We start from the raw sequence: 422831 nt of genomic DNA, 5'->3' as shown, positions 1-422831 counted from the left end.
GCAGCGATCTGGACGGTGGCCTCGTAGCGAAGGGCGAGCTTGTCATAGCGCGTGGCCACCGCCCGGTTGCGTTTGAGCCGGTTGATCCCGCACTCCACCGCGTGCCGGGCCCGATAATCGGCCTTGTCCAAGCCCGGCGGGCGCCCCCCGCGCCGCCCCTTGCGTTTGCGGTTGCGCACCCGGTCCCGAGGCTCGGGAATCGTCGCTTTGATCTTGCGTCTGCGCAGGTAGGAACGGATCCCCTTCGAGCTGTAGGCCTTATCGGCGCGCACCCGCACCGGGCGGGTGCGCGCCGGCCCCGACCGGCCCCGCCCCGCGACGCGGACGCGGTCCATGACCGGTTCGAACTGCGGGGCGTCCCCCCGCTGCCCGGCGGTGATCACTACTGCCAGGGGCTTTTGACCCTGCTCGCAGGCCAGGTGGATCTTGGTGGTCCACCCACCGCGTGAGCGCCCCAGGGCGTGGTCGGCGGGCTCGTCCGTTTCGTGATCTTGCCCTTCCCCTTTTTCAGGGCCCCGGCGGCGTGCTGGTGGGCGCGCACGATGGTGGAGTCGACGTTGACCTGCCAGGGGATCAGGCCCGCCGCGTCGGCGATCGACTGCAAAGAGGCCAGGATCTGCGCCCAGGTGCCGTCCAGGCTCCAGCGGCGGAACAGGGCGTAGACCGTCTGCCAGGGGCCGTAGCGTTCGGGCAGGTCGCGCCAGGGAGCGCCGGCCCGCACCCGCCAGCGGATGCCGTTGACCAGAGTGCGTTTGCAGCGCAGGGGCGGGCGCCCTCTCGCCGGGGCCGGCAGCAACGGTTGGAGCAGGGCCCACTGGGCGTCGGTGAGGTCACCGCGCCCGGAGCCGGGTAGGGTCGGCACGAAGCCTCCGGCGGACTTGTCTTCTTGGTCGTTGACCCGTCTACCGGAGGCTTCGCTCATGTGCTGGGCGACATGCCCGCTGTTACTGCTTTGGTGCTTTCATCCGCTTACACGAAGATTCCCAAACAGGCCCTAGTAGTCCACCGCGTACGCCCCCAGCAGGCTCTTCATCTCGCCGTTGAACTCCGGGGAGATCCGCACCGAGTAGCGGTCCACCGCGAAGACCTTGGAGCGGACCGGGTTGTCCACCCGGATGCGCACCGGAGTGTCTCCCTTGTGGGAGCTCAGCACCTGGCGCAGCTCCTCGACCAGCTCACGGGTGAGCCGCTGCTCGTCGACGGTGAGCAGGACCGGCGGTTCGCCCTCGGTGATGTGGGAGATGTCCAGAATCGACATGTCCGAGGCGAACATCGACCAGGTGCCGTCCCGGTCGTTGAGGCGGCCCTTGACCGTGACCGCGGTGTCCTCGATGAGGGCGTCCACGTACAGCGGGAACGTCTTGGGGAAGAACAGCACCTCCATGGAGGCGTCCAGGTCCTCCACGGTGGCGATCGCCCACTGGTTTCCCGCCTTGTTCACCCGCTTCTCCACTTTGGAGATCAGTCCCGCGATGCGCAGCTCGTTGCGCTCGCGGCCCATCTCGCCGGCCACGATCTGGGCGATGGAGGTGTCCCGGGAGCGGGCCAGAACCCGCTCGGCCCCGGCGAGCGGGTGGCTGGACACGTAGAGGCCCAGCATCTCGCGCTCGAAGGCCAGCTTGGTCTTGCGGTCCCACTCCTCGTCGCCCCAGTTGATGTTGAGGCCGATGGGGGTGGAGTCGCCCCCCTCGTCCGCCCCGCCGAACAGGTCGAACTGGCCGTGCGCCTCCTGCTTCTTGGAGCTGATCATGCCGTCGACGGCGATCTCGTGGTGACGGTACAGCTCGCGACGGGGCTGGCCCAGCGAGTCGAAGGCACCCGACTTGACCAGGGACTCGATGACCCGCTTGTTACAGGCGGCCAGTTCGATTTTGGACAAGAAGTCCGTGAAGGAGGTGTAGTTTCCCTTCTCGGTACGGCTCTTGATGATCGAATTGACGACGTTGGCACCGACGTTGCGGACCGCGCCCATGCCGAAGCGGATGTCCTTGCCGACGGGGGTGAAGCGCAGACCGGACTCGTTGACGTCGGGCGGCAGGACCTTGATGCCCTGGGAGCGGCACTCGGCCAGGTAGACCGCCATCTTGTCCTTGTCATCACTGACCGAGGTCAGCAGCGCGGCCATGTACGCGGCGGGGTGGTTGGCCTTGAGGTAGGCGGTCCAGTAGGAGACCAGCGCGTACCCGGCGGCGTGCGACTTGTTGAACGCGTAGCCGGAGAACGGGAGCATGACGTCCCACAGCGTCCGGATGGCCTCCTCCGAGAAGCCGCGCTCCATCGCACCGGGGAAGAACTTGGCCTCCTCCGCCTCCAGGGCCTCCTTCTTCTTCTTGCCCATCGCGCGGCGCATCAGGTCCGCGCCGCCCAGGGTGTACCCGGCGAGCTGCTGGGCGATCGCCATGATCTGCTCCTGGTACACGATCAGGTGGAAGGTCTCCCCCAGGATCGGGTCCAGAGCGTCCTTGAGCTCCGGGTGGATAGCGGTGATGTCCTGGCGCCCGTTCGACCGGTCGGCGTAGTCGTTGTGCGCGTTGGCGGCCATGGGGCCGGGGCGGTACAGGGCGTTGACCGCTGCGATGTCGCCGAACTTCTTCGGCTGCATCCGCTTGAGGAGGTTGCGCATGGCACCGCCGTCCAGCTGGAACACGCCCAGGGTGTCGCCGCGCTGGAGCAGTTGGTACGTCTTCTTGTCGTCGAGGGGGAGCTTGGAGAGGTCGATGTCGATCCCCTCCGCCTCCTTGATGGACTTGACCGCGTCGTCCATGATCGTGAGGTTGCGCAGGCCGAGGAAGTCCATCTTGAGCAGCCCCATCTCCTCGCACTGAGGGTAGGGGAAGCCGGTGATGATGGCCCCGTCGGCGTCGCGCATGTGCAGCGGAATGACGTCGAGCAGGGGTTCCTTGGACAGGATGACGCCGGCGGCGTGCACACCGGTACCTCGGGTCAGACCCTCGATACCGCGAGCGGTCTCCATGACTTTGGCGACCTGGGGATCGTTGTCGACCAGGTTGCGCAGCTCGGTGGTCTCGGCGTAGCGCTCGTGCTCGGTGTTGAACACGGCGTCCAGCGGGATCTCCTTGCCGCCGACTGCGGCCGGGAACGCCTTGGTGATCTGGTCGCCCACCGAGTAGGGCATGCCCAGGATGCGGGTGGAGTCCTTCACCGCGGCCTTGGCCTTGATGGTGCCGAAGGTGAGGATCTGGGCGACACGCTCGGATCCGTACAGTCGGGTGACGTACTCGATCATCTCACCGCGGCGGCGCTCGTCGAAGTCGAGGTCGACATCGGGCATGGACACGCGCTCGGGGTTGAGGAATCGCTCGAAGAGCAGTCCGTGCTCCAGGGGGTCGAGGTCGGTGATTCCCAGGACGTAGGCGATCATCGACCCCGCGGCGGAACCGCGCCCCGGGCCCAGGGCGATTCCGGTCTTGCGCGCGTACTGGCAGATGTCGGCGACCACGAGGAAGTAGGCGGGGAAGCCCATCGTGTTGATGATGCCGAGCTCGAACTCGACTCGCTCCCGGACGTCGGCGCCGGCGCCGTTCGGGTAGCGGGTGGGGAGCAGCCGCTCGACCTCCTTGGCGAGCCAGGAGGACTGGGTCTCCCCTTCCGGGACCGGGAAGACCGGCATGAGGTCGCGGTGGGCGAAGACCTCGTCGTAAGCACCGGGCTCGACCCGCTCGGCGATCAGGAGGGTGTTCTTGCAGCCCTCCTCCCACTGGTCGAAGGTGAGCAGTCCGCGCATCTCGTCGGCGGTCTTGAGGTAGTAACCGGAGCCGTTGAACCTGAAGCGGGTGGGGTCGTCCAGGTTCTTGCCCACACCGACGGCGAGGAGGGCGTCGTGGGCGTCGGCCTGGGACTCGTACACGTAGTGGGAGTCGTTGGTGACCAGCGGCGGGATCTTGAGTTCCCGGCCGACCTTGAGCAGGCCGTCCCGGACCTCCTTCTCGATGGGCACGCCGTGGTCCATCAGCTCCAGGAAGACGTTCTCCTTGCCGAAGATGTCCTGGAGCCCGGCGGCGTACTCGATCGCCTCCTTCTCCTGGCCTAGGCGCAGGCGGGTCTGCACACCGCCGGAGGGGCAGCCGGTGGAGACGATGATGCCCTCGCTGTTCTCGGACATCAGGTCCAGGTCCATGCGGGGCTTCATGTAGTAGCCCTCGACGGAGGCCAGCGAGGACATCTTGAAGAGGTTGCGCAAACCGGTGGCGTTGCGCGCCAGCATGGTCATGTGCAGGTAGCGGCCGCCACCGGAGATGTCCTTGCCACCCTCGGCGGAGGCGTCGTCGGATCCGCTGGCCCGCCCCCAGAACACCCGCTTCTTGTGGAAGCGCGACTCTGGCGCGACGTAGGCCTCGATGCCGATGATCGGCGTGACGCCCGACCCCTTGGACTGCTGATAGAACTCGTACGCCCCGAACATGTTGCCGTGGTCGGTCATGGCGACCGCAGGCATGCCCAGTCTCCCCGCTTCTTTGAAGAGGGGCTTGAGCTTGGCCGCACCGTCGAGCATCGAGTACTCGGTGTGGACATGCAGGTGGACGAAGGAGTCGGCCATGACGCAGGTGCCCCCAGGCGGGTAGGCGGACGGGTGGTGACTCCTGAGCCTACGCTTTTCCCACGACGATCGGGGCCCGCACGGTCGTGCTGTGGACGGGCCGCCGCGGCCGGGAACGGGATCAGGAGAAGGCGTCCTCGGAGCGCTCGGGTGCGGCGGGCGGGACCGGTTCCGGGCCGCGCGTGTTCCGGTGCGCGGGTGAGGTGCGCCCGGCCCAGTACCTGTGCCGGTCGCGTGCCAGCGCCCTGCGGTGCTTGAGCCGGTTGTGCATGGAGCAGAGCGGTTGCAGGTTGTCCGCACGGGTGGGTCCGCCCTGGAAGAACTCCACGATGTGGTCGGCCTGGCATGAGCGCAGGGGTCGGTCGCAACCCCCTTTCCAGGCGCATCCGCTGTGGCCCTTGAACGCTGCCGCGCGCAGCGCGGAGGAGGCCAGGCGGCGGCGCTCTCCGACGTGCGCGACGACACCGTCCTCGTTGACGAAGAGGGGGCGGATCGCGGACCGGGTGAGCCATTCGCGCAGGACGGAGACGGGAAGTACGCGGCCGGTATCGGTGACGGCGGCCCCGGCGGTGGTGTTCCCGGCGAGGACGGTGTCGGGGACCAGGACGTCCAGGTGCACGACAGGGGTATCGATTCCGGCACAGGTGTGGTGGGAGTGGGCGACGCCCATCGCGGTGGCGAACGCCTCATAGGTGCGCTCGGCCTTGGTGTCGCCGGGAACCGCGGCGTCAGCGGACGGGGGCGGCGTGTAGGAGTCCAGGCAGGCGAGGAGCCGGGAGGCGTCGGCGACGGGCCCCCAGGCTTCGAAATGGAAGGTGCCGGCGTCACGGGTGGTGAGGCGTGCACCGCGGCCGGCCTGCGCCCACGCGTGGTCGTTCTCGAGGTGGTCGGGGGTGAGGGAGGCGAGGATCCGGCCGCCGAGCCGGTGGATGCGGGCCACGGAGATGACCCCGCTGTCGGCCTTGGCTCGGAGGATGGCGGCCTCCACAGTCGCGCATATGTCGTTTCGGGTGGTCGTGTCGTCGTCACCGGCATCGTGGCGGGGGTGTTCCGCGTGGGTGGCCGCGGCCTTGTCGGCCTGCTTGGCGATGGCGATGGCCTCGCCCAGGGAGAGTTCTCCGTCGGTCAGGGACCGTGCGGTCTGCGGTAGCCGCCGATGGTGGAGTTGTTCGGCGAGGAGTTCCATGTCCTTGGCACGGCGGGCGGGGATGCCGTAGGCGTGGGTCATCCAGGCGGCCATGGTGCGCTGGCCGCCGATGTCCAGGAGGTTGCCGTTGGCGTGCACCCTCGCCAGGGCGGTGAGCGCCCGGTGCTGGAGGGCGTCCACATGCCGGTGGACGAGGGTGAGGGCGTCCAGGACCGCGGCGTCGTCCCCGGGGCGTCGCAGGGCGTGTTCGACGGCGTCGACGGCGTCGCGCAGTGCGGTGCCGAGCGGGGTTCGCCCGTCCGGCGGGAGGGTCTTCTCCTCGTGATCCGTCATGTTTTCACGGTAGTTTTCCCGGCCCTGCTTTTTCGGTTTTCCACAGCCCCTGTTTTCCGTGGGCTCGGGTCGGCTGCTCGGGGTGCGTCCCCCTGTGTTCCGCCGGACGGGGTCAGGGGCGGATGTCGTGGGCGAGGGTGCGCAGCCAGGGGTCGCGGAAGGCGGGTTCGGCGGTGAGGGCCGTGTGGAAGGCGGCGCGGACGCGGGGGGTGCGGCCCTGTTCGTAGAGGGCCCGTGCCAGGGAGAGGGCGGCACGGGTGCGGTCGTCGCGGCGGGGGCGGGTCACCTCGGGGTCGGCCCAGCGGTCGCGGCGAAACGACGGCTCCGTCTTGGGCTGGTGGTCGCCCAGCAGGCTCCACAGCCATCCGGGTACCGACACGTTGCGCACCGCGCGCGGCGACAGGTCCCCGACCCAGGGGGCGTGCTGCTGCCAGCGCCAGGTGTTGGGGCTGGTCTTGCCGCGCGCGACGATCCCCAGGTAGCGGAGCCGTGCGCGGACGCGGTTCCAGTCGGTGCGGTCGTCCGCGCTCCAGGCGCGGAGTTCGCGGTGCAGGTTCTCGAAGGTGGAGCCCGCGGCGACGAGGTCGCAGAAGACGGCGGCCCGGCCGCCGCCGGCGATCCGGGCGGGGGTGATGCCCTGGGCGGTGAGGTTGGCGCGCAACTGGGCGCGTTCGGCGGCGGTGAGGGCGTCGCCGTCCCTGCCGAACAGGGACAGCGGGAGCCGGTGGAGGCGGTCGCGGTGCGGGGTGTCGGCCAGGATGCCGCGGAGCAGGTCGTGCACGCTGTCGGGGGACCTGCCGACGAAGTAGAGGTCGCGGTCGCCGCCGCGGGCCAGGACCTTGGCGGCGCATGCGGTGAGGTCGTCCACGTGGGACCGGTCCGGGTCCGCGTGTTCTGTGAGGGTGCCGAGGCGGTCGTTCTCGACGTCCCAGCGGAAGGGCAGGTTGGGTTCGGGCATGCCTTTCAGGAAAGCGAAGGCGGGTACCCGCCGCAAGGGTTTTACCGGCGGGCGCGATCATGGGCCGGTGACCTCACCGCTTCCGGCCTCGACGGCCACCCTGGTCCTGGCCGCCGAGGACGCGCGGGCGGTGCCGCCCGCCGTGGCGGTGTCGCCGTCCGTGCCGCCGCCGGTCCCGGAAGGCTCGGTGCGGTTCGCGACCTTCAACACGGCCCTGTCGCGGCGGCGGCCGGGGGCGATGCTGTCGGCGCTGGCGTCCGGGGGGTGGGATAAGGCGCGCGCGGTGGCGGAGACGGTGCAGCGGGTGCGGCCGGACGTGCTGCTGGTGAACGAGTTCGACCACGACCCGTCGGGCCGCGCGGCGGAGCTGTTCGCCCGCGGGTACCTGGGGCGCGGGTGGAACGGGGCGCGGGGGCTGGAGTTCCCGTACGTGTTCTCGGCGCCGGTGAACACGGGTGTGGCGTCGGGGGAGGACCTGAACGGCGACGGCCGGGTGGTGTCCGAGCCGGGGAGCGACGCCTACGCGGGGGACGCGTTCGGGTTCGGGCAGTTCCCCGGCCAGTACGGGATGGCGGTGTTCTCCCGGTACCCGCTGGACGCGGTACGGGCGCGCACGTTCCGGCTGCTGCGGCGGTCGGCGATGCCGGGTGCGCTGGAGCCCGTGGACCCGGGGAGCGGGGAGCCGTTCCTGTCGCCGCGGGCGCGGGCGGCGGCGCGGCTGTCGTCCAAGAGCCACTGGGACGTGCCGGTGGACACGGGGTGGGGGCGGCCGGTGCACCTGCTGGCGTCGCATCCGACACCGCCGGCGTTCGACGGCCCCGAGGGCCGCAACGTGCTGCGCAACCATGACGAGATCCGGTTCTGGGCGGACTACCTGACGCCGGGTGCGGACGGCTACATCCGGGACGACGCCGGGGTGGCGGGCGGGCTGGCGGAGGGGGTGCCGTTCGTGGTGGCCGGAGACCTCAACGCGGACCGGCGGCGGGGGGCGTCGCTGCCGGGCGCGGTGGAGCGCCTGCTGGACCACCCGCGGGTGGTGGACCCGCTCCCCCACTCCCAGGGCGGGCGGGGCCGTGCCGGGAGCGCGGTGGGCGCCCCCGGGCACGGGGAGGGGTTCGTGGAGGACACCCCGCCGGGGCACCTGCGGGTGGACTACGTGCTGCCGTCGCGGGACCTGGCGGTGGGCGGGCGGGGGGTGTTCTGGCCCGCTCCGGACGATCCGCTGGTGCGGCTCACCGGCGGGGGCCGTCCGTTCCCCGCGTCCGACCACCGCCTGGTGTGGGTGGACGTGTCCTCCTGACGGGGGTCACCGGCCGCGGTCGGCCTCCTCCCGGGCGGCGGACAGGCCCGCGGTGATGACGCGGTCCATGATGGCGGCGAGCCGGTCGGCGCCCAGGCGGGGCGCGTGTTCGGCCATGCGCCGGACGAGGCCGTGTTCGCGGTCGGCGTCGCGTCCGGCGAAGTAGCCGACGGGCTTGAGGCGCTGGACGCGGGCGGCGAGCAGGGCGCGCTGTTCGAGGAGTTCGGCCAGGCGGGTGTCGACGGCGTCGATGCGTTCGCGCAGGCGGGCGATCTCGGCGGTGGTGGTCGGGTCGTGCACGGTGGCCTCCGGTCGCGGTGGGTGCGGCCGTACGGGTCCCGTGCGGGGGCGTCGGCCGCCTGGAAAGCGAAAGAGCACCGGGGCCGCGAGGCCCGAGTGCTCTGTTGCCGACGTTCCCGTTCTCCGCCTACGCGTGGGCGGCCGACGGGGGCGTCGGCTCGCTGAACGCGTGATGGCGGTGGGTCATGCGCCCGATCGTAGCGCGTGCGGCGGGGCGCACGCGCCGCCCCCTACTCGGGGAAGGGGACGCGCACCATGAGGGCGCGGGCCTGGGCGGTGATCTCGCCGTTGACCCGGATGCGGCCGTTGACGTAGACCTTGCGGCGCTCGGTGCGCTCGACCTCGGCGGTGATCTCCAGCGGGTTGAAGAGCGGCGTGGGGCTGCGGTAGTCGATTTCGAGCCTGGCGGTGAGGCCGGGCGAGGTGGCCAGGGAGGAGGCGGTGCCGACGGCCTGGTCGAGGAGGGCGGCGATCCAGCCGCCGTGGACCAGTCCGGGCGGGCCCTGGTAGACGGTGTCGAGGGTGACCTCGCCGCGCACGCCCTCGGCGGTGGGGACCAGGGACAGGGGCGGGGCGGCGGGGTTGGTGTCCCCGGCGACGATGTTGCTGATGGTGCCGAATTCGCTGGCGCCGCCGGGGAGATCGCGGCGGACCATGGTGCCGATCTGGCGGCGGGGGGCGCGGCCCAGGCGTTCGGTGACCCCTTCGACGGCCGCGGCGGCCTCGGCGAGGGTGCGGGGGTCGGTCTCGGTGGTGTTGGCGACGGCGCCGATGAGGTCGTGGACGCGGCCGACGAGGGCGCGCAGTTCGGCGGGGATGTCGTCCTGTTCGACCACGGGGAGCCCGAAGGCCCGGGGGTCGGGGCGTTCGGTGGCCGGCTGCGTGTTGACCGTCATGTGTTCCTCGTCGGATCGGTGTGTGCGCTGGTGGTGGGGCGTCAACCGAAACCGAATCCTACTCGGTGGTGTTCCGGAGGCCGGGCGGCCGGGCGTGCGCTCCCCGTCACACCGAAGGGAGACGGGGAGCACCCGCGGGGGTGTCAGCGCAGGTCGCGGACCATGTGCCGGTGCGGGATGCCGGCGTCGAGGAACTCCTCCCCGTGCGCGGTGTAGCCGAGCCGCTCGTAGAAGCCCAGGGCGTGGGTCTGGGCGTGCAGTTCCATCGAGGTGAGGCCGCGCTCGCGCGCGAGGCCCTCGGCGGCCCGCACCAGGGCGGCGCCCAGGCCGGTGCCGCGGCGCTCGGGCAGCACGGCCATGCGGCCGAGCAGCCCCGAGCCCCCGTCCTGCTCGACCACGCGGACGGTGCCCGCGGGGACGTCGTCGACGAGGGCGATGAGCTGGAGGGCGTCGGGGTCGCGCCCGTCCCACTCCTCGTCGACGGGCACCTTCTGCTCGGCGACGAAGACGGCGCCGCGGATGACGAACACTGCGGCGCGGTCCTGGTCGCCGCGCGCCTGCCTGATCTCGGTCGTGGTCATGCCCGCAGGGTATTACCGAACGGGCGTGCGGGTGGAACCGACGTTAACCTGGGCGTATGGGCATGCCCGCCGCGGTCCACCCCGCCGTCGACGACCCGCGCACCGAACGTGCGCGCTACTGGCGTTTCTCCGGGCTGCCGGACACCGAGATGCTCACCGCGCGGTTCGTCACCACGCACTTCACCCGGCACACGCATCCCACGTACACGTTCGGGATCATCACGGGCGGGGTCGAGGAGTACGCGCATCCGGGCGGCACCTCCCGGGTGGGTCCGGGCGGGTTGGCGGTGGTCGGCCCGGACGAGGTGCACACCGGGCACGCGGGGGTCCCCGAGGGCTGGACGTACCGGGTGTTCTACCCGGAGCCGGAGCGGGTGGCCGGGATCGCCCGGGAGCTGGGGCTGCGGGGTACCCCGGCGTTCACGGAGTCGGGCATCCACGCCCCCGAGGCGTCCCGGCTGCTGCACGCGGCGCACGTGGCGGCCGAGCGGGGCGACCCGCTGGGGTCGTCGTCGCTGGTGCGGCGGGGCATCGCGGCGCTGCTGCGCACGCACGGCCGGGAGCGCCCGCCGCAGGCGCGCGCGGCGGCGGCGCGCCCGCAGGCGGCCCTGGCCCGGGAGGTGCTGGCGTCCCGGCTGGCCGGACCTCCGACGCTGGAGGAGCTGGCGGAGGCGGTGGGACTGGGGCCCTTCGCGCTGTCGCGGGCGTTCTCGGCGGCCTACGGGTTGCCGCCGCACGCGTACCTCAACCAGTTGCGGGTGGACCGCGCCCGGGGGCTGCTGGCGGCCGGGCGGGCGCCCGCGGAGGTGGCCGCGGAGGTGGGGTTCACCGACCAGGCGCACCTGAGCCGGCACTTCCGCCGCCACCTGGGGGTGCCGCCGGGGGCCTACCGCAGGGCGCTGGCCGGGGGCTGAGGCGGGCGCAAGAACGTACAAGACGGGTGGCGGCCGGGGCTCCTAGCGTGGGTGGACGTGAAAGCCATATCCCTTCTCCGTTCTTCCGCGGTGCGTGACAGCCTCGGGATCGGCGTCGCCGTGGGCGCCGCCGGCCTGGCGTTCGGCACCGCCGCCGTGGCCGCCGGCCTGTCGCCGGCCCAGGCCGTGTTCACCAGCGCGTTCATGTTCACCGGCGCGTCCCAGTTCGCGCTGATCGGCGTGGTCGCCGGCGGCGGCAGCCTCGTCGCGGGGGCGCTGGGGGCGCTGCTGCTGGGAGCCCGCAACACCTTGTACGGCCTGCGGCTCGCCGACGTGCTGGGCTGGCGGGGCGGGCTCCGGCGGGCCGTGGCCGCGCACGGGGTCATCGACGAGACGACGGCGGTGGCGCTGGCCCAGCCGGACCGCCCGTCGGCCCGGCTGGCGTTCACGACGACCTACGCGGTGCTGGGGTCGTCGTGGGTGCTGACGACGCTGGTGGGGGCGCTGGCCACCGAGCGGGTGAGCGACATCGGGGCGCTGGGGCTGGACTCGGTGGGCCCGGCGATCTTCCTGGCGCTGCTGTGGCCGCGGCTGCGCGAGGGCGGTGCCCGCACCTGGCTGATCGCGGGGCTGGGGGCGGGGCTGGCACTGGCGGCCACGCCGCTGCTGCCGCCGGGCGTCCCGGTGCTGCTGGCGGCCTCGGCGGCGCTGATCGCCCTGGTGGGGCCGGAGATGCCGGTGCGGGGTCCGGCGCGGGACGCCTCCGGGGACGGCGCGTCCGCCGAGGCGGACGGCGAGGGGGTGCGCTCGTGACGCTGTGGATCGTGCTGGTCGCCACGGCGGCCGGGTGCTACCTGCTCAAGTTCGCCGGGCTGGCGGCGCCGCGGCGCCTGCTGGACAACGTGTGGCTGCGGCGGTTCGCGACGGCGGTGCCGCTGGCGCTGCTGGCGGCGCTGATCGCGGTGGAGGCGCTGCGGGGCGAGGGCCAGGCGCTGGCCTGGGACACCGCGCGGATGGGCGGGGTGGCCGCGGCGGTGGCGGCGCTGGTGCTGCGCGCCCCGTTCCTGGTCGTGGTGGTCGCCGCGGCGGCGGTGACCGCGGGGCTGCGGGCGCTGGGGCTGTGAGCGCGGTGCGGGGGCGGCCTCGGGGCCGCCCCCGCGCCGGTGTCACCCCCCGGTGACGACGCCGTAGAGCTCGTAGCCGCACAGCACCAGGAACAGGCCGCCGGCGATGGCCAGGCCGGTGTTGGAGATCCACCCGTTGCGCCACTCGGCCGGGGTGCGGGAGGAGTTGAGCAGCCACATCAGGGTGAAGGCGAGGAACGGCATGAAGAAGGAGCCGAGGACGCCGTAGGCGATGATGAGCTGCACGGGGCGGCCCAGCAGCAGGAGCAGCATGGGCGGGAAGGTGAGCCACAGCATGTACGCCCGGAAGGGCAGGCTCTTCTCGGTGGCCGCGGGGTCCGTGCCGGTCCGGCCGCGCACGTGGTCGACGAAGTCGGCGAAGAGCAGGCTGACGCCGTGCCAGACGCCGATGATCGAGGAGTAGGCGGCGCAGAAGAACCCGACGAGGAAGAGCGTGGCGACGAAGCCGCCGAAGCGCTCGCGCAGGACGTCGCCGAGGTCGAGCAGCCCCTGGTCTCCGGAGGACAGCGCGATGCCGGAGTTGTAGAGGAGTTCGGCGCCGACGATGAGCATGGCGATGACGAAGATGCCGGTGGTGATGTACGCGACGCGGTTGTCGACGCGCATCATGCGCATCCAGCCGGAGTCGCGCCAGCCCTTGGCGTTGACCCAGTACCCGTAGGCGGCCATGGTGATGGTGCCGCCGACGCCGCCGATGAGGCCCAGCGTGTAGAAGAGGGAGCCGGCGGGCAGCAGCGGCACCAGGCCGGCGAGGGCCTCGCCGATGTTGGGTGCGACGTAGACGGCCAGGCCCACGACGATGACGAACATGACGCCGATGAAGACCATCATGATCTTCTCGAAGACGGCGTACCGGTTGAACCAGACGATGGCCAGGCCGGAGAGGCCCGCGAGGATCGCCCAGGCGTTGAAGGGGACCTGCGGGAAGAGGGCGGCCAGGGGCAGGGCGGAGGCGGACATGGCGCTGGCGCCGTAGACGAAGCCCCAGATGACGACGTAGATGCCGAAGTACGCCCAGGTCCAGCGGCCCAGGCTGGTCCAGCCGTCGAAGATGGTGCGGCCGGTGGCCAGGTGCCAGCGGCCGGTGGCCTCGGCCAGGGAGATCTTGACGATGCAGCCCACGATGGTGGCCCACAGCAGGGTGTAGCCGAAGAGGTTGCCCGCGATCAGGGTGGCCACCAGGTCTCCGGCGCCGACGCCGGTGGCCGCGACGACGATGCCGGGCCCGATCTGCTTCCATGTCGCCTTGCGTTGTTCGGTGGCGGCCACCTGGGTCCCTTCCGATGGAGTCGGTGAATCCGCCGAACTCTAGAACCGGACAGACCGTCCGTGAAGACGACAATGCCTTCTGTGATCGTTCCGTAGCGCAATCTCTATGACCCGGATCACAGGGGCGGTTCGGGGCCGGTTGTCCACAGGCGCGCGGGGTGCTCCTTGACCCGGCTTCGCGGGTCCTGGAAAGGTCGGTGGAGGGTGCCCGGCCGATCCCGGGCGCACCGCGTGGACCTTGCGACGATGGAAGGGACCCCACCCCCATGGCCACAGCCGACCAGCGCACCGCTCCCCCCGACCGCACCGCCGCCCGGGCGGTGGTCGACGTCCTGGCCGCCGCGGGCGTCCGCCGCTGCTACACCGTGCCCGGGGAGAGCTTCCTGGAGCTCGCCGACGAGATCGACCGCCATCCGGCGCTGCGCCTGGTCTCCACCCGGCACGAGGGCGGGGCGGGGTTCATGGCCGAGGCCGACGCCAAGCTCACCGGCGTCCCGGCGGTGGCGGCGGCCACCCGCGGCCCGGGCGCGGCCAACCTGGCGGTGGCGGTGCACACCGCGCACCAGGACTCCACCCCGATGGTCGTGTTCCTGGGCCAGGCCGAGACCGAGCGGATGGGCCGGGAGGCGTTCCAGGAGGTCGACCTCACGGCGTTCTACGCGCCCATCACCAAGTGGTCCACCACCGTGCACCGGGCCGACCGGCTGGCCGAGGTGACCGCGGAGGCGCTGCGGGTGGCCTGTTCGGGGCGCCCGGGCCCGGTGTCCGTCGCGGTGCCGGGCGACCTCTTCGGGGAGCCGGTGGGGCTCTCGGGGACCCCGCGGGTCGCGGCGCCGCCGCGTCCGCCGCTGGGCGGGGCCGAGCGGGACCGGCTGGCGGCATGGCTGACCCGGGCGGTGCGCCCGGTGGTCATCGCGGGCGGGGGCGCCCGGGGGGCGCGTGAGGACCTGGTGCGGGTGGCCGAGCGGTTCGGCGCCGGGGTGTACGCCTCCTGGCGTCGGCAGGACGTGTTCCCCAACGACCACCCGTTGTACCTGGGCCACCTGGGGCTGGGGGCGCCGCCCTCGACCCTGGCGGCGCTGGCGGAGGCGGACGCGGTGCTGGTGGTGGGGTGCCGGCTGAGCGAGACCACCACGCAGGGGTACCGGCTGCCGGACACGGAGCGGGCCAGGGTGGCGCGGATCGACATCGACCCGGGGAGGCCGGGGTCGCACCTGGACCTGTGGGCGTCGGTGGTGGCGGACGCCGGCGAGGCGCTGCGCGAGCTGGCCGGGGCGCCGTTCCAGGCTCCCTACCGGGACTGGAGCGCGGCCCGTCGGGCGTGGGTGGAGTCGGCGACGGTGCCGCTGGAGTCGCAGGGGCACGTGGGGCCGGGGATGCACCCGTGGCAGGTGGTGGCGGGGATGCGGGAGGCGCTGCCCGAGGACGCGGTGGTCACCAACGACGCGGGGAACTTCGCCTCGTTCCTGCACCGGGGGTGGTGGTTCCGCCATCCGCGCACCCAGCTGGCGCCGACCAGCGGGGCGATGGGGTACGCGGTCCCGGCGGCGGTGGGCGCCAAACTGGCCGACCCCGGGCGCACGGTGGTGGCGGTGGCGGGCGACGGCGGCGCGCTCATGACGGGGCAGGAGCTGGAGACGGCGGTGCGCGAGGACGCGCCGGTGACGGTGGTGGTGTTCCAGAACGGGCTGTACGGCACGATCGCCATGCACCAGGCCCGCGAGCTGGGGCGGCTGGCGGGGACCCGGATCGGCGGCCCGCTGGACCTTGCGGGGTACGCCCGCTCGCTGGGGGCGCGCGGGGCGACCGTGCACACCCGGGAGGAGCTGGTCAAGGCATTGGGCGAGGCGGTGGCGGCGGACCTGCCGACGCTGGTGGACGTGCGCACGGACCCGGAGGTGATCAGTCCGGCCGCGACGCTGTCGGAGCTGCTGGGGGCGCCGCGCTGAGCCGGGCGGTCCCGCCGCCCGGCGCCCGGGGCGTCGGGGCGGGGGCGCCGGTCGGCGGGCCCGGGCACCGGGGGCGGGAGGGGGAACACCGGGCGGGAGGGGCGCCGGGCCGGGCCGCTCAGGCGGGGACCGGCCGGGTGTCGTAGGCGGACGCGGCCTCGCGCAGGGCGCGGACGCTGGCCCGGATGGCGGGGCGGCGCGAGGCGTCGGTGTGCCAGAACGCGTACACCTGGCGGACCAGGGCGGGCTGCACCGGCACCACCCGCACCCCGTCGGGGAGGGGGCCGCGGCCCAGCCGGGGCATCACGGCGGCGCCGATCCCGGCGGCGATGAGCGCCAGCTTGGTCTGGTGCTCCTCGACGTTGTGGACGACGTTGGGCTCTCCGCCGCGGGAGCGGATCATGTCGTACAGCCAGTCGTTGCAGATGGACCCGCGCGACCAGCTGATCCAGGGCAGTTCGAGGATCTCGTCGATGGCGAGGATCTCGCGGTGGGCGAGCGGATGGTCGGCGGGCAGGGCGATGTCGCCGATGTCCTCCATGAGCGGGGCGCGGCTCATGCCCTCGGGCAGGGTGAGCGGGGAGCCCATCCAGTCGATGACCATGCACAGGTCCACCTCGCCGCGGGCCATGGACTGCAGGCTCTCGTGGGGCTCCTCCTCGAAGAGTTCGACCCGCAGCCGGGGGTGGGCCTCGCGCAGGGAGTTGAGCGCCTGGGGCAGGATGCCGCGCACGGCGGTGGGGGTGGCGGACAGGCGCAGGTGCCCGGTGACGTGGTCGCGGTGGGCCTCCAGGTCGGCTTCGGCGCGCCGGACCAGGGAGAGGATGCGGGCGGCGTGCTCGACGAGGAGCTCGGCGGCGTCGGTGAGGCGGACTCCGCGCCCGTTGCGCTCCACGAGGGTCTGGCCGACCTCGCGTTCGAGTTTGGCGAGCTGCTGGGAGACGGCGGAGTTGGTGACGTGGAGGGCCTCGGCTGCCGCGCTGAGGGAGCCGTGTGCCGCGATGGCGTGGAGGACGCGGAGGCGGTCGACGCTGAGCATGTAAGGAACACTAACCCACGCGTTTAGAAATACGAAGTAGACCTAACACGTCGGTGCGCGGTACAAACGTCCCATGTCCGTGCTCTCCCCGTCTCCGGCGGCGTCCGCCGGTGTCCGCCGCGCGTCCTGCGACTGGCGGCTCAAGTTCGCACTCCTGGCCCTGATCTGGGGCATGAGCTTCGTGTTCATCAAGGTCGCCGCCCAGTCCCTGGAGCCGATGCAGCTCTCCCTGGGCCGGATCGCCGCCGGGGCGCTGCCGCTGCTGGCGGTGGTGCTGCTGCGCGGCGGCCGACTGCCGGCCTCGCCGCGGCTGCTGGCCCACATGTTCGTGGCGGCGCTGCTGCTCAACACGGTCCCGTTCACCCTGTTCGGGTACGCGGCCCAGCTCATCCCCTCTGCGGTGATGGGCATCGTCAACGCCGCGACGCCGCTGTTCGGGGTGGTGTTCTCGATGATGCTGCTGGCCGACGAGCGCCGTCCCGACCGCGACCGGGTGCTCGGGCTGGCCGTGGGCTTCGTGGGGGTTCTCGTGGTGTTCGGCGTGTGGAACTCCCTGGGCGAGGTGAGCGTGAGCGACCGGGACGCCATGGTCGGCATGGGGTTCGTGGTGGCGGCGACCGCCTGCTACGGGATCGGCACCCCGTACCTGCGCCGGTTCGTGGCGGGCAGCTCCCACGGGGCGCTGGAGCTGTCGGCGCTGCAGCTGCTGCTGGCCGCGGTGCCCCTGGTGGTGCTGGTGCCGGTGGCCACCGACGCGCCCACCGGGGTGACGTGGCAGGTGGTGGCCTCGGTCCTGGTGCTGGGGGTGCTGGGCACGGGCGTGGCCTACGTGCTCCAGTACGCGGTGCTGCGGGAGGCGGGGGCGACCGTGGCCACCACGGTCACCTATGTGGCACCGGTGGTGTCGATCGCGGCGGGGATCGTCCTCATGGGTGAGACCCTGGTGTGGAACCAGCCGCTGGGGGCGCTGGTGATCATCGTCGGCGCGGCCCTGTGCCAGGGGCTACTGCGCACCCGGCCCGTGGCCCCGCCCTCCCGGGGCTGAGCCCGCCCGAACGCGGAAGGGGCCGCCGGACGCGTGTCCGGCGGCCCCTTCCGCTGTCGCGGGGTGTGCGCGGGGCCGGTCCCCTAGTCCTCGCGCAGGACCTCCATGGCCTGTTCCAGGTCCTGGGGGTAGGGGCTGGAGAACTCCACCGGCCGGTGCTCGGCGGGGTGGTCGAACCCGAGCCGGACGGCGTGCAGCCACTGGCGGCGCACGCCCAGGCGCTCGGCGAGCGTGGGGTCGGCGCCGTAGAGGACGTCGCCCACGCAGGGGTGGCGCAGTGCCGCCATGTGCACCCGGATCTGGTGGGTGCGCCCGGTCTCCAGCTTGATCTCCAGCAGGCTGGCGGCCCGGAACGCCTCCTGGGTGTCGTAGTGGGTGACCGAGGGGCGCCCGCCCGCGACCACGGCCCAGCGGCCGTCTCCGGCCGGGTGGCGGTCGATGGGCGCGTCGACGGTGCCGCGCAGCGGGTCGGGGTGGCCCTGGACGAGGGTGTGGTACCGCTTGTCCACCGTGCGCTCCTTGAAGGCGCGCTTGAGGACGCTGTAGGCGGTCTCGCTCTTGGCGACCACCATGAGCCCGGTGGTGTTGGCGTCGAGGCGGTGCACGATGCCCTGGCGCTCGGCGGCGCCGCTGGTGGCCACCTGCACCCCGGCGGCCAGCAGGCCCTCCAGGACGCTGGGGCCGGTCCAGCCGACGGTGGGGTGGGCGACGACGCCGACGGGCTTGTCGACCACGATGATGTCGGCGTCCTCGTGCACGATCCGCATGCCCGGGACGGGCTCGGGCCGGGGCACGGGGGCGGTGGGGGGCGGCGGGAGGGTGATCTCCAGCCAGGCTCCGGCGCGGACGCGGTCGGACTTGCCCGCCTCGGCGCCGTCGACCAGGACGCTGCCGTCGACGATGAGTTCGGCCGCGCGGGTGCGGGACAGCCCGAAGAGGCGGGCGATCGCCGCGTCGAGCCGGTCGCCCTCCAGGCCGTCGGGCACGGGCAGGCTGCGGGTGTCGCTCACTGGCCCTTCCCTTCGGTGGTGGTGTCGTCGGGGCCGGTGTCGTCCCCGGGCCGGTCGGCGGTGGCGGGGCCGGTGTCCGCGGCGGTGGCGCCCCCGGGTGCGACGGCGTCCGGCTCGGCACCGGCCTGCGGGCCGGTGCCGGGCTCGGCGGCGTCCGCCGTGTCGGCGCCGCCCTTGCCGTCGGCGGCCTCGGAGACGAGGCTGCCGTCCAGTTCCAGGCCCTTGAAGGTGAGGGCGACGACCAGGCAGGCGCCGACCACCACGCAGGAGTCGGCGATGTTGAACACCGGGAAGTCCATCACCTTGATGAAGTCGACGACGGCGCCGTGGAAGGGCTCGGGCTCGCGGAAGATGCGGTCCACGAGGTTTCCGGCGGCGCCGCCCATCATGAGTCCCAGGGTGACCGCCCACCAGGCGCTGCGCACGCGCAGGCCGATGTAGGCGATGACGCACACGACGATGGTGGCGATGGTGGAGAAGACCCAGGTGTAGTCGGTGCCCATGGAGAACGCGGCGCCGGTGTTGAAGACCAGGGTGAACTGGACGATCTCGCCGATGACGTCGAGCCGCTCGCCCTCGCGGAAGGTCGCCAGGACCCATTCCTTGGTGAGCAGGTCCAGGCCGACGGCGGTGAGCGCGACGAGCACCAGCAGCAGGTAGCGCTGCCGGCGGGGCCCCGGTGTGCGGGCGGTGGTCATGTTGCTGTCCCCGGAGGGCTCTACCTCAGTCAGCGACGCTCCTCGCGCTGTTTGCAGGTGACGCACAGGGTGGCCCGCGGGAACGCCTCCAGGCGCGCCTTCGCGATGGGCCGGCCGCACGCGTCGCAGACCCCGAAGGTCCCCGCGTCCATCCGTTCGATCGCCCGCTCGCTCGCGGCGAGCAGGTCACGAGTATTGTAGGCCAACGCCAGCTCCTGTTCGCGTTCGAAGGCCTTGGCCCCGGAGTCGGCCGTATCGTCCCCCGCCCCCTCGACCGGGTCCTCCAGCCGTTCGGCGGCGTGTTCCCGGACCTGGCGTATCTCCGCGCGCGCGGCGGCGGCGTCGTCCCGCAGCCGCGCGCGGACCCGGGCGAGCTCCCGCTCGGTCCACGGCTCCTCGCCGGGCGGCACCGGCGGACCCGCGGCGTCGGTGTCGGTGGCCTTCATCGCGGTCTCCTCCCGACCGTGCGGCCCGCCCGTACCCCGCCGAGCTGCGGAATCTCCCCGTGGAACGGAGCCGCGAGTGGTGCCGGGAAGCCTAGGCGAGCCCCCGCCCCCTGGGCAACGGCCCGGCGCCGCCCGCTCCCGCCGGGGCCGCCCGCCGCGGGCGGGCTACTCGGCGGCGGCGAAGCCGTCGTAGTCCTGGGCCAGCGCCGCCAGGTGGGGCTCGTCGAACACCGCGGGCCCGCCGTGGGGCCCGGTGCGCACCTCGATCACCCAGTCGGCGTCCTCGGCGTCGTCCTCCCCCGCCAGCATGACCCGGTGCACCAGGCACGGTTCGTAGCCCTGCTCCAGGAGCTGTTCGGCCAGCTCCTGCGCGTCCTCCCGGTCCGCGAGCGTCACCAGGACACCGCCCCGCACGTTCTCCGCCACCCGCGTCCGCGCTCCTCCGTGGAAAAAGCGCGGGGACCCGCCCCGCGCTGCGTTATCCTGTGCCCAGGTGTGGATGGGGACGAGTAGTGCCGGCCCCGACCGGACGGACCCAGTTTAGAAGCGGTCGACGCGTCCGAGCGACCCGGGGGCGGTGGGAGCCCGGGGGCACGACCGGCACGAAGATCACCCCGGAGCCGCCGGAGGAACAGGGCCGCGCGCCCCCAGTAGAGCCGGCAGACGTGAACGAAGTGGGAGCCGTCCCGGCCGCCGTCGCGCGGTCCGGCACTGGTGTCCAAGGAGGGTGGTACCGCGGGGCCCCGTGCCTCGTCCCTCCGTCAGGAACGACCCTGATGGAAAGGTACGACGGTGGCCAACGAGTCCCGGCCGAGCGCGTCCCGCGCACTCCCCCAGCTGCCCGCGCAGATCGACCTGCCCGCGATGGAGCGCGAGATCCTCGACCGCTGGTCGAAGGAGAACGTCTTCCAGCGCTCCCTCGACCAGACCCGCGGCGGCCCGAACTGGGTGTTCTACGAGGGCCCCCCGACCGCCAACGGCCAGCCCGGCGTGCACCACGTTGAGGCCCGGGCGTTCAAGGACGTCTTCCCGCGCTTTCGCACCATGCGCGGCTTCCACGTGGACCGCAAGGCCGGGTGGGACTGCCACGGGCTGCCGGTCGAGGTGGCGGTGGAGAAGGAGCTGGGCCTGTCGGGGAAGAAGGACATCGAGTCCTTCGGTATCGCCGAGTTCAACGCCCGCTGCCGCGAGTCGGTGCTGCGCAACGTCGACGCGTTCACCGCGATGACCGAGCGCATGGGCTACTGGGTGAACATGGACGACGCCTACCGCACCATGGACCCCCGGTACGTGGAGTCGGTGTGGTGGGCGCTCAAGCAGATCTGGGAGAAGGACCTGCTGGTCCGCGACTTCCGGATCAGCCCCTACTGCCCGCGCTGCGGCACCACCCTGTCCGACCACGAGCTGGCCCAGGGGTACGAGACGGTCACCGACCCGTCGGTGTACGTCCGCTTCCCGGTGACGTCGGGGCCGCTGGCCTCGCCCGAGCACCCCACGTCCCTGTTGGTGTGGACGACCACGCCGTGGACCCTGGTGTCCAACACGGCGATCGCGGTCAACCCCGACGTGGAGTACGTGGTGGCCACGGACGGCGACGAGCGCCTGGTGGTGGCGCGACCGCTGTTCGACAAGGTCCTGGGCGAGGGCTGGGAGCTGACGGGTGAGTCCTTCGAGGGCGACGAGATGGAGCGCTGGACCTACCAGCGGCCCTTCGACCTGGTGGCGTTCGACGAGCCCGCCCACTACGTGGTGCTCGCCGACTACGTGACCGTCGAGGACGGTACCGGCCTGGTGCACCAGTCGCCCGCGTTCGGCGCCGACGACATGGCGGTGTGCCGCGCCTACGGGCTGCCGCTGGTCAACCCGGTGCGCCCCGACGGCACCTTCGAGGCCGACCTGGACCTGGTCGGCGGGGTGTTCTTCAAGGACGCCGACAAGATCCTGGTGCGGGACCTCAAGGACCGGGGCCTGATGTTCCGGCACGTGGCCTACGAGCACTCCTACCCGCACTGCTGGCGCTGCCACACGGCGCTGCTGTACTACGCGGTGCCGTCCTGGTACATCCGCACCACCGCGGTCAAGGACGAGCTGCTGGCGCAGAACCGGCAGACCAACTGGGTGCCGGAGAACGTCAAGGAGGGCCGCTTCGGCGAGTGGCTGCGCAACAACGTCGACTGGGCTCTGTCGCGCAACCGCTACTGGGGCACCCCGCTGCCGATCTGGGAGTTCCCCGACGGGCGGCGGATCTGCGTGGGCTCCCTGGAGGAGCTGGGCCGCCTCAGCGGGCAGGACCTGTCGAACCTGGACCCGCACCGGCCCTACGTCGACGACATCGTCATCCCCGACCCGGACGCGGACCCGTCGCTGCCCGAGGAGGAGCGGGTGGCGCGGCGCGTACCCGAGGTGATCGACGCCTGGTTCGACTCGGGGTCGATGCCGTTCGCCCAGTGGGGCGCGCCGCACGTGGACGAGGAGGTGTTCCGGGCGAACTTCCCCGCGCAGTACATCTCCGAGGCGATCGACCAGACCCGCGGCTGGTTCTACTCGCTGCTGGCGGTCAACACGCTGGTGCACGGGCGCAACTCGTTCGAGAACGTGGTCGTGCTCGGCCACATCCTCGCCGAGGACGGCCGCAAGATGAGCAAGCACCTGGGCAACGTCATGGAGCCGATCCCGGTGATGGACCGGCACGGCGCCGACGCGCTGCGGTGGTTCATGCTGGCGAGCGGTTCGCCGTGGACGGCCCGCCGGGTGGGGCACGCGGCGCTGGAGGAGATCGTCCGCAAGGTGCTGCTGACCTACCACAGCACCGTGTCGTTCTTCACCCTGTACGCCAACGCGGGGTCGGGCTGGGACCACTCCCGGCTGGCCGACGCGCCGGCGCCGCAGGACCGGCCGCTGCTGGACCGGTGGCTGCTGTCGGAGCTGAACGAGGTGGTGCGCGACGTCACCGCGGCCCTGGACGCGTTCGACACGACCGCGGCGGGCCGCCGGCTGACGGCGTTCGTCGACGACGTCTCGAACTGGTACGTGCGCCGGTCGCGCCGCCGGTTCTGGGGCGGTGCCGACACCCCCGAGGGGGCGGCGGCGTTCGCGACGCTGTTCGAGGCGCTGGAGACGGTGACGCTGCTGATGGCGCCGATCGTGCCGTTCCTGACCGACCACGTGTGGTCGGCGCTGCGGCGGCCGGACGCCCCGGAGTCGGTGCACCTGGCCTCGTGGCCGCTGGTGCGCGAGGACCTGGTCGACACGGAGCTGTCGGCGCATATGGCGCTGACCCGCCGCCTGGTGGAGCTGGGCCGGTCGGCGCGGGTGGACTCGGCGGTGCGCACCCGCCAGCCGCTGGCGCGGGCACTGGTGGGCGCGTCCGGGTTCGCCGACCTGCCCGAGCAGCTGCGGGCCCAGGTCGCCGACGAGCTGAACGTGGCGTCGCTGGAGTCGCTGTCGACGGTGGGCGGCGACCTGGTGGACTACCTGGTCAAGCCGAACTTCCGGGCGCTGGGCAAGCGGTTCGCCAAGCGGACCCCGCTGGTGGCCAGGGCCATCGAGGCGGCGGACCCGGCGGAGCTGGTGGGCCGGGTGCGGGAGACCGGGTGGGCGCAGGTCCGGGTCGAGGACGAGCCGGTGGAGGTCAGCGCCGACGAGGTGCTGGTCACCGAGCAGCCGCGCGAGGGCTGGGCGGTGGCCTCGGAGTCGGGCGAGACCGTGGCGCTGGACCTGGAGCTGACGCCGGAGCTGCGCCGGGCGGGCCTGGCCCGGGAGATGGTGCGGATGCTCCAGGAGGCCCGCAAGCAGAGCGGCCTGGACGTGTCGGACCGCATCCGCGTGTGGTGGGCGGCGACCGACGAGGCGTCCGCGCGGGCGCTGGACGAGCACGGCGCGGCCATCGCCGGCGAGGTGCTGGCCGATGCCTTCGCCGCGGGCGAGGTCGACGCGCAGGGCCTGCACCGCGCGGAGTCGGAGGAGTTCGGGGTCGTGTTCGGCTTCCGCCGGGCCTGACCGGGAACACGACGGGCGCCGCCCCCTCGGGGGCGGCGCCCGTCGCCGTCGCGGCGCCCTTGGCGGGCGGGGGGGTCAGCCGCGGCTGAACACGGCGGTGGAGTCCGGGTCCTCGTCGTCCCCGGGCTCGCGGTAGGAGAACGCGGCCGTGCCGTCGGTGTCCTCCTTGCGCCGGGGGATGCTGTAGGAGAAGGCGGTCCGGTCCCCGTCGGCGTCCCGCGGGGCGGCGTCCGGTTCCGGTGCGGCGGGGCTGTCCCCGTCCGCGCCGAGGTCCGCGTCCGCGGCGCCGTCCCCGGGGGTGTCCGCGCCGTCGGGCGCGCCGTCGTCCCGCGGCCGTGCGGCGAGGGCGGTCCGGTCGGCGCCGTCCGGCTGCGCGCGGTCGTCCGCGCCCTCCCCCGCGTCCCCGGCGTTCTCTGTGTCCTCGGTGTCCTCTGCGTTCTCTGTGTTCTCGGTGTCGACCGCCGTGTCCGGCTCGGCGGTGTCGGCGGTGTCGCGACCGGAGAACCAGGTGGACCAGGAGGCGTCGCCGTCCGGGTGGCCCCGCACCTCGTCCCCGGTGCCGGCGTCGTCCTCGCGGGGACCGGTGTCTCCGGACCGGGCTTCGTCGGTCCCCTCGCCGGGTGCGCCGTCCTCTGGCACGGCGGCGGTGTCCGTGTCCCGGCGGGTGTCCTCGGGCGGCTCCGGCGCGGTGTCCGCCTCGCCGTCCCCGTCTCCGTCCGGGTCCCGGAAGGCGGCGTCGGCACCGCCGTCGTGGTCGTCGGCCGCGGTTCCGGGGACGTCGGCCTGGGGGGCGTCCCGCACGGTGCCGTCGGGGTCCCCGTCCCGGTCGGCCCGGGTCCGCTCGCCGGACTCAGCGCCGTCGTCGGCCTCGTCGGCATCGGCCAAGGACGGTGAATCCTCGTCCCCGTGCACGTCCGCGGCCGGAAGGTCGTCCTCGGGGCGGTCGGAGCGGGAGGGCCCGTCGTCGTCGCCGGTGGCGGCGGCCCGGTCCCCCGCGTCGTCGTCCGCGGCGTCCTCGGCAGCGGCGGTGTCGGCCCGGTCGGCCTCCGTCGCGCCGGTGCCGTGCTCCGTCTCCGTCTCCCCGGCGTCGTCGGTGCCGGTCCCCTCGGTGCGCGCGAACCACGAGAGCGCGGAGTCCTCGTGGGGCCGGTCGTCGGCCGTCTCGGTGCGCGCGAACCAGGAGAGCGCCGCGTCGTCGTCGGCGGGGGCCCCGGCGGGCTCGTCGGCGCGGGAGTCCTGTCCGGTGTGCGTCGCGGGGGCGGGGTCCGCGGTGTCGGTGTCCGGTGCCGGCCCGGCCGGCTCGCGGATCTCCGGGGCGGGGGCGGGCAGGGGTGCCTCATCATCGCGGGAGCCGGGCTCGACCGCGGGCGAGGGCGGGGCGGGGTCAGGCGCCACCGTGTCCGCTTCCGGCCACTCTCGGGCCGTGGGTGTCTGCCAGCGGGGCATGTCGTACTCCGGTTCCCCCGTGCCGGAGTCCTCGTTCCAGGCGCGGGGTTCCCGCACCGGCTCGTGAGCCGGTGCGGGTACGCGCCCGGAGTGCTCCGGCGCCGTGTAGGCGGCCGCGGGAACGGACGACTTCCCCAAACCGTCCGTTCGGTCCGCTCCGGTCCTCCCCTGGACGAGCGCTCCCACCAGGAGCAGGACACTCGCGCCGGCCAGTCCCAAGGCGATGAACACCAGGGTGGTCTCGGCGAGAACCAGGGCTGCCACGATGACGGCGATGGCCGCCAGCACCGCGACGGTTGCGAGGACGCTGAGGATCACGGGTCGACCAGGACCTTTACACGTTGCCGGAGTCTTCAGTTGTGGAGCCTACCGCCGACCGGGGTCAGCGGCGCTCGTGCGGGGCGTCGCCCGGGTGGAAGCCGCCGTGCTGGACGGGCTCGGGCTGGCCGAACGGGTTGCCGCCGCCGGGTCCGTGCTGCAGCGCCGGGGCCGGACCGGTCGGCGGGGCCATCGTCTGGAAGCCGCCCGTGGTGTTGGGGTTGGGCTGCTCGATGCCGGCGCCCTCCTCCAGCTCGCGCAGCTGGCGCTCGAAGTAGTCCTTCAGGCGGCTGCGGTACTCGCGCTCGAAGTCCTTGAGCACGTTGACCTTGTGCTCCAGCTCCTCGCGCTGCTGGACGAGGCTGCCCATGACCTGGCGGTGGCGCTCCTGGGCGTCGCGGTCCAGGTTCTCCGAGCGGACGCGGGCCTCGCCGATGATCTGCTCCGCCTGGCGGCGGGCCTTGCCGAGGATGTCCTCGGACTCGTGGCGGGCGCGGCCCAGGGTCTCGTCGGCCTCACGGCGGGCGTCGGAGATGGCCTGGTCGGCGGTCTGCTGGGCGAGGGCCAGGACGCGGGCGGCCGTGTCCATGTTCTCCTCGCCGCCCATGCCCATGTGCATGGGGGCGGGCGCCTGGGGCTGGGGCTGGGGCTCGACGACGGCCTGAGGCGGCTGGACGGGCTCGGGGCGGGGCGGCTCGGGCTGCTCCTGGGGCTGCTGGAAGTCCTGCATCCCGGCGTTGGGCACCTTGCCGCGCAGGCACTCGGCGAGCTTGCCGCGCAGTTCCTCGTTCTCCTGGATCAGTCGGTCGAGCTCGGACTCGACCTCGTCGAGAAAGGCATCGACCTCTTCTTCGTCGTACCCCGGCCGGAGCCGGGTCGTACTGAACTGCTTGTTCCGCACATCAGCGGGTGTCAGCGGCATGTTCGTCTCCTTGGCGCGCTTGGAGTCCATCCGTAGGGACGCTACCTGATCGTGACCTTACGGCAATCCGGATCATGACCAAGACCACATAACGGAATCGGGGGCGATTTTTTTCGCCCCGATCCCGTGGCTATGCGACCGAGAACGCCAGGCCCCGCAGGAGGCTCGAAGCGACCGACAGGCCCAGGAACAGCACCAGGACGCTCAGGTCGAGCGCGATGCTGCCGAGCCGGACGGGCTTGATGAACCTCCGCAGGAACCGCAGCGGCGGGTCGGTGAGCGTGTACACGATCTCGGCGATCACGAGAAGGAACCCCGAGGGGCGCCAGTCCCTGGAGAAGGACTGCACCATCTCCAGCACGACACGTACCAGCAGCACGATCACGTACAGCTGGAGTACGAGTGCCAGCAGGGACAGGACGGTACTCACGGTCTAATCGACCCAATCTCTGGACAAATGTGATGGTCTAGCTCTGATTGAAGAACCCTCGCTCAGCGATCCGCGCCTTGTCTTCCGCGGTCACCTCGACGTTGGCCGGGGACAGTAGGAACACCTTGTTGGTCACGCGTTCGATACTGCCATGCAGACCGAAGATCAGACCAGCCGCGAAGTCGACGAGACGCTTGGCGTCGCTGTCGACCATCTCGGTCAGGTTCATGATCACCGGTGTGCCCTCCCGGAAGTGTTCTCCGATCGTACGCGCCTCGTTGTAGGTGCGCGGATGGAGCGTGGTGATCCTGGCGAGGTCGGCGGTGGAAGCGGATGTCGTGGTCGTGCCACCGCGTCGCTCACCCGTACCCGAGTGGTCGCCGGTGTCGTTCACGTCCTCGCTCCGTGTTCCCTCGCCGCGCGGGGAGTCCGCACCGCGTTCGCGGTGCTCCTCCACGCCCTCGTCGAAATCGTCGAACTCATCATATTCGTCCGCATAGCGGTGATCGTAACGGTCGTCCTCCACGAGGCCGAGGTAGACCGCCATCTTGCGCATCGCGCCGGCCATCTCATGTCCTCCGTCGTCCCCGCGGCCTTCACCGCAGCCGACTCCTCCGTACGTCCCCGTCTTCCCTAGTACGACGGGGTGTGGCGCCCTTTCGGGCGAACTCCACAGACGGGTTCCAAGGTCTATGTGGGGACATTACCCCACGATCGGTCCGCGATCGCCGAGCAACGCCGCACCGAGCCGAAGGTGTGTCGCGCCACGTTCGATCGCGGCTTCCAGGTCTGAGCTCATACCCGCGGAGATCGCCGTCGCCCGGGGATGGCGGTCACGGATGAGACACGACACCTCATAGAGACGTCCGAAAGCGGGATAAGGGTCTCCCTCACGGGGCGCCACCGCCATCACACCGCCGAGTTCGAGCGCCTCGTGCTCCGCGATCCGGTCGGCCAGTTCCGGGGCGTCGGCCGGGTCGACCCCGCCGCGGGGGCCCAGCACGCCGGCCCGCGAGTCGCCGTCGAGGTTCACCTGCACCAGGCAGGTGAGGCGGCGCCCGGCGGCCTCGGCCCGGTCGCCGAGCGCGCGGGCGAGTCTGGCCCGGTCCACCGAGTGGACGACGTCGGCGTAGGAGGCCACCGACCTCGCCTTGTTGGTCTGCAGCTGGCCGATGAAGTGCCAGGTGAGGTCGAGGTCCGCGGTCGCGGCGGCCTTGGGGGCGGCCTCCTGGTCGCGGTTCTCCCCGACGTCGGTGAGGCCGAGGGAGGCGAGGATGCGCACGTCCTCGGCGGGACGGGTCTTGGTGACCGCGATCAGGGACACCCCGGCGGGGTCCCGGTCGGCCTTGGCGCAGGCCGCGTCGATGCGCGCGCGGGCCTGCGCGAGGTTCTCCTTGATCCGCTCGACGCGGGCCGGGTCGTGTGGCACGTGGTCCTCATCTTCCGAGTCTTGCGGGTGTCGGCCGGTGTCGGTGCGGGTCCGCGGCGCCGTCGGCCGGCGTCCGCGGTCCGTACCGGTTCACTCCCGTGCGCGCCAGACGAACGACGCGAACCTGCCGGTGGGGGCGCCGCCCCGGTGGGAGAAGAGCTCGGGGCTCTCCAGGGTGCAGCGGCCGTCGGCGCGGATGTCGGTGACCCCGGCGCGGCGGAGCTGGGCGGTGACGGCGGCGACCATGTCGACCCCGGGGGTGCCCCGCCGGGTGGTGCAGGCCGCCTCGGGGGTGTCGCGGGCGGTCTCGGCCTGGAGCGCGGGCGGCACTTCGTAGCACTTGCCGCAGATGGCGGGGCCCAGCAGGACGGTGGTGCTCCCGGGGCGGGCGCCGCGCTCGGCCATGGACGCGATGAGCCGGGCGGCCACCCCGTGGGCGGTGCCCAGGCGGCCGGAGTGGGCCGCGCCCAGGACCCCGCGCGCACCGTCGGCGGCCAGGACGGGGAGGCAGTCGGCGGCCAGCGAGGCCAGGACCAGGTCGGGGCGGGTGGTGACGACGCCGTCGCAGGTGCCGACGCCGCCGGGGGCGTCGGCGGCCAGGACGTCGGCGCTGTGCACCTGGTTCATCCAGACGACGCGGTCGGCGTCGAACCCGAGGTTCTCCGCGGCGGTGCGCCGGTTGGCCAGGACCGTGTCGCGGTCGTCCCCGGTCCCCAGGCCCATGTTGAGGGAGTCGTAGGGCGGGGCGCTGACCCCGCCGCGGCGTTCGGTGACGGCGGCACGGACCCCGTGCCCGAGGTCGACGATGTTCCCCATCCCTGTGCCCGCTGTCCTTCCTTCGGCCGGGGCGGGCGGCGCGGTGGGCGCCGGGTCCCCGGAGCGGCGACGGCCCCGCCCGCTCGGGTCGGGGCCGCTGACACGTCGATGGTATCGGGGTGTTGGTCCGCGCTACTTCAGGAAGTCGGGGATGTCCAGGTCGTCGGGCTCTTCGAAAACGACCCTGCGCCGGGGCGTGGGGACGTCGGCGCGCCGCTCGGCGGCCGGCTCGGAGAGGACGTGGACGGGCCGGGGCTCCTCGGCCTCGGGCTCCTCGTGGACCGGGGCCGGCTCCGGCTCGGCCGGGGCCGCCTCGGCGTACTCCTCGTAGGCCGGGGCCTCGGGCTCGGCCTCCGCGACGGGCTCGGGCTCCTCGTGCACCGGGGCCGGCTCCCGGTGGGCGGGCGGCTGGGCGAGCGGCGGGGTCTGCTGCGTACGGGCCGGTTCGGCGGTGTGGCGGCCGCCGAGCCACGGCAGTTTCTCGGCCGACGCCCCGTCCGCGGCGGCGGCGGGGGTCGTGGACGCCCCCCGTCCGCCGGGCGCGGAGCCCGCCGTGGGGGCGACGGCCTTAGGAGGGTCCGCCGGCTCGCGCCGGTGCAGCGTGGGCCCGGTGACCTCCGGCTCGTCGAAGCCCGCGGCGATGACGGTCACGCGGACCTCGTCGCCCAGGGCGTCGTCGATGACGGCGCCGAAGATGATGTTGGCCTCGGGGGCCGCCGAGTTGGAGACGAGCTGTGCCGCCTCGTTGATCTCGAACAGTCCCAGGTCGGACCCGCCCTGGATGGACAGCAGGACGCCGTGGGCGCCGTCGATGCTGGCTTCCAGCAGGGGGGACGATATCGCCATCTCGGCGGCCGCGACCGCCCGGTCGTCCCCGCGTGCGGAGCCGATGCCCATGAGCGCGGACCCGGCCCCGGACATGACCGACTTGACGTCGGCGAAGTCCAGGTTGATGAGGCCGGGGGTGGTGATCAGGTCCGTGATGCCCTGGACACCGGAGAGGAGGACCTGGTCGGCCGCCTTGAAGGCGTCCAGGACGCTGACCTGCCGGTCCGAGATGGACAGCAGCCGGTCGTTGGGGATCACGATGAGCGTATCGACCTCCTCGCGGAGCATCGCGATCCCGGACTCGGCCTGGGTGGCGCGCCGCTTGCCCTCGAATCCGAAGGGGCGGGTGACGACGCCGATGGTGAGCGCGCCCAGGGACCGGGCGATGTTGGCGACGACGGGGGCGCCGCCGGTGCCGGTGCCGCCGCCCTCCCCGGCGGTGACGAAGACCATGTCGGCCCCCTTGAGGACCTCCTCGATCTCCTCCCGGTGGTCTTCGGCGGCCTTGCGGCCGACGTCGGGGTTGGCTCCGGCTCCGAGGCCGCGCGTGAGTTCACGGCCGACGTCCAGTTTGACGTCGGCGTCACTCATCAGCAGCGCCTGGGCGTCGGTATTGATCGCGATGAACTCGACGCCCTTGAGCCCCTCTTCGATCATTCGGTTGACGGCGTTGACACCGCCGCCGCCGATACCGACGACTTTGATGACCGCGAGGTAGTTCTGCGGTGCTGCCACGACGAGGGGCCTTTCCGCTCGCATGCGCCGTCCCCGTCCGTCCGGCGGCGGTCGCCGCCGGGCCGGTGGGGCCGGCATCCGGTTCTACAAGTGTGCGTTTCGGGTTCTCCGACGAGGCGCTCTGTGACGCCGTGGCGGGGACCCGGGGCCGGGTGAGCCGTGGAGTGCCGGTCCGGGGAGGACCGACGCCTCCCTGTGGTTCGGCGGGAGAAATACGGTTCCCACGTACCCCGAAAAGCGTGTTCTGTACTTTGTTGACGGTGTTCGTGACTCTCGACAGTAAGCCGACAGTCCACCACCGGCAACCGATGACGGCTTCAGCCTAACGTCGTATAACACGAGGAAGCGATGTGCTGACTCGGCGCGTCGCGCCTGGAATGTCCCCGCACCGTGCCCGCGACCCCCCTTCCGGGGCCCGCGGAGGGCCTGGGGGAGGGTGCGGGTCCGGCTTCGTCCGCCTTTGCCTCCCTTTCCGACAACCTGACCGGCCGTTCACCGGACGATGGCCAGGTCGGGGGTGGAGAGGTCGTAGACGGCCCCGTCCGCGGGCGGGTGCTCGCGCAGGAGGACGCGGAGGATGTCGCTCTTGTCACCGGTGGCCTCGGCGGTCCCCCACTCGATGACGGCCCCCTCGGTGATCTCGATCCGGATGGCGTCGGTGTCGGTGGCGTCGATGAGGCCGATGCGGGCGAGCAGGGAATCGGGGGCGGACTCCACGATCTCCGCTGCGGCGCGGACCGCGTCGTTGCCCTCGACCTCGCCGGTGACCCGGACCAGCGGGTGGGTGCCGGGCCGGGTCGCGGAGTCCTCGATGCGCACGCCGTCGCGGTCGACCAGCCGGTACTCCTCCCCCACCCGGACCGCGAGCAGGGGGCGGCGTTCGACCACCTCCACCCGCAGGGTGGCGGGCCAGCCGCGGCTGACCGTGGCGGACTCGACCAGGGAGAGGCCGCCGACGCGGTCGGCGCCCGCCTCCAGGTCCACGCGGATGAGCGGGGTGCCGGTGGGGACGTCGACGGCGTTCACGACCTCCTGGCGGCCGACCCGGTCCAGGCCGGTGACGGCGACGTCGCGCACGACGAGCAGGCGCGAGCCCAGGAGGATCCAGGTGACGACGCAGACGAGGGCGACCACCAGCAGGGCCACGAAGGCCACCTTCCAGGGGTCGGAGCGCTCACGCGCGGCGGCGGGGCGCTCCCCGGCCCCGGCCCCCTCCTCGGTCCCGGCGTCGCGGTCCGCTCCGTCGTGGTCTGCCCTCACCCGTGTCCTCCGGCGTCAGTCGTGGTCCCGCCCGCCGCCGCGGCCCAGCGTGCGGGCCACCTCCTCCACCTCGGCGGCCTCGGCGAGCCGGTCCACGATGAGCGGGCCCAGCTCGGTGACGTCGCCGGCGCCCATCGTCAGGACGATGTCGCCCGGGCGCGCCAGCTCGGCGGCCAGGCGGACGGCGTCGCCGCGGTCGGGCACGTGGTGCACCCGGTCGTGGCCCACCTCGGAGGTGATCAGTTCGGCGGTGACCCCGGGTTCGGGGTCCTCCCGGGCTGCGTAGATCTCCAGCACCACGACCTCGTCGGCCAGGGTGAGGGCGGCCCCGAACTCCCGGGCGAAGATGCGGGTGCGGCTGAACAGGTGGGGCTGGAAGACGGCGATGACGCGGCCGGGCGCCTGCTCCCGACCGGCCTCGCGCGCCTGCTCGGCGAACGACTCCAGGGCGCCGCGGGTGGCGCGCAGGTCGGCTTCGAGCTCGGTGGGGTGGTGGGCGTAGCTGTCGTAGACGCCCACTCCCCCGGCGGCGCCCTTGGGCTCGAACCGGCGGGCGGCGCCGCCGAAGTCGGCGATGCCCTCGACGGCGACCTCCAGGTCGTGGCCGAGCTCGTCGGCGACGGCGACCGCGGCGGCGGCGTTGAGCACGTTGTGGCGTCCGGGGACGGCGACGGTGCCCTCGATCTCGCCGGCGGCGGTGGCGAGGGTGAACTCGGTGGTGAACCCGCGGGGGCGGATGCGGGTGATCCGGTAGTCGGCCCCGGGAGCCTCGCCGTAGGTGAGGACCTTCTTGCCGCGGGCGCGCGCGGTCTCGGCGACGCGCCGGGCGCCCTCGTCGTCGACGCCGATGATGAGGGTGCGCTCGACGCGGTCGACGAACGCGTCGAAGTTGGCGTGGATCTCCTCGATACCGCTGTAGTTGTCGAGGTGGTCGGCCTCGACGTTGGTGACGACGGCGATCTTCGGGGAGAGCATGAGGAAGGAGCCGTCGCTCTCGTCGGCCTCGACGGCGATGGGGCCGCCGATGCCGGCGTCGGCGCCCAGGCCGGTGGTGACGAGCTTGCCGCCGATGACGTAGCCGGGGTCGGTGCCCAGGTGCTGGAGCACGACGGTGACCATGGAGGTCGTGGTGGTCTTGCCGTGGGTCCCGGCGATGGCGACGCCCTCGCGGCCCAGCAGCAGGGCGCCCAGGGCGGCGGCCCGCGGCAGGATGCGCAGGCCGCGGCGGCGGGCCTCGGCGAGTTCGGGGTTGCTCTCGCGGACGGCGGAGGAGACGACCACCGTCTCGGCGTCGCCGAGGTGGCCGGCGGCGTGGCCGACGTGGACGCGGGCGCCCATCTCCTCCAGCTCGCGCAGGGTGTCGCTGTCGCGGGCGTCGCTGCCGGAGACCTCGACGCCCGACTGCAGCAGCACGCGGGCGATGCCGGACATGCCGGAGCCGCCCAGTCCGATGAAGTGGGTGCGCCCCAGTTTGTCGACGGGGACCGGGTCGGTCGGTCGCACCAGGCTCATCGGGCGTCCTTCCCGTCGTCGTAGTAGGCCTCGTCGGCGTCGTCGTCGGAGACGGGCAGCTCCGGGGTGGCCCGGTCGCCGCGGGCGATGGCCATGACCTCGCGGGCGAGTTCCATGTCGGCGTCGCGGCGGCCCATGCGGGCGGCGGCCTCGGACATGCCGACGACGCGGTCGGTGTCGGTGAGCAGGGGGATGAGGGTGCGGGTGATCCACTCGACGGAGATGTCGCCGTTGCCCACCATGAGGCCGCCGCCCGCCTGGACGATGGGCTCGGCGTTGAGGGCCTGCTCGCCGTTGCCGATGGCCAGGGGCACGAACGCGCCGGGCAGGCCGACGGCCGTGAGCTCGGCGCAGGTCATCGCGCCGGAGCGGCACATGGCGACGTCGGCGGCGGCGTAGGCCATGTCCATGCGGTCGACGTAGGGGACGGCGACGTAGGGGATGCCGTCCCGGGTGAGGTCCTGGGGCTCCTCGGCGTTCTTGGGGCCGACGACGTGCAGCACCTGGACGCCGTGGTCGCGGAAGGCGTCGCGGGAGGCGAAGGCGGTCTCGTTGATGCGCTGGGCGCCCTGGGAGCCGCCGAAGATGAGCAGGGTGGGCAGGTCGGGGCGCAGGCCGAAGTAGGTGCGCGCCTTGTCGCCCATGGCCAGCCGGTCCAGGGTGGTGATCTGCTGGCGCAGGGGGATGCCGACGAACCGGCCGTTGCGGATCTGGGTGTGCGGGTGCCCGGTGAAGACGTGGGGGGTCATCCGGGCGCCCAGGCGGTTGGCCAGTCCGGGCAGGGGGTTGGCCTCGTGGACGACGATGGGGACGCGCCGGCGGCGGGCCGCGAGGTAGCCGGGGGTGGCGACGTAGCCGCCGAACCCGACGATGACGTCGGCCTGGAGCCGGTCCAGGTGGTCGCCCGCGGCGCTGAGGGCCCCGGCGAGCTTGCCGGGGACGCTGAGCAGCTGCGGGGTGAGCCTGCGGGGCAGGGGCACCGCCGGGATCAGGCCCAGCTCGTATCCGCGCATGGGCACGAGGCGGGTCTCCAGTCCCCGCTCGGTGCCCAGGCAGAGGATCTCCGTGCTGGGGTCGATGCGCCGGAGCGCGTCCGCAAGGGAGAGCGCGGGCTCGATGTGCCCGGCCGTGCCGCCTCCGGCGAGGGCTACCCTCATCGTCGCCGATTCCTCCTCGACCGGTCCCCGGCGGGGATCGGTCCGCTGTCGTAGGTGGCCTTGGTCCTGCCGCGCCTGCGGCCCGCGGTGCGCGGTGCCCGCGGGGTCGCGGCGCGCCCGGTGGACGGGGTGCCGCCGCGGCCGGTGGCCGGGGCGGTGCCGTTCTCCAGGCCCAGCCAGCTTAGAGCCCTTTGCACCCGTCCGGGACCCCGGGCCGCCAGGGTCCGCTGCGCCTGGGGCTCGGTCTTGGCCAGGGACAGCAGGACTCCCAGGGCCACCATGGTGGTGATCAGGGACGAACCCCCGTACGAGACCAGCGGCAGCGGGACGCCGGTGACGGGGAGCAGTCCGATCACGGCGCCGATGTTGATCATGGTCTGGCCCATGATCCAGGTCACGATGGCGAAGGCGGCCAGCCGGGGGAAGGGCTCCTTCACCCGCGAGGCCACGCGCAGGCCGGCGTAGCCCAGGACGCCGAAGAGGGCGAGGACCAGGACGGTGCCGATCAGGCCGAACTCCTCGCCGATGATGGCGAACACGAAGTCGGACTCGGCGAAGGGCAGGAAGCCCCACTTCTCCCGGCTGGCGCCGATGCCGACGCCGAGGATGCCGCCGGTGCCCAGGGCGTAGAGGCCGTGCAGCGACTGCATGTTGTCGCCGAGCGGGTCGGCGGTGGGGTCGAACAGGGCGGTGACGCGGGCCATGCGGTAGGGCTCGATGGCGATGGCGATGACCGCCAGGCCCAGGACGAGGCCGAACATGGCGACGAAGAGCTTGCCGGGTGCGCCGATCACCCACAGCAGCCCGAGGAAGGTGACGAGGAACACCAGGGCGGTGGACAGGTTGGAGCCCAGCAGCACGAGCAGCACGAGCAGGCCGCAGCCGGGGAGCAGCGGGAAGAGCAGGTGGCGCCACTCGGTGAGCTCTTTGAGCTCGTCCTTGCGGGCCAGGATGTGGGCGCCCCACAGGACGAAGGCGAGCTTGGCGGGCTCGGAGGGCTGCACGACGAGGCCGCCGATGTCGAGCCAGCGGGTGGCGCCGTTGACCTCCACGCCCTGGAAGACGGTGAGGAGCAGCAGCGCCGCCGACACGATCATGGCCGGGTAGCCGATGAGCCGGAACACCTGCTGGGGCATGTGCGAGGCGAGGATCATCAGCGGCAGGCCGACCGCGGCCGACACCAGCTGCTTCTGGAAGAGGGAGAAGGAGGAGCCGGTCTCGTTGATGGACTTGACCATGGTGGAGGAGAGCACCATGACCAGGCCCAGGGCGATGAGCAGCACCGCCGTGCCCAGGATCAGGTAGTAGGAGGTGAGGGGCCGGTCCAGGGCCCCCACCCATTCCCTCCACAGGGCGCGCTCACGCCCCGTGCCCACCGTCGTCCCCCGTGTCCGGGCCACTCCGGGGATCGTCGTCGTCGCCATCCGCACCACCCTCCGCACCTGCGCGCCTCAATAGTGGCGAAAGGCGGGGCGGGAACCGTGGACATTTCCCGCGTGTTGGCCATCTTCGACGTGGAAAGGAGTGTCGCGGCGCACAACGATCACCGCCCGTGCGCACGTGATCACGCAGGGCGGCGACCGGGGTGGTTCAGTCCAGCCGGTGGACCGCTTCGGCGAAGAGGCGTCCCCGCTCGGGGTAGTTGGCGAACATGTCCATCGACGCCGCGGCCGGGGCCAGCAGGACGGTGTCGCCCTCCCGGGCCAGGTCCGCGGCGGCGGCGACCACGGCGTCCATGACGGTGTGGCCCTCGGGCGCGCCGGCGGCGGGTCCCTCGACCTCCACGACCGGCACGCCGGGGGCGTGCTCGGCCAGGGCGTCGCGCAGGCGGGCGCGGTCGGCGCCGATGAGCACCGCGCCGCGCAGCCGGGCGGCGGCCGAGGCGACGAGGCCGTCGACGTCGGCGCCCTTGAGCAGGCCGCCGGCGATCCACACCACCGGCTCGTAGGCGCCCAGGGACGCCGCGGCGGCGTGCGGGTTGGTGGCTTTGGAGTCGTCGACGTAGTCGACGCCCGCCACCGAGGCCACGTACGCGATGCGGTGCGGTTCGGGGGCGAACGCCGCCAGCCCCGCCCTGACCGAGGCCGGGGCGACCCCGATGGAGCGGGCCAGCGCGGCGGCGGCCAGGGCGTTGGCGACGTTGTGCGGCGCGGGGGGCCGCACGTCGGCCAGGGTGGCGAGCTCCTCGGCTCCGGAGGCGGGGTCCTCGGTGAACGCCCGGTCCACCAGCAGGTCCTCGACCACGCCGAGCTCCCCCGGGCGGGGGGTCCGCAGGCCGAAGCCGACCAGCGGGGTGTGCGGGTCGCCGTCCTCCTCCGCCAGGCGTACCGACCAGGGGTCGGCGAGGTTGACGATCCGGACGGTGCCGGGGGCGAACACCGTGCCCTTGGCGCGGGCGTAGGGCTCCAGGCCGCCGTGCCAGTCCAGGTGGTCGGGCGCGATGTTGAGGACGGCGGCGGCGTGCGGGCGCAGGCTGGAGGACCAGTGCAGCTGGAAGCTGGACAGCTCCACGGCCAGCACCCGGGGGTGGCGGCCGTCCGCGTCGGGGCGGACGGCGTCGATCACGGGGGTGCCGACGTTGCCGACGGCGAGCGCGTCGCGCCCGTCGGCGCGCAGCATCGCCTCCAGCATGCGCACGGTGGTGGTCTTGCCGTTGGTGCCGGTGACCGCCAGCCACAGCTGGTCGGCGGGTTTGACCCGCCAGGCGAGTTCGACGTCGCCGATGACCTCGGTGCCCGCCTCGGCGGCGGCGACGAGCAGCGGAGAGTCGGGGCGCCAGCCGGGCGAGGTGACGACGAGGTCGCACGCGTCGGGCAGCGGGGTGGCGCCCAGGACGACCTCGGCCCCGGCCGCGGCGAGTTCCGCGGCGACCGGCCGGACGGTGTCGTCGTCGCGCCCGTCGACCACGGTGACGCGGGCCCCGTGCTCCAGCAGGAGCCGGACCACGGGGGGGCCGGAGACGCCGAGACCGGCGACGCAGACCCGCAGGCCTGTGAAGGGGGTGGAGGTGGTGGAGTGGTGCGGCATCGGGGTTACCTCGGCATCCATTCGAGGTAGAACAGGCCGATGGCGACCGCCACGAACAGTCCCTGGATGATCCAGAAGCGGATGACGATGGTGGGTTCGGCCCAGCCCTTGAGCTCGAAGTGGTGCTGGAGCGGGGCCATGCGGAACACGCGTTTGCCGGTCAGGCGGAACGACGTGATCTGGATCATCACGGACATGGTGATGATGACGAACAGGCCGCCGATGAGGAGCAGCAGGAGCTGGGTGCGGGTGGTGATGGCCAGGCCCACGATGAGGCCGCCCAGCGCCAGGGAGCCGGTGTCGCCCATGAAGACCTTGGCGGGCGGGGCGTTGAACCACAGGAAGGCGATGCAGGAGCCGAGGACGGCGGAGGCGACGACGGCCAGGTCCAGGGGGTCGCGGACCGTGTAGCAGTTGGTCGACAGGTAGGACACGCAGGACTGGCGCAGCTGCCAGTTGCCGATGATCACGTAGGCGACCAGCGACAGGATGGTGGCTCCGGTGGCGAGGCCGTCGAGGCCGTCGGTGAGGTTGACGGCGTTGGAGAACCCGACGATGAGGAACAGCGCCCAGATGATGAACACGACGAGCATCAGCGGGGGGCCGAAGTCCCGGAGGAAGGACAGGCTGGGCGCGGCGGGGGTGTAGCCGTACCCGTTGGGGAACATGGTGACGCCGTAGGCGAACCCGACGCCGACCACGGCCTGGCCGACCATCTTGGCGCCGCTGCGCAGGCCCAGGCTGCGGCGCTTGTAGATCTTGATGAAGTCGTCCAGGAAGCCGACGCAGCCCATGCCCACGAACAGGAACATGACCAGCAGGCCGGAGGCGGTGGGCCCGGTGGCGGAGGGCTGGACCAGGGCCAGCACCAGGTGGGAGCCGAAGTAGCCGATCACCGCGCCGAGGATGATGACGATGCCGCCCATGGTGGGCGTGCCCTGCTTGGTCTTGTGGCCCTCGGGGCCGTCGTCGCGGACCTCCTGGCCGAACTTGAACCGGTACAGCAGGTTGATCAGCGGCGGCATCAGCGCCATGGAGACGATCAGCGACAGCGCCGCCGCGATGGAGATGCCGATCACCGGACATCACCTTCGGCGATGAGGTCGATAACCCGTTCGAGTGCTGCCACCCGTGATCCCTTCACAATGACGACGTCTCCCGCGCGCATCCGTGCGCGCAGGGCCGCGGCGGCCGCCGCGGCGTCCGCGACCCGGACGGTCTCACCCGACCAGTGGCCTTCGCGGCCGGTGCGCTCGGCTCCGGCGGCGATGCCCTCGGCCTGGTCTCCGACCACGATCAGGTGGGCTGCTCCGGTGCGGGCGGCGAGTTCGCCGATCTTCTCGTGTTCGATGCGCTCCTGCGCGCCCAGTTCGGCCATGTGGCCCAGGACGGCGATGGGGCGGCGGCCCCGGGCGAGTGCGCCCAGGGTGGTCAGTGCGGCCCGCATGGACTCGGGGTTGGCGTTGTAGGCGTCGTTGACGAGGGTGGCACCGTCGTGCTCGGTGACCTCCATCCGCCAGCGGCTGACCGGGGTGGCCGCGCCCAGGGCGGCGGCGGTCCCGGCGGCGTCCATGCCGAGTTCGCGGGCGACGGCGGCGGCGGCGAGCGCGTTGTGGACCTGGTGGGCGCCGACGAGGGCGAGTTCCACCGGGGCCGTGCCGCCGTCCAGGTGCAGGGTGAAGGCGGCGGTGCCGTCCTCGCGCAGGACGACGCCGGTGGCGCGCACGTCGGCGTCCTCGCCGGTCCCGTAGAACACGGTGCGCGCGTCGGTGCGGTCGGCCATGGCCCTGACGGCGGGGTCGTCGGCGTTGAGGACGGCGACGCCGCCGCGGCCGGGGGCGTCCGCGCCCGGGGGCAGGGACTCGACGAGTTCGCCCTTGGCCTTGGCGATGGCGTCGCGGTCGCCGAACTCGCCCATGTGGGCGCTGCCGACGTTGAGGACCACGCCGATGCGGGGCGGGGCGACGCGGCACAGGTGGGCGATGTGGCCGATGCCGCGGGCGGCGACCTCCAGCACCAGGTGGCGGGTGCCGGTGTCGGCGCGCAGGACGGTGAGGGGGTGGCCGATCTCGTTGTTGAACGAGCCCGCCGGGGCGACGGTGGCGCCGCGGCCGGCGATGACCTGGGCGATGAGGTCCTTGGTGGTGGTCTTGCCGGAGGAGCCGGTGACCCCGATGATCTCGGCGGCGTCGGCGCCGCGGGCGGGGTCGGCGAGGGTGTCGGCGGTGTACCGGGCGAGTCGGGCCAGGGCCTCGACGACGCCGTCGTCACCGCCCCGGGCCAGCAGGTGGGGGGCGTCGACGGGGCGGGAGGCCAGGACGGCGACCGCCCCCGCCTCGACCGCGGCACGCGCGTAGTCGTGGCCGTCGACCCGCTCGCCGCCCAGGGCGGCGAACAGGGAGCCTGGCCCCACCAGACGCGAGTCGACGACGACGGGGCCGCCGACCGGGGCGTCGGGGCGCGCGGATCCGCCGAGGGCGGTTCCGGTGATCTCGGCGATCCGATCGAGCGTGAGCGCGATCAAATCCACTCCTCAGGTCAGGCCCGACCCGCGGCGACCACGGGATGACGGGAGGCCACCCGGTCAAAGGACTCGGGTCGGGGGATGGCGCCGCGGGCGGGCGCGCACAAGGTGCCGCGCCGTGTTCCACCGCGGTGGTGACGGGGGCGGCCACATCCAGGGCGCCACCGGTGGGCGGCGGGTTCTCGGGCTGCGATTGCCGCACCCACCTTAGAACATGTTGGGGCGTCCGGGGTCCCGGCAGGGCCCGGGGGCGGCAATATCCGCCACTTCGTGACCGTCGGCCGCGCCCCGTGCGCGGAACGCACGGGGCGGGCGGTTCGGGGCGGTGGGCGACGGGTGTGCCGCCGGTGCCCGATCAGCCTCCGGCGGGCCGGTGGACGTCCAGCAGGGCCACGCCCAGGCGTTCGCGGACGTCCGCGGACAGGTGCTCCTCGATGGCGGTGCGCAGCACCTCGCGGTCGTCGAAGGGCAGGACCTCTCCCTTGACGTACTGGCCGGTCTCGTGGCCCTTGCCCGCGACGACGATCACGTCGCCGGCCCGGGCGCGGGCGACGGCCAGGCGGATGGCGTCGGCCCGGTCGAGTTCGACGGTGACCCGGGCGCGCGCGTTCTCGGGGACGCGGGTGACGCCCTCCAGCATCGCGGCGGCGATGGCGACGGGGTCCTCCGAGCGCGGGTTGTCGTTGGTGATGACGACCTGGTCGGCGAGTCGGGCGGCGGCTTCCCCCATGAGGGGGCGCTTGGCGCGGTCGCGGTCGCCGCCGCAGCCCAGGACGACGGTGACGCCGCCCTCGGCGATGGAGCGCACCGAGGACAGGACGGCCTCGACGGCGCCGGGTTTGTGGGAGTAGTCGACCAGGGCGGTGAAGTCCTGGGCGGGTGCGGAGCTGGTGAGGACCTTCTCCATGCGCCCGGGGACGCCGGGCGCGTCGGCGACGCCCTCGATCGCGGTCTCCAGGGGCAGCCCGGCCTCGACGAGGCCGATGATGGCGGCCATGGCGTTGGACACGTTGAAGGGTCCGGGCAGGCCCACGGAGGCCCGGGCCTCCATCCCGCCGGGGCCGACGATGCGGAAGGTACTGCCCGCGGCGCCCAGGCGCACGTCGACGGCGCTCCAGTCGGGGACCAGAGCGGTCTCGGGGTCGGCGTCGGAGAAGCCCTGCACGCCGAAGGTGGTGACGGGCACCTTGCCCAGCGCCTGGACCATGTCGACCAGGGCGCGGCCGAACCGGTCGTCGGCGTTGACGACGGCGATGTCGCAGTACTCCGGGGTGAACAGGCGCGCCTTGGTCTCGAAGTAGTCGCGCAGGTCGCTGTGGAAGTCCAGGTGGTCCTGGGACAGGTTGGTGAAGACCGCGACGTCGTAGCGGGTGCCGCCGACCCGGCCCAGGGCCAGGGCGTGGCTGGAGACTTCCATGGCGGCGGCGGTGACGCCGCGCTCGCGCATGAGGGCGAACAGGCCGTGCAGGTCGGTGGCCTCGGGCGTGGTGAGGGAGGAGGAGACGCGCTCGTCGCCCACCCGCATCTCGACGGTGCCGATGAGGCCGGTGCCCATCCCGGCGCGGCGCAGCCCGGCCTCCACGAGGTAGGAGACGGTGGTCTTGCCGCTGGTCCCGGTGGTGCCGATGAGCAGCAGGTCGCCGGAGGGGTCCTTGAAGACCCACGAGGCGACGGTGCCCAGGACGGCGCGCACGTCGGGGACGACGAGGGTGGGCAGGCCAGTGGCCGCCGCGCGGTCGGCGCCCTCGGGGTCGGTGAGGACCGCGGCGGCGCCGGCGAGGGCGACCTGCTCGGCGAACTCGGCGCCGTGGACGCGGGTCCCGGGCAGGGCCGCGTACAGGTCTCCCGGGCCCGCCTTGCGGGAGTCGTGGGTGATGCCGCGCACCTGGACCTCGCGGGCCGGGACCGGGTGGTCCGGGGCCAGGTCCGGGCGCAGCAGTCGGGCGTCCGGGCCGAGCAGCGGCACGAGGTCGGACAGGGGACGCAGGGGCGTGTGTTCAGGTCGCATTACCGGTGGCACGTGTGGAGGGTAACCGTTGGAGTCGACCGGCCGGTAATTTCCACGCTGGTGGGAGGCAGATCCGGGACGGGATCACCGGCGCCCGAATACCGTGGTGGGCGGGGGTGGTGCCGGTGGACCGGGTGGCGGAGGCGGTGTCCGGGGGGCGGCCGGTGGTGCTGGACGGCGGGCTGGCGACCCGGTTGGAGGCGTACGGCCACGACCTGTCGGGCGGGCTGTGGTCGGCGCGGCTGCTGGACCGGGACCCGGACGCGATCCGCCGGGTGCACCGCGACTACCTCGAGGCGGGCGCGGAGGTGGTGACGGCCGCGGGCTACCAGGCGGGGGTGGCGGCGCTGGTGGCGCGGGGGTGGTCGCGGCCGGAGGCGCTGGGGCTGGTGCGCCGGTCGGTGGAGCTGGCCCGGGCGGAGCGGGACGCGTTCGGCGCGGGGCTGGTCGCGGCCGGGGTGGGTCCCTACGGCGCGGTGCTGGCGGACGGGTCGGAGTACACGGGCGCCTACGACCTGGACGAGGACGGGCTGTACGCCTGGCACCGGGAGCGGTGGCTGGTGCTGGCCGGCGCCGGGGCGGACCTGGTGGCCTGCGAGACGGTGCCGTCGGCGGCGGAGGCGCGGGCGCTGGCGCGGCTGGTCGCCGGGACCCCGGGGGTGCGGGCGTGGCTGAGCCTGTCGTGCCGGGACGGGGAGCGGCTGGGCGACGGCACCCCGCTGCGGGAGGTGGTCGCGGAGCTGGCGGCGTCGGAGGCGGCGGGGTCGCTGGTGGCGGTGGGGGTGAACTGCACGGCGCCGCGGTTCGTCCCGGAGCTGGTGCGGACGGTGGCGGCCGCCGGGTTCCCCGCGGTGGCCTACCCGAACTCGGGCGAGGTGTGGGACGCCCGGGCACGGCACTGGACGGGGGTGCCGGATCCGGAGGGGTTCGGTGCGGCGGCGGTGGCCTGGCACCGGGCGGGGGCGGTGCTGGTGGGCGGGTGCTGCCGTACCGGGCCGGAGCACGTCCGGTCGGTGCGCCGGCACCTGCACGGCGACGCGCCCCCGTGACCCCCGCTCCGCTGCGGCCCGCGGGAGGCCGCAAGGGAGGGTCCCCTCCGGGCCCCGGGGAGCGTCAGCCGCCGTCCTCCTCCTCGAAGAGGCGGATGGCGGGCGGGTCGGTGTCGGTCGGCGGGACCTTGAGGGTCTTGAGCGCGAACGACATGATGTCGTTGAAGGCCGGGCCGGCGGCCTCGCCGCCGTAGTAGGTGCCCTGCGGGTTGTGCAGGACGACCTGGACGACGACCTCGGGCGCGTCGGCGGGGGCGAACCCGGCGAAGGTCGAGGTGTAGCCGCCGCCGTCGTAGGAGCCCGTCTCGGGGTTGACCCGGTTGGCGGTGCCGGTCTTGCCCGCCACCCGGTAGCCGTCGATGCGGGCCTGGGGCGCGGTGCCCTCGTCGCTGGTGACGGCCTCCAGCATGAGCGCGAGGCTGGCCGCGGTCTCCTCGCTGACCACCCGGGTGCGCGGGGCGTCCTCGGCGGGGCTGAACTCGCCCTCGGTGTCGACGGTGCCGGCGACGACGCGCGGCTCCACCCGGACGCCGCCGTTGGCGACGGTGGCGTAGACCGACGCCATCTGGGCGGCGTTGACGGTGACGCTGTGGCCGATGGACACCGACGGCAGCTGGGTGCCCCACCAGTCCTCGGGGTCGCTGAGGACGCCGGTCTCCTCGCCGGGTAGGGCCAGGCCGGTGGGCTGGCCGAGCCCGAACTCGGTCATGTACCGGTGCAGGACCCCGGCGCCGACCTGGTCGGCGACCTTGATGGTGCCGACGTTGCTGGACTGGGCCATGATGCCGTTGACGGTGAGCCGTTGGGTGCCGGTGTTGCTGGAGTTGCGGAAGGTCTGGTCGTAGTAGTCCAGGGCGTAGGGGACGGTGTAGACGGTCTCGGGGGTGGTGAGCCCCTCTTCCAGGGCGGCGCCGACGGTGATGACCTTGTTGGTGCTGCCGGGTTCGAAGGTCTCGGCGACCGCGCCGTTGGACCACTGCTCGGGCCCGCTGGAGGAGATGTCGGAGGGCGAGTAGGTGGGGTAGTCGGCCATGGCGATGATCTCGCCGGTGTCGGGGACCATGACGATGGCGCTGCCGCCGTCGGCCTCCAGTTCCTCCACGCGGGAGGCGAGGGTCTGGGCGACGTACCACTGCACGTCCCGGTCCAGGGTCAGGCGCACGTCCTGCCCGGGGACGGGGTCCTTGACCAGGCCGCCCGCCATGGGGATCTGGGTGCCGTCGACGCCGACCTCGACCTGGCGCTTGCCGGCCTCGCCGGCCAGCGTGGTGTTCATGTAGGCCTCCAGCCCCTCCAGGCCGTGTCCCTCGTTGCCGACGAAGCCGACCAGGTCGGCTGCGCCGGTCTCCTCGGGGTAGACGCGCTCGTAGCCGACGTCGGCGCCCACGCCGCGCAGTTCCAGGTCGCGCAGCTCCTGCCAGTCGCCGGGCGCCACCCCGCGGGCGACGACCTGGTAGCGGCTGGGGCGGGCGTCGACCTGGGCGGCGACCTCCTCCTCGTCGAGGTCGAAGCGGGTGACGAGTTCGTCGACGAGTTCGTCGCGCTGGTCCTCGCGCACCTCCTCGGGGTCGACGAAGACCGTGCGCACCTCCATGGACAGCGCGAAGGGGTCGCCGTCGGAGTCGGTGATGGCGCCGCGCAGGGTGGGGATGTCGATGGTCTGCAGGCGCAGCTCGGAGGCGGCCTCGGCGTACTGTTCGGCCTCCACGCCCTGGATCTGGACCAGGCGGCCGGCGAACAGGACGAGGACGGCCAGGATGAGCGCGCCGCCGAACCGGATGCGCTTGCCCGGGGCGCCGCGCTGGAAGGTGCGGCGCAGCAGGGGCGGTGGCGGCGGGGGCGGCGCGGGGGCGCGGCGCCTGCGCTCGGTGGGCGCGGTGCGGGCCTCGCGCGGCGAGCGGCGCTCACCGCCGGAGCGGGCGCCGCCGCGCGGGGCGGCGCCCTGGGCCGGGGTGCGGGCGGGACGGGAGCCGGACTTGCCGGTGCCGCCGGGTCTGCGGGGGTCGCGGGGGCGTCGGGGCGTGCTCAATCCTCGCTCCCGCCGTCCGCGGCGTCCTGGGCCCCTCCGGTGACCCGGCCGCTGCCGGGGTCGATGAACAGGGGCGCGTCGCCCTGTTCCATGCCCAGCGCCTCGGCCTCGTCGGAGATGCGCCCGGAGGTCTCCAGGTGGGCGACCGAGCCGCGCAGGCGCTGCTCGTCGTAGGAGAGCTCACGGTTCTCGGTCTGGAGGTTGGAGATGGCGAACGCCTCCTGGGCGATGACGCCGCGCAGGACGAGGAGGCCGACCAGGGCGCCGCCGAGCAGGCACAGGACGAGCAGCACGAAGGGGATCCGGGGCGCGCGCGAGCGTGCCGCGGCGGCCGCCCGGCTCCGCGCGGACGCGCGTGCGGGGCCGGTGGGCGGGCGCGCGGCGGTGCGCCGGGGCGAGGCCGCCTTGCGCTTGTCGGCGCGGCGGGTGTCCGTCCTGGTCGTGCTCATGTGTTCTCCCTACTGCCGCGCGGGCCGCACCCGCTCGGCCGCGCGCAGGCGGGCCGACTGGGCGCGGGGGTTGCGTTCGTTCTCTTCGTCCGTGGGGAGTTCGGCCCCCCGGGTGAGGAGCCGGAGTTCGGGCTGCCGGTCCGGGAGGGGCACGGGCAGGTCCGGTGGCGTGGTGTCGGTGGCCAGGGCGGCGAACGCCTTCTTGGTGAGGCGGTCCTCCAGGGAGTGGTAGGACAGCACGGCGATGCGCCCTCCGACGGCCAGGCGGGAGAGGGCGGCGGGCAGGGCGCGTTCGAGGATGGAGAGTTCGGCGTTGACCTCGATGCGCAGTCCCTGGAAGGTGCGCTTGGCGGGGTGCCCTCCGGTGCGGCGGGTGGCCGCGGGGATGGCGTCGCGGACGAGTTCGGCGAGTTCGCGGGTGGAGTCCAGGGGGCCCTGGGCGCGGCGGCGCTCGATGGCGCGGGCGACGCGGGAGGCGAACCGCTCCTCGCCGTAGGTGCGCAGGACGCGGGTGAGTTCGGACACCGGGTAGGTGTTGACGATCTCGGCGGCGGTGAGCGCCTGGGTGCGGTCCATGCGCATGTCGAGCGGGGCGTCGTGGGCGTAGGCGAAGCCGCGGTCGGTCTCGTCGAGCTGGGGGGAGGACACGCCGAGGTCGAGCAGGACGGCGTCGGCGCGGTCGGCCCCGGCCTCGTCGAGGGCGCGGGGGATCTCGGAGTAGAGCGCGTGGACGAGGTGGACGCGGTCGGCGTGGGGGGCCAGGCGGGCGGCGCTGCGCTCCAGGGCGGTGGTGTCGCGGTCAACGCCGACCAGGCGTGCCCGAGGGCGGGCGCGCAGGAGGGCCTCGGAGTGGCCGCCCAGGCCCAGGGTGCCGTCGACGACGACGGCGCCGGGCCTGTCCAGGGCCGGCGCGAGTACTTCCACGATGCGGTCGAGCATGACCGGGACGTGCAGGGGGTCGGCCCCCGTGCGGGCGGCCGCGACGCGGCCGTCGGCGGTGCCCTCGTTCCCGTCCCCCCGGGTGTCACCCATGCGGTGCCGTTCCTCCACGCTGTCGCGCTCCCCCTCGTCTGGCCGCGGTCGCGCCCGTCCCTGCGGTGCGCTCCGCGGTGCGGCGTGGCCTCACCGGGTTCCGGCGGGCCTCCGGACACGGCCGCTATTGTCCACCTTTCAGCGGACCCGCGTTGACGGTCTGGCACCGGGGAAGTCGCGCCAGCTCGTGCTCGCCGCGCCCGGAGGCCGTCGCCGGCCCCCGGCTTCGAGGGTGTGGACTCGCTGGTGCCGCGGGTACCGGAGGGTGTCCGGACTCACAGCACTCCGGGCAGCACCTCCTCGGACAGGTCCGCGAACTCGCGTTCGCGTTCCGCCTCGTACTCGGACCAGGCGCGGGCCTCCCAGATCTCCAGCCGGGTGTTGGCCCCGATGACGGCGCAGTCGCGGGTGAGCCCGGCGTAGGCGCGCAGCGGGGCCGGGACGGTGACCCGCCCCTGGGCGTCGCAGTTCTGGTCGGAGGCGCCGGCGAAGAGGATGCGGCCGTAGTCGCGGACCGCGCGGTCGGTGACCGGGGCACGGGCCAGGGAGTCGGTGAGGCGCACGAACTCCTTGACCGGGAAGACGTAGAGACAGCGTTCCTGGCCCTTCGTGATCACCACACCCCCCGACAGCTCGTCGCGGTACTTCGCGGGAAGGAACAGCCGCCCCTTCTGGTCCAGACGGGGCGTGTGAGTGCCGAGGAACACACTCCCGACCTCCTCCCCCGAAGTGGAGAATTCGCTCTCTCCACGCTGCTCCACCTTACTCCACTCTTCCCCACCGTCAACAGCTCCGATGCGGCCACAACGGCGGATTGTGCGATGAATTCCCAGGTCAACACGGTGGTGTGCGGGTGGGGGGCGTGACGGCCCCCCGGGCGTGCCGCGGGACCGGGCCCGCACCAGGGGACCGGGGGTCCGGGCGGGAAAGCCGCGCCGGGCGCTTTGCACCTCTTATTCACAACCGCCCCGTTCGTCTTCCCCGGCGTTCCACGAATGATCAGATGTTGAATTCCCACCCATTAGCGCACTTCCGCCGCGCGGACGCGCATTCGACGACCGATTCCGGCACTTTGGTTTGCAATCGCTCTGATTGGGCCTAGCCTCGGTTCCGAACACCGACACACGGAGCGGGAGGGGTCTCGTGTCACTCGGCACACACCACGGCGGCCGCGGGGGCGGCGTCCAGGCGGACGTGGGAGAGGTCGTCGCCGTGGCCGACCGCATCCGCGGAGCCATAGAGACGGTCATCGAGGGCAAGCCGGAGGTGCTGCGCGTCGCGCTGACCGTCCTGCTGTCGGAGGGCCACCTGCTCATCGAGGACGTCCCCGGCGTCGGCAAGACCATGCTGGCCAAGGCGCTGGGGCGGGCGGTGGACTGCTCCGTGCGGCGCGTCCAGTTCACCCCGGACCTGCTGCCCGGCGACATCACCGGGGTCAGCGTCTACCACCAGGAGCGGCGCGAGTTCGAGTTCGACCCGGGGCCGATCTTCGCCAACATCGTCCTGGGCGACGAGATCAACCGCGCCTCGCCCAAGACCCAGGCCGCCCTGCTGGAGTGCATGGAGGAGCGGCAGGTCAGCGTGGACGGCCGCACCCGCCCCCTGGAGCGGCCCTTCATGGTCGTGGCCACCCAGAACCCGGCGGACATGGAGGGCACCTACGCCCTGCCCGAGGCCCAGCGCGACCGGTTCATGGCGCGCGTCTCCGTCGGCTACCCCTCACCCCAGGCCGAGCTGGACATGATCGACTCCCACGGCTCCCACTCCCCCCTGGAGGGGCTGGCACCCGTCACCGACGCGGGAACGGTGCGCCACCTGGCCGACCTGGTCCGCGGGGTGCACGTGGCACCCGGCATGCGCCGCTACATCGTCGACCTGGTCAACTCCACCCGGACCAGCCCCGAACTGGACCTGGGCGCCTCGCCGCGGGCCACCCTGCACCTGGTGCGGGCCTCCCGCGCGCACGCCGCCCTGGAGGGCCGCCACTACGTCGTCCCCGACGACGTCCAGAACCTGGCCGTGCCCGTCCTGGCCCACCGCCTGCTGCCCGGCCCCCAGGCGCAGATGGAGCGCATGACCGCCGAGCAGATCGTCGCCAAGCTGGTCGCCCGGTTGCCCGTTCCCGCCCCCCGTTGAACCCCCGCCACGAGAGAGGGCCCATGCGCCCGCGACGAACCCTCACCGCACGAGGCGTGTGCATGCTGATCCTGGGCGCGGCCGCACTCGTGGCCGGGTTCGTCGTCGGCCAGCGCGAACTGGTGGTCCTGGGCGTGCTCGCCACGGCGCTGCCGCCGCTGGCGGCGCTGAGCCTGCTGGGCGCCGCCGGACGGGTGGTGCACAGCCGCGGCGTCACCCCCTCCCGGGTGCGGGCCGGGCACGACGCCCGCATCATGGTCAGGATCGGCAACTCCTCGCACACCTGGCCGGTGACGGCGGTGTCCGTCAGCGACACCCTGCCCACCCCGCTGGGCCACGAGCCCCGCTACTCCATCGGCTTCCTGGGCCCCCGGGCCGTCCGCGACCTCGCGTACCTGGTCCGCCCCGCCGTGCGCGGCGACTACCCGCTGGGGCCGCTGTGGGTCGCGGTCACCGACCCGCTGGGGCTGGTGCGGGTCGAGCAGCGGCCCGGCTCCCCCGAGCACCTGCTCGTCACCCCCGCCACGGTGCCCCTGGACGCGGTCGGCACCTCCGACGGCTCCCAGGGCGACGACTCCCCGCGCCGGTCCCTGAGCGGGGCAGGCGAGCAGGACCCGGTCCCCCGCGAGTACCGGCACGGCGACGAGCTGCGCCGGGTCCACTGGCGGTCCACCGCCAGGCGCGGCGAGCTGATGGTGCGCCGCGACGAGCAGCACCGGCGCGAGTACGGCACCGTCCTGCTCGACGCGCGCCGGGCCGCGCACGCCGGGGACGGCCCCGGCGACTCCCTGGAGACGGCGGTGGGCGCGGCGGCCTCCGTCGCCCTGCACCTGCTCGACCGCGGGCACGAGGTGCGCCTGCACACCGACCGGGGCCGGATGCCCGCGCCGGCGCCCGCCGCCGTGCTGGACGGGCTGGCCGTCCTGGAGGCCTCCGGCTCCACCGCCCCGCCCGCCGTCTCCGCCGCCGGGTCGTCCCTGACCGTGGCGGTGCTGGGAGCGCTCACCGCCGAGGAGGCGGCGGCCCTGGCCGCGAGCGGCGGCGGGCACCGGGTCGCCGTGCTGTGCGCGCGGGCCGCCTGGCCCTCCGAGCGGGCGCGCACCGGGGCGGGCGAGATGCTGGCCTCCGCCGGGTGGCGGGTCGTGCACCTGTCCACCCTCTCCGAACTGCCCCCGCTGTGGCGCGACGCCGCACCCCTCGGGAAGGTCCCGCGTTGAAAGCCCTGATGCCCCTGGCCACGCTGGTCTGCCTGCTGTGCGCCCTCCCCCTCCTGTCCCCCCTGGTCCGCGGCGAGGACTGGTGGCTGCCCGCGGTCCTGATGATGGGGGCGGCCACCGCGGTGTCCGTCCTGTACCGGACCCTGGCCGGCTGGGCCGGCCCGGTCGTGCCCGTGCTCCAGCTGGCCGTGGTCGCGCTGCTCGTGGTGCCGCTGTTCGCGGGGCACCTGGCGCCCCTGGGCGTGGTGCCCACCGGGGCGGCCGTGGAGCAGGTCGCCACGGTGTTCTCCCAGGGGCTGGGGACCATCGACACCAACACGCCGCCGGTGACGGCGACCGCCGGGGTGATGCTGATCATCGCCGTGGCGTTCGCGGTGTTCCTCGTCGCCGCCGACTTCCTGGCGGTCACCGCCCGCTGCCCGGGCATGGTCGGCGGGCTGCTGCTGGCCCTGGCCGTGGTGCCGCTGGTGGTCGAGGAGTCCGGGATCGGCGCCGGGGCGCTCGTCGCGTGCGTGTTCGGGTTCCTCCAGCTGCTGGCCGTGGACATGTGGGTGCGCGGGCGCGAGTGGGGGGTGGCGGTGCCCACCCCGCCGCTGGGCGCCCTCCAGCACGGGTTCACCGCGGCCCTGGCCGCCGCCGCGGCCGTCGCGCTGGCGCTGGCCCTGCCCGCGGCGGTGCCGGGCCTGCGCACCGACGCCTTCCACGCCCTGGCGGAGGGCACCTACGTGGGCCGCGGGAACGACATCATCACCACCACGCACCCGCTGGTGTCGATGCGCCGCGACCTGCTGTCGGACTCCGACCGCACGGTGCTGACCTACCGCACCGACGCCGAGGAGCCCGGGTACCTGCGCCGGTACGTGCTCGACGAGTTCGACGGCGTCAACTGGACGATGAGCCCGGTGGACGCCTCCGGCGACACCCGGATCCAGAGCGAGCTGCCGCTGCCCACCGGGTGGCCCTCCACGGCGCCGCCGCAGGACACCGTGACGACCCGGGTGTCCCTGGACTCCGACGTCGCGGGCATGGACTTCCTTCCGCTGCCGTACTGGGCGCGGTCGGTCGACGTCTCCGGCGACTGGTACGTGCACCCGGACAGCCTCATGGTGTTCACGACCGAGGGCCCGCCCACGGGGCTGAGCTTCACCGTGGAGACCGCCGAGCGGGAGGTGACCGCGCGGGAGCTGGCCGCCGCGCCCCGGGCCCCGCGGTCGCTGCCGGGCGACTTCCGCACCGTGCCCGCGGAGCTGGGCGGCGAGGTCCGGGAGCTGACCGAGGAGCTGACCGGCCACATCGACGCGCCCTACCTGAGGGCGGTGGCGCTCCAGGAGTTCTTCACCTCGGGGGACTTCTCCTACAGCCTGCGCCCGCCGGAGGTGCCCGCCGGAGCCGATCCGCTGGTGCACTTCCTGACCGTGGACCGGACCGGCTACTGCCAGCAGTTCGCCGGGGCGATGGCCGTGATGGCCCGCCAGGCCGGCATCCCCGCCCGTGTCGCGGTCGGCTACACCGCGGGCGAGCGGGTGGGGGACGGCCGCTGGTCGGTGGGCACCGGCGACGCGCACGCCTGGCCGGAGCTGTACTTCGAGGGCGCGGGGTGGGTGCGGTTCGAGCCGACGCCCTCGGGTGCGGGCGGCCAGGGCTCGGCGACCGAGCCCGAGTACACCTCGGGGGCCACCGCCCCCGAACCGGCCGGCCCCGAGCCCTCGCCCGAGGACCCGGACGAGGAGCCGTCCGCGTCGCCCGAACCCGAGGAGTCGCCCTCCCCGTCCGCGCCGCCCGCCGAGGAGGAGTCCCCGGAGGAGGTCGGGGCCGCCCCGGCGGGCGGCGGGCGGGCCCCGGACCTGTCGTGGCTGCCCGCGGCGGCGGCCGTGGCCGGCGCCCTGCTGGTGCCGTTCCTGCCGGCCGGGCTGCGCCTGGCCGTGCGGCACTCCCGGCTGGGGCGCCCGGGTGCGGCCTGGCGGGAGCTGCGCGACACCTGTGTGGACCTGGGCCTGGGGTGGGACCTGGCGGAGAGCCCCCGCGGGACGGCGGCACGGCTGGCCGCCCTGCGGGACGCGCAGCGGGTGCCGCTGCCCGAGCAGGTGCGCGCGGCCCTGCACCGCCTGGCCCTGGCCGAGGAGCGCGACCGGTACGCCCCGGCGGCCTCCTGGGGCGAGGAGGCGGGCGCGGACCTGCGCACCATCGTGGGGGGCCTGCCGGCGGTCCGGCCGCGGGGGGTGCGCCTGCGCGCGGTGCTGCTCCCCCGCTCGCTGTGGGACCGCCCGCGCCGCCCCGTCGCGGACCCCACCCCGCAGAGCGCCTGAGCGGGGCCCGTCCCGGGTTGCCGGGCGGGCCCTCTCCACGGCCTCCGGCGGGCGACGCCACCCGGCGCACCGGTCCGAAACCCCGCGGCCCCGGGCCCGGCCGGGGCGGCCGACGGCAGCGGCCCCGGGCCGGGACGCGACGAGGGCCCCGCACCGGTGTGCGGGGCCCTCGGTCGTGGTCAGGCCGGTCGGGAGCGCGGGGTCACTCGTCGCCCTGCTGGCGGCGGCGCCAGCGCTCCTCGAAGCGGTTCATCATGCCCGGGCGGTCGCCCTTGCGGCGCTTGGGCTCGTCCGGAACGGCCTCGGTGCCGCCGATCCCGGCCCGGCGCCAGGCGTTGAGCCCCCACAGCAGGCAGGTCAGCATCACGAGGAAGCCGCCCACGCTGACGGTGACGCCCACGGCCATGTTGGTGCTGCTGCCGAGCAGCAGACCCGTCAGCATCAGCACGAGGCCGAGGACGAACCCCAGCCCGGCTTTGATGATCCGGCGCTTGTGATGGACCACGGGGTTCGTCTGCCGAACGGTGTTGGCGAACTTCGGGTCCTCGGCATACAGCGCCTGCTCGATCTGGTCGAGCATGCGCTGCTCGTGTTCAGAGAGCGGCACGGCGCCTCCCTACAACAGTCCCCGGGTGGGGTGACGGGTACTGATCAATGGTCTCTTGGTCAGTGGTATGCCCAGAATACGGTGCGCTAGCGCACCGTGGAAGGAAAAGCTGCGTGCGGACCTGACCGACCAAGGCCACGATACCCCCGCGCTGTATCGGAAACACCGGCTTCCATGCCTCTCTGTCTACCCTGACTCCGGGCCTACCCCGTACAACGCGGGGAGGGGCCCGGAAGTTGCGGCATCATACGTCGTTTTCGTCACGCTTGGCCAATACCGCCGACTGTATCGCGCCTGGACCGAATCGTTCCGCCACCCGGTCCATGACGCGTTCGACGTCGCGCCACCCCGTGTCCTGCTCGTCCAGGGCCAGCTGCCGGTGAACCCCCGCGGCGGGAACGATCCCTTCCATACGAACGCCGACCAGGCGCAGCGGGGTTCCCGCCAGACCGGATTCGGCGTAAAGGTCCCGGGCGACGGCGTTGATCTCCCGGCCGACGTCGGTGGCGTCGGGCAGGGTGCGGGCCCGGGTGATGGTCGAGAAATCGCCCCGGCGGAGCTTGACGCTCACCGTGCGCCCCATCCGCCCCGAGGCGCGCAGGCGCCTCGCCACCTTCTCGGACAGCCGCAGCAGCTCCCGCCGCACCGTCGCGGGCTCGGCCACGTCGACGTCGAAGGTCTCCTCGGCGCCGATGCTCTTGTCCTCGCTCTCGGACTCCACGGGGCTGTCGTCGATGCCGTGGGCGAGGTCGGCCAGCCGGGTGCCGTGCTTGTCGCCCAGCTCCATGCGCAGCAGGTCGCGGTCGTACCGGGCCAGGGCCCCCACGGTGCGCACCCCCATCCGGGCCAGCGCCTGCTCGGTCCGGTCCCCCACGCCGGGCAGGGCCCCCACGGGGAGCGGGTCCAGGAAGGCGCGGACCCCGGCGGTGGGCACCAGGAGCAGGCCGTCGGGTTTGCAGTGGGTGGAGCCGAGCTTGGCCGTGAACCGGGTGGCGGCCACCCCCACCGAGCAGGTCAGCCCCTGCTCGCGGCGGACCCGGTCGCGGATCATCGCGGCGATCCGCACCGGCCCGCCCAGGCGGCGGCGCGCCCCGGACACGTCCAGGAACGCCTCGTCCAGGGACAGGGGCTGCACCAGCGGGGTGACCGACCGCAGGATCTCCATGACCGCCCGGGAGACCTCGCGGTAGGCGCCGCCCCGGGGAGAGCGCACGGCGGCGTCGGGGCACAGCCGCAGGGCGCGTGCCATGGGCATCGCGGAGTGGACGCCGCGGGCGCGGGCCAGGTAGTCGGCCGAGGAGACGACGCCGCGCGGACCGGTGCCGCCGACGATGACGGGGGTGTCCGCCAGGCCGGGGTCGCGCAGCCGCTCCACGCTGGCGAAGAACGCGTCCATGTCCAGGTGGAGGATGGAGCAGTCGGAGTCGGGTCCCGACCCGTCCGGCGGGAAGTCCGCGCCCAGCGGGACGATGCCCCGCGGGGAGACCATGCCGCGCAGGGCGGTCCCGCGCTCCAGTTGACGTCGGCTCATACGGCCAGGCTACGCGCCGCGGGGGACCGTCTCAGGGCCGGTGGGCGGTGACGTGCAGCTGGGTGGCGATGCCCAGCAGCTCGGGGTGTTCGGCGGCGGCCTTCTCCAGCTCCACCAGGTGGCGCCCGGCGTGGGCGTCGCCCTCCCAGGCGTGGCCGGGGACCAGGTCCGCGAAGACGCGGACGCCGCGGACCCGCTCGCCGGTGAGGCCGGCGGCGCCGATCAGCTCCAGGACGCCGGGGCGGGTGAACCGCCGGGGCACGGGGTCGCCGGGGCCCCAGCGGCCGCGGTCGTCCTCCAGGAGGGTGCGCGCCTCGGTGAGGTGGCCGGCCAGGGCGCGGTGCAGGGTCCCGGCGACGGCGTTGGTGACCAGGAGGCTGACCGCGCCGCCGGGCCGGGTGATGCCGGCGACCTCGCGCAGGGCGGCGAGGGGGTCCTCGACGTACTCCAGGACGTTGTGGACCAGGACCAGGTCGGTGCCGCCCTCGGGGAAGAGCGAGGTCAGGTCGCCGGCCTCGCCCTGCACGCCGCGCACCCGGACTCCGCGCTCGGCGGCGCGGCGCTCCAGGGCGGCCAGCGAGTCGGGGCTGGGCTCGACGACGGTGACGCGGTGGCCGAGCTCGGCGAGCGGGACGGCGGCCCCGCCGGTGCCGCCCCCCGCGTCGACGATGTCCAGGGGCGCGCCGCCGCCGAGGCGGTCCAGCAGCCCGGCCAGGGCCTCCCACACGACCGCGGTCCGCGCGGCGTTGGCCGCCCGGCCCGGGCCGGTGGCCCCGCCCTCTCCCGATCCGCCCGCGGCCGCGCCGGTCGTCCTGTCACCCACCTGGTCCCCCACAGTGTCCGTCCCCACCCGGTGCCGGTCCCGGCGGCCGTCGCCGTTCCGGTCGCGGCACCCGTCGCAACCCGGGCCCGCCTACAGGGCGAGCTTCGCCTTGTTCTCCATGAGCCTGGACAGCAGTCCGTTGACGAAGTTGGGAGACTCGTCGGTGGACAGCTCCTTGGCCACCCCCACGGCCTCGGCGATCGCCACCGCGTCGGGGATGTCCTCGGCCCACAGCAGCTCGTAGGCGCCCATCCGCAGGATGTTGCGGTCCACGACCGGCATCCGCTCCAGGGTCCAGCCGATGGCGTAGGTGTCGAGGAGGTCGTCGATGCGGCGGCGGTGCTCGTCGATGGAGCGGGCCAGCTGCTCGGTGAACTCGTTGATCGGCGGTTCGGGCTGGGCCCGGCGGCGCCCGATGACCTCTTCCACCGAGATGTTGCGCACCTCGGCCTCGTAGAGGACCTCGACCGCGCGCCGCCGGGCCTTGCGCCGTGCTCCGCTCATCAGTTGACTCGCCCGAGGTAGTCGCCCGTGCGGGTGTCGACCTTGACGCGCTCTCCCTGGGAGATGAACAGGGGCACCTGGATGGTGGCGCCGGTCTGGACGGTGGCGGGCTTGGTGCCGCCGGTGGAGCGGTCGCCCTGGACGCCGGGGTCGGTCTGGGTGATCTCCAGCTCGACGGCGGCGGGCAGCTCGATGTAGAGCGGGTTGCCCTCGTTGGTGGCGACCGTGACCTTGGTGTTCTCCAGCAGGAAGTTGCTGTCGTCGCCGACGACGGCCTCGGGGACCTGGATCTGGTCGTAGGTCTGGGAGTCCATGAAGACGTAGCCGTCGCCGTCGTGGTACAGGTACTCCATGTCGCGGCGGTCGACGTTGGCGAACTCGACCTTGGCGCCGGCGTTGAAGGTCCGGTCCACGATCTTGCCGGTGAGGACGTTCTTCAGCTTGGTACGGACGAACGCGCCGCCCTTGCCCGGCTTGACGTGCTGGAATTCGAGGACGTTCCACAGGACGCCGTCGATCCGCAGGGTCGTGCCGTTCTTGATGTCGTTCGTCGTCGCCACTTCGGTCGTCTCTCCCAGGGGTCTGGCACGTCGGGGACCGGGCCCGCGGCCCGGTCGGATGCTTCGGTGGGGCCGGCCGCGGGCGCCCCGGGAGCCGTCCCGGGCGCGCCGATGCCGCAGGCCGCCTGGCTGCCAGTCTAGTGGCTTCCCGGAACCGGGGCGTCGCCGGCGACCGCGGCGTAGGCGGCGTCCAGGAGCCCGGGGGCGGGTCCGGCCAGGATGGACGGCTCGGCGAGGCCGTCCAGGACCACGAACCTCAGCGTGGACCCGCGGGCCTTCTTGTCCACGCTCATGGCCTCGCGCAGCTGCGGCCAGGCCGCGGCCCCGTAGGCGACGGGCAGTCCGACGGAGGTGAGCAGGGAGCGGTGGCGGGCGACCAGGCCGGCGTCGATGCGGCCGTCGAGGCGGGCGAGCTCGGCGGCGAAGACCATGCCGATGGAGACGGCGTACCCGTGCCGGAACGTGTAGTTCTCGGCGCGTTCGACGGCGTGTCCCAGGGTGTGGCCGTAGTTGAGGATCTCGCGGCGGCCGCTCTCCCGCAGGTCGCCCGAGACGACGTCGGCCTTGACCCGGATGGCGCGCTCGATGAGCTCGCGGGTGTGGCGGCCCTCGGGCAGGGCGGCCCCCTCGGGGTCGTCCTCGACGAGGTCGCAGATGGCGGGGTCGGCGATGAGCCCGGCCTTGATGATCTCGGCGAGCCCGCCGATGTAGTCGGCCCGGGGCAGGGTGGGCAGGGTGGCCAGGTCGCACAGGACCCCGGCCGGGGGGTGGAAGGCGCCGACGAGGTTCTTGCCCTCGGGGGTGTTGATGCCGGTCTTGCCGCCGACGGCGGCGTCCACCATGCCGAGCAGGGTGGTGGGGACCAGGACGGCGCGCACGCCGCGCAGCCAGGTGGCGGCGACGAACCCGGCCAGGTCGGTGGCGGCGCCGCCGCCCACGCCCACGACGGTGTCGCTGCGGGTGAACCCGTGTGCGCCCAGCCGGGACCAGAGGTCGACGGCGACGGCGGAGTTCTTGGCGGCCTCGCCGTCGGGGACGGCCATGGGGTGGACGGTGTAGCCGGCGGACTCCAGGGCGCGGGCGACCGGGCGGGCGACGGCGTCCAGGCCCCGGGGGTGGATGACGGCGACGCGGGAGGCGTCCCCGACCAGGGAGGGGAGTTCGGCGAGCACGCCGCTGCCGACGACGACGTCGTAGCGCCCGGCGGCGTCGCCGACGCGGATGCGGGTGGCGCTCACGTGGCGGTCCTCCCGGCGTCCAGGGAGGGCAGGACGGCGTCGACGATCTCCTCGGGGTGGTACCCGGTGGTGGGGACCGTCACCGTGGCCAGGGACTCGTAGACGGGCAGCCGCTCGTCCAGGAGTCTGCGCAGGCGGGAGCGGGGGTTGCCGGCCAGCAGGGGGCGGGCGGCGTCCATGCCCACGCGCTTGGCGGCCTCGGCGAACTCCACCTGGAGGTAGACCACGTGGTGGTCGGCGAGGTCGCGGCGGGTGTCCTCGTCCAGGACGGCGCCGCCGCCGACGGCGATCACGCCCTCCCAGGTGCGCAGCGCCTCGGCGACGATCTCGCGCTCCAGGGCGCGGAAGTGCTCCTCGCCGTCCTCCAGGAAGATGTCGCCGACGGGTTTGCCGGCCCGCTTCTCGATCTCGGTGTCGGTGCACAGCAGGTCGGCGCCCAGGCGCCGGGCCAGGGCCTCGCCGACCGTGGACTTGCCCGACCCGGGCGACCCGATCAGGACCGCGATCGCTCGTGCCACGTTCTTCCCACCTTCGTCTCGGTCCCGCCGGACCGCCCCCGGTCGGGGCGGGCCGGACGGGTCAGCGGATCTCCAGGGAGTCCAGGTAGCCCCGGAGGTTGCGGGCGGTCTCCCCGACGGAGTCGCCGCCGAACTTCTCGACGGCGGCCTCGGCGATGACGAGGGCGACCATCGCCTCGGCGACGACCCCGGCGGCCGGGACCGCGGTGACGTCGCTGCGCTGGTGGTGGGCCTGCGCGGGCTCGCCGGTGCCGGTGTCGATGGTGTCCAGGGCCCGCGGCACGGTGGCGATGGGCTTCATGGCGGCGCGAACCCGCAGCGGGCCGCCGGTGCTCATGCCGCCCTCGACCCCCCCGGCGCGGTTGGTGCGGCGGCGCACCCCGTCGGGTCCGGGCTCGATCTCGTCGTGGGCCAGGGAGCCGCGGCGGGCCGCGGTGCGGAACCCGTCGCCGACCTCGACGCCCTTGATGGCCTGGATGCCCATGAGGGCGGCGGCCAGGCGGGCGTCCAGGCGCCGGTCCCAGTGGACGTGGGTGCCCAGGCCCGGGGGCAGCCCGTAGGCGAGCACCTCGACGACGCCGCCGAGGGTGTCCCCGGACTTCTTGGTGTCGTCGACCTCGGCGACCATGCGGGCGCTGGTCTGCGGGTCGAAGCAGCGCAGCGGGTCGGCGTCGATCGCGGCGAGGTCCCGCGGCAGCGGTTCGGGCGCGTCGTCGGGGACGGCGACCGGGCCCATGGAGACGACGTGGCTGAAGACCTCCACGCCCAGGGCCTGGCGGCAGAACGCCCTGGCGACCTCGCCGATGGCGACGCGGGCCGCGGTCTCCCGGGCGCTGGCGCGCTCCAGGACGGGCCGGGCCTCGGTGTGGCCGTACTTCTGCATGCCGACGAGGTCGGCGTGGCCGGGCCGGGGCCGGGTGAGCGGCGCGTTGCGGGCGATGCCGTCCAGGACCTCGGCGGGCACCGGGTCGGGGGACATCACCTGCTCCCATTTGGGCCACTCGGTGTTCCCGACCTCGATCGCGACCGGCCCCCCGAGGGTGCGGCCGTGCCGGATGCCTCCGATGACGGAGACCTGGTCCTGTTCGAACTTCATCCGGGCACCACGGCCGTACCCGGCGCGGCGGCGGAGCAGCGCGGCGGCGATGTCGTCAGAGGTGACGGACACGCCGGCCGGGAGGCCCTCCAGAATCGCGACGAGTGCAGGCCCGTGGGATTCCCCAGCGGTCAGCCAACGCAACATGGGAGCGATCTTTTCACGGATCGGTCCGAGGGGTGGCATCCGGTCTCAGAGTTCGGGCAGCAGGGGCCGTGCGGCCAGGACGGTGGCCAGGGTCCCGGCGAGCATGAACGGTCCCAGGGGGAAGGCGGAGCCGGGGGTGGCGCGGCGCAGCGCCATGAGGGCCAGGCCCACCGCGGAGAAGGCCGCGAACGCCCAGAACACGGCGGTCAGGGCGCCCAGCGGCCCGGCCGCCCATCCGGCGTACAGGCCGGTCAGGCCGGACAGGCGCACGTCGCCCAGGCCCATGCCGCGGGGGTGGACGCGCCACAGCACCCAGTACAGGACCGTGACGAGGACCATGCCCAGGACGGCGTCCAGGAGGCGTCCGGGGGCCGGGCCGCCGGGCGGGGTCAGGGCGGCGAGGGCGATGAGGGCCGCGGCCACGGGGTAGGCGGGCCGGACCAGGGCGTCGGGCAGGCGCTGCACGCGCAGGTCGATGACGGACAGGGGGGCGCCCACGGCCACCAGCCACAGGACGGCGGGCAGCCACAGGGGCGTCCAGTCCGGGTGCAGGACGGCGGCGGCGCCGGCCAGGGCGGCGGCCGGCGCGGCCAGCAGGAGGGCCCCCGGGTGGGGGCGCACGACCTGTTCGCAGTGCGGGCAGCTGCCGCGCCCGCGGAAGGCGCGGTCGGACACCAGGGGGAACCAGCGCCAGAAGCGGAGCTCGGCCCGGCAGTGCGGGCAGCGCGGGGGCGGCGGCCCCTCCTCGCCGGGGGCGGTGTCGGGCTGCGGCGCGCCTGCGGTCCCGGTGCCGCCGGGCGTGGCATCGTCCCTGGCGGCGGCCGCGTCGACGGGGGCCGGGGTGCGGGGGCGCGCCGGGCCGAACAGGGGTACCAGGCGGCCGCCGAGGTGTCCGGCGAGCAGTCCGGCCAGGGCCGTGGCCGCGATGACGGCGACCGCCCAGGGGTCGGCGAGCGGCGCGAGTGCCGAGGGGGTGGGCATGATGCGAAGCTACCCGGCCGCGGGCCGCGCCGACAGGGCCGGGCCGCGCCTGGGGAAAAGTCCGGGGGTGTGGGGGCCGGCGGCGGTGCCGGGGGCGCGCGGCGCGGGCGCCGGGGGCTCAGTCACGGTCGCGGCGGGCGCGCACCACCGCGCTGAGCTCGATCCCGCCGGGCAGGACGTGGCGCAGCTCCGCGGTCAGGCGCTCGGCGACGCGGCGCAGGGACTCGTCGTCGCGCTCCTCCATCTCCAGGCGGATGCCGAGGTCGGCGCGCTGGGAGGGGTGGATGCGCACGCGCTCGATGCCGAACTCGGTGTGGGTGACCCGGTAGACCAGGGCGAGCACCTGGGGGTCGTCCTTGGGCTCGGGGACGGCGCCGCGTTCGGCGAGCATGGTGAGGAAGCGGCCCTGGACGGTGTAGGGCACGGGTCCGGACACGTCCACGACCAGGGCGTCGGCGCCCTCCTCCACGGCGGCCTGGCAGGCGTCGCGGGTGGAGAAGGGGACGGGGCGGGCGTCGGAGCGCCAGCGGCGGACGGCGTCGACCGAGGTGAAGGCGAGCACGCCCCGGCGGCCGTCCTTGCCGGTCATGACGGGGACGGCGACCTCGCTGTTCTTGTCCTTGGTGAGCCCGCCGGCGCCCTGTTCGGTCTCGGTGGCCACGGCCACGACGGGGATGAGGACGCGGGAGGCGCTCAGGGCCGCCAGCACCTGCCGGTCGCCGGTCTCGCCCGCGGCGTGGGCGCGCAGGCGGGACTCGACCTCGGGGTCGGGGCTCCCGTCGTCGTCACGGAAGTCCTGGGCGCCGATGATCGTTGGTCTGCTCACGACCCTCGACTCTACCCGGGGAGGGGTCCGCGCGGGTCCGGGCCGTGCTCAGTCGGCGTCGGCCGCCGCGCGTTCGCCACCGGCCGGTCGCCCGCCGGCCGCCGGGGCGTCGCCGTCCGCCTCCAGGGCGGTGAGGACGTCCTCCAGGGCGGCGGTGCGCCGGGGCCCCAGGCGGTCGAAGAGGAGGGCGCGGACGCGGGCGGCGTGGCCGGGGGCGACCCGGTCGAGCAGGAGGGAGCCCTCGTCGGTGAGGACGGCCCACAGTCCGCGCCGGTCGTCGGTGCACTCCTCCTTGCGGACGAGTCCGCCGCGTTCCAGGCGGGCGATCTGGTGGGAGAGGCGGCTCTTGGAGACGATGACGCTGTCGGCGAGGGCGCGCATGCGCATGCGCCGGCCGGGCGCCTCGGACAGGTGCACGAGGATGCCGTACTCGATGAGGCCGAGGCCGCCGCGTTCGCGCAGGTCGTGTTCGAGCTCGTCGTAGATCCAGGCGTTGACGCGCAGGAAGCCCCGCCAGACCCGCTGTTCGTCGGCGCCGAGCCATGCCGGGTTCTCCATGGGGTCGATCCTAGGCGGCGGCGGTTGCGGACGGGGCGGCGAACATCTAAGCTTCTTCCAAGGAAGATATTTCTAAGGTACTTTGTTCCTTGGCAAATAGATGGGCCCGAGTCCCCGGGTCCCCGACCCGCAACAGGGAGATGTAGGCAGATGGCAGCGCAGGAACTCAAGGCCGGCACCTGGAAGATCGACGCGTCCCACAGCACCGTCGGGTTCTCCGTCCGCCACATGATGGTGAGCAAGGTCCGCGGCCGGTTCGACAAGTTCGACGCCACCCTGACCGTGCCCGAGGACGCCACGCAGTCCTCCGTCGAGGCCACGATCGACGCCTCCTCGATCAACACCGACAACGCCGACCGCGACAACCACATCCGCTCGGCCGACTTCTTCCACGTGGAGAACAACCCCGAGTTCTCCTTCCGCTCGACCGGCCTGGCCGCCGACGGCGAGGACTTCGTCCTCAAGGGCGACCTGACCATCAAGGGCAACACCCACCCCGTCGACCTGAAGCTGGAGTTCAACGGCTCCACCGTCGACCCCTACGGCCTGGACCGCTCCGGGTTCTCCGCCACCACCACGATCAGCCGCAAGGAGTTCGGCGTCGACATCGAGATGCCGATGGACGGCGGCGGCGTGGTCGTCGGCGACAAGATCAGCATCACCATCGACGCCGAGTTCACCCGCCAGGCCTGACCGGCACGGCGCGCCCCCGGCCGCGGGGGCCGGCGCCCCTCCCGACGGGCCCGCCGGCCGGCCGGGAGGGGCGCCGCGTCCGCTCCCCCCGCCCCCCGGGGGCGGGGCGGGAGGGGCGGACCGGCAGGGCGCCCGCGGGACGCATCGCGTTCCGCGGGCGCCCTTTTTGACGACACCCCGTCATCACCCGCGGGCGGGCTCGGCTATCGTCGGCGGGGGCGGGGCACCGGCCCCGCCGCGCGCACCCGCACCCTTCTGGAGGACCCCTTGGCCGGCCCCTTCTCCCCCGAGGTCGTCACCGCCGTCACCGCCCACATGAACGGCGACCACCCCGAGGACACCCTGGTCATCTGCCGCGGGCTGGGCGGCGTCCCCGACGCCACCGGCGCCCGCATGACCGGCCTGGACGGCGAGGCCGGGGAGTACGCCGTCACCGTCGGCGGCACCGAGCGCTCCGTGCGCATCCCCTGGTCGGAGCCGCTCACCGAGCGCGCCCAGATCCGCAGGGAGGTCGTGCGCCTGTACCGGGAGTCCTGCACCGCCCTGGGCCTCACCCCGCGCGGCCACTGACCCCCCGCACCCGTCCCGCGGGAACCCGGAGCCCGCGACCGGAGTCCTACAGGGTGTAAGGACGGGGAGAGGCGCCGCATCCGTCGACGGGGGTCGACCGGGCGCACGGTCCACACCGGCCGCCGCGGGGAGTCTAGTCTGGAAGCGGTCCGCCGATCCCACGGACGTCACGACACCCACGAGACCGAAGGACGGCACCGACCTCCATGGTCACGCCCCACACCGGTGACGACAACGCGCCGACGCAACGGATCGAACCCACCGCTCCCACCGCGCAGGAGGGTCCCGCCCGGGGGTCCACCCGGTGGGTCACCCGTGTCCTGCGGCCGGGCTCCGGCCGCGACGCGGCCCCGCCCACCCGGGTCCGGGGCCCCGCGGCGGCCGCCCCGCCCACGCGGGTCGACCGGCCCGCCGCGACGGCGGCCCCGGCCGCCCCCGGCGGCGACGGGCGCACCGCCTGGTGGCGCACCCTGCTGGGCCCCCTCCTGGACTGGCTGGCCCGCCTCACCTCCCGGGTCGTCGTCGGCCCGGCCAGCGACCTGGACTACGCCGTCCCCGCCGAGCTGCGCCGCCGCTACCAGGTGCTGGACCGGATCGGGGCGGGCGGCGAGGCCGTCGTCTACCTCGTCGAGCCCGCCGACTCCCCCGGCCGCCGCCTGGCCCTGAAGGTGTACCGGCCCGGCCACGACATCAACCGCGAGCTCCTGGACCGGCTGCGCGCCCGCGGCACCGCCTCCCCGCACACCCCGGCCGTCCAGGGCTACGGCCACGCCACCAGTGCTTGGGAGGAGGACCTCGCCTGGGAGGCCCAGGAGTACTTCGAGCACGGCTCCCTGCGCGCCGTCATCGACAAGGCGCCCCTGGACGACGCCCGCGCCCGCGCCGTCGTCTCCGCCGTCGCCGAGTGCCTGCGCCACTGGCAGGACGACCTCCAGCACAACCACACCGACGTCAAGCCCGAGAACCTGCTGGTCCGCTCCCTGGACCCGCCGGTCCTGGCGCTCACCGACTTCGGCGGCGCCGTCCGCGCCACCATGAGCCGCGTCTACGGCGGCCTGGCCATCACCGAGGACTACGCGGCCCCCGAGGTCGTCGAGGGCCGCCGCGAGGCCCCGGCCGCCTGGTGGTCCCTGGGCGTGATGGCGCACGAGCTGGTCGCCGGCCGCCGGCCCGACCGCGGCGGCAACTGGCTCACCGCCCGCAACACCGAGGTGGACATCTCCGCCGTCACCGACGAGCACTGGCGGCTCCTGGTGCGCGGCCTGCTCGCCCCCTCCCCCGGCGCCCGCTGGGGGTACGACGAGGTCGCCCAGTGGCTCGCCGGGGAGCGGCCCGCCTTGCGCACCGCCCGGCGGCTGCGCCCCCTGGTGTTCGCCGGGGCCTCCCACGAGGACCCGCCCAGCCTGGCCTTCGACCTGCTGGACCGCTCCGAGACCGGCGCCCTGTGGCTGCGCACCCACTGGTCGGAGCTGCGCACCTGGCTGGACCGCGAGGTCAAGGACCACACCTTCGACCGCGCCTACCTCACCGGCCTGGAGGGCCACCCCGAGCGCGCCCACATCGCCATCAGCGCCCTGGCCGCCCGCTACGTGCCGGGCATGCCGCCGCGCTACCGCGGCCACGAGATCAGCGCCGACGGGCTGCTGGAGCTGGCCACCGGCGAGGCCAGCAGGCACGCCGTGGTCCGCGAGGCCCTGGAGTCCGGGGCGGTGGGCCTGGCCGCACAGCACTGGTGCCCCCACCCGGGCTGCCGCAGCGACGGCTCGGGCCGCTGCGTCCTGCTCGAACGCGTCCAGCACGAGGTGCCCCTGATCATGGGCCGGGTCGCCGAGACCCTGGACCGCGTCACCGGCCCCGGGCAGGACCGGCCCGACCGGCCCGCGGCGCACGAGACGGACACCACCTGGGCGCGCGCCGTCGAACTGGTCCTGGTGCCCGAGGCCGCCTCACGGCACCGGGCCCTGCTGCGCCGCCAGTCCTGGCACCCGGCCCAGCGCAGCCCTGCCCCGCACGCGCCCTGGTGGACCGAGCAGCGCCGCGTCGGCCTGCGCGACGGCGGCGGCGACCCGCTCGCCCCGCGCGCCGCCCTGCTCGCCGCCGTGCTCCTGCTCCCGGAGGCGGTCCGCGTCGGCGGGTCCATCGCCGCCCGCGAGCGCGCCGACGGCCGGGTCCGCCGCCAGGACCGGTGGGCCGCGCTGACCGGGTCGGCCCGGGCCCGCTGGGACGAGACCCGCACCCGGGTCGCCGACGCCCGCCGCCGCCGCGGCGAGGCCGCCACCGGCGACACCCCGGCGGCCGGCGGCACCGCGCCGCAGGACCCCGCCCGCCCCCGCTGGGACCGGTGGGGCGGCGCGCAGCGGACCCCCGAGCAGGACCCGCAGGCCACTCGCAAGCAGCAGGAGCGCGCCTCCCGGCGCGTCCAGCGGACCATGAACCAGATCCAGAAGGCGATGACCGCGGGCAGGTGCCGCCGCTTCGCCTACCCCGCCGCGCTGCTGGGCCTGGTCGACGGCCTGGGCCGGGCCCTGCGCCCGCAGGACGGCTTCTACCCCGAGAGCGCGTTCGTGGCCGACTCCTACAGCGGCCTGCTGGAGGCCTCCCGGGGACCGCTGCTGGGGTCGCTGGCCGACGTCACCGGCGCCCTCACCGGGCTGCTGCCCGGGGACATCGGCGCCTCCTGGTGGCTGCCGGTGCTGCTGTCGGTCGCGCTCATCGCGATGGGGCGCACCGCCGCGAGCAAGAAGGACTCCTCCCGGGCCCGCCGCCGCCTGGCCGCGTTCCGCATGGCCGCGGTCGGCTCGGTGCTCATGGTGGCGGTGCTGCTGTCCACCGGCCTGCTCGCCCTGGGCTCGGGGGTGCTCATCCCGCTGGACGGCCTGCTGGGCTGAGCCCGCCGCGGCGCCGCGGCCCCGTCCGCCCTGCGCGGGGCGGGGCCGGTCGGCTAGGATCTCCCGGTTCGGCAAGCGGCCGGACCGTGGCGGGAGACCGGGCACGAGGGAAGGGCGGCACGTGGGAGAGACCATCGAACTGCGCTCGGGCGACTTCGGGGCGCGCGTGGCTACCGAGGGGGCGGCGCTCCAGGCGCTCACCTGGCGGGGCGCCGACCTGGTGTGGCCCTACACCGGTGCGCCCACCGCGTTCCAGGGGCAGGTGCTGGCCCCCTGGCCCAACCGGATCGGCGACGGCCGCTACCGGTTCGCGGGGCGGGAGTACCGGGTCGGCGTCAACGACCCCGTCACCCGGTCGGCCATCCACGGCCTGGTCCACGACCGGCACTGGACGCCGGTGCGGGTCGGCGCGGACGAGGCGGCGCTGCACCTGGACCTGCCCGCCGGGGCGGGCTACCCCTTCCCCCTGGCGCTGGACCTGTCCTACCGGCTCGACGGGGACGGCCTCACCGTCACCACCGCCGTCCGCTCCACCGGCGGGGAGCCGGCACCGTTCGGCCTGGGCTTCCACCCCTACCTGGACCTGGGCGAGCCGGTGCGGGACCTGGCCGCGCGGGGGGCGCTGACGGTGAGCGCGCCGGTGGCGCGGCGCCTGCCCGTCGACGAGCGGCTGCTGCCGGTGGGCGGCACCGTCCCCGTGGAGGGCACCGACCTGGACCTGCGCCCGCCGGGCCGCGCGCTCGGCGACACCGTCCTGGACACCGCCTTCACCATCGGCCCGCGCGACGCGCGGGGCCGGGCCTGGACCCACGTGGACGGGCCCCGCCACCGGGTGTCGGTGTGGTGCGACGAGAGCTTCCCCTACCTCCAGGTGTTCAGCTCCGACACCCTCACCGGCGACGACCACCGCGCCTACCTGGCCGTGGAGCCGATGACCTGCCCGGCCGACGCGTTCAACAACGGCGAGGGCCTCATCGTGCTGGAGCCCGGCGCGACCACCCGGCACGTCTTCGGCATCACCGCCGCCCCCGCCCCCGCCTGACCCGCGGGGTGCCCCGCGCCGTCCCGTGCGGCGGCGCCGGGGCGGCCCTCAGCCGCCGATGAGGCCGCTCAGGCGCAGCAGGTCCTCCTCGGTGTCGATGTCCTCGGGGCTGGCGACACCGTCGCAGGCCACCGGGGTGACCACGTGGGAGTAGGCGCGCAGGAACGGGCGCGCCCCCACGTCGTCCACCGCCATGGCGTGCACCGTCGACCAGTGCTCGCGGCCGATGAGCACGGGGTTGCGCTGGTTGCCGCGGTAGGTGGCCACCGCCGCGCGGGCGCCCTCGGCGTGCGCGGCCACCAGGCGCGCCACCGCCTCGGGGGTGACCAGCGGCTGGTCGGCCAGGGAGATCAGCACCGCGTCGACGCCGTCGGGCAGGGCGTCGATCCCGGCCCGCACCGAGGAGCCCATCCCCGAGGCCCAGTCCGGGTTGAGCACGGTCCAGGCGTCGGGCACCGCCGTGTCCGCGGCGCCCAGCACCACGACGACGGGGGCGCAGCCCCCGGCGCGCAGGGTGCGCACCCCGCGGTCGACCAGGCGTTCGCCGCCGATCTCGACCAGGGCCTTGGGCCGTCCCAGCCTGCTCCCCGACCCGGCCGCGAGCAGCATGCCCGCCACCCGGCCGCGTTCCCCGTCACGGCTTCCCATGGGCCGATGATGCCACGCGCGCGGTCCGCGCACCGGGCGGCCGCGGAACCCCGTCCCGGAAGTTTTCCGGACGGTACCCGGTGCCCCGACCCGACCTGCGGTTTCCCTCGCACCCGGGTTTCGGTTCACCTGTCGGCGTGACCGAATCCGGCCGGAACAAAGGGTTCCACGGGAGCGTCCCGGTGGATCCGCCCGGTGGTCTCGCTCAGCGCCCGGCCGCTGCCGCCCCACCGGTCGCGCACCAGCTCCGCGGCGATCGAGACCGCCGTCTCCTCCGGGGTCCGCGCCCCCAGGTCCAGGCCGATCGGCGAGTGCAGCCGCGCCAGGTCCTCCTCGGACACACCCGCCTCGCGCAGCCGGGCCATCCGGTCGTCGTGGGTGCGCCGCGACCCCATCGCCCCGATGTACCCGGCCCGGGTGCGCAGCGCCGCCGCCAGCACCGGGACGTCGAACTTGGGGTCGTGGGTGAGCACGCAGACCGCCGTGCGCTCGTCGATGAGGTCGGCCACCTCGTCCAGGTACACGTGCGGCCACTTGACCACCACCTCCTCGGCGGCGGGGAACCGCTTGGCGGTGGCGAACACCGGGCGGGCGTCGCACACCGTCACCCGGTAGCCCAGGAACGCGCCCGTCCGGGCGACGGCCGCCGCGAAGTCGATCGCGCCGAACACCAGCATCCGCGGCGGCGGCGCGAACGCCTGCACGAACACCTCCAGCTCGTCGCCGCGGCGCTGCCCGTCGGCGCCGTAGCGCAGCAGGCCCGTGCTGCCCTGCGCCAGCATGCCGCGCACGTCGTCGTCCAGGGCGTCGGTGAGCCGGTCGCCCCCCACGTCGCCCTCGGCGTGCCCGGGCCACACGGTCCGGCGCATCCCGGTCCGGCCCCCGCCGCGGGGGTCCGACACCACCGTGGCCACCGCCACCGGCCGGTGCTCCTCGATCGCGCCCAGCACCGGGCCCAGCGACGGGTACCGGTCGCGGTCCACCGGCTCCACGAACACGTGCAGGGTCCCCCCGCACGTCAGGCCCACGCTGAAGGCGTCCTCATCGGCCACCCCGTAGGTCCGGCGCACCGGCACGCCGGTGCGGATCGCCTCCAGCGCCTCCTCGTAGACCGCGCCCTCGACGCAGCCGCCCGACAGGCTCCCGAAGACCTCGCCCGAGGCGCTCACCGCCATCGCCGCCCCCGCGGGGCGCGGAGCGCTCTTGAAGGTGTCGATCACCGTCGCGACGGCGAACCTCTCCCCCGAGGCGTACAGCCCCGCAACGGCTTCTCGGATATCGCGCACGCGGCACCCCGTTCCCGGTCGGCTCCCACACCCTGTGGCCCACACCACCAAACTATGCGCTCCGCCGGGCACGGCGGGAGCCTCCGTTCCCTCAAGAAACGGAGGCTCCCGTTAGACGTTCGCACAAGGCCCGCGCGGGGTCCGGGGCCCGCGGGGTCAGCCCCGGTCCGGCTCCGGCGCCTCGCCGTGGCGGCGCACCAGCTCGCGGAACTCCTCCAGCGCGGCCCGAGCCCGGTCGCCGTCGGCGCTCTGGATGCCCATCACGGCCAGGGTCGTCCCGTCGGACAGGTCCACCGACGGCCACGGCTCGCCCTCGGGCATCCGCACGTCCACGATCTCCGCCCACGACAGCACGTGGGTGCGGATGCCGTTGACCACCGTCACGCCATCCGGCCCCGCCACCAGCCGGGGCCGGGCCAGCAGGTGCAGGACCGCGGCGATCGCCGCGCCCAGGCCCACCAGCAGGACCCGGTCCATGAACCGCCAGTCGCCCGGCAGCAGCGCCGCCAGGACCACCATCGTGGCCACGATCAGCAGCCCCAGCCCGTACGCGACCATCCGCACCGCCCGCGGTCGCCAGACCCGCGGTGCCTCCGGCCGCCGCGACGCCTCGTCCACGGCCCGTTCCCTCGCCTGCACCCGTACTCCCACTCCCCCGGCGGCCGACCCGCGGCCCCGGTCAGCTCCGCAGTCCCCGCAGGACCGCGGCCGCCTCCAGCGCGGCCAGGGCCGCCTCGGCGCCCTTGTCCTCCACGCTGCCGGGCAGCCCGGCGCGGTCCCGCGCCTGTTCCAGGGTGTCACAGGTCAGCACGCCGTTGCCCACGGGGGTGGACTGGCGCAGCGCCACGTCGGTGAGCCCCTGGGTCACCGACTGGCACACGTACTCGAAGTGCGGGGTGCCGCCCCGGATGACCGCGCCCAGCGCGATCACCGCGTCGTGGCGGCGGGCCAGCTCCTGGGCCACCACGGGGATCTCCACCGCCCCGGCCACCCGGACCACCACCGGCTCGGCGGCGCCCGACTCCTCGACCACGGCCAGCGCGTTGGCCAGCATCGGCTCGACGACCTCCGCGTTCCACCGGGTCACCACGATGCCCACCGACATCCCCGAGGCGTCGACCGCCCCGCTGCGCGGGCGTCCTTCTCCACTCATCGCTCTTGTTCCTCCCCGTCGTCTCGTGGTCGTGGATCAGCCGGTGACGCCGGACAGGTCGTGGCCCATCCGGTCGCGCTTGGTCCGCAGGTAGTCGGCGTTGTCGTCGGTGAGGAACGCGGGCGTGGGCACCCGCTCCAGGACCCGGACGCCGTGGTGCTCCAGGCCCAGGGCCTTGTCCGGGTTGTTGGACAGCAGCCGCACCGAGGAGACACCCAGGTCCGTGAGGATCTGCGCCCCGGCGCCGAACTCGCGGGCGTCCGCGGGCAGCCCCAGCCGCAGGTTGGCCTCGACGGTGTCCGCGCCCTCGTCCTGGAGCGCGTAGGCGCGCAGCTTGTGCAGCAGCCCGATGCCGCGGCCCTCGTGGCCGCCCAGGTAGACCAGGACGCCGCGGCCCTCGCGGGCGATGTCGGCCATGGCCGCGTCCAGCTGCGGGCCGCAGTCGCAGCGGTGCGAGCCGAACGCGTCTCCGGTCAGGCACTCCGAGTGCAGCCGGACCAGCACGTCCGCGCCCTCGCCCAGGTCGCCCATGACCAGGGCGACGTGCTCGGCCCCGTCGGCGGTGCCCTTGAAGCCCACGGCGCGCCACTGCCCGTACCGGTTGGGCATGCGCGTCTCGACCGTGCGGGTGACCAGCGGCGGGTGGGCGTCCTCCTCGGCGAGGGTCTCGCCGCGCGCCAGCCGGTAGGCGGCCAGCTGCTCCACCGACACCAGCGTGAGGCCGTGCTCGTCGGCGAACTCGCGCAGCCGCGGCAGCCGGGCCATGGCGCCGTCGTCCTGGACCACCTCGGCCAGCACCCCGGCGGGGCGCAGACCGGCGAGCCGGGCGAAGTCCACCGACGCCTCGGTGTGGCCGCGCCGGGCCAGCACGCCGCCCGGGCGGGCCCGCAGCGGCAGCACGTGCCCGGGGCGCACGAAGTCGGCGGGGCGGCTCGCGCCGGAGGCCAGCAGGCGGATGGTGCGGGCCCGGTCGGCGGCGGAGATGCCCGTGCTGACGCCCTCGCGGGCGTCCACCGTGACGGTGTAGGCGGTGCGCAGGCTCTCCTCGTTGCGGGCGGTCATCAGCGGCAGGTCGAGCCGGTCCAGGTCCGGCCCCTCCATGGGCACGCAGACCACGCCGGAGGTGTGGCGGATCATGAAGGCCAGCAGCTCGGGGGTGGCGAGTTCGGCCGCGAAGATGATGTCGCCCTCGTTCTCGCGGTCCTCGTCGTCCACCACCACGATGGCGCGTCCGGCGGCGAAATCGGCGATGGCGTCCTCGATGGGGTCCAGGACCGCGGGCGGCTCGGCGGCGGCCGGGGCCGGGGTGGTGTCGGTGACGGTCATTCCCGCTCCAGGTGTCGGTGGGTGAGGTGGACCGGCGGCGGCCCGCGGGGGTCCGCTCCGGGAAGGTCGCGTGCGGGCTCAGCCCCGGGCGGCGGCCACGGCGGTGATGCGCTCGACGTACTTGGCGACCACGTCGACCTCCAGGTTGACGGCGGCGCCCGCGGCCAGGGCGCCCAGGGTGGTGGCGCGCAGGGTCTCGGGGATGAGGCTCACCTCGAAGAACTCCTCGGCGGCCCCCGGGTCGCTGACCGCCGACACGGTCAGGCTGGTGCCGTCGACGGTGATCGACCCCTTCTCGACCACGTACCGGGACAGCGCGCCGGGCAGCTCGAACCGTAGAACGTCCCAGTTGTCGCCCGGATTCCGGGAGAGGAGGCGGGCGGTGCCGTCCACGTGGCCCTGCACGATGTGCCCGCCCAGGCGGGAGTCGACGCGGGCGGCGCGTTCGAGGTTGACCGGGGAGCCGGGGACCAGGGAGCCGAGGGAGGAGCGGTCCAGGGACTCCTTCATGACGTCGGCGGTGAAGGCGCCCTCGCCGCGGTCGACGACGGTCAGGCACACGCCGTTGACGGAGATGGAGTCGCCGTGGCCGGCGTCGGAGGAGACCAGGGGGCCGCGCACGGTGAGCAGTACGGCCTCGCCGGAGGACCCCGCGGGGGTGAGGGAAACGACCTCGCCGAGCTCTTCCACGATTCCTGTGAACACGCCCTTGCCTTCCTTCGCCTGATGGGGCTCCGGGGCGTGTGCGGAACGTGCGTCCGCGGCGGGTCGGCGAAGGGCCGCGTGCACGGGGGCACCACGGCGCGCAGACCGTCCCGACGCGTGCTGCCTCCCATCCGGACTTTCACCGTCGGTACCGGAATTCCACCGGTTCAACCGGCCGATGGACTCGGCCGGGTCGCGGACTGTCACCGCCGGTTCGGACTTTCACCGACCCCGGAGCACGCATTCTCAACTGATGTCTGAGACGCCACCGATCTTAACTCCGCGGTAGCCGGGACGCATAGTCCGTGTGAGCGGGATCATGGACCGGACGCGCCGCCGGGCCGCCCGGGCGCGTGTTCCCCCTGGTCCGCACCGGTCCGGGCCCGCTCGGCCAGCCCGGTCCGCAGGAAGAGCTCGGGTGCGCCGAAGGTGATCCAGAACAGGACCGCGCCGGAGGCGGCGAAGGAGGCGACGGCGTCGGCCGCCCCGGTCAGCGGGCCGGACAGCAGCCGGAAGGGCACCTCGATGCACAGGACCACGGCCAGTCCCAGGACGAACCGTGCGACGCGCGCGCCGGCCCGGCCCCGGGCCGAGTACCAGCCGCGGCGGTCCAGCAGCGTGAGCCCGACGAGGACGGCGAGCAGCGCGCCCGACGTGGAGTAGACCCCGGAGAAGGTGTGGCCGGCCGGGTCGGGCGGGACGGCGCCGATCCACGCGGCGGGGACGGTCCAGTCGCCCCGGACCGGGTAGCGCCACAGGGCGGCCAGGGCGCAGGGCACCAGCGCCGCGGCGACCGCGTAGGAGGCCCAGCGCGCCGTCGGCAGGCCGCGCCACCAGGCCAGGACCCGGTCCTCCCAGCGCAGGAACGCCCACAGGACCAGGGCGCCCAGCGCGATGCCGGCCACGACGTCGCTGATGAAGTGCGCCCCCAGGTAGACGCGGGAGAAACAGATGAGGGCGGCCAGGGCGAGCGCGGCCCACAGCGCGCCGCGGCGGCCGGACCGGATGCCCGCGTAGCCCAGGACCACGGTGGCGCCCTGGGCGTGTCCCGAGGGCATGCCGAAGCTCGACTCGTTCGCGTGCTGGGCGATCTGCGCGCTGTACCAGGAGGGGCGCGCCCCGTGGACGAGGAGCTTGAGCAGGTGGTTGAGGACCGACGAGGAGACGGCCAGGACCAGCAGCCGCCCGCCCAGCCCGGGGCTGACGCACCAGAAGACCAGCGCCAGCAGGGGGACGACGACCGCCTGGGAGCCGAGCCCGCTCACGGCGGCCAGGGGCGCGACGGGCCAGTCCGCCAGTCCCTGGAGGCCTCGGATGGGCGCGGTCTCCGCGTCCCACAGCACGTCCATGATCACAGCGCGCACCCCACGTGTCCGCGCTCGGCCGCGTGCCCGTGCCGCGCCGCCCGCCGGTCCGCGCCGGCGCGGGGGGAGGGCGGAGCCGCGGCCGAGCTGGTTCGACGACTCCGGGGCGCCAGCCTAGGGGGCGGGGCGGCGGGTCGCCACCGGGGCCGCGCGGTGCGCCGGCCCCTCAGCCGAGCCCGGCGGCCGCGGCGGCCCGGGCCCGCAGGGAGTCGACGGCCTTGGAGGGGTCCTGGGCGCCGTAGACGGCGGACCCCGCGACGAAGACGTCGGCGCCGGCCTCGGCGGCGCGCTCGATCGTGTCGTCGCCGACGCCGCCGTCGACCTGGAGCCACACGGAGGCCTCGCGGCCGTCGAGGATCTCGCGGGCGCGGCGGATCTTGGGCAGGACCAGGTCGAGGAACCTCTGGCCGCCGAAGCCGGGCTCGACGGTCATGAGCAGGAGCATGTCCATCTCGCCGACGAGGTCGGCGTAGGGCTCGACGGGCTCGGCGGGGTTGAGGGCGAGCCCGGCGCGGGCGCCCAGCCGGCGGATCTCGCGCAGGGTGCGCACGGGGGCGCGCGCGGCCTTGGCGTGGACGGTGACGCTGCCCGCCCCGGCCTCGGCGTAGGCGGGGGCCCACCGGTCGGGGTCCTCGATCATGAGGTGGCAGTCCAGGGGCGTGTCGGTCGCCCTGGCCAGGGACTCCACGACGGGCAGGCCGAGCGTGAGGTTGGGGACGAAGTGCCCGTCCATCACGTCGACGTGCAGCCAGTCGGCGTTGGGGACGGCGGCGGCCTCGTCGGCCAGGCGCGCGAAGTCGGCGCTGAGGATGCTGGGTGAGATCTGGATTGCCACGCCTGGCAGTGTAGCCAGCGGGGCCGCGGGCCGGGGCGCGCGGTCGCCCCGGCGGGCGGTCCGGTCGGGCGTTCCGCTGGAAAGCTCCAACTTGACGATGTAGATCACATTATGTCCGCTTTAGCCGGATCCGCCCGCGCCGCCGGGACGCCGCGGGCGGCCGGTCCGCTCAGCCGCGGCGCAGCAGGGCGAGGAACATGGCGTCGGTCCCGTGCCGGTGCGGCCAGAACTGGACGTAGCGGCCCTCCTCGCCCGCGGCCAGGCCGGGCACCTCGTCCAGCAGGTCCGCGGCGCGCAGCAGGGTGAGGTCCCCGCGGTCGGCCAGCACCCCCCGCACGACGGCGTCGGTCTCGTCCAGGTGGGGCGAGCACGTCACGTACGCGACCACGCCGCCCGGGCGCACCGACTCCACGGCGTTGCGCAGCAGGTCGCGCTGGAGCGGGGCGAGTTCGGCGGCGGAGCCCTCGGTGCGCCGCCAGCGGGCCTCGGGGCGGCGGCGCAGCGCGCCCAGGCCGGTGCAGGGCACGTCCACCAGGACGCGGTCGAAGGTCCCGGGGCGCCAGGCCGGCCGGGTGCCGTCGGCGGCGACCGCCCGGCCCGCGTCGCGCGGGGCGCGGCGCACCGCGCCGGCGACCAGGCCCGCGCGGGCGGGCTGGACCTCCGACGCGACCAGGCGCGCGTCGCCCCGGCCGGCCAGCGAGGCGAGCAGCCCCGCCTTGCCGCCGGGGCCCGCGCACATGTCCAGCCACAGCCCGTCGCCGCCCGGGACCTCGACCCGGGTCAGGGCGAGCGCCACGAGCTGGCTGGCCTCGTCCTGGACCGCGGCGCGGCCCTGGCGGACCTCGCGGATCGCCGCCGGGTCCCCCTCGGGCAGCCGCGCGCCGAAGGGCGAGTACGGGGTGGGCTCGGCCCCGGCGGCCACCAGGTCCTCGACGGTGGCGCGGCCCGGCTTGGCCACCAGGGTCACCTTGGGGCGCTCGTTGTGGGCGGCGAGCAGCCGCTCGGTCTCGACCAGGCCGGTTCTGGACCGCTCGCCCAGGGCGCGGGCCAGCTCCTTGACGATCCAGCGGGGGTGGCTGTGCACCACCGACAGGTACCCGCTGGGGTCGACGGCGCGGTCCGGGGCGACGACCCCGATCCAGGCGTCCAGGTCGCGGGCGGACACCTTGCGCAGGATCGCGTTGGCGAACCGGGCCCGGTGCTGGCCCACCACCCGGCGGGCCAGGTCGACCGTGGCGCTGACGGCGGCGTGCGGCGGGATCTTGGTGGACAGCAGCTGGTGGGCGCCCAGGCGCAGCAGCGGCAGCACCTCGGCGTCCACGGAGGCCAGCGTGCGGTCCACGCAGGTCTCCATGACGGCGTCGTAGGTGCCCTGGAGGCGCAGCGTGCCGTAGGTGAGCTCGGTGGCCAGGGCCGCGTCGCGGCCGGAGATGCCGCGCTCGTTGAGCAGGGAGGGCAGCAGCAGGTTGGCGTAGGCGTCCCGCTGGTCGACCGCGCGCAGGACGTCGTAGGCGACCCGGCGGGCCGGGTCGCGGGGCGCTCCGCGCTCGGCGGCGGCGCCCGCGCCGCCCCCGCCGCCCCGGGCGGGGCCGGGCCCCCGGCGCTGACGGCGGTACGGGGATCGGGACTGCTCGCTCAACGTGGACTGCTCCTGGGACCGGAAGGACGTGACCTGGGTGGGGCCGGGCCCCACCCGGTCGAGCCTACGGCAGCTCAGTCACCCAGCCGGTCGTCTCCGGTGGGGCGGACGCCGCGGGCCCAGTCGACGGCGTCCATGGCGCGCTTGCCCTGGGGCTGCACCTCGCCCAGCTCCACCGGGTGGGTGGCGGTGCCCACGAGGACCCGCTTCTTGTCGGCGTGCACGCGGCCCGGGTCCAGGGCCGGGGTGTCGGCGCCGGTGACGGGGGCGACCGGGCCCAGCTTGAGCCGGGCGCCGCGGAAGGTCGTCCAGGCTCCGGGGGCGGGCGTGCAGGCGCGCACCAGCCGGTCCACGCGCCGGGCCGGGGCGGTGAAGTCGACCTCGGCGTCGGCCGGCTCCAGCTTGGAGGCGTAGGAGACGTCGGCGTCGGGCTGGGGGACGGGGGACAGCTCGCCCGAGGCGATGCCGTCGACCGTGCGGACCAGCAGCCCCGCGCCCGAGACGGCCAGGCGGTCCAGGAGCGCACCGCTGGTGTCGTCGGGCCGAACGGTCTCGGCCAGGGTGCCGAAGACGGGTCCGGCGTCCAGTTCCTTGACGATCCGGAAGGTGGAGGCCCCGGTGACGTCGTCGCCGTGCAGGACGGCGTGCTGGACGGGGGCCGCGCCGCGCCAGGCGGGCAGCAGGGAGAAGTGCAGGTTGACCCAGCCGTGGCGGGGGATGTCCAGCGCGGACTGGGGCAACAGGGCGCCGTAGGCGACCACCGGGCAGCAGTCGGGGGCGATCTCGGCCAGGCGGGCCAGGAAGTCGGGGTCGCCGGCCCTGGCGGGCTTGAGGACCTCGATGCCCCGCTGCTCCGCGAGTTCGGCGACCGGGCTCGCCGCCACCTTGCGCCCGCGTCCGGAGCGGGCGTCGGGTCGGGTGACGACCGCGGCGACCTCGTGTCCGGAGTCGATCAGCGCCTGGAGGGAGGGAACCGCCACCTGCGGTGTTCCGGCGAAGACGAGTTTCATGCGGGCCCCCTGGCTGTGCGTCCGCGGCCCACCGCCGCGGTTTCCCAGTTCTACCAGCAGCCGCGGGCGCCCCCGGGGCGCTGTCGCCGGATTCTGGTACACCAGTGGTGATGACATCCCAGTCCAGCGGCCCCGACGGGGTCCTCTTCGAGCTCCCGGCCGCGCCCGCGGCCGGGGGGAAGCCGGAGAAGAAGAAGCGCTCCGCCCGCCCGGCCCCCCGCGCGCCCGCCGAGCGGCTCCCGGTCGCGCGCGTGGTGGTGGACACCCCGCTGCCGCACCTGGACCGGTACTTCGACTACCGCGTGCCCGCCGACATGGACGAGGCCGCGGTGCCCGGGTGCCGGGTGCGGGTGCGGTTCAACAACCGCAGGCTCGCCGGGTTCCTGGCCGAGCGGGTGGAGGAGTCGGAGTTCGCCGGGCGGCTGGCCTACCTCGACTCGGTGGTCTCCCCCGAGCCGGTGCTCACCCCCGAGGTCCTGGGGCTGTCCCGGGCGGTCGCCGACCGGTACGCGGGCACCCTGAGCGACGTGTTGCGCCTGGCCGTGCCGCCCCGGCACGCCCGCGCCGAGAAGGAGGAGCCGGCCGGGGGCGCCGGGGGGGAGTTCGCGGCGCCCGGGCCGGGCCCGTGGGCCGACTACCCCGACGGCCCGGCGTTCCTGGAGGAGCTGGCCGCGGGGCGGGCCCCCCGCGCGGTGTGGAGCGCGCTGCCGGGGCCTGACTGGCCCGAGGCGATCGCCGTGGCGGCGGCCACCGCGCTGGCCGCCGGGCGGGGCACCGTGGTCGTGGTGCCCGACGGGCGCGACGTGGAGCGGGTGGACGCGGCGCTGGCCTCGGTGCTGGGCCCGGACCGGCACGTGGCGCTGACCGCCGGGCTGGGGCCGGCGGAGCGGTACCGGCGGTGGCTGGCGGTGCTGCGCGACCGGGTGCGGGTGGTGGTCGGCACGCGGGCGGCGGCGTTCGCCCCGGTGCGGGACACGGGTCTGGTGGTGCTGTGGGACGACGGCGACGACGTGCACGCCGACCCGCACGCCCCCTACCCGCACGCGCGCACGGTGCTGTCCATGCGCGCCCACCGGGCGGGCGCCGGGGCGCTGATCGGCGGGCACACCCGGACCACCGACGCCCAGATGCTGGTGGAGTCGGGCTGGGCGGGGCGGCTGGCCGCCGACCGGGCGACGCTGCGGCGGCGCGCGCCGGTGGTGCGGGCCGCGGGGGACGACCGCGAGCTGGAGCGGGACGGGGCGGCGCGCTCGGCGCGGCTGCCCGGGCTGGCGCTGCGGGTGGCGCGGGAGGCGTCCCGGGAGGGGGCGGTGCTGTTCCAGGTCCCCCGGCGCGGCTACCTGGCGACGCTGGCCTGCGCGGGCTGTCGCGAGCCGGCCCGCTGCGACGCCTGCCGCGGTCCGCTGGCGGTGCGCGGTTCGCACGCGATGCCCTCCTGCGGCTGGTGCGGCCGGGTGGCGGGCGCGTGGTCGTGCCCCGAGTGCGGGGTGAACCGGATGCGGGCGGTGGTGGTGGGCGACCGGCGCACGGCCGAGGAGCTGGGCCGGGCGTTCCCGTCGGTGGCGGTGCGCACCTCCGGCCGGGACGAGGTGCTGTCCCGGGTGCCGGGGTCGCCGTCGCTGGTGGTGGCCACCCCGGGGGCCGAGCCGGCGGCCGAGGGCGGGTACGCGGCGGCGGTGCTGCTGGACGGGTGGGCGCTGCTCAACCGCTTGGACCTGCGGGCGACCGAGGAGACGCTGCGGCGCTGGCTGAGCGCCGCGGCGCTGGTGCGCCCGGGCGGCACGGTGGTGGTGTGCGCCGAGGCGTCGTCGCCGGTGGTGCAGTCGCTGGTGCGCTGGGACCCGGAGGGGTTCGCCGAGCGCGAGCTGGCCGACCGCCGTGAGCTGGGGTTCCCCCCGGCGGTGTCGATGGCGTCGGTGACCGGCGGGCCCGAGCACGTGCGGGAGCTGCTGGACCGGGTGGAGCTGCCCGAGGGGGTGGAGCTGCTGGGTCCGGTGCCGGTGGGACCGGAGCGGGCGGAGGGCCCGTCCGGGCCGGGCGGGACGAACACCGCCGAGCGGGCGCTGCTGCGGGTTCCGCGGGCGGGGGTGGGCGATCTGGCCCGCGCGCTGAAGGCGGCGGCCGCGGCGCGCAGCGCCCGCCGCGAGGAGCACCAGGCGCAGATCCGGGTGGACCCCCTCCAGGTGGTCTAGGCGCACCGGCCGCAGGGGCGGGCGGCACCCGTCCCTCCCGGGTACGTGCGCGGGGCCCGGCGTCGCGGCCGGGTGTTCGCGGAGCGGGGACCGGCGCTCACGTCCGCGGCGCGTCCGGGGGGCGGGGGGAGGCGGCGCGGGCGAGTTCGGGGGCCAGGCGGCGGGCGAGCGCGGGGTCCACGGCGGCGATCTCGGCGCGGAGCAGGTCGGTCAGCGCGGCCAGGGACCGCACCAGGGCCTGCCGGGAGGTGTCGGCGGGCAGGGTCGCGGCCAGCGCGTCGAGCGTCGGCGGCGGCAGCAGGTGGGCGCCCCGGGCGTGGGAGGAGGGCAGCCCCCGGGCGGCGCAGGCCAGGGTGAGGACGCGGGCGCGGAGTTCGCCGATCCAGTGCACGGCCTGCCAGGTGCGGCCGCGCTCGACACAGGTGCGGGCGTGCAGGGCGTGGTGCCAGGACAGGCCGATGAGGGTGTCGGGGTCGGGGTCGGGGTCGGGGAACGGCGGCAGGGTCCGCCCCTCGCCGAAGAGCGTCCGCCACTGCGGCCCCAGGGCCCCGAACCCCTCCTCGGGGACGACGGTGAGGTCGACCTCGGGCCCGCCCGGGAGCAGGAACACCCGGACCGTGCCGGGCCGGGCGACCGGCAGGTCCCAGTGGTGGACCGCGGCGTGCCGCCCGGTGAGCAGCTCCGTCAGGTCCGCCAGGACCGCCTCGTGCGGCCCGGCGGCGCCCACGACGAGGTCGATGTCCGACCAGGGGTCGGCGCCGCCGTCGGCCAGAGACCCGGTCAGCGCGGCGCCGGTGACGGCGGGGTCGGCGCGGGCGTGCTCCAGCAGGTCGGCGAGGACCCGGTCGCGGCGCTCGGCGGGGCTCACTCCGGCCGGGCGCGGTAGAGGTCGCGCAGCAGGGAGACCTCGGCGCTATGGTGGATGACCTCGCGCTGGACGTGCAGGACCAGGGCGACCATGGGGAAGTCCGCCCACTCGGGCGCCTCGGTGCCGCCGACCGGGGCGGCCAGGCCCTCCTCGTCCAGCGAGCGGACGTGGTCGGACCAGGAGAGGTAGGCCAGGCGCAGCCGTTCGCGGGCGGTGTCGGCGGTGCCGGGCCAGGCGACGCCGTGCAGGGCGCCGTGGCCGAAGTGGCGGTCGTCGCGCAGTTCCAGCACCTCGACGACGATGTGGCCGAGCCGCCAGGCGATGGTGGTGACCGGCGGCGGGTCGGGCTCGGGGGCGGCGCGGTCCGGGCGGGGACGGCCGTCGGGCCCCGGGTGCACGCCCCAGGCGCCGGGGACGGGCTCCCAGTGGAACTCGGCGTCGGTGAGCCCCTCCAGCCGGGGCCACAGCGAGTAGTCCCAGTAGAACTGGAGTTGGGCCAGGATCTCCCCGGTCCAGTTCAGCGTCGCCATCTGCGCCCTCCCCCCTGCTGTGCGGGCGCGCGGCCGAGCGCGCCCAGTACACCGGTGCCGCGGGCCGCCACGTCCTCGTCGGGGTAGGGCCACCAGGCGAGGTCGGCGGCCCCGGGCTCGACGGGGTGGAAGGGGGCCAGGGCGCGGAGCAGGACGGGGCGGGGGGCCGCGGACGCCAGGGCGAGGTAGCCGCCCCCGCGCAGCAGGCCGTGCAGCGCGGCGATGCCCCCGGGCGGGGCGTCGGCGGTGAAGGAGCGGGTCATGAGAACGGCGACGGGCTCGTCGAGGTCGACGAGCCCGGAGGTGGCGAGGCGGTGCAGGACGGCGGAGGGTCCTCCGTCCCCGGAGACGGCGGCGCCGTCGGAGGCGGTCAGGGTCCCCGCGACGCCGGGCGGGGAGACGTGGACGAGGCGGGCGCCGGGGCGGTGGGCGCGGACGATGCCGTCGATGCCGGGCACCGGGCAGCCCCAGTCGACGAACTGGCCGATCCGGGCGTCGGCGCACAGGTAGGCGGTGACGCGTTCCAGGAAGGCGGCGTGGCGGCGGACGGCCTCGTCGGGTTCCGGCGCGGGGCGCGGGGCCCTGCCGGCCAGGTCGACGACGCGGGAGCGGCGTCCGCTCCGGCGCACCGTGTCCCGGTGGGCGCCCGTGAGCGGTCCCGCCTCGTTGCCTCGGACGTCCGTCACGATCACGCTCCCCCAGCCGGTCCGCTCGTGGGAGGCAGGGCGCGCCGCCGTCAGGACCGGTCGGGTCCGCGGCACCGCGCCATGCCATCAGGGCCTGATGCTACCCCTTGGAAAAGTGATTCCCGGCACACATCAGTGTGTTATGCGCCCTATGTCGTCTTTTGTCGTGTCTTGTGTACCCAAGGTTTCCCGGGCGTACGTCCCGAAACGCACATCGGGGGCACCGCTCCGCGAGCGGTGCCCCCGTGGGGCCTCCCGCCGCAGGGGCCCGGCGGGGTGACGGTCAGCGGGGGTCGGGCACCGGGACCAGGCGGCCGTCGGCCTCGGCGTACTCCCAGCGCGGGCCGCGCGCGACCAGGTCGGCGACCGCGCCGACGAGGCGGTCCACGTGCTCCTGCGTGGTACCGATGCCCAGGCTGGCCCGGACCGCCTGGCCGTGCCCCCGCGGCAGCAGGTGGCGGGTGAGCGGGTGGGCGCAGAACAGGCCGTCCCTGACCCCGATCCCGTACTCGGCCGACAGCGCCGCCGCCAGCAGGTCGGCGGGCAGCCCGTCCACGACGAACGACAGGATCCCCACCCGCGGGTGGTCCTCGTCCCACAGGGACAGCTCGTGCACGCCCTCCACGGCGGCCAGTCCGGCGCGCAGCCGCTCCACCAGGGCCGACTCACGGATGTGCAGCAGTTCCTGCACCCGCGGGGTCAGCGTGTCGCAGGCCGCGGCCAGGGCGACCGCGCCCAGCACGTTGGGGCTGCCCGCCTCGTGCCGGGCCGGCAGGTCGTTCCACACCACGTCGTGCTCGGTGACCAGGCGGGTGGCGCCGCCGCCGGACAGGTAGGGCGCGGCCTCGCGCAGCCAGTCGGCGCGCCCGGCCAGCACGCCCGAGCCGAACGGGGCGTACAGCTTGTGGGCGGACAGGGCGACGTAGTCGGCGCCGGTGGCGGACAGGCTGAACGGCAGGTGCGGGGCGTACTGGGCGGCGTCCACCACCACCCGGGCGCCCTCGGCGTGGGCGGCGGCCACCAGCTCCTCCACCGGCCAGATCTCGCCGGTGACGTTGGAGGCCGCGGTGACGCAGAGCAGCCGCGGCCCCTCGGGAGCGGCGGCCAGTGCCGCGCGGGCGGCCCCGACCGCCGCCGCCGGGGACTCCGGCAGCGGCAGGCGCACGACCGACCCGGCGCGGGAGTCCGGGTGCTCCCAGGGCAGCAGGCTCGCGTGGTGCTCGGACTCGAACACCACCACCGAGCACCCCGCCGGGACCGCGCGGGCCAGCAGGTTGAGGGCGTCGGTGGTGCCGCGCACGAACACCACGGCGTCGGCGGGCTCGGCGCGCACGCCCAGGAAGCGGGCCACCGAGCGGCGGGCGCGCTCGTAGGCGTCGGTGCTGACCTGGGAGTGGTGCCCGGCGCCGCGGTGCACGCTGGCGTAGTAGGGCAGGGCCGCCGCCAGGGCGTCGGCGACCGGGGTCAGACAGGGGGCGCTGGCCGCGTAGTCCAGGTTGGCGTACTCGACGCTCCCGCCGGTGACCAGGGGGACGCCCTCCGCCGCGGTGACGACGGTGCACCGGTCCGTGTCGGGCTGGGCGGAGCGGGCGGAGCCGATGGGAGTGACGACGGTCATGGCACACCTGTTCTGTGGGTCGTGGGACCCACGGGTGCCGTCAGGGGCAGCGCCAAGGGTCCGCGCTTGTCCGACACGGTCGTGTCGGGACCTGGTCCTCACCCGGGGCACCCCACCGCGGAAGGAGGGTTGCCGACCAGCGAGCCGGGGCTTCGCGCTGGTACTCGTGACCTGCGACGCAGATTAACACAGTGCTCCCGGGGCGCGACAGGCCGACCCGGGTGTGGTGCGGGACACGCTTCGCGCCGCCCGCGCTCGACAGCCGGGGAGCGGGGACGCCATACTTGTCCCGCCTGCCCTCACGTCGCGGGTGTCCGGTTCCCCCCGGCCGCCCACCAGGCGCGAGACTCCAGAGCGTTGGAGTTTCCGCATGCCCGCGATCGAAGAGGTGACGCACGTGCACGACCGCATGCAGCAGGTCTTCCGCAACCCCCGGGTGGTCCTGATCTCCGGCTACGCCCGGCTGCCCGACTCCGTGGCGAGCCACTCCCAGTACCAGCGCCTGGGCGTCGTCCTGGCGGTGGACCGCGCCGACGGCCGGATCGTGGCCGCCGACACCACCCTCCTCACCGACCTGGCCCGGGACTTCTTCCGCGCCCTGGTCGAGGGGTCCTCGGTCACCGCGGACCCGGCCGAGCTGGTGGGCAGGGTGCAGACCCGCTACGCGGGGCAGTCGGGCGCCGCCCTCACCACCGCGCTGCGCCGCTGCCTGGAGAGCTACCACCAGCTCGGGGACGACCACCGGCCGCCGAACGGCGAGGAGTGAGACCGTGTCCGAACCCCTGCCCCTGACCGGGGTCCGCGTCGCCGACCTGTCCCGGGTCCTGGCCGGGCCCTACGCCACCATGCTCCTGGCCGACCTGGGCGCGGAGGTGATCAAGGTGGAGGAGCCCTCCCGCGGCGACGACACCCGCTCCTGGGGCCCGCCCTGGGCGGGCGGGGAGGCCGCCTACTTCCTGTCGGTGAACCGCAACAAGCGCAGCCTGGCCGTGGACCTGAAGGACCCCGACGGGCTGGAGGCCGTCCGGGAGCTGTGCGCGGGCGCAGACGTGGTGGTGCAGAACTTCCGGCCCGGGGTGATCGACCGGCTCGGCCTGGGGTACGCCGCCGTCAGCGCCCGCAACCCGGCGGTCGTGTACTGCTCGGTGAGCGGTTTCGGCCCCGGGCACGAGCCCGCGGGGCGCCCGGGCTTCGACATCGTGGTGCAGGCCGAGAGCGGCCTGATGGGCGCCACCGGGCCCGTCGGGGGCCCGGCCAGCAAGGTCGGGGTGGCCCTGACCGACGTGCTCACCGGGCTCAACGCGGCCGTGGGGGTCCTGGGCGCGCTGATGCGGGCCCGCGCCACCGGCCGCGGCGAGGAGGTGGCCGTGTCCCTGGTCAACTCGGCCCTGTCCGGCCTGGTCAACCTCACCCAGCAGGCGCTGGTCACCGGCGCCGAGCCCGCCCGGGCGGGCAACGCCCACACCACGATCGTGCCCTACCAGGCGTTCCCCACCGCCGACGCCGACCTGGTGATCGCGGCCGGGAACGACTCCCTCTACCGGCGGATGTGCGCGGCGCTGGACCGCCCCGACCTGGCGGCGGACCCGCGCTACGCCACCAACCCGGACCGGGTGGCGCACCGGGAGGAGCTGGTCGGGGAGATCACCGCCACCCTCGCGGCCCGGCCCGCCGACCACTGGGCCGAGCGCCTCCTGGAGGCCGGCGTGCCGGTGGGCCGGGTGCGGGGTGTGCTGGACGCGCTGCGCACCGCCGACGCCCGCGGCGACGACGTCCTGCGCACCGTCGACCACCCCACGGCCGGCCTCCTGGAGCAGGTCCGCGCCGGGTTCCGGCTGGAGAACACCCCTCCCCCGCTGGCCCCGCCTCCCCTGCTGGGCCAGCACTCCCGGGAGATCCTCACCGAACTGGGCCTGGCCGCCGACCGGATCGACGCGATGGTCGACCGCGGCGCCGTCCGACAGCACCCGAAAGGAAACCGATGAGCGAGCACAGGGCACCCGCACCGGACCCCCGCGACTTCCTGTCCGTGGACGCCGACCTGGACGAGACCGAGCGCGACGTGCGCGACGCGGTCCGGGCGTTCGCCGCCCGCGAGCTGGCGCCGCACGTGGCGGACTGGTTCGAGGCGGGGACCCTGCCCGACCCGCGCGGGCTGGCCGAGGCGTTCGGCGCGCTGGGCGTGCTGGGCATGCACCTGGAGGGGTACGGCTGCGGGGGCTCCAACGCCGTCGCCTACGGCGTGGCCTGCCGTGAGCTGGAGGCGGTGGACTCGGGGCTGCGCAGCTTCGTCTCCGTGCAGGGCTCGCTGGCGATGGCCGCGATCCACAAGTACGGCTCCGAGGAGCAGAAGCAGGAGTGGCTGCCGCCGATGGCCGCGGGCCGGGCCATCGGCTGCTTCGGCCTCACCGAGCCCGACTCCGGCTCCGACCCGGGCTCGATGCGCAGCCGCGCCCGCCGGGACGGCTCCGACTGGGTGCTGGACGGCACCAAGATGTGGATCACCAACGGGTCCGTCGCCGACGTCGCGGTGGTGTGGGCCGCCACCGACGAGGGCATCCGGGGTTTCGCGGTGCCCGCGGACACCCCCGGGTTCACCGCCAACGTCGTCCACCGCAAGCTGTCGCTGCGCGCGTCCATCACCTCCGAGCTGGTGCTGGAGGGGGTCCGGCTGCCCGCCGACGCGGTCCTGCCGGGCTCGCGCGGCCTGGGGTCGCCGCTGTCGTGCCTGAACGAGGCACGCTACGGGATCGTGTGGGGCGCGGCCGGGGCGGCCCGCGCCTGCTACGAGGCGGCGCTGGAGTACGCGGGCACCCGCGAGCAGTTCGGGCGGCCCCTGGCCGGGTTCCAGCTGACCCAGCGGAAACTGGCCGACATGGTCGTGGACGTCAACCACGCCGGGCTGACCGCGCTGCGGATCGGACGGCTCAAGGACCGGGGGCTGGCGCACCACAACCACGTCAGCTTCGGCAAGTTCGCCAACGTCGCCGCCGCCCAGCGGGTGGCCGCCGCCTCCCGGTCGGTGCACGGGGCCAACGGCATCACACTGGAGTACCCGGTGATGCGGCACATGGTGAACCTGGAGACGGTGGCCACCTACGAGGGGACCGAGGAGATCCACGCGCTGAGCATCGGACAGGCGGTGACCGGCGTCTCCGCGTTCCGGTGACCTCCGGCCTGACGTCCCCCCGCGGCAACCACCACAATGGGGGGCAAGCGATCGAGGGAGTTGTCAGATGGTGGACGAACCGGCGAAGCGGTTCGAGATGACGCGGGCCCGACGGGTGCTCAATGCGACGCTCGGCGGCTTCGTCAAGTACGGGCTGTGCCCGCCCGACACGTACCTGCTCACGACGCGGGGGCGCAAGACGGGCTTCCTGCGCACCGTCCCGGTCAACCTCGTGGACAACGACGAGGGCCGGTTCCTGGTCGCCCCGTACGGGGAGGTGGGCTGGGTCCGCAACCTCCGTGCGGACGGGTTCGCGACGCTGCGCAGGGGCGGCTGGATCGAGCTGGTGAGCGTGCGCGAGCTGGACGCCGCCGAGGCGGCGCCGGTGCTGCGCGAGTACGTGGACCACCCGCGCTCGGTGGTGGTGGCGCCGTACTTCGACGCCCCGCCGGACGCCCCGGCCGAGGCCTTCGAGGCCGAGGCGCACCGGCACCCGGTGTTCGTGATCGTGCGGACCACGACGATCCGCATCTGAGCGCGCGGCCCCGGTCCCGGCCGGACCGGGGCCGCCGCCCTGCGCCGGCGGGTTGACAGGAAGCCGCATTGAGTGTGTACTCACTTACATGAGCACCACCGAAGCAGGCCGCTCCACGGCCGAGGCCCGCAAGGCGGCGATCCTGGGCAAGGCGGTCCCCGTCTTCGCCCTGAAGGGCTACCACGCCACTCCGGTGACCGAGATCGCCGACGCCGCCGGGATCTCCCAGGCCTACGTCTTCCGGCTGTTCGGCAGCAAGCTGGGCCTGTTCACGGCCACCCTGGAACGCTGCTTCGGGCTCATCGAGCAGGCGCTGCGCGAGGGCGCAGAGAAGGCCCCCGGCGCCCCCTCGGCGCAGGTCCTGGCGGCGATGGGCGACGCCTACGCCGCGCTGGTGGCCGACCGCGACCTGCTCATGCTCCAGGTGCACGCCCAGAGCGCGACCGACGTCCCCGAGATCAGGGACTGCATGCGGCGCGGCTACGCCGCGTCCGTGACCCTGGTGCACGAACTCTCCGGGGGCACCCGGGACCAGGTCCAGTACTTCATGGCCATGGGCCTGATGTGCCACCTGATCACCGCCCTGGAGCTGGACGGGGTCGACGACCCCTGGGCGCTGACGCTGGTCAACGGCATGACCGTCCACGGACGGCGCGCCGAGTAGCGGCCGGGGACCCGCCCGCCGGAAGGCGGGCGTTTTTTCGGCCCCGATAAGTGAGTGACTGATCAATAACAACCCCCCGACACCGGAAGGCCCGACCATGACCGAGATCCGCGACACCCCCGCCGCGACCGACCGGCCACGGCCGCCCGCCGCGGCCCGGACCGCGGCCGCGGCGGCCCTGGCCGCCGCCGTCCTGCTCTCCACCCTCGTGACGGGCGGCGCCCCGGACCCCGCCACGGCGTCGGTCGCGCTGCTGCCGCTGATCGCCGCCGCCGGGTACCTGCGCTCCGCCCGCTGGGCCGCGGTCCCCGCCGTCCTGGGCGTCCTCACCCTGCTCTCCCTGCGCGCGACCGACCTGTCCCACGACCTGGTCCGGCCGGGCGAGCCCCTGCCGTTCCTGGTCGCCGCGGCCGCCGTCCTGGCCTCGGGCGTCCTCCTGGCCGGGGCCCTGCCCGGCACGGCCGCCCGCGGCCGGGCCGCGCTCGTCGGACTCCCGCTGGGCGCGGTGCTCGGCCTGGTCCTGGTGCTCGCCCTGCCGCAGGCCGACGACACCGGGGGCCTGAGCGGCGAGCAGGTCGCCGCCCTGCCCACCGTCTCCATGGTGGACTTCGCGTTCGAGCCCGGACAGCTCACCGTCGCCGAGGGACAGCCCGTGGCGTTCCGCTTCTCCAACGACGGCGAGGGCGCGCACAGCTTCGCCGTCGAGTCCCTGGGCATCGACGTCACCGTCCCCGCCGGGCGGACCCGCACGGTCGTCGTGGACCTGGAACCCGGCACCTACCCCTTCGTCTGCTCCGTGGGCGACCACGAGGAGAAGGGCATGGCGGGGCGCCTGACCGTGCTGGGCGAAGGCGGCGGGGACGGGCACGCCGCCGGGACCGGAGCCGGGGCCGACGCCGGGACCGGGGGCGCCGTCCATGACCACTGAGGCCCCGCACCGGTCGCCGCTGAAGCGGCGCGCCTTCCTGGCCGCGGCCGGCGCCGCACTCGCCGCCGCGGCGGCCGTCCCCGCCGTCCGCGCCCTCACCGCGCCGGACCTGCCCACGGGCCGGCCCCGCCTGCCCGAACTCCCGGAACTGGCGACCACCGACGCCGGCGGCGTGCGGGTCGCCGCGCTGACCGCCGCCGCCTCGGGACCCGGGCTGGCCTACAACGGCACGAGTCCCGGTCCGCTGCTGCGCCTGCGCGAGGGCGACCGGGTGCGGGTCGACTTCACCAACGCGACCGGCGCCCCCAGCAGCCTGCACCTGCACGGGCTGCCGCTGACCCCCGACGTCGACCGGCCGCTGGAGCACGTGATGCCGGGCGGGTCGTCCTCGCAGGAGTTCACGGTGACCCCGGGCTGCGCGGGCACCTACTGGTACCACCCGCACGCGCACGGCGACGTGGAGCGCCAACTCCTGGCCGGGCTGGCCGGGCCGATCGTCGTGGCGGGCCCGGCCGACGAGGAGCCGGGCCTGCGCGAGGCCGACGACCGGCTGCTGATGTTCACCCGCCCGGGCCGGGACCTGCTGGTCAACGGGGTGTCGCGGCCCGGGGCGACCGTCCGGGGCGGACTCGTCCGGCTGCGGCTGCTCAACGCCACCGCGGGTGACCACCTGCTGCTGGGGTGCGTGCGCCGGGACCGGAGCCGGCCGCCGCTGCACCTGGTGGCCACCGACGCCGGACCGGTCGGGCGCCCCCGCGAGATCCCGGAGGTCCTGCTCGCCCCGGGCGAGCGCGCCGAGGTCCTGGTGGAAACGACGGCGGCCGGGCCGCTGGGCCTGGTCCGGCTCCCCTACTCGGTCCACGGCCCGGACGGCGAGGCCGGTGCCGAGGAGACCGTGCTCGTCCTGGACGTCCCCGAGGACTTCGCGGCGGTGCCCCTGCCCGCGGGGGCGGGTCCGGTCGAGGAGCCGGACCCCGCCGACGCGGTCCGCACCCGGCGCGTGGTGTTCGGCGCCGCCGACGGCGCCTTCACGATCGACGGCCGGGTGTTCGACATGGACCGGGTGGACGCCCGCGCCGACCTGGACACGCTGGAGATCTGGGAGATCGCCAACGACCACGCGGCCGACCACCCGTTCCACCTGCACAGCTATCCGGTCCAGGTGCTCGACCGCGACGGGGTCCCCGAGCCCTTCCGGGCCTGGCGCGACACCGTCAACGTGCCCGCCGGGTCGACGGTGCGCCTGCTGGTGCCCTTCCGCCACGGCGGCGGCCGGACGGTGTACCACTGCCACATCCTGAACCACGAGGACCTGGGCATGATGGGCGTCCTGGAGGTGGCGGAGTGAGCGCCGCGCGCGGGACGGGGCGCGGCCCGCCCGCGCACGCGGCGCGGGAGCGCCGGCGGACCGGCGCCGCGGGCGCCGTATCAGGGCCGGTGGCGGCCCCGGCCGGCCGGTCCGGTCAGTTGCGGACCCGGTACACGTCGTACACGCCGTCCACGCCGCGCACCGCCCGCAGCACGCTGCCCAGGTGGGCCGGGTCGGCCATCTCGAACGTGAACCGGCTCTGGGCCACCCGGTCCCGGCTGGTCTGCACCGTCGCCGACAGGATGTTGACGTGCTGGTCCGACAGCACCCGGGTGATGTCCGACAGCAGCCGGGAGCGGTCCAGCGCCTCCACCTGGAGCGCCACGAGGAACAGCGAGTCCTCCGTCGGCGACCACTCCACCCGCACCTTGCGCTCGGGGTCGAGGGTGGCGGCGTTCACGCAGTCGGCGCGGTGCACCGACACCCCGTTGCCGCGGGTCACGAAGCCCACGATGTCGTCCCCGGGCACCGGCGTACAGCACTTGGACAGGCGCGCCCACACGTCGGCGTCGCCCTCCACGACCACGCCCGGGTTCCCGGGCTGGCGCTGGCGGGGCGCCGCGGCCGGCAGCGCCGTCTCGGCGATGTCCTCGGTGTGGTCGTCGGTGCCGCCCATGGAATCGACCAGTTTGGAGACCACGTTCTGGGCGCTGACCTGCCGCTCCCCCACCGCCGCGTACAGGGCGTCCACGTCGGGGTAGCGCAGCTCGTCGGCCAGGGCGACGATGGCCTCCCCGCTGAACAGGCGCTTGACCGGGAGCTCCTGCTTGCGCATGACCTTCGCGATCTCCTCCTTGCCCTGCTCGATCGCGGCCTCGCGGCGCTCCTTGGTGAACCAGTGCCGGATCTTGTTGCGGGCGCGGGCGCTCTTGACGAACTCCAGCCAGTCCCGGTTGGGCCCGGCCTCGGGGTCCTTGGAGGTGATGATCTCGACGGTCTCGCCGTTGTGCAGCTCGGTCTCCAGCGACACCAGGCGGCCGTTGACCCGGGCGCCCACCGTGCGGTGGCCGACCTCGGTGTGCACGGCGTAGGCGAAGTCGACGGCGGTGGCGCCCTGCGGCAGCGAGATGACGTCGCCCTGCGGGGTGAAGACGAACACCTCCTGGACCGACAGGTCGAAGCGCAGGGACTCCAGGAACTCGCCCGGGTCCTTGGTCTCCTGCTGCCAGTCGATGAGCTGGCGCAGCCACGCCATGTCGGAGCCGCCCTTGGGCTCGGCGGGGGCGCCGCCGCTGTTGCGGTCCTCCTTGTACTTCCAGTGGGCGGCGATGCCGTACTCGGCGCGCCGGTGCATGGCGCGGGTGCGGATCTGGAGCTCGACCGGGTTGCCCGAGGGCCCGATGACCGTCGTGTGCAGCGACTGGTACATGTTGAACTTGGGCATGGCGATGTAGTCCTTGAACCGCCCGGGCACGGGGTTCCACCTGGCGTGGATGGTCCCCAGTGCCGCGTAGCAGTCGCGGACGCTGTCCACCAGGACCCGCACGGCGATGAGGTCGTAGATCTCGTCGAAGCCGACGTTGCGGGCGATCATCTTCTGGTAGATCGAGTAGTAGTGCTTGGGGCGGCCCTTGACGGTGGCCTTGATCTTGGCCTCGCGCAGGTCGCCGGAGACCGCCTCGATGACCTCCTGGAGGTACACGTCGCGGCGGGGGGCGCGCTCGGACACCAGGCGGGCGATCTCGTCGAACCGCTTGGGGTAGAGGGTGGCGAAGGCCAGGTCCTCCAGCTCCCACTTGATGGTGTTCATGCCCAGGCGGTGGGCGAGCGGCGCGAAGATCTCCAGGGTCTCGCGGGCCTTCTTCTCCCGCTTGGCGACCGAGGGCAGGTAGCGCAGGGTGCGCATGTTGTGCAGCCGGTCGCAGAGCTTGATGACCAGGACGCGGATGTCGCGGGCCATGGCCACGACCATCTTGCGCACGGTCTCGGCCTGGGTGGCCTCGCCGTACTTGACCTTGTCGAGCTTGGTGACGCCGTCGACCAGCTCGGCGATCTCGTCGCCGAAGTCGGACCGGAGCTCGCCGAGCGTGTACTCGGTGTCCTCGACGGTGTCGTGCAGCAGGGCGGCGGCCAGGGTGGCCTCCTGCATGCCGAGCTCGGCGAGGATGGTGGCGACGGCGAGCGGGTGGGTGATGTAGGGGTCGCCGCTCTTGCGCTTCTGGTCCCGGTGGTGGTGGGCGGCCACTTCGTAGGCGCGCTCGATGAGCCGCACGTCCACCTTGGGGTGGGTGGCGCGCACGGTCTTGACGAGTGGTTCCAGGACCGGGTTCATCGTCACTCCCCGCTGGGCCCCGAGCCGGGCGAGCCTTCGGCGGACTCGCACGGTGGAGGGTGCGGATGCGGAGGAGGGCGCCGCCGCGGCGGCGCCCTCCGGGCGGTCGTCGTCGGTGGGGCGGTCGCGGCCCGCGGGGGCGCTCCCGGCCGCCCCGGGGCGGTCGGCGTCCTCGGGGGTCCCGTGCCCGGACACGGGCCCGGTCGAGACCACTTCGCCTGGCATGCCTACCTCCCGCGGTTCCGCCCGGATCGTACGGGCGGTCAGCGTCGCCCGACTCCACCGGTGCACGTGCGTGTCTTGTGGGCCGATCGCGGCCGCGGTGCCGTGCCCGCGGTCAGTCTAGTGGCCCCCGTCCGCGTCCCACCGGCGCTGACGCGCCCTCGCGCGGCGCCGGCCGCCCCCGGTGCTCCGGTACCGCGTCAACGGCGCCGGCCCCCGGGGGATTCCCGGTACGCGGAGCGCCGGGACGGCGGGGTGCGCGGGATGCGGGAGGGTCTCTCAGACCGCGAGGAGGGCGTGCGGCTCCACGTCGGACAGCTTCTCGCGCCCGGGGAGAGCCGTGAGCTCCATCAGGACGGAGAATCCCACGACCGTACCACCCGCCTTGCGGACCAGGTCCACCGCGGCCCGCCCGGTGCCCCCGGTGGCCAGCACGTCGTCGACGATGAGCACCCGCGAGCCCGGGGAGACCGCGTCGGCGTGGATCTCCACGGTCGCGGTCCCGTACTCCAGATCATAGGGCTGCCCGATCACGGACGCGGGCAGTTTCCCGGCTTTGCGCGCGGGGACGAACCCGGCCCCGAGCTCCAGCGCCACGGGGGCGCCGAAGATGAAGCCGCGCGCCTCCAGCCCCACCACGTGGTCCACCCCGGCACCCCGGAAGGGGGCGGCCAGCCCGGCGACGGCCGCGGCCAGCGCCGCGGGGTCGTTGAGCAGCGGGGTGATGTCCTTGAACAGGACGCCGGGCCGGGGGAAGTCGGGGATGTCGCGGATGCGGCCCAGGAGGAGGTCCGGGGCGGCGGCGGTGTCCGCGGGTGCGTTGTCGTGGGCCATGGTGCGGTGGGGACCTTACTGGTGTTGCGGGGCGACTGTTCCGGCCGGGCGGCGGGGCGCCCGACGCGGCGGTACCGGCCCCGAGGGGGCCGGTACCGGCGGATCCGTGCGTCGGCGCGCGTGACCGCCCGCCCCGGGGCGGTGTTCACCACGGGGTGCGGGCGGCGGCGACCGTCAGTTGTTGGGCTTGGGGTCGTCGTCGCCGAAGTCGGGGCGGTCCTCGACCGGGGTGTCGTCGGTCTGCGGCGTGATGATCTCGCCGATGCCCGGCTTGAGCATGCGGATGCGGGTGCCGGGCGAGATCTCGAGGATCACGTCGTTGTCCTGGACCTCCACGACGGTGCCGTAGATACCCGCCTTGGTCATGACCTCGACCCCCGGGACGAGGGCGGTCTGCATCTGCATCTCCTGCTGGCGCCGCTTCTGGTTGGGCCGCCAGATCAGCAGCCAGAACACCAGGAGGATGAGGGCGATCATGGGGAGCGAGGAGAGGAGTCCTCCGCCTGCGGGGGCTGCTCCGTCGGCGAGTTGGTAAAGGCCCTGCACGGGGCGTCCTTCCTGAAGTCTTCGTCTGTGGCCGACGGGTCGGTCGACGACCACCTTGCCGGTGCCGTCCGGACCGGTCGGTCCGCTCGGCACCCGGTCACTACAACGTTCCGGGCGGCCGAGGCGTTCCTTCGGTGTCGAACGACACTCCCGGCGGGGCTGTCCCCCCGCTCTCGGTCGGTTCGCACCAGCTTACGTGGCGGCGGTCACCGTTCTTCAACCGGTGAAGATCGGAGTGTTAACGGTCGCGGCGGCCCGGGTCGGCAACGGGGCGCTCAGGGGGTCGCGGGGGCGCCGCCGGACGTGCCGTTGCCGGGGGTCCCGCTCTGGGCGGCCGCGGCCGCGGCTCCGAAGGCGGCGTCGGGCGGGGGCGCGATCCCCAGGTGCGACCAGGCGAGCGGGGTGGCGACCCGGCCGCGGGGGGTGCGGGCCAGGAACCCGGAGCGGACCAGGAACGGCTCGGCGACCACCTCGACGGTCTCGGCCTCCTCCCCCACCGAGACGGCGAGGGTGGACAGGCCCACCGGGCCGCCGCGGAAGCGCTTGAGCAGCACGTCGAGGATGGCGCGGTCGAGGCGGTCCAAGCCCAGGGCGTCCACCTCGTACAGCTCCAGGGTGGCGCGGGCGGTCTCCAGGGACATGACGCCGTCGCCGCGCACCTCGGCGTAGTCGCGGACCCGGCGCAGCAGCCGGTTGGCGATGCGGGGCGTGCCGCGCGAGCGCCCGGCGATCTCGCGGGCGGCGTCCTCGGCCAGCGGGACGCCGAGCAGTCCGGCGGAGCGGTGCAGGATGCGCTCCAGCTCCTGGGCCGTGTAGAAGTCCATGTGGGCGGTGAACCCGAACCGGTCGCGCAGCGGGGCGGGCAGCATCCCCGCCCGGGTGGTGGCGCCGACCAGGGTGAACGGGGCGATCTCCAGGGGGATGGCGGTGGCGCCGGGGCCCTTGCCCACGACCACGTCGACCCGGAAGTCCTCCATGGCGACGTAGAGCATCTCCTCGGCGGGGCGGGCCATGCGGTGGATCTCGTCCAGGAACAGCACCTCGCCCTCCTGGAGTGTGGACAGCACGGCCGCCAGGTCCCCGGAGCGCTCGATGGCGGGGCCGGAGGTGATGCGCAGGGGCGCGCCCAGTTCGGCGGCGATGATCATGGCCAGGGTGGTCTTGCCCAGGCCGGGGCCGCCGGACATGAGGACGTGGTCGGGGGCGCGGTTGCGCTTGCGGGCGCTGTCCAGGACCAGGGAGAGCTGGTCGCGCACCCGCTCCTGGCCGACGAAGTCGTCGAGGGAGCGGGGGCGCAGCGCGCCCTCCAGCTGGTGCTCGTCGGCTCCGGCCTCGGGTGAGACCGCCTCGCGGGTGTAGGGGTCGACGGGTCCCGTCGGCCGGTCGTCGTGGTCGTGCACGGTGGGCCCTCCCAGGATGTGTCCGGTGGATGCTTTCGTGTGGTTCGGCGCTTGCGCCGAAGCGCGGCCCGGAATGATCCGCCGAACAGGCCCTAGGCGCGGCTGAGGGTGCGCAGGGCGCTGCGCAGCAGGACGGCGACGTCGGCGGTCTCCTCGGCCTCGGACGCCACGGCGGCGGCCGCGGCCTCGGCGTCCTTGGCGGACCAGCCGAGGTTGACCAGGCCGGAGACGACCTGGGTGCGCCAGGCGCCGTGGGCCCCGGTCCCGGCCGCGGCCGGGACGGGCGCCAGGGTGCCGTCGGTGAAGACGGGCGGGTCGATCTTGCCGCGCAGCTCCAGGACGATGCGCTGGGCGCCCTTCTTGCCGATGCCGGGGACCCGGGTGAGGGCGGCGGTGTCCTCGGCGGCGACGGCCTGGCGCAGGGCGTCGGGGCTGTGCACCGACAGCATGGCCAGGGCCAGCCGGGGTCCGACCCCGGACGCGGTCTGCACCTGCTCGAACAGGTGCTTCTCGTCGTCGTCGGCGAACCCGAAGAGGGTCAGGGACTCCTCGCGCACGACGAGGCTGGTGGCGACGGTGCCGGTCTCGCCGACGTGCAGGCGGGACAGGGCGCTGGGCGTGCACTGCACGGACATGCCGACCCCGCCGACGTCGATGACGGCGCTGCCCGCGCCGCGTGCGGCCACCCGGCCGGTGAGGAACGCGATCATGTCATGGGGGGCACCGGGTGCCCTTCTCCTTCCCTAGGGGCGGGCGCCGCGGGCGCGGCGGGCCAGTTCGACCTTGCGGGCGAAGTCCTGCTGGGCCTGGGCCACGCGGGCCTGGGCGCCGCCGCGCCAGATGTGGCAGATGGCCAGGGCGACGGCGTCGGCCGCGTCCGCGGGGCGGGGCGGGCCGTCGAGTCCGAGGATACGCGCGACCATGGTGCCGACCTGCGCCTTGTCGGCGCGGCCGTTGCCGGTGATGGCGGCCTTGGCCTCGCTGGGGGTGTGCAGGGCGACGGGCAGTCCGCGGCGGGCGGCGCAGACCAGGGCGATGCCGCTGGCCTGGGCGGTGCCCATGACGGTGCTGAGGTTGTGCTGGGCGAAGACCCGCTCGACGGCGACGGCGTCGGGGCGGATCTCGTCGAGCCAGCGCTCGATGCCGCGCTCGACGCCCAGCAGCCGCTGGGGCAGGTCCTCGTCGGGGCTGGTGCGGATCGCGTCGGCGCCGACCAGGCTCAGCGGGCGGCCGATGGCGCCCTCGACGGCGCCGACGCCGCACCGGGTGAGCCCCGGGTCGATCCCCAACACGCGCACGCGCCCCCGCCTTCCTCGAACGTCCGTTCGCACCATGCTAGTGCCGCGGGACGACACGCGTCCCGTGCGCGGCCCGGCGTGTCGCCGGGGCGTGCCGGTCGAGCGTACCGGTGCGCGGGGCCGGGGCGCGTTCAGGCGCCCGCGGGGCCCCACAGGTCGGCCAGGGCGGCGCGGCGCTCGGCGCGGGACAGGCCGCGCAGGTCGGCGGCGCCGCGCTCGGTGACCACGACCTCCACGTCCTGGGAGGGGGTGGTCACCGGCCGGGAGAGGCGTTCGACCAGGGTGGGCCGGCCGCGGTGGCGGGTGGGGACGGCGATGACGCTGAGGCCGCCGACGGAGCGGGTGGCCGCCGCCGCGTAGTCGGCGTGCCCGCCGATGCCGCCGAGCACGCCCCGGGCGGTGCCCTCGACGTTGACCTGGCCGTCGCGGTCGATCTCCACGGCGGTGTTGACGGCGACGAAGGGGCCGGCGGACAGGCGGCCGGGGTCCAGGACGTGCTCGACGGGGTGGAGCAGGGGGCGGCCGTCGGCCCAGGCGTGCAGGCGGGGGCCGCCGACGAGGTACATGCCGACGGGGTCGCCGAGCAGCAGTCCGCGCTCGTCGAGGTCGACGACGGCCTCGGGCAGGGGGCCGGAGTCGATGCGCACGGGGACGCGGAGCTCGGCGGCCAGGGCGGAGGGCACGGGGCCGAAGCCGAGCTGGAGCCGGGCGCCCTCGGGGACCAGGGGCGCCAGGTGGCGGGCGATGGCGGCCTGGTCCGGGCCGCTGAGCGAGGGGCGCAGGGTCCCGGCGGGGCGGTCGCTCCCGCCGACGATGACGACCCGGTCGGCGGGCAGCGGGGGGCCGGCGTCGGCGCGGGGCAGCTTCGGGGAGACCACTCCGGCGACGAGGGCGCCGGCGTCGACGGCGGTGCGCATCCAGCCGACCTCGCTGCCGAAGGCGTACCCGCCGGGGACGGGGACCAGCGAGGCGACGAGCAGGTCGGGGCGCCAGGGCCCGTGCAGCAGGGCGGGGACGGCGGACATGCGCACCGGCGGGTGGGCGATGAGGCCGCGGTCGACGTGGTCGCGCAGGCCCCAGCCGGGCATGACGGTGCGGGCGTCCGCGAAGGCGGCGGGGTCCAGGCCGGGGTCGGCCTCGGGGACCCACCCCAGGACGAGGCGCACCCCGCCGGCCCGCGCGGCGGCCGCGCACAGGTCGGCGGTGAGGCCGCGCGGTGCGCCGAAGCCGTCGCCCAGGGCGACGGTCGCGCCGGGTCCCACCAGGTCCGTCAGGCTCTGCACGCCGTGTCCCCTCTCGCCGGACCGACCGTACCGGAGGCGGGGGGTGGACTCCGGGGCGGGCCCGTGCTAAGTTCTCCTCAGATCGAGAAAAACTCACTCTGAGAAGAACTGGACGGGCCATGGTGGACGACGGAACGCGGGGCGAGGCGGACGAGCGGGAGTTCCTCGCCGCCTACGACCCGCACGCCTACGCCCCCGCGGCGGTCACCGTCGACGTCGTGGCGATGACGATCCGCGCCGGGGAGCCCCTGGTGCTGATGGTCCGCCGCGGCGCCAGCCCGCAGCGGGGCCGGTGGGCGCTGCCCGGCGGCTTCGTCCGGGCCCAGGACGGGCCCGGCGGGCCGGCCGACCCCGACCTGCCCGACGCGGCGCTGCGCGTCCTGGCCGAGAAGACCGCGCTGCCCGCGACCCTGCACCTGGAGCAGCTGGGCACCTACGGCGCCCGCGACCGCGACCCCCGCATGCGGGTGTTCTCCGTGGCGTACATGCTCCTGGCCCCCGACCTGCCCGACCCCGGGCCGGGGCGCGACACCGCGGAGGTCGCCTGGGTCCCCTGGCGCGACCTGGGCCACGGCGGCACCGCGCGGCACGAGCCCGCCTTCGACCACGCGGGCATCGTCGCCGACGCCGTCGAGCGGGCCCGCGCCAAGCTGGAGTACACCTCCCTGGCCACCGCGTTCCTGCCGCCCGTCTTCACCATCACCGACCTGCGCGCGGTCTACGAGGCGGTGTGGGACCGGCCCCTGCACGCCGCCAACTTCCACCGCAAGATCCTGGCCGCCCCCGGGTTCGTCGAGGACACCGGCGGGCTCGCCGACCGCGGCGGCTCCGGCGGCGGCCGCCGCCCGCGCCTGTACCGGGCGGGCGGCAGCGCCGCCCTGCACCCGCCGCTGCTGAGGAGCGCCCAGTGAACCCCGTCAAGGTCCCGGTGACCGCCGAGGAGGCGGCCCGCGCCGTCCTGACCGCCCGCGACCCCTCCGACCTGTTCGGCCCGCTCCCCGCCGACGGCACCGCCGTCCCGGCGGCGGCCACCGCGGCCCACCGCGGGCTCGCCCGGCTGCTGCACCCCGACACACCCGCCGGCGACGCCGGCCTGTTCACCCGGCTCACCGGGATGTGGACGCGGTACCGGGAGGCCGTCCAGGGCCGGATCGGGTTCGACGACCACGTGGTGGTCACGTCCTCCCGGAGCTACCACGTGGGGCCCTCGCCCCTGGCCTCGGGCAACGTCGCCGACCTGTACCCCGTCCGCTACCGGGACGGCGACTGGCGCGACGCCGTGCTCAAGGTGCCCCGGGCCCCGCGCGACAACGACCTCATGCAGGCCGAGGCCACCGCCCTGGGGCGGATCCGCGAGAAGGGGCCGCGCGAGGCGCGGGCGTTCTTCCCCCGGCTGCTGGAGTCGATCCGCCACCGCGACGCCGCGACCGGGGTCGAGCGCCGGGCCAACGCCCTGGACCGGCTGGAGGGCTTCCACAGCCTGGCCGACGTGCGCCGCGCCTACCCGGACGGCATCGACCCGCGCGACGCCGCGTGGATGTGGCGCCGCCTGCTGGTCGCGCTCGACGCGGCCTCCCGGGCCGGGGTGGTGCACGGGGCGGTGGTGCCCGAACACGTGCTGATCCACCCCGGGGAGCACGGCCTGGTCCTGGTCGACTGGTGCTACTCGGTCACGGCGCACGCCGCGCGCACCGCACCGCACATCCCCGCGATGGTCCCCCACCGCAAGGACTTCTACCCGCCCGAGGTGGCCGAGCGCCGCCCGGCCTCCGTGCGGACCGACATCTACATGGCGACCCGGTGCGTCGAGTACGTCACCGCCGGGCGCCTGCCCCGGGAACTGCGCTCGTTCGCCCGCGGCTGCACCCTGCCCGCGGCCAACCAGCGCCCCTCCGACGGGTTCACCCTGCTGATCGAACTCGACGAGGCCCTGGAGCGGCTCTACGGGCCGCGCCGGTTCCGCCCCTTCACCATGCCGGCCTGACACCCCGCCGGGACCCGGCCCCCGCGAAACCCCGACCCCCGCGAAACCGAGGAGAGAAGACAATGGGAAGCAGCCACTGGTCCACCGACGCCTACCACGCGCGCAAGGCCTACAACGCGTCCGCCGGCCGCAGCGACTTCGGCTACACCGACGACGTGCTCTCGTCCGTCCCCCGCTCCCAGTGGAAGGTCCACGAGAAGCTCGACCCCAAGGGCGTCGCCGCCCGCGAGAGCCGCGACTCCGACGAGCACCCCGAGTCCCTGGCGATCTCGGTGCTGTTCGACGTCACCGGCTCGATGGGCCGCGTCCCCCGCGTCCTGCAGACCAAGCTGCCCTCGCTGTTCGGCCTGCTGCTGCGCAAGGGCTACGTCGAGCACCCGCAGATCCTGTTCGGCGGCATCGGCGACGCCACCTGCGACCGGGCCCCGCTCCAGGTCGGCCAGTTCGAGTCCGGCAACGAGCTGGAGGAGGACCTCGACAAGATCCTGCTGGAGGGCGGGGGCGGCGGCCAGGTCACCGAGTCCTACGAGCTGGCCATGTACTTCATGGCCCGGCACACCGCCATGGACTGCCTGGACAAGCGGGGCCGCAAGGGCTACCTGTTCCTCATCGGCGACGAGCGGGCCTACGGCAAGGTCAAGGCCCGCGAGGTGCGCGAGGTGATCGGCGACGACCTCACGGAGGACATCCCCTTCCCGCAGATCCTCGCCGAGCTGCGGAGCAGGTTCGAGGTGTACTTCATCATGCCGAGCGGCAGCAGCCACTTCACCAACGACACCGTGCGGTCCTTCTGGGACGGCCACATGGGCCAGAACGTCATCTACCTGGACGACCTGGCCGCGGTGTCGGAGACCATCGCGGTGACCGTCGGCCTGGCCGAGGAGGCGGTCGGCCTGGAGGAGGGGCTCTCCGACCTCGCCGAGGCCGGGTCCGACGCGGCCGACGTGGTCGGCAGGGCGCTCGCCCCGCTGGCCGGGCCGCGCGGCTCGGTCGTGCGCTCGGGCGGGCTGCCCGGCGCCGACGCCGCCGCCCCGGGGACGGACCGGCTGTGAGCGGCCTCCCCTGGGCCGACACCTCCGCCGTCGTCGTCGACCTCGGGTTCGGCGACGCCGGCAAGGGGGTCACGGTCGACCTGCTGTGCGCACGCCGGCGCTACGGCGCCGTCGTGCGCGCCAACGGGGGCGCCCAGGCCGCCCACAACGTGGTGGCGCCGGACGGGCGCCACCACACGTTCTCCCAGTTCGGCGCGGGGACGCTGGCCCCGGGCGGCCCGGTGCCCACGCACCTGTCCCGGCTGATGGTGGTGGACCCCTTCGCCCTGGCCGCCGAGGGCGCCCACCTGGAGTCCCTCGGGGTGGCGGACCCGTTCGCCCTGGTCACCGCGGACGCGCGGGCGCTCATCGCCACCCCCTGGCACCAGGAGGCCAACCGCGTCCGCGAGACGGCCCGGGGCCGCGACCGCCACGGGTCGTGCGGGATGGGCGTGGGCGAGGCGACGGCCTACGCCCTGGCCCGCCCCGGTGACGCGCCGACGGTCGGCGACTGCCTGCGGCCGGCGGTGCTGCGCCGCAAGCTGCACCGGCTGGCCGACCACCTGGAGGCCCTGTGCCGGGAGCTGGGCGCGGACGCCGGCGGCGGACCGGACGTGGAGGAGTGCGCGGCGGCCTACGGTGCGTTCGCCCGGCGCATCGGCATCGTGGACGAGGCGTACCTGCCCGGCCTGCTGTCCCGCTCCCCCGTCGTGTTCGAGGGCGCCCAGGGGGTGCTGCTGGACGAGTGGCACGGCTTCCACCCGCACACCACCTGGTCCACCACGACCACCGCGAACCCGCTGGCGCTGCTGGCCGAGGCGGGTGCCGGCGCCCGCCGGATCGGGGTGGTGCGCACCTACACCACCCGGCACGGGGCGGGGCCCCTGCCCACCGAGGACCCGGGGCTGGCGGCCGTGCTGCCCGAGCGGCACAACGGGACCCACCCCTGGCAGGGGGCGTTCCGCACCGGCCACCTGGACCTGGCCGCCCACCGGTACGCGCTGGCCGCCACCGGCGGGGTGGACTCCCTGGTGGTGACCCACGCCGACACCGCCGCCGCGGCGGGCGGGCGGCTGCGCCGGTGCACGGGGTACACCGACCCCGCGGGGCGCCCGCTGGAGATCGCCCCGGGCGACGCCCCCGCGCCGAGCCACCCGCTCCACCCCTCGCCCGCCCCGCTCGACGCGCGGGCCCAGGCCCACCTGCGCCGCCAGGCCGCGCTGGCGGACGCCCTGGCGACCGCCCGGCCCGTCCTCGCCGACGGCCCCACCCCGCCCGAGGCGATCGCCGAGGCCCTGGGAACCCCGCTGGAGGCGGTGTTCTCCGGCCCCACCCGGGCCGACGCGCGGATCACCGCCCCGGCCTGATTGTCCGGAGCGGACAGAACGGCCACCATGGATTGGCGGGTACGGACAAGGCCTCCGGTCCGGACAGGGGCCATGGTGGGGGCCGACGACGGTCGGGAAGGGGTCGGGGGCAGATGGCGGACACGGGGCGCGCGGTCGAGCACGTGCTGGTGGTGGGGGCCGGGGTGGTGGGGCTCTCCACCGCCTGGTTCCTCCAGGAGCGCGGCGTGCGGGTCACGGTCGTGGACCGGGAGGGGCCCGGCGCCGGCGCCTCGTGGGGCAACGCCGGATGGGTCTCCCCCGGCCTGGCGATCCCGCTGAACGAACCCGGCGTGCTGCTCCAGGGACCGCGCTCCCTGGTGGACCCGGACGCCCCGCTGTCGATCCCCCCGTCGGCCTCCCCCGCCCTGTGGGCGTTCCTGGCCCGGTTCGCGGCGCACTGCCGGTGGCCCTCCTGGGAGCGGGCCGTCGGCGCGAACCTGCCGCTGAACACCGCGTGCCTGGAGGCGTTCGACGAGCTGGAGCGGGCCGGCGTGGCCACGACGGCCGCCGCCGCACCGGTCACGGCCCTGTTCCGCTCCCCGCGGGCGGCCGTCGCCCTGCTGGGCGAACTCGACCGGATCGGGCGCCTGGGCCTGGAGGTGGAGCACACCGCGCTGTCCGGGGAGGACGCGCGCGCCCTCGTGCCGCAGGCGGCCGGGACGATCCGCGCCGCGGTGCGGATGGCCGGGCAGCGCCACGTCGACCCCGGCGCCCTGGTCGCGGGGCTGGCCGCGTCGGTGCGCGAGCGCGGGGGCGCGGTCCGCGGCGGCTTCGAGGCCGCCTCCGTGCACCGCTCCGGCTCCACGGTCACGGTGGTCTCCACCGACGACGAGCCCATGCGCGCGGACGCCGCCGTGGTGTGCGCCGGCGCCTGGTCCGACCGGCTGCTGCGGCCCCTTGGCGTGCGGGTCCCGGTGCGGGCGGGCCGCGGGTACTCCTTCACCGTGCCCGTCGACGCGCCGGTGGCCGGGCCGGTCTACCTGCCCGAGGCCCGGGTGGCGTGCACGCCCTACCGGGGCGCGCTGCGGGTGGCCGGGACCATGGAGTTCCGGGAGCCCGACGACGCGCCGCGGCCCCGGCGGATCGAGGCGATCGTGCGCTCGGCCCGCCCGTACCTGAGCGGGGTGCGCTGGTCGGAGCGGACCGGGGCGTGGGTGGGGCCGCGCCCGGTCAGCCCGGACGGGATGCCGCTGGTGGGGGCCACCCGCCTGCCGGGCGTGTACGCCGCCGGGGGCCACGGCATGTGGGGGCTGACCCACGGCCCCGTCACCGGCCGCCTGCTGGCCGAGCGGATCGTCACGGGGAGGACCCCGGCCGCGCTGGCGGCCCTCGACCCGCTGCGCTGAGAAGACCCTGGTCCGGGGCCGGGACGCCGTTGGTCGGCGTCCCGGTCCCGTCCGTATGCGCGGGGCCGCGCCACGCGCCCCGCACGAGTCCGAGGAATCCGAGGGAAAGTCATGAGTGCGCTGTCGGCGCCGCCGGTGCTCCCGGCCAGGCCGGTCCACCGTTCGGCGGCCGGGGAGATCGCCGTGCGCGCGTGGTGCGCGGCCGCCCTGGAACGGGAGCCCCTGCTCCGCTCGTCCCGGGTGTCGGCCGCGGGCCGGGCCACCGGGGTCCACGTGCTGCCGGGCGGTCCGGGGACGCCGGTCCTGCTGCTGTCCGGGGAGCTGCTGGGGACCGCCAACCTGGTCGCCGCGGCGCGCGTGCTGGGCGGGGACCGGCGGGTGCTCTCGGCCGACCTGCCGGGGCTGCCGGGCACCAGTGACGCGGCGCGCGTCCCGCGCCCGGGCGCCCTGGGCGCCTGGCTGGACGACCTGTTACCCCGGGTGAGCGATACCCCGGTGATCGTGCTGGGCCACGGGACGGGCGCGCTCGCCGCGCTGACGGCGGCGCCCTCCCCGCTGGTGGCCGCCCTGGTCCTGGTCGGGCCGGCGGGCCTGGCCGCCCCCGTGCCCGACCTCGGGCGGACCCGCGCCTCCTGGGCCTGGCGGCTGTCCCCCGGCGCTCGGAACGCCGCCCGCCTGCTGGACTCCCTGGGCGTGCCGCCGGAGCGGGCCGGGCACCACCCGCTGGCGGTGTGGACGGCCCTGGTCGGACGGCACTGCCGCGCCGAGCCCGTGTCCGGGCTGCTGCGCGGCGAGGAGTTCCGGGACTGGTCGGGGACCCCGGTGGCCGTGGCGGCCGGGGAGCACGACCGGGTGTTCACCCCGGCGCTGCTGAGCGGCCCGGCGCGCCGCCTGCTGGGGACCGGGGTGCGCGTCCTGCCGGGCGCCGGGCACCTCGCGCTCCACGACGCCCCCGGGGCGGTCCGCGACCTGCTGCGGGAGGTCGACCCGCGCCGTTGACGGGCGGGAGCGGGTCCGGAGTCTAGGGTGGCGTCGTGACGACTTCACTCACCGATCCCCGCGTCCGCGACTTCCTGGGCACCGGCACCCGCACCGGCAAGCTGGCCTACACCGCCTCCGACGGCAGGCCGCTGGTGGTGCCGGTGTGGTTCATCGTCGAGGAGGGGGAGATCGTGTTCAACACCGGCGCCTCCACGGCCAAGGGCCGCGCGCTGGACCGCGACCCCCGGGTGTCGCTCTGCGTGGACCTGGAGGAGCCCCCGTACGGGTTCGTGCAGGTCCAGGGCGAGGCCGTGGTCTCGCAGGACCCCGGCGAGCTGCTGCGCACCGCGACCGCGATCGCCGCCCGCTACGTGGGCCCGGACCGGGCACAGGAGTACGGCCGCCGCAACGGCGTGCCCGGGGAGCTGGTGGTGCGCGTCCGCCCGACCAGGGTCATCGCCGGGTTCGACATGACCGGCTGACCGGCCCCGGGCCGCCGCGCGGGTCAGACTCCCCGGGCGCGGCGCAGGGCGGACAGGTCGTCGCCGATGCGGAACACCACGATGAGGAGTTCCAGCACTACCCGGGTGACCAGCACCGCGGCGGCGCCGCCGACGAGGGTCCCGAAGAGGCCCAGCACGCCGGCGAGGGCGCTGTGGGTCATGGTGCTGAACGCGCCGATGATCCCGGTCAGCGTCGAGATGCCGATGAACACCAGCCACAGGATGTAGAGGACCTTGACCATCCGGGAGGTGAGGAACTCCCGGAAGGTGAAGTCGAAGAGGATCCCGAAGAACCCGGGGGCGGCCGGGGCCGCGGGTGGCGGCGCCTGGTACCCGGGCGGGACCTGGCCCCCGGTCGGGTACTGCTGCTGGGCGTAGGGCTGCTGGGCCTGCTGCTGCCCGTACTGGGAGGGGTCCGCCCCGTACTGCTGGGACGGGTCCCCGTACTGCGAGGCCTCGCCGCCGTACTGCTGGGACGGATCGCCGTACTGCGGGGCCTCGCCGCCGTACGGGCGGGAGGGGTCGCCGCCGTACTGCGACGGGTCGTAGGGCTGCTCCGGAGGAGTGGTCATCAGGGGTCCTCACTAGGGGGTGGCGGATCGGCCCGGCGCGCTCGGCGGCGCGGCGGGCACTGCGTACTGTACCGAGCGCGGCCCCCGCGCCGGGGGTGCGCCGGGACACGTCCCCGTGAACGCCGGTGGCCGCACTCCCGGGCGGGGGTGCGGCCACCGGCGTTGCGACGGTCCGTCTCAGCCGAGGTCGGCCATGACCTCGTCGGGGATGTCGGCGTTGGTGAACACGTTCTGCACGTCGTCGGAGTCCTCCAGGACGTCCACCACGCGCAGGACCTTCTTGGCGGTCTCGGCGTCCACCGGGACCTCCATGGTCGGCAGGAAGCTGGACTCGGCCGACTCGTAGTCGATGCCCGCCTCCTGGAGCGCGGTGCGCACCGGGACGAGGTCGGTGGCCTCACAGACGATCTCGAAGGCCTCCCCGAGGTCCTCGACCTCCTCGGCCCCGGCGTCCAGGACCGCGAGGGTGACGTCGTCCTCGGTGGTGCCGTCCTTGGGCACGATCACGACGCCCTTGCGGTTGAACAGGTACGACACCGATCCGGCGTCGGCCATGTTGCCGCCGTTGCGGGTGACCGCCACGCGCACCTCGGAGGCGGCGCGGTTGCGGTTGTCGGTGAGGCACTCCACGAGCAGGGCGACACCGCCGGGGGCGTAGCCCTCGTACATGATGGTCTGCCACTCGGCGCCGCCGGCCTCCTCGCCGGAGCCGCGCTTGCGGGCGCGCTCGATGTTGTCGAGCGGGACCGAGTTCTTGCGGGCCTTCTGGATGGCGTCGTAGAGCGTGGGGTTCCCGTCGGGGTCACCGCCACCGGTCCGCGCGGCCACCTCGATGTTCTTGATCAGCTTGGCGAAGAGCTTGCCGCGCTTGGCATCGATGACGGCTTTCTTGTGCTTGGTCGTGGCCCACTTGGAGTGGCCGCTCATGCGTGTCCTTTCACGATGTCGACGAAGAGGCGGTGGACGCGCACGTCGCCGGTGAGTTCTGGGTGGAAGGACGTGGCCATCAGGACGCCCTGTCGTACGGCGACGATCCTACCGGCCTCACCGGGGCGGGAGACGGTACCGAGGACCGTGACGCCGGGTCCGACGTCCTCCACCCACGGCGCCCGGATGAACACGGCGTCGAAGGGCCTGCCGTCCAGGCCGTCGAGGCGCACGTCCGCCTCGAACGACTCCGTCTGGCGGCCGAAGGCGTTGCGGCGCACCGTCATGTCGATCCCGCCGATCGTCTCCTGGTCGGCGGTGCCCCCCAGGATACGGTCGGCCAGCATGATCATCCCCGCGCACGTGCCGTAGGCGGGCATCCCCGCGCGGACGCGCTTGCGCAGCGGTTCCAGCAGCCCGTACCGGGCGGCCAGCTTGGACATGGTGGTGGACTCGCCGCCGGGGACCACCAGGGCGTCGACGGTGTCGAGCCGGTCGGGCGAGAGGACCTCGACGGTGCGGACGCCGAGGGCGTCGAGGACGCGCCGGTGCTCGGCGACGTCCCCCTGCAGGGCCAGGACGCCGATGGCGGGGCTTGGGGTCACGTGCGGCCTCACTCTGTGCTTGCGGTCTTGTCCCCGACGTGGTGCGACTTCGCCCGACCCTGGTCCTCACAGGGGCGGCGACCCGCTGATCAGCGGGTTCCCCCCGTTCGAACGATCCGGCGCTTTCACACCACTCGGCGGGACACCCCCGTGCTCGCCGGCGGCCCGGGGCGTCGGTGCCGTCCGGGCCGGGGCGGGGCGGACCCGGGCGGCCGCGCCGTCCGGGTCCGGGTCCGCCCGGGTGCGGGGCGGCTACCAGCCGCGCCCGGCGTAGCGCTGGGAGTCGGAGAGGTCCTCCAGGTTGATGCCGACCATGGCCTCGCCCAGGCCCCGCGAGACGCGGGCGATGACGGCCGGGTCCTCGTAGTGGAGGGTGGCCTGCACGATGGCGTCGGCGCGCTTGGCCGGGTCCCCGGACTTGAAGATGCCCGAGCCGACGAACACGCTCTCCGCGCCGAGCTGGCGCATGAGCGCGGCGTCGGCGGGGGTGGCCACGCCGCCCGCGGAGAACAGCGGGACGGGCAGCCTGCCCAGGCCGGCGACCTCCTTGACGACGTCGTAGGGGGCGCGCAGCTCCTTGGCGGCACCGAACAGCTCGGCCTCGTCCAGGGTGCCCAGGCGCTTGATCGCCGAGCGGATGGAGCGCATGTGGCGGGTGGCCTCGACGACGTTCCCGGTCCCGGCCTCGCCCTTGGAGCGGATCATGGCCGCGCCCTCGGCGATGCGGCGCAGGGCCTCGCCGAGCTCGGTGGCGCCGCAGACGAACGGCACCGTGAAGGCCCACTTGTCGATGTGGTGGGCCTCGTCGGCGGGGGTGAGGACCTCGGACTCGTCGATGAAGTCGACGCCCAGGCTCTGGAGGACCTGCGCCTCGACGAAGTGCCCGATCCGGACCTTGGCCATGACCGGGATCGAGACGGCCCCGATGATCCCGTCGATCATGTCGGGGTCGGACATGCGGGCCACCCCGCCGTCCCTGCGGATGTCGGCGGGGACGCGCTCCAGCGCCATGACCGCGACGGCGCCGGCGTCCTCGGCGATCTTGGCCTGCTCGGGCGTGACGACGTCCATGATGACGCCGTTCTTGAGCTGCTCGGCCATGCCGCGCTTGACGCGCTGGGTACCGACCGCGTTGTCGGGGGTGGATGCGTTGTCAGCCACGGTGGTGGACTCCCGTCCCATCAGGTGTTTCCAGGGGATTGGTCGGGCCCGGTACGGCGGCCGGCGCTCGCGCGCGGGGGCGCTGACGCCTCGGCGCCGCGCACCCCGGGTCTCCCGGGCCACCATGGTAGTTCCTCCCCCTCCGGGGGGCTTTGGCCAGATAGGCGTTATCCGGGGCCGGTGTCTTACATGGTGTCGGGTGCGGGCACCGGGGCCGGCCGTTCCGGGGGGAGGTCGTCGATCTCGAAGAACTCGGGCAGCGGCGCCCCGCCGGACAGGCGGAACAGCCGGACGACCCGGGAGCGGCGGGCCCGGCGGGTGTCGGAGACGGCGTCGTTGTAGAACACGCGGGCGAGGTGGACGCCCCGGGCGGCGGAGGCCGCGGCGGGCAGCAGCCCGGCGGCGCCGGCCGCGCGCAGCGCGGCGGGGTCGGCCAGGGCCCGGCGCAGGGCGCGGGACAGGGCGCTCTCCGCCGTCTCGCCCCCGAGTCCGTCGGGTCCGGCGGGCCCGGCCGCCGCGGCGGCCGCGGCCAGCGCCCGGCCGTGCCCGCCCCCCAGGGCGCGGGACAGGCGGACAGCGGTCTCCCGGCGCCGGTCCAGGGCGGTGCGCAGCCCGGCCCGGGACCGGTCCACCCGCTGGTGGAGCCGGTGCAGCCGGGAGGCGCGCCAGGAGAGGTACAGGCCGCAGGCGAGCGCGGCGGCGAGCGCCCCGACCACCACGAGAACCGCCAGGACCTGCTCGTTCACCGTCCGCACCCCCCGGTCACCAGGCTACGGACCGCACGCGTTTCAGCGGGTGCGGACACGCGTCCCGGCCCCGTGGAGGACCGTCTCGTAGACGTGCACGATGTCGGCGGCCACGGTGTCCCAGTCGTAGGCGAGCACGGCCCGGCGGGCGGCCCGGGACAGGGCGGCCCGGCGGGCGGGGTCGTCGAGCAGCGCGGCGGCGCGGCGGGCCAGGTCGGCGGCGTCCCCGGTGGTGAACAGCTCCCCCGCGGCGCCGCCGCCCAGGACGGCGGAGAACGCGGGGATGTCGCTGGCCAGGATCGCGGCGCCGGCCGCCATGGCCTCGGTCAGGACGATGCCGAAGCTCTCCCCTCCCAGGTTGGGGGCGCAGAAGAGGTCGGCGGAGTGGTAGGCGCGGACCTTGTCGGCGTCGTCGAGGCGGCCGGTGAGGACGACGCGCCCGCGCAGGCCGGCGGGGAGCGCGGCCAGGGCGGGGCCGGGGTCGCCGGGCCCGGCGACCAGCAGGCGCAGTCCGGGCCGGTGCGGGGCGAGCAGGGCGAACGCCTCCAGCAGCACGGCCAGCCCCTTGCGGGGTTCGTCCAGGCGCCCGAGGAACCCGAGGGACCCGCCCCCGCCGGGGAACCCGGGCAGCGGCGGCGCCGCGGCGAACCGGCGGACGGCGACCCCGTTGGGGATGAGCACGGCGTCGCCGCCGACGTGCTCGACCAGGGTGCGGCGGGCCGCCTCGGAGACGGCGATGCGGGCGTGGACCTTCTCCAGGGCCGAGCGCAGCGCGTGCGATCCGGCGGCCATCGCCCGCGAGCGCGGGTTGGCGGTGTGGAAGGTCCCCACCAGCGGCCCCTCCGCGGCCCAGCAGGCGAGCAGGGAGACGCTGGGGGCGGCGGGCTCGTGGATGTGCAGGACGTCGAAGTCGCCGCGGGCGATCCACCGGCGCACCCGGGCGGCCGTGCGCGGCCCGAAGCTGAGGCGTGCCACGGACCCGTTGTAGGGCACGGGCACGGGGCGCCCGGCGGGGACCAGGTGGTCGGGCAGGTCGGCGGTCCCGTCCCCGACCGGGGCGAGGACGGAGACCTCGTGGCCGCGCGCGATGAGGGCGTCGGCGAGGTCGCCGACGTGCTGCTGCACCCCGCCGGGGACGTCCCAGGAGTAGGGGCAGACCAGGCCGATCCGCATACCCATGTCCTACCCGGCCCGCACGCCGGCGCGGTCCGCGGTGCCGAGGGCCTCCAGGGCGGCGGCGGTCTCGCGCCGGGCGCGGCGGGCGCGGTCCTCCTCGAAGTCGCGCTCGAAGAACGGCTGGAGCATGTGCCAGTCCTCGGGGTGCTCGGCGATGGCGCCCTCGAAGACCCGGACCAGGTCCTGGGTGGTGCGCCGGATCCGCTCGGAGCGCCGGGCGCCGTCGGCGACGGGGACCTCGTCGTGGATGCGGATGTTCCAGCGGGGGCCGTCGTACCAGAGGGAGACGGGCAGCAGGGCGGCGCCGGTGTTCATCGCCAGGGCGGCCGGCCCGGTGGGGACGCGGGCGGTCTCCCCGAACAGCTCGACCTCCACCCCGGTGCCGTTGATGTCGCGGTCGGCGAGCAGGCACACCAGCCCTCCGCCGCGCAGGCGGCGGGCCAGGGCGGCGACGGTGTTGGCCGACCCCCCGGTCAGCGGCAGCACCTCCATGCCCAGGGACTCGCGGTGGGCGGTGAAGCGCCGGTACAGGCTCTCCGGGCGCACCCGCTGGGCGACGGTGGTGAGGGGGATGCCGCGCAGGGTGATCCACGCCCCGGCGTGGTCCCAGTTGCCCATGTGGGGCAGGGCCACGACGGCCCCGCGCCCGTCGGCGATGGCCTTCTCCAGGGTCTCGGTGCCGCTCGCGCGGGTGTCGCCCAGGATGCGCTCGGGCGGCATGGCCGACAGCCGGAACATCTCGTAGAAGTAGCGCATGTAGGAGCGCATCCCGGCGCGGGACAAAGCGCGCAGCTGGGCGTCGGTGGCCTGCGGGCCGACCAGGCGCCGCAGGTTGCGCTCCAGGCCGCGGGTGCCCTCGTCGCGGGTCCGCCAGGAGCGGTCGGCGAGCCGGCGGAAGACCGCCCGCCCCGCGCCCTCGGGGGCGCGGCCCACGGCCGCCCATGCCGCCGCGTAGGCCGCCGCGGCCACCCGTTCGTCCACGTCGTGCCCTCTTCTTCCGGATGTCTAGCGCTGGTTGCCGGGGGCGGGTTCGGCGCTGCCGCCGGGGTCGTCGGAGTACCCCTGTCCGGGGTCCCCGTCCCCGGCCGGCTCCCGGCCCTGCTCCCGCTTCTGAGCGTAGTCGGCCTCGTTGAGCCGGGCACGGGTCTCCAGCAGGCGTTGGAGGATGGTGATCAGGCTCATCCCCGCCAGCACCCACAGGCCGCCGGCCAGGACGTAGGGGACGCCGAACTCGCCGAGGGCCACCGACACCAGGATGACGATGAGGCGTTCGGTGCGCTCGGCCACGCCGACGTCGCAGTTGACCCCGAGCCCCTCGGCGCGGGCCTTGATGTAGGACACCATGAACCCGCTGATGAGGCAGAACAGGGTGAGCCCGGCGAGCAGCGGGTCGTCGCCGCCGTCGATGAACCACCACAGCAGGCCCGCCAGGATGGCCGCGTCCGCGATGCGGTCGAGGGTGGAGTCGAGGAAGGCCCCGAAGGCGGTCTCGGCTCCCTGGGCCCGGGCGACGGCGCCGTCGAGCATGTCGAAGAGCACGAAGACCGTGATGACGACGGAGCCCGCGTACAGCTCGCCGCGCGGATAGAAGTAGAGGGCACCGGCCACGACGCCGACGGCGCCGATGAGGGTGACGATGTTGGGTGTCAGGCCGATCCGGGCCAGGCTGCGGCCGAGCGGAGCGGTGATCCTGGAGACCAAGGGGCGAAGGATTCTCAGCATGTCGTCTAGTGCACCTCCCCCGGCGGACGCCGCGGGATTTCCTGGCGCACGCGACCGCCCCGCCGGCCGACGGGCCCGCGGTCCGTGCGCGATCGGCGCCAGCCGGGTCGGCACCGGCCCGGATGTCTGGGGTTCTGGGAGGTACCGCGCGTGCGCGCACGGGGCGCGCCACGGCCTTGATCCTAACAGTCGGGTGCGGCGATCCGCCGCCGTCCGCGCGGTGCCGCAAGGGTCGAACGCTCGGGGGCCGGCCGGGGTTCCCGCCCGGGGCCGGACCCGCCCGGCGGGCCGCCGGTCAGTCGGCGGGCCAGTGCCGGGCGAGCGCGTCCCGGGTCTGCTCCAGCATCTCGGGGAGCACCTTCGTGTGCCCGATGACCGGCATGAAGTTGGTGTCGCCGCCCCAGCGGGGGACGATGTGCTGGTGCAGGTGGGCGGCGATGCCCGCCCCGGCGGCGGCGCCCAGGTTCATGCCCACGTTGAACGCCTGGGGGCGGGAGGCGGCGGTGAGCGCCCGGATGCCCGCCTGGGTGAGGGCGGCGACCTCCGCGGTCTCGCGCAGGTTGAGGGCGGTGTACTCCGACACGTGGCGGTAGGGGCACACCAGCAGGTGCCCGGAGTTGTAGGGGTACAGGTTGAGGACCGCGTAGGCGGTCTCGCCGCGGTGCACGACCAGGCCTTGCGCGTCGTCCAGGCCGGGGGCGCGGCAGAAGGGGCAGCCGTCCTCGGGGCGCGAGCCGGTGGGCTTGTTCTCGCCCTGGATGTAGGCCATCCGGTGCGGGGTCCACAGCCTGTCCCAGCCGTCGGGCTCCCCGGTGCCCGCACCGGGGGCGCCGCCCCGCTCCTCGTCTCCGCCGGCCTGCGTCATCGCCGCCCTCTCCGCTCCGTCGTGCCCTGTCGCGGCTCCAGCATAGGAGCGCCGGGCGGCCCCGCCGCCCAGGTCCGCCCCCGGGGCGCGGCGGGCCGCGGGCGGGAGCGGCCCTTCAGAGGCCGAGCAGGGTGCGCAGGTGGCGGGGCGGCGGGGAGCCGTGCGCCAGCATCGCGTCGTGGCGCTCGCGCTCGGACAGGCCCGGGCGGGCGGCGGCCAGGTCGCGGGCGATGTCGGAGACCTCGGCGCTCCCCACGTAGTAGGTGGACAGCTGGGCGCTGGTGAGCAGGGCCCGGCGCCACTTCCCGGCGGCCTCGCCCTCCTCCTGGTGACCGCGCCCGACGAGCAGCGCCATCGCCTCGGCCTCGGTGAGGTCGCCGGTGTGCAGGCGCACGTCCAGGATGGCGTTGAGGATCATCCGCAGCCGCATCTTGAGCCGCACCAGCCGCAGCACCGCGTTGTCGCCGGGGTCCTCGGACCAGCCGCGGCGGGCCAGCAGCTCCTCGGCGTAGACCGCCCAGCCCTCGACGAAGGGGCCGCTCCACAGCACCCGGCCCACCCGGGTGCCGCCCCGGTGGCGGGCGGCGTGGGCGAGCTGGAGGGCGTGGCCGGGCACGGCCTCGTGGACCATGAGGTCGCGCAGCATCCCGGCGTTGTACTCGCGGAAGAACGACCGCCTGCGCTCCGCGGGCCACTGCTCCGGCGGCGGGGACACCGCGACGAGGGTGGGGCCGTGCTCCGCTCGGGGGTCGAGCGGGCCGGGCGGCTCGCAGTAGGCGACGGCGATCCCGCGCCGCGACTCCGGCATGGGGATGACCCGGACCGGGTCGTCGTACACGGTGACCAGGTCGAGTTCGCGGACCCGGCGGTCCAGGTGCGCCAGCGCCTCCTCGCACAGGGGCCGCACGGTGTCGGGGCCGGTGGCGTTCTCCTCGGCCACGCGCGCCAGCGCCTGGGCGGCGAGTCCGGGGGCCGCCGGGCGGCCGAGGTAGGCGGCGGACTCCTCGGCCAGGGCCTCCTCGGTGGCGATGAGGTCGCTCTCGGCGCGCACCAGCAGCGCCTCGGGGGACAGCTCGGAGTCGAGGGTGTACCACAGGCGCGCGGCGAAGACCCGCTCGCCCAGGCGCGGGTCGGCGGTGGCGCCCTCCAGCCGGCCGCCGAGCCACTCCCCGTACTCCTCCACGGCCGACAGGGCGGCCTCCAGGGCGTTCTCCAGGTCGGCCGGGGCCGCCTCGGGGTCCCGGGCGGCCAGGGCGGGCACGTCGTCGGAGAGCAGGGTGCGGGCGCCCTCCAGCCGGGCCAGGGCGGTCTCCACGTGCACCCGGGACATGCCGGGGCCCGACCCGAGCCGCTCGCGGGCCACCGCCAGGTACCCGGGCAGGGCGGAGCAGCGGGCGGCCAGCGCGGCCAGCCGGTCGGGGACGGGGAGCAGGTCGTGCTCCACCAGCGGGTACACGGCGTCGCCCGGGGAGTACTCCAGGGGGTCGTGGGAGAGGGGGCGCAGCTCGGCGGTGTGCCACAGCTCGGAGCCGACCCGGGCGCGCAGGACCTCCAGGTCCACCCGGTCGCCCGGGGGCAGCAGTTCGTCGTCGATGTCGTCGAGCGAGCCCAGGGCGTCGGTGAGCAGGCGGGCGCGGCGCGCGTCGGCCTCCTCCGAGCGGTCGGTGAGGCGGTCCGCTCCGCGCGGATCGCCCAGGTCCAGGGCCCACTCCGGGTCCTCGTCGAGGAGGGCGTCGAGCACGCGCTCGGCGACCCCGCGGAAACGGCCGGTCATCTCGTTCGGCTCGGGGTGGGAGGAAGAACTCATCCGGCCATGATGCCAGGCAGCACGGAAGCCCGGTTCCCGTATGACGGGAACCGGGCCGTGCACTGTGCGGGACCCCGGCCCGAGTCGGCCTCCGCTAGCGCCAGGAGTTCTGGCCGCCGGTGGAGGTGGGCTGTCCTGCGGCGCCCTCGGGGTCCCCCACCGTGATGGCGTGCTCGACGAGGGTGATGAGCGTCGACTTGGTGGAGGCCCTGTCGCGGGCGTCCACCTGGACGATCGGGATCTCCGGGCTGAGCGTGAGCGCGTCCCGGACCTCGTCCGCGGCGTGGGGGTAGTACCCGTCGAACCCGTTGATCGCCACGATGAAGGGCAGTCGCGCCTCTTCGAAGTAGTCGATCGCGGGGAAGCAGTCCGCGAGGCGGCGGGTGTCCACCAGGACCACGGCGCCGATGGCGCCCTTGACCAGGTCGTCCCACATGAACCAGAACCGGTGCTGTCCGGGCGTGCCGAACAGGTACAGGATCAGGTCCGAGTCGAGCGAGACACGGCCGAAGTCCATGGCGACGGTCGTGGTCTGCTTGTCCGGCGTCTTTGCGAGGTCGTCGACCCCGACGCTGGCGCTGGTCATGACCGCTTCGGTGGTCAGCGGCACGATTTCGGAGACGGAGCCCACGAATGTCGTCTTCCCGACACCGAAGCCCCCGGCGACGACGATCTTGACCGACGTCATCGCGTTCCCCCCAGCACCGCCTTCCTCGGCCGGGCTAGAGCTTGCGAAGTCCACTGAGCACCCTTTCAAGCAGGTTGGTGTTCGGGCGGGCGTCGTTGTTGAGCGAAGACCTGATCTGGACCAGTCCCTGCTCGGACATGTCCGCCACAAGCACCCGCGCCACTCCGAGGGGCATCCGTAGAAGCGCGGAGATCTCCGCCACGGAACGCCACTCCCGGCACAGGTCGCTGATCGCCTGCCATTCGGGCGTCAGCGTGCCTGACTCGTTGCGGGCCGTCGTCGTCGTCGAGATCAGAGCTTCGAGGGGAAGCTGCGACTTCGGCTTGGTACGGCCCTTGGTCACCGCGTAGGGGCGGACCAGAGAACTGGGCGCGCTTCCCGCGGCGGATCGTTGATCGTACGGTTGTTGGATAGGTCGGGGAACATCTCCGCCGCCCGGAACGGCCGGGATCCCCCCTGTGGGGGGACCGCCCGGCTGTTGTCCGAACCACGAGGCGCTCCCGGCATCTCTACTGTGAGGTGCCACCACTTCCTCCTGTCGGTGGTGGATCAGTGGATTCCCGAGGTGCGCGCCGCTGGTGTCAGCGCCCGCCCCGCCCGCTCGACGAGCAGGGTCATCTCGTACGCGACCAGACCGAGGTCGCTCTCCGCGGAGGCCAGGACCGCGAGGCAGGAGCCGTCGCTGATGGCCATGATGAGCATCAGCCCCCGCTCCATCTCCACGACGGTCTGGGCGACCGCTCCACCCTCGAACACCCGGGCCGCGCCCTGGGTCAGGCTGGACAGGCCGGAGGCGATCGCCGCCAGCTGGTCGGCCCGGTCGGCCGGGAAACCCGCGGACGACGCCAGCGGCAGACCGTCGGACGAGACGACGATCGCGTGGGCGACATCGGGTACCCGGTCGGCAAAGTCAGTGATCAACCAGTTGAGTTCATTCACCTGTCGACTCATCTGATCTCCTGTCCAATTTCGCCGGCTGGTCTCTTCGGCACTGCTACCGCCGGCGCGGCATGTGACAGCACTGCCTCTGCAACTGCCCGGACCCTCCCGTGGGGGTGGTCGGGAGCCTGGTGTTCGATTCTCTGAGAGCGACGGGTGCGCGTCCGAGAAGCTCGGTAGATGTTATTGCATTCGGCTTCCCCGAATAAGGGGGACCCCGTCCCGCCGTCGTCCACTCCGGTCACCCCTCCGACTGCCCGTCGCCCAGGCGGTTGCGGCCGTCGCGGACGCCCTTCTGGAACCCCGAGAACCGGTTACGGACGCGATCCGCGCTGCGGGTCGGCATCTGCTTGAAGTTCTCCGGCTTGGGTGCCGTCCCAGGGACAAGGTTTGCCTTGGGAACCCGTTTTGGCAACCCCGAGGTGGTCAGCCCTCCCGCGATCGGCTCGGCGGCCGACCGCGCGGCCTTCCAGCCGCGGTCCGCGGCGGAGTTCCACTCCTGCTCGGAGCGGGTCTCCGGCTCGGGCTCGCGCGCGGGCCGGCGCTCCGGGGCCGCGGGGGCGGCCGGCGCGGCCGGGGCCGCGGGAGCCGCCTGGGCCGCCGGGGCGGCGGGCGCCTCCGGGACCTGGCGCATGGGGCCGGTCTCGGTGGTGTCGACCGTGGGCCCGCCGGAGCGGCGGCGGAACCAGTTGGACTCGATGGCGTCGAAGATCGGCAGCGAGTCGTTCTCCTCGCCGCCCGGGGACGGCGGGACGACCGTGTTCCCGGCCGGGCCCTGGGCCGCGCCGTAGCGGCGGGACAGGTAGGCCGTGGAGCCGTAGCCCTCCCGGCCCTCCCCGGCGCCGTTGCCCGCGCGCCAGGAGCCGGTGTCGTTGGCCGCCGGGGGCCGCTGGCCGCCGCTCCAGTCCGCGGAGGACGGGGACGCGGGGGCCGCCGGGGCGGCCGACGAGGCGGAGACCGCCGGGAACGTCTCGGTGTCGGGCTCCTCGCGGCGGACGTCGCGGCGGTCGCCGGCCTCGCCCCGGGAGCCGGTGAACGCGTCGGACGCGGGGCGCTCGGAGCGCCCGCCGCCGAAGGCGTCGTAGCTCTCGGGCTCGGGGCGCCGGAACGCGCCGGTGTCGGACGGGCGGCGGAACGCGCCGGTGTCCGCGGGCCGGTCGAACAGGCTGCCCTCGGAGGGCCGGTCGAACGACCCGGTCTCCACCGGGCGGTCGAAGGCGCCGCCGTCCACGGGCCGGCTGAAGGAGCCGGTGTCCGTGGCGCGGTCCACGGGGCGCTCGAAGAGCGATCCGCCGCTCTCCTCGCGCGGGGCCGGGTCGAAGAGGCTGTGGCCGGTGCTCTCGGGCGCCGGGGCGGCCTCCTCCCGGGACTCGTACGGGTCCACGACCCGGCGGTGGGAGCCGGTCTCGCCGGGCAGCGCGCCGGAGCCGGAGGCGGTGCCCCACACGGAGTCGGACTCGGCGGGGTCGGCGTTGCCGCCGCTGTTCCACAGGTCCTGGCCGCTGGGCGGGTGCTCGTCGGGGCGCGAGGAGGAGATCCCGGGCTGGCGCTTGGGCAGGCCGGCGCCGAGGTCGGCCGGGCCGTCCTGGCCCTGCCAGGCGTCGGTCGGCTCGGGCGCGGCCGGGCCGGAGGCGAAGGCCGCCTCGGCGTCGGCGTAGGTGTTCGGCGTGCCGGAGGAGAGCTCCAGGCGGCTGTCGGCGCCGCCCAGGGCGTGCTGGCCCTCGACCGGGGTGATGAGCAGGTCCGGCGGGAGGACGACGACCGCGGTGGTGCCGCCGCCGTGCGCCTCCTTGAGGTTCATGCGGATGCCGTGGCGGTGGGCCAGGCGCGAGACCACGAACAGGCCCATGCGGCGCGAGACCGCGACGTCGATGACCGGCGGGGAGGCCAGGCGGGCGTTGATCGCCGCCAGGTCCTCGGCCGCCATGCCGATGCCGCTGTCGGTGACGTCGACCTGCACGGCGCCGCTGTCGAGGTTCTTGGCGCTGACCAGGACCTCGGTGTCGTGCGGGGAGAACGAGGTGGCGTTCTCCACCAGCTCGGCGACGAGGTGGATGACGTCGTTGACCGGGCGGCCCAGCACCGAGATGTGGGAGGGGGCCCGGACGTTGACGCGCTCGTACTGCTCGACCTCGGAGACCGCGCCGCGCAGCACGTCGACCAGCGGGACCGGCTGGGCCCACTTGCGGGTGTTGTCCTGCCCGGAGAGGACCAGGAGGTTCTCGTTGTTGCGGCGCATGCGCGTCGCGAGGTGGTCGAGCTGGAAGAGGTCGGACAGGCGGTCGGAGTCCTGCTCCGACTGCTCCAGGCCGTCGATGAGGCGCAGCTGCCGTTCCACCAGGGTCTGGCTGCGGCGGGAGAGGTTGACGAACATCGCGTTGACGTTGCTGCGCAGGGCGGCCTCGTCGGAGGCCAGTGTCAGGGCCACGCGGTGGACGTCGTCGAAGGCGCGGGCCACCTCGCCGATCTCGTCGTGGGTGTCGACCTCGATCTGGGTGACCTTGACGTTCTCGGGGACCGCCCCGGCCTCCTGCATCCGGTTGATCGCGTCCGGCAGGTCGCGCTCGGCGACCCGGCGGGCGCCGTCCTCCAGGGTGCGCAGCGGGCGCACCAGGGAGCGGACCACCAGGGAGGTGAGGATGAAGACGGCCAGGAGCACGCCGGCGACGACCACGAGGTCGATGAGGGCGCGGGTGAGCGCCTCGCCGCGCAGCTCGGCGGCGTCGTTCTGGATGCCCCGGGCGACCTCGTCCTCGACGTCCTGGAGCTTGCTCAGCGCGACCCCGGCGATCTCGATGTAGTCGGCGGGGCCGTCGTTGGAGGTGACGCCGCTCAGGGCCGCGTCGCGCTCGGCGCGGTACATGACGCGCATGCGCATCGTCGAGACCTGGCTGACCTGGAGGCCGGTGAAGTTCTCGTCGAAGACGTCGCGCTGGGAGGGCGAGGCCGCCTGGATGAAGTTGGAGATCTCGTTGTCGTAGCGCGCGCGGCTGGAGTCGATCGCCTCGGCGATGCCGCCGGTCATCGAGTTGCGGAAGAGCGAGTGGCTCATCAGCGCGGTCTCGTAGGACAGCTGGTCGCGGGCGTTGGACAGGGCCGTCAGCGTGCGCACGCTCTCACGCAGGTCGGTGTCGCCGGTCTCGTCCGCGATCGTCTGGTTGAACTCGGTGAGGGACCGGGTGATGGTGCGGTACTTGGTGACGACGGGGAGCACCGTGATGCGGGTGTCGTCGACCTCGTCGCGCAGCGAGTCCAGCGTGGTGAGCTGGGTCCGCATGTTGTTGAGGCGGTTGTTGGCGAGGCTGCCGTCGACCTCGCCGATGTCCTCCAGCCGCACCGTGAGGCTCTGCTGGAGGTCGCGGGTGGCCGCGCGCTCCTCCTCCAGGTCCTGCCGCTTCTCGTCGGACCGCCGCGCGGGGTCGGGGTCGTCCGAGATGTAGACCGCGCTGGCGCTGCGCTCGCGGCCCAGCTGGTTGGCCAGCTCCACGATCAGGACGCCGACCTCGGCGCGGTCCTCGATGTGGGCGTGGGTGACCGTTGAGACCGCGGCCTCATAGACCCGCAGACCACCGAGGGCGAGAGCCACGGCGGTGGGGATGACGATGAGGGCCACCAGGCGGGAACGCACCCGCCAGTTACGTGGCCTCCACCAATCGGGTCTGCGCTGGGGCGCGGCATCGGCTCGTTCGGCCTGCGCTGCCTCGCTTTGCGCGCTGGCCCCGTTTTTCGTCGCTCGTGTCGACACGGACCCTCGCAACCTTTCGTGTCACCGCCGTGAACGGCTGTCGGTACCCAGGGCCGACCGCTCCGGCCCGAAGATGACTCGGGCACATCGGCATGGACCACGGGTGGCCACCGAACCGGTAAGCGGTGGGGAATGTGGGGAGATGTGAAGACTGTCCGCCGGACTCGCCTGGGAGGAGAGGAGCCGCCCACCCGACCAAAGAGTTCCAGTGGGTGCGCGTGCGGTGGATAGCGTATCAATGGGGGCGAAGGGATCGCTGCGGTCGTTCACGCCCTACAGGGCAAGATCATCCGCGCCCACCAGACCCCATAATGCCGTCATTGTCGGCATTATTACCAATCTGCCTGGTCAGCACCAGGGACCGAAACCCGACCAAGTGGTCGGGTAACTTTTTGGACACACCATCAGCTTCCCCTCCAAGGCCACCTCGACATGACATCGTGACAATACGTACACGCAGGTCCGGGGGAGGAAGCGGGCATGTGCGCCGTATTGCGCCCGCCGTTGAACACGGTGAGTAATGACCGAAAAGCGGAACGTTCGAGCAGCGCAGCAAGGGCGGGTGACTTCGGTCGCCTATTTTCGGTCAGGTCCGCACTTCCGTGGGGTCTCGCCGTGCTGATGGCGTTCTCCTGTCCCTCCCCCGCCGCCGCGCAACCGGGCGACCCCCGGGTCGAGCTGGCCGCGCTGCGCGCGGAGCTGGAGGTGCTGCGCGCCGACGCCGGGGAGCGGATCGAGGAGTACCTCGCCGAGCGCGCGCTCCTGGAGGAGCTGGCCGGGGAGCGCAGGGCCGCCGAGGGCCTGGCCGAGGAGGCCCGGGGGCGCGGGGAGGCCTCCCGGCTGGCCGTGGCCCGCCAGGCCGCCGCCGTCTACAAGGGCGCCGACCTGTCCCCCGTGCGCACCCTGCTCGGCTCCGGGGGGCCGGCGGGGATGCTGGACCTGGCCGCCGACCTGGACCTGCTGGGCGACCACCGCTCCGCGGAGCTGGGCCGGGCCCGGGCCGCCGGGGTGGCCGCCGACACCCTCTCGGAGTCGGCGCGCGGGGCCGAGCGGGAGCAGCGCGCGGCCACCGAGCGGGCCGGGGAGGCCCGGGAGGAGGCCGAGGAGGCGATCCTGGTCCAGGAGGAGGCCCTGACCGGCCTGATCGCCGAGCAGACCCGGCTGGAGGCCCTCCAGGAGGGGCCGGGGGGCGCCGGCGGGGGCGGCACGCCCCGCGAGGCCCGCGGCGCGGCGGGCGGGGACTCCCCGGACGCCGGGCGGGGCGGGGCGGGCGGGGGAGCCTGCACCGGGGACGGCGCGGCCCCGCACCCCAACGGACGCATCCCCGAGTCCGGGCTGTGCCCCCTCCCCCAGCCCGGGGAGCGGCTGCGCGCGGACGCCGCGGCGGCGTTCGTCGAGCTGGACGCCGCCTACCGGGAGGAGTTCGGCCGCGCGATGTGCGTGACCGACTCCTACCGCCCGTACCACGAGCAGGTGGCGCTGTTCGAGCAGATGCTGCCGGGCATGGCGGCCCGGCCCGGGACCAGCACGCACGGGAGGGGGCTCGCCGTCGACCTGTGCGGGGGCGTGAACGTCCTGGACAGCGCGGAGCACGCGTGGATGCTCTCCCACGCCCCCGCGTTCGGCTGGGACAACCCGTCCTGGGCGCGCGGCGGCTTCGAGCCGTGGCACTGGGAGTACGCGCCCTGACCCCGGGGCGCGGCCGGGCCGGTCAGACCCGGGAGCCGACCCGGACCTCGTAGGAGCCCAGCTCGCCCAGGTCCACGAACACCTCGTCGCCCTCGGCCAGCGGACCGGAGTCCACCGGCAGCAGGGCGTTGATCCGCCCCGCGGCACGGGACAGCCGGGGGTCGTCCGGGTCCAGCGCGGCGCGCCCGCGCTCGGTACCGTCGACCTCCACCGCCGCCTCCCAGGAGGAGATCGGCTCGTCGGAGGTGACCAGGACCGGGCCCAGGCCGAACAGGACGGGCTCCCCCGCGGCGTCCAGCCACAGGCAGGCGGGTGTGCGGGCGTCCACCCGCCCCGGTGCGCCGGCGACCGCCGCCAGCCCCACACGGGCGCTGTGGGCGGTCGCGGGGACGGGGTCGTCGACCGCGCCGACCAGGTGCGGGGGGACCTCCCAGACGTCGGTGCCCGAGCCGACCGCCACCGGCGCGGCCGGGGAGAGCGGGGCGCACATGCGCGCCTCCCACTCGACGATGATCTCGATCGGTGCCCGGCGGGCGCTCTCCAGCACCCCTGCCAGGGCCGGCACGCCGTCGGCCAGCAGCTCGTCGAGGCCGCGCGGGTCGGGAACGCCGAGCACGTCGCCGTCGTCCAGCGCGCCCACGCGCTCGCCACCGCCGCTCGGCGACAGGTAGGTCACCCAGCGCACAGCATCCTCCTCAGGTTCCCCCGCACCGTCCGCACCGCGGCGGCGGGACCCTCAGATCGCCACGGTCGGGCTGTGCTCCTTGCCGGTGCCCGCGCATCCGCGGCACGGCTCGTCGACCCGGAGCCAGACGATGATCCCACTCGCGTCCCGGTGCGGCCTCTCGGGCCGCCACCAGCCGGTGCCCGAGCAGAACCTGCAGTCCAGGCCGTCCCGGTCGCACCATCCGCACGAAGAGATCGCACACCGGGTGTGCGTCGGTTCCCGCATCGGGTTCATGCGCCCCCACCGTCTCGCGCGAAGTCGCGACCAGCCTTGCACATGCATCTGCACACGTCCACCCGTAGGGGCGGTCCGGCGGCCCTCCGGCGGGGTCCCCCGGAGCGGTGTCCTGGCCGGTCAGGCCGACTCCCGGACCACCAGGCGGGTGTCGAGCATGACGGTCTCGGACTCGGCTGCACGCGGAATCGCGACGTCCACGAGCAGGCGCGCCATCTCCTGGCCCATCTGGACGGAGGGCTGGTGGACGGTGGTGAGCGCGGGGTCGCTGTAGTGGGCCATGAGGGTGTCGTCGTGGCCGACCACCGCGATGTCGTCGGGCACCCGCAGCCCGCGGGCGCGCAGGACCCGCAGCCCGCCGATGGCCATCATGTCCGAGGCGATGAAGACCGCCTCGGGCGCGGGTCCGCCGTCGAGCAGCCGCTCCATGGCCTCGGCCCCGCCCTCGACGCTGAAGTCGCCCTGGACGACGAACCCGTCCTCGATCGCGATGCCCGCCTCGGCCATGACCCGCTGGTACCCGCGCAGGCGCTCCACGCCCGCGTACATGTCCAGGGGCCCGGTCACGGTGGCGACCCGGCGGTAGCCCTTCTCCACGAGGTAGCGGACCGCCTTCTCGGCGCTGCCGACGTTGTCGATGTCGACCCAGAAGGGGGAGGGGACCTCGGCGAGCGGCCGGCCGCCGTGCACGACCGGCACACCGGCCGCGGCCAGGCGCCGGGGCAGGGGGTCGTCGCGGTGCAGGGACACCAGCAGCGCCCCGTCCACGTGGAAGCCGCTGAGGTAGTCGCCGACCCGCTTGTGCTCGGCCTCGCTGCGGGCGGTGGTGAGCATCAGCTGGAGGTCGCGCTCGTGCAGGACCGAGCTGACGCCGCGGACGATGTCGGCGAAGAAGGGGTCGGAGAAGAGCCGGTCGCGGAGTTCGGAGACGACCAGGGCGATCGTGTCCGTGCGCCGGGTGACCAGGGTGCGCGCGGCCTGGTTGGGGCTGTAGCCGAGCTCGGCGATCGCGTTGTGGACCGCCTCCCGGGTACGCGGGCTCACCTGCGCCGACCCGTTGATCACCCGGGAGACGGTCCCGCGGCCCACGCCGGCCCGCTCCGCCACCATCTCCAGGGTCGGACGCCGCCGCCCGCCACCGTCAACGCTCTTGGCCACTTCGCGTGCTCCCTCTGGGAAAATCGTGCGCCGCCGCGGCCGGTGGTACCGGCCGCGGCGGCCTCGGATGTCCGCCCCGTCCCGGGGCGGCCTGCCTTTTCTAGCGCTCCGGGAACCGTCCCGTGGCCGCCAGGCGGGAGTACCACTCGCCGCTGTCCTTGACCGTGCGCACCTGCGTGTCGTAGTCGACGTGCACGATCCCGAAACGGCGGGAGTATCCCCACGCCCACTCGAAATTATCCAGAAGCGACCAGGCGAAGTAGCCGCGCAGGGGCACCCCGGCGTGGATCGCCTCCTTGGCGGCCCGGAGGTGGCCCTCGTAGTAGGCGAGCCGGTCGGTGTCGTGGACCGCGCCGTCCTCGGTGACGGTGTCCTCGAAGGCGCAGCCGTTCTCGGTGACGTAGAGGTCGATGCCGCCGGCCTCACCGCCCAGGCGGAGCAGCACGTCGTACAGCCCGGTGGGGTCGATCTCCCAGCCCATGTGGGTGACGGGCAGCCCCTGGGAGACGTGCACCTCCTCGGGCTCGGCGCCGAGCCAGGCCCCGCCCTCGCCGCTGACCAGCGCCGGGTCCAGGCCCTTGGCGGAGGCGGCGACGAACTCGGGCGAGTAGTAGTTGATCCCGAGGAAGTCCAGCGGCGCCGAGGTGATCTCCAGGTCGCCGTCGGCGATGAAGGAGAAGTCGCTGACGGAGGCGAGGTCCTCCAGCACGTCGGCGGGGTAGCTGCCCTTGAGCAGGGGGTCGGTGAAGATGCGGTTGCGCACGCCGTCGGCCCGGCGGGCGGAGCGGGCGTCGGCCGCGCTGGGGCCGTGGGGCCGGATGACCGCCTGGTTGTGGGCCAGGCCCACCCGGGAGGGGTGGCCGGTGGAGCGGATGGCCTCGGCGGCCAGCCCGTGCCCGAGCAGCAGGTGGTGCGAGGCGGCCAGGGCGGCGGCGGGGTCGCGGTGGCCGGGCGCGTGGTGGCCGTTCTCGTAGCCGAGGAAGGCCGAGCACCAGGGCTCGTTGATCGTCATCCAGTTGGTGACGCGGTCGCCGAGCGAGTCCGCCACGACCTGCGCGTAGTCGCGGAACCGGTACGCGGTCTCGCGCGCGGGCCAGCCGCCGGCGTCCTCCAGGGTCTGGGGCAGGTCCCAGTGGTAGAGGGTGGCCCAGGGCTGGATCCCGGCCTCCAGCAGGGTGTCGACCAGGCGGTTGTAGAAGTCGAGGCCGGCCTGGTTGACCTCGCCGCTCCCCTGGGGGAGGATGCGCGGCCAGGCGATGGAGAACCGGTAGGCGCCCAGGTTGAGCCGGCTCATGAGCGCGACGTCCTCGGCGTAGCGGTGGTAGTGGTCGTCGGCGGGGTCGCCGGTGTCGCCGCCCAGGACCTTGCCGGGGGTCTCGGCGAAGGTGTCCCAGATGCTGCGGCCGCGGCCGTCGGCGGTGGTGGCGCCTTCGATCTGGAACGAGGCGGTGGCCGCCCCCCAGAGGAAGCCCTCAGGGAAATCGCTGTGATTGCTCACTTGTCAGGTACGCACCTTCCATGACGAGGGGACATCGCGTATGGGAGCGCTCCCACAAAACAAGCAGACCGGACACCTTGTGTCAATCGACGAAAGTCACCCCGAAACAGAACCGTTACGCGGGCGGGGACGCAGGTGGCGCCCGCCTCCCCGCCCGCCGCGGCGGCCTAGTCGGACGGACCGGAGGCCGGCGGCGAGGCCTCCCCGCCGACCGGGATGACGATGCCCTGCCAGCGCTCCTCCATGAAGTCGCGGACCCGCGGGCTGTGCAGCAGCTCGTCCAGCCGCACGATGTCCTCGGCGCCGGCGTCCTCGGAGCGCACCACCAGCCCGTTGGCGTACGGGTTGTTCTCGGTGCCCTCCCAGGCCAGCGCGTTGGCCGTCTCCGGCAGGTCCGCCTCCAGGGCGTAGTTGCCGTTGACCACGGCCGCGTCCAGGTCCTGGAGCGAGCGCGGCAGCTGCGCCGCCTCCACCGGGGTGATCTCGACGCCGAGCGGGCCGTCCTCCACGTCGTCCAGCGCGGGCGAGCCCCCGGCGCCCTCGGCGCCCTCGGCCAGGGAGATGACGCCGGAGTCGGCCAGCAGGCGCAGCGCTCGTCCCAGGTTCGAGGTGTCGTTGGGCACCCCGATCTCGGCGCCCCGGGGCAGGTCCTCCAGGTCGGCGGCGTCCTCGGAGTAGACCCCGAACGCCTCCAGGTGCACGTCGGAGACGTAGGAGAGGTCGGCGTCGGTGTTGCCCGCCAGGTACTCCTCCAGGAAGGGCACCGTCTGGTAGTAGTTGGCGTCCAGCTCGCCCTCGGCGAGGGCGGCGTTGGGCTGGTTGTAGTCGGTGTACTCGACGATCTCCAGGCGCAGACCCGCGTCCGCGGCCAGGTTCTCCTCGACGAACCGCAGGATCTCGGCGTGCGGGGTGGGGGTGGCGCCCACGCGCAGGGCGGTGAGCCCCTCGTCGTCGGTCCCCTCCCCCGCGCGCTCGCTCGGACTGCCGCAGGCCGCCAGCACGGCCGCGGCGAGCGCCGCCGCCCCTGCCCCGCGCAGCGCGCGCCCCCACGGCGCCCCTGCCCTGTCTCCGGTCATCGCTTCTCCACTCCAGACGGGTCGGACAACTTCCGGGGGGCGGGGGCCGGGGGGCGCCGGGTCAGCGGCGGGTGAGCCTGCGCACCAGCAGGTCGCCCAGGCTCTGGGCGGCCTGCACGATGACGATGAGCAGGATGACGGTGGCCCACAGGTAGTGGTCGTTGAAGCGCTGGTAGCCCTCGCGGATGGCCAGGTCGCCCAGGCCGCCGCCGCCGATCGCCCCGGCCATCGCCGAGTACGAGATGAGGGCGACCACGGTCATCACCAGGCCCGCGATGAGGCCGGGCAGCGCCTCGGGGAGCATCACCTTGCCGACGATCGTGATCCTGCGGGTGCCCATGGCGTGCGCGGCCTCGACGACCCCCCGGTCCACCTCGCGCAGGGAGGTCTCCACCAGCCGGGCGAAGAAGGGGATCGCGCCGATGCTCAGGGGGACGATCGCCGCCGTCGGGCCCAGGGTGGTCCCGACCAGGAAGCGGGTGAGGGAGAGCACCGCCACCATCAGGACGATGAACGGCAGCGAGCGGCCGATGTTGACGACGGCGCTGAGGACGGCGCGCACCGCGGGCGCGGGCGTGAGGCCGCCCCGGTCGGTGGTGATGAGCAGCACGCCCAGGGGCAGGCCGACCAGCACGCTGAAGACCGTCGCCCACAGCACCATGTAGACGGTGTCCTGGGTGGCCAGCCACAGGCTGGGCCACATGTTCGGCCAGTCCCGGACGAAGGCGGCCACGGCCTCCCAGGGCCCGGCGGCCTCGGCGCTCGCGGCCAGGAGCAGGACGTCGGCGGGGTTGGCGATCACTTTCCGGCCTCCTCGACCAGCAGGCCGTGCTCGGACAGGTACGTCAGGGCCTCGGCCCGGCGGGCGCCGCGGACGTCCACGCCCAGGCGCCCCACGGACTGGCCCGCGACCCGCTCCACGCCGCCGCCGAGGATGTTGACGTCCACGTCGAAGCGGCGGGTGAGCTCGGACATCAGGGGCTCGTCGAACGAGCGGGGGTAGGTCACGACGACCGTGTCGGGGCCCGCCAGGTCGGGCAGCGGGAAGAGGGAGCGGGCCAGCAGCGACCCGGGCGTGCCGATGAGGTCGAGCACCCGGCCCGCCTCGCGGAACTCCCCGTCCTCCATGATCGCGGCGGAGTCGCAGATCTTCTTGATCACGTCCATCTCGTGGGTGATCAGCAGGATGGTCAGCCCCAGCTCGTCGCGCAGGCTGCGCAGCAGCCCGAGGATCGACTCGGTGGTGGCCGGGTCCAGGGCGGAGGTGGCCTCGTCGCTCAGCAGCACCCGGGGGCGCGAGGCCAGCGCGCGGGCGATGCCCACGCGCTGCTTCTGCCCGCCGGAGAGCTGGGAGGGGTAGGCGCGGGCCTTGTCGCCCAGGCCGACCAGTTCGAGGAGTTCGCCCACGCGGGTGCGGCGCTCGGCGCGGCCGACCCCGGCGACCTCCAGGGGGAAGCCGACGTTGCCCGCGACGGTGCGCGAGGAGAGCAGGGCGAAGTGCTGGTGGACCATGCCGATGCCGCGGCGGGCGGTGCGCAGCCGCGCCCCGCTCAGGGAGGTGAGCTCCTCCCCGCCGACCGTGACGGTCCCGGCGTCGGGCCGCTCCAGGAGGTTGACGGAGCGGAGCAGGGTGCTCTTGCCCGCGCCGCTCTGCCCCACGACACCGAAGATCTCGCCGGACTCCACGTGCAGGTCGACGCCGTTCAAGGCGGTCACCCGGTGTTTCTTCAACCTGTAGACCTTGTGCAGGCCCACTGCGTCAATCACGGTCTTCCCATCGACGTTGGCCAGGGCGCCCGGTGCCGGCGGACGGGCGCGGAGAGTCTCGACGTGGGATCGACGCCCACGTCAGAGCGTACGGAGCGGTCCCGGACCGGGTGGGGGCGACGCGCCGGAGCGGTGCGTGCGGCGGTCGGGGCACGGAAATCCTCGCAAATTACCGGGCGGCCGGTACCGGTCGCCCGCGCAGGTGGAGGAGGCGGGGTCAGGCGGACGTGCGACAACAGCACCCGCGGCACCGCTTCCGGGTGTCATCGCAGGTGGCGGGGGGTTTCGCCGGGGTACGTCCAGGAGCCTTCACATTCCCTACTCAACCACGGGGGAACGGGTCTGTTCACCGAAATCACACCCCGGAACCGGGTTATCTGTGCCACATCACCCCCGTTTGTCGCATACGAAATCATCCGATCACTCCCGTACGGCTTCGGGAGTGCCTACACTCATGACCGTCCCGTTACCATCGCCCAGCGCCGAGAACCGCGCGCGGTGGACCGGGCCTCCCGGTCCCCGGCGACACTCCGTCGTCCCCCTCTTCCCCGCACGCGGGGGGCGGGCCCGTCCGGGAAATCGACGAGAAGCAGTGCCCGCCCCACCCCGTGTCCGGGTGCGCGCGGGCCCGAGGAGCGACCACACCGTGCACCCCGATCACCCGAGCCGAGTGGACGAGTTCGCCGACTTCTGGGCTCCCGACCCCGCTGCCGCGACCTGGCGCGAGGCGCTGTCCGACCTGGTGTCCGCACTCCCCCGGCGCCGCGGCGCCGGCCGGACGCGCGCCGCCGCCCTCGCCGTCGCCCTGGGGGCGTCGCTCGTCGCGCTCCCCCAGGCCCCGGCCCTGGCACTGCCGCGGGAGCCGGAGGACATGCAGACGCTGCGCGACCGCGCCGAGGAGCTCGGCGAGGAGTACAACGGCGAGCTGCGCGACATGGAGGGCGTCATCCAGGAGGCCGAGCGCGCGACGAACCGGGCCGAGGACACCGCCGAGGAGGCCCAGGCCTCCAAGGAGCAGGTCCGCGCCCTGGCGTACGCCTCCTACACCGGCAACGGCATCGACCCGGCCATGTCGCTGTTCGTCGACGCCGACCCCGACCAGATCATCGACCGCGCCGTCGCGATCGACTACCTGGCCACGAGCAACCAGGACAAGATCGCCGAGCTGGAGCAGGCCCTGGAGCGCGACGAGAAGGCCCAGGAGGCGGCGCAGACGACCCTGGCCGAGGCCGAGGCCGACCTGGAGTCGCTGGAGGAGCGCCGGGGGGAGGTCCAGGAGATGATCGCGGACCACCCCAACCAGCCCATGGGCGGCCAATACAACATCACACCGCGCACCGAGCAGATGCGCGAGCTGGTCATCGAGGAGTTCGGCGAGGGCCGCGACGTCGGCGGCGTCGGCTGCTACCGGGCGGTCGGCGGCTGGGTCGTGGGCGAGCACCCCAAGGGCCGCGCCTGCGACTTCATGGTGGACGGCAACGGGCAGATGCCTGGTCAGGAGCAGATCGACCGCGGCTGGGCGATCGCCGAGTGGGGCCGCGAGAACGCCGACCGCCTCGGGATCATGTACATCATCTACCGCCAGCAGATCTGGGACGTCCGGCGCGGCGACACCGGCTGGCGCGCGATGGCCGACCGCGGCAGCATCACCGAGAACCACTTCGACCACGTGCACATCTCCATGTTCTGAGCCGGGCCCGCGCCCGCCCCGGGGGGGGGACGTTCCGAGGGCGGGGGCCCGGGGGCGAACAGTGCACGCGACCGACACGAAACAGTGACGATTCACGCACGGACCCCCACCCCGACCTGCCGCTCCGCCGGGTGCGCGGATTAGGATGCTCACGTCCCGGCCTGCGGAAGACCCGCCGGCCGCCCCCGGCCCGAGGGCCCGGGGCCACCCGGAGACACCAGGGTCCGCCCCGCCCCCGCTTCCCCCGTTCTCGCCCGCGGTCAGGTGGCCACGGGGGGTGCGCCCTGCCCGTGTGAACGCTCCCGGCGTCCCTGACGACCCGACTTCGGAAAGTCACACGAACCCACCGGCGCCGACACGCGTCCCAGACAACACGTCAACACATCATCCGGGCGAGGGGAGCCATGAGCGAAAACGGACCTTACAACCAGCCACCGCAGAATCCGTACGGCGGTGACGGCACGGGGGGCCAGCCTCCCTACGGCCCGCCGCCGGGCGGCCCCTACGGCGACCCCCACACCGGCGGCCAGCCGGGGTACGCCCAGCAGGGCGCGTACACGGGCGGACAGCCCGCCTACGGTCCCCCCGGCGGCTACCCGCCGCCGCAGCAGCCCAAGAGCGGCGGCAAGGCCGCGCTGTGGGTGGTCATCGGCGGCGGTGCGGTCATCGCCGTCCTGGTGGTCGCGCTGATCGTCATGCTCGCCACCAACGGCCGGGACCCGGGCGGCACCGTCGCCGCGCCGGAGCCCACCACGGAGGTCTCCGAGCCGGCGGAGGAGCCTGCGGAAGAGCCCGCCGAGGAGCCCGCGGGCGGCGGCGGTCCGGCGGGCGAGCCCCCGTACGCCCTGCCCATCGAGCCCTGCGAGGCGCTGACCGACCGGGTGGCCGAGGGCCTGCTCCTGGGCCAGGACGGCTCCAAGAGCAACAGCGACAACCGGTCCTCCTGCTCCGACATCAGCGGTTCCGCGCCGGAGGGCAACCCGAGCACCATGTTCGGCACCTACGACGTGCTGTACCAGACCCCCTACGCGGGCTCGGACTCCATCGAGGGCGCCAAGTCCGAGTACCAGGACGCGGTGGCCAACTTCCGCGGCGAGGGCTCGTACTCCCTGTACGACTCCGAGCACCTGGACCAGGACACGGAGGTCGCGCTGGGCGACGAGGCCGTCTTCATCACCACGAAGTACGACTTCCTCGGCCAGATCGTCCCCAAGGCCGCCGTGCTGATCCGTTCGGGCAACGTCAACATCGAGGTCACGTACACGATGAGCCCGTCGTTCGACGCCTCGGACTCCGACGTCGAGAAGTTCACGCTCCCCGACGACATCGAGGAGACGATGACCATGGCGGGCGAGGACGCGCTGGCGCTGCTCGGCGCCGCCTGACCCGGTCCCCTCGGGCACCCCGGGCACCACGGGGGGCCGCGGCCGTCGCGCCGCGGCCCCCCGTTCCCGTACTCCGGCCCCGCGGCCGGACCCCGGCCCCTACAGGTCGGCGCGGACCCTGCGGGCGGCCTCGACCATGTTGCGCAGGGCCTGCTCGGCCTCCTCGTAGCCGCGGGTCTTCAGGCCGCAGTCGGGGTTGACCCACAGCCCCCCGGCGTCGATGTGCGACACCGCCAGGCGCAGGGACGCCTCGACCTCCTCCACCGAGGGCACCCGCGGGGAGTGGATGTCGTACACGCCGGGGCCGATGCCCCGCCGGTAGCCGCGGCGGCCCAGGTCCTCCACCAGCTCCATGCGCGAGCGGGCCGCCTCGACGCTGGTCACGTCGGCGTCCAGCGCCTCGATGCCGTCGACGATCAGGCCGAACTCGGAGTAGCACATGTGGGTGTGCACGGTCGTGGTCGGCGAGACGCCCGAGGTGGCCAGGCGGAAGGAGCCCACGGCCCAGTCCAGGTACTCCGCGCGCTTCTCCTCGCGCAGCGGCAGCAGCTCGCGCAGCGCCGCCTCGTCCACCTGGATGTGCCGGATCCCGGCCCGCTCCAGGTCGGCGACCTCGTCGCGCAGGGCCAGGGCCACCTGGCGGGCGGTCTCCCCCAGCGGCTGGTCGGTGCGCACGAACGACCAGGCGAGCATGGTGACCGGACCGGTCAGCATGCCCTTGACCGGCTTCTGCGTGCGCGACTGGGCGTAGGTGATCCACTCCACCGTCATCGGCTCGGGACGCGAGACGTCCCCGAAGAGGATCGGCGGGCGCACGCAGCGGGAGCCGTAGGACTGCACCCAGCCGTTCTCCGTGGTGGCGTACCCCCGGAGCAACTCGGCGAAGTACTGGACCATGTCGTTGCGCTCGGGCTCGCCGTGGACGAGCACGTCCAGGCCGATGTCCTCCTGGAGGGCGATGACCCGGTCGATCTCGGCGCGCAGCACCTCCTTGTACTCCTGCTCCCCCAGCTCGCCGCGGCGGTGCGCGGCGCGGGCCCGGCGCAGCTCCGCGGTCTGCGGGAACGACCCGATCGTGGTCGTGGTCAGCGCCAGGCCGCTGGGGGCGCCGCGCTCCTGCGGGCGCTCGTAGGCGTCCGGGCCCAGCGCCTCCAGGCGGGCGCGCACGCGGGAGTCCACGAACGCCGCCCCGGCGGGGGCCGGCCCGGTGTCGCGGCCGTCGGCGGTGCCCGCGGACAGCACCCGGCCCAGCAGGGCGACCTCGCGGGTCTTCTGCTCGGCGAAGGCCAGCGCGGCGCGCAGCTCGGGGGCCAGGGACGTCTCGGCGTCCAGGTCGATGGGCACGTGCAGCAGCGAGCAGGAGGTGCTCACGGCGATCTCGTCGGCCAGGCCCAGCAGGGTGCCCAGGGTGGCCACGGCCGCCGGGACGTCCGTGCGCCAGACGTTGCGGCCCTCGACCACGCCCGCGACCAGCCGGGTGGAGCCCAGCCCGGACACGGCGGTCAGGTCGGCGACGCCCTCGTCGTCGGTGACCAGGTCCAGGCCCACCGCCTCGACCGGGGACTCCTTGAGGACGCGCAGGGCGTCCGCGCCGATGGAGCCGAAGTAGGTGGAGACCAGGAGCCGCGGCCGGTCGGCCAGCCCGCCCAGCACGGTGTAGGAGCGCTCCAGGTGCGCGAGCGCGGCCCGGCCCTCGTCGGTAGCCAGCACCGGCTCGTCCAGCTGGACCTCCTCGGCCCCGGCGGCCCGCAGGTCGGCCAGCACGGAGGCGTAGGCGTCCAGGAGGTCGTCGAGCAGGGCGAGGGGCGACCAGCCGCGCGGCGCGTCGTCGGCGGCCTTGGACAGCAGCAGGAAGGTGAGCGGGCCGACCAGCACCGGGCGGGTGCGGTACCCGGCCTCCAATGCCTCGCGGAACTCGGCGACGGGCTTGTCGCCGGCGGCGCGCGGCCGCACGTCCGGGGAGAGCTCGGGGACCAGGTAGTGGTAGTTGGTGTCGAACCACTTGGTCATCTCCAGGGGCGGGGCGCCCTGGACGCCGCGGGCCAGCGCGAAGTAGCGGCCCAGCCGGCCGTCGGCGCCGGAGGCCGCGGTCGGGTCCTCGAACCGGGCCGGGACGAGGCCGAACAGGACGGCGGTGTCCAGCACCTGGTCGTAGTAGGAGAACGTGTTGGAGGGGATGTCGTCGATCCCGGCGGCGCGCAGCCGGGCGTAGGTGTCCAGTCGCAGGTCCGCGGCGACCCGCTCCAGCTCGGCCGCGGTGGTGGCGCCCCTCCAGTAGGACTCCTCGGCGCGCTTGAGCTCGCGGTCGGGTCCGATGCGCGGGTAGCCGTGCACCGTGGAGCGCACGGTGGGCGCGGGGGTGGTGTTCATGACAGCTTCTCTCCCTCGTCGAAGGCCCGGTACCGGCCGCGGGGTCGACGAGGGGCACACCGGAGGGACGCCGTGTGAAGGGCGCGCCGGGTACCGACCTCGGCCCTCCCTCGGGGCGCGGGACCACCGGCGGCACGGGTGCGCCGCCGGGTGGAGGCAGGTATTCGGACTCACGGGCGCGACCGGTCGTGACACCGGTCTCCTAGTGTCCGCCGCTTCCCGGCGCCCGGATCTTGCGATCGGGCCACCAGTGCTTCATGGCGGGGGTCGTTCCCGTACACCGCTGCGGGGCAGTCCCGGACTCGCACCGGGTTCCCTCTTGCGACGCGCGCCGCCGCTCCGGGGGCTCCCCGGCGCGGGAATGGCGCGCGTACCTTCCACGGCTGCAAGTATAGGGAGATCCCCCTTCGCCCCTGACCCCCGGCATACCCCCCTTGTGCCCCTCGCCGCCCCGGAGTACGAACCCTCCGCCCGTGGGCGGCGTCACACCCGATGAAGACGTCGCGCGGTGGCGTCCCCGCCCGGCCCCGCGCACGTTCGTCTGCGAGATGGACGCGGAGAACCCCTGGTGAACAAGCTGTCCCGAACCACCATGACACCCGATCACCCCGTGATCACCGTGGGAGTCTCCCTGGTCGTGCTGGCGGGCATGGTGCTGTTGTCGGTGCGACCACCGGAGTCATTGGGGGCGGGCCCGGCCGGCGGCGTCGCGCACGGGATCGCCGACGCCGTGGAGCAGCGGCTCCCGGCCTCGGGCGAGCCCGACGCGCTGACCGTGGTCGACCCCGCCGCCCTGACCGGGCTGGAGGAGGAGGCCCTGGAGTACGACGGGGTCCCCGCCGAGGTGTCCTTCCCGGTCCTGCCCAACGCCGAGCCGCTCACCGCGTTCCTGCGCGAGCGGCTGGCCGCCGAGGTGCGGGCGTTCGACACCGCCAGCCCGGGGGCCGAGTCCTACCGGGCGGGGTGGAGCGTCACCGCCGCCTCCGACGGCCTCATCGGCGTGCGCATGGCCAACGCGGAGACCGACTCCGAGGGCGAGAAGGAGACCCGCGCCACCTACTGGTACGACACCGGCGACGGAACCACCCGCGGGTCGCAGTCGCTGCTGGACGGACAGAGCGGGCTGGCCGCCCTCAACGCGCTGGTGCGCGACCGGCTCGGCGACTCCGCCGACGCGGGCGCGGTGCTGCCGGTGGCCTCGCTGTACGACTCGGTCGGGTTCAACCCGGACGGCGACCTGGTGGTGGAGTTCGACGCGGGCCAGGTCGCCGCGCCCGGTGCCGGACCGCTGACGGCGGTCGTGGAGCGGGCCGAGGCCGAGCCGCTGCTGTCGGGCTTCGGACGGCGGGCGCAGCGCGCGGCCACCACCGGGGTCGAGGAGTTCTCCGTCTCCGCGGCGCCGCAGGGGGACGGCGGGCCCGCCGACGAGCCGGTCCCGGGCGTCCTGCCCCCGGTCGACGACGCGGTGGACTGCGCCGACCCCGAGGTGAAGTGCGTGGCCCTGACCTACGACGACGGCCCCGGCGGGGGCACCCCCGAACTGCTGGACCTGCTCGCCGAGTACGACGCCCGGGCGTCCTTCTTCGTCACCGGGCTGCCGGTGATGGAGCACCCGCGCACGGTGCGGCGCGCCTACGCCGAGGGGCACGAGATCGCCAACCACACCCTGAACCACCCCGACCTGGCCGGGATGGGGGCCGACGGGGTGCACGCCGACCTGGACACGGTGCAGGCCCTGGTGTACCGGGAGACCGGCTACACCATGGACCTCATGCGCCCCCCGTACGGGTCGACGAACGACAACGTCGGCTCGGTGACCCGGGACATGGGCCTGGCCCAGGTCCTGTGGAGCATCGACACCAACGACTGGAAGGACCGCGACCCCTCGGTGGTCGCGGACCGCGCGATCGACGGGGCCTCGGACGGCGCGATCATCCTCATGCACGACATCCACCCCAGCACCATCGCCGCCTCCCACAAGATCGTGCGGGAGCTGGACGCGCAGGGCTACCGGATGGTGACCGTGTCGCAGCTGCTGGGGGACACCGAGCCCGGCGAGCGGTACGTGGACGGCGTGCCCGACGAGCCGCCCGCGGACGCGCCCTCCGACGGCGCCCAGGAGCGGTCGCACCGGCCCGGGGACTAGGGGCGGGATCGACGGCACCGGAGCCGCTGACCACATGTGGTCAGCGTCACGGCGAGGCCGCCGGGTTCCCCTATGTTGCACCCATCAGCCCCGGTGCACACGTTCTGGATGAGGGAGTCCGGTGTTCTCGTCGACCCGCACGCGTCCGAAGCAGGCCCTCCCCCGCGGGGGGAGGCACGCGCGCCTGCTGCCGTGGGCGGCGGGGGCCGCCGTCGCGGTGGCGCTGCCGCTGGCGGGCTGCGAGAACCAGCCCGCGGCGGCCCCCGCCGACGCCGACCCGGAGGCCGTGACCGTGCTCGTCGACGGGCCCGGGGACCCGGTGACCGAGTGGAACGGCGGCGGTGACGACTTCCCCGGCCACCCCTACGTCCCCGAGGACGTGGAGGTCTCCGTCGCCCACCCGGAGTTCCCGGGCGCGGAGGCGTTCTCCGAGGCGCTGCGCGAGCGGATCGACCGGGAGGTCATGGACTTCCGCGGCGCCAGCCGGGACCCGGTGTCCCTGGACATCGCCTGGCAGGTCGTCGCCGCCGGGGAGGGCGTCCTGGGCGTGCGGCTGGTGAACACCGAGGAGGACCTGCACGGCATCCGCCGGGCGTACGCGACGCACTGGTACGACGTGGCCACCGGACACACCGGGTACGCCACGGAGCTGCTGGCCGACGACGCGGCCCTGGCCGAGCTGAACGGCCTGGTCGGCGCGGCCCTGGAGGACCACCCCGACGTGGACCGCCGGGGACTGCTGCCGGTCATGCGCACCTACGACTCGATGGGCTTCAACGCCGACGGCGACCTGGTGGTGGAGTTCGACGACGGCCACCTGTCGCCCGTCGTGGAGGGCCACCCTCCCGACGCCTCCCCGGGCCGGATCGCGACCGTCGTCGCCGCCGAACGGGCCGAGCCGCTGCTGTCGGACCTGGGCGCGCGCGCCCGGCGGGCCTCGCTCACCGCGGAGCCGGTGCTGTCGGTGCCGGACCCCGGCACCGGGCCGGAGACCGCCCCGGTGCCCCCGGGGGTGGTCACCGGGCGCGGACCGGACGTGGACTGCGCGGACGCGGGGGTCAAGTGCGTGGCCCTGACCTTCGACGACGGCCCCGTCGACCCGACCGCGCACGTGCTGGACATCCTCGCCGAGGAGGAGGTGACGGCATCGTTCTTCCTCAACGGCGACCCCCTGCTGACCCGGCCCTGGCTGGCCCGGCGGATCTACGCGGAGGGACACGAGCCGGCCAACCACGGCGACCTGCACGAGAGCCTCACCGAGCACTTCGAGCCGGAGGAGCTGCCCGCCCAGGTGGCGATGGTGAGCGCGGCGGTGCGCCGCCAGACCGGGTACACCGTGGAGCTGTTCCGCCCGCCGTTCGGGGCGACCGACGACGCGGTCAAGGCCGAGGTGGCCCGGCAGGGCATGGCCGAGGTGATGTGGACGCTCGACAGCGAGGACTGGACCGGGTCCGACCGCGACGCGATCGCCGACCGCGTGGTGGGGCAGGTGGAGCCGGGCTCGGTGGTCCTGCTGCACGACCCCCAGCCCCCGACGGTGGCGGCGCTGCCGGAGATCATCGAGCGGCTGCGCGCGGACGGCTACACGTTCGTGACCGCGACACAGGCGTTCGACCCCGAGCCGGGCGGGACCTATCCGCCCGACTGGGACGGCAGCTGGTAACACGCACGACGGCCCGGTACGGGGGCGTGTCCCCCGCGCCGGGCCGTCGGCGGTGCGGTCAGGCGGTGGCGGCCTCGGGGGCGCCGGCGGCCGGGGCCGCGTCCGGGGCGTCGGCGCCGACGGCCTCGGCGACCGAGGCGTACCCGGCGGCGCGGACCAGGCGGGCCAGGCCGCGGTTGATGCGGCGGGGCCACAGCGGGCCGCCGTAGATGAGGCCGGTGTAGCCCTGGACGAGGGTGGCCCCCGCGCGGATGCGGGCCCAGGCGTCCTCGGGGGTGTCGATGCCGCCCACCGCGACCAGCGTGACCCGGTCGCCCACCCGGGCGCGCAGGCGGCGCAGCACCGCCAGGGAGCGGTCCTTGAGGGGCGCGCCGGACAGGCCGCCGCCCCCGGCCGCCTCGACCTCCTCGGCGGTGGCGGCGAGCCCCTCGCGGGAGATGGTGGTGTTGGTGGCGATCACGCCGTCCAGGCCCAGCTCCAAGGCCAGGTCGGCGACCGCGTCGACGTCCTCGTCGGCCAGGTCCGGGGCGATCTTGACCAGCAGCGGCAGCTCCGGGCGCCCGGCCTCGGCCAGCGCCGCGCGCACGGCGGACAGGATCGGCCGCAGCCGCTCCACGCTCTGGAGGCTGCGCAGGCCCGGGGTGTTGGGCGAGCTGACGTTGACGACCATGTAGTCGGCGTAGGGGGCCAGGCGCCGGGCGCTGACGGCGTAGTCGCCCTCGGCCTCGTCCTCCGGCGTGACCTTGGTCTTGCCGATGTTGATCCCCAGGACCGGGCCGGGCTCGCCCCGCCGGTGGTGCAGGCGCTCGGCGACCAGCGCCGACCCCTCGTTGTTGAAGCCCATCCGGTTGACGATGGCCCGGTCCGCCACCAGGCGGGCCAGGCGCGGACGGGGGTTGCCCGGCTGCGGCTGGGCGGTGACCGTGCCGATCTCGACGAACCCGAAGCCGAGGGCGCCCAGGGCCCGGGGGCCCTCGGCGTTCTTGTCGAACCCGGCCGCCAGCCCCAGCGGGCCGGGGAACTCGCGGCCGAACGCGTGCACGGTCAGCTCGGGCTCGCGCGGGCCCAGGACCCGTTCGGCGGCGGCAACCGCGCCGGGCACCGCGGCGGCGCAGCGCAGGGCGCCGAAGCTCACCCGGTGGATCGTCTCGGCGTCCAGGTGGCGCAGCACCGAGCTGAAGAGGATCTGGTAGAACACGTGTTTATTTAACCGTTTCCATCGCTCTCGCGCTCGGCGAGAAAGCGTTCGAGTTCCGCGCCGAGCTCGTCGGCGGTGGGCAGGGCGGTCTCGTCGTCGGCCAGCGGGAGCACCTGGCGGTCCTCCGGGTCGGTCCGCGCGGACATGATGTCGTCGTACTGGCGCTCCAGGTTGACGACGATGCGCTGGACCTCCTCCGAGGCGCTCACCTGCTCGGCGATCTCCACGTCCGTGGCCTGGGCGACCTCCTCCAGGGCCGCGGCGGGCAGGGACAGCCCGGTGGCGTCGGCGACGTAGCGCAGGGCGGCCAGCGCCGCACGGGGGTAGGTGGACTGGGCCAGGTAGCTGGGCACGTGGACGGCGTAGCCGAGGAAGTCGTGCCCGGCCTCGCCGAGCCGGAACTCCAGCAGCGACACCGCGCTGCCGGGCACCTCCACCTGTCCGATCCAGGGGGTGTGCCCCTCGACGAGTTCGGCGCGGGTGGCGTGCGGGGTCACCGTGACCGGCCGGGTGTGCGGCACCGCCATGGGGATGCCGTGCACGCTCAGGGACAGCGACACCGAGAAGCGCTCCACCAGGCCGACGACGGCGGCGGCGAAGGCCTCCCACGCGCGGTCCGGCTCCGGGCCGTGCAGGACCAGGAACGGGTTGCCCTCGGCGTCGTGCATGCGGTACAGGGCGAGCTTGGGCGCGCGGTAGTCCGTCCAGGTGTTCTCGACGAACGTCATGGGCGGGCGGCGGGCCCGGTAGTCGACGAGGTCGTCGGCGTCGAAGACGGCGATCTCCTCGGCCTCGTAGCGCTCGAACAGCTCCTCGACCGCCTGCTTTCCCGTGTTGCCCGCGTCGACGAAGCCGTCCAGGCAGACCAGCATCGCCAGGCCGGCGACGTCGTCGAAGCCGGGTCGGAGTTCGTACAGATCTGCTGGATTGCGCACCGGGTTCTCGTTTCCAGGTAGCTCGGGGTTTCAGGGGCCGCGTGGCAGTCCAACACCGACCGGGGCCGCCGTGTTCCCGGTCGCCCCGGCGGACCGTTCGCCCTGCTATCCCACAATACCGACCCGTTTTCACCGTCGATGTTCGAGGACCCGCAGGGAGCGCAGCCGGTTGAGGACCGCGGCGACCTCCTGCCGGCGGGGCAGGACGTAGTCCCCGCCGAAGTCGCCGCCCAGCCGGGTGACCCCGTGCTCGGCCAGTTCGGCGTCCAGGGCGTCCAGCGCCTCGGCGAGCGTGCGGCCGCGCAGGGCCAGAGCGCGCAGGGCCAGCCCGGCGCCGGTGATCTGGCCGGGGTCCACGAACTGCTCGACCGAGCGCACGTCGACGTCGTCGTCGCCGAACACCAGGACGTCCATGTCGCGGCGCTTGATCCGGGACCGGCCGCGCGCGTCGGAGGGGTCGACCGACCGCGGGTCGACCAGGCGGTGGCGCGGGGCGGCGAAGACCGCGTCGGTCCGCTCCCGGGCCAGCCCCCGGGCGCGCTCGGAGACGTCGTGGGGGTGGTAGGCGTCCATCATGACCACGGGGTCGGCGACGTCGAAGTAGTCGCCGCTGCCGCCCATGACCAGGACGGTGGAGACCCCGTGGTCGCGGTGGAGCGGGCGGACCAGGTCGACGAACGGGACGAGGGGCTCGCGGTCGCCGTGCACCAGGGCCTGCATGCGCTCGTCGCGGATCATCAGGTTGGTGGCGGTGGAGTCCTCGTCCACCAGCAGGGTGCGCGACCCGGCCTCCAGGGCCTCGCAGATGTTGGCGGCCTGGGAGGTGGAGCCCGAGGCGTTGTCGGTGGAGAAGTCCGCGGTGTCCGCGCCGGTGGGCAGGTTGCGCACGAAGGAGCCCACGTCGACCCGCTCCACCCGGCGGCCCTCCTCGGCGCGGATCTTGACCGCGTCGGCGCGGGTGACCACGAGTTCGCGGCCATCGCCCGGGACGTGGTCGTAGACGCCGCGCTCCAGGGCGTGCAGGAGGGTGGACTTGCCGTGGAAGCCGCCGCCCACGATGAGGACGACGCCCTCGGGGACGCCCATGCCGGCGACGGTGCCGCGGTGCGGCAGGTCCACCGTCACGCGCAGGGTCTCCGGGGAGGAGAACGGCACCGCGCCCTCGGTGAGGGGTTCGTCGCTGACGCCGCTGCGGCGCGGCAGGACCGCGCCGTCGGCGACGAAGGCGACCAGGCCCAGGCCGTCCAGCCGGGAGCGCAGGGCGACGGTGTCGGCCACGCTGTCGGCGAACGCGCGCGCGGCGTCCCGGTCGACGGCCTCCCAGTAGAGGTCGTCGACCACGCCGGGCAGGGTGTCGCAGAACTCGCGCTCGGCGGCCCGGCCGTCGATGCGCCGGCCGCGGCCGGGCAGGTCGATGCCGATGCGCAGCTCCAGGCCGCCGCCGGCGGTGACCCGGCAGGAGGAGCGCTCGATGACCTCCTGGCCGCCGGTGTCGATGCGCAGCAGCGACCTGCGCAGCAGCCGTCCGGCGCGTCGGCCCAGGAAGTCGGCGGTGGCCCGGCGGCGCACCGGGTCCAGGCGGGCCTCCTCGGGGATGCCCGCGTCGGGCAGCGCGACCAGGATCCGCGAGGGCGGGGCGAAGGGGTCGGCCTGCACCCGCTGCACGGTCAGGGTGAAGTCGCCGAAGTCCCAGTCGCCCTTGAGGGACTTGTACCGCCCGTAGGAGTCGCCGTCCATCCGGAGCAGCTCCTTGGAAAGCCGCTCGTCGTCGCGCACCCCGGTGAGGGGCTCCGGCTCGGGCCTCCCGGCCCCGCCGCCGCGCCCGCCGCCCCCGTGGCCGCCGCGCCCCCCGTGGCCGCCCCTGCCGCCGTGGCCTCCCCCGTACCGCCCCGCCATCGTTCGTTCCCCCCGTGCTCGCCGGTCCTGTGTCCCCGCCAGGGTAGAGCTTTGCGCCCGCCCCCGCCCCGGCCCTGTGGACGACCCCGGGGGGTGTCGTGCGGCGCGGCCCCCGCGGTACCCGGGAGCGGTTCACGTGAAAGGGCCGGGTCCGGTGCGACTGCCGGACCCGGCCCTTCGTGGGACACGGCGCCCGGCGCCAAGGGGGTGCACCGGGACCGTACGGACACCTCCCCGGGAGGGGTGGGGAGGTGCCACAGCTTCTGTTTTACCGGAACTCGATCTCCCGCGCGGGGGAAATCCCGATTCCCGCGGCCTCCAGCCCCCGCTCGACGTCCGCCGCCCGCTCCGCCGCGGTGGCGCCGCCCTCCGGGTAGGTGCCGTGCGCCCCCCGGGCCAGGACCACGTCGTAGCCCTCGCCGAGGGCTCGGCGGGCCGTCGCCGAAATGCAGAACTCGCTCTGGAAGCCCGCCAGGACCAGCCCGCGGGCGCCGGTGAGGGCCAGCGCCCCGGCCAGGCCCGGGGAGGTGAAGGCGTCCGGCTCGGTCTTGCGGAACACCGGCTCCTCCTCCCGCGCCGGGAAGACCGGCTGCCATCCCGGGGTGAACGGCTCGTCGGGCTCCCCCGTGCCGCCGTCGTTGAGGACGTGCACGACCGGGGTGCCCGTCGCCCTCGCCCGGTCCAGCAGGGCCGCCAGCTCGCCGCGCAGGGGCGCGGCGTCCGGGACCGCCCCGCTCCCGTCGAGGAAGTTCTCCTGCACGTCTACGAACACCAGTACGAATGACATGCCCCCATGGTGGCACAGCCCACCCGCGCCCGCCCCCTCCCGCGCCGCCCGGCGGGAGGCGCGGTCGCGGTCGTCCACCGGCGGCCGGGTCGCGCACGAACACCGCGACCAGGCGGTCCGCCTCGCGCAGCCCGTCCAGCAGGTCGCGCCGGGCGAACAGGTCGGGGTGGTCGAACACGGTGCACGCCCGCGCCGGGGCGAGCGCCCGCTCGGCCGCGCGCGGCGCCCCGGGCGCGAGGTCGTACACGGCGGTGCCGCGGGCCCGCCCCAGGACCACCGCGGGCGGCCCGTGCATCGCCCCGGGCACGTTGACCACGGGGAACCACAGCCCCCGTCGCGCTCGCGGCCCACGCCGAAGGCGGCCGGCCGCTCCCAGCCCGGATGGCCCTCCTCCAGCCGGGCCCGCGCGGCGCGGACGTCCTCTTCGGTGACCCACTGCTCCACGGGTGCTCCCCGTGTCGGGGGGAGCGGGGGTACGAGAGCGGGAGGGGTACGCGCCCACCGCACACCCCTCCCGCACCGTCCACGTTAGAGGTTCAGCTCCCCCCGGGCCACCGACACCGCGTGACCCCCGATGAGCACCCGGTCGCCCCGGTACTCCAGCAGCAGGTCACCGCCGCGGGCGGAGGCCTGGTGCGCGGACAATTCGTCGCGGCCCAGCCGCCGCGCCCAGTACGGGGCGAGCACGGTGTGGGCGCGTCCGGTGACCGGGTCCTCGGGGACGCCCACCCGCGGGGCGAACACGCGGGACACGAAGTCGGCCTCCCCGTCCGCCCGGGCGGTGGGGATCACCAGGTGGTAGGGCAGCCGGGCGATCGCCGCGGTGTCGGGGGCCAGCCCGCGCACGGCCGCCTCGTCCGCGACCTCGACCAGCAGGTCGTCGGCACCGCCCACGCCGACCCACAGCGGTTCCGCGCCCAGCGCATCCGCCAGCCCCTCGGGGGCCGCCACGGCCACAGGGGGCTTGGCGGGGAAGTCCATCCACAGGCGCCCCTCGCGCTCGGCGACCGTGAGCACCCCGCTGCGGGTGGAGAACCGGTACGGCCCCGGGACGCCGAGTTCGACCAGGGCGTGGGCGGTGGCCAGGGTGGCGTGCCCGCAGAGGTCGATCTCGACGGTGGGGGTGAACCAGCGCAGCTCGTAGTCGGTGCCGGGGCCTTCGCCCGCCCCGCCGACGGGGCGGGCGAAGGCCGTCTCCGAGAGGTTGAACTCGGCGGCGACCCCCTGCGCCCAGGCGTCGTCGTAGGCGTCCTCCAGGATGAGGACGGCGGCGGGGTTCCCGGCCAGCGGCCGGTCGGTGAAGGCGTCGATCACGCGGTAGTCGGGCATGGGCCCATCCTGCGCGGGCGGCCTCCCGGGGGAAAGGGCCACTCGCGGGGGCAATGGCCCCTCACAGGGGCGGCTCGTCCAGGATGAACATGGTCTGGGTGCTCTTGACCTCGGGGATGCGCTGGAGCCGCTCCAGGACGAAGGTGCGCAGGGCCGCGGCGTCGGCCACCCGCACCAGGAGCAGCAGGTCGACGTCGCCGGAGACGAGGGCGGCGTGGTCGACCTCGGGGATGTCGCGCAGGTACTCGCGGAACCTCTCCCAGGAGTGCTGCTCGATGCGCACCGACACGTACGCCGACAGGCCGATGCCGTACTTCTCCGGGTCGATGACGGCGGTGAACCCGCGGATGACCCCCTCGGTGCGCAGGCGCTCCAGGCGGGAGTAGGCGTTGGCCCGGGAGATGTGGGCCTGCTCGGCCACGGCCCGGATGGACATGCGCCCGTCCTCGCGGAGCAGGGCGATGATGCGGCGGTCGGTGTCGTCCAGCGGCACGGCCATGTGTCTTACCTCATACCGCTCAGGTCGCGGACCCGGGGGATCTCGGGGGCCACTCGACGGCACTACTGAGCAGTTCGTCCAGTATCGGCGTGGGGGCATCGACAATATGGGGTGATTCGCTTCATATTCAAGACACGGAGTACACCGATCCGAGAACGTCTCCGGAGACCGCCGACGGCGATGGCGCCGCCGGGACACACGGTCCCGGGCGCGGGCGGGCCGGTGGGCGCCCGGTCGACGGCGACCGGCGCGCCCCGGACACACCGAAGGGCCGTGGTCTCGAAGACCACGGCCCTTCGCGGACCCGGCGGGTCGCCTGCCCCGGGGAGTCCCTGTCCGTGGGACACCTGGCTTCTCGGGCTCCCCGTGATCACGGGGACCCTGCCGGGCCCGGGACGGGAGCCTAGTCCCGTCGGCCGCGCAGGCGGTCGATCAGGGAGCCCAGGCTGTGGCTGCCGCCGCTGCGGGCGGTCAGGCCGCGGCCCTCGCCCTCGGCGCCGGCGTGGGCGCCCGCGGGGCGGCGGGTCCAGGCGAAGAACAGGGCGATGAGGACGGCCGGCACGATGGCCAGGGCCAGCAGGCCGGTCCCGCCCAGGACGCCGTCGCCGGCACCGGTGAGCTGGACGCCGGAGAGGTCGTTGGCGGCCGTCTCGGCGGTCACCCCGGAGTCGTCGGAGCCGTCGGAGTCGTCAGCGGCGGCGGCCTGCTCCTCGGCCTCCTTCTTCTCCGCCTCCTCCTTCTTCTGCTCCTCGGCCTTCTGGTCGGCCTTCTCCTGCTCCTTCTTCTCCTCTTCCTTCTTCTTCTCCTCGTCGTCCTTCTTCTGGGAGACCTCCTCGGGGACCGGCTCGACAGCGCCCTCGCACTTGTTGTCCGGCTGCTGGAAGGGGTGCGGGGCACCCTCGGTGCCGTTGCCGTCGCCCCACTCGGTGATGAAGTACTCGACGTCGTAGAGGTGGCCGTTGCCGCCGCTCACGGTGAGGCTGGAGTCGTTCCAGGACTCGCCGGTCAGTTCGGCGAAGGTCTGGCCGTCCATGTCCAGCAGGACGTCGCAGTCGTTGGAGGGAACGCCGGGGCCTCGGTCGCCGATGAAGAATTCGGCCTTCTTGCCCTCGTAAACGACGTAGCCCTCGGTACCCAGCGGCCAGCTCGGGCTGGAGAAAAGGCCCTTCTGCATGGGCTCGCCGCTTGCGGGCGCACCCGTGTCACCGTTGATGCCGGAACCATCGTCCCAGAAGTAAGTCGCGGTGACCTTGCCGTACTGGATGGGAGTGTCGTTGCTCATGAAGTATCTGCCAGGTAGACAACGGGGGCCGAGAAGACCTCGGGCACGTCGCAGCAGCTCACAGGGTGTGCTCGGGCACACCCCGAAAGGGCGTTGTGTCAGGGTTCTCCCGCCGTGGAAATCAGCGGGCGGGAATCGGAAAGCGCCGATGGACTTCGGCGGTCCTCGGGGCCGGCTCATGGATGCGGGCGGCCCGGATTCCCGGAAAGGGTCTCGATTCCCCTGCGGCTCACAGGCCGGTCAAGGGCTCGGCATCACTTCGCAGAAGACTCATAACGAAGCGATCACGAGGACACTAACCCACGTTTAAGCAAAGTGCGCAAGGAAGTCGGGTAAAATGACGTTGCGTGTTCGGGCAAGCACGATATGGGGCGGCGTTCGAATACCCGCCGCACGCCCGCGACCCCTGTCACACCAGGGGTTGCGGCCCTGCCCGGGGCCCGCTGGCCGGCCCTCGCGGTGGCCCGCGTCACGGATTCGCCCGGCGGCCCGCGCAGGCGGGCGGACCCCCGGTGGGAACGGGTGTGCGCACCCGCGGGCCACGGCCCGCGGAGCCCCCGCGGCCCGGCCCGGCGCACCGGCCCGTGTGGTCAAGGCCGCACCATCGCCCCCCTCCGGCACGGTCACCGCGGCGGCACCCTCCCCCCGGGAAACGCAAAGGTCCCCGGGGGGCCGCGCCCCCGGGGACCGCCTCCGGCCTCAGGTCACCTGGTCCCGGCGGGCAAAGCGCTCGTCACGCCACTCCCCCGTGCGCACCACCTCGTGCAGGGCCTCGGTCGCGTCCCACACGTCCGTGTGGCGCAGGTACAGCGGGGTGAACCCGAACCGCATCACGTCGGGGGCGCGGAAGTCGCCGATCACCCCGCGCGCGATGAGCGCCCGGACGATCGCGTACCCGGCGCCCTCCTCCGGCTCGATCAGGGCGACCTGGCTGCCGCGGCGGGCGTGCTCGGCCGGGGTCACCGAGGTGATCCCCACCTCGGCCGCGCGGGCCAGGAACAGGTCCGTCATGGCCAGGCTCTTGGCCCGCACCAGCGCCAGGTCGGCCTTGGCCCACACGTCCAGGCTCGCCTCCAGCGCGGCGTCGGCGACCAGGGGCTGGGAGCCGCTGAGGAAGCGCGAGATCCCGGGTGCGGGCTCGTACTCACCGGTGAAGTCGAAGGGGCGGGCGTGCCCGTGCCAGCCGCTGAGGGGCTGGGAGGCGGAGGCGTGGTGGCGGCGGGCCGCGTACAGGAACGCGGGGGCGCCCGGACCGGCGTTGAGGTACTTGTAGGTGCAGCCGACCGCGAAGTCGGCCCCGGAGGCGGACAGCTCCACCGGCACCGCTCCGACGCTGTGGCACAGGTCCCAGACCACCAGGGTCCCGTGCTCGTGGGCCAGCCGGGTGATGCCGGGCATGTCCCGCAGGGTGCCGGTGCGGTAGTCCACGTGGCTGAGCAGCAGCACCGCCGCGTCGCCCGCGGCCAGCTCGCGCTCCAGCCCCGGGCCGTCGGGGTCCACCCGGCGCTGGACGGCCCCCGCCAGGGAGGCCGCGCCCTCGGCGACGTAGAGGTCGGTGGGGAAGTTGCCCGCCTCGCCCAGGACGACCGAGCGGTCCGACAGGCCCAGCGCGGCGACGATGCACTTGAACAGGTTGGCGGAGGTGCCGTCCCCGACCACCACCTCGTCGGGACCGGCGCCCACCAGCGGGGCGACCTTGGCGCCCAGGGTGCGGGGCTTGTCCCACCACCCGGCGTCGTTCCAGCTGCGGATGAGGTCCTGGCCCCACTCCCGCTCGATCATGTCGGCGACCCGGCCCGGGGTGCTGCGGGGCAGCGCGCCCAGGGAGTTGCCGTCCAGGTAGACCACCCCCGCGGGGAGCACGAACTCGTCGCGCAGCGGGGCCAGGGGGTCGGCCGCGTCGAGCGCGGCGCACTCCTGCCGGGTGGTGGGCGTCATCGGTGTCCTGCTTCCTGGGGTCCGGCCCGCGGCGGGCCGGGGCGGCGGGTGCGGTCGGTTCGGGTCAGAGGGCGCTGCGCAGCGACCACAGCTCGGGGAAGACGTCCTTCTCGACGTTGCGGGCGAGCCAGGTGAGGCCGTTGGAGCCGCCGCTGCCGGGCTTGCCGCCCATGGCGCGCTTGACCGCCATGAGGTGCAGGTGGCGCCAGCGCGTCACCCGCTCGGCGACGTCCATCAGGGCCTCGGCGAGCAGGTACAGGTCGTTGCCGGGGCGGTCGTCGGCGTAGACCAGGCCCCAGGCCGCCTCGACGCCCGGGTCGGGCGTGTACTCCAGGGTCCAGTCGCGGTCCACGGCCGCGCCGGGCAGCGGCAGGCCGCGCCGGTGCAGCAGGCGCAGCGCGGCGTCGTACAGGCTCGGCCGCTCCAGGAGCGCGCGCAGGTCGTCGGCGACCCCGGCCATGCCCTTGTGCGGGCGGATCATGGGGGCGGACTTGTTCCCGAGCACGAATTCGAGTTTGCGGTAGCCGAAGGACTGGAAGCCCGACGCCTCGCCGAAGGAGTCGCGGAAGCGGTTGAACTCGGTGGGGCCCATGTCCCCGAGGAGCTTCCAGGAGTCGTTGAGGACGTCCTGGGCGGCGGCGGCGCGGCGCAGCCAGGCCAGGGCTCCGGGGACGTCGTCGTCCTCCAGGGCGTCGCGGGCGATCTCCCAGCGCTCCTGGATGAGGACGAACAGCAGCTCCATGACCTGGGTGCCGATGATGAACGCCGTCTCGGCGGGCTCCCCGGTGCGCGGGTTCTGCAGGCGCAGCAGCGTGTCGATCCCGGCGTAGTCGACGTAGGGGGTGTTGCGGTCGAAGGCCAGGGTGGGCTGTCCCGCGTTGTCCCGGGCCCGCCGGGCCCGGTCCCGCTCGTCGGTGGCCCCGACGTCGGCGGGGGTGTACGGGCACTGCTGTGCGGACGTCGTGGTGAGCATCGGGACAACCCCTCGTGTACTGCGCGGAACGAGCCGGCGGCGTGTGTGCGGTGCCGTCGGCGAAGCCCCCGTCACGGCACCGTGTACGTCAGCACACATGATCGAGCAGATCACGGGGAAAAGGAATGGACGGTGCATCCCCAAGTAAGACATCGACCTGGTATCCATAACATGTCAGGCAAATCTACTTTGGGATTGCAAAGTATGACTTCACAAGCGGCGACCGCGCTGGACGGCGTCGACCAGCGGATACTCTCCGAGCTCCAGCGGGACGGACGGCTGTCCTTCAACGAGCTGTCCCGGCGGGTCAACCTGTCGGCGCCCGCGGTGGCCGAACGGGTGCGGCGGCTCACCGACCGCGGGGTGATCACGGGCTACCATGCGCACGTGGACCCGGCCGCGGCCGGCCTGCCGGTGACCGCCCTGGTGCGCATGCAGTGCTTCGGGGCGCACTGCCTGCTGCGCGAGCCCGGCTCGCTGGAGCTCCCCGAGATCCTCCAGGCGCACCGGGTCACCGGCGACGACTGCTGCGTCCTGCTCATCGCGGTCCGCTCCATGGAGCACTTCGAGGAGGTCATCGACAGCCTCGCCGCGCACGGCCGCCCCTCCAGCACGATGATCCTGTCCAGCCCGGTGCCCTGGCGCCCGGTCACCTCCCCGAGGACCCCATGAGCGTGCTCATCGACACCCCCGTCTGGCCCGGCCCCCGCGGATGGCTGTTCGCGCACCTGGTCAGCGACAGCTCCTACGCGGAGCTGCACGACTTCGCCCGGGAGCTGGGCGTGCCCGGCCGCGCCTTCGACCGCGACCACTACGACATCCCCGAGCACCTGCACGCGCGGGCCCTGGCGCTGGGCGCCGAGCACGTGAGCGGCCGGGAGCTGGTGACCCGGCTGCGGGCCTCCGGCCTGCGCCGTCCCAAGTTCGGCCCCGCCGCCCCGGCCCCGTCCGGGGAGGGCTCCGCCGTGCCGTAGGGACCGGCGGCGAGGAGGGGCCGCCGCCCCCGCGCGCCCGGTCACCGCGCACCGGGACACCGTCCGCCCGGGAGCCGGGACGGGCCGTCGAGCGGTCGGGGCGTCGGGCGGGCGGTCGGGCGGCGCACCGGAGCACGTCGGGACGGTATGCCTAGGGGAGGTCGGCCGGGGCGCCGGCGGCCAGCCGGTCCAGCTCGGCGAGCATGTTGGACCGGGCCCGGGGCTCCCAGTGGACGCGGCCGAACTCGGTGCGGAACAGGCCCGGGGCGCGCAGCAGGGCGTTCAGCACCCGGGAGCGGCCCGCCCGGAAGTCCGCGTCGGACACCCGGCGGTACTCGGCGCGCACCGCCGCCGTGTAGGCCAGGTACTCGTCCGGGGAACCCGCCAGGACGGACAGGTCGGCGTCGGAGAGCACCTGCCCGTCGGGGTCGTCCGGACCGGGGGCGTGCTCCTTGGTCACCAGGACCAGGCGGGCCACCTCCTCGGTCCGCTCCGGGGCCATGCCCGTCATGGGGAGGAGCTCGCGGGCCAGCACGGCGCTGCGGTCCTCGTCGAGCCCGGGCTCGGTCTCGTACACGGCGTCGTGGAACCAGACCGCGTAGCGGACCAGGTCGGGCGAGGCCGCCTCGTGGGCCAGCACGTCCACCGCCCGCAGCGTCGCCCACAGGTGGGTGAGGGTGTGGTACCGCCGGTGGGGCTCGCTCCAGCGCAGGAGCAGCTCGCGCCCCACGGCCCGCGCCTCGGGGGAGTCCCCGGCCAGCCGCCGCCACGAGGCGTCGAGCAGGACGCCTTCCTCCTCTTCGAGCATCCCGTGCCCTCCCCGCCGTCCGCCGGCGCGCCCCGCGGGCGCCCGCTCCCGTTCCCCTACCCGCGCGCCGGGGATTCGAGTCCCCCGGCCCCGCCCGCTCAGCCGTCCGAGGCCAGGCCCGCCTCGTAGGCGAGGATGGCCGCCTGCACCCGGTTGCGCAGGCCCAGGCGGTTGAGGATGGTGCTGACGTAGCTCTTGACGGTGCCCTCCACCAGGAACAGGCGGTCGGCGATGTCGGCGTTGGACAGGCCCGTGCCGACCAGCGCCAGCACCTCCCGCTCCCGCTGGGTCAGCTGCTCGACCCGGGTCCTGGCCGCGGCCTCGCGGGCCGGGCGCCCGCCCCCGAAGCGGTCGATCACCCGCCGGGCCACCTGCGGGGACAGGTACGCCCCGCCCTCGGCGACCGCGTGCACGCCGGTGATCAGCTCGCGCGGGTCGCCCGCCTTGAGCAGGAACCCCGCGGCCCCCTCTCCCAGGGCCCGGGAGATGTAGGCGTCCTCGCCGAAGGTGGTGAGGACGACCACCGCCGTGGCCGGGACCAGCCGCCGCATCTCCGCGGCGGCGGCGAGGCCGTCCATGCGGGGCATGCGGATGTCGACCAGGGCGACGTCGGGCCGGTGGGAGAGCGCCAGGTCCACCGCCTCCCGGCCGTCGGCGGCCTCGGCCACCACCTCGATGCCCGGGTCGCTCTGCACGATGGCCCGTACCCCGGCGCGGATCATCGCCTCGTCGTCGGCGATCAGCACCCTGATCACGTGCGTGGTCTCCTCGTGGTTCGTCGTGGGACGCGGGGGCGCGCTCACCGTATCGGTGCCTCGCCCTTGCCGGAGAGCCGGCCGTCGGAGAAGCAGAGCTGGTAGAACGTCGCCTCCGCGTCGAACAGGTCGGCGCTGCTCCGGTAGTAGCTGCACACCGCCCCCTCGGGGACCGCGCCCTCGGCCAGCTCCCTGGCGTCGAACGGCACCGAGAGCGGCGGGAGGACCTCCTCGACCTCGCTCTGGGGTGTGCCCGGCCGCAGCCGCTCGAACTCCTCCGGTTCCAGGGTGGTGCTGCGTATGCCGGTGGAGGCCGCCAGGAGCAGCAGGGCGGCCAGCCCCGCCAGCGCCGCCACCGGGACCGCGACCAGGGCCACCGACCAGCCCCGGATCCTGCGCCGGGCGGCCCGCTGGAGCCGGTCGATGGCGGTGTCCTCGTCCTCGTCGGCGGCCTCGCCCGGCGGGGCGGACCCGCCCGCCAGCGGCAGGACGGCGCACACCTCCCAGGCCCCGTCCCCGGTGGGGCCCGCCGCGAACGCCCCGCCCGCCAGGCGGACCCGCTCGCGCAGGCCGATGAGGCCGCGCCCGCCGCCGACGCCGTGCGGCACGCCCTCGGCGCCCTCCGGGACGGGGTTGACCGCGCGCACCTCCAGGCGCTCCCCGTCGCCGGCGATCGAGACCGCGACCTCGGTGCCCGGGGCGTAGCGGGTGGCGTTGGTCAGCGACTCCTGGACGACCCGGTGCACCGCCCGGCCGACCATGGGCGGCAGGGCCGCGGTGTCGACGTCGTGGACCAGCGCGATCCGCATGCCGGAGTCGCGGGCGCGCTCGACGAGGTCGGCCACGCCCTCCCCCGCGGGGGTGACGGGGTCGGGCCCGGCGTCGGTGCGCAGCACCCCGATGACCTCGCGCAGGTGCTCGGTCGCGGTGACCGCGGTGGCGCGCAGGTCGGCGGCGGCCTCGCGGTGCGGGCCGCCCAGGCCGGGGTCGACCTCCAGGGCGCCGGCGCGCAGCGCGATGAGGCTGAGTTCGTGGCCCAGGGAGTCGTGCATGTCCTGGGCGATCCGCGAGCGCTCCCGGCTGCGGGCGTGCTCGGCCACCAGGCGGTGCTCGCGGCGCAGCTGGCGGGCGTGCTCCCAGCCCGCCGCGGTCAGCGCGGCGTGCTGGCGGCGGTAGGCGCCCACGAGCCAGGCCGGGCCGGCGTTGAGCAGCAGGGTGAGGGCCGCCATGGCCGACTCGGCCGGCGGGGCCGGGCCCGCGAGCAGCGACACCGTCCCGAACAGCAGGACCACGGCGGCCAGGACCAGGACGGGGCGGGCGTCGGGCGAGCGGCGGCCGGCGAGGTAGGCGACGCACAGCAGGAGCAGCCCGCCGGGGAGGAACCAGAGCGAGGCCAGCGACGCCACGACCACGGCCGCCGGGGGGTGGCGGCGGGCGAGCACGGCCGCCGCGGCGGCCAGCGCCACCCCGAGCCCGCCGCGCAGGAGGGCCTGCCCGGCGTCGTACTGCCCGGTCAGGGCGGAGTACAGCGGTGCCGAGAGCAGCAGCAGCGCCCCGAACACGCCCAGGGCCGTGTCCGCGAGCACGGCCGCCCGGGTGGGCGGTCCGGGCAGCGGCCGCAGCGCGCGCACCAGGGCGCGGCGGGCGCGGGTTCCCCGGGCGACGACGGGTTCTTCCATGCGGCCGACGCTACCGACCGGGGCGCGGGGGCCGGTACCCACGAAAGTCAGAGCACCGGCGCCGAGGCCGCCTATCATGGGATGAATTGCGGTCCCCTTCCGTGGTCTCCCCTCGTCGCGTCGTGCCGGAACCCGGAAAGCGCCCAGGACGAGCGCGCGGGACGGGAACCACGAAAGGGGCGGACGCATGTCGCCGCTGGAGACGCTGCGCCGAATGCACGACCTGGCCGGATGGCCGCTGCTCGCGGCGACCTTCATGGCCCGCCTGCCGGTCTCGATGTCCCTCATCGGCCTGCTCACCCTGGTCACCGGGACGACCGGCAGCGTGGCCGCGGCCGGGGCGGTGAGCGGCGCCTTCGCCCTGGGGGAGGCCGTCGGCGGGCCCGTCATCGCCCGCTACGCCGACCGCCACGGCCAGCGCCTGCCGGTGCTGGTGATGTCGCTGGTCGACGGCGTCCTGATCGCCCTGCTCGTGGCGGCCGTCCTGGCCGGGTACGACCTGCCCGTCCTGGCCGGGCTGGCCGCGCTGGCGGGCCTGTGCCTGCCCCAGATCGCGCCCATGGCGCGCACCCGCTGGGTGGTGCTCATCCGGGCCCGAGGAGACCGGGGTGCCGAGCGGGAGCGCTCGCTGGCCGCGGCCATGTCGGTGGAGGGGGTGCTCGACGAGGCCGCCTTCGTGCTGGGTCCGGCCCTGGTGGGCGTCCTCACGGTGCTGGTCTCCCCCACCGCCAGCGTGCTGGGCGCCGCCGTGCTGGTGTGCGTGTTCGGGACGGTGTTCGCGCTGCACCCCACGGCCCCGTCCGGGTCCGCGCCGGTACCCGGCCGCGGCGGCCGGATCGCCGTGCCCGCCCTGCTGGTGTTGACGGTGCCCATGTTCTGCCAGGGCCTGTTCTTCGGCGGGATGTCCACCGGGGTCACCGCGTTCGCCGCCGGGTCGGGGTACGGCGACCTGTCGGGGCTGATGTACGCGGTGATGGGGGCCAGCAGCGCCGTCGCCGGGCTGCTGATGGCCTCCCTGCCGGCCGGGTTCGCGCTCACCGCCCGGGCCCGGGCCGCCGCCGCGGGGCTGTTCCTGCTCTCCCTGCCGCTGTACCTGCCGCACGGCGCCCTCACCCTGGCCCTGGCGGTGTTCGCGCTGGGCGCGGCCATCGGGCCGCACCTGGTCACCCTGTTCGCACTGGTGGAGCGGGCCGCGCCGGCCAGCCGCCTGTCGCAGTCGATGGCGGTCGTGCTGAGCAGCCTCATCCTGGGCCAGGCGCTGGGGTCGGCGGCGGCCGGCTCCCTGGCCGACGCCCACGGCCACCAGGGGGCGTTCGCCCTGGCCACGCTGGGCGGGCTGGTGTCCCTGGCGGTGACGGTGCTGGCCATGCGGACCCGCTGGTACGACCGCGCCCCCGGTGCCGGGGAGGACTCCCCCGGGGGTCCCGCCGGGGACGGCCCGGTGCCCGGAGGTGATGCCGGGAACATCCGGCGCTAAACACGCGTTAAAACCCGGTCCGCGGAAGTCTCCCACCCTTAGGCTCGTACACCGTGCTCGGACTCATGACCATCCTCGACACCCGCCGTTCGAAAGAGGGCGACGTGCCCCAGCTCACCGGCCTGGCCCGCATCACCCTCTCGGTGCGCGACCGCGACGAGAGCGTGGACTTCTACCGCGACGTGCTCGGATTCAAGGTCCGCCGCCGCCGCGACCACGAAGGAACGCTGCGGACCGAGTGCCTGCACCCCGCCTCGGGCCTGCTGCTGGCGCTGATCCAGCACCGGGACAACTTCAAGAACCGCTTCGACCGCAGGCACTGCGGCCTGGACCGGCTCACCCTCGGCGTCGCCAACCTCGGCGAGCTGGAGGCGTGGGAGGAGCGGTTCGCCGACCGGGACGTGGACCACCTGCCGATCGTGCACGGCGAGGACGGCTCCACCCTGCTCTTCTACGACCCCGACGGCACCGAGCTGGCGCTGTTCACCCCGGCCGACCCGGAGGAGGACGAGGGCTGACCGGCGCGGGCCGGGGTCAGCGCTCGCACTCCACCAGCTTCAGGCGCAGGTCGCGCTCGGCCAGCTCGTCCACCGCCGAGCGCGGCAGCCGGTCGTCGGTGATGATGAGGTCGAACTCCTCCAGGCTCGCCACCCGGAAGGTGCCGAACTTCCCGTACTTGGTGCTGTCCACCGTGAGCACGCTCTTGGAGGCGATGCGCAGCAGCTGCTGCTTGGCGATCACCTTGGCCTCCGACGGGGTCGTCGAGCCGCGCTCGGCGTCCCAGGAGCTGCTGGCGATGAACGCCAGGTCCACGTTGACCTGCTTGAGGAACTCGGCGGTGAACCGGCCCACCGAGGAGTGGTCGGAGTGCGACACCACGCCGCCGGTGTGGATGAGTTCGATGCCCGGGTACTCCATCAGGTGCCCGACGACGTTGAAGTCGCTGGTGATGACGGTGAGCCCGACCTTGTCGGTGAGCATCGGGACCATCTGGAGCGTGGTCGTGCCCGCGTCGAGGTAGATGGTGAAGTTCTCGCGCACCAGGTCGGCCGCGGCCCGCGCGATGGACCGCTTGGCGGGCACCTCCAGCTGGGCCTTGGCCAGGTAGGACGGCTCGCTCTTGAGCCGCGCCGCGAGGCGCACCCCTCCGGTGACCGACAGGACCTTGCCGTCGTTCTCCAGTGCCTGGATGTCGCGGCGCACGGTCATGTGGGACACGGACAGCATCGACGTGAGCTCGTTGATACTCAGCACGTGGCGCTCCTGGAGGAGCTTGAGGATGTGCTCTCGCCGCTGGTCCGGAATCATCGTTCGCCTCACAGTAGGGGGCCTGGCCGCTGCGCCGTGCGGTCACGACGCCGTGTAACAAAGTTTCCCAGTTCGCGGCACCCGGGACGGTTATCCCACGACGTGAGTCCGCTCGCAATCACGTGGGAACACCCCGGATACGCCGCCGTTCGCGCCGCGGTACCGCGCCCGCCGGGGCCGGTTCCGGCGTTTTTCCTGTTTGCCCCACGTGCGCCGGTGGTCTTTGCCACCCTTGACGGCATGACGTTGTCCATCGCACTACGCGGAGACACCGCACGTTTCCCCGGGAACACGCTCCCGGCCCTGCGCTCAGCCTGGCGCGCCGGGGCCGACCTGGTCAAGATCGACGTCCACCTGACCTCGGACGGGTACCCCGTCCTGGTCGACGAACGCACCGTGGCGACCCCGGGGTCCCCACCGCGGCCGGTGGCCGACCTGACCCTCGCCGAACTCGCCGGAGCCCGCGACGACGTGGAGCGGCGCATCCCGACCCTGATGGAGGTCGTCGCGGAGTTCCGCGACGAGGAGGGCCCGCCCCTGCTGGTCGACTCCGCCTCCCCGGAGGCCGCGCTGGCCGCCGACGCCCTGCTGCGCGACCGGCCCTGCGCCCGCGTCCTGCACACCGGATCCACCGAGACCCTGGCCGCCCTGCGCGCCCAGAGCCCCGAGGCCCGCCTCATGATCGCCTGGGACCAGCCGACCCCGCCCGCGGAGTCGGCCCTGCGCGGCCTGCGGCCGGCGTTCCTGGGAACGCACCACACGCTGATCACGCGGGATTCGATCGGAGAAATGCACCGTTTCGGATATTCGATCGCCGCGTGGACCGTCAACGATTTCACGGAGATGGCGCGTCTGATCGGAATGGGCGTCGACGCCATCGCCACCGAGCGGGTGGACGACCTCGTCCCCCTCACCACCGGCCGCGCCCAGGGGGGAGTGCAGGCGACGGGGCAGGTCTGAGCCGCCGCCGCGGCCACGTGCGCACCGTGGCGCCCCTGGGGAGGAGGCGCCACGGACGGCATTTCACACGACATCGTGCGCACAGTGCGCAGGTGTCCCGAAAACCCGCCATCAGCCGCCGAGTTCCGCGGTTCCACCCGTTTCTCCGCGTGATCGCGGATATCCTCGAAAACGATTCACGCAAGGAACCCTCACGCGCTCCGCCGCCCTCCCGACGGTGCGCCCCCGAGCGATGAGACACCGAGACATGACGGCCGACCTCTCCCCGCACGCGCTCCGCGCCACGGCCCCCGTGCTGGACTGTGCCGCCCGGCTGTTCGCCGAGCACGGCTCCCGCGCCCTGCCCGTGTCCGACCTCACCCGCCGCATCGCGGCGCAGACCGGAACCGACGCCGCCTCCCTGCGGCGCGCCTTCCCCACCCGCTTCGACCTGGTCTACGCGGTCGTGCTGCGCTCGACCCGGGAGCGGGTGGAGCGCCAGCTGGCCGCCGACGACCCGGGCGCGTGCCCCGTCGACCGGATGTCCGGCCTGGTCGTGCGACACGTGGAGACGGGGTGGCGGCACCGGGAGGCCGCCGCGCTGGCGCACGAGATCCTGCCGGAGCTGCGCGCCGTCCACCCGCTCCGGCACCGGGAGATCGGCGCGCTGGCCCGCACCTACCGCGAGCACATCCGCGGGATCATCGTCGACGGCGTGCTGGCGGACGCCTTCCACGTCGAAGAGCCCGGCAGGGCCGCGGACGAGGTGCTGGACACCCTCGACTCCCTGCTGCACTGGTACCGGCCCGAGGGCGGGCTGAGCCTGGACGACCTGGGGTCCGTCTACGTGGACCTGGTCATCCACCACCACCTGGGGTGTCCCCGCTGACACCGCCCTCGGCGGCGCCGCCGGCGCGGGGGCGCCCCATCAGGGCGTCCAGGTCCACCGACTCCGCCAGCGCGCGCAGGCCCGCGTCGCCCGGGTGGATGTGGTCGCCGGAGTCGTAGGCCGGCAGCAGCCGGGCCGGGTGCTGCGGGTCGCGCAGCACCGCGTCGAAGTCCCACACGGCGTCGAACGGGGAGGAGGGATCCCCGGCCCGCGAGCGCAGGTGGGCGTTGACCGTCTGGCGGGCGGCCTCCACCTCCGCGGTGCAGCGCACCTCGCCCGCGCACGGGCCCAGGGTGGCGGCGAACACCCGCATCCCCCGCTCCCCCGCCTGCTCGGCCAGGTCCTCCAGGCCCGCGACCACCTGCTCGGGCGGGGTGCCCCAGCGCAGGTCGTTGATCCCGGCGAACAGGACGAGGGCGCTCGCCCCGTGCTGGCCGAACACGTCGCGGGGCGCGCGGTGGAGCAGGGAGACCCCGGAGGCGTTCACCGACACCCCCTCCCCCGGGTAGGCGTCGCTGACCACGTGGTTGCCCGCGACGCCGAGGTTGAGGACGCCCGGGTGCGGGAGGTCGGCGCGGGCGTGCAGGCGGGCGCTGAGCACGTCGGGCCAGCGCGCGTGCCCGTCCCGGGTGGAGCGGGCGCCGTCGGTGATGGAGTCGCCGAACGCCACGATGGCGCCGGGCGCGTCCATGACCTCCACCCCGGTGAGGAACGGCCACTGGTAGAGGCGGCCGGTGAACGGCGCCCCGGTGGTGTCCAGGGTCAGGTCCCCGCCGCCGGGTTCCCCGAGGAAGCCGGTGTCCCCGGCCGCGTAGTGCAGCGGCGCCGCGTACACCGGGTCCGGCAGGTACAGGCTGACCAGGGCGTCGGTCTGCGGCGGCAGCAGCAGGTCGACGGGGTCGCTGTACACCTGGCCGCCGGCGGGGATGGAGACGTCGGACCGGCCGCCGAAGGTGAGCGGGACGGCCGAGCCGCGGGTGGCGGCGCCCGTCCCGCGCAGGGCCACGGAGGCGGCGCCGACGGTGACGGGCCCGGCCGCGAAGGTGTTGTCCAGGCGGATGCGCACCCGGTGGCCGCCCGCGGTGGAGCGCACCGGCAGGCGCAGCGTCTGGTCCTGCCAGGGGCCGACCTCCATGTAGGCGGACGTGGCGCGGGCCCAGGTCCCGGTCCACCCGTGGTCGGCCGGGCGGGTCCCCAGGGAGAAGAGGTGCAGGCTCCCCGCGCCGGCGTCGGGGAGCACGACGTGCGAGACCTCCCGGCCGGGGTCGGCGGGCACCGAGCGCGCGTACAGGCGCACCGACCCCGTGGCGCTGCCGGGCCCCCTGCGGTCGGCGGTGTTGGCGTAGGGCAGGACCAGGGCGGCGTCGCCCGCCGGGCCGCCGGCCCAGTCCGGGACGGTGAGGGTGAAGGGCTGCGTGCCGCCGTCGGTGTAGACGATCCGGCCGGTGCCCGCGACCGGCGCACCGGCCGCGCCGGTGGCCGTGACCAGGAACGTCAGCGACTCGTGGCGGCCGTGCAGGCGCACCTCCTGGCCGTCGGCGACGAGGTGGTCGGGGCGCCCGGGGGCGTAGTCGGGCACCTCCAGGGCGGTGCCCAGCAGGGTGACCTCGCGTCCCGGCGTCCAGCCGGCGGCGGCCAGCGCCTGGGCGGAGAGGCTGTTGCCCGCGCCGTCCAGGTCGACCTCGGCCGTCGAGGTGTCCCGGGAGATGCCGGTGCCGTCGAGGAGGCTGTCGAAGGGGCGCCCGGGGGGCGCGGCGGGCTCCTGGGGCACCGGCTCGGTGGGGCGTGCGTCCACGTCGCGGGAGGTGGTGGCGTGCAGGACGGTCACGAGGGCGACCCCCACCAGGACCGCGGAGACGGCACGCGCCCACCACCGCCCCCGGGGGTCGGGGTCGCGCCGCCGGGTCCCCGGGCGCGCCCTGCGCCGCCCCCGCCTCTCCTCCACCACACGCCTCTCCCGGTACGTCGGACACACACGTACTTACGATCCGTCCGACGGCGCCGGGTTCATGGTGGTTGTGAGACGTGGGACACCGAGGGGGGATGACCGGGGTCGGCTCCGGACCGGAGGCCGAGTCTAGACGAGGCCGGGCCTGCGGCAGGGCCGATCCCGGCCGGTCGCCGCCCGGGTCCGCGGGCCCGGGGAACTTCACCGTGTATTCAACGTGGCCACCCGGACCGGGCCGTAGGGGTCCGTGGTCGACCGTGGAGACAGCGAAAGCGCCTCCTGCCTGTTGGCCCAGGTGGGAGGCGCTTCTTGTGTTCTCAGGGAGGGTAGGCCGGGCAGGACTCGAACCCGCGACCCAGGGATTATGAGTCCCCTGCTCTAACCAGCTGAGCTACCGGCCCGCCGTCGTCGACGCACGTCATCCTAACAGGGTGAGTCCGGCGTTTCCGAGTCGTGGATGCGCTGCCGCGCAAGGGATGCCGGGGCCGCCGCGGCGGCGGCCCCGGGTGTTGGGCGCACCTGGGTCACGGGCGGCGACGGGGGGCGCACTAGTGTGTTGTGGTGCGGCGCGCGCCCGGACGACCCCGGAGCCAGGCACCGGCGCCGCCACTTACCCGTTGGTAACATCGCGGGGCGCACATCGTCGTCAGGAGAGTTCACGCCATGTCCAAAGCACCCGTCAACGTCACCGTCACCGGCGCCGCCGGCCAGATCGGCTACGCGCTGCTGTTCCGGATCGCCTCCGGCCAGCTGCTCGGCGCCGACACCCCGGTGAAGCTGCGCCTGCTGGAGATCCCCCAGGCCGTCAAGGCGGCCGAGGGCACCGCGATGGAGCTGGACGACTGCGCCTTCCCGCTGCTCCAGGGCATCGACATCTTCGACGACGCGGGCCAGGCCTTCGCGGGCGCCAACGTCGCCCTGCTCGTGGGCGCGCGCCCCCGCGGCCCGGGCATGGAGCGCGGCGACCTCCTGGAGGCCAACGGCGGGATCTTCAAGCCGCAGGGCGAGGCCATCAACGCCGGCGCCGCCGACGACATCCGCGTCCTGGTGGTGGGCAACCCCGCCAACACCAACGCCCTCATCGCCCAGAGCCACGCCCCGGACGTCCCGGCCGAGCGCTTCACCGCGATGACCCGCCTGGACCACAACCGCGCGCTCACCCAGCTCGCCAAGAAGCTCGGCGTGTCGATCAACGACATCAAGAAGCTCACGATCTGGGGCAACCACTCCGCGACCCAGTACCCGGACCTGTTCCGCGCCGAGGTGAACGGGGCCAACGCCGCCGCGGCCGTCGACGACCAGAAGTGGCTGGAGGACACCTTCATCCCGACCGTCGCCAAGCGCGGCGCCGCGATCATCGACGCCCGGGGCGCCTCCTCGGCGGCCTCCGCCGCCAACGCCGCCGTCGACCACGTCCACGACTGGGTCAACGGCACCCCCGAGGGCGACTGGACCTCCGCCGCCATCCCCTCCGACGGCTCCTACGGCGTGCCCGAGGGCCTCATCTCCTCCTTCCCCGTGGTGTCCCGCGGCGGCCGGTGGGAGATCGTGCAGGGCCTGGAGATCGACGAGTTCTCCCGCGGCCGCATCGACGCCTCCGTACAGGAGCTCGTCGAGGAGCGCGACACCGTGCGCAAGCTCGGCCTGGTCTGACACCGCTTCCGACCCCGCGACGGCGGGCGCGCCCGGCGGGCGCGCCCGCCGTCGCCGTGTCCTGCGGCGTCGTCCGGGAGCGGGCAGTGGACGGGACCGGGCAGTATAGAGACCGTGAGTCTCATTGATGCGCTTCCGGCCGAACCCGAACCCGATGCCCTCTACGAGGCGTTCGCCGCCTGGACCCAGGAGCGGGGCCTCACCCTCTACCCGCACCAGGAGGAGGCGCTCATCGAGGTCGTCTCCGGCTCGAACGTCATCCTCAACACCCCGACCGGCTCCGGCAAGAGCCTGGTCGCCACCGGCGCGCTCTTCGCCGCGCTGGCCCGGGACGAGTGCGCGTTCTACACCGCGCCCATCAAGGCCCTGGTGTCGGAGAAGTTCTTCGACCTGTGCAAGGTCTTCGGCACCGAGAACGTCGGCATGATGACCGGCGACGCCAGTGTCAACGCCGACGCCCCCATCGTGTGCTGCACCGCCGAGGTGCTCGCCCAGATCGCCCTGGCCGAGGGGGCCCGGGCCGACATCAACACGGTCGTCATGGACGAGTTCCACTTCTACGCCGAGCCCGACCGCGGCTGGGCCTGGCAGGTGCCGCTGCTGGAGATGCCGCAGGCGCAGTTCCTGCTCATGTCGGCGACCCTGGGCGACGTCAGCCGCTTCGAGGAGGACCTGGAGAAGCGCACCGGGCGCTCCACCGCCGTGGTCGCGTCCGCGGAGCGCCCCGTCCCCCTCTACTACGACTACCGGGTCACCCCGCTGCACGAGACCCTGGAGGAGCTGCTCCAGGGCGGCGACGCGCCCGTCTACATCGTCCACTTCACGCAGGCGCAGGCGATCGAGCGGGCCCAGTCGCTCACCAGCATCAACATGTGCACCAAGCAGGAGAAGGCGGCGATCGCGGACGAGATCGGCGACTTCCGCTTCACCACCCGGTTCGGCCGCAACCTGTCCCGGTACGTGCGCCACGGCATCGGCGTGCACCACGCCGGGATGCTGCCCAAGTACCGCCGGCTGGTCGAGCGGCTGGCCCAGCGCGGGCTGCTCAAGGTCATCTGCGGCACCGACACCCTGGGCGTGGGCGTCAACGTGCCCATCCGCACCGTGATGTTCACGGCGCTGAGCAAGTACGACGGCGTGCGGGTGCGCCGGCTGCGCGCCCGGGAGTTCCACCAGATCGCCGGGCGCGCGGGCCGGGCCGGGTTCGACACCGTCGGCAACGTGGTGGCGCTGGCCCCCGAGCACGTCATCGAGAACGAGAAGGCGCTGGCCAAGGTCGGCGAGGACCCCAAGAAGCGGCGCAAGGTGGTGCGCAAGAAGGCTCCCGAGGGCTTCGTGTCGTGGGACAAGGCCACGTTCGAGAAGCTCATCGACGCCGAGCCCGAGCCGCTGACCTCGCGGTTCCGGGTGAGCAACGCGATGCTGCTGAGCGTCATCGCCCGCCCCGGCAACTGCTTCGCCGCGATGAAGCACCTGCTCACGGAGAACCACGACGACCGCAGGACCCAGCGCAGGCACATCCGCGAGGCGATCGCCATCTACCGGTCGCTGCTGGACGGCGGCATCGTGGAGACGCTGCCCGAGCCGGACGAGCAGGGCCGCACCGCCCGGCTCACCGTGGACCTGCAGGCCGACTTCGCGCTCAACCAGCCGCTCTCCACGTTCGCGCTGGCGGCGCTGGACCTGCTGGACCGCGAGTCGCCGTCCTACGCCCTGGACGTGCTGAGCGTGGTGGAGTCCACCCTGGACGACCCCCGGCAGATCCTGGGCGCCCAGCTCAACAAGGCGCGCGGCGAGGCCGTGCAGCGGATGAAGGAGGACGGCGTCGAGTACGAGGAGCGCATGGAGCTCCTGGAGGACGTCGACCACCCCAAGCCGCTGGAGGACCTGCTCTCCCACGCCTACGACGCCTACCGGCGCGGGCACCCGTGGGTGGGAGACCACCCGCTGCGGCCCAAGAGCGTGGCCCGCGACATGTACGAGCGGGCGATGACCTTCGTGGAGTACGTGGGGCACTACGAGCTGGCGCGCTCGGAGGGCCTGGTGCTGCGGTACCTGGCGGGCGCCTACAAGGCGCTGGACCAGACGGTCCCCGACGACGCCAAGACCGAGGAGCTGCACGACATCATCGCGTGGATGGGGGAGCTGGTCCGGCAGGTGGACTCCAGCCTCCTGGACGAGTGGGAGCAGCTGACCAACCCGCGGGAGGACGGGCCGCAGGAGCAGGCGCCCGAGGAGCGGGTCCGCCCGGTCACCGCCAACCCGCGCGCCTTCCGGGTCCTGGTCCGCAACGAGCTGTTCCGCCGGGTGGAGCTGGCCGCCCGCCACCGCTACCGGGACCTGGGCGCCCTGGAGGACGCGGGCGAGTGGGACGCCGAGGCCTGGGAGGAGGCGCTGGAGGAGTACGGCGCCGACCACGACTCCATCGGCACCGGCCCGGACGCGCGCGGCCCCAAGATGCTCCTCATCGAGGAGGAGGACGGCCTGTGGCGGGTGCGGCAGATCCTCGCCGACCCGGCCGGGGACCACGACTGGGGCATCTCCGCCGAGGTGGACCTGGCGGCCTCGGACGCCGAGGGGCGCGCCGTCGTCCGCGTGGTGGACGTGAACCGGTTCTGACGCCGCGGCCGGGCCCGCCCGCGCGGGCCCGGCGGGGTTCAGCCGAGCAGGTGCGCGTTGACCTCCCGGACCCCGGCGGCGAGGTCGGGGCGCTCCACCACCGCGCGCCCGGCGGCGCGCAGCCGCTCGGCGCCCACGCAGTCCACGAATACCGAGGGCTCGCGCCAGGCGAACACCACCCGCGGCACCGGGGTGGCCAGGATCAGCGACGAGCAGGGCAGCGGGCGCGAGGAGCGGGAGCTGCACGGCTCCAGCGACGAGTACAGGGTGGCCCCGGCCAGCCGGGGGTCCCCGGGGTCGACCCCGCGCAGGGCGGCCTCCTCGGCGTGGTCGCGGGGGTCGTCGCGGCGCGAGTGGCCCTCGGCGAGCACCGTGCCGTCCGCGGCCACCACCGCGCAGCCGACGGAGAACGCGGTGTCGGAGGGCGGGCACAGCCGGGACAGCTCGACGGTGCGGCGCAGCCAGTGGGCGTCGGCCGCGCCCTCGGCGGGGGCGGGTCCGGCGCTCACGCGGGACCGTCCGCGTCCAGGCGGTAGCGCAGGACCGCCATGTCGCCGATCGCGCGGGTCTCCACCAGGCGCATCGGCGCGTCCGGGCCGGCCGGGAAGTCCCCGGGGTGGACGAACCGGGGCGCGTCGGCCCGGCCCACGAAGAACGGGGCGACCGCCAGGCGCAGCTCGTCCACGAGTCCGGCGGTGAGGAACAGGGTGTGGACGTGTCCGCCGCCCTCCACCAGGAGCCGGCGCACGCCGCGGGCCGCCAGGTCGGCCTGGACCGCCCGGACCGCGGGCGGGTCGCCGGCGTCCACGACGTCGACCGGGGGCCCGGCGGCCGGGGCGTCCGCGAACCTCGCGCGGGCCCGGGCCGTGCCCTCCCCGCCGGTGTAGACGACCGCCCCGGCGTCCCCCGTGGTGAAGAAGCGGGCCCCGGGGTCGAGGTCGCCGGTGCGGGTGAGGACGGCCTTGAGCAGGTTCTCGGTCCGGCCCTCCTCCCGGCGGCGGGCGCGCAGCCGCTCGGAGCGGACCAGCAGCCGGGGGTCGTCGCCGCGCAGGGTGCCCGCGCCGACGAGGATGGCGTCGCACCGGGCGCGCAGCTCGTCGACCTCGGCGAAGTCGGCCTCGTTGGACAGGCGCAGCCGGTCGGGACCGGTGTCGTCGATGCGCCCGTCGACCGACACGGCGCAGCTGAGGATGGTGTAGGGGCGGTCCATGACCCCAGGCTAGCGGCGCGGGGGCGGGGTTCCGCGCGGGCGGCGCGGGGCATTTCCCGGTGCCCGGGCCTTTGTGCCATTTCCGCGACGGCGGCCGATTGTCGCAGGCAGCGGCGGCGCACTCGCATTTCTCTCCGTGCCGCCGGGGATATGGGGCACGGTCCTATTTCCGTGTTCGCCCGGCGGCCGGGATCCGGGGGGAAGCCGTCGCGGGGCGGTTCCCCCAGGGGTCACTCCGGTACCACGCGGCGGGTCCGGCGCTGGAAGACGCTTCCTGGTAAGGCTTCCCGTTCGCCGACCCGAGAGGCCGATTCCTCTCATAATTGGACATCTGGCATATAAGTACTACCAACCCCAGAGCGGACCCAACCCACCCCTGTGACCACGACAAGGACGCGATCTCCGATGTTTTTCACGACCGGTCTCCCCGACTCGGTTAACAACCCCGCCAATGATGAATAGAATCCTTCTGTCGGCCACACTTCCCCACCTCAGACAAGAGGACGGCGATGTCGCGATTCACCTCCCCCGATTTCCTGAGGCAGGCGGGGACCCGGCAGGAGCACTTCAACCCCCCGCCCGCCGTCGACCTGACCCGACCGAGCCTGGCCCGACTGCACTCCTTCCACCTCAAGGGCAAGGACCACTTCGAGGTGGACCGCGACCTCGCCGTGGCCGCCGAACAGGTCGCCCCCGGCTTCCAGGACCTGGTCCTGGGAGAGCGGGCGTTCCTCCAGCGCGCGGTGCGCCACCTGTACGAGGAGGAGGGCGTCGACCAGTTCGTGCAGCTCGGAGCCGGGCTGCCCGCCCCCGGCGACCCGCACGAGATCGCCCCGCGCGCCCGGGTCGCCTACGTCACCGACGACCTCATGGTGCTGGCCCACCACCGGGCCCTGGTCAGCGAGCACCGCACCACCGCCGTGCAGGGGCGCCTGACCCGCCCCGCCGACCTCTTCGCCTCCCCCGCCCTGCGCGCGCTCATCGACCTCGACCGGCCGGTGGGGCTGCTGCTGCCCGGGACCCTCTCGCACGTCGCCGACATCGACACCCCGGCCGCGCACATGGCGGCCCTGCGCACCCTGCTGCCCGCCGGCAGCCACCTGGTGATGAGCCACCACCACAGGCCCGACCCCGCGGTCTTCCCCAAGGACGCCCACCGGGCCGAACAGCTCCAGAACGTCTTCCGCCGCCACCTCAACTCCGGTTACTGGCGCACGCGCGAGGAGATCCAATCCCTGCTCGAAGGCTGGAACGTCCTCAGCCCGGGGCTGATGGAGGTCCAGCGCTGGCGGACCCTGCCGGTGGCCCCGCCCGTGCCGGGCAGCTACCAGATGCCCCAGCGCAACCGCCGCCTCCTCCTGGGCGCCACCGCCCGCACCTGAGCCGCCGCCGGCTGCGCGCGCCCGCGCGCGGTCGGCGCGCCCCCGTCGCGGCACCTCCGCGGCGCAGCGCCGTGTCCCCGCCGCGCCGTCCGGACCCGGCCGGGTCCGCGGAAGGCGTGCGCCCCGCGGCCCGCGGCGCCCTGAACGGGACGCGCCCCGGCCGTGCGCCGCGCCCCGGAAACACACCGTGCCCCGGACAACACGAAAGGCCCCGCTCCGTGAGGAGAAGGGCCCTGGTCGGTGGGCTCCCGCGATTGGACTCGAACCAATAACCTGCCGGTTAACAGCCGGCTGCTCTGCCAATTGAGCTACGCGGGATCGCGTGTCGGGAACAGCGTAGCGCCCCCGCCGTGCGGTGCGCGAACGTTTTCCCCTGCTCCCGCGATTGGACTCGAACCAATAACCTGCCGGTTAACAGCCGGCTGCTCTGCCAATTGAGCTACGCGGGACCGCGTCCGCCGACGGCCCCGCGGGCCGTGGCGACACCAATAGACTAGCGCTCTTCCGGAGCACTCGTGACCGGTGTCGGCCCGTGTGGCCGCCACCACGACAAGGTAACGTGCGAGACACGGAACACCACGACCGACTCCGAGGCATGAAGAGGGTACCCATGCGCTACCGGATCACTTTCGCCGCCGGATTGGCAATCGGCTACGTCCTGGGCACCAAGGCGGGCCGCACCCGCTACGAGCAGATCGTCCGCGGTGCCCGCAAGGTGGCGGACAGCCCCGTCGTCCAGGAGGTGGCCGGCCTGGTCGGCGCCCAGGTGAGCAGCGCGGGCCGCACCGTGTACGACAAGACCGTGTCCAAGATGCCGATCACGTCGGTGCGCGACTTCCTCGCCCGGCCCACCGACGAGGAGATCGAGCTCATCGAGTGGGAGACCGTCAACGGCGACACCCCCCGGCGCAACGGCGCCGGCGGGCGCACCGGCCCCGCGGAGGACTAGGTGGGCCTGCTCGGCCGGGGCGTCCCGGCCTCCGTGCGCTCCCGGCTGGAGCGGGGCGAGCGCGTCCTCGCGCACGCGCCCGCCGCCGGGGGCGGGGCGGTCCTGGCCGCCACCACCCGCGCCCTGCACCTGCCGGACGGGCGCACCGTGCCGTGGGAGGACATCGACCGGGCCCGCTGGTCCCGCGAGGAACTGGCCTTCATCGAGGAGGGCAGCGGAGAGCACGCGGTCCCCCTGCGCGAGGGGGTCGACTACCGCTCCGTCGCCGAGGCGGTCGCCGAGCGGGTCACCTCCACCATCCTGGTGAACCGGTTCGTCCCCTTCCCCCGCCCCGACTCCTCCACCGGCTTCCGCCTGGTGGCCCGCCGCAGCCCCGGCGGCACCGAGGCCTCCTGGCGCATCCACCTCGGCGAGGGCCTCGACGAGAAGGACCCCCGCCTGCCGGACGCGGTCTCCCGAGCCCTGGACCTGCTCCACGACCAGATGGGCGTCTAGGTGTGCTGACCGTGGAGGTGGGTCGCACCCGCCCCGCCTGACACACGCGAAGAGGGCCTCCGGCAGCGGTGCGGACCACGGCATCCGCCACCGGACCGGAAGGCCCTCGAAGCCCCGCCCCGCCCCCGCCTCACACCCGCGGGCCGCCAGGGCCCACGTCAGTGCTCCCGGCGGCCGTCCGCGTCCAGCCCCCGGGCGAGCAGCTCGGCCAGGTGCAGCGGGCGGCGGCCCGCGCCCTGGAGGATCTGGGTGCGGCAGCTGTACCCGTCGGCGAGGACGAGGGTGTCGGCGTCCGCCGCGCGCACCCGCGGCAGCAGCTCGCGCTCGCCGATCGCGGCCGAGACCTCGTAGTGGCCCTCCGTGAATCCGAAGTCCCCCGCCAGCCCGCAGCACCCCGCGTCCAGCACCTCCCCCGCCACGCCCGCCCGGGCGATCAGCTCCCGGTCGGCGTCGAAGCCCAGCACCGCGTGCTGGTGGCAGTGCACCTGAGCCAGGGCGTCGGCGGGGATCCGCGGCGGGCTCCAGTGCGGGGCGTGCTCGGCCAGGAACCCGGCCAGGGTGTGCACCGCCGCGGCGACCCGCTCGCTCCGCGCACCGGGCAGCAGCTCCACCAGGTCGTGGCGGAGCGCCGCGGTGCAGCTGGGCTCCAGCCCGACCACCGGCAGCCCCTCCTCCACCAGCGGCTCCAGGGCGCGCAGGGCGCGGCGCATCACGGCGCGGGCCGTCCCGAGCTGGCCGGTGGACACCCAGGTCAGCCCGCAGCACACCGGCCCCCGGGGCAGGACCACGGTGAACCCGGCGTCCTCCAGCACCCGGACCGCCGCCGCCGGGATGTGCGGGTCCATGTGCTCGCCGAAGGTGTCGGGCCACAGCACCACGCGCGGCCCGCCGGTGCGCGCCCGCCCGCGGGCGGCGCGCCGCCGGAACGCCCGGGTGAAGGTGGTGCGCGCGAACCCCGGCAGGTCGCGTTCGGCGGCCACCCCCGCCAGCCGCTTGGCCAGCCGGGAGACGCCCGGCAGACGCAGCGTCCGGTCCACCTCGGCCGGGGCCAGCCGCGCCAGCCGCGCCCAGACGGGCAGCCAGCCCATCGAGTAGTGGGCCGCCGGGCGCACCCGCCCCCGGTAGTGGCGGTCCAGGAACTCCGCCTTGTAGGAGGCCATGTCCACGTTGACCGGGCAGTCGCTCAGGCAGCCCTTGCACGACAGGCACAGGTCCAGGCTCTCGCGCACCTCCTCCGAGTCCCAGCCGTCGGTGACGACCTCCCCCGCGGCCATCTCGAACAGCAGGTGGGCCCGTCCCCGGGTGGAGTGCCGCTCCTCGCCGGTGACCTGGTAGCTGGGGCACATCACCCCCGGGCCGTCGTGCCGGCGGCACTTGCCCACCCCCGAGCAGCGGCGCAGCGCCCGCGCGGGGTCGCCCCGGTCGTCGCGGTAGGCCAGGACCGCGTCGTCGAGCAGGGGCAGGTGGCGCACGGCCAGGCGGACGTCGGCGTCCACCGGGGCCGGGTCGACGATGACGCCGGGGTTCATGATCCCGTCGGGGTCGAAGAGCCGCTTGAAGTCGGCGAAGGCCCGCAGCAGCCCCGGCGGGTACATCCGGGAGAGCAGCCCCGAGCGGGCCCGGCCGTCCCCGTGCTCCCCCGACAGCGAGCCGCCGTGCTCCACGACCAGGTCGGCGGCCTCCTCCAGGAAGGCCCGGTAGGACGCGCGCCCCCGCTCGGTGGTCAGCTCGAAGTCGATGCGCACGTGCAGGCAGCCGTCGCCGAAGTGCCCGTAGACCACGCCGAACCGGCCGTGCCGCTCCATGAGGGCGTCGAACCCGCGCAGGTAGGCGCCCAGGTTCTCCGGGGGCACGGCCGCGTCCTCCCACCCCGACCAGGCGTCCTCGCCCTCGGGCGTGCGCTGGACGAGCCCGGCGCCCTCCTCCCGGATCCGCCACAGCGCCCGGCGGTGGGCCGGGTCGGACACCACGGCGGAGTCGGACGGCCGGGACGCGGCGGGCAGCGCGTCGACCATGGCGCGGGCCGCCCGCTCGGCGCCGGCGGGGTCCTCCCCGGCGATCTCCACCAGCAGCCAGGCCCCGCCCCCGGGCAGCGCGACCCGCGTGGTGCCGGGCCGCCCGTCCAGGGCCGCGACCATGCGGTCGTTGACGCCCTCGACGGTGAGCGGAGCGTGCCCCAGCAGGTCGGGAACGGCGTCGGCGGCGGCCGGGGCGTCCGGGTAGCCCAGGACGGCCAGCGCCCGGGCCCGGGGCGTCTCGACCAGGCGGACGGTGGCACGCAGCACGAACACGCAGGTGCCCTCGGTGCCGACCAGCGCGGCGGCGACGTTGCGCCCCTTCTCGGGCAGCAGCCGGTCCAGGGAGTAGCCCGAGACCCGGCGGCGGAACTCCGGCATGGCGGTGCGCAGCTCGCCGCGGTGCTCGCCGACGAGCAGGTCCAGCCCGCGGTACACCGCGCCCTCCCGTCCGGGCAGGCGGGTCAGCGCCTCGAACTCCTCGGCGGTGTGGTGCGAGCCGACGGTCATCCGGGTGCCGTCGGGGAGCAGCACCTCCAGGGAGACGACGTTGTCGGCGGTGGTGCCCCAGGCCACCGAGTGGGAGCCGCAGGCGTTGTTGCCGACCATGCCGCCGACGGTGCAGCGGCTGTGGGTGGAGGGGTCGGGGGCGAAGGTCAGCCCGTGCACGGCGGTGGCCGCCCGGAGCGCGTCCAGCACCACGCCGGGCTGGACGGTGGCGGTGCGGGCGACCGGGTCGATGTCCTCGATGGCGGTGAGGTGGCGGGAGGTGTCGATCACCACGCCCGGCCCGATGGCGTTGCCCGCGATGGAGGTGCCGCCCCCGCGCGGTGTGGCGGAAACGCCGTGGGCGGCGCAGACCCGCAGGGCGGACACGCAGTCCTCGACCGTGGCGGGCAGGACCACCCCCAGGGGGACCACCCGGTAGTTGGAGGCGTCGGAGGTGTACAGGGCGCGGGTGCCGGGGTCGAAGGCGACCGTGCCCCCGACGGCGTCCTCCAGGTCACGGCGCAGGGCCTCGGTGTCGGCGGGCGGTGCGGGGCGCGGGGTGCGCTGCGGGTCGGCCATGGCGCCCAGAGTGGACCCGGCACCGGCGGGGGCGCAACCGCGCCGCGCGGGCGGTCAGCCCAGCGACTCGTCCATGGCGCGCACGAGGTCGCCGGTGGGGTCCATGTCAAGGTTCCACACCATGAGGCCGCCCAGCCCCCGTCCCAGCACGTAGTCGCCCTTGATCGCGATGACGCCGGGATCGTCGTAGGTCCACCACTGGTCGCCGACGCGCACGGAGAACGCGCCCGCCTCCTCGTCCAGGTAGCGCTCCCCGTCCATCTCCTCCAGGTCGGAGAACGCCATGGTCGGCCCGTCGTAGGCGTCGTCGGCGGGCACGGCCGGGCGGCCCAGGCCGTGGTCGGCGCCGTCCACGCCCTGCCAGCCGCGGCCGAAGGCGGGGATGCCCAGCACCAGCTTCTCCGGCGGCGCCCCGCGGTCGACGAACCGGGTCACCGCCGCGTCGGCGCTGTTGGCGCCGGGGGCCGAGGCGGGCGGGTAGAGGTTGGAGTGGTAGGCGGTGGCCTCGCTCCAGGGACCGGAGAAGTCGTAGCCCTGCACCGTGGCGAAGTCCAGGTGGTCGAAGATCTCCGGGTCGTAGGCGTCGGCCTGGCCGGGCGCGCCCGACAGCGACGCCGACAGGGTGTAGTCCCGGCCGGTCTCCCGCGCCAGGGCGTCGAGCTGGCGGCGGAACTCGGCGACCAGCAGGGTGAAGTTGGCCGCGTCCGCGGGGTCCTCGACGTTGTGGGGGTTGCCGGAGCCGCCCGGCCACTCCCAGTCCAGGTCGATGCCGTCGAAGATCCCGGCCGCCGCGCCCTCCCCGCCCTGGGGCTCGCCCTCGCGCACCGGCAGGTCCCCGCGCAGCCACAGGTCCACGCAGGAGGCGACGAACGCCCGGCGGGACTCCTCGGTGCGCACCGCGGTGGAGAAGTACCGCGACCAGTTCCAGCCGCCCAGGGAGAGGCTGGCCCGCAGGTCGGGGTACTCGGCCTGGAGCAGGCGGAGCTGGTAGAGGCTGCCGGCCAGCTCCTGCTCGTACTCGTCGGCCTCGCCGTCCACGCTCTCGTCGGCGGAGTAGCGGCGCTGGTAGAGCTCCCAGGACTGGTCGTGCCCGCCGGGGACGTGGCACAGGCCGTCCTCGGAGACGTCGCCGAACGCCCACATGAGGCGGTCCAGGCGGGCGGGGGCCCCGCTGTGGGCGAGGTCGGCGACGGTGAAGTCGCGGTTGGCCACGTTCCAGTCCGCGAAGTAGCCGATGCGCTGGGGCCTGCTGTCGCCGGCGATGACGAAGACCCCCGTGATCAGGAGCGCGGCGGCGGCCGCCGCGCCCAGGGCGAGCAGGTGCCGCCGCCGCGGGCGCGCGGCGCGGTGGCTCCGTGGCGGTGTGGCGTTCACCCTTCCGACCGTAGGGGCAGCGGGTCACGAATCCCGCCCGTTCCGCCGCCATCGGCCACATCAGGCCGTCCGGGCGCCCGCGGGAACCCCGAGGGCATCCCGCCCGTTGTAGGCGAGGGCGTCGGAGGGGCCCGCCGCCCCGGCTAGAGGAAGTCGCGCAGGGTGCCCGCCCGGGAGGGGTGGCGGAGCTTGGCCAGGGTCTTGGCCTCGATCTGCCGGATGCGCTCGCGGGTCACCCCGAACTCGCGGCCCACCTCCTCCAGCGTGCGGGGGTGGCCGTCGGCCATGCCGAACCGCAGGCGCAGGATGCGCTGCTCGCGGTCGGAGAGCCCGCCCAGGATCTCGGTCAGGTGCTGCTGGAGCAGGGTGAACGCCGCGGCCTCGACCGGGACGACGGCGTCGGAGTCCTCGATGAAGTCGCCGAAGTCGGACTCCTCCTCGCCGATGGGCGCCTGGAGCGAGACCGGCTCGCGGGCGATCCGCTGGATCTCCATGACCCGCGCCCCGCCGAATCCGGCGGCATGGGAGATCTCCTCGACGTTGGGCTCCCGGCCCAGTTGCTGGTGCAGTTGGTGCTGCACCCGGACGAGTTTGTTGATGGTCTCGACCATGTGCACCGGAATACGGATCGTGCGGGCCTGGTCGGCGATCGCCCGGGTGATGGCCTGGCGAATCCACCAGGTCGCGTAGGTGGAGAATTTGAAGCCTTTGGTGTAATCGAACTTCTCCACGGCGCGAATGAGCCCGAGGTTGCCCTCCTGGATGAGGTCGAGGAAAAGCAGGCCCCGTCCCATATAGCGTTTGGCGATCGACACGACCAGTCGGAGATTTGCCTCTATGAGTGCCCGCTTGGCCTTTTTGCCCTCTTCTATGAGCGCTTCGAGCTCCCCGTCCGAGCACCCGGCACTGCCCGCCCCGCGCCACTGGGCGCACAGGCCCGCCTCGATCGCCTTGGCCAGGTCCACCTCCTCCTCCGCGGTGAGCAGCGGCACGCGGCCGATCTCGCGGAGGTACAGGCGGACCAGGTCCGATCCGGAACGCCGCCCCGGGTCGGGGACGAAGGGCGCCTCCTCGGGGTCGGCCACCTCCACGCCGATCCGGGCGAGCAGGGCCACCGCCTCGTCCAGGGAGTCGGGGGGCGCGTCCAGGCGTTCCAGGGCCGACGCGACCTCGCCGCGGCTGACCGTTCCCCGACCGGCATCGGGGAGCAGCCGCACCACCTGACGAATGGGCGGAATTTCATTGGTCACAACCGTGGGAGCCACCACACCATTGTGCACGCCCGCCCGCCGCCGACGGGAGGATCATTATTGTCACCTTTGTGCTACATACCCCCGGCGAGCTCCTCCTGAAGGGCACGTTTCTGCTGCTGGAGAGCCATGAGCTCGGTCAGCAGGCGCTGCTGTTCCTCGACTCCCCCGCCACCGCCCAGGCGCGACAACTCCGACTTCAGGTTTGACTCGCGGCGGTTGATGGAATGAGTTCTTACTGTGCCCAGGATTTGCCGGGCGGAATGCTCTTCGAGTTCTCCGTACAACTCCAGTTGTTCCACCGCCAAACGCGTGAGGAAATCGCGCTGGGCCTCGGTGGGCGCGGACTCGCGCAGGCGGGCCGCCCAGGACGCGGGGTCCCCGGCGGCGGCCACCCCGCCCAGCTTCGCGATGAGCCCCTGGATCGCCCGGTGCTGGGAGACGGTGAAGTCGTCCTCCGTGAACGCGTCGAACCCGCTCCCGGCGGCCAGGCCGGGGAACTGCACCGCGATCTTGAGCGCCTGGCGCTCCCGCTGCAGGGACGGGTCTCCGAGGTCGTAGGGCGCCTCCCGGGCGTCCGGGGTGGGCGCCGGGGGCGGCTCGGCGCGGCCGCCCCGGGCGGTGGCCCGGCGGATGTGCTGGTTGACCCGGTTGAGCACGAACGACTCGTCCAGGGTGCCCAGCCAGCGGTCCAGGTTCTTGCCGTAGAACCGGCGCACCCCGTGGTCGCGGATGCTCGCCACCACGGGGGCGGCGGCGTCCAGGGCGGCGATGCGCCCCTCGGGGTTGGAGAGGTCGTAGTCCTCGATGACCTTGCGGACCATGAACTCGTACAGCGGGAGCGGGTGGTCGACCAGGTCGGCCACGGCCTGGTCTCCGTGGCGCAGGCGCAGGTCGCAGGGGTCCAGGCCGTCGGGCTGGACCGCCACGAAGGTCTCGGAGGCGAACCCGTGCTCCTCGGCGAAGGCGCGCACGGCGGCCTTCTGCCCGGCGGCGTCGCCGTCGAAGGTGAACACGACCCGGCCGCCCTGGTTGGTGCGGCCCAGCAGCATCCGGCGCAGGATCTTGAGGTGGTCCTCGCCGAACGAGGTGCCGCAGGTGGCCACGGCGGTGGTCACACCGGCCAGGTGGCAGGCCATGACGTCGGTGTAGCCCTCGACGATGACCGCCTGGCCGCGCGAGGAGATGTCCCGCTTGGCCAGGTCCAGGCCGTACAGCAGCCGGCTCTTGTGGAAGACCGGGCTCTCGGGCGAGTTGAGGTACTTGGGGCCGTCCTCGGCGGGGTCCAGCTTGCGGGCGCCGAACCCGACGACCTCGCCGGTCACCTCCCGCACCGGCCACAGGAGCCGGTTGCGGAACCGGTCGTAGGCGCCGCGCCGGCCCTGGGCGGCCAGCCCCCCGGAGATCAGCTCGGCGTCGGTGAACCCCTGGGAGCGCAGGTGGGAGGTGAGGTTCTCCCACCCGGCGGGGGCGTAGCCCAGCCCGAAGTGCTCGGCGTGCGCCCGGTTGAACCCGCGCTCGCTCAGGAAGCGCCGCGCCTCCACCGCGCCGGGCGACATCAGGTTCTCGGCGTAGAACACGGCGGCGGCCCGGTGCGCGTCCAGGAGGCGCTGCCTCTTGCCCTCGTCGCGCCGGGTCGAGCGGCCGCCGCTCTCCTCGTAGCGCAGCGTCACGCCGATCTGCCGGGCCAGCGACTCGACCGCCTCCGCGAACGCCAGGCCCTCGATCTTCTGCACGAACGAGATGGCGTCCCCGCCCTCCCCGCAGCCAAAACAGTAGAAAAGGTTTTTCGAGGGGGTGACGTTGAAAGACGGGGACTTCTCGTCGTGGAAGGGGCACAGGCCCTTCAGCGAGCCGCCGCCCGCGTTGCGGAGCTGAAGGTACTCGCCGATCACGTCGGCGATGGGGGTGCGCTCGCGCACCAGGGCGATGTCTTCGTCTTTGATCCGGCCTGCCACGCCTCTCAGCGTAGTTCGCCCCGCGGACGGTCCGGTCGGCGGCCGACGGGGCCGGGCTTCGCGCGCGGGCCACCGGGCGTCCACCGGGCGGTCGGGCGGGGGACGCCCGCGGGGGGCACAGTGAAGGACCCCATCTTTCTCCGCACACCAGGAGGAACCCCCGGTGAGCCCTCTCCACCTCCCGCCCGGCTGGCGCGCACGGGCGCTGCTCGGGGCGGCCGCCGCGGTCGTGGTGGCGCTGGTCGTCGCCATCGGGGCGGTGCTCGCCGACCGCTGGTCGGGCGGGACCACCGTGGTCGAGGGCGTCGTCGGGTCCGAGAAGGTCGACTTCTTCCGGGACGAGCGGGTCGTGGCCCGGCTGGCGGAACTGGGCTACGAGGTGCGGGTGCGCCCCCGGGGCTCGCGGCTGATGGCCCGGGACGCCGACGGCGCGGACTTCGTCTCCCCCGGTTCGGACACCGCCGCCGACCACATCCGGCGGGACAACGGGGCCTCCACCGAGTACCGGCTGTTCAGCACCCCGATGGTGGTCCTCTCCTACGAGCCGCTCGCGGAGTCGCTGCGCGAGGCCGGGGTGGCCCGCCGTGCGGAGGAGGACGGCACCTGGTCCTTCGACGTGGCGGCCTACCTGGAGCTGACCGCCGAGCGGACCCGCTGGCGGGACCTGCCCGGGGACTCGGTGGGCTCGGACAACCGCAACGAGGTGCTGGTGCGCACCACCGACCCGCGCACCTCGAACTCGGCCGGCATGTACGCCGCGGTGCTCTCCTACCTGCTCAACGACGAGGAGGTCGTGCCGCCCGGCGGTCCGGACCCGGAGATCACCGACCGCCTCTCCGGGCTGTTCCTGGCCCAGGGCCAGCCGCCGGAGTCCTCCCAGCAGCCGTTCGAGCAGTTCCGGGACCTGGGCCCGGGGCACACCCCGCTGCTGTGGGCCTATGAGGCGCAGTACGTGCACGCCATGGTGAACGGCCCCGCGCTGCCCCAGGACGCGGTGCTGATGTACCCGGAGCCCACCGTGTACTCGGTGCACACCCTGGTCCCGCTGACCGAGGCGGGCGACCGGGTGGGCGCGCTGCTGGCCGACGACCCCGAACTGCGGGCGCTGGCGACCCGGCACGGGTTCCGCGCGGAGGGCGGCGACGCCTTCGCGGACCTGGTCGCCGAGCACGGCCTGCCGGTGCGCACCCGGGTCGACGACGTGGTCAACACCCCCACCTACGAGGCCTTGGAGGCTCTGCTGAGCGGGATCGAGGACGCCTACGACGACAGCGGGATGAGCCCGCCCGCCCCCGAGGAGCGGCGCCCGGCCGGCGGCCGGGACCGGGGTGAGGGCGCATGAGGCGCGCGGCGTGCGCCGCGGCGCTGGCGGTGGCGGTGGCGGCGTCGGGCTGTGCCGCCGGCGGGCCCGGGGGCTTCGCGGGTCCCGCGGGCGGGGCGACCACCCTGCGCGTCCTGGCCGGCAGCGAGCTGGCCGACATGGAGCCGCTGCTGGAGGAGGCCGCGGAGCGGACCGGGGTGACGGTGGAGCTGGAGTACACCGGGACCCTGGAGGGGCTGGCCCGGGTGGCGGCGGGGGACGCGCAGGACTACGACGCGGTGTGGTTCGCCTCCAACCGGTACCTGCACCTGTACGAGGGCGGCCGCGACCGGGTGCGCGAGGAGACGCCGGTCATGCTCTCCCCGGTGGTGCTGGGCGTGCGCGAGTCCCGCGCCGACGACCTGGGGTGGACCGAGGGGGCCGAGGTGACCTGGTCCGACGTCAGCGACGCGGTGCGCGACGCGGAGTTCACGTACGGGATGACCAACCCGGGTGCCTCCAACTCGGGCTTCTCGGCGCTGATCGGGGTGGCGTCGGCGCTGGCCGACAGCGGGAGCGCGCTGACCGCGCAGGACGTGGAGCGGGTCGCCCCCGAGCTGGCGGCGTTCTTCAAGGGCCAGGAGCTGACCGCGGGCTCCTCGGGGTGGCTGGCGCAGGCGTTCACCGAGCGGGCCGGCAACGGGGTCCCGGTGGACGCGCTCATCAACTACGAGTCGGTGCTGCTCTCGCTCGACCGCGACGGCGCCGGGCTGCGGCCGGTGTACCCCTCGGACGGGGTGATCACCGCCGACTACCCGCTGACGCTGCTGGCCGGCCCCGGCGAGGAGGCCGAGCGCGGGTACGGCCTCCTGGTGGAGGACCTGCTGTCGCGGGACGTGCAGGCCGACATCGCGGAGCGGACGCTGCGCCGCCCGGTGGCCGGCGGGGCGTCCGGGCCGGACTTCCCGCCGCTGGTGGAACTGCCGTTCCCCGCCCACCGCGAGGTGGTGGACGGGCTGGTCGCGGACTACTTCAGCGACCTGCGCCGCCCGGCGCGCACGGTGTACGTGCTGGACGTCTCCGGGTCGATGAAGGGCGGGCGGCTGACGGAGCTGCAGGAGTCCCTGGGCGCGCTGACCGGGGTGGCCGGGGAGTCGCTGGAGCAGCGGGTGCAGGCGTTCCAGGAGCGCGAGGAGATCACGCTGCTGCCGTTCTCCACCGAGCCGCACGAGCCGCGGACGTTCGTGGTGGAGCCCGGCGGGTCCGAGGCCTCCCTGGACGAGGTGTCGGAGGCCATCGGGGCCCTGGAGGCCCAGGGGGACACCGCGACCTACGACGCGGTCCGGGAGGCCTACGCGCTGGTCGAGGACGCTCCGGAGGACGACCACCTGACGTCGATCGTGCTGATGACCGACGGAGAGGTGAACTGGGGGACGGGGCCGGCGCCGTTCGAGCGGGAGCTGCGGGGGCTGTCGCCGCGGGCCGCGCGGGTGCCGGTGTTCACCGTGCTGTTCGGCGACGCGGGCGAGGACGAGATGGCCGACCTGGCGGAGATGACCGGGGGCCGGGTGTTCGACGCGCGCGAGCAGAGCCTGGAGGAGGTGTTCCGGGAGATCCGCGGCTACCAGTGACCGGTGCTGGCGCGCGGGCGCAGGGCCGCGGCGGGAACGTCCCCGGGGGCGCCGTCGCGGCCCTCGACCCGTTCCAGCAGGATCCGGACGGCGCGTTCCCCGGCCGCGCGGGGCGCGGTGTCGGCGGTGGTGAGCGCGGGGACGAGGTGGGCGGCCTCGGGGCGGTCGCCGATCCCGGCGACGTGGACGCGGCCGGGGACGGGCAGCCCGGCGTCGGCGCAGGCCCGCAGCAGGCCCAGGGCGAGGGTGTCGTCGGCGGCCAGCACGGCGGTGACGTCCTCCCCCGCGGTCCTGCGGGCGGCGAGGAGGCGTCCGGCGGCGCGGCCCGCGGCGGGCCCGGTGCCGCCGGGGACGGGGACGGGTGCGGCGGCGCCCGCCTCGGCCAGGGCGGCGCGCCAGCCCGCCTCCCGTTCCGCGGCGCCGTGGGTGCCGGGGATCCCGGCGACGTGGTGCACGGTGCGGTGGCCCAGGCCGAGCAGGTGGCGGGTGAGGGCGCGGGCGGCGCCGCGGTGGTCGGGGCCCACCGCGGGCCCCAGCGGGGTGGCGGGGCCGTCGACGACGACGGTGGGCGGCGGGTCGGCGAGCGCGCCCAGGGCCGCGAGCAGGGCGGGTCCGGGGGCGACCGCGAGGTGGCCGTCGGCGCCCCGGTCGAGGAGGCGGTCCGCGGCCCGGGGGTCGCCGGGGGCCGCGGTGGCGACCAGGAGGGTGCGGTCGGCGGCGCGCACGGCGGCCTCGATGCCGGCGACCAGGAGGTCGGTGTCGGGCCCGGGGACAACGAGGGCGCCGATGAGCCCGCTGCGCCGGGTGACCAGGGCGCGGGCGGTGGCGTTGGGCCGGTAGCCGAGGCTGGCGATGGCGGCGCGGACGCGTTCGGCGGTCTCGGGGCGCACGCCGGGGTGCCCGTTGACCACGCGTGAGACGGTCTGGTGGGAGACGCCGGCCAGGCGCGCGACGTCGACCATGCCGGGGATGCCGCTCCGTACGGGCAAGGGGGTGCGCCCTCTCCGGTCGGGGCCGCGTCGGGGCGTGCCGGGAGGGCGCCGGCGGCCTGTCGTGCAGAGCAGTGTGCGCGGGGCGCGGCGTCCGCGTCAAGGGGGGTCCGGGCCGCCGTCCGGGGGGCGCGGGTCCGCTCAGGAGGCCAGTCGGGCGTGCAGGGCGATGGCGGAGGTGTCGGTGAGGGAGGCCACCTGGTCGATGACGGCGCGCAGGGCCGCGGACTCGTCGGGGGCGGCGTTGAAGGCGGCGCGGAACTGCGGGTCCAGGGCCTGGGGCGCGTTCTTCCACAGGGCGTCGACGAGTTCGGTGATGAGCAGGCGCTCGCGGGCCTGGTAGGCGAGGGCCTCCTCGCGGGCCATGACGAAGTGGGCGGCGACGGCCTTGAGGAGCGCGCATTCGAGGAGGGCCCGGCGGGGCACGATGAGGGTGGCGCCGTAGCGGGTGAGGCGGCCGGGGCCGTGGGCCCGGCGGGTGGCCTGTTCTGCGGCCCGGCAGAACCGGCCGATGAGCTCGCTGGTGAGGTTCTTGAGCCCGGCCAGGGAGACGAGGTCGCCGGTGAACTCGGCGGGCCACACGGGGGCGGCGAGGAGGCCGGTGAGGACCTCGTCGAGTTCGGCCGGGTCCGCGGGGTCGGCGGGGTCGCAGTAGCGGTCGGCGGCGATGCGCACGACCTCGGCGCGCTCGGCGGGGCTGTGCAGGGCGGCCATGGAGACCAGTCCGGCGTGCAGGGCGTCCTCGACGTCGTGGACGGAGTAGGCGACGTCGTCGGCCCAGTCCATCACCTGCGCCTCGAAGCAGGTGCGCCCGTCGGGGGCGCCCTCGCGCAGCCAGGAGAAGACCGCGGTGTCGTCGGGGTAGCAGTTGAACTTGTGGGTGTCGCCGCCCCCGCCGCGGTGCCAGGGGTACTTGACGGTGGCGTCGAGGGTGGCGCGGGTGAGGTTGAGCCCGGCGCTCTCGCCCGCGGGGTCGATGACCTTGCCCTCCAGGCGCACCAGCAGGCGCAGGCTCTGGGCGTTGCCCTCGAACCCGCCGCAGTCGGCGGCGGCCTCGTCCAGGGCGCGCTCGCCGTTGTGGCCGAAGGGCGGGTGGCCCAGGTCGTGGGAGAGGCAGGCGGCCTCGACGAGGTCGGGGTCGCAGCCCAGGGAGTTGCCGAGTTCGCGGCCGATCTGGGCGCACTCCAGGGAGTGGGTGAGGCGGGTGCGCGGGAAGTCGCTCACGCCGGGGCGCACCACCTGGGTCTTGGCGGCCAGGCGGCGCAGCGCGGAGCTGTGCAGGACCCGGGCCCGGTCGCGCTCGAAGGGGCCGCGGGCGCGGTTCTTGCGTTGTTCACGGGTCCGGCGCTCGGTGTCGGACCCGGTGTAGCCGGTGACGGCGCCCTCGGCGCCCGCGGTGGTGTGCATAGGTCTGCGAGCCTACTTCCCGACAGGGACGAAACGCGGCATCGACCCTGTTCAGGCCGCGTTGACGCGGATGTCGCTGCTGTCGTTGAAGATCCAGTAGTACCAGAGTGAGGCGGTCTCCCTGGTGATGTACCAGAGCTGGGTGCGCCGCTCGATGACGGCCGGCCCCGAACGCGAGGGCGAGGTGCCCGAGTCGATGCCGTGGTCGGAGGCCATGACCTTGGAGCGCAGGCTGTGCCAGGGGTCGGAGACGAGGGTGGCCTCGTCCCAGGCGTTGTCGGCGAAGACGGTGGAGACGGCCCGGACGCTCTGGAGGGTGTCGCTGCCCTCCTCCACCGCGATGATCCGGTCGGAGGGGATGCCGACCTCGATGAGCCAGTTGCGGCCCGCCGCCGCCTCGGTGAAGTTGTCGCCGGGCTGCTTGCCGCCGACGGTGACGATGACGGGCGCCACGCCGTCGAGGTAGAGGACCTGGGCGTGGCGCAGGCGGGCCTCGAAGACGGGCGAGGGGACGCCGTTGTACTGGCTGGCGCCCAGGACGACGATGGCGTCGGTGGCGGCGCGGTCGTCCTGGCGCGCGGTGTACCAGACCCAGCCCCAGGTGGCGGGGGGCAGGGCCAGTGCGGTGAGCAGGAGCGCGGTGACGATCCAGCGCAGTCGCAGGCGGCGCCCGCGCGGTCGCGGGGCGGGCCGGGTGCGGCGCCGGCGCGGGGGGTCCTGCGGCGGCGGGGCGGAGCGGCTGCGCGGCGGGGTGTCCGGGCGGGCGGTGTCGGCGCCGGCGGTGTCCGGGCCGCGGCCCCCGGGCCGCTCGCGGACGAAGCGGCGGGTGAAGGCGGCCTCCCTGGCGCCCTCCGGGGCGGGGGCCGCCCCGCCGCGGGCGAAAGCGCGGGTGGCGGAGGCCTCGTCCTCCCCGTCGGCGGTGAGGGGGGTGGTGCGCGGTGCGCTGTCGGGCCCCTGCGCGGCGAAGGGGGCGGTGAGGGCGTCGCGGGAGAACACCGCGGTCTCGTCGGCGCCGCCCGTCGCGCCGGCGGGATCGGCCGTGCCTCCCGCGGGGCCGGCGTGCTCGGCGGGGAAGGCGGGCAGGTCGCTCCGGGAGATGACCCGGGTCGCATCGTCATCGGGCGCCGTGGAGGACGCGGGGGCGGGGTCCTCCCACGTCTCGTCACCACGTCCGTCGTTCGCCGTTCGCACCGGCGTACCTCCGCACTCGCTCTTCGGGCCGGGGTCGATCACCCCTCTTGGGACGGCGCCGGGGCACCGCCGGTTCTCGGCGGGGGTTCCCGGGCCGTCGTGAAGGGGTGAAGGAGGGGTGAGGGGATCATCACCGGCGATCAAGAATCTATCACGAAACGGTCACGGAAGTTTCTCGTGACGGTCTCCGTCCCAGGGCAAGAGTGTAAGAGGCGCGCGGGGGTGCCGCCGCCCGTTCCCGAGGACGGCGGCACGGCCGGTTCAGCCGGCCCTGTTCGCGGCGGCGCGCCCGGCCTCCAGGCGCGCGACCGGGACGCGGAACGGCGAGCAGGACACGTAGTCCAGGCCGGCGGCGTGGAAGAAGTGCACCGACGCCGGGTCGCCGCCGTGTTCGCCGCACACGCCCAGCTTGATGCCGGGCCGGGCGGCCCGGCCCTCCTGCGCGGCGATCCGGATGAGGCGGCCCACGCCGTCCACGTCCAGGGACTCGAAGGGCGAGACCCCGAACACGCCCTTCTCCAGGTAGGCGGAGAAGAAGGAGGCCTCCACGTCGTCGCGCGAGAAACCCCACACCGTCTGGGTGAGGTCGTTGGTGCCGAAGGAGAAGAACGCGGCGTGCTCGGCGATCCGGCCGGCGGTCAGCGCGGCGCGCGGCAGCTCGATCATGGTGCCGACCGGGAAGTCCAGCTCCACGCCGTTCTCCTCGCCGACCTCGCGCAGCACCCGCAGCGCGTCGTCGCGGATGATCTCCAGCTCCTGGACGGTGCCCACCAGCGGGATCATGATCTCCGGGCGGGGGCGCCCGCCCGCGCGGGCCCGGTCGACGGCGGCCTGGGCGATGGCCCGCACCTGCATGGTGAACAGGCCGGGGACGACCAGGCCCAGGCGCACGCCGCGCAGGCCCAGCATGGGGTTCTGCTCGTGCAGCCGGTGCACGGCCTGGAGGACGCGCAGGTCGTTCTCGTGGCTCTCCCCGCGCGCCTCGGCCACCGCCACGCGCACCGACAGCTCGGTGATGTCGGGGAGGAACTCGTGCAGCGGCGGGTCGAGCAGGCGCACGGTGACGGGCAGGCCGTCCATGGCCTCCAGGATGCCGTTGAAGTCGGCGCGCTGGAGCGGCAGCAGGGCGCGCAGGGCCTCGGCCTGCTCGTCCTCGGTGTCGGCCAGGATGAGGCGCTCGACCAGCTGGCGGCGGTCGCCCAGGAACATGTGCTCGGTGCGGCACAGGCCGATGCCCTGGGCGCCCATGCGGCGGGCGCGGGCGGCGTCCTCGGCGGTGTCGGCGTTGGCGCGCACCCGCATGCGGCGGGCGGCGTCCACGTAGTGCATGAGCCGGTCCACGGCCCGGACCAGGTCGTCGGCCTGGTCGGAGGCGGGGTCGACCTCGCCCTCGAAGTAGCGGACCACCGGGGAGTCCACGACGGGCACCTCGCCGAGGAACACCTCGCCGCTGGTGCCGTCGATGGAGATGACGTCCCCCTCCTCGACCACCTCGCCCCCGGGGGCGGTCAGCCGCCGGTTCTTGGTGTCGACGTCGAGGTCCTCGGCACCGCAGACGCAGGTCTTGCCCATGCCGCGGGCGACCACGGCGGCGTGCGAGGTCTTGCCGCCGCGGCTGGTGAGGATGCCCTCGGCGGCGATCATGCCCTCCAGGTCGTCGGGGTTGGTCTCGCGGCGGCACAGGATGACCCGCTCGCCGCTGCGCGACCACTTGACGGCGGTGTAGGAGTCGAAGACGGCCTTGCCGACGGCCGCGCCCGGGGAGGCGTTCATGCCGCGGCCGAGCCGGTGGGCGCCGCCGGAGGCGACGGCGGCCTCGTCGAAGCGGGGGAACATCAGCTGGGCGAGCTGGTCGCCGGTGACCCGCTGGGCGGCCTCCTCCAGGGTGATCACGCCCTGGTCGACGAGCTGGTCGGCGATGCGGAACGCGGCGGCCGCGGTGCGCTTGCCCACCCGGGTCTGGAGCATCCACAGCCTGCCGCGCTCGATCGTGAACTCGATGTCGCACAGGTCGCGGTAGTGGTTCTCCAGGGTCTCCATGACCCCCATCAGCTCCGCGTGGCTGCGGGGGTCGATGGCCTCCAGGTCGGCGAGGGGGACGGTGTTGCGGATGCCGGCGACGACGTCCTCGCCCTGGGCGTTCTGGAGGTAGTCGCCGTAGACGCCCTGTCGGCCGGAGGCGGGGTCGCGGGTGAAGGCGACCCCGGTGCCGGAGTCCATGCCGAGGTTGCCGAAGACCATGGAGCAGACGTTGACGGCGGTGCCCAGGTCGGCGGGGATGCGCTCCTGGCGGCGGTAGAGGACGGCGCGGGGGGCGTTCCAGGAGTCGAAGACCGCACGGACGGCGAGGATCATCTGCTCGCGGGGGTCGGCGGGGAAGGGCGCGCCGGTGCTCTCCAGGACGACGGCCTTGAAGCGGTCCACCAGCGCGCGGAGGTCGTCGGCGTCCAGGTGGAGGTCGTCGGCGGTGCCCTTGGCGGCCTTGGCCGCGTCGATGGCGTCCTCGAACAGCTCGCCGCCGATGCCCAGGACCGTCCTGCCGAACATCTGGACGAGGCGCCGGTAGGAGTCCCAGGCGAAGCGCTCGTCCCCGCCCCGGCGGGCCAGGCCGAGGACGGACTCGTCGTTGAGCCCGACGTTGAGGACGGTCTCCATCATGCCGGGCATGGAGAACCTGGCGCCCGAGCGGACGCTGACCAGGAGGGGGTCGTCGGGCTGGCCGAGGCGGCGGCCCATGGCCTTCTCCAGGTGCTCCAGGTTCTCCTCGATCTCGGCCTCCAGGCCGGCGGGGAGGTCTCCGCCGCCGAGGTAGTGGCGGCAGGCCTCGGTGGAGACGGTGAAGCCCGGGGGGACGGGGAGGCCGAGGTTGGTCATCTCGGCGAGGTTGGCGCCCTTACCGCCGAGGAGGTCCTTGAGGTCCTTGTTTCCCTCGGTGAACTTGTAGACGTACTTGGCCACGGGGGTTCTCCCTCGTTCGCTCGGCGACACCCCTGCGGGGTCGACGCTGGTGCCCGATGGGCGCGACTCTATCCACTGCCCGCCGACCAACCCCTTCATGAACCACCTTTTTGCGACATCTTCGCAGCTCATAGCGCCTCAAAAGGCCTAGACCAATGGTCCAAAGGAGACGGATGCCCCCTACGGCCACACGCGACGCACGGGCGAACAGAAGCGGGGGAAGCCGCTGGTCAAGGCACCCTTCCGAGCGGTCCGCGCGTTCCGGCCGACCGGCACGCGGGCGCTCCCCCGGAGTCGACCACTCGCGCGGGCGGACCCGCCGCCCGGGGCGCACTGTGCCGCTCGACACACCACTACCTTCAAGTAACCTACGGTCCCGTAAGTTAGGCTTCGAACGTAGGCGATCAGGACCGCGCCGAAGGCACCGTTCAGGGTGGTGGAGGGCGGCGGTCGTGAGAGAGCCGCGCCGAAGGCGCCCTTTGAGGGTGGTGGAGGGCGACGGTTGGAAGAGAACTGCGCCGAAGGCGCCCTTTGAGGGTGGTGGAGGGCGACGGTTGGAAGAGAACTGCGCCGAAGGCGCCCTTTGAGGGTGGTGGAGGGCGACGGTTGGAAGAGAACTGCGCCGAAGGCGCCCTTTGAGGGTGGTGGAGGGCGACGGGCGGGCGAGGAGTGGAACGTGTCCAGGGACAAGGCGCGGGGAACCGGATTCGCGCAGCCGCAGGAGGGGAGCCTCCCCGAGCGGGCCGTCGCCGCGGCCGAAGGCCTGGTGGAGGCGGTCAAACCGCGTCTGCGCGGCTGGCTGCACCTGGGTACCGCCCCCCTCGCGCTGGCGGCGGGGATCGTCCTGGTGGTCCTCTCCCCCACCGCGCCCGCCATGGCGGCCAGCGCCGTGTACGCGCTCAGCTCGGTCCTGCTCTTCAGCACCTCGGCGATCTACCACGTGGGGCGCTGGTCGCCCCGGGCGCAGAAGGTACTGCGCCGCATGGACCACTCCAACATCTACCTCATCATCGCGGGCACCTACACGCCGTTCATCATGCTGGTGCTGGAGGGGACCCTGCGCACGGCGATGCTCTCCCTGGTCTGGGGCGGGGCGATCGCGGGGGTGGGGTTCAAGCTGCTGTGGCTGAACTCCCCGCGCTGGCTCTCCACGGCCCTGTACCTGGCCATCGGCTGGGTGGCCGTGCTGTTCATCCCCGAACTGGTCCAGGGCACCCACCCCGCGACGTGGATCCTCATCCTGGTCGGCGGGCTGCTCTACAGCGTCGGCGCGGTGGTCTACGGCCTCAAGCGGCCGGACCCGGCGCCCCGGTGGTTCGGGTTCCACGAGATCTTCCACTCGCTGACCATCGCCGCGTTCGTCTGCCACTACATCGCGGTCTCGTTCGTGGTCTACACCGCGGCCTGAGCGGCCGGGCCCGGACCGGGCCCGGCCACTGCCGTCAGGCGAAGCCGAACACCGGCGGGAAGACCAGCACGACCACCGCGGCCCACAGCGCGTAGACCGGCAGGTACGCCGTCTGCCACCGCTCGACCGCCGCGAACGGGCGCCCGCCCCGCACGAAGCCGGCGAGCAGCCGCGCGGACCACGCCAGGTGCACCAGCAGGACGAGGTTGAGCCCCAGGGCCGCGGTCTTGTTGGCGGTGAACCCGAACTCGGCGATGCGGCCCAGCATCGCCGTCAGGGCCACGGTGTCGACCGCGAGCGCCGCCCCCACCAGGGCGAGCTGGATCCGGTCGAAGACCCCCGGCGGGGCCAGCGGGTCGCGCGCGGAGACCGAGTACAGCAGCAGGAACAGCACCAGTACCAGCACGGCGTCCATGAGGATGAGCAGGTCGCGGTCGACCGCGGTGAGCGGTCCGTTGACCAGGAGCACCACCAGGTCGGCGACCAGCATCACGAGCGCCAGCGGGGTGAAGACGCGGGTCAGGACCGGTGCGATGTTCTCCACCACGCTCTTCTTGGCCTCCACCAGCCACGCGGCCACCAGCAGGGCGCCGGGCAGGCCGAACGGCAGCAGCCAGTCCTCCAGGACCGGTTCGAGGTCGACGCCGACCAGGGAGAGCACCCCGGCGGTCAGGCCGAGCAGGACCAGGGCCCCCAGCTGGAGGAGCACCAGGTACATCGCCAGCTCGCCCGTGAACCGCACGAAGTCCATGCGCCGGTCGTGGGACCGCCAGTGCCCGCCGGTGTGCAGGACCCCCGCGAGCAGCCAGAGCAGGACCGGGGCGTGGGTGAACGCGAGCACGGCGGTCATCCCGGGGGACGGGAACGGTCCGGGCGCCTCCTGGAAGGGGTACAGGTTGACGGCCAGGAACGGCACCGCGGCCAGGGCCGCCGCGGCGGCGCACACGCCCCAGGGGGTGCGGCGCTTCCAGGCGAACCAGCCCGCGAGGAACGGCAGGACCACGAAGGGCAGGTTGCGGATCTGCTCGAACTCCCCGTCGACCGCCGCGAAGAGGAGCTTGACCGCCACGCCCGCGCCGAGCGCGAACGCGAGCAGGACGCCCGGCTCGCGCCAGCGCCCCGGGCCCGCGGCGTCGGCCTCCGGGACCAGGACGAGCTGCTTCCAGAGCCGGTCGGAGTGCTCGCGCGCGAACTCGCGGGAGACCTCGTCCAGGTTCCCCATGCGCCTGACCGCGACGAGGAAGGCCTCCTCGCCGTCGAGGCCGCCCGCCTCCAGGTCGGCGATCTGCTCGCGCAGGTGGTCCTCCATCTCCTCGACGTCCGCCCCGGAGATGGCGCCGCGGCGGCGCACGAAGCCGCGCCACTGGTCGATCTGGTCCTCCACGCCGCCCATCAGGCGATCCCCCCGGCGGGTGCGGGGCCCGGGAACGGGGGGTGCGCGGCGGTCTCCCACACCTGCCGGAGCGCGTCGGCGACGACGCTCCACTGCGCGCGCCGGTCGGCCAGGGCCTGGAGCCCCGACTCCGTGATGGCGTAGTGCTTGCGGCGGCGGCCCGCCTCGGAGGTGCCCCAGGAGGCCCGGACGTGGCCGTTGCGCTCCAGGCGGTGCAGCAGGGGGTAGAGCATCCCGTCCGTCCACTGCATGCGCCCGCCGGACAGCTCGTTGACGCGTTTGACGATGGCGTAGCCGTAGGACTCGCCCTCGGCCAGGATTCCCAGGACCAGCGGCGTGGCCGAGGCCGCGACGAGGTCCTTGTCGATGTGCATGCGCGTTTCCCCTACCTAGATCCGCCAGGGGCACTTACCCTAGCAGTCCTAGGCATAGCGGTTCTAGGCATAGCGGCTCCAGGGGCCCATCGTCGTCACGATTCGCTTACGTGGTAGGGCAAACCCGACAAAAAACCGCTTACCCCCGCACACGACCGCTAGGTTGAGCACAGGTTCCGCCGGTCGTGTGCGATCGGGGGGACCCATGAGGCGGCCGGAGACCAATCCCCCCGGGTCCGGCCGTCTCGCCGTGCACGGCGATGCCGCCCGCGCCCCGGTGGGGCTCGGGCGGCATCGTGCTCTCCCCGCGGGGCGTGCTCCGCCGAGCGGGCCCGCCGGGAAAGGCCGTCGCCCGCCACCACCCCGGGGGCGGTGGCGGGCGACGGGCGGCGGCGGAACGGCCGGCGCGGGTCCCCGCGGGGGACGGGTCAGCAGCCGGGCAGGCGCTCGAACAGGTAGGTCTCCACCCGGTCCAGGGACACCCGCTCCTGGGACATGGTGTCGCGCTCGCGCACGGTCACCGCGTCGTCCTCCAGGGTGTCGAAGTCGACCGTGACGCAGAACGGGGTACCGATCTCGTCCTGGCGGCGGTAGCGGCGGCCGATCGCGCCGGCGTCGTCGAACTCCACGTTCCACCGGCGGCGCAGGCGCGCGGCCAGGTCCCGGGCCTTGGGCGACAGGTCGGTGTTGCGCGACAGCGGCAGCACCGCGGCCTTGACCGGGGCCAGGCGCGGGTCCAGGCGCATGACGGCGCGCTTCTCCAGCTTGCCCTTGGCGTTGGGGGCCTCGTCGACGTTGTAGGCGTCGAGCATGAACGTCAGCACCGCCCGGTCGACACCGGCCGCGGGCTCGATGACGAACGGGGTGTAGCGCTCGTTGTTCTCCTGGTCGAAGTACGACAGGTCGACGCCGGAGGCCTCGGAGTGCGTCTTGAGGTCGTAGTCGGTGCGGTTGGCCACGCCCTCCAGCTCGCCCCACTCGCCGCCGGTGAAGTTGAACCGGTACTCGATGTCCACGGTCCGCTTGGAGTAGTGGGACAGCTTGTCCTGCGGGTGCTCGTACAGGCGCAGGTTGTCCTTGGCGATGCCCAGGTCGACGTACCACTGCAGGCGGGTGTCGATCCAGTACTGGTGCCACTCCTCGTCCGAGCCCGGCTTGCAGAAGAACTCCATCTCCATCTGCTCGAACTCGCGGGTCCGGAAGATGAAGTTGCCGGGGGTGATCTCGTTGCGGAACGACTTGCCGATCTGGCCGATGCCGAAGGGGACCTTGCGGCGGGCGCTCTGCTCGACGTTCTTGTAGTTGATGAAGATGCCCTGGGCGGTCTCCGGGCGGAGGTAGGCCAGGCCCTTCTCGTCCTGGACCGGGCCCAGGTAGGTGCGGAGCAGGCCGTTGAACATCCGCGGCTCGGTGAAGGAGTTCTTGGCGCCGCAGTTGGGGCAGGCGATCGCGGCCAGGCCGTCCTCGGGCGCGTGGCCGTGCTTCTCCTCGTAGGCCTCGATGAGGTGGTCGGCGCGGAACCGCTTGTGGCAGGACTGGCACTCGGTGAGCGGGTCGACGAACTCGCGCACGTGGCCGGAGGCCTCCCAGACCTCGCGGGCGAGGATGACGCTGGAGTCCAGGCCGACGATGTCGTCGCGCTCCTGGACCATCGTCCGCCACCACTGGCGCTTGACGTTGTTCTTGAGCTCCACGCCCAGGGGCCCGTAGTCCCAGGCGGCGCGCAGGCCACCGTAGATCTCGCTGGAGGGGTACACCAGACCCCGTCGCTTGGCGAGGTTGACCAGTGCGTCCATTGCCTCTGACTTTGCGGCCATGGGGTGACTCTCCATCCGGCTGGCGGTCGGTGGATCGCAGTGCGCGATACATCGGTGCTGTCGTGGGAAAAGGGTCGCCCACCGGGACCGGGAGTGGCCACGGTGCGTGCCCGTCCACCCAGGCTAGAGCACCCGTGGTGCCCGCGCGCACGGAATAAAAGGTCAGGAAACCGGGGAATCCGGGCCCTGCGCGTCCATGATCTCGAACGCCGTCGGCTCGTCCAGAGCCCGGGAGAGCAGGGGGACGGCGTTGACCTTGACGTCGAAGTCCGAGAGCGCCCGGCGGTAGAAGCCGGCGCCGTCCCACTCGGTGACCACCGTCCACAGCGTGGGGTCGTCGGCGGCGCGCCCCAGGCGGTGGCCCCGGTAGCCGGGGCGGCGGGAGAGCACCTCGACCGCCGCGGCGGCGTCGGTTCGGAAGGCCTCGACATCGGCCTCGGACACGGAGTAGCGGGTGATGACGATCACGGACCCATTCTGGCGCACATCCGGCGGTGCGCCGCCGTCCACAGGGGCGGCCGGGGGCTTTCGCCCGCGGGGGCGGGCGCGGGATCCTGAGAAAGGGGGGCCGCGCTCCCCTTCCCCTCGCCGTGCCCGCGTCCCGCCGGGGGCCCGCACAGGCGCCCCCTGAGCACCTCTGGCACCACGGGCGCCACAGGCGGTGGGCGGACGGCGCGCGGACACCACGGGTACCGCGCGGGCACCGCGCACGGCTCGGAGCCCCGGGCACCGCGGGGGCGGCGGGTGTGCGCCCGCCGCCCCCGGCCGGCCCGCCCGGCCGGCCGGTCTTCGGTCAGCCGGTCTGCCGGGCGGCCCCCCGGTCAGTCGGTGCCGAAGACCCGGTCGACGACCCGGCGGGCGGCGCCGCCGTCGTCCAGCGGGCAGAACTGCTCCACGAACGCCCGGTAGGCGGCCCCGCTGTCGCGGGCCACGTCGTCGATCCCGCGCAGGGCCTCGACGACCTGGTCGGACTCGCTCAGCAGCGGCCCCGGCGCGGTCGACTCGAAGTCGAAGTAGAACCCGCGCAGGTTGTCCCGGTACCCCTCCAGGTCGTACGTGAAGAAGAGCATCGGGCGCCCGGTGTTGGCGAAGTCGAACATCATCGACGAGTAGTCGGTGATGAGGACGTCGGTGACCAGGAACAGCTCCATGATCTCCGGGTACAGCGACACGTCGTACACGAAGTCGCGGCCCACGACGGGCACGCTGTCCACCACCCGCGGGTGGCGGCGCACCAGGAGCACGTGGTCCTTGCCCAGCTCGTCGTACATGCGCTGGAGGTCCAGGTGCAGGTCCAGCTTGTGCTTGCCGCGCGTGTAGTACTTGTCGTCGCGCCAGGTGGGCGCGTACAGCACCACCTTCTTGTCCTCGGGCAGGCCGAGGCGGGCGCGGGTGCGCGCGGCGATCCGCTCCCGGTCGGGCGAGAAGAACACGTCGTTGCGCGGGTACCCGGTCTCCAGGATCTCGCCCTCGAACCGGAAGGCGCTGCGCAGGATGGGCGTCGCCCACGGGCTCGGGGACACCAGGTAGTCCCACTGCCGCGTCTCCCACGCCAGCTTGTCGAAGTAGTCCCGGGACTTGCCGCGGATGTTCTCCACGTCGAAGCCGATGCGCTTGAGCATCGACCCGTGCCAGGTCTGGACGACGGTCTGGTCGGGGTGGCGGTGGAACCACGCCGGCTGGCGGGAGTTGGTGACCAGGTACCGGGTGCGGGCCAGGCCCTCGTAGTACTCCCGGCCCCGGTGGCGCACGCCGGTGAGGTCCTCGGGCAGGCTCACCTGCCCGTCCGCGACCAGCCACGACATGGGGCGGTCGGCCCAGCTCCCGCGGCGGCGCAGCTCCGCGTAGACGCTCTGCGGGCTGTCGGAGTACTGGCGGCCGGTGTAGGTGTCGAAGAGGACGCCGTCGACCACCGGCTCCAGGCGCTGTGCCGGGTAGAAGGTCTCACGCAGCTCGCGCTGGGCGAAGGTGCCCTGCTCGGCGGGGCGCAGGTCGCTGCCGACCTGGAGGACGGGGATGCCGCGCCCCTGGTAGGAGAGGGTGTAGCCGCGTTCGGCGGTCTGCATCTCCAGCGGCAGGGACGCGAGCAGGTCATCGGCGAACTCCACGCCGACGTCGGCGCCGTGCTCCCCGGGGGCGTCCTCGGCGCCGCCGACCCGGCCCCGGAGCTGGTAGCCGCCGGCGGGCAGGGACAGGGTGCCGGAGAGGGTGGGGACGTCCGCCGGGGAGAACCGGGCGGTGAACCTGTCCCCGGAGCGCTCCACCTCCAGCGCGTGCTCCTCGTCGCGCCCCTGCGCCCTGGCCACCAGGCCCAGGGCGGCGGCGGCACGGAAGGCGCCGGACAGCACCAGGGTGCGGCCCTCCCAGCGGGCCTCCTCCACCGAGGGCCGGGCGTGGCCCGCGCGCAGGCGCAGGTGGCCGGTGGCCGAGCGCAGCACGGACAGCTCCCGGCGGCCGTCGCCGTCGGCGTAGGCGGCGGGGGCGACCTCGTCGGGCAGCACCAGGTGGACGGCGCGCCGGTCGGCGGTGACCAGGTGGGCGTCCCAGTCCTCCTGGCGGATGACTCCGCCGCACTCGTCGACCGTGCGGTCGAACAGGTCGCGGGCCCGGACGCGGGCCTCGAAGCGCCCGCCCTCGAACGCCACCGGCACGGTGACCGTCGCCGTGCCCGGGCGCCGGGTCAGGCGCAGCTCCACGGCCTCGGCGGCGGGGGTGGCGACCGGCTCGCCGCGCAGCTCCAGCACTCCGGCGGACGCGTCGTAGAGGTGCCCGGTGACACGGGCGAGGCAGGGCTCGACGCTGACGACGAGCTGCTGCTCGCGGTTCCAGTGCGGGCGGACCCACACCTCCTCGTCGACCTTGCGGTAGCCGGGGCGCTTGGCGGGGCCGGGGACCGGGTTGGTGAGGGTCCGGCGGCGGGTGATGCCCCGGTTGAGGACGACCAGCTCGATCTTCCAGTCGGAGGCCTCCCAGCGGCCGGAGCCGCGCAGCCGGCGGGGGTCGACGACCACGGTGAACCCGCCGAAGTCGTGGCGGGCGGCGTCGAGCACGTCGGGCAGCCGGTACTCGGCGGCGCGGCGGACGCGCACGGGGAGGCGGACCCGGCGGCTGTCGTCGGAGCGCACCGCGTAGGCGGTGACGTGCTGCTGCCAGCGCCGGTGCGCGCGCAGGTTGCGGATGCCCAGGCGGCCGCGGATGTGCAGCCGCCCGTCCTCCCAGGAGATCTCCTCGGTCTTCTGGCGGACCTTGATGTCCCCGTCGATCCGGTAGACCTCGCGGGGCACGGCCCTGGCGGGGTCCCCGGCCTCGAAGAAGGGGTAGCGGATGTAGTAGCCGAACCCGCGCCGGACCAGCCCGGCCTTCTTGATCTCGACGCTCTTGGCGAAGGTGGCCACCTCCAGCACGTCCTCCACGCGGTGTTTGCGCACCAGGTGGTAGAGCAGGCGGTCCAGGACTCCGAGCCCGTCGAGCAGCGGGGCGGGCACGTGGTCGAGGTAGGCGTTGACCAGGGCGACGGCGATCCCGCGGGCCTCCTCGTCGGCGTCGTCGAGCCGCATGAGGAGGCGGTGGAGCTCGCCCTGGAGGAGGATGCGGTCCCACAGGTCCCGGTCGTGGGTGGCCAGGTCCGCGGCGAGCCGGGTCATGGCCCCCAGCCTGCGGGTGAGGGTCTCCTCGTCCAGGGGGAGCACCTCGCGGTCGCGGCGGCGTCTGAGCAGCGCGGGACCGGGCAGGACGTCCACGGTGCGGGCCGCCAGGACCGCGCGGCGCAGGCCCAGGTCGGCGTCCTCGGGGTGCAGGCCGTGGTCGGTGAGGGAGTTCCAGAACCCGGCCCGCCAGAGCTTGTTGCCGGTGTCCCCGTCGGCGGCCAGGCCGGGGATGTTCCGGGGGTCCTCGGCCAGGCGCGCGCGGTTGCAGTGGCGGCGGTGGCGCTTGGAGGGGGCGGCGCCGAGCTCGTCGAAGGTGTGGACGTTGGCGACGACCAGGTCGGAGCGGGTGTCCAGGGCGGTGCCCAGCATGTAGGAGAGCGCGTAGCCGGTGAGGGCGTCGGAGCCCTCCAGGAACAGCAGGTGTCCGCCGCGGGCCGCGGCGGCGCCGCGGGCACGGGCGGCGGGCAGGTGGGGCGCGGGGTCGTCGGCCAGGAGCACGGCGGTGACCCCGGCGGGGGGCTCCGCGGCGAACGCGGCGGCGACGGCCAGCGCGTCCTGGGCCTGGTCGACGGCCTCGTCCCCCTGTTCGCTCTCCTCGCCGGGGGCGGCGGGGCCGTCCTGCTCGCCCTCGCCGTCGCCGTCGCCCTCCTCCTCCAGGGAGGCGTCGGGCTCCGGGACGGTGCCGGGCTGGGCGGTCGGACCGCCGCGGGGGGCGGTCTCGGGGCGGACGGGGACGAGGACGACCTCGATCCCCTCGTCCGCGGCGGACGCGGGGTCCCCCGCTCCCGGGGGGCCGCTCTGGCGGGCCAGGGAGTCGAGGCAGTACTGGAGATGGGGCTCGGTGACGTCGAACGTCACGATGACAGTCGGTTCGGGCACGGAAGTTGACACCCTCCGGAGGGTTCGCTGCCGCGGGCAGCGTGCGGGACCCGGCAGATGCGGCTCGCGCGTGGACGGGAACGGCCTTGAGCGCTTTTCGTGGTTCTCATTTCACCCTGAGTGAGACGCCCCCCGGCGAAGGCGCCCTCGCCGAGGGGTGGGGGAGGCGGTGCGGGGCCGGTCGGGGATCGACGCAGGCGGCGCACCGAGGCACTGCACTAGGGTTTCGGTACAAGTATCACAGGAGTGGGAATCGGTCGCTCCGCACGGGTATCGGTCCTGTGACGATGGCGGGCGGGACGCCCGCGTTCCGGTCCGCGGCCGGGGCGGCGGTCCCGGGCCGATGCGACCCCCAGACCGGACAGGACGCCCATGACCCCTCCCGAGCACGGTGACGAGAAGCAGGCGCGCGACGGCGGGCGCCCCCTCCCCCGGGGGGAGTCCCTGTACACCCCGGACGCGGGTCCGGTGCGGCGGGCGGTGGAGCGGCGCAGCGCGGTGCCGCTGGTGTGGCTGCACCGGTCGCCGCGGTGGCTCTCCCCGGTGCTGCTGGGGGTGCTGTTCGTGGCGGGGCTGCTGGCCCCGGGGCCGGTCGGCGGGCTGTGCCTGCTGGCGGTGGCGCTGTTCCTGGGCTGGCTGGCGTATCTGACCTGGCCCTCGCTGGACCCGCGCCAGCGGTCGCCGCGGGTGCTGGTCGTGGGGGTGATCGGCGTGCTGGCCGTGGCGAGGTTCCTGGGCTTTTGAACCGTTATCACCCTGATCCCGGGTGTTTTGACAATCATTTTCGTTTTCGTGATAATGGGTCGGTGTCAGCCCAGATCAGGGACGCATCCGTCCCACCCGCCTTCGAGGCCCTCGACGCCCGTGTCGCCTACGACGGGGTCCCCGTCCTGGACGGGGTGAACGTCGCGATACCCGCGGGCGGGACGGTGGCCGTGCTGGGCCCCAACGGGTCGGGCAAGTCCACCCTCATGCGCGCGATGCTCGGCATCGTGCCCCTCACCTCCGGCGGCATCCGCGTGCACGGCGCGCCGCTGCCCCGGTTCCGGGACTGGCGCCGGATCGGGTACGTGCCCCAGCGCCTCACCGCGGGCGGCGCCGTGCCCGCCACGGTGCGCGAGATCGTCGCCTCCGGGCAGGTCGCGGCGCGCCGGCGGCTCTCCCTGCCCACCCGCGCCGACCGGGCCGCGGTGGACGAGGCCCTGGACGCGGTCGGCCTGACCGGCCTGGCCCGCGCCTCCGTGCGCGAGCTCTCCGGGGGCCAGCAGCAGCGCGTGCTCATCGCGCGCGCCCTGGCCGGGCGCCCCGACACCTTCGTCATGGACGAGCCGATGGCCGGGGTGGACGCCGAGAACCAGCGGGCGCTCGCCCGCACCATCGCGCGGCTGCGCGAGGGGGGAGCCACCGTGGTCCTGGTCCTGCACGAGCTGGGACCGCTGGAGGACGTCATCGAGCGCGCCGTGGTGCTGGACTCGGGCCGGATCGTGCACGACGGCGCCCCGCCCGCGCCGACCGGCGAGTGCGCCCGCCCCGGCCACGAGCACCAGCACCCCCACCCCGACCCCAACGACCCCGACCCGCGGGCGGCCGAGCCGGCCTCCCCCGCGGACCTGATGCGACTAGAGGTGCCCGGCCGTGATTGACCTCCTCCAGTACGAGTTCATGCGGCGCGCGCTCATCGCCGCGGTGCTGGTCGGCCTGATCACCCCGGTCATCGGCACCTACCTGGTCCAGCGGCGGCTGGCGCTGCTGGGCGACGGGATCGGGCACGTGGCCCTGACCGGGGTCGCCCTGGGCCTGCTCACCGGCACCTCGCCCGTGCTCACCGCCGCCCTCGTGTCGATGGTCGGCGCGGTCCTCATCGAGGTGGTGCGGGTGCGCACCCGCACCAGCGGCGACGTGGCGCTGGCCCTGCTGTTCTACGGGGGCATCGCGGGCGGCGTGCTCCTCATCGGCCTGACCCCGGGGGCGGGCAACGCCACCCTGACGGGGTTCCTGTTCGGCTCGGTGAGCACCGTGAGCGAGGAGGACCTGTGGGTCGTCGCGGTGCTCGCGCTGGGCGTGGCCGCCGTGGTGGCGGTGTTCGGCCGCGAGCTGTTCGTGCTGTGCCAGGACGAGGAGGTGGCGCGGGCGCACGGGCTCCCCGTGCGCTTCCTGAGCGTGCTGCTGGCGGTCACCGCCGCGCTGACCGTGGTGATCGCGATGCGGGTGGTGGGCCTGCTCATGGTGAGCGCCCTGATGATCGTGCCGGTGGTCGCCGCCCAGCAGCTCACCCGGAGCTTCCGGGTGACGATGTCCCTGGCGGTGGTGATCGGCCTGCTGTCCTCGCTCGGCGGGCTGGGCACCGCGTTCTACGCCGACCTGGCCCCGGGCGCCACGATCGTGCTGCTGGCACTGGGCGTGTTCGTGGTGGCCGTGGTCGTGGGCGGGGTGCTGCGCAGGGCCTCCGGGCGGCGCGGCGCCGTCGCCCGGACGCCGGTGGTCGCCGCGGCGGCCGGTACGATGCCCGAGAGCGATCCGGGGAGGGTGAACCGTTGAGTACGACGACACGACGCGAGGCGGTCCGACAGGCGCTGGACGCGTCCGCCGGTTTCCGCAGCGCGCAGGACCTGTACGCGGCCCTGCGCGCCGAGGGCTCCAAGATCGGCCTGACCACGGTCTACCGGGCGCTCCAGGCGCTGAGCGACTCCGGTGAGATCGACGTGCTGCGCACCGACGACGGCGAGGCCGTCTACCGGGCCTGCGGCAGCGAGAGCCACCACCACCACCTGGTGTGCCGGGTGTGCTCCACCGCGGTCGAGGTGGAGGGGCCCGCCGTGGAGCGCTGGGCCGCCGAGATGGGCGAGGCGCACGGGTTCACCGGCGTCACGCACAGCGTGGAGATCTTCGGGACCTGCGGGCCCTGCTCGCGCCGGGCCTGAGGCGGCCCCCCGCGGTCCGCCGCGGGGGCGCCTCCGTCCGAGAGACGGGTCCATGGACGACCACCCGCTGCTGGGGCCCGTGATCGACGTCCGCTCCCGGTTCACCGCCGAGCGGGCCGCTCTGCTGTCCCTGCTGCACTCCCTGGAGCCCGGGGACTGGGAGGCCCCCGCCGTTCCCGGCTGGAGCGTGCGGGACCTGGCCGCCCATTTGCTGGGCGACGACTACGGCAGGCTGGCCGGGCGCCGCGACGGCCACCGTCCCGGGCCGGGACCGGAGCCGGGCGCGACGGTCGCGCAGACCGTGCACCGGGAGAACGCCCGCTGGGTGGACGGGACGCGCAGGATCAGCCCCGCCGCCCTCACCGGCACCCTGGAGCTGACCGGCCGGTGGGTCGCGGACCTGTGGCGCGACACGGACTTGCACGCCCCCTCGCTCGGGGTGCCCTGGGCCGGGGTGGACCCGGCGCCGGCCTGGTTCGACTGTGCCCGCGAGCTCACCGAGTACTGGACCCACCGCCAGCAGATCCGCCTGGCCGCGGGGCTGCCCGCCGACCTGTCGCCGGAGGCGGCGGGGCCGGTGCTGGACACCTTCCTGCGCGCCCTGCCGTACACTCTGCGGGATACCGCGGCCGTGCCCGGGACCCGGGCGCGCGTGGTCGTGGACGGCCCCGCGGGCGGGGTGTGGACGGTGGTGCGCGCCGGCGGGGGCTGGGCGCACGACCGGGCCGCGGCGGCGGAGGCGGCCGCGACGGTGCGCATGGACGCCGAAACCGCGTGGCTGCTGTGCACCCGGGGGATCGGTCCCGGTGAGGCCGCCGGGCGGAGCGTCCTCACCGGTGACCGGGCGCTGGCGGCCGCCTGCCGCCGGATCGTGTCGATCCTGCGCTGAGGGGCGGCGCAGCGGGTCAGCGCTCCCGGCGCAGCGGCTCCAGGCCCGGGCGCTTGGCGGTGACGTCGTCGCCGGAGGAGCGCCCGGTCAGCCGCCGGTGGATCCACGGCACCAGGAACTCGCGGGCCCAGTGCAGGTCCTCCTGGCGGGCGGCCCGCCAGTCGCGGGGCTCGGCGGGCGGCCACGGCTCGTTCCAGTCGCCGTCGGCGGGGACGCCCAGGACCTCGCACACGCGCAGTGCGAGGCGGCGGTGGCCCTCCGGGGACAGGTGGAGGCGGTCCCAGTTCCAGGCCCGCGCGTCGTCGAGGGCCCGCATGCTCCACACGTCCACCACGTCGCAGCCGTAGCGGTCGGCGATGGCGCGCAGGTGCATGTTGTAGGTGGCGATCCTGCCGCGCATGTGGCGCATGACCGGCTGCCAGTTGGTGTCGAAGCCGGTGAAGACCACGATGCGCGCCCCGGTGCGGGACAGCTCGGCCACGGCCTCGGCGAACACGGCCGCGACGGCGTCGGGGTCCGCGCCGGGGCGGATGATGTCGTTGCCGCCGGCGCAGAGGGTGATGAGGTCGGGGGAGAGTTCGACCGCGCGGGGCAGCTGCTCGTCGACGATCTGGCGGATCAGCCTGCCGCGCACCGCGAGGTTGGCGTAGCGGACCTCGCCGACGGCGTCGGCGAGGTGCTCGGCCACCCGGTCCGCCCAGCCGCGGTAGCGGCCGTTGGGCACGCTGTCGCTGTCCGGGTAGGGGTCGCTCATGCCCTCGGTGAAGCTGTCACCGAGGGCGACGTAGGACAGGATGTCCTTGCTGGTGAGGTCGTTCGTCCCAAAGCCGCTCATAGTAAGCGATGATGCAGCTCCGCACCATGGTTACGCGACAGTAGGTTCTGGGATTCCCGGGTTTTGAGCGTGACGTCACACCGTTCCGGGCCTCCCGGGGCGCAGCGCGGCGGTGCGCCCCGGGGCGGGGTCAGCGGTCCTTGGTGAGGCGCGTCAGCTCCGGGCGCTTGGCGGTCACGGTGTCGCCGGAGGAGCGCCCGGTCAGGCGGCGGCCGATCCAGGGGCCCAGGGAGTCCCTGACCCAGGTGAGGTCCTCCCGGAGCGCCTCGGCGCGGCCCACCCGCCCCGCCTCGGGCCAGGGCTCGTCCCAGTGCCCGGTGACCGGGACGCCCAGCACCTCCGCCACCCGCAGCGCGAGGCGGCGGTGGCCCTCCGGGGACATGTGCAGCCGGTCGGCGTCCCAGGCGCGGGGGTCGGTCAGCACCTGCATCGACCACTGGTCGACCAGCAGGCAGTCGTGGCGGTCGGCGATGGCGCGGACGTTCATGTAGTAGCGGGCGAACAGGCCGATGGTGCCGCGCATGTACCCGGAGGCGATGTTGACGCCGGTGAACAGGACGACCCGGGACCCGTTGGCGCGCAGCCGGGACACCGTGTTCTCCAGGACGCGGGCCATCCGCTCCGGGTCTCCGGCCGGGCGCAGCAGGTCGTTGCCGCCCGCGCAGAGGGTGACCAGGTCGGGGGCCATCTCCAGGACCGGGGGCAGCTGGTCGGTGACGATCTGGCGCATCAGCTTGCCGCGCACGGCGAGGTTGGCGTACCGGATCTCCCCCAGGTGGTCGGCGAGGTGCTCGGCCGTGCGGTCGGCCCAGCCGCGAAAGCCCGAGCCGTCCGGGTAGGGGTCGCCCACGCCCTCGGTGAAGCTGTCCCCGATCGAGACCAGGGACAGGCCGGGGCGCAGCGGTGTGTCGTCGGCCGTCACTTCTCCTCCTTCTGTGCGGCGCCGGCCACCGGGTTGGGCTCGGCTCCGCCGTAGCGGCGGTCACGGCTGGCGTAGATCTCGCAGGCCCGCCACAGGTCGCGGCGGTCGAAGTCGGGCCAGAGCGTGTCCAGGAAGACGAACTCGGCGTAGGCGGACTGCCACAGGAGGAAGTTGGACAGCCGCTGCTCCCCCGAGGAGCGCAGGAACAGGTCGACCGGGGGGACCTCGGGCGAGTACAGGTGCCGGGAGAGGGTGTCCTCGGTGATCTTGTCCGGGGAGATCTCCCCGGCCGCGGCCCTGCGGGCCAGGGTGCGCACGGCGTCGACGATCTCGGCCTGGCCGCCGTAGTTGACGCAGAACTGGAGGGTGAGCGCGGTGTTGTCGCGGGTCATCTCCTCGGCGTCGCGCAGCTCCTTGATGACGCTCTTCCAGAGCATGCCGGAGCGGCCCGCCCAGGTGACGCGCACCCCGCGGGCGTGCAGCTCGTCGCGGCGGCGGCGGATGACGTCGCGGTTGAAGCCCATGAGGAAGCGGACCTCCTCCGGGGAGCGCTTCCAGTTCTCCGTGGAGAAGGCGTACGCCGAGAGGTTGGGCACGCCCAGCTCCAGGGCGCCCTCGATGACGTCGAAGAGGGACGACTCACCGGCCTTGTGCCCCTCGGTGCGCGGCAGGCCGCGCTGCTTGGCCCAGCGGCCGTTGCCGTCCATGACCACGGCGACGTGCCGGGGCACCAGGTCGGCGGGGAGCTCGGGTGGGCGCGCCCCGCTCTCGTGCGGGACGGGCACGGTGTACTCCCGCCGGTTACCGGTGTCGAAGCTGAACAGACTCAAGAACGCTCCACATGGCGCAGTGATCGGATTCCGTTTTCCAGATGCCACTGTAGGTACGCCGCGACCAGGCCGCTGCACTCGGAGCGGTGCCGGGGGTCGCTGGCGTCCGCCGCCGCCCAGTCGCCCCCGAGCAGGGAGGACATGAGGCGGACGGTGTCGGGCGAGGGGTGGACGCTGCCGTGCGGGCGGCACACCGTGCACACCGTGCCCCCCGCGTGGATCGCGAAGGAGCGGTGCTCCCCGCGGTCGCCGCAGCGGGCGCACTCGGACAGGGCCGGGGCGTACCCGGCCACGGCCAGGGAGCGCAGCAGGTAGGCGTCCAGGACCAGCCGGGCCTCGTGCACGCCCTCTCCCAGGGTGCGCAGCGCGCCGAGGAGCAGGAGGAACTGGCGCAGGGCCGGGTCCTTCTCGACGGCGACGACCTTCTCCGCGGTCTCCAGCATCGCCGTGGCGGCGGTGTAGCGGGAGTAGTCGTTGACCACCGCCTCGCCGTAGGAGCGGACCGTCTCGGCCTGGGTGACGACGTCCAGGGTCCTGCCGGTGTGCAGCTGGAGGTCGACGTGGGTGCAGGGCTCCAGCCGGGCGCCGAACCGCGACCGGGTGCGCCGCACCCCCTTGCCCACCGCCCGGACCAGTCCGTGGCGCCGGGTCAGCAGGGTGATGATGCGGTCGGCCTCGCCCAGCTTCTGGTTGCGCAGGACGACACCCTCGTCACGGTAGAGGCTCACTCCCCCATTGTCGCGGATACCGGTGACCGTCCTTGCGCCGGGATGGATCACATATGCCGGACGCACACCGTCTTGACCAGGTTGATCACGTTTTGGATTCCCTTTTCAAGATATTTGGTCTACTCTCACGCGCTAGATGTCACTCGTCGGGCCCGCCGCCCTTCCCCCGCGGCCTCCCCGGCGCCGCCGCGCGCAGGCGCGGCACGTCTGACACCGGGTCACGCAGAACGCACGTGGCCATGGGCGAACAGAGAGTCACCCGAGGGTACAAAACCCCCTTCAGGCAGCTGGACCGCCTGAATCCCGCACATACCGGAGGAGAGCGAACATGGCGCGTGGTCGTCGAGGAAAACGACGGGCCAGCCCCCGGCGCTCCCAGCGCAGGAGACCGGTCCCCCTGTTCGTCGCCCTGGCGGCGGTGCCCGTGGGGCTGACCCTGGCCGGAGCGCTGCTGGTCACGGGGGCCGGTGACGAACTGAACCCGTTCCGGACCACGGCCGACGGGTCGGCGCTGCCCGACGGCTCCGCCTCGTCCGTCAGCACCGCGCCGCCGCAGGTGCCGGACGCCTCCGAGGACCCGGACTTCTTCGTGTCCCCGGACGCGCCGGCGTCGGAGCGCACCCCGGCCGGCGACAGCGAGCCGCAGAGCGCCGACGTCACCGCCTCGTCCTCTCCGGAGGACTCCGAGAGCGAGGACGACGACGGGGACCGCGGCCAGGGCGCGGGCGGGTCCAACGGTGGCGGTGGCTCGGGCGGCTCCAACGGCGGCGGTGGCGGCGGTGGCGGTGGTGGCGGTGGCGGCACGGGGTCCTCCTCGGCCGTCACCGATGAGGTCGTGCGCCTGGTCAACGCCGAGCGCGCCGGCGCCGGCTGCGACGCGCTCCGCGTGGACTCGCGGCTCACCGCCGCGGCACAGGAGCACAGCGAGGATATGGACCGGCGCGACTACATGAGCCACGAGAACCCCGAGGGCGAGGGTCCCGGAGAGCGGGCCAGCCGCCACGGGTACAACGCCTGGGGCGCCGAGAACGTCGCCAAGGGGCAGACCAGCGCGGCCCAGGTGATGGACGCCTGGATGAACAGCGACGGCCACCGCAGGAACATCCTGAACTGCGGGCTGGAGGCGATCGGCGTCGGCGAGTCCGGCAACGCCTGGACGCAGAAGTTCGGCTGGGAATAGGCGCCGGCGAAGCCACGGGGCGGCCCGCGCGGGAATCCGCGCGGGCCGCCCCGTCCCCGTGAGGGGCCCCGGAGGGTGCGGCTGCTGAGTCCGAGAATGAGAAGGAAGCCCGCCCGTCGCCCTCCACCACCCTCAAAGGACGCCTTCGGCGACAGACCACTACCGCGGTGCCGGGAAGCCTGGAACGCGGTGCCGGGTGAGGAGGGTGGGAGGGCTGGACCATTAGCAGTGGAGCCCTCCGGAGAGGGTTGAGACGGATGCCCGCCCGTCGCCCTCCACCACCCTCAAAGGACGCCTTCGGCGACAGACCCATACAAGCCCGTCGCCCTCCACCACCCTCAAAGGACGCCTTCGGCGACGGACTTCTCCCGGTGCCTCGGGCACCGCGCCGGTGAGGTGGGAGGACCTGCTGGGCGTTCCCCTCGCGGGGTAACGAGAAGGAAGCGGGACCGGTGCCTCACCGCCGGGCCCGTGGGCCCGGAGTACGGGGCGGAGAGTGGTCCGGCTGCGTTTCTAAAGAGGAAATGAGGAGAAGGAAGCCGGTCCGGTGCCGCCCCGCCCGCAACGTTAGCGGGCGGGGCGTTCGCGTGCCACCGGGTTTCCACCGCGGCCCTCAGCCGACCGGCCCCGGCTCGGGACCGGTGTCGGGGAGCAGCGAGGCCAGCGTCGGCAGGGTGATCGACTCCACCCCCTCCGGCAGCCCCTCCGGGCGTTCGGTGCCCAGGTGGCCGACCCGCAGCTCCCCCCTCTCCAGCCCCTCGGCCTCCTCCTCCGTGAGCGGTCCCGCCTCGCGCACCCGCGTCCCGCGTTCGACCATCATGCCGACGAGGTCGCCGACGGTCAGGTACCGGCGCGTCAGCACCCCGCGGGCCAGCAGGGCGCCCGGGACCCCGGTGTCCTCGACCCGGTTGAACTGTTCGTCCGCCGCCAGGAACAGGTGCAGCCAGCGTGCCGACCAGGTACCGTCCGCGCCCCTGGCGAAGGCCAGCGGTACCAGCACCCGGGACTCGCCCTCCAGGTCGGAGCGGACCCGGACGGCGCGCGGCTCGAACGGCATCCCCCGCTGCGCGGCGTCCAGCGCCATGTAGCCGAAGAACGCCTCGGGCAGGTAGGTGAACCGGTCGCCGCTGTACACCAGCACCTGGGGCACCACGTACCGCACCTGCGGCCCCAGGGCGCCCAGTTCGATGTCGATCATCTCGGTGGCCCCGCCGGGAGCCGGGGCCTCCACCAGGTCTCCGGAGTGCACGACCCCGTCGGCCTTGAGGTTGGTCCAGGAGACCTGCCCCACGGGGGAGAAGTCCTCGCCGAGCATCATCACCGACAGGTCCAGGTCGGTGGTGGTGCCCTGGCCCTCGACCCAGTGCACGAAGAAGCGCAGGCGCTCCCCCTCCACCGCCGTGACGCTGCCGCGCGGCAGCACGCCCAGGCCCCCGGAGGTGCCGCGGCCCGAGCGCGGGACGGCCACGTCGCGCACGGCCGGGTCGACCAGCAGCAGGTCGAAACCGGGCAGCCGGCGGGCGATCAGGGCGTCCAGCGCGGCCGTCACGGCGGCCGTGCCGGCCTCGGGCAGCGGCGTCCGGGTGTCCCGGGCCGTCCAGCCCCGGGCGCTCTCGTTGGCGAACAGCCGCACCGAACCGGGCAGGCTCCGGTTGGCGAGCTGCTCGCGGGCCGAGGCCAGCACGCGGCCCGACACCCGGTGGCCGACCGCCTCCAGCCGCTCCACCAGCAGGCCGGTGGCGGCGGGGCCGCCCGCGACCATGATCCGGTCCAGGGACCGCACCAGGGTCCCGGGCGCGGCGGACAGCAGGTCGACGGCGGCGGGCACGTCCCCGGCCCGGAACGCGGTCTCCACCCGGGCCGCCAGGGTGCGCACGCGCTTGTCGCCCCGGGCCACCGCGAACACGTCGCGGGCGTGGGCCAGCGCGGGGTACTCGTGCGGGTGCAGTCCCTCCCCCAGCCGCTTCCAGCCCTGGACGCGGCGGCCGACGTCGGCGAGCCGGCCCGGGTCGGCGGCGACGATCCCGTCCAGGGCGGTGAGCAGCAGGCGGCGCTCACGGCGGGTGAAGGAGCGCAGGCGCGCGGGCCGCACCAGGGTGGGGTCGCCGTCGGACAGTGCCTGGGCCAGGCGCAGCACGTCGGTGACGGTGTCGAGGAGGGGCGGGTGCCCGGCGCGCACGCGGGCGGCGTTGACCACGGCCCGGTTCTCCCGGACCGGGACGGCGGGCGGCTCGTGGTCGGGGCAGGCGGCGGCCAGGCGGCCCAGCAGGTCGCGGTCGGCTCCGGAGAGCGGCACCGTCGACCCGGCCAGGTCCGTGTAGTGCAGGCGCGCCTCCTCCTCGGGGGTTCCGCCGGGGTGCAGCAGGGTCCAGCGGTCCTTGCTCCCGGCGACGAAGGCGTCGCGGACGGCCGCCAGTTCGGCGTAGGTGTGCCGGTGGCGGCCGTAGGCGGGCAGGGAGAGCAGGTCGAGCCCGCCGGGCCCCAGGTCCACCCGGTCCCGGTGCGCCGGGTCGGTGAGCGCGCCGACCAGGCACTCCAGCCAGAAATCCACGGTGTCGGGGACGTTCTCGGGGAAGTCCGCGAAGTACACGTTGTGCTCGGCGCCGGCGCCGGCGAGCTCGCGGACGGCGGCGAGCAGGGGCAGGGCGGTGCGCAGCACGGCGTCGGGCGCCAGGGCCTCCAGGCGGGCCCGCAGGCCCCCGGTGAGGGCGAACCCGAGGGGCAGCAGCGCGGCGTCGAGCCGCCGCACCGCGGCGGCGCCGTCGCCGCTCCCGGACGCGGGCAGGGGGACCCGCAGGGTCCGCTGGATGATCTCGCTGTGCACCATGCCCGGAATGCTCCCACCGCCCGAACCCCCGCCGCCAGGGGTTTTCGGCCTGCCGAGCGGGGTGTCACGGGGCGGTACTAGGGTGATCGGCACCGGAGTGAGAGGCGTTCGCCGCGGGCGGGAGGGAACGAGTGCGCGAGCTCAGTGAGCTGATCGAGGTGGACCGGCCCGGGTGGCCGGAGGTACGGGGGCACCTGGAGCGGTCCCGGGTCCCGGTGCGGGCGCTGCCCGGGGACCCGGCCCAGGGGCGCACCTGCCTGCACCGGCTCCAGGTGACCGCCCGGTCGTTCCTGGGCGCGCTGGCGCTGGAGAGCGGCGGCCTGCTCGTGGACGACGGGTGGCTGCGGGTGCACGGGGGCGGCGGTGCCGGGCTGGCGGGGCTGGGCGAGGTCAACGACCTCAGCGCCGCCGTGGTGCACGGCCCCCCGGTGCGGCTGGTGGTGGGGCACGACGTGCTGGGCGGGGTGTTCGCGCTCAACGGCCCGGCCTGCGAGGACGACCGGTATCCGGGGCGCCCCGGCGAGATGGTCTACTTCGCCCCCGACTCCCTGAGGTGGGAGCCGCTGGAGGCCACCTACGCCTCCTGGCTGCTGTGGATGCTCCAGGAGCAGAACCTGGAGAACTTCTACGCCGACCTGCGCTGGCCGGGGTGGCGCGGGGAGGTCGGCGGGCTGGCGCCGGACCGGGGCCTGGCCGCGACGCCGTTCCTGTGGACGCGGGAGGCGGCGCGGGATCCGGCCGCGGTGCGGCGGGCCCCGGTGCCCGTGGCCGAGCTGGTGGGGATGAACCGGGAGTTCGCGGAACTGGCGGGCGGCCCGGACCCGGGGCCGTTCGGCACGCTCTGACGCTCCGGCCCCGGAACGGGCGAGGGGCCCGCGGTACCGCTCGGGTCCGAGCGGTACCGCGGGCCCCCGCCCGCGTGCTCGCGGTCAGGCGCGGCCGATGGCGCTGCACAGGGCGCGCAGCGACGCGGTGGTGATGCTGCTGTGGATGCCCACGCCCCACACCACGCGGCCCTCGATCTCGGCCTCGACGTAGGCGGCGGCGCGGGCGTCGCCGTCACCGCCCATGGAGTGCTCCACGTAGTCCATGACCCGCACCTTGACGTCGACGCCGGTCAGGGCGTCGCAGAACGCGGAGATGGGGCCGTTGCCGGTGCCGGACAGCTCGCGGATCTCGCCGCTGACGCGGGCGTCGGCCTCGATCCGGTAGATGCCGTCGGCGTCGGTGGTGGAGCGGTGCGCCAGGACGGCGACCGGGCCGTCCTCGCGCAGGTAGGTGTCGGAGAAGATCTCCCAGATGCGCCCGCCGGAGAACTCGCCGCCCTCGGTGTCGGTGAACTTCTGGATGACCTGGGAGAACTCGATCTGCAGGCGGCGCGGCAGGTCCAGCGAGTGGTCGCGCTGCATGATGTAGGAGACGCCGCCCTTGCCGGACTGGCTGTTGACCCGGATGACGGCCTCGTAGTTGCGGCCGACGTCCTTGGGGTCGATGGGCAGGTAGGGGACGTCCCAGCCGTACTCCTCCACGGGGACGCCGGCGGCCTCGGCGTCGGCCCGCAGCGCGGTGAAGCCCTTCTTGATGGCGTCCTGGTGGGAGCCGGAGAAGGCGGTGTACACCAGGTCGCCGCCGTAGGGGTGGCGCGGGGCGACGGGCAGCTGGGTGCAGTGCTCGACGGTGCGGCGGATCTCGTCGATGTCGGAGAAGTCGATCTTCGGGTCGACGCCCTGGCTGAACAGGTTCAGGCCCAGGGTGACCAGGCAGACGTTGCCGGTGCGCTCGCCGTGGCCGAACAGGCAGCCCTCGACGCGGTCGGCGCCGGCCATGACGGCCAGTTCGGCGGAGGCCACCCCGGTGCCGCGGTCGTTGTGGGGGTGCACGGACACGACCACGTGCTCGCGCCGCGACAGGTTGCGGCTCATCCACTCGATCTGGTCGGCGTAGACGTTGGGGGTGGAGCGCTCGACGGTGGCGGGCAGGTTCAGGATGATCTCGCGGCCGGGGCCCGGGCGCCAGACGTCCATGACGGCCTCGCAGACCTCCAGGGCGAAGTCGATCTCGGTGTCGATGAAGATCTCGGGCGAGTACTCGTAGCCGAAGTACTCGGTCTCGCCCAGGTACTGCTCCGCGAAGCGGATGACGTGCCGGGTGCCCTCGACGGCGATGGCCTTGCAGGCCTCGCGGTCCACCTTGAAGACGACGCGGCGGAAGGTAGGCGCGGTGGCGTTGTACAGGTGCACGGTGGCGCGCCGGGCGCCGACCAGGCTCTGCACCGTGCGCTCGATCAGGTCCTCGCGGGCCTGGGTCAGGACCGAGATCTGGACGTCGTCGGGGATCCGGTCGCCCTCGATCAGGGAGCGCACGAAGTCGAAGTCGGTCTGGCTCGCCGCGGGGAAGCCGACCTCGATCTCCTTGTAGCCCATCTTGACCAGCAGGTCGAACATCTCGCGCTTGCGGTCGGGGTCCATGGGCTCGATCAGGGCCTGGTTGCCGTCGCGCAGGTCGGTGGACAGCCAGCGGGGGGCCTCGGTGATGGTCTTCGCGGGCCAGGTGCGGTCCGGCAGGTCCACCGGAGCGAAGGGCTCGTAACGGTGGAACGGCATGGGACTGGTCTTCTGCTGCGGCACCATGACGGTGACTCCTCGGGAAAGTGTGGCGCGTGATGTCGTGGTCGACACGGCAAGCCGAAGTCCCGCGGCGAGGGGGTCGACCTTTTAACGATCCCCGCCGCGGCCACTAAGAAGGAGGAGCTCGCGCAGCATAACGATCTTCACGCTAGCAGACCGGCGACGGAATCCGGTACCCGTCGTCCACATGGTGGGACGACCCCTCGCTGATCTGGGATGATTCGTACGGTTCCCGCAGGCTTTGGATGATCGCTCAAAACAGGTACCTCGACTTCAAGATACAGCCGCGCGCGGGTTACCCTGGGGGAGAACCCTTCAGTGCTAGGGGGGTCATGCGGATTCCGTCGGCGGGACCCAGGGTGCGGCCAACACCCGGGGCCCGGGGGGACAGGTGAGCCCTGTCGCCGCCGGGCCGGTACCGCCGGCGGACATCCCCGCGGCGACGGCGTCACCGGGAGGGCGGGTCGAGGTCGAACTCGGCCCACACGAGGTACGTCCACTCCTCCTCCCTGGCCCCGATCCGCCGGCTCCCCCAGCGGTCGGCGAAGTGCGAGATGAGGGTCAGCCCCGCCCCCTCGGTCTGCTCCACGCCGTCCCGGACCGGCGGGACCGGCAGCGCCTCCGCGGACTCCCGCTCGCCCACGGACAGGCGTAAGACGCGCTGGGACAGCCCTCTTCGGCGCAGGGACAGGCTCCGGAACACGATGATCCCGCGGCCGGCCCAGGAGGCGCGGGCCAGGGCGCCGGTGAACATCTCGCTGAGGCACAGGGTGAGGGAGTCCTCGATGTCCTCGCCCACGCCGGGGAGGAAGGAGAGGTCCTGCCGCAGGTCGCCGCGGGCGGCGGAGATGCGGCCGGGGTCGCCCGGATACCAGCGGGACTTCCAGCGGCGCTCGGTGCAGGCGCCGTTCAGGTGGACGCGGGTTCGGCTCATGGCTCTACTCCTCGGGGTGGTGGGGAAACGTGAAGCACCGTCGACTCGTCGTCGAGCCAGGCGGTCTGCCGGTCGGCCGTCACCGTGAGGCCGAACCGGTCGGGGGCCGGGCGGCCGGCCTCCCGCCAGAGCCCGTGGGCCCGTTCGAGTTCGTCGGCCAGGTACCGGGGGCCCTTCTGGCGCACCTCGGACCCCTCGCCCCCGGGCTCGACCGGCGCGCGCACGAGCGCCCAGGAGCCCGTGTCCGCGTCCACGAGGCACAGGTACAGGACGGGGCCGGACCCGTGGCGCACCGCTCGGCCCACCCCGGGCAGGAGGAGCCCCGCGGCGAACGCCGCGGAGGCGTCGAGCAGCTCGGCGCGGCCCAGCTCCGATCCGCGGACGGGCAGGTCGGCCTCGGGGCGCAGGCTCCGTGAGAGCCGGCGCCAGTGCCCCGCCCCGTCGTGGCGGCCGCCGTTCCCCCGCAGCCGCGAGAACCGGCCCCGCGCCGTACCGTCCGCGCCCACGCCCAGGTCGGCCAGGGCGTACTGGCCGGAGACGTCCCCCCAGGGCACCAGGATCCGGCCGCCGGGCTGGCACCGGCGTATCCAGGCGCAGGGGATCCGGTCGACGGGGGCGAAGCTCAGCACGCGGTCGCGGGGTGCCTGCTCCGACCACCCCGGTCCCGTGACCACCCGCGGCTCCAGCCCGGTGGAGGCCAGGCGCACCCGTACGCGCTCGGACTGTGCGGCGCCGCGTTCCACGACCGTGACGGCGTCCTCGCCGAGCCTCCTCGCGAGCAGTCCCGCGCAGTAGCCGCTTCCGGAGCCGACCTCCAGGACCTGCATGCCCTGTGTGGCACGGGCGGCGGTCAGGAGCTCGGCCGCCAGCGACGGGGAGCACAGCCAGGAGCGGGGCCCGCCGGCGTCCTCCTCCCCCGGCCCCGGCGGTTCGAGGACCGGGGAGTCGGCGTAGGCCGCGCGGAGCCACCCGTCCTCGTCCCCGTCCCTGTCCTGGAGCGCTCCCCCGCCCCCCTCGAACCGGTCGGGGACGAAGAGGTGGCGCGGCACGGACTCGAAGGCGGGCCGCCACTGCGCCGGCAGCAGGCCCCGGGCCAGGAGCCCCCCGACGAGGTCGTCGCTGAGGGAGGTCACCGGGACCACCGGTCCGCCGGGTGGAGTTCTGTTCCTCGTGCGGGGCCGTTCCGCCGCTGCGCTCCGCACCGTGTCGGGAATTTCAAGGTGCACGGACTCCGTCCGCCGCGGTCCGGACCCGATCAGGGTCTTGAGTCCATTACACGGCCGTTCGTTCTGGGTAAGGATGAACAGGGACATGGGAACCCGCTCACCCTTCCTCTAGGAATCCCGCACGGATATACAACGGTGGTATGAATGCCAAAACACCTGGCCCACGCGTCGCTGAGACCACCGCTGCCTTTCTGGAACCGCCGGGACGTCCGCCGGTCCCTCACCGAGCGGGACGCGGGGACCCTCTTCGGCCTTCTCCGGCAGCACACCGGTGCGAGTCAGCAGGTCATCGGATCCGCGGTGGACATGGCCCAGCCCCACGTGAGCGCGATCATGTCCGGGCGCAGGTCCGTGACCGCGCTCGACACATGGATGCGTGTCGCGGACGGCCTGGAGATGCCCACCCAGGCCCGGCGCGCCCTCGGCCTCGCCGATGGTCCGGAAAAGCATGATCCTGTGGATTTTTGGACAGAACCGTCTCTACAGCACGGCGAATTGTCTCCCTCCACCACAACGGCGGGTGAGATCGCCGAGATCACGTTGAGGGACCTGATGAAACGCAGAGACGCTTTCGCGGTCGGCGGCGGTTTGATCGCCGGTGCCGCCCTGACGGAGCTGGTCGAACACTGGTTGGCACCGAGGCCCACAAGACCGGTCAACGGCAGGAATTCGATCGGGGAACTGGAACTCGAGAGAATTGAGGCCGCCACGGTCTGCCTGCGCCACTGGAGCGAGCGGTGGCGAATGGGGACGCGGAGGAAGGCGGTGATCGGCCAGCTCTCCGAGGTCTCCGAACTCGTGGAGTACCCGCAGGGGGCGCAGGTCCAGTCGCGGCTCTTCGCCGTGATGGCGGAGCTCGCCAAGATCGTGGCGTCGATGTCCTTCGACTCCGGGGACCACGCCACCGCGCAGCGCTACTACGGGATCTCCCTCAGGGCTCTGCAGCAGGCCGGGCCCGAGCACCGTGCCTACGGCGTCGGCGTCCTGGCCGACATGGCGCGCCAGATGCTCGACCTGCACCACCCCGAGGACGCCCTCGACATCACCCGGCTGGCCCTGGACAAGGCCGACTCCCTGGGCCTGCCGCCGGTCGCCCGGTCCCTGCTGCGCACACGGGAGGCGTGGTCGTACGCGCACATGGGCCGGGCCGAGGCCTTCCGCCGCTCCGTCCGCCAGGCCGAGGACCTGTTCGACCGGGGAGGGGAGCAGCCGCCCCTGTGGGCGAGGAGCTTCGACCGCGCGGAGCTGTCGGGGGTGATCGGCGCCCGCTACCGGGACCTGGGGCGCAGCCAGAGCGAGCCCGGGGAGAGGCGGCGGTACGCGGAGCGGTCGGCGGAGTACATCCTGCGGGCGCTGGAGTCGCGGGGCGACCACCAGGAGAAGGGGCGCGCGTTCGACCGGATCGGGCTGGGCCGGACCTACCTGGTCCTGGGCGAGCCCGGCGCCTCCGCGGCCTCCGTGCGCGGCGTGTCGGCCTCCCGCTCCGCCCTGGGCTCGGGCCGGGTGCGCAGACGGTTGGAGGACTGGCACACCGAGGCCGCAAGCGCGCACAGACACCCGGACGTGGCGGAGTTGCGCGAAGAGCTCTCCCTTACCCTTCTTCCACTCCCCCGTACATGAAAGGGATGCTGTGACACGGATAGGTATCACCGGACATTCGAACCTGACCGGAGAGAACGCCCAGGTCGTCAGAGGCGCACTCGCCGAAGCCCTCGCGCCCTACCGGGACGGCGACCTGGTGGGCATCTCGTGCCTGGCACGCGGCGCGGACCAGCTCTTCGCCTCGGCCGTCCTGGAGGCGGGCGGCCGTGTCGAGGTCGTCCTGCCGTCGGCCGACTACCGTGAGAACAAGGTCAAACCGCACGAGCGGGACTCCTTCGACGACCTGCTCATCCGCGCGGCCTCGGTCCGCTACATGCCGCACCGCCGTGCGGGCCGGGAGGCCTACGAGGAGGCGAACCAGACGCTCCTCTCCCGGGCGGAGCGGCTCTTCGCCGTCTGGGACGGCCAGCCGGCCGACGGCCGCGGCGGGACCGGGGACGCCGTGGAGACCGCCCGTCAGCAGGGGCTGCCGGTCGAGGTGATCTGGCCGGACGGGGTGAGCCGCGGCTGAGGACCGCGAGGGCCTCCCCCACCTGATCACCGCGGACCGGTCGTTGCACGGTCCGTGCCGCGCGTGCGGAGGGAACGGGGCCGAGCCCTGCGGACCGGTCGGCGGACGCGGTGGCCGCGGCGCGGGGGTCCCCCGACCGTGTTCCCACTCTAGTCCCCGGCCACCGCCCGTGTCCGGGTTTTCCCGTGATCGCCCGGGGTCGTCGGCGCCTGTGCGCGGACGGCCCCGCGGGCCCGTCCGCGTGCGCGTGCGCCCGGGCGCACGGCCCCGGGGCCTCAGCCCCGGTAGACCTCACGCCGGTGCTTCACGTGCAGCACCAGAACGACGACCACGTCGTCCCGGACATCGGCGATGATGCGGTAATCCCCTACGCGGTAGCGCCACAGGTCGCCGAGTCGGTTGCCCTTCAGCGCCTCACCGAGTTCGCGCGGGTCCGAGGACCCCTCGATCCGCTCACCGAGGAACCGAAGGATGCGCCGTACAGCCTGGGGATCGAGTTTGCGCAGCTCGCGTTGAGCGTCATCGTGGAGTTCAACCCTCCAGGTCATGCTCCGCCATCACTTCCGAGAGGGGAACGGAGCCGCTGCGGCCCGCCCGGAGGTCTTCCAGACGGCGCTCCGCCAGGTAGACCTCTTCGAGTTCGTCCAGATGAGCGACGATCGCCTCGCGGGCGTAGAAGCTCTTGGACCGACCGGTCTCCTTGGCCAGCGCTTCGAGTCTTTCCTCGATCTCCGCCGGAAGCCTGAGTGCCAGCATGCGCCACCTCCCTGGTTGCTATACAAGTATAGCATTCTGCTTCCGGTGCTCTCGGAGACGCGTGCGCCCGGGCGCACGGCTCCGGGGCACCCGGCCCGGGGCCGGGCGGCCGGGCGCCGGGGACGCGGCGGCCCCTCCCCCGTGGCCGGGGGAAGGGGCCGCCGCCGCGCGGGCGGGCCGGGTCAGGCGCCGGGGACCGGCTCGAACTCCTTGACCGCGTCGATCGCCGGGCCGTGCGGGGTGTTGGCCTCGCGCTCGATCATGATCTCCACGAGCACCGGCCGGGAGGTCGACCTGGCCTCCTTGCGGGCCCACTCCAGGGCGTCGCGGACCTCGCCCGGCTCCAGGACCCGGCGGCCCGAGCAGCCGTACGCCTCCATGATCTTGACGTTGTCCGTGCCGTACTCGTCGTAGTGGATGTCCACCTGGTAGTTCATGTCGAAGGGGATGGACGCCTGGCGGATCAGGCCCAGGTACTCGTTGTTGAGCATGATGATCACGTACGGGACGTTGTACTGGGCGGCGACGGCCAGCTCCTCGACCATGTACTGGAACCCGTAGTCGCCGACGATCCCGACGACCTCGGCGTCCGGCTCGGTCGCCTTCAGCGCCTTCTTGACGCCGATGGCCGCGGGGATCTCCCAGCCCAGCGGGCCCGCCTGGCCGCAGATCTGGTAGCGGCGCGGCTTGTACGCCTTCTGGTGCTGGCCGCCCCAGATCTGGTAGAGGCCGATGGCGGTGACGAAGTAGGTGTCCTCGTCGAAGACCTCGTTGATCTCCTTGTAGACGCGCGGCGCCTTGACCGGGACGCTGTCGAAGTCCTCGCGCCGGGTCAGGGTGGCCTTGAGCTCGCCGACCCGGTCCACCCAGGCCTGGACGGCGGCCCGGGCGCCGCGCCTCTTCGCCGCGGCCAGCAGTTCGCGCAGGAAGAGGCGGGCGTCGGAGACCACGCCCAGGTCGGGCTCGAAGACCCGGCCGATCTGGGTGGCCTCGATGTCGACGTGGATGAACGTGCGCTCGCCCCGGTAGACGTCGATCCGGCCGGTGTGCCGGTCGGCGAAGCGGGCGCCCACCGCCAGGACCAGGTCGGACTCCAGGAACGAGGCGTTGCCGTAGCGCTGGGAGGTCTGCACGCCGGTCATGCCCGCGTACAGCGGGGAGTCCTCGTCGAAGGAGCCCTTGCCCATGAGGGTGACCTGGACCGGGACGCGCAGGTACTCGGCGAGTGCGCGCAGGTCGTCGGAGGCCTCGGCGAGGATGACGCCGCCGCCGGCCAGCAGCAGGGGGCGCTCGGCGGCCAGCAGCAGGTCCAGGGCCCGCTCGACCCGGGGCATGTGGGGCTCGACGGTGTTCACCTTGAGCGGGGCGTCCAGGGCCGGGTCGTACTCGATGACCTGCTGGGCGATGTCCACGGGGATGTCGATGAGGACCGGACCGGGCCGCCCCTCGCGGGCGATCCGGAACGCCTCGCGGAAGATCCACGGGGCGGTCGCCGCCTCCTTGACCTGCACCGCCCACTTGGTGACGGGCTTGGCGATCTCGACGATGTCGACGGCCTGGAAGCCCTCCTTGTCCAGCAGGTCGGTGCGCTGCTGGCCGGTGATGCAGACGATGGGGATGGAGTCGGCGATCGCGGTGTACAGGCCGGTGATCATGTTGGTCCCGGCGGGGCCGGAGGTGCCGATCGCGACGCCGACCCGGCCGGTGGTGCGCGACCAGCCGTCGGCCATGTGGGTGGCGCCCTCCTCGTGGCGGACGACGAGGTGCTCGATCCCGCCGACGTCCTCCAGCGCCTTGTAGAGGGGCAGGATGGCGGCGCCGGGGCAGCCGAAGGCGGTGTCGACGCCCTCGTCCTTCAAGACCTCGACGACCGCGTTCATCACGGGCATCTGTGCCATGGCTGTTCCTTCAGTGCTAGGGGTGGGTACCGGGGGCCGTCCCCGGCGGGTCACGCGGTGCGGCCACACGCGCGGACACCGGGGCGACCCGGATGTCGGGGACCGGCTACCGGCCGGAGAGCTGCTCGACGATCTTGAGCAGGGCGGAGTGGTCGAGCCCGTCGTGGCCCTGCCGCTTGAGGGCGGCGACGTACTGGGCGACCTGGGCGCCCAGCGGGATGGCGACCCCGGCGGCGTGCGCGGAGTCGGTGACGATGCGCATGTCCTTGTCGTGCAGGGCGATCCGGAAGCCGGGGGTGAAGTCGCGCTCGCGCATGGCGCGGCCCTTGCGCTGGAGCACGGTGCTGCCGGCGAGCCCGCCGCCCAGGACCTCCAGCCCGGCCTCGGTGTCCACGCCGTGGGCCTCCAGGAAGACCAGGGCCTCGGCCAGGAGCTGGATGTTGCCGGCCACGATGAGCTGGTTGGCGGCCTTGACGGTCTGCCCGGCTCCGCTGGGGCCGACCAGGACCGGGGTGGTGCCCAGGACGTCGAAGAGCGGGCGGGCCGCGTCGAAGTCCTCGCGGGCGCCGCCGACCATGATGGACAGCTTCGCCTCGACGGCCCCGGCCTCGCCGCCGCTGACCGGCGCGTCCAGGACCCGGAAGCCGCGCTCGGCCCCGGCGGCGGCCACGGCGCGGGAGGTGTCGGGGCGGATGGTGCTCATGTCGATGACGAGGGTCCCGGGCTTGGCGTGCTCGAACACGCCGTCCCCGCCGAGCAGGAGCGCCTCGACGTCCGGGGAGTCGGGGACCATCGTGATGACGGCGTCGGCGTCGGCGACCGCCCCGGCGACCCCGCCGCCGCGCAGCCCGCCCTCGGAGACGAGGGCGTCGACGCGGTCGGGGGTCAGGTTGTGGCCGGTGACGGTGTACCCGGCGCGGACGAGGTTGACGGCCATGGGCAGGCCCATGATGCCGAGTCCGATGAAGGCGACCTTGCGGATGGACACGGGGTGCCCCTTCCTGTTCGTGGCTGTGGCCGGGGGTTCAGCGCAGGCGGCCGAAGCTCTGCGCGGTGGGGACGGTGGGCTTGTACTCCAGGCCCACCAGCCCCTGGTATCCGCCCTTCTGCGCGGCGGTGAGGAGGTCGTCGAGGGGGAGTTCCCCGGTGCCCGGCTCGCCGCGGCCGGGGGCGTCGGCGATCTGGACGTGGCCGAACTCCGCGGCGTGGTCGCGGACGACGGCGGCGACGTCGTCGCCGTTGACGGCCAGGTGGTACAGGTCGGCGAGCAGGGCGACGTTGGCCGCGCCCGCCTCCCGGGCCCGCGCCACGAAGTCGAGTCCCTGGCGGGCGGTCTTGAGCGGGTAGTCCGCGGCGCCGCTGATCGGCTCGACGAGGACGGTGCCGCCGACCCGGGCGACCGCCGCCGCGGCGGCGACGGTGTTCTCCAGGGCCACACGGTCCTGCTCGGCGGGGTCCGTCCCGGCCTGGCGCAGGCCGTAGAGGGCGTTGAACCCGGTGGTGCCGGTGCGCTCGGCGATCGCGGTGACGACGTCGAGGTTGGCGCGGAACTCGGCGGCCCGGGCGGGCTGGGACAGCACGCCCCGGTCGGGCCCGGGCAGCGCACCGGCGAAGAAGTTGAGGCCGGTCAGGCGTACGCCCGCGGCGGCGACGGCGTCGACGAAGGCGTCGACCTGCGCGGGGGGCGGGGTGGCGCCCTCGAACGGCCACCAGAACTCGACGGCGTCGAACCCGGCGTCGCGGGCGGCCCGGGGCCGCTCGGTGAGGGGCAGCTCGGTGAAGAGCATGGAGCAGTTCACCGTGTACCCGAGGGTGTGGCTCATGCACTGCCTCCGGCTTGATTTCCGCTATGCGGAATTAGCTTTTCACTTTGAGGAATGATCCGAGTGTGAGCCCGGCCGCCCGGGTTGTCAACACCCCCTTTTCCGCACGCCCCGATACCGCGGCCCCGCGCCGCGGCGGCGCGACCCCGTCCGCCCCGGCGGCCACCCGGGTCCCGCACTTCACGGCACGCCCGGGGTTTTCCGTGGGTACGTGAGAGAGAGGCACGTTTTCCACCGAAAGGTCCGCGCGAGTGTTGACAAGGTCACACCGGGATCAACTAGAGTCCGTCCAATCCGTAATACGGAATCGCATGTCTGCACTACGAAAGCCCGGCCCCGGCCGGGTCACGGGAGACCCCATGCCCGAGAGCACCTCGGCGGAGCCGGACACCCGGCCCGACCAGGGCCTGGAACGGCTCAACGCCCTGTCGGAGGAAGAACTGCGCACCGAGCTGGCGCAGTGCCTGGACATCGAACGCTGGGTGCGGGCCGTCGCGGCCGCCGCCCCCTACGCCGACCGCTCCGCGCTCCTGGACACGGCCGACGCCCACGCCCGCCTCATCACCGCCGACGAGACCGCCTCCGCGCTGGCCCGGCACCCGCGCATCGGGGAGAAGGCGGCGGGGGCCGACACCGAGGCGGCCTGGTCGCGCGGCGAGCAGTCCGCCTTCGCCTCCGGGACCGACGACGCCGCGGTCCGCGTCCAGCGGATCTTCCGGTACGCCCAGCGGGAGTACGAGGAGCGGTTCGGCCAGATCTACCTGGTCTGCGCCAGCGGCCGCGGCCCCGCCGACCTGCTGGCCGACCTCGTCGGACGGCTCGCCAACGACCGCGGCGCCGAACTGGCCGCCGTCGGCCGGGAACTGCGCGGGATCGCCGCCCTGCGCCTGGTCAAACTCCTGGAGGCCACCGCATGAGCCACGTCACCACGCACGTCCTGGACGCCGCGCTCGGCCGCCCCGCCGCCGGGGTGCCCGTCCGGCTGGAGGCCGCGGCGGACGCCGGCCGCACCGCCTGGCGGACCGTGGCCGAGGGCACGACCGACGGCGACGGCCGGATCGGCGACCTGGGGCCCGAGCGGCTCGCCGCCGGACACCACCGGATCACCTTCGACACCGCCTCCTACTTCGGTTCCACCGGCCAGCGGGGCTTCTACCCCGAGGTGTCCATCGTGTTCGACCTCGCCGAGGAGGACGCGCACTACCACGTGCCGCTCCTGCTCAGCCCGTTCGCCTACTCGACCTACCGGGGCTCCTAGCCGGGCTCGCCGGGCACGCCCCCGGCGACCGGTACCGGAGCGCAACAGAAAGGACATGCCCCAGGAGACGGCACCACGCAGGATCTCGGATTCAGGGTGCGTGATAGGTCCTTCCGCATGACCACAGCGGTCCTCCCTCGTACGCACGGCGTTCACACGCGACGAAGACTTATCCACACGGATGGAGTTCACCCTGATGGGCATCAGACTCGGAGACAACCAGTACGGCAAGGCGGAGGTCCGCCTCGTCCACATCGACCGCCGGACCGACGTCCACCGCATCAAGGACGTCAACGTCACCTCCCAGCTGCGCGGCGACCTGGAAGAGGTCCACACCGTCGGCGACAACGGCACCTGCCTGCCGACCGACACCCAGAAGAACACGGTCTACGCCAAGGCCCGCGAGTGGGGCGGCGTCGGCGCCGTCGAGGACTTCGCGCTGCGCCTGGCCCGCCACTTCGTGGACGAGCACGACTACGTGAGCGGTGCCCGCCAGGAGATCGAGGAGTACTCCTGGGACCGCATCGCCACCTCCGAGGGCCCCCACGACCACTCCTTCGTGCGCAGCGGCGCCGAGACCCGCACCACCGTCGTCACCAAGGAGGGCGGGCGCGAGTGGGTCGTGTCCGGCTTCACCGGCCTGACCGTCCTGAAGTCCACCGGCTCGGAGTTCCACGGGTACCCCAAGACCCGCTACACCACGCTCCAGGAGACCACGGACCGCATCCTGGCCACCGACGTCACCGCGCGCTGGCGCTACGCCGGCACCTCCCACGACTTCGACAAGGCCTACGCGTCCATCCGCGCGCTGTGCCTGGAGGCCTTCGCGAACACGCACAGCCTCGCCCTCCAGCAGACCCTCTTCCAGATGGGCACCGCCGTCCTGGAGGCGCACCCCGAGGTCGCCGAGATCCGCTTCTCGATGCCCAACAAGCACCACTTCCTCGTGGACCTGTCGCCCTTCGGGCTGGACAACCCCAACGAGGTGTTCTTCGCCGCCGACCGCCCCTACGGCAGGATCGAGGCGGTCGTCGAACGCGACGACGCCCCCGAGCCGGGCGACGCGTGGAAGTCCGTCCCCGCCTTCCTCTGAGGCCCTCCTCCCCGACCCCGGGGCCCGACGTGCGGCCGGGCCCCGGCCCCCTCCCCCGGTCCGAGGTGTCCCCTCGCCTGCCCGCCGCGACGCGGGCCGCCCGCCTCCGCCGTGCCCGCGAACGGGCCGCGGACGGCGCGATCCGCCGGGCGCACGCGCCCGGGAGACCGACCACCCCCCGTGTGGTCACCTGAACGAAGGCTGGAAACTGGCCATGTCGAACAGTCCGTCCGCGAAGGACTCGGCCACAACGAACGCCGCCCCCCGCCCCCGTCCCGAGGACGAGAGGCTGCCGCTGCGGCTGCTCCTCGTCTACGGCATGCAGCACATCCTCACGATGTACGCCGGCGCGGTCGCGCCGGCCCTCGTCATCGGCGCCGCCGCCGGACTCGCGAACGACCCCGCCTCCATGGGGATACTCGTCAGCGGCGCGCTGCTGGTGGCGGGGATCGCCACCCTCCTGCAGACCGTCGGCCACCGCAGGATCGGCGCCCAGATGCCGATCGTGGTCGCCGCCTCCTTCGTCCCCGTCAGCGCCGTGACCGCCCTGGCCGCGGGCCAGAACGGCGAGAACCTGCCCGTGGCCTTCGGCGCCTCCCTGGCGGCCGGGGTGTTCGCCCTGTGCCTGACCCCGTTCTTCGGACAGCTCATCCGCTTCTTCCCGCCGATCGTCACCGGCACGATCATCACCGTCATCGGGATCAGCCTCATGCCGGTGGCCGCCCGGTGGATCATGGACGGTGCCGTCCACACCGGCGTGGACGGCACCGCCGTCCCCGCCGCCCCCGTGGCCAACCTGGCCCTGGCGGGGGTCACGCTCGCCGTCATCCTCCTGGGGTCCCGGGTGCTGCCCGGCATCTGGGGCCGGCTGTCCATCCTGCTCGGGATGGTGGTGGGCACCCTGGTGGCGCTGCCGCTGGGCATGGCCGACTTCAGCCGGATCGGCGAGGTCGACATCGTGTTCGACCCGACCTCGCTGTTCTACTTCGGGCCCCCGCGCTTCGAGCCCGCGGCGATCATCACCATGTGCGTGATCATGCTGGTGGTGCTCACCGAGGGCGCCTCGCACATCATCGCCGTCGGTGAGATCACCGGGTCGAAGGTGGACGCCCGGCGCATCTCGGCGGGCCTGCGGGCCGACGTCAGCGGGTCGATCATCGGCCCGATCCTCAACTCCACCCCCACCAGCTCCTTCGCCCAGAACATCGGCCTGCTGGCGCTGACCGGCATCCGCAGCCGCTACGTGGTGGCGGTGGGCGCGGGCATCCTCATCCTGCTGGGCCTGTTCCCGGTCCTGGGCGGGGTGATGGCCGCCCTGCCCACGCCGGTGCTGGGCGGGGCCGGGCTGGTGCTGTTCGGCAGCGTGGCCGCCAGCGGCGTCAAGACGCTGGCCAAGGTGGACTTCACCCGCAACCTCGACCTGGTGCTGGTGGCCGCCGCCTTCGGGGTGGCGGTCATCCCGCTGGCCTACCCGACGTTCTACTCGTTCCTGCCCGAGTCCGTGGAGATGATCGCCCACTCCGGCATCATCGGCGCCGCGGTGACGGCGATCCTGCTGAACATCTGCTTCAACGTCGTGGGCGGCGGGGGCCGCCGCGCCCCGGCGGAGAGCAGCGCCCGGGAGCCCGGTCCGACCGGGCCCGCCGACCCGGAGGGGGCCGCCCACCGCGAGGGGGACCCCGGCCGGCCCTGACCCGCTCGCCCGCAGGGGCGGGTGCGCCGTCTCGGGCGCACCCGTCCCTCACTTCTGTTCACCGGATCCGAATGGTATGTCTGGGACCATGACCGACTGGGACCTGCGCAAACTGCGCGTTCTGCGCACCCTCGACCGGGTCGGGACGGTGCGCGCCACCGCCGAGGCCCTGTGCACGACCCCCTCCGCCGTCTCCCAGCAGCTGTCCGCCCTGTCCCGCCAGGTGGGGGTGGAGCTGCTGGAGCCGCACGGGCGCCGGGTGCGGCTGACCGACGCCGCCCGGGTGCTGCTGCGCCACACCGACATCGTGCTGGCCCAGCTGGAGAGGGCCGAGGCGGAGCTGGACGGGTTCGCCCGGGGCGGCGCCGGGACGGTGCGGGTGGGCGCCTTCGCCACGGCCGTCCCGGGCCTGGTGGTGCCCGCGCTGAGCGCGGTGCGCGAGGCCCATCCGGGGCTGAACGTGCGGGTGCACCAGGCCGAGGCGGCGGAGGTGTACGAGCTGCTGGCCGCCGGGGAGATCGACGTCGGCCTGTCCCTGGCCGCCCAGGCCCCCACCGGCCGGGACGACCGCTTCGAGCGCGCCGGGCTCCTCACCGACCCCATGGACGCGGCCCTGCCCGCCCGCCACCGGCTGGCCGGGGCGCCGGCGCTGCGCCTGCGCGACCTGGCCGGGGAGCCGTGGATCTACGGCGCGGACGGCCCCTGGCGGGACATCACCGTGGCGGCCTGCGCCCAGGCGGGATTCGCGCCCGAGCAGGCGCACGTGGCCTCGGACTGGCGGGCCATCCTCGACATGGTCGCCGCCGGCCTGGGGGTGGCGCTGGTGCCCCGGCTGGCGGCCGCCGGCGACGCGCCCGGGGTGGCGCTGCGGGTGCTGCACGAGGACCGTCCCCGCCGCCACGTGGTGTGGGCGGTGCGCGCCGGGTCGCGGGAGCGGCCGCAGATCGCGGTGGCGCTGCGCGCCCTGGTGGACCGGGCTGCCGCCCTGGCCACCGCGAACGTTCAGTTCGACTGAACATGATGATCTAAAAGTTTCGCTGGATATGACCGTTTCCTGCTGCCAGTCTGAAGGTGTCCGCATCACCCCCGCACGGCAGGAGGACCATGAGCACCACCCCCGGCTTCGATCCGCGCGCCTACAACGCCCGCCCCTACTCCGGCGGCGACCCCTACGCCGACTACCGGCCCGCCGACCTCGACCTCGACGGCCTGGTGGACCTCGCGGACCGCAGGCTCGGGGGCGCCGTGGTCGCCGCCAACGACGAGTTCTTCGCCCACCGCGAGAACATGCTGCTGCCCGGCCCGGCCGTGTTCGACCCGCACGCCTTCGGGCACAAGGGCAAGGTCATGGACGGCTGGGAGACCCGGCGCCGGCGCGGCCCGTCCGCCCTGGACCCCCACCCGGCGGCCGACGACCACGACTGGGCCCTGGTCCGGCTCGCCCTGCCCGGCACGGTCCGCGCCCTGGTCGTGGACACCGCGCACTTCCGCGGCAACCACCCCACCGAGGTGGCCGTGGAGGGCACCCACCTGGAGGGCTCCCCCGCCACCGGGGAGCTGCTCGCCGCCGAGTGGACCCCGCTCGTGGCGCGCACCCCCGTGTACGGGCACGCCGCCAACGGGTTCGAGGTCGCCGACGGCCGCCGCTGGACCCACCTGCGCGTGCGGCAGTTCCCCGACGGCGGCATCGCCCGCCTGCGCGTGTACGGCGAGCCCGTCGCCGACCCGGCGTGGCTGGCCGCCCTGGGCTCCTTCGACCTGGCCGCGCTGCTCAACGGCGGCGCGGTCGAGGACGCCTCGGACCGCTTCTACTCCCCGCCCGGCAACATCATCGCCCCGGGCCGCTCCCAGAAGATGGACGACGGCTGGGAGAACCGGCGCCGCCGCGACACCGGGCACGACTGGGTGCGCTTCCGGCTGGCCGCCCAGGGCGAGGTGCGCGCCCTGGTGCTGGACACCTCCTACCTCAAGGGCAACTCCGCCGGCTGGGTGAGGGTGCTGGTCCGCGACGCGCAGGGGCCCGACCCCGAGGCGTGGTCGGAGATCCTGGGCCGCACCCGGCTGGAGCCGGACGGCATCCACCGGTTCGTGCTCCCGGCACCGGTCACCGCCACGCACGTGCGCACCGACGTCTACCCCGACGGCGGCCTCGCCCGCCTGCACGTGTACGGGTCGCTGACCGCGGCCGGGACCGCCACGCTGGAGCAGCGGTGGTCGCGGGCCCGCGGCTGACCCGGGGCCGGGGGCTCCCGCCCGGCGCCGCGGAGCGGCGGGCGGGGGCGGCCCCCACCGGGGACGGGGGGCGGGGCACGGGCGCCCCGCCCCCCGCCGGCGCCTCAGCGGCGCTCGACCATCCGGCCCGCCGCGGAGCCCTCCACGACCTCAGCCCCGCGCAGCAGGGTGCGCCGGACCCTCCCGGTGAGCACCGCCCCGTCGTAGGCGCTGACCGGGTTGCGGTGGGCCAGCTCCCGCGCGTCCACGCGCACCTCCTCGTCCGGGGCGAACAGCACCAGGTCGGCGTCGGCCCCGACCGCGACGGCGCCCTTGCCCGACACCCCGGCCACCCGGGCGGGGGCGGCCGACATCCACTCCACGACCTCGGCCAGCGGGACCCCGCGCCGCCGCGCCTCGGTCCACACCGCAGCCAGCCCCACCTGGAGCCCGGAGATCCCGCCCCACGCGGTGCCGAAGTCGCCGGTGTCCAGGTCCTTGAGGTCGGGGGTGCTCGGCGAGTGGTCGCTGACGACGCAGTCGACCAGGCCCTCGCGCAGCGCCCGCCACAGCAGGTCGCGGTTGCCCTCCCCGCGGATCGGCGGGCAGCACTTGTAGCCGGTGGCACCGGCCGGGACGGCCTCGGCGGCCAGGGTGAGGTAGTGCGGACAGGTCTCCACCGTCAGGCGCACCCCCTCCTCCCGCGCCCGCGCGATGAGCGGCAGCGCGGCGGCGCTGGACAGGTGCAGGACGTGCGCCCGCACCCCGGTGCGCCGCGCGGCCGCGATCACCCGGGCGATCGCCCGGGTCTCGGCGTCGTCGGGCCGCGAGGCCAGGAACGACGCGTAGTCGCGCCCGGCGGCGGCCGGTGCCGCCGCCAGCACGTCGGGGTCCTCGGCGTGCACGATGAGCAGCCCGTCGAACGCGGCGATCGCCTCGGCCGCGGTCTCCAGCTCCGCGGCGGACAGGTGCCCGAACTCCTCGACCCCCGAGGGCGACAGGAACGCCTTGAACCCGAACACCCCGCGCTCCCACAGCCGCGCCAGCGCGCCGGTGGCGCCGGGGCCGCTGTTCTCGGGTACCGCGCCGCCCCAGAAGCCCACGTCGACGGCGAGCACCCCCTCGGCCGCCGCCCGCTTGGCGTCGAGCCCGGCGACGGTGGTCGTGGGCGGCACGCTGTTGAGGGGCATGTCGACCAGCGTGGTCACCCCGCCCAGGGCCGCGGCCCGGGTGGCGGAGGCGAAGCCCTCCCACTCGGTGCGGCCGGGCTCGTTGACGTGCACGTGGCTGTCCACCAGTCCGGGCAGCAGCACCTCGTCGGCGGCGGCGCGCAGCTCGCGCTCCCCCGCCAGGGGCGCGTCCGCGCCGTCCAGGACCTCGACCACCGCGCCCTCGCGCACGCCGACGGTCACCGGCCGCTCCCCCTCGGGGGTGAGCGCGCGCTCGGCGCGCACGACCAGGTCGAGACGGTCCATCTCCTGCCTTCCTCTCACGGGGGCACCCCCCTCCACGGCGGCGCCCGGACCCCGGACGGGGACCGGGCGCCGCACCGTCGACCGCGGGCGGGCGCCCGCGGTCCGCACCGGTCACCCCACCCGACGTGCGGCCAGGGCCAGGAGGGCGTCGGCCCCGGTGCCGGCCGCACCGGCGACCTCCTCCTCGTCCAGGGCGCCGCAGCGCAGCCCCTGGGCCAGGACCGCGGCGAGCGCCTGGGCGGTGGCCGGCTCGTCCGCGACACCGCCGCCCTCCACCGACCCCAGGTAGGCGCGCAGCCGCGCCGCGGCCGGCGCGAACGCCTCACGGTAGAACACGAATCCGGCCAGGTGGCGCATCGGCAGCTGGAGGGGGTGCAGGTCCCAGCCCTGGTAGAAGCCGCGCTCCAGCGAGCGCCGGACCAGCCCGGCGTGCAGCCGCCAGGCGGCGCGGACCTCGTCGGCGGAGCCCACCGGCAGGATGTTGCTGCCGCCGTCGGAGAGCCACACCCCGGTCCCGGCCGCGGCCACCTGCATGACGGACTTGGCGTGGTCGGCCGCAGGGTGGGCCAGGGTCTGGTGGGCGGCGGTGATCCCGCAGGCGGCGCTGTAGTCGTAGGTGCCGTAGTGCAGGGCGGTGACCCGCCCCTGCCCCGCGGCGATCATCCGGGGGATCGCGACGGTGCCGTCTGCGAGCACGACCGACTGCGGCGTCTCGATCTGGAGCTCGAAGCGCAGCCGCCCCTCCTCCAGGCCGTACCGCCCCTCCAGCCTCCCGGCCAGCCAGGCCATCGCCTCCACCTGCTCCACGGAGGTGATCTTGGGCAGGGTGAGCACGAGCCCTGCGGGCAGGGACCCGTGGGCCTCCAGGAGGGTGCGCAGGAAGAGGTCGAGGGTGCGCACGCCGCGGTGGCGCCCGGCGGCCTCCATCCCCTTCATCCGGATGCCGAAGTACGGGGTGGCCGTCCCCGCGGCCAGGTCGGCGGCGAACGCCCCGGCGACGGCGCGGGCGTGGGCGTCCTCGGCCTCGTCCCCGGGGGTCCCGTAGCCGTCCTCGAAGTCGGCGCGCAGGTCCTCGACCGGCTCGGCGGCGAGTTTGGCGCGCACCCGGGGCAGGGCGTCGGCGACGGCCGCCCCGTCCAGGCCGGTGACGCGGGCCAGGTCGGCGGGGTCGGGGGCGTACTCGTCGAGGGCGGCCAGCGCCCGCGCCCCCCAGTCGGCGGCCAGGCCGGGGCCGACCCGGTCGGCGGGCACGTACACGCTGTGCACCGGCTGGCGCTCCCCGCGCGCGCCGGGGTACTCCCGGCCCAGGCGGGCGTCGGCGTCGGCGAGCCGGTCGTCGAGTCCGGTGACCAGGTCCGCAAGATCCCGGGGGCTGTCGTGGGCCACGTCCGATGTCCTCCTCCGTGGTCGTCCGTGCAACACACACGAATTCCTTTATGCGGATACTAACTTCTGCTATCCGGAAGAACAAGGGCCCCACGTGACCCGGAACACCGGCCCCGGGAGTTCTCCCGGAAAGCAAGAGCGAAAAACCTCTTTCGTATTGCAAAATAAGGAGGGTGACCGCAGCGGCCCACGACAGGGGAGCACGATCCTTGGCAGCCTCACAGACACCCGGCGCGGACCTGGCCCGCCCCGACGACACGGTCCGGCGCACCGGGGGCGTGCAGTCGCTCGACCGCGCGTTCGCGCTGCTGGAGATCATGGCCGACGCCGGAGGGGAGGCCTCCCTCAGCCAGCTCGCCGACGCCTCCGGGCTGCCCCTGCCCACCATCCACCGCATCATCCGCACCCTCGTCGGCAACGGATACGTACGCCAGCTCCCCTCCCGCCGCTACGCCCTGGGCCCCCGCCTCATCGGCCTGGGGGACAAGGCCGCCAGGATGCTCGGCACCTGGGCCCGCCCCCACCTGGCCCAGCTCGTGGAGGAGCTCGGCGAGACCGCCAACCTCGCCATGCTCGACGGCGACAAGGCCATCTACGTCGCCCAGGTGCCCTCTCCGCACGCCATGCGCATGTTCACCGAGGTCGGCCGCCGCGTCCTGCCCCACTCCTCCGGCGTCGGCAAGGCCCTGCTCTCCCAGCTCGGCGACGACGAGGCCCTGGCCACCGTCCGCCGCACCGGAATGCCCGCCGCCACCAACCGCACCATCACCGACACGGAGCGGTTCCTCGCCGAACTGCACACCATCCGCCACAACGGCTACGCCATCGACGACGGCGAACAGGAGATCGGCGTGCGCTGCGTCGCCGTCCCCGTCACCGGCGCCCCCTCCGGCATGGCCGTGTCGATCTCCGGCCCCGAGGCCCGCGTGAGCTGGGACTTCGTCAACCGCGCCGCTCCCATCGTCCAGCGGTGCGCGGCCACCCTCGCCGGCGACCTCAACAACCAGAACCAGCGCGACTGAACCCGCGCACCGCCCCCGCACGCACGAGGGCCCCGGAGCATCCGCTCCGGGGCCCCGCACACCCTCCGCTACGTCTGCTGGTCGAAGCCCAGCTTGCGCAGCTGCTTGGGATCGCGCTGCCAGTCCTTGGCCACCCGCACCCGCAGGTCCAGGAACACCCGCTGCCCCAGCAGCCCCTCGATCTGCTTGCGGGCCCGCGACCCCACGTCGCGCAGGCGCGCGCCCTTGGTGCCGATCACGATCGCCTTCTGGCTGGGCCGCTCCACGTACAGCGAGGCGTAGATGTCCACCAGCTCCTTGCCGGGCCTGGTGTTCTCCCGCTCCCCCATCTCGTCGACGACCACCGCGATCGAGTGCGGCAGCTCGTCGCGCACCCCCTCCAGTGACGCCTCCCGGATCAGCTCCGCCACCAGCATCTCGTCCGGCTCGTCCGTGAGGTCGCCGTCCGGGTACAGCGGCGGCCCCTTCGGCAGGTGCGAGCACAGCACGTCGGTGACGGTGTCCAGCTGGTAGGAGGCCTGCGCCGACACCGGGACGATGTCCGCCCAGTCCCCCAGCGCGTTCACCGCCATCAGCTGCTCGCCCACCTGCCCCTTGTCGGCCAGGTCCGTCTTGGTCACCAGCGCGACCACCGGGGTGTTCGTCTGCTCCGCCAGCTCCTTGGCGATGTAGGTGTCACCGCGCCCGATCGGCTCGTTCGCGGGCAGGCAGAACGCGATGACGTCCACCTCGACCAGCGTGGACCGCACCAGCGAGTCCAACCGCTCCCCCAGCAGGGTGCGCGGCTTGTGCAGTCCGGGCGTGTCCACGATGATCAACTGCGCGTCGGGCCGGTGCACGATCCCGCGCACCGTGCGCCGCGTCGTCTGCGGCCGGTTGCTGGTGATCGCCACCTTCTGGCCGACCAGGGCGTTCATCAGCGTGGACTTGCCCACGTTCGGGCGGCCGACGAAGCACGCGAACCCGCTGCGGAAACCCTCCGGGTGGGAGGGCATCGGCAGCGGAACCCGCAGCTTCTCCAGGTCGAGGTCGTTCATATGTCCTTCTTCAGCGGCGGACGATGCTCGCCGGCACCCCGTCGGGGGCGGCGATCACCACCGTCGCGGTCTTGAGGTCGTCCAGCACGGCGCGATCGGTCCCGTCGAGCTCGGGCGCCGCGGTGACCACCACCGCGGCCTCCAGCGCGGTCGCCTCACCGGAGACCGCGGCGGCCACGGCCGCCTGGAGTGCGCTGAGCTTCAGCGAGGGCAGGGACACCGTCGTGGCCACATAGGTGCGGCCGGTCTCGTCGCGCACCGCGGCGCCCTCGGCCGCGGAGTTGCGGGCCCGCGAGGCGCGCGCGAGAGTGACGAGCTTGGTGTCCTCGGCGCCCAGGGTCGTGTCGCTCACTGTTCCGTGCTCCTTGTGTTCTCGTTCCCGTCCACGTCGCCCCCGTCCCGCTCCGCGGGAAGGCGTTCCACGAGAACGGTCGTCATGCGGTTGCGGCGGCTGCTCTTCCCCTCCAGGGTGAGCCGCAGCCCAGCGTATTGCGCCTGGGCCCCGCCCGCGGGGACCCGGCCCAGAACGAACGCGACGAGCCCGCCCACCGTCTCGACGTCGTCGACGTCCAGGTCCTCGTCGGGGAACAGCTCGGCCAGCTCGCCCAGCGGCAGCCGCGCCGTCACCCGGACCCGGTCCTCGTCCAGCCACTGCACCGGGGGGATCTCGTGGTCGTACTCGTCGGTGATCTCACCGACGATCTCCTCCACGATGTCCTCCAGGGTCACCAGGCCGGCGGTGCCGCCGTACTCGTCGATGGCCACCGCGACGTGGTTGCGCTGCTTCTGCATCTCGCGGAGCAGCTCGTCGATGGGCTTGGTGTCGGGCACGTAGGTCGCCGGGCGCATGACGTCGCCCGCCGTCAGCGGGACCTCGCCGTCAGGGTTGCCCGCGGCGGCGGCCCAGCGGTCGCGCAGCCGGTCCACCAGGTCCTTGAGGTAGACGATGCCGACCACGTCGTCCTCGTCCTCCCCGGTGACGGGGATGCGCGAGTACCCGCTGGCCAGGGCCAGGGTCAGCACCGCGTCGGCGTCGGCCTCCCGGCCGGTGAACACGATGTCGGGGCGGGGCACCATGACCTCGCGCACCGACGTGTCGTCGAGCTTGAAGACCGAGTGGATCATCTGGCGCTCCTCGGGGTCGATGACCTCCCCCTGCTCGGCCAGGTCCACCAGCTGGCGGAACTCCACCTCGGTGCTGAAGGGGCCCTCCCGGTCGCCCTTGGCCCGCGGGGTGAGCGCCCGCCCGGCGCCGACCAGCAGCTGCGCCAGCGGGCCCACCACGACCTGGACCGGGTGGACGACCGCCGCGGAGGCGCGGGCCAGCCGGCCGGAGAACTGGCGGCCCAGGATGCGCGGGGTGACGGAGATGAGCACCGACTCGACCACGACCATCGCCACGGCCGTCAGGACCAGGGCGGGCCAGCCCAGGCCCAGCAGGAACACCATGCCGACGGCGGCGGCGATGACCGCGCACACCTCGCACACCACGCGCAGGAACAGCAGCACGTTCAGGTGGCGGGTGGGGTCGGCGCTCACCCGCGCCCAGCCGCGGCCCCGGCCCTCGGCCTCGCCGGACAGGCCCACCGACACCACGCGGGTGACGGCGACCTCGGCGGCCACCAGGAAGCCGGCCGCCGCGGTCAGGACCAGGGCGACGGCGAAGGAGGTGATCCACTCGACCGGGTCGCCGGTGGTCAGGGCGGCGACATCGGGCCACACCGACGGTCTCATCAGGCGGTCTCGTTCCCCTCGGCGGCCCGGGCCGACTCACCCTCGCGCCAGGCGGCGAGGATCTCGCCCTGGAGGCCGAACATCTCCTTGTGCTCGTCCGGCTCGGCGTGGTCGTAGCCGAGCAGGTGCAGGATGCCGTGGGTGCACAGCAGGTCGATCTCGGCCTCGGTGGGGTGCCCGGCCTTCTCCGCCTGGCGCTCGGCCACCTGCGGGCAGATGATCACGTCGCCGAGGACGCCGGGCTCGCTCGTGCGCCCGGGGCCGCCGGGACGCAGCTCGTCCATGGGGAACGAGAGCACGTCCGTGGGACCGGGCTCGTCCATCCAGCGGACGTGCAGGTCGGCCATGGGGCCCTCGTCGACCAGGACCACGGACAGCTCGGCCAGGGGGTGGACCCGCATGGCGTCCAGGACGAACCGGGCCAGCCGGGAGAGCCGCTCCTCGTCCACGGTGCTGACGCCGGACTCGTTGGCGACGTCGATACTCATCTGATGCGCATGCCTCACTCGGTCGTTGCGGTCGGGCGCCGCAGGACCGGCACCCCTCGGACAGCGGAAGCGGCGGGCCCGCGCACACCGCGCACCCACCGGCTCCGTCGCCGTACCCGCCCTAGTCTGCCCGCTGTCGCGGGTGGGCGCTGCCGCTCCCGGCGCCGTCCGGGGTGTCGGCGGCCTCGCGCCGGGGCGACAGGCCCCGGCCACGGCCGCCGCGGCGGTCCTCGCGCCCCTCCCCGGAGCGGTCCTGGCGGGCGGCGTCGTAGCGACCGTAGGCGTCGACGATCCTCCCCACCAGCTTGTGCCGGACCACGTCCTCGCTGCTCAGCCGACAGAAGGCGATGTCGTCGATATCACGCAGGATCGACTCGATGGTGCGCAGCCCGCTCGCCTGCCCGGAGGGCAGGTCCACCTGGGTGACGTCGCCGGTGACCACGATCTTGGACCCGAACCCCAGCCGTGTCAGGAACATCTTCATCTGCTCCGGCGAGGTGTTCTGCGCCTCGTCCAGGATGATGAAGGAGTCGTTAAGAGTCCTACCCCTCATGTACGCCAGGGGGGCGACCTCGATGGTCCCGGCGGCCATCAGCTTGGGGATGGACTCCGGGTCCAGCATGTCGTGCAGCGCGTCGTACAGCGGCCGCAGGTAGGGGTCGATCTTGTCGTAGAGGGTTCCGGGCAGGAAGCCCAGCCGCTCCCCCGCCTCGACCGCGGGCCGGGTGAGGATGATGCGGTTGACCTCTTTGTCCTGGAGCGCCTTGACCGCCTTGGCCATGGCCAGGTACGTCTTGCCGGTACCGGCCGGACCGATCCCGAAGACGACCGTGTGCCGGTCGATGGTGTCGACGTAGCGCTTCTGGTTGACCGTCTTGGGCCGGATGGTCTTGCCGCGGTTGGACAGGATGTTGGTGGTGAGGACGTCCGCCGGGCGCTCGGCCCCCGGGGAGCGCAGCATGTGCACCATGCGGTCGATGGTGTCGGGGGTGACGTGGGTGCCGCTCTTGGCCAGCTCGATGAGCTCTTCGACCAGGCGGACCACGACGGTGGTCTCCTCCGGGGAGCCGCTGATGGTGAACTCGTTGCCGCGGACGTGGATGTCGCTGTCGAACGCCCGCTCCAGGGCCCTGAGGAGCTCGTCCCCCGAGCCGAGCAGGCTGATCATCGTGTGCTCGTCGGGCACCACGACCTTGACCTGGGCGTCCCGTCGCGGATGCGTGTGCGTTGTCTCGGCCATGGTGTGGCCTTGCGGCCGCTGTCCCTGCCCTTCGGGTCGGGCGCCCGTCGGCGGGCGGTGCGCCTCAGTGTGACGTTCCGGACCGCCTGTGCCGCGGCGCCGGCCAGGGCCCCGGCGGGGGGTCCGCACGACCCCTCCGGCCTCTTCCGGCCCACGTTCTGGAGTCTACCAAGGCGCCCCGCACCCGCTCGATCGGTTATTTCCGGGTCATCCGGGCGGCCATTCGAGGCCGCGGCCGCCCAGGAGGTGGGCGTGGAGGTGGAACACGGTCTGCCCCGCGCCGCTGCCGGTGTTGAACACCAGCCGGTAGCCGGTCCCGGCGATGCCCTCGGCCTCGGCGACCGCGCGGGCGTCGCGGACCAGGGCGTCCAGCAGACCCGTGTCGGCCTCGGCCGCGGCCCCGGCGTCCGGGTGGTGCTCGCGGGGGATGACCAGGACGTGGGTGGGCGCCTGCGGGTTGATGTCGCGGAACGCGACGGTCCGCTCCCCCTGGCGGACGATGTCGGCGGGCACCTCCCCCCGCACGATCTTGCAGAACAGGCAGTCGGCATGGGTCGGCATCGGCGGCCTCCGTCTCGTCGGGTCGCCACCATGATGCCGCAGGCGGGGCCCCGGCCCGCCCCGTCCCTTGCGCCCGGAAAGCAACGGTTCACCGTCGTGCCCCGCCGGAAGCGCGATACGCTGTGCCCCCGTGCGCGTCGGCGGATCGAGTACCTCCACTCTCGGCCGCGTCCGGGCGTGTTCGGGCCGAATCGCGCTCCTACCTGGAAAAGATGAGGTATGCCCTTTCGTAAACCCCGCGAGAAGGGTGTGCGTCGAACGGATGTGACGACAGAAACCATGGTGGCCGGAGCCACCACGGCGCCCCTCGCCGTGGAGTGGGATGCAGACCATGCGGTGACGGAGCTCTACCGGGAGCACTACCGTCCGCTCGTCCGCCTCGCCTCCCTGCTGGTACGCGACCACGCCACCGCCGAAGAGGTCGTTCAGGACTCGTTCGTGGCCATGCACGGCGCCTGGCGGCGGCTGCGGGACCCCAACAAGGCCCTGTCCTACCTCCGCCAGGCGGTGGTGAACAAGGCCCGGTCCGTGCTGCGTCACCGGGCCGTCGTGGAGAAGCACGCCCCCAAGGCGCTGCCCGACGCACCCAGCGCCGAACACGGCGCACTGAACCTGTTGGAACGCGAGGCCGTGATCCGCGCCCTGCGCAAGCTACCCACCCGTCAGCGAGAGGCCATCGTGCTCCGGTACTACGGCGACCTGTCCGAGGCGCAGATCGCGGACGCCATGGGGATCAGCCGGGGTGCGGTCAAGAGCCACACCTCCCGTGGCATCTCCGCTCTCCGCTCTGTCCTGGAGCAGACGACATGACGAGCCCCACAGATCCCGAGAACGACGACTTCGAGGCACGGCTGCGGCAGGTGCTGCGGGCCGAGGCCGACACCGTCGCGCCCTCACCCGAGGCGCTCGACCTCATCCGGGGCCGGACCGCCGGCCGCGGTGTGGGCGCCTGGTTCGGGCTCCCGTGGCTGCGCCCGGTGCTGGCCGTGGCCGGTGCCGTGCTCATCGCGGCGTCCGTGGTCATGTCCACGCCCCAGGTCCGCGAGCAGGTGCTGGAGATGGTGCCCGCCGGCGCCGACCGGCAGAGCACCCCGCCGGGGCAGGACGGCGGCGACGTGGCCGCGCCCTCCCTGGAGGACGAGGCCCCCGAGCACCCGCCCCGGATACCCGAGCCGCGGCCCTCGCCGGAGCCCTCCGACGACCCGAGCGAGCCCGTCGAGGACGAGGAGGAGGGCGGCGCGGGCGGCCCCGCGGTGACCGCCGAGTGCCCGACGCCCTCGCCGTCCGCGGGCGTCGCGTCCAAGGACGACAAGGACGACGGCGAACCGGACGAGGAGTGCGAGCCGTCCGAGGAGCCCTCGCCGGGCGGCGGCACCGACCCCGGCACCGAACCGGGTGGCGGCGGCGGAACCGACCCCGGCACCGGGGGCGGCGGCGACACCGGCAACGGCGGCGGCTCCACCGGCGGGACCGAGGGCGGCACCGATCAGCAGTCCTCGACCGCCGACTAGGGCCGGTCCGGGAATCCAGCGCGGCCGCGCGCCGTGCGGGCGTGGAGCACGACGGAGGGGCCGTCCCCGCGGGGACGGCCCCTCCGTCGTGTCCGGTGTCCTTCTCTTCTCCTCCTGCGCCGGGCGGGCGCTACCAGCGCCCGGTGCGCGCTTGGAGGACGGCCAGCGCCGCCACCCCGGCGGTGGAGGTGCGCAGCACGCTGTCCCCCAGCAGGGCGCGGACGGCGCCCGCGGCGTCGAAGGCGTCGAGTTCGGCGTCGGAGAACCCGCCCTCGGGGCCCACGACCAGGACCACGCCCGCCCCGTCGGCGCCGGCGGGCACCTCGGTCTCGGAGAGGCGCAGGGCGGCGTCCTCGTGCAGGACGACGCCGAGGTCGGCGGCGGCCAGCAGGGCCGCGACGGCCTCCCGGTCGGCGGGTTCGGCGATCTCGGGCAGCCGGGCCCGGCGCGCCTGTTTGGCGGCCTCGCGGGCGGTGGCCCGCCACTTGGCCAGGGACTTGGCCGCCCGGTCGCCCTTCCAGCGGGTGATGCTGCGCTCGGCCGTCCAGGGGACGACGGCGTCGACCCCCGCCTCGGTCATCATCTCCACGGCGGCCTCCCCGCGGTCGCCCTTGGCCAGGGCCTGGACCACGGTCAGCCGGGGGCGCGGGGCGGGTTCCTCGATCCGCTCCAGGACCCGGCAGACGATGTGGTCGGCTCCGGCGGCGACGACCGAGCAGCGCAGGCGCAGCCCGCGGCCGTCGGAGAGGTCGACGGCCTCGCCGGGCCGGATGCGGCGCACCGCCGCGGCGTGGCGCCCCTCCGGTCCGGCGAGGGTGACGGTGTCGGCCGCCAGGTCGGCCGTGTCGGCCAGGAAGACCGGCGGTGTCACTTGCCCGCGCCGAAGGCGTCGCGGAGCTTGGAGAACAGCCCGCCGTGGCCGGGGCTGAACCGGCCGGGGGCGCGGTCCTCCCCGCGCAGCTCGGCGAGCTTGCGCAGCAGCGCCTCCTGCTCCTCGTCGAGCTTGCTCGGGGTCTCCACGTCGACGCGGATGCGCAGGTCGCCCCGGCCGCCGCCGTCGAGGTGGGTGACGCCCTTGCCGGGCAGGGTGATGACGTGGCCGGAGTTGGTGCCCGGGCGCAGGTCGATGTTCTCGGTGCCGTCGAGGGTCTCGAAGGCGAAGGAGGCACCCAGCGCGGCGGCCGTCATGGGGACGGTGACCGTGCAGTGCAGGTCGTCGCCGCGCCGTTCGAAGGTGGGGTGCGCGCGCTGGACGATCTCCAGGATGATGTCGCCGCGCGGGCCGCCGTTGGGGCCGACCTCGCCCTCGCCCGCGAGCTGGATGCGGGTGCCGTCGTCGACGCCCGCGGGGATCTTGACGCTGCGGGTGACCTTCTCGCGTACCCGTCCCTCGCCCGCGCAGTCGGGGCAGGGGTCGGGGATGACCGAGCCCTGGCCGCCGCACTGGGGGCAGGGGCGGGAGGTCATGACCTGCCCGAGGAAGGAGCGGGTGACCTGGGAGACCTCGCCCTGCCCGTGGCACATCTCACAGGTGGTGCGGTGGGTGCCGGCGGCCGTCCCCTCGCCCTGGCAGGTGGCGCACAGGATCGCGGTGGGGAAGGTGATCTCCTTGGTCACGCCGAACGCGGTCTCGGCGAGGTCCAGCTCGACGCGGATCTTGATGCTGCGCCCGCGCCGGACCCGCTCGCGCGGCCCGCGACCGCCCGCCTGGGCGCCGCCGAAGAAGGCGTTCATGATGTCGTCGAACGGGAATCCGGCCGCGCCGCCGAAGCCGCCCGCGCCACCACCGCCGCCGCCCGGGGCGAAGGGGTCCTGGCCCATGTCGAACATCCGGCGCTTGTTCTCGTCGGAGAGGACCTCGTAGGCCTGGGTCACCTCCTTGAAGCGGTCCTGGGTGGCGGGGTCCGGATTGATGTCCGGGTGCAGCTCGCGCGCGAGCCTGCGGTACGCCTTCTTGATCTCGTCCTTGGAAGCGTCACGACGCACACCGAGGACCTGGTAATAGTCTCTGGCCACTGGGTTACTGTCCTGCCAAAATCTGTCCGACATACCGAGCCACGGCGCGTACCGCCCCCATCGTCCCTGGGTAGTCCATCCGGGTGGGGCCCACGACACCGATCTTGGCGAGCGACTGGTTTCCCACACCGTAGTCGGCCGACACGATCGAGGTGGACCGCAGTCCCTCGTGGAAGTTCTCCGCGCCGATGCGCACCGTGAGCATCGACGGGTCCTTCGCCTCACCCAGCAAACGGATGAGGACCATGTTCTCTTCCAGCGCCTCCAGCACGTCCCTCAGGCTGGCGGCGAAGTCGACGGCCGCGAGGTTGGCCGTGCCGGCGAGGACGATCTTCTCCTCGTGGCGCTCCACGAGGCTCTCCAGCAGGACGGAGAGGACCGAGATCGCCATGGCGCGGTTCTCCGGCGGGATCTGCTGGGGCAGGTCCTCGACCGCGTCGGGCACCGCGCCCAGGTGCAGGCCGGCGGTGGCGCGGTTGAGCATGGCGCGCAGGTCGGCCACCGCGTCGGCGTCGATCGCGCCCAGGCCGTCGATGACGCGCTGCTCGACCCGGCCGGTGTCGGTGATGACCACCAGCATGAGCCGCTGGCCCGCCAGCGGCACCAGCTCGACGTGCTGGACCGAGGAGCGTGTCAGCGACGGGTACTGGACGATGGCCACCTGCCGGGTGAGCTGCGAGAGCAGCCGTACGGTGCGGGCGACGATCTCGTCGAGGTCCACGGCGCCGCTGAGGAACGACTCGATGGCGCGGCGCTCGGCCGCCGAGAGCGGCTTGACCGAGGACAGCCGGTCGACGAAGAGCCGGTACCCCTTGTCGGTGGGCACGCGGCCGGCGCTGGTGTGGGGCTGGGCTATGTAGCCGTCCTCCTCCAGCGCGACCATGTCGTTGCGGATGGTGGCCGGGGAGACGCCGAGGCGGTGGCGGTCGGCCAGGGCCTTGGACCCCACGGGCTCGTTGGTGTTGACGAAGTCCTCGACCACGGCACGCAGGACCGCGAGCTTGCGCTCATCCAGCAACTCGCCACCTCCTGGCACTCCACGGTCGTCAGTGCCAATTCTATGCCCGTGCGCAAACCGCGCCCGTTCCCCCGGCCGGGCGGATGTCGCGCGGGTCCTCGCCCTCCCCGGCGCACGGGGCTCCGTCTGTAGACTGCACCACCGTGGCTACCAAGGGAACCGGCCGGTACGGCCGCGATGTGCTGGCCCAGGCGCGCAACCGCCCCGAGCGGAGGATCCGGGAGGTCCCGCTCGACCGCGACCTCGTGGTGGAGGACGCCGGCGAGGCCTTCTGCGGCGCGGTGGTCGGCTGGGACAAGGCGACGGTGACCCTGGAGGACCGGCACGGGCGCCGCCGGGTGTTCGCGCTGGAACCGGGGGCCTTCCTGGTGGACGGCGAGCCGGTGACCCTGGTGCGGCCGTCCGCCGCTCCCCGGGGCCCGCTGCGCAGCGCCTCCGGCTCGGTCGCGGTGCGGGGCCTGAAGGCGCGCACCGCCCGGGAGGGGCGGATCTACGTCGAGGGCGCCCACGACGCGGAGCTGGTGGAGAAGGTGTGGGGGCACGACCTGCGCGTGGAGGGGGTGGCCGTCGAGTTCCTGGAGGGGGTCGACGACCTGCCCGCGATCGTGGCGGAGTTCGCCCCCGGCCCGGGCCGCCGGCTGGGGGTCCTGGTGGACCACCTGGTCCCGGGGTCGAAGGAGTCGCGGATCGCGGAGCGGGTACGGGGCGGCGACGTCCTGGTGGCGGGGCACCCGTACGTGGACGTGTGGCAGGCGGTGCGCCCGTCGGCCGTGGGGATCCGCGCCTGGCCGGAGGTCCCCCGGGGCGTCCCCTGGAAGGAGGGCGTGCTGGAGGCGCTGGACTGGCGGATGGACACGGGCGAGGCGTGGCGCCGGATCCTCGGGTCGGTGCGTACCTATGCTGACCTGGAACCGGCCCTGTCGGGCCGGGTGGAGGAACTGATCGACTTCGTCACCGGCCCGCACGGTCCCTGACCCGCTGCGCCTAGGATTTGAACCGGACACGAGGCCCGGTTTCTGCCTCCGGTCGTCGGTACGGCCCGGTGGACACGAGATAGCGCCCCTCATCAGCGGAGCCGAGGAAGAGCATGAGCGAGACCCCGACGAACCCCCCGTCCCCGGAAGACCCGGACCAGGGATACCGGTCCGGCGAGCAGCAGGGCCACGAACAGGCACGGTACGGGGAGCAGCAGCAGCCGCAGGCCCCGTCCCCCTACTCCCCGGAGTACGGGCAGGCGCAGCCGCCCTCCGGCGCACAACAGGCCTACGCACAGCAGCAGTACGGCGAACAGCCGGGCCACGAGCAGGCCTACGCACAGCCGTCCGGCGCCCAGCCGGGCTACGAGCAGCAGGCCCACGGACAGGCGCAGCCGCCCTCCGGCGGCCAGCAGGCCTACGGACAGCCCGCCTACGGACAGGCGCAGCCGCCCTCCGGCGCACAGCCCGCCCACGGACAGCAGCAGTACGGCGAACAGCCGGGCCACGAGCAGGCGCAGCCGCCGTCGGGCGGGCAGCCGGGCTACGAGCAGCAGGCCTACGGACAGGCGCAGCCGCCCTCCGGCGCCCAGCCGTCCTACGGGCAACCCGCCTACGGACAGGCGCAACCGCCCTCCGGAGCACACCAGGCCTACGGACAGCAGCAGTACGGCGCCCCGCAGGGGCAGCCGCAGTACGGACAGCCCCAGCAGCCCCAGTACGGCGAGCAGCCCCCCGTGCAGCCGCAGCAGCCCCAGTACGGCCAGGGCCAGCCCGGCTTCGCGCCGGCGCCCGGAGCCCCGCCCTACGGCCAGCAGGCGCAGCAGGCGCCGTACGGCGTCCAGCCGCAGGGCCAGCAGCCCCCGCAGGGGCAGCCGCAGTACGGACAGCCCCAGCAGCCCCAGTACGGCGTCCCACAGGGTCCGCCGCAGGCGCAGCAGCAGTACGCGCAGCCCGGCGCGCCGGTTGGGAACGGCGACAACGACGTCCTGGTGGCGATGCTCGCCCACCTGTCCGGCTTCATCGTCGCCTGCCTGGGCTGGATCCCCCCGCTGGCGATCTACTTCGCCAAGCGGAACACCTCGCCGTACGTGCGCCACCACGCCTCGGAGGCGGCGAACTTCCAGATCACCCTGCTGATCCCGTACATCTTCGCCGGGGTGGTCTTCATCGGGCTGGGTATCTTCTTCCCGAGCCTGTCGTGGATCGGTTCCCTCCTGATCGCCCTGATCTGGATCGTTTCGATCGTGTTCGGCGTCCTAGGAGCGAACGGAGCCAACAAGGGGGCGTGGTTCCGCTACCCGGTCAGCATCCGTCTGCTCAAGTGAACCACCGCACGTACGAACGCACCCTTCCCTAAGGAACCCGACATGTCCTATCCCAATACTCCACCGGACGATCCGTACGGCCAGAACCCGCAGCAGGGCGGCCAGGGCCAGTCGGGCGGCCACCCCGCTCCCGGGCAGCACGACCCGTACGGCGGATACCCGGCCCCCGGCCAGCAGGGGCACTCCGGCGGGTACCCGGCCCCCGGGCACCAGGACCCCTCGGGGGGCTACCCCCCGCCCGGGTACCAGGACCAGTCCGGCGGATACCCGGCCCCCGGCCGGCAGAACCCCTCCGGCGGCTACCCGCCGCCCGGGTACCAGGACCCCTCGGGGGGCTACCCGCCGCCCGGCGCCCCCGGCGGCTACCCGCCCCCGGGCGGCTACCAGGACCAGACCGGCGGCTACCAGGCGGCCGGGTACCAGCAGGGCGGCTATGGCCCGCAGCCGGGCGGCTACGGTCCGCAGCCGGGCTCGGCGACGGGGGCGCCGCCCTCGGGGGACGAGCGGCAGATGGCGCTCTTCGCCCACCTGGGCGGCGGCATCCTGGGCTTCCTCGTTCCGCTGATCATCTACCTGATCAAGCGCGACGAGTCGCCCTTCATCCGCGACCAGTCCGCCCAGGCGCTCAACTTCCAGCTGCTGATCCTCATCGGCTACGTGGTGTCGAGCATCCTCAGCATCATCGTCATCGGCGGGATCCTCGGGTTCGTGTGCTGGGTCGCCTCGGTCGTCTTCGGCATCCTGGGCGGCGTGGCCGCCAACAAGGGCGAGTGGTACCGCTACCCGTTCAACGTCTCCTGGGTCAAGTAGCACCCGGCCCGCGGACGCCGCGAGGGGCCCGGTCCCGCGGACCGGGCCCCTCGCCGTGCGCGGGGGCGCGCGCGGTCAGGTGAGGTCGCGGACCACGGCGTCGGCGAGCAGCCGCCCCCGGCGGGTGAGCACGGCACGGCCCGCGCGGTGGGCGTCCGCGTCCAGCAGGCCGTCGGCGACGGCGCGGGCGGCGGCCTCCCGGCCAGCGGGTTCGAGCAGGTCCAGGGGACAGCCCTGTTCGACCCGCAGCTCCAGCAGCACCCGCTCGAAGCGGCGCTCCCCGTCGGTGAGCACCTCGCGGGCCTGCGCGGGGCTGGAGTCCTCGGCCAGGCGGGAGGCGTAGGCGGCCGGGTGCTTGACGTTCCACCAGCGGGTGCCGCCGACGTGGCCGTGCGCGCCGGGCCCGACGCCCCACCAGTGGGCACCGGTCCAGTAGAGCATGTTGTGCCTGCTGCGCCCCTGGGGCGTGCGCGCCCAGTTGGACACCTCGTACGGCGTGAACCCGGCCGCGCCGAGCACCGTGTCGGCCGTCAGGTAGCGGTCGGCCATGGTGTCGTCGTCGGGCTCGGCCAGCTCGCCGCGGCGCACCCGGGCGGCCAGGCGGGTGCCCTCCTCCACGATGAGGGAGTAGGCGGAGACGTGGTCGGGGCCGGCGGCCACGGCGGCGTCCAGCGAGGCCCTCCAGTCATCGTCCCCCTCCCCCGGCGTGCCGTAGATGAGGTCGAGGTTGACGTGCTCGAACCCGGCCTCCCGGGCCCAGGCGACGCACTGCTCGGGGCGGCCGGGGGTGTGGCCGCGCTCCAGGACGCGCAGGACGTGGGCGCGGGCGCTCTGCATGCCGAAGGACACCCGGGTGAACCCGGCCTCGCGCAGGCGCGCGAGGTAGGCGGGGGTGACGGTCTCGGGGTTGGCCTCGGTGGTGACCTCCGCGCCGGGTTCGAGGCCGAACCGGTCGGCGATGGCGGCGAGGATGCGGCCCAGGTCCTCGGCGGGCAGCAGGGTGGGCGTGCCGCCGCCGACGAACACGGTGCTCACCGGCGGGCGCCCGCCCCGCAGGACCCGGTCGGCGAGGGCGATCTCGGCGATGGCCTGGTCGGCGTAGGTGTCACGGGAGGCGACGGCCGTTCCGTCGCGGGAGACGAGCTCCTGCGCGGTGTAGGTGTTGAAGTCGCAGTAGCCGCAGCGGGTGACGCAGAAGGGCACGTGGACGTAGAACCCGAGCGGCCGGTCGCCGAGTTCGGCGAGGGAGGCCTCCGGCAGGTCGCCGGTGCGCGGTACGGGTTCGCCGTCGAGGGCAACGGAAGGCATGTACCCAGTGTCACCGACACGCCGGTGTGCCCGGTCCGCGCCGTCCGGGGCGGGAGATCCCGCTCACGCGGGGCGCGGCCGGGACCGCCGCCCGGGGCCGGGGCCCGGGGGCCGGCCGAAGGTCCCGGGCCGCGGGGGGGCGGACGGCCGCGGGCACGGTACGGGGGACCCTCGGCACGGCCGGGCGCAGGGGGTTGTCTGGGTGGTGCAGAGGCAACGAAGACCCGAGCACGACCGGCCCCCGGTGAAAGGACACACGATGTCCGACGCAACCCTGTCCCGTACCGCATCCGAGAACGACACGTCCCCCATCGGCTCCCCCGCGGCCCGGTACGTGTTCGCGCTGGCCCGGCTGGCGATCGGCTGGACCTTTCTGTGGGCCTTCGTCGACAAGCTCCTCGGCCTGGGGTTCTCGACCCCCGCGGAGGGCGCATGGATCGCCGGGGGCAGCCCCACGGCGGGCTTCCTGGGCAACGCCGTCAGCGGCCCGCTCTCCGGGGTGTTCGCCTCCATGGCGGGCGCGGTGTGGGCCGACGTCCTGTTCATGGCGGGCCTGGGCGCGATCGGCGCGGCGCTGCTGCTGGGCGTGGGCGAGCGGGTGGCCGCGGCCTGCGGCGCGCTGCTGCTGGTGCTGATGTGGGCGGCGGTGCTGCCGCCGGCCAACAACCCGTTCATGGACGACCACATCGTGCTGGCCCTGGTCCTGGTCGGGCTGGCGCTGGTCCGGTCGGCGGACACGCTGGGGCTGGGCCGGTGGTGGGGCGCCACCGCGCTGGTCCGGCGGTTCCCCGTGCTGCGCTGACCGCGGCCCGCCCGGGCCGCCCCGAACGGGCCCCTCCCCACCGCCCGGGGAGGGGTCTTTCCCGTGCGGGCACCGCGGGGCGCGGGGCCGGGTGTCAGAGCGCGGAGCCCTGGACGGCGGCGCCGTCGGGGGTCCGGGCCGCGCCGGCGCCGAGTCCGGGGGCGATCCCGGTGGAGCCGCGCACGACCAGCTCGGGGCCGAACACGAACTCGGTGTGCGAGACGGGGTGTCCGGCGATCTCGTCGCACAGGGCGCGGGCGGCGGCCAGCGCCATGGCGTGCACCGGCTGGCGCACGGTGGTCAGGGGCGGGTCGGTGAAGGCGATGAGCTGGGAGTCGTCGTAGCCCACCACGGAGAAGTCGCCGGGGACGCGCAGGCCGCGCTGGCGGGCCGCCCGGATGGCGCCCAGGGCCATCATGTCGGAGCCGCAGACCATGGCGGTGACGCCGCGGTCGATGAGCCGGTTGGCGGCGGCGTGGCCGCCCTCGACGCCGAACAGCGACAGCTCGACCAGGTCGTCGCCGTCGAGGCCGTGGTCGCGCAGGGCCGCGTGGTAGCCCTCCAGCTTGCGGCGGACGGGGACGTAGCGCTCGGGCCCGCTGGTGAAGCCGATGCGGGTGTGGCCCAGGGCGACCAGGTGGTCGACGGCCAGGCGCCCGGCCTCGCGGTCGTCGCAGGAGATGAACGCCGCCGGGATCTCCGGGGCGAACCCGTTGACCAGGACGATGGGCAGCCGCCGGGAGACGAGGGAGCGGTAGCGCTCGTGGGAGGCGGTGGTGTCGGCGTGCTTGCCCGAGACGAAGAGGATGCCCGAGACGTTGCGCTCCAGGAGCAGCTCGACGTACTCGTCCTCCGTTATCCCGCCGGGGGTCTGCGTGCACAGGACGGGTGTGTAGCCGCGCTGGGCGAGCGCCCCCTCCGCCGCCTGGGCGAACATCGGGAAGACGGGGTTGTCCAGCTCCGGGATGACCATGCCCACGAGGCCGGCGGAGCGCTGGCGCAGCCGGGCGGGGCGTTCGTAGCCGAGGACGTCCAGCGCGGTCAGGACGGCCTTACGGGTTTCGCTGCCAACGCCGGGCTTGTCGTTGAGCACCCGCGAGACCGTCGCCTCGCTGACACCTGCGTGCCGCGCGATGTCGGCAAGTCGTGGACCCATGGCGCAACTCTAGTCGAGATGGCCGTCACATGGTTGAAAGTTGGCGGTAACCTTGCGCAAGAACTTGCAGCCACCGACCGGGAAGGACCCCCACGATGACCCTTGAGTCGCACTGGTGGCGCGACGCGGCCATCTACCAGATCTACGTGCGCAGCTTCGCCGACTCCAACGGGGACGGCGAGGGCGACCTCGCCGGCATCCGCGAGCGCCTGCCGCACCTGTCCGAGCTGGGCGTGGACGCGATCTGGCTGACCCCCTTCTACGTGTCCCCGCTGGCCGACGGGGGCTACGACGTGGCGGACTACCGCGACGTCGACCCGCGCTTCGGCACCCTGGCCGACTTCGACGCCCTGCTGGAGGCCGCCCACGGACTGGGAATCCGTGTGATCATCGACGTGGTCCCCAACCACACGTCCTCCGCGCACCGCTGGTTCCGGGAGGCCGTGGCCGCCGGCCCCGGCGACCCCGCGCGCTCGCGGTACATCTTCCGGGACGGCAGGGGCCCCGACGGGGAGCAGCCGCCCAACAACTGGAAGTCGATCTTCGGCGGGGCGGCCTGGACCCGGCTCAAGCGCCCGGACGGCACCCCCGAGCAGTGGTACCTGCACCTGTTCGACCCCGAGCAGCCCGACCTGGACTGGACGGACCAGGAGGTGCACGACGAGTTCGACGACGTGCTGCGCTTCTGGCTGGACCGGGGCGTGGACGGGTTCCGCATCGACGTCGCGCACGGCATGGTCAAGGACCCGGCGCTGCCCGACATCGCCGAGGGCGCCAAGGCGGACCTGCTCGACGGCAGTACGTCGCTGCCGTACTTCGACCAGGACGGCGTGCACGACATCTACCGGCGCTGGTCGGCGATCGCCGCGTCCTACCCGGGCGAGCGCACGATGGTCGCCGAGGCGTGGGTGGAGGACGCCGACCGGATCGCGCGGTACCTGCGCCCCGACGAGCTGCACCAGGCGTTCAACTTCGAGTACCTGACCGCCCCCTGGGACGCGGCGCGGCTGCGCGAGGTGATCGACGGCTCGCTGGCGGCCAACGGGGCGGTGGGGGCGACCACCACGTGGGTGCTGTCCAACCACGACGTGACCCGCCACGTCACCCGGTTCGGCGGCGGTGAGCAGGGGCTGCGCCGGGCGCGGGCGGCCACGCTGCTGATGCTGGCGCTGCCCGGGTCGGTGTACCTGTACCAGGGCGAGGAACTGGGCCTGCCGGAGGTCACCGACCTGCCGGAGGACGCGCTCCAGGACCCGACCTGGGAGCGGTCGGGCCGCACCGAGCGGGGCCGCGACGGCTGCCGGGTGCCGCTGCCGTGGGAGGCGGGCGAGGCGCCGTTCGGGTTCGGACCCGCGGGTTCGGAGCCGTGGCTGCCGGTGCCGCAGGGCTGGGGCGCGCTGGCGCGCGACGCCCAGCGCGGGGTGGAGGGCTCCACCCTGGAGCTGTACACCCGGGCGCTGGGGCTGCGCCGCGGGCTGGACGCGCTCGGCGACGGGGCGATGTCCTGGCTGGACGCCCCCGGGGACGTGCTGTTCTTCGAGCGCGAGCCGGGTGTGCGGGTGGCCGTCAACCTCGGCGCGGAGCCGGCGGAGGTCGCCACGGGCGGAGAGGTGCTGCTGTCCAGCGGCCCGGTGGCGGCACCGGAGCAGGGCGTGCTGTCCCTGCCCGGCGAGACGGCGGTGTGGCTGCGCGTGTGAGCGGGGCGGGGCGGTGCCGGCGGTGCGCCGGCGCCGCCCCGGCGACGGCCGGGTGTCCTGGGCGCCCGGCCGTCGCCGTGTCCGGGGGCGTTTCGGGTCCCTCCGGGCGGTTGCGGCAAGGGGGGCCGGGGTTGCGCGGGGTTCTTGCGACCGGGCCGGCAATGGTGTGACCAAATGGTGGACGGTCACAGATATCATCACCCGGGAGTGACGCCGTGGCGACGCACGGGATCGGGTCACACCTCCGTTTCCATGGTGTTTCCACATCTTTATCCCGAGCGCCTGCAAAGTCTTTCAAAGCCTGCAAGTTATTGCTAACGTCACATCACCATGCAGGGCGGCGGCAGGCTCCGGGACCCCCGGCGGACCGCACGCACGACCTCCTCAGTCCGTCCTCCCGGAAGGAAGACACCATGAGATTGCGCAGCGCACCGGCTGTCGCGGCCCTCGCCGCGACCGCCCTGATGGCGACCGCCTGCGGAGGCGGCGGCGAGGACGCCCAGGAGTCCGCCGACACCACCCTCGTCATCTGGTCCGACCCCGAGCGGGCCGCGGCCATCGAGGCCGCCGCGCAGAACTTCGCCGACACCAACGGCGTCAAGGTCGACGTGCAGCAGCTCGCCTTCGGCGACATCCAGGGCGACCTGCTCAACGCCCACCAGGCCGGGAACGCCCCCGACGTCTTCATCGGCGCCCACGACTGGACCGGCAACCTGGTCCGCAACGGCGCCGTGCAGCCCGTCGAGCTCCCCGAGAACCGCGCCGAGACGCTCGACGAGACCTCGGTGCAGGCGCTCACCTACGACGGTCAGCTCTTCGGCGTGCCGTACTCGCAGGAGAACATCTTCCTCATGCGCAACACCGCGCTGGCTCCGGAGGCCCCGGAGACCTTCGAGGACCTCGTCGAGACGGGCACCGCCCTGAAGGACGACGGCGAGACCAGCGAGGTGCTGTCCATGGCCGTGGGCCAGGAGGGCGACCCCTACCGGATGAACGCCCTGTTCACCTCCGCCGGCGGCTACCTCTTCGGCCAGGACGACGAGGGCAACTGGGACCCGGCCGACCTGGGCCTGGACAGCGACGCGTCCATCGCCGCCATGGAGCGGATCGCCGAGTACGGCGAGTCCGGCCAGGGCGTGCTGCGCCGCTCCATCGACACCCAGAACGACGCCGCCCTGTTCTTCGACGGCGAGGCCCCGTTCTTCATCGCCGGCCCGTGGAACATCGGCGACGCCGACGCCGCCGACCTGGAGTACGCCATCAGCCCGATCCCGGGCTTCGAGGGCGAGGGCCCGGCCCGCCCCTACATCGGCTACCAGGCCTTCTTCGTCACCGAGGGCAGCGCCAACAGCGCCCTGGCCCAGGAGTTCCTGGCCAACCACGTGACCGACCCCGAGTTCATCCTCGGCCTCTACGGGTCCGACCCGCGCACCCCGGTCCAGCTGGAGGCCCTGGAGCAGGTCTCCGCCGACGACCCCAACATCGCCGCCGTCGCCGAGGCCGGCGCCGAGGGCATGCCCATGCCGTCCATCCCCGAGATGGGCGAGACCTGGGAGCCGCTCGGCAAGGCCGAGGCGGCGATCATCGGTGGGGCCGACGTGCGCGAGACCATGGAGAGCACCCACGAAACGATCGCCGAGAAGATCGGCGGATAGGGGTGCCCTCCAGCAGCAGCGCGGGCGCCCCCTCCCCGGGGGCGCCCGCCCGCACGCCACTGCCCGGCGGGCGCTTCGCCGGCTCCGGCTCCCTCTGGGGCCAGGTCGCCAAGATCGCCCTCCTGGGCCTGTTCACCGCCCTGGGCGTGTGGGCGGCCCTGCCGCTCTACGTCGGCGCCAACTGGTGGGGCATCGCGGTCGTCGCCGCGGTGCTCGCCCTCGTGTACTGGGTGTACCTGTCCAAGCGGACGGTCCCGCTCAAGTACCTGCTGCCCGGTGTGCTGTTCCTGGCCGCGTTCCAGATCCTGCCGGTGCTCTACACCATGAGCACCTCGGTCACGAACTTCAGCGACGGGCACCGCGGCGACAAGGACCAGGCGATCGCCGCCATCGAGGCGTACTCGGTGACCCGCGCGGAGCAGGGCCGCGAGTTCGGCCTGACCGTCGCGACCACGGGCGACCCCGAGAGCGGTGAGCTGGCCTTCCTCCTCACCGACCCCGGGGGCGCGCCCTACGTCGGCGACGCCGGGGGGCTGCGCCCCCTGGACGACGCCACCGTCGACCCCGCCTCCGGCCGGATCACCGCGGCCTTCGGCTACACCGTCCTGACCCCCGCGCAGGTCAACGCGCGCAGCAAGGAGCTGGAGGAGTTCGCGGTCCCCGTCGGCGACGGCACCGGCATCCGCTCCAACAGCCTCTCCACCGCCTACGAGGGCCGGGCCACCCGGGTCTACGACGCCGGGTGCGACTGCGTGACCGACACCGAGACCGGCGTCGTCTACACCGCGGACGACGAGCGCGGAGCCTTCGTCTCCGAGGACGGGCAGCGCCTCCCCCAGGGCTGGCAGGTCGACGTCGGCCTCGACAACTTCTCCCGGTTCCTGTTCAACCCGACCTTCGCCTCCTCGTTCTTCTCCATCCTGGTGTGGAACCTCGTCTTCGCCGTCGCCGTCACCTCGCTGGTGTTCGTCGTGGGCCTGGCCGTCGCGCTCACCCTGCACGTGCCCCGGCTGCGGGGGAAGAAGGCGTACCGGATCCTGGTCGTCCTGCCGTACGCGATGAGCTCGCTGGCCATGTACCTGCTGTGGCGGGACATGTTCAACACCGACTTCGGCCTGTTCAACCAGCTGCTGGGGACGGACATCGACTGGCTGGGCGACGCCTGGACCGCCCGGATCGCGGTGATCATCGCCAACGTGTGGCTCGGCTACCCGTACATGTTCCTGGTCGCCACCGGCGCCCTCCAGGCCATTCCGCGGGAGCTGACCCAGGCGGCGCGGATCGACGGCGCCGGGGCCTGGCAGGCCTTCCGGCACGTGACGCTGCCGATGCTCATGGTCGCGATGACACCGATCCTGATCTCGACGTTCGCGTTCAACTTCAACAACTTCAACGCGGTGTGGCTGATCACCAAGGGCGGGCCCTTCCCGCCGGACGACCCGTCCGCCGGCGCCACCGACCTGCTCATCACGTACACGTACCGGATGGCGTTCAGCCAGGCCACCGCGGAGTACGGGTACGCGGCGGCGCTGTCCGTGATGATCTTCGTGATCGTCTCGGTGATGTCGGTGATCAGCCTCAGCCGCAGCAAGGCCCTGCAGGAGGTGGACCGATGACCGCGACGACCGGGGGCTACCGGCGCAGCACCGGCGCGTCCGTCGCGCTGTGGGCGGCGCGGTTCGGCTGGCGGCACCTCGTGATGGCCGTGGTCGCGGCGTTCGCCCTGTTCCCGGTGCTGTTCGTGGTGTCGGCGGCGGTCAACCCCGTCGGCACGCTCAGCAGCGCCCGGCTGTGGCCGACCGGGGCCGGGTTCGACAACGCCGTGGACCTGTTCCGGAACACGCCGTTCACCACCTGGTACGCCAACTCGCTGTTCTTCGCGGTCACCAACGCCGCGGTGACGGTGCTGCTGTCGGCGCTGGCCGCGTACGCGTTCAGCCGCATGCGGTTCCGGGGGCGCCGGGTGGGGATGATCGGCCTGCTGATCATCCAGATGTTCCCGCAGTTCCTGGCGATCGTCGCCATCTACCTGATGTTCAGCACCGTCGGCGAGTACCGTCCCGAGGTAGGGTTCGACACCCGGTGGGGGCTGCTGCTGGTGTACCTGGGCGGGGCGCTGAGCATCAACACGTGGCTGATGAAGGGCTTCTTCGACACGGTGCCCCGGGAGCTGGACGAGTCCGCCCAGATGGACGGGGCCACGCACGCGCAGGTGTTCTTCCGGATCATGCTGCCGCTGGTGACGCCGGTGCTGGCGATCGTGGGGCTGCTGGTGTTCATCTCCACCATCAACGAGTTCCTGATGGCGAGCGTGTTCCTGCGCGACACCGACGCCAAGACGCTGGGGCTGGGTCTCTACCAGCTGGTGGAGTCGCAGCGCAACGCCAACTTCGGGATGTTCTCGGTGGGGGCGATCCTGCTGTCCCTGCCGACCCTGGCCGTGTTCTGGTTCCTCCAGAAGTACATCACCGAGGGCCTGACCTCGGGGGCGGTCAAGGGCTGACCGGCCGCGGCCCGCACGCGCGAGGGGCGCCTCCCCGGCGGGGGCGCCCCTTCGGCGTACCGGGCCGGGGAGACGCGTCGGGGGTGCCCGCGGGCACCCCCTGTCCGCTCCCGGCCCGGGAGGACTACTTCTTCTTCTTGTCCTCGCCGCCGCCGTCCGTGGACAGCGCGGAGATGAAGGCCTCCTGGGGCACCTCGACCCGGCCCACCATCTTCATGCGCTTCTTGCCCTCCTTCTGCTTCTCCAGCAGCTTGCGCTTGCGGCTGATGTCGCCGCCGTAGCACTTGGCGAGCACGTCCTTGCGGATGGCGCGGATGTTCTCACGGGCGATCACCCGGGCGCCGACGGCGGCCTGGATGGGCACCTCGAACTGCTGGCGCGGGATGAGCTCGCGCAGCTTCTTGGTCATCTCCACGCCGTAGGTGTAGGCCTTGTCCTTGTGGACGATCGCCGAGAAGGCGTCCACGGCCTCGCCCTGGAGCAGGATGTCGACCTTGACGAGGTCGGCCTGCTGCTCGCCGGTGGGCTCGTAGTCCAGGGAGGCATAGCCCTTGGTGCGGGACTTGAGGTGGTCGAAGAAGTCGAACACGATCTCCGCCATCGGCAGGATGTAGCGCATCTCGACGCGGTCCTCGGACAGGTAGTCCATGCCCTGCAGGTCGCCGCGCCGCTCCTGGCACAGCTCCATGATCTGGCCGATGTAGTCCGAGGGGCTGAGCACCGTGGCCTTGACCATCGGCTCGTAGATCGCGGCGATCTTGCCCGCCGGGAACTCGCTCGGGTTGGTCACCACGTGCTCGGTGGCGTCCTCCATCTCCACCCGGTAGACCACGTTGGGCGCGGTGGAGATGAGGTCGAGGTTGAACTCGCGCTCCAGCCGGGCGCGGGTGATCTCCAGGTGCAGCAGGCCCAGGAAGCCGCAGCGGAAGCCGAAGCCCAGCGCGGCCGAGGTCTCCGGCTCGAACACCAGGGCGGCGTCGTTGAGCTGGAGCTTCTCCAGGGCGTCGCGCAGCACCGGGTAGTCGGTGCCCTCGATCGGGTACAGGCCCGAGAACACCATGGGCTTGGGCTCCTGGTAGCCCGAGAGCATGCCGGTGGCGGGCCGGTTGAGGGAGGTGATGGTGTCACCGACCTTGGACTGGCGCACGTCCTTCACACCGGTGATGATGTAGCCGACCTCGCCCACCCCCAGACCGTCGCACTTGGTGGGCTCGGGCGAGCTGACGCCGATCTCCAGGATCTCGTGGGAGGCCCGTGTGGACATCATCTGGATGCGCTCGCGGGGGCTGAGGCGGCCGTCCACCACACGGACGTAGGTGACGACGCCGCGGTAGGTGTCGTAGACCGAGTCGAAGATCATCGCGCGGGCGGGGGCCTCCGCCTCGCCGACCGGCTGCGGGATCTGCCGGACGATCTCGTTGAGGAGCTCCTCGACGCCCTCGCCGGTCTTGGCGCTGACCCTGAGCACGTCGGAGGGCTCGCAGCCGATGATCCCGGCCAGCTCCTCGGCGTACTTCTCCGGCTGGGCGGCCGGGAGGTCGATCTTGTTGAGCACCGGGATGATCGTCAGATCGTTCTCCAGCGCCATGTACAGGTTGGCCAGGGTCTGGGCCTCGATGCCCTGGGCCGCGTCCACCAGCAGGACCGCGCCCTCGCAGGCGGCCAGCGAGCGGGACACCTCGTAGGTGAAGTCGACGTGCCCGGGGGTGTCGATGAGGTCCAGGGTGTACGTGTTGTCGTCCAGCGCCGTGAAGGGGATGCGCACGGCCTGCGACTTGATGGTGATGCCGCGCTCGCGCTCGATGTCCATGCGGTCCAGGTACTGGGCCCGCATCTGACGGTCCTCGACGACGCCGGTGATCTGGAGCATCCGGTCGGCCAGCGTCGACTTGCCATGGTCGATGTGCGCGATGATGCAGAAGTTGCGGATCAGCGCGGGATCGGTCCAGTTCGGCTGTGCCACCGTGCTCCGTTCGACAAGGGTTCGGGGTGTGCGGCCCGCGGGGCCGTCGTCCATCATCCCACGGCGGGGTCGCGCCCTCCCCTTGGGCGGGCGCCGGACGGTGCGACAGTATGGTCGCGCACGCGGGTACGTCCGGTGTCCAGATTATGCGACCTCCGAGCCGCTCGGGGCGCACGAACGGTGGGGGTGGCGCCGGTGAGGTGGTTTCTGACACGGCTGCTGGCGGGTGTGGCGGCGATCGCGGTCGTCCTGGCCGGGGTGGGCGTGCTGCTGGCCGCGCAGTACTCGGGCACCCCGGCCGCGTGGGCGGTCTCCCAGGGGAACGACGCCGTGTGGGTGGACTCCGCCGAGGACGCGGGCGACCTGCGCGCGCTGCTGGACACGGGCTCGGTGGACACCGTGTACCTGCTGGCCGGGCGGATCGGCGAGGACGGGGGCGTCACCGCCGCCGAGGACCTGCGCCCCCTCCTGGAGGGGTATCCGGACGTGCGGGCGCTGGCCTGGCTGCGGCACGCCGCCGAGGGGTCGTCCCTGCTGAACGACCGGTTCGACCGGCGGGCGCGGGAGGCGCTGGCCCCGGCCGCGGCGGAGGCCGCGCGGGGGTACGCGGGGGTGCACCTGGAGGTCCGGCCGGTGACCGTGAACGACCCGTCGCTGCCGACGCTGGTGGAGATGGTGCGCGGGGAGCTGGAGGAGGACGCGGTGCTGTCGGTGCAGGCGCACCACGTGGAGCTGGCCCCCGGCGGCCGGATCCCGTCGTTCGTCGTCAACGGCGAGGAGAAGTACTGGTCCAAGGGGTACCTGGCGCGGGTGGCCGAGCACGCCGACGAGGTGGTGCTGCCGGGGACCGACCCGGGGATGCCCGCGGCGGCGCTCCAGGGCGGGTTCACGGTGCGCCAGGTGGCGGAGTCGGTCGCGGCGCTGCGCACCCGCGACGAGGCGGTCATCCGCTTCGGGGTGCCCGCCGGGGAGCAGGCGGAAACGGCGCTGGCGGCCGTGCGCATCGGGGTGACCGACGCGCGGGCGCCCGAGCACGTCCGCCTGGGGGTGAGCCTCTCCGACCCGGCGGACCTGCGGGCCTACACCGAGGGGTGGCTGGGCTGAGCACTGGGCGCGGTACGGCATACTGGAAGTCCGTGTCTCGGACTTCCACGTTCTTTCGAGCCCTGTGGAACACACACCCGGCGTCGGCGCCCGTGCCGGCCGCTCACGGAACGGCTGCCCGTGAGCAGAGCCCGCGGACCGAACGACGCACAAGCACAGATCAACTGGAGCACGTTTTCGCATGGCGAACATCAAGTCGCAGAAGAAGCGCATTCGGCAGAACGAGAAGGCCCGCGTCCGCAACCAGGCGGTGCGCTCTTCGCTGAAGACCGCCGTCCGCAAGTTCCGTGAGGCCGCCGAGACCGGGAACGTCGAGCAGGCCACCGTGGCGCAGCGCTCCGCCGCCCGCGCCCTGGACAAGGCCGTGACCAAGGGCGTCATCCACAAGAACCAGGCCGCGAACCGCAAGAGCGCGATCGCCAAGCGCCTGCACGAGGTGCAGGGCGCCTAGAGCCTCTCCTCGAAGGCCCGGTCCCCCGCGGGGGACCGGGCCTTCGAGTTATCCACAGGCCGTGCACCGCCCCTGGCGCTCCGTGACCGGTCTTCCTACCTTGGGTGCATGACCCCTCGACACGACCAGCAGGAACGCCTGCGCGCCCTGGGCCTGGACGCGTCGCCGGCGGCCCGCCGGCTGCGCGCCCGCATCCCCCGGCCCGTCCCCGAGCCCGCGGAGGGCATCCCGAGCGCCCCGTACTCGGTGGACGACTGGCCCGAGCGCGACCCGTACGACCGCGCCCCGACGCCCCCGGAGCCGGACTCCACCCGCACGGTGCGCACCCCGCCCCCGCGCGACCCGCCCCCGTGGTCCGGCGCCCGCGTCCCCCCTCCCCCGCCGTACGCGCCGCCGCGGCCCGCCCCGGCGGAGCAGGCGCCGGCGAGCAGCGACGGCACCACCGAACGCCTCCGCCCGCGGGGTGGCCGGCGGGCCGGCACCGGCGGACCGCCCGGCCGCAACCCCGCAGCGGTCGCGGACCCCGCGTCCCGGCGCCGGGACGCGGGGTCCGGCCCGGCGGACGGCGGCGGATGGAAGGGCGGGCGCTCCCCCGCCGAGACGGGCGGATCCGCCGCCCGGGGCACGGCCGACACCACCGAGAACACCGAACGTCGCTCCCTCCCGGACGGCGGCGGATGGAACGGCGGGCGCTCCTTCATCGACACGGGCGGATCCGCCGTTCCCCCTGTCGGCCGCCCCTCCGGATCGCCCCGCGCCCACGGTGCGGGAGGGGCCGCTCCGGACGGGGACGGGTGGAACGACGGCCACTCCCCCACGGACACGGGCGATCCCACCGGCCGGGAAGCGGCGGACGCCGCGGGAGCGGGGCGGGATCGGCGGGCACGCGCGGCAGGGCGGCCAGTGCGGGGGGCCGGAGGCGAAGTGGCGGGGACGTCGCCGGCGTGGGAAGGACGCGGGCACGGGTCGTCCGGGCGCGGGCGCTCCCGCGGACCGGAGCCGGACGGGGACCCCGCCGACGGCGCGCCGCCTTTCGCGGGGGCGGAGCGGGGCGGGCGGGCGCGTGCGGAGGGACACCGGGGGCGTCCCGGGCAGGGGCCGGACGGCGCGGACCTGGACGGCGGGGCGGGGGTGCCCCGGGTGCCGAGCGGCTACACCGAGTTCCTCCCGCGGCGGGACGGGGGCCTCCTGGAGCGGCTGGCGCGGCGGTGGCCGCCGGAGGCGACCATGTCCCGGCGGGCCGTGGCCGCCCTGCTCGTCGTGGCGCTGCTGGCGGTCGCCGCCGTGCTGTTCCTGCGCGAGCGGCCCGAGGCCGTGGCGCCCGAGACCGTCGCCCACACCATCCCCGCCGAGGAGGCGGTGCCCAGTGCCGCCGGCGCCGACCCCGAGGCCGACCTCGTGGTGCACGTGGGCGGAGAGGTCGAGGACCCCGGGCTGTACACGCTGCCACCCGGCTCCCGGGTGGCGGACGCGGTGGAGTCGGCCGGGGGACCGCTGCCCGACGCCGACCTGGACCTGCTCAACCTGGCCCGCTCGCTGGTGGACGGCGAGCAGATCCTCGTGGGCCTGCCACAGCCGGGGGCGGCGGCACCCGTGCCGGGCACCGCCCAGGGCCCGCTCGTCGACATCAACCGGGCCGACGAGGCGGAGCTGGAGGCGCTGCCCCGGGTGGGCGAGGTCACCGCGCGCAACATCGTCTCCTACCGCGAGGCCAACGGACCGTTCACCAGCGTGGACGACCTCATCAACGTCGACCGCATCGGCGCCCGGACCCTGGAGGAGATCCGCCCGCATGCGACCGTCGGCTGAGCCCGTCCCGGGCAGCCGCGTGGACGTCCCCGGCCCTCGTCGACGGCGCCGGAGCCGCCTCCGGCGGCGGGCACGGGCACCGGCGGGAGAGGAGGCGGGCGCACGGGCGGGAGGAGGGGACGGGCCCCTACGCGGTGGGAGGTCGGGAGGCGCGCGCACGGGTGGGAGAGGACTCGGGCACGGGCGGGGACCCGGGCGGAGGCGGGGCGGGGAGACGGGTCCGGGCACGGGCGGAGAGAGGAGGCGGTGCCCGTGGTGACGTGGCTGGGATCGGACGGGTACGGGGTGGGCCGGCCGGTGGACCTGCGGTCGGTGGCGCCCGCCGGCGCCGCGTGGGCCGCCGCGCTGGCCGCGCCGCTGCTGCCGCCGTGGGCGGCCTGGTCGCTCGGCGCGCTCGCCGGTTCGGCCGCGGTGCTGGTGTTCCTGCTGGCGCGGGCGCCGACCGAGGCGTTGGCGCTGACCGCCGCCGCGGCGCTGGCCTGCGCGGGCACCGTCGCGGTGGTCGCCGGGGTCCAGGTGCACCGGGTGGCGGACGGAGCAGCGAGGGCCGCCGTGGAGGCGGGCGAGGTGGAGTTCACCGCCGTGGTCTCCGGCGACCCGCGGGCCCGCGCCGGGGTACCGCGCCCGGGCCGGGCGGAGTGGGTGATCCGGGCGCGCGCCACCCGGGTGGACGGGCGCGCCGCGGCGGACCCCGTGGTGCTGCTCGCCTCCGGCGACGACTGGGCCGGGCTGCTTCCCGGCCAGTCCCTGACCGCCCGCGGCGGGTTCACGGCAGCCGAGGACGACCCCTTCCTCGGCGCCCTGGTCCTGGTGCGCGGTCCGCCCCGGGAGGTGGCGCCGCCCGACCGGTGGCAGGGGTTCGCGGGCGGCGTACGGGCCGGGCTGCGCGAGGCCGCCGCCGGGCTGACCGAACCCGAGCGCGGCCTGCTGCCCGCCCTCATCGTCGGCGACACCTCCGGGGTGGACGCGCGGGTGGCCGAGGACTTCCGGGCCACGGGCATGACGCACCTGTTGACGGTCTCCGGCGCCAACCTCGCCATCCTGACCGGGGTGGTGGTCGCGCTGGGCCGCCTGGTCCGCGCGCCGCCGTGGTGGACGGTGGCGGGCGGGGCGGTCATGATCTGGCTGTTCGTCCTGGTGTGCCGCCCCGAGCCGAGTGTGGTGCGGGCCGCGTTCATGGGCTCCCTCGCCCTGCTGGCGCTGGCCACGGGCCGCGCCCACATGGCGCTGGGGGCGCTGGGCGTGACCGTGGTCGGGGTGCTGTTCGCCGCCCCCGCCCTGGCGTCCTCCTACGGTTTCGCGCTGTCGGTGCTGGCCACCGCGGGCATCGTGCTGCTGGTACCGCGCTGGACCCGGGAGTGGTCGGCGTCGCTTCCCGCGGTGGTCGCCGAGGCCCTGGCCGTTGCGGTGGCCGCGCACCTGGCCGTCTCGCCGGTGGTGGTGACCCTGTCGGGCGAGGTGTCGTGGGTGGCGGTCCCCGCCAACGTGCTGGCCGCCCCGGTGGTGGCGGCGGTGACGGTGCTGGGCTCGGCGGTCACCGCCCTGGCCGCGGTGGCGCCCGGGGCGGCGGCCGTGCTGGCGGTGGTGCCCGGCTGGGGCGTGGCGTGGATCGCCGCGGTCGCCGGGGCGGGGGCCCGCGTCCCGTACGGGGCGCTGCCGTGGCGGCCGGACCTGGCGGGCGCGCTGTTGCTGGCCGCCCTGGCGGTGGCGCTGGTGGTGTCCCGGGGCCGGGCCAGGCGGCTGCTCGCCGCGGGGGCGGTGGCGGTGCTGGTGCTGGCCGCCGCGGCGCGCTGCCTGCCCGGCGGGTGGCCGCCGCGGGACTGGGCGGTGGCGGCCTGCGACGTGGGCCAGGGCAGCGCCTTCGTGCTGTCGGTGGCCCCGGGGTCGGCGGTGGTCGCCGACGCGGGGCAGCACCCGGAGGCGGTCGACGCCTGCCTGGAGCGCCTGGGGGTGCGGGAGGTCCCGCTGCTGGTGCTGAGCCACGACCACGCCGACCACGTGGACGGCGTGCCGGGGGTGCTGCGGCACCGGCGGGTGGACCGGGCGCTGGTCCCGCCGGGGTTCGACGCCGCCCCGGTCGGCGGGCTGCTCGCCGGGGCGGGCGTGGAGCGGCTGGGCGCCGAACGCGGCGCGGCGCTGCGGGTGGGCCCCTGGACTCTGCGCGTGCTGTGGCCGCCGCCCGGGTACCGGGGCTCGGTCAACGACGGCTCGGTGGTGGTGCGCGCCGACTCCCCGCACCTGTCCGTGCTGCTGCCGGGCGACGTCGAGGAGGAGGCCCAGCGCGGGATGCTGGCGCTGGGGGAACCGCTGGCGGCGGCGGTGCTGGCGGTGCCCCACCACGGCTCCGCGGCACAGGTACCGGAGTTCCTGGAGGCGACGGGGGCGCGGATCGCCCTGACCTCGGTGGGCGCCGACAACCCCTACGGGCACCCCGCGCCGTTCACGCAGAGCGTGCTGCGCCGCATGGGCGCCCTGGACCTGCGCACCGATCTGGCGGGGGACATCGCCGTAGTGGGCTCCGGGGAGGGCCCGACGGCGCTGGTGCGGGGGCCGGACCGCGCCGGGGCGCGCCGGAGGTCGGTGGGGCGTGGCATGCTCGTGGTATGCCTGCACCCGCCCCGATCACGATCATCGTCGGCGACGAGGAGCTCCTCGTCGACCGGGCCGTCGCCTCCATCGTGGCGGCCGTCCGCGCCGAGGACCCGGAGGTGGACGTGCACGACCTCGTCCCCGCCCAGGTGGGTCCGCACACCCTGGTGGAGGTCACCTCCCCGTCGCTGTTCGGCGACCGCCGGGTGGTCGTGCTGCGCTCCTCCCAGGACCTGGTCAAGGACCTGGCCGAGACGGTGACGGCCTACCTCAAGGACCCGGCCGACGACGTCACCCTGGTGCTGGCGCACGCGGGCGGCAACAAGGGCAAGGCCCTGCTCCAGGCCGCGGTCAAGGCGGGGGCCGCCCGCGTGGACTGCAAGGGCCCGACCAAGGGGCCCGAGCGGGTGGCGTTCGTCAAGGCCGAGTTCGCGGCGGCGGGGCGGCAGATCGCCCCGGACGCCGCCCAGGCACTGCTGGACGCGGTCGGCAGCGAGCTGCGCGAGATCGCGGCGGCCTGCACCCAGCTGATCGCCGACACCGAGGGCCGGGTGGACGCCGCCGCCGTGGCCCGGTACCACTCGGGCCGGGCGGAGGCGTCGGGGTTCACCGTCGCCGACCGCGCGGTCGAGGGCCGCCTGCCCGAGGCCCTGGAGCAGCTGCGCTGGTCGCTGGCGGTGGGCACCGCGCCGGTGCTCATCAACAGCGCGCTGGCGGGCGCGGTGCGCGGCATCGCGGTGGTGGCGGGGCCCTCGCGGGGCGGCTCGGACGCCGACCTGGCCAAGAGCGCCAAGGTGCCGCCGTGGAAGCTGCGGACGCTGCGCCAGCAGGCGCGCGGCTGGTCGCCGGCGGGGATCGGCCGGGCGATGTCGGTGGTCGCCGAGACGGACGCGCTGATCAAGGGCGCGGGCCGCGACCCGGAGTACGCGCTGGAGCGCGCCGTCATCGAGATCGCCCGTGCCCGGGGCCGCCGCTAGGGCCCGTTCGCCGGATCGTCGCGGGTCACGGGGACCGGACCCGCCTCCCGCCGCGCGGCACGCGCGGTACGGGGCCGGACGGAGCCGGCGGTCAGTGGATGGTGCGGCCGCCCTGCCAGACGTGGAGGGCCTTGAGGCCCATCGACCAGGCGAACGCGCCCTCGTGGTCGGCGTCCCACTGGACCAGGTCGGCGAGGTTGCCGGGGGTGAGCATGCCGCGGTCGGCGAGGCCGAGCGCGCGGGCGCCGCCGACGGTGGCGGCGTGCAGCGCCTCCTGGACCGTCATCTGGAACATGGCGACCGCCAGGGAGATGATGAGCGGCATCGACGTGGCCCCGCTCTGCCCGGGGTTGTGGTCGGTGCCCAGCCCGACGGGGACGCCGTGGTCGAGCAGGGACCGCACCGGCGGGTGGCGGCGCTCGTGCATCGACGTGGTGGGGCAGGCGACCACGGGGGTGCGGGTGGCGGCCAGCGCCAGGATGTCATCGTCGTCGGTCTCGTGCAGCAGGTCCACGGAGGTGCAACCCAGCTCGGCGGCCATGCGCACGGCGCCGTGGCGGGGGCGCGAGCAGGCGTGCAGGGTGGTGCGCAGCCCCACGGACTGGCCCACGGACAGGAGCATCCGCGCGTCGTCGGTGGTGAACTGCCGGTTGTCGCAGTAGACGTCCACCCCGTCGGCGCCCACCTGCGCGGCGTCGGCGAGCCAGGAGGCGGCGGTGGCGACGTACTCGGCGGGGCGGCCGAAGAACTCGGGCGGCACCCCGTGTGCGGGGAAGAACGTGATGTGCAGGCGCGGCATCCCCGGCTCCTCCTCCAGGGAGCGCAGCAGGCGCACGTCGGCCAGCTCGCCGTCGCGGGTGAGGTGGTACCCGGTCTTGGCCTCGACGGTGGTGGTGCCGGTGATGACCCAGTGCCGCAGCCGCTCCCGCACCGCGTTGCACAGGGTCCAGGGGTCGGTCCCGCGCGTGATGGTGACGGTGGTGGACACGCCGCCGCCCGCCGCGAAGATGTCCCCCTGGGAGGCGCCCTTGGCCCACATGCTGACCTCGGCGTAGCGGTCGCCCGCGTAGACGGGGTGGCAGTGGGCGTCGACGAGTCCGGGCGTGATGAGCCCGCCGCCGATGTTGATGATGTCGTCGACGTCGGTGAGGTCCTCGTAGACCCCGGGCAGCCGCTGCGGGAGCTCGGCGGCGGGGCCGACCCAGGCCACCCGCTCGTCGTCGATCAGGAGCGCCGCCTTGGTCAGCATCTCGTTGCCGGTCCACAGCCGACCGATGTTGCTGAGGAGTACGACAGCCATGGTCGGCCGCCGGTCAGTTCCGCCGTGTGGAATGGAGGGAGGGGTCGTGCAGGGAACGGGCGGACATGGCGACCTCGTATCTGGAACGATCCGACAGGGCCGGTGGGAGCGGCCGGGGGCACCGCCGCGCGGGTCGGGGGCTCAGGCGCGCCGGGCGCGCCGAGTCCGCCGGTCGATGGGGCTGCGGCCGGTGCTCCAAAACCGTAGTCCATTCCCGGACTCCGTGTACACCTCTCCACAGGGACGAATGCGAGTGTTCCGGCCCAGAATTCGCGAGAGCGCGACGTGACGTACCCCATGCGCGGTTCCGGGGCCGGTGGAACGCCGGGTCCCGGCGCCCGCACCGGCCGCCGGGACGCCGACGGGCCCGGCCGCGTCGGCGGCCGGGCCCGTGCGGGACCGGTGTCAGGCGGTGCTGAGGGCGAAGCCCTCCAGCTTGCCCGACAGGGCCTGCGAGACGAAGGCGTGCAGCTCGGTGCCCTCCGCGGTGTGCTCCTCGGACAGGACGCGCCCCTCCTCGTGCACCTTGGCGACCAGGTCGCCGCGCGAGTAGGGCACCCGGACCCGCACCTCGTACGCGAGCTCGGGCAGGGCCCCGGCCAGCGCGGTGACCAGGGCGGGCACTCCGGCCCCGGTCCGGGCGGAGACCTCGACCATGTCGGGGTAGCGGGTGCGCAGCGCCTTGAGCACGTCCGGGTCGGCCGCGTCGACCTTGTTGACCACGATCAGCTCGGGCACCTCGGTGGCGTCGATGTCGGCGAACACCTCGCGGACCGCGGCGATCTGGCTCTCCGGGTCGGGGTGCGACCCGTCGACCACGTGCAGGACGAGGTCGGAGTCGGCGACCTCCTCCAGGGTGGACCGGAACGCCTCGACCAGCTGGTGCGGCAGGTGCCGGACGAACCCGACGGTGTCGCTGAGCGTGAACGCCCGGCCGTCGGGCGTGCGCGCCTGGCGGACCGTGGGGTCCAGGGTGGCGAACAGGGCGTTCTCCACCAGGACCCCGGCGCCGGTCAGCCGGTTGAGCAGGCTGGACTTGCCGGCGTTGGTGTAGCCGGCGATGGCCACCGAGGGCACGTGCCGGGTGCGGCGGACGTCGCGCTTGACGTCGCGGGCGATGCGCATGTGGGCGAGCTGCCTGCGCAGCTTGGCCATCTTGTCGTTGATGCGCCGCCGGTCGGTCTCGATCTTGGTCTCACCGGGTCCGCGCAGGCCCACGCCGCCTCCGGCGCCGCCGCCGGAGCCGCCCGCCTGCCGGGACAGGCTGTCGCCCCAGCCGCGCAGGCGCGGGAGCAGGTAGCTGAGCTGGGCCAGTTCGACCTGGGCCTTGCCCTCGCTGCTGCGCGCGTGCTGGGCGAAGATGTCCAGGATGAGCGCGGTGCGGTCGACGACCTTGACCTTGACCACGTCCTCCAGCTGGCGCAGCTGGCCGGGGGTGAGCTCGCCGTCGCAGATGACGGTGTCGGCCCCGGTGGACTCGACGATGTCGCGGAGCTCGGCGGCCTTGCCCTTGCCGACGTAGGTGGCGGGGTCGGGCTTGGACCGGCGCTGGGTGAGGCCCTCCAGGACCATGGCACCGGCGGTCTCGGACAGGGCGGCCAGCTCGGTGAGCGAGTTGTCCGCGTCGGCCTGGGTGCCGCTGGTCCACACGCCGATCAGGACGACGCGCTCCAGCCGCAGCGACCGGTACTCGACCTCGGTGACGTCGGTGAGTTCGGTGGACAGCCCCTGGACGCGGCGCAGTGCGTGCCGGTCCGCGAGTTCCATCTCGCCCTGGTCGGGGGTGTCACCGTACACGTGGCGGTCGCCGCCGTTGTCGCGGCGGGACCCCTCACCGGTGTCGGTCCCGTCCTGGGCGGCGAACGTGTCGTGGAGCCTCTCCTCGTCGGCGGCCTCGAAGGCCTCGCGGGCGCTTCCACGGGTTTCAGCAGTATTCATATCCCTCCAGGTGGGTCAACGCGGTCACCGGGGTGATTCTTCCCGGCCCGCGCCGTGCGGGCCGCCCCGTCGATGGTGACACGCGCTTCCCGCCGGGGCACCTGAATTATCGCAGGCCACGTGGCGGAAGACACGCCGCCACCGACGCGTCCGCAAATCCCCTGGCCAGAGCCCGATGACAAGAACCGCGGAAGTTGACGGAGAATTTTCGGCAAGCTTGACCCCGTGCGAAAATCCGTTGTCATGCACGGCGGGGCCGCCGTTGACCCCGCCTCACCAGCACCGGTAGCGTTTTCCACATCCCAGAAGCGTTTTTCGTATTGCGGAAGGTTTGCCATGGGCGCCACCAACGGGGTCGAGATCACCGGCCCCCTCCACGACCGGTTCGACGAGATCCTCACCGACGGGGCGCTGTCCCTCGTCGCCGAACTGCACCGCGCCTTCGACGGGCGGCGCCGCGAACTCCTGGCCGCGCGCAAGGTCCGCGAGGAACAGGTCGCCTCCGGCGTCGACCTCGACTTCCTGCCCGAGACCGAGCACATCCGCAAGGACGACTCCTGGCGGGTCGCCCCGCCCGCGCCCGGCATCACCGACCGCCGCGTCGAGATCACCGGGCCGACCGACCGCAAGATGACCGTCAACGCGCTCAACTCCGGCGCCAAGGTGTGGCTGGCCGACTTCGAGGACGCCAACACCCCGCTGTGGGAGAACATGGTCCAGGGGCAGCTCAACCTGCGCGACGCCCTGGACCGCACCATCGACTTCACCTCCCCCCAGGGCAAGTCCTACGCCCTGCGGGACGACGCGGAGCTGGCGACCGTCGTGGTCCGCCCCCGCGGGTGGCACCTGGACGAGAAGCACATCCTGGTCGACGGCGCCCGCGTCAGCGGCGGCATCGTCGACTTCGCCCTCTACTTCTTCCACTGCGCGCAGCGCCAGCTGGACAAGGGCAGGGGGCCGTACTTCTACCTGCCGAAGATGCAGGGCCACCTGGAGGCCCGCCTCTGGAACGACGTCTTCGTCCTAGCCCAGGAGCGCCTGGGCATCCCCCGCGGGACCGTCCGCGCCACCTGCCTCATCGAGACCATCCCGGCCGCGTTCGAGATGGAGGAGATCCTCTACGAGCTGCGCGAGCACTCCGCGGGCCTGAACGCGGGCCGCTGGGACTACCTGTTCAGCATCATCAAGACCCACCGCACCCGCGGCCGCGACTTCGTGCTGCCCGAGCGCAACGCCGTCACCATGACCGCCCCGATGATGCGCGCCTACACCGAGCTGCTGGTCAAGACCTGCCACAAGCGCGGCGCCCACGCCATCGGCGGCATGGCCGCGTTCATCCCGTCCCGCCGGGACGAGGAGGTCAACAGGACCGCCTTCGCCAAGGTCCGGGACGACAAGTCCCGCGAGTCCGGCGACGGCTTCGACGGCTCCTGGGTCGCCCACCCCGACCTGGTGCCGATCGCCATGGAGGTCTTCGACGGCGTCCTGGGCGAGCGGCCCCACCAGATCGACAGGCAGCGCCCCGAGGTCGAGGTCTCCGCGGCCGACCTGCTGGCCGTCGACCGCACCCCGGGCGGGGTCACCCTGGCGGGCCTGCGCGGCAACGTCAACGTCGCCCTCCAGTACCTGGCGGCCTGGATGGGCGGCAACGGCGCGGTGGCGATCCACAACCTGATGGAGGACGCCGCCACCGCCGAGATCTCGCGCTCCCAGATCTGGCAGTGGCTGCACAACGGCATCACCCTCGACGACGGCCCCGAGGTCACCGCCGAGCTGGTCTCCGGGATCATCGACGAGGAGCTGGAGGCGATCCGCCGGGCCCAGGGGGAGGCCTTCGACGAGGGCCTCTACACGCAGGCCAAGGAGCTCTTCTCCGAGGTCGCGCTGGCCGACGAGTACGTCGACTTCCTGACCCTGCCCGCCTACGAGCGGATGCCGTAGCGGGCGGCGGGCCCCGGCGCGGGGGGCGGCGGTCCGGCTGGACCGCCGCCCCCCGCGTCCGTCGGGGCGGGCGGGGGAGGAACTCCCGCAGGTCCCCTTGTGCCCTGACCCGCACGGCCGTACCTTTCCAGTGCAGGGACGTCCACATAGAGGTCTGACCACACCCGCGACGACGGCCGGGAGGCGCCGTGCCCGAGACCGCCCACCCGATCCCGGCCGCCGTGGCCGCGCTGGTCCCCCGCCTGCGCGAGATCTGCGGCGGGGACGGGGTGCTGACCGACGCCTCCCGCCGCCGCGTCTACGACACCGACGGCATCACCCACCACCGCGAGGTCCCCGGCGTGGTGGTGCTGCCCACCACCGCCGCGCAGGTCGCCGCCGTGGTGGGGCTGTGCGCCGGGAGCGGGGTGCCCTTCGTCCCCCGCGGCGCGGGCACCGGCCTGTCCGGCGGCGCCCTGCCCCACCCCGAGGGCGTGCTGCTGGCCACCTCGCGCATGCGCCGGATCGTCGAGGTCGACCCGGACAACGAGTGCGCCGTGGTCGAGCCCGGGGTCACCAACCTCGACGTCAGCCGGGCCGCGGCGCCGTACGGCTACTACTACGCGCCCGACCCCTCCAGCCAGCAGGTGTGCTCGGTGGGCGGCAACGTCGCCGAGAACTCGGGCGGAGCCCACTGCCTCAAGTACGGGTTCACCGTCAACCACGTGCGCGGGCTCGACGTGGTCACCCCCGACGGCGTCCTGACGCGGCTGGGCGGCAAGGCCCCCGATTCCCCCGGCCACGACCTCATCGGCGCGTTCATCGGCTCCGAGGGGACCCTCGGCATCGCCACCCGGGTCACCGTGGGCCTGACCCGGCTGCCGGAGCGGACCGTCACCCTGCTGTCGGCGTTCACGTCCATGGACGCCGGCGGGCGCGCGGTGAGCGACGTCATCGCCGCCGGGGTGCTGCCCTCGGCGATCGAGATGATGGACGCCCTGGCGATCGAGGCCGCCGAGGCGGCGGTGGCCTGCGACTACCCGGCGGGCGCCGCCGCGGTGCTCATCGTGGAGCTGGACGGGCCGGCCGCCGAGGTGCGGTCCCAGGTCGCGGAGGTCACCCGGCTGTGCGCCGCCGCCGGGGCGTTCGAGACCCGCACCGCCGCGGACGCCGACGAGCGGTCCCGGATCTGGAAGGGCCGCAAGTCGGCGTTCGCCGCCGTGGGCCGGATCAGCCCCTCCTACATCGTCCAGGACGGGGTGGTGCCGCGCACCGCCCTGCCCGAGGTGCTGCGCCGCATCGACGAGCTGTCGCGGGAGAGCGGCATCCGGGTCGCCAACGTGTTCCACGCCGGGGACGGCAACCTCCACCCGCTGGTGCTGTTCGACGACGGCGAGCCCGGCGCGGGCGAGCGGGCGGAGGCGGTGTCGGGGGCGATCCTCGACCTGTGCGTGGAGCACGGCGGGTCCCTCACCGGCGAGCACGGGGTGGGCGTGGACAAGGCGTGCAAGATGCCGCGCATGTACTCCCCCGACGACCTGGCGACCTTCGACCTCTTCCGGGGCGCCCTGGACCCGCGGGGGATCGCCAACCCGTACAAGCTGCTGCCCACCCCGCGCCTGTGCGGGGAGGTGCCGGGGGTGCGCACGGGCGTGCACCCGCTGGTGGAGTCGGGCGAGGCGGAACAGTTCTGAGCGAGGGGGCCGGTGTGGGACGGCAGGGGACCGAGGGGGTCCGCGCGGGCGGGCCGCGGGACGCCGTGTGCGGTGTCGTCCCGGCGCGGACGGCGCGCCCGCGGGACACGGAGGAGCTGGCGGGCCTGCTCGCGGAGGCGGACCGCCGCGGGTGGTCGGTGGCCGCCCGGGGCGGCGGCACCGGCCTGGACTGGGGCGGGCGCCCGCCCGCGGTGGACCTGCTGGTGGACACCCGCGGGCTGGTCCGGATCGACCACGACGCGGGCGACCTGGTGGCGGAGGTCGGCGCGGGGACCCCGGTGTCCGAGCTGACCGCCGTGCTCGCCGCCGCCGGCCAGCGCCTGTCCGCGGACCCGGTCCGGGCCGGGGGGACCGTGGGCGGCATGCTCGCCACCGGACTCTCGGGGCCGCGGCGGCTGCTCACCGGTGCGCTGCGCGACCTGGTCATCGGCATGACGGTGGTGCGCCCGGACGGGGTGGCGGCGCGCAGCGGCGGCCGGGTGGTCAAGAACGTCGCCGGGTACGACCTGGCCAAACTGCACGTCGGCGGCTACGGCGCCCTGGGCGTCATCGCCTCCGCCGCCTTCCGCCTGCACCCCCTGCCCCCGGCCCTGCGGCTGGTGGAGCTGCCGCTGCCCTCCCTCGCCCACGCCGAGCGGCGGCTCGCGCTGCTGCGGGCGGGCGGCGCCGTGCCCGCCGCGGTGGACCTGGACTGGCCGGCGCGGGGGCGGTCGCGCCTGCGCGTGGTGCTGGAGGGCACGCCCGCGGGGGTCGACGCCCGCGCCGCCGAGGTGGTCGCCTCCCTGGGCGGCGGCCTGCCCGCCGAAGAGGTGCGGGTGTCCGGGGAACTGCCCCCGGACTGGGGTCTGCTCCCCGCCGGGGGGACCCTGGTCCGGCTGTCCGTGCCCCCGGCGGACGCGCCCGCGGCGGCCGCCCTGGCCGCCGAGCTGGGCGGGGCCGCGGGCACCGGTGCCCGCACCACGGGTTCCGCCCGGGCGGGCGCCCTGGTCACCGCGTTCCCGCCGGGGGCCGACGCCGGCGCCGTGTCCGCCGTCCTGGAGGGGCTGCGCTCGCGCCCGGGGTGGTCGGCGACGGTGCTGCGCGCGGAGCCGCACCTGCACGACGCCGGGATCGACCTGTGGGGCGAGGTGCCCGGCCTGGAGATGATGCGCGCGGTCAAGCGCGCCATGGACCCCGGCCACCGCATGGCGCCCGGGCGCTTCGTGACCGACACCCCGCACACCCGCCGGGAGGAACGACCGTGACCGACCTGCCCGACCCCGCGGCCGAGCGCTCCTTCGGGGACCTGCTGGGCGACTGCGTGCACTGCGGCTTCTGCCTGCCCACCTGCCCCACCCACGTGCTGTGGGGGCAGGAGGCGGACTCCCCGCGCGGGCGCATCCACCTGATGGCGCAGGCCCACGAGGACGTGCTGACCGAGGCCGCCGTCGGCCACTTCGACAACTGCCTGGGCTGTCTGGCCTGCGTGACGTCCTGCCCGTCGGGGGTGGCCTACGACGCCCTCATCGAGCGCACCCGGGTGCGGGTGGAGGAGGAGCACCGGCGGCCGGCGCCCGAGCGGGCGCTGCGCGGCGCGGTGTTCGCGCTCTTCCCGCACCGGCGGCGGCTGCGCCTGCTGCGCGGACCGCTGCGGGCCTACCGGGCGTCGGGGGCGTCCTCGCTGGTGCGCCGTTCCGGGCTGCTGGACCGGCTCTCGCCGGCGCTGGCCGCGATGGAGCGCATCGCGCCGCCGGCGGCGGCCCGCCCCGCCGAGGTCCCCGGGCTCGTCCCGGCGGCGGGCCGCAGGCGGGCCCGGGTGGGGATGCTGCTGGGGTGCGTGCAGGACGCGTTCTTCCCGGACGTGAACACCGCGACGGCGCGGGTGCTGGCGCTGGAGGGCTGCGAGGTCGTGGTCCCCCGGGACCAGGGCTGCTGCGGCGCGCTCTCGGGGCACGCCGGCCGGGGCGCCGAGGCGGCGGGGTTCCTGGAGGACCTGATCGGCGTCTTCGAGCGCGCCGGCGTCGACCGGATCGTGGTGAACTCGGCGGGCTGCGGCTCGGGGATGCGCCACGCCGGACGGGTGCTGGCCGGGGCCGGGGCCGACGAGGCGCTGGTGCGGCGGGGCCGGGCGTTCGCCGCCAAGGTCGTGGACCTCACCGAGTTCCTGGTGGACCTGGGACCGGTGGCCGAACGCCACCCGCTGCCGCTGCACGCCGTCTACCAGGACGCCTGCCACCTGTCCCACGGCCAGGGGGTGACCCGCCAGCCGCGCGCCCTGCTGGCGGGCATCCCGGAGCTGACCGTGTCGGAGCTGCCGGACAGGGAGGTCTGCTGCGGCTCGGCGGGCGTCTACAACCTGTTCAACCCCGTCCCCGCCCGGGAGCTGGGCGACCGCAAGGCCGCCGGCGCCGCCTCGACCGGGGCCCGGCTGCTGGTGTCGGGCAACCCGGGCTGCTCGCTCCAGATCGCCTCGGCGCTGGAGCGGGCGGGCACGCCGATGGCGGTGGCGCACACCGCCCGGGTCCTGGACGCCTCCCTGCGCGGGCTGCCGGCGGAGAGCCTGCTGAACGGCTGAGGCGTGCCGGGTCGGCCGGACGGGTCAGACGAGGGAGGTCTCGCCCTCGGCGACGATGGCGGCGGGCCCGCGCAGGCGGGCGCCGTCGGCGTCGAGGAACACGGTGCACTCGCCGCCCGGGACCCGCACCCGCCAGGTGGCGCCCTCGCCGGGCGGGGTCGCCGCCGCGGCGGCGGCGACGATCCCGGTGCCGCAGGAGCGGGTCTCCCCCGCGCCGCGCTCGTACACGCGCATCTCCAGGACCCCCGGGCCGACCTCGTTGTACACCTCGACGTTGGCCCCCGCGGGGAACGCCTCGGGGTCCAGCACCGGCAGGGTGCGCAGGTCCACCCCGGCGACCGGCACGGAGATCTCGCAGGCCAGGTGGGGGTTGCCCACGGAGATGCGGACGCCGTCCACCGTGCGGTCGGCCAGCTTCGCGGAGGAGGAGCCCAGCCGCTCCACCCGGCCCATGTCCACCGTGATGTCGCCGTCGGCCTCGACGGTGACCTCCTTGGCCCCATCGCGGGTGCCGACCTCGAACCGGTCGGCTCCGACCAGCCCGGCGTGCAGCAGGTAGCGGGCGAACACCCGCACCCCGTTGCCGCACATCTCGGCGACGCCGCCGTCGGCGTTGCGGTAGTCCATGAACCACTCGGTGCGCTCGGCGGTCCGGGCGGAGGGGGCGAGCGCCTCGCCCAGGGCCCGGGTGCGCACCACGCGCAGGATGCCGTCGCCGCCGATCCCGGCCCGCCGGTCGCAGAGCAGGCGGACATCGGCCTCCGTGAGGCCGAGCCCCCCGTCCGGGTCGGGGAGGATCACGAAGTCGTTCTCGGTGCCGTGGCCCTTGGCGAATCGCATGCGCCAAGAATAGTGACCCCGCAGGTCTGCTCGGGCCCGCGGAGGAGGCCCCGGGGGTCCGCTCTGGCCCCGGGAGGGTGTGCGGGGAACAGGCCCTAGGCTGGAGGAATGATCAAGGTGATCGCGGTCGTGGGTCCGACCGCCGTGGGCAAGTCCGATCTGGCCGTGGAGATGGCGCTGCGCCTCGAAGAGCGCACCGGCCGCCGCGGCGAGGTGATCAACGCCGACTCCATGCAGCTGTACCGCGGCATGGACATCGGCACCGCCAAGCTCCCGTTCGGGGAGCGGCGCGGTGTGCCCCACCACCTGCTGGACATCTGGGACGTCACCGAGCCCGCGGACGCCGCCAGCTACCAGGCGCTGGCGCGCGAGCGCGTGGAGGACTGCGCCGACCGGGACGTCCTGCCCATCCTGGTGGGCGGCTCCGGGCTGTACGTGCGGTCGGTCCTGGACCACCTGGAGTTCCCGGGGACCGACCCGCAGGTGCGCGCCCGGCTGGAGGCGGAGCTGGCCGAGGTGGGCCCGGGGGTGCTGCACGCACGGCTGGCCGAGGCGGACCCGGCGGCGGCGCGGGCGATCCTGACGGGCAACGGGCGCCGGATCGTGCGGGCGCTGGAGGTCATCGAGCTGACCGGCCGGCCCTTCACGGCGACCCTGCCCGACCACACGTCGTTCTACCCGTGCACGCAGATCGGGCTGACCGCCCCGCGCGAGGAGCTGGACGCGCGCATCGACCTGCGGGTGGACCGCATGTGGGAGCAGGGCCTGGTCGAGGAGGTGCGCGGGCTGGACGGCCGCGGGCTGCGGGAGGGGCGCACGGCGTCCAGGGCGCTGGGGTACGCCCAGGCGCTGTCGCAGCTGGACGGGGAGCTGTCGCCGGAGGAGGCCCGGGCGGCGACCGCCCAGGCCACCCGCCGGTTCGCCCGCCGCCAGGAGTCGTGGTTCCGCCGCGACCCGCGGGTGCGCTGGCTGCCCTACGACTCCCCGGACCTGGTGGAGCGGGCGCTGCACCAGGTGGACACGGCGCTGTCGGTCTCCCGCGACGAGCCCGGCGAGGCGCTGGTGGACATCGCGACGATGGTGCCGCACAACATGTGAGCGCGAACGGAGAGGGGGCGTGCCCGCGGGCACGCCCCCTCTTCTCTTTCCCTCTTCCTCCTCGTCTTTCCCTTGGGCCCCCTGGGCCCCTGCCGCCCCACCGGGGGCTTGTCAGGGGCAGGGCAACGGCCTATTTTTGACCACGTGACCGGTTTTGAAATCTGGTCACACAGTCACGGATCGGGGTGGGGGAACATGAGGGCACGGGCCGACCGGCCTCCCCGGAACCCTCGATCCACAGGAGCGACAGTGGCGAAGACCGCAGATTCCCCCCGCGACACCGAACGCGCCCGCCGGGCGGTGCGCATCCTGGACGCCGCGGCGGAACTCCTCGTCTCGCTGGGCTACGGCAAGGTCACCATCGAGGACGTCGCCCGCCGGGCGGGCGTCGGCAAGGGCACCGTCTACCTGCACTTCCCCACCAAGGAAGTGCTGTTCGGACTGGTCGTGGTCCGGGTCCAGATGGAGGTCGGCACGGCCCTCATCGCACGCATGAAGGCCGACCCGGCCGTGATCCTGCCGGGCGAGACCGCCCGGTGGCTCTACCTCACGCAGTACGAGAAGCCCCTGGTCAACGCCCTCCTGGCCCGCAGCACCGAGACCCTGGGCGGCATCGTCGAGACGGTCGGCGCCACCCAGAGCGGACTGACCGGCCTGCGGGCCCGCGTGATGCAGGACTACTTCACGGTCCTGGGCGGGCACGGGCTGCTGGGCTCGGACCGGCCGGTGGAGGAGCAGAACTACCTGTTCGTCTCGGCCGTCATGGGGGCCCTGGTCTCACCGCCGCTCCTGGCCAGGCAGTCCTACCCGGTCCCCGAACCGCACGTGCGCGCCGAGATCCTCGGCGAGTCCGTGCGCCGGAGCCTGGAGGAGACCGCCGATCCCGAGGCGCTGCTCGCCGCCCGCCCCGAGGTACTCGCGCTGTTCGAGGGGCTCATGGGGTGGGCGCGCAGAGCGCTGGAGGAGTACCTCCCATCCACCGAGTGAACGCCCGGGAGGGCACATGAGCACTCAGACCCTGTTCGAACTGACCGCACCGCCGCCCGACCTGGACCACGTCGCCCTGCTGGAGCGCATCCGCGCGGCCGGGGCGGCGGCCCGCGCCACCGTCGGCGGCATGGAGGTGCGCCTGGTCGTGGACGACGCCGACGCCCGCACGGTCCTGAGCGACCGCCGGTTCGTCGTGGACTCCGCGAACCTGCCCGGGGAGCGGACCGCGCCGACCCGCGCCGAACTGCTGGCGGGCATGGGCATGCGGCCCGAGCTGATCGCCCACGTCACCGAGGGCCTGCTGGACAAGGACGGGATCGACCACCTCCGCCTGCGCAAGCTGGTCACGCGCACCTTCACCGTGCGCCGGGTCCAAGCGCTGCGCCCGCGGATCCGGGCCATCGCCGAGGGGCTGCTCGCCGACCTGCCCGGGCACGCGCGGGAGGGGTCGGTGGACCTGATCGACCACTTCACCTACCCCCTGCCGATCGCGGTCATCTGCGAGCTCCTCGGGGTGCCCGAGGAGGACCGCGCCCCCTGGCGGGAGTGGGGCCACCGCATCACCACGTTCGACCTCACCCGGATCGACGAGGTGAACGGGATCATCGGGGAGATCGTGCAGGGCTGCCGGGACGTCATCGCCCTGCACCGCGCGCAGGAGCACGACGACCTGCTCGGCGACCTGGTCCGGGCCCGCGACGAGGACGGCGACCGGCTCTCGGAGGAGGAACTGGTCACCATGATCATCACCCTGGTGATCGCCGGCCACGAGACCACCGCCAACCTCATCGCCAACGGCACGCACGCCCTGCTCACCCACCCGGAGCAGCTGGCGATGCTGCGGCGGGACCCGGAGCTGATGCAGCCGGCGGTGCACGAGATGCTGCGCTGGTGCGGCCCGGTGTTCCAGACCCGGCCGCGGTTCGCCCTGGAGGACGTGGAGCTGAACACCACGACGATCCCGGCGGGCACCCCCGTGATCGCCATGGCCGCGGGGGCCAACCGGGACCCGGCGGCGCACCCCGACCCGGAGCGGTTCGACATCACCCGGCACCGGGGGCGGCCGGGCGAGGCGCACCTGGCGTTCGGGCACGGCCTGCACTACTGCCTGGGCGCGGCCCTGGCCCGGGCCGAGGGGCACGAGGCGTTCACCGCGCTGCTGGCCGCCTTCCCCGGCCTGGCCCTGGACCCGGAGCACCCGGCGGTGCGCCAGCCCAACCTGGCGTTCGTCCGCTTCGAACAGCTGCGCGTGCGCCTGTAGGGCGCCCGGTCCGGGGCGGCGCCACGCCCCGGACCACGGCGACGGCCCCGGCGCTCGCGCACCGGGGCCGTTCACGGCGGGTCAGAGGTCGCAGCCCCCGACGGGGGCGGGCTGCTCCGCGGGCCTGCCCACGCCCGGCATGCCCAGCAGGACCCCGGGGCCCTTCTCCGGGACGGGGGCGCCGTTGCGGGCGGCCCAGGCGTCCCCGGCCCGGGTGCGGCGCAGGTCCCGCACCCCGGAGTCGGCCACCAGGTGGTGCGGGGCCGCGTAGGTGATCCCGACGGTCACCACGTCGCCGGGACGGGGCTCCTCGGCGTCGCCGACGGCGAAGTGCACCAGGCGGTTGTCGCGGGCGCGGCCGGAGAGGCGGCGGTGCTCGCCGTCCTTGCGGCCCTCGCCGTCGGCGACCAGCAGCTCCACCTCGGTGCCGACCAGCTTCTTGTTCTCCTCCCAGGAGATCCGCTCCTGGAGGTCGACCAGGCGCTGGTAGCGCTCCTTGACGACCTCCGGCGGCACCTGGTCGTCCATGGTGGCGGCGGGGGTTCCGGGGCGCTTGGAGTACTGGAACGTGAACGCGGCGGAGAACCTGGCCTCGCGGACCACGTGCAGCGTCTCCTCGAAGTCCTCCTCGGTCTCGCCGGGGAAGCCCACGATGATGTCGGTGGTGATGGCGGCGTGCGGCATGGCCTCGCGCACCTTCTCCACGATGCCCAGGAAGCGCTCCTGCCGGTAGGACCGGCGCATCGCCTTGAGGACGCGGCTGGAGCCGGACTGCAGGGGCATGTGCAGCTGCGGCATCACGTTGGGCGTCCGGGCCATGGCCTCGATGACGTCGTCGGTGAAGTCGCGCGGGTGCGGTGAGGTGAAGCGGACCCGCTCCAGGCCCTCGACCTCGCCGCAGGCGCGCAGCAGCTTGGAGAACGCCTGCCGGTCGCCGAAGCCGCTGCCGTAGGCGTTGACGTTCTGGCCCAGCAGCGTGATCTCGCTGACGCCCTCCGCGACCAGGGCCCGCACCTCGGCCAGGATGTCGCCGGGGCGGCGGTCCTGCTCCTTGCCGCGCAGGGCGGGGACGATGCAGAAGGTGCAGGTGTTGTTGCACCCGACCGAGATCGACACCCACGCGGCGTACGCCGACTCGCGGCGGCTGGGGAGCGTGGAGGGGAAGTGCTCCAGCGACTCGGCGATCTCTACCTGTGCCTCGCGCTGGACGCGGGAGCGCTCCAGCAGGGCCGGCAGGGAGCCGATGTTGTGGGTGCCGAACACGACGTCGACCCAGGGGGCGCGCCGCACGATCTCACCCCGGTCCTTCTGCGCCAGGCAGCCGCCCACGGCGATCTGCATGCCGGGGTTGGCGTCCTTGACCGGGCGCAGGTGCCCGAGGTTGCCGTACAGGCGGTTGTCCGCGTTCTCCCGGACGGCACAGGTGTTGAAGACGACGATGTCCGCGGTGGTGTCCTCGGCCGCCCGCGCGTACCCAGCGTCCTCCAGCAGACCGGAGAGCCGCTCGGAGTCGTGGACGTTCATCTGGCAGCCGTAGGTCCGCACTTCATAGGTACGACTCTGGCTCACCACCCCAGGCTATCCGGTGCCGCGGACCGCGGAACGCCGCGCAGGGGGAGGGGGTCACTCTCCGCTCCCCGCGGGCGGGGCCGGTTTAGTGACGCCCGGCCTGATATCGGACAGGTGAACTGGGGGAAAGTGACGGTCTTCTGGTGATGGGGCAGCGTGTGCCCCGAAACCGCTGGAAACGATTCCAGTACACTGGGTGACGAAACGGGTACCAATGCTCTGTTCGCATAACGGTTTCATCGATCACGCAGTAACAAGTCAGCCACTCCGCTTGCGGCCGTCGTTTTTAGTGATGACAGCGCAACATCGACCCACTAGGTTCCGACCATGACTTCAACTCCTCTCGTCGTGCTGGAGAACGTCAACAAGCACTTCGGCGACCTGCACGTGCTCCGCGACATCAACCTGACGGTCAACTCCGGCGAGGTGGTAGTCGTCATCGGGCCGTCCGGGTCCGGCAAATCGACGCTGTGCCGCACGATCAACCGCCTGGAGACGATCGACTCCGGCGAGATCAGGCTCGACGACCAGCCGCTCCCGGCCGAGGGGCGCGCGCTCGCCCGCCTGCGCAGCGATGTGGGCATGGTCTTCCAGTCGTTCAACCTGTTCGCGCACAAGACCGTGTTGCAGAACGTGACGCTGGGGCCCATGAAGGTCCTGCGCAAGCCCCGCGGCGAGGCCGAGGCCCACGCCATGGAACTGCTGGACCGGGTCCGTATCGGCAACCAGGCCCAGAAGTACCCGGCCCAGCTCTCCGGCGGCCAGCAGCAGCGCGTGGCCATCGCCCGCGCCCTGGCGATGAGCCCCAAGGTCATCCTCTTCGACGAGCCGACCTCGGCCCTGGACCCCGAGATGGTCCAGGAGGTGCTCGACGTCATGACCGACCTCGCCAAGGACGGTATGACCATGGTCGTGGTCACCCACGAGATGGGGTTCGCCCGTCGCGCCGCCAACCGCGTCGTGTTCATGGCCGACGGAGAGATCGTCGAGGAGAACACCCCGGACGAGTTCTTCACCAACCCCCGGTCGGAGCGGGCCCAGGACTTCCTCTCCAAGATCCTGACCCACTAACCGGTTCCCCACGGCCCCACAAGGGCCGAGTGAGCTTCGCACGAACCCTAAGGAAGAGGTAACCCCAATGCGAGTCCGTCGCATCAGCACCGCCCTGGGCAGCGCCGCGGCCCTGGCCCTCGCCCTGTCCGCCTGTGGCACCGCCGAGGTCGGCGGAGACGGCGGCGAGGGTGGCGGCGAGGGCAACGGCGGTGGCGACACCATCACCATCGGCGTCAAGTACGACCAGCCGGGCCTGGGCCTGGACGAGGGCGGCACCCCCGTCGGCTTCGACGTGGACGTCGCCACCTACATCGCGGGCGAGCTCGGCTACACCCCCGAGCAGATCGAGTGGACCGAGGCCGCCTCCGCCAACCGCGAGTCGTTCCTCCAGCAGGGCACCGTCGACATGATCGTGGCGACCTACTCGATCACCGACGAGCGCCGCCAGGTCGTGGACTTCGCCGGCCCGTACTACGTCGCCCAGCAGGACATCCTGACCCAGGCCGACGACTCCGAGATCAACGGCCCCGAGGACCTCGCCGGCAAGACCCTGTGCTCGGCCTCCGGCTCCCGCTCCGCGAACAACATCGTGGACTCCGAGGAGGACGGCGGCCTGGGCGTCGACGCGCAGCTGCGCGAGGCCGGCAACTACTCCGAGTGCCTGGAGCTGCTCGGCAACGGCACCGTGGACGCGGTGACCACCGACAACACCATCCTCGCGGGCTTCGCCGCGCAGAACCCGGGCCAGTACCGGGTCGTCAACAACCCGTTCGGCGAGGAGAAGTACGGCGTGGGCCTGCCCGCCGGCTCCACCGAGCGCTGCGAGGAGATCAACGCGGCCATCACCAAGATGTGGGACGAGGGCCAGGCCGCCGAGTACCTGGAGGCCGCCTTCGGCGAGACCGACTTCGCCTACGAGGAGTCCGTCCCCGAGCTCGACGCCTGCGCCTGATAACCGCCAACCAACCCCGTCCGGGAGGTGGGGCCGGGCCCGGCCCGGCCCCACCTCCCGGCCCTTGACCGGCTGGGACCCATGGAAGCCTTTCTCAGCAATATCGACAGGGTTGTCGACGGTTTCTCATGGACCGTCCGGCTCACCCTCCTCAGTGCACTGTTCTCCTTCATCCTGGGCATCCTGCTCACCGCCATGCGGGTCTCCCCCGTCCCGCTGCTACGCGGTCTGTCCACCGCCTACGTCGAAGGCATCCGGAACACGCCGCTGACCCTGGTGCTGCTGTTCTGCGGGCTGGGCCTCAACAGCGCCCTGGGCCTGAGCTTCGCCGACACCGTCGCCACGGACGTCTTCTGGTGGGCGGTCATCGGACTGTCGGCCTACACGTCCTGCTTCGTCTCCGAGTCGCTGCGGTCGGGCATCAACACGATCCCGCTCGGACAGGTCGAGGCGGCCCGCTCCCTGGGGCTGACCTTCACCCAGAACCTGCGCATGATCGTCATCCCCCAGGCGCTGCGCACCGTCGTGGGCCCGCTGGGCAGTGTGCTCATCGCGCTCACCAAGAACACCACCGTCGCCTCCGTCGCGGGGCTGGGCGTCCAGGAGGCGTCCCGCCAGATGAAGCTCATGTTCGACCAGGGCATCGCACCGGTCCTGCCGACCTTCGTCGGATTCGCGATCGGCTTCCTGATCCTGACCCTGCCGATGGGTTACTTCTTCGGCTGGCTGTCCAAGCGCGTGGCGGTGGTCCGATGAGCGCCCAGAACTCGGTCCTCTTCGACGCACCGGGCCCCCGCGCCCGGCAGCGCAACATCGTCTACACCGTCTTCACCGTGCTCCTGGCGGTGGTCGGCCTCGCCGTCCTGTACCTGGGGTTCAACCGGACCCTGGCCGACCGCGAGGGGCCGCTGTTCTCGGCGGCCACGTGGGCGGTCAACCCGGACGGCCAGTGGGCGGCCGAGAAGTGGGAGCCGTTCCTGCGGCCGGACACGTGGACCGGGTACGTCATCCCCGGTCTGCAGAACACGCTGACGGCGGCGCTGACCGCCTCGGTGCTGGCCGTGCTGTTCGGTCTCGTCTTCGGCATCGGCCGGATGTCCGAGCGCTGGTGGATCCGCGTCCCGGCGGGGGCCGTGGTGGAGTTCTTCCGCGGCATCCCGCTGCTGATGCTCATCTTCTTCACCATGGCGCTGCCGATCGTCGCCTGGCAGGCGTTCGACATCCCGACCGGCACCTTCCAGGTGACCGCGCTGGCCGCGGTCGTCACCGGCCTGACCCTGTACAACGGGTCGGTGCTGGCGGAGGTGTTCCGCGCGGGCATCCTGGCGGTGCCCAAGGGCCAGGCCGAGGCCGCCCAGGCCGTCGGCATGACCCGGACGCAGACGATGTGGCAGATCCTGATCCCGCAGGCGATCACGGCGATGATGCCCGCGATCGTCGCCCAGCTGGTGGTCCTGCTCAAGGACTCCGCGCTCGGCTACATCGTGGCCTTCCCGGAGCTGCTGCGCAGCTTCACGCTGCTGGCGACCCGCGAGAGCAACGTGATCCCGGCGGCGATCATCTGCGCGGTCATCTACATCGTCATCAACCTCGCCCTGAGCCGGGTGGCGATCTGGCTGGAGCGGCGCAACGCCCGGCGCGGCCGCTCCTCGGCCAGGCCGACCGCCGTCGGCGGCGCCCCGGTCGGGGTCGACGCGACCGGCACGGCCGACGGGGCCGCCGCCGCGGAGGCACCCCCCGAGGAGCCCGACGGGGGCGGGGGGCGCAAGCAGCCCTGATCCGCGACCGCGCGGAGCGGGCCGCACCCCCGGTGCCCGACCGAAGGCCCCGTCCGCGGACGGGGCCTTCGGCGTTCCCGCACGCCGGCGGCCGGAGGCCCCGCACCCGGCGGATCGGGGGCCGCATGGGACTGCACACGCGGGCCCGCGAGGACTAAGGTCGACATGTCATCCGATCCACCCCACGACCCATCCTGAGCGGGACATGTCTGAACTGTCGAGCCACGGCTCCTGGCCATCGCCCATCAGCGCCGACGACGTCGCCCGGGGGGTGCGCGCCCTCGCCTTCCCCTCCGTGGTGGGGGACGAGGTCTGGTGGGAGGAGAGCCGACCGGAGGAAGGCCGCCGGACCATCATGCGGCGCGGCGCCGACGGCACCGCCGTCGAACTGCTCGCCGCCCCGTGGAGCGTGGGCAGCCGCGTGCACGAGTACGGGGGCCGGTCCTACCGCCCCGTGCCCCGCCGCGACGACAAGGCCCTGGTCCGCATGGGCGTCGTCTTCGCCAACCACCCCGACCAGCGCCTCTACCTGCTGGAGCAGGGCGCGGCGGAGCCGGTCCCGCTCACCCCCGAACCGGACGCGCCCGCGGCGCTGCGCTACGCCGACCCGGTCCCCGGGCCCGACGGCCGCAGCGTCCTGTGCGTGCGCGAGCAGCACGCCGGGGGCACGGTGCGCCGGTCGATCGTGTCGGTGCCGCTGTCGGGCCGGGGGGCACAGGACCCGTCGGCGGTGCGCGAGATCGTGTCGGGCGCCGACTTCTACGCCTCCCCCGCCCCCTCCCCCGACGGCACCCGGCTGGCGTACGTGCGGTGGAACCACCCCAAGATGCCCTGGGACGGCACCGAGCTGCGGATGGGCCTGTTCGACGGGAACGGGCTGACCGGCGAGTACACCATCAAGGGCTCCTCGGAGGAGTCGGTGGTCTCCCCGGTCTGGATCGACGACTCCTCCCTGTACGCGGCCTCCGACTGGCCCGGGTTCTGGAACCTCTACCAGGTGGGGCTCACCGGCCCGGCGATCGCGCTGTACCCGGCCGAGGAGGAGTTCCACACCCCGCCCGGACGGCTGGGCGACCGGTCGTTCTGCGTCCTGGACTCGGGCCGGGTGGTGGCGCTGCACGGCGACGCCGACATGGCGCCGGGCGTGTACGACCCCGACACCCTGGACCTGGCACCGGTGGACACGGACCTCACGTCGTGGGCGATGCTCGACACCGACGGGCGCACCGTGGTGGGTGTGGCGGCCTCCCCGACCGTCCCCTGGTCGCTGGTCCGACTGGACCCGGAGAGCGGCGGGGTGGAGGTGCTGCGCCGGTCGATGGAGTCGGTCCCCGACCCGGCCTACCTGCCGGTCCCCCGCAAGGCCACCTTCCCGGGCCGCTACGGCGCCCCGGTGCACGCCCACGTCTACCCGCCGACCCACCCGGAGCACTCCGGGACGGGCCCCGCCCCGTACGCGGTGTGGGTGCACGGCGGGCCGGTGTCGCACGCCACGACCGCGTTCGACCCGATCAGGGCGTACTTCACCAGCCGGGGCATCGGCGTGGTGGACGTCAACTACGGCGGGTCCACCGGCTACGGGCGCTCCTACCGCAAGCGCCTGCACAAGGAGTGGGGCGTGGTGGACGTCGAGGACATCACGGCGGTGGCCCGCGCCCTGGTCGAGCGGGGCGAGGCCGACCCGGCGCGCCTGGCGGTGCGCGGCCCGAGCGCCGGCGGGTACACGGCGCTGGCCGCGGTCACGGGGGACGTGTTCGCCTGCGGGGTGTCCTACTTCGGGGTGGCCGACCTGCTGGGGCTGGTGCGGACCACGCACGACTTCGAGTCGCGGTTCCTGGACACGCTGGTGGGCCTGCTGCCCGGGTTCGTGGAACGGTACCGGGAGCGGTCGCCGATCAACCGGACGGCGGAGATCGACGTGCCGGTGCTGCTGCTCCAGGGCCTGGAGGACCCGGTGGTGACGCCGGACCAGGCGTTCACCATGGCGACGGCGCTGGGCGGGCGCGGGGTGCCGTACGCGCTGGTGGAGTTCGAGGGCGAGGCGCACGGGTTCACCGGGGAGAAGGCGCGCCGGGAGTCGCTGGAGGCCGAGCTGGGGCTGTACGCCCGGGTGTTCGGGTTCGAGGCGGACGTGCCGCCGCTGGAGCTGGCCACCGAGCCGCCCGCACCGCGGGCCGAGCCCGAGGCCGCGGACGGGGCGGAGCCGCTGGAGACGCCGCCGGGCGGCGTGTCGGCGGCCTCGGCCGCGGAGGGTTCCGAGGCGGAGCCGGGGCCCTTCGGCGCGGGGTCCGGCGGTGCCGTACCGGTCGCCGGGCGGCCCGGTCCGGTGACCGGGGGCTGAGCGGTCAGGGATCGGGGGTCGGGGGTGGGCCGACCGGCTCCCCGACCCGGATCCGGTTGCCGTCGGGGTCGCGCAGCGCCAGCTCCCGGCCCCACGGCTCCTCCCCCACGGGGACGCCGAACTCCGCGGCGACGGCGTCGATGCCGTTCAGCCGCAGGTAGAGGAGGGTGTCGGGGCGGGCGTCGCCGGCGTGCTCGGACAGGAACAGCCGCACCCGCCCGCGGTGCACCTCGACGAAGGCCGGCAGCCCCGGCTCGAACCGGTGCTCCCATGCCACGGCGAACCCGAGCCGGGCGTACCAGCGCGCCGACGCCGCCGCGTCCGCCACCCGCAGAATCGGAACGGCCTCCTCGGTCGTGCCGTCCCCTCGCGTCACGGTGTGCTCCCGTCCCGGCCCCGCCCCGCGGCGGTGCCCGTCCCGTTCCCGGTCGTGGTCGCGTGCGCCCCGTGCGCCGGGGCGGGACTCACTCCGGTGGCTCCGGGGCGATGTCGGCGCCCTCGGACTCCAGCTCCTCCCGGACGATCCGGTAGGACACACCCCCGCCGTAGCCCTTGCGGGCCAGCACGCCCAGAGCCCGGCGCATGCGGGTGTCGCGTTCCCGGCCGCGGCTGGCGGAGAGGCTGCGCCGGGCCAGGGCGCGGGCTGCGGCCGCCTCGTCCTCGTCGCCGAGTTCGGCGACCGCGTCGCGCACGGTCTCCTCGTCCACGCCGCGGGTGCGCAGCTCACGGGTGAGCGCGGCGCGGGACAGCCCCCGGCCGTGGTGGCGCGAGCTCACCCAGGCGCGGGAGAAGACGGCGTCGTCCACCAGCCCGGCCTGCGTGCACTCGTCCAGCACCGCGGCCACGACCTCCTCCTCGTGGCCGCGCCGGAGCAGCCCCGCCTCCAGTTGCGCGGCGGTGCGCGGCTTGTGCCCGAGCATCCGCAGGGCCAGCCCGCGGGCCCGGTTCAGTGCCTTCTCCCCGCCGGATGCGGGCGCGGCACCGGTGCCGTCGCCGTCCGGCGGGGTGTCCGGCTCACACATCCGTCGTGGGCGCCTTGACGGTGGTCTTGGCCGGGGCCTTCTTGACCGGGGCCTTGGCCTCGGCGGCCACCGGGGCCTTGTCGGCGGCCTTGTCCGGGGCCGGCGCTGCCGGGGCCTGCGGGCCGGTGGCGCTGTCGTCGCCGGTGGAGACGCCCAGCTTCTCCTTGATCTTCTTCTCGACCTCGTTGGCGAGGTCGGAGTTCTCGCGCAGGAAGTTGCGCGCGTTCTCCTTGCCCTGGCCGAGCTGGGTGCCGTCGTAGGTGTACCAGGCGCCCGACTTGCGGACGATGCCGTTCTCCACGCCCAGGTCGATGAGGCTGCCCTCACGGGAGACGCCCACCCCGTAGAGGATGTCGAACTCGGCCTGCTTGAAGGGCGGCGCCACCTTGTTCTTGACGACCTTGACGCGGGTGCGGTTGCCGACCGCGTCGGTGCCGTCCTTGAGGGTCTCGATGCGGCGCACGTCCAGGCGCACCGACGAGTAGAACTTCAGCGCCCGGCCACCGCTGGTGGTCTCCGGGGAGCCGAACATCACGCCGACCTTCTCGCGGAGCTGGTTGATGAAGATCGCGGTGGTGCCGGTCTGGTTGAGCGCGCCGGCGATCTTGCGCAGCGCCTGCGACATGAGCCGGGCCTGGAGGCCGACGTGGCTGTCGCCCATCTCGCCCTCGATCTCGGCGCGGGGCACCAGGGCCGCCACGGAGTCGATGACGATGATGGAGACGGCGCCGGAGCGGATCAGCATGTCGACGATCTCCAGCGCCTGCTCGCCGGTGTCCGGCTGGGACAGCAGCAGGTTGTCGGTGTCGACGCCGATCTTCTTGGCGTACTCGGGGTCGAGCGCGTGCTCGGCGTCGACGAACGCGGCGATGCCGCCGAGCCGCTGGGCATTGGCCACCGCGTGCAGCGCGACGGTCGTCTTACCGCTGGACTCCGGCCCGTAGACCTCGACGATCCGGCCGCGCGGAATGCCGCCGATGCCCAGGGCCACGTCGAGGGCGATCGCCCCGGTGGGGATGGCCTCGATGGGCGGGCGGTCGTCGTCGCCCAGGCGCATGACGGAGCCCTTGCCGAACTGCCGCTCGATCTGCGCGAGGGCGGTTTCGAGAGCCTTCTCTCGATCTCCAGATGCCACGGGATACCCCTGTTGGGTCGATGCCTTCTTCTTCATGATGCGCACGACGCTACGCGGTCGGTCGGACAATCGCGATGTTCCGGCGTCGGCCTGTGGACAACCCCAGCCTACCCGAACCCCTGTTCGATTTCCGGTCGAACACGAAAAGCGCCGCCCCCCTTTCTCTACGGGCCGGCCACGCCCCCGCGGGTCAGCGCGCCGCCGCCGGGAGGTCGAACGCGTCGCAGACGGCGCGCCAGACCTCCTTGGCGGAGGCGCCGTCGGCGAGCGCGCCCTCGACGGTGCGCGACCCCAGCCCCTCGATCACGTAGTCCTTGGCCAGGCTCTGCGCGTACGCCTCGCCGAACTGCTCGTACATCCTCTGCCAAAACACGGTGAGTCTCATCGGCCCCAGTATCGTCGATCCCCGCGACCCGCGTCGGCCGTCCTCCACAGCCCCGGCTACCGGGATTCGTCACCCCCGCGGGGCAGACTGGGCGGATGACACCGTCCTCCTTCGGGCCCGCCACCCGGGCCTGGTTCGAACACGCCTTCCCCGACGGCCCGACCCCGGCGCAGGAGGGGGCGTGGGCATCGGTCGCCGGCGGCCGCGACACCCTGGTCGTGGCCCCGACCGGGTCGGGAAAGACACTGGCGGCGTTCCTGTGGTCCCTGGACCGGCTGCTCTCCTCCCCGGCGCCGCAGGACCCGGCGCGGCGCTGCCGGGTCCTGTACGTCTCGCCCCTCAAGGCGCTGGCCGCGGACGTGGAGCGCAACCTGCGCGCCCCGCTGGCGGGGATCACGGCGGCCGCGCGGGAGCTGGGCGCGCCGGTCTCCCCAGTGACGGTGGGCGTGCGCACCGGCGACACCCCGGCGGACGAGCGGCGGCGGATGGCGACCCGGCCGCCGGACATCCTCATCACCACCCCCGAGTCCCTGTTCCTGGTCCTCACCTCGCGGGCCCGCGAGGGGCTGGCCGGGGTGGAGACGGTGATCGTGGACGAGGTGCACGCCCTGGCGGGCACCAAGCGCGGCTCCCACCTGGCCCTGAGCCTGGAGAGGCTGGAGGAGCTGGTGGAGCGGCGCACCCGGCGGATCGGCCTGTCGGCGACGGTGCGCCCGGCGGAGGCGGTCGCGGAGTTCCTGGGCGGCGCCGACATCGTGGCCCCGCCGGACACCCCGCACCTGGACCTGGGCGTGGCGGTGCCGGTGTTCGACATGGAGGAGCCCGACCTGCCCGCCCCGCCGCCCCTCCCGGGCCCCGAGGACGCGCAGGAGACGGGCGCGCGGGTGGCGGCCCCCGACTCCCCGCGGCCCCCGGCCCGCCCGTCCGCGGGAGCGCCGGCCGGCCCGCCGACGGGGGGCGGCTCGCTGTGGCCGCACCTGGAGCGGCGGGTGCTGGACCTGGTGGAGGAGCACCGGTCCACCATCGTGTTCACCAACGGCAGGCGCACCGCCGAGCGGCTGTGCGCCCGCGTCAACGACCTGTACGCGGAGCGGCACGGCGCGGACCCGCCGCCCGAGGAGGTCCCGGCGCTCGTCATCGCGCAGTCCGGGAGCAGCCGGGGGGCCGCGCCGGTGATCGCCCGCGCCCACCACGGGTCCATGTCCAAGGCCGAGCGCGCGGTGGTCGAGGAGGACCTCAAGGCGGGGCGGCTGCGGTGCGTGGTGGCCACCTCCAGCCTGGAGCTGGGCGTGGACATGGGCGCGGTGGACCTGGTGGTGCAGGTGGCGGCGCCCCCGTCGGTGGCCTCCGGCCTCCAGCGGGTGGGCCGGGCCGGGCACCGGGTGGGCGGCACCTCGCGGGGGGTGTTCCTCCCGGCCTTCCGGGGCGACCTGCTCACCACTGCGGTGGTGGTGGAGCGGATGCGCGCGGGCGAGATCGAGCCGCTGCGCGTCCCCCGGTCGCCGCTGGACGTGCTGGCCCAGCAGATCGTCGCGATGGTCGCGATGGACGAGTGGCCGGTGGCCGAGCTGGCCGCGGTGGTGCGGCGGGCGGCGCCGTTCTCCGGCCTGGGGGACGCGGTGCTGGAGTCGGTGCTGGACATGCTGTCCGGCCGCTACCCCTCCGACGAGTTCGCCGAGCTGCGGCCCCGCCTGGTGTGGGACCGCCGGGCCGGGGTGCTGCGGGCCCGGCCGGACTCCCAGCGGCTGGCGGTGGTCGCCGGGGGCACCATCCCCGACCGGGGCATGTACACCGTGCACCTGGCCGGCGCGGCGGAGGACGCCGCCGGAGGGGCCGCGCCGGAGGCGTCCGCCGAGGGCGGCGGCGGGCGACGGAGGGCCCCGACCCGGGTCGGGGAGCTGGACGAGGAGATGGTGTACGAGTCCAGGGTGGGCGACGTGTTCGTCCTGGGCTCCAGCTCGTGGCGGATCGACGCCATCACCGCCGACCGGGTGCTGGTGACCCCGGCCCCGGGCCGGCCGGGGCGGATGCCGTTCTGGAAGGCCGACGCCCAGGGCCGCCCGGTGGAGCTGGGCCGGGCCGTGGGCGCGGCGATCCGGCGGCTGGGCGAGGCCCCGGAGGAGGCCGCGGCGGGGTTCGCGGGGCTGGACCCGTGGGCGGCCCGCAACCTGGCGGCCTACGTCGCCGAGCAGCGGGAGGCCGTCGGACAGGTGCCCGACGACCGCACGGTCGTGGTCGAGCGGTTCCGCGACCAGGTGGGCGAGCGCCGGGTGGTGGTCCACTCGCCGCTGGGCGACCGGGTGCACGCGCCGTGGGCGCTGGCCCTGGCCGCGCGGATCCGGGAGCGGTTCGGGGTGGAGAGCCGGGTCCTGCACGGGGACGACGGGATCGTGCTGAACCTGCCCGAGACCGCGGGGGCGCTGGACGAGCCCGGCGTGCTGGCCGGGCTGGTGGCGGTGGACCCCGAGACGGTGGAGGCGGTCGTCACCGACGAGCTGACCGGCACGGCGCTGTTCGCGTCGCGGTTCCGCGAGTGCGCGGCCCGCGCCCTGCTGCTGCCCCGCCAGCGCCCGGACCGCCGGATGCCGCTGTGGCAGCAGCGGCTGCGGGCCTCGCACCTGCTGTCCGTGGCGGGCCGCTACGGGTCGTTCCCGATCGTGCTGGAGGCCGCGCGCGAGTGCCTCCAGGACCTGTTCGACGTGCCCGCGCTGGTGGAGGTGCTGCGCGGGGTGCGCTCGCGCGAGGTGCGGGTGGTGGAGGTGGAGACCGACCGCGCCTCGCCCTTCGCCCGGTCGCTGCTGATGGAGTACACGGCGGCGTTCCTGTACGAGGGCGACGTCCCGGCGGCGGAGGCGCGCGCCGGGGCGCTGTCCATGGACCCGTCGCTGCTGTCGGACCTGCTCGGGCGCACCGATCTGCGGGACCTGCTGGACCCGGGGGTGGTCGGGGAGGTCGACGCCCTGCTCCAGCGCACCGCGGCGCCGGTGCGCGACGAGGAGGGCGCGGCCGACCTGCTGCGCGAGGTGGGCCCGCTGACCGGGTGGGAGGCGGCTGCCCGGGGCGTGCGCCCGGAGTGGCTGCACGCCCTGGAGGAGGCGGGCCGCGCCGTGCGGATGGCCCTGCCCGGAACCGTGGAGCCGCCCGGCGACGGGTCGCCGGCGCCCGGGGCCGCCGCCGGCCCGGTGGAGCGGTGGTGCGCGGTGGAGGACGTCGCCCGGCTGCGGGACGCGCTGGGCGCGCGACCGCCCTCCGGCGTCCCGGAGGTACTCCTGGAGCCGGTCGGCGACCCGCTGCGCGACCTGGTCTCCCGGTACGCGCGCACGCACGGGCCGTTCACCGCGGCCGGGGCCGCCGCCCGGCTGGGCCTGGGCGAGGACGCCGTCACCGGGGTACTGCGGGCGCTGGCCCGGGAGGGCCGGGTCTCGCGGGGCGGGTTCCGCCCCGGGGGCTCGGGGACGGAGTGGTGCGACGCCGAGGTGCTGCGCCGCCTGCGGCGGGGCTCGATCGCCCGGCTGCGGGCGGAGGTGGAGCCGGTCGAGCCGGTGGCGCTGGCCCGGTTCTCCCCGCTGTGGCAGCGCGCGGTGCCCGGCGAGCGGCGGCGGGGGCCGGACGCGGTGTTCGAGGCGGTGGAGTCGCTGCGCGGCGCCCCCGTCCCGGCGTCGGCGCTGGAGTCGCTGGTGCTGCCCGCCCGGGTGGAGGGCTACGAACCGCGGATGCTGGACGAGCTCACCCAGGCGGGCGAGGTGGTGTGGGCGGGCGCCGGACCACTGCCCGGCGGGGACGGCAGGGTCGTCCTGCTCCCCGCGGACGAGGCGCGGGAGCTGGCCCCGGACCCGGTACCGCCCGCGCCGGGAACGGTGGAGCACGCGGTGCTGGAGGCGCTGCGCGGGGGCGGTGCGCTGTTCTTCCGCGACATCGCCGACCGGGTGACCCGCGACGGCGGTGCGGGGGCTCCCGCCGACGCCGACCTGGTGGCGGCGCTGTGGGCCCTGGTCTGGGACGGCGTGGTCGCCAACGACACGCTGGCGCCGGTGCGGGCCCTGCTGGGGACGGGCGGCGCGGCGCGCCCCCGCCCGCCGCGCCCCGGCCGGGCCCGGCGGGCGGTGCTGCCCACCCGGTCGGGGCCGCCGACGGCGGCGGGCCGGTGGTGGGTGCTCCCCGAGCGCGAGCCCGACCCCACCCGCCGGGTGCTGGCGTCGGTGCAGGCCCGGCTGGAGCGGCAGGGGGTGCTGGTCAAGGGCTGGCAGGGCGGCGGCATCTCCCCCGAGGAGTACCGGGTGCTGCGGTCGATGGAGGAGGCCGGGAGGGTGCGCCGCGGGTACTTCGTGGCGGGGCTGGGCGGCGCCCAGTTCGCCCTGCCCGGGGCGGTGGACCGGCTGCGGTCCCTGGCCGGGGGGAGCCGGGACGGGGCGGTGGCGCCCGTCGTGCTGGCCGCCGACGACCCCGCCAACCCGTTCGGCCGGGACCTGCCCTGGCCGGAGGGGGAGGCGGGCGGCCGGCCGGCCCGGGCGGCGGGCGCCGTGGTCGTGGTCGACGACGGGCGGCCCACCCTGTACGCGGGCCGGGGCGGGCGCTCGGCCCTCACCCTGGGCGCCTCCCCGCACGAGCTGTCCCGGGCGGCCGCGGCCCTGGCCGGGGCGGTGCGCGCCGGGGCGCTGGACGCGGTGACGGTGGAGCGGGCCGACGGGGCCGAGGTGTTCGGGACCCCCCTGGACGCGGCCCTGGTCTCGGCCGGTTTCCACGTGACCCCGCGGGGGCTGCGGCTGCGCCCGTGAAAACCCGTGGTGGCGCGGGTCCGCGCCGGGCAGGATGGCGGGTGTTGCGAGAGGGGACCGCGATGGAGATCAGGCCGATGGAGCCCGGGGACGAGGCGGGCGCGGTGGCGGCGTCGCTGTCCGCGGACACGCTGTTCGCCCGGGCGGGGGTGGTGCTGCCGCCGGACGACCCGCGCGAGCTGTTCGACCACGCCGCGGTGCTGGTGGCGGTGGAGGACGGCGCGGTGCGGGGGCTGGCGGCCACCGTGGCGCTGGACGGGGGCGTGCACCTGGAGCAGCTGGCGGTGCACGCCGACCACGGGCGGCGCGGGATCGGCTCGGCCCTGACGGAGGCGGTGTGCGCCGGGGCGTGGGCCGCCGGACGGCCGCGCGTGACGCTGACGACCTTCCGCGACCTGCCCTGGAACGGCCCCTGGTACGCGGCCCGCGGGTTCGCGGAGCTGCCGCGGGCGGAGTGGGGCGCGGGGCTGCGGGAGCTGTGGGAGCGGGAGGAGCCGATCCGGGTGCGGCCGCGGACGGCCATGGTCCGCCTGCCGGGCGCCCCGGTCTGAGGCGCCGGCCACCGGGCTCCGTGCGCGCGGCCGGGGCGGGCCCCTCCCCCGCGGGCGCGGGGGAGGGCGCGGCCGGCCGCTCAGACGGTGGAGGAGAACACCTCGTCGCGGGCGTGCTCCAGCGCGTGCAGCAGGGCGCCGCGCACGACGGGGCCGCCCTCGACGGAGCCCAGCGCGATCTCGGTGGCGTTGGGGGCGATCCTGGCGGTCGCCTGCTGCACCCGCTCCACGAGCTTGGCGCCGCCCGCCCGGGCGACGTCGCCGCCCAGGACGACCAGGCCGGGGTCGAGGATGACGCTGACCGCGGCCACGCCGCGGGCGAGCCGCTCGGCGAAGGCGTCCAGGAAGGCGTCGGCCTCGGGGGTGTCCGAGGCCGCGGCGCTGCGCACGACCTCGACGACGTCCCCGCCCTCCACTCCGTGCTCGGCTGCCAGGCCGACGACCCGGCCCGACTTGACCAGGGCCTGGAAGCCGTGCGGCAGGTCCTGGTCCACCCCGCCGCGCAGGGACTCGTAGTCGCCGGACAGGCCCAGGTCGCCGGGCATGGGGGCGCCGGGGACGGGCAGGTAGCCGATCTCCCCCGCGCCGCCGGAGCGGCCCCGGTGGATGCGGCCGCCGATCATGGTGGACATGCCGACGCCGCCCGCGGCGCTGAGCCAGATGAGCACGAACTCCGGCACCCCGGCGGCGGCGCCCTCGGCGTGCTCGGCCAGGGCGGCCAGGTTCACGTCGTTCTCGATCATCACCGACCGCTTCAGGTCGGTGCGCAGCGCTTCGAGGATGCCCTCGTGCCACGAGATGAGGTCGAAGGAGAACCGGATGTCACCGGTCCGCGGGTCGACCACGCCGGGGGTGCCGATGACGCAGGCCCGGAGCCTGTCCAGCGGCACCTCCGCCGTTTCGACCAGGCGCATCACGGCCGTGTGGACCAGGGCGACGGGGTCGTCGGAGGAGCTGGGGTCGACGGAGACGTCGCCGACGATCCGGCCGGTGATGTCGGCGATCGTGGCGGTCACGCAGCGGGCGCTGACGTCCAGGGCCGCGACGTAGGCGCTCTCCGGGACCACCGCGTACAGGGCCGCGTTGGGGCCCCGCCCGCCGGCCTGGCTGCCCACGACGCGTACCAGGTCGCGCTCCTCCAACCGGGCGAGGAGCTGCGACGCGGTTACCTTGGAAAGACCGGTCCTCGTACCCAGCTGCGTCCTCGTCAACGGGCCCGCGGACAGCAGAAGTTCCAGCGCCGCACGGTCGTTGAGCTGGCGTAGCAGCCGGGGAGTCCCCGGACGTTGAGACATAACCGTGACACCTCACCCTGTTTTTATTAGGAAAGTTTCCTGTTAATTTAGCTCACAACCTCACAGGAGGTCACGTCCTGGCAGGTCCGAGTTCATCTCGGATCCTCCGGTACCCGCGCCGGCGGGACGGCAACGTGCTATCCCAGCACCCCCCACAGAGACGTCGAACCGGGGGATGACGTTCCATCATCCCAGCCCGGTTCGAGCACAGGCGCCGGTCACCGGCGCGTCGTGCGAAGGGAGATAGGTTGATCATGAGGTTCCCCAAGATCGCCGCGGCCGCGTCCGTGGTCCTGCTCGCCGCAGCCTGCGGCGGCGGTGCCGATTCCGATGGCGGCGGTGACGCCGACAGCCTGACCGTGTGGGTCATGGGCACCTCGCAGCCGCCCCTCGTCGAGTACTTCGAGGGCGCCGAGGCCCGGTTCCAGGAGAACAACCCGGACGTCGACGTCAACGTCGAGTTCATCCCCTGGCCGGACGCCCAGGAGTCGATCACCAACGCCCTCGCGGGCGGCGACGCCCCCGACGTCATCGAGATCGGCAACGACCAGGTGGCCGGCTGGGCCTCCCAGGGCGCCCTGCTCGACATCACCGAGCAGGTCGGCGGCTGGGACGCGTCCGGCGACATCGACCCGAACGCCCTGGAGTACGGCACCTACGACGGCGTGCAGTACGGCGTCCCGTGGTTCTCCGGCGTGCGCACCCTGTACTACCGCGCCGACTGGCTCCAGGAGCTCGGCCACGAGCCCCCCGCCACCTGGGACGACCTGCTGACCGTCGCCGAGGACATCCGGGAGGAGTACGACGTCCCCGGCTTCGCCGCGCCGACCGACTTCACCAACGGCATCGCCTCCTTCATCTGGAGCAACGGCGGCGAGATCGCCACCCAGAACGCCGAGGGCGAGTGGGAGGGCAACCTCACCGACCCCGCCACCGTCGAGGCCGTCGAGTTCTACGCGGACCTGACCAACGACGGTGTCTCCCCGCAGGGCTACGTCGGCGAGAACGAGCTGGTGCCCCTCGCCGACATGGCCAACGGCCAGGTCGGCATGTACATCGACGGCGGCTGGGCGCTGACCGCCATGGAGGAGCAGGCCGAGGACCCGGCCGTCCTGGAGGAGATCGTCGCCGCCCCGATCCCGGGTGCCGACGGCATCGCGCCGGCCTTCGCCGGCGGCTCCGCCCTCTCCGTGTTCTCCACCACCCAGCAGCCCGAGCTCGCGTTCGAGCTGCTGACCGTCCTGGGCGACCAGGAGGGCGGCAAGGGCTACGCGGACGCCGCGGGCTTCTTCCCGGCGTACCCGGACCTGCTGGCCGACGACGAGTACCAGAAGGACCCGGCCCGCGTCGCCGCCGCCACCCAGATGCAGAACACCGCGTTCTTCCCGAGCACCCCGCGCTGGACCGCCGCCGACCAGGACAGCAAGATCCTGCCGGGCGCCGTTCTGGAGATCGTCAACGGCGGTGACCCCGAGGAGGTCCTCGCCGCCGCCAACGAGCAGCTGACCACCATCCTCAACGAGCCGGTCGAGTAGCCAGCTCCTCTTCCACAGCGCAGAGCCGCGTGCGGGCGGGGTCCCACGGACCCCGCCCGCCCCCGGCAGGACCCCGCCTCGATTGAGAAGACCATGGCACACACCGTCGAACGAGCGGCCGACCGGGAGACAGAGGGCACCGACCGGGTGACCGCAGCCTCCGCGCCCAAGCGCCGCCGCAAGATTCCCACCCCGTACCTGCTCATCACCCCGGCACTGATCCTGCTCGCGGTCGTGCTGCTCTGGCCGATCGTGCAGATGGTGTGGTACTCGCTCACCAGCTTCACCACGCGCAACCTCCTGCCCAACCAGCCCGGGCCGGAGTGGAACGACTTCGCGCACTACCGGCGCCTGCTGACCGACCCCGAGTTCTGGACGATCCTGCGCAACACCGTGGTCGTCTGCGTGCTGATGGTCGGCATCACGATGGTGCTGGGCACCCTGGTCGGCCTCCTGCTGCACAGGCTGCCCAAGTGGTTCGCCGGATTCGTCTCCATCGGCATGATGCTCGCCTGGGCCACCCCGGCGCTGAGCGCCTCCCTGGTCTTCCGCTGGCTGTTCCTGCCCGAGCGGGGACTGGTCAACGTCGCCCTGGACCGGCTGCCCGACTGGCTCGTCGGCAGCGGGTGGCTGGAGTACAACTGGTTCCTCCAGCCGGGGTCGCTGTTCACGATCCTCGTCACCGTCATCGTCTGGCAGTCGTTCCCGTTCGTGGCCGTCTCGGTCCTCGCCGGCCTCAAGAGCATCCCGAGCGAGCTGTACGAGGCCGCCAAGATGGACGGCGCCTCCGGGTGGAAGTCCTTCTGGAACGTCACGTTCCCGATGCTGCGGCCGCTGTTCGCCCTGCTGCTGGTCCTGCAGATCATCTGGGACCTGCGGGTGTTCACACAGCTGTACATCCTGGCGAACAGCTTCCAGAACAAGGACGTCTACCTGCTCTCGTACTACATCTACCAGCAGGGCTTCAGCGCGAGCCCGGCCAACTACGGCATGGGCTCGGCGATCGCGGTCGTGATGACCGTGATGATCCTCGCCGTCACCGCGTACTACCTGCGCATCATGATCCGCCAGGGGGAGACCCGATGAGCGCGCCCAGCACCACCGCCCCGCCCCGCGGGGGCTACCGCCGCAGCCCCCTGCGCCGGCTGCGCTCCCTGCCCCTGTACCTCGCGGGCCTCGCGGTGTTCGTGTTCTCCGTCTTCCCCGTCTACTGGATGGTCGCCACGGCGTTCAAGCCGGTGGGCGAGATCTTCACCCGGGACCAGACGTTCTTCCCGCAGGCCCCGACCCTGGCGCACTTCGACCGGGTCCTCAACGGGCAGCTCATCCCGGGCGTCGACTTCTGGCAGTTCCTGGGCAACAGCCTCATCGTCACCCTCGGGGCCGTCGGGATGGGCGCGTTCCTGTCCCTGCTGGCCGCGATGGCGGTGGCCCGGTTCCGCTTCAAGCTGCGGACGGCGTTCATCATCCTGCTGATCGTCATCCAGATGGTGCCGATGGAAGCGATGATCATCTCGATCTTCATCAACTTCCGCCAGCTGTCCGACGCCGCCGGCACCCAGCTGCTCGGCAACCTGTCCGGCCTGCTCATCGTGTACACGGCGGTGTCCCTGCCGATCACGATCCTCATGCTGCGCGGCTTCGTCGCCGCCGTGCCCAAGGAGCTGGAGGAGGCCGCGGCCATCGACGGCGCGAGCGGCTGGACGATCTTCTGGCGCATCCTCATGCCGCTGGTGGCGCCCGGCCTGGTCGCGGCGAGCATCTTCGCCTTCATCACCGCCTGGAACGAGTTCATCGTCGCACTCACGTTCCTGGGCCGCAGCACGGACAGCTACACGCTCCCGCTGACCCTGTCCTACTACTTCGGCCGCTTCGGCACCGAGTGGGGCCCCATCATGGCGGCCTCCACCCTGCTGACCATCCCGGTGATGATCTTCTTCCTGTTCGTCCAGCGGCGGATGGTCTCCGGCCTGACCATGGGCGCCGTCAAGGGCTGACCGCCCGGCTCGCGAGGCGGGTCCACGAGGGCGCCGTGGACCCGCCTCCGGTGTGCCCGCGCCCCACCACCCCTGCACGCCCTTCGTCTGCCCTCACCCTGGGCACCCGTGTTCACCGAACGGAGTCCGTCATGTCGCTCGACCCGACCCTGGCGCGCCTGGCCAACGCCACTCTGCTGGTGCCCTTCGAGTCCCACCACGCCCCGCGCTGGATTCTGGAGGGCCTGGCGGACGGCATCTCCGGCGTCTGCCTCTTCCACAACAACCTCGACACGCCCGAACAGATCACGGCGCTGAACGCGGAGCTGGCGCGGGCCGCGGACACCCCGCTGATCTCCCTCGACGAGGAGGGCGGCGACGTCACCCGCATCGGGCAGGAGCACGGCAGCGACTACCCCGGCAACGCCGCCCTGGGCGCCGTGGACGACCCGGAGCTGACCCGGGCCACCCTGCGCTCGCTCGGCGGCAGGCTCGCCCAGCTGGGCTTCAACATGGACCTGGCCCCGTCGGTGGACGTCAACGTCGCCGACGACAACCCGGTGATCGGCACCCGCTCCTTCGGCTCTGACGCGGCCCTGGTGGCCCGGCACGGCGCCGCCGCCGTGGCGGGGCTCCAGGAGGCCGGGATCGTCGCCTGCGCCAAGCACTTCCCCGGGCACGGCGCCACCTCGCAGGACTCCCACCACACGCTCCCCCGGGTGGAGGCGGACGCGGAGGTGCTGCACCGGCGCGAGCTGGCCCCCTTCCGGGCCGCGATCGACGCCGGGGCGCTGTCCGTCCTGACCGCGCACATCGAGATGTCCGGCCTCGGCATGACGGGCCCGGCCACGCTGGCCCCCAAGGTCCTCAACGACCTGCTCCGCGGGGAGCTGGGCTTCGAGGGGGTCATCGTCAGCGACGCCATGGACATGCACGGCGTCAGCGGACGGATCGGCGTCCCCGAGGCCAGCGTGCTCGCGGTGGCCGCCGGGTGCGACCTGCTGTGCCTGGGCCGGTTCGTCTACGCCGACCAGGTGGCGGCGATCCGCGCCGCGCTGGTGGAGGCGGTGCGCGACGGGCGGCTGCCGGGCGAGCGGCTGGAGGAGGCCGCCGACCGCAACCTGCGCCTGCGCTCCTGGATCCGCGACGCCGCGCCGCGGCGCACCGCGGCCGCCGAGTCCGCCGGTGTGGGCCTGTCCGGGGCCCGCCGGGCGCTGCGGGTGGCGGGCGAGCTGCCCGCGCTGGAGTCCCCGTACGTGGTCGAGGTCGACGCGCCCTCGGGCATGGCCGTCGGCGACGTGCACTGGGGCCTGTCCTCGTGGTTCCCCGACACCGTGCGGGTCGCCCCCGACGCCGCCCTCGCCGAGCGGATCATCGCCGCCGCGCAGGGCCGCGACCTGGTCGTGGTGGTCCGCGACGCGCACCGCTACCCCGAGGCCCGCGCGCTCGTCGAACGCCTCCTGGGCGCCTTCCCGGACGCGGTGGTGGTCGAGATGGGGCTGCCCATCTGGCGGCCCTCCTGCGGCGCCCACGTGAGCACCTACGGCGCCGCGCACGTCAACGGCCTCAGTGCCGCGGAGCTGCTGGGCGGCGCCGCCGCCCCCGCCGCCCACCCCGCCTGACCGCCACGCCCCCGCGCGGCGCGGCGCCCGAAGGGGCCCGACGAGGCACGATGACCCGGACCGGCGCCGCCGGCCCGGGTCGCGGCCGTTGACGGGAGCCCCCGCAGGGGGCACCCTGAGATACGCCCACCGGGCGGATCGTCACCGATGTCCCCGAAACCCGGTAGGAGAAGTACTCTTGATCACGCAGCACCCCGGAACGTCGGCACACCCGCGGACGGCCGGTGCCCCATTCGCCCTTCTAACCACGGCATAATCACAGCATGCGCCTTTCAGCCCGGGTCGATTACGCGCTGCGCGCCGCAGCGGAACTCGCTGTCGCCAGCGAAGGGCCGGTGACGGCCGAACAGCTCGCGCGAGCGCAGGCCATCCCCGGAAAATTCCTCGAGAACATCCTCACCCAGCTACGCAGGGCCGGACTGGTGCGCAGCCAACGCGGCCCGGTGGGCGGTTACTGGCTGGCCCGCCCGGCCGCGGAGATCTCGCTCGCCGACATCATCCGCGCGGTCGACGGACCGCTGGCCAACGTGCGCGGGGAACGCCCCGAGCACGTCGACTACGACGGTGCGGCCCGCAGCCTCCAGCAGGTGTGGATCGCCCTGCGCGCCAGCGAGCGCGCCATCCTGGAGGGGGTCAACCTCCAGCACCTCGCCACCAACGAGCTGCCGGAACAGGTGCGCACCCTGGCGGAGGACCCGGAGTCCTGGGTCAACCACACCCACCGGTAGCCGCCGCGCCGCCGCCCCGGGTGAGGGCCGTACAGACGGAGAGAGGAGCCGACCGCCGGTCGGCTCCTCTTGTGAATCCGGTGTCCCCCGTGGAGGGGACGGTGCGGTTGTCCGTGGACCGGGCGTCGGGTGCGGGCCGTCAGACCCCCACCATGTCGGGAACCTGGGGAACGCGATCCGGAACCGGTCCGATGCCGAGGTCCTGTGCCGGGACGGGGTCGGTCGTGACCGCGTCCTCCAGCAGCGCCGCTTCTTGCAGCTCGACCAGCGCGAGCTGGTCGGAGACCTCTCTCAGTACCTGCGAGAGCGGGACCCCCAGGGCCCCGCAGATCGACGAGAGCAGCTCGGAAGAGGCTTCCTTCTGCCCGCGCTCGACCTCCGACAGGTAGCCGAGGGAGACGCGTGCATCGGCCGACACCTCGCGGAGGGTGCGGCCCTGGCGCTGTCGCAGCCGCCTGAGCACGTCACCAAGTAGGTGACGAAGCAGGACCATCATTCGCGCTCCCTCCCACCGGTAGCGACCTTCATATACAACACCGTACCTGCCCCACGCCCGATTCGGGCACCTCTTGTCGGCCTGTTCGCTGGAGGGGGAAACGCCTCTTGACAGGGTTTCGTTCCCCCGCACGAGGAGAAGGAACCGGCCGGAGGGGTCAGAGCCGGGTGTTCCCCGCCACGCCCTCGCGAACAGCGGAGTCCAGGAGCTCCAGTGCGCCTTCGACCGTGCGGTATCGGATACCCGAACGGTCACCCGTGAAACGGAAAAGCAGGGCCCGCGCATTCCCGCCCGGTCCGGCCAGGCCCGCGTACACGGTGCCGGCGGGCTTTCCGTCCTGCGGTCCGGGCCCGGCGACGCCGGTCACCGCCAGCCCGAAGTCGGCGGCCAGCAGGCGCCGCACGCCCGCGGCCATGGCCTCGGCCACGCCGGGGTGGACCGGCCCCTCGGCGGCCAGCAGGTCCTCGGGCACGCCCAGCAGGGACGCCTTGGTGTCGGTGGCGTACGTCACCACCCCGCCCCGGTAGGTGGCCGAGACCCCGGGGACCGAGGTCAGGTGGGCGCCGATGAGGCCGCCGGTCAGCGACTCGGCGGTGGCACAGGTCATCCCGCGCTCCAGCAGGGCGCGGTGGACCCGGGCGGCCAGCGCCGCCGCCGCGGGCTCGGCGGGGTTCACCCCGCGTTCTCCCGGCGCCCGGCGCGCACCGCCCGGACGGCGTCCACGACGTAGGTGGCACCGGTCCACAGCGTGACCGCCAGGGCGGCGGCCATCACCACGTGCGCGGTCCAGGTGAACACGAAGCTGAAGGGCAGGACGGCCAGCGGGAACAGGTAGATGCTGATGGCGACGATCTGCAGGACCGTCTTGAGCTTGCCGCCCTTGCTCGCGGGCATGACGACGTAGCGCAGCACCGCGAAGCGGAGCAGGGTGATGCCCCACTCGCGGGCCAGGATGGCGATGGTCACCCACCACCACAGGTCGCCCTGGATCGACAGCACCACCAGGGCGGCGCCGGTGAGGGCCTTGTCCGCGATGGGGTCGACGATCTTGCCGAAGTCGGTGACCAGGCCGCGGCGGCGGGCCAGCTCGCCGTCGATGCGGTCGGTGACCGCGGCGATCACGAAGACGGCGAAGGCGGCCAGGCGCCACCAGGTGCCGTCCAGGAACATGAACCACACGAAGACCGGGACCATGACCAGCCGGCTCATGGTGAGGATGTTCGCGATGTTCCACAGCGGAACGTGGGGGGCGGGCGTCGCCGCGTCGTGGGTGCTCATCTGTCTCCGGCTTCCCCGGGCTCCTCGTCGTGCTCCGCGACCAGGTCGGCGCCGACGGCCTGGACCACGGTGGCGCGGACGAGGTCGCCCACGGCCAGGTCCTCACCGTAGAGGATGGTGCTGCCGTCGACCTCGGGGGCCTGGTGCTCGGAGCGGCCCTCGTAGGCGCCGTCTTCGAGCACCGTCTCCACCAGGACGGTGACCTCCTCGCCCAGGCGCTCCTCGGCGCGCTGGGCCATGAGCTCCTCGGAGAGGCGGTTGAGGCGGTCCACGCGCTCGGCGACGACCTCCTCGGGCACCTTGTCCCCGTGGTCCCTGGCCTCGGTGCCTTCCTCGTCGGAGTAGCCGAAGACGCCGATGGCGTCCAGGCGGGCCGCCTCCAGGAAGGCCACCAGGTCCTCGAACTCGGCTTCGGTCTCCCCGGGGAACCCGGCGATGAAGTTGGAGCGGGCGCCCGCCTCGGGGACCCGGGACCGCACGGTGTCCAGCAGCTCCAGGAAGCGCTCGCGGTCGCCGAAGCGGCGCATGCGGCGCAGCAGGGTGCCGCTGGCGTGCTGGAACGACAGGTCGAAGTAGGGCACCACGCCGGGGGTCCCGGTGAGCACGTCCACCAGCCCGGGGCGGACCTCGGCGGGCTGGAGGTAGCTGACGCGGACCCGGTCCAGGCCCTCGACGGCGGCCAGGCGCGGCAGCAGCTTCTCCAGGGCGCGCACGTCCCCCAGGTCCTTGCCGTAGGAGGTGGAGTTCTCGCTGACCAGGAAGACCTCGCGCACGCCCTCGGAGGCCAGCCACTCGGCCTCGCGCACGATCTCGTCCGGGCGGCGGGAGATGTAGGCGCCGCGGAAGGTGGGGATGGCGCAGAAGGTGCAGCGGCGGTCGCAGCCGGAGGCGATCTTGAGGTTGGCCACCGGGCCGCCGGTGAGGCGGCGGCGCGGGATCGCGGCGCGGTAGGGCAGCGCGGTGCCGTCGGCGCCCGCGGACTCGGCGAACGCCCCGTGGCCGGGGACGTGCACCTGGGACGCGTCGCGCTCGGCCGGGCTGATCGGCAGCAGGGTGCGCCGGTCGCGGGGGCTGTGCGGGGCCAGCGGGCGCCCCTGGAGGACGTCGTCGAGGCGGTCGGTGATGGCCGCGTAGTCGTCGAATCCGATGACCTGGGCCTCGGGGAGCGCGTCGGCGAGTTCGGAGCCGTAGCGCTCGGCCATGCACCCGGCGGCGACGACGCGGCCGCCGTTCTCGGAGGCCTCCAGCAGGGTCTCGATGGAGTCCTGCTTGGCGGCGTCGATGAACCCGCAGGTGTTGACGAGGGTGACGTCGGCCTTGGCGTCGCCGTCGACGAGTTCCCAGCCGCCCGCGGACAGGCGCCCGGCCAGCTCTTCGGAGTCGACCTCGTTACGCGCACACCCCAGGGTGACCAGTGAGACAGTACGGCGCGGTGACATGGCTTCCAAGCGTGTGGGAGAGCGTTTCGAGTGGTGGCGGTGGCCGTCCGGTGGTCCCGGACCCCCGCCGCGCGGTCCGGCGAACGCCGCCCGCGGCACTCCACATTACCCGTACCGGCCCACCCGCCCGTACCCCGGCCGGGGTCTCCCCCGGCCGGGGCGGTGCGGTGGTCAGTCGTCGAAGCCGTCGGCCCCGACGACCACCTCCCTGACCTCTCCGCTGCGCCCGGCGGAGCCGATGTCCTCGCCGTCGACGGAGACGTCGACCCCTCCGGCGTTGCCCAGCCACAGGGTGAGGGTGTCCTCGGTCACGTATTCCTGCGACTCGCCCTCGGCGAGGACCCCGGTGAACAGGTCCTCGCCCCGGGCGCCGGTGACCTTGACCCAGGTGCGCGCCGAGGCGGTGAGCCCGACGCTGACCTCCTCGGGGCCGGGCTGCTTCTCGCCGCGGGCGGCCTCGTCCACGGCCTTCGCCCCGGCCGGCCCGTCCGCCTCCTCCGGCGTTCCGGGCAGGACCGCCGAGTCGACGGTCTCCGTCCCGGTCCCGTCGAAGGCCGTGCGCAGCGGGTTGTCGCCGTTCCAGTCCTGCCAGGTCCGCACGCCCACGACGATGCTCAGGACGACCAGGAGGGCGACCAGCGCCCAGGGCCAGTGCCTGCGCACCGCCTCGGCCCGCCGGCTGCGGGTGCGGGTGACGGCCGCGCGCGGTGCGCGGCGGGCCTGCGGCTCCGGCCTGTTGAGGCTCTCCGGCGGCCCGGCCCCCCCGTGCCGGGGCGCGGGCACCGCACCCTTGGCGGAGGCCGCGCGCCTGCGCGGGGGCCTGCCGCCGCGCACCCTGCGGGGCAGCCGGTCGTCCCGCTCGAAGTGGCCCCAGCGCTCGGTTCCGGCACCGGGCTCGGTGTCCTCCCCGATGACGCGCGGACCGGCGGTCGGCGCCTCTCCGGCCCCGTCCTCCCCCCGCTCCCCCGGCCCCGCCGCGTCCTCGGCACGCGCCGCGGCCGCGGCGCGTGCCGCGACCGGCACGGCGGCCGGGTGGCGGGGCGGGGGGACGAACACCGATCCGCGGCGTCCGGCGTGTTCGCTCTCGAACTCCTCCAGGAGCGGCGCCGGATCCAGGCGCAGCGCCCGGCACAGGCCCCTGATGTGCCCGCGCGCGTAGAAGTCCCCGCCGCACGGGACGAAGTCCTCCTCCTCGATCGCCCGGAGCACCGGTTCCCGGATGCGTGTACGGGCGCTGAGGTCGGCGACCGTGAATCCCGCCGCGACGCGGGCGGCGGACAGGGTGTGTCCTATCGTCGCCATGCGCACTCCCCTCGCGACTGTATGTACATGACGAGGTCCACTCTGCCCCCATAGGAGGGACACGCGCAGGTCACCACACCCCATGAAGGCCTCAAGATCCCGCCAAAGAGGGCGGGGCCACGGCCGGATTCTTCGACCGGATACGGTCAGCCCCTTGTTTCGGGGCCCGTGTCTGCGATGATCTTGGACCGCCACCGCCCCCTTCCTCCCCCCGAAGCAGACGATGCCCCAGCACTTCTCCGACCCGGGCCCCGACGGCGACGCACCGGTCGCCGCGGCCCGCGAAGCCCTCGACGCCTTCCGCTCCTGGAGCGGCTCCCACGCCGACGACATCGCCGCACACGTGTACCGGTGGTCCTCCCACCTGCCCGAGGTCCTCGAACGGCGCCCCCTGGCGAACCTGCTCCGCCTGGGGCCGGCGGCCGAGGCCGCGCGGACCGCCGGGCGGGCGGAGCTGCGGCGGCGCGCCCTGCGCCGCCACGCCCTCTCCCTGGGAGAGGTCCCCTCCCCCGGCGTCCTGGACCTGCTGACCGCGGACCCGCGCCGCCTGCCCCGGCCCGCCGTCCCCGCGCCCGCCGACGGCGTCGGCCTCGCGCTGGACCGGATCCGGTACAGCGCCTCCCTCCAGCGCGTCCCCGGCCTGGGGACCCTGCGCGAGCGGATGGCCCGGCTGTACGCCGCGCTGCCCGCGCAGGCCGTCGCCGCCGGGGCCATGGACCGGGCGGCCCGGACCATCGGCGGGGTGCTGGCCGTCGCCTCCCACGACACCGTCGGCGAGGACGCCGAGACGACCGCCGCGCACCTGCGCCGCGTCGTCCCCGGCGCGTACGCCCTGGCCGTGGCCCAGGCCGTGGTCGACCTGCCCGCGCACTCCCGGCACCACGCCCACCACCGGCTGCTGCCGCACCTGCTCACCGAGTCGGAGCCCGCCGCGGGCGTGCCCGACGACCCGCTCTCCGAGGAGCTGCACACCGCGCACGTCCTGCTGCTGGAGGGCTTCCCCTTCGCCGGGCACCGGGCCCTGTACCGGGCCACCGAGACCATGTACCGGGCCCGTGCCCGGGCGGAGCGGCGCACCCGCGAGGACGCGGTGCGCGACGGCGGGGACGCGCTGCTCGCCGACGCGGTGCTGGAGACCGCGGCGGGCGCGGTGGCCGCCACCCTGCTGGGCCGCCGCGAACCCCCGGCCGACCCGCTCCGCACGCACCTGGCCGCGGCGCTGGCCACCCGGTTCCGGCACGACCTGCTGGACCGGGCACGGGACGCGGTGAACGGCCGCCTCACCCCGTTCACCCTGGCCCCGCGGGACCTGGACGGGGATCCGCTGCACGACCTCTTCGCCGCCGAGGCCCACCTGGTCGCGACGGTGTTCGGCGGGGACCCGGCGGTGGCCGACGCCCTGGCCCGGCACGGCGCCGCCCGGCTGGCCGGCCACCTGGCCCGGCAGGACGACCGGGTGGAGCGGCTGCTGGAGGCGCACCGGGTGACGCCGGAGATCGAGGCCCTGCTGCGCGCCGCGGCCCGGCCTCCCCGCTGGGGCGTGCCGCCCCCCGCGGCCCCGGCGGGGAGCGCGGGGCCCCGGCCGCCCGCGGCCACCGACCCGCGCACCTTCGCCGCCGACAGGTCCGCGTTCGTCGACGCCGCCCTGGCCCCGCACACCGTGCGCGGGGTACCGCCCCGCTCCCCCGGCGGCCCGCAGGGGCCGCTGCGCCCGGCGCTGGCCCTGATGCTGGCCGAGGGCGCCGCCCTGGACCCCGAGCCGCTGGGACCGCTGGTGGCCGCGGTGGAGCTGTTCCACACCGGCAGCCTGGCCTTCGACGAGCGCGCCTCGCACCTGGCCGGGATCGCGCTGGTCTCGGGCGGGTACGCGCTGATGGCGCGGCTGGCCTCGACGCACCCGCCGGAGCGGGTGGTGCGGGCCGTGGCCCGGATGAGCGCCCTGCTGGGCCCGGAGCGCCTGTCCCGGGGCCGCTACCTGGACCGGCTGCTGGACCGGGGCGAGGCGCCCGCCGACGCGGCCGGGTTCCTGGAGGTGTACGCGCTGACCGCCGCGACGGAGATCGAGGCGGCCCTGGTCCCCGCCGCGATCCTGCTCGGCCTGCCGGAGCACGAGCTGGACCTGCTGACCGCCTACTCCCACCACGCCGGCATCGTGCTGCGGGTCCGCGCGGACCTGGTGGCCGGCCCCGGGTCGGAGCGGCCCACGCTCGCGGGCGCGCACGGACGGGCCGCGGCCGCGCGCCTGCTCGCCGGGCACCGCGACCGGGCCGAGGCCGCCCTGGACGGGCTGGCCCTGGACACCGACCTGCTGCGCGCCGTCCTGGACCACTTCGCCACCCGCGGCGGGTAGGCGGGCGCGGTCCCCGCGGGGGCCTCAGCCCCCGCGGATGTCGGTGAGGACCGCGGGCAGGTCCTCGGGGGTGACGAGCACGTCGCGGGCCTTGGACCCCTCGCTGGGGCCGACGACGTCGCGGCTCTCCATGAGGTCCATCAGGCGGCCCGCCTTGGCGAAGCCCACCCGCAGCTTGCGCTGGAGCATCGAGGTCGACCCGAACTGGGTGGTGACCACCAGCTCGACGGCCTGGAGCAGCAGGTCCAGGTCGTCGCCGATCTCCTCGTCGATCTCCTTCTTCCTGGTGTCGGCGACCGCCACGTCCTCGCGGTAGCTCGGCTCGGCCTGCTTCTTGCAGTGGTCGACGATCGCCCGGATCTCCTTCTCGGAGACCCAGGCGTTCTGGAGCCGGATGGGCTTGCCCGCGCCCATCGGCAGGAACAGCGCGTCGCCCTTGCCCACCAGCTTCTCCGCGCCGGGCTGGTCCAGGATCACGCGGCTGTCGGCGAGGCTGGAGGTCGCGAACGCCAGCCGGGAGGGCACGTTCGCCTTGATCAGGCCGGTGACCACGTCGACGCTGGGCCGCTGGGTCGCCAGCACCAGGTGGATGCCCGCCGCCCGGGCCAGCTGGGTGATGCGCACGACCGAGTCCTCCACGTCGCGCGGGGCGACCATCATGAGGTCGGCCAGCTCGTCCACGATCACCAGCAGGTAGGGGTAGGGCTCGTACACCCGCTCGCTGCCCGGGGGCGTGGTGAGCTCGCCGGTGCGCACGGCGGCGTTGAAGTCGTCGATGTGCCGGTAGCCGGAGGCGGCCAGGTCGTCGTAGCGGCGGTCCATCTCCCCCACCACCCACTGGAGGGCCTCGGCGGCCCGCTTGGGGTTGGTGATGATGGGCGTGATCAGGTGCGGGATGCCCTCGTACATGGTCAGCTCGACCCGTTTGGGGTCGACCAGGATCATCCGCACCTCGTCGGGGGCGGCCCGCATCATCAGCGAGGTGATGAGCCCGTTGATGCAGGTGGACTTGCCCGCGCCGGTGGCGCCGGCGACCAGGATGTGCGGCATCTTCGCCAGGTTGGCGACGACGTTGGTGCCCTCCACGTCCTTGCCCAGGCCCACCAGCATGGGGTGGTCGTCGGAGGTGGCCACCGTGGATCCGAGCACGTCGCCCAGGCTGACGATGTCCTTGTCGGTGTTGGGGATCTCCACGCCGATCGCGGACTTGCCGGGGATCGGCGACTGGATGCGCACGTCGGCGCTCTTGACGGCCAGGGAGATGTTCTTGGTGAGGGCGGTGACCTTCTCGACCTTGACGGCCGGGCCCAGCTCGATCTCGTAGCGGGTGACCGTGGGCCCCCGGGTGAAACCGGTGACCTCGGCGTCGATGCCGAACTGGGTCAGCACCCCGGTGAGCGCCTCCACCACGTCGTCGTTGGCCTTGGTGCGCGGCTTCACCGGGCTGCCGGGCTTGAGCAGGGCGGGGACGGGCAGCTCGTAGTCGCCCTCCACCACGCGGGAGGGGATGGACAGCTGCTCGGCGACGGCGGGGGGCGGGGTGGGGTCGGGGACGGTGAGCTTCTTGCGCCCCTTCTTCCCGTCCTCGGCCGCGCCGGCCCGCGCCTGCGCCTCCTCCTCGTCGGTGAGGGCCGGGACGAGGGATTCCTCCGGCAGCACCGGGCTGTCGTAGGGGCGCTCGCGGTCGCCCGCGACGGTCTCGGCGGAGGCCGCCTCCGCCGCCGCCTTCTTCGGGGCGCGGCGCCTGCGGGCGGGCTTCTTCTCGGGTTCGGCGCCCAGGATGCCGATGCCCGAGTCGGGGCCGGCGTCGCGTTCCATGAGCGCACCGAAGAGCGTGTGCAGCCGCTCGGGGATGCGCCGGATGGGGGTGGAGGTGACCACGAGGATGCCGAACACCAGCACCAGGGCCAGCAGCACCCCGGTGAGCCAGGGGGTGATGACCGCGCTGAGCGGCCCGGAGGCGACGAACCCGATGAGGCCGCCCGCCCGCTGGAGCGCCTCCAGCCCTTCGGAGGGCTGAGGGATGCCGTTGGCGATGTGGATGAGGCCGAGCAGGCCCAGCAGGATGGCGCTGGTCCCGATGAACAGGCGTCCGGCGTCGCCCTCCCTGGACGCCCCGGGGGTGCGCATCAGGCGGATGGCCAGCGGCAGGAACAGCAGCGGCAGGATCGGCGAGAACGTCCCGAACCCGCCCACCACGACCAGGCGGGTGTACTCCGGCAGCGGCCCGTCGCTCTCCCACCACACGGCCGCGGCGACCAGGACGCCGGTCGCCAGCAGCAGCAGGCCCGCGCCGTCGCGGCGCAGGTCGGGGTCCAGGTCGCGGGCGCTGCGGCCCACCGCGCGGGCGGCCCCTCCGACGGTGTGCGCGACGAGCTTCCACAGCACCAGCAGGAACTGGCCGAACATGGTGACCGCGAACGCGATGGGCCCGTCGGGCATCCTCTTGGCCGCGGGTCTGCGGGCGGCGGGCTTCTTTCGTGCGGATCCGCCTGAGGAGGCGCGCGGGGACATCGGGGTCACCTCCGTACGGGGGGAGCGGTCACGTCCGGCGGGCGCGGGTCCCGCCACGGCGGGCAGCCTATCGAGTCGTCCACCCCGGAACCCGTCTCACGCGCGGCGTGTCGCGTGAAGCGCGGAACGGCCCGGGTCGATCCGCTGGATCTCCCCGGGCCGTTCCGCGCCGGTCCCCGGTCCGGTCAGACCTCGACCAGCACCGGGATGATCATCGGGCGGCGGCGGTAGGTGTCGTTGACCCACCGGCCGGTGCTGCGCCGGATGAGCTGGCGCAGCTGGTGGGGGTCGTTGACCCCGTCCCGGGCCGCCTTGTCCAGGGCGTCCTGGATCTTGTCGATGACGTCGTCGTAGGCGTCGGCGCCGATGCCCGCGCCCCGGGTGTGGATCTCGGGGTCGCCCAGGATCTTGCCGCTGCCGGAGTCCACGGCCACGACGACGGAGATGAAGCCCTCCTCGCCCAGGATGCGGCGGTCCTTGAGCGCGGCGTCGGTGACGTCGCCGACGGAGGAGCCGTCCACGTACACGTACCCGGCCTGCACCGCGCCGACGATCTTGGCCCGGTTCTTGTACAGGTCGACGACCACGCCGTCCTCGGCGATGACGATCCGGTCGGAGGGGACGCCCGTCAGCTTGGCCAGGTCGGCGTGGGCGCGCATGTGCCGCCACTCGCCGTGCACCGGCATGAAGTTGCGCGGGCGCACCATGTTGAGCACGTACAGCAGCTCGCCGGCGGGCGCGTGCCCGGACACGTGCACCAGGGCGTTGCCCTTGTGCACGACCTTGGCGCCCCAGCGGGTCAGGCCGTTGATGACCCGGTTGACCGAGTTCTCGTTGCCGGGGATGAGCGAGGAGGCCAGGAGGACGGTGTCGCCCTCCTCGATGCGGATCTGGTGGTCCCGGTTGGCCATCCGGCTCAGCGCCGACATCGGCTCGCCCTGGGACCCGGTGCAGATCAGCACGGCCTTGTCCGGCGACAGGTCGTCGAGCTGGCGCACGTCGATGATGGTGTCGCCGGGGATGCTCAGGTAGCCCAGGTCGCGGGCGATGTTCATGTTGCGGACCATCGACCGGCCCACGAACGCGACCTTGCGGCCGTGCTTGGTCGCGGAGTCGATGACCTGCTGCACCCGGTGGACGTGCGACGCGAAGCAGGCCACCACGATGCGCTTGTCGGCCTGGCGGAACACCTTGTCGATGGCCTCGGTCAGGTTGCGCTCGTTGATGATGAAGCCGGGCTGCTCGGCGTTGGTGGAGTCCGACAGCAGCAGGTCCACGCCCTCGTCGCCGAACCGGGCGAACCCGGCCAGGTCGGTGAGGCGGCCGTCCAGCGGCAGCTGGTCCATCTTGAAGTCGCCGGTGTGCAGCACCGACCCGCCGGGGGTGCGGATGCCGACGGCCAGCGCGTCGGGGATGGAGTGGTTGACCGCGAAGAACTCCAGGTCGAAGGGGCCGAAGTCGTGGCGCTCGCCCTCCTCCACCTGGACCGTGACGGGCTTGATGCGGTGCTCGCCGAGCTTGGCGGAGATGAGCGCCAGGGTGAGCCGGGAGCCGACGATCGGGATGTCGGGGCGCTCGCGCAGCAGGAACGGGACGCCGCCGATGTGGTCCTCGTGGCCGTGCGTGAGGACGACCGCCTCGATGTCGTCCAGGCGGTCCCGGATGTAGTCGAAGTCGGGCAGGATCAGGTCGACGCCGGGCTGCTCCTCCTCGGGGAACAGCACGCCGCAGTCGACGATGAGGATCCGGCCGCCGAACTCGAAGACCGTCATGTTGCGGCCGATCTCGCCCAGGCCGCCCAGCGGGACGACGCGCAGGACGCCGTCGCCCTGGGGCGGGGGGGAGGACAGCTCGGGGTGCGGGTGGCTCATACGGACCCCTCCGTGAGGCGCTCGACGGGGATGGCACTGGCCGGGACGGCCTGGTGCGGGGCGAGGCCGATGGGCCCCTTGACGCCCGCGGCGGCGAGGTCCTCGCGCAGCAGGGTCTGCAGCTCCACCGACGCGTCGGTGAGCGGTGCCCGGACCGGTCCGGCGGGCAGGCCGAACAGGTTGAGGATCGCCTTGGTGGTGATGACGCCCTGGGTGCGGAACATGCCGGTGTAGACGGGGGTCAGGCGGCGGTGGATGGCCAGCGCCTGGGTGACCTCGCCCGCCTCGTAGGCGTCGATCAGGTCGTGCAGGTCGGCGCCGACGATGTGGCCGACGACGCTGACGAAGCCGGAGGCGCCCACGGACAGCAGCGGCAGGTTGAGCATGTCGCTGCCGCAGTAGTAGGCCAGGTCCGTGCGCTCCATGACCCAGGAGCTCGCGCCGAGGTCGTCCTTGGCGTCCTTGTTGGCGACGATGCGCGGGTGCTCGGCCAGCCGGACCAGGGTCTCGGAGGCGATGGGCACGCCGGTGCGGCCGGGGATGTCGTAGAGCATGACCGGCAGGCCGGTGGCGTCGGCGATCGCCGTGAAGTGCCGGATCAGGCCCTCCTGCGGCGGCTTGTTGTAGTACGGGGTGACCGTGAGCAGGCCGTGCGCCCCGGCGCTCTCGGCCGCCTTGGCCAGCTCGATGCTGTGGCCGGTGTCGTTGGTGCCCACGCCCGCGACCACGCGGGCGCGGTCGCCGACGGCCTCCACGATCGTGCGGAGCAGGCGGTCCTTCTCCGCGTCGCTGGTGGTGGGCGACTCGCCGGTGGTGCCGCTGACGATCAGGCCGTCGTTGCGCTGCTCGTCGACCAGGTACGTCGCCAGCCGGGCGGCGCCCTCGTAGTCGATGTCCCCGTTTTCCAGCATGGGTGTGACCATTGCGGTCAACATCGCGCCGAAGGGGCGGTTCTTCGTGTCCATCATCGTGTGCGAAAGGCATGCGGACCGCCGCCGTGGGGCGGTGGGGTCCATGGTTGCCCCTCCTCCTCTCGGTGTGTGCGGCGCCGCCGCGCGGGGCGGCACCGTTGCTGTGGCGTACGGATGGAAAGGTGCGGAGCCGTTGTCCGCGTCCGTGACCGGGGCCGGGTCGGACCGTTGCGGGGTCCGACGGGGGCGGTCGCGGAGAAGCCTGTGCCGGTCGTGTCCGGACCGCGTCCGCCCGGACGCCGGTGCCGGGACCGGGATCGGCCCCGTCCTCGTGGGTCGAGGGAGGGGCTCGCATGTGAACCTACCCGCACCGTGTCCCGGCCGTCGGGCCGGGACACGGACGGGAACCCGCGGATTCGGGGCGGGAGGGTCGGTTCGGGAGGCCGCAGCCGGTCAGTCGTCCTTGCCGTCCGGCAGGAACAGGCTGACCAGCCAGCTGGCGATCGCGACGATGATCGCGCCCCAGAAGGCGGACCAGAAGCCGTCGATCTGGAAGGGCAGGCCGAAGAGCCCGGCGATCCACTCGGTGAGCAGGAACAGCAGCGCGTTCACGACGAGGCCGATGAGCCCGAGCGTCAACGCGTAGAAGAGGCAGCCGACGGTCTTGACGATCGGTTTGATGATCGCGTTGACCACACCGAAGATCAGGCCCAGCCCCAGGAAGACGAGGATGGTCTCCGTCGTGTCCGAGGTGGTCACCTCGATGCCGCTGACCAGGTAGGCCGCCAGCCACAGGGCGAGCGCGTTCACGATGACTCTGATAATGAAGCTCACAACGTAGATGTTCCCACGCCGTGGCAAGGTCCGGAAACTCCGGCGTGGGCCCACTCGTGTCGATGACTCCCCCAGGAGGCCTGATCGTGTCCGGTGCCCAGTTCGTCCGTCCCGCCCGCCCCGCCGACGTCGACGTCGTCGTGGACGTCCAGGTGGCCTCCTGGAAGGAGGTGTACGGGGCCCTGCTGCCCGAGGAGGTGGTCGCCGAGATCGGCGGCGGGGAGGCCCGCAAGGGCTTCCACGCCCAGTGGTCGGCCGCCCTGGAGTCGCCGCCCACCTCCCGGCACCGCCTGGTGGTCGCCACCGACGAGAACGACGGGGTGCGCACGGTGGTGGGTTTCGCCGCGTTCGGCCCGGCGGGCGACCCCGACCTGTGGCCCGCCACCGACGCCGAGGTGTTCGCCCTGCACGTGGACCCGTCCCTGGCCCGGCGCGGCCACGGCGGGCGCCTGCTCAACGCGACCGTGGACCACCTGGTGGAGGACGGGTTCACCACCGTGCACGTGTGGGTGCCCGAGGCCGGCAACGCCCTGCGGTCGTTCTACGAGTCCTCCGGGTGGGCCCCCGACGGCGCCCGGCGGGAGATCGACCTGGGGTCGGCGCTGCCGATGGTGCGCCTGCACGCCGGCATCGGCTAGGGGCGCGGGCCCGGGCCCGGGGAGCAGGCACTACCGTGGGGAGGTCGTAGCGGCGCGGTGCGCGCCGGCCGTCGAGCGGTGGAGGGACCCGGCAGTGGCCACGGTCAGCGAATGGATCTCGGGGATGCGTCCCCGGACGCTTCCGAACTCGATCGTCCCGGTGGCGGTCGGCACCGCGCTGGCCTTCGCCCTGGACGGCTTCGTGTGGTGGAAGGCGCTGCTGGCGCTCGTGGTGTCCATGGCGCTCCAGGTCGGGGTGAACTTCGCCAACGACTACAGCGACGGCGTCAAGGGCACCGACACGGCGGAGCGGACCGGGCCGACCCGGCTGACCGCGACCGGGCTGGCCGCGCCGGGGCGGGTGCTGGCCGCCGCGCTGGGGAGCTTCGCGTTCGCCGGGCTGGTGGGCCTGGTGCTGGTCGCCACGACGTCGTGGTGGCTGCTCCTGGTGGGCGCGGTGGCGATCGCCGCCGCCTGGTACTACACCGGCGGACGCACGCCCTACGGGTACCGGGGGCTGGGCGAGGTGTCCGTGTTCGTGTTCTTCGGCGTGGTGGCCGTGGTGGGCACCGTGTTCGTGCAGCTGGAGGCGGCGCCCTGGCAGGCGTGGACGGCGTCGGTCCCGGTGGGCCTGCTGTCCTGCGCGGTGCTGGTGATCAACAACCTGCGGGACATCCCCACCGACCGGGAGACCGGCAAGATCACCCTGGCGGTGCGGCTGGGCGAGGCCGGGACGCGGCGGCTGTACGCGGCGATGCTCGTGGCGGCGTTCGCCGTCGCCCTGGCGCTGGTCGCGGTGTCCTGGTGGGTGCCGCTGGTGCTGCTCGCCGCCCCGCTGGCGGTGCCTCCGCTGCGGCGGGTCCTGGGCGGGCAGACCGGCCGCGACCTCGTGCTGGGGCTGGGCGAGACCGGGCGCCTGCAGATGGCGTTCGGCGCGCTGTTCTCGCTGGGCCTGCTCCTGGGCTGACCCGGTGGCCGGGCACGGCCGCGGGTGGCCCGCAGGCGGGGCGCGACCGGGCGGAGACCGCCCCCGCCCCGGACACCGGGTCCCGGGCGCGCCGCCGCCCCGGCCGCGCGTCGCGGACCGGGGCGGCGGGACACGGGTCAGCGCAGGTCGAGCAGGGGCTCCAGGCCCACCGTCAGCGGGTCGGGCAGGTCCGCGACCCGGCGCACGCCCAGCAGCACGCCGGGCATGAACGAGGCCCGGTTCATGGAGTCGTGGCGGATCGTCAGGGTCTCCCCGTCGGTGCCGAACACGACCTCCTGGTGCGCGATCAGGCCCTGGATGCGCAGCGCGTGCACCCGCACCCCGTCCACGTTCGCGCCGCGGGCACCGGGGATCTCGGCGGTGGTGGCGTCGGGCATCGGCGCGGCCCCGGCCGCGCGGCGGGCCCGGGCGACCAGCTCGGCGGTGTGGTGGGCGGTGCCGCTGGGGGCGTCCGCCTTGTTGGGGTGGTGCAGCTCGATGATCTCGGTCGACTCGAAGTACGGGGCGGCCTTGGCCGCGAAGTGCATCATCAGCACGGCGGCGACGCCGAAGTTGGGCGCGACGAGCACGCGGGAACCGGGGCGGTCGGCCAGCAGCCCGCGCACCCGGTCCAGCTTCTCCTCGTCGAAGCCGCTGGTACCGACGACGGCGTGGACGCCGTGGCCGATCAGCCACTCCAGGTTGTCCATGACGACGTCGGGATGGGTGAAGTCGACGACGCAGTCGGCCCCCAGCACCCGTTCCCGGTCGTCGGCGGCGTCGGCGCCCCCGACGAACTCCATGTCGTCGGCCCCCCGGACCGCGTTGACGACCTCTGACCCCATGCGCCCATCGGCGCCGAAAACTCCTACCTTGAACACGGCACGAGCGTAGCGGATCGCCGCGGTCCGGCGCGGTGCCGCCGGGGCCGGGACCGGCGGCCCGCGGCGGACGGACACGGACGCCGTCCGGGGCCGCCGGGCGTGCGCGCCCCGCGGCCCCGGGCGGGGCGGCCCCGTCAGGACGCGCGGGCCGTGGACAGGCTCAGGGAGAAGTCCCCGTCCGGGTCGGTCCACCAGTGCGCCGGGTCGAACCCGGCGGCGGCCAGCTCCCGCTCCAGGCCCTCGCGGCGGAACTTGGCGGAGATCTCGGTGCGCATCTCCTCGCCCGCGGCGAAGCCGACCTCCAGGTCCAGGGCGTCCACGCGCACGCGCTGGTCCACCCGCGAGCGCAGCCGCATCTCGACCCACTCCTCCTTCTCGTTCCAGCGGGCCACGTGCTCGAACTCCGCGGTGTCGAAGTCGGCCCCCAGCTCGCGGTTGATGACGTTGAGGACGTTGCGGTCGAACTCCGCGGTCACCCCCCGCTCGTCGTCGTAGGCGGCGACCAGCCGGTCGGGGTCCTTGACCAGGTCGGCGCCGAGCAGGAAGGTGTCGCCCGGGCGCAGCACCGACCGGATGTCGCCCAGGAAGGCCGCCCGGGGCCCGGGCTCCTGGTTGCCGATGGTCGAGCCCAGCACGGCGAGGGTCCGGGGCCCGGCGTCCTCGCGCACCGGCAGCAGGCCCAGGTGGTGCTCGAAGTCGCCGACGACGGCGTGCACGTCCAGCCCGGGGTAGTCGTCGGCGACCTTGCGGGCGGAGGCGGCCAGGAAGTCGCCGCTGACGTCGACGGGGACGAACCGGGCCAGGGTGCCGTGGCGGCGCATGGCGTCCAGCAGCAGCCGGGTCTTGACGCCCGATCCCGAGCCCAGCTCGATGAGGGCCCCGGTGCCGGCGGCCCGGGCGATCTCGTCGGAGCGCTCCTCCAGGATCGCCCGCTCGGCGCGGGTGGGGTAGTACTCGGGGAGTCCGGTGATGTCCTCGAACAGGGCGCTGCCGCGCTCGTCGTAGAACCACTTGGGCGGCAGCCGCTTGGGCGCGGCCGTGAGGCCTTCGGCGACGTCCCGGCGCAGGGCCTTGTCGAGGTCGTCGGCGGTGAGGTTGCGGTCGATGCGGAACACTGCGGCTCCTCCGTCAGACGATGGGGTGGATCTCGGTGCGCTCCGCCGACGCCACGGCCACGGAGCCCTCGGGCACCTCCCGCCAGCCGGGCGAGTCGTCGTGGGGCTCGGAGGCCATCAGGACCCCTCCCCCGGGCTCCCTGAGGGTGAACAGCGTGTCCCCGGCGGCGGTGCCCACGAGGGTCTCGCCGTCGGTCGCCAGCAGGTTGTAGCGCCCCTCGGAGTGCTCGCGGGCGTGGCGGACCACCGAGGCCAGGGCGCCGGGCAGGTCCCCGGAGGCCCGCCACAGGCGGACCGCGTGCCCGAACAGGGGCGCGGAGTCCACCGGGGCGCGGGCGTCGAGCACCCCCGGCGGCGGCGGGAGCGCCGCCACCAGCGCGTCGTCGTCCTTGACCGCGCCGTTGTGGCTGAACAGCAGCCGCCCCGCACGGAAGGGCTGGGCGCTCGCCTCGTCGGTGCCGAACCCGAGGGTGGCGTCGCGCACCGCCGCCAGCACGCACCCCGAAACCAGGCCCCGGGCGGCCTCGGCGAAGGAGGCGTCGCCCCACATGGGCAGGGCGCGCCGGTAGCGCAGGGGCTCGGGGGTGTCGTCGGGGTACCAGCCCACCCCGAACCCGTCGGCGTTCACGGTGCCGTGCCTCTGCATCCGCGGTGCCCAGGACTGGACGTGGAGCGCGTGGGGCGCCGCGTACAGCAGGTCGTACACCGTACGCGGCGGCCCCAGGTAGGCGGTGTGGCGGCACATCAGGCGGGCTCCGCGTCGCGGGCGCAGCGGAACCCGCTGAAGATCTGCCGCCGGACGGGCAGGTCCCAGTTGCGGAACGTGGACCGCACGGCCGTGGGGTGGGTGGCCCACGACCCGCCGCGCAGCACCTTGTACCCCGCGTCGAAGAACACCTCCGAGTACTCGCGGTACGGGAAGGGGCGAAAGCCCGGGTAGCCGTGGAAGGTGGTGGAGGTCCACTCCCACACGTCGCCGACGAGCTGGTGCACGCCCAGCGGGGAGGCCCCGTCGGGGTGGCGGCCCACCGCGGCCGGGCCGAGCCTGCGCTGGCCCAGGTTGGCGTGGCGGGCGGCGGGCTCGGCGTCCCCCCAGGGGTGGCGCCGGGAGCGGCCGTCGGCCGGGTCGTAGCGCGCCGCCTTCTCCCACTCGGCCTCGGTGGGCAGGCGCCTGCCCGCCCACGAGGCGTAGGCCTGCGCCTCGTGGAAGCAGACGTGCTGCACGGGCTCGGCGGGCGGCACCAGCTCCCTGCGGCCGAAGCGGCGGCGGGACCAGCCCTCGCCCTCGCGCTCCCAGAACGCGGGGGACCGCGCCCCGCGCTTCTCCTTCCACTCCCAGCCGTCCCTGCTCCACCACCGGCGGGTCTGGTAGCCGCCGTCGTCCATGAACTCCTGGTACGCGGCGTTGGTGACGGGCGCGGTGTCGATGAAGTAGGCCGGCAGGTCGACGGTGAAGGCGGGCTTCTCGTTGTCGTAGGCCCAGGGGTCGTCGTCGGTGCCCATGGTGAAGGGCCCGGCGGGGACCAGGGCCTCGGCACGCGCCGGCGGGCGCAGGGGGGAGACGGCGGGCGTCTCCTCCAGCAGCACGGGGACGCCGCGGCGCAGCTGGTGGGTGGCGAGCATGGTCTCGTCGTGCTGGTGCTCGTGCTGGATGACCATGTGGTAGACGAACCCGGCGTCCAGCAGGCCGGGCGGGTCGTCGGGGCCGCGCGGGGCCGGGACGGAGAGGTCGACGCCGTCCAGGGCGTCCAGGACCTCCCGGCGGACCCGCTCGTTGTACTCGCGCGCCTCGCCCGGCCGCAGCAGCGGCAGGCTGGTGCGCTCGGCCCGGGGGTTCTCGAAGGCGTCGTAGAGGTGGTCGATGTCGGGGCGCAGGGCCTCGCGGCCGGCGGCGGCCCGCAGCAGCCACTGCTCCTCGTAGTTGCCGATGTGCGCCAGGTCCCAGACCAGCGGCGACATCAGCGGGGAGTGCTGGGCGAGGAGCCCGTCCTCGTCGAGCGCGTCCAGCGTCAGGCCGATGCTGCGCCGCCGGCTCCGGTCGAGCTCCGCGGCGATGCGCTCCTTGGAGATGTCGTGTCCGTTGTTCACCGAACTCCTCCACCGTTCCTGGAGTGGTGGTCCGCCGCGCCCGCGTGGGCGGGACGCGGCTCCGGCACGCTCGGCCGCGCGTCGGCGGGGCTGAGCCCGCGCCGGGTGTGGCGGTCGGCGTAGTCGTCGACGAGGCGGGCCAGGGGCGCCGCCCCCATGCGCGGCAGCGCCTCGACGGCGGCGTCGAGGCACCGGAGCGCGCAGGCGGCGATCGCGGGGTCCGCCGTGCCGTCGCGGGCCGCGCGCAGCCACAGCCCCCGCCCGGGCGCGGCGCCGCCGCAGAGCCGCTCCGTGGCCTCCTCGGCCGCGGCGCGGGCCCGGGGGTCGTCGAAGAGCGCGGCGGCGACCGCGACGGGGACCGGCCACCAGCGCAGGGGGAGGGTGTCGATCATGCGCAGCTCCCACCAGCCGCGGGGGCGCACGGGCGGGAAGAGGGTGCTCAGGTGCAGTTCGAGGTCGGCGGGGGTGGCGGGGCGCGGCCCGTGCCCGTCGATCCACTCCGCGAAGGTGATGCCGGGGTCGGGCAGCCAGGCACCGCCGCCCCCGGGGATCTCGGAGACCGCCATGACGGAGGCGCCGAGGGCGTACGCGGCCCAGGCCAGGGCCGGGTCGCCGGGGCCCCCGGGCTCCAGGACGGGCGCGGTGCGGTCGGCGTCCATGCCGGCCCAGATGGCCCAGCGGGTGGACTTCCAGCCGGTGGGACGGCCGCGCCACAGCGGCGAGTTGGCGAACGCGGCGACCAGGACGGGGCCGAGCCGGTGCGCCAGCTCCCAGCGGGCGCGCAGGTCGGCTGCGTCGGCGCCGGCGTCCAGGCACACCTGGAGCGAGGCGGTCGAGCACATCATGGTGTGCCCGCCGCGGGTGCGGCGCCCGGTGAAGAACCGCTCCATGGCGTTGTACCGGGGCAGCCGGAGCTGGCGCACGGGCTCCCGTACGGGGTCCAGCGCGGACTCGACCAGGGACAGGCCGTCCTGGGCGAGGGTCTTGCCGAGGTGCTCCAGGTCCGCGGCGAGCGCTTCGTGCGCGCGGGCCGGGCCGGGCAGGGCGGGCGAGCTGAGCTCGATCTGTCCGCCGGGTTCGAAGGTGACGCGGCTTCCCGCGGGCGGGGGGCCGGAGCCCTCCAGCAGCGCCGCGAGGCGGTCGATGGTGACGGTGGATTCGGGTGCGGCGGTGTCGGCGACCAGCCACTCGGTCTCGGCCCCGACCTTTCCGGGGGGCCCGGTCTTGAAGCAGACGCCGTTGATGTACTCGTGGGCGTCGTCCGTGGTCATGTGCGCCATGGGGTGCTCTCCCTCAGGACGTCGCCGCCCCCGCTCGGGGCGGCGCCTCCCCAGTCCTCCCCCGGTCTTCGTCACGACGAACGTGCCTAATGGTCGGAAACATGAGCGGATACTTACATGAGTCGCATTGAAGACTTACCGTCGCATCACGACATCCCCGATGACTTCGCCCTTCCCGGCGGGCGGGGGCACCCCCGCCCGCCGGGAAAGTGACCCAGATCACATATTGAGGAATGCGGACACCCTGCGCACCACGATCTCCTGTTCCCGTGCGTCCAGACCGATGCCGAAGACCCCGTCCAGCACCCCCGGCACCTCCTCCGCCGCCAGCTCGCGCCGCTCCGCGGTCCCGTCCGTCCGGTCGGTGACCAGCGTGGCGTCCGCCAGCCGGTGCCGCACCCCCGGGCCGATGCGCTGCGCGGTCAGCCGCCCCCGGAACGGCGAGCGCGGGTGCGAGGCCAGGTAGTGGCTGAAGATCGCGTAGTCCGCCCGGGCCTGGCCCGCCGTCGTGAAGGCGTACTGCGGCTCCCACTCCCCGTCCGTGAAGGAGCGCAGCAGCCACTCCGGGCCGCCCAGCCCCGGCGCCCGGTCCAGCCGCACGCCCCAGCCGCCCTGGACCTCCTGGCGCCCGTCCTCGAACGGGATCGGCTCCAGGAGCCCGCCACCGCCGAAGCCCACGTCGGCGAGGTGGGGGCCCTGCTCGGTCTCCACCCGCAGCAGGGCGTGCGTCGCGGGTCTGAGGTGGCCCTGCGCGCCCACCAGCACGCGCGCGGCGAGCCCGGTCACGGAGAAGCCCAGCCGGGACAGGACCGCGGCCAGCAGCAGGTTCTGCTCGTAGCAGTAGCCGCCGCGGCGACGGCGGACCATCTTGTCCACCAGCGCGGGCACGTCCAGGGGCAGGGGCCGCTCCAGGACGAGTTCGACGTTCTCGAAGGGGATGGCGGCCAGGTGCGCGCGCTGGACGGCGCGCAGCGTCGGCGCGGTGGGCGGCAGGTCCCCGGCCAGGCCGGTGCGGGCCAGGTAGGCGTCCAGGTCCAGCTCCGCCGCCGACCAGGGGTCGGCCTCGGTGAACAGGGGGCCCGGTGCCGCGGCGGCGGGGAGGGCGTGCGTCTCGAAGGTCATGTACCCGACAACGGCCGCGGTCCCCGCCCTGTTTCGCCCGGGGCCGTCCGCTTCTGGACGGCCCCGGGCGTTTCCTCAGGCCGTCCCGGGAGACGTCCCCTCCCGGGCGCGCGCCCAGTGGCAGGCGGTGGTGTGCGCTCCCGCGCCGCCGGGCAGGACCCCCGGGTCCTCGGTGCGGCAGCGGTCGGCCACGCCCGCCCGCCCGGCCTCCCCCGAGGCCAGGACCGGGCAGCGCGGATGGAACCGGCAGCCCCCCGGCACCTTCTTGGGGTCGGGCGGCTCCCCCGCCAGGACCACCGGGTCGCCCCCGGCCTCGGGCAGCACCGACAGCAGCGCCCGGGTGTACGGGTGCCGGGGCTCCGACAGGACCTCCTCCACCGTCCCCAGCTCCACCACCCGGCCCAGGTACATCACGGCGACCCGGTCGGCGATGTTCCACGCCAGCCCCAGGTCGTGGGTGGCGATGAGGGCCGACAGCCCCAGCTCGTCGCGCAGCTCCAGCAGCAGGCGCAGGATCTCGCCGCGCACCGAGGCGTCCAGGGACGCCACCGGCTCGTCGGCCACCAGCACCTCCGGCTCCAGCACCAGCGCCCCGGCGATCACCACGCGCTGGCGCTGGCCGCCCGAGAGCTCGTACGGGTACCGGGACAGGAACCGCTCCGGCGGCCGCAGGCCGGCCCGGGACAGCGCCCGGGTCACCCGCTCGGCCTCGTCGGCGGTGGTCCCCCCGTGGATGCGCAGCCCTTCGGCGACCGACTCGTAGACGGTGCGCCGGGGGTTGAGCGAGCCCGTCGGGTCCTGCTGGACCAGCTGCACACGGCGCCGGTAGGCGCGCAGGTCGCGGGAGGAGTACCCCAGCGGGTCCCCCTCGAACTCCACCGTCCCGGAGGTCGGGCGCTCCAGCCCCAGCAGCACCCGGCCCAGGGTCGTCTTGCCGCAGCCGGACTCCCCCACCAGGGCGACGATCTCCCCCGGGGCCACGTCCAGGTCCACGCCGTCCACGGCGCGCGCGGCGGCCCTGCCGCCGCCGAACCCGGAGGTGAACACGACCCGCACGCCCCGGGCGCGCAGGACCGGGGTGCCGTCGCCGCCCCCGGGCGCGGGCGCCTCGGCGCCGGTCTCCACGGTGCTCATCGGACCCCCTCCCCGACCGGCCCCACGTGGACGCAGGCGGCGCGCCGCGGGGACCGCCCGCCGGCGTCCGGCGCGACCGGCCACAGCGGCGGGTCGACCGTCGCGCACACCTCCTCGGCCACCGGGCAGCGCGGCCGGAACACGCAGCCCGGGGGCGGGTCGGCGGGATCGGGGGGGTCTCCGGGCAGGCCGCGCGGGGCCCGCCGGGACGCCGGGTCCCCGATCCTGGGGAACGCCGCGCCCAGCGCCGCCGCGTAGGGGTGCGCGGGCGCGCCCATCACCTCGCGGGCCGGGCCCTCCTCCACGACCCGTCCCGCGTACATCACCGCGACCCGGTCGCAGGTGTCGGCGAGCACGGACAGGTCGTGGCTGATCATCAGCATGCCGATGCCGTGCTCGGCGACCAGGCGCTTGAGCAGGGCGAGGATCTGCGCCTGGATCATCACGTCCAGGGCGGTCGTCGCCTCGTCGGCCACGATGAGCCGCGGCTCGCAGGCCAGGGCCATCGCGATCATGACCCGCTGGCGCTGCCCGCCGGACAGCTGGTGGGGGTGGTCCGCGGCCCGGGAGGCGGGCAGGCCCACCTGTTCCAGGAGTTCGGCGACGCGGTCGCCGACCCGCTCCCGCGGGACCGTCCGGTGGATCAGCAGCGGCTCGGCGATCTGCTCGCCGACCCGGCGCACCGGGTTCAGCGAGTGCATGGCGCCCTGGAACACGATGGCCGCCTCCGACCACCGGACCGCGCGCAGCCGCCCCCACCGCATGGTGAGGACGTCCTCGCCGGCCAGCTCCACGGCCCCGGTGACCCGGGCCGTCTCGGGCAGCAGCCGCAGCAGCGCCAGGGCCACCGTGGACTTGCCGCTGCCGGACTCGCCGGCCAGGCCGAGCGTCCCGCCCGGGTCCAGGGACAGGTCCACACCGCGTACGGCGGGGACTTCGCCGCCGCCGGACCGGTACGTCACGTGCAGGTCGCGCACGTCGAGAAGGGAGGTCAACGCTGCTCCCTCAGTCGGGGGTCGATGACGGCCTCCAGGGCTCGGCCGCACAGGGTGAACGCGAGGGCGACCAGGGCGATCGCCAGTCCGGGCGGGATCATGTACCACCAGATCCCGGAGCTGATCGCGCCCGCGTTGCGGGCGCTCTCCAGGATCCCGCCCCAGGAGATGGTGGTGGGGTCGCCCACGCCCAGGAAGGCCAGGGTGGACTCGGCGATGATGGAGGTCGCCACCAGCAGGGTGGTCTGGGCCAGCACGACCGGGAGCACGTTGGGCAGCACGTGCCAGGCCATGACGTGCAGGTGGCCGCCGCCCAGGGCGCGGGCCCGCTCCACGTAGGGCCGGGCCTCCACCGCCAGGGTCTGCGCGCGCACCAGGCGCGCGGTGGCGGGCCACACCGTCAGGCCGATGGCCAGGATGATCGTGCCCGTGCCGCGCGGCAGCACCGCGGCCAGGGCCACGGCCAGGACCAGCGTGGGCAGCACCAGGAACCAGTCGGTGAGCCGCATCAGGACCGACGACAGCAGGCGCCCGGCGGCGCCCCCGCCCGCCCCGAAGTGGCCCGCGGTGATCCCGACCAGGGTCCCCAGCGACACCGAGACCACGGTGGCCAGGAAACCCACGGCCAGCGAGACCCGGGACCCCCAGATGATGAGGTCGAGGATGGACCGGCCGTAGTCGTCGGTGCCCAGCGGGAACCGGGCGCTGGGCGGCTCGAACGCGGCACCGGGCGCCCGGGTGACGGTGAGGTCGCCCGGGTCCACCAGCAGCGGGGCCGCCAGGGCGAGCACGACCAGGGCGAGCAGGCCGGCCAGGCCGACCATGCCGGCGCGGCGGCGCGCGTACTCGCGGGCGAACGAGCGCAGGGCCTCGCGGCGCCTGCGGCGGGCAAGGGCCCGCGGGGAGGGCGGCGGGGCCGCGGCGGTGTTCATGGGCGCACCCTGGGGTCGAGCAGCGGGTAGACCAGGTCGGCGACGAGGTTCATGACGATCACCGAGGCCGCGAAGACCACGAACAGGCCCTGGACCAGGCCCAGGTCGGGCACGCTCAGGCCGGAGTAGAACAGGCGCCCCAGCCCGGGCCACGAGAAGACGGTCTCGACGAGGATGACGCCGGAGACCACCTGCCCCAGGTTGAGGAAAATCAGGGTGACGGTGGGCAGCAGGGCGTTGGGCACGGCGTGCCTGCGGCGCACCAGGGTGTCGCGCAGGCCCTTGGCCCGCGCCGTGGTCAGGTAGTCGGCGCCCTTCTCGTCCATGAGGGAGGAGCGCATGATCATCAGGTACTGCGCGTAGATGACCGCGACCATGGTGGTGACCGGCAGGACCATGTGCCAGGCGGTGTCGAGGGCCACGTCCCAGGCCCCGGTGACGCCGGGGGTGGTCATACCGCCGGTCGGGAACAGCCCGGGCAGCGGGTCGCGGCCGGAGGCGAACAGCACGATGAGGAGCAGGCCCAGCCAGAACGTCGGCACCGACCAGAAGAACAGGGCGACGGTCGTGTTCACCCGGTCGGCCGCTCCCCCGGGCCGCCACCCCGAGCGCACGCCCAGGAGCAGGCCGAGCAGGGCGGCGATGACGGTGCCGGTCCCGGCGAGCAGGACCGTGGGGCCCAGCGCGTCCAGGATCAGCTCGGCCACCGGCCTGCGGTACTGGAACGAGGTGCCCAGGTCCATCCGGAACAGGCCCAGGGCGTAGTCGAGGAACTGCTGCCACAGCGGCTGGTCCAGCCCGAACTGGCGGCGCAGCTCCTCGCGCTGCTCCGCGGTGACCTCGCGGCCCTCGGTCATGGCGCGGACGGGGTCGCCGGGCAGGATGCGGAACAGGAAGAACCCCGCGACGACCACCCCGGCCAGGGAGAGCGCCGCGGTGAGCAGCCGGCCGCCGATGTAGCGGAGCACGCGGCCCGCGCGGCCTCGGGCGGCGGCCGCCGCCGGGGCGGAGGAGGGGTTCTCCTGCGCCCCGGGCGGGGCCGCGACGGGGGAGCCGGTCACTCGCGGTCCTCCGCTGTGGCCCGGCGGCGGAAGACGAGGAACGCGCCCCCGGCCACGAGCACCAGGGCGGCCGCGCCGATGCCGATCCAGACACCGGTGGACGGGCCGCCCCCGCCCGGGCCGGACCCGGCCTCGGCGGGCTGCGCCGCCCAGAACGCCCAGTACCCGTCCTGGCCCCAGATGTTGCCGCCCTCGGCGGGCTGGGTGAGGAGGGTGCCCTCCTCGATGTGGTCGGTCCGGTAGGCCTCCCGGATGTCCGGGTAGGTCAGGACGTTGACGACGGCCTCCTCGTAGAGGATGCGCTGGAGGTCGTGGATGACCTCCGCGCGCGCGGCCCGGTCGTACTCCCGCAGCTGGTCCGCGTAGAGCCCGTCGTACTCCTCGTTGCAGAAGTAGGCGTCGCCCTGCATGGTGCCGGGCTCGGTGGGCAGCGCGTCGCAGGTGTGGATGCCGAACACGTAGTCGGGGTCGGGGTTGACCGTCCACCCGGTGAAGATCAGGTCGTACTCGGCGGCGTAGAGGGCGTCGCTGAGCACGCCGGGGTCGACGGTGAGGTTCTCAACCTCGACGCCGATGTCGGCCAGGCGCTCCACGATGACCTTGCCGGCGCTGACGTTGTCGGGCCGGTCCTGGTGGACGTGCATGCGCAGTTCGAGGCGGTCGCCGTCGGGCGAAACGCGCACGCCGTCGTCGCCGGTCTCGTAGCCCGCCTCGTCGAGCATGGCGTTGGCGGCGTCGGGGTCGAAGCCGAGGACGGCCTCATCCCCCTCCGGCGACCAGTGGAAGTCGGTGTAGCGGGAGGGGATGTAGCCGCCGGCCGCGGTGGCGCGTCCGCCGTGGGCCTTGTCCACGATCTCCTGGTTGTCGATCGCCATCACGATGGCCTGGCGCAGCGTGCGGTCCCGGAGGGCGGGGTGCCCGTCGCCGAACTCGTCGCCGTCCTGGGTGCGGGCGCCCGGGTTGACGGTGAACGCCTGGAACCGCTTGCCGTCGGCGAAGTTGACCGCGATGTCGGATGCCTCGGACAGGGCGTCGGCCTGGGCGGCGGTCAGCTCGTAGACGAAGGAGACCTCGCCGCTGCGCAGGGCCTCGACTGCGGCGTCCTTCTCCGCGTAGTAGCGGAAGACGAGGTTGTCGAACCCGGGGGCGCCGTTCCAGTGGTCGGGGGCGGCCTCCAGGGTGATGCTCTGGCCGCGGTCGTGCGCGGTGAGGACGAACGGCCCGCTGCCGACGCTGGGCAGGTCCTCGCCCGTGTACTCGGCGAAGGCGTCGCCCTCGGCCTCGACGATCGGCTCCCACACGTGCCGGGGCACGATGGGGATCGTCAGCGACTCCATGGTGGCCTGCGGCTCGGAGAGCTCGACGACGACGGTGTGGTCGTCGGGCGCGGTGACCTCCTCGAACGCGGTGACGTAGCTGCCGTTGGCGATGGCGGCCGCCTCGTTCTCCATGATCGTGGTGAACGTCCAGGCCACGTCGTCGGAGGTGAGCGGCTCGCCGTCGGAGAAGGCGACGTCGTCGCGCAGGTGGAAGGTCCAGGTCAGACCGTCGTCACTGGTGTCCCAGCTCTCCGCCAGGGCCGGGGCGGGGTTGCTCGTCTCCTGGTCGTTGGAGACCAGCGGGTCGTACACGTGGGACAGGATGTTGGTCGTGACGGCGAGCTGCGCGGTGAACGGGTTGAAGGAGTCCACCTGCTGGGCGACCGCCACGGTCAGGGTGCTCCCCGCGGGGGAGGCCGCGTCGGCCGCCGCCGGGGCGGCGGCGGTGCCGACGACCAGCAGCGGCACGGTCGCCGCGGTCGCCGCCCTGCGGAGCGCGGACACGGTCGGAGGATGGTGAGAGTGCATCTCGGCCCCTGTCAGGATCGTGGGGTGGTGGCCTGGGCCACCCGGGGGTTGTTGGTTGTCTACCAACGGACCGAGACGAGCGTCAATGATCTCCAAGGTGCGCCGTGACATCGCAATACATTCGCGGCCGAGCGACGACACAGCGGGGTTTCCCGGGTGTTAAGTGGCAAATGAGGCGACCGTAATGGCTCCGCCTTGGCACTGTTCGGCATACTCCGCTACGGTTCCCGCCATGATGGGGCACTCTCACGCACTGAGCGGCGTGGTCGGCTGGATGGCGGTCGTTCCGCTCGTCCAGGGGACGCAATTCCTGGGCCTGGACTTCAACCTCGGCCCGAGCGAGATCATCGCGGGCTCTCTGGTGTGCGCGGGGGCGGCCCTGCTCCCCGACGTGGACCACAAGAGCGCGACGGTCACCAAGACCTACGGCAAGGTCACCGAGATGCTGAGCGACATGCTGTCGTTCCTCTTCGGCGGCCACCGGATGGGCACCCACTCCTTCTTCTTCGCCGTCCTCATGGGCGTGCTCGTGCAACTGCTGGCCCTGTGGTCGGAGCTGGCGGTGCAGATCTTCGTGTTCCTGCTGATCGGCATCGCGCTCCAGGGCCTGGGTTTCGGGCTGGACAAGAACCGGACCGCGTCGGGGATCATCAACGCGCTGGCCACCGCGGCCATCACCCTGGCCCTGTACTCGGCGGGGACCAACTACACGTGGCTGGGCCTGGCGGTCGCCTTCGGCGTGGTCCTGCACTTCTTCGGCGACATGGTCACCAAGATGGGCGTCCCGATCTTCTGGCCCTTCTGGAAGAAGCGCATCGGCCAGAACAAGGGCTTCAAGACCGACGGCCCGGTCGAGCAGAAGGTGGTCACCCCCCTGCTCACCGTCGGCATCATCGTCGGCTCCATCTACCTCTTCGACTGGCCGGCCCTGCTCCCCGACGGGCGCTGACCTCCCCTCCCCCACCCCGCCCGCCCCGTCCGACCCCCGTCGGCGGGGCCCTTTCCTTTCCTCCCCCTCACCTCTCCGTTCCGCCTCCGCGGCACTCCCGCGGCGGCTAAGGTCGTGCCCGACGGGCGAACACACTCCGTGTTCGCGCTTTCACGCACAATACGGAACAAGGTGGCCCCTCCATGCCCTCGATCGACCGCCTGCTCGACGAAGCCGCCGCGGGCGCCCCGAACGCGGCCCCGGTCGCCGCCGACCCCCGGTTCGACCCGGCCCTGGCGACCGCCGTGGTGACCTGTATGGACGCCCGGATCGACGTCTTCGCACTGCTGGGCCTGCGGATCGGGGACGCGCACGTCCTGCGCAACGCCGGCGGCGTCATCACCCAGGACACGCTGCGCGGACTGGTGATCAGCCAGCGCCTCATGGGCACCCGCACCATCGTGGTCGTCCACCACACCGGCTGCGGGATGACCAACCGGACCGAGGACGTGTTCCGCGAGGAGGTACGGCGGGACACCGGCATGCGGCCGCAGTGGGCCGGGGAGTTCATGGCCCGGGACCGGGAGGTGGAGGAACTGCGCCAGTGCTTCCGCCGCCTGCGGGCGGAGCCGCTGCTGCCCCACGGGGACGACGTGCGCGGCTACCTCTACGACATGGAGGCCTGCGAGCTCGTCCGCGTCCGCCCCGAGTGACACGGTGCCCCGCGGCCTCCCGGACCGGGGACCGCGGGGCTAGGGTGGGCGCCGTGACACGAACCACAGAGAGCCTCACGCCGGAACTGTACGAATACCTCGTCGCGCAGGGCGCCCCGCTCGACGACGTGCTGGCCGACCTGGTCGAGGAGACCGCGCGCCTGTTCCCCGCGAGCAAGGGGATGCAGATCGGCCCGGAGCAGGGCACGTTCACCACCCTGCTCACCCGGATCTCCGGCGCCCGCAGCGCCGTGGAGATCGGCACCTTCACCGGCTACTCGTCGATCTGCCTGGCCCGCGGCCTGCCCGAGGACGGCACCCTGTTGGCCCTGGACGTCAGCGACGAGTGGACGTCGGTCGCCCGCAGGTACTGGGAGCGGGCGGGGGTCTCCGACAAGGTGGAGCTCCGGCTGGGCCCGGCGCTGGAGTCCCTGCGCGCCCTGCCCGCGGAGCCCCGGTTCGACCTGGCCTTCATCGACGCCGACAAGGAGGGCTACATCGGCTACTGGGAGGAGCTCGTCCCGCGCATGCGCCCCGGGGGGATCCTGCTGGCCGACAACACGCTCTCGCACGGCCGGGTGGTCGACGCGTCGGAGACGTCGGACCACGTCCAGGGCATCCGCGACTTCAACGCGCACCTGGTGGCCGACGACCGGGTCACCCAGGTCCTGCTGCCCATCGGCGACGGCCTGACCCTGGCCCGCAAGAAGTAGCGGCCCGCGCGGGCCGGCCGGGGCACCCCGCGCCCGGCCGCGGGTCCGCGGGCGCGGACCCGGGGCGGGGCCGCCCCGCACCGCGGCCGGTGCACGGAACCGGCCGGCGGCACCCGCGCCGCGCGGTGCGGCATTGTCCACAGGGCGGCGGATTCCCACCCGGAACCCCCGCCCCTTCGATAGTGTCCGGTTCCATGCGGTTGCTGCACACCTCCGACTGGCACCTGGGCCGCTCCTTCCACCGGGAGAACCTCCTCGACGCCCAGGCCTCCTTCCTCGACCACCTCGTCGACACCGTCCGCGAACGGGAGGTCGACGTCGTGCTCGTGGCGGGCGACCTGTACGACCGCGCCCTGCCCCCGGTGGACGCCGTGCGCCTGTTCGACCGGGCGCTGGGGCGCATCCGGGACACCGGGGCGCGGGCCGTGCTCATCGCGGGCAACCACGACTCCATGGCCCGCCTCTCGTTCGCCTCCGACCTCATCGACGCCGCCGGCGTCCACCTGCGCAGTGCCCTGGACGGCATCGGGGAGCCGGTGCTCATCGACGACGACCACGGCCCCGTCGCGTTCTACGGCATCCCCTACCTGGAGCCGGAGATCGCCCGCCACCACTGGGGCCTGGCCGAGCGCGGCCACCCCGCGGCCCTGGCGCACGCCATGGACCTGGTCCGCGCGGACCTGGCCCGGCGGCCCGGCACCCGCTCGGTGGTGCTCTCCCACGCCTTCGTCGCGGGCGGCGAGCCCTCCGACAGCGAACGCGACATCTCCGTGGGCGGCGCCTCGCACGTGCCCGCGTCCGTCTACGCCGGGGTCGACTACACCGCCCTGGGCCACCTGCACGGGCGCCAGACCCTCACCCCCGCGGTCCGCTACTCGGGCACCCCGCTGGCCTACTCCTTCTCCGAGGAGCACCACCGCAAGGGGTGCTGGCTGGTGGAGCTGGACGCCCGCGGGCTGGGCGGGGCCGAGTTCGTCGACGCCCCCGTGCCCCGCCCGCTGGCGCGGATCCGCGGACGCCTGGACGACCTGCTCGGCGACGCCCGGTGGGAGCGGTACACCGGCCATTGGCTCCAGGTCACGCTCACCGACGCACGCCGCCCGGCCCAGCCCATGGACCGGCTGCGCGAGCGCTTCCCGCACACGCTGGTGCTGGAGTTCGCCCCCGAGGGCGGCACCCCCGCCACCCGGCCGGTGGCCGCGCCGGTGGCAGGCCGGGCCGAGCGCGCCGTGGTCGGCGACTTCGTGGAGTGGGCGCGCGGCGTCCCCGCCACCGCCGAGGAGAGGGCCCTGGTCGAGGCCGCCGTCGAAGAGGTCCGTCTCCGGGAAGGACTGCGCTGATGCGCCTGCACACCCTGACCGTCCGGGCCTTCGGCCCGTTCGCCGGTACCGAGACCGTCGACTTCGACCGGCTCGGCTCGGGCGGGCTGTTCCTGATCCACGGGCCCACCGGGGCGGGCAAGACCTCGGTGCTGGACGCCGTCTGCTTCGCCCTGTACGGGTCCCTGCCCGGGGCCCGGGGCAAGGACGACTCCTACAAGAGCCACCACGCGCCGCTGGACCGCCGCCCCGAGGTGCACCTGGAGTGCACCGTGCGGGGACGGCGCATCCGCGTCGAGCGCCGCCCCCGCTGGGAGCGGCCCAAGAAGCGGGGCTCGGGCACCCTGGTCGAGAACCAGAAGGTCACCGTCCAGGAGCTCTCCGGCGACCGCTGGGAGGGGGTCACCACCCGCCCGGACGAGGCCGGGCAGTTCATCGGCGACCTGGTGGGGCTCACCCTGGACCAGTTCTGCCAGATCGTACTGCTCCCCCAGGGCGAGTTCTCCCGCTTCCTGCGCGCCTCCGCCAAGGACCGGCGCGCCTCGCTGGAGCGGATCTTCAACACGGGCGTGTTCCGGGAGCTGGAGGACTGGTTCGCCGAGCACGCCGGCGGGCTGCGCCGCGAGGTGGAGTCGGCCGACCGGCGGATCCGGGAGACGGCGGGGCGGATCGCCGAGACCGGGCGGTCCGCCGCGCCGGAGGACACCGACGAGCTGTGGGCCTGGGCGAGCGAGCTGACCGCGATGACCGCGGCGGTGGCCGGCGAGGTCGCGCCGGTGGTCGACTCCGTGGTGGCCGACCGCGAGGCCGCCGCCCTGGCGCTGTCCGAGGCGCAGGCCCTGGACCGCAGGCGCACCCGGCTGGCCCGGGCGCGGGCCCGGCACGGGGAGCTGATGGAGCAGTCGGAGTGGCGGGCCAGGGTCGACTCCGGTCTGGCCGCCGCCGAGCGGGCGGCCTCGGTGCTCCCGGTGCTCGCCGAGCGCGACGCCCGCCGCACCGCCCTGGCCAAGGCCGTGCTGGAGCGGGACCAGGCGCTCGCCCTGCTGCCCGCCGCGTTCGCCCCCGACGCGACGGCGGAGCGGCTCCGCGCCGCCGAGCGGGAGCGGCTGGACGAGCTGGCCCGGGCCGAGCGCCTGCGCGACGACGCGCGGCGGCTGGCCGGCAGACGCGAGGCGATCACCCGCTTCGACCGGCACCTCGCCAGGATCGACGACACCCTGGAACGGGTGCGCGGGCACCTCGCCGACCTGCCCGTGCGCATCGGTGACCTGCGCGGACGCCTGGGCGCGGCACAGGAGAGGGCCGGTCGGGCCGAGGCGGTCGAGGCCGCCCTGGCGGCCGCCGTCCAGCGCCGCGACGCCGTCGCCGAGCACGGGCGCCTGGCCGGCGAGCTGGAACGGGCCGAGGCGGCGCACCGCGACGCGGTGGACGCCGCCCAGAGCGCCCGGGAGGACATGCTGGCGCTGCGGGAGCGGCGCATCACCCACATGGCCGCCGAGCTGGCCCTGGGGCTGGCGGAGGGCGAGCCGTGCGCCGTGTGCGGCTCCCCGGAGCACCCGTCCCCGGCGCGGGAGGCGACCGAGGGCCTGGTCACCGCGGAGGCCGAGCGCGCGGCCCAGACCGCGGCCGACGTGGCCGCGCAGCGGCGGTCCTCGGCTCAGGAGCGGGTGGCCGCGCTGCGCGAGCGGGCGGCCGGCGCGCTGGAACGGGCCGAGGGGCGCGACTCCGCCGCGGCCGACGAGGAGGTCGCCGAGCTGACCCGGAGCCGCGACGGCGCCCGCACCGCCGTCGAGGAGGCGCACCGCCTGGAAGCGGAGCTGGAGGGCCTCGCCGACCGCCTGGAGCGGACCCGGGCCCACGAGGCGGACCAGGTCCGGCAGCGGTCGGAGACCGCCGCCCACCGCGCCGGCGCGGCCGAGGAGCGCGACCGGCTGGCCGCCTCCCTGGAGGGGGCCTCCGGCGGAGAGGCCGACCTCGACGCCCGGGTGCGGAGCCTGCGCACCGACGCCGGGCTGCTGGCTGCGGCCGCGGAGGCCGTGGAGGAGCACGGACGGGCCGAGCGGGAGCGGGACGCCGCGGCGGCCTCCCTCGCCGAGGCCCTGGCCGCGGCCGGGTTCACCGACGGGGCGCAGGCGCGGGCGGCCTCCCTGGACGAACGCGGGCGCCGCGAGCTGAAGGCCCAGGCGCGGGTCCACGACGACGCGCTGGCGGCCGTGCGGGCGGCCCTGGAGGACCCCGAGCTGGTCGCCGCCGCCGACCTGGCGCCCCCGGACCTGTCCGCGCTCAAGTCCGCCGCCGACGAGGCCTCCCTGGCGGCCGAGCGGGCGGTGGCCCTGCGCGGGCTGTGGCGGGAGCGGGCGGGCCGGCTCGCCGCGCTGCGGGGGGAGCTGCGCGAGCGGACCGACGCCTGCGGCCCGGTGCTGCGCCGGTACCGGATCGCCGAGGGCATGCGGGCGCTGACCGCGGGGACGGCCAAGGACAACACCGACGGCGTGCGGCTGTCGGCGTACGTGCTGGCGGCCCGCCTGGAGCAGGTGGTGGCGGCGGCCAACGACCGGCTGTTCACCATGTCCGACGGGCGCTACGAGCTGCGCTACACCGTGGACAAGACGGTGAGCGACGGCCGGGCCCAGAAGGCGGGCGGCCTGGGCATCCGGGTGGTGGACGCCTGGACCGGCGCCGAGCGCGACCCGGCGACGCTGTCGGGCGGCGAGACGTTCTTCAGCTCCCTGGCGCTGGCCCTGGGGCTGGGCGACGTGGCGGGCGCGGAGGCGGGCGGCGCCGACATCGACACCCTGTTCGTCGACGAGGGGTTCGGCACCCTGGACGAGGACACCCTGGAGGAGGTGCTGGACGTGCTGGACCGGCTGCGCGACGGCGGCCGGGCGGTGGGCGTGGTCAGCCACGTCGCCGACCTGCGCCACCGCATCACCGGGCAGCTGAAGGTGGTCAAGACCGCGGCCGGATCGCACATCCGCCACATCGGCTGACCCGGGAGCGGGGGCCGGCGGACCGGTGGGACAATGACCGGGTGAATTCGCTGGTGGACATCGCTGTGTTCGGAATCGTGGGCGCCATCATGATGGCGGCCCTGGTCGGTCTGCTCCTGGTGGCCTCGGGCCGCGCGGGCGGGATCTCGCCCGGGGTCCAGAGGGTCTTCGCGGCCGCCGCCCTGGCGCTGCTGGTGGCGGTGCCGACGCTGGCCGCGATCAACGTGCTCTCGTCCGGGGCGGGCTTCTGGACGGGGTTCGCGGTGGCCTCCTGTGTGGCCGCGGTCGCCGCCGCCGTCAACGTCGGCCTGTCCCCGCTGGTGGCCGGGCGGCGGGGCGGCAACGCGACGGTGCTGCGGCCCTCGCTGCCGGTGTTCGCGGTGGGCCTGGTGCTGTGCCTGGCCCTGGGCCTGCTGACGGCCGGCCTGGCCGCCCTGTTCGTCTGACGCCGGAGACCACGGGGGCCCGCGGACCGGTGGTCCGCGGGCCCCCTCCGTCTTCCCGGCTCAGTCGTCGCCGGCCTTCTCCCCGGCGGCCTTCTCCTGTGCCGTCTTCTCCTCGGCGGCCGGCGCCTCCGCGCCCGAGATCGCCTTGTTGCGGCGGTCGAGTTCGGCCAGGTAGGCGTTGTAGGCGTCCAGGTCGGCGTCGTCGGAGCCGTCGCGGCGGGCGTGCCGCTCCCGGCGGCGCTCCTGCTTCTCGTCGTCGCGGGACCACTGCACCACCAGGGCCAGCATGACCAGCAGCGTCGGGATCTCGCCCAGCGCCCAGGCGACGCCGCCGCCCGCGTACTGGTCCTCGGCCAGGCCGTCGAGCCAGGGGACGTCGAACTGGCCGTAGTAGTCCATGGCGATGGGCGCCGACTGCATCATGATCGAGATGCCGAAGAACGCGTGGAAGCCCATGGCCAGCAGCAGGAGCAGGATGCGCAGCAGGTAGGGCATCTTGCGGGGCGCCGGGTCGATCCCGACGATCACCCAGTAGAAGAGGAACCCGGTGACCAGGAAGTGCACGCCCATGAACAGGTGGCCGAGGTGGTCGTTCATGAGCGTCGGGAACAGCGGGGTGAAGTACAGGGCGTAGGGGCTGAGGATGAACAGCGGCGTCGCCACCGCCGGGTGCGTCACCAGCTTGGAGTACCGGCTGTTCAGGAACAGGTTGAGCCACTCGCGCGGCCCGCGGTCGCCGCGCCGCTTCACCGGGTGCAGCGCCCGCAGCGCCAGGGTGACGGGCGCGCCCAGCACCAGCAGGATCGGGGTGAGCATCGACAGCACCATGTGCTGGATCATGTGGGTCGAGAACAGCACCATGGCGTAGGTGGCGAACCCGCTGAGCTGCACGGCCACGATGGTGAGCAGGCCCGCCGTGAAGGCGACCGCGCGCCCGGCCGGCCAGGAGTCGCCGCGGCGCACCAGGCGGACGACCCCGGCGGCGTACAGGCCCCCGGCGACGACCACGAGCATGATGAAGAACAGGTCGGGCCGCCACAGCGTGAGCAGGTTGGCCGCGTCCATGGGGGGCGGGACGGGGAAGCCGAGGATGAGCGCGGCCGGGTCCACCCGGCTGTCCAGCGGCGGGGGCGGCGCGGTGCGGCCCAGGCCCACGGAGACGCCGATGACGAGGGCCATGACGAGCACCTCGACGGCGGCGATGCGCAGGAAGAGCAGGCGGCGCCGGGCGGGCCATCCGGGTGCCTTGGCCGCGCCGTCCAGCCCCTTGAGGGCGAACTCGCGGTGCAGGTACCCGAAGGCGCCCAGGACGGCGAACAGCACGACCTTGACGAGGATGATCAGCCCGTACTCGGTGCGCAGCAGGGCGTCGAGCGACTCGATCCGGGCGAGGGCGCTGGCCAGGCCGCTGATCGCGACGCCGACGTAGGCCCACAGGGCGAGGCGGCTGAACCGGGCGGCGGCGGTCTCCACGGCGTCGCCCCTCGCGCGCATCGCGTGGAAGGTGAGCAGGGCCAGGCCACCGGTCCAGACACTGATGGTGATGACGTGCAGGGCCAGGCCGGTGACCGCCAGCTCGTGGGCGCCGGCGGAGGCGGAGTGGCCGGTGAGCGCGGGCGGGGTGGTGGCGGCCAAGGCCAGGACGAGCAGCCACAGGGCGCCGGTCGCACCGGTGACGGTGCGGCCGAACAGCAGGATGCCGGTGGTGAGCAGGATGACGAACATCAGCGCGATGCCGCCGGAGACCGATCCGGCGTAGGCGGTGACCTCGTCGACGCTGACCCGGCCCAGCGGCCGGGCGAGGAACTCCGACGCCTGGAAGTAGAGGGTGCCCACGGCGCCCGCCGCCCAGGCGAGCGCGCTCCAGGTGGCGGCGTGGACGTAGCCGACGGCCTGGCGGGACAGGCGGCCCTTGTCGGAGGGCAGCAGAACGACGGCGAGCAGCAGCGCGCCGATGGTGAGCACGCCCGCGGTCTCCATGACCGCCTTGGACAGGGGCAGCCCCCAGCGGACGGCGTCGCCCGCGTCGGGCAGGCCGGGGATGACCTCGGGGAAGGCGGCGCCGCCCAGGACCAGGGTGAGGCCCAGTCCGGCCAGGCACAGGACGGCGGCGACCGCCGCCAGGACCGGCGCGGCGGACGCGCGGGGCGCCCCGGCGCGGTCCGGGGTCGGGGTGATCTTTGCGGGAGGAGCCACGTGCCACTTCCGTCGTCGAGGTCGTTCAAGGCGGGGGATGCCGTCAAGGGGCGGCTCGGCGCACTCCAGCGTAAACCGTCCGTTACACGCCGCCGGTCGGGGGTGGTATGAGAACGCCGGCGGCGCGGGGGCCGCGGCGGGAAGTGGCGTTCGCCCCTCCCTTGCGTGTTCTTCGCGATACTCTCGGTGCTCTCAGCCGGGGTCCCCGCCCCGCGCCTCCCCCGCCGCCCCCCGTGCGGGCCCCTCGCCATGCTCCTCTCCATGGCCTTCCGCTGTACGCCCGACCGCCGCAGTCGCCCGAACGCGCACACACCCGAAGGGGAAGAGGAGATGACCGATTTCGACACGGTGATCCGGTCCGGGAGGACGGTCACCCCGGACGGGGTGGTCCCGGCCGCCGTCGGCATCCGGGACGGCCGGATCGAGGCGGTGGCCGGCCCGGGGGTCCGCTGGTCGGCCCGCGAGGAGGTCGACCTGGGCGGTACCGCCCTGCTGCCGGGGGCCGTGGACCTGGGCACCGGTGTGCACGACCCGGACGCCGGGCTCGGGGACTCCTACCGGGCGGCGGGCGCCGCGGCGCTGCGCGGCGGGGTCACGACGCTGGTCGTCTCCCCCGCACCCGCGCGGCCCGTGGTGGTCCGCGCCGACGACCTCCAGGCGCACCGCCGGGCGGCGGCCGGGGCGCGGGTGTCGCTGTACTTCCTGGGCGGGGTCGCACCGGGCAGCGGCCCGCTGGACCTGGCGGACCTGCGGGCGGCGGGAGCGGTGGCGTTCCAGTGCTCGCTGTCGGACGGGGGCGCCCCGGACATGGCGGCGCTGGACGACTCCCGACTGCGCAAGGCCATGGCGGAGCTGGCGGCACTGGACGCGGTCCTGCTGGTGCACGCGGAGGACGCCCGGGAGCTGGGCGCGCCCGCGGTGTCGGCGGAGCAGCGGCCGCCGCGGGCCGAGCGGCGGGGGCTGGAGCGGGTGATCTCCGCGGCGAGGTCGGTGGGCACGCGCACGCACGTGGCGCCGTTCACCGCGGCCGAGTGCGCGGCGCTGCTGTCGGCGGCCGGGTCGATCGGGGTGGGGCTGAGCGCGCAGACCTGTCCGCACTACCTGTGCCTGCCCGCGGAGCTGCTGGACCCGCGCTCGCCCGCGCACGCCTGCCGCCCGCCGGTGCGCACCGACGCCAACCGCAAGGCGCTGTGGAGCGCCCTGCTGGAACCGGGCTCGGCCATCACCTCCGTGTCCTCGGGGCACCTGCCCGCGCACGGGCTGCACACCCTGGAGTGGAGCCTGCCCGCGCTGTGGACGGCGGCCCGGCGCCGCGGGGCGGACCTGGACCTGCTGTCGCGGTGGACGGCCCGGGCCCCCGCCGAGCTGCTGGGGCTGGCGGGCAAGGGGCGCATCGCGCCGGGGTGCGACGCCGACCTGGTGGCCTTCTCCCCGGAGCGGCCGGTACCGGTCCCGCGCGTGGATCCCAGCCCCTACGCGGGTAGGGCTCTGGTCGGAGAGGTCGGCACGGTCTGGGTCTCCGGGATGCCCGCGTCGTCGGGCGTACGTGTCCCGCCCCACGGCCGGGCCTGACACCCTGTCAACAAGATCGCCGACACGCTGCCAGGTTGGCGATGGTGTCGCTGTGCCTTCACCGGTGACAGTGGGGGTATCAACGGAGATATCCAGGAGGAAACGTGCACGTCGCCGTGCCCCGTGAGATCAAGAACCACGAGTACCGTGTGGCCGTCACCCCGGCCGGAGTCCACGAGCTGACCCGCCGCGGACACGAGGTGTCCGTCGAACGGGACGCGGGCCTGGGCTCCTCCATCACGAACGAGGAGTACGAGGCGGCGGGCGCCCGCATCCTCGACACGGCGGACGAGGTGTGGGCCGCGGGCGAGCTGGTCCTGAAGGTGAAGGAACCCGTCGAGGCCGAGTACCACCGGATGCGCAAGGGCCAGACCCTCTTCACCTACCTGCACCTGGCGGCCTCGCGCCCCTGCACCGACGCCCTGCTGGACCGCGGCGTCACCGGCATCGCCTACGAGACCGTGCAGCTGCCGGACGGCTCCCTGCCGCTGCTGGCCCCCATGTCGGAGGTCGCGGGCCGACTGGCCCCGCAGGTCGGCTCGGTCACCCTCCAGCGGCCCAACGGCGGCCGGGGCGTGCTCATGGGCGGGGTGCCGGGCGTGCGCCCGGCCCGGGTCACGGTGATCGGCGCGGGCGTGTCCGGCCTCAACGCCGTCCAGATCGCGGCGGGCATGGGGGCCGACGTCACGGTGCTGGACCTCAACGTCGACAAGCTGCGCCACGTGGACGCGCTGTACCGCGGCCGGGTCAGGACGGTGGCGTCCAACTCCTTCGAGCTGGAGCTGTCGGTGCTGGAGTCGGACCTGGTCATCGGCGCGGTGCTGGTGCCGGGCGCCAGGGCCCCCAAGCTGGTCTCCAACGAGCTGGTGTCGCGCATGCGCCCCGGCTCGGTGCTGGTGGACATCGCCGTCGACCAGGGCGGCTGCTTCGAGGACTCGCGCCCCACCACCCACGACGACCCCACCTTCCGGGTGCACGACACGGTCTTCTACTGCGTGGCGAACATGCCGGGCGCGGTGCCCAACACCTCGACGCACGCTCTGACCAAGGACACGCTCCGGTACGTGACGGCCCTGGCCGACAAGGGCTGGCGCCGGGCCCTGGCCGAGGACGCGGCGCTGGCCGGCGGGCTCAACACGCACGCGGGCTCGGTCGTCTCCGCGCCGGTCGCCCAGGCCCACGGCCTCGATCACCTCCCGCTGGCGGAGGCCCTGGCCTAGCGTCCCGCCGGGCGCGCGCTCCAGGGCGGCGGGGCTCCCGGAGGTCCCCGCTGCCCGGGACGTTCGGGCAGGTCCGCGCGGCTCGGGGTGGTCGGCGGGGGCGGGCACGGGTACCGTCGTGGAGGAACGGAGCCCGTGTCCGGCCGCGGGCCGGAGGACCGAGACGGGCCCACGAGGACCGAGGTGGGACAGCGTGGGACACACCGGCTCGACGACCGCGACCCGGATCGTCGAACTCGAACTGATCCGGTTGCGGCCTCCGGGCCGGGCGCGCCGCGGGGCCGGGGAGGGCCCCGTCCTGGTGAGGATCGGCGACGGCGAGGGCGTCAGCGGCTGGGGCGAGGTGCCCTGGGCGACCCCGGGGCAGTGGGCGGAGCTGCGTTCGGCGTACGCCCCGGCCCTGCTGGACCACGCGTGGGCGCGTCCCACGGAGGCGGGTGCGGCCTGGGCCGCCCTGCCCTGGGACCCGGCGCTGGCCGCCGCGCTGGACACGGCCTGCTGGGACCTGTGGAGCCGCCAGCGCGGCACCCCGCTGGCGCACGCCCTGGGCGGGGAGCGCACGGCGCTGACGGCGGGGGTGACGGTGCCCCGGACGGTGAGCGTCGAGACGCTGATCATCGAGGTCAACCGGCAGGTGGGGGCGGGTTTCCGGCGCGTCCGGCTGGAGATCGCGCCGGGCTGGGACACCGAGGTGGTGCACGCGGTGCGGTCCCGGTTCCCGTTCCTCGTGCTCCAGGCCGACGCGGGCGGGCGCTACCTGGAGTCGCAGGAGCGGCACCTGGAGGCGCTGGTGGCGCTGGACGGGCTGGGCCTGCTCGCGGTGGAGGACCCCTTCGCCCCCGGCGACCTGGGGGCGTACGCGCGGCTGGCGGCCGAGCTGCGCACGCCGGTGGCGGTGGGCCGACCGCTGAACTCCCTGGAGGACCTGGGGCGGGCGGTGGAGGCCGAGGCGGGGAGCGCGGTGAACGTGGACGTGTCGCGGCTGGGCGGGCTCACCCCGGCCCGGCGGGCGGTGGACCTGGCGGTGGACGCCGGGTGGAAGGTGTGGTGCGGCTCGTCGGCCGCGACCGGGGTGGGGCGGGCCGCGACGGTGGCGCTGGCCGCGCTGTCGGGGGCGTCGCTGCCGGTGGAGATGCCCGGTGCCGGCAACCGGGGGCGCGACGGGCTGGTGGCGCCGCCGGTGCGCGCGCACGAGGGCGTGGTGCCGATCCCGCTCGCGGAGAGCGGCCTGGGGCACGGGGTGGACCGGGCGGCCGTGGCGGAGCGGACCGAGGAGGCCCTGCTGGTGGACTCCTCCGGGACCCGGGAGGCGGCCCGGGACCGTTGACCCCTCCCCTAACCGAACACCGTTAGGTAGAGTTGCCGCACCATTCGACCGACCCAGGACCGTGGAGGCGTGGTGCGCGTTTTCGCCGATATCGACGAGGTGGTCGCCGCCCAGGGCGAGCACCTGGGCTACACCGACTGGATCACCGTCGACCAGGAGCGGATCACCGGGTTCGCCGACGCGACCGAGGACCACCAGTGGATCCACGTGGACGGGGAGCGGGCCGCGGCCGGGCCCTTCGGCCGCACGATCGCGCACGGCTTCCTCAGCCTGTCCCTGCTCGCCCACTTCTCCCAGGCGATCATCCGCGTCGAGAGGAAGCCGTCGATGTCCATCAACTACGGCCTCGACAAGGTGCGCTTCCTCCAGCCCGTGACCGTCGGCTCGCGGCTGCGCGACGGGGTGGAGCTCACCTCGGTGCGCAAGGGGCCCAAGGGGTACCTGGTGTCCACCCGGCACACGGTGGAGATCGAGGGGCAGGAGCGGCCGGCCCTGGTGGCCGAGTCCCTGGGCCTCTGGGTGCCCTGACCCCGGGCCGCCCCGGCGCGACGGCGCGGGGGCGCCGGGAGATCCCCCGGCGCCCCCGCGTCCCCGCCGGCCTCAGCGCGCGATGCGGCGCAGCAGGCGGCGGCCCAGCCCCGGCGTGAACCAGCGCAGCTTGCGCTCGGTGCGCTCCGCCCGGCGGCGCAGCCGGTCGATCTCCCGCCGGGCCCTGCGCAGTTCCGCGCGCAGCTCCACCGGCGTCTGCTCGTGGACGTCCTCCGCCGCCGGCTCCCGCCGCTCCGTGCCCCAGGTGCCCCCGGCCCCCTCGGGGACCTCCGTGAACCGGTTCGCGGTCGTCCAGTGCAGGCCGCCCGTCTCCTCCACCACCCGGTCCAGGTCAGCACCCCGGGCCTTCGGGGACAGGTGCCGGGCGCGGGCGAACGCGGCGGCGCGCTCCAGGCGCAGCACCCCGTCCCCGGCCCGCAGCGCCCCGGGGACCGGAGCGCACACCAGCCCGGCGGACTTGCGGTCGGCCAGCCGCACCAGGTCGGCGACCGCGCCCGGCAGCGGGCGCACCCCGACCGGCAGGTGGAGCCGGAAGGGCACCCGGCCGTCGGGCTCGGGCACCTCCTCCACGCACCGCACCCGCAGGTCCCCCCGGTAGGTCTCGCGGACCAGCCGCAGGTCCAGCAGCTCCTCGGCCAGCGGTGAACGGCGCCCCTCGGACAGCTCCTCCCACGGGCCCGCCAGCCACACGCGCACGTCGGGTGCGGTCCCGGACAGCAGCGGGGCGACCGTGGCGTCGACCTCCTCCAGGGTGCGGCCGGACACGTCCAGCACCACCTCCGCCCGGGGCACCTCCCAGACCCGGGCGGGACCCTTGGACCGCAGGTGGAAGTCGGGCACCCGGTTGGCCACGTAGGGCGCCCGGAAGCGCATGCCCGCGCTGCGGCTGTCCTGCATCTGGGACCGGCCCAGGTGCCAGGAGTCGGACGCGCGGTCGGGGACGAAGAGCGCCCCCCGCTCGGCCAGCCGGTGGCCGAACTCGCTGTCGCCGCCCAGCACCAGGTCGGGGTCCATGCCCCCGGCCTCCTCGAACAGGCCGCGGGACAGCGATCCGGTGGCGCCGACGTACACCTTGAAGGCCCCGAACCCGGCGGTGCGCAGACCCTCGGTGCGGTCGACGACCTCCTCGATCCAGTGGGGGTCCGCGCCCTCCCGGTCGAACAGGCCCCCGGCCCGGCCGGCGGCCACCTCCTCCGCGACCCGCTCCGGGGCGAGGCCCGCGCCGAGCGCGGAGGGGTCGAAGTCCACGAACAGCTTGTGGCCCAGGACCACGGCGTAGTCGACCAGGTGGTGCCAGCGCATCTGCGCCTCGACGTGCTCGCGGTACACCAGCATGTCGGCGTCCAGGCGCAGCACCACCTGCCCGGAGGAGGCCGCCACACCGGTGTTGACGGCGTGGCCGGACCCCCACGCCCCGGCGGCCGCGGTGATCAGCCGGGTGTTCTCCGGCCGCACCGGGCCCAGCGCGAGCGGCTCGGGGGAGCCGTCGTCCACCACGACCACCTCCATGAGGTGGGCGGGGTAGCTCTGCCCGGCCAGCGACGCCAGCACCAGGGCCAGCTTCTCCGGCTGCCCGTGCGCGGGCACCACCACCGACACCGACAGGCTCGGCTCCCACTCCCCCGGGGCGGGCGGGTCGAGGAGCCCGTACTCGTTGCGGCGCACCCGCGGCTGGTCCGCGAAGTCCACCACCGGCCGCGGTCCGGGCCGGCGCGGGATGCTCTCAGAAGTGCTCAACGTGTCCCCCCGTGTGCTGCTCGGTGTGGCGGTCGTCGCCGAACGGGGCGGGCGCCCCCTCCAGCAGGGCGCTGGGGCGCCAGCCGATCCACTGTTCGGTGTGGTTGCGCAGGAAGTAGCCCAGGTCGACGTTCCAGGTGTGGCCGCCGCCCGCCCGGCGCAGCAGGTAGCCGAACCCGTGGGTGCGGTAGACCCGGCACCCGGCGCGGTTCACGGCGAGCAGGAACTGGCTGTCGATGGCGCGGGGCCGGGGGCGGAACCCGCCGACGTCCTCCAGGACGACCCGGTCGGCGAGGATGGTGCTGCCGACGATCGCGGGGCTGGGCACCTCGGACCGGTACCCGCGCCACACGGTGAGGTCCAGCTCCTCCAGGTAGGTGAAGTTCTGGCTGATGCCGACCACGTCCGCGCCCGAGTAGGAGCGGGCCAGCATGAGGTCCGCCAGGTGCTCGGGGCCGTACCAGTCGTCGTCGTCCCACTTGGCGATGACGGTCCCCGAGGCGCGGTCGACGGCCTCGTTCATGACGGCGCCGAACACCAGGTCCCGGTCCGCCTCGTGGACGACCAGCGGGATCCCGCAGGCCCGGAACCGGGCGATCTCGGCGGTCACCAGGGAGGCGGGGAAGCCGTGCAGGGCCAGCACCGCCTCGAAGCGGACGTGGCGCTGGCGGGCGATCTGGGCCAGGGCGAACCCCACGAGTTCGGGGCGGCGGGTGCACAGCACCACCGACACCCGGGTCTCCGGCGGGAGGGGCAGCCCGGCCTCGGCCGCCAGGGACCGCCACCGGGTGCGCACGCCGTGGGTGCGCAGGGCGGCGCGGCGCAGCCGGATGCTGTGCTCCTCGCGGCGCATCGCGTCGGTGAGGACCTCCTCCCCGACGGAGGGGATGAGGTCGATCAGGTCGGCACCGAGCCCGGCCGCCCAGGCGGGGGCGGGGCCGCCGACGAGCGGGACCCCTCCGGCCGCCAGCGAGGCGAGGGCGCGCACCGCGGAGGCGTCGCCGCGGTCGGGCCACTCCACCCGGACGCCGCGCAGGTGGCGCAGGCGTTCGAGGTCGTTCTCGGTGACGGTGCCGTCCAGGGCCGGGCGCACCAGGACGCCCGTGTCGTCGTGCACCCCCAGGCGGCCGTCGGCCTCGGCGAACCTGCCCAGCGGGCCCTTGGTCTTCTTGGTGAACCCGCTCGGGTTGACGAACCGGTCGTCGACGGGCGCGACGCGGGCGACCGGGTCGCCCGCGTACACGCGGGCCCCGGGAACGGCGGCCACGGGGGCGGGGCGGTCCACGACGGGGACCTCCACGTCCTCCCAGAACGGCAGGCCCTCCCCGTCGTCCAGGCGCAGGACCACGTCGGAGACGGGGGTGACCCGGTCGATCGCCACCGGCCCCGAGGCGCCCACGCCCCGGGCCGCCACGTCGCCGGGGCGCCACAGGGCGGCGTCGGTGCCGTGCAGCCCGCCCAGGATCCCGATGCCGGGACCGCGCCTGCGGCCGCGCGAGCCGTGGACGACGGCGGACAGCGCCTCGGCGACGGAGACCCCGCCGGGGAAGCACAGCTCGCAGGCCCAGCCGCGGTTCTCGAAGCGGCGGACCCGCATCTCGTGCAGGTCGTTCCACTCGTCGATGGTGGGCGGCGCGGGCACCAGCGGCCCCAGGTGGGCCGGGACGTGCCGGACCACGACGAGCAGGTGGGCGGTGGGCGGCAGCTGGGTGGAGACGGTGACGGCCCGGCGCAGGTCGGTGAGCCCGCCCGCCACGACGACGGTGAGCCCGGTCGCGGCGGGTTCGTCCTCCCCGCCCACGCCCGGGACCTCGACGGGGCGGCCCATCCCGTGCGCGTCGAGGTCGATCCGCAGATCGGCGGCGCGCAGGCGCAGGGCGGCGAGTTCGGCCCGGTCGGGGCCCAGGTCCCCGGTGAGGCAGAGTACGGCCGGCTCCTCGCCTCGGGTGCGCAGAGCCTGGCGGACGGCGGAGGTGATCATCGGGCGACCTCGATCGTCTCGGCGACACGGGTGGGCGCTTACCGACCACGAGGCCCCATGATAGACACGATCATCACTTTTAGTGCTTTACCGTGCGCGTGTTGTCATATCCACTGCTCAGGGCTTACCCGAAACGCCGAAAAGGACCGCCCGGAAAGGCGTCTCCGGGGGTACGGCCCACCCCGGCCGCAGACGCGCACCCGCACCGCGCATCCGGCGCAAGCCCCGGCGGCACGGCGCGGAGGCCGGCCCGGGTCGACCGAAGGGACCGTTCCGAAAGACCGGCCCGGGGTACGGCGCGTCCGTCAGGGAGGGCCGCCCCGAAGGCCGCCCTCCCGGTACCGCCTACGGCTCAGCGCACGATCTTGCGCAGGACCCGGCGGCCCACCCCCGGCGTGAACCAGCGCAGCTTGCGCTCGGCGCGGCGCGCCCGGGCCCGCTGCTTCTCCACCTCGGCGAGCGCCTGGTCCAGCTTGCGGCGCAGCGACTCCGAGCTCTCGTTCCTGCGCACCGGGGCACCCTCCTCGGGCTCGGGGACCGTGAAAACCTCCCCCGTCACCCAGTGCGCCCCGTACAGCTCCTCCACCGCGCGGTCCGCCTCGGCACCCGCCGCCCCCGGCGACAGGCGGCCGACCCGGGCGAACGCCGCACGGCGCTCCAGGCGCAGCACGCCGTCCGCGGCACGCGAGGCACCCGGCGGCGGAGCGCACAGCAGGCCCGCCCGCTCCTTGTTCGCCGCCTCCGCCATGTCCGCCACCGCCGTCGGCGTCAGCTTCGTCCCCGCCGGGGCGTGGAGCACGAAGGTCACCCGCGGGTCCGGCTCGGGGGGCGCCTCGACCAGGCGCACCCGCGGGTCGCCGCGGAAGGACTCCCCGATCAGCCGCAGGTCCAGCAGCTCCTCGTCGAGCGGCGACCGGCGCCCCCCGGACAGCTCGCCCCACGGGCCCACCAGCCACAGGCGCAGGTCGGGCGTGCTGCCCTGGAGCAGGGCGGAGGCGGTGACCTCGACCTCCTCCAGGGTGCGCCCGGCGGCGTCGATCACGGCGTCGACGTAGGGGACCTCCCACGAGCGGTCCGGGCTCTTGCGGCGCAGCCGGAAGTCGGGGACCCGGTTGGACACGTACGGGGTGCGGTAGCGCATGCCCGCGTCGCGGCGCGTCTGCATCTGGGAGCGGCCCAGGTGCCAGCTGCTGGTCTCCAGGTCGGGGATGAACACGGCGCCCTGCTGCGACACCCGGTAGGCGAACTCGGTGTCGCCGCCCAGCACCATGGCGGCGTCCATGCCGCCCGCCGCCTCGTACAGGCCCCGGTGCAGCGAGCCGGTCGCCCCGGTGAACACCCGGTACGCCTGGTGGGCGGCGGTGCGCAGCCCGGTGCTGCCGTCGATGATCTTCTCGACCCAGTGCTTGTCCGCGCCCGCGCGGTCGAACAGCAGCTCCGCCCGGCCGGCCGCGACCTCGTCGCGGACGTGCCCGGGGGTCATGGCGTCGGGGTCGAAGTCCACGAACAGCTTGTGCCCCAGGGCCACCCCGTAGTCCACGAGGTGGTGCCAGCGCATCTGGGACTCGACGTGCTCGCGGTAGACGAGCATGTCGGCGTCCAGGCGCAGCACGACCTGCCCGGAGGAGGCCGCCACACCGGTGTGGAAGGCGTGGGCCGACCCCCAGCCGCCGGGGGCGGAGGGGATCAGCCGGGTGTTCTCCGGCCGCACCGGGCCCAGCGCGAGCGGCTCCGGAGAGCCGTCGTCCACCACGACCACCTCCATGAGGTGCGCCGGGTAGCTCTGGCCCGCCAGGGCGGCCAGCACGAACGCCAGCTTCTCGGGGTGGCCGTGCGAGGGGATGACGACGCTGACCGACAGGGTCGGCTCCCACGCGCCCAGGGGCGCCGGGGTGAGCGGCGCGAAGTCGTTGCGCACCAGGCGCGGCTGGCCGGAGAAGTCCGCCTCCCCCCGCGGCAGGGTTGCCGGAACAGGTTCGGCGACCGGCTCCCGGCCGGTTTCCAGAGTGGTCAACGGAGTTCCCCCGTGTACTCGGTGACGGGCCGGCCGAAGGGCGCGGGCTCTCCCTCCAGGAGGGCGCTCGGACGCCAGCCGAACCACTGTTGGATGCGATTGCGCAGGAAGAAGGCCATGTCCTCGGACCAGGTGTGGCCGCCGCCGGTGCGGCGCAGCACATAGCCCAGTCCGTGGCCCCGGTAGATGCGGCCGCCGCCGCGCATGACGGCGATGAGGAGCTGGGTGTCGATGGAGCGGGGCACCGGCCGGAAGCCGCCGGTCTCCTCCAGCACCGCCCGGTCGGTGAGGATGGTGCCCCCGGCGATGAACCGGCTGGAGGACTCGGACCTGCCCTCCCGCCAGAGGGTCAGGTCGACCTCCTGGAGGTAGACGAAGTCCTGGCCGACGCCGAGCAGCTCCGCACCGGAGTAGGTGCGGGCCTGGACGAGGTCGGCGAGGTGGTCGGGGCCGTACCAGTCGTCGTCGTCCCACTTGGAGACGAGGTCCCCGGACGTGCTGGCGACGGCGTCGTTGAGCACCGAGCCGAAGATGCGGTCGGCGGGCGCCTCGCGCAGGACCAGCGGCCGCCCGGTCGCCCGGTACTCGGCGATGGCCGCGTCCACCTCCGGCAGCGAGGCGGGGAAGCCGTGCAGGGTGAGGACGAGTTCCACGTCGACCCCGCGCTGGCGGGCGATCTGGGCGAGCGCGAAGCCGACCATGTCGGGGCGGCGGGTGCACAGGATGACCGACACCGTGGGGGCGGGGGGCACCGGCACCCCGGCCAGGGCGCCCAGCTCGCGCCAGCGCGAGCGCGAGCCGTGCAGGCGCAGGGCGGTGCGGCGCAGGCGGACGCTGTACTCCTCGCGCCGCAGCGGGTCGGCCAGCCCTTCCGCGTCGGCGGCGGTGATGAGGTCGGCCAGCGGCGCGCCGAGCCCGGTCGCCCAGGCGGGGAGCGGGCCGCCGACCAGGGGGACCCCTCCGGCCGCCAGCGAGGCGACCGCGCGGACGGCCGCGGTGGGGCCGGTGTGCCCGGACCAGTCCACGCGGACGCAGCGCAGGTGGCGCATCCGGGACAGGTCCACGTCGGTGACCGAGCCGTCCGGGGCGATCACGGCCAGGTCCTTCTTCCCCTGGCGCACGACGGCGCGGTCGCCGTGGACGGTGAGGTCGCCCATGGGGCCGCTCGCGTCCTTGGAGAACCCGACGGGGTTGACGGTCAGCTCGTCGACGGGCGCGATGTCCGACGGGCCGGCGTTCTCCCGCACCTCCGCGCCGCCGGGGGCGGCGATCCGCTCCCAGGCGTCGACGCCGGTGGTGCGCCGGTCCAGCGCCGGGACCGCCTCGTCGGTCCACTCCGGCGGGGTGCCCTCCCCCACCCGCAGCGCCATGTCCCCCACCGGGGTGACCCGGCGCAGCGGCACGGGCCCGGCCGCCCCGATCCCGCGGGCGCCGGTGTCGCCGGGACGCCACAGCGCGGCCTCGGGCCCCGAGAGCGCGGCCAGGGGCGCCAGCGCGGGCCCCCGCCGCCGTCCGCGGGTCCCGAACCACACCGCGTCCAGGACCTGCGGGGTCTCGACGCCGTTGGGGAAGAACAGCTCGCAGAGCCAGCCGCCGCGGCCCGCCCGGCGCACCCGCATCTCCTGGAGTTCGCGCCACTGGCCCATGGCGGGGGCCGAGGGCAGCGGCGGCTCCTGGTGGCCGGGGGTGTCCACGACCGCCACCACCACCTGGACGGCGCGCGGCAGGTCCGCCGCGGCGGCCAGGCAGCGGTGCAGGTCGGCGGGGGTGGCGGCGACGACCGCCACCAGACCCGCCTCCGGCCCGCTGTCGCGCTCCCACAGGTCGCGCAGCTCCAGGGGCTCGCCCAGGACGCGGGCGTCCAGGTCCACCACCGCGTCCGACGGGGCGAGCGGGAGTCCGTCCAGGTGGGCGCGGGCCCCGGCGCCCGTGTGGCACAGCAGGGCGGTCTCGGTGCCGCGGGCGCGCAGGGCGTCCCGCAGGGCGGTGGTGATCATCCAGACCTCGTGGGTGTGTCGGTGCGGTGGTGCGAGCGGTGCGGGGAGGGTCAGATCCCCTTGCGGCCGAACACGTGCGCCCCCTTCTCCGCCTGCTCCTCGGTGCGGTGGAACTCCGGGTGGGCGGCCAGCCAGCGGTCGCCGACGGCGCGCTCCTCCGGGCGGTCGGCGTCGTCCAGGACGAACACGGCGTCCTCGGTGCAGTGCGGCAGCAGCAGCGGCAGCGCCGGGTGGCGGACCTGGAGCCCGGTGGCCTGCGGCGGGCCGTCGACGAACACCAGGCCCACCCCGGCCAGGCCGGCCAGGGCGGCGCGGTCGTACCAGCGGTCGGCGGTGGTGCGCTCCTCGCCGTCGACGGAGACGGTGTCCGTCCCGATCGGGGTGAAGGGGGCGTGGCGGACCTCGACGATGTCGTCGAGCCCGTGCGAGGCGACCAGGGCGCGGCTCAGCTCGGCGTAGCGGGCGTCGTGCTCCAGGGCCACGAGACGGCCGCGGCCGGCCCGGCGCAGCGCGTAGCCCAGCCAGACGCTGGAGGCCCCGCTCCCGCACTCCACGACGGTCTCCGGACGCAGCCGCTCGATGTGGCGGACCAGGACGCGCAGCACGTCGGGCGAGGCGGCCCAGCCGCGCAGCGGCGGCATGAACGCGGCGGTGTCGAGGTGGTCGCGCAGCTCGGCCCACGCGACCTGCTGCTCGTAGTCGGCGCGGCCCTGGACCTCGACGGCGCGCCGCAGCTCGCGGGAGGCCTTGGGCAGCGCCTGGTCGGAGATGCGCGAGACGCGCTCGCGCAGGTCCTTGAGGGAGCGGCGCGTCTCCAGCCGGTCCTCCCCCAGGGCCTGGGAGACGGTGCGGGCGTGCTCGCGCACCGACTCCTCCAGGGCGCGCACGGAGCGGCGCACCAGGACCAGGCCCAGGCCGAGTCCGCAGGCCAGTGCGGCGAGCAGGGCCAGGGCGACCAGGGTGCCCGCCTCCACCCAGGTGACCAGGCCCAGGCCCGCCGCGACGGCGAGTGCGACGGAGGCGAGGACCCCGGCCACGAGGGCGGCGGCCAGGAGGGGGCGCAGCAGGCGGCGCAGCGAACGCATGGCGGGCATCTCCAGGGGGGATGGTGGGCTGGCGAGGGACGAAGGGTGGAATCCCCGGGCGCGCCCGACCGGACGGAAGGGGTGGGGCGTCGGCGACGCGAACGCCCCTCGCGACCAAGAGACCACCTCGCGCGGATCGTCGAAACCCGCGTGCAGAGCAATTCTCCCGTTGTTCACCGGAAGATCACCGCCGACGGGCCGTGTCGCCCTCAAGAGTTCTCTGTCGCGGTGCCCCTGCCGGTGGCCTCCAGCAGGGCCTCCTCCACCGCCGGGACGAGCGTCAGGGCGTAGGTGGCGGTCATGTGGGAGTGGTCCCAGTACACGAGCACGTTGCCGATGACCGCGTCGCACCTGTCACCGGGGCACACGTGCCCGGTCAGGTCCACCGTGGACACGTTGGCGGGCAGTCGTCCGTCCCCGGCGAGCGCGGCGGCGGGATCGCGCTCGGCGAGGGAGTAGCCGATCGGGTCGGTGCAGTCCCCGGCCCGCCCGGCCGCCACGCACTCGGCACCGGCGTAGGAGTGCCGGGGCAGGTCGCGCATCCCGATGACGTCGATGCCCAGGGCGTCCAGCTCCCGCCAGCGCTCCACGAACCCCGGCGGGACGGCCTCCCCCTCGGCGCTGGCGCGGGTGGAGGAGGTGAACACGGCGTCGGGGCGCAGCCGCTCCAGCTCCTCCATGGCCCGGGCGTCCCACTCCTGGCACTCGGTGAAGACCCGGCCCTGTGTGTAGGGGACCTCCGCGCTGAACTGGCACCCGCTCTTGGTGAACGACACCAGGCGCCACCCGTGCCGCAGGGCGACCTGTTCCAGAGCCGGGTACCAGTGGGCGGTGCGCGAGGCCCCGACCATGGCGACGGTGTACCCGGCGTCCTCGGGACCGGTCCGGCACAGGACGGGCTCGGTCGCGGACAGGGGGACGTGGCAGCCCCGGAGGTGGTGCCCGGACAGGTCGTCGCGGGCGTCGAGGGGGTCGGGGACGACCGGCAGGTCGGGCAGGACCGCGGCCAGCTCGGGGCGGGCCACCAGGGCGGCCCCCGGGTAGTCGACGGGCTCGACGACGCGCTCGGCCCGCTCCCGCTGCTCCCGGACCAGCCGGTCCGACCACTGGGAGCCGATCACCAGGGCGGGGGCCAGCAGCAGGACCGCGGTCGCCGCCGACCAGGCCGGCAGCCAGGGGCGGGGCACCCGCCGGCCCAGGCGCTCGGCACCGCCCTCGACGACCCGGGCGGTGGTCCAGGCCAGCCCCAGGGAGAGGGCCAGCACGGCCGCGCCGCCCAGCGGAGAGGCCAGGGTCCGCCCGGTGAGCTCCAGGTACACCACCAGGACGGGCCAGTGCCAGAGGTAGAGCGTGTAGGACAGGCCGCCCAGCGCCATGAGCGGGCGCAGGGTGAGCACCCGGTGGACGCCGAACCGGCCTCCCCCGCCGCCGGCCACGACGACGGCGGCCGCGGCGAGGGTGGGCCACAGGGCCGCGTAGCCGGGGAACAGCGTCGACACCGGGAACAGCACCCCGCACAGGACCAGGGCGGCCAGGCCGCCCCAGCCCAGGAGGAACCGCGCCGCCGTGGGCGGGCTGAGCCGGTGGACGACCAGGGCCAGCACCCCGCCCAGGGCGAGCTCCCACAGGCGGGCGCCGGTGTCGAAGTAGGCCCAGGGCTGGTCGGCGGCGGTGATCCACACCGAGTACGCCAGGGACAGGGCCAGCACCGCGCCGACCGCGGCCAGCGAGGCCCGCCGCATCCGCTCCCGTCCCGCGACCAGCAGCACCGCGCCCAGCAGCAGGGGCCACAGCAGGTAGAACTGGCCCTGGATGGACAGGGACCAGAAGTGCTGCACCGGGCTGGGCGCCTCCTCGCGGGCGAGGTAGTCGACGGCCGCCGCCGCCAGCGCCCAGTTCTCGTAGTACAGCGCGGACGCGTACACCTCGGCGATGACTCCGGGCCAGCGCGACGGCGGCAGCCACAGGTACGCCATGGCCGGCACCGCCGCCAGGACGACGCCGGCGGCCGGGGTCAGCCGCCGCAGCAGCCGGCCCCAGAACGCGAACGGGGCGAGTCGGCCCTCGCGCTCGGCCGAGCGCACCAGGGATCCGGTGATGAGGAACCCGGTGAGGAAGAGGAAGACGTCCACTCCGCCGGAGACCCGGCCGAACCAGATGTGGTAGACGGCGACCAGGAGCACCGCGACCGCGCGCAGCCCCTCGATCTCCGGGCGGAAACCTCCGCGCGGGGCGGACCCGCGCTCGGTGGCGTGGCGTTCGGAAGCGGACATGGACGTGCCTCGGGAGTCGTGCGGGAGGAAGGGGTGGCGTCGGATCCTCGCCCATGCCGGGGAACGAGCGGTGAACCGGCCGCCAACCCGCGGCGACCTGCGCCCGGCGACATCGGCCGAATCTCCGAAACGGCGCGGGTTCTCCCCTTCGGGCACGTTCCCACCGTACGAACACGGTTCCCCACGGAAAGTACGCGGTCACGGAGGGTCGCCGCCGGTTTATTCCCCGCCCCGGGTGTCGCCGGTCCGACACCGGGGGCGTCGCCGAACGGCTGATAGCTTGCTGCTTAGCGATCCCATCGCTGGTAAGTGACGACGAACCGCCTCATCGGAAAGGTGCGTCAGAGATGTCTGCGCCATACACGCTCCCCGAGCTGCCCTACGACTACGCGGCCCTGGAGCCGTGGATCTCCGGTCAGATCATGGAGCTGCACCACGACAAGCACCACGCCGCCTACGTCGCCGGTGCCAACTCCGCGCTGGAGCAGCTGGCCGAGGCCCGCGACAAGGGCGACTTCGGCTCCGTGACCATGCTGGAGAAGAACCTCGCGTTCCACCTCGGCGGCCACGTCAACCACAGCGTCTTCTGGAAGAACCTGTCCGCCGAGGGCGGCGACAAGCCCGAGGGCGAGCTCGGTGCCGCCATCGACGACCAGTTCGGGTCCTTCGACGCCTTCCGCGCCCACTTCAACGCGGCCGCGGCGAGCCTCCAGGGCTCCGGGTGGGCGTTCCTGGCCTGGGACGCCCTGGGCCAGCGCCTGATCATCGAGCAGCTCTACGACCAGCAGGGCAACGCCGCGCTCAGCTCGGTCCCGCTGCTCATGCTGGACATGTGGGAGCACGCGTTCTACCTCCAGTACAAGAACGTGAAGGCCGACTACATCAAGGCGTTCTGGAACGTGGTCAACTGGGCCGACGTCCAGGAGCGCTTCGAGTCCGCGCGCACGGTGCGGATCGGCTAGCCGACCGCCCGGGAACACCGCGGGGGCGGTGCCGTCGCCAGGACGGCACCGCCCCCGCGCGTCGCGGGTCAGACCACCAGCGGGACCGGCGCGTCGACCGGGCCGTGGCGGTCCAGCTCGCGCCAGGCGCGCGAGAGCCGCCAGACGACCTCCTCGCGGCCGGCGGCGTCGGCGGGGACGGGCAGCCGGAAGTAGCGGTCGTGCGCGTCGGTGGGGGACGCCGACATCAGCGTCCCGGGCACCAGTTCGAGGCCGTGGCAGAGCGCCACCTGGGCGTAGGCGCGCGAACCCGCCCCGGGCAGCTCGATCCACAGGGCCGCACCGCCGTCGGGGCGCCGCCACCGCCAGTCGGGCAGGTCCCGGCGCAGCAGCTCCTCCAGGTGGTCCAGGGCGGCCTCCAGGTGGTCCGACCGCTGCCGGGCGAGCCGGTCGTAGTCGGCCAGCAGGCGCACGGCGACGACCTGGTCCAGCAGGGGCCCCGCCAGGTCGGCCAGGACCTTGCGGCGGCTGAGCCGCACCGCCATCTCCACCGGGGCGCGCAGCCATCCGACGCGCAGCCCCGCCCAGGCCACCTTGGACAGCGAGTCCACGCTGATGACCTCCGCTCCCCGGGGCGCGTACGCCGCCAGCGGCGGCGGCTCCTGCGGGTGGCGGACACCGGTGTAGGCGGCGTCCTCCAGGATCGGCACGCCCGTGCGGGCCGCCAGCTCCCCCAGCTCGCGGCGGCGCGCGACGGACATCATCGTGCCGGTCGGGTTGTGGTACGAGGGCATGACGTAGAGCAGGTGCGGCGCGTGCTCCTGGACGGCCCGGCGCACCCCGTTGATGTCGATGCCCTGGTCGTCGAGCGGCACCGGCACGAATCTCGCCCCGCGGTCGCTCATGAGGTCGAGGCATCCGGCGAAGCCGGGGTCCTCCACCACCACGGGCGACCCCTTGCGCAGGTAGAGCTGGGACACCAGGGAGATCGCCTGGTGGGCGCCGGTGGTGACGACGATCTGGTCGGCGGTGGTGGGCAGGCCCCGGTCGGTGTGGAAGCCGGCGATGGCCTCGCGCAGCGCCGGGAGCCCGCGCGGGTGGTAGGTGCCCTCGGCCAGCAGCGGGCCCAGGTCGTCCAGGCTCCGCCGGATGACCTCCTCGACCCCGGGCAGGGCCGGGGTGCTCATGCAGGACAGGGAGACGAGGTCGGCGTCCTGCTGGATGAGGTTGCGGTACATGTACTGGCCGGCGCCGTTGGGCGCCCAGCCGTCGGCGCGGACCGGCGCCACCGTGCTGCTGACCCGGGTGCCGCTGCCCTGGCGGCTGTCGAAGACCCCCTCGGAGCGCAGGAGGTCGTAGGCGGAGACGACCGTGGTCCGGCTGACCCGCAGCGCGGTCGCCAGGACGCGCTCGGAGGGCAGGCGCGCGCCGGGGGCGAGGCTGCCCTCGTCGATGAGGGCGTGCAGGGAGTCGGCGAGCCTGCGGTAGAGCGCGCCGTCCCCGGAGGACCAGGCCCCGAGGAGTCCGACGAGTTCGTCCACCGTCCGAGAAGAGTCCATTCTCGCCTCCATTGGCCCTGTGCTCCGCTTCTCTTCGTGTCCATACTGACAGAAATGGACCCCTAAAAGGAGTCATTATGGCAGACCAATCCTTGTTCCTGGCCGAATCCCGGGTCATCCGCGGCGACCGGCTGGAGCCGCTGGTAGCGGCGGTACGCGCACGGGCCCGGTCCACCGGGGGCCACATCGGCGAAGTGGACTTCTCCAGGACCGGGGACGGGGTCCGCATCGTCTCCCTGTGGCGGGATCCCGCGGCGCTGCGGTCCTTCGTGGAGCGCACGCACGCGCTCCTGGTGGCGCACCGCGACCGCACCGGCGCGTTCCCCCGGGTGGAGCGCACCCTGTGGTGGTCCGCGCGCGGGCCCGGGGCGGAGGAGGTCCGCGGGCGCGAGGAGCACCTGCGCACCCGCGGCCCGGGGCCCGCGGCGTTCACCCTCGCGTCCCCGGTGCCGGCCGCGGCGTCCGCGCGCCGGGCCGCCCCGGCGCCGTCCCCGCGGCCGGAGCGCCGCCCGGCCCCGGCGGGCCGCCGGGGCCGTACCCCGGCCGCGGGCCGGGCGCGGCCCGCGGCGGCCCGCTGACCGCCCCGGTCGGAGCCGGTGTCCGGCGGTCGGCCGGGGTCGGCGGCACCGGCCGCCCCGGGTAGTCTTCGAGGTCGAGACAGACCGTCGGCGACAGGGGAGGCGGTGGCGGCGGTGCCCAGCGGTGACGAGGTGTCCGGACCCCCCGAGGAGACCCCGGACCCGGCCCCCGGGCGGGAGCCCGGGACACAGGACGCCGCCGGGACCGCGCGGGACGCCGCCGGGGAACCGGAGGACGGCACCGGCGAGCCGGGCGGCGACGGCGCGTCGGCGGACACCCCGGCCCCCCGCTCCCGGCTGCGCACCCGGATCGCCGTCGGCGTCTCCCTCCTGCTGATCCTCTCGCTCGTCGTCACGCTCACCGTCCCCGCCGGGCGCGACTCGCTGCGCTCCCTGTGGTGCGGGCTCACCGGCGGCGTGTGCCCGGCCGAGGACCTGCCCCCGATCACCGAGGACGAGGAGACCGACTGGCGGACCCGGATGGGACCGGAGGAGGCGGCCCTGTGGGGCAACTACGTCGCCCTGGGCGACTCCTACTCCTCCGGGGACGGCGCGGGCGACTACGCGCCCGAGACCGCGGCGGCCGGGGGCTGCTGGCGGTCGGCCAACGCCTACGCCCACCTCATCGACGACGAGTTCGACTTCGCCGGGTCCCTCGCCTTCTACGCGTGCAGCAGCCACCGGGGCAAGGAGATGGTCGACGAGCTGGGCACCCCCGACTCCCAGATCGAGCGGGTCACCGAGCACACCTCCCTGGTGACCCTGGGGATCGGCGGCAACGACCTGGGGTTCATCCCGGTCCTGCGCACCTGCATCGTGCGGATGCCCCTGCTGGAGAGCAGCGTCTGCACCGAGCAGGAGGAGGACGTCGACAAGCGGATGAGGCACTTCGAGGAGACCCTGGCGACCGTCATCGCGGAGATCCGCGACCGCGCCCCCGACGCGCGCGTCCTGGTGCTGGGCTACCCGCGGCTGTTCCCGGAGGAGCCGCCGGGGATGTACTACACGCTGACCACCAAGAACCAGCTGTGGCTCAACGGCGTCGCCGAGCGGTTCAACGAGCGCATCCGGGACGTGGCCTACCGGGCCGACGGCGACGTCTACGGCTCCCGGCAGACGGGCAGCGTGGAGTACGTCAACACCTTCTCGGCGCTCACCGGCCACGAGGTCAGCGCCGAGGACGCCTGGCTGAACGGGATCGTGCTGGGCCGGTTCGGCGAGGGCCTGAAGGTGGACCGGGCGACCTTCCACCCCACCGCCCAGGGGCAGATGTCGATCGCCGAGCGGGTGCGGCTCCAGATCCTCGAAGGCCCCGAGAGGGTGCTGTACGTGTCCCGGGAGACCCTGGAGCGGGTGGACGAGTCGCTGCTGCACACCGAGCTGGGCGGACCGCTGGACCCGGCGCACCCGCCCTCGGACGCGCCGTCGGAGTCCCCGCGGGAGGAGGACCCCGTCAACGAGGCGGACGGCTGACCCGTCCCCGCCGCCCCGTGCCGTACGCGCGGCCGGGCCCGCCCCGTCGGCCGGCACCCGCGACGGGTCGTCCTCGAAGGGACGCGCAGGACTGTTCGGAGAAACCACCGCACGCGACCGGACGGGCGACCGTGCCCCCACGGGAGCATCCCTTCCCGTGCCGTGCGCGCGGCCGGGCCCGCCCCCGGAGCGGGGGCGGGCCCGGCGCGTTCACGGGGCGGTCAGCGCCCGGCCCGCAGGTCCTCCAGCACCTCGGCGAACCGGTCCAGACCCCAGTTGAGGTCCTCCTCGCCGATCACCAGCGGCGGGGACATGCGCACCGTCGAGCCGTGGGTGTCCTTGACCAGGACGCCGTTCTCGGCGAGCCGCCGGCACATCTCCTTGCCCGAGGCCAGCTCCGGGTCCACGTCCACACCGGCCCAGAGGCCGATGCTGCGCACGGAGACCACCCCCCGGCCCACGAACTCCTCCAGGCGGCGTCCGAAGAGGTCGCCCAGCTTGCGGGCGTTCTCCAGGTAGGGGCCCTCCGTCAGCATCCGGACGACCGTGGACCCCACCGCCCCGGCGAGGGGGTTGCCGCCGAAGGTGCTGCCGTGCTGGCCCGGCTGGATGACGCCGAGCACGTCCTCGTTCGCGACCATCGCCGACACCGGCAGGATGCCGCCGCCCAGCGCCTTGCCGAACAGGTAGGCGTCGGGGACGACGCCGGTGTGCTCGCAGGCGCGGATCGTGCCGGTGCGCCCCAGGCCCGACTGGACCTCGTCGGCGATGAACAGCACCCGGTTGGCGTCGCAGACCTCCCGCACCCGCGGCAGGTAGTCCGGCGGCGGGACGATGACGCCCGCCTCGCCCTGGACCGGCTCGATGAGGACGGCGACGGTGGTGTCGTCGATGGCCGCCTCGATGGCGGCGGCGTCGCCGTAGGGCACCGAGCGGAAGCCCGGCGTGTACGGGCCGAAGCCGGTGCGGGCCTCGGGGTCGGAGGAGAACGAGATGATCGTGGTGGTGCGCCCGTGGAAGTTGGCCCCGGCCACGACGATGGTGGCCTGGTTCTCGGGCACGCCCTTGACCTCGTAGCCCCACTTGCGGGCGACCTTGATGCCGGTCTCCACCGCCTCCGCGCCGGTGTTCATCGGCAGGACCTTCTCCTTGCCGACCATCCGGGCCAGGGAGTCCACCCAGGGCCCGAAGCGGTCGTTGTAGAAGGCGCGGCTGGTGAGTGTCACCCGGTCGAGCTGGCGGTGGGCCGCGTCCAGCAGGTCGGGGTTGTGGTGTCCGAAGTTCATGGCCGAGTACCCGGCCAGGCAGTCGAGGTAGCGCTTGCCCTCCACGTCGGTCACCCAGGCCCCGCGGCCCTCGGCGATGACGACGGGCAGGGGTGCGTAGTTGTGCGCGGAGTGCTCTTGCGCGAGGGCGATGTGGTCCGCGCTGGAGAGCGCGGGTGCGTCCTGTTCCGGAAGTGTCGCGCCGAGGTCTCCGGCGCCGTCCTGCTGCCCCAGGTTCTGGGTGTTGCTCATCCAACCGCTCCGATCACCATTGACCGATGTCAGACAGTAGATACCCACCGGGGCGCCCGGTAGAGCCCCCGGCGGCGGGTCTCCACGAGTTGAGCAGATGATCCGGTGAGCCCACAAGGGGTGAGGTCGGTCACAAGTGGACGGCCGGGCCCGAAACCCGGGCTCCGCGCACACCCCGGAACACCCCCGGAACAGGGCCGTCCGAACGCTGTGACCGGGCCCGTGAGGTGGGGTGATGCGGTCCACACCCCCGGTGGCGGTGGGCCGGGCCCCCGCCGGGTACGGTCGGCACACAAGCCACCGACACGTCGACCGTTTCCGGTCGGCGCCGGTGTTCCGCCGCGAGCCAGGGGCCGTGGACGGGGCACCGCATCCGCCGCAGAGGGAGGCCGCCCGTGCGCCCATCGACCAGGGGCCCCGCCGCGCCGCAGAGCGCGCAGGCCCCCGCAGCGGCCGACCCCGAGGCGGAGTTCTCGCTGACCCGGCTGTTCGACGCCGTCGCCGACGCGGTGCCCGGGCGGACCGCCCTGGTCGCCGGGGGCCGCGTGGTCTCCTACGCCGGGCTGCGCGCCCGCTCGGACCGGCTGGCCCGGCACCTGGCCGCGTCGGGCGTGCGCCGCGGCGAGCACGTGGCGATCCTGTCCTTCAACCGGGCCGAGTGGGTGGAGTCCTTCCTGGGCGTGCTGCGCGCGGGCGCGGTCCCGGTGAACGTCAACTACCGGTACGTGGCGGGCGAGCTGCGCCACGTCCTGGCCGACTCCCACGCGGTCGCGCTGATCGCCGAGGAGTCCCTGGCCGCGACCGTGGCCCGCGTCCGCCCCGACCTGCCCCGGCTGCGCCACGCGGTGCTGCTGGAGGACGGCGCGGACCCGGGGGCGCGCGAGGCCGTGCGCGCCGCCTTCCCCGGGGCCGCGGCCTACGAGGACGCCCTGGCCGGCGCCCCGGAGGGCGAGCCGCTGCCGGCCACCTCGGGCGCGGACCACTACCTGCTCTACACCGGCGGCACCACCGGCTACCCCAAGGGCGTGCTGTGGCGCCAGGCCGACATCTTCCGGGCGGCGGTCGAGCGCCGCTCCCCCGGCACCCCGCGCGCCCGCTCCCCCCGCGACGTGGCGGAGCGCGCCCTGGCCTGCTTCCCCCAGCGCATGCTGGTCCTGGGGCCGCTGATGCACGCCGCGGGGCAGTGGAACGCGCTGAGCATGCTGCTGTGCGGCAAGCGGGTGGTCCTGTCCACCGACCGGAGCCTTCGCGCGGAGCGGGTGATCGCGCTGGCCCACCGGGAGGGCGTGCACACGATCCAGGTGGTGGGCGACGCGATGGCCCGCCCGCTGGCCCGGCACCTGCTCACCGAGCCCGGCCTGTGCCCGGAGCTGTCGGCGGTGCGCTCGGGCGGTACGCCGCTGACCCCGCCGGTGCGCGGGCTGTGGCGGGCCTGGCGCGAGGACATCACCCTGGCCGACGCCTACGGGGGCTCGGAGACGGGCGTGTGCGGCTCGGCGACCGGCGGGGACGCCGGGGGCGAGCCGGAGCCGCTGACCGGCTCCCCGGACGGGCGCAGCTTCACCGTGGGCGGCAGCATCTCCGTCCTGGACGACCGGCTGGCCCCGCTGCCGCCGGGGTCCCCGGTGATCGGCCGGATCGCGCGGACCGGGCGCATCCCGCTGGGCTACTACAACGACCCGATCGCCACGGCGCGCACCTTCCCCACGGACCCGCGGGGGCGGCGCTGGGCGCTGTCGGGCGACTTCGGCACCCGCGCCTCGGACGGCGCGGTCGTACTGCTGGGGCGCGGCAGCGTGGTGATCAACACGGCGGGCGAGAAGGTGTACCCCGAGGAGGTCGAGGCGGCCCTGAAGGCGCACCCCTCCGTGGAGGACGCCATCGTGGTGCCCGCCCCCGACGAGCGGCTGGGCCAGCGGGTCACCGCGCTGGTCTCCCTGGCCCCGGGGCAGGCACCGGACGAGCCCGGCCTGCTGGCGTTCTGCCGGGTGCGGCTGGCCGGGTTCAAGGTGCCCCGGACCGTGCACTTCGTGGACCGGGTGCGGCGCACCGCGGTCGGCAAGCAGGACTACCGGTGGGCGTCCTCGGTGGTCCGCAGCGGCGCCTGAGGCGGCCGGAGGCGGCCCTGTGGAGTCCCGCGGTGCGTCACTGCGGGACTCCTCCTTTTTCGGTTCCTGTACGGGCGGGATCTCTGCGCAACCGAAAAAAGGAACATTGACGTATAAAACGCCTGTTCATCTCACCCTTTCCCTCCCCCCGCACCCCCCGTGGCACGGGGTGGGGTGATCCGCACCCCTCCCCCGCCGCCGCGCACGGCGACCGTTTCCGCTTGTACCTTAGAAGAAGCCCGGTCGAGGACCTCCCCCGGTGCGGGGAGACCCGTCCCACCGCGGCCGTACGAGCAGTCGAAGGACCCCGCGACGGACCGGGCGCCTCCGGGCCGCGCGACGAGCGGTCCGCGCCCCTCCCCCGAACCGGCGGCGTCCCTTTCCCCGGACACGCCCGCAGAGAATGAAGAGGAACCCGGATGCCAGCGAATCTCTGGACGATGGCCCTGGCCATGGACACAGCGGTCGAGGAGGAGATCGTCCACGAGTACGAGGGGTTCATCGGGTGGGTCCTGAACCTCATGGTGACGCTGGGCGAGCCCGGCGTGGGCGTCGCCCTGTTCATCGAGACCTTCTTCCCCCCGATGCCCAGTGAGGCCGTCCTGCCCGGTGCGGGCTTCCTCGCCTACGACGGCCAGATGAACGTCTGGCTCGCCATCATGTGGGCCACCATCGGCTGCCTCGTCGGCGCCTGGGGCTTCTACGCGATCGGCGCCCTGCTCGGCCGCGAGCGCACCATGTGGCTGGTCGAGAAGACCCCGCTGCTGGAGATCAACGACTTCTACAAGGCCGAGCGCTTCTTCGAGCGCTTCGGCGGCATGGCCGTCCTCCTGGGCCGGTGCGTGCCCCTGGTCCGCAGCTTCATCTCCGTGCCCGCGGGCATCGAGCGCATGCCGCTGCTGAAGTTCTCCGTCTACACCGTCATCGGCTCGGCCGTGTGGAACACCATCTGGATCGGCCTGGGCTTCGTCTTCGGCCCGGCCATCAAGCCGATCCTGGTCCAGTGGAGCGGCCTGATCAGCAACATCGTGCTGGTGGTCATCGCCCTGCTGTTCCTGTGGTTCGTGGTGGTCCGGGTGCGCAAGATCCTCAAGGCGCGCGCCGAGAGCACCCCCTCCGCCTGACCGCCGGGACCGCGGTCCCGGACCGACCGAAGGGCCCCTCGCGGGGTCCGCACGGCGCGGGGTGCCGGGGCGCGACCGACCGGTCGCGCCCCGGCTGAGAGCACACCCGTCGAACCTGCCCTAGTTAGCACTAGCGAAGGAACGCCATGAGCGCGTACAACATCGTGTCCATCGCCGGCAGCGACCCCAGCGGGGGCGCCGGCATCCAGGCCGACCTCAAGGCCTTCTCCGCCCACCGGACGTTCGGGATGAGCGTGGTCACCGCCCTGACCGCCCAGTCCACCCGCGGCGTCACCGGCGTCCACACCGTGCCCGCCGACTTCGTCGTCCACCAGATGGACACCCTCTTCTCCGACGCGACCGTGCACGCCGTCAAGATCGGCATGCTCGGCACCGCCGAGGTCACCGCGGCCGTCGCCGACGCGATCGGGCGGCACGGGCTGCGCGGCGTGGTCGTGGACCCGGTGATGGTGGCCAAGAGCGGGGACCGGCTGCTGGAGGCCTCCGCCGTCAAGGCGCTGCGCACCGAGCTGCTGCCCCGGGCGGACCTGCTCACCCCCAACCTGCCCGAGGCCGCCGACCTGCTGGACGAGGCCGAGGCGACGGACCTGGAGGGGATGCGCGCCCAGGCGCACCGCCTGCTGGAGCTGGGCCCGCGCCGGGTGCTCCTCAAGGGCGGACACCTGGAGGGCGGGGAGAGCGTGGACGTCCTGGTGTCCCGGGAGGGACCCGACCGCGAGTTCTCCGCCCCGCGGGTGCCCACCCGCAACACCCACGGCACCGGCTGCACCCTGTCCTCGTCCATCGCGGCGCTGCTGCCGCAGCGGCCGGACACGGCCGCCGCCGTGGCCGACGCCAAGGCCTACCTGACCGAGGCCCTGCGCCGCGCCGGCGAGATCGACGCGGGCGGCGGCCAGGGCCCCGTGCACCACTTCCACGCCTGGTGGTGAGGGGCCCGGACACGGGAGGGGGGACCGGCCCGGGCCGGTCCCCCCTCGTGCGCTCGGCTCGCGGAACCGCCCGCGCGCCCTACTTCCTCTCCACGCCGTCCACTCCGTCGACGCCGGGCCCCCTGTCGAGGTCGTCCATGACGACGTCGGGGTCGCGCCAGTCGGGGTGGGCGAAGAACCTGCGCGTCTCGGCGACGACGACCGGCGACAGCAGCAGCAGGCCGATGAGGTTGGGCAGCGCCATCAGCCCGTTGGCGATGTCGCTGAACAGCCACACGGCGTCCAGGCTGGCGGTGGCGCCCACGAACACCACCAGGACGAACACGACGCGGTACGGCAGCACCAGCTTGCGCCCGGCCAGGTAGACCACGCAGCGTTCGCCGTAGTAGGACCAGCCCAGGATGGTGGTGTAGGCGAAGACCGCCACCGCGATCGCGACGAAGACCGGCGCGAACGCGCCCAGCAGCGGGCTGATGCTCCCCAGACCGGTCTCCATGGCGCCGGTGGTGAGCAGGACGCCCTTGGCGCTGCCCTCCGCGCCCGCGGCCTCGTCGGAGTACCAGACGCCCGTGGTGATGATCATCATCGCGGTCAGCGTCAGCATGATGATCGTGTCGATGAACGTCTGGGTCATCGACACCAGCGCCTGGCGGACCGGCTGGTTGGTCTTGGCGGCGGCGGCCGCGATGGCACCGGTGCCCAGGCCGGACTCGTTGGAGAAGATGCCGCGCGAGACGCCCTGGCGGATCATGAACATCAGGCCGGCGCCGGCGAAGCCGCCGATCGCGGAGGTGCCGGTGAAGGCGCTCTGGAAGACCAGGCCGAAGGACGGCAGGATCCGGTCGTGGTTGGCGGCCAGCACGAGCAGGTTCATGATGATGAACCCGAGGATCATGACCGGGACGACGGCGGCGGCGACCCGGCCGATGCCCTTGATGCCGCCGATGAGCACGACCGCCGTGAGCACCATCAGGACGGCGCCGATGATCCACTGGTCGATGCCGGTGACGTTGTTGATGGAGTCGGCGACGGCGTTGGCCTGCGTGCCGTTGCCGATACCGAAGGCCGCGATGGCGCCGAAGACCGCGAAGGCGCCGCCGAGGAACATCCCCAGGCGGCCGGGCAGGCCGCGGCGCAGGTAGAACATCGGGCCGCCGGCCTGCTCGCCCTTCTCGTCCCTGGTCCGGTACTTCACGCCGAGCAGGGCCTCGCTGTACTTGGTGGCCATGCCGAAGACGCCGGTGACCCACATCCAGAACAGCGCGCCGGGGCCGCCGACGCCGATCGCCAGGCCGACGCCGGCGATGTTGCCGACGCCGATCGTGGCCGCCAGCGCGGTGCTGAGCGCCTGGTAGTGCGAGATGTCGCCCTCGGAGCCCTCGGCCGTCTCCTTGCGGCGGACGAACGCGAGCCACAGGGCGTGGCCGAGCTTGGTGAACTGCAGGAGCTGCAACCGGACCGTCAGGTAGACGCCGGTGATCAGGAGCAGGGGGATGAGTACGAACGGGCCCCAGACGACGCCGTTCAGTACCCCTGCCATTTCCAGGAGCTGGTCCACGGGGCATCTCTCTATCGGTGGGTGGGTGGGGGCGCGGAGGCGGCCGGCGCCGCCGCGGGGTCTGCGGTGTCCGCGCGCTCGCACCGGCGCCGACGGGCGCTCCGCGGTATCGGCAAAGAATTACAGCGGCGCGTCACGAAACCGTCACGCCTTTTCGACATATCTCCTGCGCGTTCGCCTCGTGCGCGGCGGCCCGCGCCGCGGGGGATGCGCCCCGTCGCGGCGCCCGCGGGCCGGCCGCCGGGGGTCAGGCGGGGTCCCCGTCACCGCCCGTGGCCCGGCTGCGGGCGAGTTCGGCGAGCATCCGCGCCGTCTCCTCGGGGTCCGCGCCGCGCCCCACCGCGATGCCGAGCAGGTAGGCGGTGAGCGGCGCCGCGGGGCGGGCGACGGAGTGCGCGGCGTCCTTGGCGAGGTCGAGGATCAGGTCGACGTCCTTCCGGTCCAGGGCCTCGGTGTCGGGCAGCCCCAGCGCCTCGCGGACCTCCTCGGCCCATTCCACGAGAGTCATCGTTCCACTCCTCAGAGCCATCGTTCGATCACGTGATGCGATCTTAGCCACCGCCGCGCCACCTGCGGGACACCCCGGAACGGGGGCGGCGTCCGCGGCCCGTCACCGTGCGCTCGGTGAGCCCACGCCCGCGCGACGCGTCCGGTTCCCTCCGCGCCCCATCCGGGTTCACCGGGCGCGCCTAGCGTCGGAGGCACGTCCCCCCGGCGTTGGGAGCCGCACGCATGTCCCCCCTCGATACCCTCCGCGACCCGATCCCCGCCCGCGACGACGGGCAGCGCCCGCTGCGCGTCGCGATCGTGACCGAGTCCTTCCTGCCCCAGGTGAACGGGGTGACCAACTCCGTGTGCCGGGTCGCCGACCTGCTGGCCTCCCGGGGCCACCAGGCGCTGATCCTGGCCCCCGGGCACCGGGGCCCCACCCGCCACGCGGGCTTCCCGGTGGTGCGCACGCCCTCGGTCCCGCTGCCCGTGTACCGCGACTTCTCGCTGGGCCTGCCCGCCCGGCGCACCCTGACCACGGCCATCCGGTCGTTCTCCCCGGACCTGGTCCACCTGGCCTCGCCCGCGCTGATGGGCCTGGCCACCGTGGAGGCGGCCCGCCGCTGGGCGCTGCCGACGGTGGCGGTGTTCCAGACCGACCTGCCGGGTTTCGCCCGCCGCTACGGACTGCCGGGGCACGAGCACCTGTGGTCGGTGCTGCGCCGCGTCCACGCGGCCGCGGACCGCACCCTGGTGCCGTCCTCCGCGACGATGGAGGCCCTGTCCTCGCGCGGCTTCCCGCGCATGGCGCTGTGGCGGCGCGGGGTGGACGTGCGGCGCTTCCACCCGGGCCACCGCGACGAGGAGCTGCGCCGCGCCCTGGCCCCGAACGGCGAGACGATCATCGGCTACGTCGGGCGGCTGGCCAAGGACAAGCGGGTCGACCTGCTGGAGCACGTGCTGAAGCTGCGCGGGGTCAGGGTGGTCGTGGTCGGGGACGGCCCGGAGCTGCCCCGGCTGCGGCGGCGGCTGCGCGGCGCGGTCTTCACCGGCCAGCGCACCAGCGGCGAGCTGTCCCGGCTGTACGCCTCCCTGGACCTGTTCGTGCACACCGGGGCCGACGAGACCTTCTGCCAGACGGTCCAGGAGGCGCTGGCCTCGGGGGTGCCGGTGGCGGCCCCGGCCGCCGGCGGTCCGCTGGACCTGGTGGAGGACGGTGTCAACGGACTGCTGTACGCGCCGGACTCGGTGCGCGAGCTGCGGGTGGCCGTGGGCCGCCTGGCCCACAACCGGACGCTGCGCGCGGAGCTGGCGGGGCGGGCCCGGTCCTCCGTGGAGCACCGCACCTGGGACGCGGTGGGCGACGAGCTGCTGGCGCACTACCGGTCGGTGCTGGCCTCCAGCCGCGAGCTCGCGGCCGGGGGGCGGCCGGTCCTGCCGTCCCGCTGAGCCCCCCACCGACGAGGGGCCCCGCCCGGGCGCGTACCCGGGCGGGGCCCCGTCCCCCGATGCCCGCGCGGGCCCGGCCGGCCGGGCCCGCCGCGCGGACCTGGCCCGCAGGGCTAGTGCACGGGCTCGGCCACCGTCCTCGGGGCGGGCGGCTCGACCCCGGCCGCCGGAGCGGTCAGCAGCAGGTCCAGCACCTCCGACAGCCGGTCCACGTGGGCGCGGATCCACGGCAGCGCCAGCGGGTCGGTGGCGGCCAGCGCGGCGTAGCGGCGCTCCTCGGTGTCGCCGTACAGCAGGCTGGTGGCGACCCGCATGCGCAGGGCGCCGGGCCCCTCGCCGAACTCGACGGCGGGCAGCACGCCCGTGCCGAACCGCTCCAGCAGCAGGCCGGTGAGCGCGGGCCCGGTGGTGACGCCGTGCAGCCCGGCCAGCCGCTCGCGCAGCGGCTCGAAGTCCGGGTAGAGGTAGAACGCGGCGCGCGGCGGGGCGACGGTCGCCCCCGCCCCCGTGAACACGTCGGCGACGGCGCGGGCGACGATGCCGTGCAGGCGGCGGCTGCGGTCGATGTGGTCCGCCAGTTCGGCGGGCTCGGTGAAGGCGTGCGCGGCGGCCTGCTGGACGGGGGCCGCCGGGCTGGACCAGATCTCGCTGGCCACGCCGAGGAGCCCGCCGCGCAGCCGGCGCCCGATCTCGGAGTCGGGCAGGCGCAGGACGCCGATCCGCCAGCCGCCCAGGGCGAGGTTCTTGCTGAGGCCGGTGGAGATGACGGTGCGCTCGGGCGCGAACTCGGCGGGGCTGTGCACCCGGGCGGGCTGTCCGTCCGGACCGGCCGGGTGGACGAGGTCGCGGTAGATCTCGTCGGAGATGATCACCAGGTCCAGCTCGCGGGCGACCTCGGCCAGGCGGCGCACGGTGTCGCGGCTCGCCACCGTGCCGGTGGGGTTGTCGGGCAGGGTCGCGATGACCGCGTTGACGGTGCGCCCCTCCTCGCGGGCGGCGGTGACGGCCGCGTGCAGGAGGTCGGGCTGGGGGACTCCGCCCTCGCCGCCGCCCGCGGTGGGGACCAGCAGCGGGCACGCGCCCACCAGGCGGCTCTGCGCGGCGTAGCTGACCCAGCTGGGCGCCGCGATGGCGGTGTCGCCGCCCAGTTCCAGCAGGAGGCCGTAGAGCAGCGGCTTGCTGCCCGGACCGGCGATGACCAGGTCCGGGTCGGTGGGCAGTCCGCGGCGCCCCCAGTAGCCAGCGGCGGCCTCGCGCAGGGCGGCGACGCCGGCGACGGGGCCGTAGGCGTTGGCGCCGTTGCCCGCGGTGAGGCGGTCGCGCATGACCGGGTGGACCGGCAGGCCCGCCTCGCCGAACCCCAGTGGAAGTACGCGCACCCCCTGGCGGCGCTTCTCGGCGAGGGCTTCGTTGACGGCGAGGGTCGCGGAAACAGTGACGGCCATGTGATGACTCATCTCCGGCTCAAGGTCGGTCGTGCGGCCGCCCGGTGGCCGGGCGGCCTCTCACCCTCACCCTGCCCACCTGGGCACTTCAGTACAAGCGACTCTTTTCGATGGTGAGCATAAGCTGTCCTTATGCTCGACCTCCGACGCCTCCAGATCCTGCGCGAGTTCTCCGTCCGCGGCACCATCGCGGCCACCGCGACGGCCCTGGGGTACACGCCCTCCGCCATCTCCCAGCAGCTGTCCGCCCTGGAGCGGGAGACGGGGGTGGCCCTGCTGGACCGCACCCCGCGCGGCGCGGAGCTGACCGACGCCGGCCGACTGCTGGTGGTCCAGGCCGAGGACATCCTGGCCCTGGTGGAGGCCACGGAGTCGATCCTGGCCGAACAGGCCGACGTCGCCCTCGGCGTGGTGACGGTGACGGCGTTCCCCACCGCGGCCGTGGCGTTCGCGCCGCTGCTGGCGCCGCCGCTGCGGCGGCACGAGGGGATGCAGCTGGTGCTGCGCCAGACGCTGCTGTCGACGGGGACGGAGAAGGTGCGCTCGCGCGAGGTCGACATCGCCCTGGTCGACGACTGGAGCGGCCAGCACCCGGGGCGGGGCGCGGACAGCGGGCTGCGCCACGTCCACCTGCTGCGCGACCCGATGGTGCTGGCCGTCCCACAGGGGCACCGGCTGGCCGACCCGCGCCGGCCGGTGGTGCTGGAGCGGCTGCTGGGCGAGTCGTGGATCGTGGCTCCCGAGGGCGAGCGCTCGCGCCACGGGACGGACGCGCTGCTGGCGGGGGTGGGCGGACTGCCGTCGGCGGCCTGGGAGTTCGAGGGGCTGGGGACGGTGTTGAGCCTGGTCTCGCGCGGGATCGGGATCGCGGCCGTGCCGTCGCTGGCGATGGTGGGCGCCCCGGCGGGGCTGGTCCACCGCACCCTGCCCGGCCGGGTCCCGGCCCGGCACGTGTACGCGGTGGTGCGCCCGGCGTCGCTGCGCCGCCCCGCAGTCCAGGTCACCCTCCAGGCGCTGCGGACGGCGGCCCGGACGGTGGACGAGGAGCTGGCGGAGCTGACCGACCGGCCCCTCTGACCGGCCGCGGCGGCCCGTCCGCCGCCCGCGCCGCCGGGCGGACGGCCCCGGACACGACGGTGGCCCGGCCTCCGGCCGGGCCACCGCGGCACATCGCCGCGCCGGTGTCCTTCATCCCTCTTCTTCGCCGCCCCTGCGCCGCGCCCGGTCGACGCGGCGGCGGAGCTTGCGGCAGACGTGGAGGGCGCGGTCCCGGTCGTCCCGGGCGTTCCACCACCGGGCGTAGGCCTCCAGCCTCCGTTGTCGCAGTGCCTCCAGTTCGGCCTCCATACGGTTCACCCGGTGTTCCAGGTCGATGCGCTCGCGTTCGAACGCGGACATGTCGCGTTCGTGGAATCCCGCGTCGCGCTCGGCGTTGAACAGCCGGTCGTCGATGGCCTCGTTCCCGTCACCGCCGCGGGTGATCCTGCCGAGGCCGCTGCCGCGTCCACTGATGCCTTCGAACCACACACCCCAATGTGTTTCCCGAGCCGGGGGGATATCACCGTCAGCCACGCAAAGAATGCGGAAAGTGGCAAAAAGCCAATTCCTCACAATCCAGACAAAGCAGACAAAATACCCTGCGAGTCCCTGGGGGACCCTTGACCGCCCTCAGGCGGCCAGCCGCTCCAGGCGGGCGGGCCGCGGCGCGGCCGGCAGCAACCGCCGGTAAACCTCCTCGAACCGGTCCAGGGAGCGGTGGTGGTCGTGCCGGGCCGCCAGCTCCCGGCTGGCCTCCCCCATCGCCCCGCGGGCCCTCCCCGAGCCCAGCACCGCGAGCAGCCGGTCGGCCAGCGCCGCCGCGTCGCCGGGCGGGAACAGGAACCCGTTGCGCCCCTCCTCCACCAGGTGGGGCAGGGCCATCGCGTCGGCGACCACCACCGGCAGCCCCGTGGACATCGCCTCCAGCGTGGCGATGCTCTGCAGCTCCGCCACGCCCGCGATGGCGAACACGTCGGCCGCCGCGTACACCAGGGGCAGCCGCGCGTCCGGCACGAAGCCCAGGAGGAACACCCGGTCGGCGACGCCCAGTTCGGCCGCCAGCGCCCGCAGGCCGGCCTCGCAGCCGCCCTGGCCCGCCACCGCCAGCTGGACGTCCCTCTCCCGGGAGACCCGGGCCAGCGCCCGGACCGTGTCGGCGATCCGCTTCTCCTCGTCCAGCCGCCCCACGAACACGACGGTCTCCCGGTCCGGGAGGCCGAATTCCTCCCGCAGCGCCGACCGCTCCGCCGGGCGCGGGTGGAAGCGGCCCAGGTCGATGCCGCACGAGATCGGCTCGACCTCACCGCCGAACCCCTTCTCCCGCAGCAGTTCGGCGGCCCGCGGGGTCGGCGTCGTCACGTGGTCGGCGGCTCCCGCCACCCGCACCATGTCCCGCCACGCCAACCCGCCCGCCGCGGCTCGCAGCGCCGCGGGGATCCGCGCGTGGGCGTACAGGTTGTCCGGCATGAAGTGGTTGGTCAGCACCACGGGGATGCCCGCCGCGCGACCCCGGCGCATCGCCGCCCGGCTGAGCGGGAAGTGGCTCTGCGCGTGGACGACGTCGGGGTCCAGGCGCTGCACCAGGCGGGCGATGTGGCCGCCCATGCCCAGCGGCACGGCGGCGCGCATGTCGGTCTTCTGCACGGGGATCGTCGCCGACCTGAGCCGGTGCTCCATCACGAGCCCCCTGCGGCGCACGTAGGGTTCGCCCTCCTCGGAGGGGCAGACCACGTGCACCCGGTGCCCGCGGTCCGCGAGGCCCTCGGCCAGCCGTCGGGTGAAGTACCCGGCGCCGTTGACGTCGGGCGGGTAGGTGTCGGAGGCGATGAGGACGCGCAGCGCTCTGGGCCGGGCCATGGGTGGGACTCCTTCGTTCAGCGGTCGCGGGTACGGGTCGTGCTCGTGTGCGCGGCTGCCCCCTTCGCCTCGGGGTTGCGGTGGCGGGTGCGGGCCAGCGCGATGGTCCCCGCCATCGCCAGGGCGGCGAAGGCGAACGCGCCCACCTGGTCCGCGGGCGTCTCCGGGGCCCCCTCCCCCAGCAGGATCGCGCCGATCCCCACACTGACCACGGGGTCGGTGATGAGGAGGGTCGCATAGGCCGCCGCGAAGTGGCCGGTGCGGTAGGCGTTCTGCATGAGCAGGCCGCCGAAGGCCGCCAGCACGACGGCGAGCAGGGTGAGCCAGCCCACGACCGTGGTCCAGTCGGCGACGGCGTTGGCGGTGATCACCCGGGCCAGGCCCGAGGTGGCGCCCATCGCGGTGCCGCCCGCCAGCGCGAGCGCGATCGCGCGGGCGCCGCTGGGCATCCAGTGCGCCGTGAGGTAGACGGCCAGGCCCGCGGAGAGGGTGGCCCCGGTCAGGACCAGGGCGACCCCGGTGGGCATGACGGGCAGCTCCGAGCCGTGCGGGAACGTGAGCAGCACGCCGATGAGGCCCGCCATGACGGCGACCCCCGCGATGATCTGCGAGGGCCGTACGCGCTGGTGGTTGAACAGCGCCGACAGGACGATGGCGAACAGCAGGCCCGTGACGCCGATCGGCTGGATGACGGTGAGCGGCGCACCGCTCAGGGCCAGCAGGTGCAGGCAGACGCCCGCCCCGGCGGCGAGGGTGCCCAGCAGCCAGCGCGGCTGGCGCAGCAGGTGCAGCAGGAACCCGGCGCGGGCCACCTGGCCGCCGGGGGCGCGCACGGCGTCGCGCTCCTGCAGGGCCGAGCCGAGGGCGAGCGCGAAGGCGCCCGCGACGGCGAGGAGGACGGACCAGACCACCGTCACCACCGCCGGGGTACGGACCGCTCCGGTCCCATCGTCGTCGCCTCCACCACTCTCGTCGTCTCCTCCCGCTACCCGCACGGGCGCGGGTGCACACGGCAACGCTACGGGCGGGGTCCGTGACGGGGCGAGGACGCCAGCGCCCCTCCCGGGGGTGGTCCTCACCCCACCCCCGCCCGGGGGTCCTCCCCCAGCATCCACCGGAGCGGGCCGCCGCACGCCTTCCAGCGGCTCGGACACGCCGGACCGATGTCGGGATGCCCGCCGCGGAAGGGGCGGTGCCGGGGCCGGGGGCGGCCGGACGCGCGAGCCGGTTCCGGCCATCGGCAGGGCGCTGCTGCGCCGGAGGGGGTCGCCATGGCACCATGTCCCCTATTGGTCTAGACCGGATAGGAGCGCCCTCCGTGCCTGATATCTCCCCCTCACTCCTCGCCTCCCGCCCCGTGGTCCCGCGGCCCGCCCAGGTGGTCCCCGGCGAGGAGGGCGGACTCACGCTGACCGCCGCGACCAGGGTCTCCGCCGACCCCGAAGCCCGGGGCACCCTCGTGTGGCTCCAGCGTGAACTCGGCGCGGCGACCGGGTTGCCGCTGGCCACGGGCGCGGAGGACAGCGAGATCCGCCTCAGTGTGGACCCCGGCGCCGGGCTCGGCCGCGAGGGCTACCGGCTGATCGTCGACGACGAGGGCGCCATCATCATCGGCAACGACCCGGCCGGGGTCTTCTACGGGGCCCAGACCCTGCGCCAGCTGCTGCCCGCCGCGGCGCACCGGGACGCCCCGCTGGGCGACACCGCCTGGACGCTGCCGGCGGTGCGGGTCACCGACGCCCCCCGGTTCGCCTGGCGCGGCCTGATGCTGGACACCGCCCGGCACTTCATCCCCAAGCGGGAGGTGCTGCGCTACATCGACCTGCTCGCCCTGCACAAGATGAACGTCCTGCACCTGCACCTGAGCGACGACCAGGGCTGGCGGGTCGAGATCCGGCGCTATCCGGAGCTCACCCGGAAGGGGTCCTGGCGCACCCGCAGCCAGGTGGGCGTCCCGCGACCGGGCGAGGAGCCGGAGTTCGAGGAGCGCCCGCACGGGGGCTTCTACACCCAGGACGACATCCGCGAGATCGTCGCGTACGCCAGCGCCCGGCACATCGGCGTCGTCCCGGAGATCGACGTCCCCGGCCACTCGCAGGCGGCCATCCACGCCTACCCCGAGCTGGGCGAGGCCGGAGAGATCCCCGTGGGGCAGCGCTGGGGCATCTTCGAGGAGGTGCTGGCGGTCACCGACGGGGTCGTCGAGTTCTACAAGAACGTCATCGACGAGCTGCTGGAGCTGTTCCCCGGCACGTACTTCCACGTGGGCGGCGACGAGTGCCCCAAGACCCAGTGGAAGGGCAGCGAGACCGCCCGCGAGCGCATCCGCGCCGAGGGGCTGGCCGACGAGGACGAGCTGCAGAGCTGGTTCATCCGGCAGCTGGACGACCACCTCACCGCACGCGGGCGCCGCCTGGTGGGCTGGGACGAGATCCTGGAGGGCGGGCTGGCTCCCGGCGCCACGGTGGTGTCCTGGCGCGGCGAGGAGGGCGGCATCGCGGCCGCGCGGGCCGGCCACGACGTGGTCATGTCCCCCACCGCCACCTCGTACCTGGACTACAAGCAGTCGGAGTCCGAGGACGAGCCGGTCAGGGTCGGCACGCTGCTGCGGACGGAGGACGTCTACCTGGCCGAGCCCGTCCCGGCGGAGCTGACCGCGGAGGAGGCCCGGCACGTCCTGGGCGCCCAGGTCAACGTGTGGACCGAGCACATCGACACGCCGCGGCGGCTGGACTACATGGTGTTCCCGCGGCTCTCGGCGTTCGCCGAGAAGGTGTGGTCCGCCCACGAGCGCGACTACGCCGAGTTCGAGCCGCGCCTGCTGCACCACCTGACGCGCCTGGACGCGGCGGGCGTGGAGTACCGCCCGGTGGACGGGCCGCGGCCCTGGCACACCCGCCCCGGCGTGCACGGCTGGGGCTGACCCGCACCGCCGGGGGCCGCGCCGCGCGGTGCGGCCCCCGGCGGCGTGTCAGAAGTACGTGGCGACGACGTCGACGACCGTGTCGGCGTCGTCGACCACGGGGATGCTGCGCCACTTGTCGAACGTGGTGCAGGGGTGCGAGACCCCGAACGACATCAGGTCGCCCGGGCGCACGCCCAGCTCCGGCGGGACGTCCAGGTAGGCGTGCTGGTCGTCGAACTTGCGCACCTCCACGCCCGCGGCGGCGACCGCGGACCCGTCCGCCCGGCGCAGCACGCGCGGAACCGGCAGGTCCTGGTCGTACCCGGCGTCGCGGCGGCCCATCCCGGCGATCGCCAGCCCCTCCTCCGGCGCGGACACGATGCGGGCCCACAGCTCCAGGGCGCCGGTGAGCGCCTCACCGCCCTCGGGCAGCCGGTTGAACGGCGTGACGCGGCGGTACAGGCCGTCGTCGTGGGTGATGTAGGCGCCGCTGCGCAGGACCGGGACCGCCTCGGCCATGCCGCCCAGCTCCTCGGCCACCAGGTCGAACCAGGCGCTCCCGCCCACCGACACGTACGGCCGTCCGCCTCCGGGGAACAACCCGGCCTCCACCAGGGCGGCGGCGTCGCCGCGCAGGTCCCGCAGGAACCCGCGGACCTCCTCGGCCCCGGACAGCGGCCCCTCGTACCCGGCCACGCCGGACAGGACGCCCCCCGGGACCCGCGCGAGGGCACGGGCCAGCTCCAGCACCCGGGCGCGGGTGCGCGCCCCGGTGCGTCCGCCCGGGACGCCGCGCTCGACCAGCACGCCGGGCGGCCGTCCGCCCCCGTACCCCTCCAGGCCACGGGCCAGGGCGGCGACCCCCTCGGCGGAGTCGACGTAGAACAGGAACTCGAAGCCCGGGTCGGCGGCACCCTCGTCCGCGGCCCAGCGGATCACCTCGGGTTCGAGCAGCTCGTTGGCCAGCAGGATCCGCCGCACCCCGAACCGGCGCACGGCCAGGGCCTGGTTGGCGGTGGCGACGGTGATGCCCCAGGCCCCCGCCTCCAGCTGGCGCTCCAGCAGGGCGGGGGCCATCGAGGTCTTGCCGTGCGGGGCGAACAGCAGCCCGTGGCGCCGGGTGAACCCGGCCAGTGCCGCGGTGTTGCGGGCGAGCGCGGACTCGCGCAGGACCAGCAGGGGCCACGTGAACGGTCCGTCGAACAACCGGTCGCGGCGGGCGGCCAGGTCGGCGGCGGCGACCGGCTCGCCCGGCCACCACACCCCCTTGGTCCGCCAGTCGACGGGTTCTGCGATGTCCGCCCGGTCGCTCACGTGGCTCCGCCTCTCCTGTGGGTGTCCCCGCAATCTAGTGCCGCAGCGGAACGGGCACCAGGGGCACGATGGACGGCACCGCCGCCACCTGCTCCGGCGTGTCCGCGCCGTAGGACTTCCTCGCGAGGAAGTCCCGGATGGCGCGCAGCCCCGCGTCCGGGTAGTCGGTGATGAAGCCGTCGGCGCCGCTGCGCAGGACGGTGTCCATGGCGGCCCGCGTGTTGAGCGTGTACGGCATGGTCTCGTACCCGTGCTCGTGCAGCAGGTCGATGTAGGCGGCGTCGACGGTGGTGTGGTTGGGGTTGATCATCTGCGCCCAGGTGAACTCCGCCAGCCGGTCCTCGGGCACCCTGCCGAGAAGGCCGTGCGGGACCGAGGGCAGCACGCGCTTGGAGGAGCGCACGACCTCCCAGTCGAAGCTCTGCACCACCAGGCGGCGCGGCTCCGAGGCGGGACCCTCCCGCAGCCAGGCGGGACGGCCGCGCAGCTCCCGCGCGACGTCCTCCTCGATGCCCGGGTGGCGGGCGGGCTCCTTGATCTCCAGGAAGAGGTTGAGCCCCAGCGTCTCCAGGCGGTCGAGCGCCTGGCCCAGGGTGGGCACCCGCTCGCCCCGGAACGCCGAGGAGAACCAGGAACCGGCGTCGAGGCGGCGCACCTCCGCCAGGGTGTAGTCGGCGACCAGGCGCGAGGAGCGGTTCGGGAACACCTCCTCGACGTCGGTCGTGCGGGCCAGGCCAGCGTCGTGCAGGAGGACGAGCGCGCCGTCCTTCGTCCGCTGCACGTCGATCTCGACCGTGCGGGCTCCCAGGCGCCGCGCGGCGTCGAGCCCGGCGAGCGTGTTCTCCGGGGCGTGTCCGGCGGCCCCCCGGTGGGAGACGGCGATGAGCGGGCGCTGCGGCGCGGCCTGCCGCACGGTGGCGGCCGCCTCCGCGGCGGTGCCCGGCGGGCCGGCCACGGGGGCCGGGGCCGCCGACGCTGCGAAGGGGGCGCTGACGGCGAGGACGAGTGAGACGACTCCGACGACGATGCCGATGCGGTGCACCGGACCTCCCAGGTACGCGTGGACGAACGTGTCGATGGGCTCCCGACACCGAAGCCTGAACGCTTTCGGTGACCACCCGGTGACGCGACGCGGAGCACGCGGGAACGACCCGCGGTCATGTTGTCCGCGTCTCACCTGATATCACGGTATGCATTCGCTTGATGACTTCATGTCACATTTTTGGCCTTCGAGACCCTCGATAATTACGCAGAGCCCTGCAACCATCACTATTAGTAGTCGATGGAAAGGAACACTCATGCGCAAGCACCGCACCAGGTGGGTCGCGATACTCGGCGTCTCGGCCCTGTCCGTCGCCGGGCCGGCCGGACTCGCCGGGTCCGCCCTCGCCGACGAGGAGGACGCGCGGGAGCTGAGCTGGCCGGTCGTCCGCCAGAGCGAGTCCTCGTACAGCCTCGACGGGTACGAGATCGGTTACCTGCCCCCCGGCCTGGAGAGGTACGGCATCAACGCCACCTCCACCAGCGACCGCCAGGGCGGGCGCCAGTCGCAGCTCTCCTGGGTCCAGGGACCCGACCAGCTCTACGGCCGGGTGTCCGTGATCCGGTCCCAGAACCTCCGGGAACTGGACGACCTGCGGGAGAGCCGGTACAGCCACATCCCCGACCGGGAGCTGGAGCTCGTGGAGGGCGACGCCGCCTTCGAAAACGGGGCCTACCTGTCCGAGGAGACCGGGGACCTCTTCTGGCTGGACAGGCCCGGCGTCGCGGTGGCCGCCCACCTCCAGCCGGACCGCTGGGAGGCCAAGGAGCTGCGCCGGATGGCCGAGGAGGTGACCGGAGAGGGCGGGGCCGCCGTCCAGGAGCCCGCGCAGGAGCCCGTCGAGGAACCCGCTCAGGAACCGGCGGAGGAGCCCGCCGAGGAGCCCGTGCAGGAGCCGGCGGAGGAACCCGCGCAGGAGCCGGCGCAGGAGCCCGCCGGGGAGGCCCCGGTCGACACCGCCCCGGACGCCGCCGAGGAGGCCCCGGCAGCGGAGGACCTGGTCGACGAGGTCGTCGACGAGGCGCCGCAGGTCCCGGCGGAGGAGGCCCCGGAGACGCCGGGCACCCCGGTCGGCAAGCCCGAGACCCCGGTCGACCCGGCGCCCGAGGCGTCGGAGGCCCCTGCGCTCCCGGAAGCCCCCGAGGCCCCGGTGGACGCGGCCCCCGAGGCTCCGGCCGGCGAACTGCCCGAGACCCCGGCGGACGACGTGGCCGGACAGGCTCCCGAAGCGCAGGCACCGGAGGTCCCCGAGACCCCCGCCGAGGTGCCCGGGGCGACCGACGGCGAGCTGCCCCCGACCCCGGTGGACGACGCCGTCACCCTGCCCGGCGTGGACTCCCGCGCGGTCAAGGGGTGCCTGCTGGACAACTTCGTGGACTTCGAGACCGGTGACAGCGGCCTGGACGAGTCCCAGCTGACCAAGGACAGCGGCGAGTTCGTCGAGCGGGCGCTGAGCCAGGAGGACCTGGACGACGCCGAGCGCGACCGCCTGCTCGCCACCGTCTGGTACTACGGCGACGAGGGCGACAAGAACGCCGCCCTGGACACCTGCGCCCAGGAGAACGACATCGAGCGCGCCCAGGTGGAAGAGGTCCTGGACGAGGTCGCCGACCTCATCGCCGAGCTGGTCGCCGAGGCCGACGCCGCGGCCTCCGGTACGGAGGAGGCCGGCGCCGACGTCGACGCCGCCGCCGCGGGGCTCGACACGGTCGACGACGCGGAGTGGCGCCAGCTGTGGGACTCCCTGCCGTGGAGCGTCCCGACCCGGCCGTAACCGGAGCCGCGACACCCCGTGAACGACGCCGGGGGCCCTCAGGCCCCCGGCGTCCGCGCGTCCGGACCTCCTCCCATCCCATGACCCCCTCCCCCGCCTGCGGGGGGTGCGGTAGCGTCGCCGTGCGCGGACCGGCATCCCGGACCGCGAGCGGCGTGCTTCCCCTACCACCCCTGGAGGCCCCTCCGATGCCCCGATTCACCACCCGTCCCCAGCTCAGAGGCGACTTCGGCATGGTCGCGTCCACCCACTGGCTGGCCAGTGCCACCGGCATGTCGGTCCTCGAACGCGGGGGCAACGCCTTCGACGCCGTGGTCGCCGCGGGCTTCACCCTCCAGGTCGTCGAGCCGCACCTCAACGGCCCCGGCGGCGAGGTCCCGGCGATCTTCCAGACCGCGGGCGGACCGGTGCGGGTGCTGTGCGGCCAGGGGGTGGCGCCCGCCGCCGCCACGATCGAGGCGTTCGCCGGGATGGACCGCATCCCCGGCAGCGGAGTGCTGGCGGCCTCCGTCCCCGGGTCCTTCGACGCGTGGATGCTGCTGCTGCGCGACCACGGAACGCTGACCGTGCGCGACGTCCTGGACCACGCCGTCGGCCTGGCCGAGCGCGGCTACCCGGTGTTGGACCGGGTCTCCGCGGTGATCGCGACCCTGGAGCCCGTCTTCTCACGGCACTGGACCGGGTCGGCCGGGGTCTACCTGCCGCACGGACGGGTCCCGGCCGCCGGGACCCGGCTGCGCAACCCGGCCCTGGCCGCCGTCTACCGGCGGATCATCACCGAGGCCGAGGCCGCCGGGGGCGACCGCGAGGCGCAGATCGAGGCGGCCCGCCGCAGCTGGTCGCAGGGGTTCGTGGCCGAGGCCGTCGCCGCGTTCCTGGCCGTCCCGGTGCCCTCCTCCACCGGCGAGCCGCAGCGCGGCCTGCTCACCTCCCAGGACATGGCCGGGTGGAGCGCCTCCTACGAGGAGGCGGTGAGCGTGTCCTACGGCGCGCACACCGTGCACAAGACCGGGCCCTGGGGCCAGGGGCCCACCATGCTCCAGCAGCTGCGCCTGGCCGAGGCGCTGGGCACCCGCGGCGAGGGGGCCGACTTCGTGCACCGGGTGACCGAGGCGGCCAAGCTCGCCTTCGCCGACCGCGAGGCCTGGTACGGCGACCCCGGGTTCACCGACGTCCCGCTCAAGGAGCTGCTGTCCACCGGCTACGCCGCCGAGCGCGCCGCGCTGGTGGACGACGGGCGCGCCTCCCTGGAGCTGCGCCCCGGCCGTGTGGCCGGGCGCACGCCCTTCACCCCGCCGCTGCACCTGGCGCAGGAGGCCCCCGCGGACCGCACCGTGGGCGAGCCCACCGTGCAGCGCGGCGACACCTGCCACGTCGACGTGGTGGACGCGCACGGCAACATGGTCTCGGCGACCCCCAGCGGCGGCTGGCTCGCGGGATCCCCGGTGATCCCGGCGCTCGGGTTCCCGCTGGGCACCCGGACCCAGATGTTCTGGCTCGACCCGGACTCGCCCAACGCGCTGGCCCCGGGGCGGCGGCCGCGCACGACGCTGTCACCGACCCTGGTCACCCGGGAGGACGGGCAGGCGGTCCTGGCGATCGGCACGCCGGGCGGCGACCAGCAGGACCAGTGGACGTTCACGGCGCTGCTGCGCATCCTCAACGGGGTGGACGACCTCCAGGAGGCACTGGACGCCCCGATGTTCCACACCAACGCCTTCCCCAGCTCGTTCCACCCGCGGGAGACCGTCCCGGGCGACCTGGTGGTGGAGCCGGGCCTGGGCGAGGACGTCATCGCGGAGCTGCGCCGCCGGGGGCACCGGGTGCAGGTGGCGGCCCCGTGGTCGCTGGGGCGCCTGGCGGCGGTGGCCCGCGATCCGGAGACCGGGGAGCTGCGCGCCGCGGCCGACGCCCGGGGCTCCCAGGGGTATGCGGCGGGGCGGTAAGACGAACGGAAACGAAACGGACATAAAGATCACCGTTTTGCACGTTTAGCCGGGATTGGGACTACTTGCCTGCCTTGATCGTCCCTCTTGCCAAATCGCCCGCTCGCTGCTTATGTAGTCCTTGTGCGACGGACCGACGTCGCCGCACCACAGACCATCACGACAGGTGGCACGCTGTCTCCCCCTCCCTCAGCGGCCCCCTGTCGACCCCCTCCTGACCGAGGCCTGCCCTCCCCTCCCGGCCGGGCCCTTCGGACAAGGAGACCGTGGGCCGTGGTGCCGCCGAACCGGCGGCACCACGGCCCGCCGCCTTTTCCGGGCTCCCCGCTCCACGGCATGCGGGGGCCCCGGCCGATTCTCCGGCCGGGGCCCCGACCGCAGGTCAGGTGTGCACGCGCACGGTGCCCGCGTAGCCAGCCGTCCGCACGGGGGTGACCCGCACGTCCAGGCCGGTGCGCGGTGCCTCCAGCATCATCCCGTCGCCGAGGTAGAGGGCCACGTGCGAGATGTAGTCGGGCGCGGTGGGGTCCGAACGCCAGAAGATGAGGTCTCCCCGCTCCATGTCCTCGAACCCGACGCGCTCGCCCGCGTTCCACTGGTCGTGGGTGACGCGCGGGATGTCCACGCCCGCCTCGCGGAAGGCCCACTGGAGCAGGCCCGAGCAGTCGAACCCGACACCCGGGGTCGTCCCGCCCCAGACGTAGGGCACGCCCAGCTGGGACTCGGCGTGGGCGATGACCCGCTCGATCACCGTCGGAGGCACGGCGTCGCCGTCCCCCGGGGCCTCGGGGGCGTCGGCGACCAGCTGGACGGAGACGTCCTCGCCCAGGACCTCGCCGAGGTCGTCGTACAGCTCCCACAGGTCGGTGCCGGGGGCGGAGACGACCAGGGCGTTGCCCTCGGGCATGCCCAGCTCCGCCGCGGTCTCCCGGGAGACCAGGGCGTCGATCCCGGCGATGCCGGAGGTGGCGTGCGTCCACACCTCCAGGGGTACGTCGCCCCGGCCGCCGGTCACGGTGACGTCGCCGCCGACCTCCAGCCCGCGCTCGGTGCCGACGTCCTTGGACAGCGCGATGCGGCCCTCGGCCACCCCCTGCCAGATGTCGTCGGACTCCGCGGAGGGCTCGGGGGCGTGGTTGCGGAAGGCCGAGGGGTCCACGCCCAGCACGGACGTGGCCTGCTCCTCGACGAGCACCCGCGCGGCGTCCACGGTGAGGACGTGCTCCACCCCGCCGATCCCGCGGACCGCGTCCACGGCCTCGGCGGGCAGGGTCTCCTGCGCGACCACGAAGTACTCGATGCTGCGCGCCTCGCGGAAGGGGGCCACGTAGGAGGTGTGGCGCAGGCCGTCGGGGTCGGCGACCTCGGGGGAGGCGGCGGCGTCCGGCCCGCCGCGGGGGTCGGAACCGCTGGGGGAGCCCGGTCCGACCTGTTCGCTGACGGGGGGCCTGTCCTCGACGACCGGGTCGGCCCAGGCCGGGGCCGAGCCGAACGCGGTGAAGGCGGCCACGAGGACCGCCGCGGTACAAGCAGTTCTACGGCTCCGCACGGGGATGTCTCACCCTTTCTCTGAACCACCCGGGGTGTGGGGGACCCCTACGGCGCGCGCCTTACCGATGACGTTCCGGATCCAAGAATGGGTGCGCGCGGGCGCCTTGGCAAGAAGCCCACGCCGTCCGGTACCGGACGTCCGGGGAGGACCCGAGGGGGGTCATCGGGGTCGGGGGGTGCCTTCGTAGTCTTCGGTGACGGTCACGGCCAGGGGGAATCGTACCGGAGTGTCCCCGAAGAGGACAGTGCGCGCACGCTCCCGGGCGGCGTCGATCGCGTGAACGGCCTCCCGCGCGCGCTCCCGGGGCACGTGCAGCAGCACCTCGTCGTGCACGAAGAACACGACGGCCCCCGGCATGAGCAGGCGCAACGACGCCAGCAGCACCAATGCCCACTCCGCGGCCCCGGCCTGCACCACGAAGTTGCGGGTGAACCGGCCGTGCGCCCGCCGCCGGCGGTCCCCGTCCGGCCCGGACACGTGCCGCTCCCATCCGGCCGGCGCGGGCGAGGTCCGCCCCAGCCAGGACCGGACGACCCCGCCCCGCTCCCCGGTCCGGGCGGCGGAGTCCACGTACTCCAGGGCCCGCGGGTAGTGCCGGCGCAGCAGCGCCAGCAGGGGGGCGGCGTCGCCGCCGGTCTGGCCGTACATGGCGGAGATGAGGCCGAGCTTGGCGCGGGCGCGGTCGTCCCCGGTGTGCACCGCCAGACGGGCGTACAGGTCGTCCTCGGCGGCGGCCGCGGCGAGCCCGGCGTCCTCGGAGACGGCCGCGAGGATGCGCGGCTCCAGCTGCCCGGCGTCGGCGCGCAGCAGCACCCACCCCGGGTCGGCGCGCACGGCGCCGCGGACCGCCTTGGGGATCTGCAGGGCGCCGCCGCCCCGGGTGGCCCAGCGGCCGGACACGACCCCGCCCACGACGTAGTCGGGGCGGAACCGGCCCAGGCGCTCCCCGCCGGGTCCCCTGCGCTCGTCCACCCAGGCCTCCCGCCAGGCCCAGCCGTTGGCCGAGTGCAGGCGCGACAGCTCCTTGTAGCGCAGCAGCAGCGGGACGACGGGGTGTTCGACCCGCTCCAGCTCGCGCGCCCGGGTCGTGGCGACGGGGTGGCCGATCCACGCCATGGCCCTGAGCACCTGCGCCGGGGAGTCGGGGTTGACCTCGCGGCCGACGGCCTCGCCGATGCGGGCGGCCAGGTCGGCCAGCACGGGGGGCCGCCGCCCCGGCGACGGGCGGGCCCCCAGCAGGTCGGTGAGGATGCGGTCGTGCAGGTCGGGCCGCCACGGCAGGCCCTCGTGGGCCATCTCGGCGGCGGCCAGGGCCCCGGCGGACTCCAGGGCGGCCAGCAGGTCCATCCCCGGCGGCAGCGCGGCCAGGCGGCGGCGCTGGTCGGCGTGGACCTCGGCCAGGGCGTCGAGGCGGTCGGTGCCGGGCGGCAGGGTGGAGCGGTCGGCCTCGAACAGCGCGGGCTGGGCGGCCGTCCCCTCCCCCGCGGGTTCGTGGGGGTCGGCGGGCGCCGGGCGCCCGTGCAGGCGGGACCAGGCCGCGCCCAGAGAGCGGGGCTCGCCGTGGCGGCCCTCGTGGCCCAGGAGCAGCGACTCGACGAGGGCCGCGTCGTGGCAGCGCTCCACGCGCACTCCGGCGCGGACGAGTTCGGGGTAGGTGTCGCGGGTGTCGGCCCACACCCAGCGGGGCCGGTCGGCCTCGGCGGAGCGGACGGCCGCGGCGAGGTCGGGCACGCGCCGCTCCGGGCCGTCCCCGTCCAGCGGCCGCAGCCGCCCGCCGCCCTCGCCGTCGGCGACCACCGCGATCCTCATGGACCCATTCTGGTCTCCGGTACCGACGATCGGCGGCGGGCCGCGCCCCGGGCGCCGCGGCCCCTACCCGCGCCCGGGCCGGACCACGTTCTCCAGCGGCTCGCCGGACGCCCAGCGGGCGAGCTGGGAGTCCATGAACGCGCGGGCCCGCGGGTAGAACGCGGTGGACCCGCCCGCCACGTGCGGGGTGACGAAGACGCCGGGCGCGTCCCACAGCGGGTGCTCCGCCGACAGCGGCTCGGGGTCGGTGACGTCGAGCGAGGCGCGCACCCGCCCCTTCTCGGCCAGCAGCGCGCCGGTGTCCAGGACCGGCCCGCGGCCGACGTTGACCACGAGGGCGTCGTCGGGCAGCAGGGCCAGCTCGGCGGCGCCGAACAGCCCGCGGGTGTGCTCGTTCAGCGGGGTGACCAGCACGACGATGTCGGCGTGGGGCAGCAGGGCGGGGAGCTCGTCCACGCCGTGCACGTCCTCCTCCGGCCGGGCCCGGCTCGCCACCCGCACGACCTCGGTCTCGAACGGCAGCAGGCGGCGCTCGATCGCCCGGCCGATGCTGCCGTGGCCGACGATGACCACGCGCCGGTCGGCCAGGGAGCGCAGCGGCGCCGGGCTCCAGCGGTGCCCGCGCTGGTCGAGCGCCCAGCGGGGCAGGTCGCGCTGGGCGGCGAGGATGAGGCCGAGCGCGTGCTCGGCGGTGCTGGCGTCGTGCAGGCCCCGGCCGTTGCACAGGGTGACGTGGTCGGGCAGCAGCTCCAGCACGTGCTCGAACCCGGCCGAGGTCAGCTGGAGGACCTCCAGCGAGGGCATGCGGCCGATGATGTCCAGGCGCTCGTCGACGCCCTGGGTGGAGGGGGCGTAGGGGACCTGGTAGAAGGCGACGCCGTCGAGGCCGTCGGGCGCCGGCCCCCCGGTGTAGATGTCCACCGTGAGGGACTCCGGCGCGTTGCGACGGTTCTCCTCCCACTGCACGAGTGCCCGACCTGCCATGGCCCCTCCTTCTGCTCCGCGGGTGTCCGCCGACACGCCGGTCCGCCGAAACCCTATCCGGGCGGGTCAGCCCCCGGTCCCACCGCGGTGCACGAGTCCGCCGCCGCGCAGGGACAGCTCGTAGCAGGCGACCGCGGCAGCGGCGGTCACGTTGAGGGAGTCGACGTCGCGGTCCGACATGGGGATGTGGGCGCGGGCGTCGGCCCGCTCCAGCCAGCGGGCGGACAGGCCGTCGCCCTCGGTGCCGAGCAGCAGGCCCACCCCGCGGTCGGGCCCCGCCCCGGCGAGCGCCTCCCGCAGCGGCAGCGAGCCCGCGCCGGGGGTGAGGGCCAGCAGGTGGAACCCGGCCCCGCGCAGCTCGTCCAGGCCGCCGTACCAGTCGTCGAGCCGGGTGTAGGGGAGGGTGAACACGGCGCCCATGGACACCTTGACCGCCCGCCGGTACAGCGGGTCGGCGCAGCGCGGGGCCAGTACCACGGCGTCCACCCCCAGGCCCGCGGCGCTACGGAAGATCGCGCCGACGTTGGTGTGGTCCACCAGGTCCTCCAGGACGACGATGCCGCGCGCGCCGGCCAGGACCTGCGCCAGGGAGGGCAGGGGCCTGCGGTGGAAGGCGGCCAGGGCGCCGCGGTGCAGGTCGAACCCGACCAGGCGCTCGGCGGTCTCCTCCGGCACCAGGTACAGCGGGGCGTCGGCCACCAGGCCGGACAGGGCCTCGGCGCGGCGCCGGGTGAGCAGGAAGCTGCGCGGCGCGTACCCGGCGTCCGCGGCCCGGCGGATGACCTTCTCCCCCTCGGCCATGAAGAGCCCGTGCTCGGCCTCCAGGTGGCGGCGCAGGTTCACGTCCCGCAGCCGGGTGTAGTCGGCGAGGCGCGGGTCGGCGGGGTCGTCGATCTCGATGACGTGCATGGAGGACGATTATCCCCGGCCGCCCGGGCCGGTCGTCCGGTGACCGGGCGACCGGGGCGGGAGCGGTGCGGGGTCCGCGGGGCGGCGCAGGGCCGCCCGGGGGCTACATGATCTGGTCGGTGAGGGGGCGCAGCCGCTGCCAGCGGGCCTCCTCGCAGGAGCCCTTGCGGGTGAGGGTGGTCTCGACCTCGTGGCCCTCCCAGACGCCCACGACGGTCGCCTCCTGGGGGCCGTACAGCTTGTCGGTGCAGACGGTGCCCTCGCTGACCTCGGTGAACAGCGACTCGCTGCCGGGCAGCGCGGCGGTGGTGGGCTCGACCGGGACCCCCTCCACCACCTCGGAGTCGGCCTCCTCCTCGGTGGCCTCGGCCTCCTCGCCGGAGCTGGGGTGCTCGGCGCTGCCCGCGGGCTCGCCGTGGAACTCGGCGGCGACGGCGGCCAGGTCGGCGCAGACCGCCGAGTCCTCCTCGTCGTCCCCGGTGCACTCCAGGGTCTGCACCCAGGCGCGGTCCCGGTCGCTGACGTGGATCTCCAGCGTGCCGATCGGCCCGCGCGGCGCGTTCGCCTCGTCGCCGTCGGGCTCGGGTTCGAGGCCGGCCAGGTCGGGGCTGAGCGCGGTGGCGGTCTGCACGTCCGGCTGCGGCGGCAGCATCGACGGGCCGACGATCACCCCGTAGGCGACCGCGCCCGCGCAGCAGGCGCCGGCGAGCAGAGCGGTACCGAGTGTTCCTCGGGGCCGGTGATCACGATCAAGGGACATGCGAAAACCCTCGGGGGTCGTCGGTCTCGGGAGGTTCCGCGCGGTGCGCCGGCGGCCGTGGGGGCGGGTGCCGGGGCGGACTCCGGTGGCGGGGCCTAAGCCTAACGGGAACACCGGTGTGCTCCCCGGTGGGCACGGTAACAAAGAGATCACCCCACTCGGGACGGCAGGCCCACCCGCGGGTCGCGCGGGCCGCGGGTCCGGCCGGGGGTCGTCCCGTCCGGTACCGCCGCCTCTTCCGTTCCCGCATTACCAACGAGTAGGGTCCTGGTGACGATGGCGGAGAGTGGCTCAGGTCATAGAAGGTCGTCGGGCGGCGCACCCCTTTCACCCCCTGGGACGCCCCAGGGCGCACGGTGGTTCGCCCCCGCCCGTCCGGGGTGTCCGGCGCCGCACCCCGTGTCCCTGTCCCCTGTCCGCGCCGACTCCCCGCACGCTCCGCCCGTGCCCGCGCGGGGATACGGCCGCAGCAACGCCCCGGAGTGCCCGTGTCCAGTGGACGCCACCGACTTCCCTCGCCGACCGCCGCGACCACCCGCAGGCTGGTGCTGTCGCCCCTGGGGATCAGCGCCGTCGTCGTCGCGCTCGTCGTGGCCGCGGCGATCGCCGTCCCCCTGGGGATCGGCGCGCTGGGCTGCGGGGATACCCGCTACCTGCGGGTGTCGGCCACCCAGAGCGTGGCCCCGGTTCTGCGCGAGGCCGCGACCGAGTTCAACGCCGAGCGGCCCTCCTACGGCGGCGACTGCGTGTACGCCCAGGTGGACGAGATCGCCCCGCACCGGATCATGACCGCCCTGGCCGGGGACGACACGGACTCCGGCATCGCCCCGCACGTGTGGGTGCCCGAGTCCTCCGCCTGGGTGGAGCTGGCCCGCATGTCGGCCGGCGGCACCCGCGGCATCGAGACCGACCCGCCCTCGCTGGCCTCCTCCCCCGTGGTGATGGCCGCCCCGGAGGGCACCGAGGGCATGCCCGACCCCGACGCGACGGACTGGACCCTGGTGCTGCCCGGGGAGCGCGACCCCGAGCGCCCGCTGGTCATGGTGGACCCCAACCGGGGGGCCGACGGCATGGCGGTGATGCACGCGGTCAGGCGCCACCTGGGCGGCGGGGACGCCGCGGACACCGCGATGACCGACTTCGTGCGCGACGTGCAGACCGACAGCGCGTTCGGCGAGATCGACCTGTCCGCCTTCTTCACCGGGGCGCACCGCGACGGGGCGCGGCCCGCCCCGGTGATCGTGGTCCCCGAGCAGTCGGTGGTGTCCTACAACGCGAACCGCCCCGGGGCCGCGCCGCCGCTGCTGGCGCACTACCCGCGCGAGGGCACGGTCTCCCTCGACTACCCCTACGTGACCACCACCGACACCCCCTCCCTGCGCTCGGCCGCGGCCGACCTGTACGAGGTGCTGCGCGCCGGCCCCCACCGCGACCGGCTGCGGGAGCTGGGGTTCCGGGACCCGGGCGGCGAGGCCTCCGCCGCGCTGGCCGACCGGCCCGGCATCATCGCGGAGCCGCCCCCGGTGCACGGCGACCTCACCGGCGACGCCCTGCTGGCCTCGGTCACCGACTGGAACCGGCTGTCCATGCCCAGCCGCACGCTGGTCCTGGCCGACGTCTCCGCGAACATGGCCGAGGACCTCAACGGCGGCGGCGGGGAGAGCCGGATGGAGGCGGCCAGGCAGGCCGCGCTGCTGGGCCTGGGCCTGTTCCCCGACGCCACGGACATGGGCCTGTGGCTGATGTCGGAGGAGTACGGGGAGGCCGGCCGCGAGGAGGCCGCGGGCATGCACCGCCTGGGCGACGCCGAGGAGGGGCGGGAGGCCACCCGGCGCCAGGAGCTCGTCGAGACCGCCGAGACCATCGACGTGCAGGGCGGCGGCTCCCGGCTGTACGACAACATCCTCAACGCCTACGACGAGGTCCAGTCCGCCTACGACGAGGAGAAGATCAACAGCGTCATCCTGCTGACCGCCGGACAGGACGAGGGGTCCAGCGACCTCTCCCACGCCGAACTGGTGGCGGCCCTGGAGGACCGGTTCGACCCGCGGCGGCCGGTGAGCCTGTTCATCATCGCCTTCGGCGGGCAGGCCGACCGCGAGGAGCTGCGCGGCGTCGCCGCGGCCACCAGCGGCTCGCTGTTCGTCACCGACGACCCGGACGAGATCGGGGACATCTTCCTCAGCTCGATCTCCCGGCGGCTGTGCGTGCCCGACTGCGACAACTGAGGGCGCGCGGGGGCACCGCGCCGGCGGCGGCCCGGGGGGCGGGTCGGTGCCGCCGGGGCCGCGGGCCGCGAGAGGGCGCGGGTACGGACCGGTGGCGCCGTCGGAGATAGGGTTCGCCCGAAACGGTCTCGATTCGGTATCGGAATGGCATTTCGGTCGAACCGTTCCCGCGGACGGCGGGCACGCGACCCGGCGCGGATCCTCCAAGGTGACGGGGTCTGCACGGGAACGCGGCGCGGATCACACCCCCATCCGACCGGAATCCACCGGTACATGCGGTCTCCACCCGCTCCGTAACGTTGAGTACCTTTCCCACCAGTAACACCCTCGGCGGTCGGGCCGCCTCCCTCCCGGCACGGGCCGCCGATCCACCCGTTCGGGCACCCGCCCGCCGCGAGACCGGCGGGCCGCTCCGGACAACGGCACCATCCCCCCGGACGACACCTCGTCCGTACACACCACCCCGTGAGGAAAGCCTGTGGGACGTCACCGCGGAAGATACGCAGAAGAGCCCTCCGGCCGGTCCAGGCGCCGCCGTGGACGCGGCGGGGCCTTCGCCGCCCTGGCCGCGGCCCTCGTGATCGTCGTGGGCCTGGCGGGGGCCGGCGTGTACATGTTCGGCAACTCCGGCGGGTGCGGCGGCTCCGACCTGCGGCTGGACGTGGCCGTCAGCCCCGAGCTGGCGCCCGCGGTGGACGCGATCGCCCGCGACTTCAACCTCACCGAGACCACCGTCGACGGGCAGTGCGTACACGCCGAGGTCCGCCAGGTCGACTCGGCCAACGTGGCGTACGGCATCACCGGCTCCGGCGCCACCATGGGCGACACCGAGTCCGACGTGTGGATCCCGGACTCCTCGGTGTGGCCGCGCATCGTCCAGAACCACTCCGGCGACGCCGTCCTGACCGAGACCGGCACCTCCGTGGCCCGCAGCCCGCTGGTGCTGACCGGGCTCGCCGCGTACGCCGGCGACGAGCCCGCCGCGTGGGAGGACGTCATCCCCACCGCCGCCCCCGGCGAGCAGCCCGGGCACACCGTCCGCGTCGTCGACCCCGGCCGCAGCGCCACCGGACTGAGCACGCTCTCCCTGCTGCACGGCACCCTGGAGCAGGCCAGCCCGGACGGCGACACCTTCAACGCGGCCATGACCGCCGCCCTGCAGGCGCTGCACCGCGGCGCCTCCGCCGACGAGGAGGCCGCCTTCCTGGCGCTCAGCGGCGGCGGCGAGGAGGCCCCGCCCGCCATGGTCATGTCGGAGCAGGCCGCCTGGCGCTACAACTCCTCCTACGACGAGAACACCGTCCGCGTCGACTACCTCGAAGGCGGCACCTACTACCTCGACTACCCCTACCTCGTCCGCACCGAGGACAGCGGCCTCACCCGGGCGGCGGAGGAGTTCCGCACCGCGATCCGCGGGGAGTCCGCGCGCGGGCACATCCTCGCCGAGGGCTTCCGCGGCCCCGAGGGGGAGGTGGACCCGGCCGTCCTGAGCGGCGACCACGGGTTCTCGGAGCAGGCGCCCGAGGAGCTGCCGACCCCGTCCGAGGGCTCGATCGGCGACCTCACCCGCACCTGGAACCAGATGAAGATGGACTCGCGTGTGCTCGCGATCGTCGACATCTCCGGATCGATGCTGGCCGAGGTCCCCGGTACGGGGATGACCCGCATGCAGGTGACCGGCGCCGCCGCGACCCAGGGCCTGGAGATGTTCTCCCCGACCTCCGAGCTGGGGCTGTGGGAGTTCTCCACCAACGTCAACAACAACCTGCACTACCAGGAGATCGCGCCGGTCCGCGAGCTCCAGGCGGAGGAGGACGGCACCGAGCACCGGGCCGTGCTCTCCCAGGCGCTGGCCTCCCTGCGGCCGATGCCCCGGGGCGACACGGCGCTGTACGAGACCTACCTCGCCGCCTACCAGGAGATGTCGCGGACCTACCGGCCCGACCGCAACAACGTCATCCTCATGCTGACCGACGGCGACAACGACAACCCCGGCGGCCTGGAGCTGGCCGAACTGCTGTCGCAGATCGACTCCATCGCCAGCCCGTCCCGGCCGATCCCGATCATCACCATCGCGTTCGGCCCGGACGTGCAGAACCTGGAGCCGCTCCAGGAGATCGCGGCGGCCACCGGCGGCGCCGCGTACATGACCGAGGACCCGACGGAGATCGGCGAGATCTTCATCAACGCGTTCTCGCTGCGCATCGCCGACACGGACGACTGACGGGGTCGTCGGGCGGGACCAGGGCGTTCGGGGGAGCGCCCCACGGGGGTGGTGTCCGACCGCGGCCGCCGCCCCCGTCCGCGTCCGGCGGCGCGGACGCGACCGGGGCGGGAGCGCGCCCGGGCCGGGGGAGGGTGCTTCGGCCACGACCGGATTCCCGGGGCGACCGGCCCCGGACCAGGGCTTCTGGACACCGCGCGCCTGCCCGCCGCGTTCGAGGACGGGGCGCCCCCGCGACCACGGCGGGCACCTTCGGTGACCGACCGGGCACCCGTTGCGATCGCCGGCGGCGGGAGGGTCACGGGAAAGCGGTGAAACGGGATCCACTGGTCGAGCAGAGTTCCGAAACCCCTTAGTCTGACCCCCATGGGTGGATCTATCGAGCCGGGTTGGTACGCGGACCCGCAGGGCGACGCGCAGACGCTCAGATGGTGGAACGGCGACGAGTGGACGCGGCACACCCGCTCCCTCGGTGAACTCCAGGGTGGCGGCGGGGCCGACGAAGAGGCCGCCACCACCTACCTCGGCGGGCCCGGGGGCCGTCCGTCCGAGGACGAACCCGGCACCGTGCGCCTGGGCCCCTCCCCCAGGGCCGCCGACGACGACCTCGGCACCATGCGCATCGACCCCTCCTGGGCCCGGGGCGCGCAGCCCGCCGACGACGAACCCGGCACCGTCCGCCTGGGCCCCTCCACCCCCGCCGGCCCCCCGCCGGGCGCCCCCGTGGACGACGATCCCGGCACCGTGCGCATCAACCCCTCCCGCCCCTCCACCCCCGACGAGGAACCCACCGCGGACCTGGGCGGCGGCGCCACCGTGCGCGTCGACCCCGGCTCCTCCCCCCGGCCCGGCGCGGACGTCAACGACGGCTCCACCCTGCGGGTGTCCCCCGGCGACCTGCCCGGACGCGACGAGGAACCCACCGCCGACCTGAGCGACGACCTGCCCACCGCCGACCTCACCGGTTCCTCGGACCTGGGCCGGCCCGACACCGGCGCGGACGCACCGGGCGGCACCCAGGTGTTCCAGCCCGGCGAGGCCCCGGGCACCCGGGTCTTCGAGCCGGGCGAGTCCGGCGGTCCCGCCGGGACCAGGGTGTTCACCCCTGGCGGCACGGGCGGTGCGGGTGGCGACGCCGGCGGCACGGCCGTGTTCGACCCCGACGACCCCGTGTTCTCGGGGGGCGCCCCCGACGATTCCGAGGAGGGCCGCAAGGGCGGCCGCTTCAACAAGCTGCTGGGAAGCCTCAAGGAGGGCTGGTCCGACCTCTCCGAGGAGCGCAAGGAGCAGCGCCGCGTCGCGGAGGCCGAGGCCGCCAAGCGCCGCGAGGAAGAGGCCGAGCGCCAGGCCCAGGAGGCCGCCCGGCGCGCGGAGGAGGACCGCAAGCGCGCCGAGGAGGAGACGGCCCGCCAGGCCCAGGAGGCCGAGCGCCGCGCCGAGGAGGAGCGCAACCGCCCCGCCGAGGCCGCACCGGGTGCCCCCGGTACTCCCGCCCCGGGCGACCCCGCGGCGGGGACCCCGGCCGCGGGCGCCTCCGTGCCCGGCGCGCCCGCCCACCCGGCCGCCCCCGCCGCACCCCAGGCCCCGCCCGCCCCGGCCGAGGGCACCCCGTGGACGCCCGGACGCCCGGACGCCGCCCGCCAGGCCCCCCCGCCCCACGCCGCACCGCCGTCCGGCCCCCAGCCCGGCTACCCGCCCACCGGCGGCCAGCAGGGGTACCCGCCGCACTCGGGCGCCCAGCAGGGCTACCGTCCGCCGTCGGGCCCCCAGCCCGGCTACCCCCGGCCCCCGCAGCCGCCGCCGGGCGGCTACGCGCCGCAGTACCCGCCGCCCCCGCAGATGAACCGGCCCCCGGCCCACCCGCCGCAGGGCCCGCCGCCGCACATGAACCACCCGGGGCAGCCCCCGATGAACCGGCCCGGCCCGCCCCCGGGCTACCCGCCCGCGGGTCCGCACGCCGGCGTTCCGGGCGGCCCGCCCGCCCCCCACGGCGGCCACCGGCCCCCCTGGGGCCCGCCCCACCCGGGCGCCCCCGGTGCCCCGGGGCACCGGCCCTACCAGCAGCAGCCCCCGCAGAAAAAGAAGAAGGGCGGCTGCGGGTGCGGCTGCTTCACCTTCCTGCTGGTCCTCCTGGTGATCGTCGGCCTGGTCGTCGCCCAGTTCTGGGGCTACTGGGACTGGCTCTACCTCATCGGCGTCGGCGAGGCCCCGGGCATCTCCGACCCCTTCGTCTGGGACTGACGCGTCCCGCCGCGGGGCGGCCCCCAGGGGCCGCCCCGCGGCGTGTCCGGGCCCTCTCCCCCGAACCCCTAAGCTGGCCGTATGAACGACAGTTTGGTGTGGATCGACTGCGAGATGACGGGCCTGGACTTCGCGAACGACGCGCTGATCGAGGTGGCCTGTCTGATCACCGACGGAGAGCTCAACATCCTCGACGAGGGCATCGACGTCGTGATCAAACCACCGCAGGCCGCACTGGACGCGATGGGCGACTTCGTCCGCGACATGCACACCACCTCCGGCCTGCTCACCGAACTCGACAAGGGCGTGACCCTCCAGGAGGCCGAGGACGCCGTCCTGGAGCACATCCGCCGCTACGTCACCGAGCCGGGCAAGGCCCCGCTGTGCGGCAACTCCATCGCCACCGACCGCACCTTCCTCGCCCGCGACATGAAGCGCATCGACGAGTACCTCCACTACCGGATGGTCGACGTCTCCTCCATCAAGGAGCTGCTGCGCCGCTGGTACCCGCGCGTCTACTACGCGAGCCCGGACAAGAACGGCGGCCACCGCGCCCTCGCCGACATCACCGAGAGCATCCGTGAGATGCGCTACTACCGTGCCGCGGCCTTCGTCGCCGAACCCGGCCCCAACTCCGCCACGGCCCGCGCCATCGCCGCCGACGTGGTCGCGGGCGGTACCGGCCGCGTCGAGCCCCGCGAGGACTCACCGGAAAACTGATCGAAGCACTCCCGGACGTCCGCTAAGATTTCATACGTACGCAGGGCCGTGAGACCCGGCGCACGTGGTGGGTGTAGCTCAGCCGGTAGAGCACTTGGTTGTGGTCCAAGAAGTCGCGGGTTCAAGTCCCGTCACTCACCCCAGAGGCTTAAGCCCCTGACCAGCGGAAACGCAATGTGGTCAGGGGCTTTCGCGTTCCCGGGGGTGCACCGGCGGGTGCACGGGGCCCGCGACCCGGGCCGGTGCGTGCGCACCGGCACCGCCCAGGGACGGCGGATACCCCTTCGGCCCGTCACCAATCCCGTACCGCCGTGACGCCCCCGCACGTTCCGCGGACGGCCGTCCTGCGGGAAGCGCGCGGACCGGCAGCGGTCCCGGCGCTGCGGCCCTGTCTCGGAGCCTCCGGCGCCCTCCCCCTACAATCGCGGCACGGATGTTCGACGGGAGGTCGGGGATGAAGCGGCGCGGGCTGCTCGTGGGCGCGTGCGCCGTGGCGGTCGTGCTGGTGGCCTCGCTGGCGTGGTGGCGGGCCGCCCGCCCCCTGCCGTCGGAGCCCGTACCCAGCGCGACCCTCACCGGGATCCTGCACGAGGAGACCGAGAGGTACGTCTTCCCCGCCTGGTGGAGCGACGGCTCCACCCCCGTGCGCCTGACCGCGGACGGCGGCGGGCTGCTGATCGATGCGCCCGGACCCGGCTCCGACCCGGTGCGGGGCGCGCGCGTCGACGTCTCCCTTCCGGCCCCGCCGACGGCGGATCCCGCGGCGGTCGCCTCCCTCCCCGGCGGCGACGGCGCCCCCTGGGTGGCGGTGGCCTTCGAGTCCAAGCCGACCGAGGCGGACGACAAGGACACCACCGAGAAGCCTCTGACCTGGACGGGCACCGACCTCACAGCGGATGACCGCCTCGACGGCGCGGAGCCCGCCACACTGCCGGTCCGGCTCCGCAGCAACGAGATCAGCCCCGCGGAGGGCCCCAGCGCGATCATGACGGCGGACGCCGCCGTCGCCCGCCTCGGCGGGACCGACACCGTCCTGGTCACGACCTCGCAGCTGGGTGAGTCCTCCCTGCACCGTTGCGATCCGGCGGCCTGCGTCTGGGAGGAGGCGCCCGCGCCCGAGGAAGGCCTCCCCTTCTCGGTCGCCTCGACGGGCGGGGGCCTGGTCGCCCTCACCGGCACCCCCGCCGAAGGACACACGGTCTGGTTCGCCGACGACGCCGGTCTCGGCTGGCGCCCGCTGGGTGGGATACCGGTCGGTGAGAGCGTGGAGGCCCTGCAGGACGGTGCGGGCGGTGTCGCGGTGCTGAGCAGGAGCGGCGGCGACTCCGAACGGGTGTACCGGATCCGCACGGCCGGCGCCTCGGGCCTCGACGAGGTGGTGGGCCCCGCCCCCCTCCCGGGCCCCGGCACCGTGTCGGCCGCCGCCGAGGCCGGCGGCCGGTGGTACCTCGCCGGAGACCGTCCGGGCACCGCACGTGTCGACCTGGGTGCGGACCCCCTCGCCCCCGCGCTGTGGGTCCTGGGCGAGGACTCCTGGGAGCCGGTCCGGGACGATCTGCTGGGCCACCAGCCGGACCAGTCGATCCGTCTCCTGTACACGAACGGCGAGGGCCGCCTCGCCGCCGTGAGCAGCTCCCCGGCGCAGCGCATCACCATGACCTGGAGATTCGACACCGCCGACACCTGAGCGCGCGTTCCGGATACCGCCGCACCGCCCGGACGGCCCCCTTCCGGGGGTTCACCCGCGCGAGTGAACCTCCGGGGCGAAGGTCAGCGGACGGCCTGTTCGACCAGTCGGGCGACAGCCTTCTCGGCCTCGGGGCCGAGGCCGGAGACGGCGAACGAGGTGGCCCACAGGCCGCCGGCGTCGTCGAGTGCCGCCTCGGGGGTGAAACCGAAGGTGGAGTAGCGCTCCTTGTCCACGCCGCCGCTGCGGAAGAAGCACACGACCTTGCCCTTGCGGGCGTAGGCGGGCTGCCCGTACCAGAGCTTGGGCTCCAGCTCCGGCGCGGTCGCGGTCACGATGGCGTGGATGCGCCCGGCCACCGCGCGGTCGGCGTCGTCCATCTCCCCGATCTTCTCCAGGACCTGGAGTTCGCGTTCGGCACGCTTGCCGCCGCGGCCCTGCCCGGCCTCCTGCCTCAGCTCGGCGGCGCGCGCCTTCATCGCGGCCTTCTCCTGGTCGGAGAACCCTCCCGGCCCAGCGCTCCGCCCGTCGGCCTTCCCGGTCATCGGCGACTCCCCCTTCTCTCCCCGCCCTGCGCGGGGTCCTCCCCCCACTGTGGCCGGTCCGGGCCCCGGGACGCTTCTCCAGTCCTGACCGATACGGCGCGCCGCGTCCGGGAGGGGCGGAACCGCGCTCCGGCCCGCCGGCCGGCCGCCCGTCCCCTCACCCGTCGCCGGGCGGGTCGCGCTCCACGTCAGGGGCGGCGTCGGCGCGGCTCACGAGCCGGTAGTCCACGCGTACGTCCCGGTAGACCGTGCCGGCCTCGACCCCGTACGGCAGACCCGAGCGTTCGCTGCCCGAGGCGCCCTCCCCGTCCGGCTCGGCACGGGTCCGGGGGGCGACCTCGGGGACCTCGCGGAACACCAGCTCGTCCGCGGTGATCCCCGCCGCGATCTCCACGTCGAGGTCGGGCCCGGTGTCCCCGCGCTCCGCGCTCACGACTTCTTCCCTCCCCCGGCCCGGCCCTTGCCCGACCGGCCGCCGGACCCGCCCGAGGCACCGTTCTCGGACGCGGATCCGCCGCCCTTCGCCGCGCCGCCGGCGGCCCGGCCGGCGCCCTTCGCCGCACCACCCGTCTCCTTCGCGGCACCTCCGGCGGCCTCGCCCGCGCCCTTCGCGGCGCTTCCGGCCGCATCGCCCGCGCCCTTCGCCGCGGTCCCCGCTGCCTCGCCCGCGCCCTTGAGGACCTCACCGGCCTCGCCCACGTCCTCCACCGCCTTCCCGGCACCGCGCCCCACGTCCCGGACGGCGCCGCCGGCGTCGCGGCCGACCTCCTCCACCGCGCCCCCGGCTCCGTGGCCGACCTCCCGCACCGCGCTCCCGGCCCCCTGGCCGACCGCGCCCACGGCCTCCCCGGCACCGCCCGCCACCTGTTCGAGGGAGGACGCCACGCCCCTGGTCACCTGCTCCAGGATCTGCGGGTTGGCGTCGATGGTCTCCAGGACGCGCGTGATGATGTCGCGGACGTTGTCCAGCCGGACCTTGAGCAGGGCCTGGGCCTCGACGCCCTTGATGTTCAGGTGCACGCGGCCGAGCCCGACGTCCGCCCCCACCTTGAGCTTGAGCAGGTCCAGCACCTCGGCCTGGAGGGACACCGAGGCCAGGAGGTTCTCCACCTCCAGGTCGATCTCGTCGACCTTCACGACCGGGACGTCGAGGAGCACGTCCGTGTCCCCGGTGCCGTGGCCGGCGCCCGGGTCGTCCCGGAGGTCGTCCGCGCGGTCCGCGTCCTTCTCCGCCGCGGACGCCGCCCCGCCCGTGGAACCCCCGCCGCGACCGCTCCCCCGTGCCGTCTTCCCGCTCCCCTGAGAACTCCGGTTCACCATTTCCACACCCCCGACAGTGCATGCTTTTTGTCGCTTTTGCGAACTTTGTCGATATGGCCTCCCCTACCCCCGGGCCTCCTCCCGGAAAACAGATCCACAGGTCGGAACGGGTGCCGCGACGAAAGCAGGATGTTCCACCCGCGAACGGGCGGATCCGCACCCGAGGACGGCACCCCGGGGGCGCCTCCCACCGGGACACCGACCGCCCCCGCGGACACCAGCCGGGCGCCGCCGCCCCCGCCGGCGCCCCGCGCCCGCCCTCCCACCCCGCCCCGCCCCGCCCCGGGGAGGATTCGGAACCCACGTGCGCGAACATGAAGGAACCTCGCAACAGCGAAGTTCCCGCATATCAAGGAACCGGGTGGCCCGCTTCCAGATTCGGGGCACGAGGAAATCGAGAATCTTCCGCAGACGCGGACGAGACCCCAGCCGCCCCGCCACCATCGGACGCCACCGCCGACACACCGCCCTGACCTGCGTCTTTGCGTTCGAACGGCAAAGGAGGCCGGATCGTCGAGCGCTCAAGGCCGACTCCGGACAGGGCCTCTGACCGGCGGATTGGAACTTTGCGTGCCCGTACCCTTACAGAATGTCGTGCCCCTCGGGCATACTCCTTACCGTCGGGTCCCCCGTACGAACGACTCTCTCCCTCTGAAAGGGTCATGTGACTTCCACGAGCGACCTCCCCTCACCCGCCGCCTCCGCCGAGTTCGTCGCCTCCCTCGACCGCGAGATCCGGAGGGCTCTCCTGGCTCGTGCGACCAGCGAGGAGGAGCTCCCGCTCCAGGGCGGACGGCGCGTCCGTTCCGGCGGGGACGGCCCGCACGAATACGTGTTCTCCTGTCACCGGTGGTGGGACTCCCCCGGCTCCCCCGGCTCCGCCGGCTTCCTCGTCCGGCCGCCCGGCTCCCGAGGGCCCTGGCACTCGGCCGAGGCGCTGCCGGCGCTCGGCGGAAAGGTGCACGTCACCACCGACGCCGACCTGGGTCCGGCACCGGGCGACCTGCTGCTGCGCGCGGCCACCCTCCCCGGCTCCCGGGACGGGCAGGCCGACGTGCGGATCGAGGTGTCCTCCCTCCACGAGCGCTTCGGGACGGTGGTCCCGCCGGAGGTGATCGCCGAGCGGCTCGGCGCCGGGGTGCGCGCCCGGGCCACCGAGCTGTTCGCGCTGCTGGAGGCGGCGCGCACGCAGGTCGCCCTCCACGACCGCCTGGGCCGCACCCAGGTCGCCGTGGACCGGGCCCGCTTCCGGGAGGACCGGGTCTCGGCCGAGACGGCGCTGCGGGAGTCGGAGGCGCGCAGGGCCCGCAGGGCGCTCGAACGCGCGGAGAGGGGGCTGCGCAGGGTGCGCGCCCCCTTCGGCCCGTTCGCGGCCCGCCGTGCGGCCCGGATCGGCCGGGCCGCGGCACGGGTGCAGGAGCTGCGGTCGGCCCTGGTCACCGCGCTGCGGGAGCGCGCGGTCGCCGCGGAGCGCCTCGCCGACGCGTCCGGGGCGGTGGCCTTCCGCGTCCGGGAGCGGGACCACGCCCTGGAGGCGACCCGCGGACTGCCCGCCGCACGGGATTTGGCCGAGCGGATCGACCGGATGGAGCGCGAACTCGACCGGCTCCGGCTCCTGGATTCGCCGCCCGCCCCGCCGCGGCCCCGTCCTCCCCTGGAGGACGCCCCGCACCGGCCCGCGGTGCCCGCCCCCGGTGACCCGAGGGAGGACGCCGTTCCGGACCGGTACCGGGCGGGGGGCCGTGCCCCGGAGTACCTGGAGCGGCCGGACACCGCGCGTACGGCCGGGTCCGTGCCGAACCCGCCCGGCTCCGCCCCCGGCACCGGGGAGGCCGGGGCGGACCCGGCGGCCGCGGCCTGACACCCCGGAGCGGAGCCCACTCCGTTCTCCGCGCCCGTCCCGGCCCGCGCCGGGTGTCAAACCAGTGACACCGTGAACCCGGTGTCCGTGCCGGGCGACCACAGCGCCGAGACCGGCCGCCCGGTGAGCGGCACGAGCCCGGCCGCGCCCAGCAGGTCCCCCTCGTAGCGCAGGAACTCCGCCCGGTGCAGGGGCCAGGGCCGGTGGTCGGCACGCAGCCACCAGGTGCGGCCCAGGTGGCGGGTGTGCAGGCCCCAGCGCGCGGTCAGGAAGTGCTCCAGCGGTCCGGGGCGCTCCAGCGGCTCCCCCGCGCGGACGGCCCAGCGGCCGGCGGCCCGGCCGGGTGCGCGCCGCCGGACCGCGCCGGCGCGCAGGCCGTCCCGACCCCGCGCCAGGGAGATGTCGGACCACAGGTAGGGGAGGCCGGTGAGCAGGCGGGCCGCCGCCACCGCGTGCGCGGCGCCGGCGTCCATGCTGAGGAACACCACCCCGCGGCGGCCGTGCCGGTCCACCGAGTACACACGCACGTTGACCTCGTCGAACCCCCCGACGGGCAGGCGGCCCGCCACGGAGTTGACGGGCATCCGGAAGGCGACCAGGCCCGCGTACGCGACCCCCTCGAACAGGTCCGGCCGGGTGCCGGGGGGCAGCAGCGGAGCGACCCGGGCGGGGTCCACCGGCCAGTGCAGGAAGACGACGTCGCTCCAGCGCTGGCGCAGCAGCGCGGGCCCGGGCGGGGCGGGCGGCGACTCCGGCGGCAGCCGCGGGACGCGGGTCCGCGGTACTCCTCCGTCACCTGCGCTCACCGGGCCTCCCCGCCTCGTCCGCCCGGGACTGCCCCGGCGCGCCTCCAGTGTGGCCCCTCCCCGGCCCGGCGGAACACGCGGCCCCCGGCGCGGGCCGCGGACCGGGACGGGACGGGACGACGGGCCGCGGCACCGGCCCCGGGACGGCCGGCCGCCGCGCCGCGTGCGGCGCCGGGGAACAGGGGGCGCATTCGCGGACACCGCGACCAGAAAGAAGAAAGTGAACGATGTCCGATTTCGTGTGCACTCCTTCTCCAGAGAAATCAATGGACCGCCTTACCGGAAGCGCTCCCACCGGACCCGAAAATAACACTCCCGACATATCGGTATCACCTTGAGTGATTGCCCGCGGTCCGGGGGTATTAATTTGTCAGCAATCGTCCCCGAAGCGAAAATCGGAAAGGAGGTGGCGCGCGGGCCGCCCGACCGCGGCCCGAACACGCAGGAGGGCCGCCCCGGCGGACCCCGCGAACCTCTGCCTGGCAGCGAAGGGTGTCGCGGAGACCCGCAGCGAAGCGGCCCCACCGGACCGGTGAGGGTCCGGATTCTCACAGGTTCCCCGGTCACGGACCGTCTGACAAGGGTGAGGACCGTTCCGCGCGAGCGCATCGGCCGACCGTCGAGGACACCCCCGTGCATTTCCGTGCCTCAAGAGACCGGCCCCGTCCCATCGGTCCCCCGCCTCCCGTCGGGACCGGGGACCGTTATCCGTCCCGAACCGACCACGGAGCGCACCCCTGTCCACCCGAGCAGTCCGAAAGGGGCGCCCATGACCGCATCGCCGCCCGCCCGACCCCCGGAGCGGCCCGAACGACCCGGCTCCGACGGCCGGATCAGCCTCCGCGTCGCCGTCATCGCGACGCTGGGGGCCCTCTCCGGAGCCGTGGCCGGGCTCCTGACCTGGCTCGCCCACGACAACGCCGCCAACGCCGTCCTCGTCGGCCTGGGCACCGTCGCGGCCGCGTACGTGTTCTTCCAGCGGATCATCCGCTGAGGGGACCCCGCGCGGGGAGCCGGGCCCCGGTACGGACCGCCTTTCCGTACCGGGGTCCTCGCGTGTGCGCCCCCGGACCGGCACCGGCCCTCAGGGGTCCCCTGGGTCCGGGTGGCCGGCGCGGATGCGGCGGGCCACCCCGTCGAAGCCCCCGCGCTCCAGGACCGCCACCTGGTCGCGGACGAAGGCGTCGCGCCCGTCACCGGGGGCGAGGGCGTCGATCATGCCGCGCAGAATGGCCACCTGGACGTCCTCTTCCGAGCCCTCGCGGTCGCCGTCCTCCTCGGCCGGCCACCAGTAGCTCTCGTACCCCTCCACGTCGACGTCGCTGCCCGGGCCCGCGGGCACCGGAGCGTGCTCCCCCGGCGCGTCCGGGCCGTCGAACCCCTCGAACCCGTCGAGGCCGCCGGCGTCGGGGCGGCCCGCCGGGTCGGCGGGCACGGGCAGGAGCGCGCCGTCGTCGGGCGCCCGGCGCAGCCGGGCGGCGGGCAGCGGCGCGAGGTCGTCCTCGGCCACCCGGGCGGCCTCCCGCACCACCCGGTCCTTGCGCAGGTCGGCCATCCGGCGCAACCGCTCGGCGTCGGCCTCCGACGACCGCAGGGACACCTCCTCGGCCCAGACCGCGATCCCGCTGCCGATGACCGCGTGCTCCACCGCGAGGCGGGCGGCCAGCTCGCACTCGGTCATGCCCTCGTCGGCGGGGTCGGTCTCGCGGACCAGTTCGGCGGCCCGCGTGACGACGGACAGGACCGCCGGTCCCAGGGGGTTGCGCAGCCGCAGGTCGACGGTGTTGGACCAGCGCCAGTGGACCACCGCCGAGAAGTACAGGTCGTAGTCGTCGGCGGCGCTGGGCAGGGCGACCGGGCGGATGCGCCGCCCGTCCCGGGCGCGGTCGGAGCCGGCGGCGGACGCGGGCCGCGGACCCGTCCGCGCGTCGTCCGGGGAACCGTCGGCGGACGGCGCGGCCGGAACCGCGGGGGCACGGCTCCGCTCGCGCAGGACGAGGGCCGCGGCGGCGGCCAGGGCCGCCGGGACCCAGAGCAGGGACCAGGGGCCGGCCAGGGGGTACAGCGCCGCCGGAACGAGCACCACCACGAGGGCGAGCGCGATGAGACGGGCGCGGATGACAGGGGTTACGGTGGGCCTCCTCTCGCACACGGCCGCGGGGAGCGGGACGCTGGCCCGGGGGCGGGGCCGGTGGCAGGGACGCGGAACGACGGCCCGGGGCCGTGCGCGCCGCCGACCGGGGACGTTTCCGTATCGGACAGTCTGCCGGAGATCCGGAGCGCGTGCGCCGCCCTCGGGCGTTCCGGCGGGGGTGTGGCGAACATCCGGTCACGGAAGGGTGTCGCCCCGACCGACATCGGGAGAACAAGAGGGCACGTGTCGGCCTTCTGCGGTCCCGGTACCGGCGTGACATAACAGAATGCGGACACACATCCCCTGAAAACGTCCCCCGCACCGACCCTGATCCCGCTCCCGGGGAGTCCCGCGATGCCCTCCGCTCCCACCACGGCCGCCGTGGAACGCCGCTTCCGCCCGGAGGTCCAGGGCCTGCGCGCCGTCGCCGTCGTGCTCGTCCTCGTCTACCACCTGGAACCGTCGCTGCTGCCGGGCGGCTACGTGGGCGTGGACGTGTTCTTCGTGATCTCCGGCTTCCTCATCACGTCCCTGCTGTACCGGGAGGCGTCCGGGCAGGGCCGGATCTCGGTGGCCCGGTTCTACGCGCGCCGGGTGCGGCGGCTGCTGCCCGCGGCCACGGTGGTGCTGCTGGCGACGGGCGCGGCCTCGTACTTCCTGCTGCCGGTCACCCGGCTCACCGACACGATGTGGCAGCTGATCGCCTCCGCCGCGTACGTGGAGAACCTGTACCTGGCGCGGCAGGCGGTGGACTACCTGGCGGCGGAGACGGCGCCCTCCCCGGTGCAGCACTTCTGGTCGCTGTCGGTGGAGGAGCAGTTCTACCTGGTGTGGCCGCTGCTGTTCATCGTGTGGGCGGCGCTGCGCCGCCGGGGCGCGGGCACCCGGACGCTCGTGGCGCTGCTGGGGTCGCTGCTGGCGGTGTCACTGCTGTGGTCGGTGGTGGCGACCGGAGGGGAGCCCTCGGCGTACTTCCTGCCGACCACCCGCGCCTGGGAGCTGGCGGTGGGCGGCCTGCTCGCGATCGGCCTGGCGCACGGCCGCCTCCCCGAGCGGGTGCGGCTGCCGCTGGGCTGGGCGGGCCTGGCCGCCATCGTCGCGTCGGCCGTGCTGTACGACGCCTCCACGCCGTTCCCGGGGTGGGCGGCGCTGCTGCCGGTGCTGGGGTCCGCGGCGGTCATCGCCGCCGAGCACGTCCCGGGGCCGCTGTCGGCGTCGGCACCGCTGAGCACCGCCCCGGCGCGCTGGATCGGCGACCTGTCGTACTCGCTGTACCTGTGGCACTGGCCGCTGATCGTCCTGGTCCTGGCGGTGACCGGCGGGGACGGGCTGGGCCTGCCCCTGGCCGCGGCCGTGGGGACGGCGTCCGTGCTGCTGGCCTGGGCGACCAAGGTGTGGGTGGAGGACCCGGTGCGCGACCACCGCCTGGTCCGCGGCGGCCGCGGCGCCCTGGCCGCGGCGGTGTCGGGGGTGCTGGTGGTGGCCGCGGTCGGCGCCGCGCTGTACGTGCGGGTGGACCGCGTCGAGTCGGTGGAGTTCGATCCGAGCGTGCACGTGGGGCCGCAGGCCCTGGGGCAGGCGCCCACGGGGGACCCGGTCTACCCGTCGCCGGTGCGGGCCGAGGAGGACCTCCCGGTGCTGTACGACGACGACTGCCAGGCCTCCCAGGAGGCGAGCGCGCCGGAGGACCCGTGCGTGTACGGCCCGGAGGGCGCCGAGCGCACCGTGGCGGTGGTGGGGGACTCCCACAGCGCCCAGTGGGTGCCCGCGCTGATGGAGCTGGGCGAGGAGCGGGGCTGGCGGCTCGTGCTCTACACCAAGTCCTCGTGCGCGTTCACCGACACCATGACCAGGGGCCCCGAGGGCGGCCCGTACGAGTCGTGCCGGGCGTGGAACCGGGCGGTGGTCGGGGAGCTGGCCGAGCTGGAGCCCGACCTCGTGGTGGCCAGCTCCTCGACCTCGGCGGTCCCGCTGGAGGGCGGCGAGGACGACCGGGTGCCGATGCTGGCCGAGGGCATGACCCGGCTGTGGGACGAGATCGGCGAGGCGTCGGGGCCGATCGTGGCGGTGCGCGACACGCCGCGCCAGCGCCGCGACGTGGTGGAGTGCGTGGCCGGCAACGCCGACGACCTGGACGCGTGCGCCATCCCGCTGGAGGAGGCGCTGGAGCGGGACGACCCCCAGGAGGAGGCGGTCGGGGCCATGGCCGACGGGGCGGCGCTGGTGGACATGAGCGACCTGTTCTGCGCTGACGGCGCGTGCCCGGCCGTCATCGGGAACGTGATGGTCTACCGCGACTCGGGGCACATCACCAGCACCTACATCTCCCTTCTCGCCGACCACCTCGGCGAGCGCATCGACGAGGCCCTCGCCTGACGCCGGTCCCGCGCGGGCCGACCGCGCGGGACCCCGGGGATGACACGAGGTATCGGATGCCCCCGTGGCATCTCGAAGGACATCCGGAAACCGATTAGGCACTCCTTGTGCGCATTTCGGTCTCATTCCTTAAAAGTTCTCCAGAGAACAAAAGGAGACCAATGTGACCTGGGACGCCACACTCTCCACCGGTTGACGTGTTTCCCTTTTTCCGCCACCGCCGCCGGAGTATCCTCGTAAAAGGAAACCGGTAACGCCACTGAGGAAATCGGCGGTGAAAGGCGGCCCGATGACGGTGTCCGACGACGCGGCGACCCCCGACTCCCCCCATCCCCTGGAACGGGTCCTGTCCTCCCTCGACGACCGGCTGGCCGCCCTCGACGAGCGCGCCCGGCACCGGGAGGCGGTCATCGACCGCCTGCACTCCGAGAACCGTGAACTGCGCGCGGCGCAGGACCGCACCCTCTTCGACCCCGTCGTCGCCGACCTCATCCGGATGCACGACCAGCTCGCCCGCGAGGCCGGCGGCCTGCGCGGGCGGGGCGAGGAGCGGCTGGCCGAGCTGATGGCCGGGTTCGCCGACGACGCCCTGCTCGCCCTGGAGCGGCTGGGCGTCGAACCCGTCGGGGCCGGTGTCGGCGACCCCTTCCGCGCCGACCTGCACCTGCCGCTGTCCACCGTCGACGACCCCGATCCGGCGAGGGACGGCACCGTCGCCGAGGTCGCCGCCCCGGGGTTCCGCGACGCCGTCACCGGGCGGGTCCGGCGCCGGGTCCACGCCCGCTTCTTCCGCCACGTCGGCCCGGCGGACCCCGCGGGGTCCGCCCCACCTGGGAAAGGCACATGACCACCTACGGAATCGACCTGGGCACCACCTACTCCTGCACGGCCTTCGTGGACGGGACCGGACGGGCCGCCGTCACCAAGAACGCCGTGGGCAACGACACCACCCCCTCCGTCGTGTACTTCGAGTCCGCCCACAACGTCGTGGTCGGCGAGGAGGCCAAGAACACCGCCCTGCTCTACCCCGACATGGTCGTCTCCCTGGTCAAACGGCAGATGGGCACCGACGCCCGCTACGAGTTCCACGGCCGGGTCCACGACCCGGAGTCGGTCTCCGCGCTGATCCTGCGCGAGCTGGCCCGGGCCGCCGGGGAACACGCCCGGGACAAGGTCGAGGACGTGGTCGTCACCGTGCCCGCCTACTTCGGTGTGCACGAGAAGGAGGCCACCCGCCGGGCCGGGCTCATCGCCGGCCTCAACGTGCTGGACGTGGTGCCCGAGCCGGTGGCGGCGGCCCTGCACTACCAGAGCCTGGACGCCGTCTCGGGCGTGCGCCACCTCCTGGTGTACGACCTGGGCGGCGGCACCTTCGACACCACGGTCATCCGGGTGGAGGAGGACGACGTCCGCGTGGTGTGCACCGACGGCGACCACCGGCTGGGCGGGGCGGACTGGGACCACAAGCTCGCCGACCTGCTGCTGGAGGTGTTCACCGAGCACCACCCGGACCCCGACCCGTCCGGGGACGAGCAGTTCCTCCAGGACGTGGCCGCGGCGGCCGAGCAGATCAAGCGCTCCCTGAGCACCCGCGAGCGCGCCCGGCACAACCTGCGCTTCGCCGGGTCGACGGTGCGGATGGAACTCGCCCGCGGCGACCTGGAGGCGCTCACCTCCGACCTGATGGAGCGCACCCTCACCATCACCGCGCGCACCCTGGCGGCGGCCCGCGAGCGGGGGGTGGACTCCTTCGACGACGTGCTGCTGGTGGGCGGGATGACCCGTATGCCGGTGGTGGCGCGGTCCCTGCGCGAGCGCTTCGGGTTCGAGCCGCACCTGCACGAGCCCGACCTCGCGGTGGCCAAGGGCGCGGCGCTGTTCGCGCTGGTCCGCCAGGTCAAGAACGTCATGGAGGAGCCCGGCCGCGACCCGGCCGAGCGCGCCCGCCGCGCCGAGGAGGTGGGCGCGGCCCTGGGCATCACCCGGGAGGAGGTCGAGCGGATGGCCCGCAAGACCGTCACGGGGGTGTCACCGCGCGCCTTCGGGGTCAAGGCCACCGACGGCACCGACCCGGTGTTCGCCACCGACCCGGGGCGGGCCCGCCAGTACATCAGCCACCTGATCAGGGCCAACACCCCGCTTCCGGTGACGGTCGAGGACGGGTTCGCCACCGTGTGGCCCGACCAGGAGCAGGTCGAGATCGACGTGTGGGAGCAGGCCGGCTCGGTGGCCTCGGAGGAGCTGGAGCACAACGTGCGGATCGGGGACGCCCTGCTCACCGGGCTGCCCAAGGGTCCGGCCGGGACCCCGTTCCGGATCGAGTTCAGCCTGGGCGCCACCGGGATGCTGGCGGTGCGCGGCTGGGACCCGGCCGGCGGCGGCGAGATCCGGTTCGACATCCGTATCGGCGGCATGGGCGAGGAGGAGGTGCGCCGGGCCCGGGACGCCATCGCGTCGATCCGCACCTCGGGGTGACGGGGCGGCCCGCCGGGCGCGGGCACGGTGGCGGCGTGGGGCGGACTCTGGCGAGGGAGCGGGCGGCTGTGCCCTGGGACGTGCGGGAACGGCGGCGGTACGAGGACGAGGTGCTGGCGGCGGCGCGCACCGGCGGGCCGCCCGCCGACCTGTTCGTCCGCTACGGGATGGGGGCGGACAGGGAGCGGCGGCTGTCCGCCGACCCGGAGGCGTTCGCCGCGCACGTGGCGGCGGTGTGCACCTACTGGCGGGGGCTCCAGGCGCGCCGCCGCACCCTGCGCCGGGTGCTGGTGGACCTGGTGGCGGCGCACGAGCGGCTGGACCGGGAGGGGGCGCTCACCCACGGGCACTTCTCCCGGGTGCGGGCCGAGGCGGCGGCGCGGGCGCTGGCGGAGTGGTCCGACATCGCCGACGGCCTCTCCACCTCCCTGGTGGACCGCTGGGCGCTGCGTGCCATGGCGGGTTCGGTGGGCATGCCCGAGGGCGAGGCCGAGCGCCTGCTGCGGGAGCGGGGCGTGCGGGTGGTGGAGCAGCTGCCCGAGCTGCCCGTGCAGCCGCCGGTGCGGACCTTCCGGAGCCTGCGCGACAACCTGCGCACCCGCGGCGCGGTGTTCTCCCCGGAGGTGGTGTTCGGGGCGGGGCGGCTGGCGGGCGGGTTCACGGTGGTGGACGGGTTCCGGCTGGTGGACGGCGGCGTCCTGGACGACGCGGCGCTGGACGGGGCGGTGGCACGGGTGCAGGTGGAGCCGCTGACCGAGGGCAAGGCCGCGGCGGAGAACGTGCTGGGTGTGCTGCGCTCCTGTGCCACGCGCGCGGAGCGCGACGCGGTGGTGCTGTGGGAGGTGGCCGAGGAGCTGCGGGCGCGCCCGGCCGAGGTGGGCGAGGCGGCGCTGGCCCGCCCCTGGGCGCGCCGGGGGCTGGCGGAGGCGGAGGCGGCGCTGCTGGCGGCGGCGGTGCGCCGCCGCCCGGCGGGTTCGGACCGCGTCGCCCGGGCCGAGCGGGAGGTGCGGGACCTGCTCGCCGACGACCAGCTGCGCCAGGCGCAGGCCGCGGCGGCGGACCTGCCCGCCGACCACGGTGCGGCCGCCCAGGTGCGGGAGCGCGCGGTCCGGGTGGAGGAGCTGTCGGCGCGGGCGGAGGAGGAGCTGCGCGAGGGCCGGGACGAGGAGGCGGCGCGGGCGCTGGCGGCGGCCTGCGCCCTGGCCGCCGACGACGACGGGCTGCGGGCGCGGCTGGGCGAGGTGCCGCCGCTGCCGCCGCGCGAGGTGCGCGCCCGGGTGGAGGGGCGCGGCGCCGTGGTGGTGTGGCGGCCCAGCCCGAGCCTGGTGGGGCGGATCGGCTACCGGGTGCTGCGCCGGGTGGGCCGCGGTGCCCGGGAGGCGCTGGCCGGGGAGGTGTCCGGGACGGAGTTCATCGACCCGGGGCTGCCGGTGGGCACGGAGGTGCGGTACGCGGTGGCGGCGGTGCGCGAGGGGCGGGGTACCTCGGAGCCGGGGGTGACCGACCCGGTGCTGCTCGCCCCGGAGGTCGGGGACCTGTCCGTGCACGCCGGCGAGGAGGAGGTGACGGGGGCGTGGCGGGTGCCGCCGGAGGCGGTGCGGGTGGAGGTGGTGCGCGGCGAGGGGGCCCCGCCGCGGGGCGGCGACGGGGTCCGGGTGGCGACCGACGGGATGGGGTTCCGCGACCGCGGGGTGCGCCCGGACGTGGAGTACTACTACCGGGTGCGGGCGGTGTACCTGACCTCGGGGGGTTCGGCCCGCGGCTCGGAGGGGCTGGTGCGGCGGGTGGTGCCGGGTCCTCCCCCGCCGCCGGTGGAGGACCTGCTGGTGGTCCCGGACGGGGAGGGCGGGTTCACGGCGTCGTGGACGCCGCCGGCCCGCGGCCGGGTGTCGCTGCGGACGGCGGGTGCCCGGCCGCCCTGGCCGCCGGGCACCCGCGTCCCCCCGGCCGAGGTCGCCGCCCACGGCGCCCCGGTCCCCGCGGTCTCCCCTCCCGGCTCCCCGGTCCCCTCGGGGCCGTACGGCGGACGGCCGGCGGACGCCCCGCCGGTGTCCGCAACCGTGACGGGCGCGAAGCCCGCGCCCGCTGGGGCCGGTGGGACGGCCGGTGGGACGGCCGGTGCGGTCGAGGCGGCGCCCGCCCCTGGAGCGCGCGGAGCCGACGGGGCCTCCCGGGACGGCGCGGCGGAAGGAGCCCTCGGAGCGGACGGGACCGCGGCGGTGCCCGCCCGCAACCGCAACGGGGCGCCCGGGACGGCACGTGCGGGCGGGAAGGACCGGGCGGACGGAATCGGGGATGTGTTCCCCCCGAGCGGGAGCGCCGGTGCACTCCCGGGGGAGGGGGCGGCCGAGCCGGGTGGAGCACACGGGGCGCGCGGGACGTGCGCCGCGGACCGGGCGGAGAACGCCCCCGGCGGGGACCGCAATACCCCGACGGGCCAGGACGAACGCACGGACAGGGCACCCCGCGAGGACCGCGCCCCCGCCCCGGACGAAACGCCCGGCACCAACGGGGCGGCCTCCTCAGGCGAGACACAGCGGACACGTGAGGCACCCCGAGCGGACCGGCCGGGGCGGGCCCCCGGCGGGGCACCCGCCTCAGGCGAGACGGTCGGGATCGACGAGGCGGGCGGGACGGCCGGGGCCGGACGGGCGGCCCTGGGACCGCCGGAGCGGGAGAGGGTACGGGTGGAGCTGGGTCCCGGAACGCACCACGTGGTGGCCGTGACCTCCTGCGGCGACCAGGCCGTGGTGGGGGCGTCGGTGCGGGTGGTGGCCGTTCCGGCGGTGGCGGGGCTGCACGCGCGGCGGTTCGGCGACCTGGTGCGCCTGGGCTGGACCTGGCCCGAGGGGGCGTCCGCCGCCGCGGTGACCTGGCGTCCGGCGGACCCCGACGACACGTCCGGGCCTTCGCGGGACGGCGGGGAGGCGCTCTGCGAGCGCCCCCGGTACGAGGCCGGGGGCGGGTTCGAGGCCCCCATGGGCCCCGGGACGGCACGGGTGGCCGTGCGCGCCGTCGTCGGCGGCACCCCCGGGCCGCCCGCCGTCCTCACCGTCCCGGGCGGGGGCGTGCTCGACTACCGCGTCGCCCCCGCGGGGCTGCTGCGCCGCGACCGGCGGGTCACCGTGGCCGCCGGGACCGCCTGCACCTGCCCCCGCATCGCCGTGGTCTACGCCGAGGGCGGGTTCCCGCCGGACCGCGTCGACCAGGGCCTGGTGCTGGCCGTGTTCCCGTCCCGGCGGCTGGCGGCCGGCCAGCGGCTGTCCCTGCGGGTCCGCCCGCCCCGGACCGCCCGGCCGGCCTGGCTGGTGTGCCTGCCCCTGGGCGACGTCCCGGACGGCACCCGGCTGTGCCAGCCCTCGGTGAAGGAGCTCCGCCTGTGATCGCGCTCGACCGGCTGGGCGCCCCCGACCGCCCGGTGTGCCCCTACTGCTACACCCGTCTGACGCGGCGCCTCATCCTGTTCCGCTGCGGCGGCCGCCCCGGACCCGACGGCCGCCGGTGCGACCCGTCCGAGGACGCGGAGCTGCGCGCCCACCTGGGCCGCCGCGAGCACCTGCCACCGGTGTTCGCGGCCGACGGCCGCCGCCCCCGCGCGGCGTGCCCCCACTGCGGCGCATCCACCGGCACCCGGGTCTGCGCCACCTGCCACGCCCGGCTGCCGGTGAACTTCGGCCGCATCCCCGGCCGCCTCATCGCCCTGGTCGGCGCGCGCGAGTCCGGCAAGACGGTGTTCATGACCGTGCTCATCCACGAGCTGATGCACCGGGTGGGCGCGCGCTTCGAGGCCTCGGTGGGCGGTTCCGACGACCACACCCGGCACCGCTTCCGCACCGACTACGAGGGGCCGCTATACGACGACGCCCGGCTGCTGGCCGCCACCCGGCGCACCGGGGCGGCACGCGAGCCGCTGGTCTTCCGGTTCACGACCCGCCCGCGCGGCCCGTGGGGGCGCCGCCCCCGGCACACGCTGCTGTCGTTCTTCGACACGGCCGGCGAGGACCTCACCACCGAGGAGAGCGTGGAGACCAACCTGCGCTACCTGGAGAACGCCGACGGGGTCATCCTGCTGCTGGACCCGCTGCGGATGCCCGGGGCACGCGCCGAGGCCGCGCCGGGCACGCCGCTGCCGCCGCCCGAGCGCGCCGAGCACCCGCCGCTGGACATGCTGGGCCGGGTCACGGACCTGCTGCTGCGCCGGACGGGGTCGCCCTCGCGGCCCATCCCCGTACCGATGGCGGTGTGCCTGACCAAGCTCGACGTGTTCCACGACGCGCTCGACCCCGGGTCGCCGCTGCGCCGCCCCCAGCCGGACGCCCCCTACTTCGACGGCTCCGACAGCCGCGACGTGCACGCCCAGATCCGGCGGCTGCTGCACCGGTGGGACGGCGGCCGCATCGACGCGCACATCACCAACCACTACGCCGACGCCCGGTACTTCGGGGTGTCGGCGCTCGGGCACGCGCCCGACGCCGAGCAGCGCCTGCGGGGCGGGGTGCGCCCCTACCGGGTCGCCGACCCCTTCCTGTGGATGCTCGGCGGTTTCGGTGTCGTCCCGTCCCGGGAGGGGCGGTCCTGAACCGTGGCGGTCACCGTCCCGGACGAGAGGAGGTCCCGCCGATGGGTTTCGCGCAGCTCTACTACACCTCGTGCGAGCACGGGCTCTCGGGGTACGCGGGCTACCAGTTCAACGCGGCGACGCCGGGTGTGGACCAGCGGGTCCTGGCGGAGGTGGAGCGGTACACCGTGTACGAGCCGCCCCCGGGCCGGGCGGACGAGCATCCGGTGAACCTGTGCTACTCCCCCGACCTGGGCGGATACCCGGTCGTCAGCCGGATCGTCTCGTGCGGGCCGGACCCCTCGGGGCGGCCCGGCAACTACTTCGCGCACAGCCTGGTGGGGGCGGGCGGGCCGCTGGCGGCCGAGCTGTGGGACGCCGCCTTCTGGGCGTCGGTGCCGGTGCGGGACCCCGACCTGCCGGTGCTGGAGGTGCCCGGCGGGCCGCTGGGACGTGTCAGGACCGACGCGTGGGTCCGGGGGCACCCGCCCGAGCTGGTGGTGCGGCTGCTGTCCGCGGTGGACGCCGCCGTCGGCGGGGACCGGCCCGTGGTCCTGGTGGCCGACAGCGCGACGGTGGCGCACTGGGTGGCGGCGCTGGCGCACCTGCTGCCTCCGGAGCGGGCCCGCGGCATGGCGTTCGCGACCTACAGCGCCAGCCCGCAGGAGACGTTCGCCCACGTGGTGGGGGTGCCGCCCGGCGGCGACCTGGGGCCGCTGCGGGGCCGGTTCACGGTGGTGGACCCGGTGGTGGGCACGCTCGACTCGCTGCCCGACCCGCCACCCGCGACACGTGCGGCGGCCGGCCGGGCCGTGGCCGCGGGCACCGCGGGGGCCGAGGGGATGTGGCGCGGGGCCGGCGGGTGTGCGGGCGGCCGGGAGGCGTCGCTGGCGGACTGGCACCCGGTGCTGGCCGCCGCCGACCTGCTCCGCGGCCCCGGCCGCGGGGTGTCGGCGGCGGAGCTGCGGGCCGTGCGGGGCTGGCTCCCGGCGGCGGTGGAGTGGCTGCCCGCGGCGGACTCCTCGGCGCTGGCGGGCCGGGTCGTGGACGGCGGCGCCGCGGACGACCGCTCCCTCGCGGACCTGCAACGGGTGGCGCACCGCACGGGGTCGCCCGAGCTGATCGGACGGATGGACCGGCTGCTGGTCCACCGCTGCCTGGACGGGATCGTGGCCGGGGCCGCGGCGCCGGCGGCGCTGCCCATGCGCTCCGCGCCGGTGCGGGAGGCGGCCCGCGGGCGGATCACCGCCCTGCTGTCGGTGCCGCTCCCCTCCGCCGGCCCCTCCGGCCCCGACGGGTCCGGGGGGTGGACACCGCCGGAGCGGGCGGTGGAGCTGCTGCGCTGGGCCCGGGCCTGCGGGCTGGTGCCCTCGGCCCTGTCCCTGGAGCGGTACGGGAGCGGGGTGGTGGGCCCGCTGCTGGCACAGGCCCCGCCGAAGGGCGTTCCGGAACCGGCCGTGGCGGCCCTGCTCGCCGCCCACCCGGAGGTGCGGCGCGGGGCGGCGGCCCGGCTGGCGGGGCTGCCCCGGGCCCGGCTCGGCGTGCTGGCCGCCGGACCCGTGGGAGCGCTGTTCACCGGGGACCGCGACGGCGGCGCTCTGCTGCGCGAGCTGCGGCGGCTGGGCCTGGACGGGCGGGAGGACCCGGCTCGGCTGCTGGCGGACGTGGCGGAGATCCGCGCCGGGGGCAGGGCCGCGGGCGCCCCCGGGGCGGCGGAGCACGACGTGGACGCGTCGCTGCTGACGGAGGTCTGGGGGCGCGGGCACGGTCCGCGGGCCGCGCTGCGCACGCTGCGTGTCCTGGTGCCGGGGGTGCGGACCGCCCCGGACGTGGCGGGCTGGGTGTGCGCGCCGCTGGTGGCCGCTCCCCCGGTGGGCGCCGAGACCGCCTGGCACGCCCTGGCCGAGGAGGTGGCCGCACACCCGCTGCGCACCCGGATCCCGGCGGAGGCGGCGCGGGCGCTCCACGACCGGGAGGCCCTGGACGGGGTGCTGTCCGCATGGTCGCGCACGGTCGTGTCGGACGCGGGCGTCGGGGGGGCCGGACCGGACCCGGGTCCGTGGTCCCTGCTGGACCGGGCGCACCCCGCGCCCGCCGACGTCTGCCTGCGGTCGGTGGCCGCCGTGCTGCTGGACCGGGCTGCGCCGCGGACGGCGGCCCGCGTTCTCGGCGCGTGCCCGGCGGAGGTGTTCGTCGCCTACCGGGAGGCCGCGGTCCAGCGCTTGTGCGACGACCCGCCGGACGCGGACACCGCCGCCCGCGTGTACCTCACGTGGCTGGGGCCCGGGCTGGGGCCGGAGCGGGCGGCGACCGTGGAGCGGGAGGTGCTGGCCACGGCCCTGGAGGGCTGGAGCCGGCGGCACGCGGGGCGGGTGCGGCGGCGGCTGCCGGGCGAGGAGGCGGCCGGGTTCGACCTGTGGGTGCGGGGGCACCGGTCCCGGCGGGGCCTGTTCCGGATGCGGGGAGGCGACCGGCGATGAGCGGTCCCGGCGAACGCGACGACGGCGCGGCCCGGCCCGGGGCCGTCCTCCTGGGGGTCGTGCCGCTGGTGGCGGCGGGCGCCGTCGCGGTGGTGTTCCGCTGGTGGGTCCTGGCGGCGGCGGTGAGCCTGCTGGTCGGCGTGGGCGTGCTCGCCGCGGTGGCGGGCCTGTGCGTGCTCACCTGGCTGTACCTGCGCGAGGTGCACCGGACCATGGCGGGCGGCGGCGGTGCCGCCGGCCCCGGACCCGACGTGCACGGGGAGCCCGCCCACCGCGGCTACCACGGCGGTCCGGCCTGGTGGGACCTGTGCTCCGCGGTGCGGCGCACCTGGCGGGCGTCCGCGCTGTGGGGGGTGCTGCTGCTCCCGCACGTGGCCGCGCACGCGCTGGTGGTGGGCGGCTACCTGGCGGCGGCCTGGTCACTGGCGGGGGCGCTGCGGGTGGTGGACACGGGGCTGCGGGTGGTGCGCCGGATCCGGATGGTGTGCCCGGAGTGCTACCGGAGGCTGCCCTACCCGGCCTACCTGTGCGGCCGCTGCGGGCGGCGGCACGACACGGTCCGCCCGGGGGCGCACGGCCTGCTGCGGCGGCGCTGCCGCTGCGACCGCACCCTGCCGACGCTGATCCTGCTGGGCGCGGCCGACCTGGAGACGCTGTGCCCGCACTGCGACAGGCCGCTGGAACACCGGCCGGGGGAGGCGCGCGAGTTCCTGCTGCCGCTGTTCGGCGGCACGGGCGCGGGCAAGACCCGGTTGGCGGCGGGTCTGCACCTGGCCCTGGCCCAGGCGGCGCGGCAGGGCCCCGACTCCTATCTGGAGCCGTTCGGCGAGGAGGCGGCCCGGCTCTCCCGGGAGGGCGCGCGGGCGCTGGCCCCCGGGCACCGGACCCGCCCCACCCCGCCGGGCCGGAAGGTGCGCGCGGCGACGGTGCGGCTGGGTGCGGGGCGGCGGGCCCTGGTCCTCCAGCTGTTCGACGCCGCCGGGGAGCGGTTCAACCGCACCGCCACCACCGAGGAGCTGGAGTACCTGGGCGAGGCGTCCACGTTCGTCCTGGTGGTGGACCCGCTGGGGATACCCGCCGTGTGGCGCTGCCTGACGGCCCCCGAGCGCGACCGGCTGGCCGGGGAGCGCTCGCACACCCGCGACCCGGAGCTGGCCTACGGGGCGGTGCGCGACGAGGTCGAGCGGCACCGGCGGGTGCCGGGGGGCCGGCCGCAGGGCCGCCTGGCGGTGGTCGTCACCCGTGGCGACCTGGTGCGGGGCACCTCCGTGGACCCGGGCGGCACCCCGGCCCGGGAGTGGGCCGGGCAGGTCCTGGGGCTGGGCAACCTGCTCGCCCGGGCGGAGGCGGACTTCGGTGCGGTGCGGGTGTTCCCGACCTCGGCGGTGGCGGGTCCGGACGGGCTGGCCGACCCGAGCCTGCACGTGCTCGCGGCCTGGCTGCTGCGCCCGCAGGGTCGGGCGTTCGCCGACCTGGCGGCGGGGCCGGCGACCGCCGCCGCGGGGGGTGCCCGGTGAGCCCGCCGGCGGTCCCGTACGGCCACCGGAGGGCGCGCCGGGCCATCGCCGCCGCCGTGTACGTGCTGGTGGTCGGGGTCACCCTGGCCCTGGCCGCGGTCCTGCTCCACGAGGGCACCGAGATGATCCTCCTCGCCTGGGAGTACGCGGCGCGCCGCTCCCCCTGAGCCGGGACCGCGCCCCGGCCGCGCACGGGACCCGGCTGCGCGGGGTGCGGGCCGGTCGGGGATCATGGGGCGGTACCGGACCGCAGCCACCAGGAGGAACGCCCCATGGCCGTCTTCGCCGTCACCTACACCTACGCCGAGAACAGCGACGCCGCCCGCGACGAGCACCGCCCCGCGCACCGCGAGTACCTGGGCGGGCTCTCCGAGCAGGGGGCCAACCTGGTCTCGGGCCCGTTCGGCCCCCAGGACGCCCCGGGCGCCCTGCTGCTGTTCCGCGGCGGTTCCGCCGGGGAGGTCCGGGCCCTGCTGGAGAAGGACCCCTTCGTCCTGGAGGGCCTGGTGGCGGACGTCCAGGTGCGCGAGTGGAGTGCCGTCCTGGGCCCGCTGGCCGAGCACCTGCGCCCGTAGGCCCCGCCGGGGGCGGCGGCCGGCCCCGCACGCCGCCGCCCCGCGGCCCGCGTCAGAGCAGTCCCTGCTCCTGCTGGTAGCGCCGTGCCCCCGGGTGGAGGGCGTCCGGGTCGACGGTGGCCGGCGCGTTCTCCGCGCGCACCCACTCCCCGTGCGTCGCCTCGCCCAGGCCCGCGTACATGCCCTCCACCACCGGGCCGGCGCGCCGCGCCGCCGCCCTCCGGCCCGGGGCTCCCCGCCGCACCGGGCCTCACACGAGCGCCCCGCCCCGGGCCCGGCCGCGCGGGGTCATGCGGGGAGGAGGCCGTTGTCCTCCATCCACCGCCGGTCGGGCTCGACCCGCTGGAGGATCTCCACGAACAGGCCCTGCGGACCGGCGATCTGGAAGCGGTACTGCCCCCAGGGCTCCCGGACCAGGGGCAGGACGACCTCCACCCCGGCCGCGCGCAGGCGCTTCTCCTCCGCCTCGACGTCGGGGACCAGGAAGGCCACCAGCGTCCCGGCCACCGCGCGGCCGCGCAGGCCCTCCGGCGAGGAGCCGTGCTCGCGGGAGACGAAGTCCAGGGAGAAGTTCCCGTGCTGCGGGTGCTGGGTGTTGACGTACCAGCCGATGTCCACGTTGAGGTCGAAACCGAGGTGTTCGACGAACCAGTCGGCGGCGGCGCGGGGCTCGTCGCACAGGAGGGCGGTACCGATGAGGTCCACATGCATGGCTGCTCCTTGAGGTAGGCTTTTGACCACTTCATTCAAAGTACTACAGACGAAGTTGTCAGAGCAACACCCGTCTCCCCCGGAGCCGGGGAGCGCTCCTTCCGACGAGAGAAAAAGGAGGTAGGAGATGGTCCGCAGGAACCCCGAACGCCGCCGCGCCCTACTGGACGCGGCCATCGACGTGCTCGCGCAGGAGGGCGCGCGCGGGCTGACCTTCCGCGCCGTGGACGCTCGGGCGGGCGTCCCGACCGGGACCGCGTCCAACTACTTCGCCGACCGCGCCCAGCTGCTGCTGCAGGCGGGCGCCCACGTCCACGTGCGGCTGACCCCCGCCGAGGAGTTCATGGCGTCCTTCTCCACGGCCGCGCCGAGCCGCGAGCAGACCCGAGTGGGCATGCACGACCTGCTGCGCCGGATCCGGGCCGACCGCAACGGCTACCTGGCCCTGCTGGAACTGCGCCTGGAGGCCAACCGCCACCCCGGCATCCGCGCGGAGCTCACCCGCACCATCCGCGACACCCTGGAGGACAACGTGCGCCTCCACCTGGAGGGCGGCTTCCCCGGCGACCGCTCCACCGTGGTCACGCTCTACCTGGCGATGACCGGCCTCTTCCTGGAGGCCCTGACCCTGCCCGACGTGCTGGGCGACGACGACGCCGGGGCACTGGTGGACCGGATGGTCGACACCATCGTCCCCCCGGCCTGACCGGCCCCGGACGCGCCGAAGGCGGGCCGCGGCCCGCCTTCGGTGTACGTCGCGGGGGCCGGCGCGCGCCGGTCCCGGCCTCCGGGTGTCCCCGGACGGTGCGGCGCCCGCGCCGGGCGGGCGCGGGCGGCCGTGCGCGCTAGCGGCGGCGCCGGGCGTCGGACTCCGCCCCCGGGGCGTCCCGCCCGGGCTCGGACCCCTGCGGCGGAACGCCCTGGCCCGGGCCGCCGCGGCCGGAGGCGTCCCCTCCCGAGGCGTTGGCCTGGGAGAAGGCCTGCCGGGCCTGCTCGTCGCGCTCCCTGCGGACGAAGCGCTCGCTCTCGCCCAGCAGCATCGTGGTGAGCCACACGGCGGCACCGACGTCGTCGGTGAGGCCGAGCAGCGGCACGAAGAGTTCGGGGATGAAATCGATCGGCGAGAGGATGTACAGCGCCAGGGCGACCATCCCCAGCAGCTTGCCGCCGCCCATCTCGGGGTAGCGGCCGCGGACCTTGGCCCACAGCATGCGCGGGACGGCACCGACCCTCTGCCACACGGAGATGCCGCTGTCCGTGTTCTGGATGACCTGCCAGGCGGCGGCGCCCGCCGCGGCGCGGTTTTCCTTGCGCATCGTTACGTCTCCTCTGGGGGGCGCTTGACTTCTCACGATATGACGCGAAGTCAGCCCTGATCGTTCCCGGAGGCACGGCGGTCAACCCCGAAGAGACCAAGACGACACCGGTGCGCGCGCCGCGGGTTCACACCGTTCCCTGCCACATCAACCACCACCTCCGTCACTCCGGGCGGGAAAAACCGGGGTGCGGTCGTCCACAACCGGACCCCGGTCTCTGGTGACGAGAGGAAAAGGAGGGCATTCTAGGGGGGTCGCCAGAACGGCGCACGCGCACGAACGGAGTACCGGAAAAGCAGACAGGAAACCAAGAAGGGGAGGGAAAAGACACCAGACCTCGGCGACACCGACCGGAACGGTGACCCGTCGGGCCACTATGGCCGCATACGGTCACCGGCGTCCCCCGCCTCCCGCGCGGAACGAGGGCGGTCGGGGCCGGCCGGATCCTCCTTCCCGCCCCGCCCGGCGACCCGCGGGCCGCACACCGTTCGACCCCGGGACCGAGATCACCGCCCTTCCCCCGGCGATCTCGGAAAACGCGAGACCTCCCACACCCTGGCACACATTCGTTACGATGCGACCGAGTGGGGCATTTCCGAGCGGGAGGCCATCCGGCACATCCCACCCCAGCGCGCAGAACCGATGGAGCTTGCCCAGTGTCCACAGCCCTACCTCGGTCGGCGACGGCCGTCGCCCTGTTGGCGGACATCCCCAGCACGGGCCATGTGGGCGAGGTCCGCGCGCAGCGCTTCTCGATGCACGGCGACGGCATCGGCGAACGCAGCGCCGCGTTCGTCGCCTTCGCCCGCCGGCAGACCGCCGCGGGCCTCAAGGTCGTCGCGCTGTACCCGTCCTGGCGGGCGGACGACGCCCGCCGGGCCGTGAACTTCGCCCGCGGAGCCCTGCACACCGACCACATCGCCGGCGTCCCGGTGGACCTGGCGCCGCTGGCCCTGTCCCTGGTGGCCGACCAGCTCGCCTACCTGGCCCCGTACCTGCCGCCGGGCATGGTGGCCGCGCTCTCCTCCGAGCTGCCCCGCCACCTGCTCGCGGGCGCCTGGCTCAAGACCGTGTCGGGCCTGGAGGCCATCCCCACCTCGGTGCGCCAGCACATGGGGTCGTACGCGCCCACGGTGTCCTTCCTGGCGTACAGCGCGCCCACCCAGCGGGTGGAGCGGCTGCGCCCCGCGGAGGTGGCCCGGCGGCTGCCCTTCCGGCCGGTGCAGCCCGTGCAGCTGCTGTGCTCGGTGCCGGACCCGACCATCACGGGCGCGTTCGACGACAACCTCCCGCAGGCGATCCAGCCGGTCGCGACCCGCACTCTGCCCGCACAGCCGCTGGGACCCGAGTACTGGGGCACCGCCAAGTACGTGGAGTTCGTGGCCCTGAGCGCGCACCCGCAGGCGCTCGCCTACGCGGCCGGGGCCCTGCGCGCCTCGGCCTGCTCCTGGTGCGGCGAGCCCATGACGGCGACGCCCTGCCCGTTCTGCTCCTCGGGTTCGGCCCGCAGCCCGCTGCGGGCGCGGCAGACCCCGCCGCCCGACGAGACCGCACGGGTGAGCGACACCGGCACCTGGACCCGTCCGGCCCCGCGGACGTCCCCGCCCGCCGCCCCGGCGCCGCCAGAGGAGGACACCGGCGGCCGGTACGCCGCCGGGACGCACACCGGGGCGCCGACGCGGTCCGCTCCCCCCGTGCACGGCCCCGCCCCGGACACGGCCTTTCGCGACGCGGGCGGCCCGCCCCTCACCGGCACCGCCGCCGCTTGGGCCGCGAGGGCGGCCAACGGCCACCGCCCGGACTCCGCCGACCGCCCCGGGGCCGCCCCGACCGGTGGGAGCGGCCCGCCCCCCGCGTCCGCGTACCCGGGTCCGGCCGCCGACGCGCCGCCCCGCGCCGCTCCCCCCGAGGACCGGTCGGACGAGGGCGGTACCGGCGGACGGCCCCCCGCCGCCCCGCGCACGGGCCCGGCCGGCGGCTCCCCCCTGTGGCCCGCCCCGGCGCCGCCGGCCCTGCCTCCGGGCGCCCCGGCCGCCGCCGGAGGCGACCGCCCGGCGCACCGCGACACCGGCGGGTGGCCGAGCGCGACCGGCGACCGGTCGGGGAGCCCCGTCCCCGGCGACACCGCCGCGGCATGGGCCGCCCGCGTCCACGGGCCCGCACGGAGTCCGCACACGGGCCCGCCGGCCGGGCCGCCCCCGGCCGTTCCCCCGGGTCCGCCCCCGGGGTACGGGCCGCCGGGTCACGGCGATCGGTACCCTCCCCTGGAGGCCGAGGCCCTGCCGCCGATCACCGTCGACGAGGACGCCTGGCACTCCACCGTCGACGGGCTCCCCCACGGCGCGCCCGACCGCGCCGTCCACCGACCACCCGCGGCCCCCGGCACGGGGGACCGCGCGGAGCCCCCGCCCACCGACCCGCGGGCCGCACAAGGTCCCGGCCCCCGCCCGCCCGCCCCCGACCCGCCCGAGGACCCGCAGCCCGCGGAACGCGCGCCGCGCCCCGAGAACCCCCGAACCTACTCCCGGTAGGACCCCGGCCCGAACGGGTCGCCCGCAACGAGCCTGGAAACGGAAACAGACCTCCCATGAACCCCCGCCAGCGACGCGGCGTCCTCCTCATGGTCGTGGCCGCCCTCGGAGCCGTCGCCGTGTTCTTCTCCGTGTTCACCTACCTCGGATCCAAGGAGGAGCAGCTCGGCGAGTTCGCGACGGTGCTGCGCCTGACCGACGACGTCGACGCCTACCAGCCCCTGGGGCCGGACTCGGTGGAGACCGTCCGGGTGCCCAGCCTGTACTTCGACCCCGAGGTGTTCCTCTCCGACCTGTCCGAGGTCGAGACCCCCGCCGACCAGGAGCTCGTCGCCGCCTCCCACCTGCAGGCCGGCGTCTACCTCCAGCGCGGCATGGTGCAGCCGCAGCCCACCCTGACCACCGGCGAGCGCGAGATCGCGATCATGGTGGACGCCGAGACCGGCGTGGCCGGCAAGGTGCAGCGCGGGTCGTTCGTCGACATCTACGCCACCTTCCAGCCGCGCGACCACGGCCAGTCCTGCGCGGTGCGGGTCCTCACCGAGGTCGAGGTCCTCGACATCGGCGAGCTGCGCACCCAGGAGACCGACACCGGCGGCGTCGCCGGCGTCGTCCCCGTGACGTTCCGGCTGGATCCGGAGGCGGCGCTGCGCCTGGCCTACGCCGAGGACTTCTCCACCAAGATGCGGCTGGCCCTGGTGAGCGCGTCCGGAGGGGGCTCCCCCGGCGGGGCCGAGTTCTGCAGCGAGGACATGGACGGGCTGGCCGGTCAGGGCTCGCCCGACGAGGGCAGCGGGACCGGCGGGGATACCCGCCGCGCGCCGGGGGGTGAGCGGTGAACTTCCGGATCCTGGCGGGCATGCCCACCTCCGAGACGGAGATGGTGCTGGCCGCGCGCTTCGACGAGCTGGCCTCCGCCGACCTGGTCGCCGTGCGCTCCACCACCGCGGCGCTGATCGACGCCGCGGGCGAGTTCCCCGAGCTCGACGTCGTCCTGGTCCACCAGGACCTGGGACCGGCCCCGGTGTTCGACGCGGTCCGCGACCTGTCGCACCGGCACCCGCAGCTGGCGATCCTTCTGGTGTCCTCCAGCATGGACGCCGAGACCGTCACCGGCGCCATGGAGGCGGGGGCCCGCGGCGTGCTCGCCGCCGACTCCGGCATCGCCGAGCTGGAGAACCGGATCGCCCGGGCCGCGGACTGGTCGCGCACCCTGCGCCGCCACCTGGAGTCGGCCTCTCTCGACCTGCCCGCCTCGGGCGTGCGCGGCCGGGTGCTGGCGGTCAGCGGGGCCAAGGGCGGGGTGGGGACCACCACCTGCGCCGTGCACCTGGCGTACACGGCCGCCGCCGCCGGACGGGTGGTGTGCCTGGTCGACCTCGACCTGCAGACCGGCGACCTGCCCGCGTTCCTCAACCTGCGCCACCGCCGCTCCATCGGCGACCTGGTGGGGACGGGCGACGAGATCACCCCGGGCATGCTGTCGGAGACCCTGTACGTGGACCCGCGCGGTCCGCACGTCCTGCTCGCCCCCGAGCACGGCGAACGCGGGGAGGACGTGTCCGCCCGGGTGGCCCGCCGGGTGCTGACCGCCCTGCGCTCCCGCTACGAGCTGGTGGTGGTGGACTGCGGATCGACCATGAACGAGGCCACCGCCATGGCGGTGGAGCTGGCCGACCGCGCCGTCGTCGCCGTCACCCCCGACGTGCCCGCCCTGCGCGGCGCCCAGCGGCTGATGGGGATGTGGGAGCGCCTCCAGGTCCGGGCCCAGCAGGACGTCTACGCGCTGGTCACCCGGCACAGCCGCAAGAACGAGATCCAGCCGGACTTCCTGCGCCACCTGCTGAACGCCAAGGTGCTGCGCACCCCGGTCCCCGCGTCCTACCGGGGCCTGGAGCCGGGCGAGAACAACGGCGACCCGACCCGGGTCACGGACGAGGGCCTGCGCAAGGCGTTCTCGCGGCTGGCCGCCGAGCTGGACCTGCTGAGCCCGCCCGCCCAGCCGGGCAACGGCAAGGGCGGGACGCCCACCCCTCCCGGCGGCCTGTCCGCCCTGCGCGCGGGGATGGAGGGGGGCCTGTCCACCCGGGACGTGTCGGGGTTCGTGCACGCCTCGCAGGAGCCCGGCCGCCCGGGGGCCACGGGCGGCTCCCAGCGCGACCCGGGAGGGCGCGGTGGGTTCGGTGGCTGACCGGGGGCCGGGCCCCCGGAGGGGACCCCGGCGCCGTGCGCGCCCGGTGCGGTCGCGCCGCGGCCCGCACGCGGACCGGGGCGGGGTGATCGTGGAGTTCGCCGCGGTGGTGCCGTTCCTCATGCTGGCGCTGGCGCTGGTGTGGCAGGTGCTGCTGCTCGGCATCACCTCCATGTACGCCTCACACGGCGCCGCGGAGGCGGCCCGGCAGGCCTCGGTCACCCCCGACGACCCGGCCCGCATCGACGAGGAGGCCCGCAAGCGGGTCCGCGCCCCCTGGGACGGGGAGGACGTGATGACCGTGAGCATCGTCGACCGCGACGGCGTCCGCCACGCCCGGGTCACCCTGGCGATGCCGATCTTCCTCCCGGGGGCGACCGGCCCCTGGGACATCAGCGCCGAGTCGCGGGTCGTCACCGAGGTGGCCCCGCGCGGCGGGGTGGGCGACCCGGTCGCCCCGCAGGACCCGGAGGAGGTGGGGACGGAGTGAGCGCCCGCGCGCGTCCGCGCCGCCGCTCCGGCCGGGGGCGCGGCGACGACCGGGGCGGGCCGCTGCTGGAGTTCGCCATGGTGTTCCCGGTGCTGCTGCTCACCGCGGTCGTCGCCATCGAGGCGTTCCTGGCCTTCGTGGCCGCCGAGCGCCTGGAGTCGGCCGCCCGCGCCGGGGCCCGGGTCGCCGGCGTCCAGGGCCTGGAGGGCGCCGAGGCCACCGCGCGCGAGTCGCTGCCGTCCTGGCTCGACGACGCGACGGTCACCGGCGGCGCCAACGACCGCGCGGGCTTCTACGTGGAGGTGGCCCACCCGCTGCCGGTGGTGTTCTCGTCCGCCGGGTTCGGGATCACCGTGACACGACGGGTGGACATGCCCGATGTCTGAGACGGCGGGCGGCGCGGGCGCGCACGCGACGTGGCGAGGGGCCGCAGGGGCGGCCGGGGGAACCGGGGGAAGGAGTCGGCGATGGGACTGAAGGACCGGCTGGAGGAGGACCGCGCCACCGAGGCGCGCACCGACCGCGGCAGTGTCACGCACTGGCGGCGGCGGCTGCTGGAGGAGATCAACCTGGAGGACCTGACCCGGCTCACCCTGGCCCAGCGCCGGGTGCGGCTGGAGAAGGTCGTGGGGCACATCCTCACCCGCGAGGGGCCGGTGCTGTCGGACCGGGAGCGCTCGGTGCTCATCCGCAGGGTGGTCGACGAGGCGCTGGGGCTGGGCGTGCTCGAACCCCTGCTCGCCGACGAGAGCATCACCGAGATCATGGTGAACGGCCCCGACAACGTGTTCATCGAACGCGGCGGGCGGATGCAGCGCATCGACGCCTCGTTCAACGGCGAGGAGCAGCTCTACCAGACCATCGACCGGATCGTGTCCCTGGTCAACCGGCGGGTGGACGAGTCCTCGCCCATGGTGGACGCCCGCCTGCCCACGGGCGAGCGGGTCAACGTCATCATCCCGCCGCTGTCGCTGTCGGGCCCGGTGCTCACCATCCGGCGGTTCCCCAAGCCCTACCCCATCGACGAGCTCGTGCGGATGGGCAGCCTGGACCAGGCCACCGGGGTGCTGCTGTCGGCGATGGTGCGCTCCCGGTTCAACCTGGTGGTGTCCGGGGGTACCGGCACCGGCAAGACCACGTTCCTCAACGCCCTGTCGGCGTTCGTGCCGCCCACCGAACGCATCGTCACCATCGAGGACTCGGCCGAGCTCCAGCTCATGCAGGAGCACGTGGTGCGGCTGGAGTCCCGGCCGCCCAACATCGAGGGCCGGGGCGCGGTGGCCATCCGCGACCTGGTGCGCAACGCACTGCGGATGCGGCCGGACCGGATCATCGTCGGCGAGGTCCGCGGCGAGGAGACCATCGACATGCTCCAGGCGATGAACACCGGCCACGACGGGTCGCTGGTGACGGTGCACGCCAACTCGGCCGACGACGCCATCCACCGCATCCAGACGCTGGCGACCATGGGCGACGGGCGCATCCCCTACGAGGCGATCCGCGACCAGATCAACAACGCCGTCGACGCCATCGTGCACCTGGGCCGCTGGCCGGACGGGTCGCGGCGGGTCAACGAGATCTGCGTGGTCTCGTCCAAGCGCCGCGAGGAGTTCCGGCTGGAGCCGGTGCTGCGGTTCGAGGCGCTACCGCTGGGGGCCAACCGGGCGGTGGAGGGGCGCTACCGGCACCTGCCGCTGCCCCGGCACGTCGCCGAACGGGTCTACCACATGGGCGAGACCGTGCCGGCGGTGTTCGGCGTGGCGCCCGCCGAGGAACGGAACGAGTGGTGAGGGCGGCCCCCGCGGCGCGGACGGCCCCCGGGACACGAAAGGAACCGCGGTGAACTGGCAGATGGCGGCGATCCTCGCCGGCCTGGCGGCGGTGCTGCTCGTCGCGCTGGCAGCGCTGTGGCAGTTCGTCACCAGCGCCGAACAGCGGCGGCTCATCGCCGCGCGCAGCGCCCTGGACCAGGCCGAGTACGCGGCGTCCACCCCCATGGCGCGGCTGGAGCGGGCCCTGCACCGCACCCAGTGGGGCGCGCGGCTGTCCCGCCGGATCGCCCGCTCGGGCACGGACCTGCGGGTGTCCACGTTCGTGGTCGCCCTGGTCGGCGGCTCGCTGCTGGCGGTGGTCGTGGTGTGGCAGGTGCTGGCCCCGTTCTTCGGCCTGCTGGCCGCGGCGGGCGTGGCGTTCCTGTTCTTCTCCTACCTGAACCGGGCCGAGGGCAAGCGCCGCGAGGAGTTCACCGGGCAGCTCCCCGACCTGGCCCGGGTGCTGGGCAACGCCACCTCGGCGGGGCTGGCGCTGCCGACGGCGGTGGCGATCGCCGCCGACGAGCTGGACGGCCCGGCCGGCGAGGAGCTGCGGCGGATGACCGAGTCCATGAAGCTCGGCGCGTCCTTCGAGGAGGCCGTGGCCGAGCTGCGCGAGCGCATGCCCTCGCGGGAGCTGGGGGTGCTGCTGTCGACGCTGCTGGTGGCCTCCCGCTCCGGGGGATCGCTGGTGACGGCGCTGCGGAACATCTCCACCACGCTGGAGAACCGCAAGGAGACCCGGCGCGAGGTGCAGACGATCCTCAGCGAGACCACCAGCACCGTGTGGGCGCTGGGGTTCATGTCGGCGGGGGCGCTGTTCCTCATCAACGCCATCGAGCCGGGCATCCTGCGCACCATGACCACGTCCGCGGCCGGCATCGGCGTGCTGCTGGTGGTGGCGGCGCTGTTCGTCACCGGCTTCACCCTGGTGTCCCGCATCACCAAGTTCGACCTGTAGGAGCCTGTCCGATGAGCTTTTCCTGGGTCGTCCCCGTGCTGCTGTCGGCGGCGGCCGCCCTGGTCGTCCTGACCGCCGCGTACGGCGTGTTCCTGATGATGTCGCAGACCCGGGTGCGGGTGGACGAGCGGACCGCGCCGCCGCCCCGCACCCGGGAGGAGCGGATGTTCGTCCTGCACCGGATCACCGAGGCCCTGGGACGGCCGTTCTCGGGGCTGGTGCTGGAGTCGCTGGGCGAGTCGCGGCGGCGGTCCGTCACCCGGCGCATCGAGGCAGCGGGGCGGCCCGACGGGCTCACCCTGGAGCGGTACCTGCGGCGCAAGATCGGTGAGATCGCACTGTACGGGTCGCTGGGGACGCTGATGTTCCTCACCGGCAACCCCCTGCTGGGGGTCATCGTCCTGGCGTTCGCGGGACTCACCGACCTGAACCTGTACGTCCAGTCGCAGGAGCGTGCCGACCGGGTGCAGTCCCAGCTGCCGGACTTCCTGGACGTGCTCGCGGTGACGGTCAGCGCGGGGCTCTCGTTCCGCGCCGCGGTGGGCCGGGTGGCGGAGTCGATGCCGGGGGTCCTGGCCGACGAGTTCACGCTGGCTTTGCGCCAGATGGAGCTGGGGACCTCCCGCCGGGAGGCTTTCGAGACGCTGCGCCGCCGCAACCGCAACGACTCCCTGAGCAAGTTCGTGACCGCCATCCAGCAGGCGGAGGAGCTGGGCGCGCCGCTGAGCGACACCCTCGTGAACATCAGCCAGGACATGCGCCGCGCCGACGCCCAGTACATGCGTCGCAAGGCGCAGCGGATGAACCCCCGCGTCACCATGGTCACCGCGGTCACGCTGCTCCCGGGCCTGCTGCTGCTCATCGTCGGCTCGATGTTCCTGGGGACCGAGGTCGACCTGGGCACCATCCTCGGCGGCTGAGCCGCCGGGCCCGGCTCAGAGCACGCCCGTCCGGAACAGCATCACCAGCAGCACCGCGAGCAGGACCGCGCCCGCCATGACCGCGTTGGCCAGGAGCGCGGCGCGGCGGTCCGCCGACGGCTCGCGCTCCAGGGTGGCGGTGTCGCCGGAGGGGTCCGGCCGGTGGCCCCACCCGGGTGCGGGCTCGGAGAAGGCCGGGGCGGTGAAGATGCCGCGGCCCGCGGCCGGGGCGGGCACGGCGGGCGCGGGGGCGAAGGCCGAGCCCTCCGGCGTCACCGGGTCCGTGTAGATCCCGAACCCCGGCGCGCCCCCGGCCGGGGTGTCCCGCGGGGCGTCGGCGGGCCCGGGGACGGCCGCGGGCAGGGGGGCCTGCACGGCGCCGGGCGCGGAAGGGGCGTGGACGGGCCCGGCGCCGACCGGCCCGGGGGCCGGGGGCGCCGGGGCGGTCGCGGGGACCGTGTCCGCCACGGAGGCCGTCCCGGGCACGACCGCCGCGGAGGCGGTCGCGGCCCCGGTCTGCGCCACAGGCGGGCGGTCCGGGACGGGGGTGGCGGCGGGCGGGGCCGCGGGGGCCTCCGCCGCCGCCCCGGCTTCCGTACCGTCCGCCTCCGGGGACTCCCCGCCTCCGGCCGGGAGCACGGCGCGCAGGCGCGCCGCCGTGGGATCGGCGTCGCGGCCGTCCAGGTGGCGCAGGGCCGTGGCCAGGGCCTCCCCGGCCGGGGGCCGCTCTCCCGGCTCCGGCGACAGCGCGCGGGCGACCACCGCCCGGAAGCCCTCCGGCACTCCCTCCAGGTCCACGGCGTCCTGCCGGGCCCGCCGCTCCATCTCCACCAGCGCGGCCCGGCGGCCCAGGCGGGTCGCGGGGGATGCACCGAACGGCTCCCGGCCGGTGACGGCCAGCACCACCAGGCACGCCCATCCGAAGACATCCGCGGCCCCGGTCGGGCGTCCGTCCTCGTACACCTCCGGGGCCACCCACCCCGGCATCCCCCGCAGTCCCGGTGCCCTCGGGGCGGCGGCGCGCCGTCCCAGGCCCGTGTCGAGCAGGCGCGGTCCCGCGCCGGTGAGCACCGGCGCGTCCGGCCCGACCTCCCCGTGCACGGTCCCCTCGGCGTGCAGCACCGCCAGTGCCTCGGCCACCGCGGCCGCCAGCACCACCGCGTCCCCCACGGGCAGCGCTCCGCGCGAGGCCACCCGCCCGCGCAGGGTCGGCCCCGGCTGGTCGGGCAGCACCGCCCACGGGCGCCCGTCCCAGGCACCCGAGTCGACCGGAGCGACCGCGCACACGCCCCGGTCCCTCGGTTCGGGGAGCGCCTCGGCGGCCTCGGTCCCCGCGGCCAGGCCGAGCAGCACCGGCTCCCCGCCGTTGCGGCGCGCCGCGTACAGGACGCCGCCGCCCAGGTCGGCCACCCTTCCCTGGATCCGGTACCCGCCGACCTCGCGGGGGTCATCGGACATGAGGGGTTCGGTGCGCGCGCTGAGGCTCTGCGAGGGGTGCGACGTCATGAGGGGTATGCCTCCGTTGTCCTTTTCCGGTACGGGACATCGTCGCGCCTGGCGCGGTCCCCGGCAAACCCGGTGCCCTTCCACGGCGGCGCCCGCGCCGCGGGCCGTCCCGCCCGTGGACGCGGCCCCTCCCCGGGGGATCGGGGAGGGGCCGCTCCGGGGATGGGCGAGGGGCGGGGGATGTGGAAGGGTGGCCACCCGGAACCAAGCATCCGCCACGGAGGGCGGCCCCGGCCATACGTGTTCGCCACGTAACTTCGACCGCCTCCGGGGGCGTACCCAGGGCCCGTCCGACCACTACCTACCCCGGTGGCCGCCGGGGCACGGCCACCGCACCGCCCCGGTCTCAGCCCGGCAGGGGGATGCCCGCGAGCACGGGCAGCAGGTTCTCCTCCTCGTGGTCGAGGTGGGCCTCCAGTTCCCGGCTCATCCGCTCCAGGTCCGCGCGGAAGGCGGCCGGGTCGGCGGTGGAGACCTCCGACAGCAGCTCCTGGATGGCACCGCGGATGCGGTCCACCTCCCGGTGCTGCTCCGACAGCAGCGCCAGGGTGCCGGCCAGGTGCGGGTGGTGCTCCGCCAGGACGGGGAACATGTGCTCCTCCCCCTCGTGGTGGAAGCGCAGCGTCTCGCAGAACGCCAGGCAGTGCTGGCGCAGCTGGAGGCTGAGACCCGGAGCGGGCACCGCGCCCTCCCGGGCGGCGCGCCCGTCGCGGTCGGCGAGGTAGGCGTCGGCCTCCTCCCGTACCCGGCGCAGCCGGCCGCGCAGCCACCGGTGGACCTCGACCAGCTTCCCGGCGAGGTCGGTGGCCGCCTCCCCGCCCCCGTCCCCCTCGGCCGCCGGTTCCAGCACCACCACGGGCAGGACCCGGTCGGTCCCGGCCTGGTAGTCGCCGTATCCGGGCGCGACCCGCACGGCCTCGGCGAACAGGCGCTCGCGGTCGCCGCCCTCTGCGGGCACGGCGACCGCCTCGAACTCCTCGGTGCCCAGCTCGACCCGGACCAGGGGGTGGGCGAGCAGGTTGTGGTACCAGGCGGGGTGGTGGTCGGCGCCCCCCGCGGAGGCGATGACGAACAGCCGCCCCCACGCGCGGACGCAGCCGAGCGGGCTGGTGGTCTCGCGGCCGCTGCGCGCGCCGACGGTGGTGAGCAGCAGCAGGTCGCCGCCCTCGAACATGCCGCCGACCCGGCCGCCGTTGGCGCGGAACTCCTCGACCACGGGCCGGTTGAAGTCGCTGACGTGCGGCCCGGCCGGGGCGGACGGCCCGGGGCCGCCGGGTGCGGCGGCGTCGCCGCGGGTGTCGTCGGTGTCATGGGTGTACTGCACAGGGGTCTCCTCCCGGTGGAACGGTGCGGGTGGGCGGCCGCCCGAGAGGACCGTGCGCACGGGCGCCACGGACACGGGTTCACAGGAAGCGCACCGACGTCCGCGGACACGCGGGGGCGCGAACGGGGTCGGGGTGCGGGGATCGGGGGCCGCCGGCATCGGGTGCGGCTCGGGGCCGCACCGGAACGCGGATCAGGCGTGCTGGGTGCTCATGGTCGGCTCTCCCCGGACATCGTGTGCTCGCCCGTCGACCCGACCGGCCCACTGCTCGTGGTCGGGGACACGTGGCACGGGCGAAACCGTACGCGACGCCGCGCGAGGCGTCAACCGGCGGACAGGTCCGCGGTAGGGCCCTCCCCACCGCGGATCGAGGGGGCCGCCCCAGCGACCGCGGGGCCCCTTCTCCGTAGTTTCAGAAGCCTCAGAACCTCGACAGGGCAGGAGCTTCCGATGGTTTCAGAGGCCGAGGGGCGGGCCCAGGGCCCCGGGGCGGGCAGGCCGGGACGGCGGTCGCTCGCCCCGGACCTGGCCCGGGGGTTCATGCTGCTGTTCATCGCCCTGGTGAACGCGGGGTTCTTCCTCACCGGGCCGGACGCGGTCCGCGACCTGGCCGACCGGCTCGTGGTGTTCGTGCAGCTCACCCTGGTGACAGGGCGGGCGGTTCCGCTCTTCGCGCTGCTGTTCGGCTACGGAGCGGTGATGATCGCCCGCCGGGTCCGGGCGTCCGGCGGGGGATGGGTGCAGACCCGCATCCTGCTGCGGCGGCGCGGGTGGGTGCTGCTGGCGCTGGGGGGCGTGCACGGCGTCCTGCTGCTGCCGGTGGACATCCTGGGCGCGTACGGCCTGGCCCTGCTGGTGTTCGTGGGGCTGGTGCGGGCGCGGGACGTGACCCTGTGGTGGACGGCGGGGGTGCTGGCGGCGGTGTCGGCCGCGGTCCACGCGGCGTCGGTCCCGGCGGCCCCGGCGGACGGCGGGGGCGGGGCGGCCGTCCCCTCCCTGGTGGAGCCCTCCTTCGCCGCGGCGACCGTCGAGCGGTTCCACGAGTGGATCCTCTACACGCCGGT

The 422831-nt window shown here is 74.4% G+C and carries 352 protein-coding genes, 4 tRNA genes, 2 pseudogenes and 3 riboswitches (1 of these 361 only partly in view); of the genes and pseudogenes, 151 read left to right on the top strand and 207 right to left on the bottom strand.

The annotated features are described in order from the left end of the window. The 4 genes from BUE45_RS31175 to BUE45_RS31170 form a co-directional block, all read right to left on the bottom strand. Positions 1-862 (bottom strand): IS5 family transposase gene (locus BUE45_RS31175; RefSeq protein WP_218619507.1). Its coding sequence is split into 2 segments (ribosomal slippage), with 863 coding nucleotides annotated over them: positions 1-472 and positions 472-862; the frame shifts between segments, so codons are not numbered across the junction. This gene is flagged as partial in the annotation. Positions 863-994: 132 nt separating this feature from the next. After that, positions 995-4558, bottom strand: coding sequence for a DNA polymerase III subunit alpha (gene dnaE, locus BUE45_RS06670; RefSeq protein ID WP_073376384.1), 3564 nt, complete (start codon positions 4556-4558; stop codon positions 995-997). 121 nt (positions 4559-4679) lie between these two features. Further along, a complete protein-coding gene (locus BUE45_RS06665; protein ID WP_073376382.1) occupies positions 4680-6038 on the bottom strand; it encodes an HNH endonuclease signature motif containing protein in 1359 nt (452 codons plus the stop codon). A gap of 112 nt (positions 6039-6150) precedes the next feature. After that, on the bottom strand, positions 6151-6996 hold the full coding sequence (locus tag BUE45_RS31170) for a hypothetical protein (protein ID WP_084736985.1): 846 nt from the start codon (positions 6994-6996) through the stop codon (positions 6151-6153). A gap of 67 nt (positions 6997-7063) precedes the next feature. Between BUE45_RS31170 and BUE45_RS06655 the strand changes: the two genes are divergently transcribed. Next, positions 7064-8296, top strand: a complete 1233-nt coding sequence (locus BUE45_RS06655; RefSeq protein ID WP_073376379.1) for an endonuclease/exonuclease/phosphatase family protein — start codon at positions 7064-7066, stop codon at positions 8294-8296. A 6-nt stretch (positions 8297-8302) separates the two neighbouring features. On the opposite strand, the gene BUE45_RS06650 is transcribed toward BUE45_RS06655, so the two are convergent. The 3 genes from BUE45_RS06650 to BUE45_RS06640 all read right to left on the bottom strand — a co-directional run bounded on the left by BUE45_RS06650 (position 8303) and on the right by BUE45_RS06640 (position 10073). After that, the gene (locus BUE45_RS06650; protein ID WP_073376376.1) at positions 8303-8596 is read right to left on the bottom strand and encodes a chorismate mutase; all 294 of its coding nucleotides are present in this window, start codon (positions 8594-8596) and stop codon (positions 8303-8305) included. Positions 8597-8826: 230 nt separating this feature from the next. Continuing rightward, a complete protein-coding gene (locus BUE45_RS06645) occupies positions 8827-9492 on the bottom strand; it encodes a PaaI family thioesterase (protein WP_073376373.1) in 666 nt (221 codons plus the stop codon). 143 nt (positions 9493-9635) lie between these two features. Beyond that, on the bottom strand, positions 9636-10073 hold the full coding sequence (locus tag BUE45_RS06640) for a GNAT family N-acetyltransferase (protein ID WP_073376370.1): 438 nt from the start codon (positions 10071-10073) through the stop codon (positions 9636-9638). Positions 10074-10135: 62 nt separating this feature from the next. On the opposite strand from BUE45_RS06640, the gene BUE45_RS06635 reads away from it, so the two are divergent. The 3 genes from BUE45_RS06635 to BUE45_RS06625 all read left to right on the top strand — a co-directional run bounded on the left by BUE45_RS06635 (position 10136) and on the right by BUE45_RS06625 (position 12111). Beyond that, positions 10136-10987, top strand: coding sequence for a helix-turn-helix transcriptional regulator (locus BUE45_RS06635; protein WP_073376505.1), 852 nt, complete (start codon positions 10136-10138; stop codon positions 10985-10987). A gap of 90 nt (positions 10988-11077) precedes the next feature. Beyond that, on the top strand, positions 11078-11800 hold the full coding sequence (locus tag BUE45_RS06630; RefSeq protein ID WP_073376366.1) for an AzlC family ABC transporter permease: 723 nt from the start codon (positions 11078-11080) through the stop codon (positions 11798-11800). Then, positions 11797-12111 carry an AzlD domain-containing protein gene (locus BUE45_RS06625; RefSeq protein ID WP_073376363.1) on the top strand — a complete coding sequence of 105 codons (315 nt, stop codon included), beginning with the start codon at positions 11797-11799 and terminating at the stop codon, positions 12109-12111. Before BUE45_RS06630 ends, BUE45_RS06625 begins: the two co-directional genes overlap by 4 nt. 42 nt (positions 12112-12153) lie before the next feature. Here the strand turns inward: BUE45_RS06625 and BUE45_RS06620 are convergent, their stop codons facing one another. Next, a complete protein-coding gene (locus BUE45_RS06620) occupies positions 12154-13401 on the bottom strand; it encodes an Nramp family divalent metal transporter (RefSeq protein ID WP_073376360.1) in 1248 nt (415 codons plus the stop codon). A 266-nt stretch (positions 13402-13667) separates the two neighbouring features. On the opposite strand from BUE45_RS06620, the gene BUE45_RS06615 reads away from it, so the two are divergent. Continuing rightward, a complete protein-coding gene (locus BUE45_RS06615; RefSeq protein ID WP_073376356.1) occupies positions 13668-15350 on the top strand; it encodes a thiamine pyrophosphate-dependent enzyme in 1683 nt (560 codons plus the stop codon). A 118-nt stretch (positions 15351-15468) separates the two neighbouring features. Here the strand turns inward: BUE45_RS06615 and BUE45_RS06610 are convergent, their stop codons facing one another. After that, entirely contained in the window at positions 15469-16389 is a 921-nt protein-coding gene (locus BUE45_RS06610; protein ID WP_073376354.1) for a LysR family transcriptional regulator, read from the bottom strand. 73 nt (positions 16390-16462) lie between these two features. Between BUE45_RS06610 and BUE45_RS06605 the strand changes: the two genes are divergently transcribed. Further along, positions 16463-17434: a DMT family transporter gene (locus tag BUE45_RS06605; protein WP_073376352.1), complete on the top strand. Its 972-nt coding sequence runs from the start codon at positions 16463-16465 to the stop codon at positions 17432-17434. 83 nt (positions 17435-17517) lie between these two features. Here the strand turns inward: BUE45_RS06605 and BUE45_RS06600 are convergent, their stop codons facing one another. The 4 genes from BUE45_RS06600 to BUE45_RS06585 form a co-directional block, all read right to left on the bottom strand. After that, on the bottom strand, positions 17518-18444 hold the full coding sequence (locus BUE45_RS06600; protein WP_073376350.1) for an RluA family pseudouridine synthase: 927 nt from the start codon (positions 18442-18444) through the stop codon (positions 17518-17520). After that, a complete protein-coding gene (gene lspA / locus BUE45_RS06595; protein WP_073376348.1) occupies positions 18441-19142 on the bottom strand; it encodes a signal peptidase II in 702 nt (233 codons plus the stop codon). Before lspA ends, BUE45_RS06600 begins: the two co-directional genes overlap by 4 nt. 29 nt (positions 19143-19171) lie before the next feature. Then, positions 19172-19588: a TraR/DksA family transcriptional regulator gene (locus BUE45_RS06590; RefSeq protein ID WP_073376346.1), complete on the bottom strand. Its 417-nt coding sequence runs from the start codon at positions 19586-19588 to the stop codon at positions 19172-19174. Between the two features lie 165 nt (positions 19589-19753). After that, positions 19754-20014 carry a hypothetical protein gene (locus BUE45_RS06585; RefSeq protein WP_073376344.1) on the bottom strand — a complete coding sequence of 87 codons (261 nt, stop codon included), beginning with the start codon at positions 20012-20014 and terminating at the stop codon, positions 19754-19756. A gap of 366 nt (positions 20015-20380) precedes the next feature. On the opposite strand from BUE45_RS06585, the gene ileS reads away from it, so the two are divergent. Further along, the gene (ileS, locus tag BUE45_RS06580) at positions 20381-23587 is read left to right on the top strand and encodes an isoleucine--tRNA ligase (protein WP_073376342.1); all 3207 of its coding nucleotides are present in this window, start codon (positions 20381-20383) and stop codon (positions 23585-23587) included. 75 nt (positions 23588-23662) lie between these two features. Here ileS and BUE45_RS06575 read toward each other — a convergent pair whose 3' ends face one another. From BUE45_RS06575 to BUE45_RS06505, 15 genes are all read right to left on the bottom strand, one after another. After that, the gene (locus BUE45_RS06575; protein WP_073376340.1) at positions 23663-25351 is read right to left on the bottom strand and encodes a hypothetical protein; all 1689 of its coding nucleotides are present in this window, start codon (positions 25349-25351) and stop codon (positions 23663-23665) included. 64 nt (positions 25352-25415) lie between these two features. After that, positions 25416-26273, bottom strand: a complete 858-nt coding sequence (locus BUE45_RS06570) for a DivIVA domain-containing protein (protein WP_073376503.1) — start codon at positions 26271-26273, stop codon at positions 25416-25418. 130 nt (positions 26274-26403) lie between these two features. Further along, positions 26404-26703: a YggT family protein gene (locus BUE45_RS06565; protein WP_073376338.1), complete on the bottom strand. Its 300-nt coding sequence runs from the start codon at positions 26701-26703 to the stop codon at positions 26404-26406. A gap of 37 nt (positions 26704-26740) precedes the next feature. Beyond that, entirely contained in the window at positions 26741-27271 is a 531-nt protein-coding gene (locus BUE45_RS06560; RefSeq protein WP_073376336.1) for a cell division protein SepF, read from the bottom strand. Between the two features lie 135 nt (positions 27272-27406). Next, positions 27407-28132, bottom strand: coding sequence for a YggS family pyridoxal phosphate-dependent enzyme (locus tag BUE45_RS06555; RefSeq protein WP_073376334.1), 726 nt, complete (start codon positions 28130-28132; stop codon positions 27407-27409). Positions 28133-28222: 90 nt separating this feature from the next. After that, positions 28223-28948 (bottom strand): peptidoglycan editing factor PgeF, encoded by a 726-nt coding sequence (pgeF, locus tag BUE45_RS06550; RefSeq protein ID WP_073376332.1) that lies wholly within the window; start codon positions 28946-28948, stop codon positions 28223-28225. Positions 28949-29080: 132 nt separating this feature from the next. Continuing rightward, positions 29081-30511, bottom strand: coding sequence for a cell division protein FtsZ (ftsZ, locus tag BUE45_RS06545; RefSeq protein ID WP_073376330.1), 1431 nt, complete (start codon positions 30509-30511; stop codon positions 29081-29083). 492 nt (positions 30512-31003) lie between these two features. Continuing rightward, the gene (locus BUE45_RS06540) at positions 31004-31771 is read right to left on the bottom strand and encodes a cell division protein FtsQ/DivIB (protein WP_073376328.1); all 768 of its coding nucleotides are present in this window, start codon (positions 31769-31771) and stop codon (positions 31004-31006) included. 15 nt (positions 31772-31786) lie between these two features. Continuing rightward, positions 31787-33283, bottom strand: a complete 1497-nt coding sequence (gene murC, locus BUE45_RS06535; protein ID WP_073376326.1) for a UDP-N-acetylmuramate--L-alanine ligase — start codon at positions 33281-33283, stop codon at positions 31787-31789. Continuing rightward, positions 33280-34440, bottom strand: coding sequence for an undecaprenyldiphospho-muramoylpentapeptide beta-N-acetylglucosaminyltransferase (gene murG / locus BUE45_RS06530; RefSeq protein WP_073376324.1), 1161 nt, complete (start codon positions 34438-34440; stop codon positions 33280-33282). The genes murC and murG overlap by 4 nt, the downstream gene beginning before the upstream one ends. Next, complete coding sequence (gene ftsW / locus BUE45_RS06525) at positions 34437-35864, bottom strand: putative lipid II flippase FtsW (protein ID WP_073376322.1); 1428 nt, start codon at positions 35862-35864, stop codon at positions 34437-34439. The genes murG and ftsW overlap by 4 nt, the downstream gene beginning before the upstream one ends. A gap of 166 nt (positions 35865-36030) precedes the next feature. After that, a complete protein-coding gene (gene murD, locus BUE45_RS06520; RefSeq protein WP_073376320.1) occupies positions 36031-37467 on the bottom strand; it encodes a UDP-N-acetylmuramoyl-L-alanine--D-glutamate ligase in 1437 nt (478 codons plus the stop codon). A gap of 5 nt (positions 37468-37472) precedes the next feature. Further along, positions 37473-38546 (bottom strand): phospho-N-acetylmuramoyl-pentapeptide-transferase, encoded by a 1074-nt coding sequence (gene mraY, locus BUE45_RS06515; protein ID WP_073376318.1) that lies wholly within the window; start codon positions 38544-38546, stop codon positions 37473-37475. Next, entirely contained in the window at positions 38543-39991 is a 1449-nt protein-coding gene (locus BUE45_RS06510) for a UDP-N-acetylmuramoyl-tripeptide--D-alanyl-D-alanine ligase (RefSeq protein ID WP_073376316.1), read from the bottom strand. The genes mraY and BUE45_RS06510 overlap by 4 nt, the downstream gene beginning before the upstream one ends. Before the next feature lie 355 nt (positions 39992-40346). Then, positions 40347-41999, bottom strand: a complete 1653-nt coding sequence (locus BUE45_RS06505; protein ID WP_073376314.1) for a UDP-N-acetylmuramoyl-L-alanyl-D-glutamate--2,6-diaminopimelate ligase — start codon at positions 41997-41999, stop codon at positions 40347-40349. Positions 42000-42115: 116 nt separating this feature from the next. Between BUE45_RS06505 and mmuM the strand changes: the two genes are divergently transcribed. Beyond that, a complete protein-coding gene (gene mmuM / locus BUE45_RS06500) occupies positions 42116-43048 on the top strand; it encodes a homocysteine S-methyltransferase (RefSeq protein ID WP_245832845.1) in 933 nt (310 codons plus the stop codon). A 64-nt stretch (positions 43049-43112) separates the two neighbouring features. Here the strand turns inward: mmuM and BUE45_RS06495 are convergent, their stop codons facing one another. The 4 genes from BUE45_RS06495 to mraZ form a co-directional block, all read right to left on the bottom strand. Further along, the gene (locus BUE45_RS06495; protein ID WP_073376312.1) at positions 43113-45077 is read right to left on the bottom strand and encodes a peptidoglycan D,D-transpeptidase FtsI family protein; all 1965 of its coding nucleotides are present in this window, start codon (positions 45075-45077) and stop codon (positions 43113-43115) included. Next, positions 45074-45526 carry a cell division protein FtsL gene (locus BUE45_RS06490; protein ID WP_073376310.1) on the bottom strand — a complete coding sequence of 151 codons (453 nt, stop codon included), beginning with the start codon at positions 45524-45526 and terminating at the stop codon, positions 45074-45076. Before BUE45_RS06490 ends, BUE45_RS06495 begins: the two co-directional genes overlap by 4 nt. A 9-nt stretch (positions 45527-45535) precedes the next feature. Continuing rightward, positions 45536-46558, bottom strand: a complete 1023-nt coding sequence (gene rsmH / locus BUE45_RS06485) for a 16S rRNA (cytosine(1402)-N(4))-methyltransferase RsmH (protein WP_073376308.1) — start codon at positions 46556-46558, stop codon at positions 45536-45538. Between the two features lie 275 nt (positions 46559-46833). Further along, positions 46834-47265 carry a division/cell wall cluster transcriptional repressor MraZ gene (gene mraZ, locus BUE45_RS06480; protein ID WP_073376305.1) on the bottom strand — a complete coding sequence of 144 codons (432 nt, stop codon included), beginning with the start codon at positions 47263-47265 and terminating at the stop codon, positions 46834-46836. A 436-nt stretch (positions 47266-47701) separates the two neighbouring features. Between mraZ and BUE45_RS06475 the strand changes: the two genes are divergently transcribed. From BUE45_RS06475 to BUE45_RS06465, 3 genes are read left to right on the top strand one after another with little or no spacing between them, the layout of a single operon-like run. Further along, a complete protein-coding gene (locus tag BUE45_RS06475) occupies positions 47702-48694 on the top strand; it encodes an AAA family ATPase (protein ID WP_073376303.1) in 993 nt (330 codons plus the stop codon). A gap of 23 nt (positions 48695-48717) precedes the next feature. After that, positions 48718-49911, top strand: coding sequence for a DUF58 domain-containing protein (locus BUE45_RS06470; RefSeq protein ID WP_073376301.1), 1194 nt, complete (start codon positions 48718-48720; stop codon positions 49909-49911). Positions 49912-49919: 8 nt separating this feature from the next. Beyond that, positions 49920-52217, top strand: coding sequence for a transglutaminase TgpA family protein (locus BUE45_RS06465; RefSeq protein ID WP_073376299.1), 2298 nt, complete (start codon positions 49920-49922; stop codon positions 52215-52217). Positions 52218-52419: 202 nt separating this feature from the next. Here BUE45_RS06465 and BUE45_RS06460 read toward each other — a convergent pair whose 3' ends face one another. The 11 genes from BUE45_RS06460 to BUE45_RS06410 all read right to left on the bottom strand — a co-directional run bounded on the left by BUE45_RS06460 (position 52420) and on the right by BUE45_RS06410 (position 61606). Next, positions 52420-52824 carry a DUF3040 domain-containing protein gene (locus BUE45_RS06460; protein WP_073376297.1) on the bottom strand — a complete coding sequence of 135 codons (405 nt, stop codon included), beginning with the start codon at positions 52822-52824 and terminating at the stop codon, positions 52420-52422. A 244-nt stretch (positions 52825-53068) separates the two neighbouring features. Next, positions 53069-54355: a DNA polymerase IV gene (gene dinB / locus BUE45_RS06455; protein WP_178378463.1), complete on the bottom strand. Its 1287-nt coding sequence runs from the start codon at positions 54353-54355 to the stop codon at positions 53069-53071. Between the two features lie 31 nt (positions 54356-54386). Continuing rightward, positions 54387-55178 carry a methyltransferase domain-containing protein gene (locus BUE45_RS06450; protein ID WP_073376499.1) on the bottom strand — a complete coding sequence of 264 codons (792 nt, stop codon included), beginning with the start codon at positions 55176-55178 and terminating at the stop codon, positions 54387-54389. Between the two features lie 90 nt (positions 55179-55268). Further along, positions 55269-55682 carry a transcription antitermination factor NusB gene (gene nusB, locus BUE45_RS06445; protein WP_073376291.1) on the bottom strand — a complete coding sequence of 138 codons (414 nt, stop codon included), beginning with the start codon at positions 55680-55682 and terminating at the stop codon, positions 55269-55271. Then, on the bottom strand, positions 55682-56242 hold the full coding sequence (gene efp, locus BUE45_RS06440) for an elongation factor P (protein ID WP_073376290.1): 561 nt from the start codon (positions 56240-56242) through the stop codon (positions 55682-55684). The genes nusB and efp overlap by 1 nt, the downstream gene beginning before the upstream one ends. A gap of 137 nt (positions 56243-56379) precedes the next feature. Further along, complete coding sequence (gene aroB / locus BUE45_RS06435) at positions 56380-57480, bottom strand: 3-dehydroquinate synthase (RefSeq protein WP_073376289.1); 1101 nt, start codon at positions 57478-57480, stop codon at positions 56380-56382. Next, positions 57477-57998 carry a shikimate kinase gene (locus BUE45_RS06430; RefSeq protein WP_084736982.1) on the bottom strand — a complete coding sequence of 174 codons (522 nt, stop codon included), beginning with the start codon at positions 57996-57998 and terminating at the stop codon, positions 57477-57479. Before BUE45_RS06430 ends, aroB begins: the two co-directional genes overlap by 4 nt. A 61-nt stretch (positions 57999-58059) precedes the next feature. Continuing rightward, positions 58060-59241 (bottom strand): chorismate synthase, encoded by a 1182-nt coding sequence (aroC, locus tag BUE45_RS06425; RefSeq protein ID WP_073376288.1) that lies wholly within the window; start codon positions 59239-59241, stop codon positions 58060-58062. 45 nt (positions 59242-59286) lie between these two features. Next, positions 59287-60222, bottom strand: a complete 936-nt coding sequence (locus BUE45_RS06420) for a prepilin peptidase (protein WP_073376287.1) — start codon at positions 60220-60222, stop codon at positions 59287-59289. A gap of 118 nt (positions 60223-60340) precedes the next feature. Continuing rightward, the gene (locus BUE45_RS06415) at positions 60341-61048 is read right to left on the bottom strand and encodes an SseB family protein (protein ID WP_073376286.1); all 708 of its coding nucleotides are present in this window, start codon (positions 61046-61048) and stop codon (positions 60341-60343) included. 48 nt (positions 61049-61096) lie between these two features. After that, the gene (locus BUE45_RS06410; protein ID WP_073376285.1) at positions 61097-61606 is read right to left on the bottom strand and encodes a MarR family winged helix-turn-helix transcriptional regulator; all 510 of its coding nucleotides are present in this window, start codon (positions 61604-61606) and stop codon (positions 61097-61099) included. A 150-nt stretch (positions 61607-61756) separates the two neighbouring features. Between BUE45_RS06410 and BUE45_RS06405 the strand changes: the two genes are divergently transcribed. The 4 genes from BUE45_RS06405 to BUE45_RS06390 all read left to right on the top strand — a co-directional run bounded on the left by BUE45_RS06405 (position 61757) and on the right by BUE45_RS06390 (position 66799). Then, complete coding sequence (locus tag BUE45_RS06405; protein WP_073376284.1) at positions 61757-62299, top strand: YceI family protein; 543 nt, start codon at positions 61757-61759, stop codon at positions 62297-62299. 315 nt (positions 62300-62614) lie between these two features. Next, the gene (locus BUE45_RS06400) at positions 62615-62869 is read left to right on the top strand and encodes a DUF2470 domain-containing protein (protein ID WP_073376495.1); all 255 of its coding nucleotides are present in this window, start codon (positions 62615-62617) and stop codon (positions 62867-62869) included. A 206-nt stretch (positions 62870-63075) separates the two neighbouring features. After that, positions 63076-65757: a protein kinase domain-containing protein gene (locus BUE45_RS06395; protein ID WP_073376282.1), complete on the top strand. Its 2682-nt coding sequence runs from the start codon at positions 63076-63078 to the stop codon at positions 65755-65757. Between the two features lie 121 nt (positions 65758-65878). Beyond that, positions 65879-66799 (top strand): aldose 1-epimerase family protein, encoded by a 921-nt coding sequence (locus BUE45_RS06390; protein ID WP_073376280.1) that lies wholly within the window; start codon positions 65879-65881, stop codon positions 66797-66799. A gap of 48 nt (positions 66800-66847) precedes the next feature. Here the strand turns inward: BUE45_RS06390 and BUE45_RS06385 are convergent, their stop codons facing one another. The 10 genes from BUE45_RS06385 to fmt form a co-directional block, all read right to left on the bottom strand. Then, a complete protein-coding gene (locus tag BUE45_RS06385) occupies positions 66848-67417 on the bottom strand; it encodes a nucleotidyltransferase family protein (protein ID WP_073376277.1) in 570 nt (189 codons plus the stop codon). A gap of 155 nt (positions 67418-67572) precedes the next feature. Further along, positions 67573-68733 carry an XdhC family protein gene (locus BUE45_RS06380; RefSeq protein WP_073376275.1) on the bottom strand — a complete coding sequence of 387 codons (1161 nt, stop codon included), beginning with the start codon at positions 68731-68733 and terminating at the stop codon, positions 67573-67575. A 156-nt stretch (positions 68734-68889) separates the two neighbouring features. Beyond that, positions 68890-69351 (bottom strand): PH domain-containing protein, encoded by a 462-nt coding sequence (locus BUE45_RS06375; RefSeq protein ID WP_073376273.1) that lies wholly within the window; start codon positions 69349-69351, stop codon positions 68890-68892. Between the two features lie 61 nt (positions 69352-69412). Beyond that, the gene (ribH, locus tag BUE45_RS06370; protein ID WP_073376271.1) at positions 69413-69886 is read right to left on the bottom strand and encodes a 6,7-dimethyl-8-ribityllumazine synthase; all 474 of its coding nucleotides are present in this window, start codon (positions 69884-69886) and stop codon (positions 69413-69415) included. 36 nt (positions 69887-69922) lie between these two features. Continuing rightward, complete coding sequence (locus tag BUE45_RS06365; RefSeq protein ID WP_073376269.1) at positions 69923-71212, bottom strand: bifunctional 3,4-dihydroxy-2-butanone-4-phosphate synthase/GTP cyclohydrolase II; 1290 nt, start codon at positions 71210-71212, stop codon at positions 69923-69925. A 78-nt stretch (positions 71213-71290) separates the two neighbouring features. Next, the gene (locus tag BUE45_RS06360; RefSeq protein WP_073376267.1) at positions 71291-71917 is read right to left on the bottom strand and encodes a riboflavin synthase; all 627 of its coding nucleotides are present in this window, start codon (positions 71915-71917) and stop codon (positions 71291-71293) included. A gap of 113 nt (positions 71918-72030) precedes the next feature. Continuing rightward, positions 72031-72161, bottom strand: a riboswitch (FMN riboswitch). A gap of 73 nt (positions 72162-72234) precedes the next feature. Beyond that, positions 72235-73281, bottom strand: coding sequence for a phosphatase PAP2 family protein (locus BUE45_RS06355; RefSeq protein ID WP_245832842.1), 1047 nt, complete (start codon positions 73279-73281; stop codon positions 72235-72237). Between the two features lie 166 nt (positions 73282-73447). Further along, a complete protein-coding gene (gene rpe, locus BUE45_RS06350) occupies positions 73448-74116 on the bottom strand; it encodes a ribulose-phosphate 3-epimerase (protein ID WP_073376491.1) in 669 nt (222 codons plus the stop codon). 169 nt (positions 74117-74285) lie between these two features. Further along, positions 74286-75755, bottom strand: coding sequence for an RsmB/NOP family class I SAM-dependent RNA methyltransferase (locus BUE45_RS06345; protein ID WP_073376265.1), 1470 nt, complete (start codon positions 75753-75755; stop codon positions 74286-74288). Positions 75756-75829: 74 nt separating this feature from the next. After that, positions 75830-76765: a methionyl-tRNA formyltransferase gene (fmt, locus tag BUE45_RS06340; protein WP_073376262.1), complete on the bottom strand. Its 936-nt coding sequence runs from the start codon at positions 76763-76765 to the stop codon at positions 75830-75832. Between the two features lie 110 nt (positions 76766-76875). Between fmt and BUE45_RS06335 the strand changes: the two genes are divergently transcribed. Further along, entirely contained in the window at positions 76876-78957 is a 2082-nt protein-coding gene (locus tag BUE45_RS06335; RefSeq protein WP_073376488.1) for a primosomal protein N', read from the top strand. Between the two features lie 97 nt (positions 78958-79054). On the opposite strand, the gene BUE45_RS06330 is transcribed toward BUE45_RS06335, so the two are convergent. The 4 genes from BUE45_RS06330 to BUE45_RS06315 all read right to left on the bottom strand — a co-directional run bounded on the left by BUE45_RS06330 (position 79055) and on the right by BUE45_RS06315 (position 82659). Next, positions 79055-79825, bottom strand: a complete 771-nt coding sequence (locus tag BUE45_RS06330; protein ID WP_073376260.1) for a nucleotidyltransferase domain-containing protein — start codon at positions 79823-79825, stop codon at positions 79055-79057. Beyond that, positions 79822-80355, bottom strand: a complete 534-nt coding sequence (locus BUE45_RS06325) for a DinB family protein (protein WP_073376258.1) — start codon at positions 80353-80355, stop codon at positions 79822-79824. The genes BUE45_RS06330 and BUE45_RS06325 overlap by 4 nt, the downstream gene beginning before the upstream one ends. Then, entirely contained in the window at positions 80343-81041 is a 699-nt protein-coding gene (locus BUE45_RS06320) for an SAM-dependent methyltransferase (protein WP_178378462.1), read from the bottom strand. The genes BUE45_RS06325 and BUE45_RS06320 overlap by 13 nt, the downstream gene beginning before the upstream one ends. Before the next feature lie 283 nt (positions 81042-81324). After that, on the bottom strand, positions 81325-82659 hold the full coding sequence (locus BUE45_RS06315) for an aminotransferase class V-fold PLP-dependent enzyme (protein ID WP_073376254.1): 1335 nt from the start codon (positions 82657-82659) through the stop codon (positions 81325-81327). A 57-nt stretch (positions 82660-82716) separates the two neighbouring features. After that, positions 82717-82831, bottom strand: a riboswitch (SAM riboswitch). A gap of 198 nt (positions 82832-83029) precedes the next feature. Between BUE45_RS06315 and BUE45_RS06310 the strand changes: the two genes are divergently transcribed. The 7 genes from BUE45_RS06310 to BUE45_RS06280 all read left to right on the top strand — a co-directional run bounded on the left by BUE45_RS06310 (position 83030) and on the right by BUE45_RS06280 (position 89303). Then, entirely contained in the window at positions 83030-83425 is a 396-nt protein-coding gene (locus BUE45_RS06310) for a DUF3870 domain-containing protein (RefSeq protein WP_084736980.1), read from the top strand. Between the two features lie 4 nt (positions 83426-83429). Beyond that, the gene (locus BUE45_RS06305; protein ID WP_073376252.1) at positions 83430-84644 is read left to right on the top strand and encodes a CaiB/BaiF CoA transferase family protein; all 1215 of its coding nucleotides are present in this window, start codon (positions 83430-83432) and stop codon (positions 84642-84644) included. Next, a complete protein-coding gene (locus BUE45_RS06300; protein WP_073376250.1) occupies positions 84641-85828 on the top strand; it encodes an acyl-CoA dehydrogenase family protein in 1188 nt (395 codons plus the stop codon). Before BUE45_RS06305 ends, BUE45_RS06300 begins: the two co-directional genes overlap by 4 nt. Before the next feature lie 67 nt (positions 85829-85895). Beyond that, positions 85896-86363: a nitroreductase family deazaflavin-dependent oxidoreductase gene (locus BUE45_RS06295; protein ID WP_073376248.1), complete on the top strand. Its 468-nt coding sequence runs from the start codon at positions 85896-85898 to the stop codon at positions 86361-86363. An 88-nt stretch (positions 86364-86451) separates the two neighbouring features. Further along, entirely contained in the window at positions 86452-87027 is a 576-nt protein-coding gene (locus BUE45_RS06290; RefSeq protein WP_073376246.1) for a TetR/AcrR family transcriptional regulator, read from the top strand. 97 nt (positions 87028-87124) lie between these two features. Next, positions 87125-87955, top strand: a complete 831-nt coding sequence (locus tag BUE45_RS06285) for a cupredoxin domain-containing protein (protein ID WP_073376244.1) — start codon at positions 87125-87127, stop codon at positions 87953-87955. Continuing rightward, the gene (locus BUE45_RS06280; RefSeq protein WP_073376242.1) at positions 87945-89303 is read left to right on the top strand and encodes a multicopper oxidase family protein; all 1359 of its coding nucleotides are present in this window, start codon (positions 87945-87947) and stop codon (positions 89301-89303) included. The genes BUE45_RS06285 and BUE45_RS06280 overlap by 11 nt, the downstream gene beginning before the upstream one ends. 115 nt (positions 89304-89418) lie before the next feature. Here the strand turns inward: BUE45_RS06280 and BUE45_RS06275 are convergent, their stop codons facing one another. The 7 genes from BUE45_RS06275 to BUE45_RS06245 all read right to left on the bottom strand — a co-directional run bounded on the left by BUE45_RS06275 (position 89419) and on the right by BUE45_RS06245 (position 97179). Further along, positions 89419-91596 (bottom strand): RelA/SpoT family protein, encoded by a 2178-nt coding sequence (locus BUE45_RS06275; RefSeq protein ID WP_073376484.1) that lies wholly within the window; start codon positions 91594-91596, stop codon positions 89419-89421. A gap of 501 nt (positions 91597-92097) precedes the next feature. Further along, positions 92098-92652 (bottom strand): adenine phosphoribosyltransferase, encoded by a 555-nt coding sequence (locus BUE45_RS06270; protein WP_073376240.1) that lies wholly within the window; start codon positions 92650-92652, stop codon positions 92098-92100. A 174-nt stretch (positions 92653-92826) separates the two neighbouring features. Next, complete coding sequence (gene yajC, locus BUE45_RS06265) at positions 92827-93198, bottom strand: preprotein translocase subunit YajC (RefSeq protein ID WP_073376238.1); 372 nt, start codon at positions 93196-93198, stop codon at positions 92827-92829. A gap of 275 nt (positions 93199-93473) precedes the next feature. Further along, entirely contained in the window at positions 93474-94598 is a 1125-nt protein-coding gene (ruvB, locus tag BUE45_RS06260) for a Holliday junction branch migration DNA helicase RuvB (protein ID WP_073376236.1), read from the bottom strand. Positions 94599-94690: 92 nt separating this feature from the next. Next, complete coding sequence (ruvA, locus tag BUE45_RS06255) at positions 94691-95308, bottom strand: Holliday junction branch migration protein RuvA (protein WP_073376234.1); 618 nt, start codon at positions 95306-95308, stop codon at positions 94691-94693. A 33-nt stretch (positions 95309-95341) separates the two neighbouring features. Further along, positions 95342-95896, bottom strand: a complete 555-nt coding sequence (gene ruvC / locus BUE45_RS06250; protein ID WP_073376232.1) for a crossover junction endodeoxyribonuclease RuvC — start codon at positions 95894-95896, stop codon at positions 95342-95344. A gap of 131 nt (positions 95897-96027) precedes the next feature. Beyond that, on the bottom strand, positions 96028-97179 hold the full coding sequence (locus tag BUE45_RS06245) for an acetyl-CoA hydrolase/transferase C-terminal domain-containing protein (protein ID WP_073376230.1): 1152 nt from the start codon (positions 97177-97179) through the stop codon (positions 96028-96030). Positions 97180-97298: 119 nt separating this feature from the next. Between BUE45_RS06245 and BUE45_RS06240 the strand changes: the two genes are divergently transcribed. The 7 genes from BUE45_RS06240 to BUE45_RS06210 all read left to right on the top strand — a co-directional run bounded on the left by BUE45_RS06240 (position 97299) and on the right by BUE45_RS06210 (position 104391). Then, positions 97299-98090, top strand: coding sequence for an NUDIX hydrolase (locus BUE45_RS06240; RefSeq protein ID WP_073376228.1), 792 nt, complete (start codon positions 97299-97301; stop codon positions 98088-98090). Beyond that, complete coding sequence (locus tag BUE45_RS06235; protein WP_143173278.1) at positions 98087-99163, top strand: serine/threonine-protein kinase; 1077 nt, start codon at positions 98087-98089, stop codon at positions 99161-99163. Before BUE45_RS06240 ends, BUE45_RS06235 begins: the two co-directional genes overlap by 4 nt. 62 nt (positions 99164-99225) lie before the next feature. Beyond that, positions 99226-100215 carry a hypothetical protein gene (locus tag BUE45_RS06230; protein WP_073376226.1) on the top strand — a complete coding sequence of 330 codons (990 nt, stop codon included), beginning with the start codon at positions 99226-99228 and terminating at the stop codon, positions 100213-100215. Then, positions 100212-101561, top strand: a complete 1350-nt coding sequence (locus BUE45_RS06225) for an adenylosuccinate synthetase (protein WP_073376224.1) — start codon at positions 100212-100214, stop codon at positions 101559-101561. Before BUE45_RS06230 ends, BUE45_RS06225 begins: the two co-directional genes overlap by 4 nt. Positions 101562-101674: 113 nt before the next feature. Continuing rightward, positions 101675-102928: an NAD(P)/FAD-dependent oxidoreductase gene (locus BUE45_RS06220; RefSeq protein ID WP_073376222.1), complete on the top strand. Its 1254-nt coding sequence runs from the start codon at positions 101675-101677 to the stop codon at positions 102926-102928. 111 nt (positions 102929-103039) lie between these two features. After that, the gene (locus BUE45_RS06215) at positions 103040-103927 is read left to right on the top strand and encodes an alpha/beta fold hydrolase (protein WP_073376220.1); all 888 of its coding nucleotides are present in this window, start codon (positions 103040-103042) and stop codon (positions 103925-103927) included. Between the two features lie 35 nt (positions 103928-103962). Further along, on the top strand, positions 103963-104391 hold the full coding sequence (locus BUE45_RS06210) for a PPOX class F420-dependent oxidoreductase (protein ID WP_073376218.1): 429 nt from the start codon (positions 103963-103965) through the stop codon (positions 104389-104391). 23 nt (positions 104392-104414) lie between these two features. Here BUE45_RS06210 and BUE45_RS06205 read toward each other — a convergent pair whose 3' ends face one another. The 14 genes from BUE45_RS06205 to BUE45_RS06140 form a co-directional block, all read right to left on the bottom strand. After that, positions 104415-104984, bottom strand: coding sequence for a DUF4282 domain-containing protein (locus BUE45_RS06205; RefSeq protein ID WP_073376216.1), 570 nt, complete (start codon positions 104982-104984; stop codon positions 104415-104417). Between the two features lie 177 nt (positions 104985-105161). Continuing rightward, positions 105162-105911, bottom strand: coding sequence for a YebC/PmpR family DNA-binding transcriptional regulator (locus tag BUE45_RS06200; RefSeq protein WP_073376214.1), 750 nt, complete (start codon positions 105909-105911; stop codon positions 105162-105164). Continuing rightward, entirely contained in the window at positions 105908-106516 is a 609-nt protein-coding gene (gene pdxT / locus BUE45_RS06195) for a pyridoxal 5'-phosphate synthase glutaminase subunit PdxT (protein WP_073376212.1), read from the bottom strand. The genes BUE45_RS06200 and pdxT overlap by 4 nt, the downstream gene beginning before the upstream one ends. Positions 106517-106768: 252 nt before the next feature. Further along, the gene (gene pdxS, locus BUE45_RS06190) at positions 106769-107677 is read right to left on the bottom strand and encodes a pyridoxal 5'-phosphate synthase lyase subunit PdxS (protein WP_073376479.1); all 909 of its coding nucleotides are present in this window, start codon (positions 107675-107677) and stop codon (positions 106769-106771) included. Between the two features lie 185 nt (positions 107678-107862). Continuing rightward, positions 107863-108423: a hypothetical protein gene (locus tag BUE45_RS06185; protein ID WP_245832839.1), complete on the bottom strand. Its 561-nt coding sequence runs from the start codon at positions 108421-108423 to the stop codon at positions 107863-107865. A gap of 42 nt (positions 108424-108465) precedes the next feature. Further along, positions 108466-109602, bottom strand: a complete 1137-nt coding sequence (locus BUE45_RS06180; protein WP_073376209.1) for a glycosyltransferase family 4 protein — start codon at positions 109600-109602, stop codon at positions 108466-108468. A 3-nt stretch (positions 109603-109605) separates the two neighbouring features. Continuing rightward, on the bottom strand, positions 109606-110580 hold the full coding sequence (locus BUE45_RS06175) for a phosphatidylinositol mannoside acyltransferase (protein ID WP_073376207.1): 975 nt from the start codon (positions 110578-110580) through the stop codon (positions 109606-109608). Between the two features lie 24 nt (positions 110581-110604). Beyond that, positions 110605-111300 carry a phosphatidylinositol phosphate synthase gene (gene pgsA, locus BUE45_RS06170; RefSeq protein ID WP_084736979.1) on the bottom strand — a complete coding sequence of 232 codons (696 nt, stop codon included), beginning with the start codon at positions 111298-111300 and terminating at the stop codon, positions 110605-110607. 316 nt (positions 111301-111616) lie between these two features. Continuing rightward, positions 111617-112186, bottom strand: coding sequence for an HIT family protein (locus tag BUE45_RS06165; RefSeq protein ID WP_073376205.1), 570 nt, complete (start codon positions 112184-112186; stop codon positions 111617-111619). A gap of 115 nt (positions 112187-112301) precedes the next feature. Then, the gene (locus BUE45_RS06160) at positions 112302-113960 is read right to left on the bottom strand and encodes a DUF885 domain-containing protein (RefSeq protein ID WP_073376203.1); all 1659 of its coding nucleotides are present in this window, start codon (positions 113958-113960) and stop codon (positions 112302-112304) included. Between the two features lie 127 nt (positions 113961-114087). After that, complete coding sequence (locus tag BUE45_RS06155) at positions 114088-114681, bottom strand: GTP-binding protein (protein ID WP_017572034.1); 594 nt, start codon at positions 114679-114681, stop codon at positions 114088-114090. 34 nt (positions 114682-114715) lie between these two features. Continuing rightward, a complete protein-coding gene (locus BUE45_RS06150) occupies positions 114716-115132 on the bottom strand; it encodes a DUF742 domain-containing protein (RefSeq protein ID WP_378662551.1) in 417 nt (138 codons plus the stop codon). A gap of 98 nt (positions 115133-115230) precedes the next feature. Then, complete coding sequence (locus tag BUE45_RS06145; protein ID WP_073376201.1) at positions 115231-115632, bottom strand: roadblock/LC7 domain-containing protein; 402 nt, start codon at positions 115630-115632, stop codon at positions 115231-115233. Positions 115633-115861: 229 nt separating this feature from the next. Next, positions 115862-119248: a sensor histidine kinase gene (locus BUE45_RS06140; RefSeq protein WP_073376199.1), complete on the bottom strand. Its 3387-nt coding sequence runs from the start codon at positions 119246-119248 to the stop codon at positions 115862-115864. Between the two features lie 738 nt (positions 119249-119986). On the opposite strand from BUE45_RS06140, the gene BUE45_RS06135 reads away from it, so the two are divergent. Continuing rightward, complete coding sequence (locus BUE45_RS06135) at positions 119987-121054, top strand: M15 family metallopeptidase (RefSeq protein WP_143173277.1); 1068 nt, start codon at positions 119987-119989, stop codon at positions 121052-121054. Between the two features lie 22 nt (positions 121055-121076). On the opposite strand, the gene BUE45_RS06130 is transcribed toward BUE45_RS06135, so the two are convergent. The 7 genes from BUE45_RS06130 to BUE45_RS06100 form a co-directional block, all read right to left on the bottom strand. After that, positions 121077-121739 carry a hypothetical protein gene (locus BUE45_RS06130; protein WP_073376197.1) on the bottom strand — a complete coding sequence of 221 codons (663 nt, stop codon included), beginning with the start codon at positions 121737-121739 and terminating at the stop codon, positions 121077-121079. A 51-nt stretch (positions 121740-121790) separates the two neighbouring features. Continuing rightward, positions 121791-122015 (bottom strand): hypothetical protein, encoded by a 225-nt coding sequence (locus BUE45_RS33220; protein ID WP_073376195.1) that lies wholly within the window; start codon positions 122013-122015, stop codon positions 121791-121793. A gap of 120 nt (positions 122016-122135) precedes the next feature. Continuing rightward, positions 122136-123125, bottom strand: a complete 990-nt coding sequence (locus BUE45_RS06120) for a LacI family DNA-binding transcriptional regulator (RefSeq protein WP_378662925.1) — start codon at positions 123123-123125, stop codon at positions 122136-122138. Positions 123126-123273: 148 nt separating this feature from the next. Next, positions 123274-124671, bottom strand: a complete 1398-nt coding sequence (locus tag BUE45_RS06115; protein WP_073376191.1) for a GH1 family beta-glucosidase — start codon at positions 124669-124671, stop codon at positions 123274-123276. A 167-nt stretch (positions 124672-124838) separates the two neighbouring features. Next, positions 124839-125747: a MetQ/NlpA family ABC transporter substrate-binding protein gene (locus tag BUE45_RS06110; RefSeq protein WP_073376188.1), complete on the bottom strand. Its 909-nt coding sequence runs from the start codon at positions 125745-125747 to the stop codon at positions 124839-124841. Positions 125748-125808: 61 nt separating this feature from the next. Then, entirely contained in the window at positions 125809-126549 is a 741-nt protein-coding gene (locus BUE45_RS06105) for a methionine ABC transporter permease (protein ID WP_143173276.1), read from the bottom strand. After that, on the bottom strand, positions 126546-127502 hold the full coding sequence (locus BUE45_RS06100; RefSeq protein ID WP_073376185.1) for a methionine ABC transporter ATP-binding protein: 957 nt from the start codon (positions 127500-127502) through the stop codon (positions 126546-126548). The genes BUE45_RS06105 and BUE45_RS06100 overlap by 4 nt, the downstream gene beginning before the upstream one ends. Before the next feature lie 658 nt (positions 127503-128160). On the opposite strand from BUE45_RS06100, the gene BUE45_RS06095 reads away from it, so the two are divergent. Beyond that, the gene (locus BUE45_RS06095) at positions 128161-129204 is read left to right on the top strand and encodes a coiled-coil domain-containing protein (protein WP_073376183.1); all 1044 of its coding nucleotides are present in this window, start codon (positions 128161-128163) and stop codon (positions 129202-129204) included. Positions 129205-129608: 404 nt separating this feature from the next. Next, complete coding sequence (locus BUE45_RS06090; protein ID WP_073376180.1) at positions 129609-130589, top strand: hypothetical protein; 981 nt, start codon at positions 129609-129611, stop codon at positions 130587-130589. 99 nt (positions 130590-130688) lie between these two features. Here the strand turns inward: BUE45_RS06090 and metE are convergent, their stop codons facing one another. Then, positions 130689-132959, bottom strand: coding sequence for a 5-methyltetrahydropteroyltriglutamate--homocysteine S-methyltransferase (gene metE / locus BUE45_RS06085; RefSeq protein ID WP_073376177.1), 2271 nt, complete (start codon positions 132957-132959; stop codon positions 130689-130691). Positions 132960-133117: 158 nt separating this feature from the next. Beyond that, a riboswitch (cobalamin riboswitch) is annotated at positions 133118-133277 on the bottom strand. Between the two features lie 274 nt (positions 133278-133551). On the opposite strand from metE, the gene BUE45_RS06080 reads away from it, so the two are divergent. Beyond that, complete coding sequence (locus BUE45_RS06080; RefSeq protein WP_073376467.1) at positions 133552-135105, top strand: polysaccharide deacetylase family protein; 1554 nt, start codon at positions 133552-133554, stop codon at positions 135103-135105. A gap of 121 nt (positions 135106-135226) precedes the next feature. Further along, positions 135227-136768: a polysaccharide deacetylase family protein gene (locus BUE45_RS06075; protein ID WP_084736977.1), complete on the top strand. Its 1542-nt coding sequence runs from the start codon at positions 135227-135229 to the stop codon at positions 136766-136768. Between the two features lie 58 nt (positions 136769-136826). On the opposite strand, the gene BUE45_RS06070 is transcribed toward BUE45_RS06075, so the two are convergent. The 9 genes from BUE45_RS06070 to BUE45_RS06030 all read right to left on the bottom strand — a co-directional run bounded on the left by BUE45_RS06070 (position 136827) and on the right by BUE45_RS06030 (position 147605). Beyond that, on the bottom strand, positions 136827-137966 hold the full coding sequence (locus tag BUE45_RS06070) for a quinone-dependent dihydroorotate dehydrogenase (RefSeq protein WP_073376173.1): 1140 nt from the start codon (positions 137964-137966) through the stop codon (positions 136827-136829). An 8-nt stretch (positions 137967-137974) separates the two neighbouring features. Continuing rightward, the gene (locus BUE45_RS06065) at positions 137975-138901 is read right to left on the bottom strand and encodes a proteasome assembly chaperone family protein (protein ID WP_073376171.1); all 927 of its coding nucleotides are present in this window, start codon (positions 138899-138901) and stop codon (positions 137975-137977) included. 129 nt (positions 138902-139030) lie between these two features. After that, entirely contained in the window at positions 139031-140797 is a 1767-nt protein-coding gene (locus tag BUE45_RS06060) for an ABC-ATPase domain-containing protein (RefSeq protein ID WP_073376169.1), read from the bottom strand. 268 nt (positions 140798-141065) lie between these two features. After that, positions 141066-141584: an isochorismatase family protein gene (locus BUE45_RS06055; protein ID WP_073376167.1), complete on the bottom strand. Its 519-nt coding sequence runs from the start codon at positions 141582-141584 to the stop codon at positions 141066-141068. A gap of 528 nt (positions 141585-142112) precedes the next feature. Beyond that, complete coding sequence (locus BUE45_RS06050) at positions 142113-142913, bottom strand: PhzF family phenazine biosynthesis protein (RefSeq protein ID WP_073376165.1); 801 nt, start codon at positions 142911-142913, stop codon at positions 142113-142115. Positions 142914-142974: 61 nt separating this feature from the next. Next, positions 142975-143412, bottom strand: coding sequence for an Lrp/AsnC family transcriptional regulator (locus tag BUE45_RS06045; RefSeq protein ID WP_073376163.1), 438 nt, complete (start codon positions 143410-143412; stop codon positions 142975-142977). A gap of 403 nt (positions 143413-143815) precedes the next feature. Beyond that, entirely contained in the window at positions 143816-144694 is an 879-nt protein-coding gene (locus BUE45_RS06040) for a hypothetical protein (protein ID WP_073376161.1), read from the bottom strand. A 699-nt stretch (positions 144695-145393) separates the two neighbouring features. Beyond that, the gene (gene kynU / locus BUE45_RS06035) at positions 145394-146632 is read right to left on the bottom strand and encodes a kynureninase (RefSeq protein WP_073376159.1); all 1239 of its coding nucleotides are present in this window, start codon (positions 146630-146632) and stop codon (positions 145394-145396) included. Positions 146633-146696: 64 nt separating this feature from the next. Next, positions 146697-147605: a tryptophan 2,3-dioxygenase gene (locus BUE45_RS06030; RefSeq protein WP_073376157.1), complete on the bottom strand. Its 909-nt coding sequence runs from the start codon at positions 147603-147605 to the stop codon at positions 146697-146699. Between the two features lie 204 nt (positions 147606-147809). Between BUE45_RS06030 and BUE45_RS06025 the strand changes: the two genes are divergently transcribed. Beyond that, complete coding sequence (locus BUE45_RS06025) at positions 147810-148277, top strand: Lrp/AsnC family transcriptional regulator (protein ID WP_073376155.1); 468 nt, start codon at positions 147810-147812, stop codon at positions 148275-148277. Beyond that, positions 148274-148579 carry a DUF4031 domain-containing protein gene (locus tag BUE45_RS06020; protein WP_073376153.1) on the top strand — a complete coding sequence of 102 codons (306 nt, stop codon included), beginning with the start codon at positions 148274-148276 and terminating at the stop codon, positions 148577-148579. The genes BUE45_RS06025 and BUE45_RS06020 overlap by 4 nt, the downstream gene beginning before the upstream one ends. 151 nt (positions 148580-148730) lie before the next feature. Here the strand turns inward: BUE45_RS06020 and BUE45_RS06015 are convergent, their stop codons facing one another. The 3 genes from BUE45_RS06015 to BUE45_RS06005 all read right to left on the bottom strand — a co-directional run bounded on the left by BUE45_RS06015 (position 148731) and on the right by BUE45_RS06005 (position 151821). Then, positions 148731-149387, bottom strand: a complete 657-nt coding sequence (locus BUE45_RS06015) for an HD domain-containing protein (protein ID WP_073376151.1) — start codon at positions 149385-149387, stop codon at positions 148731-148733. 98 nt (positions 149388-149485) lie between these two features. Continuing rightward, complete coding sequence (locus BUE45_RS06010) at positions 149486-150142, bottom strand: response regulator transcription factor (RefSeq protein ID WP_073376148.1); 657 nt, start codon at positions 150140-150142, stop codon at positions 149486-149488. Between the two features lie 44 nt (positions 150143-150186). Then, entirely contained in the window at positions 150187-151821 is a 1635-nt protein-coding gene (locus BUE45_RS06005) for a sensor histidine kinase (protein ID WP_073376146.1), read from the bottom strand. 187 nt (positions 151822-152008) lie between these two features. Here BUE45_RS06005 and BUE45_RS06000 point away from each other — a divergent pair, with 187 nt between their 5' ends. Both BUE45_RS06000 and BUE45_RS05995 read left to right on the top strand, forming a co-directional pair. Further along, positions 152009-153298: an MFS transporter gene (locus BUE45_RS06000; RefSeq protein ID WP_073376144.1), complete on the top strand. Its 1290-nt coding sequence runs from the start codon at positions 152009-152011 to the stop codon at positions 153296-153298. A 65-nt stretch (positions 153299-153363) separates the two neighbouring features. Continuing rightward, entirely contained in the window at positions 153364-153816 is a 453-nt protein-coding gene (locus BUE45_RS05995) for a VOC family protein (RefSeq protein ID WP_073376463.1), read from the top strand. Positions 153817-153832: 16 nt separating this feature from the next. Here BUE45_RS05995 and BUE45_RS05990 read toward each other — a convergent pair whose 3' ends face one another. Continuing rightward, positions 153833-154606 (bottom strand): DeoR/GlpR family DNA-binding transcription regulator, encoded by a 774-nt coding sequence (locus BUE45_RS05990; RefSeq protein WP_073376141.1) that lies wholly within the window; start codon positions 154604-154606, stop codon positions 153833-153835. Positions 154607-154846: 240 nt separating this feature from the next. Between BUE45_RS05990 and BUE45_RS05985 the strand changes: the two genes are divergently transcribed. Together BUE45_RS05985 and BUE45_RS05980 are read left to right on the top strand one after the other, a co-directional pair. Then, positions 154847-155566 (top strand): glycerophosphodiester phosphodiesterase, encoded by a 720-nt coding sequence (locus tag BUE45_RS05985; RefSeq protein WP_073376139.1) that lies wholly within the window; start codon positions 154847-154849, stop codon positions 155564-155566. Positions 155567-155813: 247 nt separating this feature from the next. Next, on the top strand, positions 155814-156434 hold the full coding sequence (locus BUE45_RS05980) for a TetR/AcrR family transcriptional regulator (RefSeq protein WP_073376137.1): 621 nt from the start codon (positions 155814-155816) through the stop codon (positions 156432-156434). On the opposite strand, the gene BUE45_RS05975 is transcribed toward BUE45_RS05980, so the two are convergent. Then, positions 156403-158382: a GDSL-type esterase/lipase family protein gene (locus tag BUE45_RS05975; protein ID WP_073376133.1), complete on the bottom strand. Its 1980-nt coding sequence runs from the start codon at positions 158380-158382 to the stop codon at positions 156403-156405. The genes BUE45_RS05980 and BUE45_RS05975 overlap by 32 nt on opposite strands. A 327-nt stretch (positions 158383-158709) precedes the next feature. Beyond that, positions 158710-158783, bottom strand: a tRNA-Ile gene (locus BUE45_RS05970). 262 nt (positions 158784-159045) lie between these two features. On the opposite strand from BUE45_RS05970, the gene BUE45_RS05965 reads away from it, so the two are divergent. Together BUE45_RS05965 and BUE45_RS05960 are read left to right on the top strand one after the other, a co-directional pair. Further along, entirely contained in the window at positions 159046-160035 is a 990-nt protein-coding gene (locus BUE45_RS05965; RefSeq protein ID WP_073376131.1) for a malate dehydrogenase, read from the top strand. Positions 160036-160140: 105 nt separating this feature from the next. After that, positions 160141-162654: a DEAD/DEAH box helicase gene (locus BUE45_RS05960; RefSeq protein WP_178378467.1), complete on the top strand. Its 2514-nt coding sequence runs from the start codon at positions 160141-160143 to the stop codon at positions 162652-162654. A gap of 38 nt (positions 162655-162692) precedes the next feature. On the opposite strand, the gene BUE45_RS05955 is transcribed toward BUE45_RS05960, so the two are convergent. Further along, on the bottom strand, positions 162693-163163 hold the full coding sequence (locus BUE45_RS05955) for a cytidine/deoxycytidylate deaminase family protein (RefSeq protein ID WP_073376127.1): 471 nt from the start codon (positions 163161-163163) through the stop codon (positions 162693-162695). Beyond that, entirely contained in the window at positions 163160-163864 is a 705-nt protein-coding gene (locus BUE45_RS05950; RefSeq protein ID WP_073376125.1) for a RibD family protein, read from the bottom strand. Before BUE45_RS05950 ends, BUE45_RS05955 begins: the two co-directional genes overlap by 4 nt. 509 nt (positions 163865-164373) lie before the next feature. Between BUE45_RS05950 and BUE45_RS05945 the strand changes: the two genes are divergently transcribed. Then, positions 164374-165246 (top strand): SAM-dependent methyltransferase, encoded by an 873-nt coding sequence (locus BUE45_RS05945; protein WP_073376124.1) that lies wholly within the window; start codon positions 164374-164376, stop codon positions 165244-165246. A gap of 245 nt (positions 165247-165491) precedes the next feature. On the opposite strand, the gene BUE45_RS05940 is transcribed toward BUE45_RS05945, so the two are convergent. After that, positions 165492-165564: transfer RNA gene (locus BUE45_RS05940), tRNA-Asn, on the bottom strand. 58 nt (positions 165565-165622) lie between these two features. Next, positions 165623-165695 (bottom strand) — tRNA-Asn (locus tag BUE45_RS05935). Between the two features lie 161 nt (positions 165696-165856). On the opposite strand from BUE45_RS05935, the gene BUE45_RS05930 reads away from it, so the two are divergent. Both BUE45_RS05930 and BUE45_RS05925 read left to right on the top strand, forming a co-directional pair. After that, positions 165857-166195 carry a hypothetical protein gene (locus BUE45_RS05930; protein ID WP_073376123.1) on the top strand — a complete coding sequence of 113 codons (339 nt, stop codon included), beginning with the start codon at positions 165857-165859 and terminating at the stop codon, positions 166193-166195. Further along, positions 166196-166690 carry a hypothetical protein gene (locus BUE45_RS05925; protein ID WP_073376122.1) on the top strand — a complete coding sequence of 165 codons (495 nt, stop codon included), beginning with the start codon at positions 166196-166198 and terminating at the stop codon, positions 166688-166690. 158 nt (positions 166691-166848) lie between these two features. Here the strand turns inward: BUE45_RS05925 and BUE45_RS05920 are convergent, their stop codons facing one another. The 4 genes from BUE45_RS05920 to dnaG all read right to left on the bottom strand — a co-directional run bounded on the left by BUE45_RS05920 (position 166849) and on the right by dnaG (position 174355). Next, entirely contained in the window at positions 166849-169773 is a 2925-nt protein-coding gene (locus tag BUE45_RS05920; protein ID WP_073376121.1) for an FAD-binding and (Fe-S)-binding domain-containing protein, read from the bottom strand. Positions 169774-169827: 54 nt separating this feature from the next. Further along, positions 169828-171147: a glycoside hydrolase family 18 protein gene (locus tag BUE45_RS05915; RefSeq protein ID WP_084736975.1), complete on the bottom strand. Its 1320-nt coding sequence runs from the start codon at positions 171145-171147 to the stop codon at positions 169828-169830. 143 nt (positions 171148-171290) lie between these two features. Next, positions 171291-172367 (bottom strand): RNA polymerase sigma factor RpoD, encoded by a 1077-nt coding sequence (gene rpoD / locus BUE45_RS05910; RefSeq protein WP_073376120.1) that lies wholly within the window; start codon positions 172365-172367, stop codon positions 171291-171293. Positions 172368-172471: 104 nt separating this feature from the next. Further along, positions 172472-174355 (bottom strand): DNA primase, encoded by a 1884-nt coding sequence (dnaG, locus tag BUE45_RS05905; RefSeq protein WP_073376119.1) that lies wholly within the window; start codon positions 174353-174355, stop codon positions 172472-172474. A gap of 163 nt (positions 174356-174518) precedes the next feature. Between dnaG and BUE45_RS05900 the strand changes: the two genes are divergently transcribed. Together BUE45_RS05900 and BUE45_RS05895 are read left to right on the top strand one after the other, a co-directional pair. Continuing rightward, positions 174519-175697, top strand: coding sequence for a hypothetical protein (locus BUE45_RS05900; RefSeq protein ID WP_073376118.1), 1179 nt, complete (start codon positions 174519-174521; stop codon positions 175695-175697). Further along, entirely contained in the window at positions 175694-177286 is a 1593-nt protein-coding gene (locus BUE45_RS05895; protein ID WP_073376117.1) for a VWA domain-containing protein, read from the top strand. Before BUE45_RS05900 ends, BUE45_RS05895 begins: the two co-directional genes overlap by 4 nt. Here the strand turns inward: BUE45_RS05895 and BUE45_RS05890 are convergent. From BUE45_RS05890 to ppdK, 4 genes are all read right to left on the bottom strand, one after another. Then, entirely contained in the window at positions 177277-178275 is a 999-nt protein-coding gene (locus BUE45_RS05890; RefSeq protein WP_245832830.1) for a LacI family DNA-binding transcriptional regulator, read from the bottom strand. The two genes, BUE45_RS05895 and BUE45_RS05890, sit on opposite strands and share 10 nt — an antisense overlap. 141 nt (positions 178276-178416) lie before the next feature. Beyond that, positions 178417-179682, bottom strand: a complete 1266-nt coding sequence (locus tag BUE45_RS05885) for a deoxyguanosinetriphosphate triphosphohydrolase (protein ID WP_073376115.1) — start codon at positions 179680-179682, stop codon at positions 178417-178419. Between the two features lie 51 nt (positions 179683-179733). After that, positions 179734-180873, bottom strand: coding sequence for a YdcF family protein (locus tag BUE45_RS05880; RefSeq protein ID WP_073376114.1), 1140 nt, complete (start codon positions 180871-180873; stop codon positions 179734-179736). Between the two features lie 261 nt (positions 180874-181134). Further along, the gene (gene ppdK / locus BUE45_RS05875; RefSeq protein WP_073376113.1) at positions 181135-183831 is read right to left on the bottom strand and encodes a pyruvate, phosphate dikinase; all 2697 of its coding nucleotides are present in this window, start codon (positions 183829-183831) and stop codon (positions 181135-181137) included. A gap of 676 nt (positions 183832-184507) precedes the next feature. On the opposite strand from ppdK, the gene trhA reads away from it, so the two are divergent. Next, positions 184508-185239 (top strand): PAQR family membrane homeostasis protein TrhA, encoded by a 732-nt coding sequence (gene trhA, locus BUE45_RS05870; RefSeq protein ID WP_073376112.1) that lies wholly within the window; start codon positions 184508-184510, stop codon positions 185237-185239. A gap of 34 nt (positions 185240-185273) precedes the next feature. Here trhA and BUE45_RS05865 read toward each other — a convergent pair whose 3' ends face one another. The 5 genes from BUE45_RS05865 to BUE45_RS05845 form a co-directional block, all read right to left on the bottom strand. Continuing rightward, positions 185274-186632: a permease prefix domain 1-containing protein gene (locus BUE45_RS05865; RefSeq protein ID WP_073376111.1), complete on the bottom strand. Its 1359-nt coding sequence runs from the start codon at positions 186630-186632 to the stop codon at positions 185274-185276. Beyond that, the gene (locus BUE45_RS05860) at positions 186632-187006 is read right to left on the bottom strand and encodes a PadR family transcriptional regulator (RefSeq protein ID WP_073376110.1); all 375 of its coding nucleotides are present in this window, start codon (positions 187004-187006) and stop codon (positions 186632-186634) included. Before BUE45_RS05860 ends, BUE45_RS05865 begins: the two co-directional genes overlap by 1 nt. A gap of 428 nt (positions 187007-187434) precedes the next feature. Next, positions 187435-188823, bottom strand: coding sequence for a glycine--tRNA ligase (locus tag BUE45_RS05855; RefSeq protein WP_178378461.1), 1389 nt, complete (start codon positions 188821-188823; stop codon positions 187435-187437). Between the two features lie 162 nt (positions 188824-188985). Next, entirely contained in the window at positions 188986-189291 is a 306-nt protein-coding gene (locus BUE45_RS05850) for an antibiotic biosynthesis monooxygenase family protein (protein WP_073376106.1), read from the bottom strand. A gap of 353 nt (positions 189292-189644) precedes the next feature. Next, positions 189645-193349: a CDP-glycerol glycerophosphotransferase family protein gene (locus BUE45_RS05845; RefSeq protein ID WP_073376104.1), complete on the bottom strand. Its 3705-nt coding sequence runs from the start codon at positions 193347-193349 to the stop codon at positions 189645-189647. Between the two features lie 372 nt (positions 193350-193721). Between BUE45_RS05845 and BUE45_RS05840 the strand changes: the two genes are divergently transcribed. The 5 genes from BUE45_RS05840 to BUE45_RS05820 all read left to right on the top strand — a co-directional run bounded on the left by BUE45_RS05840 (position 193722) and on the right by BUE45_RS05820 (position 197159). Next, a complete protein-coding gene (locus BUE45_RS05840; RefSeq protein ID WP_073376102.1) occupies positions 193722-194093 on the top strand; it encodes a DUF6703 family protein in 372 nt (123 codons plus the stop codon). Between the two features lie 62 nt (positions 194094-194155). Next, positions 194156-194992 carry a metal ABC transporter ATP-binding protein gene (locus BUE45_RS05835; protein WP_073376100.1) on the top strand — a complete coding sequence of 279 codons (837 nt, stop codon included), beginning with the start codon at positions 194156-194158 and terminating at the stop codon, positions 194990-194992. Beyond that, positions 194985-195887 (top strand): metal ABC transporter permease, encoded by a 903-nt coding sequence (locus BUE45_RS05830; RefSeq protein ID WP_073376098.1) that lies wholly within the window; start codon positions 194985-194987, stop codon positions 195885-195887. Before BUE45_RS05835 ends, BUE45_RS05830 begins: the two co-directional genes overlap by 8 nt. Continuing rightward, positions 195884-196270 (top strand): Fur family transcriptional regulator, encoded by a 387-nt coding sequence (locus tag BUE45_RS05825; RefSeq protein WP_073376096.1) that lies wholly within the window; start codon positions 195884-195886, stop codon positions 196268-196270. Before BUE45_RS05830 ends, BUE45_RS05825 begins: the two co-directional genes overlap by 4 nt. A gap of 52 nt (positions 196271-196322) precedes the next feature. Then, on the top strand, positions 196323-197159 hold the full coding sequence (locus tag BUE45_RS05820; protein ID WP_073376094.1) for a maleylpyruvate isomerase family mycothiol-dependent enzyme: 837 nt from the start codon (positions 196323-196325) through the stop codon (positions 197157-197159). 16 nt (positions 197160-197175) lie between these two features. Here the strand turns inward: BUE45_RS05820 and BUE45_RS05815 are convergent, their stop codons facing one another. The 4 genes from BUE45_RS05815 to recO all read right to left on the bottom strand — a co-directional run bounded on the left by BUE45_RS05815 (position 197176) and on the right by recO (position 200474). Continuing rightward, a complete protein-coding gene (locus tag BUE45_RS05815; RefSeq protein WP_073376092.1) occupies positions 197176-197994 on the bottom strand; it encodes an SGNH/GDSL hydrolase family protein in 819 nt (272 codons plus the stop codon). A 130-nt stretch (positions 197995-198124) separates the two neighbouring features. After that, positions 198125-198916 (bottom strand): SGNH/GDSL hydrolase family protein, encoded by a 792-nt coding sequence (locus BUE45_RS05810; protein ID WP_245832829.1) that lies wholly within the window; start codon positions 198914-198916, stop codon positions 198125-198127. After that, the gene (locus tag BUE45_RS05805; RefSeq protein WP_073376090.1) at positions 198913-199746 is read right to left on the bottom strand and encodes an isoprenyl transferase; all 834 of its coding nucleotides are present in this window, start codon (positions 199744-199746) and stop codon (positions 198913-198915) included. Before BUE45_RS05805 ends, BUE45_RS05810 begins: the two co-directional genes overlap by 4 nt. Continuing rightward, entirely contained in the window at positions 199743-200474 is a 732-nt protein-coding gene (gene recO, locus BUE45_RS05800) for a DNA repair protein RecO (RefSeq protein ID WP_073376088.1), read from the bottom strand. Before recO ends, BUE45_RS05805 begins: the two co-directional genes overlap by 4 nt. A 328-nt stretch (positions 200475-200802) precedes the next feature. Here recO and BUE45_RS05795 point away from each other — a divergent pair, with 328 nt between their 5' ends. Beyond that, entirely contained in the window at positions 200803-201654 is an 852-nt protein-coding gene (locus BUE45_RS05795) for a CAP domain-containing protein (RefSeq protein WP_073376086.1), read from the top strand. A gap of 613 nt (positions 201655-202267) precedes the next feature. On the opposite strand, the gene BUE45_RS05790 is transcribed toward BUE45_RS05795, so the two are convergent. Beyond that, the gene (locus BUE45_RS05790; RefSeq protein WP_073376084.1) at positions 202268-204481 is read right to left on the bottom strand and encodes a TerD family protein; all 2214 of its coding nucleotides are present in this window, start codon (positions 204479-204481) and stop codon (positions 202268-202270) included. Positions 204482-204612: 131 nt separating this feature from the next. Between BUE45_RS05790 and BUE45_RS05785 the strand changes: the two genes are divergently transcribed. Next, a complete protein-coding gene (locus tag BUE45_RS05785; protein ID WP_073376082.1) occupies positions 204613-205326 on the top strand; it encodes a DUF2625 family protein in 714 nt (237 codons plus the stop codon). 84 nt (positions 205327-205410) lie between these two features. Here BUE45_RS05785 and leuA read toward each other — a convergent pair whose 3' ends face one another. The 3 genes from leuA to BUE45_RS05770 form a co-directional block, all read right to left on the bottom strand. Continuing rightward, positions 205411-207111, bottom strand: a complete 1701-nt coding sequence (gene leuA, locus BUE45_RS05780) for a 2-isopropylmalate synthase (protein WP_073376080.1) — start codon at positions 207109-207111, stop codon at positions 205411-205413. A 445-nt stretch (positions 207112-207556) separates the two neighbouring features. After that, a complete protein-coding gene (locus BUE45_RS05775; protein WP_073376078.1) occupies positions 207557-208042 on the bottom strand; it encodes an ATP-binding protein in 486 nt (161 codons plus the stop codon). Further along, positions 208039-209175 carry a methyltransferase domain-containing protein gene (locus BUE45_RS05770; protein WP_073376456.1) on the bottom strand — a complete coding sequence of 379 codons (1137 nt, stop codon included), beginning with the start codon at positions 209173-209175 and terminating at the stop codon, positions 208039-208041. The genes BUE45_RS05775 and BUE45_RS05770 overlap by 4 nt, the downstream gene beginning before the upstream one ends. A 237-nt stretch (positions 209176-209412) precedes the next feature. Here BUE45_RS05770 and BUE45_RS34000 point away from each other — a divergent pair. The 3 genes and pseudogenes from BUE45_RS34000 to BUE45_RS05760 form a co-directional block, all read left to right on the top strand. Beyond that, positions 209413-209679 (top strand): annotated as a pseudogene (locus tag BUE45_RS34000) (helix-turn-helix domain-containing protein); the annotation flags it as partial. A 141-nt stretch (positions 209680-209820) separates the two neighbouring features. Next, the gene (locus tag BUE45_RS05765) at positions 209821-210888 is read left to right on the top strand and encodes an NsdA family TPR-like regulatory protein (RefSeq protein WP_245832828.1); all 1068 of its coding nucleotides are present in this window, start codon (positions 209821-209823) and stop codon (positions 210886-210888) included. A gap of 10 nt (positions 210889-210898) precedes the next feature. After that, complete coding sequence (locus BUE45_RS05760) at positions 210899-211381, top strand: hypothetical protein (protein ID WP_073376074.1); 483 nt, start codon at positions 210899-210901, stop codon at positions 211379-211381. Positions 211382-211656: 275 nt separating this feature from the next. Here BUE45_RS05760 and BUE45_RS05755 read toward each other — a convergent pair whose 3' ends face one another. The 5 genes from BUE45_RS05755 to BUE45_RS05735 all read right to left on the bottom strand — a co-directional run bounded on the left by BUE45_RS05755 (position 211657) and on the right by BUE45_RS05735 (position 215858). Then, positions 211657-211929, bottom strand: coding sequence for a type II toxin-antitoxin system RelE family toxin (locus BUE45_RS05755; RefSeq protein WP_073376072.1), 273 nt, complete (start codon positions 211927-211929; stop codon positions 211657-211659). Further along, positions 211913-212137 carry a type II toxin-antitoxin system RelB family antitoxin gene (relB, locus tag BUE45_RS05750; protein ID WP_073376069.1) on the bottom strand — a complete coding sequence of 75 codons (225 nt, stop codon included), beginning with the start codon at positions 212135-212137 and terminating at the stop codon, positions 211913-211915. The genes BUE45_RS05755 and relB overlap by 17 nt, the downstream gene beginning before the upstream one ends. A gap of 182 nt (positions 212138-212319) precedes the next feature. Continuing rightward, complete coding sequence (gene gcl, locus BUE45_RS05745; protein ID WP_073376067.1) at positions 212320-214035, bottom strand: glyoxylate carboligase; 1716 nt, start codon at positions 214033-214035, stop codon at positions 212320-212322. Between the two features lie 106 nt (positions 214036-214141). After that, on the bottom strand, positions 214142-215023 hold the full coding sequence (locus tag BUE45_RS05740) for a 2-hydroxy-3-oxopropionate reductase (protein ID WP_073376064.1): 882 nt from the start codon (positions 215021-215023) through the stop codon (positions 214142-214144). A gap of 37 nt (positions 215024-215060) precedes the next feature. Continuing rightward, positions 215061-215858 (bottom strand): hydroxypyruvate isomerase family protein, encoded by a 798-nt coding sequence (locus BUE45_RS05735; protein ID WP_073376062.1) that lies wholly within the window; start codon positions 215856-215858, stop codon positions 215061-215063. Positions 215859-216217: 359 nt separating this feature from the next. Here BUE45_RS05735 and BUE45_RS05730 point away from each other — a divergent pair, with 359 nt between their 5' ends. The 6 genes from BUE45_RS05730 (at position 216218) to alc (ending at position 222134) form a co-directional block, all read left to right on the top strand. Continuing rightward, positions 216218-216775: a 2-oxo-4-hydroxy-4-carboxy-5-ureidoimidazoline decarboxylase gene (locus tag BUE45_RS05730; protein ID WP_073376059.1), complete on the top strand. Its 558-nt coding sequence runs from the start codon at positions 216218-216220 to the stop codon at positions 216773-216775. Beyond that, positions 216772-217116, top strand: coding sequence for a hydroxyisourate hydrolase (gene uraH / locus BUE45_RS05725; protein ID WP_073376057.1), 345 nt, complete (start codon positions 216772-216774; stop codon positions 217114-217116). Before BUE45_RS05730 ends, uraH begins: the two co-directional genes overlap by 4 nt. Positions 217117-217312: 196 nt before the next feature. Further along, the gene (gene pucL, locus BUE45_RS05720; RefSeq protein WP_073376453.1) at positions 217313-218209 is read left to right on the top strand and encodes a factor-independent urate hydroxylase; all 897 of its coding nucleotides are present in this window, start codon (positions 217313-217315) and stop codon (positions 218207-218209) included. A gap of 214 nt (positions 218210-218423) precedes the next feature. Then, complete coding sequence (locus tag BUE45_RS05715; protein ID WP_073376054.1) at positions 218424-219902, top strand: nucleobase:cation symporter-2 family protein; 1479 nt, start codon at positions 218424-218426, stop codon at positions 219900-219902. Positions 219903-219990: 88 nt separating this feature from the next. After that, the gene (locus tag BUE45_RS05710) at positions 219991-220917 is read left to right on the top strand and encodes a LysR family transcriptional regulator (protein WP_073376050.1); all 927 of its coding nucleotides are present in this window, start codon (positions 219991-219993) and stop codon (positions 220915-220917) included. A gap of 89 nt (positions 220918-221006) precedes the next feature. Continuing rightward, positions 221007-222134, top strand: coding sequence for an allantoicase (alc, locus tag BUE45_RS05705; protein ID WP_073376048.1), 1128 nt, complete (start codon positions 221007-221009; stop codon positions 222132-222134). 104 nt (positions 222135-222238) lie between these two features. On the opposite strand, the gene allB is transcribed toward alc, so the two are convergent. Continuing rightward, positions 222239-223588 carry an allantoinase AllB gene (allB, locus tag BUE45_RS05700; RefSeq protein ID WP_073376045.1) on the bottom strand — a complete coding sequence of 450 codons (1350 nt, stop codon included), beginning with the start codon at positions 223586-223588 and terminating at the stop codon, positions 222239-222241. A 111-nt stretch (positions 223589-223699) separates the two neighbouring features. After that, positions 223700-224974 (bottom strand): DUF6986 family protein, encoded by a 1275-nt coding sequence (locus BUE45_RS05695; RefSeq protein ID WP_073376043.1) that lies wholly within the window; start codon positions 224972-224974, stop codon positions 223700-223702. Between the two features lie 278 nt (positions 224975-225252). Between BUE45_RS05695 and BUE45_RS05690 the strand changes: the two genes are divergently transcribed. Then, entirely contained in the window at positions 225253-225996 is a 744-nt protein-coding gene (locus tag BUE45_RS05690; protein ID WP_073376451.1) for an IclR family transcriptional regulator, read from the top strand. A 68-nt stretch (positions 225997-226064) separates the two neighbouring features. Here the strand turns inward: BUE45_RS05690 and era are convergent, their stop codons facing one another. The 6 genes from era to BUE45_RS05660 form a co-directional block, all read right to left on the bottom strand. After that, complete coding sequence (era, locus tag BUE45_RS05685) at positions 226065-227033, bottom strand: GTPase Era (RefSeq protein WP_073376040.1); 969 nt, start codon at positions 227031-227033, stop codon at positions 226065-226067. 10 nt (positions 227034-227043) lie between these two features. Next, positions 227044-227385, bottom strand: a complete 342-nt coding sequence (locus BUE45_RS05680; protein WP_073376037.1) for a cytidine deaminase — start codon at positions 227383-227385, stop codon at positions 227044-227046. Further along, positions 227382-228767 carry a hemolysin family protein gene (locus BUE45_RS05675; protein WP_073376035.1) on the bottom strand — a complete coding sequence of 462 codons (1386 nt, stop codon included), beginning with the start codon at positions 228765-228767 and terminating at the stop codon, positions 227382-227384. Before BUE45_RS05675 ends, BUE45_RS05680 begins: the two co-directional genes overlap by 4 nt. Continuing rightward, a complete protein-coding gene (ybeY, locus tag BUE45_RS05670) occupies positions 228767-229255 on the bottom strand; it encodes an rRNA maturation RNase YbeY (protein WP_073376032.1) in 489 nt (162 codons plus the stop codon). The genes BUE45_RS05675 and ybeY overlap by 1 nt, the downstream gene beginning before the upstream one ends. A 121-nt stretch (positions 229256-229376) precedes the next feature. Beyond that, complete coding sequence (locus BUE45_RS05665; protein ID WP_073376029.1) at positions 229377-230495, bottom strand: PhoH family protein; 1119 nt, start codon at positions 230493-230495, stop codon at positions 229377-229379. 207 nt (positions 230496-230702) lie between these two features. Then, a complete protein-coding gene (locus BUE45_RS05660) occupies positions 230703-231056 on the bottom strand; it encodes a histidine triad nucleotide-binding protein (protein WP_073376027.1) in 354 nt (117 codons plus the stop codon). 279 nt (positions 231057-231335) lie between these two features. Here BUE45_RS05660 and BUE45_RS05655 point away from each other — a divergent pair, with 279 nt between their 5' ends. Then, positions 231336-231866: a SigE family RNA polymerase sigma factor gene (locus tag BUE45_RS05655; protein ID WP_073376023.1), complete on the top strand. Its 531-nt coding sequence runs from the start codon at positions 231336-231338 to the stop codon at positions 231864-231866. After that, positions 231863-232567 (top strand): hypothetical protein, encoded by a 705-nt coding sequence (locus tag BUE45_RS05650; protein WP_073376021.1) that lies wholly within the window; start codon positions 231863-231865, stop codon positions 232565-232567. The genes BUE45_RS05655 and BUE45_RS05650 overlap by 4 nt, the downstream gene beginning before the upstream one ends. Before the next feature lie 130 nt (positions 232568-232697). On the opposite strand, the gene BUE45_RS05645 is transcribed toward BUE45_RS05650, so the two are convergent. From BUE45_RS05645 to hrcA, 3 genes are read right to left on the bottom strand one after another with little or no spacing between them, the layout of a single operon-like run. Then, positions 232698-233438 carry a 16S rRNA (uracil(1498)-N(3))-methyltransferase gene (locus BUE45_RS05645; protein WP_073376019.1) on the bottom strand — a complete coding sequence of 247 codons (741 nt, stop codon included), beginning with the start codon at positions 233436-233438 and terminating at the stop codon, positions 232698-232700. Beyond that, on the bottom strand, positions 233435-234583 hold the full coding sequence (dnaJ, locus tag BUE45_RS05640; RefSeq protein ID WP_073376017.1) for a molecular chaperone DnaJ: 1149 nt from the start codon (positions 234581-234583) through the stop codon (positions 233435-233437). Before dnaJ ends, BUE45_RS05645 begins: the two co-directional genes overlap by 4 nt. A 4-nt stretch (positions 234584-234587) precedes the next feature. Further along, positions 234588-235601 carry a heat-inducible transcriptional repressor HrcA gene (gene hrcA / locus BUE45_RS05635; RefSeq protein WP_073376015.1) on the bottom strand — a complete coding sequence of 338 codons (1014 nt, stop codon included), beginning with the start codon at positions 235599-235601 and terminating at the stop codon, positions 234588-234590. A gap of 143 nt (positions 235602-235744) precedes the next feature. On the opposite strand from hrcA, the gene BUE45_RS05630 reads away from it, so the two are divergent. Continuing rightward, positions 235745-236575 carry a DUF3097 domain-containing protein gene (locus BUE45_RS05630; RefSeq protein ID WP_073376013.1) on the top strand — a complete coding sequence of 277 codons (831 nt, stop codon included), beginning with the start codon at positions 235745-235747 and terminating at the stop codon, positions 236573-236575. Between the two features lie 92 nt (positions 236576-236667). On the opposite strand, the gene BUE45_RS33755 is transcribed toward BUE45_RS05630, so the two are convergent. Then, positions 236668-237585: a hypothetical protein gene (locus BUE45_RS33755; RefSeq protein WP_143173275.1), complete on the bottom strand. Its 918-nt coding sequence runs from the start codon at positions 237583-237585 to the stop codon at positions 236668-236670. Here BUE45_RS33755 and BUE45_RS05625 point away from each other — a divergent pair. After that, positions 237574-237903 (top strand): DUF4870 domain-containing protein, encoded by a 330-nt coding sequence (locus BUE45_RS05625; RefSeq protein ID WP_073376449.1) that lies wholly within the window; start codon positions 237574-237576, stop codon positions 237901-237903. The genes BUE45_RS33755 and BUE45_RS05625 overlap by 12 nt on opposite strands. Before the next feature lie 42 nt (positions 237904-237945). Further along, a complete protein-coding gene (locus BUE45_RS05620; RefSeq protein WP_073376011.1) occupies positions 237946-238713 on the top strand; it encodes a DUF4870 domain-containing protein in 768 nt (255 codons plus the stop codon). Between the two features lie 75 nt (positions 238714-238788). Here the strand turns inward: BUE45_RS05620 and hemW are convergent, their stop codons facing one another. After that, positions 238789-240021 carry a radical SAM family heme chaperone HemW gene (gene hemW / locus BUE45_RS05615; RefSeq protein WP_073376009.1) on the bottom strand — a complete coding sequence of 411 codons (1233 nt, stop codon included), beginning with the start codon at positions 240019-240021 and terminating at the stop codon, positions 238789-238791. Positions 240022-240280: 259 nt separating this feature from the next. On the opposite strand from hemW, the gene BUE45_RS05610 reads away from it, so the two are divergent. Then, complete coding sequence (locus BUE45_RS05610; protein ID WP_073376007.1) at positions 240281-240823, top strand: hypothetical protein; 543 nt, start codon at positions 240281-240283, stop codon at positions 240821-240823. A gap of 94 nt (positions 240824-240917) precedes the next feature. On the opposite strand, the gene BUE45_RS05605 is transcribed toward BUE45_RS05610, so the two are convergent. Next, positions 240918-241979, bottom strand: coding sequence for a LacI family DNA-binding transcriptional regulator (locus BUE45_RS05605; protein ID WP_073376005.1), 1062 nt, complete (start codon positions 241977-241979; stop codon positions 240918-240920). Between the two features lie 95 nt (positions 241980-242074). Between BUE45_RS05605 and BUE45_RS05600 the strand changes: the two genes are divergently transcribed. From BUE45_RS05600 to BUE45_RS05585, 4 genes are all read left to right on the top strand, one after another. Continuing rightward, the gene (locus BUE45_RS05600) at positions 242075-243676 is read left to right on the top strand and encodes a glycoside hydrolase family 13 protein (RefSeq protein ID WP_073376003.1); all 1602 of its coding nucleotides are present in this window, start codon (positions 242075-242077) and stop codon (positions 243674-243676) included. 413 nt (positions 243677-244089) lie between these two features. After that, on the top strand, positions 244090-245331 hold the full coding sequence (locus tag BUE45_RS05595) for a sugar ABC transporter substrate-binding protein (RefSeq protein WP_073376001.1): 1242 nt from the start codon (positions 244090-244092) through the stop codon (positions 245329-245331). 2 nt (positions 245332-245333) lie between these two features. After that, positions 245334-246947 carry an ABC transporter permease subunit gene (locus tag BUE45_RS05590; protein WP_073375997.1) on the top strand — a complete coding sequence of 538 codons (1614 nt, stop codon included), beginning with the start codon at positions 245334-245336 and terminating at the stop codon, positions 246945-246947. Continuing rightward, positions 246944-247834, top strand: a complete 891-nt coding sequence (locus BUE45_RS05585; protein WP_073375993.1) for a sugar ABC transporter permease — start codon at positions 246944-246946, stop codon at positions 247832-247834. Before BUE45_RS05590 ends, BUE45_RS05585 begins: the two co-directional genes overlap by 4 nt. Positions 247835-247958: 124 nt before the next feature. Here the strand turns inward: BUE45_RS05585 and lepA are convergent, their stop codons facing one another. Beyond that, the gene (gene lepA / locus BUE45_RS05580) at positions 247959-249797 is read right to left on the bottom strand and encodes a translation elongation factor 4 (RefSeq protein ID WP_073375989.1); all 1839 of its coding nucleotides are present in this window, start codon (positions 249795-249797) and stop codon (positions 247959-247961) included. A gap of 195 nt (positions 249798-249992) precedes the next feature. Here lepA and BUE45_RS05575 point away from each other — a divergent pair, with 195 nt between their 5' ends. The 5 genes and pseudogenes from BUE45_RS05575 (at position 249993) to holA (ending at position 256727) form a co-directional block, all read left to right on the top strand. Continuing rightward, positions 249993-250901, top strand: a complete 909-nt coding sequence (locus BUE45_RS05575; protein ID WP_073376447.1) for a hypothetical protein — start codon at positions 249993-249995, stop codon at positions 250899-250901. Positions 250902-251082: 181 nt separating this feature from the next. Then, positions 251083-251352 carry a 30S ribosomal protein S20 gene (gene rpsT / locus BUE45_RS05570; protein ID WP_073375986.1) on the top strand — a complete coding sequence of 90 codons (270 nt, stop codon included), beginning with the start codon at positions 251083-251085 and terminating at the stop codon, positions 251350-251352. A gap of 108 nt (positions 251353-251460) precedes the next feature. Continuing rightward, positions 251461-253161, top strand: coding sequence for a ComEA family DNA-binding protein (locus tag BUE45_RS32910; protein WP_084736972.1), 1701 nt, complete (start codon positions 251461-251463; stop codon positions 253159-253161). A 252-nt stretch (positions 253162-253413) separates the two neighbouring features. Further along, positions 253414-255717 (top strand): annotated as a pseudogene (locus tag BUE45_RS05560) (ComEC/Rec2 family competence protein); the annotation flags it as partial. A gap of 47 nt (positions 255718-255764) precedes the next feature. Next, positions 255765-256727, top strand: coding sequence for a DNA polymerase III subunit delta (gene holA, locus BUE45_RS05555; RefSeq protein WP_073375980.1), 963 nt, complete (start codon positions 255765-255767; stop codon positions 256725-256727). Between the two features lie 91 nt (positions 256728-256818). Here holA and BUE45_RS05550 read toward each other — a convergent pair whose 3' ends face one another. Next, complete coding sequence (locus BUE45_RS05550) at positions 256819-258027, bottom strand: amidohydrolase family protein (RefSeq protein ID WP_073375976.1); 1209 nt, start codon at positions 258025-258027, stop codon at positions 256819-256821. A gap of 405 nt (positions 258028-258432) precedes the next feature. Next, positions 258433-259965 carry a GTPase HflX gene (gene hflX / locus BUE45_RS05545; RefSeq protein ID WP_073375973.1) on the bottom strand — a complete coding sequence of 511 codons (1533 nt, stop codon included), beginning with the start codon at positions 259963-259965 and terminating at the stop codon, positions 258433-258435. A 336-nt stretch (positions 259966-260301) separates the two neighbouring features. Here hflX and aceB point away from each other — a divergent pair, with 336 nt between their 5' ends. The 4 genes from aceB (at position 260302) to BUE45_RS05525 (ending at position 266154) form a co-directional block, all read left to right on the top strand. Beyond that, positions 260302-261906: a malate synthase A gene (gene aceB, locus BUE45_RS05540; protein WP_073375970.1), complete on the top strand. Its 1605-nt coding sequence runs from the start codon at positions 260302-260304 to the stop codon at positions 261904-261906. Between the two features lie 188 nt (positions 261907-262094). Then, positions 262095-263579 carry an FAD-linked oxidase C-terminal domain-containing protein gene (locus BUE45_RS05535; protein WP_245832827.1) on the top strand — a complete coding sequence of 495 codons (1485 nt, stop codon included), beginning with the start codon at positions 262095-262097 and terminating at the stop codon, positions 263577-263579. Positions 263580-263593: 14 nt separating this feature from the next. Continuing rightward, the gene (locus tag BUE45_RS05530) at positions 263594-264844 is read left to right on the top strand and encodes an FAD-binding oxidoreductase (RefSeq protein ID WP_073375967.1); all 1251 of its coding nucleotides are present in this window, start codon (positions 263594-263596) and stop codon (positions 264842-264844) included. Further along, complete coding sequence (locus BUE45_RS05525; protein ID WP_073375964.1) at positions 264841-266154, top strand: (Fe-S)-binding protein; 1314 nt, start codon at positions 264841-264843, stop codon at positions 266152-266154. The genes BUE45_RS05530 and BUE45_RS05525 overlap by 4 nt, the downstream gene beginning before the upstream one ends. A gap of 24 nt (positions 266155-266178) precedes the next feature. Here BUE45_RS05525 and dapF read toward each other — a convergent pair whose 3' ends face one another. Further along, positions 266179-266994, bottom strand: a complete 816-nt coding sequence (gene dapF, locus BUE45_RS05520) for a diaminopimelate epimerase (protein WP_073375961.1) — start codon at positions 266992-266994, stop codon at positions 266179-266181. A 108-nt stretch (positions 266995-267102) separates the two neighbouring features. Between dapF and miaA the strand changes: the two genes are divergently transcribed. From miaA to BUE45_RS05505, 3 genes are all read left to right on the top strand, one after another. Further along, entirely contained in the window at positions 267103-268092 is a 990-nt protein-coding gene (gene miaA / locus BUE45_RS05515) for a tRNA (adenosine(37)-N6)-dimethylallyltransferase MiaA (RefSeq protein WP_073375957.1), read from the top strand. A 249-nt stretch (positions 268093-268341) separates the two neighbouring features. After that, positions 268342-269079 carry a TetR/AcrR family transcriptional regulator gene (locus BUE45_RS05510; RefSeq protein ID WP_073375953.1) on the top strand — a complete coding sequence of 246 codons (738 nt, stop codon included), beginning with the start codon at positions 268342-268344 and terminating at the stop codon, positions 269077-269079. 16 nt (positions 269080-269095) lie between these two features. Further along, positions 269096-270343, top strand: coding sequence for a cytochrome P450 family protein (locus BUE45_RS05505; protein WP_073375949.1), 1248 nt, complete (start codon positions 269096-269098; stop codon positions 270341-270343). A gap of 81 nt (positions 270344-270424) precedes the next feature. On the opposite strand, the gene miaB is transcribed toward BUE45_RS05505, so the two are convergent. Continuing rightward, a complete protein-coding gene (gene miaB / locus BUE45_RS05500; protein WP_218619506.1) occupies positions 270425-271888 on the bottom strand; it encodes a tRNA (N6-isopentenyl adenosine(37)-C2)-methylthiotransferase MiaB in 1464 nt (487 codons plus the stop codon). 351 nt (positions 271889-272239) lie between these two features. Here miaB and BUE45_RS05495 point away from each other — a divergent pair, with 351 nt between their 5' ends. The 5 genes from BUE45_RS05495 (at position 272240) to BUE45_RS05475 (ending at position 278036) form a co-directional block, all read left to right on the top strand. Beyond that, the gene (locus BUE45_RS05495) at positions 272240-272983 is read left to right on the top strand and encodes an amino acid ABC transporter ATP-binding protein (protein WP_178378460.1); all 744 of its coding nucleotides are present in this window, start codon (positions 272240-272242) and stop codon (positions 272981-272983) included. A gap of 67 nt (positions 272984-273050) precedes the next feature. Further along, complete coding sequence (locus tag BUE45_RS05490; RefSeq protein ID WP_073375941.1) at positions 273051-273917, top strand: glutamate ABC transporter substrate-binding protein; 867 nt, start codon at positions 273051-273053, stop codon at positions 273915-273917. Between the two features lie 81 nt (positions 273918-273998). Next, the gene (locus BUE45_RS05485) at positions 273999-274673 is read left to right on the top strand and encodes an amino acid ABC transporter permease (RefSeq protein WP_073375937.1); all 675 of its coding nucleotides are present in this window, start codon (positions 273999-274001) and stop codon (positions 274671-274673) included. Next, the gene (locus tag BUE45_RS05480; protein ID WP_073375934.1) at positions 274670-275695 is read left to right on the top strand and encodes an amino acid ABC transporter permease; all 1026 of its coding nucleotides are present in this window, start codon (positions 274670-274672) and stop codon (positions 275693-275695) included. Before BUE45_RS05485 ends, BUE45_RS05480 begins: the two co-directional genes overlap by 4 nt. Positions 275696-275900: 205 nt before the next feature. Next, positions 275901-278036, top strand: coding sequence for a S9 family peptidase (locus BUE45_RS05475; RefSeq protein WP_084736969.1), 2136 nt, complete (start codon positions 275901-275903; stop codon positions 278034-278036). Between the two features lie 4 nt (positions 278037-278040). On the opposite strand, the gene BUE45_RS05470 is transcribed toward BUE45_RS05475, so the two are convergent. The 4 genes from BUE45_RS05470 to BUE45_RS05455 form a co-directional block, all read right to left on the bottom strand. Continuing rightward, a complete protein-coding gene (locus BUE45_RS05470) occupies positions 278041-278412 on the bottom strand; it encodes a glyoxalase superfamily protein (RefSeq protein ID WP_073375929.1) in 372 nt (123 codons plus the stop codon). An 88-nt stretch (positions 278413-278500) separates the two neighbouring features. After that, on the bottom strand, positions 278501-279058 hold the full coding sequence (locus BUE45_RS05465) for a regulatory protein RecX (protein ID WP_073375926.1): 558 nt from the start codon (positions 279056-279058) through the stop codon (positions 278501-278503). Next, positions 279051-280193, bottom strand: coding sequence for a recombinase RecA (gene recA, locus BUE45_RS05460; RefSeq protein WP_073375922.1), 1143 nt, complete (start codon positions 280191-280193; stop codon positions 279051-279053). The genes BUE45_RS05465 and recA overlap by 8 nt, the downstream gene beginning before the upstream one ends. 190 nt (positions 280194-280383) lie before the next feature. Continuing rightward, complete coding sequence (locus tag BUE45_RS05455) at positions 280384-280578, bottom strand: DUF3046 domain-containing protein (protein ID WP_073375918.1); 195 nt, start codon at positions 280576-280578, stop codon at positions 280384-280386. Between the two features lie 95 nt (positions 280579-280673). On the opposite strand from BUE45_RS05455, the gene BUE45_RS05450 reads away from it, so the two are divergent. After that, entirely contained in the window at positions 280674-285353 is a 4680-nt protein-coding gene (locus tag BUE45_RS05450) for a DEAD/DEAH box helicase (protein ID WP_073375917.1), read from the top strand. Positions 285354-285415: 62 nt separating this feature from the next. Then, positions 285416-285904: a GNAT family N-acetyltransferase gene (locus BUE45_RS05445; RefSeq protein WP_073375916.1), complete on the top strand. Its 489-nt coding sequence runs from the start codon at positions 285416-285418 to the stop codon at positions 285902-285904. 80 nt (positions 285905-285984) lie between these two features. Here the strand turns inward: BUE45_RS05445 and BUE45_RS05440 are convergent, their stop codons facing one another. Beyond that, positions 285985-287199, bottom strand: a complete 1215-nt coding sequence (locus tag BUE45_RS05440; RefSeq protein WP_073375914.1) for an ROK family transcriptional regulator — start codon at positions 287197-287199, stop codon at positions 285985-285987. 254 nt (positions 287200-287453) lie between these two features. On the opposite strand from BUE45_RS05440, the gene BUE45_RS05435 reads away from it, so the two are divergent. The 5 genes from BUE45_RS05435 (at position 287454) to BUE45_RS05415 (ending at position 293060) form a co-directional block, all read left to right on the top strand. Next, positions 287454-288734, top strand: coding sequence for an extracellular solute-binding protein (locus tag BUE45_RS05435; RefSeq protein WP_073375910.1), 1281 nt, complete (start codon positions 287454-287456; stop codon positions 288732-288734). Positions 288735-288827: 93 nt separating this feature from the next. Continuing rightward, positions 288828-289820, top strand: a complete 993-nt coding sequence (locus BUE45_RS05430; protein WP_073375908.1) for a carbohydrate ABC transporter permease — start codon at positions 288828-288830, stop codon at positions 289818-289820. Then, positions 289817-290731 carry a carbohydrate ABC transporter permease gene (locus BUE45_RS05425; protein ID WP_073375903.1) on the top strand — a complete coding sequence of 305 codons (915 nt, stop codon included), beginning with the start codon at positions 289817-289819 and terminating at the stop codon, positions 290729-290731. Before BUE45_RS05430 ends, BUE45_RS05425 begins: the two co-directional genes overlap by 4 nt. 131 nt (positions 290732-290862) lie before the next feature. Then, the gene (locus BUE45_RS05420; RefSeq protein WP_073375899.1) at positions 290863-292332 is read left to right on the top strand and encodes a glycoside hydrolase family 3 protein; all 1470 of its coding nucleotides are present in this window, start codon (positions 290863-290865) and stop codon (positions 292330-292332) included. A 263-nt stretch (positions 292333-292595) separates the two neighbouring features. Then, positions 292596-293060 carry an RrF2 family transcriptional regulator gene (locus tag BUE45_RS05415; RefSeq protein ID WP_073375894.1) on the top strand — a complete coding sequence of 155 codons (465 nt, stop codon included), beginning with the start codon at positions 292596-292598 and terminating at the stop codon, positions 293058-293060. A gap of 139 nt (positions 293061-293199) precedes the next feature. Here BUE45_RS05415 and BUE45_RS05410 read toward each other — a convergent pair whose 3' ends face one another. The 5 genes from BUE45_RS05410 to BUE45_RS05390 all read right to left on the bottom strand — a co-directional run bounded on the left by BUE45_RS05410 (position 293200) and on the right by BUE45_RS05390 (position 297575). Then, entirely contained in the window at positions 293200-293556 is a 357-nt protein-coding gene (locus BUE45_RS05410) for a helix-turn-helix domain-containing protein (RefSeq protein WP_073375890.1), read from the bottom strand. A 157-nt stretch (positions 293557-293713) separates the two neighbouring features. Beyond that, positions 293714-294232: a CinA family protein gene (locus BUE45_RS05405; protein WP_073375886.1), complete on the bottom strand. Its 519-nt coding sequence runs from the start codon at positions 294230-294232 to the stop codon at positions 293714-293716. Then, positions 294229-294834 (bottom strand): CDP-diacylglycerol--glycerol-3-phosphate 3-phosphatidyltransferase, encoded by a 606-nt coding sequence (gene pgsA / locus BUE45_RS05400; RefSeq protein ID WP_073375882.1) that lies wholly within the window; start codon positions 294832-294834, stop codon positions 294229-294231. The genes BUE45_RS05405 and pgsA (BUE45_RS05400) overlap by 4 nt, the downstream gene beginning before the upstream one ends. Then, positions 294831-296273: a 30S ribosomal protein S12 methylthiotransferase RimO gene (gene rimO, locus BUE45_RS05395; protein ID WP_073375877.1), complete on the bottom strand. Its 1443-nt coding sequence runs from the start codon at positions 296271-296273 to the stop codon at positions 294831-294833. Before rimO ends, pgsA (BUE45_RS05400) begins: the two co-directional genes overlap by 4 nt. Before the next feature lie 171 nt (positions 296274-296444). Then, the gene (locus BUE45_RS05390) at positions 296445-297575 is read right to left on the bottom strand and encodes a helix-turn-helix domain-containing protein (RefSeq protein ID WP_178378459.1); all 1131 of its coding nucleotides are present in this window, start codon (positions 297573-297575) and stop codon (positions 296445-296447) included. A gap of 223 nt (positions 297576-297798) precedes the next feature. On the opposite strand from BUE45_RS05390, the gene BUE45_RS05385 reads away from it, so the two are divergent. Further along, on the top strand, positions 297799-299925 hold the full coding sequence (locus BUE45_RS05385) for an isoprenoid biosynthesis enzyme family protein (RefSeq protein ID WP_073375867.1): 2127 nt from the start codon (positions 297799-297801) through the stop codon (positions 299923-299925). A gap of 24 nt (positions 299926-299949) precedes the next feature. Here the strand turns inward: BUE45_RS05385 and BUE45_RS05380 are convergent, their stop codons facing one another. The 4 genes from BUE45_RS05380 to BUE45_RS05365 form a co-directional block, all read right to left on the bottom strand. Beyond that, the gene (locus BUE45_RS05380; RefSeq protein ID WP_073375862.1) at positions 299950-302439 is read right to left on the bottom strand and encodes a DNA translocase FtsK; all 2490 of its coding nucleotides are present in this window, start codon (positions 302437-302439) and stop codon (positions 299950-299952) included. Positions 302440-302624: 185 nt separating this feature from the next. Further along, positions 302625-304310 carry a ribonuclease J gene (locus BUE45_RS05375; RefSeq protein WP_073375856.1) on the bottom strand — a complete coding sequence of 562 codons (1686 nt, stop codon included), beginning with the start codon at positions 304308-304310 and terminating at the stop codon, positions 302625-302627. After that, positions 304307-305278, bottom strand: a complete 972-nt coding sequence (dapA, locus tag BUE45_RS05370) for a 4-hydroxy-tetrahydrodipicolinate synthase (protein ID WP_073375850.1) — start codon at positions 305276-305278, stop codon at positions 304307-304309. Before dapA ends, BUE45_RS05375 begins: the two co-directional genes overlap by 4 nt. Positions 305279-305674: 396 nt before the next feature. Next, a complete protein-coding gene (locus tag BUE45_RS05365; protein WP_073375845.1) occupies positions 305675-306055 on the bottom strand; it encodes a phage holin family protein in 381 nt (126 codons plus the stop codon). A gap of 86 nt (positions 306056-306141) precedes the next feature. Between BUE45_RS05365 and BUE45_RS05360 the strand changes: the two genes are divergently transcribed. Together BUE45_RS05360 and BUE45_RS05355 are read left to right on the top strand one after the other, a co-directional pair. Beyond that, positions 306142-306693 (top strand): GNAT family N-acetyltransferase, encoded by a 552-nt coding sequence (locus BUE45_RS05360; protein WP_073375841.1) that lies wholly within the window; start codon positions 306142-306144, stop codon positions 306691-306693. A 94-nt stretch (positions 306694-306787) separates the two neighbouring features. Further along, a complete protein-coding gene (locus BUE45_RS05355) occupies positions 306788-307660 on the top strand; it encodes a 1,4-dihydroxy-2-naphthoate polyprenyltransferase (protein WP_073375836.1) in 873 nt (290 codons plus the stop codon). 137 nt (positions 307661-307797) lie between these two features. Here BUE45_RS05355 and dapB read toward each other — a convergent pair whose 3' ends face one another. From dapB to BUE45_RS05300, 11 genes are all read right to left on the bottom strand, one after another. Beyond that, entirely contained in the window at positions 307798-308541 is a 744-nt protein-coding gene (gene dapB, locus BUE45_RS05350; protein ID WP_073376430.1) for a 4-hydroxy-tetrahydrodipicolinate reductase, read from the bottom strand. 137 nt (positions 308542-308678) lie between these two features. Continuing rightward, positions 308679-309659 (bottom strand): L-histidine N(alpha)-methyltransferase, encoded by a 981-nt coding sequence (gene egtD, locus BUE45_RS05345; protein WP_073375831.1) that lies wholly within the window; start codon positions 309657-309659, stop codon positions 308679-308681. Between the two features lie 13 nt (positions 309660-309672). Then, complete coding sequence (egtC, locus tag BUE45_RS05340; RefSeq protein ID WP_073375826.1) at positions 309673-310404, bottom strand: ergothioneine biosynthesis protein EgtC; 732 nt, start codon at positions 310402-310404, stop codon at positions 309673-309675. Continuing rightward, a complete protein-coding gene (gene egtB, locus BUE45_RS05335; RefSeq protein ID WP_073375822.1) occupies positions 310404-311747 on the bottom strand; it encodes an ergothioneine biosynthesis protein EgtB in 1344 nt (447 codons plus the stop codon). The genes egtC and egtB overlap by 1 nt, the downstream gene beginning before the upstream one ends. After that, positions 311744-313027 carry an ergothioneine biosynthesis glutamate--cysteine ligase EgtA gene (gene egtA, locus BUE45_RS05330; protein ID WP_073375816.1) on the bottom strand — a complete coding sequence of 428 codons (1284 nt, stop codon included), beginning with the start codon at positions 313025-313027 and terminating at the stop codon, positions 311744-311746. The genes egtB and egtA overlap by 4 nt, the downstream gene beginning before the upstream one ends. 219 nt (positions 313028-313246) lie before the next feature. After that, positions 313247-314149, bottom strand: coding sequence for an arylamine N-acetyltransferase family protein (locus BUE45_RS05325; RefSeq protein WP_073375812.1), 903 nt, complete (start codon positions 314147-314149; stop codon positions 313247-313249). 75 nt (positions 314150-314224) lie between these two features. Continuing rightward, positions 314225-315283, bottom strand: coding sequence for an ABC transporter ATP-binding protein (locus BUE45_RS05320; protein WP_073375808.1), 1059 nt, complete (start codon positions 315281-315283; stop codon positions 314225-314227). Further along, the gene (locus BUE45_RS05315; protein ID WP_073375806.1) at positions 315280-316278 is read right to left on the bottom strand and encodes an ABC transporter ATP-binding protein; all 999 of its coding nucleotides are present in this window, start codon (positions 316276-316278) and stop codon (positions 315280-315282) included. Before BUE45_RS05315 ends, BUE45_RS05320 begins: the two co-directional genes overlap by 4 nt. Next, positions 316275-317210 (bottom strand): ABC transporter permease, encoded by a 936-nt coding sequence (locus BUE45_RS05310; RefSeq protein ID WP_073375801.1) that lies wholly within the window; start codon positions 317208-317210, stop codon positions 316275-316277. Before BUE45_RS05310 ends, BUE45_RS05315 begins: the two co-directional genes overlap by 4 nt. Continuing rightward, complete coding sequence (locus BUE45_RS05305) at positions 317207-318271, bottom strand: ABC transporter permease (RefSeq protein ID WP_073375797.1); 1065 nt, start codon at positions 318269-318271, stop codon at positions 317207-317209. Before BUE45_RS05305 ends, BUE45_RS05310 begins: the two co-directional genes overlap by 4 nt. Then, positions 318268-320118: an ABC transporter substrate-binding protein gene (locus tag BUE45_RS05300; RefSeq protein ID WP_073375791.1), complete on the bottom strand. Its 1851-nt coding sequence runs from the start codon at positions 320116-320118 to the stop codon at positions 318268-318270. Before BUE45_RS05300 ends, BUE45_RS05305 begins: the two co-directional genes overlap by 4 nt. A gap of 232 nt (positions 320119-320350) precedes the next feature. Here BUE45_RS05300 and BUE45_RS05295 point away from each other — a divergent pair, with 232 nt between their 5' ends. From BUE45_RS05295 to BUE45_RS05270, 6 genes are all read left to right on the top strand, one after another. After that, positions 320351-321067 (top strand): metal-dependent hydrolase, encoded by a 717-nt coding sequence (locus BUE45_RS05295; RefSeq protein ID WP_073375789.1) that lies wholly within the window; start codon positions 320351-320353, stop codon positions 321065-321067. Between the two features lie 182 nt (positions 321068-321249). Continuing rightward, on the top strand, positions 321250-321759 hold the full coding sequence (locus BUE45_RS05290; protein ID WP_073375787.1) for a beta-class carbonic anhydrase: 510 nt from the start codon (positions 321250-321252) through the stop codon (positions 321757-321759). A gap of 53 nt (positions 321760-321812) precedes the next feature. Then, complete coding sequence (locus tag BUE45_RS05285) at positions 321813-322472, top strand: O-methyltransferase (RefSeq protein ID WP_073376428.1); 660 nt, start codon at positions 321813-321815, stop codon at positions 322470-322472. 194 nt (positions 322473-322666) lie between these two features. Next, positions 322667-323812: an exonuclease SbcCD subunit D gene (locus BUE45_RS05280; protein WP_073375785.1), complete on the top strand. Its 1146-nt coding sequence runs from the start codon at positions 322667-322669 to the stop codon at positions 323810-323812. Continuing rightward, positions 323812-326781 carry an AAA family ATPase gene (locus BUE45_RS05275; RefSeq protein WP_073375783.1) on the top strand — a complete coding sequence of 990 codons (2970 nt, stop codon included), beginning with the start codon at positions 323812-323814 and terminating at the stop codon, positions 326779-326781. Before BUE45_RS05280 ends, BUE45_RS05275 begins: the two co-directional genes overlap by 1 nt. A gap of 41 nt (positions 326782-326822) precedes the next feature. Then, positions 326823-327227 carry a hypothetical protein gene (locus BUE45_RS05270; protein WP_245832824.1) on the top strand — a complete coding sequence of 135 codons (405 nt, stop codon included), beginning with the start codon at positions 326823-326825 and terminating at the stop codon, positions 327225-327227. A 60-nt stretch (positions 327228-327287) separates the two neighbouring features. Here BUE45_RS05270 and BUE45_RS05265 read toward each other — a convergent pair whose 3' ends face one another. Then, positions 327288-329423 (bottom strand): bifunctional copper resistance protein CopD/cytochrome c oxidase assembly protein, encoded by a 2136-nt coding sequence (locus tag BUE45_RS05265; protein ID WP_073375780.1) that lies wholly within the window; start codon positions 329421-329423, stop codon positions 327288-327290. Positions 329424-329753: 330 nt separating this feature from the next. On the opposite strand from BUE45_RS05265, the gene BUE45_RS05260 reads away from it, so the two are divergent. From BUE45_RS05260 to BUE45_RS05245, 4 genes are all read left to right on the top strand, one after another. Further along, positions 329754-330995, top strand: a complete 1242-nt coding sequence (locus tag BUE45_RS05260) for an amidohydrolase family protein (protein ID WP_073375778.1) — start codon at positions 329754-329756, stop codon at positions 330993-330995. 104 nt (positions 330996-331099) lie between these two features. Further along, positions 331100-332215: an alanine dehydrogenase gene (gene ald, locus BUE45_RS05255; protein ID WP_073375776.1), complete on the top strand. Its 1116-nt coding sequence runs from the start codon at positions 331100-331102 to the stop codon at positions 332213-332215. 193 nt (positions 332216-332408) lie between these two features. Beyond that, positions 332409-333542, top strand: coding sequence for an enolase C-terminal domain-like protein (locus BUE45_RS05250; RefSeq protein ID WP_073375774.1), 1134 nt, complete (start codon positions 332409-332411; stop codon positions 333540-333542). Positions 333543-333614: 72 nt separating this feature from the next. After that, complete coding sequence (locus BUE45_RS05245) at positions 333615-334070, top strand: MaoC family dehydratase (protein WP_178378465.1); 456 nt, start codon at positions 333615-333617, stop codon at positions 334068-334070. A gap of 72 nt (positions 334071-334142) precedes the next feature. Here the strand turns inward: BUE45_RS05245 and BUE45_RS05240 are convergent, their stop codons facing one another. The 6 genes from BUE45_RS05240 to BUE45_RS05215 form a co-directional block, all read right to left on the bottom strand. After that, positions 334143-335828 carry a glycosyltransferase family 2 protein gene (locus tag BUE45_RS05240; protein ID WP_073375769.1) on the bottom strand — a complete coding sequence of 562 codons (1686 nt, stop codon included), beginning with the start codon at positions 335826-335828 and terminating at the stop codon, positions 334143-334145. Further along, the gene (locus BUE45_RS05235; RefSeq protein WP_073375767.1) at positions 335815-337809 is read right to left on the bottom strand and encodes a glycosyltransferase family A protein; all 1995 of its coding nucleotides are present in this window, start codon (positions 337807-337809) and stop codon (positions 335815-335817) included. The genes BUE45_RS05240 and BUE45_RS05235 overlap by 14 nt, the downstream gene beginning before the upstream one ends. A gap of 352 nt (positions 337810-338161) precedes the next feature. Beyond that, positions 338162-339823, bottom strand: a complete 1662-nt coding sequence (locus BUE45_RS05230) for a glycosyltransferase (RefSeq protein WP_073375765.1) — start codon at positions 339821-339823, stop codon at positions 338162-338164. Beyond that, positions 339820-341820: a glycosyltransferase family 2 protein gene (locus tag BUE45_RS05225; protein ID WP_073375763.1), complete on the bottom strand. Its 2001-nt coding sequence runs from the start codon at positions 341818-341820 to the stop codon at positions 339820-339822. Before BUE45_RS05225 ends, BUE45_RS05230 begins: the two co-directional genes overlap by 4 nt. A 50-nt stretch (positions 341821-341870) precedes the next feature. Then, positions 341871-342905, bottom strand: coding sequence for a class I SAM-dependent methyltransferase (locus BUE45_RS05220; protein WP_073375760.1), 1035 nt, complete (start codon positions 342903-342905; stop codon positions 341871-341873). A 209-nt stretch (positions 342906-343114) separates the two neighbouring features. After that, a complete protein-coding gene (locus BUE45_RS05215) occupies positions 343115-345178 on the bottom strand; it encodes an acyltransferase family protein (RefSeq protein ID WP_073375758.1) in 2064 nt (687 codons plus the stop codon). 347 nt (positions 345179-345525) lie between these two features. On the opposite strand from BUE45_RS05215, the gene BUE45_RS05210 reads away from it, so the two are divergent. Then, entirely contained in the window at positions 345526-346140 is a 615-nt protein-coding gene (locus BUE45_RS05210; RefSeq protein WP_073375756.1) for a superoxide dismutase, read from the top strand. 68 nt (positions 346141-346208) lie between these two features. Here BUE45_RS05210 and BUE45_RS05205 read toward each other — a convergent pair whose 3' ends face one another. Further along, positions 346209-347678, bottom strand: a complete 1470-nt coding sequence (locus BUE45_RS05205; protein ID WP_084736965.1) for an aminotransferase-like domain-containing protein — start codon at positions 347676-347678, stop codon at positions 346209-346211. Positions 347679-347755: 77 nt separating this feature from the next. Between BUE45_RS05205 and BUE45_RS05200 the strand changes: the two genes are divergently transcribed. Both BUE45_RS05200 and BUE45_RS05195 read left to right on the top strand, forming a co-directional pair. Then, complete coding sequence (locus tag BUE45_RS05200) at positions 347756-348256, top strand: DUF3291 domain-containing protein (RefSeq protein ID WP_084736964.1); 501 nt, start codon at positions 347756-347758, stop codon at positions 348254-348256. A 114-nt stretch (positions 348257-348370) separates the two neighbouring features. Continuing rightward, entirely contained in the window at positions 348371-349729 is a 1359-nt protein-coding gene (locus BUE45_RS05195; protein WP_073376424.1) for an SGNH/GDSL hydrolase family protein, read from the top strand. Positions 349730-349950: 221 nt separating this feature from the next. On the opposite strand, the gene rocD is transcribed toward BUE45_RS05195, so the two are convergent. Further along, the gene (gene rocD / locus BUE45_RS05190) at positions 349951-351246 is read right to left on the bottom strand and encodes an ornithine--oxo-acid transaminase (protein WP_073375748.1); all 1296 of its coding nucleotides are present in this window, start codon (positions 351244-351246) and stop codon (positions 349951-349953) included. 395 nt (positions 351247-351641) lie between these two features. Here rocD and BUE45_RS05185 point away from each other — a divergent pair, with 395 nt between their 5' ends. The 3 genes from BUE45_RS05185 to thiD all read left to right on the top strand — a co-directional run bounded on the left by BUE45_RS05185 (position 351642) and on the right by thiD (position 355428). Then, complete coding sequence (locus BUE45_RS05185) at positions 351642-353354, top strand: acyl-CoA synthetase (RefSeq protein WP_073375746.1); 1713 nt, start codon at positions 351642-351644, stop codon at positions 353352-353354. Positions 353355-353773: 419 nt separating this feature from the next. Further along, positions 353774-354478, top strand: coding sequence for a DedA family protein (locus tag BUE45_RS05180; protein ID WP_245832822.1), 705 nt, complete (start codon positions 353774-353776; stop codon positions 354476-354478). Between the two features lie 146 nt (positions 354479-354624). Next, positions 354625-355428: a bifunctional hydroxymethylpyrimidine kinase/phosphomethylpyrimidine kinase gene (thiD, locus tag BUE45_RS05175; protein ID WP_073375742.1), complete on the top strand. Its 804-nt coding sequence runs from the start codon at positions 354625-354627 to the stop codon at positions 355426-355428. A gap of 79 nt (positions 355429-355507) precedes the next feature. Here thiD and BUE45_RS05170 read toward each other — a convergent pair whose 3' ends face one another. Continuing rightward, positions 355508-356986, bottom strand: coding sequence for an alanine/glycine:cation symporter family protein (locus BUE45_RS05170; protein WP_073375740.1), 1479 nt, complete (start codon positions 356984-356986; stop codon positions 355508-355510). A 247-nt stretch (positions 356987-357233) separates the two neighbouring features. Beyond that, entirely contained in the window at positions 357234-357494 is a 261-nt protein-coding gene (locus BUE45_RS05165) for a DUF6457 domain-containing protein (RefSeq protein ID WP_073375738.1), read from the bottom strand. Between the two features lie 224 nt (positions 357495-357718). Here BUE45_RS05165 and BUE45_RS05160 point away from each other — a divergent pair, with 224 nt between their 5' ends. Further along, the gene (locus BUE45_RS05160) at positions 357719-358924 is read left to right on the top strand and encodes a glycosyltransferase family 4 protein (protein WP_073375736.1); all 1206 of its coding nucleotides are present in this window, start codon (positions 357719-357721) and stop codon (positions 358922-358924) included. A 113-nt stretch (positions 358925-359037) separates the two neighbouring features. Here the strand turns inward: BUE45_RS05160 and BUE45_RS05155 are convergent, their stop codons facing one another. Further along, entirely contained in the window at positions 359038-360369 is a 1332-nt protein-coding gene (locus BUE45_RS05155) for a pyridoxal phosphate-dependent aminotransferase (RefSeq protein ID WP_073375734.1), read from the bottom strand. Positions 360370-360501: 132 nt separating this feature from the next. Here BUE45_RS05155 and BUE45_RS05150 point away from each other — a divergent pair, with 132 nt between their 5' ends. Further along, on the top strand, positions 360502-361446 hold the full coding sequence (locus BUE45_RS05150; protein ID WP_073375732.1) for a LysR family transcriptional regulator: 945 nt from the start codon (positions 360502-360504) through the stop codon (positions 361444-361446). 111 nt (positions 361447-361557) lie between these two features. Here the strand turns inward: BUE45_RS05150 and BUE45_RS05145 are convergent, their stop codons facing one another. The 3 genes from BUE45_RS05145 to BUE45_RS05135 all read right to left on the bottom strand — a co-directional run bounded on the left by BUE45_RS05145 (position 361558) and on the right by BUE45_RS05135 (position 364175). Further along, positions 361558-361896 (bottom strand): hypothetical protein, encoded by a 339-nt coding sequence (locus BUE45_RS05145; RefSeq protein ID WP_073375730.1) that lies wholly within the window; start codon positions 361894-361896, stop codon positions 361558-361560. Between the two features lie 141 nt (positions 361897-362037). Next, positions 362038-363264, bottom strand: a complete 1227-nt coding sequence (locus BUE45_RS05140; protein WP_073375728.1) for a glycosyltransferase — start codon at positions 363262-363264, stop codon at positions 362038-362040. Between the two features lie 17 nt (positions 363265-363281). Further along, positions 363282-364175 (bottom strand): DMT family transporter, encoded by an 894-nt coding sequence (locus BUE45_RS05135; protein WP_073376422.1) that lies wholly within the window; start codon positions 364173-364175, stop codon positions 363282-363284. 407 nt (positions 364176-364582) lie between these two features. Here BUE45_RS05135 and BUE45_RS05130 point away from each other — a divergent pair, with 407 nt between their 5' ends. Continuing rightward, positions 364583-366187, top strand: coding sequence for a beta-N-acetylhexosaminidase (locus BUE45_RS05130; protein ID WP_073375726.1), 1605 nt, complete (start codon positions 364583-364585; stop codon positions 366185-366187). 48 nt (positions 366188-366235) lie between these two features. On the opposite strand, the gene BUE45_RS05125 is transcribed toward BUE45_RS05130, so the two are convergent. Together BUE45_RS05125 and BUE45_RS05120 are read right to left on the bottom strand one after the other, a co-directional pair. Then, positions 366236-367483: a type III PLP-dependent enzyme domain-containing protein gene (locus BUE45_RS05125; protein WP_073375724.1), complete on the bottom strand. Its 1248-nt coding sequence runs from the start codon at positions 367481-367483 to the stop codon at positions 366236-366238. 34 nt (positions 367484-367517) lie between these two features. After that, on the bottom strand, positions 367518-368525 hold the full coding sequence (locus BUE45_RS05120; protein WP_084736961.1) for a glycerophosphodiester phosphodiesterase: 1008 nt from the start codon (positions 368523-368525) through the stop codon (positions 367518-367520). A gap of 256 nt (positions 368526-368781) precedes the next feature. Between BUE45_RS05120 and BUE45_RS05115 the strand changes: the two genes are divergently transcribed. Together BUE45_RS05115 and BUE45_RS05110 are read left to right on the top strand one after the other, a co-directional pair. Beyond that, entirely contained in the window at positions 368782-370299 is a 1518-nt protein-coding gene (locus BUE45_RS05115) for a hypothetical protein (protein ID WP_073375722.1), read from the top strand. Between the two features lie 188 nt (positions 370300-370487). After that, positions 370488-372245 carry a gamma-glutamyltransferase family protein gene (locus tag BUE45_RS05110; protein WP_073375720.1) on the top strand — a complete coding sequence of 586 codons (1758 nt, stop codon included), beginning with the start codon at positions 370488-370490 and terminating at the stop codon, positions 372243-372245. Between the two features lie 382 nt (positions 372246-372627). Here the strand turns inward: BUE45_RS05110 and BUE45_RS05105 are convergent, their stop codons facing one another. The 5 genes from BUE45_RS05105 to BUE45_RS05085 all read right to left on the bottom strand — a co-directional run bounded on the left by BUE45_RS05105 (position 372628) and on the right by BUE45_RS05085 (position 378259). Then, the gene (locus BUE45_RS05105; protein ID WP_073375718.1) at positions 372628-373794 is read right to left on the bottom strand and encodes a C40 family peptidase; all 1167 of its coding nucleotides are present in this window, start codon (positions 373792-373794) and stop codon (positions 372628-372630) included. A gap of 162 nt (positions 373795-373956) precedes the next feature. Continuing rightward, complete coding sequence (locus tag BUE45_RS05100) at positions 373957-375606, bottom strand: bifunctional 3'-5' exonuclease/DNA polymerase (RefSeq protein ID WP_073375716.1); 1650 nt, start codon at positions 375604-375606, stop codon at positions 373957-373959. Positions 375607-375669: 63 nt separating this feature from the next. After that, positions 375670-376590: a 2-hydroxyacid dehydrogenase gene (locus BUE45_RS05095; RefSeq protein ID WP_073375714.1), complete on the bottom strand. Its 921-nt coding sequence runs from the start codon at positions 376588-376590 to the stop codon at positions 375670-375672. Between the two features lie 66 nt (positions 376591-376656). After that, a complete protein-coding gene (locus BUE45_RS05090) occupies positions 376657-377499 on the bottom strand; it encodes a TrmH family RNA methyltransferase (protein WP_073375712.1) in 843 nt (280 codons plus the stop codon). A gap of 103 nt (positions 377500-377602) precedes the next feature. Beyond that, complete coding sequence (locus tag BUE45_RS05085; protein ID WP_073375709.1) at positions 377603-378259, bottom strand: hypothetical protein; 657 nt, start codon at positions 378257-378259, stop codon at positions 377603-377605. A 488-nt stretch (positions 378260-378747) separates the two neighbouring features. Between BUE45_RS05085 and BUE45_RS05080 the strand changes: the two genes are divergently transcribed. The 6 genes from BUE45_RS05080 (at position 378748) to BUE45_RS05055 (ending at position 387359) form a co-directional block, all read left to right on the top strand. Beyond that, positions 378748-380487, top strand: coding sequence for a substrate-binding domain-containing protein (locus tag BUE45_RS05080; RefSeq protein ID WP_073375707.1), 1740 nt, complete (start codon positions 378748-378750; stop codon positions 380485-380487). A gap of 478 nt (positions 380488-380965) precedes the next feature. After that, the gene (locus BUE45_RS05075) at positions 380966-382711 is read left to right on the top strand and encodes a substrate-binding and VWA domain-containing protein (RefSeq protein WP_073375705.1); all 1746 of its coding nucleotides are present in this window, start codon (positions 380966-380968) and stop codon (positions 382709-382711) included. Between the two features lie 366 nt (positions 382712-383077). Continuing rightward, positions 383078-384952, top strand: coding sequence for a DUF2510 domain-containing protein (locus tag BUE45_RS33210; RefSeq protein ID WP_073375702.1), 1875 nt, complete (start codon positions 383078-383080; stop codon positions 384950-384952). 81 nt (positions 384953-385033) lie between these two features. Continuing rightward, on the top strand, positions 385034-385672 hold the full coding sequence (gene orn / locus BUE45_RS05065; protein ID WP_073375700.1) for an oligoribonuclease: 639 nt from the start codon (positions 385034-385036) through the stop codon (positions 385670-385672). A gap of 67 nt (positions 385673-385739) precedes the next feature. Next, positions 385740-385815: transfer RNA gene (locus BUE45_RS05060), tRNA-His, on the top strand. Between the two features lie 290 nt (positions 385816-386105). Next, positions 386106-387359 (top strand): hypothetical protein, encoded by a 1254-nt coding sequence (locus BUE45_RS05055; protein WP_143173274.1) that lies wholly within the window; start codon positions 386106-386108, stop codon positions 387357-387359. An 83-nt stretch (positions 387360-387442) separates the two neighbouring features. Here BUE45_RS05055 and BUE45_RS05050 read toward each other — a convergent pair whose 3' ends face one another. The 3 genes from BUE45_RS05050 to BUE45_RS31690 form a co-directional block, all read right to left on the bottom strand. Beyond that, on the bottom strand, positions 387443-387904 hold the full coding sequence (locus BUE45_RS05050; protein WP_073375695.1) for an iron chaperone: 462 nt from the start codon (positions 387902-387904) through the stop codon (positions 387443-387445). A 157-nt stretch (positions 387905-388061) separates the two neighbouring features. Next, positions 388062-388337, bottom strand: a complete 276-nt coding sequence (locus BUE45_RS05045; RefSeq protein ID WP_073375693.1) for a hypothetical protein — start codon at positions 388335-388337, stop codon at positions 388062-388064. Beyond that, positions 388334-389062, bottom strand: coding sequence for a thioesterase (locus BUE45_RS31690; protein WP_245832819.1), 729 nt, complete (start codon positions 389060-389062; stop codon positions 388334-388336). The genes BUE45_RS05045 and BUE45_RS31690 overlap by 4 nt, the downstream gene beginning before the upstream one ends. Positions 389063-389888: 826 nt before the next feature. On the opposite strand from BUE45_RS31690, the gene BUE45_RS05035 reads away from it, so the two are divergent. Further along, a complete protein-coding gene (locus BUE45_RS05035; protein WP_073375690.1) occupies positions 389889-391085 on the top strand; it encodes a coiled-coil domain-containing protein in 1197 nt (398 codons plus the stop codon). A gap of 56 nt (positions 391086-391141) precedes the next feature. Here the strand turns inward: BUE45_RS05035 and BUE45_RS05030 are convergent, their stop codons facing one another. Next, a complete protein-coding gene (locus BUE45_RS05030; RefSeq protein WP_084736956.1) occupies positions 391142-391891 on the bottom strand; it encodes a YqjF family protein in 750 nt (249 codons plus the stop codon). A gap of 769 nt (positions 391892-392660) precedes the next feature. Here BUE45_RS05030 and BUE45_RS05025 point away from each other — a divergent pair. Then, positions 392661-392885, top strand: coding sequence for a hypothetical protein (locus BUE45_RS05025; protein WP_073375689.1), 225 nt, complete (start codon positions 392661-392663; stop codon positions 392883-392885). Between the two features lie 90 nt (positions 392886-392975). On the opposite strand, the gene BUE45_RS05020 is transcribed toward BUE45_RS05025, so the two are convergent. Then, positions 392976-393980, bottom strand: a complete 1005-nt coding sequence (locus tag BUE45_RS05020; RefSeq protein WP_245832817.1) for a hypothetical protein — start codon at positions 393978-393980, stop codon at positions 392976-392978. Positions 393981-394379: 399 nt separating this feature from the next. Between BUE45_RS05020 and BUE45_RS05015 the strand changes: the two genes are divergently transcribed. The 9 genes from BUE45_RS05015 to BUE45_RS04980 all read left to right on the top strand — a co-directional run bounded on the left by BUE45_RS05015 (position 394380) and on the right by BUE45_RS04980 (position 408006). After that, on the top strand, positions 394380-396401 hold the full coding sequence (locus BUE45_RS05015; RefSeq protein WP_073375686.1) for an acyltransferase family protein: 2022 nt from the start codon (positions 394380-394382) through the stop codon (positions 396399-396401). Positions 396402-396690: 289 nt separating this feature from the next. Further along, positions 396691-397248 (top strand): nucleotide exchange factor GrpE, encoded by a 558-nt coding sequence (gene grpE / locus BUE45_RS05010; protein WP_073375684.1) that lies wholly within the window; start codon positions 396691-396693, stop codon positions 397246-397248. Next, positions 397245-398876 carry an Hsp70 family protein gene (locus BUE45_RS05005; protein WP_073375682.1) on the top strand — a complete coding sequence of 544 codons (1632 nt, stop codon included), beginning with the start codon at positions 397245-397247 and terminating at the stop codon, positions 398874-398876. The genes grpE and BUE45_RS05005 overlap by 4 nt, the downstream gene beginning before the upstream one ends. 68 nt (positions 398877-398944) lie before the next feature. Further along, positions 398945-402259: a SaeA-related protein gene (locus BUE45_RS05000; protein ID WP_073375680.1), complete on the top strand. Its 3315-nt coding sequence runs from the start codon at positions 398945-398947 to the stop codon at positions 402257-402259. Beyond that, complete coding sequence (locus BUE45_RS04995) at positions 402256-403455, top strand: TRAFAC clade GTPase domain-containing protein (RefSeq protein ID WP_073375677.1); 1200 nt, start codon at positions 402256-402258, stop codon at positions 403453-403455. Before BUE45_RS05000 ends, BUE45_RS04995 begins: the two co-directional genes overlap by 4 nt. A 41-nt stretch (positions 403456-403496) precedes the next feature. Then, complete coding sequence (locus BUE45_RS04990) at positions 403497-405914, top strand: GTPase-associated protein 1-related protein (protein WP_073375663.1); 2418 nt, start codon at positions 403497-403499, stop codon at positions 405912-405914. Continuing rightward, positions 405911-407431, top strand: coding sequence for a TRAFAC clade GTPase domain-containing protein (locus tag BUE45_RS04985; protein ID WP_073375661.1), 1521 nt, complete (start codon positions 405911-405913; stop codon positions 407429-407431). Before BUE45_RS04990 ends, BUE45_RS04985 begins: the two co-directional genes overlap by 4 nt. Continuing rightward, entirely contained in the window at positions 407428-407598 is a 171-nt protein-coding gene (locus BUE45_RS32415) for a hypothetical protein (RefSeq protein WP_178378458.1), read from the top strand. Before BUE45_RS04985 ends, BUE45_RS32415 begins: the two co-directional genes overlap by 4 nt. A 105-nt stretch (positions 407599-407703) precedes the next feature. Then, complete coding sequence (locus tag BUE45_RS04980) at positions 407704-408006, top strand: YciI family protein (protein WP_073375659.1); 303 nt, start codon at positions 407704-407706, stop codon at positions 408004-408006. A gap of 52 nt (positions 408007-408058) precedes the next feature. Here BUE45_RS04980 and BUE45_RS33750 read toward each other — a convergent pair whose 3' ends face one another. Together BUE45_RS33750 and BUE45_RS04975 are read right to left on the bottom strand one after the other, a co-directional pair. Then, positions 408059-408187 carry a hypothetical protein gene (locus BUE45_RS33750; RefSeq protein WP_281256323.1) on the bottom strand — a complete coding sequence of 43 codons (129 nt, stop codon included), beginning with the start codon at positions 408185-408187 and terminating at the stop codon, positions 408059-408061. A 107-nt stretch (positions 408188-408294) separates the two neighbouring features. After that, complete coding sequence (locus BUE45_RS04975) at positions 408295-408717, bottom strand: VOC family protein (RefSeq protein WP_073375657.1); 423 nt, start codon at positions 408715-408717, stop codon at positions 408295-408297. 127 nt (positions 408718-408844) lie between these two features. Between BUE45_RS04975 and BUE45_RS04970 the strand changes: the two genes are divergently transcribed. Beyond that, a complete protein-coding gene (locus tag BUE45_RS04970; protein WP_073375655.1) occupies positions 408845-409423 on the top strand; it encodes a TetR/AcrR family transcriptional regulator in 579 nt (192 codons plus the stop codon). A gap of 139 nt (positions 409424-409562) precedes the next feature. On the opposite strand, the gene BUE45_RS04965 is transcribed toward BUE45_RS04970, so the two are convergent. Further along, complete coding sequence (locus tag BUE45_RS04965; protein WP_073375653.1) at positions 409563-410033, bottom strand: YkvA family protein; 471 nt, start codon at positions 410031-410033, stop codon at positions 409563-409565. A gap of 656 nt (positions 410034-410689) precedes the next feature. Between BUE45_RS04965 and BUE45_RS34055 the strand changes: the two genes are divergently transcribed. The 8 genes from BUE45_RS34055 (at position 410690) to BUE45_RS04925 (ending at position 418937) form a co-directional block, all read left to right on the top strand. Then, positions 410690-412564 (top strand): hypothetical protein, encoded by a 1875-nt coding sequence (locus BUE45_RS34055; protein ID WP_394328506.1) that lies wholly within the window; start codon positions 410690-410692, stop codon positions 412562-412564. Between the two features lie 56 nt (positions 412565-412620). After that, on the top strand, positions 412621-413403 hold the full coding sequence (cpaB, locus tag BUE45_RS04955; protein WP_073375651.1) for a Flp pilus assembly protein CpaB: 783 nt from the start codon (positions 412621-412623) through the stop codon (positions 413401-413403). After that, entirely contained in the window at positions 413400-414755 is a 1356-nt protein-coding gene (locus tag BUE45_RS04950) for a CpaE/TadZ family protein (RefSeq protein WP_073375649.1), read from the top strand. The genes cpaB and BUE45_RS04950 overlap by 4 nt, the downstream gene beginning before the upstream one ends. Before the next feature lie 91 nt (positions 414756-414846). Continuing rightward, positions 414847-415245, top strand: coding sequence for a pilus assembly protein TadE (locus tag BUE45_RS04945; RefSeq protein ID WP_073376411.1), 399 nt, complete (start codon positions 414847-414849; stop codon positions 415243-415245). After that, the gene (locus BUE45_RS04940) at positions 415242-415631 is read left to right on the top strand and encodes a TadE/TadG family type IV pilus assembly protein (protein WP_073375647.1); all 390 of its coding nucleotides are present in this window, start codon (positions 415242-415244) and stop codon (positions 415629-415631) included. The genes BUE45_RS04945 and BUE45_RS04940 overlap by 4 nt, the downstream gene beginning before the upstream one ends. 81 nt (positions 415632-415712) lie before the next feature. Next, complete coding sequence (locus BUE45_RS04935; protein WP_073375645.1) at positions 415713-417035, top strand: TadA family conjugal transfer-associated ATPase; 1323 nt, start codon at positions 415713-415715, stop codon at positions 417033-417035. Positions 417036-417084: 49 nt separating this feature from the next. Further along, entirely contained in the window at positions 417085-418017 is a 933-nt protein-coding gene (locus BUE45_RS04930; protein WP_073375643.1) for a type II secretion system F family protein, read from the top strand. 11 nt (positions 418018-418028) lie between these two features. Continuing rightward, positions 418029-418937 carry a type II secretion system F family protein gene (locus BUE45_RS04925; RefSeq protein WP_073375641.1) on the top strand — a complete coding sequence of 303 codons (909 nt, stop codon included), beginning with the start codon at positions 418029-418031 and terminating at the stop codon, positions 418935-418937. 15 nt (positions 418938-418952) lie between these two features. Here the strand turns inward: BUE45_RS04925 and BUE45_RS04920 are convergent, their stop codons facing one another. After that, entirely contained in the window at positions 418953-420443 is a 1491-nt protein-coding gene (locus tag BUE45_RS04920) for a protein kinase domain-containing protein (protein WP_073375639.1), read from the bottom strand. Between the two features lie 346 nt (positions 420444-420789). Beyond that, positions 420790-421767: a nitroreductase/quinone reductase family protein gene (locus BUE45_RS04915; RefSeq protein ID WP_245832815.1), complete on the bottom strand. Its 978-nt coding sequence runs from the start codon at positions 421765-421767 to the stop codon at positions 420790-420792. A 450-nt stretch (positions 421768-422217) separates the two neighbouring features. Here BUE45_RS04915 and BUE45_RS04910 point away from each other — a divergent pair, with 450 nt between their 5' ends. Then, positions 422218-422831, top strand: the 5' portion of a protein-coding gene (locus tag BUE45_RS04910; RefSeq protein ID WP_073375637.1) for a DUF418 domain-containing protein. 607 nt of this gene lie beyond the right edge of the window; the window shows 614 of its 1221 coding nt (coding positions 1-614); it begins with the start codon at positions 422218-422220; the stop codon falls past the right edge of the window.

The organism is Nocardiopsis flavescens, from assembly GCF_900141985.1.
Classification (GTDB): Bacteria; Actinomycetota; Actinomycetes; order Streptosporangiales; family Streptosporangiaceae; genus Nocardiopsis; species Nocardiopsis flavescens.
Note: the sequence above shows the minus strand (reverse complement) of the source record. Positions and strands in the feature narration are given on the sequence as shown.

Coding starts and splice junctions, on each gene's coding strand:
- BUE45_RS04990 (WP_073375663.1), top strand. CDS start 403,497: ATGGGTTTCGCGCAGCTCTACTACACCTCGTGCGAGCACGGGCTCTCG.
- miaA (WP_073375957.1), top strand. CDS start 267,103: ATGATCAAGGTGATCGCGGTCGTGGGTCCGACCGCCGTGGGCAAGTCC.
- BUE45_RS05140 (WP_073375728.1), bottom strand. CDS start 363,264: ATGGCCCGGCCCAGAGCGCTGCGCGTCCTCATCGCCTCCGACACCTAC.
- BUE45_RS05385 (WP_073375867.1), top strand. CDS start 297,799: ATGCCCCAGCACTTCTCCGACCCGGGCCCCGACGGCGACGCACCGGTC.
- BUE45_RS06395 (WP_073376282.1), top strand. CDS start 63,076: ATGGTCACGCCCCACACCGGTGACGACAACGCGCCGACGCAACGGATC.
- BUE45_RS06610 (WP_073376354.1), bottom strand. CDS start 16,389: ATGCTCAGCGTCGACCGCCTCCGCGTCCTCCACGCCATCGCGGCACAC.
- BUE45_RS05985 (WP_073376139.1), top strand. CDS start 154,847: ATGACGTTGTCCATCGCACTACGCGGAGACACCGCACGTTTCCCCGGG.
- BUE45_RS05755 (WP_073376072.1), bottom strand. CDS start 211,929: ATGACCTGGAGGGTTGAACTCCACGATGACGCTCAACGCGAGCTGCGC.
- BUE45_RS04980 (WP_073375659.1), top strand. CDS start 407,704: ATGGCCGTCTTCGCCGTCACCTACACCTACGCCGAGAACAGCGACGCC.
- BUE45_RS05610 (WP_073376007.1), top strand. CDS start 240,281: ATGTCCGACGCAACCCTGTCCCGTACCGCATCCGAGAACGACACGTCC.
- BUE45_RS06110 (WP_073376188.1), bottom strand. CDS start 125,747: ATGACCGGAGACAGGGCAGGGGCGCCGTGGGGGCGCGCGCTGCGCGGG.
- BUE45_RS06410 (WP_073376285.1), bottom strand. CDS start 61,606: ATGGAGAACCCGGCATGGCTCGGCGCCGACGAACAGCGGGTCTGGCGG.
- leuA (WP_073376080.1), bottom strand. CDS start 207,111: ATGGTGCCGCAGCAGAAGACCAGTCCCATGCCGTTCCACCGTTACGAG.
- BUE45_RS05505 (WP_073375949.1), top strand. CDS start 269,096: ATGAGCACTCAGACCCTGTTCGAACTGACCGCACCGCCGCCCGACCTG.
- BUE45_RS05275 (WP_073375783.1), top strand. CDS start 323,812: ATGCGCCTGCACACCCTGACCGTCCGGGCCTTCGGCCCGTTCGCCGGT.
- BUE45_RS05625 (WP_073376449.1), top strand. CDS start 237,574: ATGCTCGCCCACCTGTCCGGCTTCATCGTCGCCTGCCTGGGCTGGATC.
- BUE45_RS05980 (WP_073376137.1), top strand. CDS start 155,814: ATGACGGCCGACCTCTCCCCGCACGCGCTCCGCGCCACGGCCCCCGTG.
- BUE45_RS05055 (WP_143173274.1), top strand. CDS start 386,106: ATGTTCGACGGGAGGTCGGGGATGAAGCGGCGCGGGCTGCTCGTGGGC.
- pgsA (WP_073375882.1), bottom strand. CDS start 294,834: ATGAGCACCCACGACGCGGCGACGCCCGCCCCCCACGTTCCGCTGTGG.
- ybeY (WP_073376032.1), bottom strand. CDS start 229,255: ATGAGTATCGACGTCGCCAACGAGTCCGGCGTCAGCACCGTGGACGAG.
- BUE45_RS05930 (WP_073376123.1), top strand. CDS start 165,857: ATGCGCTACCGGATCACTTTCGCCGCCGGATTGGCAATCGGCTACGTC.
- BUE45_RS05605 (WP_073376005.1), bottom strand. CDS start 241,979: ATGGGTCCACGACTTGCCGACATCGCGCGGCACGCAGGTGTCAGCGAG.
- BUE45_RS06020 (WP_073376153.1), top strand. CDS start 148,274: ATGAGCGTGCTCATCGACACCCCCGTCTGGCCCGGCCCCCGCGGATGG.
- BUE45_RS06400 (WP_073376495.1), top strand. CDS start 62,615: ATGAACGGCGACCACCCCGAGGACACCCTGGTCATCTGCCGCGGGCTG.
- hemW (WP_073376009.1), bottom strand. CDS start 240,021: ATGCCTTCCGTTGCCCTCGACGGCGAACCCGTACCGCGCACCGGCGAC.
- BUE45_RS05225 (WP_073375763.1), bottom strand. CDS start 341,820: ATGATCACCACCGCCCTGCGGGACGCCCTGCGCGCCCGCGGCACCGAG.
- ruvA (WP_073376234.1), bottom strand. CDS start 95,308: ATGATCGCGTTCCTCACCGGCCGGGTGGCCGCACGCGGCGCGGGCAGC.
- hflX (WP_073375973.1), bottom strand. CDS start 259,965: ATGAATACTGCTGAAACCCGTGGAAGCGCCCGCGAGGCCTTCGAGGCC.
- BUE45_RS05490 (WP_073375941.1), top strand. CDS start 273,051: ATGCGAGTCCGTCGCATCAGCACCGCCCTGGGCAGCGCCGCGGCCCTG.
- BUE45_RS05325 (WP_073375812.1), bottom strand. CDS start 314,149: ATGACCTTCGAGACGCACGCCCTCCCCGCCGCCGCGGCACCGGGCCCC.
- pucL (WP_073376453.1), top strand. CDS start 217,313: ATGGGCATCAGACTCGGAGACAACCAGTACGGCAAGGCGGAGGTCCGC.
- BUE45_RS05865 (WP_073376111.1), bottom strand. CDS start 186,632: ATGGGCGGCGTGGAGGACCAGATCGACCAGTGGCGCGGCTTCGTGCGC.
- BUE45_RS05415 (WP_073375894.1), top strand. CDS start 292,596: ATGCGCCTTTCAGCCCGGGTCGATTACGCGCTGCGCGCCGCAGCGGAA.
- BUE45_RS05885 (WP_073376115.1), bottom strand. CDS start 179,682: ATGCACACCACCGCGGGCGCCGAGGGCGCCGTCACCGGCTACACCGGG.
- rsmH (WP_073376308.1), bottom strand. CDS start 46,558: ATGGGTGACACCCGGGGGGACGGGAACGAGGGCACCGCCGACGGCCGC.
- BUE45_RS06645 (WP_073376373.1), bottom strand. CDS start 9,492: ATGACGGTCAACACGCAGCCGGCCACCGAACGCCCCGACCCCCGGGCC.
- thiD (WP_073375742.1), top strand. CDS start 354,625: ATGAGCGCGTACAACATCGTGTCCATCGCCGGCAGCGACCCCAGCGGG.
- BUE45_RS05380 (WP_073375862.1), bottom strand. CDS start 302,439: ATGTCCCCGCGCGCCTCCTCAGGCGGATCCGCACGAAAGAAGCCCGCC.
- BUE45_RS06135 (WP_143173277.1), top strand. CDS start 119,987: ATGGCGTTCTCCTGTCCCTCCCCCGCCGCCGCGCAACCGGGCGACCCC.
- BUE45_RS06000 (WP_073376144.1), top strand. CDS start 152,009: ATGTCGCCGCTGGAGACGCTGCGCCGAATGCACGACCTGGCCGGATGG.
- BUE45_RS05650 (WP_073376021.1), top strand. CDS start 231,863: ATGACGAGCCCCACAGATCCCGAGAACGACGACTTCGAGGCACGGCTG.
- cpaB (WP_073375651.1), top strand. CDS start 412,621: ATGAACCCCCGCCAGCGACGCGGCGTCCTCCTCATGGTCGTGGCCGCC.
- nusB (WP_073376291.1), bottom strand. CDS start 55,682: ATGAGCGGAGCACGGCGCAAGGCCCGGCGGCGCGCGGTCGAGGTCCTC.
- BUE45_RS06315 (WP_073376254.1), bottom strand. CDS start 82,659: ATGACCGTCGTCACTCCCATCGGCTCCGCCCGCTCCGCCCAGCCCGAC.
- relB (WP_073376069.1), bottom strand. CDS start 212,137: ATGCTGGCACTCAGGCTTCCGGCGGAGATCGAGGAAAGACTCGAAGCG.
- BUE45_RS06240 (WP_073376228.1), top strand. CDS start 97,299: ATGGTGGACGACGGAACGCGGGGCGAGGCGGACGAGCGGGAGTTCCTC.
- BUE45_RS05155 (WP_073375734.1), bottom strand. CDS start 360,369: ATGGCCGTCACTGTTTCCGCGACCCTCGCCGTCAACGAAGCCCTCGCC.
- BUE45_RS06665 (WP_073376382.1), bottom strand. CDS start 6,038: ATGACGGATCACGAGGAGAAGACCCTCCCGCCGGACGGGCGAACCCCG.
- BUE45_RS05430 (WP_073375908.1), top strand. CDS start 288,828: ATGGCACACACCGTCGAACGAGCGGCCGACCGGGAGACAGAGGGCACC.
- BUE45_RS05215 (WP_073375758.1), bottom strand. CDS start 345,178: ATGTCCGCTTCCGAACGCCACGCCACCGAGCGCGGGTCCGCCCCGCGC.
- murG (WP_073376324.1), bottom strand. CDS start 34,440: ATGAGGGTAGCCCTCGCCGGAGGCGGCACGGCCGGGCACATCGAGCCC.
- egtC (WP_073375826.1), bottom strand. CDS start 310,404: ATGTGCCGCCACACCGCCTACCTGGGGCCGCCGCGTACGGTGTACGAC.
- BUE45_RS05715 (WP_073376054.1), top strand. CDS start 218,424: ATGTCGAACAGTCCGTCCGCGAAGGACTCGGCCACAACGAACGCCGCC.
- BUE45_RS05375 (WP_073375856.1), bottom strand. CDS start 304,310: ATGAGCCACCCGCACCCCGAGCTGTCCTCCCCCCCGCCCCAGGGCGAC.
- BUE45_RS33750 (WP_281256323.1), bottom strand. CDS start 408,187: ATGTACGCGGGCCTGGGCGAGGCGACGCACGGGGAGTGGGTGCGCGCG.
- BUE45_RS04965 (WP_073375653.1), bottom strand. CDS start 410,033: ATGCGCAAGGAAAACCGCGCCGCGGCGGGCGCCGCCGCCTGGCAGGTC.
- BUE45_RS06635 (WP_073376505.1), top strand. CDS start 10,136: ATGCCCGCCGCGGTCCACCCCGCCGTCGACGACCCGCGCACCGAACGT.
- BUE45_RS05730 (WP_073376059.1), top strand. CDS start 216,218: ATGCCCGAGAGCACCTCGGCGGAGCCGGACACCCGGCCCGACCAGGGC.
- BUE45_RS05015 (WP_073375686.1), top strand. CDS start 394,380: ATGCCCTCCGCTCCCACCACGGCCGCCGTGGAACGCCGCTTCCGCCCG.
- BUE45_RS05550 (WP_073375976.1), bottom strand. CDS start 258,027: ATGGCTGTCGTACTCCTCAGCAACATCGGTCGGCTGTGGACCGGCAAC.
- BUE45_RS06180 (WP_073376209.1), bottom strand. CDS start 109,602: ATGGGTATGCGGATCGGCCTGGTCTGCCCCTACTCCTGGGACGTCCCC.
- holA (WP_073375980.1), top strand. CDS start 255,765: ATGCCTGCACCCGCCCCGATCACGATCATCGTCGGCGACGAGGAGCTC.
- BUE45_RS05595 (WP_073376001.1), top strand. CDS start 244,090: ATGAGATTGCGCAGCGCACCGGCTGTCGCGGCCCTCGCCGCGACCGCC.
- BUE45_RS05115 (WP_073375722.1), top strand. CDS start 368,782: ATGCGCAAGCACCGCACCAGGTGGGTCGCGATACTCGGCGTCTCGGCC.
- BUE45_RS05320 (WP_073375808.1), bottom strand. CDS start 315,283: ATGAGCACCGTGGAGACCGGCGCCGAGGCGCCCGCGCCCGGGGGCGGC.
- BUE45_RS05295 (WP_073375789.1), top strand. CDS start 320,351: ATGATGGGGCACTCTCACGCACTGAGCGGCGTGGTCGGCTGGATGGCG.
- BUE45_RS05165 (WP_073375738.1), bottom strand. CDS start 357,494: ATGACTCTCGTGGAATGGGCCGAGGAGGTCCGCGAGGCGCTGGGGCTG.
- murC (WP_073376326.1), bottom strand. CDS start 33,283: ATGAGCCTGGTGCGACCGACCGACCCGGTCCCCGTCGACAAACTGGGG.
- BUE45_RS06505 (WP_073376314.1), bottom strand. CDS start 41,999: ATGCGACCTGAACACACGCCCCTGCGTCCCCTGTCCGACCTCGTGCCG.
- BUE45_RS05495 (WP_178378460.1), top strand. CDS start 272,240: ATGACTTCAACTCCTCTCGTCGTGCTGGAGAACGTCAACAAGCACTTC.
- BUE45_RS05840 (WP_073376102.1), top strand. CDS start 193,722: ATGACCCCTCCCGAGCACGGTGACGAGAAGCAGGCGCGCGACGGCGGG.
- BUE45_RS05620 (WP_073376011.1), top strand. CDS start 237,946: ATGTCCTATCCCAATACTCCACCGGACGATCCGTACGGCCAGAACCCG.
- BUE45_RS05110 (WP_073375720.1), top strand. CDS start 370,488: ATGCCCCGATTCACCACCCGTCCCCAGCTCAGAGGCGACTTCGGCATG.
- BUE45_RS05095 (WP_073375714.1), bottom strand. CDS start 376,590: ATGGCAGGTCGGGCACTCGTGCAGTGGGAGGAGAACCGTCGCAACGCG.
- BUE45_RS06205 (WP_073376216.1), bottom strand. CDS start 104,984: ATGACCACTCCTCCGGAGCAGCCCTACGACCCGTCGCAGTACGGCGGC.
- aceB (WP_073375970.1), top strand. CDS start 260,302: ATGGGCGCCACCAACGGGGTCGAGATCACCGGCCCCCTCCACGACCGG.
- BUE45_RS04935 (WP_073375645.1), top strand. CDS start 415,713: ATGGGACTGAAGGACCGGCTGGAGGAGGACCGCGCCACCGAGGCGCGC.
- dinB (WP_178378463.1), bottom strand. CDS start 54,355: ATGAGCCGACGTCAACTGGAGCGCGGGACCGCCCTGCGCGGCATGGTC.
- BUE45_RS05235 (WP_073375767.1), bottom strand. CDS start 337,809: ATGATCACCTCCGCCGTCCGCCAGGCTCTGCGCACCCGAGGCGAGGAG.
- BUE45_RS05205 (WP_084736965.1), bottom strand. CDS start 347,678: ATGGACTCTTCTCGGACGGTGGACGAACTCGTCGGACTCCTCGGGGCC.
- BUE45_RS04985 (WP_073375661.1), top strand. CDS start 405,911: ATGAGCGGTCCCGGCGAACGCGACGACGGCGCGGCCCGGCCCGGGGCC.
- BUE45_RS05085 (WP_073375709.1), bottom strand. CDS start 378,259: ATGTCCCTTGATCGTGATCACCGGCCCCGAGGAACACTCGGTACCGCT.
- BUE45_RS05050 (WP_073375695.1), bottom strand. CDS start 387,904: ATGACCGGGAAGGCCGACGGGCGGAGCGCTGGGCCGGGAGGGTTCTCC.
- BUE45_RS06295 (WP_073376248.1), top strand. CDS start 85,896: ATGGTGGACGAACCGGCGAAGCGGTTCGAGATGACGCGGGCCCGACGG.
- BUE45_RS05150 (WP_073375732.1), top strand. CDS start 360,502: ATGCTCGACCTCCGACGCCTCCAGATCCTGCGCGAGTTCTCCGTCCGC.
- BUE45_RS05455 (WP_073375918.1), bottom strand. CDS start 280,578: ATGAGACTCACCGTGTTTTGGCAGAGGATGTACGAGCAGTTCGGCGAG.
- BUE45_RS06160 (WP_073376203.1), bottom strand. CDS start 113,960: ATGACCGGCCGTTTCCGCGGGGTCGCCGAGCGCGTGCTCGACGCCCTC.
- BUE45_RS05950 (WP_073376125.1), bottom strand. CDS start 163,864: ATGGACCGCCCCTACACCATCCTCAGCTGCGCCGTGTCGGTCGACGGG.
- BUE45_RS06040 (WP_073376161.1), bottom strand. CDS start 144,694: ATGAGCAACGACACTCCCATCCAGTACGGCAAGGTCACCGCGACTTAC.
- BUE45_RS06420 (WP_073376287.1), bottom strand. CDS start 60,222: ATGCCCACCCCCTCGGCACTCGCGCCGCTCGCCGACCCCTGGGCGGTC.
- BUE45_RS06055 (WP_073376167.1), bottom strand. CDS start 141,584: ATGTCATTCGTACTGGTGTTCGTAGACGTGCAGGAGAACTTCCTCGAC.
- BUE45_RS06220 (WP_073376222.1), top strand. CDS start 101,675: ATGGCGGACACGGGGCGCGCGGTCGAGCACGTGCTGGTGGTGGGGGCC.
- BUE45_RS06300 (WP_073376250.1), top strand. CDS start 84,641: ATGAGCGAGCACAGGGCACCCGCACCGGACCCCCGCGACTTCCTGTCC.
- BUE45_RS06590 (WP_073376346.1), bottom strand. CDS start 19,588: ATGAAGGCCACCGACACCGACGCCGCGGGTCCGCCGGTGCCGCCCGGC.
- dnaE (WP_073376384.1), bottom strand. CDS start 4,558: ATGGCCGACTCCTTCGTCCACCTGCATGTCCACACCGAGTACTCGATG.
- BUE45_RS05660 (WP_073376027.1), bottom strand. CDS start 231,056: ATGCCGACCCATGCCGACTGCCTGTTCTGCAAGATCGTGCGGGGGGAG.
- BUE45_RS06640 (WP_073376370.1), bottom strand. CDS start 10,073: ATGACCACGACCGAGATCAGGCAGGCGCGCGGCGACCAGGACCGCGCC.
- BUE45_RS05855 (WP_178378461.1), bottom strand. CDS start 188,823: ATGGCCGCAAAGTCAGAGGCAATGGACGCACTGGTCAACCTCGCCAAG.
- kynU (WP_073376159.1), bottom strand. CDS start 146,632: ATGACGCCCACCACCCGGCAGGAGTGCGCCGCGCTCGACGCGGCCGAC.
- BUE45_RS06145 (WP_073376201.1), bottom strand. CDS start 115,632: ATGAGTCGACAGGTGAATGAACTCAACTGGTTGATCACTGACTTTGCC.
- BUE45_RS33220 (WP_073376195.1), bottom strand. CDS start 122,015: ATGAACCCGATGCGGGAACCGACGCACACCCGGTGTGCGATCTCTTCG.
- ftsW (WP_073376322.1), bottom strand. CDS start 35,864: ATGGCGACGACGACGATCCCCGGAGTGGCCCGGACACGGGGGACGACG.
- rpsT (WP_073375986.1), top strand. CDS start 251,083: ATGGCGAACATCAAGTCGCAGAAGAAGCGCATTCGGCAGAACGAGAAG.
- rocD (WP_073375748.1), bottom strand. CDS start 351,246: ATGAGCAACACCCAGAACCTGGGGCAGCAGGACGGCGCCGGAGACCTC.
- BUE45_RS05390 (WP_178378459.1), bottom strand. CDS start 297,575: ATGGCGACGATAGGACACACCCTGTCCGCCGCCCGCGTCGCGGCGGGA.
- BUE45_RS06270 (WP_073376240.1), bottom strand. CDS start 92,652: ATGGCCCACGACAACGCACCCGCGGACACCGCCGCCGCCCCGGACCTC.
- BUE45_RS06215 (WP_073376220.1), top strand. CDS start 103,040: ATGAGTGCGCTGTCGGCGCCGCCGGTGCTCCCGGCCAGGCCGGTCCAC.
- BUE45_RS05280 (WP_073375785.1), top strand. CDS start 322,667: ATGCGGTTGCTGCACACCTCCGACTGGCACCTGGGCCGCTCCTTCCAC.
- BUE45_RS06280 (WP_073376242.1), top strand. CDS start 87,945: ATGACCACTGAGGCCCCGCACCGGTCGCCGCTGAAGCGGCGCGCCTTC.
- BUE45_RS06470 (WP_073376301.1), top strand. CDS start 48,718: ATGCGCCCGCGACGAACCCTCACCGCACGAGGCGTGTGCATGCTGATC.
- BUE45_RS05420 (WP_073375899.1), top strand. CDS start 290,863: ATGTCGCTCGACCCGACCCTGGCGCGCCTGGCCAACGCCACTCTGCTG.
- BUE45_RS05860 (WP_073376110.1), bottom strand. CDS start 187,006: ATGCACATCGACAAGGACCTCGTCGCGGCCTCGGCCACGCCGCTGGTC.
- BUE45_RS06155 (WP_017572034.1), bottom strand. CDS start 114,681: ATGACGTCGGTCAAGATCGTCGTCGCCGGGGGCTTCGGTGTCGGGAAG.
- BUE45_RS05025 (WP_073375689.1), top strand. CDS start 392,661: ATGACCGCATCGCCGCCCGCCCGACCCCCGGAGCGGCCCGAACGACCC.
- BUE45_RS05290 (WP_073375787.1), top strand. CDS start 321,250: ATGCCCTCGATCGACCGCCTGCTCGACGAAGCCGCCGCGGGCGCCCCG.
- BUE45_RS05965 (WP_073376131.1), top strand. CDS start 159,046: ATGTCCAAAGCACCCGTCAACGTCACCGTCACCGGCGCCGCCGGCCAG.
- BUE45_RS33210 (WP_073375702.1), top strand. CDS start 383,078: ATGGGTGGATCTATCGAGCCGGGTTGGTACGCGGACCCGCAGGGCGAC.
- BUE45_RS05310 (WP_073375801.1), bottom strand. CDS start 317,210: ATGAACACCGCCGCGGCCCCGCCGCCCTCCCCGCGGGCCCTTGCCCGC.
- BUE45_RS05465 (WP_073375926.1), bottom strand. CDS start 279,058: ATGTGTGAGCCGGACACCCCGCCGGACGGCGACGGCACCGGTGCCGCG.
- BUE45_RS05210 (WP_073375756.1), top strand. CDS start 345,526: ATGTCTGCGCCATACACGCTCCCCGAGCTGCCCTACGACTACGCGGCC.
- BUE45_RS06365 (WP_073376269.1), bottom strand. CDS start 71,212: ATGACCGTCACCGACACCACCCCGGCCCCGGCCGCCGCCGAGCCGCCC.
- BUE45_RS05180 (WP_245832822.1), top strand. CDS start 353,774: ATGCCAGCGAATCTCTGGACGATGGCCCTGGCCATGGACACAGCGGTC.
- BUE45_RS06120 (WP_378662925.1), bottom strand. CDS start 123,125: ATGGTGGCGGAGCGGGCCGGCGTGGGCCGCGGGACCGTCTCCCGGGTG.
- BUE45_RS06060 (WP_073376169.1), bottom strand. CDS start 140,797: ATGGCGGGGCGGTACGGGGGAGGCCACGGCGGCAGGGGCGGCCACGGG.
- murD (WP_073376320.1), bottom strand. CDS start 37,467: ATGCCGCACCACTCCACCACCTCCACCCCCTTCACAGGCCTGCGGGTC.
- BUE45_RS05990 (WP_073376141.1), bottom strand. CDS start 154,606: ATGATTCCGGACCAGCGGCGAGAGCACATCCTCAAGCTCCTCCAGGAG.
- lspA (WP_073376348.1), bottom strand. CDS start 19,142: ATGACCACCGCCCGCACACCGGGGCCCCGCCGGCAGCGCTACCTGCTG.
- metE (WP_073376177.1), bottom strand. CDS start 132,959: ATGAACACCACCCCCGCGCCCACCGTGCGCTCCACGGTGCACGGCTAC.
- BUE45_RS05485 (WP_073375937.1), top strand. CDS start 273,999: ATGGAAGCCTTTCTCAGCAATATCGACAGGGTTGTCGACGGTTTCTCA.
- BUE45_RS06030 (WP_073376157.1), bottom strand. CDS start 147,605: ATGCTCACCACGACGTCCGCACAGCAGTGCCCGTACACCCCCGCCGAC.
- BUE45_RS04925 (WP_073375641.1), top strand. CDS start 418,029: ATGAGCTTTTCCTGGGTCGTCCCCGTGCTGCTGTCGGCGGCGGCCGCC.
- BUE45_RS06325 (WP_073376258.1), bottom strand. CDS start 80,355: ATGGCGACGCTGAACTGGACCGGGGAGATCCTGGCCCAACTCCAGTTC.
- BUE45_RS05440 (WP_073375914.1), bottom strand. CDS start 287,199: ATGTCTCAACGTCCGGGGACTCCCCGGCTGCTACGCCAGCTCAACGAC.
- BUE45_RS05815 (WP_073376092.1), bottom strand. CDS start 197,994: ATGAGCGGCTTTGGGACGAACGACCTCACCAGCAAGGACATCCTGTCC.
- BUE45_RS06015 (WP_073376151.1), bottom strand. CDS start 149,387: ATGCTCGAAGAGGAGGAAGGCGTCCTGCTCGACGCCTCGTGGCGGCGG.
- BUE45_RS05260 (WP_073375778.1), top strand. CDS start 329,754: ATGACCGATTTCGACACGGTGATCCGGTCCGGGAGGACGGTCACCCCG.
- BUE45_RS04920 (WP_073375639.1), bottom strand. CDS start 420,443: ATGACGTCGCACCCCTCGCAGAGCCTCAGCGCGCGCACCGAACCCCTC.
- BUE45_RS05995 (WP_073376463.1), top strand. CDS start 153,364: ATGACCATCCTCGACACCCGCCGTTCGAAAGAGGGCGACGTGCCCCAG.
- BUE45_RS05710 (WP_073376050.1), top strand. CDS start 219,991: ATGACCGACTGGGACCTGCGCAAACTGCGCGTTCTGCGCACCCTCGAC.
- BUE45_RS05675 (WP_073376035.1), bottom strand. CDS start 228,767: ATGAGACCGTCGGTGTGGCCCGATGTCGCCGCCCTGACCACCGGCGAC.
- aroC (WP_073376288.1), bottom strand. CDS start 59,241: ATGTTGCGTTGGCTGACCGCTGGGGAATCCCACGGGCCTGCACTCGTC.
- BUE45_RS05600 (WP_073376003.1), top strand. CDS start 242,075: ATGACCCTTGAGTCGCACTGGTGGCGCGACGCGGCCATCTACCAGATC.
- BUE45_RS06275 (WP_073376484.1), bottom strand. CDS start 91,596: ATGAACCCGGTCCTGGAACCACTCGTCAAGACCGTGCGCGCCACCCAC.
- BUE45_RS06080 (WP_073376467.1), top strand. CDS start 133,552: ATGACACCCGATCACCCCGTGATCACCGTGGGAGTCTCCCTGGTCGTG.
- BUE45_RS06405 (WP_073376284.1), top strand. CDS start 61,757: ATGGCAGCGCAGGAACTCAAGGCCGGCACCTGGAAGATCGACGCGTCC.
- BUE45_RS05090 (WP_073375712.1), bottom strand. CDS start 377,499: ATGCACGTCATCGAGATCGACGACCCCGCCGACCCGCGCCTCGCCGAC.
- BUE45_RS05735 (WP_073376062.1), bottom strand. CDS start 215,858: ATGAGCCACACCCTCGGGTACACGGTGAACTGCTCCATGCTCTTCACC.
- BUE45_RS06230 (WP_073376226.1), top strand. CDS start 99,226: ATGGGAAGCAGCCACTGGTCCACCGACGCCTACCACGCGCGCAAGGCC.
- BUE45_RS06165 (WP_073376205.1), bottom strand. CDS start 112,186: ATGACGCAGGCCGGCGGAGACGAGGAGCGGGGCGGCGCCCCCGGTGCG.
- BUE45_RS06200 (WP_073376214.1), bottom strand. CDS start 105,911: ATGAGCGGCCACTCCAAGTGGGCCACGACCAAGCACAAGAAAGCCGTC.
- BUE45_RS05425 (WP_073375903.1), top strand. CDS start 289,817: ATGAGCGCGCCCAGCACCACCGCCCCGCCCCGCGGGGGCTACCGCCGC.
- ribH (WP_073376271.1), bottom strand. CDS start 69,886: ATGAGTGGAGAAGGACGCCCGCGCAGCGGGGCGGTCGACGCCTCGGGG.
- BUE45_RS05655 (WP_073376023.1), top strand. CDS start 231,336: ATGGTGGCCGGAGCCACCACGGCGCCCCTCGCCGTGGAGTGGGATGCA.
- BUE45_RS06605 (WP_073376352.1), top strand. CDS start 16,463: ATGTCCGTGCTCTCCCCGTCTCCGGCGGCGTCCGCCGGTGTCCGCCGC.
- BUE45_RS05945 (WP_073376124.1), top strand. CDS start 164,374: ATGTCGCGATTCACCTCCCCCGATTTCCTGAGGCAGGCGGGGACCCGG.
- BUE45_RS05775 (WP_073376078.1), bottom strand. CDS start 208,042: ATGAGCCGAACCCGCGTCCACCTGAACGGCGCCTGCACCGAGCGCCGC.
- orn (WP_073375700.1), top strand. CDS start 385,034: ATGAACGACAGTTTGGTGTGGATCGACTGCGAGATGACGGGCCTGGAC.
- BUE45_RS06560 (WP_073376336.1), bottom strand. CDS start 27,271: ATGGCCGGCGCGATGCGCAAGATGGCGGTCTACCTCGGCCTCGTGGAG.
- BUE45_RS05665 (WP_073376029.1), bottom strand. CDS start 230,495: ATGGCCGAGACAACGCACACGCATCCGCGACGGGACGCCCAGGTCAAG.
- grpE (WP_073375684.1), top strand. CDS start 396,691: ATGACGGTGTCCGACGACGCGGCGACCCCCGACTCCCCCCATCCCCTG.
- BUE45_RS05200 (WP_084736964.1), top strand. CDS start 347,756: ATGGCAGACCAATCCTTGTTCCTGGCCGAATCCCGGGTCATCCGCGGC.
- BUE45_RS06005 (WP_073376146.1), bottom strand. CDS start 151,821: ATGGAAGAACCCGTCGTCGCCCGGGGAACCCGCGCCCGCCGCGCCCTG.
- BUE45_RS05475 (WP_084736969.1), top strand. CDS start 275,901: ATGTCTGAACTGTCGAGCCACGGCTCCTGGCCATCGCCCATCAGCGCC.
- BUE45_RS06615 (WP_073376356.1), top strand. CDS start 13,668: ATGGCCACAGCCGACCAGCGCACCGCTCCCCCCGACCGCACCGCCGCC.
- alc (WP_073376048.1), top strand. CDS start 221,007: ATGAGCACCACCCCCGGCTTCGATCCGCGCGCCTACAACGCCCGCCCC.
- BUE45_RS05005 (WP_073375682.1), top strand. CDS start 397,245: ATGACCACCTACGGAATCGACCTGGGCACCACCTACTCCTGCACGGCC.
- era (WP_073376040.1), bottom strand. CDS start 227,033: ATGAACGACCTCGACCTGGAGAAGCTGCGGGTTCCGCTGCCGATGCCC.
- egtA (WP_073375816.1), bottom strand. CDS start 313,027: ATGGCGCACATGACCACGGACGACGCCCACGAGTACATCAACGGCGTC.
- BUE45_RS05585 (WP_073375993.1), top strand. CDS start 246,944: ATGACCGCGACGACCGGGGGCTACCGGCGCAGCACCGGCGCGTCCGTC.
- BUE45_RS05790 (WP_073376084.1), bottom strand. CDS start 204,481: ATGGTGCACAGCGAGATCATCCAGCGGACCCTGCGGGTCCCCCTGCCC.
- BUE45_RS06490 (WP_073376310.1), bottom strand. CDS start 45,526: ATGAGCACGACCAGGACGGACACCCGCCGCGCCGACAAGCGCAAGGCG.
- fmt (WP_073376262.1), bottom strand. CDS start 76,765: ATGAAACTCGTCTTCGCCGGAACACCGCAGGTGGCGGTTCCCTCCCTC.
- BUE45_RS06290 (WP_073376246.1), top strand. CDS start 86,452: ATGAGCACCACCGAAGCAGGCCGCTCCACGGCCGAGGCCCGCAAGGCG.
- BUE45_RS05450 (WP_073375917.1), top strand. CDS start 280,674: ATGACACCGTCCTCCTTCGGGCCCGCCACCCGGGCCTGGTTCGAACAC.
- BUE45_RS32910 (WP_084736972.1), top strand. CDS start 251,461: ATGACCCCTCGACACGACCAGCAGGAACGCCTGCGCGCCCTGGGCCTG.
- BUE45_RS05220 (WP_073375760.1), bottom strand. CDS start 342,905: ATGCGTTCGCTGCGCCGCCTGCTGCGCCCCCTCCTGGCCGCCGCCCTC.
- dapF (WP_073375961.1), bottom strand. CDS start 266,994: ATGCGATTCGCCAAGGGCCACGGCACCGAGAACGACTTCGTGATCCTC.
- BUE45_RS05100 (WP_073375716.1), bottom strand. CDS start 375,606: ATGAGGATCGCGGTGGTCGCCGACGGCGAGGGCGGCGGGCGGCTGCGG.
- BUE45_RS05820 (WP_073376094.1), top strand. CDS start 196,323: ATGGACGACCACCCGCTGCTGGGGCCCGTGATCGACGTCCGCTCCCGG.
- BUE45_RS05795 (WP_073376086.1), top strand. CDS start 200,803: ATGGCGCGTGGTCGTCGAGGAAAACGACGGGCCAGCCCCCGGCGCTCC.
- rimO (WP_073375877.1), bottom strand. CDS start 296,273: ATGTCACCGCGCCGTACTGTCTCACTGGTCACCCTGGGGTGTGCGCGT.
- BUE45_RS06285 (WP_073376244.1), top strand. CDS start 87,125: ATGACCGAGATCCGCGACACCCCCGCCGCGACCGACCGGCCACGGCCG.
- BUE45_RS06025 (WP_073376155.1), top strand. CDS start 147,810: ATGACTTCACAAGCGGCGACCGCGCTGGACGGCGTCGACCAGCGGATA.
- uraH (WP_073376057.1), top strand. CDS start 216,772: ATGAGCCACGTCACCACGCACGTCCTGGACGCCGCGCTCGGCCGCCCC.
- BUE45_RS05445 (WP_073375916.1), top strand. CDS start 285,416: ATGGAGATCAGGCCGATGGAGCCCGGGGACGAGGCGGGCGCGGTGGCG.
- gcl (WP_073376067.1), bottom strand. CDS start 214,035: ATGGCACAGATGCCCGTGATGAACGCGGTCGTCGAGGTCTTGAAGGAC.
- BUE45_RS04975 (WP_073375657.1), bottom strand. CDS start 408,717: ATGCATGTGGACCTCATCGGTACCGCCCTCCTGTGCGACGAGCCCCGC.
- pgeF (WP_073376332.1), bottom strand. CDS start 28,948: ATGGGGAACATCGTCGACCTCGGGCACGGGGTCCGTGCCGCCGTCACC.
- BUE45_RS06310 (WP_084736980.1), top strand. CDS start 83,030: ATGCCCGCGATCGAAGAGGTGACGCACGTGCACGACCGCATGCAGCAG.
- BUE45_RS04970 (WP_073375655.1), top strand. CDS start 408,845: ATGGTCCGCAGGAACCCCGAACGCCGCCGCGCCCTACTGGACGCGGCC.
- BUE45_RS05410 (WP_073375890.1), bottom strand. CDS start 293,556: ATGATGGTCCTGCTTCGTCACCTACTTGGTGACGTGCTCAGGCGGCTG.
- allB (WP_073376045.1), bottom strand. CDS start 223,588: ATGGACCGTCTCGACCTGGTCGTGCGCGCCGAGCGCGCGCTCACCCCC.
- BUE45_RS06090 (WP_073376180.1), top strand. CDS start 129,609: ATGAGCGAAAACGGACCTTACAACCAGCCACCGCAGAATCCGTACGGC.
- BUE45_RS05300 (WP_073375791.1), bottom strand. CDS start 320,118: ATGCACTCTCACCATCCTCCGACCGTGTCCGCGCTCCGCAGGGCGGCG.
- BUE45_RS05480 (WP_073375934.1), top strand. CDS start 274,670: ATGAGCGCCCAGAACTCGGTCCTCTTCGACGCACCGGGCCCCCGCGCC.
- BUE45_RS06335 (WP_073376488.1), top strand. CDS start 76,876: ATGACATCCCAGTCCAGCGGCCCCGACGGGGTCCTCTTCGAGCTCCCG.
- BUE45_RS05895 (WP_073376117.1), top strand. CDS start 175,694: ATGAGGCGCGCGGCGTGCGCCGCGGCGCTGGCGGTGGCGGTGGCGGCG.
- BUE45_RS06570 (WP_073376503.1), bottom strand. CDS start 26,273: ATGCCGCTGACACCCGCTGATGTGCGGAACAAGCAGTTCAGTACGACC.
- BUE45_RS05435 (WP_073375910.1), top strand. CDS start 287,454: ATGAGGTTCCCCAAGATCGCCGCGGCCGCGTCCGTGGTCCTGCTCGCC.
- BUE45_RS31170 (WP_084736985.1), bottom strand. CDS start 6,996: ATGCCCGAACCCAACCTGCCCTTCCGCTGGGACGTCGAGAACGACCGC.
- BUE45_RS05160 (WP_073375736.1), top strand. CDS start 357,719: ATGTCCCCCCTCGATACCCTCCGCGACCCGATCCCCGCCCGCGACGAC.
- dapA (WP_073375850.1), bottom strand. CDS start 305,278: ATGATGGACACGAAGAACCGCCCCTTCGGCGCGATGTTGACCGCAATG.
- BUE45_RS05920 (WP_073376121.1), bottom strand. CDS start 169,773: ATGGCCGACCCGCAGCGCACCCCGCGCCCCGCACCGCCCGCCGACACC.
- BUE45_RS06465 (WP_073376299.1), top strand. CDS start 49,920: ATGCCCCTGGCCACGCTGGTCTGCCTGCTGTGCGCCCTCCCCCTCCTG.
- BUE45_RS06050 (WP_073376165.1), bottom strand. CDS start 142,913: ATGCCCGACTACCGCGTGATCGACGCCTTCACCGACCGGCCGCTGGCC.
- BUE45_RS05765 (WP_245832828.1), top strand. CDS start 209,821: ATGAAACGCAGAGACGCTTTCGCGGTCGGCGGCGGTTTGATCGCCGGT.
- BUE45_RS06045 (WP_073376163.1), bottom strand. CDS start 143,412: ATGGCCGTGCCGCTGGACGACACCGACCGCCGCATCATCGCCCTGCTC.